This is a genomic window from Streptomyces sp. NBC_01171 (genome assembly GCF_045039805.1).
Taxonomy (GTDB): domain Bacteria; phylum Actinomycetota; class Actinomycetes; order Streptomycetales; family Streptomycetaceae; genus Streptomyces.
The window spans coordinates 55,604-514,945 of sequence record NZ_CP108609.1 but is presented as its reverse complement, the minus strand read 5'-3'; the positions used below and the strand labels follow the sequence as shown (position 1 = coordinate 514,945).

Below are 459,342 nucleotides of genomic sequence, written 5' to 3'. Positions count from 1 at the left end.
CGGCACCGCCCAGCCGCGCAGCGACCGGACGATGAACTCCATCGCATTGATCGCCTGCAGGCCCTGCACTCCACCGGCGGTCGCCAGCATCCCCACGGGTGTGTTGCTCAGGTAGGGCGGGTCGTGGTCGGCAAGGAGGGCGAGCCAGTCCACCGCGTTCTTGAACGCGCCGCTGACCGACCCGTGGTACGTCGGGCTGCTCCACAGCAGGGCGTCGGCGGCCTGCACGGTGTCCGCAAACCGGCGAGCGGACGGTGGGACCCCGTGCTCGGAGGTGTAGAACGGAAGATCCAGCCGCTTGAGGTCGATCACCTGGGTGTCGGCGCCCGCCTCCGCGGCCCCCTCGACCGCCACACACAGTGCGGTGAGGCTGGTCGACGGGGTGCGCAGCGAACCCCCCATTCCGACGACGAGCGGGGGGCGCGCCATCCTGTCCACTCCTTCAGAGCATCTCCAGGGGCGTGGGCCCGCTCGGCGGCGGGAACGCCTCGTCGAGGGCGTCGAGCGCCTCGGTGGGAAGGTGGAGGTCCATCGCACCGCGGTTCTCCCGAATGTGATCGGGTGATCCGGATCGCGGGATCGCTGCCACCCCCTGTGCCAGCACCCAGGCGAGTGCCACCTGGGTCGGCGTGGCTCCGAGGGCCCGGGCCACGGCACCCAGGGCCTCGACCTTCAGCAGCCGCCCCTGCTCGACCGGTGAGTAGGCCATGACCGTCACCCCGGCCTCGCGGCACCAGGGGAGGAGATCCCACTCGATGCCGCGCCGGGAGAGGTTGTACAGCACCTGGTCGACGGCCGCGGCGTCGCCGCCGGGGAGGGCGGTCAGCTCGGTCATGCCGGCGACGTCCAGGTTGCTCACGCCCCAGTAACGGATCTTCCCCGCCTCCATCAGGTCGGTGAATCCCGCAAGGGTCTCTTCGAGGGGCCACCGTCCCCGCCAGTGCAGCAGGTAGAGGTCCAGCCGTTCCGCGCGGAGGCGCCGCAGGCTGCCCTCACAGGCGGCGACGGTGCCCTTCCGGTCGGCGTGACCGGGCAGCACCTTGCTGACGAGGAAGACCTCCTCCCGGCGTCCCCGGATGGCCTCCCCGACGAGCTCCTCGGCTGCGCCGTCGCCGTACATCTCCGCCGTGTCGACGACGGTCATGCCCAGGTCCACGCCCAGCCGCAGCGCGGCGATCTCCTGTTCACGCCGGGCCGGGTCCTCGCCCAGGTACCAGGTGCCCTGCCCGAGCGCCGCGATCTCCTCACCGGAGGGGAGTGTGAGGGTTCTGGCCGATTCCGCAGACATCTCGGGCCTCCCGTCTGCCGCGGATCCATGTCACCTGCGCCCGCACCGAGTGCCCAGGTCCGCGCCCCCCAGACAACCGGTGTCACATGCGCCGCAGGGAGGTCAGGAGGGGCGAGCGGACTGCGTCGAGACCGTGCCGGGACCGGGTGCGCGGTCGCGCAACGCGACGGCGACCGACACGACGGCGCCGCAGGAGAGAACCGCCGCGAAGCCGATCATCGCGGTCTGCACGGCGAAATGCCGCAGGGCCATGCTGAACAGGACGGAGGGCAGGCCCATTCCCAGGTACGCGACGACGAAGAACACGGCGAGGACCCCCGCGCGTGAGGCGGGTGCGGCTACCGAGACGGCACGTTCGACGCCTCCCTTGAACAGCAGCCCGGAGCCGACTCCCGACAGGGACACGGCGACCAGGTAGAGCCAGAGCGCCGGATGGTAGAGGGCGACGGCGCACAGGACCAGGCCGACCGGGAAGACCACCGCCCCCACGGTCAGGAGCCGGGGCAGCGGGAGGCGGCCCAGCACCAGTTGGGCGGCCGCCGCCGAACCGAACATCAGGAAGGCCGCCAGGCCGACCACGAGGTGCGAGTCGGTGTGCAGGGTGCCGTGGAGCACGCTCGCCCCGAGGGAGGAGATCAGGCCGAGGATCGCGAAGGCGAAGGCGCCCAGCGCGCCGGCCGCGCCGAACGTCCGCCGACCGCCGGGGCACAGGACGAACCTGCTGGGCGGTTCGGCCGCGGGCAGCTCCAGATCCACCGTCTCCGGGGTGGACAGCACCAGCGCCAGGCACACTGCCATGGCGAGCGAGAAGATCGCCTGGGTGGTGATCAGGGGCGTGGGAAGCCACTCGGCGACGGCTCCGGCGACCAGGGGCCCCGTGGCCAGGCCGCCGAGGTTGGCGGCTGTGGCCACGATGCCCGGCAGCACCGAATCCGTCCGGTCCGGACGGGCCTCGTGGTGGAGGTCGTGCAGGTACGTCGTCGCTGTCGAGGCCATCAGCCCCAGTCCGACACCGTTCAGGATCCTGCCCGCGATCAGCCCCGGCAGGTCCCGCCACACGATCAGTACGACCGACGCGACGATGCCGACCAGCAGTGCCGGGACGATGACGCGCCGTCGGCCGAGCCGGTCCGACAGGTGTCCCAGCCCGAGGAAGGCGGCCGCCGCGCCCACGACCATCGAGGCGTACGCCACCGTGACCGTGGTCGCGCCGAAGTGGTCCCTGGCCGCGTACAGCGGCCACAGGGGGGTCGGCGCGGTACCGAAGGCCATCAGCACGGTGAAGGCCACCGCCACGAACCAGAAGCCGGTCGTGTGCGAGGCACGGCGCGGCGCGGGGACGCGGGGCGGCAGGCCGGCGGGAGCGAGAGCTGGGGTCCGGTGGGTCGGGTCGTCGGGAGCGTCGGCGGTGGGACGGCTCAGCGGCGTCGGAACGGCAGGCAGGGGTACCCCTCCTCGGGCGGAAGTGGATGACGCCTTCCATCCTCCTCACCAGGAGGGATCAGTGCCAACGAATGTTTTTGCTGGGCTCGAGCAACGCGAGTGATACTTCTCGGGTGGAGCTACGTCAGCTTGAGCACTTCATCGCGGTCGCCGAGGAGCTGAGTTTCACGCGTGCCGCTCGTCGGCTGCACGTGGTGCAGTCCGGGGTGTCCGCCGCGATCCGCTCCCTGGAGCGCGAGCTCGGCTGCACGCTGTTCGAGCGCACCTCGCAGCAGGTCCGGCTCACCGGGGCGGGGGCTGCGCTGCTGCCGGAGGCTCGGGCCACCCTGCACGCCGCTCAGGCGGCCCAGGACGCCGTGCGCGCCGCACAGGACACGCTGCGCGGCACGGTCAACGTGGGCGCCATGGCCTCGGTCGAGGTGGTGGACCTGCCTGCGCTCCTCGGGCAACTGCACGCGCGGCATCCGGCGATCGACGTCCGGCTGCGGCTGGCGACGACCGGATCGGCGGGGCTTGCGCACGCACTGCTCAGCGGGGATCTGGACGTGGCCTTCCTGTCGCTGCCCGAGCACAAACCCGCCGGGATCGACGCACGCGAGCTGGCCACCGTGCCGCTCGTCCTGGTGGTGAGCGCCGCCCATCCGCTCGCGCAGCGGGGGGAGGTGGCACTCGCGGACCTCGCGGCGGAGCCCTTCGTGGACTTCCCGCCGGGCTACGGCAACCGCGAGGTGGTCGACCGGGCGTTCGCGGCGGCGGGTGTCGTGCGCCGGGTGGCCCTGGAAGTGCCCGACATCGACATGGGGGCGGCACTGGTCCGGCACGGTCTGGGCATCGCCTTCCTGCCCGCGTTCGCCGTTGCCCGCACCCCCGGCCTGCACACCCTGGACGTCCACGGCACCAGGCTCCGCTGGAGCATGCATCTGGGCACGTCGTCGACCCGGCGGCCCAGCTCGGCCCTGCGGGCGCTGCTCGACCTGGTCGATGACCACGTCATCGCCCTGTGACGCCCGGGCCGCGGCCCGGGCGTCACCCGGTCGCGCAGCAGTGCCGACGAGGCATCAGCCGGGACCACTCAGCACGATCTTCCACACTCGGGTAGCCACCTGGAGGTTGAGCCGGTCCTCGACGTTCGCGAGGTCGTGACCGCTGATGTCGCGGATCCGCTGGAGCCGATAGCGCAGCGTGCTGCGGTGGATCGCCAGCGACTCGGCGCTCTCGTCGTAGTTGCCGCCGCAGTCGAAGTACCGGGTCAGGGTCTCCACCATGGTCCCGTGGTGCCGGGAGTCGTAGTCGATGAGCTGCCCGAGCCACTCGTTGACGAACGTTTCCAGTTCCCGGTAGTCGTTGCCAGGTCCCAGGATGCGGTAGAGGCCGAGCTCGTCGAAGAACGTCGTGCCATAGCGCTCGCGGGAGTGGCGGCGCACTGCCACGGCGCGCTGCGCCTCCTGGTAATGGTGGGGGATGTCGGCCAGGGAGTCGCAAGGGGCACTCACCCCGATCGTCCCGGACCGTGTCCCGGTGGCCCGGGCGAGCGTCTCGTACAGGGCGCGGTCGGGCGGCCTGTCGTCGGCGACCAGCACCACGTGGTCGGAACGTCGGGTCAGCAGCGAGCGCATGCCCACGGCAGAGGCCGCCCGTCCCACGGTCTGCGCGAAGGCGTCGTCCACGGTCCGGTCGGGCCATTGCACCACGACGATGTAGTGGCTGCGGTGCAGGTCGTGTCCGACCGCCTCGGACCGGGCGTAGGCGCTCGCCTCGTCCGTCCCCGCCAGGAGGTCGTCGACCAGCTCGCGGTGCAGCCTCAGCTCCACTTCGACCAGATCACGCAGGTGCGTCAGCTCGTGGGCGAGCGACGCGGCGGCGCGTTCCAGCGCGAGCACGGTGTGCTCGTCGGCCTCGTCCCGGACATCGACCAGGGCCAGCACGCCCAGGATCTCGCCGTGCGGGCGTACCAGGACGACCAGCCGGTCCTTTATCCGCACCGGCCCGACCTGACGGGCGACGGCGTGCAGCATCTCGTCCTGGCGTACGGGGTCCGGTTCGGGATAGGGGTCGGGGCGGCTGGGGCCGGTCCAGGACCTCAACCGGCCGAAGCGGTCCTCGAACAGCGCGGGGAGCCCGGTGAGCCGGTGCAGTGCGCGCGTGGTGGCCTCCTCGCCGCCGTTCGAGGCAGCGACCTCGGCCATGATCGTGTGCATGGCCCGCTGGTACTCCAGCTCAGCCACGACGGAGATCAACTGCCTCTGGAGGGCTGTGCGTTCGTTCCTCAGCCGGTGCAGCTCCAGCGCGTCCTCGCGTCGGCGGCGGTGGGCGACGGCGACTGACAGTGCGGCAGCGGTGTGCCGGACGAGCGCGGTGAGCAGGGACCGCTCGGCCTCGGTGGGCCGGGAGCGGGACGTCACCACGAGGTAGCCGTGGAGGCCCTCGAGTCCGCGTAGTCCCAGAGCCCGGCCCCAGCGCCTGCCGGGTACGGTCACCGGGCCGTCCTGCCCGGCCAGCTCCCGCACCCTGCGGCCTACGGCCGAGGCATGCAACTGCCCCTTCCTCGGGCTGAGGACCAGGTCGCCGCCCACCTTGAGGTATCCGGCCTCGGCACGGTATGGCCCCGCTGCGGCTATGTGGTCCGTGGCCAGGCGCAGGATCTCGCCTTCGTCCGGCGTGTGGAACATGGCGGGGAAGAGCCTCATCAGGTCGCGCAGGGCATCGTCGGCCGGCGTGCGAGCGGGCGGGCGAGGCCGTGTGCGCGCGGCCGTGAGGTGCCGCCGGGCGCTGCCCCGCGGAAGGCCGCTCGCCCGGTCGGAGCAGCGGTGGTACGAGCTGTGCCTGCGACTGCCGGCCATGGGATCACTCCGTTCTCCCTGAGCCGTCAGGGAGGCGAGCGGTACGTCGCGTACCCGCTCCCGACCGGCTTACCCGAGATGTCCGCATTCTTTCTCTCGTACCCGTAGGGCGACCGGACCCGTGCATCCCTGACTCGCCAGGCGCAAGCGTGGAGCCGCGCGGGTCGTCACCCTGGGGAGTGTCCGAGACCCTCCGTGCGCACCGAAGGGAAACCGGCGGAGGTCCCACCTTCACCTGAACGAACGTGATCCGGAGAGTCGACGCGGGCGCCGTACTCGGGAGGAGTTCCTCATGGCCAAGGCAGTGGGCATCGACCTGGGCACCACCAACTCGGTGATCGCCGTGTGGGAGGGCGGCGAGCCGTCCGTCGTGCCCAACAGCGAGGGCAACCGCACGACACCGTCCGTGGTGGCCTTCACCGACACCGGGGAACGACTGGTGGGCCAACTGGCCCGGCGCCAGGCGATCCTCAACCCCAAGGGCACCATCTACTCTGCCAAGCGGTTCATCGGCCGGCACTTCGACGAGATCTCCGACGAGGCCAGGGCGGTGGCGTACGACGTCGTCGAGGGCGAGGGCGGAGCGGCCCGCATCAAGGTGCGCGACAAGCTGTACGCGCCTGAGGAGATCAGCGCGCAGGTGCTGCGCAAACTGGCCGACGACGCGTCCAAGCAACTGGGGGAGCGGGTCACGGAGGCGGTCATCACGGTGCCCGCCTACTTCAACGACGCTCAGCGCACCGCCACCAAGGACGCCGGACGGATCGCGGGACTGGAGGTGCTGCGGATCATCAACGAGCCGACGGCGGCCGCGCTCGCGTACGGCATGGAGAAGAAGGAGCACGAGACCGTCCTCGTCTTCGACCTGGGCGGCGGCACCTTCGACGTGAGCATCCTCGACGTCGGCGACGGCGTGGTGGAGGTCCGCTCCACCGCCGGTGACAGCCACCTGGGCGGCGACGACTTCGACCGGCGCCTGGTGGATTACCTCGCGGACGACTTCCAGAAGGAGAACGGCATCGACCTGCGCAAGGACCCGCAGGCGCTGCAACGATTGTTCGAGGCGGCGGAGAAAGCCAAGACCGAGCTGAGTTCGGTGACGCAGACGCAGGTCAGCCTGCCGTTCATCACCGCCGACGCCGCCGGGCCCAAGCATCTCACCGCCTCGATCATGCGGTCCACGTTCGAGCAGATCACCAGCGACCTGGTGGAGCGCTGCCTGGGGCCGGTCCAGCAGGCCATGACCGACGCCAAGGTGGGCGAGAGCGACATCGACGAAGTGATCCTCGTCGGCGGTTCCACCCGCATCCCCGCTGTCCAGGCTCTGGTCCGCCGACTGACCGGCGGCAAGGAACCCAACATGAGCGTCAACCCCGACGAGGTCGTGGCCCTGGGTGCCGCGATCCAGGCCGGGGTGCTCAAGGGCGAGGTCAAGGACGTCCTGCTGCTCGACGTCACCCCGTTGTCGCTGGGCGTGGAGACGCGCGGCGGAGTCATGACCAAGATCATCGAGCGGAACACCACCATCCCGGTACGCCGCAGCGAGACCTTCTCCACCGCCGAGGACAACCAGCCCGCCGTCGACGTGGTGGTCCTCCAGGGCGAGCGTGAGCGGGCCGCGGACAACCGGGTGCTGGGCCGGTTCCAGCTCACCGACATCCGGCCGGCGCCGCGGGGCGAACCACAGGTCGAGGTCACCTTCGACATCGACGCCAACGGCATCCTCGACGTCAAGGCCCGCGACCGGGACACCGGCAAGGAGCAGGGCATCACCATCAGCGAGAGCTCCAACCTGGACCGCGGTGAGGTCGAGCGCATGGTCCAGGAGGCCGAGCGCAACCAGGGCCAGGACCAGGCACTCCGCGAGGCCGTCGACGCCCGCAACGAACTCGACGCCGTCGCGTACCAGGTCGAGAAGCGTCTCGCCGAACTGGGCGACGCGGCGCCCGCGCACGAGAAGGCACGCGCCGAGATGCTCGTGTCCGACGCCCGGGCGGCGGTCAAGGAGGAGGCGGGCGTGGAGCGTGTGCGGCCCCTTACCTCCGAACTCCAGCAGGTGCTCGCCGGGCTGGCGGCCCATCAGGGCGCCGCCGCCCCGGGTGGCGGTCCAGGCCAGGACGCCACCACCGGCGGTCCCGCGAGTGACGGTGGCGGTGACGATGATGTCATCGACGCCGAGTTCGACAAGGGCTGAGGCGCGCCATGCCCATCCACCCCCAGGAACCCGGCAGGACCGGGGCCGATCCGGTCGAACCGGTGCCGGAAGGCGCCGTAACCCCTCCGCGCGGGGACCTGCGCCAGCCGGGTCCGCCACCCCGGCCGGAAGCGGCGTACGGCGAACCAGGACCCGACGCCGCCGGCCCCACGCCTGCCGAGGACGAATACACGACCGCGATCCAGGAACTGGAGGACCGCTGGCGGCGCGCACTCGCCGACCTCGACAACCTTCGTAAGCGCCACGCCAGGGAACTGGAGCGGGAGCGGACCGCGGAGCGTTCCCGTACGGCCGCCGCCTTCCTGCCCGTACTGGACAATCTCGAACTGGCCCTGACCCATGCCGGCGCCGATCCGGACGCGATCGTGGAGGGCGTCCGGGCGGTCCGCGACCAGGCGGTGAACGTCCTCGAACTGCTCGGCTACCCCCGGCACGCCGAGCACGGCCTCGCTTTCGACCCGGCCCGGCACGAGGTGGTCGGTGTCGTCGAGGACCCCGACGCCCCACCGGGTACCGTCGTCGAGGTGCTGCGCCCCGGCTACGGGGACGGCGAACGGCAGCTCAGGCCCGCCGCCGTGACGGTCGCGAAGCGGGAGTGACCGGTCATGGCACGGGACTTGTACGAGGTGCTGGGCGTGTCGCGGACCGCGAGCCAGGACGAGATCCAGCAGGCATATCGCAAGCTCGCCCGCAAGTTCCACCCCGACGTCAACAAGGACCCGGACGCGGAGGAACGCTTCAAGGACCTCAACGAGGCATACAGCGTCCTGTCGGATCCGCAGACACGGGCCCGTTACGACCGCTTCGGCGAGGACTTCCGCAAGATCCCCGAGGACTACGACGAACGGGTCGCGGCCGGAGCGGGCGGCGGGTTCCGCGCCCGGAGGACCGCCGGCGCGGGCGGCCCCCGCGTCCGGTACACCGGCTTCGGCGACGACTTCGGAGCGGAGGGCATCGACATCGAGGATCTGCTCGGCTCTATGTTCGGGGCCGGTGCCCCCCGAGGGGGCGTCCCCGGAGCGGACCAGGAGGCCGAACTGCCGCTCACCGTCGAGGAGGCCTACCGGGGCGGCCGTCGCACCGTCACGCTCGCCGGTCCCACCGGCCAGCCGCGGCGGTACGAGGTCGACGTCCCAGCGGGCGTCACCGACGGGCAGCGCATCCGCCTGGCGGGTGAGGGCGGCCGCGGCAGCGGTGACGCCCCCGCGGGCGACCTCTATCTGCGGGTACGAATCCAGCCCCACCCCAGGTTCCGGCTGGACGGCCGCGACGTGCACGTCCAGGTCCCCGTCACCCCGTGGGAGGCGGCCCTGGGTGCGACCGTGCCGGTGCCCACCCCCGGCGGCGGCACGGCCAAGGTCACGGTGCCCGCGGGCTCGTCCAGCGGCCGACGGCTGCGGCTGCGCGGCGAGGGCATGGCGAACCCGCGCGGCGCGAACGGCGACCTGTACGCCGAACTGCGCATCGTGGTGCCGCCCACCCTCGGTGACCGCGAGCGCGAACTGTTCGAGGAGCTCGCCGCCACCTCTTCCTTCGACCCCAGGAGGACGTGATGAACGACCGACCCACGGGAGCGGCAGGCATCGCCCACGCCGGCCCGGCGGCCGTCCGGTACGCGCTCGTGCCCGTCCCCAGGCTCTCCTTGGCCACCGTGGCCCGCCGCTCCGGCCTCCACCCCGATCTGATCCGCCGGTTCGTCGCGCTCGGCCTGGTCGACGCCGAACGCGACGCCGCCGGACACCTGGTGTTCGCCCCCACGGCCCCCGCGCTCCTTGCCCGTGTCCAGCGGCTGCGCACCGGACTCTGCCTCAACTACGCATCCATCGGCCTGGTGCTCGACCTGCTCGACCGCATCAGCCTGCTCGAAGCCGCTCTGCGCGGCCGCGGCATGAGGAGTGAAACACCCCCATGGACATGAACCGTCTCACCCAGAAGTCCCAGGAAGCCCTCCAGGAGGCCCAGACCGCGGCCGTCCGGATGGGGCACACCGAGGTCGACGGGGAACACCTGCTGCTCGCCCTTCTCGATCAGGAGGACGGTCTGATCCCGCGGTTGCTGCAACAGGCCGGCACAGAGCCGAAAGAATTGCGCGCGGCCGTGCGCGAGGAACTCTCCCGCCGCCCGAAGGTCACCGGCCCCGGCGCGGCACCCGGCCAGGTCTTCGTCACCCAGCGGCTGTCCCGCCTGCTCGACGCGGCCGAGCGGGAGGCCAAACGCCTCAAGGACGAGTACGTGTCCGTGGAGCACCTCCTGCTCGCCCTGGCCGAGGAGGGCTCGGCGACCGCCGCCGGACGCCTGCTCAAGGAGCACGGCGTGACCCGGGAGTCGTTCCTCAGCGTGCTCACCCAGGTCCGCGGCAACCAGCGCGTCACCTCCGCCAACCCAGAAGTGGCCTACGAGGCTCTGGAGAAGTACGGCCGCGACCTGGTCCTCGAGGCCCGCTCCGGGCGGCTGGACCCGGTCATCGGCCGTGACGCGGAGATCCGCCGCGTCACCCAGATCCTCAGCCGCAAGACCAAGAACAACCCCGTCCTCATCGGTGACCCCGGCGTCGGCAAGACCGCCATCGTCGAGGGCCTCGCCCAGCGCATCGTTCGCGGCGACGTCCCCGAGGGCCTGCGCGACAAGACGGTGTTCGCCCTCGACATGGGCTCCCTGGTCGCCGGCGCCAAGTACCGCGGCGAGTTCGAGGAACGCCTCAAGGCAGTGCTGGCCGAGGTGAAGGCCGCCCAGGGGGGCATCCTGCTCTTCGTCGACGAACTCCACACCGTCGTAGGAGCGGGCGCCGCCGAAGGGGCCATGGACGCCGGCAACATGCTCAAGCCGATGCTCGCCCGCGGCGAACTGCACATGATCGGCGCGACCACCCTGGACGAGTACCGCAAGCACATCGAGAAGGACGCCGCCCTCGAACGCCGCTTCCAGCAGGTCCTGGTCGACGAGCCGAGTGTGGAGGACACCATCTCCATCCTGCGCGGGCTGCGTGAACGCCTGGAGGTCTTCCACGGCGTGAAGATCCAGGACACCGCGTTGGTCTCCGCGGCCACCCTCAGCCACCGCTACATCACCGACCGGTTCCTGCCCGACAAGGCCATCGACCTCGTCGACGAGGCGTGCGCCCGGCTGCGTACCGAGATCGACTCGATGCCCGCCGAACTCGACGAGATCACCCGCCGCGTCACCCGCCTGGAGATCGAGGAAGCGGCCCTGTCCAAGGAGAGCGACCCCGCCAGCAGAACCCGCCTGGAGGAACTGCGCAGGGAACTGGCCGACCTGCGTGGTGAGGCCGACGCCAAACGCGCCCAGTGGGAGGCCGAACGGCAGGCGATCCGCCGGGTGCAGGAACTGCGCCAGGAACTGGAGCAGGTACGCAACGAGGCGGAGGAGGCCGAACGTGCATATGACCTCAACCGCGCCGCCGAACTCCGTTACGGCCGCCTCCGGGACCTGGAGCGCCGGCTGAAGGCCGAGGAAGAGCAACTGGCCACCAAACAAGGGCAGAACCGGCTGCTGCGCGAGGTCGTCACCGAGGAGGAGATCGCCGAGATCGTCGCCGCCTGGACCGGCATCCCCGTCTCCCGTCTCCAGGAGGGCGAACGCGAGAAACTGCTGCGGCTCGACGAGATACTGCGCGAGCGCGTCATCGGCCAGGACGAAGCCGTCAAGCTCGTCGCCGACGCCATCATCCGCGCCCGCTCCGGCATCCGCGACCCTCGCCGTCCCATCGGCTCGTTCATCTTCCTCGGCCCCACCGGCGTCGGGAAGACCGAGCTGGCCAAGACCGTCGCCCGGACCCTGTTCGACTCCGAGGAGAACATGGTCCGCCTCGACATGAGTGAGTACCAGGAGCGGCACACCGTCAGCCGGCTCATGGGCGCACCGCCCGGATACGTCGGCTACGAGGAAGGCGGCCAGCTCACCGAGGCCGTACGCCGCAAGCCGTACTCGGTCGTGCTGTTCGACGAGATCGAGAAGGCGCACACCGATGTCTTCAACACCCTGCTGCAGATCCTCGACGACGGCCGCATCACCGATGCCCAGGGCCGCACCGTCGACTTCCGCAACACCGTGATCATCATGACGTCCAACATCGGCTCCGAGTACCTCCTCGACGGCGCCACCGCCGAAGGCGAGATCAAGCCGGACGCCCGCGCCCTGGTCATGGGCGAGCTGCGCGGGCACTTCCGCCCGGAGTTCCTCAACCGCGTCGACGACATCGTGCTGTTCAAGCCGCTCGGCGAGCGGCAGATCGAGCGGATCGTGGAGCTGCAGTTCGACGAACTGCGGCAGCGGCTCGCCGAACGCCGCATCAGCCTCGAACTAACCGAGGAAGCAAGGAAGCTGATCGCACACCAGGGCTATGACCCGGTCTACGGCGCACGGCCGCTGCGCCGCTACATCTCCCACGAGGTCGAGACGATGGTCGGACGTGCCCTGCTGCGAGGTGATGTCCAGGAGGGCGCGACGGTCCGCGTCGACGCCCTGCACGGAGAACTGGTCGTCACCTACGACCAGCAGGAGGAGGCCCGGGAAACGAGGGCGGCGTGAACTCCACCCGGACGACGACGCTGACCTGCCCGAACTGCGGGCGCGTCAACCGGATCCCCGTGGCCGCCGAGGGGAGCCCCAGATGCGGCCACTGCAAGCAGCCCCTGCCCTGGATCGTCGACGCGGGCGACGACGACTTCGCCGTCATCGCCGACAACGCCACCCAGCCTGTCGTCGTCGACCTCTGGGCCACCTGGTGCGGACCTTGCCGCATGGTCAGCCCCGCCCTCGAACAGGTCGCCCGCGAACTCGCCGGACGCATCAAGCTCGTCAAGGTCGACATCGACAAGAACCCTCGGCTCAGCCGGCGGTTCGAGGTGCAGGCGGTGCCGACCCTGCTCGTCCTGGACCACGGCGAGACGGTCGCCCGACAGGCCGGCGCGGCACCTGCGCACGTGCTGCGCGCGTGGGTGGAGCAGGCGCTGGCGGGCGGGCGAACCCCGGAGCGAGGCTGAACACCAGCCTCCGAGGCCGAGGGCGTCAAGCCCCGTCACGTCCGGACACCGAGAGTGAAAGGGAGCATGAGATGACCGAAGCGGGTTTCACCTCCTTCGATACAATGGTGGACAAGGCCAACCGGCTCCTCAAGGACATCGAGGAGGCCAACGGCTGGCCCAGGGATCGCCGTAAGCAGTCGTACGCCGCGCTGCGCGCCGTCCTGCACCGGCTGCGCGACCGGCTCCCCGTCGACGGGGCCGTGCACTTCGGGGCGCAGCTCCCGACGCTGATCCGCGGCATCTACTACGACGGATGGAAGCCCTCCGAGACACCGGTGAAGCTGAGCGGCGAGGAATTCCTCCAGCGCGTCCGGGACGACTTTCCCTACGCGATCGACGGCGGCATCGAACGAGTCGTGCACACCGTCCTGGAGGTTCTGGAGCGCCACGTCAGTCACGGCGAGTGGGACCACCTCAAATCCAGTCTGCCGAGCTCTCTGGTCTCCGTACTGCCGTGATCCCTCGGCGGCCGCCCGACCGCCGACCAGCAACAGGAGTGCGGTCGAGCGCACCCACAGAAGGAGAAACCTCATGGTCACGATTCCCGACCCGCACCTGGCGATGGTGCGCCCAGTGACGCCGCGTACCCCGCGTGGCTGCGAAGAGTGCCTCATCGAGGGGTCCCCGTGGGTGCATCTGCGGCTCTGCCTCACCTGCGGGCACGTCGGCTGCTGCGACTCCTCGCCCATGAAACACGCGAGGCGGCACGCGGGCAGTGACGACCATCCCGTCGTGCGGTCCTTCGAACCGGGAGAGGACTGGCGCTGGTGCTACGTCCACGAGGCGCTGGTCTGATGAGCACGGCCGAGTACGACCATGGTGCGGTCCGCGAGACACCGGACCGATACGGGGCGTTTCCGCGCCTGACACCGGAGCAGCTCCAGGACCTGGCCGCGCACGGTGAGCGTCGCCCGACCACCGCGGGCGAGGTGTTGTACCGCGAGGGCGAGCCGTTCCGGGAGTTCCTCGTGATCCTCAGCGGGACCGTCGAGATCGTCGAGGATCACGGCGGCCCCGAGGAGCGCACGGTGGCGGTGCACGGGCCCGGCAGGTTCCTGGGTGAACTCGGATTGCTGGAGGGGCAGGCGGCGTTCGAGACCGCGGTGGTGCGCGAGGCGGGCGAGATCCTGGCCGTACCGGTGGAGCGGCAACGCGCTCTGGTCGCCCGCGACCCCGTCCTCGGCGACGTGATCCTCCGCGCCTACCTGGGTCGCAGGTATCTGCTCATCGGCCTCGGCGCCGGCTTCCGGATCCTGGGCTCGTGCTATTCACAGGACACGTTGCGGCTGCGTGAGTTCGCCGCTCGTAACCGGCTGCCCCACCGCTGGGTGGATCTGGAGAAGGACAAGGAGGCGGAGGCGCTGCTGCGTCGGTTCGGCATCCGTCCCGAGGAGACTCCGGTGGTCATCTGGCAGGGCGAGCGGGTGCTCCGCAATCCGAGCAACGCCGAACTCGCCCGACTCATAGGGCTGCCGGCCCCGGCGCCGGAGGCCGGGCGGTGCGAGGTGATGGTGGTGGGCGCGGGCCCCGCGGGACTCGCCGCCTCCGTGTACGGCGCCTCCGACGGCCTCACCACGGTCACCGTCGACGCCGTGGCCAGCGGAGGGCAGGCCGGTACCACGTCCCGTATCGAGAACTACCTTGGCTTCCCGTCGGGCATCTCCGGGGGCGAGCTGATCGAACGCGCGGTGCTCCAGGCCCACAAGTTCGGTGCTCGCCTGATGGTGCCGGCCCAGGTCAGCGGGCTCACACCGCAGGACGACGAGTACATCGTCACCTTCACGGACGGGTCCCAGACCCGGGCGGGCGCCGTGGTGCTCGCGTCGGGTGTGCGTTACCGCAGGCTCGACGTGCCCGGCATCGACCGTCTGGAGGGCACCAGCGTCTACTACGCGGCGACCGTCCAGGAGGCGAGTCTCTGCCAGGCGGATCCGGTCGCCGTGGTCGGCGGCGGGAACTCCGCCGGGCAGGCGGCGCTGTTCCTCGCCAACCACGCGTCCAGGGTCTACCTCCTCGTCCGGGGCGGTGACCTCAACGCGGACATGTCGCGCTACCTCGTGGACCAGGTGGAACGGCACCCGAAGATCGAGGTGCAGCTCCATACCGAAGTCCGGGGCGTCTCCGGGGAGGAGCGCCTGGAGTCGCTGACCGTGGAGGACAACACAACCGGTGAGCGCCGGGAGGTGCGGGCCGTGGCGCTGTTCGTGTTCATCGGGGCCCGGCCGCGCACGGACTGGCTCAGGAGCGTGCTGGCTCTGGATGAAAAGGGCTTCGTCCTCACCGGTGCCGACGCCCAGGCGGCGGCCGACGGCACCCGGTGGGAGTCGCTCGGCCGTGGGCCGTTGCTGCTGGAGACCACTCTTCCCGGCGTCTTCGCCGCCGGCGATGTCAGGAGCGGCTCGGTCAAACGGGTGGCCTCGGCGGCCGGTGAGGGCGCCATGGCGATCCGCCTCGTGCACGAGCACCGGGAAAAGGCGGGCAACCTGGTCCGCACCGCGGGACCCGAGGGGCCACGGCCGCGGCAGACCGATCCGCGTCCCGGCGATGACCGAGAGCCGGCGGAGACAGGCGATGCCGATGGGTGACACGCGGCAAGGGGCGTGGTCCGCGGGCCGTCGTCGGACCAGGCGTTGTTACATCCGCCTCGGCGCAGGTCCACTCTTTCGATGCGGCCGCACCTGCTTACCTGACCTTGCCGCCGGGCAGGACGGCGCTGCTGCTGTCGGCGTGACCGATCGTCCCGGCCACCCGCGGGTGCCTCGGCGGGTGGTAGGTAGTCTCTCCTCTCCCCGGCACTACCGGCCGTCTCAACTTCGCCGTGAAAGTCTGTGCCGTCGACCCCACGAGGAGAGTGGATGCTCGCGCGCGTTTCCCTATGCGTGGCAGGACTGGTCCTGAGCCTGGCCGCGGCGCTGTTGGTGACTTCCACGGAGACGGACGCGACAAGCCGCGAGGATGTGGTGAGTGTGGCCCACAGGGCCGGCGCCCAAGCGGCCCCGGAGAACACCCTGGCCGCCACGGATACGGCGCGAGCACAGGGGATCGAGTGGCTGGAGAACGACGTCCAGCGCACCAAGGACGGCACGCTGGTGGTCATCCACGACAAGACCTTGGCCCGCACCACCGATGTCGAGGAGAAGTTCCCGAAGCGCGCGCCGTGGAAAGTAGGGGACTTCACCTGGGCGGAGATGTCCACGCTGGACGCCGGCGGCTGGAAGGGCCGGCAGTGGGCGGGGGAGAAGATACCGACCCTTCAGCAGTACATGCGCCGCGTGGACAGCAACGGCCAGAAGCTGGTACTCGAGATCAAGTGGCCTGAGATCTATCCGCGGCTCGCCGAGGACACACTGAAGGAACTCAGCGGGCTGGGCTGGCTTGAAGGCGACCGGGCGACCGACCGGCTCATCATCCAGGCCTTCGACACCAACACCCTGCAGACCGTGCGCGCTCGTGCTCCCGAGGCGCGCACTGCCCTGCTGTCGCGTGAACCGACTGTGAAGGACCTGGCGGGGTACGCGAAGGTGGCCGACCAGATCAACATGAAGTACCTGAAGGTGACTCCTCGGTACTTCAAGGCGGCCCATGCGCTGAAGGGCCCGCACGGGCAGCGGCTGAAGGTTTTCATCTGGACGATGGACGACCCCAAAAGTGCGGTGGAGTTCGCCCGTGGCGGCGCCGACGGGTTCATCAGCAACCGCCCTGATCTCGTGCAGCAGGCACTGGCCGACGCGGGCTACACCGACGGCGCCACGAACTGAAACCCTGGCCGTCACGCCCTCAGCGGTCTTCAGGGCCCATTCCGGCGCCCGCGTCCGGGCGTCCGATAGCCAAGGGGGCTGGTGCCGGCGTCAGCGGTGGGCCCGCGGTCGGGAAGAGTGCACGGACACGAGACGCCGGTTGACGGCCGGGGAGGCCGGGCGGCATCCGAGATACAGCCGGATGCTTCGGCCCGCGCAGTCTCGGGCCGCCGGTTCCCAAGCCGCCTTCCCCCTTCAGTACGCCGGATTCTTTCAACCGTGTCGGCGGGGCCCACTAGGCCGTGTTTCAGGTCGGGGTTCGGGTCCACGCCTCGTACGGTGATGATCGCCGTGTGGGGCGTAAGTCCCTTCGCCACTTGGGACTCCAGCACGCTTCTGCTCGGCCTTGGGCTCCCCCAGCCGGAGGCGGCGGGCGTGAACAGCCGCGTGGCGAAACTCGTTCCGTCGCCAGTGAGCAGCCTGGTCGACAGCACGCCACCGGAAATAACCCGTGGGAGTGGCACACACCGTTGGTTAATCTCACGCAGATGGAGATCCGAACGTTCGAGGAGTCTGATTGGCCGCAGGTCTGGCCGATCGTCGAGCAGATCATCCGCAAAGGGGACACCTTCTGCTACGACCCGCTACAAACTGAGGTGCAGGCGCACGACTTGTGGGTGGTGCCGCCGCCAGGGCACGTCGTAGTGGCCGTGGAGGACCAGCGCATACTCGGCACCTCCAACATGTACGCCAACCGGCCAGGCCCGGGTTCGCACATCGCCAGCGGAAACTTCATGGTCGCACCAGAAGCTCGCGGTCGGGGTGTCGGCCAAGCATTGGGCGAGTATCTGCTGGACTGGGCGCGAAGCAGCGGATTCGCCGGCGTGCAGTTCAACGCTGTCGCGGCCTCCAACGCACCAGCGGTCAAGCTGTATGAGCGTCTCGGGTTCGCCATGATCGGCACCGTTCCCGGCGCGTTCCGGCATCCAACGCTGGGTCCGGTCGGCCTGCATGTCATGTACCACAACCTGGGCTCGTGACTGCCACCAACCCGAGTCGTCCGCAGGTACCGCCAGTAAGCAGGCGTCGGCATCGGAGCGCCGGAGGCGGCTTGGCCGCAGGGAAGATTCACCTGGCCTGCGAGCAGGGTCAGAGGCCGTTGTCGCTGTGATGCGGCCGCGAGGAGTGCGGCACACGCCGGCCGTCGTCCTCGACCTGACCGCGTGCGCGGTGGTGGACCGACAGCGCACCCCACGCCGTGGCGGCCTGGCGCAACCTCGCGGTCGCCGCCCTGCGACTGAACGGCGCGAAGAACACCGCCTCCGGCCGTCGCCGCAATGCGCGTGACGCCCACCTACTCCTCACGCTCCTCAGCCTTGCCCGAGCACTAAGTGGACGTCACCCGACTGCGCCGGAGCCCTGAGGGCTGTCGCAGAACAACTTCAGGCTTTGATCTTGCTCGGGCAGGCTGTCTCGCGATTCATCGAGTGGAACGGCGCTTCGGCGGTCGTGAGTTGTTTTCCGAGGGCTCCTTGGCCGCTCAGGGATCGACCGGGTGCGGCGCAGGCGTTCTCGGTGTTCTCTCAGACCGGGAACGAGAGGTAACGCTGCCTCAGATGGTCGGGGTGTCGTCGACAACCGGCTTGTGAATCTCAACGACCGGCTTCCACCCCGGGGTGAACTCGATGAAGTCCGCACGGGTGGGGTAGGTGTCGATCGCGCGACGGTCACGCTTGGGGCTGTCGCTCCCCTTGCGCCCCCGGGGGATCTGCTCCTCGAAGATGTCGACCTTCACGTCGGGAACCTCCTTGAGGCCCTGGCGCCAGATCTGCACGATGTCGGCGCCGAACGCCTGCCGGGCCGCAGCGTAAAGGGCCGAGAGGGCCCCCTTGTCCCCGTGGGGGACGAAAAGTGCCAGGTCCAGCACGACGCCGGCGGACTGGAGGACCTCGATGGTCGCCGAGCCGTTCTCGTCGGCCAAGTAGATCCCGGCTTCATTCTCGTCGTCGGGAAGGCAGGAGACCTCTTCCTGGAATACGGTCCTCGCCGTTATCGAGCCACCCTCGAATTCCTCACCGGGCTTCGTCAGAAAAGCGGGGACATAGCAGCCGGGAATCTTGAGTTCTGCCGTGTCGGCGGAAACGAAGAGCTTGTCCTTCATGCCGAGCTTCGTCACCTCTTCCAATGAGAGGCGGCGAGCGGCGATCTTCTCCGTGTTCACGATTTCCCTTTCAGGTTGCACTGTCCCTCTGGACAACGACGCTACCATGAAACCCTGAGGTCAACTGCCCAGTAATCGTTGGGTAAATGGCCTCCGGTGACCTGCACGGGGAGGATACCGAAGTGAGTCCCGCTCGGTCGGGAACACGCATCCGCCAAGTAGTGTCCCTCGTCATGGTGTGGGGGATCAAATGGCGGTTGCATTTCGGTGCGTTGGGTGGCGCGGGGGAACTAAGAGAGAGTTTACGGTAGATTTCACCCATAGCGCCTTCGGGGGGTGAGTTAGGCGTTTCATTCGTCGTGCATCTCGAAGAACGCAGCGGAAACAGACCGGATGGCCCGACAACGCGACAACGGACCCCCCACCGGCAACCTCCGGATGAAGCGCGAACCGGAAGTCGCGTGCTACCGCACCCCCCGGTCAGGACTTCGGCCTAGCTCGTGTCTCTTTGACGGGATTCTGGCCTCGGTCCTGGCCTCGGTGGACGCCGCCGACGACATCGACTGGACCGTGTCGGTCGATTCGACCGTCGTCCGGGCCCACCAGCACGCCGCCGGCGCACTCGAAAGGGGCCGGCGGGACGCCGGGAGCTGATCGATCACGCACTCGGACGCTCCAGCGGAGGCCTGACCACCAAGGTCCACCTGGCAGCCGATGGCCGGGCCCGACCATCCTCATCCGGGCACGCCGATGACCACGGAACAAGAACCTAGACCCGTTCCAGCGGGCGGTGAGGGGGTGGCGGGAGCTCGATCTGGATGGAATCGTCGGGGCGGACGGTCCCTCCACAGCGGACCACAGCCATGACGCCACACTTGAACGTGAACTCGCCGGACAAGGGGTCCATGGCGAAGACCTCACCGAGCAGTCCCTTGCGGAAGTCGTTGATCTTCGAGCACGGGTTGCGGAGTCCGGTCACCTCGAGCACCGCCTGCTCCCCGAGATGGAGCAGGGCGCCGGTGGGCAGGCCCAACAGGTCCACCCCGCGCGTGGTGATGTTCTCCCCGAGCTGGCCCGCTGAGACCCTGAAGTCCTTGAGCGCGAGTTCGTCGAAGAGTTCCTCGTGCATCAGGTGGACCTGGCGCAGGTTGGGCAGGTTCGGCTCGTAGGTCATGCGGAACTGGTGGCGGATCGTCTCACCTGCGTGAACGTCTCCTTCCACGCCGAGCCCCGTGAGCAGCCTGATGGAATCGCGATTGGGCTTGCTGAACGAGTACCCCTCGTCACGGCTCACTGCGGTCACCTGACCAGGCATCACGCCCTCCCCCTGTCGTCGTTCTGCGGCCGGTCGATCATAGAGGCGGTGCAGGCAGCCTTGTGAGGGAGGCGTGCAGTGAGCGCACCTCATCGGGCGGATGTGTCAGGTCCGGCTCCCGGCCGGCACAGTCCCGTCACCGAACGCCGAAGAGGCAGCTCTTAGTCGGCTGACGCCCGTTGCTGACGTCGCGTCACGTTGGGCGGGGCTCGGCACCCAGTAGGCGCGGTCGTCCGCGGCCCATCCCCGCACGCGCGGGGATGGGCCCCCGGCGGGCCTTGGGGGAACTGTGGAACAACCTCCACCACCAGGGCAGCGCGATCGCGGTGGGAGCACTGGCAGTACCGTTCCTACTCCGGATCGCGACTACCGGGGTTCCCGGGCTGCGGGCGGACATCCTTCGCCTCGTCGCCGAGATCGGACGATGCCAGCACTTCGGAGACGGAACACGCGAAGGTCTTCTCCGTCGGCCTCGCCTGGCTATGCCTGGCCGACGACCCCGTCCCTGACGAACTCCGTACCTTCCTGACCGACGCCTGGTCGTCTCCACCCGGGTCCGGTTCGGGAAATCTCCTGGCCTGCACCCCTACGGGCATGCTCTCTGCCTGTGTTTTCGCAGGTCAAATGACTTTTTCCACACCTTACAGTCAGTCGCGACCCGCAGGCGTGCGGCGCCGGTCAACGCGGACGTATTCCATCGCGGCGACTTTCCGGGCATGGCGGACCTCACAGCGCAAACTAGTTCATCGTTCAACCAATGCGGGGTACTGTCGCCAATGCCCGGACAAAGGGCAACCCGCCGTGATCCGTTCGCGGGTCGTGGCCGAGCAAGGAGAAAGAAATGACCCCCAGGTTCGCGCGTCACGCTGTCCGCGTGGCTGCCTCCGTGACTGTCACTGTGGCGGGACTCCTCGCCGTCGCAGGCACTGCTTCGGCTGCCGGAATCCCGGGCGGCGAGCAGTCCGCCCGCGCCCGAGTCGCCACCGGCCACGACAGGGGCGACTGGTGCGGCGGGGAAGTGCACGTCACCGGTCGCGACGACGCCCGTCGCGCATGGGTCGTCGACCAGGTCCAGTGGGCCGCTGAGCACGGCCTTCCTCAGCAGGACCGAGTTCTTCCCTCCCGCTGAAGTCCGACCGGAGAACCGAGCCATGGCCGACCGCATAGATCAGATGCTGCACATGGAGCTCCTGCTCGCGCCCGAGGAATCGGTCGCGCTGCGGGCGCGGCTGTCCTACCGGCGAGGCGACCCGTTCGCCGTACGCCTCACCTTTCACACCGGCGTCCACGACCTGGTCCACTGGGTGTTCGCGCGTGGCCTGCTGTCGCGGGGCACGCGTGAGCCGAGCGGAAGGGGAGACGTCCGAGTCTGGCCGGACGGAAGTGGCCCCGAGGCGCTGCTGCACCTGACCCTGTCGTCGCCTCACGGGCACGCCCGGCTCAGAACCCCGCTCCAGACGGTGGCCGAGTGGCTGAAGCGCACATACCTCCTGGTGCCCGAGGGCCGCGAGAGCTACGAAGTCTCCCTCGACACGGAGCTTTCGCGCCTGCTGCACGGGGCCGCGTGACACCCCACCCGTACAAAAGGTGCCCCCCATGCCATCACTTCACCTCAAGCGATACACAGCGAAGGTTCCGCGGCTCGGGTCCTTGGTAGTTGGTGTCGTACGGCCGCTACGAGCCCCCTGGGCATCGCGACGCGGGCGGGCGGCCGCGACACTGACCCGAGGCGCCAAGGGACTGATCGCGGCGCTCCTCTCGTGGGAGGTCGCCTCGTGGTGGCTGCCGGGACAGCAGTACCCCGCCGTGGCCACGGCACTGCTCATGGTCAACGCTCCGACCATCCATCGCTCTTTGACGCAGGCCGTGCGCAGTGTGGGCACCCGGGCGGTGGGGCTGTCCCTGGCCGCAGCAGTCGTGTGGCTGCTCGGCTCGACCACGGGAAGCGTCGTGGCGGTACTGGCAATCGCGCTGTTCGCCGGTACCGGCGGCGATCGCAGTGCGGACGGCCGACTGCAGGTCGCCTCGACTGCGGTACTCGCCCTGGCGGCGGCCGCGGCTGCCCCGATGGGCCACGCGGCCGCCCTGATCCTGGCGACACTGGCCGGAGCGGCGGTGGGGATCGTGGTGAACGCGCTCATCCTGCCGCCGCTGCACCTGGCGGCCTCGGGCACGTCGGTGCTCGAACTCGCAGAGGCCATGGGGACGTTGCTGGCAGACATGGGGCGCGGCCTGCGCGAACGGCAGCATACGGACCGCGCACACGCCTGGCTGGAACAGGGCAGACACCTCGAGGAACTGGTGGTCCAGGCACACGACAACGTCCGTCAGGGCCAGGAGAGCCTGCGCTGGAACACGCGGTGCGCCGTGCACGCGAAGGAGAAGCCGTCGGCCCACGGCGAGGCGCTGCGCGCCCTGCACCGTGTCTCGTTCCAGGTCCGCGGCATCGCCCGGACACTGGCCGACAACGTCGACGATCGGCACACCGACCATCATCTGGGCAGACTCTTCCTGGAACGGTATGCGGCGACCCTGGAGGCGGCCGGGCAGGCGGTGACCGCGTTCGCCACACCGGAACCGGCCGCCGCACCCGACGGCACCGACATCCGTGACCGGCTGCGTCAGGGTATCGGTGAAGCCACGCTCTGGCATCAGGCGATGACCGACCTCATCGCCCACGGCACGCTGCCCGAACCGGGCGCCTGGCACGTCTACGGCTCCTTGATGACCGACGTCGAACGCCTGCTGGCTGACCTGGACCGCGCGGACCGGTCGACGGCGGCCGGGCGGCCTTCCCGTTCCAGGGGAGCCTCGGCGGTCTACGCGAGCGGCCCACGCGACGCTGCCGGCGGCCCGTAACCTCGCTCCTTGGGCCTCTCCCGTCCGTCGAGTTCGCCGTACGCCACCCGGCATGGGGCCGCCTCGGGCATCTGGGGCAGTGCGGCCCCGAGTGGGCCGGCCCAGGACTGTCCTGGGCGGAGCTGACCGCCATCGCCGCGAGCGTGCCGGAGAGCGCGTCGGACATCGGGGGCCTCGTTGATCAGGCACAGTGCCTACCGCTCCTGTTGCCCATGCTCGGAGACGCGGCCACGCCGGAGGAGGCGTGGGCTGTCGTGGCGCGGGCCCTCTCCGCTGCGGAATACCAGAAGATCTGGCCCCCCGATTTGCGCAGGAACTGCTCGAAACCGACGCGGACGACGGCATGTGGAACCGTTCTGGACGATGGCCGGGGACAATCCGGTGCCGGCCGTGGCCGTCTGGCGCCCATGCTCTGGCCTTCCTCAACTCCGCTTTGAGGCGTTCCGCGAGCGGGCATCCCCCAGGCACCGCGCCGCAGGGCCCGGTGCTGGGGCGTCCACGGGGGGGCCCGGGGAACGAGGGGGGTGGGCCGTGAGCGGGGAGAGCTTCCTGGTGACCGTGCTGGTGGTCGTACCGGTGGCCGTGACCGTGATCGTGGGGGTGAGGGACTACCAGAAGGAGCGCCGCGACCGGCGCCGGTTTTCGCTCACGAAGCCGTCGCGCGGATCGTCGGCGTCCTCGCCGTCGCCGGGGACGGCCGCGTCGGACGGCGGGTCGAGCTGGTGGGTGGCGGGGGACGACTCCGGTTCGTCCTCTGGTGGGCACGGCCACGGGGGCCATTCCTGCGACAGCGGTCACGCCTGCGGCAGCGGCCACGCCTGCGGAAGCTCGTCGTGCGGGTCGTCCTGCGGCGGCGGTGGTTGCGGCAGCAGCTGACCCGGGAAGACGGGCCACCGAGGGAGCCGCGTGCCGAGGGGCGCGGGGAGCGCGGAGGGGTGTCGGCCCCGTACTGCAATGCCTGTGCCGCCCTCGATGGGCAGGGCCAGGCGCGCGACCCAGCCGACCTGGACGAGGAAGATCCCCGCCGCGTCGCAGGCAGCAGGCCCGGCGCTCCGGGTCGGAACATGCGGCGCCCAGCCATTGAGTAACCATCGCGAGGGGCATGAGGACGTATCCCCAGGTGATGGCGGTGAAGTCGTGATGTTCGAGGGCTTCGGCCGCGCCGGCGGCCATGATGAGGGCGCCGGCGATCTGGACCAGGGTGAGGAGCCGGTGGGGGACGTCGTCGTTGTCGTAGGCGGAGGCGCACCGGGTGAAGTTCATCCAGGCCCACCAGATCGCGAAGAAGACCAGTGCGTACCCCGAGGACGCCTTGGCCGATGTGCCCTTCGGTGAGTTCGTGCTCGAACGCCGCGGCCGCCTGGGCGACGGCGGTGACGAAGCAGAGGTCGAAGAACAGCTCCAGTGCGGTTGCGGTGCGGTGTTCCTCATCGGCAAGACGGGAGACCAACGACCGGTGCCACGCGCTGACGGCGGAGGTTGACTGGCTCACGGCTGTGCGATCCCTGCGGTGCGGGGGCAATGTCACGGGTCGGCCCGGGGGAGACCGGCTCTGGCTCAGGCTTGGCCGGTCTCGAAGCGGCTGATCTTGCCGCCGGTGACGGTGAAGGTCCATCGCGTGCGCATGCTGCCCCAGGTGGAGTTGGTGTAGACGGCGGTGAGGGTGCGTCCGTCGGAGGAGGCGCTCTCGACGTGCATGTGGCCGTTCGAGGTGAAGATCTCCTTCTCCGTCCACACGGAAAGGTCGCGGTCGGTGCCGTCGTCGGACATGGTGGCGTCCGGGGTGAGGGCGGCGAAGAAGGCGTCGCGGTCGCCGGTGTTGAGGGCGTCGACGAACGCAGCCACGGCGGGATCGGTGAGCTGGGCGGTCATGGGACCCTCCGGGGGTCGGCGGGGGCGAAGAACGACCGGCCCGGCAGGCGGCGGACGACGGCGTCGCCCATCGGGCCGGCGGGGGTCAGCGGGTGGTGTAGCCGCCGTTGAGGAAGAGGGTCTGGCCATTGGCCCACCAGCCGTCGGTCAGCAGGAACCGGATCCACGGCACGACGTCCTCGATCTTGGTGAGGTCGCCGTTCATCGCGGACGACTTGTGGTAGGCGACGGAGTCGTCATCCTCGGCCGGGTAGAAGAAGGAGGTGTCCATCGGTCCCGGGGCGATGTTGTTGACCGAGATGTTCCTGCCGAACAGCTCCTTCGACAGGGCCCGGGTGAAGTGCTCGACCGGGGCCTTGCTGCCCGCGTACGCCGAGTACAGGCCCGTGTAGGCGGCCAGCAGTGAGGTGACGATGGTGATGATTTTCCCGCCGTCCTCCATCCGGCGGGCGGCCTCGCGCATCACAAAGAACGCGGCCTTGGAGTTGACCGCGAACATGCGGTCGTACTCCTCCTCCGTGATCTCGGTGAGTGGCTTCTTCAGGACCATGCCGGCGGTGTTGATGCTGTAGTCGAGCCTGCCGAACCGGTTCACGACCTCGTCGAAGACCCGCTCGACCTCAGCGACCCGGGTCAGGTCGGCCTGGACTGCGAACGCCTCTCCCGGCCCCTTGTTGATCTGCGCGACGACATCCTCGGCTTTGGATCGAGAGGAGTCGCTGTTGTAGTGCACCGCGACCAGAGCGCCCTCCGCGCCCAGCGTGGTACTGATCAGCCCGCCGAGGTTGCGGGACGCGCCGCCGACGAAGGCGACCTTGCCGTTGAGCGTCTTGTCCGGGGTGTCGACCATGACGGCCCTCCTGCGGTGTTCCGAACGGGGTCGGCACGCCCTGGCGGACACCGGAGGCATGCCATACCCCACAGACTCACGTCGGAAGGAGTGGCGCATCTTGAACGATCCGATCACCGGTAGAACAAACCGCCCCTCGACCTCCTGCGGGATCGTCAGAGCCCACCCTCGCCGTCCCGCAGCAGTTCAACCTCGTCCTGCCATCGAGGCAGCGACGCCCACCCAGCCGGATTGACCAGCGCCTCTCCGGTATGGAACCGCTCCCGGCGAGCCGTCCCGTCTGCCGACCAGCGCAGATTGGCCGATCGGCCGGTGTGGACCACGAGTACGTGCACGGGCGGCCCGACCGGCAACGGTGCGACGTCCGAGGCCCCCGCGGCGGGCTCCATCGCCCGCTCCGCCACCGCGTGGCCGAGATCGGCGCCGCTGGTGGACAGGCATCGTAGATGGGGCTTGATATGCGAAACGCTCACCACGCCAGTATCAGGTTTTCAGGGTGCGAACGGCCTGATGCGAGGGGAGACGGCGGGGGTCGGCAGTACTGAGAACCGGGGGCACGACTGGTTCGTGGCCAGATGAAGTGGCGCGTACCGCCTTGACCAGGCTGGTTGCGTGGTGGACATGTCCTCCACGCGGCAGAGGGAGGGGCGCGGACTTCCTCCCTCTGCCTTCGGGAGACGTTGAGGTTTACTTCGTCTGCTACGAACTGGTGGCGTTGTCCCACAGTGCGGTGCTGTGGGCATCGATGAGGGTGCTGATGTGAGTCAGGACTTCGCTGGCCGGCTGCGGGTTGAGTCGGCGTCCGTCACGCAGTCGCAGTGCGAGGAGGTTGTCAGCGGCTTCCTTGGCGCCGATGACGGCTTGGTAGGGAACCAGGCGGGCTTCTCGGATGCGTGCGCCCAGACTGCCGCGTTCCGGGCCGGCAATCTCGGCACGCAGTCCGAGGCCGGTGCAGCGTTGGGCGAGCGCCGCGGCGTTCGGCATTTCGGTGTCGGAGATCGGGAGGATCGCCAGTTGAGTGGGGGCGAGCCAGGCGGGGAAGGCACCGCCGTGCTGTTCGATGAGATGGGCAACGGCTCGCTCCACACTGCCGATGATGCTGCGGTGGACCATGACCGGGCGGTGCTTGGCGCCGTCCGCGCCGATGAAGTGCAGGTCGAACTGTTCAGGCTGGTGGAAGTCGACCTGGACGGTGGACAGGGTGGACTCCCGGCCGGCCCCGTCGGTGACCTGGACGTCGATCTTGGGGCCGTAGAACGCGGCCTCCCCCTCGGCCGCCTCATAGGGCAGGCCGGAGTGGTCGAGGACGTCGGTCAGCAGGGCGGTGGATCGTTGCCACTTCTCGGGCGCGGCGACGTACTTGCCGCCGGGGCCGGGGAGGGAGAGCCGGTAGCGGGTCGCGGTGATGCCGAGCGCCTCGTAGGCCCGGCGGATCATCTCCAGTGCTGCCTGAGCCTCCTCGGCGACTTGGTCCAGGGTGCAGAAGATATGCGCGTCGTTGAGCTGGATGGCCCGGACACGGGTCAGCCCGCCGAGCACGCCGGAGAGTTCGGAGCGGTACATGCCCCCGAGTTCGGCCATGCGCAGCGGCAGTTCGCGGTAGCTGTGGGAGCGCGAGCGGTAGATCACCGCATGGTGAGGACACAGGCTCGGCCGTAGGACGACCTGCTCGCTGCCGAGGTCCATCGGCGGGAACATGTCGTCGCTGTAGTGCGCCCAGTGCCCCGAGATCTCGTACAGCTCCCGCTTGCCGAGCACTGGCGAGTACACATGCTGGTAGCCCGCCCGCCGCTCGGCGGCACGGATGTACTCCTCCAGGGCGTGCCTCACGGCCGCTCCGTCGGGCAGCCAGTACGGCAGGCCGGCGCCGATCAGGGGATCGGTGTCGAACAGGCCCAGTTCACGGCCGAGCTTGCGGTGGTCGTGCACGGTGGTCATTGCGGTCTCCTCGCTGATTGCGGGGCAAGTGACCGGGCCTACGACGAAGCCCCGGGGCACTTGCCCCGGGGCTTCGGATCAGGTCGTCTGTCAGCGCGCCGGGACACTCTCCGGCGTCGTCGTCATAGCAGCGCGCTTCATGCCGGTCACCGTAGCAGGGGCCCCGGTCTCCGGACGGTCTTTTCTCGACCGTCGTGTGACGAGTTCAGGAAGAGACGTTGTTCTCCAGCTTCTCAGGCTCGAGCCCGCCGGAGTGGGAGATCCCGCGCAGCCTGCGGATCTCCCCGTAGGCCGTTTCCAGGCGGGTGGAGAGGTCGCTGTCCTCGGCCCGTAGCTGCTTGATCCGCGCGAGCGCGAGGTCCAGGCGCCGCTGGATGGATGTACTCGAGGCGGGGTGCGGTCCGGTCCGTTGGCTGGAGGGCTGCCGGTTCTGCAACTGTCGGATGGCCGTGACGAGATCTTGCTGCGTGCAGAGCCAGGACCTTGAAACGCCCGCTTCCTTCGCGATCGCCGCGAAGCTGGTGTGGCTGCCGGTGCGCTGGGCCGTTGACCGCGCTTGCTCGGGCGCGTCGTCGTAGATGAACGCGCTGCGAGCCAGGCCCTGTCGGGCGGATCTTGAGCACCTCGCGCAGAGACGGCAGCGGAGCCGGACGGAGATTGCCTGGCCCCGGCATGGTCAGGCACCAACGGGTCCAGCGACAATGTGGGCACCACCCGGGCGTTACTCGCGTTCCGGGTCTCTTGCAGTCGGAGCGGAGCGGCACCATGGCATGGATAGCGGGAACAGGCGCGTTCTTGGGGCTGTTGGCGATCGCATTGGGAATCGTCACGCTCCGGACAGGGTGGATCCTGCCCACGGCGCGCCGCCACGTCACCAGGCCCCGACTCCACGGTCTCGGTGGCCTGCTCACGGGCACCTCCGTCGTGCTGCAGGGCTTCTTCTACTTTCGAGTCCTGCCGCGCGTTTCCTGGGAGGCCGGCTTCTTCGTCGGGAACGCCCTCCTGTTTGCTGGGCTGCTCCTGATTGTCCTCAGCCAGATGCTGCCGCTCCGCAGAAGCCAGGATCACACCGATCCCTCAGGTGTCTGAAGGGGTGTCGGCGGATCACGGCCGGAGCCGACCGGATCGAGAAGATGCTGGAACGCTTCCCGGCCCGCGTCTTCGCCTTCGACGAGTTCGGGCCGCTGGGGATCCGCCCCACCGCGGGCTCCTGCTGGGCCCGGCAGGGCAAGCCCGACCGCCTGCCGGGCGTCTCGCGTCGTTCCGGCGACGTCTTTGCGCGTCACGGTCAGGAAGGCCACGAAGGCGAGGATCGCGACTGTCCAGGACAGCGTGACCCGACCGAGGCCCCACCCGAGTCCGCCGCGGGTCTGCGACAAGGCCATCCAGTCTGTCAAGGCTTGTGTACGGGACGTCCGTTGGGTGGCGCCTCGGTCTTTCGTTCCAGCAGTGTGACTGTGACGCCGGGCGCAATCTGACGTTTGCTGGTGGGGGTGAATCCGCGTTTCTCGTAGAGGGCCAGCGCGGGGTGGTTGGCGGTTCCGGTGGAGACCAGGGTCAGGTCTGCGGATTCAATGGCATCGAGACGGTTGAGCAACGCTGTAGCGACGCCGCGGCGGTGTGCGCGGGGATGGACCACGAGTCGGCAGATATCCAAGGTGCCGTCGTCTAGCCGGGTCCAGGACACGGCTCCGGCCAAGCCGGTCTCGTCAGCGATACCGAGGAAGGACTCGGTGCAGCCGCGCAACTCTTGGAGGGTTTCGTGCAGTGGCGGGATGCCGTCGAATCCGATGAGTGTGGCGTCCACGGCGTAGGCCGCGCGCTGAAGTTCCCACAACTGGCGCAGGGTGGCTGGGTCGGCCAGGTCCAGGCGGTGGGGCTCGTTCAGTGGTCGGTAAGGTGTCGCGCTGGTATCGCGGTGTCTTGTCACGCTGCGATCGTCTCAGAACACCCAATCAGCATGCCACGAAGCTCGCGGACTCACGGACGCAGGGCAGCTCCGCGGTGTAGCCCGGGGCGCCGATCGCATTCGGTTTAGCGACGGTCATGGTCACGAGGTCTTTCCCTCCGGCGTGGGGTGCCCGGTCCTGACGAGTGAGCAGGGCCGGGCTTTCCTCCGTGCCGCCGTGCCGAACTCGACTCAGCGACCGATGACCAGTCAACGAGTGACGAGCGGAGCGCAACAGGAAGAGTCCCGGTTCTGTGCACGCCGACCAACCGGAAGACTTTTACGTTCCCATTGCCTGGGGTCTGGGCATCAGAGTGGCGGTGGTACTACGTTCGGTGCATGGGAGTGAATCTCGCCCTTCAGAGTTGATTAGATCAACTTGTCCTCACCCAGGAGGAGTTGGCGGCCCGGTTGAACGCTGCGCTGCAGGAGATCACCGGCCGACCCGGCGAAATCTCTTCCCGAACGGTCCGCAACCTGCTCAACGGATCAAGTCGACGTCCAATCGGCCGCACTTGAGCGTGTGTTCGGCTGCCCCGTGGCGGACTTAGGGTTCAGCGCCCCCAGCTCCATGCAACATCCCTCGGAGGGCCCCGTATCATCCACGGCCCGCGTGCGCTGGCGGTCCCCCGTCCGAGGAGCGGGCGGCGAGACGAGCAAGAACGCTGGCCGCCGCTTCGGTGTCCTCCGCCGTGGGGTGCCATGGTGAAGCAGAGAAGCCGAGTCCATGGCCGGTGAACCTACTCCAGTCCTCCGACATCACCATCCATCTTGCGCGAGTCGCTTTCGGGCGCGCTCTACTGGAGGGCGTCCAGCGCGGCGAGGATGTCGGTGGGCTCGGCGCGCCGGGTGTAGTCGGTGTCGGCGAAGGCCCAACGGATGGTGCCCGTTTGGTCGATGACGTAGGTCGCGGGCAGCGGGAGGGTGCGGCGGTGGCCGCCGTTGACGCGGTGGAGGTCGAAGCCGAGCTTGTCGTAGACGGCGGCGAGGTCGTCGGGCAGGTCGAAGGCGAGGCCGTACGCCTTGGCGGTGTCGGAGCCCACATCGCTGAGGACGGTGAAGGCCAGGCCGTGCTTTTCGGTCAGGGTCAGGGACTCGTCGGGGATCTGAGGGGACACGGCCACGAGCTGGGCGCCGCGTTCGGTGATGTCGCGGTGGTGCTGCTGCAGGGAGCGCAGCGCGATGTTGCAGTACGGGCACCAGGCGCCGCGGTAGAAAGTGAGCACGACCGGGCCCTGAGGGAGGAGCTGGTCGAGGGCGATGGTTTCACCGGTCGCGGACGGCAGAGTGAACCGCGGCGCCTGTGCGCCGGCGCCGAGGGCGCGGTCGGCCTGACCGGACGCGGCGAGCTCGGCGCTGGCCTTGTTCATGATCTCCCGGACCTCGACGGGGATCTGCTGCTGACGCGCCTCGTAGAACGTGCGCAGTTCGGCGTTGAGTGACATGAGCGCGGCCTTCCGGGTGTGTCTCGTGGGGTCCGGCCCGGCGGGCCGGACCCCATCTTGGAATGGTCGTTTCAAGATAAGAGCATGCAGTACCTCCTGCCAAGTCGGCATGCCTGAGTAGCTCTTACAGGATGGTGAACGGCGTGTGGTCGGCCAGAGCCAGGGCGCGGATGAATGCCGCGGCCTTGACCGCACGGCGCGCCAGGAAGCGGCGTACCGGTGAGCCGTGCGAGCCGTACGCCGCCGTCCACAGTGCGGGTATCCGGTGCATGCGCCCAGAGTGGGAGCGGCAGTGCGTCGTATAGCGGATCGTGGACGAACCTGGACGCCGGCCGATGTCTGGGCGCTGTACCGGGGGGTCGTGCGGAGTTATCTTGGAACCTCTATTTCAAGATGTGAGGTGGGCCATGCCGGACGTCAAGCATTTCGATCCGGACGCGGCACTGGAGAGCGTGCTGCGGCTGTTCTGGGAGAAGGGCGTGGCGACGACCGGGATCCAGGAGGTGGTGGCGGCGACCGGTCTGAACCGCTCCAGCCTGTACGCCACCTTTGGAGGGAAGCAGGAGCTGTACCTGGCGGCCCTCCAGCGCTACCTCGAGAACCGTTCACAGCCGATGTTCCGCCGGCTCGCCGAGGACGAGCGGGGTCTGCCCGCCGTCGAGGAGTTCTTCGCCGGACTGATCAAGGCGCGGTGCTCGGGCGAGTACGCACGCTGGGGCTGCATGGTCTCCAACGCGCACGCCGGCGCCGAGAACCGGGACGAGGACGTCGCCCGTGTCCTGGACCGGCACCACAGCGGGCTGCGGGACGCACTGCGTGAGGCACTGGTGACGGCGCAGTCGCGCGGGCAGCTGGCGGACTGCGCGGATCCGGCCGCGGCAGCCGATGTGCTGGCCCTGGTCGCCTACGGGGTGAATCTGCGCTCGCGCGCCGGAGCGAGCGCCCGCTCGCTCCAGGACAGTGTGAGCAGCGCGCTGCAATCGATCGGCGCTCCCGCAGCGGCGTAGCCCGCGCGGCACCGCCTGAGCGGGGTGGACGAGAGCCTCTCGTCCACCCCGCTCACGTCTGTTTCTCAGTGAGTGGTCCCCGCCACCGGCTGGGGCAGCTCGACCTGCACTCCCTTGTCGCCCGCGTCCGCGGTGTAGTCGCCCGGCGATGTCTCGTCGACGCCGGCAGGGGCCTTTGCGGCCTTCAGCACGAAGGTGAGGACCACGGTGACGACCACGTTCATCACGAACGCGGTCAGGCCGATGTAGCCGATCTCGCCGATGCCCGGGATCTTTCTGGCGGAGCCGCCGAAGTGGGCCTGCGTCGGCGAGGCCACCCCGTACGCGGCGGCCGTGCCGTAGATCATGCCGGCCGCCCAGCCGACGAGCAGCGCCCAGCGGTGAAACCAGCGGGAGAACAGGCCGCCGACGAGCGCCGGGAAGGTCTGCAGGATCCAGATTCCGCCGAGCAGCTGGAAGTTGATGGCGACGGTCTTGTCCATGGTCAGGACGAAAGCTAGCGCGCCGACCTTCACCAGGAGCGAGACCAGCTTGGAGACCTTGGTCTCCTGCGCGGGCGTTGCGTCGGGCTTGATGAAGTCCTTGTAGATGTTGCGCGTGAACAGGTTCGCCGCCGCGATCGACATGATGGCCGCCGGGACCAAGGCGCCGATGCCGATGGCGGCGAACGCCACGCCCGCGAACCAGGCCGGGAACATGTCCTCGAACAGCTGCGGGATCGCCAGCTGCCCGTTGGTCACCTTCACTCCGGCGGCGATCGCCATGAAGCCGAGCAGCGCGAGTAGGCCCAGCATCAGCGTGTACAGCGGCATCACGGTGGTGCTGCGGCGGATCACGTTGCGGTTCTTGGACGACAGGGTGGCGGTGATGGAGTGCGGATACATGAACATCGCCATCGCCGAGCCGAGCGCGAGGGTGGCATAGGTCCATTGCGCCTGGGGTGGGCTGGTGAGCGCGCCGCGCGGCGCACCCGTGGCTGGGTTGGTCTGTGCGAAGGCGTGCTGGGCGGCGGAGAAGATGGCGTCGAAGCCGCCCAGTTTGATGGGGATGTAGATCACGGCCACGGTGATGACCAGATAGATCAGCGTGTCCTTCACGAACGCGATCATGGCGGGAGCGCGCAGCCCGGCGGAGTAGGTGTAGGCGGCAAGGACCGCGAAGGCGATGAGCAGGGGCAGGTCCTTGACGAACCAGTTGGTGTTCTCGCCGCCGCCGATGCCGATCACGTCCAGTACGGCCTGGATGCCGACGAGTTGGAGTGCGATGTAGGGCATCAGGGCGAGGATGCCGGTGAAGGCGACGGCCAGGGACAGACCCTTGGAGCCGAACCGCCCGCGCACGAAGTCGGCGGTTGTCACATAGCCGTGGCGGTGCGAGACCGACCACAGGCGCGGCAGGAACGTGAAGATCAGCGGGTACACGAGGATGGTGTACGGCACGGCGAAGAAGCCGGAGGCGCCGGCCGCGTAGATCGCCGCCGGCACGGCCACGAACGTGTAGGCGGTGTAGACGTCGCCGCCGAGCAGGAACCAGGTGATCCAGGTGCCGAACGAACGTCCGCCGAGACCCCATTCGTCCAGCGATGCCTCGTTGTCGGGTCGGCGCCAGCGCGCGGCAAGGAAACCCATGACCGTCACGGCCAGGAAGAAGAAGACGAACACGGCGAGTGCGATGCCGTTGACGCCGCCGTTCATGTGACCTCACTTCCCCTACGACGCAGGGCAGCTGTACACACGGGATGCTCCGATCATGGGCGCGGGCGTAGGCGTGGGTGGGCGGTGATCAGGGGCGGGCGGGGGCCGGCTCTTCGTTGGGCAGGAGGCCGTCGAGTTCGGTGGCGAGCTGGGTGTCGTCGGCAGCTGCCTGGGTTGTGTCGGGGTTGCTGCCGCGGGCCAGTACTGCCATGCCGGCCGCGGCCATGGGCAGGGCGACGAAGAGCGCGGCGGTGCGCATGCCGCCGGGAGCGGAGAGGACGAGGGCGATCAGGGGCGGGCCGAAGGCGCCGCCGGACTTGCCGACGGCGGCGACCCAGCCGCCGGCGGTGCCGCGCAGTGCGGTGGGGAAGACCTCGGCGGTGTAGGGGCCCAGCAGAGCGATGACGCCGGCAGTGCCGGCGAACAGCAGCATGACGATGCCCAGCGTGAGGGGGCCGCTGTCGTGCAGTCCGAGGGCGGCGAGCGCGAGCAGTGCGGTGACGGTGAGGCCGGCGTAGAGAACCATGGTGTTCCTCGCCGACCAGCGGGTGTAGAGCCAGGCCGCGAAGGCGCAGGTGGGGATGGCTAGCAGGGAGGACAGGAAGAGCAGCGTTGCCGCCGACATGCCGTGGCCGTGCGCGGCTTCCAGCTGTGCGGGAAGGAAGGTGATGAAGCCCCAGTAGACAAGCCCCCAGCCCAGACCGTAGGCGGTGACGACCAAGGTCTTGGCGGTCTGTGGGCGGCGGAAGAGGGTGGCTGCAGGGACGCGGATGGCGCGCTTCTTGCCTGCGCTGAAGGCCGCCGACTCCGGGATCCACCGGTTGAGGCAGATCAGCACCAGGACCGGGGGGAGCTGTGCGAACCACAGCATGCGCCATCCGCTGACCGGCAGCAGCAAGGCGGCGAGGCCGGAGGCGGCCATGTAGCCGCCGGTGGTGGTCAGTCCGGCTTGCAGCACCATGATGGGAGCGCGTCGGCCGGGCGGCAGGCTTTCGGTCATCAGGGCGTAGACGACGGGCAGCATGCCGCCGGCGGCCATGCCCATCATGGCGCACATGATCAGATTGCCGCTGAAGCTTGGCATGGCCCCGCACACCGTGGTGCCCAGGAAGATCAGTGAGGCCAGGAGGATGGTGGCCCGGCGTCCGATCCGGTCGGCCGCCCGGCCCCAGACCAGCGAACCGAGCACGGTGCCGGTCAGGGCCACGGTGGGCAGCCACGCCACCTCGGCGGCGCTGAGGTGGTACTCCTGGCGCATGCCCGGGGAAACGAAGGCAAGGGTGGCGGGCTTCATCTGATCCACGATCAGCGCGAAGCTCAGGATGGCGATGAGCCGGCGGCGGCTGGCTGCGGTCTGCGCACCGGCGGGAGAGGGGGCGGGGCCGGTTCCAGCGGGCTGGCGCAGTGCCAGGGCGGACAGGACGACGCCGACGGCGATGACCACCATGGCCGCCCACATGCTGGGTGTCATGGTCATCATCGACATGTCGAAGTTCATGGGGGCGCACTCCAGGAACATCCGCAGGTGTTCCAGGACACCTGCGAACGTCAGGGCGACACCGCTCCAGAACAGGACTGGGCGAGGTATGAGGGCAGCGGGCGGTGGGGGCGTGGTCATCGTCAACTCCTCGTCAGGCACCGGGCATTGCAGCGTGTCGACTACAAGATCAATGGGTGCCGGGGCCGCGCGGAGGTGCACTCCTGCAGGCCGGGGAGTGCACCCCGCGCGGCCCCGAGCACGCGGGGCAGCGCAGCGGTCAGGAACGGGCCGGGGCCGGGACCTCGGCGGGGTTCTGCCCGGCGGGCGCCTGCGGCTGATCCCCGGAGACCGCGGGGACTGAGCGGTCCTTGAGGCCCAGGACCACTGGCCAACGGGCGTCGTCGGGAGCGACCACGAGGAAACGGGCGTAGTAGCTGTCGGCGAACGAGAGCAGGAACATCGGCAGCAGCGTCCAGATCGCCACCTGTTCCAGGTGAGTGTTGTCGGTGAGGGCCGCGATGATGACGACGACGAAGACGTTCGGGTAGGTCATGGCGGTGTAGTCGTCCAGGCTCTGGACATGGCCGCGCCGCTTGCACACCGCGGCAACCAGCCGCAGTCCCACCGCGATGCCCACTGCGGTGGGGGCGTAGGCAGTGAAGCCGCTCAGGTCGAGCTTGAGGGTCACCAGCACGATGAACGCGGTCAGGATCAGTACGGCGACATAGCCATAGCGCTCGCCGAACTTGGCGGTGCGGATCGGCGCGCGGCGCCGCAGCCTCCCGACCAGGACGAAGGCGGCCGCGACCACTCCGGTGGAGGCGGCCGCGCTGATGGCCACGGCCTCGCCCACGCCCTGGCGCAGGGTGAGCGCCAGCACGGCGGAGAAGGAGACGGCGGCGGCCAGCGAGGAGAGCAGGACCTGCGCAAAGGTCGGCATGATCATGCCGCCGAGGCAGCGGCTGACGGTCATCGCCACCACCGAACTCGGCGTCGCGAGGAAGATCGCTGCGGTGACCGCGGTACTGCTTGGGCCGGCGTCCCACCAGCGCAGGGCCAGCGCGAGCGCGAGAGGCAGGGCGAGGTAGCGCACCGCCACCGAGGCCAGGGTGCCCCAGTCGGTGACGAACTCGCGGGCCCGTTCCAGCTCGATCCGGCACATCGTGATGACACTCGCGATCACGAGGAGCGCGAGCAGTACCAGCGGCGGGGTGGTGACGTGCAGGCCTGCCCAGTTGCCCAGCAGGCCGGCCGCGAGCCCGGCGCAGAACACCACGGGGTGGTTGACGACGATCCAGTCGTAGACCATGTTCATGGTCTCGTTCTCGTTCTTGACGTACGAGCCGATCCGGTCCCCCTGCAGCATCTGCGAGTTGGGCAGGCGCAGGTCGTAGGACTCCTCGGGGGGCCGGGCGAGGATGAACCGGCAGATCAGCTCGACGACGTACTTGTGCGAGACCACGCACACCGTCTCACCGCGCCGCAGCGCGGGCAGCAACTCCTCCATATAGAAGGCGCGCACCCGCCCGGCAAACTTCTCGAAGCTCTCACCGCCCTGCTGGGTGGGGCTGTCGGCGTTCATAGCGCGCTCGTACTCGGCGATGCCGTGGCGGCGCTGGAGGATCGACTTGCTCTCCAGTGTGTAGCTGCCGAAGTCGCGCTCCATCAGCCGGGCATCCACCGTCCACTCAACGGCGGCGTCGCCCGCGTCGTCGAAGATGATCCCGGCGGTCTCGAAGGCGCGGGTCAGCGGCGAGACGAAGATGCGGTCGAAGTGCTGGTCCTGATGACGACGGGCGACCTGTTCGGCCTGGATCCGGCCCAGGAACGTCAGCGGCGCATCCCGCTGCCCCGCGATGCGGTGCACGGAATTGCAGGTCGACTCGCCGTGGCGGACCATGAACAGTCGGCTGAGCATCTCCTGATCGGGCGGGGACTGCTGCGTTGTCCGTGCCACCGTCAGGACTCCTTCTTCGGGGCGTGCTTGATCTGCTGGCCGTAGGGGGAGTCCCAGCGGGCGAGCTGGGTGATGTCGCACAGGTTGTGCACCGCGTGCTTCTCGACCAGCACCGTCAGCAGCGACACGGCACGTCCGGCCTGCCCGGTGGTGAGGGGAAACTCGCGGGCCAGGGCGGCGGCGGTGTCGGCCAGTTCGTCGGCGCGGACGCTGCGGTACTTGTCCCGGCCAGTGCGGTCCTCGGCGTGCAGGTAGTCGAGGGTGGCGGGGTAGGCGTGCTGGCGGGCGTAGCCGAGCAGGCGCTCGCGCAACCGGGCGGCATCCCCGTCGGGCAGCGGCGGAACGATGTCGGCGACGATCCAGTCGGCGGAGCGCACCAGGCAGTGGTGGACGTCCTCGGGCAGATGCACGGCCTCCGAGGGGTTCTCGTCCATGCGGCGCAGGACCTCCATGGCCGTGTCGAAGCACTGGTTGCGCAGGGTGCCGATGCTGAAGACGAACGCGCCGAGCCGGCCGCGCCGGGTGGTCTCATCGCCCTGGCGCATCGGGCCGACGCTGAACAAGCCGTCCACTGCGGCGCCGTCGGCGCCGATCAACTGCCCGTGGGCTCCGACCTCGATGCCACGGTGGGTCTTCGACTGCGGCGTGGCGTAGCGGTGCTGGTGGACGAGGCCGGTCCACAGCGGGTGCCCGGTGTGCTCATAATCCGTGTTGTTGCCCAGGCAGTTGACGACCCGGTCGACGACCAGGTCGGGCCGGTCGGCGAAAACGACGCGGATCTTCGTGCCGGCCTCTGCGGGCCGCATGTCCTGGATAGCGGCGGGGAGGCTGTGCACGGTCTGCGGGGCACCGTTGAAACCGCGCATCCGGTCGCGGACCACGCCACCGATCTCCCGTACCGTGCTGGTGCGGTTGGTGACGATCAGCGACTTGTACCGGTCCAGGAGCATCCGCACATCGCCGGCGTCCATCCGAGAGACCAGTTCGATGACGTAGGGCTCCCACGCCTTCATCACTCGCTCCGCGAAGATCGCCTCCGGGACGCCGTCTCCGTGTTCGGCCCGCAGATGCGCGTACTCGGCTGTCACGCCCTCGACCACAACATCCGCGGTGAGCTCGTGCGCGTCCAGGAACGGGGGACGCCGGGCCTGCCAGATGTCGTGCTCGTGATCGACCGGATAGGTGTCGTGCATGTGGCCGCCCCGTGAGCAGATGAGGATCTGTCCCTTGTGGCCGGAGTGCACGAGCGAGACGACCGTGTCGAAGGCGGACAGCGCCGAACCGGTGACCAGCACGGTCTCCTCGGCGCCCACCGACCTGAACCACTTCTGCGCCTCGGGGGCGTAGGGGTCGGCGAGGAAGCGCTCACTGCCCTTGACGCGGTGGTAGAACGGGGCCTGCACCGGGGCCAGGTGCCCGGTGGCCAGGACCACCTGGTCTGCGGCCAGATCGTGTACTGCGGCGGATTCGCAGGCGGTGTCGGCGTACTTGACGGTGAAGGTGCCGTGTCCGGTGGCCCGGACGTCGATCGTCTCGCCGCTCAGCTCGCGCAGCGTGACTTCGCCGCGTGCGTCTGAGACGGCGCCCTGCAGCCGCTCGGCCAGGTACTGGGAGAAGATGCGCCGCGGGACCACGCAGGCGACGCCGAAGGTGTGGTGCTGCCATCTCAGCGGCCACGCGGAGCGGTCCGCCTCGGCGTTCGCCCACTCCAGGAAGTCCTCGGGTCGCTCGCGCCGCAGGGTGATCCGCCCGGCCTGGATGTTGAGCATGTGCTCCCAGTTGGTGGACGCCTGGCCGAAGGCCAATCCGCCGTAGCGGTAGCCCTCCTCGCGCTCCAGCAGGCATATCTCCAGCGGGCCGGTGGCGAACTGGAGGAGCCGGATCGCGGTGAGCGTGCCGGAGAATCCGGCGCCGACGATGACGACGCGTCGCATCCGGGCCGCCGAGCTCATCTCGGGCTCCATGGCCATGGTGGTGGTGTGCACGGTCCCTGTCTCCTTGGGGTAGGGGATAGTCAGAGCCATTCCTGCGTGAAGCGGACGGTGATGGCCTCACACACGGACTGGTGGACGATGCAGCCGCGCTCCGCCTTCAGCAGCGGCTTGCCGAACAGGTCCTGGCGGGCGGCGGGTGCACTGACCGCCACGGTGATCTCGGTGAAGCGGGTCGGGGCCGGGGTGAGGGTGCCGGTGACCGTCACATCGAGATCGGTGGCTTCAGCCTTGGCGTCCTCGGCCTGCAGCGCGGCAAGGAAGGTGCTCAGGTAGCAGCCGCCGAGGGCGAGCAGCAGATACTCGCCGCCCATGGGGCCGCAGTCGCTGCCGCCCTTGTCCGCGGGGCGGTCGACGGTGACGGTGTGGCTGCGGGCCTGGCCGGCGACGGCGCTGCCGCCGGTGGGACGCAGGGATACGGCGATGTCAGGCATGGCGGGGCCACGACTCCTGTCTCGGGGTGGGATGTGCGCCGGGCGGCCACGGTGCCGCGGTGCGCTGAGCGGGAACGGACCACAGCATCAGCAGCTACGGTCCGGTCGGCCTCGGATCGTGGACGATCCTGGACGCGGCCGCCGCGGTCGCCCTGCCCTCGTTATGCGCTTGACAGGGGAGGACATGCAACGACTAACTTGGAACACTCGTTCCGAGATGTTGAGGCGCGATTCCCTGGGGGAGGGTGTTCATGCCGCACGCACTACGGCCCGGCAAGACCCGCACGATGGACGAGTTCATTGCGGAGCTGAGACTGCTCAAGGCGTGGGCGGGAAGCCCGTCGATCACTGAGATCACGCGCCGTGTCCACGCCGCGTGGCAGCGGGCCGGACGTCCCCGCAGCGAATGGCCCGCCCGCTCCACCGTCGGCAACTGCTTCCAGCTCGGCCGCCGCCGCCCCAACTCAGATCTCCTGCTGGCAGTGGTCCACGCGCTGGTCGGCGCCGACGCGGCCACCTTCGCAGCCTGGCGCCTCGCTCTCCACGCCGTCCTGGGCGAGGCCGAAGCCTCATCCCGGGTGACCGTCGCCGACCACCTGCCCCGTCTCCCGCCCCACCACGTCGAGCGAAACGCGCTTCTTCAGGAAGCCGCCAGTCTGCTCGGTCGTCGCCACCCCACTCTGGTCCTGCACGGCATGGCCGGCACCGGCAAAACGGTCCTTGCGCTTGCCCTCGGTCACCGGCTCCTGGCCGCCGCCCCGCAACAAGGCCCAGTCCTCTACGCCGATCTGCACGGCCGTGATGCCGAGGCGCCCGCGACCGACCCCGCCGCCGTCCTGGACACCTTCCTGCGCGTGCTCGGCCTGCCAGGAGACCGCATCCCGCGCGGCCAACAGGCCCGAGTGGACCTCTTTCGCCAACTCTTAGGTCAGAGACGCGCGTTGATCATCCTGGATGACGCCGCTGACGAAGAGCAGATACGGCCTCTCCTGCCCCACGAACCCACCAGCCAAGTCCTCATCACCAGTCGGCACAAACCCCAAGGCATCGCCGACATCCACGCCTTGCAGGTCCCGGCACTCACACCGCAGGAGGCCGCGGAACTCCTCCACCAGGGTGCTGGCCCCGAGCGGCTGTCTCCCCACTCCGACGACGTCCGACGCATCGTTCAGGTCCTCGCCGGCCACCCATTTGCCCTCACCGCTATCGCACACCACCTGCGCGACCACCCCACCTGGACGCCCTCCGACTACCTCAGCGAACCCCTCACCATGCTGGCCATGGAAGGCGGCGTGCGCGCAGCGCTGGCCCGCTCGACCAGCCAACTCAACGCCTCCGCCCAGCACCTGCTTCGCCTGCTCACCCTGCACCCGGGCCATGACATCGATATCGCCACCACAGCCGCTCTGCTCGCCACCACCAAAGCCAAAGCCGCCACGAACCTGACAGACCTGGCCGCCGAACATCTGGTGGAAGAAACGACCCCCGGACGCTTTCACATGTCAACGCTGGTACGCCTGTACGCAGAAGAACGACTCGGTCTCGACGAGCCGGCCAGCGCAATCCGCCGAGCAGTCCGGCGCCTGCAACAGCACATGGTGAACCAGGACCTGCGCTTGGCCGAGGCCGACTCCGCCCACCCCGGTGGACTGGCCAACCTCAACGACACAATCCGGATACCCGCCTTTCTGCGACCTGGCCAGCCGGCCGAAGCAACCAGCGTCCTGGCTGCGTGAACGTCTGATACGGCAGTTGATGCGCCCCCGGCCCGACGCCATGACAGGCCGGGTCACATCCTTTGACATTGGAGACCTGCGGTGCGAGGGCTGCAGTCCCTCCGGTCGAGTCGGCGGGCGACGCCGTTCCGGGAGGCGTCCCTGACGAGTGCGTGCGAGGCACCGGCGGAGAGCGTGGGCGAGTGAGCCGCGGAGAGCGAACGCGAACACACTGCCTGCCAGCCTTCTAGGGGCCGGTCCTTCGGTGCACATGGATGCGTACCGTCGTACTTCCCTGCCGTGTTGGGGACGGCCGACCGCCTTGTAGTGCCCCGGCGCTGTCCCCTGGTGCGTCGGACTCGCTGCCGGGCCCTTCGCCCTGACGTTCGCGGCGAGACCGCCGCGCGCGGTCTCTTTGTGCTTGACGTACATGCTGAAGCGTTTGGCACCCGGCCTGTGGCCGTGCTCGCTCCGGCTCGGTCTGGTCACTACGGGCGCCGCTCGCGATGCTGGCACCGGCTGCGACGCAACACGTGTTGTGCTACGTCGGGGGGCCAGGGTGACGCGCCTCGCGCTGTGTGGGAACCCCATAACAGGGGCCTCAGGTCAGCATCGTTCCGATGAAGGCGGCGCTTCGAACTCGCCAAGCGAGCGGTGCGCCGCTGGTGGCTCGCGGCGCGACTTGGGAAACGCGGTGGTGGGAGGCGTGCGGGATGCGCGAGTAACCCCTACCGAAGGGACCTGACCACCTGTCAGCGAAGTCAGCATTGGGTCAGCATCAGTCCGAGCAAGGGTGATTAAGCCTGGCGAAACTTGCACTTCAGGGATGGGCGAGACGAGTGGCTGGAGAGGTGTTTGCTTATGCAGTGTGAACGGGCCGGGCGGGGCATGTGTCCCCTCGCCTGGCTGGGCGTGCTCCCGTCCAGAAAGTGCCGGTTCAGCGCACTCGACCCCGTGGTTTCAGCGACACAGAAGGAAGTTCGGGCGCGAGCAGTCGGTCCCCGTCGTAGCCCTTCACCTCCCCAAATCGCGAACCCGTCATCCACTCCTCCCGAGCCCGGCTGATGTCCTCCTGCGTACGTCCCACGAAGTTCCACCACATGATCAGCTCCTCCGCGAACGGCTCCCCGCCCAGCAGCATGATCGAGGCGTCGGAATCCGCGTGGAGGGGGAGAGCGGTGCGGCCGCAGCCGAGGTAGAGCATGGAGCCGGGGGTGACGGGGACGCCGTCCACGTGGACCGAACCCGACATGGAGAGCACGCCGTACTCGAAGTCCGGGTCGAGGGGGAGATGGGTTCGGGTGCCCTCGGTGAGGGTGAGGTCGGCGCCGACGAGGGGGGTGTACGTGGTGCCGGGGGACGTCGTGCCGTCCAGGGTGCCCAGGATCACCGTGGCGGTCAGGCCGGGGGCCGTGACCGTCGGCAGGTTCGCGTGGTACTCGAAGTGCGGGTCGGTGTGGCGGTGTTCGTCAGGGAGGGCCACCCACAACTGGGCTCCGTGCAGGTGGCGCGCGTGGGGCTTCGGGCTCTCCTCGGAGTGGCTGATCGCCCGGCCCGCCGTCATCAGGCCCAGTTCGCGCGGGCGGATGGTCTGAAGGCTGCCTGTGGAGTCCCGGTGCAGCACCTCGCCCTCGTGCAGCCAGCTCACCGTCTGGAGGCCGATGTGCGGGTGCGGGGGCACCTGCATGCCGGGCTCGTCCGCGATGTCGTCAGGCCCGTAATGATCTACGAACGCCCACGCACCGATCATCCGGCGCCCCAGGTTCGGCAGCAGTCGGCGAACCTCGGTGGACTCCCCGAGCTTCACCGTACGGGGGCTCAGCAGCTCGCGGACCGGCTCGGCGACGACGAAGCCACGGCCACCGCATGCGCGCGGCTCGGGCGCGAGGTCTAGGTTGCTCATACGGCCAACTTAGCGCCCTGCCCGTCGGAGCCCCTCACCCCGCCAATTCCCGTGCCCTCTCCGTCGTGGCCTCCAGCGCCGCCCGTACCGATTCGCCCACCCGGTGTTCCCGCAGCGTGGCGATGCCCTCGGCCGTGGTGCCGTGCGGGGTGCTGGCCTGCTGGTACAGGGATTCCGGGGTCACACCCGGCTCCGCCAGTACGTCCGCCGTGCCCCGCAGCACCTGGCTGGTCAGCAGCAGGGCGTCATGGGTGCCGAAGCCCGCCCCCCGGGCGAAGTCCGTGAAGGACTGGGCCAGGTACGCCACCAGGGCCGGGCCGCTGCCCGCGACCGCGGTGGCCGCGTCGAGCAGGGACTCGTCCTGGACCACCAGCACCTTGCCGATCACCGACAGCGCACCCTTCGCCCGCTCCATCCCGCCGGTGGACACCTGGTCACCGGGACACAGCACCGTCATGCTCTGCCCCACCCGCGAGGCGAGGTTCGGCATGGCACGCAGGACCGCGCCCGTGCCCAGCGCCGACGCCAGGGTCTCCAGCCGTACCCCCGCCATGACCGAGACGACCGTCGCCTGCGCGCACGCGCCCGGCGGCAGGCCGTCCGCGAAGGAGTCGAACGCCTGGGGCGGGATGGCGAGGACGAGGAGGTCGTCCGGGCGGGGCTCGTAGGCGGCGGCCACCTCCGCACCGCCGTCCAGGGAGGCCCGGCGTTCCGCCGAGGGTTCCACGACGACCACCTCGACCCGCGGCATCCCGTCCAGCAGGCCCCGTACGATGACCGACCCCATGTGGCCGGCACCGACGACGACGATTCGTTCCACAGCCGCCACACTCCTCGCTTCGGATGCCAGAAGTGATACCAAAAGGGGCGTTCAGGCCCCCGTACGGGCGACCACAACGCGCCGACCCGCTGCCCCGGCCGGTGCAATGGACGGGTGACCGCCGCCCCGGACGACTGCCTCGCGCGCAACGAGTGGATCTGCGGCGACTACCTGAGCACCCGCCGCCAGATCCTCCTCGACGCGGTCGGGCAGCACCTGGAGCTGACCGCGCTGTCCGTGCTGATCGGGCTCGCCGTCGCGCTGCCGCTCGCCGTGCTCGCGCGCCGCTGGGGGTGGGCCGCCGGGCCGGTGCTCGCCGTCACCACCGTGCTCTACACCATCCCGTCCCTGGCGATGTTCTCCCTGCTGCTGCCGGTGTACGGGCTGTCCGCCACCCTCGTCGTCGCCGGGCTGGTGCTGTACTCGCTCACGCTGCTCGTGCGGAACATCCTCGCCGGGCTGCGCGCCGTGCCGGAGGAGACCCGGCAGGCCGCGCGCGGGCTCGGCTTCGGGCCCGTACGGCTGCTGCTCACCGTGGAGCTGCCGCTCGCGCTGCCCGCCGCGATGGCCGGGCTGCGCATCGCCACCGTCTCGGCGGTCTCCCTGGTCACCATCGGTGCGATCGTCGGCTTCGGCGGCCTCGGCAACCTGATCTACGCGGGCATGAACACCTACTTCAAGGCCCAGGTCCTCACCGCGTCCGTGCTGTGCGTGCTCATCGCCGTCGCCGCCGACCTGCTCCTGCTGGGCGTGCAGTGGCTGCTCACCCCGTGGGCGAGGAAGGGCCGTACATGAACGTGCTCGGTTCCACCTGGGACTGGCTCGCCGACCCCGCCCACTGGTCCGGCGACGACGGCGTCTGGCACCGGCTGCTGCAACACCTGCTGCTCACCGTCGTCTGCCTGATCGTCAGTTGCCTGATCGCGCTGCCCGTCGCGCTGGTCCTCGGGCACCTCGGCAGGGGCGGGGCGCTCGCCGTCAACATCTCCAACGTCGGCCGGGCCGTGCCCACCTTCGCCGTGCTGGTGCTGCTCCTGCTGACCCCGGTCGGGAAGTGGGGGGAGGGGCCCACCGTCGTCGCCCTGGTGCTGTTCGCCGTGCCGCCGCTGCTCACCAACGCCTACGTCGGCATGCGCGAGGTCGACCGGGGCGTGGTGCAGGCCGCTCGCGGCATGGGGATGACCGGGCGGCAGACGCTGGTCCGGATCGAGGTGCCGCTCGCACTGCCGATGATCCTCAACGGGGTGCGGATCGCCGCCGTCCAGCTCGTCGCCACCGCCACCATCGCCGCGCTCGCGGGCGGCGGCGGCCTCGGCCGGATCATCACCGCGGGCTTCAACCTGGCCAGCACCCCGCAGGTGGTCGCGGGCGCCATCCTCGTCGCCGTGTTCGCCCTGCTCGTGGAGGGTGTCTTCGAGGTCGTGGAGCGGCTCGGCCCCGCCTGGGCGCGGGGCGGCCGGTGAGAGCCCGCGCGGTACTCGCCGCCGCCACCCTCGCCACCCTGGCCGCCTGCTCCTCGGGCCCCTCGCTGGAGAACCGGGGCGCCGTCACCGCGCCGCCCGGCGACAGCCACCACCTCACCATCGGCTCGGCCGGTTTCACCGAGAGCGACCTGCTCGCCCAGCTCTATGCCCAGCTCCTCGACCAGGCCGGGTACCGGACGTCCCTGATCACCGTCGCCAACCGGGAGCTGTACGAACCCGCCCTGGAATCCGGCCAGATCGATGTCGCCCCCGAGTACGCCGCCACCTTCGCCGACTGGCTCAACGCCAAGGCGCACGGCGCCGACGCGCCCCCGGCCGGCTCGCCCGACCTCGCCAGGACCATGAAGAACCTGCGCGCCCTGGCCACCCCGCGCGGACTCACCGTCCTCCCGCCGGGCCGGGCCGTCGACCAGAACGCCTTCGCGGTCAGCGCCTCCTACGCCCGCCGCCACCACCTCAAGACCCTCAGCGACCTCGGCGCCTCCGGACTCAAGGTGCGCCTCGCGGCGGGCGACGAATGCGTCGAGCGGCCGTACTGCGCGCCCGGTCTGAAGAAGGTGTACGGGATCGACATCACCGCCGTCGATCCCAAGGGCGTCGGCACCACCCCGGCCAAGCAGGCCGTGCAGTCCGGGCGGGACCAGATGGTGCTGACCACCACCACGGACGCCACCCTCGGCTCCTTCGGCCTGGTGCTGCTCGCCGACGACAAGCATCTCCAGAACGCCGACTACATCGTCCCCGTCGTCAACCGCGCCCGCGCCGGCAGCGAGCGGGTCGCCAAGGCGCTCGGCAAGCTCAATGACGTACTCACCACGAAGGACCTCGCCGACATGAACCAGCAGGTGGACAGTTGGCGGCGACTGCCCGCCGACGTGGCCCGCACCTATCTGAAGGACAAGGGCCTCATCCGGTGACCTACGCGTCCGACACCGAGTCGAAAGGCACCTGACCCCGCGCCACCCCCAGCACATCCGCGTCCACCGACCTCCGCAGCGCCTCGTGCAGCTTGGCCGGGGTCAGGACGCCCAGGAGGCGGGAGCCGTCCAGCACCGCGACCCACCCGGCGTCGTACTGGAGCATCACGCCGAACGCCTGTTTCAGCGGGGTGCCCACCGGCACCCACGCCGTCATGCGATGGGCCAGCTCGCCGACCGTGCCGCCCGCCGCCAGTTCCTCCAGCCCCACCCAGCCGTGCAGATCGCCGTTCGCGTCCAGGACGACCGCCCAGCGCGCGCCCTCCTCCCGCAGTCGCCGCGCCGCATCCCCGGCGGGCTCGTCCGGGCGGGCCACCGGCGGCTGTTCCAGGTCGTCCGGCTCGATCGCGGTCACCGACAGCCGCTTCAGGCCCCGGTCGGCACCGACGAACCCGGCGACGTACGGAGTCGCGGGGGCGCCCAGCACCGCGCCGGGCGTGTCGTACTGCTCGATGCGGCCCTCGCCGTACACCGCGATGCGGTCGCCGAGGCGAACCGCCTCCTCGATGTCGTGCGTGACCAGCAGGACCGTCTTGCGCACCGCCTGCTGCATGCGCAGGAACTCGTCCTGCAACTGCTCGCGCACCACCGGGTCGACCGCGCCGAACGGCTCGTCCATCAGCAGCACCGGCGGGTCCGCCGCGAGCGCCCGCGCCACCCCGACCCGCTGCCGCTGGCCGCCGGAGAGCTGCTCCGGGTAGCGCGCGCCGAACGTCTTGGGGTCCAGGCCCACCAGGTCCAGCAGCTCGGCGGCGCGCGCCCGCGCCTTGGCCCGCTTCCAGCCGAGCAGGGACGGCACGGTCGCGGTGTTGTCCAGCACGGTGCGGTGCGGGAAGAGGCCGACCTGCTGGATGACGTACCCGATCCGGCGGCGCAGCCGGACCGGGTCGACCCGCGCGATGTCCTCGCCGTCCACGACGATCCGGCCCGCCGTGGGCTCGATCAGCCGGTTCACCATCATCATCGTGGTCGTCTTGCCGCAGCCCGAGGGGCCGACCAGCGTGACGAGTTCGCCCTCGGACACCTCGAAGGAGAGGTCGTCCACGGCCGTCGTACCGTCCGGGTAGCGCTTGCTGACCTGCTCGAACCGGATCATCCCCCCACGCTAGCCGGGCTCCCGGCACCCCGCCCGGCCCCGCCGGCCGAAGGGATGACGCCGCTCAGCCCAGCAACACGACCTCCAGCGTGCGGGGCCCGTGCACGCCCTCCACCCGGTTCAGCTCGATGTCGCTGGTGGCCGAAGGGCCCGAGATCCAGGTCAACGGGCGGGTGGGGGAGAGGCGTTCGAGGGCCTGGGGCACGGACGCCACGACCTGGTCGGGGACGCGGACCACGCAGATGTGATGGTCGGGCACGAGGGTGATCCGCCGTCGGCCCTGACCGGGCCCGCCGTCCAGCACGAGGGTGCCGGTCTCGGCGACGGCCACCGCGCAGCCGGTCACCACGCTGTCCACGGCGTCCAGCTCGTACGGGGTGCTCTCCGCGCGGTCGGGGACGGGGGCCGGGTCGGCGTTCGCCAGCCACGCCGACGGGAGCCCGTCCGGTACGAGCACGGACTCGGCGTCCCGCGCCGCCAGCAGCCGGGCGATGAGCGCGGGGAGGTCCGCCGCCTCACACCGGTGCACCACGGCGCGGTAGTCGGCCAGGTTCGCCGCCAGCAGCTCCACCGTCTCCTCGACCGTGCGCTCGCCGTGCTCGCGCACGTAGTCGCGCGGGATCACCCGGTCGTACGGCGTGTCGTCCTCGGGTACGTCGGCCAGCGCGCGCCGGACCCGGCCCAGGACGCGTTCCCGGTCGCTCACTTCGTCTCCTCCTTGCCGCCTCGGGTGCGTTCCCACCAGTCCCGGAACGGCTCGGCCGGCACCTCCGGCAGATCGCGCGTCGCCGTCCAGGCCGCGCCGGGCCCCGGCAGGGAGCGCGGGCGGAGGCGGCGGGCGCGGGAGGCGAGGCGCTGGCCGGTGCGCAGGGCGGCCGGGTGGGTGAAGGTCCAGCGGGCCGCCCGCATGGCCGCCCGTTCCGCCGCGTGGCCCTTGGCCGGCTTCAGCACCACCCGGTTGCCCCCGCGCACCGCCGGACCGCCCTCCACGACCCGCTCGCGCAGCCGGACCAGCACCTCGGGGATGTCGATGGCGACCGGACACACCTCGTAGCAGGCCCCGCACAGCGAGGACGCGTACGGCAGGGAGGCGTCGATCTCGCTCGCCGTGCCGCGTAGTTGGGGGCTGAGGATGGCGCCGATGGGGCCGGGGTAGACCGAGCCGTAGGCATGGCCGCCCGCGCGCTCGTACACCGGGCACACGTTCAGGCAGGCCGAGCAGCGGATGCAGCGCAGCGCCTGGCGGCCGACCTCGTCGGCGAGGGTGTCGGTGCGGCCGTTGTCCAGCAGCACCAGGTGGAAGGCGCCGGGTCCGTCGCCGTCCCTCGTGCCGGTCCACATGCTGGTGTACGGGTTCATCCGCTCGGCGGTGGAGGAGCGGGGGAGCGTCTGGAGGAAGACCTCCAGGTCACGCCAGGTGGGGACGACCTTCTCGATGCCGACCACCGAGATCAGGGTCTCAGGCAGGGTCAGGCACATCCGTCCGTTGCCCTCGGACTCCACGACCACCATCGTGCCGGTCTCCGCGACCATGAAGTTGGCCCCGGACACCCCCACCTCGGCCCGCAGGAACTTCTCCCGCAGATGCAGCCGCGCCGCCTCCGCCAGCTCGGCCGGACTGTCGGACAGACCCTCGGGCGCGGGTCGGCCCCAACCGGCCATGGCGGTGCGGAAGATGCCGCGGATCTCGGCCCGGTTGCGGTGGATGGCCGGGACCAGGATGTGCGAGGGGCGGTCCTCACCCAACTGCACGATCAGCTCGGCGAGATCGGTCTCGTACGCCCGGATGCCGGCCGCCTCCAGCGCCTCGTTGAGCCCGATCTCCTGCGTGGCCATCGACTTGACCTTGACGACCTCCGACTCGCCCGTCTCCTGGACGAGCCGGGTCACGATCCGGTTGGCCTCCGCCGCGTCGGCCGCCCAGTGGACGGTGCCGCCCGCCGCGGTGACCGACTCCTCCAACTGCTCCAGATAACGGTCGAGATGGCGGAGCGTGTGTTCCTTGATCCGGCTGCCCGCCTCGCGCAGCTCCGCCCAGTCGGACACCTCCGCCACGGCCGCCGCGCGCTTGGCGCGGATGGTGTGGGTGGCGTGCCGCAGGTTGCCGCGCAGGGTGCCGTTTTCCAGCGCTTCCCGTGCCGCCTCGGGGAAGGCGGGCATTCCGACGAAGGTCTCGTTCACCGGGTCGGTTCCTCCTCCGTGCTCGCCAGGATCTCCGCGATGTGTACCGGCCGCACCGGAGAGCCCGCCCGGCTCATGGTGCCACCCAGGTGCATCAGGCACGAGTTGTCGGCCGCGCACAGCACCTCCGCGCCGGTCGACTCGGCGTTGCGCATCTTGTCCGCGCCCATCGCCGCCGACACCCCGGCGTTCTTGACCGCGAAGGTGCCGCCGAACCCACAGCACTCGTCGGCGCCGGGCAGTTCGACCAGCTCCAGCCCCCGCACCGCCTCCAGCAGCCGGCGCGGCCGGTCGCCGAGTCCCAGCGAGCGCAGGCCGTGACAGGTGGGGTGATAGGTGACCTTGTGCGGATAGACGGCGCCGACGTCGGTGACGCCCAGCACGTCCACCAGGAACTCCGTCAGCTCGTACGTCTTCGGCACCACCGGCGCCAGTACGTCGGCCAGTTCCTCTCCGCGCCCCTCGGCGCGGGCCCGCTCGCCCAGCTTCGGGTACAGCTCCCGGACCATCGCCGCGCACGAACCCGACGGCGTGACGATCGCGTCGTACTCCCCGAAGACCTCCGCGAAGTGCCGGGCCAGCGGTTCCGTCTCGTGCCGGTAGCCGGTGTTGTAGTGCGCCTGCCCGCAGCAGGTCTGCGCCAGGGGGAAGTCGACGTCGACCCCGAGGCGGTTCAGCAGTCTCACCACGGCGCGGCCGGTGTCCGGGTAGAGCGTGTCGTTGACACAGGTCAGGAACAGGGCGACACGCATCGCGGCTCCTCGGGCCTCGAAGATCGGACAGGGGCAGCGTAGCCAGAGCGCGGCCGGGCGGAGCGGGTCAGTACCCTAGCCGCGATGCCTGATCACATACCCCTCCTCGCCGCCGACTGTGCCAACTGTTTCGGCCTCTGCTGTGTCGCCCTGCCCTTCGCCCGCTCCGCCGACTTCGCGCACGACAAGCCCGCCCAGAAGCCCTGCGCCAACCTGCGCGAGGACCACCGCTGCGGCATCCACACCGAGCTGCGCGCCAAGGGCTACGCCGGGTGCACGGTGTACGACTGCTTCGGCGCGGGCCAGCGCGTCTCCCAGGTCACCTTCGGCGGCCGGGACTGGCGTACGGGCGGCAAGGCGCACGCCCGGCTGATGTTCGACGTGTTCCCGGTGGTCCGGCGCCTGCACGAGCTGCTGTGGTACCTCACCGAGGCGCTCGGTCTCGACGCCGCCCGGCCGCTCCACCCGGAGCTGCGCCGCGCGCTGGAGCACACCGAGCGGCTCGCCGCGCGGGAACCCGAGGAGCTGGCCGCGCTGGACCCGGCCGACCACTGGCACGAGGTGGCCGAACTCCTGCTCCGGACATCGGAGTTGGTCCGCAAGGGGGTCGGCCGCAAGAAGGGCCGGGACCGGCGGGGCGCGGATCTGGCGGGCGCGAAGCTCAAGGAAGCCGACCTGCGGGGGGTCAGCCTGCGCGGCGCCTGCCTCATCGGGGCCGACCTGACCGGAGCCGACCTGCGGCAGGCCGACCTGATCGGCGCGGACCTCCGGGGCGCCGACCTGACCGGCGCCGACCTGACCGGCGCGCTCTTCCTCACCCAGCCGCAGGTCAACGCCGCCCGCGGGGGCCCCGGCACCCGGCTGCCGGGCTCACTCGTCCGTCCCGTGCACTGGGCAGCGTCCCGCTGAACCGGCCTCCGGCTCCAGGGCGCCGACCGGTGCGGTGGCGGGGGCCTTCCGCCGCTCCAGGTTGAGGCGCAGGCCGTCCGGCATCAGCGTCAGGCGCTCGGTGACCTTCAGGCGGTAGCCGGGGTCGGGGATCAGCTCGTAGCGGCGCAGCAGCAGGCCGAGCACCAATGTCGCCTCGTGCAGCGCGAACTGGCGTCCCACGCAGGCCCGCGCGCCCGTGCCGAACGGCTTGAAGGTGTGCGGCGGGCGGGCCCGTACCGCCTTGGCGTCGAAGCGGTCCGGGTCGAACCGCTCGGCGTCCTCGCCCCACACCTCGGGGTCGCGGTGCAGCATCGGCGTGAGCACCAGCGCCCAGCCGCCCCGGCGCATCGGGTGCTCCCCGGCCAGCACGGTGTCCCGGGTGGCCTCGCGGGCGAAGGCGGGCGCGGTCGGCCACAGCCGCAGCGACTCGTCCAGCACCCGGCGCAGATAGCGCAGCCGGGCCACCTGGTCGTAGCCCGGCTCGGGGGTGTCGCCCCAGACGCGGTCCACCTCGGCGCGGGCGCGGGCGGCCACCTCGGGGTGCTCGGCCAGGTAGTACAGGGCGAACGAGAGGGCGCCGGAGGTGGTCTCGTGGCCCGCGACCAGGAACGTGATCACCTGCTTGCGGACGTTCTCCGCCGACAGCCGCTCGCCGGTCTCGGGGTGGGCCGTCTCCAGCATGCGGTCCAGCAGGTCGCCCTCCCCGCGCCCGGACTCGCGGCGGGCGGCCACCAGCGCGTCGACCGTGTCGTCCAGGTAGGCGATGTCGGCGGCGTTGCGCCGGGCGGCGCCCCGCTGGAGCAGCGGGGGCATCGGCACGCTGTTGAGCCGCTGGGCGTAGGCGAGGGTGCCGACCATGGCGGTGACGAAGGGGTGCGGCCGGTCACGCTCGAAGGAGCCGAAGTCGTGCCCGAAGCCGGTACGGGCGATGGTCTCCAGCGTCAGCCGGGTCATGTCTCCTGGCACGTCCACCGTGCGCCCGGCGGCCAGCTCGCGGTCCCAGTGGCCGGTCAGCCGGCCCGCGACCGCCAGCATCATCGAGTGGTACCCGGCCATCGCCTCCCGGCTGAAGCCGGGCGCGAGCACGTCGTGCGCCAACTGCCAGTTGGGTTCGTGGTTGTACGCGGTGAACAGCCCGTCCCCGGCGACCGGGCGCAGGTTGGCGACCCCGAGACCGACGTGCTTGGCGAACCGGGTCTCGTCCGCCATGTCCGCGGCCAGCTTCGCGCCCCACAGGAACACGAACTCCCGGTTCAGGACCCGGCGTCGGAAGATCGGGCCCAGTTCGCGCGCGAGCCGCATCGAGTCCTGGAGCGGGGTGCGCCGGTCGACGCCCAGCACGTCGCCGAGCAACGGGAGCCTGCGGGGCGGATGCGGGATGCGGTTCAGATCCGGCCAGCCCTGCTCGGCACCCCGGAACCCCTTGGGCAGCCCCGCCCCCGTCGTCTCGGCCATGACGCGATCTCCCTTGATCCGGTGGCCTGTTGCCCGTCCACCACCCGCGTGTTGAACGCGAGTTCAATAGTGCTCGCAGTCTGGTCCGCCTACTGAACCGACGTCAAGCAACGCGTCCAGTAGGGTGACGGCATGGCCGCCAACCAGGGGGAACGCGCCCGGCGCCGACTGAGTACGGAGGAGCGCCGCGAGCAACTGCTGTCGGTCGGGGCGCGCCTGTTCTCCGAGAGCCCGTACGACGACGTGTGGATCGAGCGGGTCGCCGAGATCGCCGGGGTCTCCCGAGGCCTGCTGTACCACTACTTCCCGACGAAACGGGACTTCTTCGCCGCGGTGGTGGAGCGGGAGAGCGAGCGCATGCTGCGGATGACCGCGGCCGTGCCTGGTGTGCCGGTCCGCGAGCAGCTCGGCGCCGGGCTGGACGCCTACCTCGGGTACGTCGAGGCGCACGCCCACGGCTTCCGCGCCTTCCACCGGGCCGACGCGGCCGGTGACCAGGCCGTGCGCCGGGTCTATCAGCGGGCGTTGGCCGCGCAGGAGCGGCAGATCCTCGCCGCGCTGGCCGCCGACCCCGAGTTCGGGCCCGCCTTCGAGGGCTCCCCGCACGCTCGCCTGGCGGTGCGCGGCTGGCTCGCCTTCACCACCGCCGTCTGCCTGGAGTGGCTGCGCGAGGGCGAGCCCGGCCGGGGCCAGGTGCGCGAGCTGTGCGCGCGGGCGCTGCTCGGCGCCATCGCCTGACGGCGCCTCTTACGGAACTCCGTTCGTGTCACCCGATCGGCGCGGCGTGGTTGGCGCACGCCCGGATCTTCGGTAAGTTAGGCAAGGCTTACCTAAGGAGGGCTCGGGATGGGTGACACGCAGGACTGGGCGGCAGGACCCGGAGCGGCGGAGCGGGCGCGGTCGGTCCTTGCCACCGCGTGGTCGTGCGCGGTGACCGCGGACGGCGCCCGCGAGGAGTACGTCGGCGCGCACACCGTGACCGGCGACGGCGGGGTGCTGCTCGACGTGCCGGAGGACAGTGCCCTGTCCGCCGCCGCGCTGTGCGCCCCGCGCGGCGAGCCCACCGCCGTGCTGGAGTTCGCCGACGTGGCACCCGTACCGGTGCGCCGGCGCATCCGGGCCCGGCTGTGGCTCGCCGGCTTCTTCTCCCGGCGCGGCGCGCGGCTGCTGTTCCAGCCCACCCGCGTGGTGCTGCGCCGGCCCTCGGGGGCGGTGCTGATCGAGCCGGAGGAGTACGCGGCCGCCCGGCCCGACCCGCTGGCCACCGCCGAGGCGCAGTTGCTCACCCACCTCGCCGACTCCCACCCGGACGCCGTGGAGAGGCTCACCCGGCTGGTCCGGCCGGAGAGCCTGCACGCCGTGACCCGGGTGGCTCCGCTCGCGGTGGACCGGCACGGGCTCACCCTGCGTATCGAGCGCACCCGCGCGCACGGCGACGTACGGCTGGTGTTCCACACGCCCGCCGACGACGTCTCGCAGCTCACCGAGCGCATGCACGCGCTGCTCACCCAGGCCAGCGCCGCCGCCTGCCCGCGCGCCCTACAGCGGCACCGCGCAGACGGCGACCGGTGACGCGAACGGCTCACCCGCCTGCTCAAGCGCTCCGGTACCGGTGTCGACGTGGAACACGCTCACCGTGCCGGAGCGCTGGTTCGCCGTGAACAGCAGGCGGCCGTCCGGCGCGAGCGCGAGCTGGCGGGGGAAGTCCCCGCCCACCGGCACCGTGTCCAGCAGCCGCAGCCGGGCGCCGTCCTCCTCGACGGCGTACCGGGCGACGCTGTCGTGCCCCCGGTTGGCGAGGAACGCGAAACCGCCGTCCGGCGTCACCACGAACTGCGCCGGGTAGTTGGTGGCGTCCCCGCTCGCCCCCGAGGACTGCGGCTCACCCACCGTCAGCCGGCCGGTCGCCGGGTCGTACGCGCAGACGGCCACCGTGTCGTCCACCTCGTTGGCGAGGTAGGCGTACCGCCCGTTCGGATGGAACGTCAGATGGCGCGGGCCCGCACCCGGCCGGGTGCGGGCCTGGGACACCTCGGTCAGCGTGCCGTGCTCGCTGTCCAGCCGGTAGGTGTAGACGGTGTCGGTGCCCAGGTCGACGGCGAGCACATGGCCGCCGTCCGGGCTCGTGATGAACTGGTGCGCGTGCGGGCCCTGTTGGCCCGGTCCCGGTGCCGGGCTGGAGTGCGTGACCAGCGCGGTGCGCGCACCGAGCGCGCCCGAGGCGTCGACGGGGTGCACGGCGACACTGCCCGAGCCGTAGTTCGCGCTCAGCAGCCAGCGCCCGCTCGGGTGCACCGAGAGATGACAGGGCCCCGAACCGCCCGTGCTCCGGCTGCCCAGCACGTGTCCGTCCGCGAGCCGTACGGCGGTGACCGCGCCGTCCTCGCGCTCGTCGACCGCGTACAGCGTGTGCCCGTCCGGGTGGACGGTGACGTACGACGGGTCGGGGATCTCGGCCAGCGGCTCCGCGTCGGTGACCGCGCCCGAGACCGGGTCGTACCGCGCCACGGACACGCCCTTGCCGCCGCCTTCGACGGAGGTGTAGGTGCCCAGGTACAGCGGGCGGGGCCCCGCTTCGGCCCGGTGTGCCTCGCGTCGGGGCCGCGGGGCGGGGTCCGGGGGCGGCGCGGCGGGCGCGGGCACCGTCACCACGGCGGCCGTGCCCGCCATGGCGCCGACGAAGCGCCGCCTGCTCCAGCCGCCCCGGTCCGTCCGTGCTGCGTCGTCCATGCCGCCCCCAGGGGGTGTCTCGTCGATCTGCCGGGCTCGCGGCAAGACGCCCCCTACCGTGCTCACCCGTCACCGTGGTCCCGGCCACCCTGTCGCGGACCGCCCGCCGAAGGCAAGGCGGGGTGCGGGGTCACCAGTCCCCGTCGGCCACCGGCTTACCCGGCGCGTCCTTCAGCGGGACCACCTGACCCGGCGTCGGCTCCTGCCAGGGGTCCAGGTCGTCGCCCAGCCAGTCGCCCACCGGGCGCACCGGCTCCAGGGGGCCGGCGGGGGAGAGGTCGTCGGCCTCGTCGTCGTAGTGCTCGAACCACGGCAGGCCCGCTCTGGTGTACGCGGCCCGGTCCACGGGGGAGGGCGGGGGCTCCTCGCCGGTGATGCGGCGCCACTCGGGCGGGGTGACCAGGTGGACGAAGACCCGGCCGGCCGGGGTGTCCGACCAGTCCGACGCGGGGCGTTCGTCCCGGTACACCTCCTGGCGCATCGAGCCGCCCGCGCCCAGCCCCATCGCCGCCGACTGCCGGGGAGCGGCACCTGCGGGCGGGGGACCGCCGGGGGCCGGGGCGGCGAAGGCGGCCGGGGCGCCGTAACCCCCGGCGAGCGGCCCGGACCGGGCGCGCTCGGCCTCGCGCCACCGCGCGAGCGCCTCCGGGCGCAGGCCGTACGCCTGCAACTGCACACCGCCCCAGGTCTCCTCGCCGGTCACCTGACCCTCCACGGTCGCGCCGAGCCCGAGGGGTACGGCGACGAACTGGCGGACGGTGCCCTTGCCGGAGTTGATGCCGTCCAGCCAGGGCTGGCGGGGGAGCGTGACGTAGTTCTGCGGGTCCCGCGCCAACGTGCCCTGCCAGGGCTTGCCGGAGACCGCGCACACCTTGCCGACGCCGACCTGGAGGGCGGCCGGTTCCGTGGTCCCGGCGAAGCCGATCCACATCGCCTCGCGCAGGTACATCGGCAGCAGCACCCCGCCGCGCGCCCGCCACGCCTCCGGCACCCGGTCGGCGTGGTCCGCGACCCGGCGCAGCGGGAACTCGCCCAGCCCCGGCGGCAGCGGATGCGTACCCCGCTCCGGCAGCCGCAGGGTGCGCACGAACCGCACCACCACCCCGTCGCCCAGCCGCAGCGTGTTCCCGTCGATCCGCACCCCGGCCCGCTCGGCCATCGGCCCGCCCCCTCGAAGTCCCGGCACCGGTCGTACCCGGTGTCCCGTCACCCAGAACGCCCGCCGATGCCCGCACGGTTCCGCCAGAGGTCCTCCTGTACGCCCAGGCGCTGGCGCAGGCGGTTCACCCGGGGCATCTTGGCGCGCTGCTGGCGGGAGACCCGGTCCAGCTCCTCCAGCAGGCGGCGGCTGCGGTGCTCGGTGTCCAGCTCGTCGATGATCCGGTTGACCTCGGTGAGGACCGCGCCGAGCAACTGCCAGTCCTCGCGGTCCTCCTCGACGTGCTCCCTGAGCTGCTCGGCGAGCCGGTCGCGGGTGGCGGCGGCCGTGTGCAGCTCGGCGGTCAGCCGGGACTCGGCCGACTCGGCGTTGGCGCTCAGGTCGGTGGTCACCAGTACCGCGAAGCTCACCACGGCGTCCGCGATCTCGGACAGCACCTGTTCCACGGTCTGCCCGATCGGCGGCGGGAACAGCTCCTGGGGGCCGCGCTCCTTCGCCAGGTCGGTGAAGGAGCGGGCCATGACCCGCAGGACGACCGTGCAGATCTCCAGGGTGTCCAGGCCGGTGCGCAGCACCACCCGGTGCAGCAGGCCCTCCTTGACACGGGGGTTGAGCCGCAGGCTCTCCTCGGCCTGCCGCAGGGCCGCGTCCACCTGGATGATGTCGTGGTCCAGCCGGCGTGCCTCGTGCAGCCGTTCGGCCGCCCGCTGCCAGGGGATGGCGCCCGCCGCCTCCTCACCCATCCGGAGCATGAGCTGACGCAGCCGACGGGCCAGCCACTCGATGGACCGCCCGGCCGCGTCCACCCACACCGGGGGCGGCAGCAGCAGATTGCAGGCCATGCCGATGATGGCGCCGATCAGGGTCTCCACGATCCGCGCCCACGCGGTGTAGCCGACCGTGGTGACGCCGAGCACGAGCATCGCGCTGATCGCCACCTCGTTCACGTACTCGTCCACGCGCACCAGGTGACCCACGCTCAGCGCGGCCACCAGCAGCAGGGCCAGGCTCCACCAGGTCAGACCGACCAGGAGACTGAAGACGATGGCGACCAGCACGCCCGTCACCACGGCGTTCACACGGCGGATGCCGTTGGTGAGGGTGGCGAAGAAGGTGACTTGGACGACCAGCAGGGCCGTCAGGGGCGCGGTCAGCGGCGCCGGTTCCGGGCTGAGCCGCAGCGCGATCACATAGGCGACCGTGGCCGCGGCGGCCGACCGCAGTGTCTGGACGACCACCGGCTCCCGGCGGCGCGCGAACAGGCGCCGCAGCGCGTCGGCCCACTTGCGTCGCTGCTGCGCGTCCATCCACTTCCGTACGTCTGGCATCCTTTGGCGTCTTCCCTTTCCGTAACCGTGCCGAACGGGGCCGTTCGAGCACCGTGTACGCGAAAGGGGGCGGCCCTCAGACGTACAGGCGATCGACGAAGGCGTTGAGGTTGCCGCCCGCGCGGGCGATCTGCTCCTCCGTCGTGAGGCTCTCCTCGAACCTGCTCCCCGACTCCGGCACCTTCTTCCCCCGGAGATACAGGGAACACGCCAGGTCGGCGCACATGTACACGCCGACGGAGTTGCCCTCGCGGCCCGCCGGGCCGGCCTTGCGGGCGGTCATCAGGGAGACGCCGCCGCCGCGATGGGTCGTCAGGCACACCGAGCACATGCTGCGGTGCTGGAAGCCGCGCCGGACGGTCGGGTAGCGCAGGGCGATGCCGACGAGGTCCGTGCCGCGTTCGAGGACCAGGTAGCTGCGGTCGGGGGCGCCCGGATCGCGCCAGCCCAGGAAGTCGAGGTCGTCCCAGGGGCGTTCGGCCAGGTCGCGGGGGACGGCCAGTCGCTTGGCGTCGCCCTTGGAGCAGTTGACGAAGGAGGCGCGGATGTCCTGCTCGGTGAGGGGTCGCATCGGGGGATTCCTTCTGTTGTAGCCATGAGCCTAGGGGGTCTAGGTTCACGAGCGTATAGAGCGCCGGCGTTCCGGGCCAAGCCGTTTTCCGTGCGCCGTCCCCTACTCGGCTTCGGCACCTCGTACCCGAGGCGGCCACACCCCCGGCGCCAGCACGCCCAGGGCGTAGGCGCGGGCGACCAGTTCGGTGCGGTTGGCCGCGTGCCAGCGGGCGGACAGGCGGCGCAGGTGATACGCGACACCGTCCCGGCTCAGGCCCAGCTCACGGGCGGCCCGGCCGGTCGTGGCGCCCCCGGCCAGCAGCGCCAGCACCGCGCCCTCGACGGGGGTGACGGGCGCGGGTTCGGGGACGGACTCCGGCTCGCTCTCCCCGAGCACCCGGAGCATCACCAGCAGCGCCGGGGTCTCGTCCGTGGAGTCGCTCACCGGGTCGGCGGTCAGCTCTCCGTACCGCTCCGTCCCGCCGGGCGCGCTCCAGCTCACCGACACCTGGTAGCGGGAGCGGTGCCGCAGTCGCAGCGCCTGCGCGATCCGCTCGACCTGGCCGGCCTCCTGCGGGCGGAACAGCTCCAGCACGTCACGGCCGCGAAGCTGCCCCGGTGACGTACCGCACTCGGCGGCCATCGCCGGGTTGGCCAGCGCCACCTTGCCGTACACGTCACAGACCGCGACCGGCACCGCGACCCGGTCGAAGAGCATCAGGGCCCGGTTGCGCCACACCACCGCGTCCGCCGGCCCCCACTCCACGCCAGCCTCCCAGGTGCCGAACCGTCCCCACCATCCAAGACGAAAACCCAGGTCAGCGGCAACTCAGGGCGTACACCGGAGCCGGTGCGCAAGGGCCCGCGCCCACTTTCCACTGCACGTTCGTGTAGTGACCGGGCGCGGGCGCGCCCCGCCGCTGGAGCACGCTGGAAGATGCCAGCCACCCCACGCGAATCGCCAGTCCCCGCCCCGCGAAAGGCAGTTGCCGCGCCATGCCCCCCACCGCACCGCACCCCGAGCCCCCCGCACTCACCGGCGTGCCGGTCGTCGACATCTCCGCCATCGGACCGACCCGCACTCCCATCCAGCAGGTCATGGAGCTGATGCGGACCCACGGGCCGGTGCTGGTGCGCCGCCTGCACGGGCGCGACGCGCTGTTCGTCGCCGACGCCGACCTGATCGCGGACCTCGCCGACGAGGACCGGTTCACCAAGCACATCGGGCCCGCGCTGGAGAACGTGCGCGCCTTCGCCGCCGACGGCCTGTTCACCGCGTACAACGACGAGCCGAACTGGGCCAAGGCCCACGACATCCTGATGCCCGCCTTCGCGCTCGGCTCCATGCGCGCCTACCACCCGGTGATGCTGAAGGTGGCCCGGCGGCTCATCGAGGCATGGGACCGCTCCGCCCGCGCCGGGCAGCCGGTCGACGTCCCCGACGACATGACCCGCATGACGCTCGACACCATCGGCCTCGCCGGGTTCGACTACGACTTCGGCTCCTTCGAGCGCGCCGAGCCGCACCCCTTCGTCGAGTCGATGGTGCGCTGCCTGGAGTGGAGCATGACCCGCCTGGCCCGCGTGCCCGGCGGCGACTACACCGAGGCCGACGCCGCCTTCCGTAGGGACGCCGACTACCTCGCCGGGGTCGTGGACGAGGTCATCGCCGCCCGCACCGGCACCGACCAGAGCGAGGCCGCCGACCTGCTCGGGCTGATGCTCACCGCCCAGCACCCCGCCGACGGCACCACCCTGGACACCGCGAACATCCGTAACCAGGTCATCACCTTCCTCATCGCCGGCCACGAGACCACCTCCGGCGCGATGTCCTTCGCCCTGTACTACCTGGCCAAGCACCCCACCGCGCTCCGCCTGGTCCAGCGCGAGGCCGACGCCCTGTGGGGCGACGCCGCCGACCCCGAGCCGTCGTACGACGACATCGGCCGGCTCACCTACACCCGCCAGGTGCTCAACGAGGCGCTCCGGCTGTGGCCGACCGCCGCCGCCTTCAGCCGGGAGGCCCGCGAGGACACCCTGCTCGGCGGGCGGGTGCCGCTGCGCGCCGGGCAGGCCGTCAGCGTGCTGGTGCCGATGCTGCACCGCCAGCCCGTCTGGGGCGACAACCCCGAGCTGTTCGACCCCGACCGCTTCACCGCCGAGGCGGAGGCGGCCCGCCCGGTGCACGCCTTCAAGCCCTTCGGTACCGGTGAACGCGCCTGCATCGGGCGGCAGTTCGCGCTGCACGAGGCGACCATGCTGCTCGCCATGCTGGTCCACCGCTACCGGCTGCACGACCACGCCGACTACGCGCTGGACATCAAGGAGACCCTCACTCTCAAGCCCGAGGGCTTCACCCTCACCCTGACCCCGCGCACCGACGCCGACCGCGTCCACTACCCGCTGCCCGGCGCCGCCGCCGTGACCGCCGCCGAGGACACCGACGCGCAGGCGCTCCCCGCCCGGGTCCGCCCCGGCACCGCCGCCCTGTTCCTGCACGGCAGCAACTACGGCACCTGCCGCGACTTCGCCGGACAGCTCGCGGACGAGGCCGCCGCGCTCGGCTGCGCCACCGAGGTCGCCCCGCTGGACGCGTACGCCGACGGCCTGCCCACCGACCGGCCCGTCGTCATCGCCGCCGCCTCCTACAACGGCCGCCCCACCGACGACGCCGTCGCCTTCGCCGCCTGGCTGGAGGCCGACCACGACCTCACCGGCGTCACCTACACCGTGCTCGGCGTCGGCGACCGCAACTGGGCCGCCACCTACCAGCACATGCCGACCCGCATCGACGCCCGCCTCGCCGACCTGGGCGCCACCCGGCTCACCCCGCGCGCGGCCGCCGACGCCTCCGGCGACCTCACCGGCGCCGTCCGCGACTACACCGCCGCGCTGCGCACCGCCCTGCTCACCGAGTACGGCGACCCCGACGCCACCGCCCCGGCCGACGAGCCCGACACCGCCTACGAGGTCCGCGCCCTGACCGGCGGCCCGCTGGACGCCCTCGCCGAGCGGCACGAGCTGGTCCCGATGACCGTCACCGAGGCGTACGACCTCACCGCGCCCGGACACCCGCGCGTGAAGCGGTTCCTGCGCGTCGCCCTGCCCGACGGAGTCACCTACCGCACCGCCGACCACCTCACCGTGCTGCCGGTCAACGCCCCCGAGGTCGTGGAGCGGGCCCTCGCCGCGCTCGGCGCCGACCCCGACACGGTGCTCGACATCCGCGCCACCCGCCCGCGCCGTGACGGCCTCGCCGTGGACCGCCCGCTCACCGTGCGCGAACTCCTGACCCGGCACGTCGAGTTGCAGGAGCGGCCCACCGCCCGCCAGCGCGAACTCCTCGCCGCCGCCAACCCCTGCCCGCCCGAGCGCGCCGCCCTCGCCGCCCTCACCGGCGACGACCCGCGCACCCTGCTCGAACTCCTGGAGGACCACCCCGCCCTGCGCGAGGCGCTCGACTGGCCCCGCCTGCTCGACCTGCTCACCCCGCTGCGCCCGCGCCACTACTCCATCTCCTCCTCCCCGGCCACCGACCCGCGCCACGCCGACCTCATGGTCTCCGTGCTCGACGCCCCCGCGCGCTCAGGCAACGGCCGCTACCGGGGCACCGGTTCGGGACACCTGGCCGGCGTGAAACCCGGCGACACGGTGTACGCCCGCGTCCAGCCCTGCCGGGAGGCGTTCCGCACCGACACCTCCACCCCCGTCGTGCTGATCGCGGCCGGCACCGGCCTCGCCCCGTTCCGCGGAGTGGTCATGGACCGGGCCGCCGCCCGCGCCCAGGGCGCCGAACTCCCGCCCGCGCTGCTCTACTTCGGCTGCGACGCCCCCGACGCCGACTATCTGCACGCGGCCGAACTGGGCGCCGCCGAGAGCGCCGGAGCCGTCTCGCTGCGCCCCGCCTTCAGCGCGGCTCCCGTCGACGGCGTCCAGTTCGTCCAGCACCGCATCGCCGCCGAGGCCGACGAGGTCTGGAAGCTGCTCGGCGCCGGAGCGCGGGTCTACGTCTGCGGCGACGGCGCCCGTATGGCGCCCGGCGTCCGCGAGGCGTTCCGCACCCTGTACCGCGACCGCACCCCGGGCGCGGACGAGGCGGCGGCGACGCGCTGGCTGGACGAGCTGGTCGGCGCCGGCCGCTATGTGGAGGACGTGTACGCGGCCGGCTGAGCCGCACCTGCGGCTCCTGGAAATCTCACAGCATGAAATAAGGGGGCCCGCGAAGTCGTGCCCGGCCTGTTCCGAAGGGTATGTTGCAGGCCGGGCACGGGTCGGAAGGGGCCACATGGCGGGGCGGAACGGGCGCACGGTACGCGATCTGAGGCGGGGCAACCGCACGGCCGTGCTGCACAGGCTGTACTTCGACGGCCCCCTCAGCCGCTTCGAACTGGGCCCGGCCACCGGACTCAGCTCCGGCTCGGTGAGCAACGTCGTGGCCGACCTGATCGCGGACGGACTCGTGGAGGAGGCCGGCAGCGTCGACTCGGACGGCGGCCGCCCCCGCACCCTGCTCCGGGTCGCCCCGCACAGCGGCCAGATGATCGGCGTGGACGTCGGCGAGACCCGCGTCCGTGTCGAGCTGTTCGACCTCGCCCTCACCGAACTCGCCCGCGCCGAGCGCCCGTTGACCCGGCCCGGCTACGACGTGGACGACATCACCGGTCACATCCGGGACGGCGTCGCCGAGGTCCTGGCCGCGGAGGGCGCGAGACCCGAGCGGCTGCTCGGTGTCGGGGTGGGCGTGCCCGGCATCGTGGAGCACACCGCCGACCGGGGCGCGGTGGTGCACGGCCAGACCATCGGCTGGGACGCCGTCCCGCTGGAGCGGCTGCTCCGCGCGACCTCCGGGCTCCCCGAGAGCGTGCCGTACTTCATCGACAACGGCGCCAAGACGCTCGGCCAGGCCGAGATGTGGTTCGGCGCCGGGCGCGGCGCCCGCAACGCCCTGGTGGTGCTCTTCGGCTCCGGCGTCGGCGCCTGCCTGGTCACCCCCGAGGTGGAGCACGGCCGCGCGGTGGAGTGGGGGCATCTGACGGTACGGGTGCGCGGGCGCCGCTGCCGCTGCGGGGCGCCGGGCTGCCTGGAGGCGTACGCGGGCGCGGAGTCGCTGCTGGCCCGCTGGCGCGAGGAGGGCGGACGCCCGCCCGAGGGCACCGACGAGGAGACCGCGCTCACCGCGATGCTCGCCGCCGCCTACCCGGCCGGGGACGCGGAACCCGACCCGGTCGCGCTCGCCGTGCTGGAGGAGACCGCCGAGTACCTGGGCGCGGGCCTCTCCGACCTGATCAACCTCTTCCAGCCCGAGCGCATCCTCATCGGTGGCTGGGCCGGACTCCAGCTCGGCACCCGCTTCCTGCCCGCCGTACGCCGGCACGCGGCCACCTACGCGCTACGGCACCCGGCGGACCGGGTCACCATCGACCTGGGGCGGCTCGGCCCGGACGCGGTCACCGTGGGCGCGGCCATCCTGCCGCTGGCCGACTTCTTCACCCGGGGCGGCCGCCGCGCCGAACCGGTACCCGAGGACCGCCCGCCCGCCTGGCGGGCCGCGCTGGACGAGCGCGCCCCGCGCTGACCGGGGACACGAAGATGCCCCGGCCGTGACGGGGGAATCACGACCGGGGCGGTCCATCAGCGGACGGGGTCCAGGTCAGGTCGGGCCCGCGTCCACGTCTGGTTCAACGGACAACCACGGACGGGCGTTCCCGCACGGCGAGGTGATCCGGGTCACGCGCGGTCAGCCGCGGGCACCCGCCCCTCGCGGGTCCAGTCCAGCAACTCGTCCGCCGTCCAGGTGTTCACCACCCGCCCGGCGGGCACCCCGCACTCCTCGGCGCGGGCGCAGCCGAGGATCTGCCAGTCCAGTTGGCCCGGCGCGTGCGCGTCGGTGTCGATGGAGAACAGCGTCCCGGCGTCCACCGCCTTGCGCAGCAGCCGTTTCGGCGGGTCCAGCCGCTCCGGACGGCTGTTGATCTCGACAGCGGTGCCCGCCTCGGCGCACGCGGCGAACACCTCGTCCGCGTCGAAAGCCGACTCGGGCCGCCCCCGCCCGGTGAGCAGCCGGCCGGTGCAGTGGCCCAGCACGTCGGCGTGCGGATCGGACACGGCGGCCACCATCCGGCGGGTCATCGCGGCCGCGTCCATCTTCAGCTTGGAGTGCACCGACACCACCACGACGTCCAGCCGGTCCAGCAGCTCCGGCTCCTGGTCCAGCGAGCCGTCGTCCAGGATGTCGCACTCGATGCCGGTGAGCAGCCGGAACGGCGCCCAGCGCTCGTTCAGCGTCTCGATCAGGTCGAGCTGCTCGCGCAGCCGCTCCGGGGAGAGGCCGCGGGCCACGGTGAGGCGGGGGGAGTGGTCGGTGAGCGCGGTCCACTCGTGGCCCAGCTCGGCCGCGGCCCAGCCCATTTCCTCGATCGGGCTGCCGCCGTCCGACCAGTCCGAGTGGGTGTGGCAGTCGCCGCGCAGCAGCGCCCGCAGCTCCTCGCCGCCGTCCGCCGTCAGCGGGCCACCGGCGTCCTCCTCCAGCGAGCGCAGATAGGCCGGCGTCTCCCCGGCCACCGCCTCCTCGACCACCTTCGCGGTCTTCGGGCCGATCCCCTTCAGCGTCTGGAGCGTCCCCGTGGAGACCCGCCGGGCGATCTCGTCCTCGGGGAGGTCCCTGAGCACGCGCGCGGCCGTGCGGAACGCCCGCACCCGGTAGGTGGGCGCGAGCGAGCGCTCCAGCAGGAAGGCGATCCGGTCCAGCGCCGCGACGGGTTCCATGGCCACCATTCTGCTCCGTACGGACCTCCAGGGTTGCCCACCGGCGCGGTCACCGCACGGCGGCGCCCGGACGGCCCGTGCGGACGAGCCGCCCGCGCTCCTCGCGTTCTAGGCTCTAAGACATGACCGAACAATCAGCTCCGTACATGTCCAATCCGCGCATCCGGGTGCTCGGGGTCTGTCAGGGCAAGCCGGGGTCGCCGCCCTTCCGGGTCATGGAGATCGACGGTGAGGTGATCGGCGAGGTCACGTCCATCACGGGGGTGCTGGAGGCCGCCGCCGCCCGCGGCATCGTCATCCACGATCTGGACGACCCCGACGTGGTCCGCTGGGTCGGCGGCGACAAGTTCACCTGGCGGGTGCGCGGCGCCAGGCGAGGCCAGGGCTGACTAGCCCACCGTCCACTTCTGGGCGGCGGTGCCGTTGCAGGTCCAGAGCTGGAGCCGGGTGCCGTTGGCCGAGTTGGCGCCCGTCACGTCCAGGCACTTGTTGGCCTGCGGGTTGACGATGTCGTTGGCCGAGGACACCACCCACTTCTGGTTGGGGCTCCCCGCGCAGTCCCACAGTTGCAGGGGCGTACCGTCCGCGGTGCCGTTGTCCTTCAGGTCCAGGCACTTGCCGAGCGCGCGGATCGTGCCGTCCGAGCCCACCGTCCACTGCTGGGCCGCCGAGCCGTTGCAGTCGTAGAGCTGTACGGGGGTGCCGTTGGCGGAGTTCGCCGCGGCCACGTCCACGCACTTGCCGGCCAGGCCCCGGATGGCGTTGCCGCCCGTCGAGCCGCCGCTCGTGGTCACCGACACCGAGTCCACGACGAGCTGCGCCGGGAACTGCGTCGAGCCGTCCGGGTCGCCGGGCCAGTAGCCGCCGACCGCCAGGTTGAGGATCAGGAAGAACGGCTTGTTGAACACCCAGGTCTTGCCGCCCAGGTCGGCCGGGGTGCGCCGCTGGTACACGTTGCCGTCCACCGTCCAGGTGATGGAGTCCGGCGCCCAGTCGACCGCGTAGGTGTGGAAGGCGTCCGCGAACGCCTGCCCGTTCGGCAGCGAGTAGCCCGCGCCGATGCCGCCCGAGCCCGAGTAGCCGGGGCCGTGGATGGTGCCGTGCACGGTGGAGGGCTCGAAGCCGACGTTCTCCATCACGTCGATCTCACCCGAGTCCGGCCAGTTCACCGGCGTGCCCAGCATCCAGAACGCGGGCCACATGCCCTGCCCGCGCGGGATCTTCATCCGGGCCTCGACATGCCCGTACTGCGCGTTGAACTTGCCCGAGGTGTTCAGCCGAGCCGAGGTGTACTGGCAACTGCCGTACCAGCACTGGTAGTTCGCCGGGTTCTCGCGCTTAGCGGTGATGACCAGGTGACCCTGGCCGTCCAGCGCCGCGTTCTTGGTGCCCGAGGTGTAGTACTGCCGCTCGTGGTTGTTGACGTTGTCTCCGGTTTCCAGCGTCCACTTGGAGCCGTCGACGGCGGAGCCCGCCGGGCCGTCGAAGGAGTCCGAGAACGTCGCCGCCGCGACGGCCGGTGCGGCGGCCGTATCGGCCCTCGCGGGACCGACGGCCGCCGCGCCGACCAGCGCGGCGGAGAGAGCGGCGAGGAGGCATCTGCGGAGCAGGCGTGGGGATGCCATGACTCTCCGTTTCACATGGGGGGAGTGACGCCTCTTGTTGTAGAGACCGGGGCCAGGGTCGTCAATACCTTGGTACAGACCAGTCATCGACCGCTCGGACAAACCGGCTGAGGACGCTCACTCCTCCACGACCTTGGGCCGCCGCGCGTGCACCGCCCGCCCCAGCCGGCGCCCCAGCAGCAGCCAACCCAGCAGCGCACCCGCGGTGTTGAGGATGACGTCGTCGATGTCGAACGCCCGCCCGGTGATCAGCGCGCCCTGGGTCAGCTCCACCATCAGCATCACCAGCGCGGTCAGGAACAGGACTTGGAGGATGCCCCGCGCCCGGGGAGCCAGCACCGGCACCAGCACGCCGAACGGCACGCCCAGCAGCACGTTGCCGCCGATCTGCTTCAGGGTGTCGCGCACCGTCCCGTAGTCGAAGTACGCCTTCAGGGAGTTGCCCGGCCGCATGTTGCTGTGCGTCAGCGCCTCCGACGCGGGCGACGGCTCCAGGGTGATCCGGGCCAGCGCGATGGCGAAGGCCACCATGAACACGAACGCCAGCAGCATGATCGGCAGCCGGATCGGCAGCGGCAGCGGCTTGCGCTCCGCCACCACCGGCTCCGACCGGGGAGCCGGCTCCGGCTCGGTCTTCTCCAGGCGCTCCCGCCGCCAAGGGGTGCGCAGTACGGTCGGCAGGCGTAGGGCGGTACGAGCCATGCGGTGGTCCTCCAGTCGTGAACATCCCCGTGAGAAGCAGCGAGTGCCCGGTAAACGGCCGCTGATGCCGGACCGGGCAGGACGTCAGGAGTCGTACGACACGCGTACGTCCTTGAAGCCGAGGGAGCGCAGCAGGCCCTGGAGCATGCCGGTGGTGTTGGACTCGGCGCGCGCGGTCAGCTCGCTCTCCTGGGCGGCCTCGCCGATGTGCTTGACGGCGAGCTTCTGCACCGCCTGCTCGCCGTTGGGGTTGTCCGAGAACAGATCGCCCAGCCGGTCGAGCAGGCCGCGCTGCTTGGAGACGGCGTAGGAGCGGTCCGGGTCGAGCGCGGGCTTGCCGAGCTGTGCGTGCGGCAGCTTCAGCACGGCGGAGGTGCGGTCGTCGTTGACCGTCACGTCCTTCTCGCCGACCTTGCCGAGGTCCACATAGGCGTCCACGGTGCCCGCGCCGACGTACAGGGTGCGGGTGCCGCGCAGCGCGTCGGGCAGGTACTTGGCGTTCTTCTCCAGGTCCACGACGACCTGGAAGTTGCCCGAGGCGGCCTGGTACCGGCTCATGTCCTGGATGGACTGGAGCAGCGCCGGGCCCGAGCGGTCGCGGGACTCGGTGCCGAACAGGTCCTTGATGCCGGGCAGCACGGCCAGCCGTATCCCGGCGAACAGCAGCACGAGCACCAGGGCGATGCCCGCCAGCACCTTCACCATTACCGGCACCCGCCGGGGCCGCTCGTTGACCGGAGTCGTCCTGCCGGCCGTAGTCGTCTTCTCCACGGTTCTCCCTTCCCCCTCCTCGGATGCCCACCAAGTAAGCGAACAGGCAAGCGAGTTGACCATCCCCCGCCGCTGACGTACGTACCCCTGCCGCTTCCGTACGAGATCCGCCACGCCTGCCGTCCGGGCCGGGCGGGAGGTGGCCGGTAGCATGGCCGCCCAGCCCGTACCGATCATGCGAGGAGCGGATCGTGCGAGACATCGCCGTCTTCAGCGGCAGCGCCCACCCCCGGCTGGCCGAGGAGGTGTGCGCGCACCTGGGCGTCACGCTCAGCCCGGCACGGGTCAGCCGGTTCGCCAACGACTGCCTGGAGGTGCAGCTCCAGGCCAACTGCCGGGAACGGGACGTGTTCCTGATCCAGCCGCTGGTACGGCCGGTGCAGGAGCACCTGGTGGAACTGCTGATGATGTGCGACGCGGCCCGGGGCGCCTCGGCGGCCCGGATCACCGTCGTCATGCCGCACTACTCCTACGCCCGCTCGGACAAGAAGGACACGCCCCGCATCTCGCTCGGCGGCCGCCTGGTCGCGGACCTGCTGGTGGCGGCGGGCGCGAGCCGGGTCCTCACCATGACCCTGCACGCCCCGCAGGTGCACGGCTTCTTCTCGGTGCCGGTCGACCACCTGCACGCACTCAGGGAACTTGCCGCGCACTTCCGGCAGTACGACCTCTCGCGCACCACGGTCGTCTCCCCGGACCTCGGCAACGCCAAGGAGGCCGCCGCCTTCGCCCGGCGGCTCGGCGCCCGGGTCGCGGCCGGCGCCAAGCAGCGGTTCGCGGACGACCGGGTCAGCATCAGCTCGGTGATCGGTGACATCACCGGCCGGGACGTGATCGTGCTGGACGACGAGATCGCCAAAGGCAGTACGGTGCTCGAACTGCTGGACCGACTGCGGGAGCTGGGCCCGCGCTCGATCCGGGTCGCCTGCACCCACGGGCTGTTCGCGGCGGGAGCGCTGAAGCGGCTGGGCGAGCAGCCGGACGTACTGGAGATCGTCTGCACCAACACCGTGCCGGTCCCGGAGGACGAGCGCACCGACAAGCTCCGGGTGCTGTCCATCGCGCCGGCCCTGGCGGAGGCGGTGCGGCGCATCCACGACGGGGAATCGGTGAGCGCGCTGTTCGAGCAGCCGGCGGAAGCCTAGGACTCGTCGCCGGCCAGCAGTGCCGACTCCAGGTCCGGGTGCGGGGGCAGGACGCGGGTCAGGCCCGTGACCCCGAGGACGCGCAGGGTCAGGGGGTGGACGCAGACCAGGTGGAGACGGCCGCCGCGTTCCAGGACGCGGTGCCGGGCCCGGCTGACCAGGCGCAGCCCCGAGCAGTCGAAGAACTCCACGGGGCGCAGATCCAGCACCACCCGTGCGCGCTCGCGGCCGGTGAGCCGGTCCAGCAGGGGTGAGATCTCCGCCGCCGAGGCGATGTCGATCTCACCCCGTAACTCCAGCACCGTGTGCCCGTGCTCCTCGCGCACCCGCAGATGCCGGCTGAGCGGGGTGGCTTCCTCCCGCACGACGGCACCACCTCCCACCCGTCCCACCCGCGCCCGCGACGGACCCGCGCCGCGTGGCGACCAGCTCGACAGGAGGAATTTGAGCATGTTCGCTTGACATATGTCTTCGGGTTTGACGTAGCCGGTTCGAATCTGTGTGTTTGTGATCGGCTCGCTGTCCCTGACCCCGCTGCCGGCCGGGTGGTTCAGTGCTTGGCCGGAGCCGCGTTCGGGTGCGGCCAGGTCCCCGTGGAGCGGGCGACCGCCTTGGCGCGCGTACGGTCGACCACGCTGCGGGCCACCGCGAAGATCGCGCCCTGCACGGCCGCCGCCAGCAGGATCTCGCCCCAGCCGCGGTCCGGGTCCAGCGGGTCGGGCGCCTCCTCCTCGTGCCGGATCACCATCCACGCCTTCCGGAAGGCCAGCCCGGCCAGCGCACCGCCCGACCAGCTCAGCGCGAAGCCCACCGGTTTGTGCATGAGGGGGGCCTTGATCTTGCTCATGTTCTTGTTCTTCTTCGCCATGTGTCACTCCTTCCTCACCGGGGCCGCCCCCTCCCCGGAGAGCCCCCGACCTCCCCCGTCCGGGCCCGTGTGATCCTTCCCGCCGGGGGCATTGGCGTCAGGTGAGCGCTACTTCGGAAAAGCAGCCGGAAACGACGACCGGCCACAGCGACGGCCAGGAGGCCGCCAAGTCCGACGGACACACCCGCGTCACCGTCCTCGTGGCACTCGCCGCGAACCTGGTGATCGCGGTGGCCAAGGCCGTCGGCGGGATCTTCGCGGGCTCGCCCGCCCTGCTGTCGGAGGCCGCGCACTCCGTGGCCGACAGCCTGAACGAGGTGTTCCTGCTGGCCGCGCTGAGCCGCAGCCGCCGCCCGCCGGACGCCCGCCATCCCTTCGGCTACGGCAAGGAACGGTTCTTCTGGTCCCTGCTCGCCGCGGTCGGCATCTTCGTCATGGGCGGCTGCTTCTCCTTCTTCCAGGGCTTCGAGGCCATCAAGGGCGGCAGCGAGGAGAAGTTGAGCGGCTACATCGCGGGCCTCATCGTGCTCGGCGTCGCCTTCGTCGCCGAGGGGCTGTCCCTGATCCGGGCGGTACGCCAGGCGCACCGGCAGGGCGAGGGCGTCGGCGACGTCCAGGACCCCGCGCTGCGCACCGTGCTCGCCGAGGACGGCACGGCGGTGCTCGGCGTGACCTTCGCCGCCGTCGGCATGGTGCTGCACATGCTCACCGGTCAGGCCCTGTGGGAGGGCTGTGCGTCGATCCTGATCGGCGCCCTGCTGGTCTACGTCGCCTACCGGCTCGGCCGCGACGCCCGCGACCAGCTCATCGGCGAGGCCGCCGACCCCGAGCTGACCGGCCGGATACGGGAACTGCTGCGCGCCCAGCCGGAGATCGACAGCGTGGAGGCGCTGTTCACGATGAAGACCGGCATCGACTCCGCCCTCGTGGCCGCCCGCATCGACCTGGTGCCGGGGATGGACAGCGAGGAGGTCGAGGAGGTCGCCGTCCGCATCAAGCGGTCCGTCGCCGAGATGTTCCCGGACGCCGGGCAGATCTTCCTCGACGTCACCGACCGCGACCACGCCCCGCGCGACGCACACGAAAGCCCCGCCGCGACGGGGGAGCGCGGCGGGGCCTGACCTCCGCGTGCCCTCCGGGGGACGGTTCACACCCGCCGTACGCGGGAGATACGTGAACCGTCCCCCGGCTGCCGTTCAGCTCGCGTCGGCCGGCTCCAGGACGAAGACCGGGATCTCCCGGTCGGTCTTCTCCTGGTACTCCGCGTAGGGCGGGTAGGCCGCGACGGCCCGCTCCCACCACTGCGCCTTCTCGTCGCCCTTCACCTCACGGGCGCGCATCTCCCGCTTGGCCGGCCCGTCCTGGAGTTCGACCGTCGGGTCGGCCTTGACGTTGAAGTACCAGACCGGGTGCTTCGCGGCGCCGCCCACGGAGGCCACCACCGCGTACTTCCCGTCGTGCTCCACCCGCATCAGCGGCGTCTTGCGGAGCTTGCCGCTGCGGTTGCCGCGCGTGGTCAGCACGATCACCGGCAGTCCGGTGTCGCGCAGCGTCGTCCCTTCCGTCCCGCCGGAGCTCTCGTACAGCTCGACCTGATCGCGTACCCACTGCTCCGGGCTCGGCTCGTACTCGCCCTCAAGAGGCATGGCTTCGTCCCCTTCACGTCGTCTCTCGTCATGCCGACGGCTTCACGCCTGCGGTCCACCGCAACACCGGGGGCCGCCGGAATCATCCGTACCGCGCATCCTCTGGGCCACGCGGGTGAATAGCCGGATCTCTCGGCCCGTCCCCGGCCGGGGGTGGCCGAAAAGGGGCGTACGCGACGACACTGGGAGGACCGATGTGCGTCGGACGACCGGATTCCGGTGCCCGGACACCTCAGGCGGACGCGCTTCTTCGGCCAGATCCCACGGGTCGCCGATCTGGCCGAACTTGCCGTCGCCCCATAGGTGCCCCGGGCATCTAATGAAGATCGGTTCGAGGTACTTCTTCGTCTGCGAGGTCCATCCATGACGGAACTGACGGACACCACCGGCCCGGCGAAGGCGGCCGATCCCGTCGCCTTCCCGCAGGACCGCACCTGTCCCTACCACCCGCCCACCGGGTACGGCCCGCTGCGCGAGGGCGGGCCCGTGTCCCGCGTCACCCTGTACGACGGCCGCGAGGTCTGGGCCGTCAGCGGGCACTCCGCGGCCCGCGCGCTGCTCGCCGACCCCCGGCTCTCCAGCGACCGGCGCCGCCCGGAGTTCCCGATCCCCACCGCTCGGTTCGCGGGCGTACGGGACCGCCGGGTCGCCCTGCTGGGCCTGGACGACCCCGAGCACCAGATCCAGCGGCGGATGATGATCCCGTCGTTCACGGTCAAACGCGCCGCCGCGCTCCGGCCCGCCATCCAGAAGATCGTCGACGACCTCCTGGACGCGATGATCGAACGGGGGCCCGGGGCCGAGCTGGTGTCGGCCTTCGCGCTGCCCGTGCCGTCCATGGTCATCTGCGACCTGCTCGGGGTGCCGTACGCCGACCACGAGTTCTTCGAGGAGCAGTCCCGCAAGCTGCTGCGCGGGCCGACGGCCGACGACAGCCAGAACGCCCGCAAGGAACTGGAGACCTACCTCGGTGGTCTCATCGACGCCAAGGCCGGTCACCCCGAGCCGGGCAAGGGGGTGCTGGACGACCTGGTCCACAAGCAGCTCAGCGAGGGCGCGCTGGAGCGGGCCGAGGTCGTCTCGCTCGCCGTCATCCTGCTCGTCGCCGGGCACGAGACCACCGCCAACATGATCTCGCTGGGCACCTACACCCTGCTCCAGCACCCCGACCGGCTGGCCGAGCTGCGCGCCGACCCCGCGCTGCTGCCCACGGCCGTCGAGGAGCTGATGCGGATGCTGTCCATCGCCGACGGCCTGCTCCGGGTGGCCGTCGACGACATCGAGATCGAGGGGGTCACCATCCGGGCCGGGGAGGGCGTGATGTTCTCCACCTCGGTGATCAACCGCGACGACTCCGTGTACGCCGACCCCGACGCCCTCGACTTCGGCCGCTCCGCCCGCCACCACGTCGCCTTCGGCTTCGGCATCCACCAGTGCCTGGGCCAGAACCTGGCGCGCGCGGAGCTGGAGATCGCCCTCGGCACCCTCTTCGCCCGGCTGCCCGGCCTGCGCCTCGCGGTCCCGGCCGAGGAGATCCCGTTCAAGCCCGGCGACACGATCCAGGGGATGCTGGAACTCCCCGTGACCTGGTAAGAGGCTTCTCTCCATGCACACCGACATCGAGATCGACAAGGACCTCTGCATCGGCGCGGGCCAGTGCACACTGGCCGCCCCGAGCGTTTTCACCCAGGACGACGACGGGTACAGCACGCTGCTGCCCGGCGCCACGGACGGGGCGGGCAGCCCCATGCTCCGGGAGGCAGCCCGCGCCTGCCCGGTCGGCGCGATCACCATCACCGAGAGCTGACCGCTGCTTATAGGGTTTCCCGGTGACCGAACTCGCCGGGAAACCCTTTCTCTACGTCGTCGTCTGCGCGGCCGGGGTCGCCTCCGGTGTCGGCACGCTGATCGCCGAGGCCCAGGAGCGGGGCTGGGAGGTGGGCGTGATCGCCACCCCGGCGGCGATGAACGGCTTCTTCGACGCGCCCGGCACCGAGTCCCGCACCGGGCGCCCGGTCCGCTCCGCCTGGCGCTCACCGGCCGACCCGCGCCCCTTCCCGCCGCCGGACGCGGTCGTGGTGGCCCCGGCGACCTTCAACACCCTCAACAAGTGGGCCGCGGGCATCGCGGACACCCTGGCCGTCGGCACCCTGTGCGAGGCGCTGGGGCTCGGCGTGCCGATCGCGGTGCTGCCCAGCGTGGGCGAGGCGCTGGCCGCCCACCCCGCCTACCAGGAGAGCCTGACCCGGCTGCGCGGGCTCGGCGTGCGCTTCGGTGAGGGAAGGGTGCCGGGCGGATTCGCGTGGACGCGCGGGCTGGAGCTGCTGGATCGCCCCTGAGGACGTCAGTCCGTCCGGCGTACGTACCCCGCCTCGCCCGGTGTGGAGACGTCCAGGTCGCGGCGGACGATGCTGAGCCGCGAGCCCCACCCGGCCACCGCCTTGCGCAGGCCGTCGTCGGTGTACTCGATGTCCAGCACCCGGTCGTCGTACGCGCGGGCGTAGGTCCCGCACTCGTCGTACTGGCCGCACTCCTCGGCCACCGCGAAGTCGAGACCGGCGCTCTTGCGCTCATCGGCCAGCTCCGGGGTGTTCTTCTGGCCGACGGCCAGATGGCGGGTGTGCGCGTGCCGGGTGAGCAGGCGCATGAAGGCGGTCGCGTCGGTGGGGGTGAGCAGGCGGCGGGAGCGGGTGTAGCTGTCGTAGTTGTCGGGCTCGATGGCGTCGTAGCCCTGCTCCGCGCAGCCGTCGGTCCAGCGGTTCACCCGGTCCGCGATCCGTTCCCGCTTGGCCGGGGTGCCGATGTCGAGCAGGGGCTCGTCCCAGTCCTCGTCGATGACGACCCGGCCCGCGCGGTCGCGCAGCAGCAGGTCGGCCGGCCAGTCGGCACGCTCCTGCGGCTGGGCCTGGAAAGCGTTGACGTAGCAGACGTTGTACAGCCCCTTCGCGAGGGAGTCGGCGCGGTCACGGGTGACGACGCGGACGCCTGCGGGCGGCGGATAGGCGCCGCCGATCTGGTAGTCGAACCCGGCGTGCCTGGGCGGCAGTTCGGGTGCTTCCGGTGCCGGGCGGTTCCCGGTGCCGCAGCCGGTGAGGAGCAGCGCGAGGGCGAGGAGAACGGCTCGGCTCCCGCCACGCGGGCTCGTCTCGGTCGGCACCCGGATGATCCAACCTGGCGGCCCGGACCTCGTCAACTCGGGGCCCGGACCGTGCCCGTAAATGCCCGTCCGGACTTTTTGATGTGTCAACGATTTCGCGTCCACTGAATATGGGTCAAAGATCTCCCGTGAAGCCGTTTTCCGACGGGAGATCTCTTGTTCCCCCCTGTCGCCCTGTGCGAAAGTGTGCGTCTCCGTGGCGGGGAGTGATTTCCCTTTACCGAACGGGACTTGATGTCACCTCGTCCACCGTCCTGCCGGTTGGTACGGACCTGATTTCGTGTGGATTCTGGAGGAATAGCGCGTGAAGGGCGAAGGGCCGTCGAATTCCCAGGATTCCGCCGGGCCGTTCGGTATCTCCGACGGCGAACTCAGCGCGGAACTCCAGAAGTGGACGGGATCGACGTCCGCCCTCCACCCCGTCGGTGAACTCCTCGACCGGCACTGGGCCGCCGCCTTCGCCTACGCCCGGCTGTGCACCGACGGGCCGCGCGCGGCCGGCATGCTGACCACGGCCGCGTTCACCCGGCTCTTCGGCGAGTCGCTGCGCCAGGCCGGCCCGTCCGCCGCCTGGCGGCCCCAACTCCTGGTCACCGTACGGCGTATCGCCGCCGAGTGGGACAGCGACGGCCGCCAGGGACTCCTGCACCCCTCCCTGCGGCCCGACCCGGCGAGCGGGGAGCGCGCCGCCGCCCGGCTGCTCCCGGCGCCCGGCCGACGGCTGCTGGCCCGCGCCTTCCAGCGGCTGCCCCAGCCCTCCCGCGCCGTGCTCTGGCACACCGAGGTCGAGGGCGAACCCCTGGCCGTGCCCGCCGCGCTGCTCGGGCTGGACGAGGAGAGCACGGCCGTCGAACTCGGCCGCGCCCGCGAGCGGTTGCGCGAGGAGTGTCTGCAGACCCACCGCGAACTCGCCCCTGACGCCGAGTGCGGACGCTACTTGCGGATGCTGGACGTCACCTTCCGGCGCGGCGGCGGCCTCGCCATGGACCCGGACCTGCGCGGCCACCTCGACGGCTGCGGCCACTGCGCCCGCACCGCCGACCAGCTCGCCCGCTTCAACGACGGACTCGCCCTCGCGCTCGCCGAGGCCGTGCTCGGCTGGGGCGCCGCCGCCTACCTCGCCGCCCGCGCCGACGACAGCGCCGCACCGCCCGCACCGGCGGCGCCCCTGCCCGCCGGCGGCGAGGAATTCGTCCCCCCGTCGCCACCCACCGAGGCGACCCGGGCTCCCGTCGGCCGTATCGCCCACCGCGCGGCCCGGCGAGTCCGGCGCCGCAATGTCTCGCTCGCCGTCGCCACCGTCGGCGCCCTCGTCGCACTGCCCCTGGTGCTGTGGTCGGTGCTCGGCTCCGACGACGGCCCCGCCACCGCCCACGGCGCCACCCCGTCCCCGGCACCGGCCACCTCCAAGCCCGCGCCGCAGCCGTCCTGGGCGGGCGCGGACGGCAACCGGCCCACCGTCCGGGGACGGCTGCACAACGTGGCCTCCGGGCGCTGCGTCGGCATCGTCGCGAAGAAGGCCGTCGAGGGCGCCGAGACCGAGGTCGTCACCTGCTCCTCGGCCCCCGGCCAGCGCTGGCGGTACGAGGCGGACGGGCGGCTGCGCAGCGACGCGGCGCCCGCGCTCTGCCTGGACTCCCGCCTCGGCTACTCGATCCGGCTCGCCCCCTGCTCGGCCACCGGCACCGACGGCCGCTTCATCCGCTACGACTTCACCCTCCAGGGCACCCTGGTGCCCCGCTGGAACCAGAACCTCGCCCTCACCCCGGCCGCCACGGACGGCTCCGGCGCGCTGGTGCTGAAGAACCGCGCCGAGACCGCCGTCCAGCGCTGGGTCGTGGACACCGCCGGCAACGACCCGCAGATGGAGGTCGTCAACTGGGACAAGGGCACCCCGACGGCCCCGGCCCACCGCACCCCGGCGAAGCCGACCCCGACCGAGCACTCCGCGAGCCCGGCACCGACCCCCACTCCCACGCCGACGCCGACCGCCGGTCCGACCCCCAGCGCGACGGACGACGACACCTGCTCCTCGTACCGGGACCGCTGCGGCTGGGACGGTGGGGGAGACGGGCGCCGGTACGGGGGCGGTGGGTACGGAGGCCGGCACCGCTGAGCCTGTACCTCAGTGGTGGTGCGGCGGGGGTGGGATCGTGCCCAGGCCCGGGGCCTGTTCGGGCCAGACCAGGAGGACCGGGCACGGCGCGTGGTCGACGACGAAGCGCGCCGCGGGGCCCAGGCTGTGGGGGCCGAGACGGGAGCGGTCGCCGTCCCGGGCCAGGACGAGGAGGCCCGCGCCCTCGGCCGCCGCGATCACCTCGCGTTCCGGCCGGCCCGACCGCTCCTCGCGTACGCAGGGGCGGCCCAGGCGTTCGGCGGCCGCGTGCAGCAGCTCTGCCGCCGAGCCGTCGCCGAGGGCCTGAAGACGGTCGCCCGGATCGGCCTCCCGGGCCCGCCCTCGCCCCATCAGCCCCGCGAACGCGCCGTGCGCCACACCGGGCACCTCGGGCCCCGACACATGCAGCAGCACCACCTCACGGGCGTGCGGGGCGTGCACGCGCACGGCGTCCACACAGGCGGGCCAGGTGCCCTCGACGAGCCAGACGACCGCACGCATCCGATGTCCTCCTCGGTCCACGCCACCCCGTCAGAGAATCCGCAGGGCCCCCCACAGTGCCACCACCGACACCGCCAGCGCCAAGGGCACGGCGATCAGGCCGAGCCGGGTGAACTCCCCGAGGTCCACGCCCTCGTCGTGCTGGTGCACGATCCGCCGCCACAGCAGGGTGGCCAGCGAACCGGCGTAGGTGAGGTTCGGGCCGATGTTCACGCCCAGCAGCACGGCCAGCACCGCGCCCGCCCCGCCCGGCGCGGCCAGCGGCAGCAGCACCAGCACGGCGGGCAGGTTGTTGATCAGGTTGGCAAGTACGGCGGCCAGCGCGGCGATTCCCAGCAGCGCGGGCAGCCCGCTCCCGGACGGCAGCAGATGCCCGAGCGCGTCCGAGAGCCCGTTGTCCACGACCGCCCGCACCACCACGCCCAGCGCCAGCACGAACGCCAGGAACGGCGGCGCGGCCGCCCGCACCACGGACAGCGGGGAGGCCTGCCGCCGCACCACGGCCCGCCCGGCCAGCACCAGCGCCCCCGCCGCGGCCGCCCAGGCCGGATCGACACCGAACGCCGACGCCACCACGAACCCGGCGAGCGTGCAGCCCACGGTCACCAGCGCGAACACCGGCAGCGGCGGCTCCTCGCCGGTGTCCCGCGCGGCCGGCGCCGCCGCCGACAGGTCGCGGCGGAAGAAGCGCCGGAACACCACGTACTCCACGCCGATCGCGGCCAGCCACGGCAGCGCCATCAGCGCCGCGAACCGGGTGAAGGACAGCCCGCTCGCCGCGAAGGCCAGCAGGTTCGTCAGATTGGACACCGGCAGCAGCAGTGACGCCGTGTTCGACAGGTGCGTGCACGCGTAGACGTGCGGCTTGGGGCGGACGCCGGAGCGGGCGGCCGTGGCGAACACCACCGGGGTGAGCAGCACGATCGTCGCGTCCAGACTCAGTACGGCCGTGATCACCGAGGCCAGCGCGAACACCGCAGTCAGCAGCCGCACCGGGCGCCCGCGCGACCAGCGGGCCATCCACGCCCCGCAGGCCCGGAACAGGCCCTCGACGTCGCAGAAGTGGGCCAGCACCAGTACCGCCGCCAGGAACCCCACCACCGGGCCCAGCCGGGCCACCTCGTCGCGGGCATGGTCCAGGGAGATGACGCCGGTGAGGATGGCGATACCGGCGGCGGGCACCGCGAGCACCGCCTCCGTCCGACCGAAGGGCCGTACCACCGCCCAGGCGAGCACGGCGACGAGCAGGACGGCCGACAGGGCCTCGGCGAGCGGGGTGTTCAGGGCGATCCTCCGGACCGGTCGTGATGTGCCCGCTCATGAAAACAGACGCCGGTGCGCCGGGCCGACCGGGACCCGGCGCCGCTGTGTCGGGTCAGGCGCCCGAACCGGGGGCGAAGACGGTCAGGCGGACCGAGGACGAGTTCCCGGAGACCGGCACCGGACCGCCCGCCCAGGTCACCTTCAGCGGGTCCCGCTCATCGGGCGGGGTCACCACCAGCGAGGCCGGCTTCTCCGACTTCGCGCCGCTGACCTGCGGGTTGGAGAAGGTCAGCCCGGCCCAGGCGCTCTGGCCGGGGCGGAGCGTGACCGTCACCGGGGAGCCCGAGGTGCGCTCCGGGTCGCGGCCGAGCTGGGTGCCGGAGGCGTTCACGAAGGCCGCGCCCGGATAGCCGCGCAGGGTGCAGGTGCGGGACGACTTGTTGGTGAGGACGACGGGGAAGTTCTCCTGCCCGGCGCCCGGATCGTTGCGACCCACGGCGGCCCGCAGCTCCGAGGTGTGGCAGCGGGTGCTCTTGGCTCTGTCGGGCTTGACGGTCTTGGTCGCCGTGTCCGGCGCCGAGCTGGGGGTCGTGGTGCCCCCGCTCTGGGTCACCGGGGAGGGCGTGTCGGCGGGGGCGGGCGAGCCGGTGGACTCGGCGGGGCTCGAGGTCTCGGTCGCGGGGGCCGCCGAGCCGGACACCGTCTTCGCCGGTGCCGCGCCCACGTCGCCGTTGCCGCAGGCGGTCAGGAGGCCCAGTACGGCGGCGGAGCCCACGAGCAGGGTCCCGCGCCGCCTGGCCGGGGATGAGTTCGCCATGTCGCACAAGCCTCCCTGTAATCCACGGCACGTGGGGTCCGCGTGCCGCCGGCGCCGGATGCGCCGTCACAGCTTCCGATGCGCCGTCCGGCGGAAAAGTTCGGGACGAGGAGGAAAAAACTTCCGCGCCCGAAGAAGTCTCCGCTCACCGGGGCCTCCCCGCCACGCCGGACGAGGGTTCCCCCCGATCAGGTGACCCGGAGTGAGCGGAGTATGCCGTCGGTGGCCTCCGGGTCGCCGTGCTGGCGCACCTGTACGTAGACCTGCGGGCCGTGCGCGCCGTCCGAGCGGCGCAACGCGGACTCCGTGACCGAGCCTCCGCCCGCGCAGCCGCTCCACACCCGGACCGTGCCGCGCCAGCCGGACCCCGTGAACGCGCGCCGGTCCGCGGCCCGGCAGCCGGAATGCGCCAGCGCGTCCACCCGGCCGGTGACATCCCCCTCGCCCACGCCGACGAAGACGCCGTTCACCGGCTCGCCGAGGTCGGACCAGCGGGACAGGTCGTCGGCGACCACCAGCCCCGGCTCCGGCCCGCCGGACAGCCCGAGGGCGCGCGGGTCCCACCCGGAGTCGCGCAGCTCCCGGTCCCAGCCCGCGGGCACCTGAACGGCGATACGCCCGGAGGCGTCCCGTACCCGCGCCGCGTCGGCGCCCCCGGCCGGCCGGTGCAGCACCAGCGTCACCGCGCTCCCGGCCGCCACCAGGGCCACCGCGGCCGCGACCGCGAGGAGCGCGCGTCTGCCCCGTACCGCGCCGGACCACCGTGCCCGGCCGGGACCCGCCGCCAGCCGGTCCAGCTCGTCCGCGAACGCCCGCGCGGACGGCCAGCGCCGCTCCCGGTCCGGTTCCAGCGCCCGCAGCACCGCCCGCTCCACGCCTGGGTCCAGGTCCGGCCGCAGGCGGCTCGGCGGCACCACCTTGCCCGGCGGGCCCGGTACGGTCCCGGTGAGCAGCTCGTAGCCCACCGCGCCCAGGCTGTAGACGTCGGCGCGCTCGTCGATGCCCGCGCCCGGCTCGGCCTGCTCCGGGGGCTGGTAGCCCGCCGAACCCGCCGCGAGGGTCAGCGCCGACGCCTGCGCCAGGCTCTTGGCCAGCCCCAGGTCGGCCAGCAGCAGCCGGCGCCCGCCGTCCGGGGCGGTGCGCAGCAGCAGGTTGGTCGGCTTGATGTCCCGGTGCACGATCCCCGCCTCGTGCAGCGCGGCGGCGCCCCGCGCGGCCAGCGCCGTCAGCTCCAGCGCCTCGGGCACCGGCAGCGGGCCGTCGGCGCACAGGTCGGCGAGGGTGCCTCCGTCGGCGTACTCCATGACGAAGTACGGCCTAGCGTCGTCCAGTTCACCGATGTCGTAGACCTGCACCACCCGGCTGGACCCGGCCCGGCGCAGCAGCCGCGCCTCGGAGAGGAAGCGCTCGCGCACATCGAGCCGATGCGACCAGTTGTCGGCGAGCACCTTGACGGCCACCAGGGCGTCCAGTTCGTCGTCGTGGGCGAGCCACACCGTGGCGAACGCGCCGCTGCCCAGGCGCCGTTGCAGGCGGTACCGGCCGATCCGCTCCGGGGGGTGCATACGACTATCATGCCTGGCCCGAGATCGACTTCGAGGGGAGAGCCGACGTGCCGGACGCCGCGACGGCCGAAGAGCTGGCCCGCCTGGCGGCGGCGGGGGACCGGGCGGCCCTGGAGAGGCTGCTGACCGAGCTGCGGCCGGAGGTGGTGCGCCGCTGCGGGCGCTTCCTGCCCTGCCGGGAGGACGCCGAGGAGGCCGCCCAGGACGTACTGCTCCAGGTGGCCCGGCACATCGGCGGCTTCGAGGGCCGCAGCCGCTTCAGCACCTGGCTCTACACGGTCGTCGCCAACTGCTGCCGCCAGAAGTACCGCGAGCTGAAGCGGCGGGCCGCCGAACAGGCCGCCCCCGCCGAGCTGCCGGAGCCCGCCGACCCGCGCACCACCAGCGTCATCGCGGGCTCACGGATCGACCTGCTGGAGGCGCTGGACAGGCTGGAGCGCGAGCACCCGCACCTGGTCGCCCCGCTGGTCTACCGCGACCTGTGCCAACTGGAGTACGCCGAGGCCGCCGAACGCGCGGGCATCCCGCTGGGCACCCTGAAGTCCCGGCTGCACGAGGCCCGCAGGCTGGTAAGGCCCTGGCTGCGCGCCCACTGACCCGCCACCGGGGCGGCCCTGGGGTTACGGGCCACCCGCGCGGGCCTGCTCACTTCTTGTAGCCGAGGATCGTCATCATGCCGCTCTCCGAGTGGTACTGGTTGTGGCAGTGCAGCATCCACAGACCGGGGTTGTCGGCGTCGAAGTCGATGACCAGCTTGCGGTGGGGGAGCACCACGGCGGTGTCCTTGCGGGCGCCCACCGCGTCGATGCCGGTCAGCGCGAAGGTGTGGCCGTGCAGATGCAGCGGGTGCCACATGTCGGTGGCGTTGATCAGGGTCAACCGCACCCGCTCCCCGGCGCGCACCGCGTGCCGCTCGCGCACGTCGTACTGCTTGTGGTCGAAGCCCCAGTCGTACTTCTCCATAGTGCCGGTGACCCTGATCCGCATCTCGCGGTCCGGCTCGCGGTGGTCCAGAGCGACGGAGTCGGCGGGCACCAGCCGACGCGCCGGAAGCACCTCGCGGTCCAGCTCCGGCAGCTTCACACCCGCAGGAGGAACGGTTCTGCCGTTGTCGGTGCGGAGCACCGCGAGCGCCTGCCCGGTCTTGCCCTCCGCCAGCGCGACCAGCGGGAACACCCCGTCCTTGGCCGTGATCAGCACGTCGTACCGCTCCGCCATGCCGACCAGCAGCGCGTCCGTCTCCCGGTGCTGGACCGGGTAGCCGTCGGTGTGCGTCACCGTCAGCTTGTGGCCGCCGAGCGCCACCCGGAAGGCGGTGTCCGAGCCCGCGTTGATGATCCGCAGCCGCACCCGCTCGCCGGGACGGCACTTGAACGAGGTCGGCGCGCCCGGCCGGCGCCCGTTGATCAGGTAGATCGGGTACGAGACGTTGCCACCGACCCCGTCCAGGATGCGGCTCTTCGTCCCGTGCAGCATGCGGTCCGGGCCGGTGTTCTTCGGCAGGTGAGGCATCGCCGACTTCGGGTGCTCGTGCGGGTGGGCGGTCGGGCGCTCAGGGCCCATCATTGCCATGCCGCCGCCCGGCTTGAGCTGTTGCAGCACCTTCTCCGGGGTGGAGCCGTCGACGCCGTCCACCCAGTCGTCGAGGACGACCACCCACTCCTTGTCGTACTTCAGCGGCTCCCGGGGGTCGTCCACCACGAGCGGCGCGTACAGGCCCCGGTCCGGCTGCATGCCGACGTGGCTGTGCAGGAGGTAGGTGCCCGGGTGGGCGACGGTGAAGCGGTAGTTGAAGTCCATTCCGGCCGGGATGGAATCCTGGGTGAGGCCCGGCGCGCCGTCCATGTCGCAGCGCAGCCGGACGCCGTGCGAGTGGAGCGTGGTGGTCTCCGGCAGCCGGTTGGCGAGCGTGATGCTCAGCACGTCACCGGCCGTCGCCCGCACCAGCGGTCCGGGCAGCGCGTCCTGGTACGCCCAGGTGCGCACCGACCGGCCGCCCAGGTCCAGCGTGGTCTCACCGGCCGTCAGCGTGAACATGCGCACCCGGCCCGAGCCGCGCCGGCGCTCGGCCGCCCGGACCTCCGGTCCCGACGGTTCGACGTAACCCGCGGGCCCCGGCGGGACGAAGTTCCCCGCCGCCATCATCGTGCCGCGCGGTCCGGGACGGGGCCGGGGACCGGAGTCGGAGCAGGCGGCCAGGAGTCCCGCGCCCGCGGCAGCGAGCGGGACACGGAGGAGAGTACGCCGCGAAGGTGTATGCATGTAGGAAATAAGACACTTTTTGTGCTCATATGTGATGGATCTGGGGGCGGCGCGTCTGCTGGTGTCGGCCCGGCGAGGTGTCAGAACCCCTGGGTACCGGGGGAGCGGACGGCTGATCTGGCTCGATTTACGGGTGAGTACCCTCGCGGTACCGTGAGGGCATGCCAGCTCTCAACGTGGAGTTCAGCGAGCGGGAACTAGCGGACCTGCGGCAGATCGCCAAGGAACGTGGTACGTCGATGAAGGCCCTGGTGCGGGAGGCGGCCGCGGCGGACATCGCCCGGCACCGGGCGCTGAAGGAGGGCGCGGAGACGTTCCGGGCCTTCTTCACCGCGCACGCCGAGGAGTTCGCCGCCGCCTTCCCCGACGACGAGGCCGTACCGGCCAGGGGCGAGGCCGCCTGACCTGCGATGCCCCCCGTCATCCACATCGACATCCCCTGGCTGCTCCAGCGCCATGAGGACGTCCTGCCCGAACAGCCCTCGGTGGACGACTTCTCCGCCCTGGTCGCCGCCGTCGCCCGGCACCGCGTCGACCCGCCCCGGCTCGGCGTCGACTCCGACCCCGCCTGGCGGGCCGCCGCCTTGCTGCACACGCTCGCCGTCCTCCGCCCGCTGCCCGCGGCCAACGCCCGCTTCGCCTGTGCCACCGCCGTCGCCTACCTGCACATCAGCGGCGCCGGCATCGACCCGCCGTACGGCGCCCTCGTCGACCTCGTCCGCGACCTGACCGACGGCCGCGCCGACGTGTACGGCGCGGCCGACCGGCTGAGGTCCTGGCGGATCTGACACCGCCCCGGCGGACGGGGGAAGCCGTACGGCGATCGGCCGGGGGGCCTTCCGGGTGGGACCGGGCCCAGTCCACACCGGCCCGGCGCGCCGGGAGAAGCGTGCGCGAGTGGCCGTCGTGTGCGCGAGCTTCACACGGGGTGCGCGGAACCCGCCCGACTCCGACTTCCCTGCAAACCCGGCGATGTGGGACACGCTCCTTGTTGCGTGTGGAGAAGTTGTGCGAGGGTTGACACTCCCGCGCGGGGGGTGAAGTCCGGAACCGATTCGGCAGTTGGGCCACCGGGCCGGGGGACGCCGGGGCGGAGCCGTGGGTCCCGCTCGCCCCGTGCGCACCCCGGAGGACCGCTCCCACGCTCCGCACGCGCCAAAGGAAACCGCTCAGTGACCACCGCTCAGCCTCCCCTTCCCCCCTACCTGCCCGGCATGGCGGCGGGGGAGTCCGACGAGTCCACGGCCGCGCCGCTGCGCGCCGGTTCGGACACGGAGGCGTCCCGGTCGGCCGCCCTGCTGATGGCCCGGCACTGGCAGCCCGCCGCCGACTACGCCGTGATCTGCCTAGCCGGTCCCGGACCGCTGGCCCACATGGTCACCGCCGCCGTCTTCCACCAGGCCCTGGACCGGCTCGCCCTCGGCGAGCCCGCCGAGGCGCTCCGGCCCCGGCTGCTGGTGGCCGTACGGGACACCGTCCTCGACTGGGCGGCCACCGACCGCCTCACCGCCGCCCTGCCCGGCCTCGCCAAGCCGGCCGGGGGACGCGGGATGCGCGCCGCGAACTCCCTCACCCCGGAGAACCGCACCCTCGCCGAGCGGGCCTTCCACCTGCTGCCCCGGCTGGAGCAGACGCTGCTCTGGCACACCGAGGTCGAGGCCGAGCCCGTGGCCGTCCCCGCCGCGCTGCTCGGCGTGGACCCGGTGGGCGCGGCCGCCGCGCTCGAACAGAGCCGGGAGAAGCTGCGCGCGGGTGTGCTGCGCGCACACCGTGAGCTGGCGCCCAGTGGGGAGTGCCGCCACTACAACCGGCTGCTCGACGTGCCGGTGCGTCGGGGCGGGGGTGTACTCCCCGATGTCCGCCAGCACTTGGACGCCTGCTCCTACTGCCGGTACGCCGCCGAACAGCTCGGCCAGATCGACAGCGGCGCCGGGCTGCTGCTCGCGGAGGCGGTCCTCGGCTGGGGCGCCCGCCGCTATCTCGACTCCCGGCCCGGCCGGGGTCAGGCTGCCGCGGCCCGGGGGGAGGCCCCGCGTTCCGGCGGGCGTCGGCGGGCCGGCAAGCGGGGCGCGGGGCGGCGCGGTACCGGGTGGTCGCTGCGTACCGGGGCGGGTGTCCTCTCGGCCGGGCTGCTCGCGACCGGGCTGGCCTTCGCCGTCTGGCCCGAGGCGGAGGGCGGCCGCACCCCGGTGGCCTCCGCCGGTGCCGCGCCCGCCGCCGACCCCCGTACCGCCGAGCCCTCGGCGACCGCCTCGGCCACTCCGCCACTGGCCGGTCGGCCGATCCGGCTGCGCAATGCCGGGGCCTCGCTCTGCCTCGGCATCAAGGGTGAGCCGGAGCGCGGCGGGCTGGTGACGCTGGCCCTGTGCTCGGACGCCGTCACCCAGCAGTGGACGTACGACGCGGACGGCCTCGTGCACAGCCAGGCGGACCCCGAGCTGTGCCTCGACTCCCACGCGGACGCCGCCGTCGTCATCCTCGGCACCTGCGACGACGCGGGCACCGAGCGCGGGGAGGACGTGCGGTACGACCTCACCGTGCGGGGCGAGCTGCTGCCCCGCTGGGACGAGACGCTCGCGCTGGCCTCGGCGGACGCGCGTCCCGGCGCCGACATCGTGGTCTCGCTCCGGGACCGCTCGCCCGCCCAGCACTGGCTGACCGACACCCCGTCGGCCACCCCCGGCTCGCTGTCCGTAGCGGAGACGTCCGAGACCCCGGCCCGCCAGGCGGAAGCGCCGGACCAGGGGGCCTAGTTCGGCCCCTCCGTCAGGACGGAGGGATTGAGGGTGGCGGGGGAGGCGTGGCCGGAGAGGGCGAGGGTCAGGTCGAGTTCCGCGAGGATGCTGCGGACGACGTGTTCGACGCCCGCCTGGCCGTCCAGCCCGAGTCCGTACGCGTAGGGGCGGCCGAGCAGGACCGCGCGGGCGCCCAGGGCGAGGACCTTGGCGATGTCGTCGCCGGTGCGGATGCCGCTGTCGAACAGCACGTCGAGCCGGTCACCGACCGCGCTGACGACACCCGGCAGGGCGTCGGCGGCGGCGACGGAGCCGGCGACCTGACGGCCGCCGTGGTTGGAGACCACCACCCCGTCCATCCCGGCGTCGGCGGCCGCGCGGGCGTCGTCCGGGTGCAGGACGCCCTTGAGGACGATCGGCCCCTCCCAGTGCTCCCGCAGGAACGCGAGGTCCGGCCAGGTGTGCCCGGCGTCCCCGAAGAGGCCGAGGAAGCGGAGGACGGCCGCGTTCGGGTCCTCCTCCACCGGCTTGGCGAGCCCGGCTCGGAAAGCGGGGTCGGTGAAGTAGTTGGCGGTGCCGACCCCGTGCAGGAACGGCAGATACGCCCGGTCCAGGTCGCGCGGGCGCCAGGACAGCAGCGGGGTGTCCAGCGTGACGACCAGCACCGAGAACCCGGCCGCCCTCGCCCGGCCCAGGAAGCTCCGGGTCACCTCGCGGTCGCTGCCCCAGTAGAGCTGGAACCACCGCTCGGCGTCCCCCATCGCCTCCGCGACGGTCTCCATCGGCGTGCTCGACGCCGACGACAGGACGAACGGCACGCCCTGCGCGGCGGCGGCCCGCGCGGCCCCGCACTCCGCGTCCGGATGCATGATCGACAGCACGCCGACCGGCGCGAGGGCCAGCGGCGCCGGCAGCGTACGTCCCAGCAGCCGTACGGAGAGGTCCCGTTCCGCGACGTCCCGCAGCATGCGCGGCACGATCCGGCGGCGCTCCAGCGCGGTCCGGTTGGCCCGCTCGGTGCTTCCGTTCCCGGCGCTCCCCGCGACGTACCCGACCGGGCCCGGCCCGAGCCGGTGTTCCGCCAGCTCCTCCAGCCGGGTCAGATCGGTCGGCAGCCGGGGGACCGTCCCGTTCATTCCGTTGAGGTAGATCTCGTACTGAAAGTCAGCCCACCGCGCACCCATGCCGCCGCTCCCTTTCGTGGGGGTGTCATGCTCAGCTCAGTGTGCCTCAGGGGGTGGGCGTGGCCGGAGCCTGGTCGGCGGTGTGGACGGGGTCCTGGCTGCGGGGGAGTTCGCGCAGGGTGCGCAGGGGGGAGAGGGGGGCGGGCAGCAGGCTCAGGGTCATCCCGGCCGCGCCCACGCAGAGGGTGAGCCGTGCGCCGAGGAGCGAGCCGGCGGCGCCGCCGAGGACGCCGCCCAGGGCGAGGCCGCCCCACGAGACGAACCGCGCCGTCGCACTCATCCGGCCCATGAGCCGGTCCGGGGTGAGCGCCTGCTGGAAACTCGCCTGCGCCACCATCCGGACGACCCCGCCCAGCGACAGGGCGGCCAGTCCGAGCGCCGCCACCCAGACGCTCCAGCCGGGCCGCGCCAACGCCGTCAGGGCGGTCAACGGGCAGGTCACGAGCGGCGCGAGCCAGATGACCGGGCCCTGCCCGACCCACCGCGACACCCGGGCCGCGAGCAGCGCGCCCAGCAGACTCCCGCACCCCATGCCCGACAGGACGAGGCCGATCCCGAAGGACCCGAGGTGGATCTCCCGCGCGAGGAAGACCCACCCGACCCTCCCCCACGTCCAACGCCACGATCGCGATCAGCGGCAACGTCAGAAAGGCGACCCGGTCCCCCAACTGCCCGAGCGCGGTGGCGACGAAGAGCCGCCGGAAATCGGGTTCACGGAGCAGACCGAGACGGTCGGGTAAGGGCATGCGCACGACACTTGGGGGCGGGGAGGAAAGGACCGGTCAAGCCAACAGTGCGGGTGGTCAGGGAAGCAAGGATCAGGACGAGTTGTCCCGCAGCCAAGCCAGCCGTTCCGCTGCCGTGCGGGTCAGGGGGTGGTGGGGGCCGAAGACTCGGGTGTAGTCCGTGTGGCAGCGGGTCAGGAGAGTCGCGGCCTCCTCGTGGTCGCCGTTGTCGATCAGGACGTTGGCCAGGTTGTCGCGGGCGTGGAGGGTGTCCGGGTGGGAGTCGCCCTTGTGCTGGGTGGTGAGGGTGAGGACTTCGCGGAGGGTGTGGGCCGCTTCGGCGTAGTGCTCGCGGGCGTGGAGGACGGCGGCGAGGTTGTTGCGGGTGGTGAGGGCGTCGGGGTGGGCCGGGCCCTTGGTGCGCTGCTGGGTGGTGAGGACCGAGCGCATCACCGCCTCCGCCTCGTCCAGGCGGTCCAGCCGGCACAGCGCGGCACCCAGGTTGGCGCGGGCGGCCAGGCCGGTGTCGTCGTCCTGGAGGCCGCGGCGTTCCAGCCTGGCGACGAGGGAACGTAGTTCGCGCTCCGCCTCGGCCCAGTGGCCCGCCTTGACCAGGGCCGCCGCGTGGCTGCTGGTGGCGGAGAGGACCGCCGGGTCGTCCGGGCCGAGCAGGCGCCTGCGGCGTTCCAGCACGTCCCGGCGCAGGGCGGCGGCCTCCGGTTCGCGGCGCAGGTCCTCCAGCACCGCGGCCAGGGAGGACGCGCTGTCCAGGGTGTGCGGGTGGTCCGGGCCGAGGAGCTCGGCGCGGCTGGTCCACACGCTGCGCCACACCTCCTCGGACTTGCCCAACTCGCCCGTGACGTGCATCAGTCCGGCGAGGTCGGCGGCGGTCGTCAGGGTGTCCTCGTGGACGTAGCCGAGGGTCCGGGACTGGGTGTACACCAGGGCCATCAGCCGCTCGCGTGCCTCCTCATGGCGGCCCTCCATGTGGGTCAGCGCGCGGGCGTAGTCGCGGAACGCCCGCAAGGTGTCCGGGTGTTCGGGGCCGAGTCGCTGGTGGGCGGCGTTGGCGCGCATGCCGTAGAACTCGTGCGGGGGCATGCCGACGCGACTGATCTCCTCCTCGGTGCCGTCCTCGTTGAGCATCGTGACGACCAGGTCGGCGGCCGGGGGCAGTTCCGGTTCGGGGATGTCCCGCCGGCCGTCGTCCTCGCGTTTCCTGCGCCATCCGAGGGCCATGTCCGGACCCCCTCCTCTCGTCGTCCGGCTCCGGCGGCTCTATGCCCCGGAGTGCACATGGGCGGCCCACAGGCTGGGGCTGCCGGGGAAGGCCGCCCGGCACTCCTGTACGGCGTGGTGCAGCGCGAGGGCCGCGTCCAACTCCGCCGATGCGGAGAGGGCGCCGCGCATCTCCCGGTACAGGCTCCGCGTCACGCGTACCGCCACCGCGTCGTGCACCGGCCACAGGGTGCCGATCGCGTGCGGGTACCCGGCGATCTGGAAGGCCGAGGTGACGTGGATCGACTCGTCCGCCAGCCGCTCCGAGCCCCGCGCGGTCTCGCAGGCGGACAGTACGGCGAGCCGGGCGTCGGGCAGTTCCAGCCGTGAGATGTGCCGTACCGTCAGTGGGTGCTCCCGGTGGTCGTGCACCAGCAGCCGTGCCCCGGACGGGTCGTCCGGCTCGCTCACCCCGTGGCAGGCGAAGTGGACGTACGGATGGGCGGGCAGTGCCGCCATCACCCCGGCGAACGTGGCACGCGGGCCCGCGATCACCTCGGTCGGCAGCAGCGCGCTCAGCTCCCGCACCTCCCGGCGCACTCCGCCCAGCCTGCGGGCGCCGGGGGCGTCGGGCACGACCACCGCGAGCAGGCGCCCGGCCGGCGGGGGGCCCGCCGCGCGGGCGCGGGCGTACGCCAGGGCGCGGACGGTCGGCGTGTAGGAGGAGACCGCGAGGTCCAGCACCGTACGGGAGGGGTCGCCGTGGTGGCCGGCCGCGTGCAGTGGCAGCGCGGCCAGCGGGCCGCCCGGCGACCACCACAGCCTCGGCCAGACACCGTCCGTCGGTGGGGCGGACAGCCCCAGCGCTCGAAGGACCGGCCCGGTGACGTGGTCCCACGTCCAGGCGAGCACCTCCGCGACCGTCTCCTGCGCGGCCCGCTCCCCGTCCGGTACGGCCGCCTCGGCGAGCGCGCTGTCGAGCCGCCGCGCCTGCGCCTCCACGGCCGGAAGACCGGCGCCCGGCAGCGGGACCGGCAGCACCCGGTCCGCCAGCAGGACCAGCGCGTCGCTGCGGTACGGGCTCGCGTACACCAGGACCACCGGCCCGCGCGCGGCACATGCCCGCACCTCGGCGGTCGTCGGACCGCCCAGGAAACCGCCGAAGCCCGGCAGCGTGCGGATCTCGGCGACCAGCTCCTCCCAGTAGGCCGCGAGCAGGTGCCGTTCGTCGGTGTCCTCCTCCGTGGGGTCCAGCGCGTCGATGAGGTCACGCAGCTCCACGAAGCGTTCGGCGGCGTCCGGATACGCGGCACGCAGCCGCTCCAGCTCGGCGCGGGCCGCGATGGTCTGCCCCAGCAGCACCCCGCGCCCCTGCTCCAGCAGCAGCACCGCGTGGTCGAGCCGGCCCAGGTGCACCGCACACGCGGCGGCGTCCGCGGCGAGCCCCTGCACACTGGTCAGCCCGTGCTCCTGGTCGTCTCGGGTCAGCCGCCTGCCGATGCTGAACGGCAGCAGTGCCAGGGCGAGTTCGAACCCTTCGAGCGCCTGCTCCCAGCGGCCCGCGTCCGCCGCCGCGATGCCCCAGGAGTACGCGGCCCGCACGCGCTGCGCGGCGGGCAGCGCCGTGATCCCGGCGACCTGCCGGTAGGCGTCCTCGGCCGCGAGCAGCACGGCCGGGTCCTCGGTCACCGCGTGCAGGGTACGCAGCGCGGACGCGTACGAATGGAGCCGGTTGGCGGTGGGGGCCGCGCCGGGGGCCGACGCCCATACGGACCGGCCCAGCGTGGTCACCGCCTGGTTCAGCAGCGTCGGGTCCTCGGCCGCGCGGGCGCCCGTGAGCTGGGACAGGCCCAGGTTGTGCAGATAGTCGGCGTGCTCCGAGGTGCCGTAGGCCGTCCGTTCCACGGCCTCGGTCAGCATGGCGACCGACTCCGCCAGATCGGCCGGGTCGCCGCCGGACTCGTACCGCTGGAAGAGTGCGTTGCCGAGGTGGTTCAGCCGCATGGCCCGCTCGGCGCCGCCCGGCGGGGTGCGGGCGAGGACCCGGCGGGCGGCCTCGACGGCCTCGGCGGCGGCGCCCGCGTCACCGGTGCGGTCGTACCAGGTCTGCAGGACCACACCGAGGTTGGCGAGCTGGGTGTCGGAGTCCCTGGCCGTACGGGGGGCGCTCAGCGCGAGCCGGGCCAGGCGGGCCGCCTCGCGCAGGGTTTCCAGGTCACCCGTCTGGTGGTAGCGCTCGCGCAGGGCCAGGGCGAGGTTCGCCACCCGGCCCACGTGTCCCTCCTCCTGCGGCGACGGCTCCGCGACGGCGGCGCGCAGGACGCGTACGGACTCGTCCAGCAGGGCCGCGTCGCCGGTGCGCTCGCCCAGCCGGTGCAGGGCGTTGCCGAGGCTGTTGAGCCGGTGCGGGCGGGCCCGGCTGCCCTCCGGTGTCTCTTGTACGGCCTCGCCGAGCACGGCCACGGCTGCGCGCAGCGGCTCGGTGTCCTCGGTGTGCTCCGCCGCCAGCCGGAGGGCCACGCCCAGGCCGGTGAGGGTGCGAGCCCGGAGGGGATGGCCTCTCGGTGCCGCGGCGAGGGCGGCGTCGTGGACGGCGACCATGGCCTCGATGTCGGCCGGGGCGCCGGTGAGTTCGGCCTTCGTCTGCCAGGCCGTGGCCAGGTGGAGCAGGGCCTGCGGGCGGCGGGGTGACGGGGTGTCCGCGAGGGCCGCGCTCAGCAGGTCGACGGCCTCACGGGCCTGGGCGGGGTCCCGGTGCAGCTCGGCGGTGTGGCGGAGGGTCGCCGCCAGGTTGTTCCGTACGGTCGGCAGCTCCGGGGAGTCCTCGGGCAGCAGGGTCAGGGCCGCCCGGCGCAGTCGCTCCGCCTCCGCGAGGTCGGCGGTGTCGCCCGTCGCCTCGCCGCGCTCGGCCAGCAGGCCGCCGAGGGTGTCGAAGATGAACGGCCGGTTGTCCCAGCCGTGCATGGGCAGCTCGGCGGCACGCCGCAGGGCGAGGATGCCCGCCTCCAGGTCGGCCGGATCGCGGGTGAGTTCATGGCGGTCGGCCAGCATGCGGCCCAGGAGACGGAAGTCCTGCTCGTCCGGGGCGGGGCCCGCCGCGAGCGCCCGTCCCTCGGTGATCGACGCGTCCAGGTCCCGCCGGTCGCGGAACGCCGACCAGCGCATCACCAGGGTGCTGCGCAGTGCCGCACGGCACGCGGTGTGGACAGGACCCTGGGGTGGCGCCGCGCGGAGGGCTTCCCGGCAGATCCCGACCGCGCTGTCCAGCGGACGGCGGTCACCTGTTCGGTTGAACTCTTCGATCAGTACGGCGACTTGGCGGAGCGCGTGCCCAGCGGCTCCGTGCGCGTCCGACATGACCGGCCCCCTGTGTGACGCCATGGGCTCTGAAGTCCCGAGCCCGATTTTACCCAAGTGGTCCGCTCACCGCCCTCGTTATGCTGAGTCGCCGGTCGGCTGGTCCAGGGAGGTACGACGATGAGCGGGCTCGACGACGACGGGGACGACGGCCCGGGCCACGAGCGGCTGGCGGCTCTGTGCCACCGGTTGACCGAGCGGGCACCCGAACTCGGCCCCGAAGGGCGTCGGTTGATCGACCACATCACCACCGAGGTACGCGGCGGGCGCTCACCGGAGGAGCTGGAGGACTCCTTCGACGAGTTGGAGGACCTCCTGCTGGCCGCCGGCTTCACCGCGGGCCTCGGCTCGTACCGCACCGACACGCCGCCCGTCTATCAGCGGTTCCCCGGCGCGGGGCACCCGCTGCTGCACGTACTGGCGTGTCCGGGCGGCGGCTGCGCCCGTGTCGAGGCACCCACGCCCGAGACCCCGGCCCAGTGCCGGATCTTCGGGCGGCCGCTGCGGGAGATCAGGCTGCGCCCGTGACCGCGTTCCTCAACGCGCTCGGGGGCAAGCTGGCCGAACGCTGGGTCGCCCTGCTGGCCGTCCCCGGCCTGGTGTACCTCGTCGCGCTGGCCGCCGCCGTCACCCTCGGCCAGCGGCACTGGCAGGACACCGGGCGGCTGCGCGAGCGCCTCGACGCCCTCGCCGCCGCGCCGGGCGCGCACAGCGTGGGCGTGCTCGCGGTGTGCGCGGTCGCCGTGCTGGCCGGGGCCGCGCTGACGGGCACCGGTGCGCAGGCGGTGGGAGCGCTGGTCGAGCGGGTCTGGCTGACGGGTCCGCGCGGGCCGGTGACCCGGTGGCTGACGGAGCGCCGGTCGCGCAGATGGCGGGCCGCGGACGACGCCTACCGTACGGCCCTGGTCGCGGCCGGGCGGGCCCGGCTGGGCGGTGCGGCCGACGGTGACGCCCTGGTGGCCGAGGCGGAGAGGCTGTACGCCCGGCGCAACGAGGTCTCTCTGGTCGCGCCGCGCCACCCCTTCTGGACCGGAGACCGGGTCACGACCCCGGACCGGCGCGTGTGGCGGGCGTACCGCCTGGACCTGACCGCCGCTTGGCCCCACCTCTGGCTCCTCGCCCCCGACAGCACCCGCGCCGAACTCGGCACCGCTCGGACCGCGTTGAGCGCCGCCGCCCGGCTCACGGCCTGGGGTCTGGCCTACCTGCTGCTGGCCGTGTGGTGGTGGCCCGCCGCGCTGGTCGGCGTGGCCACGGTGGCGACGGGTGCCGTACGCGGCCGTACGGCGGCGGCGTCCTTCGCGGAGCTGGCGGAGGCCCTGGTCGACCTCCAGGGCGCGGATCTGGCCCGCACCCTCGGCCTGCCGTGCGAGGGCCGTCTCACCCCGGCGACGGGGGAGGAGGTGACCCGCCTGCTGAGCAAGCCCGACTGACCCCGCCGGCAGAGGTCACACCGCGGCCAGGGCGGGCGCCTGCGTGATCGGCGGCACCGGGACCTCCCTGGTCCGCACCCAGCGCGCCCCCTCCGGCCCGTAGGCGGCCCGGGGCTCCGGGAACAGCCACAGCAGGGACAGGTACAGCACCGCCGCCACGGCCAGCGACAGCGGCAGGCTGATGTCGACCCCGTTCGCCAGGCCGCCCAGCGGGCCGACGAACTGGCCGGGGATGTCGGTGCAGAGGACGCCCAGGGCCGCCGACACCCACCACGCGGTCATCCCGCGCCAGTTCCAGCCGTGGGTGAACCAGTAACGGCCGCCCCGCTGGCGGCGGTTGAAGACCTGGAGGGCGTCAGGGTCGTACCAGCCGCGGCGGGTGAAGAAGCCGAGGATCATCACCACCATCCACGGCGTGGTGCAGGTGATGATCATCGTGGCGAAGGTGGAGATCGACTGCACCAGGTCCAGGGCGAACCGGCCGACGAAGATGAACGCGATCGACACCACGCCGACCAGCATCGTCGCCCGCACCCGCGACAGCCGGGGGAACACCGAGGAGAAGTCCAGCCCGGTGCCGTACAGCGCGGTCGTGCCCGTGGACATGCCGCCGATGAGGGCCAGCAGGCACACCGGCAGGAAGAACCAGCCCGGGGAGATCGCCAGCAGGCCGCCCACGAAGTCGGGCGCCGTCGGGTCGACGTACTTGGGGGCCTTGGTGGCGATGATGCTCGCCGTCGCCAGGCCGAACACGAACGGCAGCAGGGTGGCGACCTGGGACAGGAACGCGGCGCCGACCACCCGCCGACGCGGGGCGTCCGCCGGGATGTACCGCGACCAGTCGCCGAGGAACGCCCCGAACGACACCGGGTTGGACAGCACGATCAGCGCCGCCCCGATGAAGGACGGCCAGAACATCGCCTGCGTGGCGGCGTCCGCCGAGGCGGTGAACGAGCCTCCGTACGACGGGTCGAAGTCACCGGCGAAGGCGACCGCGCCCAGCAGGAACAACACCGTCGCCGAGGTCACCGCGATCTTGTTGACGAACAGCATGAACCGGAACCCGTACACGCACACCGCGAGCACCAGCCCGGCGAACAGCGCGTACGCGACCACGTACGAGAGCGTGCCGCGCGAGAGGCCGAACAGGCGGTGCGCGCCGCCCACCAGGGCGTCTCCCGAGCTCCACACCGAGATGGAGAAGAACGCCACCGCCGTCAGCAGGGAGAGGAAGGAGCCGACCACGCGGCCGTGCACGCCCAGGTGTGCCGAGGAGGAGACCGCGTTGTTGGTGCCGTTGGCCGGGCCGAACATCGCCATCGGACACAGGATCAGGGCGCCCGCGAGCACCCCGAGCACGGTCGCCGCGAGGCCCTGCCAGAAGGAGAGCCCGAAGAGGATGGGGAACGCGCCCAGTACGGAGGTGGAGAAGGTGTTGGCGCCACCGAATGCGACCCGGAACAGGTCGAACGGGGTCGCGGTGCGTTCCGCGTCCGGGATGCGCTCGACCCCGTAGGGCTCGACCTCGGTGAGCGAGGGCGCCGGGGCGGGGGATTCGGTGTGCGGTGAGGTCAACTGGGGCTCCTGGGACGGGGTCTGCCGACGGTACGGCCGGATCGGCACCTGGAGCCAGGGGATGTTTCATCCATCCGCGGCCGTTTCGGTGGAGGGTTCGCCCACCCGTGCGTCCCGGCGAAACCCGTGCGAACACGAGGAATCGTGAAGGTGTCACGCGCGGATCGTGAAAGCGGCCCCGGCGCGGGGGAGCGGAATGTTTCAGGCCGATTGCTCAGGCGGTGAGTTCCGGCCATCGGGGCGATCCGCGTGTTCGGAAAGCCCGGCGTTGAGGGGTCGACGTGTTCGAATTCCGTGACTTCGCGCCACTGATTCAATACGCAATGTTACTGAAAGTCATGGGTGGGATGTGTGTTCCGGCTGCGGACTCGGCAGAGTGGCGCTCGCCGTCGCGGCGCCCCACCGGGCAATGGGCGGCACACCCTCAAATCGAGCGGAAGGATGCACACCATGCGGAACACCGCGCGCTGGGCCGCGGCCCTCGGCCTCACCGCCGCCGCCGTCTGCGGACCTCTGACCGGTTCCGCCGTAGCCGCGCCTGCCTCCCTGTACGCGCCCTCGGCACTGGTCCTCACCACCGGGCACGGCGACAGCGCGACCACGGTCACCCCGGAGCGCGCCGTCACCCTGAGCTGCGCCCCGACGGCCACCGGCACCCACCCCGCGGCGGCCGCCGCCTGCGCCGAACTGCGCGGAGTCAGCGGCGACTTCACCGCCCTGAAGGCCCGCCCCGACGTGCACTGCACCCGGTTGTACGACCCCGTGGTCGTCACCGTCCAGGGTGTCTGGCAGGGCCAACGGGTCGCCTACGAGCGCACGTTCGGCAACGCTTGCGCGAAGGACGCGCTCGACAGCAGCGTCTTCGCGTTCTAGACCGGGATCGCACGGGCTCCGTGCCGCAGGGTCGGTTTCGCAACTGGGGAGTGCGGCCCCTGGGGCGGAGCGACCGGCGATCCCGTACCGGGAGGGTGAGGCGGAGTGGGGCCGCCGCCTTCCGGACCCACAGCCGCTTCCCGGCCAGGCCCGTGGGGGGCCTCGCCGGGAAGCGGCACATCCAGCCCTACGCCAGTTGCCGTCGCACCAGTTCGTGCAGCCGGCCGCCGGTGTCGGCGAGCAGTTCGGCCGGGGTGCCCTGCTGGATCACCTTGCCGTCCTCCATCACCACCACCCGGTCCGCGTCCATCACGGTGGAAAGCCGGTGGGCGATGACCACCCGGGTGGCGTTCAGCTTGCGGGTGGACTCGATGACCGTGCGCTGAGTGTCGTTGTCCAGGGCGCTGGTCGCCTCGTCGAAGAAGAGGATGCGCGGCCGGCGGATCAACGCCTGCGCGATCATCAGCCGTTGGCGCTGCCCGCCGGAGACCGCGCCGCTCCCGGCGACGATGGTGTGCAGCCCCATCGGCATCCGCTGCACGTCCTCCGCCAGGCCCGCCAGCTCGATGGCCGCCATGACCTCCTCCGGCGTGTACGGCTCGGTGCCGCAGACCACGTCCATGATGGAACCGTTGAACGGCTGCGCGTGCTGGAGCACCACCCCGCACTGCCGCCGCACCGCAGACTGGTCCAGCGCGCCGAGATCCTGGCCGTCGTACAGCACACTGCCGGAGACCGGCTTGTCGAAGCCGATCAGCAGGCGCAGCAGGGTGGACTTGCCGCAGCCGCTCGGGCCGACCACCGCGACGAACTCGCCCGGCCGCACCGCGAAGGACACGTCGTCCAGGACCAGCGGGCCGTCGTCGGAGTACCGGAAGGAGAGCCGCCGGGCCTCCAGCGCGCCGGTCAGCGGGCCCGGCCGGGTGCTGCCCGCCCGCACCTCCGGGGTGGCGTCCAGCACCGGGCGCAGCTCCTCGAACAGCGGCAGCGCCGCCACCGCCGACACGAAGGCGCCGGTCAACTGGGTGACCGAGGTCAGCACCATCGTCACCGCCGTGCTGAAGGTGAGGAACGACGCCGCCGACATCGCGCCCTTCGCCGGGCCCGCCAGCAGCATGAACATCACCAGCGTGCAGATCGGCAGATACACCGCGCCCAGCACGGAGCTGAGGTTCTTGATGCGGCCGACCTTCTGCTGGAGCTCCCGGCTGCGCGCGAACTCCCGGGCCCAGGCGGCGTACGCGTAGTTCTCCGCCGACGCCACCCGCAGCTTGGGCAGGCCGCGCAGGGTCTGGAACGCCTGGTTGTTCAGCTTGTTCCCGAGCGTCACAAGACGCCGCTGCCAGCGCACCTGCCACAGCCCGAGCCCCAGGAAGACGGCGCCGATCACCACGAGCATCCCGATCGCGGCCAGCGCCATCGGCACGCTGTAATAGAGCAGCAGACCGACGTTCATCGCGCCGATCGTCACCGACTGCGCCACCACCGGGCCGACGCCCGCCAGCAGCCGCCGGATCGAGCTGATGCCCATCGCGGCACTCGCCAGCTCGCCGGTGGAGCGTCCGCTGAAGAACCGGGTCGGCAGCCGCAACAGCCGGTCCCAGACAGCCGGTTGGAGCGAGCCCTCGATGCGTCCCTCCAGCCGCAGGATGGTGAGGTTCTCCAGCAGGGTGAACGCCGCCGACACCACCCCGCTGAGCATCACCGCGAGACAGACCTGCGCGATGAGGTTCTCCCGCGCCTGCGGTACGTACTCGCCGAGCACCTTGCCCGTGGCGACGGGCACCAGCGCGCCGATCGCCACCGTGACCAGTCCCGCCAGCAGCAGGTTCAGCAGGTCCTTCCGCGTCCCGCCCAGACTGAACCGGAGCAGGCCCAGCGGGCCGAGCCGCTTCTCGGGCAGCGGCCGGTAGAACATCACCGCACGCGGCTCGAACTCCTCCGCGTTCGCCTTCTCCACCGGCGTCTCCCGGCCGGTCGCCGGCTGTACGGCGACGTAACCGCCCCGGCGCCACAGCAACGCCACCGGCGCACCGGACAGCGCCCGGTGGCCGACCAGCGGGCCCACGTTCTCCCGCCACCAGCGGCCCTCCAGGCGAACCGCCCGGACCCGGACCCGCGAGGCCAGCGCCACCCGCTCCACCGGGTCGAGCCGCTCGCTCTCGCCGATCCCGCGTGCCGGGTCGGCCAGTGTGATCCCGGCCGCCTGCGCGACCAGCTTGCACGCCGCGTACCCGGCGTCCGCGTCGGCCGCGGTGGTCCGCTGCGCCGAGCGCTTGCCGATGGAGGCGAGCAAGGTCTGGTCGGCCTGGGCGCGTACCGCCTCACCGGCCTTGATGCCGGCCGCCGCCCGCGTCTCGTGGGTGCGCTCCAGTTGCTCGATCCAGCGGTCCAGCGCGGTCAGCAGCCGGTACTGCTGGTCGACCAGGCTCTGCCACAGCGCCGGGTCCATCAGCAGGTCGTCCGCCGCCTCCGCGCCGTACATCGAGCCGTACTGCGCGCTGCCGGGCGGCACCTGCATCCAGAACACGTCGTCGTCCGAGGGCGCGACCGACCGGTCCTCGGTGAGCGGCGCCTGGAACAGCACCGACAGGCCGCGGCCGACGCCGAGGGCGAGGGCGTACTCCAGCGGGCTGGAGGAGGGGGGTACGTACTGCGGGTTGCCGTACTCGTCGTAGGACCAGGTCTCGGTGTGCGCGCCCTGGTACAGCTCGCGCAGGTTCACCCGGTGCACCACACAGTCCCGCACCGGGCGGGCCACCAGGGTGTGCTGGGGGCCCGCGACCGGGCCCAGCAGCAGCGCGCCCGCCTCCACCCGGCCCAGGTGGTGCCAGTGGCCCTGCTCGGCGGCGTCCACCGCGAACAGGTCGAGCGCCCCGGCCGCCACCAGCCAGAGCACCTGCGGCCCCTCCAGATCCAGCCGGTTCAGCCCGGCGCAGTCGACCCGCGTACCCAGCGAGCCGAGGGCGCCCAGCACCAGATCACCGTCGTGCGTGGACGTCATCTCACCGCTCCCTGACCAGCGCCGCGTACGCGCCACCGCGCGCCACCAGCTCCTCGTGCCTGCCCCGCTCCACGACCGTGCCGTGCTGGAGCACCACGATCTCGTCGCTGTCGCGGACCGTGGACAGCCGGTGGGCGATCACCACACAGGCGCAGCCGCGCCGGCGCAGGTTGTCCATCACCGTCAGCTCCGTCTCCGCGTCCAGCGCGCTGGTCACCTCGTCCAGCACCAGGATGCTGGGGCGGCGCACCAGCGCCCGCGCGATCTCCAGCCGCTGGCGCTGGCCGCCGGAGAAGTTGCGGCCGTCCTGCTCGACCTTGCTGTGCACCCCGCCCGGCCTGCGCGCCACCACGTCGTACAGCGCCGCGTCCCGCAGCGCCTCCTCCACGGCCTCGTCCGGGATCGAGGGGTCCCACAGCGCCACGTTGTCGCGGACCGAGCCCTCGAAGAGGAACACGTCCTGGTCGACGAAGGACACCGAGGCGGCGAGCGCGCCGCGCGGGATGTCCTCCAGCCTGCGGTCGTCGATCCGGATCACGCCCTCCCACGGCGAGTACAGCCCTGAGATCAGCCGGGACACCGTCGACTTGCCGCTGCCCGAACCACCCACCAGAGCCACCTGCTGACCCGGACCCACCGTGAGGTCGAAGTCGGTCAGCAGCGGCTTGTCCAGCGGGCTGTAGCCGAAGGTGACGCCCTCCAGCTCGACGTGCCCGCGCAGCCTGCGGGTGTCGTCGGCGCCGCCGGGACGCGCGTAGAGCGGGTCGGCCTGGAAGTTCTCCACGTCCTTCAGCCGGGCCACGTCGGCCGCGAAGTCCTGGATGCGGCCCGCCACGCCGTTGAGCCGGGTGAGGGGCGCGGTGAAGCGGGCCACCAGTGCCTGGAACGCCACCAGCAACCCGACCGAGATGTGCCCCTCGACCGCCCTCAGGCCGCCGATCCACAGGATCAGCGCGCTGTTGAAGGTGGCCAGCGTCGGCGCGACCACGCCCAGCCAGGCGCTCGGCACCCCGAGCTTCTGCTGCTCCTCCAGCGTCGCCGCGTGCTGCCCGGCCCACTTGCGGAAGTAGCCGTCCTCGCCGCCGGTCGCCTTCATCGTCTCGATGAGCTGGAGCCCGGTGTACGAGGTGTTCGTCAGCCGCGCGGTGTCCGCCCGCAGCTTCGCGGTACGCGTCGCGCGCAGCCGGATCACCAGCCGCATCGCCACGATGTTCAGCAGCGCCACGCCGATGCCGACGAAGGTCAACTGCGGGTCGTAGGTGTACAGCAGCACCGCGTACAGCACGACCACGATCGCGTCCACGCCCGCCGCCGCGAGGTCGCGGGCCAGGGTCTCGGCGACCTGGTCGTTGGACTGGAGGCGCTGTACCAGGTCGGCGGGGGAGCGCTGGGAGAAGAAGGTGACCGGCAGCCGCAGCAGATGGCGCAGGAAGCGGGCGCTGGACAGGGTGGAGGAGATGATCCGGCCGTGCAGGAGGTTCGTCTGCTGCAGCCAGGTCAGCACCAGGGTCAGCGCCACACAGGTCGCCATCGACGCGAACAGCACGCCGAGCAGCGAGGTCTGGCCGCCGATGAGGAACATGTCGATGTAGGTACGGCTGAGCGCCGGTACCGCCGCGCCCACCGCGACCAGCAGCAGGCTCGCCAGCACCGCCGCGGGCAGGGTGCCCGCCGTGCCGCGCAGCCGGGCGGGCATCGCGCCGAGCACACCGGGCTTGCGGCCGCCCTTGCTGAAGCCGTCGCCCGGCTCCAGCACCAGCACCACACCGGTGAAGCTGCCGTCGAACTCCTCCATGGGCACGAACCGGCGGCCCTTGGCGGGGTCGTTGATGTACACCCCGCGCCGGCCGAAGCGGCGGCCCATGCCGTCGTACACGACGTAGTGGTTGAACTCCCAGAACAGGATGGCCGGGGCGCGCACCTCGGCGAGCGCCGCGAGGTCCATCTGCATGCCCTTGGCGGTCAGCCCGTAACTCCGGGCCGCCTTGAGCAGGTTGCTCGCCCGCGAGCCGTCGCGGGAGACACCGCAGGCGATGCGGAGTTCCTCCAGCGGGACATGGCGGCCGTAGTGGCCGAGCACCATGGCGAGGGAGGCGGCGCCGCACTCGACGGCCTCCATCTGGAGCACGGTGGGCGTACGGACCGTGCCGCCACGGGGTTTGGGCACCGGGCGGCGGGCCGGGGCGACCCGTCTGCGGCCGCGGTTCTCCTGCGCGGTGTCGGTCGGGGCGGTCACGGGAGCAGCCAATCGATCGGGCGCTGGTCGCTCAGATGGACCGCACCGGAGGCCAGGGTCATGGAGTCGAGCCCGAACGGCGGTCCGCCCGCCGACGACCAGCGGTAACCGCTCCTCGCCGAGGCCGACTTGTCGAGCGTGACGAGGACGGCGACCGGACGGCCCTTGGCGGTGAACTGCCGGCCGAGCTGGCTGTCGCCGAGGAACGCGCCGATCGACTGGGCGCTTTGCGCCGTGCGGTCCACCGACTTCACCGTGCCGCGCAGCACGCCGTAGCGCTCGGCAGGTACGGAGGACACGGTCAGGTCCACGGTGGCGTGTGCGGGGATCGAGGCGGCGTTCTCGGCGGGGACGTACACCGTCGCGTAGAGGGGGTCGGAGTCGTGCGCGACCTTCTCCACGGCGGCCACGTCGGCGCCGGTCTGCACGATCTGCCCGATGGTCGCGGCCACCGCGGTGATCCGGCCCGCGGCGACCGTACGGATCACCGAATCGCCCTGCGCGGTACGGACCTTGAGCACGGGGGCATTCTCGGGCAGCCGCTGCCCCTGCTTGGCGAGCACACCGGTGACCTGTCCGGCCACGGGGCTCTGGAGGACGTAACTGCCCTGCCCGTGCGTGAGGATGGCCGGGGCGCTCACGGTGGAGGCGACCGAACCGGTCACCGCCCACACCGAGGCCGCCGCCATCACGACGACGGTGATGCTGAGCACGAGCCACCCCTGCGGGCGTGCCAGCCGCACCGGGAGGTCGAGATCCTCCGGCGACTGGAGCTTGGCGAGGGCCTGTTGGCGGAACTGCACGGAACTTCCCTCACCCGAGGAGAGACGACGGCACGGAAATGTTTCGGGACGCCCGAGAGTCCCGGACCCGCGAGGGGGTCCGGGACTCTCGGTGACACCGAGGTGCGGTCAGAGACCGGCGACCAGGCCGGTGACCGGGGCCGTGTTGAGGCCGGTGACACCCTCGACGGTGCCGACGACGGTGTCCACCAGGCCGGAAACCGGGGCGATGCCGTTGACGGCGCCGGTCACGGTGGAGAGGGCGTTCACGGACAGGCCGCCGGAAACGTTGTCCAGCTCGGCGTCCGAGATCTCGACGGTCTCGACACGGGGGGTGGAGTTCATGATGGAACTTCCCTTCGTATGGGTCTTCACAAGGGGGGAGCGGCCCCCTCTGGGGACAGATGACGGCCGCGGCCGCGAGGAGTTCCAGACCTTCCGGCCGCCGTCTCCGGCAGCCCTGGGGCGGTTCCTGCGATGCGATGGATCAAAGCACGCACGCCGCGCCCGATTCCACTTACTCAGGGCTCTCACCAGCGAGTTCGGCGCACTGTGAGGTTCATTCGTGCAGGGGTGCGCACGCCGTGAACGGTTCTCCTTCACATTCCCCCCGCCGTCGTCGCGCCGTCTCCACTACCGCCGGTAACGCGAATCCGGCACACCACTCCAAAGGCACGTCCGGGACACCCGCGCCGGTGCGCGAACCTCGCGGTCCGTGCCCTGCCCGGGTGCGGGATGTGCAGATTCCCTGAAGTAGGGATTCCGGTATCGGTGTTGGACGCAGGGCGACTTTCCCGTGACGCGGGGTGATGGAGGTGTCGGTGTGTCAGACGGGGCGCGGTCGTGGCTGATTCCCCATCCCCGCAACGAAGTTGGCAATCGGGATTGAACGCGCCGGGCGTGCCGCCCGTACCTGTAGCCAGCCGGCACCCCCCTACGAACTGCCCGACAGCGGCAGACCCCCGTACCCAGGAGGTCGAGAAGTTGAGTCACAAGCGCATGCCCAAGAGGAAGGCCGCTATAGCGGTGGGCGGTGTCGCGGCGCTCGGAGCGGCGGCCCTGCTGCTGCCCAACGCCCACGCGTCCCAGGACAAGGACACGGCCACGGCGGGCACCGCGAGGACCCTCAAGGCCACCGACGCGACCACGCTCGCCGCCCAGTTGAAGCAGTCCCTCGGTGGCCAGTTCGCCGGCTCCTACTACGACAGCGCCAAGCAGCAGCTCGTCGTCAACGCGGTCGGTGACGGTGCCGCCGTCGCACGTGCGAAGAGTGCGGGCGCCGTCGTACGGCAGGTGGAGAACAGCACCGCCGACCTCCAGTCCGCCGCGAAGACGCTGCGGACCAAGGCGGCCATCCCCGGTACCGCCTGGGCCGTCGACCCGCGCACCAACAAGGTGATCGTCAGCGCCGACTCCACGGTGACCGGCGCCAAGTGGGACCGGCTGGAGTCCACCGTCGACGGTCTCGGCTCCGGCACGGCCACGCTGAAGAAGACCGGCGGCACCTTCAAGACCTTCGTCTCCGGCGGCGACGCGATCTTCTCCCAGGTGCAGGGCGGCGGCGTCCGCTGCTCCCTCGGCTTCAACGTCACCGCCTCCGACGGCAGCCCCGCCTTCCTGACCGCCGGTCACTGCGGCGTCGCGGCCAAGGAGTGGTCCGACTCGCAGACCGGGCAGCCCATCGCCACCGTCGACCAGGCCACCTTCCCCGGCGAGGGCGACTTCTCCCTCGTCAAGTACGACGACCCGGCGACCGAGGCGCCCAGCGAGGTCAACGCGGGCAACGGCCAGGTCGTGGCGATCACCCAGGCCGCCGAGGCCACCGTCGGCTCCACCGTGTTCCGCATGGGCTCCACCACCGGACTGCACGACGGCCAGGTCACCGGCCTCGACGCCACCGTCAACTTCCAGAGCGAGACCGACCCGGGCGGCGTCGACACCGTCACCGGTCTCATCCAGACCGACGTGTGCGCCGAGCCCGGCGACAGCGGCGGCTCGCTGTTCACCCAGGAGGGCGCGGCGATCGGCCTGACCTCCGGCGGCAGCGGCGACTGCACCAGCGGCGGTGAGACCTTCTTCCAGCCGGTCACCGCCGCCCTCGCGGCCACGGGCGCCACCCTTGGCGACGCGGGCGCGGGTGCCGGTGCCGGTGACGACCAGGCGGGTGCGGGCGACCAGGCGGGCGCCGGGGACCAGGCCGGTGCGGGCGACCAGGCCGGTGCCGGTGACCAGGCGGGCGGCGACCAGATCGGCGGCGCGGACGACCAGGCGGGCGCGGGCGCCGACGACCAGGCCGGCGCGGGTGCCGCTCAGGAGAAGGGCACCAAGTACCACCACCGCAACGGTCAGCGGGACGGAACCTCCTCCAACTGACCCATTGGGTCCGGCCCTTCGGCGGAAGGGCCGGACCCACTGCGCGCCAGGCGCTCAACTTCCGTCATCCGCCCGCAGCAACAGCACCGCCACGTCGTCCACCCGCTCCCGGCCGGCCGTGCCGTGCCGGACCAGCGCGTCCGCCAGCTCCTCCAGCGGACCGTCGCCCGCCTCGGAGAGCAGCGCCCCCAGGTCGATCAGCGCGTCCTCGATGTCCACACCGGGCGACTCCACGAGTCCGTCCGTATAAAGAGCGAGCACCGAGCCGGGCGCCAGCGTCACCTCCGTCGTCGGGTACGCCGCCTCCGAGTCGATGCCGAGCAGCGGGCCCCCGGCCAGGTCCAGCACCCGCACCCGCCCGTCCGGACGCCTGAGCAACGGCGGCGGATGGCCCGCCCGCGCCATGACGGCCCGGCCGTGCGCGGGGTCGAGGCGGAGGTAGAGACAACTGGCGAACAGCTCGGTGCCGAGGTCGATCAGCAGCCGGTTGATGCTGCCCATCACCTCGCCCGGCGCCTGCCCCACCGCGCTGTACGCCCGGACGCCGGTCCGGATCTGGCCCATCAGCGCCGCCGCCTTCACGTTGTGCCCCTGCACGTCGCCGATCACGGCGGACGCCTGCGGCCGGGTCGGCACCAGGTCGTAGAAGTCGCCGCCGATCTCCATCCCCCGCGTCGCCGGGAGATAGCGGGCGGCCGCCTCGATGCCGGGCGGCGGGGACAGCGAGCGCGGCAGCAGCGCCTCCTGGAGCCCGTGCGCCAGCCGGTGCTTGGCGTCGTACAGCATCGTCCGCTCCAGCGCCTGGGCGATCAGCCCGCCGAGGCTGGTCAGCACCGCCCGCTCCTCGGCGGGGAAGAGGTGCGGCTCCGGGTACGCCAGCACACACGTCCCCACCCGGCGCCCGGACGCGACCAGCGGCAGGAAGGCCCATGCCGCGAAGCCGTCGCGGGACTCGCGCCGGACGGGGTACAGCCGCTCCAACTGCTCCCTCGACTCGAAGAACGCGGGCACTCCACTGCTCAACGCCTGCGTGCCCGGGGTCCGTTCGCTCAGCGCCAGTCCGTCGAACCACCCGGCGACCCGCTCGTCCGGATAGCCGCGGTGCCCGAGCACCCGCATCCGCCCCTCCTCGGCGGCGAGCAGCATCAGCGCGTGACTGCCGACCGCCGGACACACCTCGTCCGCGACCAGTTGGACCAGATCGTCCACCGCCACCGCCTCGGTCAGCGCCCCCGTCAGGCTCAGCAGCCGCGAGATCGTCACCAGCCGGTGCGGCCGCGCCCCGGCCGGCACGTCCGTGCGCTCGGTCAGCACCCGGACCCGGGTGATGCGCACGCTCACCCCGGTACTGCCCGGGTAGAGCCGGAAGGACAGCCAGTGGCCGGGCGGCCGCAGCGCCACGAACGAGGTCGGGCGCCGGCTGATCAGTGCGGCCCGGTAACGGTCCTCGTACAGCGGGTCCTTGAGCCACGGCACCGACATCCAGGGCAGCGTGCCGAGGAGTTCGGCGGCGGGACGGCCGAGGAGTTCGGCGGCCGCCGCGTTGACGTGGCCGATCCGGCCCTCCAGGTCGAGCGACACCAGCCCGTACGGCAGCCGGGCCACCATCCGTGCCGCCTCCACCGGACCCAGCGTGTCCACGACGGCCGCGTCCGGTGTCGCCACCAGATCGGGCTCGGGACCCAGCGGCAGATTCTCGGCCGACGCCCGCGCCAGCACCCGGGTCAGCCGCTCGCACCCCGCCGCCAGCAGCGTCCGCTCCCGCTCGGTCAGCTCGGGGCCGTGCCCGGCCGGCCAGGTCACGAACACCGAGCCGAGCACGGCGTCGTCCGTCGCCAGCGGCAGCGCCGCCAGCGCGAACGGGTAGGGCAGCACCACCGCGATGCGCGGAAAGCGGCGCGCCATCTCCTCGCCGCCGCCGACCCACACCGGCCGCCGCTGCCGCACCGCCTGCGCGACCGGGATCGGCGCGCTCACCCCGACCCGCTCCCACGGCGCGGCGAACGCCCTCGGCAGGCCCGCCATCACCGCCATCTCCAGCACCGGCACGTCCGGCCGGAGCAGGTAGACCGCGCCCGAGTGCGCGCCCACGTCCTCCATCATCGCGGCCAGGGCGACCGAGAGCGGCGCTCCCCCCGCCCCCGGGAGTTCCCGCGCGGGGTCAGGCGTGTCGGACACGCCGACCACCTCCTCGTACGGCCCTCGCGCCCCGGCCTGCGGACGAGTCCCACTTCTGGGGATACGCCGAGTACCCCCTCCCGACACCGCTCATGCCGGGCGGCGGAAAAGGTTGATACCCGCACCCACGAGGCTTTCGGGTCGATCGCGCGGTAGGGAAAAACCGCGCGCGGTCGGTGCACAGGGGCTGCGCCGCGCTCCCGCACGCGCTGTAATGGCCAACGTGGCGAGTGAGGGTGCTGCGGTGCGCAGGACGGGAGCCGGGCGTGCCGAGCACGTCCTCGCCACACTCATGGCCGCGCCCGCCTCCTCCGACCGGCTCCGCCGTGTCCTGGAACAGGCGCTCGTCCTCGCCGGAGCCTCGTTCGCCGGCGTGTACGCCCCTGGCGACGACCCCGCCGTGCTGTGCCTGGCCGAGTCCGCCGGTCTGCCCGGCTCGCTGTACGGCCTGCGCGACGGCTACCCCGCCGACGGCAGCACACCGGTCGCCGAGGCCCACCGCACCGGCCGCCCCCTCTGGCTCGGCCCGGGCGATGTGGCCGACCGCGCCGAGGGCCGCCGTACCCCCGCCCCGGACTTCTCCCTCGCCGCCCTGCCGCTCGCCGGGCCGGGCGGCGGCTCCCTGCTCGCGGTGGCGGAACGTCCCGAGGGGTTCGACGCCGGGGAAAGAGCCGTACTGGAACTGATCGTCCGCGCCGTCGCCGTCCCCGAGCCCGGCCCCGCAGACTCCCGCGAACCGGCCGCCGACGCCTTCAGCCTCGCCATGGACACCGGCCGGGTGGAGGTCGGCGACGAGATCCTGCGGCTCTTCGGCATAGGGCGCGACGAGTTCGACGGCAAGGTGGAGACGCTGCTCGGGCTCACCGTGCCCGAGGATCTGCCCGCGCTGATGTCCGTCGTGGAACCCGACCACATGTCGCTGGACGAGCGCGAGCTGGAGTTCCGCGTCCGCCAGCCGTCCGGGGTACCGCGCTGGCTCCGGCTGCGTGGAAGTCCGCTGCCCGCCGGGGAGGGGCGGCCCGCCCGGCTGGTCGGTACCGTCGCGGACGCCACCAAGCTGCGCTCCGACGTCACCGACGTGGCCCGCGTCCAGCGCCTCGCCGCCGACCTCGCCACCGCCGGCACCGTCAAGGACGTGGGGCACGCCGTCGTCGACGCCCTGCGCAAGCCCCTGCGCGCCGACCGCATCGCCCTGGCCGAACTGGAGAACGACCGGCTCGTCGTCACCGTCCTCGACCCGCCCGAACCCGAGGCGTGGCCCGAGCTCTGGCGGACCGAATGGCGCGGCGAGTGGCCCGACGCCCCCGTACGCGCCATGCCCGCCCTCGCCGCCGCGCTGCGTGACGGCCGTGCCCACGTCTGGCCCGCCGGCTCAGCCCTGGAGCCCGGCCTCGCCGGGGTCGGCCCCGGCGGCCTCGCCGTGCTGCCGCTGCCCGCGGGCGGCCGGATGGCCGGGGCCTGCCTGATCGGCTGGGACCGCCCGCACGAGTTCGCCCCCGACGAACGCGCCCTGCTCACCGCCTGCGCCGCCCTCGCCGGACAGGCCCTGCGCCGCGCCCACGCCTTCGACGCCGAGCACGAACTCGTCGGCATGCTCCAGCGCACCCTGCTGCCCCACCGGCTGCCCCGGCTGCCCGGCGCCAAGGCGGTGGCCCGCTATCTGCCCGCCACCGAAGGCCTGGAGGTCGGCGGCGACTGGTACGACGTGATTCCGCTCGCCGACAACCACGTGGCCTTCGTCATCGGCGACGTCCAGGGCCACAACGCGGGCGCCGCCACCCTCATGGGCCAGATGCGCACCGCCCTGCGCGCCTACGCCGCCGAGGGCCACCCGCCCGACGTGGTCGCCGCACACGCCAACCGGCTGCTCCTCGACATGGAGACCGACCTCTTCGCCACCTGCGTCTACGTCGACATCGACATGGAACAGGGCACCGCCCTCTGCGTACGCGCCGGGCACCCGCAGCCGGTGCTGCGCCACCCGGACGGCAGTACGGAGATCGTGCAGGCCGAGGGCGGACCGCCGCTCGGGGTGCTCACCCGGGCGGAGTACCCGATGACCCCGCTGAAACTGAGGCCCGGTACGGTCCTCGCGCTCACCACCGACGGCCTGGTCGAGTCGTCCGGCACCGACCTCGACACCGGGATGGACCGGCTCGCCCGCGACCTCGCCGCCGCCGACCCCGCCCACCTCGGCCAGACCGCCGACGCCCTGCTCGCGGGCGCCCACCGGGGCGACGACGTTGCGCTGCTGCTGGTCCGCTACGACGGCATGGCCGTGCGCCCGCGCCGCGAGAGCTGGAGCGTGTGGCGGGTCCCGGAGGCGGTACGGCACGCCCGGCGCTTCGTCCGCCGCACCCTGCGCGCCTGGGAGCTGCCGAGGGACACCGCCGACACCGCCCTGCTCGTGGTGTCCGAGCTGGTCACCAACGCCCTCGTGCACACCGAGGGGCAGGTACGGCTCGACCTCAGCCTGGTCGGCCACCGGCTGCGCATCGCGGTCACCGACTCCTCGCCGCGCGGACCCCTCAAGCCGACCAGCGTCGGCTGGGAGGCCACCGGCGGCCGGGGCATCCTGCTGGTCGAGGCGGTCTCCCACGCGTGGGGGACCGTTCCGGTCAGCGGCGGCAAGCAGGTGTGGGCGGAGCTGGTGACGGACGAGGCGTGAGGGACGGGTGGGGGATGCGAGACCTTGACGACGCGGGCGACGACGCTCGGAGACGGGCCCCGGCGGACGGCGCGGACGGCGGCCCCGAGTGGCGGGTTCGCCCGGCGTGCCTAGGGTCGGTTGGTGTGGCACACACCTTCGAAGAACTGGTCCAGAAGCAGCGCGCGGCCGCCGCGGCACACGCCATGGTGGACGAACTGCGGGACACCTACGGGCCCCCGGCCGAGCGGGCGATGACCGGCGCGCAGTCCGGGACGTACGAAACCGCTCTGCGCGCCTGGCGCGACCTGGCCCGCGATGTGCAGACCGCGCTCAACGAGTACGCCCGCGACACCGGGCGGGCCCGCGCCGAGGTCGAGGCCGAGGTGGAACGGGCGGCGGCCGCCGGGGACTGACCGGACGGCGGCGACGGAAAGGCCCGGCACCCGCGCGGGTGCCGGGCCGACCCGGCGTGCTCAGGCGTGGGTCTTGGCCAGCAGTTCGAGGATCTCCGCCGTCGTACCGCTCTCACCGAGGCGGGGGAAGATCCGCTCGACGCTGTTGGTGTGCGCTTCCGCGTCGGCGTCCGCCATGGCGTCGGTGGCCAGGGTGACGTGGTAGCCGGCCGCGTACGCGTCACGGGCGGTGGACTCCACGCCGATGCTGGTGGCGATGCCGGTGAGCACGATCTGCGTGACGCCCCGGCGGCGGAGCTGCACCTCCAGGTCGGTGCCGAACAGGGCGCTCCAGTTGTGCTTGGTGACCAGGACGTCACCGGCGTGCCCGGTCAGCTCGTCCACGATCACGTCCCAGCCCTCGGGGAAGGACAGGCCGCGCGCCTGGCGCTCGGTGCGGCCGGGCACCGCGTCCGCGCCGTCGGCGGCGAAGGAGACCCGGACCAGCACGACGGGCAGGTCACGGGCGCGGAAGGCGTCGGCCAGCTCGGCACTGCGGGCCACCACGTCGGCGGCGCTGTGCGGCTGGACGGGCATCGCCGTGATGCCGGCCTGGAGGTCGATCACGACGAGGGCGGTACGGGGGTCGAGCGTGGTGACGGACATGCGTCGGCCTTTCGGAAAGGGTGGGGGGTCGGGGGAGGGCACGGTGTTCAGGGGCGGGACAGCCGCTCCAGCAGCTCCAGCGCGGTCAGCACCGTCTCCCGCTCCTCCTCGGTGAACCGGTCCTGGAAGGCGCGGGCCAGCCACTCCTCGCGCAGTTGCCGGTTGCCCTCCACGCGGGCGCGGCCCGCCTCGGTGAGGGTGACGAGCTGACGGCGGCCGTCGTCCGGGTCGGGGGCGCGGCGGATGAGTCCGTGGCTGTCCAGGGCGGCGAGCGTGGCGGCCATGGACTGCGGACGTACGCCCTCCGCCGCCGCGAGCGCGCTGGCCGTGGCCGCGCCGTGCTTGCCGACCAGGGAGAGTGCGGACTCCTGCGGGGGCGTGAGATCGGCGTCCCGCGCCACCTCACGGATACGGCGCCGCAGCCGGCTGAACACCACCCGCAGCTCGCGTGCCGCGCGGGCGGCCGAACCGGAGATGTGGACCATGCCCGCCACCGTAGGGAGGATCAGCCCAGCCTGTCCAGTTCGGACTGTTCAGTTTTACCTGTCCATTGAGCTTCCCTACGCTGGAGACGTGCGCCTTCTCCTGATGTCCGACACCCACCTGCCGAAGCGGGCCAAGCGGCTCCCGGACCGCCTGCTCGCCGAACTCCCGTACGCGGACGCGGTGTTCCACGCCGGAGACTGGGTGGACACCGCCACCCTCGACCTGCTGGAGTCCGAGAGCCGCCGCCTGATCGGCGTGTACGGCAACAACGACGGCCCCGGCCTGCGCGCCCGGCTTCCCGAAGTGGCGTACGCCGAGCTGGGCGGCCTGCGCTTCGGCGTGGTCCACGAGACCGGCCCGACCCGAGGCCGCGAGGCCCGCTGCGCCGCCCGGTTCCCCGATCTGGACGTGCTGGTCTTCGGGCACAGCCACATCCCCTGGGACACCACCGCCCCCGGTGGCCTCCGCCTGCTCAACCCCGGCTCCCCGACCGACCGCCGGCGCCAGCCGCACGCCACGTACATGACCGCCACCGTGTCGGACGGCGCCCTGACCGACGTCACCACGCACACCCTGCCGTAGGGGGTGTCTCGCCCACCGCTTCGGCGCGCGGGATCGGGGTACTGCTGGTCTGCTGGAGCGAGGGCCCGCACGGGCTCCCGCGACGTTCTCCGGAGAGGCGTATGAGTACCTATCGAGTGGCGCAGGTGACGGAACCCGGCGGCAGCTTCGAGCTGGTCGAACGAGAGGTGCGGCAGCCGGGGCCCGGCCATGTGCGGATCGCCGTGGAGGCGTGCGGGATCTGCCACAGCGACGCCATGTTCGTCGAGGGCGGACTGCCCGGCCTCTCCTTCCCCGAGGTCGCCGGGCACGAGATCGCCGGGCGGATCGCGGAGCTGGGGGAGGGCACGGCGGAGCGGGACTGGAAGGTCGGGGACCGGGTCGCGGTCGGCTGGTTCGGTGGGAGCTGCGGCTGGTGCAAGCCGTGCCGCGAGGGTGACTTCATCACCTGCGTCCGCCTCCAGGTGCCCGGCTGGGCCTACGACGGCGGCTTCGCCGAGCAGGTGATCGTCCCCGTCGACGCGCTCGCCCGTATCCCCGAGGGTCTCGACGCCGCCGACGCCGGGCCCATGGCCTGCGCGGGCGTCACCACCTTCAACGCCCTGCGGCACACCGACGCCCGGCCCGGCGGGGATCTGGTCGCCGTCGTCGGGGTCGGCGGGCTCGGGCATCTCGGGGTGCAGTACGCGGCCGCGATGGGCTTCGAGACCGTCGCCATCGCGCGTGGCGCCGAGAAGGAGGACTTCGCGCGGGAACTGGGCGCGCACCACTACATCGACAGCACCGCGGGCAAGCCGGTGGCGGAGGCCCTCCAGGCGCTCGGCGGTGCCAAGGTGGTGTTGGCCACCGCCGGGAACTCCGACGCCATGTCGGCCACCGTGGACGGCCTCGCCCCGCGCGGCCAGCTCGTCGTCATCGGTGCCACCATGGAGCCGCTGGACATCAGCCCGGTCCAGCTCCTGATGGCCGGACGCGAGGTCAAGGGCCACCCCTCCGGCACCTCCCAGGACGTGCAGGACACCATGGAGTTCAGCGTCCTGCACGGCATCCGCCCGATGAGCGAGTCCGTGCCGCTGGACGACGTCGACTCCGCCTTCCGGAAGATGCTCGCCGGCAAGGCCCGCTTCCGGATGGTCCTGACCACCTGACCCGCTCAGCGGTGCCCGCGCGGCAGCCGCGGCCGCACCGCCCGCAGCACCGACAGCGCCAGCCGGACCGGCCGGGGCAGCGCGGAGCGCCGGGAGCCCGGTGGCGGGCCCATCCCGAGCCGAGCCGAGAAGGTCCAGGTCAGCCGGGAGCTGACCTGGACCCGCGCGAGCCTCGCGCCTACTCGTCCCATGCCTGGATGAGGATCTGGTCGGAGATCCGGCCGTCGCGCAGGGTGACCATCGACTCGGCGTAGACCTTGTTGCCGTTGGGGTACTGGCACGACTCGGTGAACGCCGCGTGGTCGCCGTCGATGACGCACTGGTCGAGCCGGTGGATCATCTCGCGGCTGTAGATGTCGGCGAGCATCTCCTCGATCTCACCCCGGCCGCGCAGCACCTTGGGGTGGCTCGGCTGGTCGGCGTGGTCGATGACGCGGATCTGCGCGTCGTCCTCGTACAGCGCGAGCAGGCCGTCTCCGGAGTCCGCTTCGATGGCCTCGCGCAGTGCCTCCGTGGTGAAGGCGGAGTCTTGTCTGCTGCCCATGATGACCTCCTTCGTACGCCCGCGGCCCGGCGGGCGGCGGACCGCGGGGGCCCACATCCGAGACTCCTCCGCCCCGGCGGACACGGCAAACGCAACAGACGCAGGTCCGCCTGTCGGGTGAGCGACGGCCCCCGCCCGTGTCCGGCACGGGGGTACGGGCGTTGCTCAAGGCATGATCTCAACACGACGCATCGTCGCCGCCGTCGGTCTGGCCGTCGGTGTCACGGGCTTTGTCGCACCCCTGGCCGACGCGGCCGACGCGAGCGCTCCTGCCAACGGGCAGATCAACCCGATGACCATGCTGGACGACGTCGCCCTCAGCGAGCTTCCCCCCGAGGCCCAGAGCCAGGTCCCGCGCGCCGGCGAGCAGTTGCGCGGCCTGAACCAGGTGAGCGAGCTGAACCGGCTGAACGAACTGCACCAGCTCACCGACCTCGCCGCCCCCGTCACCGGGCTGCTCCCCGGCCTCTAGGCCCGGCCGGCGCCAGATCTGAACAGCCGTACCCCTGAGGGCCGTCCACGACCGGGCGGCCCTCGCCCGTGCCGGGAAACCCGCTGGTCCACGCCCTTGTGGAGCCCTCCCGACGGCCCCCGGTGGCGTAGGGTCGGGACGATAGGAACACCGACGGAAAGGGGCCTGACCATGGCGCAGGAAGTACGCGGCGTCGTCGCACCGGGGAAGGACGAGCCGGTACGGATCGAGACGATCGTGATCCCCGATCCGGGCCCCGGCGAGGCCGTCGTGGACATCCAGGCGTGCGGGGTCTGCCACACCGATCTGCACTACAAGCAGGGCGGTATCTCCGACGACTACCCCTTCCTGCTCGGCCACGAGGCCGCCGGCGTCGTGGAGTCGGTGGGTGAGGGCGTCACCGACGTGGCGCCCGGTGACTTCGTGATCCTCAACTGGCGTGCGGTGTGCGGCAATTGTCGCGCCTGTCTGCGCGGCCGCCCCTGGTACTGCTTCAACACCCACAACGCGAAGCAGAAGATGACCCTCGCCTCCACCGGCCAGGAGCTCACCCCCGCGCTCGGTATCGGCGCCTTCGCCGAGAAGACGCTCGTCGCGGCCGGCCAGTGCACCAAGGTCGACCCCGAGGTCTCCCCGGCCGTCGCCGGACTGCTCGGCTGCGGTGTGATGGCCGGCATCGGCGCTGCCATCAACACCGGCAATGTCAGCCGGGGCGACTCCGTCGCCGTCATCGGCTGCGGCGGCGTCGGGGACGCGGCCATCGCCGGGTCCGCGCTGGCCGGGGCCGTGAAGATCATCGCCGTCGACATCGACGACCGCAAGCTGGAGAAGGCGCGCACGCTGGGCGCCACCCACACGGTCAACTCCAAGAAGACCGACCCGGTCGAGGCGATCCGCGAACTCACCGGCGGCTTCGGTGCCGACGTGGTGATCGACGCGGTCGGCCGCCCGGAGACCTACCAGCAGGCTTTCTACGCCCGCGACCTGGCCGGCACCGTCGTCCTGGTCGGCGTGCCCACCCCGGAGATGAAGCTCGAACTGCCCCTGCTGGACGTGTTCGGCCGCGGCGGCTCCCTCAAGTCCTCCTGGTACGGGGACTGTCTGCCCTCGCGGGACTTCCCGATGCTGATCGATCTGCACCTCCAGGGGCGCCTGCCGCTGGACGCGTTCGTCACCGAGACCATCCAACTGGACCAGGTGGAGCAGGCGTTCGAGCGGATGCACCACGGCGACGTGCTGCGATCGGTGGTGGAGTTCTGATGACCGCCCGTATCGAACGCCTCGTCACCTCCGGCCAGTTCACCCTCGACGGGGGGACCTGGGACGTCGACAACAACGTGTGGATCGTCGGTGACGACCACGAGGCCGTCGTCATCGACCCCGCGCACGACGCCGAGGCCGTCCTCGCGGCCGTGGGCGACCGCCGGCTCACCGCGATCGTCTGCACCCACGCGCACAACGATCATGTGAACGCCGCCCCCGCGCTCGCCGACCGCACCGGCGCCACCATCTGGCTCCACCCGGACGACCTGCCGCTCTGGCGGCTCACCCACCCCGACCGCGAGCCCGACGAGCACCTGGTCGACGGCCAGGTGCTGGAGGCCGCCGGAGCCGACCTGACCGTGCTGCACACGCCCGGCCACGCCCCCGGCGCCGTCTGCCTCTACGACCCCGGTCTCGGCGCGGTCTTCAGCGGCGACACCCTCTTCCAGGGCGGCCCCGGAGCCACCGGGCGGTCGTACTCGCACTTCCCGACGATCATCGACTCGATCCGCGACCGGCTGCTCACCCTCCCCCCGGAGACCAAGGTGCTCACCGGCCACGGCGACCCCACGACGATCGGCGAGGAGTCGGGCCACCTCCAGGAGTGGATCGAGCGGGGTCACTGATCCGCGCGACCCGATAGGGGACCACCGCGACCGAACAGCCTCTGTCGCGGTGGTCCGCCCTGCCCTACCGTCGGCCCATGACCGATCTCACCCATCGCTTCACGGGCCACGGAGCCCTCGTCACGGGCGCGGGCCGGGGCATCGGCGCGGCCGTCGCCCGGCGCCTCGCCCAGGAGGGCGCCCAGGTCCTGGTCACCGACCAGGACGCGCCCGAGGCCGAGCGCACCGCCGCCTCGCTGCGCCAACAGGGGCTCACCGCCGAGGCGTTGGTGTGCGACGTGGCCGACCGGGCCTCGGTGGAGGCGGCCGTCGCCCGCGCCGTCGACGCCTTCGGCTCGCTCGACGTGCTGGTGAACTGCGCCGCCCACTGCTCACCGGACGCGGGCCCGAAGTTCGAGGACGACCCGGACGAGTCCTGGGCCCGTGACCTCGACATCACCCTGGGCGGCGTCCGCCGCTGCTGCCAGGCCGCGCTTCCCCACCTCGCCGCCTCCGGACGCGGTGCCATCGTGAGCATCGGCTCGGTCAACGGCCTGATGGACTTCGGCAACCACGCCTACAGCGCCGCCAAGGCCGGCCTCGGCTCCCTCACCCGCACCCTCGCCGGGCGCTCGGCCGCCCGCGGGGTCCGGGTCAACCTGGTCGCGCCGGGCACCGTGCGCACCTCCGCCTGGGAGGGCCGCGACGACGACCTGGACGCGGTACGCGACTGCTACCCGCTCGGCCGGGTCGGGGAGCCCGAGGACATCGCGGCGGCCGTCGCCTTCCTCGCCTCCCGCGACGCCGCCTGGATCACCGGCACCACCCTCGTCGTCGACGGCGGCCTGACCTCGGTGCACACCGGGTTCCGGGCCGCGATGGACGGGAGCCGTGGCGGGCCGGGGTAAAGTTCACCGTTTCGTCACAGCATGCCGGAAACGCAACCATCCGGCCGATGAGCCGGTCTAGTAGGCCGAAAGCCCCAGGAACCACCGGGGCCGAGAACCCGGGGGACGTCCCTGGGACCCGCAGGGGAGAAGGGATGGGGCCGACCATGGGCGACATACGCAGACGGGGAGCCGTCGCACTCGGGGTCGGCGCGCTCATCGCGCCGCTCACGCTCGCCGTCACCGCCACTCCGGCCCAGGCCGCGAGCTGCACCACCAAGGCGGGCCCGTACCAGAAGCAGGTCGAGCGGTTCCTCGGCCGCAAGGTGGACGGCAAGCAGTCCTCGGGGGACTGCTCGGCCATCCGCAGCTTCCAGAACAAGCACGGCATCACCCCCAACATCGGCTACGCCGGACCCGTCACCTGGGGTGTGATGGACCTCATGAACCGGCAGAAGGCCGTGGGCAAGAACCCCAACAAGGACGGCAAGTGTCCGGTGAACAAGGGCCGCATCGCCTGCGTGAACCTCACCCTCCAGCTCAGTTGGGTCCAGGACGGCAAGAAGCTGGTCTACGGCCCCGTCCCGGTGCGCACCGGCCGCGACAAGTACGAGACCCGCACCGGCCTGAAGAAGGTCTACTGGCGTGACATCGACCACGTCTCCAACCTCTACGACGTGCCGATGCCCTACAGCCAGTTCTTCGACGGCGGGCAGGCGTTCCACTCCGTGGGTCTCAGCATGTGGAACCCGCCGGGCTCCCACGGCTGCGTGAACATGACCACGAAGGACGCGAAGAAGTACTGGTCGCTGCTGAAGAACGGCGACGACGTCTTCGTCTACGGCCGCAAGCCCGGCACCTGAGCACGGCCCGCGGGTGGACGGGCGGTTCGGCCCGACTGGGCTGACGGGGCCGAACTCGCCCTTCCGCACGGCTTCTTGACGTGATGAGCAACACGGTCCGAAATGCCCGAATCGCACGCACTTATTCACGGTGCCTTCACGGGGACCGGCATATGCTTCACATCATGTCCACCACTGCTGAAGCCTCCTGCGGGCGCTCGGCCGCGGAGGTCAACGAGGAGATCCGGGCCCTGTGGCGCCGGTCGGGTGGCATCCTGACCAGCGAGCAGCGCGCGGAGTACCAGCGCCTCGTGTTGGAGTGGGCCGCCGCGGCCCCCACGCCGCGCCGCCCGGTCTGACCGGACCCCGCAGAGCCACCGTCGAACCGCCCAGAGGGCACCCGTGACCGGGTGCCCTCGTTTGCCGTGCCTCTCCGGCGCCGGGGTCAGCCCCAGGTCGCCGAGTAGTACCGCTGGTACGCCTTGCGGTCCTGCTCGGCGCGGATGTACCGGGTGGCGACCAGCGCGATCACACTGCCCGCGATCACCAGCAGTCCGGGGCCCACGTTGCGGGTGTCGGTGAGGCGGGCCAGCAGCGTCTCCCCGTCCACGCCGGTCACCGGAGCCGAGGAGCCGGGGCGGGCCGCGCTCGGCGTCATCCCGCTCTGGCCGGCCTCGGCCGCGGGGGTGGGGGTGGCGCTCTGGGCGCCGGGGGGCGGGGTGGCGGTGATGAGCTTGACGTTCAGCGCGGTGAGCGCCTTGGTCACCGGCTGGAAGAAGGTCGTACCGCCGGTGGTGCAGTCGCCGTTGCCGCCCGAGGTGACGCCGAGGGCGACACCCTCGGAGAACATCGGGCCGCCGCTGTCGCCGGGTTCGGCGCACACATTGGTCTCGATCAGGCCGGTGACGGTGCCCTCGGGGTAGTTCACGGTCGCGTTGAGCGCGGTCACCTGGCCGTCGTGCAGCCCGCTGGTGCTCCCGCTGCGGAACACCCGCTGGCCCACGGCCGCGTCGCCCGCGCCGGTGATGCGTACGCCCTTGCCGCCGCCGACCGCGACCACGTCGGCGCCCTGGCCGGCCTTGTCCGTGTCGTACTGGACCAGGGAGAAGTCGCCGCCGGGGAAGCTGCTGTTGACCGTCGCGCCGAGCTGCCGGGTGCCCTGGCCGTCCGCGAACCAGATGGAGCCGGTCGGCCCGCAGTGCCCGGCCGTGAGGATGAAGTCCCGTTGGCCGTCGGTCACGTTGAACCCGGCCGAGCAGCGGCCGCCGGTCGAGAGGATCGGCTGGGCGCCGTTGAGGCGGGTGGTGAACCTGCCCTCGGTCCGCTGCATGGTGACGAAGTCGCCTATGCGCGAGGCGACCTGAGTCATCTTCGTCCAGTCGCCGGACGACACCGTGCGGTCCCCGCTCACCACGATCCGGTTGCTGCGGTAGTCCACCGCCCACGCGGTGCCCGGCACCCGGGGCGCCGAACGCAGCGCGCTGGTGGCCGACTTCAGCTCGTTCATGCTGTGCCCGACGACCTTCGCCCGCGCTCCCGCCGCGCGCACCTCGGCGGCCGCCCGCTCGTCGGTCACGGCGACGACCGGACGGCCCTGGGCGTCCACCCAGTTGCCCGCAGAGCGGGCCGTGCCGAGCTGCTCGGCGAGCGTCGCGCCCTTGGTCCCGGCCGTACCGGCCGCGCTGAACGTGGTGGCCGGCGGGGCCGGGGTCTCGCTCGCCATGGCCGCCTGCGCGACCATTCCTCCTCCCAGGAGGAGTCCGCCGACCGCCGCCAGCCGTGTCACTCGCCGGACGACCCGCCGTCGTGCGTGCCTCATGCCAGACTCCCGAACCCCGAGCGCGCACCGCCCGTACCGGCGGCACGGGGCCCTCCGGTCGTGAGCGCCCCTACGTCAGTACGGGACCGGGGCCGGGAGCGTTCACCGGACGGCACGATTCCGCCCGGCCGGCGGGGTCAGTTCTTGCGGGCCACCCCGCCGAACATGGCGACCTCCTCCGGCTCGGTGTCGCCGGCGCCCTCGGGACGCCAGCGCGAGCAGGACACCACGCCCGGCTCCAGGAGCTCCAGGCCGTCGAAGAAGCGGGTCACGTCCTCGGGGGTGCGCTGGGTGAGCCTGGGGGTGCCGTGCTCGTTCCAGAACTTCACCGCCTCGTCCACGTCCGGCATGGAGGGGCTGGTGACGGTGTGCGACAGCACCAGGTAGCTCCCGGCCGGCAGCCGGTCCACCAACTGCCGCACCAGGCGGTACGGGTCCTCGTCGTCGCCGATGAAGATGACCACGCCGAGCAGCATGAGGGCCACCGGCTTGCTGAAGTCCAGCGTCTTCGCCGCGTGTTCGAAGATCGCGTCGATGTTGCGCAGATCCTCGTCGAGGTAGTCGGTACGGCCCTCGGGGGTGCTGGTGAGCAGGGCGCGGGCGTGGGTGAGGACCAGCGGGTCGTTGTCGACGTAGACGACCCGCGTCTCCGGGGCCAGGCTCTGCGCGACCTCGTGCGTGTTGTCGGCGGTGGGCAGACCGGTGCCGATGTCCAGGAACTGCCGTATGCCGACCTCGCCGACCAGATGACGCACCGCACGGCCCAGGAAGAGGCGGTCGTGGCGGGCGTACTCACCGATGCCGGGGTGCAGTTGGCGGATCTGGTCGCCGGCCGCGCGGTCGACCTCGTAGTTGTCCTTGCCGCCGAGCCAGTAGTTCCAGATCCGGGCGGTGTGCGGCTGGCCGGTGTTGATACGGGCGCGCAGCGACACGGCCACGTCGTTGGTGACGGCCGGGTTGTCGGTCACGGGGGTCAGCTCCTGGGGTGCCTGGTGCGGGAGGTACCGGTCAAGACGCAATCTAGACGCCGGAGTTGCTCCGCGCCGCAGGTCCGCGGCATTGGGGGTGTCCGCGCGGCCCGAGGCAGGCCCCCTCGTAGACTCGGGGCCATGGACGACGCGCTTGTGTCCCGGCTCGGCTCGGGCAAGTACCTGCTGGTCACCAGCTACCGCAAGGACGGCACCCCGGTGGCCACCCCGGTATGGGTCGTCCCCGACGGCGACGCCCTCGGCGTCTGGACCGCCGCCGACAGCTACAAGGTCAAGCGCATCCGCCGCCGCGCGGACGTCCTGGTGGGCCCCTGCGACATGCGAGGCCGCCCGACCGGCGCCCCGCACCCCGCCAAGGCCGAAATCACCGACCCCGCCACCACCGCCCGCTATCGCACCCTGATCGCCCGCAAGTACGGCCTCGCGGGCCGCCTGACGCTGCTGGGGAGCAAGCTGCGCCGGGGTGTCGAGGGCACGGTGGGGATTCGGGTGACGTTCCCGGCCTAGAGCCCGGTCAGGTCCACGCCCTGCATGCCTCGTCCAGCAACTGGAAGACCGGCTCGCCGCGTACCGGGTCCTCGGCCGTGGACAGGCGGACGCGGTCGCCGCTGTGGATGCCGATCAGGGGACCCATGACGCGGCCGCGTACGACGAAGCCCTCGGCGAGTTCGACGAGGGAGACGTTGCGGGCGGCGGGGGTGTTGCGGTGGACGGTGGTGGAGTGGCGGACCGTGCCGATTCCCTCGCTGCGCTCGGTGCGGAGGTCGCTGCCCTGGCAGACCGGACAGAGGAGCCGGTGGTACATCGCGGTGCCGCACCAGCCGCAGCGCTGGTACTCGATGGAGTCGGCGGGGCGCTCGGTGAGGAGGCTCGCCGAGCCTGCCACCGGCTGGGCCGTTCCGCTTGAGTGGTGGTACACGCTGGTCAACTCCCTGCACTGGGCCGGAATCCGCTCGTGCCCGATGCCGTGCCACCGTGCACGAGCGACAGCGTATGGCACTCAGTGTCACTCGTAAAGGCACTGCGTACCCTTATTTACCGGCTCTCGCCCTGTGCCGCCTCGAACTGCCGCACCACCTGCCACAGGGGAGCGTCCCGTCGGGCCACCAGGACCACCACGTCGTCGGGGCGCGGTGACTCGGGCGGGAAGGGGGAGGGCGCGGGCCGGGCCGGCGCGTCGGCGAACGCCGTCTGCACGCAGCCCAGCGCGTGGTCCACGGCCGCCTCCGCGTCGCCCTTGCCGTCCGAACGCAGCCACGAGCGCAGGGCGTTGTTGTGCGCGGCGACCACCGCGGCCGCGATCACGTCCGCCCGCAGCGTGCCGTCCGGCCGCCCCGCGAACCGGCCGCGCAGATAGGCGGCGAGCGCGCGCTCGTAGCGCCAGACGACCGACAGCTCGTACGCCCGCAGCCCCGGCACCCGGCGCGTCAGCCGGTAGCGCTGGACCGAGAACGCCGGGTTCTCCGCGTACATGCGCAGCACCAGCCGGGCCGCGTCGCACACCCGCCGCACCGGCTCCGCGTCACTCTCGCCCGCCGCGAGGAACGCGGTCATGTCGGCGAGGCAGCTCTCGTGGTCGGGGAAGACCACGTCCTCCTTGGAGGGGAAGTAGCGGAAGAACGACCGCCGTCCGACCTCCGCCAGCGCCACGATGTCGTCCACCGTGGTCTGCTCGTACCCGCGCTCCAGGAAGAGCTGGAAGGCGGCCGCCACCAGGGCGTCGCGCATCGGCGGCTTCGCGGGCGGCGCCGCACTGCTGGTGCTCATGGAGGGGAACGTAGCACTCGGGGGCGGGCCCTGGCACTGAGTGCAGCCGAAAGGGGCCGGCGAGGGAACCGAGTGCTCCACGCAGGCCCGGCGATCATCGTCCACCTCCTGCGACGTAACCTTTCTCCACCCTGTCGGCACCCGGCCCGTACGAGGAGATCCCGTATGCCCTCCGCCCGCCCCCGCCTGCTCTACGTCACCGACCTGGCGTACCCGGCCCGCGGGCGCCGCTACGGCGACGAGGACGTCTTCCTCACCTCCCGGCTGCGCGACCGCTTCGACCTCGCCCTGTGCCACCCGATGGACGCGGCCGCGCTGATGGACGGCTTCGACGCCGTCGTGGTCCGCAACAGCGGCCCGGTCCTGGGCTACCGCACCGAGTACGAGGCGTTCCGCGCCCGCGCGCTGGAGACCGGCACCCGGGTCTACAACCCGCTCACCGGCAAGGCCGACATGGCCGGCAAGGGGTATCTGCTCGACCTCACCGAGGCCGGGCTCCCGGTGATCCCGACCGTCGACCGCGCCGAGGACCTGCACCGGCTGCCCGCCGCCGACCGGTACGTGGTCAAGCCGACCTACGGCGCGGACTCCCTCGGGCTGCGCACCGTCCCGGCGAGCCGCGTCGCCGAAGCCCCGGTCGCGGACGGCTCGGTCCTGGTGCAGCCGCACATCGACTTCGTCCACGAGGTGTCCTTCTACTTCGTGGACGACGACTTCCAGTACGCCCTCTACGCCCCCGACCCCCGCAACCGCTGGGACCTGCAGCCCTACCGGGCGACCGCCGCCGACCTGGAGTTCGCGCGCGGCTTCATCGACTGGAACGCGCTCGGCCACGGCATCCAGCGCGTCGACGCCTGCCGCACCCTGGAGGGCGACCTGCTCCTGGTCGAGCTGGAGGACCTGAACCCCTATCTCTCCCTGGACGTCCTCCCCGAGGAGGAGCAGGAGGCGTTCGTGGGGACGCTCACCGCGTCCCTGAGCCGTTTCGTGCTGGCGGGCGCCCTGGCCCCGGCGTGACGGGGGCCTGCTGAACGGCGGCGCCCCGCGCTCCGTATCCCCCGGCGAGGGACGGAAGGAGAGCAGCGTGCCGACACCCCCCGATCCCGAACGCCCGCGCCCCGCACGGGTCGTGGAACCCGTACGCGTCCTGCGCGCCCGCCCCACCGACGCCCTCGCGGAGCTGATGCGCGAGCTGATGCCGGAACCGGGGGAGGGGGCGCGGACCAAGCCGCCCGCCGATGCCGAGGACGACACCGAGGAGCTGCCGCCGGTCCCGGCCGAGGACGCGGCACCCCCGAGGTCGCGTCGGCGGCGCTGGGCCGTCGCAGCGGCCCTGGCGGCGGCCGCCCTCGTCGGCTTCGGCTGCGCCCTCCTGCTCCCCGGCCGTCAGGAATCCACCGCGCGCCCCGCGCCGCCCCCCGTCCCGACCACCATGGCCCCCTCCGCCCCCTCGAAGGCGGACCCCGACGGCCCCGGCACGCTCCGCCAGGGCGACTCCGGCCCCGAGGTCACGGAGCTGCGCCGCCGCCTCCTCCGCATCCCCGACGTCTTCCACGACGGCTCCGCCACCGGCCCGTACGACGCCCGACTCGCCGCAGCCGTGGCCCGGTTCCAGCTCTGGTACGGCATCCGGGGCGACGAGACCGGCGTCTACGGCGACGACACCCGTCGCGACCTCGAGTCCCGCACCGGCTGAGCCCTCACTCCTCCGGCAGCCGGATGTCCACCACGCACACGTCGTCGCGGTGCTCGTCCACCAGCATCGAGGCGAGCAGCGAGTCCAGGCTGTCGCCGCCCTTGGTGCGGACCGTGTGGGCGAGCCGGGCGAAGCCCGCGTGGACGTCCTCGCCGGGGCGCTCCACCAGGCCGTCGGTGAACAGCAGCAGCCGGTCGCCGGGCTCCAGCCGGGCCTCGGCGGAGTCGTACACCGGGGTCGCGCTCGCGCCGAGCAGCATGCCGACGGGCCGGGTGAGGAAGCGGGCCGTGCCGCCGCGCACCAGCAACGGCGGCGGGTGCCCGGCCTGGGCCCAGGTCAGCACGCGCGTCGTGGGGTCGTAGCGGGCGAGGACCATGGTGGCGGTGGAGCGGCCGTCCCGTGAGTGCAGCAGCAGGGTGTTCAGCCGGGTCAACGCGCCGGTCAGTGACGAGCCGGTACCCACCATGCCCTTGGCGGTGAACCGGAGTTGGGCCATCGTGGCCACCGCCCCGATGCCGTGCCCGGCTACATCACCGACCACGAACAGCGCCGCGTCGTCGGAGAGTTCGATGGCGCTGAACCAGTCACCGCCGACCTGGATACCCGACTGGGCGGGCAGATAGGCGACTTCGACCCGCAGCCCGGCCAGCCGGACCGGCCCGGCCGGCAGCGGCAGCAGCGCGTGCTGCAACCGGTCGGCCAGCGCCCGCTCGGCCTGGAGCACCCCGCGCTGGAGCAGCATCGCCCGCTCGCTCTCGACCAGCGCGAGTTCCGCGCTGCGCTGGGCGGTGAGGTCCTGCACGAACCCGTGCACCTCGGCGGGGGTGCCGTCCGGCTCGGTCACCGCCTCCGCGACGATCCGCAGATGCCGCACCCCGTCCGGCGCGTCGGTACGGAAGGGCACGTCGAAGGGGCGGGCGTGGTGCACGAGTTCGGTGATCGCGGCCCGCAGCGGAGCCGCGTCCTGCGGCGCCACCAGCCCGGGCAGCTCCGCCAGCGGCACCGGGCCGCGCGCCGCGTTGAGACCGAGCACCGCGTACGTCTGTGCCGACCAGGAGATCTCACCGGTGACCAGGTTCCAGTTGGCCCAGCCCAGGTTGCCCAGCCGCTGCACGTCCCAGAGCCGCTGCTCCTGCCGGTCCACCGGGTCCAGCCGGAGCCAGGTCACCAGCAGCCCGTCGCCCAGCGGCGCCGCCCGCACGGAGTACGTGGCGGTCACCGGTACACCGTCCACCACGTCCTGGTAGGCGAACGGCGCGCTCTCGAAGGGCACACCCGTGGTGAGCGCCGTCAGATAGCCGTGCCACAACTGCTCGCCCGCGACGGTGGGATAGCTCTCGAGGATCTGCCGGCCGAGCATCTCGCGCCCGGTGTTGCCGAACACGTCGACCGCCTCCGGGCTCGCGGCCTCGATCCGGTAGTCCTCGACCGCCCCGGACGCGGCGCGCAGCGGACGCAGCAGGATCGCGGCACCCGGCAGCGCGTCGAGCACGGTCTGCACGTACGGGGTGATGCCGCCCGCGTCGCCCGCCCGGTCCGCGTCGAAGGCCCGCAGCCGCCCCGCGCACAACCGGGCCGCGCCCAGCAGCAGTTGACGTTCGCGGGGTTCGAACGATCCCTGCTGGGTGCGCAGTACGCCGAGCGCCACGCCCGAGCCGGGCCCGCCCGGCACCGGCAGCCAGGCCCGGGACAGCCACCGCTCCGGCGGGTCCCCGAGCAGGAACTGGCGCCGGTCCTCATCGAGGTTCTCCAGCCAGCGCGGCTCGCCCGTGCGCAGGCAGTCCAGCGGGGCGAGCCTGTTCACCTCGGGCATGTGGTGCCAGCGCCCGGCGAGGGCGGCGTCGATGCCCGCGTACCCGATGAGTTCGAGGCCGTCCCCGGGGAGGCGCTGGTACAGCAGGACGGCGTCGGCGGCCGCGTCCGGGCCCAGGTGGCGCAGCAGATACCCGGCCAGCTCCTGCGGCGAGCCGACCCGCACCAGAGCCCGGCCCAGGTCGGCGAGGACGTCCGCGAGGTCGCCGGGCACGGTCGGCGCGGGCTTACGGGAGGCGGACGCCGGCGCCGGCACACCGGCCGGGTCCGCGTCCGGCGCGGTCGACTTCGGGGGCTCCAGCGCGCCCAGGGTGAGCCAGCACTCCTCGATCAGGGTGCGGCGCCCGGCCTCGGCGCGGGCGAGCAGCTCCTCGTGAGCGGCGTCGGCGGACTGGCCGGTCAGGGCCATCAGCGCGCCCTTGGCGCGTTCCAGCACCGCCGAGGACGCGGTGAGGTCCCGCAGCCGCTCCATCTCGGCGCGCTGTCGGGCCACGACTTTGGCCAGCGCCGCGACATCGGCGCCGAAACCGGTCTCCACGGAAGGGGTGGGCTCGCTCGTCACGCGATGAGCATGGCACACCCCGGCCGTTCGCTCACTTGTCCGGCACAGCCGTTCCCATCAGGGGCGGCGGGCGTCGGACCGGGGGCGCGGAAGGCGGGGTCAGCGGCCGGTACCACGGGTGCCCAGCGCCTCGGATACGGCGCGGACACTGCGCGCGATGTGCTGGAGCTGGAGCAGCTCGGCGGCGTACAGCTTGATGGTGTGCTCGATGACCGACTCCGGCAGCCCGAGCATCGGCAGTTCCGCGCGGGCGGTCTGGAGCGCGGTGCGCGCCACCCGGATCTCCTGCTGCACCTGGAGCCCGGCGTGCCGGGCCAGCAGGACGGGGTGCCGGATCAGCGCCGGATAGCTGGCGTAGCGCGCCGGGATCAGTTCGCGCAGCCACTTGGCCGCCGAGCGTTCCCAGTCGTAGCTGCCCGGCCGCTTGACCTGGCAGGGCCAGTCGGGGCTGATGCGCGTGGTGGTGATCGGCATGCTCATCGCTTCCGGTGTGCCTCGTCGCCGGAGAGGGGGGTCCGACGGGTGGGGGCGGCCCTGGCCCGGGTGGGCCGGGCGGGGCCGCCACGGAATCCGTGAGCAGTATTTATATATGCCAACCGCTTTTCAAGACGTATGAAAACATTCATCCGTGCCGGTGCGGGAAGATCCGCCGCGGATCAGTCCCGCAGGAAGAACTGCTGCTGGTCGGCGACCTGCTCGTACTTCTCCAGGCGGGCCTGGGTGCGCTCGGGGTCGGCGTCGGTCATCGCCTGGAGCAGCGCGGCGGCCAGCAGACCGGGGGCGGCATAGGAGTCGAAGACCAGCCGGGAGCCGGTGCCGGTGGCGAAGGTGACGTCGGCCTCCTCCGCAAGCGGGCCCAGCGCGAGATCGGTGACGAGCGCGACCTTCAGCCCCGCCTCCCGCGCGACCCGCAGCGCGGCGAGCGTCTCCTGCGCGTGCCGGGGCATGGCGAACGCCAGCACCCAGGTGCCGCCCGCCTCACGGGACTGGAGCAGCGCGTCGCACGCCACGCTGCCGCCCCGCGTCACCAGCCGCACGTCGGGGTGGATGCGCCGGGCCGCGTAACCGAAGTACTCCGCCAGCGACCCCGAGATACGCAGCCCCAGCACCGTCAGCGGAGTGGAACGGGACAGCTCCCGGCCCACCCGGATCACCCGTTCGGGGTCCGCCAGATCGCGGCGCAGATGCTCCAGGTTCTGGATCTCCGCGTCCACGGCCGCCTGCAGCTCGTTCGCCCGGTCCTCCTCGCCCGGACCTGCCAGCGCGCCCAGCGCGATCGACTGGAGCCGCTCCCGCAGCGCCGGATACCCGCTGAAGCCCACGGCGGCCGCGAACCGGGTCACCGAGGGCTGGCTGACCCCGGCCCGGTCGGCCAGCTCGGTGATGGACAGGAACGCGGCCTCGGTGAGGTGTTCGATCAGGTACTGCGCCACCCGGCGCTGCCCGGGGGAGAGCCGGGGCCCGTCGAAGAGCGCCCGGAGCTGGGAGGTCGGCGCGGCCTCGGCACCCGTGGCGGGGCCGCCCGAGGTGATCGCTGATGCCTGGGCGCGCGCCTGCTGCGGCGAGTGCGCCGGACCGTCGACTTTGTCTCCCACGACGCATCAACATAGCTCACCACCCCTGGTGACCCCGCGTGTCGGCCCCGGGGATCAGCGCCGGTACACCGTGATCGAGTGCCCCACGTCGTCGACCGTGCGGCTCGTGCGGATCAGTTCCGCCAGCCGTCCCCGCGCCTTGGCCACCGCCGAGTCGGACACCACTAGCAGTCCGCGCACCCGCTCCGGCGGCACCGTGAGGGGAGCGCCCGCGTGGATGCCGTAGTACGACGGGACACCGCTGCCCTTGTACACCAGCCACACCCGCTCGCCCGGGTACCGCTCCCGCAGCCGGTCCGCGAGGGCGCCGAGGTCCTGGCCCCAGTCCACGTTGGAGTCGTGCAGCAGCCGATGCGTCCGCGCGGGGCCCCCGAACGCCTCGTTGGCGTAGGGCAGGTAGTACGGGAACGTCCGCAGCGAACTCACCGCCACCCACAGCACCAGCACCCCGGCCAGCGCCTCCGCCCACCGGCGCCGCCACAGCGTGACGCAGCCACCGGCCAGCGCCAGGAACACCGGGACGAACAGCGCGTACCGGGTGCCGAAGTCCCGCGCGCCCGTCGTCGCCACCGCCAGCAGCAGCGCGGGCGGCAGCAGCAGGTACGGGGCCGCGGGGCGCAGGCGCGGAACCGCCAGTACGGTCACGGCGCCGGCCGCGCCCAGGGCCGGCAGGCCGAGCGGGGTCTTCACCAGGAGGGCCACGGGCAGGTAGTACCAGAGGGCGCCGGTGTACACGCGGCCGAACAGGAACCCCTCCCACGGGTAGTACTCCAGCGCGAACTGCATCCGCAGCCCGGCGCCGTAGGCGGACGGCAGCGGCAGCAGACCGCTCACCAGCGCCCGCTTGCCCGCCAGCGGGGGGATCGGCTCGGCGGGCGCGAACCCCAGCCGGGGGTCGACCGCCAGGTAGGTGGCCCAGACGACGGCCAGCGCCACCGCCAGCACGGCTGCCGCGCTCCCGAGCGCCGACAGCACCCTGCGACGCCGCCCGGCACCGGCTCGCGCGTGCCACACCGACCAGGCGGCCAGCAGCATCAGCAGCGGGATCGCGGGCAGCGCGCTCATCTTCGTCGCCACCGCCGCGCCCAGCGCCGCCCCGGCGAGCGGCACGTACAGGCGGGGCCGGCCCCGCGCCCGCCACGCCAGCCAGACCGAGGTCAGCAGGAAGGCGGTCACCGGCAGGTCCAGCGTGGCCAGCGAGCCGTGCGCGACGACGTCGGGGCAGAAGGCGTACAGCGCGAGCGCCACCAGACCGGCCGCCCTCCCGGCCAGGTCCCGTGCGAAGGCGAACACCACCAGCCCGCCCAGCAGTGTCAGCGCGATCACCGGCAGCCGCGCCCACAGCATCAGCCGCCAGGGGTCGTTCCCCGACTCGTACAGCAGATGGCGGCCCGCCTCGCCCTGGGTGCCGGGGAAGTCGGGGTCGTAGTGCGGGGCGGCCACCGCGATCCCGGCCGCGATCAGCAGTTTGCCGAGCGGCGGGTGCTCGGGGTTGTAGCGCAGCCGGTGCTCATGGAGGTAGTCGGTGGCCGTGACCACGTACACCGGCTCGTCGATGGTGGGCGTCTGCCGGACGGCCGTGGTGACCATCGCCGCCGCCATCTGGCCCAGGAGCAGCGCCACGAGCAGCGGCGCCAGCCACCGGCGCCCACGGGTGCGGGGGAGCGGCGGGTGCTCAGGCGTCGGCGCGGGGATCGTCCCGGTCCCGTGGTGTTCGCTCGCCATCATCCGCCCCACGGTGGCACGGGCCGCACCGGTCCCGGTGCCGATCCGCCCCGGCCGGGGCCGTGTCCGCACACCGTTCCCGCGACCGGCGGTGCCACCGCCCCCGCCGGTCCCCTCGGCGGACCCTCCGCCGCGCATCCACGGATACGGGCCCCGGCGGGCGCCGGTTCAGCCCCGGCCGGGTACGGGCAGCGCCGAGGCCGGTATCAGCAGGTCCGCCCGGTCCCGCGTGGCGGCGATCAGGTCGGCGTTGCGCTGGTCGGTGCCGAGCACCCAGGCCACCGCCGCCGCGTGCTCCTTGCCGAACTCCACGTGCCGGGCCACCAGCCGCCGCACCCGCTCCGGCTCGTCGACCTCGCAGTACCAGACCTCGTCCAGCAGCGGTCGTACCCCGGCCCATGAACCCTCGTGCAGCAGAAGGTAGTTGCCCTCGGTCACCACCAACCGCGCCGACGCCGGCACCGGGATCGAACCCGCCACCGGCTGCTCCAGGTCCCGCTCGAAGGCGGGCGCGTACACCACCTCGTCCGCGTCGGCCGTGGTCTCGCGCAGCCGCCGCAGCAGCGCCGCGTACCCGGCCGCGTCGAAGGTGTCCGGGGCACCCTTGCGGTCCCGGCGGCCCAGCCGGTCCAGTTCGGCGTCGGCCAGGTGGAAGCCGTCCATCGGGACGTGCGCCACCCAGGGCGGCCCGTCCGCGTTCAGGGCGCGCACCAGGTGTCCGGCGAGGGTCGTCTTGCCCGCGCCCGGACCGCCCGCGATGCCGAGGATCGCGCGCCGTCGGTTCTTGACCAGGCTGCGGGCGCGGAGGAGAAGATCGTCGAAGGTCGGCGGCATGGAGCAGAGTGTGCCACCGGGTGTGCGCCGGGCGGCCGCCGGGCGCCCCATTTCCGCTCCGGACGGCGTGATCGCCGCGCCCGATCCGGGGAAGGGAGCAGGGTATGACTCAGCTCGGACTGCCCGACACCATCCAGGCGTGCCTGTTCGACCTCGACGGCGTGGTCACCAAGACGGCCGTCGTGCACGCCGCCGCCTGGAAGGAGACCTTCGACGCCTTCCTCCGCGACCACGAGGGCCCGGACGCGCGGCCGTTCGACGAGGTCGCCGACTACGACGAGTACGTGGACGGCCGCCCCCGCGCCGACGGCGTCCGCTCCTTCCTGAAGTCCCGCGGGATCGAACTCCCCGAGGGCGGCCCCGACGACCCGCCGGACGCCGGTACCGTGCAGGGCCTCGGCAACCGCAAGAACGAACTGCTCCTGGAGAAGATCCGCACCGACGGCGTCGAGGCGTACGAGGGCACGCTGCGCTATCTGGCCGCCGTACGCGCAGCCGGCCTGGCCACCGCCATCGTCTCCTCCAGCGCCAACTGCCAGGACGTGCTGCGCTCGATCGACGCCGAGGACCTCTTCGACGTACGGATCGACGGCGTGGTGGCCGCCGAACGGCACCTGCCGGGCAAGCCGAAACCCGACACCTTCCTGGCCGCCGCGAAGGACCTCGGCGTGCCCCCGGAGCGCGCCGCCGTCTACGAGGACGCCCTCGCCGGGATGGACGCGGGCCGCGCCGGGGGCTTCGGATACGTGGTCGGCCTGGACCGCACGGGGCAGGCCGACGCGCTGTACGCCCACGGCGCGCATATCGTCGTGAAAGACCTCGCCGAGCTGGGAGGGAAGCAGTGATCACTGAGCGGGCGTACACGGTCGAGCCCTGGCACGTGCGCGAGACCACCCTCGATCTTGACGTGCTCGCCCAGAGCGAGTCGGTGTTCGCGCTGTCCAACGGGCACGTCGGCTGGCGCGGCAACCTCGACGAGGGCGAGCCGCACGGCCTGCCCGGCAGCTACCTCAACGGCGTGCACGAGGTGCACCCGCTGCCGTACGCGGAGGCGGGCTACGGCTACCCGGAGTCCGGGCAGAGCGTCATCGACGTCACCAACGGCAAGATCCTGCGCCTGCTGGTGGACGACGAACCCTTCGACCTGCGCTACGGCCGTCTGATCTCCCACGAACGCGTCCTCGACATGCGGCGCGGGGTGCTGGAACGCACCTGCGAGTGGACCTCCCCGGCCGGCTCCACGGTCCGGGTGCGCTCCACCCGGCTGGTCTCCCTCACCCAGCGCGCGGTGGCCGCCGTCGCCTACGAGGTGGAGGCCGTGGGCCGCCCCAGCCGGGTCGTGATCCAGTCCGAGCTGGTCGCCAACGAGAGCCTGCCCGAGCCCAACGGCGACCCGCGCGCCGCGATGAGCCTGCGCTCGCCGCTGGAGCAGGAGGACGGCTTCGCCTCCGGGGAGCGGTTGCGGCTGGTGCACCGCACCAAGCGCAGCGGCCTGAGGGTCGCGGTCGGCGCCGACCACGTCGTCACCGGGCCCGGCCGCACCACCAGCCGCAGCGAGAGCGGCATCGACGTCGCCCGGCTCACCGTCACCTCCGTGCTGGAGCCCGGACACACCCTGCGGGTGGAGAAACTGGTCGCGCACGGCTGGTCCGGCACCCGCTCGCTGCCCGCCATGGCCGACCAGGTCGACGCGGCCCTCGCCGCCGCCTCCCACGACGGCTGGGAAGGGCTGCTGGCCGCCCAGCGCGAGGCCCTCGCCGACTTCTGGGCGCGCGCCGACGTCGAGGTGCACGGCGACGAGGAGATCCAGCAGGCCGTCCGCTTCGCCCTCTTCCACGTCTTCCAGGCCGGCGCCCGCGCCGAGCAGCGCGCCATCCCCGCCAAGGGCCTCACCGGCTCCGGGTACGACGGGCACGCCTTCTGGGACACCGAGATGTTCGTACTCCCCCTGCTCACCCACACCGCGCCACGGGCCGTCGCCGAGGCGCTGCGCTGGCGCCACAACACCCTGGACGCCGCCCGCGAACGCGCGGCCCAGTTGGGGCTCGGCGGCGCAGCCTTCCCCTGGCGGACCATCGAGGGCTCGGAGGGCTCGGCGTACTGGCCCGCGGGCACCGCCGCCTTCCATGTGAACGCCGACATCGCCGACGCGGTCGTGCGGTACGTGGAGGCCACCGGTGACCTCCGCTTCGAGCGCGAGGTGGGCATGGAGCTGCTGGTGGAGACCGCCCGGCTGTGGCGCTCGCTGGGCCACCACGACCACCGTGGGGCCTTCCACATCGACGGCGTCACCGGGCCCGACGAGTACAGCGCGGTCGCCGACGACAACACGTACACCAACCTGATGGCCCGGCAGAACCTGCTCGCGGCCGCCGACGCCGTGGAACGCTACCCCGAGGAGGCGCAGCATCTCGGCGCCGACGAGGAGGAGAGCGCGGCCTGGCGCGACGCGGCCGAGGCGATGAACATCCCCTACAACGACGAACTCGGCGTGCACGAGCAGAGCGCCGGCTTCACCCGCTACCAGCGCTGGGACTTCGCGGGTACCCGCGCCGAGCAGTACCCCCTGCTGCTGAACTTCCCGTACTTCGACCTCTACCGCAAACAGGTCGTCAAGCAGGCCGACCTGGTCCTGGCGATGTACACCTGCGCCTCCTTCTTCGACGACGAGCAGGTGGCCCGGAACTTCGCCTACTACGAGCCGCTGACCGTCCGCGACTCCTCCCTGTCGGCCTGCTGCCAGGCCGTCATCGCCGCCCAGGCGGGCCATCTGCGGCTCGCCTACGCCTACACGACCGAGGCGGCGCTGATGGACCTCCACGACCTGGAGCACAACACCCGCGACGGACTGCACATCGCTTCGCTGGCCGGCACCTGGATGGCGCTGGTGGCCGGGTTCGGCGGCATGCGGCGGGTGCTGAACGGCCCGGCCGGGATGAGCTTCGCGCCCCGGCTGCCCGAGCGGCTGCGCAAGCTCGCCTTCCACCTCCAGTTCCGGGGGCGGCGGCTGCGCGTGGAGATCGCCGGGGACAAGGCGACGTACACACTCCTCGAAGGGCCGCCCCTGATCATCGAGCACCACGGGGAGACCGTCATGCTGGAGGCCGACGAGCCCGCCGTGCGGACCGTGCCCCCGCTCACCCCGCGCCCGACGCCGGAACAGCCGCCGCACCGGGTGCCGAAGGGGCTCTGAGCCCCCCCCGGCCACCCCGTTGTCCCCTCGCCGTGTGCTGGGCCACCGCCGTATGGCCGTACGGGGGCGGCGGGGGGTGTGGTTCCGCGTTAGTTTGACCGTGATGTCGCTCCGCCGCCGGTTTCCCTGGGCGTCGGCGACGGGTGCTTCCGTGGAGGGGGAGGGGTGCCGATGATCCAGGACGCTCCCGAAGTGCTCCCCGTTCCGGCCGGCCGTCCGGGGCCGCGTCCGCGGGGCCTCGTCTGGCAGGTGGGGCTGCTGGTCTGCGTCCTGCTCGTCCTCGCCTACCTCACCCAGCGGTACTGGCCCACGGTGCGCGGTGGCGCCGTGCGGCTCACCGTGGCCGACCAGGGCTGGCTCTCGGTAGGGGCGGTCGCGGCCGTGGGCACCTGGGCGGCCTCCGCGCTCGCCCAGCAGGGGGCCGTCGTCGAGCGGCTGCCCGGCGTCCGGCTCGTGGCGGCGCAGTTCGCCGCCTGCGCCGCCAACCATCTGCTGCCCGCCGGGATCGGCGCCGGGGCGGTGAACCTGCGGTTCCTGATGCGCTGCGGGCTGCCCATGGGCCGCTCCGCCAGTGCGCTCGCCGTCAAGGGCGGGGCCGGGGGCGTGTCGAAGCTGCTGCTGATCGCGCTGCTGGTGCCGTTCTGCCCGGGGCTGCTGCGCGTGCCCGAACTGCCGCTGGTCTGGCTGACCGGCGCGCTCGGCGCGGCGCTGCTGGTCGCGGCGGTCGCCGCCGGGCCGCTGTGGCCGCGCTGCCGCCGGGTCCTCGGCGCCCTGCTGGCCGACGTACGGGCCGTGCACGCCCGGCCGGCGCGCGCGGCCGCGCTGTGGGGCGGGTCCCTCGGCTTCGCCGCGCTGCACTGCGCGGTGCTGGTCGCGGTGGCGCGCGCCGTCGCGCTGCCGCTGCCCGCGCCCGAGGTGGCCCTGCTCTACCTCGCCGCCAGCGGCGCGGCCGCCCTGCTGCCCACACCCGGCGGGCTCGGCTCGCTGGACGCGGCGCTCGTCCTCGCGCTCGCCACGTCCGGCGCGCCCGCCGCCACGGCCGCCTCCGCCGTGCTCGGCTACCGCATGCTGACCGTCTGGCTGCCACTGCCGCCCGGCCTGCTGACCCTCGCCGTACTCGTGCGCCGCAAGGCGCTGTGAGGGGCTGCGTGGGGTGCTCCCGCTAGGGCAGGAGCTTCTCGATCGCCGCCGAGCCCTCCGTCTCCAGCTTGCGGCGGGCCCAGTCCAGGGTCTTCGGGGTGACGTCCCTGCCCGCCGCCATCACCAGGTCCTCCGGGGTGACGTCCCTGGCCGGGGCGGTGTGCAGCAGGGCGTCGGGAGTGCAGTGGTCGTCGATCGACCGGGACTCTTCGGGCGTGGAACTCGACATGGTGCCTCCTCCTCCGGATGGGCGCATCCGTGCCGGTGCCGCCGAACGGGGCACACTCTCACCATCGGCCGCCGGGCGCCCACACGCATCCCGAGCGGCCTACGCTGGACGTGCAGCCCTACACCGGACCGGGAGGCCGCAGCGATGGCCGAGACGCCCTTCCAGCAGGAGACCCGGCAGGGCCACCGCTACCTGCCGATCGCCGAGCACGGCCTCATCGGGGACCTGCGCAGCGTGGCGCTGGTCGGCAGCGACGGCACCATCGACTGGTACTGCTCCCCGTCCTTCGACGCCCCCAGCGTGTTCGCCGCGCTGCTGGACGCCGAGCGCGGCGGCCGGTTCGAGCTGGCGGCCTCCGTCCCGGCGCACACCAAGCAGTTCTACTTCCCCGACACCAACGTGCTGATCACCCGCTTCTTCACCGAGGAGGGCGTCGGCGAGGTGCAGGACTTCATGCCGGTCGGCACCGTCCGCCCCGGCGAGGAGGGCCGGCACCGGCTGATCCGCCGCGTGGTCTGCGTACGCGGCACGGTGCCGTTCCGTGCCCTGGTCGCGCCCCGCTTCGGGTACGGCGCCGACCCGCACACCCTGCGCGAGGAGGGGGGCCGGCTGGTGTTCGACGCCGGGGAGCGTGCCCTCGCGCTCACCGCCACCGTGGCCATGGAGAGCGACGGCCAGGACGCGCGGGCCGAGTTCAAGCTCGGCGAGGGCGAGAGCGCGGTGTTCGCGCTGGACCAGGCCGGCGGCGAGATCGCCCCGCGCGGCTGCGCGCACGCCGAGGCCGAGGACGAGTTCAACGCCACCGTCGACTACTGGCGCCGCTGGCTCGCCCAGTCCCGCTACCGGGGCCGCTGGCGGGAGATGGTGCACCGCTCGGCCCTCACCCTGAAGCTGCTCACCTACGCCCCCACCGGCGCCATCGTCGCCGCCCCCACCACCAGCCTGCCCGAGCAGCTCGGCGGCGAGCGCAACTGGGACTACCGCTACGTCTGGGTGCGCGACGCCGCCTTCGCCGTGTACGCCCTGCTCCGGCTCGGCTTCACCGGCGAGGCCGAGGCGTTCATGCGCTTCCTCACCACCCACATCAGCCCCGGCGACGGAGCCGTCGAGGGCCCGCTCCAGATCATGTACGGCATCGACGGCCGCGCCGAGCTGCCCGAGAGGGAACTCCCGCACCTGGAGGGTTACTTGGGCTCGGCCCCGGTCCGCGTCGGAAACGCCGCCGCCCCGCAGCTCCAACTCGACATCTACGGCGCCCTGATCGACTCCATCTACCTCTACGACAAGTGGGCCCAGCCGATCTCCAGCGCCCAGTGGGACGACGTGTGCCACCTGGTGGGCTGGGTGTGCGATCGCTGGGACCAGCCGGACGAGGGCGTGTGGGAGACGCGGGGCGGCCGGAAGAACTTCCTGTACTCCCGGCTGATGTGCTGGGTCGCCATCGAACGCGCCATCCGCCTCGCCAACCGCCGCGGCCTGCCCGCAGACCTGCCCCGCTGGCGCCGCTCCCGCGACGACATCTACCGCCGCATCATGGACCGCGGCTGGTCCGAGGAGCGCGGCGCCTTCACTCAGTGCGAGGACAGCGACGTCCTGGATGCGTCCCTGCTGATGATGCCGCTCGCCAAGTTCATCGCGCCGACCGACCCGAAGTGGCTCTCCACCCTCGACGCCCTCACCGAGGACCTGGTCTCCGACTCCCTCGTCTACCGCTACGACCCCGAGTCCAGCCCCGACGGCCTGCGCGGCGACGAGGGCACCTTCTCCATCTGCTCCTTCTGGTACGTCGAGGCGCTGGTCCGTGCCGGCCGCGTCGACGAAGCCCGCCTGGCCTTTGAGAAGATGCTCACCTACGCCAACCATCTCGGCCTCTACGCCGAGGAAATAGGCCGCACCGGCGAACAACAGGGCAACTTCCCCCAGGCGTTCACCCACCTGGCGCTGATCAGCGCGGCTTTCAACCTGGACAAGGCGCTGGGGTGAATCAACCTTCTTCCGCGGCCAGTTGACGGTGGACCGCCGCCGTGACGCGCACGGTGTCGCCCGTCGCGAGCAGGTCCAGCAGCCCGCCCCGCAGCACCGCGAGCACCAGCGTGCGTCGCGCCCGAGCACCCTCGGTCTCGCGCGATGCGGTGGGCTGGGCGGCCGCGAGCAACGTCAGCCAGTCCTCCACCGTGGCCCGCGCGAAGCCGCCCCAGGGTCCGTCCGGGTCGGTGAGGGAACGGGCGTAGCTCTCCACCCACAGGGTGAGCAGCCCCCGGTGGGCGTCGTCGGACAGCCACCGCCACAGCTCCACCGCGACCGGCCGCAGCCCCCGGGGCTCCTCCCGCGCGTCCATGATCCGCCGCAGCCCGGCCAGCTCGTCTGCCCGGGCCCGGGCGAGCAGGGCGCGGATCAGGCCGTCCTTGCTGCCGAACAGATAGAGCAGCACCCGGGGACTGGACCCGATCGCCTCCGCGAGCGGGCGCAGGGACAGGTCCGCCAGGCCACCGCGCAGCGCGTAGGCGTAGGCCGCCTCCAGCAGTTCCCGGCGGCGGGGGGAGGGGTCTGGCTCGGAGGGGCTCACCGGAGCTAGTCTACTGAAACAGTCGTTTCAGTGACACGGAAGGGTACCGGGAGGACGCGATGACGGAGCGTACGGCGGCCGTACGGCCCCTGGGCCGACCGGGCGACCTGGGGTGGGTGGTCATGGCCCATGGGGAGTTCTACGACCGGGAGTTCGGCTGGGACACCGACTTCGAGGCGCTGGTCTGCCGGATCGTCGCCGACTACGCCGACGGCAAGGAACCCGGACCGCAGGCGGCCTGGATCGCTGAGGTGGACGGGCAGCGGGCGGGCTGCGTCTTCTGCGTGCGCGCGGACGACCGGACCGCCAAGCTGCGCCTGCTCCTCGTCGACCCGGCGGCCCGCGGGCTCGGTGTCGGCGCCCGTCTGATCGAGGAGTGCCTGACCTTCGCCCGAGAGGCCGGGTACGGGGCGATCACTCTGTGGACCAACGACGTCCTCGGTTCCGCCCGCCGGCTCTATGAGCGCCACGGCTTCCAGCTCACCGCCGAGGACCGACACCACAGCTTCGGCCACGACCTGGTCGGCCAGACCTGGCGGCGCTCCCTTTAGCGGAGCATCAAGGAAGCGGTTGTTCCGCCCAGATTATTTTGCCGGTCGGGGTGTAGCGGGTGCCCCAGCGGTCGGAGAGCTGGGCGACGAGGAAGAGGCCGCGGCCGCCCTCGTCGGTGCTGGCGGCGTAGCGGAGGTGCGGGGAAGTGGTGGTGCCGTCCGAGACCTCGCAGATGAGGGCGCGGCCGCGCAGCAGGCGTACGCCGATGGGGCCGCGGCCGTAGCGGATGGCGTTGGTGACCAGCTCGCTGAGGATCAGCTCCGTGGTGAAGGTCAGCTCCTCCAGGTCCCAGTCGGCGAGCTGACGGGTCACCTCGGCGCGGATCTCCGACACGGCCGCCGGGTCGGCGGGCACCTCCCACTGGGCGACCTGGTCCTCGCCCAGGACGCGGGTCTCGGCCACGATCAGCGCGATGTCGTCCGTGGGGCGGACCGGGAGCCGGTCCAGGACGACCCGGCAGGTCTCCTCCGGCGAGGCGCCCGGCGCGTGCCGCAGCGCGTCCCGCAGCAGGTCGAGCCCCTGGTCGATGTCCCGCTCCCGGTCCTCCACCAGCCCGTCCGTGTACAGCACCAGCCGGCTGTCCTCCGGCAGCTCCAGATCGGCCGTCTCGAACGGCAGCCCGCCCAGGCCCAGCGGGGGACCGGCCGGCACCTCCGGGAACTCCACGGTGCCGTCCGGCAGCACCAGCGCGGGCGGCAGATGCCCGGCCCGCGCGATGGTGCAGCGCCGGGACGCCGGGTCGTACACCGCGTACAGACAGGTCGCGCCCGTGACGGCGGCCGCGCCGTCCTCCGGCGTCTCGTCCTGGTCGAGGCGGGCCACCAGCTCGTCCAGCAGGCCCAGCAGCTCGTCCGGGGGCAGATCGAGCGAGGAGAAGTTGTGCACGGCCGTACGCAGCCGGCCCATCGTCGCCGCCGCGTGCAGCCCGTGCCCGACCACGTCACCGACCACCAGCGCCACCCGCGCGCCCGGCAGCGGAAGTACGTCGAACCAGTCGCCGCCCACCCCGGCCTGCGCGGGCAGATACCGGTAGGCGATCTCCAGTGCGTCCTGCGCGGGCAGCGTGCGCGGCAGCAGGCTGCGCTGGAGGGTCACCGCCATGCTGTGCTCGCGGGTGTAGCGGCGGGCGTTGTCGATGGACACCGCCGCCCGCGCCACCAGCTCCTCCGCCAGCGCCCGGTCCTCGGAGTCGAACGGCTGCGGCTTCTCCGAGCGCCAGAAGTTCGCCACCCCCAGCACCAGATTGCCCGCCCGCAGCGGCACCGTGATCAGGGAGTGGACGCCGTACTCGAGGATCTGCTCGGTGCGTTCCAGGTCCTGCGCCTGCCAGCCCGGCGCCGCCCGCAGGTCCGGCTCCACCACGGACTGCCCGGTCGCCAGGCTGCGCGCCTGCGGCGAGGTCGGCACGAACCGGATGCGCTCGCCCAGCGGATACAGCGGGGCGTCCTTGCGGATGCCGCTGAACGCCGACCGCCGCAGCTCGTTGCCCGGCTTCGGCTCCTCGCCCTTCAGCACCGGATCGAACAGGTCCACCGTGACGAAGTCCGCGAACCGGGGCACCGCCAGCTCGGCCAGCTCCTCCGCCGTACGGCTCACGTCCAGGCTGGTGCCGATGCCCACCCCGGCGTCGTACAGCATGTTCAGCCGCTCGCGGGCCACCTCGGCGCGGCCGGACAGGGCGCGCAGCTCGGTGGAGTCGCGGAGGGTGGTGACGCTGCCGGGCGGGCCGCCGCGCAGATCGGTGGGGCGCTGGTTGATGGCGAGCAGTTTGTCCTTGACCAGATGCACCTCGTCCGTGGCGACCCGTCCCGAGGCGAGCAGCCCGGCCGTCTCGTCGTCCAGGCCCAGGTCCAGCACGCCGCGCATCTCGGCGTTCTCGGGCAGGTCCAGCAGTCGGTGCGCCTCGTCGTTGGCGAGCAGCAGCTTGCCGCCGTCGCCGACGATCAGCACACCCTCCCGGACCGCGTGCAGCACCGCGTCGTGGTGCTCGTACATCCGGGTCATCTCGTAGGGGCCGAGGCCGTGCGTCTGGCGCAGCAGACGCCTGCTCACCAGGGCCGTGCCCGCCGTGGCCAGCGCGAGTGCCGCCGCGGCCGCCGCGAGGAGCAGCGGCACCTGCTGGTCGGCCGCCCCGCCGACATGCGCGGTGGTGATGCCCGCCGAGACCAGCCCCACCACCTTGCCGTCCGAGTCGCGCACCGGGACGACCACCTGGACCAGGGGTCCGATCGTGCCGGTCAGCTCCTCGACCACCGTCTCCCCGCGCAGCGCGGGTTCGATGGTCCCCACGAACTTCTTGCCGATCCGGTCCCGGTCGGGGTGGGTGTAGCGGATGCCCTGGGTGTTCATCACGACGATGAAGTCCACGTGGGTCGCCTTGCGGGCCGCCTCGGCGCTCGGCTGGAGGATCGCCGTCGGGTCGGGCGAGCGCAGCGCGGCCGCCGTACCGGGGGCGTTGGCGAAGGAACCGGCGGCGGACAGGGAGCGGTTACGGGCCTCCAGGCTGCTGTCGTGCCGTACCTGGAGCACCTGCGCGACCACGGCCGACACGACCAGCAGCAGCACGATCACCACCTGGAGCAGGAACACCTGTCCCGCCAGGCTGCGTCCCGTCGCCGCGGCGCGCAGCACGCCGGGCCGACCGCCTTCGCCGTCACCGCCCGGACGCCGCGCGCCTATGGGCGCGCGCGGATGCCCGAACGAACGGGGCGCCCGCGTGTCGGGTCGGCCGGGCAGTCGCACCATGTGCCCATGTCTACACTGCCGCGCTCCGTGAGGCGAGGCCGTACCCCGAGGTGACGGGCGTGGTGGCGCCCATCCGCGCTCACCTGCGCCACCCCCGCGCTCACCCGGTCGGCGGAAACCCGTACGGGGTCACCCGAACCGCCCCGCGCCGCCGGACGCCGGTGGGGAATCGCTCAGAAGTCGCCGGGCTTCTCCGGCAGCGGGCGTGTCGCGGCGCGCATGCTGCGCAGAGCGAGCAGCAGGACGCCGATGTCGTCGAGGTAGACCGGGTCGGGGAGCAGATCGGTCGGCAGCACCAGATAGAGGATCGCGCCCCAGAACACCCAGCGCGGCCCGGTCGGCAGCCCCGCGTCCCGCAGCGAGCGCCGCGCCTTGACCAGCCGCACCAGCAGGACGACGGCGAACACCAACACCACCGCCGCCGCGACGGCCGCGACCACCAGCACGATCGTGGAGTTGTCCATGCGCCCTGTCCCCTCCCGAGGCGCGGCCCGCCCGCGCCCTCTTCCTTCTGCCCGCTCCTGTGCGCGGCAGCCGCCGGTTCACACCCGGTCGCTGCCCTCGGCCTCACGCTCGGGGTCGGGGTCGGCGTCAGGATTCTCGGGCCGCTGCCCCCACGCCGGGAGCCGCAGCCGCTCGAACGTGCGGGTGAGCTGCTGCAACGGCGACTGGTTACGGGCCGAGGGCCGCTGCTGGGGCAGCACGGGCAACGGGGTGTCGCGGTACGCGGCCAGCGCCTCGTGGGCCTGCTCGGCGGCCTCCCGGTACAGATCCCGCGACTTCGTCATCGCCTCCAGCGCCTCCCGGTACCGCACGACCCGGCGCCGCTCCCGCTCCAGCTCCTCCTGGGCGGTCATCAGCGTCCAGTTGTCCCGGAGACCGGCCAGCGCCTCACCGAGCCCGCGCGGCCTCGGGCGCGACAGCGCGGCGAAGTCCCGCAGGGCCATGACCAGGTCGGCCGGCTCGGAGCCGTCCAGGAAGACACTGCGCACGGCGTACGCCTGCCGGTCGTACCCCGCGGGCGCCGGGTCCGGGGGCAGCAGTACGGCACCGCCGCGCGGCACCTCCACCCCGAGGTCCTTCAGCGCCCAGTTGACCGCCCGGAACTGCTGCGGGGTGGCCCGGTGCTCGATCACCCGGTGCCGCAGCCCCGGCGGCAGCAGCCGGGCCAGCGGCAGCCTGCCGCGCTCGTCCGGCGTCATCGCCTCGTGCACGACGAGATTGACGCACCACGCCTCACGGGCCGCGTCCCGCAGCCGCCGGCGCATCTCCTTGTCGTCCAGCGGCAGCGCGTTGACCTGCCGGAACCGCAGCCCCGGCACGGTCGGGTGGTGGTCCCACTCGCCGTCCTCGGCCGCCGGGCCGGACTCGGGCCAGAACAGGGTGGCCGGTGAGGGCCACGCCTCCTCCCACAACCGCTCGGCCTCCGCGACGAGCGTCCACTCGTGCCCCGGCCGCTCCGGCACGGAGGTGAGGGTGAGCCGGGCCCGCACGGTGACCGTGCCACCGGCGCGCCAGCGCGCCTCGAAGACGCGGTCTGTGGAGCCCTCGGGGGCGGGCGGCTCCGAGAAGTCGTCCAGATCCCCGCTTCTGTGGCGCTCTCGCAAGGTGCGGCGTACGACGTCCTCGGGGGCGGGACCGGTGTGACGGCCGCGGGCCGCCCAGATCGTCTGCGGGACGGGGGCGCGGTCGGTGGCGGAGTTCGACATGGGCCAATCTGCAGGTGGGGGCCGGTGCGCGTTCCAGTATCACCGGTATGCCCCGTCATCGGGGCGCCGGGTCCCGGGGCGGCGCGTCGGACAGGGGCGCGCGCGGTGGCGTGCGCCCCGGGTGCGCCTCGTGCGCGCCCCGCGGGGGCCGGGTGCGCGAAACCCCGACGAAAGCCGGGGTACCGGTCTCGTCGGGGTCTCGTGGTCGTTCAGCGTTCAGCGGGTGCCACGGGATCAGGCTCCGCTCTCCCGGAGCATGTCCTCGCGCTCCACGAGCTTCACGCGCTCGCGGCCGTGCGGCTCACCGAGGGCGCGCTCGGCGGCGTCCAGCTTGTACCAGCCGTCCCATGTGGTGAAGCGGACTCCCCGGCCGGACAGGAAGGCGTACACGGCCTCCGGGTCCGGCGCGGACGGCGTGTGCAGCCGGCCGTTGGCGTAGTCGTCCAGCAGGTTGGCCACCGTCTCGTTGGCGTCACCCTTGGTGTGACCGATCAGACCGACCGGGCCGCGCCTGATCCAGCCCGTGACGTACGTCGACGTCAGGTGGGCGCCGCTCTCCTCGATGACCCGGCCGCCCTCGTCCGGGACGGTGCCCGTCTCCAGGTCCCAGGGCAGCTTGGGCAGCTTCTCCGAGAGGTAGCCGACCGCGCGGTACACCGACTGGACGTCCCAGTCCTTGAACTCGCCGGTGCCCTTGACGTTGCCGGTGCCGTCCAGCGCGGTGCGCTCGGTGCGCAGGCCGACGACCTTGCCGTTCTCGCCGAGGATCTCCGCCGGGGACTCGAAGAAGTGCAGGAAGATCTTGTGCGGGCGGTCGCCGACGTCGCGGATCGCCCAGTTCTCCAGCGTCTTGGCGACCATGTCGGCCTGCTTGTTGCCGCGCCGGGTCTCGATGGAGCCCGCGTCGTAGTCGATGTCCTCGGGGTCGACGATGACCTCGATGTTGGGGGAGTGGTCCAGCTCGCGCAGCTCCAGCGGGCTGAACTTCGCCTGCGCCGGGCCACGGCGGCCGAAGACGTGGACCTCGAGGGCCTTGTTGGCCTTCAGACCGTCGTAGACGTTCTGCGGTATCTCCGTCGGCAGCAGCTCGTCCGCCGTCTTGGCGAGGACGCGGGCCACGTCCAGGGCGACGTTGCCGACGCCGAGGACGGCGACCTTCTCGGCCTCCAGCGGCCAGGTGCGCGGCACGTCGGGGTGGCCGTCGTACCAGGACACGAAGTCCGCCGCGCCGTAGGAACCGTTCAGGTCGATGCCGGGTATCGACATGTCGCGGTCGGCCATCGCGCCCGTGGAGAAGATCACCGCGTCGTAGAAGGCGCGCAGGTCGTCCAGGTTGATGTCGCGCGGGTAGTCGACATTGCCGAAGAGGCGGATCTGCGGCTTGTCGAGCACCTGGTGCAGGGCGGTGATGATGCCCTTGATGCGCGGGTGGTCGGGCGCCACGCCGTACCGGATCAGGCCGAACGGGGCGGGCATCCGCTCGAAGAGGTCGATGGACACGCCCGGATCGGCGGCCGTCTCGGACTTCAGCAGGGCGTCGGCGGCGTAGATCCCGGCGGGGCCGGCTCCTACGATGGCTACCCGCAGGGGGCGCGGCATGATCAGGTTCCCTTCGAGCGTGGACAGGCGACTCGATCAGGAAGCCTAAGCTAAGGCAGCCCTAAGTTAGTACACGGGTCCGGTCTATGGGCTCATAAACAGCTTTTATGGGTGGTCAGGCGGGCCTGATCACCCGGTGGATCGCGGCTTCTCCGGCGCCGTAGACCGACTCCTCGCGGATGGTCGCGCCCGGCCCCGGCGCGTGGATCATCGTGCCGTTGCCGACGTACAGGCCCACGTGCCGGTCGTCCTCGAAGAAGACCACCAGGTCACCGGGGAGCGCGGCGGCCAGCGCCACCTCGGTCCCGGCCGTCGCCTGCTCGTGCGCGGCCCTCGGCAGCTCGACCCCGGCAGTGCGCCAGGCGCCCTGGGTGAGGCTGGAGCAGTCGAACGAGTCGGGCCCCGTCGCGCCCCAGACGCAGGGCTTGCCGACCTGGGCGGCGGCGAAGGCGATGGCCTTGGCGGCGCGGACGACATGGGCGGACTCGGTGGTGGGGCGGGGGGTGAAGGGGGTGGTGCTGAAGGTGCCGGTTCGGGGGGTGGGGGCAGGGTTGTGGGCGGGCGCGACTGCCGGGGCGGGCGCGGGGGCCGCAGGCGGTGCGGACGGGAAGGCGGGGGTCGGCGCGGGCGCCGGTGCCGCCGGGGGATCGGGCTGGTAAGCGGACGCCGGGGCCGGGGCGGGCGCGGGGGCCGCAGAGGGGGCGGGCTGGAAGGCGGGTGCCGGGGCCGGGGCTGCCTGGGCCACAGCGGGCGTGGGCTGGAACACGGGGGCCGCCGGGAACGCGCCCGTCCCGTACGTCGGGGCCGGGGCCGCGTCGGCCACCGGAGGTACGGCCGGGAACGCCCCGGTGTCGTACGCCGGCGCCAGGGAAGCCGCCGCCGGGAACACGCCGGTGTCGTAGCCGGGCGCGAACGCACTGGTGTCCACGGCCGGCAGCGTGCCCGTGTCGGTCTGCGGGGCCGGGGCCAGGTAGCTCAGGCCACCGGTGTCGCTCAGCGGGCCGGGGATCGGGTAGGGCAGCGAGCCGGTGTCGCCCAGCGCGCCCGGCATCGGGTACGTCAGCGGGCCGGTGTCCGTGACGGAGGCCGGTGCCGTCCACTGGCCCGTGGGGGCGGCCGGTGCCTGCGCCGCGCCGGAGCTGGCGATCTCCGGCGCGGCAGTCTGTACGGCGCCCGGTGCGGGCGCCTGCGGGGTGCCCCATGCCTGCGCCGGGGCGGCGTTCCAGGAGTGGCGGGACAGCAGGTCCTTGGCGGAGGCGAGCTTGCGGCGGTTGTCCGCCTTGAGGTCGGCGGGGGAACGGCGGCTCGGCCCGGCGGGCTGCGTCGGCAGCATCACGGGGGTGCCACCGAGCGGCGGCGGCGGAGTCAACTCGATTGCACCCGGCGGAAGTTGCTCCACCGGCGCGGCCGGCAGCGCCGCCACGGGCGCGGCCGGGGGAAGCGCGACCGCTGTACCCGCCGCCTCCAGTGCCGGGGCGGACGGCGTACCGCCCGTCAGCTCGGCCACCGGACGCTGCGAGGAACCCGCGGGCAGTGCGGGCGTCTCCGGCTCGATGCTGGGCAGGCCCAGTTCGGCGGCGGTCCAGTTCCGTTCCACGACAGGGCCGTTGTCGGGCATCCGGTCGGCGGGGAGGGCCGCGGGCACGGTCGGTCCCGCCTTGGCACGGGCCGCGTCGAACCACTGGCGGGTCACGGCGTCGAGCGCCGGGTCGGGACGGCTGCCGGACCGCTTGGCCAGCGGGACGCCCCGCCTGCGGGTGGCGGCCGCCATCGCACGGGTGGCGTTGTAGTTGCCCGTCGCGTTCTCGGCCCGTGCGTAGAGGGAGTCGATCCGCTGCCGAACCTCTTCGTGACTCTCCGGCGCCATGGGAGACGACTCCTTCCTCGCCCCGCGGGGCAGTTGGGCCGGCGCGCCCGGAAGTCGGTCGAACATCCCGTACCGGACGCCGCTGCGGGCTCCTGGGGACGGGGGAGCCGGGCGGCCTGCGGTCAACCTAGCCAACTTGTGTCACTCGTGTGAAGGTCACCGGGTGGAATGTCCGATACGTATTTGTGATGTTCGCCGCCGTGTTCGGACGGGCACACTAGGCGCCCACGCGGCCAACTCCCCTCCAGAGGTGTGCGCGTGGCCTCACACACCTCATCTGGCGCAATTCTCTTGAGAGTTCGCCATGAAATCCGGGCCGGGATGAACACACCGGCGCCACCCCGCGTATGAGTGTGGGGCGCCACATGCCCCTCACCGACCACGACTCGCAGGGGACGATCTTGGAACCGAACAGGCGCAGGCGCCCGACCGGCGCACGACGCGTGACCCTCGCCGCGGTCGCGCTGATGCTCGGCGGCGGCGGCCTCGTCGCGGCGAACGTCTACGCGTCGGCCAGCGAAGGCGGCTGGAGCGGACAGGGCTCCGGCGACGCGGCCGACGCATCTCTCAGGTCGGCCGGCATGGCCACCATCGACTGCCCCGACGTCGGCGCGCAGTTGACCGACGTACCGGAGGCGGCCCGCGGGGACGTCGACCGTGAACTGGCGGGGTTGGACCAGCAGATCGCGGAGGCGTACCAGCGGCTCCAGCAGTCGGCCGACGCGCTCCGGCAGGACCCGTCGGCCGCCGACAACTCGGTGATGAACCCGCTGAAGGACAAGCGGACCGCGACCCTGGGCCGTATCGCCGACGCCATCGGCCGGGCCGGGAACCGCCCCGACCAGCTCGACGCGCTCGCCCCCTGCACCCTGCGCCCGGCCGAGGCGGCGCCCGGTGGCGAGGGCCAGGAATCCGCCGCGCCCTCCCAGAGCGGGGACCAGAACCAGGGCCAGGACCAAGGCGGCCAGAACGGCGGCACCGGGCAGGGCGGCAACGGACCCGTCGCCGCCGACTACGCGGACATCAACTCCGTACAGCCCAACGCCCCCAAGGCGCCCCCCGGCGGCACCTTCCGCACCGAGTGCGGGGTCAACGAGAACGGCCTGTTCAACTCGGACAACGTGATCGTGGCGCCCGGTGTCTCCAACGGCGCCCACCACTTCCACGACTACGTCGGCAACCAGTCCAACACCGCCTTCGCCAGCGACCAGGACCTCGCCGACGCCAAGACGAGCTGTGCCGACCAGGGCGACAAGTCCACGTACTACTGGCCCGTGCTGCGCCTCCAGAACGGCAAGCAGGAGCGGGACGCCGGGGCGCCGGGCGGCGGCACCGAGGGCAACGCCGGCCAGATCGTCACGCCCAAGGAGGTCACCCTGACCTTCGTCGGCAGCCCGAGCGGCAAGGTCACCGAGATGCCGCGGCTGCTGCGCATCATCACCGGTGACGCCAAAACGTTCGTCAACGGGCCCGCCAACGCCAACGCCTCCTGGAGCTGCACCGGGTTCGAGGACCGGCAGCTCAAGGACAAGTACCCGCTGTGCCCGTCCGGCAGCGACGTGGTGCGCAGCTTCCACTTCCAGAGCTGCTGGGACGGCCGTAACGCCGACAGCGCCAACCACCGCACCCACGTGGCCTTCGCCGACGCCCAGGGCAACTGCCCCGAGGGGTTCAAGGCCATCCCGCAGCTCGTCCAGCGCATCGTCTACGACGTGGACGCCCCCAGCCTGAACGACGGCGGGAAGAGCACCCCGCTGTTCGCGGTCGACTCCTTCCCGGAGCAGCAGCACAAGCCGGTCACCGACCACGGCGACTTCATCAACGTCTTCGACGAGGGCCTGATGCGCACCATGGTCGACTGCATCAACTCCGGCCGTAACTGCGGGCCCGGCGACGACGGCAAGGGCGAGTCGGCCGAGCCGAGCGAGCAGCCCGGCGGCGGACAGGACACCACCGAGCCGAGCGCGACCGCCGAGCCGGAGAAGCCGGCCCAGACGGCCCCGGAGAAGCCCGCGGAGTCCCAGCCCGGCGATGCGGGCAAGCCCGAGCAGTCGGCCGAGCCCGCCGACACCGCCCCGGCCCAGCAGCCCGCGCAGTCCGACCCCGCACAGTCCAACCCCGTAGAAGCCCCCCGCGTCGACGCCACGACCGCGCCGGCCAACACCACCAAGAACCAGGGCGGCGCCCCCAAGCGCGACGAGTCCAGCGCCCCGGTCACCGCCGCCGCGCCCCAGGTCTCCGACTCCGCCCCGGCGCAGGCCGCCGCGGTCACCACGCCGCCGCCGGCGAACCTGGAGCCGCAGGCCGTCGGCAACGGCGGCCTCGCCGAGACCGGCGCCAACCTGTGGCCCGCCGCCCTCGGCGTGCTGCTGGCCGCCTCCGGCCTGGTGATGCTGCTCCGCGCCCGGCGTCTGCGCTACTGACCCGGGCCCGGCCCGAGCCCCCGGTTCCCTCGCAGGGACCGGGGGTTCAGTGCGCCGTACGCCGGCAGTACAGGAACAGATGCGGCTCCGGCCCGGCGTCGGCGTGGGCAGGCACGAAGGTGGCATGCGCCTCGGACAGCACGGAGAACCCCGCGTCCGAGGCGAGCTGGGCGAAGTCGTCGGGGGAGAAGCTGCTCACCCGCACCGGCTGCCCCATGAACTCGGTCTCCGCGTCCGCCACGTCCACCGGCACCGTGGCCAGCACCGCGAGACCGCCCGGCCGCAGCGCCCGCGCCAGCGAGGCCAGTACCTCCCGCTGTTCGTCGCGGGACATCTGGAGCAGCGAGAAGTACACGCAGACCGCTTCGAACGACCCTTCCTCCAGCTCGACTTCACGGATGTCGGCCACCCTGAACTCGGCGTCCGGCACCTGGCGCGCGGCCAGCTCGACCATCACCGGCGACACGTCGACACCCAGCACCCGGTGCCCGGCCCGCGCGAGCGCCTCGGCGGTGGGCCGGCCGGTGCCGCTGCCCACGTCCAGCACCCGGCTGCCGGGCATCAGGTGGTCCACCAGCCAGCTCAGCGAGGCCAGATGCGGCCCGGAGGCGGCGAACGCCTGCTCATAGGCGATGCCCAGCGTGTCGAACACCACCGCCGCCGGTGCCCGCTGCTCTTCCTCTGCCAAGACGGCTCCTCTCAACGTTCCCTACCGGTGCCCGGCATCGTCGCACCCATACCCGCACGCCGGGCAGCCCTGTTTGCGGACGGAAGCCCCGGCAGGGCAGGGTGCGGGCGTGCCCACCTTGCTGATCATCCACCACACGCCGTCGCCGAACTGCCAGGAACTGTTCGAGGCCGTCGTGTCCGGCGCCACCGCGCCCGAGATCGAGGGTGTCCGCGTCGTCCGGCGCGCCGCCCTCGCCGCGACCGCCTCCGACGTGCTGGCCGCCGACGGCTACCTCCTCGGCACCCCGGCCAACCTCGGCTACATGTCCGGCGCCCTCAAGCATTTCTTCGACCAGATCTACTACCCGTGCCTGGACGACACCAGGGGCCGCCCCTTCGGCTACTGGGTGCACGGCGGCAACGACGTGACCGGCGCCGTCCGCTCCGTCGAGACCGTCACCACCGGCCTCGGCTGGCGCCGCGCCGCCGAGCCGGTCACCGTCACCGGCGCGCCGGGCAGGGCCGACACCGAGGCGTGCTGGGAACTCGGCGCCGTCCTCGCGGCGGGCCTGGCCGGCTGACGCCGGGGGTCCCCCGTTCGGCGGCGTCCGCCCACATCCCTCGCGGTCCCCGCCCCGCCCGGCGCCGGACCGGAAAGTCGCTGGTCCCGCCCCCGGCACCGGCCGGACGAAGGTGCGGGCGGGGTGCCCCTGGCCGACGATGGGCTCGAGGCCGCGTCCCGCCGGACGCGGTCGCATCCCGTCGTACGTCGTCTGAATCGAGGGAGCGTCGGATGCGAGCGGACGGCCACGCACCCGGACGGCCCGCGCCCGGCGGGCAGGACGCCGACCAGCGCACCACCGAGCAACTCCTGCGCGACGGCGCCCGCGAGGTCGCCGAGGTAGCCGACGGCGTACGCGCCGTCGCCGAACGCACCGCGGACGCGCTGCTCGCCCCACCCCACAAACGCGCCGCCCGCCACCCCCGTACGGGACTCACCGCCCGCTGGGCGCTGCTGCGCGCCCTGACGGACCCGCGCTGCCTGGGCGCCCCGGCCGGGGCGGCGCGCAGAAGAATCGCACGGCTGCTCGGCGCCCGCCGGGGCGGTGAGCCACTGCCCGCGCTGATGGCCCTCACCTCGCTGCGCCTGCGCATCGCCGCCGTGCTCGCCGGCCATCCCGAACTGGCCCGCGACCCCGGCATGCGCCGGCTCACCGCGGCCCTCGGCACCAGGGGCGACCGTGAGGCCGTACGCGCCCTGCGCGCCCTCTTCCGGGACCCCGGCGCCCAGCGCGCCCTCGCCGCGCTCACCCCCCTACTGGACGAACTCCTGCGCGTGCGCGCCCTGTTGGACGCCGAGCCGTCCGACGAAGCGGCACCGGAGACCGAGGGGGACCAGCGCGCCGCCGAGGCCGTCGACCTCACCGACCGGGAGAAGCGGACCCTCGCCACCGAAGGCTCACTCCTCGGCTTCCTCCGCAACATCGACACCCTCGCCCCCGAGGGCCGCGTCCTCGTGCAGAACGTGCGCGGCCCCGACGGTGTCGTCCGGTACGTCGTCCAGGCCCCCGGCACCAGTTCCGGCCGCCCCCGGCACGGCTCCCCGCGCGATGTCGTCGGCGCCTGGCGCGAGCAGCTCACCGCCGACTCGCCGTACACCCGCGCGCTGAGGCCCGCCATCGAGGAGCACGGCATCCCGCGCGGCGCCGAACTCGCGCTCATCGGGCACGGCGAGGGCGGTACCGCACTGCTCAACCTCGCGCGGGACGCCGGGTTCTGCCGCGCCTACCGGCTGACCCATGTGATCGCGGTCGGCGCACCGGACCCCGCCGGACGCCCCGCCGACCCCCGCACCTGGGTCGGCCACGTCACCAACGAGCACGACCTCGTCCCGGCCGCCGCCCCCGCCGACCCGCACCCCAATCGGTACGACGCCCGCTACACCGGGCCGACCCGCGCCTTCCCGGAGTCCCACCTGTTGCGCGAGTACATCGGCCATCTGCGCACCGTCGCCCCCGAGGCCCGCGAGCACCTCGACGAGGCCCTCACGCCGTACCGGGGCCCCGTCGTGCGCAGCCAGGCGTACCAGCTCAAGGACCCGGCGCACCCGCCCGAGGGCCACCCCTTCCTCACCCTGCCGACCTCCTCGGTCCCGACGACCACCGGCCCGGTCGGCGTGCCCGTGCGCTACCAGGACTCCGCCGCCGCCCACCTCTGCTTCCCGGTCGACACCGAGGCGGTGCGGGCCCTGCTGCCCGACGTGCCCTGGATGCGGCCCAGCGGGATCGGCCGGCGCACCCTCGCCGTGCTCTCGCTGTACGAGCACCGCTGCTCCACCCTCGGCCCGTACACCGAGATCGCGCTGTCCGTGCCGGTGGACGACCTGTGGCGGCCCCACCCGTCCGACTTCGCCACCGACCTGCTGCGCCGCGCTGACCTGCGCCGCACCGGCCGCTACGTCCTCTCGCTCGCCGTCACCACCGAGGAGGCCCGCGTGGCGGCGCGCGAGGTCTGGGGCCAGCCCGCGATACGCGCCGCCGCCGAGGCCCACCTCACCGGCCCCCGGCTCCGCTTGAGCGCACCCGGCCTCGGCATCGCCGTCCTCGGCCGCCTCGGACCCGGCGTGCGCTGCCCCGAGCCGGACTGGGCGCTGTACGGGCGGCGCGGCGACAGCACCGTACGCACCGCGATCCGCACCTCCGGGCGCCCCCGGCTGCACGCCGGGGCCGGGGTGCGGCTGCGGCTGGACACCGCCGCCGCCGAACCCATGGCCGGGCAGTTGCGCAGGCTCGGCATCGACACCGCCCGGCCGCTGTTCGTGGTGGCCTGCCCGCAGTTCATGGTCCACCGCGCCGCGGGCGCCGTCCTGCCGCGCTGAACCTCCGCCACCGGGAGCCGTCATGGTGAGCCAGTCCACGCCCGCCCACCCGATCGCCGCCGAACTTCTCGACCGCATAGCCCAGTTGCGCACCGACGCCGACCTCATGGACGGCTACGCCCGCCGCCTCCTCGCCACCGCCGCCGCCCTGAGCGGCCGGGTCGCCGCCCCGGAGTGGAGCAGACCCACCCTCGCCCGCCAGGCCGCCGCCTGCCGCACGACGGCCCACCAACTGCGCTTCGCGGCCGAGGCGTTGCTCAGCCAGAACGGACCCGGCCGGTCACGGCCCCGCCGCCGGCCGGTAGCGCCCGCCGTACTCCCGGCCACCGGCCGGAAATGAGGCGGTGCGTCAAGGACGTTCGGGCATCCGGGTGGTAGCCCGTGGCGTCCTGGGCCGAACGGGTGTGGCGGCCGGGGGAGTGCGCCGCAGGTCCGGATAATCACCGCTCATGCAGCTCGTGAACGCAGGTCAAGCGACCCGGCGCGCCCCCGTGGCCGTCACCGGACTCGGACTGGTCACCCCGGCCGGCGTCGGACAGGCGGCCGCCTGGGAGGGCCTGTGCGCCGGGAACTCCACGGCCACCGCCGACCCCGGACTCGACGGCCTGCCCGTGGCGTTCTCCTGCCAGGTGCCCGACCTGGACGCGCCCCGGCTGCTCGGTCACCGGCTCAGCCGCCGCCTGGACCGCTTCACCACCTTCGCCCTGCTCGCCGCCCGCGAGGCCGTCGCCGACGCCGGGCTCACCCCCGGCGACTGGGACAGTCCGCGCATCGGCATCGTCATGGGCGTCGGCACCGGCTCCATGCAGGGCTGGCAGGCCGAGTTCGACCGGCTCGCCGCCCGCGTCCCCGACCGGGTCTCCCCGCTCGCCCTGCCGCGCAGCGTGCCCAACATGGCCGCCGCCGAGATCGCCCTCGACCTCGGCGTCACCGGCCCCAACCTGGTCGTGAGCACCGCCTGCGCCTCCGGCACCAGCGCCATCGGCCTCGCCCGCGACCTGCTGCTCTCCGGCGCCTGCGACCTCGTCCTGGCCGGCGGCAGCGAGTCCGCGCGGCTGCCGATGACCGCCGCCTGCTTCGCCCAGATGCGCGCCCTGTCCCGCCGCGCCGACGCCCCCCACGAGGCGTCCCGCCCCTTCGACCGCGACCGCGACGGCTTCGTCCTCGGCGAGGGCGCCGCCGTCCTCGTCCTGGAACGCACCACCGACGCCCGCGCCCGCGCCGCCCGGCCCACCGCCCTGGTCGCCGGGTACGGCGCCTCCTGCGACGCCCACCACTTCACCTCCCCGCACCCCGGCGGGGACGGCGCCGCCCGCGCCATCCGCAGCGCCCTCCTCGACGCCGGGCTAGCCCCCGAGGACGTCGACCACGTCAACGCCCACGGCACCTCCACCCCGCAGGGCGACCTCGCCGAACACAACGCCCTCCACCAGGTCTTCCACCGCCCGCCCCCGGTCACCGCCGTCAAGGGCACCATCGGCCACGCCATCGGGGGCGCCGGCGCCATCGAGGCCGCCTGCACCGCCCTCACCCTGCGCCACCAGCTCATCCCGCCCACCGCCAACCTCCACACCCTCGACCCGGCCATCGACCTCGACGTCGTGGCCAAGACCCCGCGCCCCACGCCGATGCGCGCCGCCATCAGCAGCTCCTTCGGCTTCGGCGGCCAGAACGCCGTACTGGCACTCACCGCCGCGGAGTAGCCACTCCCCACCGGGCCCACCCAGTGCCCGTGCCCAGCCGAAAGGTCCCGCCCGTGCCGGAAGCCCCGGAAGTGCCGCAGATCCCGGACGCCGTACCGCCCCCCGGCCGGGCGCGGTCCTGGCCGAACACCGAGCAGATCCTCATCGGGGTCTTCGTCGCCGTCCCCTTCCTCGCGCTCCTCGCCGCCGTCCCGCTCGCCTGGCGGAACGGGCTCAGTCCCGTCGACGTCACCCTCGCCGCCGTGTTCTACCTGGTCAGCGGGCTCGGCATCACGGTGGGGTTCCACCGGTACTTCACCCACGGCTCGTTCAAGGCGCGCCGCCCGCTGCGGATCGCGCTCGCCGTCGCCGGGAGCCTCGCCGTGCAGGGCCCGGTGCTCACCTGGGTGGCCGACCACCGCAAGCACCACCGGTACTCCGACCGCGACGGCGACCCGCACTCGCCCTGGCGGTACGGCCGCACCCCGGGCGCGCTCGCCAAGGGCATGTTCCACGCGCACCTCGGCTGGCTCTTCGACACCGACCACGCCTCCACGCAGCAGTACGCGCCCGACCTGGAACGGGACCCGGCGCTGCGGCTGATCTCGCGGCGCTTCGCAGTGTTCGTGGCGCTCTCGCTGATGCTGCCCGCACTGCTCGGGCTGCTGATCACCGGGACCTGGGCGGGCGCGGCGACGGCGTTCTTCTGGGCCGGGCTGGTGCGGGTCTGCCTGGTGCACCACGTGACCTGGTCCATCAACTCCATCTGCCACGCCACCGGTGCACGCCCGTTCCGCAGCCGGGACCGCTCCGGGAACGTGTGGTGGCTCGCCCCCCTGTCCTTCGGTGAGTCCTGGCACAACCTCCACCACGCCGACCCCACCAGCGCCCGGCACGGTGTCCTCACCGGCCAACTGGACGCCAGCGCGCGGCTGATCCGCTGGTTCGAGCGCCTCGGCTGGGCCTACGACGTGCGCTGGCCCGACGCCGGCCGGGTGCGGGCGCGACGCCGGGAAGCCAAAGTGCCGGAACCGGGAACCGGGGCGCGAGAATTGCGGTCTTAGGCACCGTCAACGACCGGGATCGTCCCGGCCGCGTGGAATACGGGGAATCGAGACACATGTCCATCCGCATTCGTACGACTCCGCTGACCGTCGTCGCCCTCGCCGCGGGCCTCGCTCTGGCCGCCGTCACCCCGGCGCTGGCGGGCACGGCCTCCACCCCGGCCCGGCCCGCCGCCGTGACCACCGCCCAGAACGACCCGCGCGATGTCACCCAGCGGGTCACCGACTTCTACGGCGCTTACATCGACGCCGTCTGGGACAACGAGGACCCGGCGAGCGGTGCCGACGCCAAGGCGCTGCGCGACTTCTACCTCTCCGCCTCCGCCCGCAAGAAGGTCGCCGCCTGGGAGAAGAAGAACCACGCCGACGGCATCCTCTTCGCCCAGAACGTCCCCGTGAAGTGGAAGGTCGCCTACACCGGCTCCGGCATGGGCCACGCCACCAGCAGGGTCACCCTGACCTGGAGCGACGGCAAGCACCCGGAGGTCACCCGGATCGACGTCCAGTCCGACCTGACGACGCGCAAGATCACGGATCTGAAGCCGGCGGACTGAGACCCGTTTCCTCGGGTGTGCGGTGTTTCGGAGGGGTACTCGGGTCGCGTCAAATCCACATAAAGACGTGGAACCCCGACGCAGGAGGCGCGATCATGACCGAACGAATGCACACCACGATGGAGTCGCACCCTGACGTCCTGGAGATGCGGGAGCGCTTCGTACTGGCGGAGCGGGCGGCCGCGACGCAGAGGGGGCAGGCTATCGAGGCGATGGCCCTCATCACGGGCCTGTACATGGCGGCATCCCCGTGGATCGCGGGCTTCAACGGTTTCACCACCCTCGCGGTGAACAACCTGATCGCGGGTATCGCTTACGCCCTGCTGATGAGCGGCTTCGGTCACGCGTACGAACGCACCCACGCCAGGGCCTGGGCGGCCGCCCTGATCGGCATCTGGATGATCGTCTCGCCCTGGGTGGTCGCGGGCAACGTGGACACCACACGCTCGATCACCAGCAACATCGTCGCCGGAGCGGTCGGCCTGGTCCTCGCCCTGATGGCGGCGGCGGCGAACCGGACGGGCGGACGCCGGGGCAACCGGGCGGCCGGGATGATGGGCCGGTAGACAAACACAGCGGCCGGGACTCGACGCAGCGCGCGGGTCCCGGCCGGGTGAAGACAGCTCGGCGGCGCTGACCGTCTACGAGGCCGGAGCGTTGGTCTGGGCGGGGGTGCTTCGCCGCGTGGACCGGATGCCGAGGTCGGCGAGCAGGCCGCGGACGCGTCGCTCGATGTCGTCACGGATGGGACGGACCGCGGCGACGCCCTGGCCGGCGGGGTCGTCGAGGGTCCAGTCGAGGTACCGCTTGCCGGGGAAAACGGGACAGGCGTCGCCGCAGCCCATGGTGATGACGATGTCCGAGGCGCGTACGGCGTCGGTGGTCAGGACCTTGGGGGTCTGTGCGGAGAGGTCGATGCCGGCCTCGGCCATCGCTTCGACCACGGCGGGGTTGACCGCGCCGGCGGGGGCGGACCCGGCGGACCGGACCTCGACGCGGTCGCCCGCGAGGTGGGTGAGGAAGGCGGCGGCCATCTGGGAGCGTCCGGCGTTGTGGACGCACACGAACAGGACGGAGGGCTTGGTCTCAGGCACGGGCGGTGTCCTTGGGGGCAGGGTCGGCGGCGGTGCGGGGCCGGGGGAAGCGGTGGCGGACGGCGAGGGCGACATGGACCAGGCCGATGAGGACGGGGACCTCGATGAGGGGGCCGACCACACCGGCGAGGGCCTGGCCGCTGGTGGCGCCGAAGGTGGCGATGGCGACCGCGATGGCCAGTTCGAAGTTGTTGCCCGCGGCGGTGAAGGCGAGCGTGGTGGCCTTCGGGTAGTCCAGGCCCACGGCTCGTCCCAGCCCCATAGACCCGGCCCACATCAGCGCGAAGTACACCAGCAGCGGCAGCGCGATGCGGGCGACGTCGAAGGGCTGGGAGGTGATGGCGTCGCCCTGGAGGGCGAAGAGCACGACGATCGTGAACAGCAGCCCGTACAGGGCGAACGGGCCGATCCGGGGGAGGAACCGTGCCTCGTACCAGGTGCGGCCCCGGACCTTCTCGCCCAGGCGGCGGGTCAGGAACCCGGCGAGCAGCGGGATGCCCAGGAAGACGAGCACCGAGCGGGCGATCTCCCACCCCGACACGTCCAGCGCGGTCTGCTCCAGGCCGAGCCGGCCGGGCAGGACGGTGAGGTAGAACCAGCCCAGCACACCGAAGGCGAGGACCTGGAAGACCGCGTTGAGCCCAACCAGGACGGCGGCGGCCTCGCGGTCGCCGCAGGCCAGGTCGTTCCAGATGATGACCATGGCGATGCAGCGGGCCAGCCCGACGATGATCAGCCCCGTGCGGTACTCGGGCAGGTCGGGCAGGAACAGCCAGGCCAGCGCGAACATGAGGGCCGGTCCCACGACCCAGTTGAGGAGCAGGGAGGGCACGAGCAGGCGCCGGTCCCGGGTGACGGCGTCCAGCCGGTCGTAGCGGACCTTGGCCAGGACCGGGTACATCATCACCAGCAGGCCGAGCGCGATGGGCAGGGAGACACCGGTGACGGTGACCTTCGCCAGGCCGTCGCCGAGACCCGGCAGGAGGCGGCCGAGCCCGAGACCGGCGGCCATCGCGGCGATGATCCACACAGCGAGGTAGCGGTCCAGGAAGGACAACCGCCCGGCCGGCGAGGCGGGTTGCGGCTGCCGGACGCTCATGAGGCGGCTCCGGCGGGGTCGGCGAGCGGCTGTCCGCCGGGGCGGGTGAGGATCGCCGCGAGACGGTCCGTCATCTCCGGCAGCAGGCGGTAGTACACCCACGTCCCGCGCCGCTCGGAGTCGATGAGGCCGGCCTGCCTGAGCAGCTTGAGGTGGTGGGAGATCGTCGGCTGCGACAGGTCGAACGACGGGGTCAGGTCGCAGACGCACACTTCGCCGCCCGCCCGCGAGGCGATCATCGACAGCAGCCGCAGGCGCACCGGGTCTCCCAGTGCCTTGAACACCTTTGCCAGGGTGTCGGCCTGGTCCTCGTCCAGCGGCGCGGCGAGCAGGCCGGGGCAGCACTCCTCGGTGCTCCGGCCGAGCACCACAAGCTCTTGTTTCGACATGCTTCTATGTTGACGTTTTTCGAATCACGACGCAAGGTTGCATCGACCGACATCGATACAGACTGCTCGGGGAGACCGACATGTCCCGTGTTCAGCTCGCCCTCAACGTCGCCGACCTCGAAGCCTCGGTGACCTTCTACTCCAAGCTCTTCGGCGTGGAACCGGCCAAGCGCCGCCCCGGCTACGCCAACTTCGCCATCACCGAGCCCCCGCTCAAGCTCGTCCTCATCGAAGGCGACCCCGGCCAGGACACCCGCCTGGACCACCTCGGCGTCGAAGTCCCCTCCACCGGCGAGGTCAACGCCGCCACCACCCGCCTCAAGGACGCCGGACTCGCCACTTTCGAAGAGAACGACACCTCCTGCTGCTACGCGCTCCAGGACAAGGTCTGGGTCCACGGACCCGGCAAGGAGCCCTGGGAGGTCTACGCCGTCAAGGCCGACGCCGACCACCTCGGCAAGAGCGCCGGCACGACGTCGAAGGCATGCTGCGGCGCCACCTCCGGCTCCACCCTCGCCGAGCAGGCCGGCATCTCAACCCCGCCCGAGGCCGAGGCTGCCGCGCGGTGCGACTGCGGAGGTTGACCTGGGCCACCTGCCGCAGTCGTCACCGTCGCCCCCACTCCCTGGAGCCGGGGTCGGCCCGGGCCGAGTTCACGCACCGCGCCCCGGCCGGCCGGGTCGGGTCAGCGGTTCACGGCTCGCATGCCTGCCTCGTCGTAGCGGTCGCCCGAGACCTCGGGCAACTCGGCGTCGATCTGGGACAGTTCCTCCGGGGTGAGGACGATGTCGACCGCGGCGGCGTTCTGTTCGAGGTAGGAGCGGCGCTTGGTGCCGGGGATGGGGACGATGTGGTCGCCCTGGGCGAGAACCCAGGCAAGGGCGAGCTGGGCGGGGGTGACGCCCTTCTTCTCGGCGATCTCCTTGACCTTGGCCGCCAGGCGCAGGTTGGCTTGAAGGTGCTGGTCGGTGAAGCGGGGGCTGCTGCGGCGGTAGTCGTTCTCGTCCAGCTCGTCGGGGGAGGAGAAGCGGCCGGCGAGGAAGCCCCGGCCCAGCGGCGAGTAGGCGACGAAGCCGATGCCCAGCTCGCGACAGGTCGGCAGCACCTCCGCCTCCACGTCCCGCGACCACAGCGAGTACTCGCTCTGCACGGCCGTGATCGGGTGGACCGCGTTGCCCCGGCGCAGCGTCTCCGCGCTCGCCTCGCTCAGCCCGATGTGCCCGATCTTGCCCTCGGCGACCAGCTCGGCCATCGCGCCCACCGTCTCCTCGATCGGCACGTTCGGGTCGACCCGGTGCTGGTAGTACAGGTCGATGTGGTCGGTGCCGAGCCGCTGGAGGGAGCCCTCCACCGAGGACCGGACATGCTCGGCCGAGCCGTCCTGGCGGCCCACGCTGGACATGTCGCCGGGTACCGCGTCGTCCATCCGGAAGTTGAACTTGGTGGCCAGCACGTACTGGTCACGGTGGCCCCGGATCGCCTCGCCGACCAGGGACTCGTTGGTGAGCGGCCCGTACATCTGGGCCGTGTCCAGGAAGTCGATGCCCAGCTCGCGGGCGCGCCGGATGGTCTCCACGCCCTCGTCCTGGTCCGCCGTCCCGTAGAAAGCCGACATGCCCATACAACCCAGGCCAATGGCCGACACTTGCAGGTCCCGCAGACTGCGCTGTCGCATGTGGTGTTCCAGCCTTTCGCACGCGCTCGATCGTCACGTCGGACGACTTCGGGCCCCTTCATCCATCTAGCGACGGATCTGGCGGCCCGGCATCCCGTGAAGGACGCCGGGCACCGGAGCGCCTGCGACGCTACGAGCTGAAGCGCGCTCGAAGTCAAGTCACCCGTTCAGGCGGACCGGGAGCTCGAACAGGTCGTTCTGGGTGACCACCGGCTTGTGGTGCAGTTCGGCCGCCGGGACCGCCAGGTCCAGGTGCGGGAAACGGGCGTACAGCGCGGGCAGCGCCACGCCCGCCTCCAGCCGGGACAGCGCCGCGCCGGGGCAGACGTGCGGGCCGTGGCCGAAGGAGATGTGCCGGTTCTTGATCTCCCGCGTGATGTCGAACTCCCCGGCGCTCGGCCCGTGCGCCTCCTCGTCGCGGCCGAGCGCGCCGTACGACACGATCAGCGCGTCCCCGGCCGGGATGACCTTCTCGCCGACCGGTACGTCCTCGGTGGCGAAGCGGATCAGCACGTGCGAGGTCGGGGTGGACCAGCGCAGCGTCTCCTCGACCACCGCCGACCAGTCGGCCTGCCCGGAGAGCACCAGCTCCCGCTGGTCCGGGTGGGTGGAGAGGTTGACGACCGCGTTGACGATCAGCGAGATCGTCGTCTCGTGACCGGCCGCGATCATCAACTGGAGGGTGGCGACGATCTCCTCGTCCGTGAGGTGGTCGCCGTCCGCCGAGGCCAGGATCAGCGCGCTGGTGAGGTCGTCGCCCGGCTCGGCACGCTTCGCCGCGACGGTCGCCGCCATCATCCCGGCCAGCTCGGTCAGGGTGGCGATGACCTCGGCCGGCGGGGTCTGGGTGGAGAAGAACTTCTCGAACAGCACCTTCAGCCGGGGCAGCAGCGCCTCGTCGATGCCCATCAGCTCGGCCACCACGTACATCGGCAGCGGGTAGGCGAAGGCCGCCTTGAGGTCGACCACCCCGCCGTCGGCGGGCAGGGCGTCCAGCAGGTCCTGGGTGAGCTTGCCGATCCGCTCGCGCATCAGCTCCACCCGGCGCGGGGTGAGCGCCTGCGCCACCAGCGTGCGCATCCTGCGGTGGTCCGCGCCGTCCACGGTGAGCATCGAACGGCCCGGGTTGGCCAGCCCGATGAGCGGCCAGTCCGCCGGTATCTCGCCGCGCCGCCAGGCGCCCCACACATTGATGTCCTTCACCAGGCGCGGGTCGGTCAGCAGCGCCTTGGCCTCGGCGTGCCGGGTGACGGCCCACACCGGCACCCCGCCGGGCAGCTCCACGGCCGCGAGCGGTCCGGCCGCGCGCAGGGCCGCGCTCTCGCCGTCCAGGTCGGTGACGAAGGGGTCGAGGGCGATACGGGAAATACCGGTACCGGTGGTCATCGTGACGTGCCTCCCAGGGCAGGGGTCGAAGTGAACCGCACGGGCAGCTCGGTCAGCCCGCGCAGCCAGGGCGAGGGCCGGCGGGTGAGGGACCCGGCGGGCACCGCCAGGTCGATGTCCGGCAGCCGGTCGAGGACGACCTCGATGCCGGTGCGCGCGATGACCTCGGCGATCTCCTGCGCCGGGAACGGGCAGCGGTGCTCACCGTGCCCGAACGAGAAGTGCGCGTTGTTGCCGCCGGTCAGCGCCGAGGCGTCGGTACGCACCTGGGGGTCGGAGTTGGCGCCCTGGAGACCGAGCAGCAGCAGGTCACCGGCGCGGACCCGGCGCCCGCCGAGGTGGGTGTCGCGCGCGGCCCAGCGGCCCGCCACGTTCTGCGTGGGCGTGTCCTCCCACAGCACCTCGTTCATCGCCTCCGCGACGCTGTTGCGGCCGCCGAACAGGGAGGCGGCGAACCGGTCGTCGGTCAGCATCAGCCGCAGCGAGTTGCCGATCCAGTCGGCGGTCGGCTGGTGCCCGGCCGCCATCATCACCATCAGGTCCTGGACGATCTCCTCGGCCGTGAACCCGCTGTCGTCCGCCAGCATCCGCGAGACCACGTCGTCGGCGGGCTGCTCGGTACGGTCCGCGACCAGCCGGGCCATGGAGGAGGCGAGGTGGGACTGGCCGGCCAGCGCCCGCTCCCGGCCGTCGATCATGTCGTTGAGCGCGGTGACCAGACCCGGCCCCTCGTCGTCCGGGAAGCCGTAGAGGTGCGCGAGGACCCGTACGGGCAGCAGGGACGAGTACTGGGCGACCAGGTCGGCCTCGCCGGAGAGGCACACCGTGTCGATCAGCTCGTCCGCGAACCGCTCGGCCTGGCGCCGGAGTCCGAAGGGGTCGACCGACTCCAGCGCGTTGCTGATCATCGTGGCGCGCTGCCGGTGCCGTTCCCCGACCGTGTAGAGGATGGAGGGCTGGCGGTGCCCGATCATCGGCAGCAGCGGCCAGTCCTCCGGGATGTTCTCCCACTGGTTCCACAGCTCGGAGTCCCGGCTGAACAGCGCCGGATCGCCGGTCACCTGGTGCAGCTCGCGGTAGCCCAGCACCAGCCAGGCCGGGATGCCGCCGTCCAGCTCCACCGGGACGACGGAGCCGTGGTCGCGCCGCATCTCCCGGTACAGGCAGGCGGGTTCGGTCTGGAAGCGGGGTCCGCCGAGCGGTACGGCCTCGGACATCACACCAATTCCCCTCTGACCCCGGCGGCCGTGGCGTACCGGGTCTGCACATGGCGGACCAGGGTGATCAGGACCTCCTTGGCCGACTCGCGGGACCGGGCGTCGCAGTCGACGAGTGGTACGTCCGGGTCGAGGTCCAGCGCCGCGCGTACGTCCGCGCCCGCGCGCACCGGGCCGCCGAAGTCGTTGCAGGCCACGATGAACGGCGTGCCGTGGTGTTCCAGGCGGTCGATGGCGTACCAGGAGTCGTCGATGCGTCGGGTGTCGACCAGGACGACCGCGCCGAGCGTGCCGGAGAACAGCCGGTCCCACAGGAACCAGAACCGCTCCTGGCCGGGCGCGCCGAACAGGTACAGCACATTGTGCGTGTCCAGCGTGATGCGGCCGAAGTCGAAGGCGACGGTGGTGGCAGTCTTGCCGCCCACGTGCGCGATGTCGTCCACCGACTCGCCCGCCTGTGTCATCGTCTCCTCGGTGTTGAGGGGACGGATCTCGCTGACCGAGCGGACCAGCGTGGTCTTGCCGACGCCGAAGCCGCCCACGACGACGATCTTCAGACCGTTGTCGGCGGAGGCACCCAACGGGGTGCGCGCGTCAGAGATTGCGGAGTCCAACGAGCACCTGCTCCAGGATGTCGGGGTCGGTGATGGCGGGGCGGCGCGGATGACGGGCGCTGACATGGCCGGTGGCCAGCAGGTCGGACAGCAGCACCTTGGTGATGCTGACGGGCAGGCGCAGCTCGGCGGCGATCTCCACCACCGAGGTGGGGAACTCCGTCAGCCGCAGGATGGCCACGTGCTCGGACTGCATGCCGGTGGCCGCCGCCGACTCGGCGACGATCAGCGTGACCAGGTCCAGCGGGCTGCCGGCGCCGGTCCCGATCCGTCCCCGCGTGATGGTGTAGAGACGGTCGGGAGCGTCGTCCCTGCCCGGACGGCTCATGAGGAACGGGGCGGCGCGGTCAGGTGTTCGCCGAGCTGCTCCACCAGTTCGCTCATCGTGTGGCCGACCACGCCGGGGTCGGCGTCCTCGCTGGTCACCACGGCCAGGTGGGCGCCCTCGCCGGCCTCGACGATGAACAGCACCCCGCCGTAGAACTCGGCCATCGCCGAGCGGACGCCGCCGCTGCCGTCGCCGAACTCCACGGACGCCCCGTGCGACAGCGACTGGATGCCGGCGGCGATGGCGGCGAGCTGGTCCGCCTGGTCGACGGACAACTCGGGGGTACGGCACAGCTTGAGGCCGTCGCGGGAGAGGACGAGCGCGTGCCGGGCGCCCGGAGTCTTCTCCAGCAGGCCCTCGAGGAGCCAGGTGAGCGTGTCGTCGGCGGTGGTCGGGCCGGTCATGAAGTGGTGTCGCCTTCCAGGTGCGTGTGCGGTTGCGTGGGGGGATGGGGGACAGCGGGGGTGTCGGCCGGGTCGCCTGCGCGCGGTTCCTCGCACCGGGTGTGCGGCGCCTCGCCCTCGGGGGTGGTGCCGGGGCGTACCGCGTTGCGGAAGCTGCTGAAGCGGGCCGCGCGGACCCTGGCCTCGTCGGGGGCGGGGGCGGGCCGTTCGGTGTCGTCCCGCGAGGCCGACCGGGACCGCTCGGCCTCGGCCAGCGTCCGGCCGCGGCGGCGCTTGGGCAGGCCGGCCACCTCCTCGGCGGGCGGCGCGGGGGCCTCGCGTACCGGGGCGGGCGGCGCGGCGGGGCGCTCGGGCTCCGGCGCGGGGGCGGCCGGGGCCGCCGGCGCCGGGCTGGTGAGGATCTCCTGCGGTACGAGCATCAGCACACCGGTGCCGCCGCGCGCCGAGGGCCGGAACGACACCTTCAGCCCGTACTTGCGGGCCAGCCTGCCGACCACCGCGAGCCCGAGCCGGGTGCCGGTCAGACCGCCCAGCCCGGACACGTCACCGGTCACCGCCTTCTCGGCGCGCCGCAGTTGGACGTCGCCCATCACCAGGCCGCTGTCCTCCACGGAGACGATGACCCCGGCCGGGACCTCCTCCACGTAGACGTGGACCTCGGCGGTGGGCGGGGAGAAGTTCGTGGCGTTGTCGAGGAGTTCGGCGAGCGCGTGCATCACGCCCTCCGCCGCGTGCCCGGCGACGGCGACCTCGCTGACGGAGTGCACCCGCACCCGGCGGTAGCCGCCGATCCGGCCCATGGCCCCGCGCAGGATGGACTCCATCGCGATGGGCCGCGCCCAGCGCCGCCCCGAACGCGCCCCGGTCAGCACGGCGATGGAGTCCGCCAGCCGGCCCGCCTGCGCGGTGCGGTGGTCCAGGTGCAGCAGGTCGGTGAGCACGTCCTCGTCGCTGTGCCGCTCCTCCATCGCCCGCAGGTCGGCCAGGGTGGCCGTGGCCAGCGCCTGCATCCGGCCCGCCGTGTTGGAGGTGGCGGAGACGGCCGCCGCCCGCTCGCGCCGGGCCTTCTCCAGCTCGCCGGAGAGCCGCAGCACCTCGCGGCGCAGCCGCTCCGCCTCGCGCGCGCCCTCCTTCTCCAGCCGGGCCTGCTCGGTGCTGAACTCGGCGCGCTGGGCGGCCAGTTCGTCGATGAGCCGCTGCTGCTCCCGGCGCGTCTCCTCGGCCGCCGAGGTCCGCTGCCGCTCCAGCCGCGCCACGTCGGCCAGCGCGTTCTCCAGCCGCCGCCGGGCCCGGCGGGCGGTGCCCCGGGCGTGGGCGGCCACGGTCACCGCGACACAGAGCACGATCGCCGCCGTACCCCCGGCCCACAGCAGCGGGGTCCGCGCCGCGTGGGGGGCCACCGCCACGACCGCGCCGAGCGAGAGCGCCGACAGGGCGGCGGTCGCGGCCAGGGCGAGGGCGGGCGTACGGAGGGCTGGACGGTCGCCAGGGGGCATGGGCGCGGTCATCGGTCCGGTCTGGTCCTCGCGGCAATCGGGGGTGGTCGGGAGACGAGAAACGACAAGAAACACCGTCTTGGGTGAACCGGCGGTCACTATACGAGAGTTGATGATCAAAATGGAAAGAAAGCAGCGGCCTTCCATGAAGTGGACGTTCAAATCGTGGCGTTGGCCGTGAAGCGGGCGCTGGTGGCGTATCCACCGAACCCGTAGATCTTGACGCCCGGCCCCCGGCCCGCTGGACTGTGACCGCCATCCCCGACGGGGTGACGGCGAAGGGGGAGCGGCACGTGGCGGGGGAACCGGGGGCATGGAGCCTCCTCGTGCGCGCGGCCCGGTTCACCGGGCGCACCCTGCGCGGCGAATGGCACGCCATCGTGGTGGACCCGGTACGCCGCCTCGCACACCGCGGACTGTCCGGGCTGCTCCTCGCCTTCGTGGCCGCGTCCGGCGTCATCCTCTTCCACGACCTGGCCCAGCGCCCCGTCGGCGCCACCTGGGTCCGGCGGCTCGGCGGCGTCACCGCCGACCTCCCCCTCTGGCTCTCCCTGCTGCGCACCCCCGTATCGCTGTACGTCCCCGCGCTCGACCTGCCGGTGTGGGCGGGCATCACCCAGTTGTTCCTGGCCTTCGCCCTCGCCGAACTGGTCCTCGGCCGCGCCCGCACCCTGGCCATCGCCTACGCCACCACCCTGGCCGGCACCCTCACCGCCCGGCTGATGATCGAGCTGGGCCCCGGCCGGTGGGGGATCGGTCTGCCCGCCGAGTACGGAGCCGTCCTCGACACCGGCCCCTCGGCGGCCGTCGTGGGCCTGTTCACCTATCTGGCCGTGGTCCGGCGCGCCCCCGTGGGTTTCACCCTGACAGGCGGATCGATGGTGTGGGAGTCCATCGCGGTACCCAACCTCGCCGGGCGCGAGCACCTCGTCGCCGTGTCCGCCGCGATCACCCTCGGCCTGCTGCGCGGCCGCCGCCTCCGCCTGCCGTACGCCCGTACGTCCCGGCCCGGACCGCTGCCCCCGCCCCCCGCCCCGCCCGAGCTTCCCCTCCCGGACCCCCGCACCTCGGCCGTGATCCCGGCCGACCCGACGCGCGCACGTCAATGTGACGGTTTTCGCACTTCGACCGGGGCGCGCACCCCCTAGTGTTTCCGCGGAGTACGGGGGCAGTACGTGGCTGACACCATGGTGTTCGTCGCCGGCAGGCTGAAGGGAATCCCAGATGTTCCGCAAGGTGCTGGTAGCCAACCGCGGAGAGATCGCCATCCGCGCGTTCCGGGCGGGCTACGAACTCGGCGCGCGCACGGTGGCCGTCTTCCCCCACGAGGACCGCAACTCGCTGCACCGGCTCAAGGCCGACGAGGCGTACGAGATCGGCGAGCCCGGACACCCCGTCCGCGCCTATCTCTCCGTCGACGAGATCGTGACCGCCGCCCGCCGTGCCGGTGCCGACGCCGTGTACCCCGGCTACGGCTTCCTCTCGGAGAACCCCGACCTGGCCCGCGCCTGCGAGGAGGCCGGGATCACCTTCGTCGGCCCCAGCGCCGACACCCTCGAACTCACCGGCAACAAGGCCAGCGCGGTCGCCGCCGCCCGCGCGGCCGGGGTGCCCGTGCTCGGCTCGTCCGCGCCCTCCAACGACGTGGACGAACTGGTGCGCGCCGCCGACGAGATCGGCTTCCCCGTCTTCGTGAAGGCGGTCGCGGGCGGCGGCGGCCGGGGCATGCGCCGGGTCGAGGAGCCGGCCCAGCTCCGCGAGTCCATCGAGGCCGCCTCCCGCGAGGCCGCGTCCGCCTTCGGCGACCCGACCGTCTTCCTGGAGAAGGCCGTCGTGGACCCCCGCCACATCGAGGTGCAGATCCTCGCCGACGGCGAGGGCAACGTGATCCACCTCTACGAACGCGACTGCTCGCTCCAGCGCCGCCACCAGAAGGTCATCGAGCTGGCGCCCGCCCCCAACCTCGACCCGGAGCTGCGGGACCGGATCTGCGCCGACGCGGTGCGCTTCGCCCGCGAGATCGGCTACCGCAACGCGGGCACCGTGGAGTTCCTGCTCGACCGGGACGGCAACCACGTCTTCATCGAGATGAACCCCCGCATCCAGGTCGAGCACACGGTCACCGAGGAGGTCACCGACGTCGACCTCGTCCAGGCCCAGATGCGCATCGCCGCCGGGGAGACCCTGGCCGACCTCGGCCTGGCCCAGGACCGGATCACCCTGCGCGGCGCCGCCCTCCAGTGCCGGATCACCACCGAGGACCCCGCCAACGGCTTCCGCCCGGACACCGGACAGATCAGCGCCTACCGCTCGCCCGGCGGCTCCGGCATCCGGCTCGATGGCGGAACCACCCACGCCGGCACCGAGATCAGTGCCCACTTCGACTCCATGCTGGTCAAACTCACCTGCCGGGGAAGGGACTTCCAGGCCGCCGTCGGCCGCGCCCGGCGCGCGGTGGCGGAGTTCCGCATCCGGGGCGTGGCCACCAACATCCCCTTCCTGCAAGCCGTGCTGGACGACCCCGACTTCCGCGCCGGACGCGTCACCACCTCGTTCATCGAGGAGCGCCCTTACCTGCTGACGTCCCGTCACTCGGCCGACCGGGGCACCAAGCTGCTCACCTTCCTGGCCGACGTCACCGTCAACAAGCCGCACGGCGAACGCCCCGAACTCCTCGACCCGGTCGCCAAGTTGCCCGCGCTCCCCGCGGGCGAGCCCCCGGCGGGCTCCCGGCAGCGCCTGGTCCACCTCGGCCCCGAGGGCTTCGCCCGCGAGCTGCGCGCGTCCCCCGCGCTCGGCGTCACCGACACCACCTTCCGCGACGCCCACCAGTCCCTGCTGGCCACCCGCGTGCGCACCAAGGACCTGCTCGCGGTCGCCCCCGTCGTCGCCCGCACCCTGCCCGAGCTGCTGTCCCTGGAGTGCTGGGGCGGCGCCACCTACGACGTGGCGCTGCGCTTCCTCGCCGAGGACCCGTGGGAGCGGCTGGCCGCGCTGCGCGAGGCGGTGCCCAACATCTGCCTGCAGATGCTGCTGCGCGGCCGCAACACCGTCGGCTACACCCCGTACCCCACCGAGGTCACGGACGCCTTCGTGCGGGAGGCCGCCGCCACCGGCGTGGACATCTTCCGCATCTTCGACGCGCTGAACGACGTCGACCAGATGCGGCCCGCCATCGACGCCGTACGGGAGACCGGCACGGCCGTCGCCGAGGTCGCCCTCTGCTACACCGCCGACCTCAGCGACCCCGCCGAGCGGCTCTACACGCTCGACTACTACCTGAAGCTGGCCGAGCGGATCGTCGAGGCCGGCGCCCATGTCATCGCCATCAAGGACATGGCCGGCCTGCTGCGCGCGCCCGCCGCCGCGAAGCTGGTCACCGCGCTGCGGAGTGAGTTCGCGCTGCCGGTGCACCTGCACACCCACGACACCGCGGGCGGCCAGCTCGCCACCTACCTCGCCGCGATCCAGGCGGGCGTCGACGCGGTGGACGGCGCGGTCGCCTCCATGGCCGGGACGACCTCGCAGCCCTCGCTCTCCGCCCTGGTCGCCGCCACCGACCACTCCGAGCGCCCCACCGGACTCGACCTTCACGCGGTCGAGGAGCTGGAGCCTTACTGGGAGGGCGTGCGCAAGGTCTACGCCCCCTTCGAGGCGGGCCTCGCCTCCCCGACCGGCCGCGTCTACCATCACGAGATCCCCGGCGGCCAGCTCTCCAACCTGCGCACCCAGGCCGTCGCGCTCGGCCTCGGCGACCGCTTCGAGGAGATCGAGGCGATGTACGCGGCCGCCGACCGCATCCTCGGACGCCTGGTCAAGGTCACCCCGTCCTCCAAGGTGGTCGGCGACCTCGCCCTGCACCTGGTCGGCGCGGGCGTCTCGCCGGACGACTTCGAGGCCGACCCGGACCGCTTCGACATCCCGGACTCGGTGATCGGCTTCCTCCGCGGCGAGCTGGGCACCCCGCCCGGCGGCTGGCCGGAGCCGTTCCGTACCAAGGCGCTGCGCGGCCGCGCCGAGGCCAAGCCGGTGCGGGAGCTTTCCGCCGAGGACCGCGAGGGGCTGGAGAAGGACCCGAAGCCCACCCTGAACCGGCTGCTGTTCCCCGGCCCGACCGGCGAGTTCGACACCCACCGGCAGGCGTACGGCGACACGAGCGTCCTGGACAGCAAGTCGTTCTTCTACGGCCTGCGCCCGGCCAAGGAGTACGCCGTCGACCTGGAGCCCGGCGTGCGGCTGCTGATCGAGCTGCAGGCGGTCGGCGAGGCGGACGAGCGCGGTATGCGCACCGTGATGTCCACCCTCAACGGCCAGCTCCGGCCGATCCAGGTCCGCGACCGCTCGGCCGCCACCGACGTACCGGTGACGGAGAAGGCCGACCGCTCGAAGCCCGGCCATGTGGCGGCGCCGTTCGCCGGGGTGGTGACGCTCGCGGTGGAGGAGGGCGCCGAGGTGGCGGCCGGGGAGACCGTGGCCACCATCGAGGCGATGAAGATGGAGGCGACGATCACCGCGCCGAAGGCGGGCCGGGTCTCGCGGCTGGCGATCAACCGCATCCAGCAGGTGGAAGGCGGAGACCTGCTGGTCGAGCTGGCCTGAGCCGCCCGCGTCCGCTCCGGCCCTCATGTCGAGGCCGGAGCGGACGGCGTACGGGCGGGATCAGTCCCAGAGCGGGTAGACCATGGTCTGCGTGAAGCCCTTCGGGCGCGCGTCGTCGTACGTCACGCTCATCCGGGTGTAGCGCTTGACGTCCGGGTTCTTCTTCCACTCGGCCGGGCGGTCGAGGCGCACGGTCACGTGGTAGGAGCGGAAGATGCCCTTGGCGCAGTACGGGTCGCAGTCGTTGACCACGTTCACGCCCTCGGCCACGGCGGACTCCGAGTCCCACTTCACCCACTTGAGCCCGTTGAGCCGGCTGTTGCCGTCTCCGCAGGCCAGGATGAAGTCGGCCGGGCGCACGTCCTTCCTCCACTGGCAGTCGACGAGCACGGGCGCGGTCCGGTGTGTCACGGGGGCCGTCGGCGGGCTGGCCGACGCCGTCGTCATCGCCGCGGTGAGCAGGGCTCCCGCAGCCAGGCTGACCGTCGTTCCCACCAGTGATCCGCGCATGGTCGCTCCCACCTGTCGTGCTGTGTCCGACCGTGTGCCGACGCTACGACCGTTCGCCCGAATGCACCACTCGCGCAGGTGGGAGCGCGGGTCACCCGTGCTGGACGGTCAGCCCGTAGAACGCGACCCGGGCACCGTTGGTGGTCGATTCCGAGGAGGACTGGTTGTAGGACCCGGCCTTGAAGTACTGCCTGTACGGGTTGAAGGACGCGGGGATGGCGTAGCGCGTGGTGCTGCCGTTGACGGTCAGCTCGATGGTGTTCCCGCCGGTCACGGCGATGCTGTACGTCCAGGTCTTGCCCATGGACACGTGTCCCACGGTGTGCGGGGTCTGGCCGCCGGAGGGGGAGTTCTCGGTGCCCAGGACGATCTCGCCGTCCGCGTGGTAGTAGAGCTCCAGCAGCGGCTTGGTGGAGGAGCCGCCGGAGCCGAGGTGGATCTGTCCGACGCAGACGTTCTTGGTCACCGACACCACCCGGAGGGTCGCGTTCATCCGGTGCGTACCGGTGAGCGCCCAGTCGGCGGCGCCGCCGTCGCGGTTCATCTCGCGCAGCTCGGAGCGGGCGTAGTTCGAGTTCGGGGTGGTGACGCCCTTCTCGGGCGCCCAGAAGGTCATCGCGCCGTCGCGGGTGTCGGTATAGAAGTACGCGTCCTGGTAGCCGTTCGCGCCGCGCAGCCGGGACGAGGAGATCGTGGTGGGGGAGCCGGGGGAGCCGACCGGCTCCTGGAGCTGCCAGACCGAGAGGTCGAAGTTGCCGCCGGGCGCCACGTGCGGGTCGGCCGCGTGCGCGGTGCCGCCGAAGGCGCCGAGGGTGAGGGCGAGGCTCGCGGCCGCAGCCGTGAGAAGCCGGGAACGGATCATGTGGGGGGTCCTCCCGCCGGGCCGGATGCGTTCAGCATGCTGAACGCCGAACGCATCCTTGGACGTCGATGACCCGTGAAGCTAAAGGTCCGGTCCAGGCCCGTCAAGGGGTCGCGACGTCAGCAGGAGCCCTCGTCCTGCCAGGGGCCCCAGTCGGAGCCGTTCGGGGCCTCGTTCTGCGTCCACCACTTGGCCTTCCAGTTGTGGTGGTTGTAGGACACCTCGTCCCCGCTGACGTACACGGCCGACGAACTCCAGGCGGACTTGCAGGAGTTGCCGGGGTTCGGGGGCGTGGGGGTCGGGGTGGGCGTGGGGGTGGAGTTCGGCGGGGTGGCACCGGCGAACTTCACCGAGAACTTGGCGAAGTCCCAGGCGCTCTGGGCCACGCTGGAGCAAGTCCCCGACGTGCGGCCGCCGTTGTCGGCCGGGGTGCACTGGCGGTCGCGGTTCAACGACCAGAAGGTGAAGCGGTCCATGTGGTGGCCGGTGGCGAAGTCCAGCACCGTCTGGAAGTCGGCCTGGGAGAAGTACTCCCCGGTGTCGCTGCGGCCGTTCATCCCCGAGAAGCCCTCGTGCGCGTAGGCCGTGGCCTCGTCCCAGCCGAAGGTGGAGCGCAGGATGCCGTTGAAGTTGGCCAGCGCGCTGGTCTGGCTCGCCGCGCCGTTGAAGCCGCCGTCGAACGGCATGATGGAGAAGTTGTTCGGGGTGAAGCCCTGGGACTTCGCCTCCAGCAGCATCTGCTTGCCGAACCAGCCGGTGCCGTCGGCCGTGCCGGCCGTGGTGACCGAGACGTACAGGCCGGGGTTGTTCTGCTGGAGGATCTTGGCCGCGCCGATCTCGTTGTGGATGGCCGCCGTGTTCTCGTACTCCGGCTCCTCCAGGTCGAAGTCGATGGCGTGCAGGCCGTACTTGGTGATGACCTGCTGGTAGGCCGCCGCCGTGGCCGCCGGATCGGCGCAGGTCTGGCCCAGCTTGGTGCCGCCGTACCCGCCGATCGAGATGGAGACGTCACCGCCCTTGGACCGGATGGTGTTGATCACGGCCTGCACAGCGGTGTCCGAGGAGACGGGTGAGGTGCCGCCCCAAGTGGGGCTGCAGCCGCCGCCGTCAGGCGCCAGCACGAACGCGAGCTGGAACGCCTTGAGGCCGGTCGCGTCCATGATGGCGGCCGCGTTCGGCGGGTCGTTGTCCGTCGGCATCAGATACGGGGCCGCCGCGTACCAGCGGTTGTCGAGCGCGCTCGTGGCGCCGGACGCGCTGCCCGCGACCAGTGCCGTCGTGCCGGCCGCGGCCAGCGTGACGGCGGCCGCCGCGCCCAGACATGCCCGAAGTCGTCTCACTACGAGCCTCCAGAGGGGTGGGGGAGGGGGGAGTGCCAGACTCGTGGACGGCGCCCAGCTTGGTCTAGTCCAATGCGCGTCTTTGGACTGGACCAAACCGTCTCTTTACCTGGCGGTAAGTGAACGCCCCCTCTGTGCAGGGGACTTGCCGAACCCGTCGATCTGCGCGGAACCGTGGCGGAGCGTCCGCCCTCTGAGGCACCCTTGACGCTGTGCGTACTGTTTCGCCACGTTTGAGCGGCGGTGCGCGAGGGGGAGCGATCACATGAAGGGCGGGGCGAACCACGGTGGAGATCACCATTCACAGACCCGGCGAACTGACCTCCGCGCTGCGCGGGGCCTGGCATCGGGCGATGGACGAGTCACCCGAGTACGCCAACCCCTTCCTCGCGCCGGAGTTCGCCATCGGAGTCGGCCGCCATCGGAGCGGCGTACGCATCGCGGTCCTGCGCGAGGGCGGTGAGCCGGTCGGCTTCCTCCCGTACGAGCGGGGGCCGCTCGGCACCGGACGGGCCATCGGGCTCGGGCTCTCCGACTGCCAGGCCCTCGTGCACCGGCCCGGTGTCACCTGGGACGCCGCCGAACTGCTGCGCGCCTGCGGGCTCAGCATCTTCGAGTTCGACCATCTCGTCCAGGAGCAGCGGCCCTTCGCCCCGCATCTCACCGGCACCTTCGCCTCACCGGTCATCGACGTGAAGCCGGGCGACGGCACCTACCCGGAGTGGCTGCGCGCCACCTACCCCGGACTCGCCAAGACGACGCTGAAGAAGGAACGCCGGCTCGGCCGGGACATCGGCGAGGTGCGGTTCGTCTTCGACGAGCGCGACCCGAAGGTACTGCGCACCCTCATGCGGTGGAAGTCGGCCCAGTACCGCCGGACCGGCCGCATGGACCGGTTCTCCCGCCCCTGGATCGTGGACCTGGTCAACCACCTCTTCCACGTCCGTGAGGAGCACTTCACCGGCGTGCTCTCCGTGCTGTACGCGGGCGACCGCCCGGTCGCCGCCCACTTCGGGCCCCGCTCCAGCACCGTCCTGGCCGCCTGGTTCACCGCATACGACCCCGAACTGCACTACTACTCACCGGGGTTGATGATGCACCTGCGCACGGCCGAGGGTGCCGCCCGCAGCGGGGTGACCCTGGTCGACCTCGGGCGGGGCGACAAGGAGTACAAGGACTGGCTCAAGACCCGTGAACTCCGGGTCGGCGAGGGCTTCGCGTCCCGCCCCCACCCGGTCTCCGTGGCCCAGCGGGTGTGGCGCCGGCCGGCGCGCGGACTGCGTAACACCGTGCTGGCCCATCCCCAACTGCTGGCGCCCGCCGATCGGTTGCTGAAGACGGTGGGTCAACTGCGCACCCAGGGGCGGCCGGGCCGCTGACCTCACCGGGCGGGGCTGTCCGGACCAAAGCACATGGTCCGGACAGCCCCGCCCCGATGTGAACGGCCGCTGGGTGTGAACGCCCTTGTGCGCGAAGGATTTGGCTTCCGAAGGCTTGCGCCCGCTTGGTTCATCCCTTAAATCAAAACATGAACTAAGCAGGGGCCGGTCTCCCGGTCCCGCAGTCGCAGGGAGCCGCAATGAGACTGAGATCCCTGGGGACAGCGCTCGCCGCCACGGCAGCACTGCTCGCCCTGCCCACCCTCCAACCCCCGGCCGTCGCCGCGACGGACGCCGCCCAGGCCGGCTGCAACACCGTCAACGCCGCGCAGGGCAGGCCCGCCACCGCCTCGTCCACCGAGAGCGCGGGCACCCCGGCCTCCGCCGCCTTCGACGGCGACACGGGCACCCGCTGGTCCAGCGCGTTCGCCGACCCGCAGTGGCTCCGCGTCGACCTCGGCTCGGTGCAGGACCTGTGCGGCATCGACCTGAACTGGGAAGCCGCCTACGGCAAGGACTTCCAGCTCCAGAGCTCGACGGACGGCACGAACTGGACCACGCTCAAGACCGTCACCGGCGCCACCGGCGGCACCACCTCGTACGCGGTGAGCGGCTCCGGCCGCTACGTCCGCATCAACGGGACCGCCCGCGGCACCACGTACGGCTACTCGCTGTGGGAGATGGCCGTGCACACCGGCACCACCGGTGTCCCGCCGGTGCAGGGCGGTGGCGACCTCGGCCCGAATGTGATCGTCGTCGACCCGAGCACGCCGAACCTCCAGCAGAAGTTCGACGACGTCTTCTCCCGCCAGGAGTCGAACCAGTTCGGCTCCGGCCGCTACCAGTTCCTGATGAAGCCGGGCACGTACAACAACATCAACGCCCAGCTCGGCTTCTACACCTCGGTCTCCGGCCTCGGACTCAACCCCGACGACGTGCAGATCAACGGTGACATCACCGTCGACGCGGGCTGGTTCAACGGCAACGCCACGCAGAACTTCTGGCGTTCGGCGGAGAACCTCGCCATCCGCCCGGTCAACGGCACCGACCGCTGGGCCGTCGCCCAGGCCGCCCCGTTCCGCCGTATCCACGTCCAGGGCGGGCTCAACCTCGCGCCCAACGGCTACGGCTGGGCCTCCGGCGGCTACATCGCCGACTCGAAGATCGACGGCACGGTGGGACCGTACTCCCAGCAGCAGTGGTACACCCGTGACAGCTCGGTCGGCGGCTGGACCAACGGCGTCTGGAACATGGTCTTCAGCGGCGTGCAGGGTGCGCCCGCGACCAACTTCGACAGCGGCCCGTACACCACGCTGGACAACACCCCGGTCTCCCGCGAGAAGCCGTTCCTCTACCTCGACGGCTCCACGTACAAGGTGTTCGTTCCGGCGAAGCGCACCAACGCGCGGGGCGTGTCCTGGCCGGCCAACGCGGGGACCGCGCTGCCGCTCGACCAGTTCTACGTGGTCAAGCCCGGCGCGACCGCCGCCACCATCAACACCGCCCTCGCCCAGGGCCTCAACCTGCTGTTCACGCCCGGTGTCTACCACCTGGACCGGGCCATCGAGGTCACCCGCGCCAACACGGTGGTCCTCGGCCTCGGCCTCGCCACCATCGTCCCGGACGGCGGCGTCGACGCCATGCACGTGGCCGACGTGGACGGCGTCAAGCTCGCCGGGTTCCTCATCGACGCGGGCAGCGCCAACTCCGACACCCTGCTGCGGATCGGCCCGGCCGGCTCCACCGCCGACCACTCGGCCAACCCCACCACCATGCAGGACGTGTTCGTGCGCATCGGCGGTGCCGGACCCGGTCTCGCCACCAACTCGGTCGTGGTCAACAGCAACAACGTCATCATCGACCACACCTGGCTCTGGCGCGCCGACCACGGCAGCGGCGTGGGCTGGGACACCAACCGCGCCGACTACGGCCTGCGCGTGAACGGCAACGACGTCCTGGCCACCGGCCTGTTCGTCGAGCACTACAACAAGTACGACGTGTACTGGGCCGGCCAGCGCGGTCGCACGATCTTCTTCCAGAACGAGAAGGCGTACGACGTGCCCAACTCCGCCGCCATCACCCATGACGGCATCGTCGGCTACGCGGCCTACAAGGTCGCCGACTCGGTCACCTCGCACGAGGCATGGGGGCTGGGCAGTTACTGCAACTTCACCACGGACTCCTCCATCGTCCAGGCACACGGCTTCCAGGTCCCGGTGAACTCCGGGGTCAAGCTGCACGACATCCTGGTGATCTCGCTCGGCGGCAAGGGCCAGTACGCCCACGTCGTCAACAACACCGGGGCCCCCACCTCGGGGTCGGACACCGTCCCTTCCAAGATCACCCAGTTCCCGTAGCGAGGGTGCGCGGAGCCCGGAAGGCGGGGTCCGCGAGCCGCGCCTAGGGTGGCGTGCACGGAGGGCCGCGCGGCCCTCCGGCACGGCCCCCGGCCCGGTCAGGCGTCCGAGCGGCCGGCCGTCCAGGTCAACTCCTGGACGGCCGGGCCGGCTTCACCCACCGGGAGCGTCCCGCTCCCGCCTCGGACGGCCCCGGGCCGGGGGCTGCCGCCCGAACGGAGTACCTCGGCGGGCGCACCGCCCGAGCTGCCGATGTGATGGAGGGGTCCCCACCCCCGATTCAGTGAGGCACCTCATGCGTATGCGCAAGCTTGCTACAACCGCCGTTCTCGCGGGCGCCCTTGCCCTCTCCGGCGCCACGGCGGCCCAGGCGGCCGACCCGGACCCGACCACCGGTGCCGCCGCCAACAGCCCCGGCGTCGCCTCCGGCAACGTCATCCAGGTGCCGGTGGAGATCCCGGTCAACCTGTGCGGCAACACGATCGACGTCGTGGGCCTGCTGAATCCCGCGTTCGGCAACATCTGCGCCAACTCCTGACGCCGCATGCGAAGGGTGCCGGTCCCTCCAGGAGGGACCGGCACCCGGCTGCCGTGGTTCAGTCGGCCGCGACCGGCTCCTTGCGGACGGCGGGCCGTTCCTTTCCCCGGCCGCCCCGCAGCAGCAGGCGCCGTACCGGGCGCTCCACGCCCTCGAACAGCGCCCAGGACAGCCCGAGCGACACCGCGAACGCGGCCGCGGTCACCCCGATCCCGGCCGCGGCGCCGAAGCGCGGCTTGTCACCCAGGACGGAGATGCCCGCACGCAGCACCAGCAGATGCACCATGTAGAACGCGAACGACAGCTCCCCGAGCCGCACCAGCCGCCGTCCCCGCCACAGCGTGGGCACCCCGCGCAGGTCGGCCACGGCCGCCGCCGGGATCAGCAGGGTGAACCCGGCCAGGGTGCAGGACGTGGCCGCGTAACCGGGCGCCACCTGGGGGACGAGGAAGTAGCCGAGGATGGCCAGGGCCAGCGAGCCCTCCAGGCCGGGGCCGCGCCAGCGGCCGAGCAGCACCAGGCGCGCGGTGACCGTGCCGAGCACGAACTCCGGCAGCCGGGCCACGGGCAGCGAGTACATCGGCTGGTTCAGCCAGTGATGGGCGTCCGCCCAGGCCAGGACCAGCGCGACCACCGCCGCGAAGCCGCCGAGGACCAGCGTGCCGCGCGCGCCCAGCCTGCGCAGCAGCCAGAACAGGGCCGGGAAGAGCGCGTAGAAGAACGCCTCGCAGGCCAGCGACCAGCTCACCGGGTTGAGCGTCTGCCACCAGGGCTGCCACCAGGAGTGCACCAGCGACACGTTCGCCAGGGTCTGCTTCCAGGTCGGGAGCGCCGGCTTGCCCATGACGAAGGCGATGGCGACCGCGAGGAGGGCGGTGGCCAGGTGCACCGGGTAGACCCGGGCGATCCGCCGCCGCCAGAAGCCGGGGGCCCGGTCGCCGGGCCGGGCCGACCAGGTCAGCACGAAGCCGGACAGGATGAAGAAGAACGACACCCCGGTGCCGCCGGGCGTGAAGGCCCAGGACACCAGGCGTCCGGCCTGGCCGCCGAGGTAGCCGAAGTTGTTGATGTGCAGTCCGAACACCAGCAGGGCCGCCACCCAGCGCAGTCCGGTGAGCGAGGGCAGCGAGGGTCTGACGCCGTCCGGTGGGGAGGGGGCGCCGGCCGCGTCGGGCCGTGAGGGCGGCGTCCGGGGCGTCCGGGTCGTCGCCGTGGTCATCCGATCACCTGCCGCTGGAGAGTCGCGTGGGGCATGAAGGGGACTGCTGCCCTGCCGCGCCCCGACATTCACGTCATGCCGGAAACATCACACTGCTGCCGAACGAGAGAGCCTCCGCCCTGCCACGGATGGCGGGCGGGGAGCACCCGGACGAGTGAGCACCGCCCTGGCTGGGAAGCACCACCTCGGGTTCCGTTTTGTTCGGTATGTAACGGTGTCGACCAGTAACTCTAAGAAGTCAAAAACTTGTACGGCTCGTTTTCTTGAATCTCTCGTGTTTATGGCGGTAGGTTTCACCCATGACCGCATCCCAGCCTCCGACCACCGCCGCCGCGGACCTGCGCGGTGCGGGCCTCCGCGTCACGGCGGCCCGCGTCGCGCTGCTGGAGACCGTCCGCGAGGGTGACCACCTCGGTGCCGAGGCGATCGCCTCCCAGGTCCGCGAGCGAGTGGGTCACATCTCCGTACAGGCCGTCTACGAAGCCCTGCACGCGCTCACCGCCGCGGGTCTGATACGCCGCATCGAGCCGGCCGGCAGCGCCGCCCGGTTCGAGGGGCGCGTCGGCGACAACCATCACCACGCCGTGTGCCGCTCGTGCGGTGCCGTCGCCGACGTCGACTGCGCGGTGGGCCACGCGCCCTGCCTGACCGCCTCCGACGACCGGGGCTTCGTCATCGACGAGGCCGAAGTCGTGTACTGGGGCGTCTGCTCCGACTGTTCCACCGGCCGCCGCTCCTAGCGCCGGGTTGTCCCGCCCTTTACGGAAGGATCGACATGCCTCACAACGAAGACGCGATCGTCACCGACCCGAAGCCCGAGGAGACCGGCGGCTGCCCCGTCGCGCACGGTGCCAGTGCCACCTCCCTGCACCCGGCCCTCGGCAGCGGCAACGACCGCTGGTGGCCCAAGCAGCTCAACCTGAAGGTCCTTGCCAAGAACCCGCCCGTCGCCAACCCGCTGGGTGAGGAGTTCGACTACGCCGAGGCGTTCCTGGCCCTCGACCTGCCGGCCGTGAAACGCGACCTCGCGGAGGTGCTCACCACGTCCCAGGACTGGTGGCCCGCCGACTTCGGCCACTACGGCCCGTTCATCATCCGTATGGCCTGGCACAGCGCCGGCACCTACCGCACCCGTGACGGCCGCGGCGGTGGCGGCACCGGCCAGCAGCGCTTCGCCCCGCTGAACAGCTGGCCGGACAACGCCAACCTGGACAAGGCCCGCCGGCTGCTCTGGCCGGTGAAGAAGAAGTACGGCAAGAACATCTCCTGGGCCGACCTCATGATCCTCGCGGGCAATGTCGCGCTGGAGACCATGGGCTTCAAGACCTTCGGTTTCGGCGGCGGCCGCGTGGACGCGTGGGAGCCCGACGCCGACGTCTACTGGGGTCCGGAGACCACCTGGCTCGGCGACGAGCGCTACACCGGCGACCGTGAGCTCGAGGAGCCCCTCGCGGCCGTCCAGATGGGCCTCATCTACGTCAATCCGGAGGGCCCCAACGGCAACCCGGACCCGATCGCCGCGGCCCGCGACATCCGCGAGACCTTCGCCCGCATGGCGATGAACGACGAGGAGACCGTCGCCCTGATCGCGGGCGGCCACACCTTCGGCAAGACCCACGGCGCGGGCCCGTCGAGCGACGTCGGCCCCGACCCGATGGACGCCCCGATGGAACAGCAGGGCCTCGGCTGGAAGAGCAGCTACGGCACCGGCAAGGGCCCCGACGCCATCACCTCGGGCCTGGAGGTCACCTGGAACTCCACGCCGATCACCTGGGACGTCAACTTCTTCGCCACCCTCTTCGGCTACGAGTGGGAGCTGACCGAGAGCCCCGCCGGCGCCAAGCAGTGGAAGCCGAAGGACGGCGCGGGCGACGGCACCGTGCCCAGCGCCTTCGACCCGGACAAGAAGATCGCGCCGAACATGCTCACGACGGACCTGTCGCTGCGCTTCGACCCGATCTACGAGCCGATCTCCCGCCGGTTCTACGAGAACCCCGAGGAGTTCGCGGACGCCTTCGCCCGTGCCTGGTACAAGCTGACCCACCGCGACATGGGCCCGAAGTCGCTGCTGCTCGGCCCCGAGGTCCCCGAGGAGACGCTGCTCTGGCAGGACCCGCTGCCCCAGCCGCAGGGCGAGCCGATCGACGCGGCCGACGCCGACGCGCTCAAGGGCAAGATCCTCGACTCCGGTCTCACCGTGGCGCAGCTCGTCAGCGCCGCGTGGGCGTCCGCGTCGACGTTCCGCGGCAGTGACAAGCGCGGCGGTGCCGACGGCGCCCGCATCCGCCTGGAGCCGCAGCGCGGCTGGGAGGTCAACGACCCGGACCAGCTCGCCCTGGTGCTCCGCACGCTCGAGGGCATCCAGGAGGAGTTCAACGCCTCCGCCGCTGCCAAGCACGTCTCCCTGGCCGACCTGATCGTCCTCGGCGGCGACGCCGCGGTGGAGAAGGCCGCGAAGGACGGTGGCTTCCCGGTCGACGTGCCCTTCACGCCGGGCCGGGTGGACGCCAGCCAGGAGCAGACCGACGTCGAGTCGTTCGAGGCGCTCAAGCCCGCCGCCGACGGCTTCCGCAACTACGCCGGCAAGGGCAGCAACCCCGGCCGCGCCGAGTACGCGCTCGTCGACCGCGCCAACCTGCTGACCCTCAGCTCCCCGGAGCTGACCGTCCTCGTCGGCGGTCTGCGGGTCCTGGGCGCCAACTACCAGGACTCCGACCTGGGCGTCTTCACCGAGACGCCGGGCGTGCTGACGAACGACTGGTTCGTCAACCTGCTCGACCTCGGCACCACGTGGAGCTCCACGTCCGAGGACCAGGCCACCTTCGAGGGCCGCGACGCCTCCACCGGCGCGGTCAAGTGGACCGGCACCCGTGCCGACCTGGTGTTCGGCTCCAACGCCGAGCTGCGCGCCGTCGCCGAGGTGTACGCCTCCGACGACGCCAAGGAGAAGTTCGTCAAGGACTTCGCCGCCGCGTGGCACAAGGTGATGAACCTGGGCCGCTTCGACCTCGCCTGAGTCGCAGCACCCACAGGGGCGCCCCCGAGCCGGCCGGTTCGGGGGCGCCCCCTCGTCCGTGGCAGCCCCTCCCGCCTGCTCCCCTTGCGCCCCGGCCGTCCGTACTGCGGGCTCGCCGGACCAGGTGCACGATGGTGGGGTGGGCAGGCGAGAGGAGGCGGCTGCCGATGACTCGGACACCTCCGCAAACGATCACCCCGGTACGACTCTGGCGCTGGCGGCGCAATCCGCTGCGCAGACACGGCGACCTCGTCGAGGCGTGGGTCCTGCTCCTCACCTGGATCTTCGTCGTACTGGGCGGTGCCCTCGCGGGCTGGGCCGCCGCGAGTTCCGTGGACTCCGCGCTCGCAGTGCGCCGCGACCAGGTGCACGAGGTCCGCGCGGTGCTCACCGGCCCGGCGCCGAAGACCGCGCCCTCGCGCGGCGGCTACGACGACGACCGGGTGTGGGCCAAGGTCCGCTGGACCGACGACAAGGGCGCCGTGCACACCGACAAGGCCAAGGTGAGCCCCGGCACTCCGGCCGGAACCAACGTCGACCTGTGGACGGACGGCACCGGACGCACCGTGCCGCCGCCCGCCTCCATGGCCGAGTCCCTGCTCCAGACCGTCCTCACCGGAGTCCTCGTCGCCCAGATCACCGGCACGGCCGTCTGGGCCGGCGGACGGCTGGCGTGCGGCTCGCTCGTCCGGCGCCGGCTCGCGGAGTGGGACGAGGAGTGGAGCCGCGTCGGCCCGGAGTGGCGGCGGCTCAGCGGCGGCAGGGGCTGACGCCCGGCCTCACTTCCGCAGCGCCTCGAACGCGCGCCGGGCCGCGACCCCGATGGCCAGGTCGATGTCCGGCGCCAGGGACGCCCTGCGGTCCGCGCGGGTCAGCGCCGCCAGCGCCACCCGGTCGCCGGAGTCCGCCTCCACCACCCCGATCTCGTGCCGCAGATGCAGGAACGACCCCGTCTTCCCGCTGAACCGGAGCGAGTCCGCACGCAGCTCGCTCACCATGCGGTGGGCGAAGACCTGGAAGCCCATGAGCCGGCGCAGCTCCGCCGTCGCACGAGGGTCGGAGATCTCGTCGCGCCACACCCGCTCCAGCAGGGACACCAGCGCCCCGGCCGTCCCGGTGCTGGCGTGCGCCGGGTCCAGCGTCTCGATGGTGTGCCGGCCGGTGCGCTCGTCGCGTACGGCCAGCTCCAGCGCGAGGGAGAAGTCGTTGCCGGAGGTTCCGGCCGCGCAGGCGTACATGTGGTGCAGCCGGTGCCGTACCCGCAGGCCGGGGCAGTTCCAGGAGCGCAGCCGGGCGGCCACCTCCGGTACCGGGACCAGATCGAGGAGGAGGTCGGCGGCGGCGTTGTCGCTCACCGAGAGCATCATCAGCAGCAGATCGCCGACGGCCAGCGTCGCCGGATGGCGGAACGCCGCGAGCCCGGTGGGACCGGCGGCGCCGGGGGAGGGTACGAAGGTCACGGGCCGGGCGGGGTCGAGTTCCCCGGCCGCGATCCGGTCCAGCACCACCAGAGCCAGCGGGACCTTCACCACCGAGGCGAGCGGTACCGGTACGTCGACGTCGAAGCCCAGCTCGTCGCCGGTGTCGATGTTCCGGGCCAGGAACGAACCCCGGATGCCGAGCGCGTCCCACTCGCGGGCGATGCCGTTCGCCACCTCGCGCAGGGCGTCCGTCTCGGTGCTCATCCCGTCACCTCCGCCAGTGTCCTCGCCAGCCACTCCGGTACCTCGCCCGTGTCCCCGTGCGACTCGCTCGCGCCGACTTCGTACCCCCGGTGCAGAGAGGCGTCGGCCAGCGGGGTCCAGCTCGCGCCGTGCTGCCGGGCGAACGGCTCCGCGCACAGCAGCCGCGCCCGCCCGGCCAGCGTGTCGGCCAGCGCGGCGGCGGCCGGGCCGGCCGGTCGCACGAGCGTCTCGGGCAGCCCGGCGCGGGCGGCGGCCCGCGCCAACCGGTCCTGCGCGTACGGCACTTCGTCCTCCTCCAGGGTCAGGATCGGCAGCCCGGCCATGCCTCTGGGCGGGCGGAGGTCCTCCAGGTGGAGGGTGCGCCGCGCGGGTTGTCTCGCCTCCGCCAGGCCGAGCGGGACCCGGAGCGTGGCCCGGTCGGGTGCCACGCGCAGCAGGGCGTAGGTCAGCGAACCGTCACCGAGGCCCGACTGCCTTTGCTGCGGCGGGAGTTCGCGTACCGCCAGCGTAGTGCCGTGCTCCGTACCGGCGCGGAGCACGCCCGCCAGGGCCACCGGCGCGCAGTGCGCGGGCACCCCTACCACCCGTACTCGCGCGGCACGGGCCGAGCGGGCGGCGTGGTCCAGCCGGTCGGCGCGCTCCAGTACGTCCCGTGCGTAGGGGAGCAGCGAGATGCCGAACTCCGTCACGGTGACCTGGCGCCGGGAGCGGTCGAACAACTGGCCGCCGAAGTGCGCCTCCAGCGACTTGATGCGGCGGCTGAGGAGCGGCTGCGCGATCCCCAGCTTCTCGGCGGCGCGCGAGAAGCTCACCTCGTCGGCCGTTGCGGTGAACGCCGCCAGGTGCGCGAGCAGATCCATCCAGGAGTCATATCAATAAGTCATGGAGCGTTCAAAGTTCACTCTTGGACATGAACCGCGTCCTGCTGTTTCGCTGTCACCCCGTCGGTGATCCGACCGATCCGACGGCACAACTCCCCCGAAGGAAACCGCACATGACCCGTGCCACTCCCGTCCCGCGTCGCACCCTGCTCCGCACGGGCGCCGCCCTCACCGCCGCTGCCGCCGCGACCGCCGCCGCCCCCGCCTTCGCCGCCTCGAACGGCCCGGCCACGCTGCGCCCCGAACTGGCCGCGCTGGAGAAGCGGTACGGCGCGCGGCTCGGTGTGTACGCGCACAACCCGCGCACCGGCGCGACGGTGGCGTACCGCGCCGACGAGCCGTTCGCCATGTGCTCGACGTTCAAGGCGATCGCCGCCGCCGCCGTCCTGCGCGACCACGGCGGCCGCGCCGCGCTCGGCGAGGTGATCCACTATCCGCCGGCGGACATCCTGGCCAACTCCGAGCAGACCAAGGCTCACCAGGAGACCGGGATGGCGCTGGGCGACGTGTGCGCGGCCGCCATCCAGTACAGCGACAACACGGCGGGCAACCTCATGCTCCGCCGGATCGGCGGCCCGGCCGGGCTCACCCGCTTCTTCCGCTCCCTCGGCGACCGGGTGAGCCGGCTCGACCGGTGGGAGACCGACCTGAACACCGCCGTACCCGGTGATCCGCGCGACACCACCACCCCGCGCGCGCTCGGCCGCACCTTCGAACTGCTCACGCTGGGACGGGCGTTGAGCGACGGAGACCGGGAGCAGCTCGTCGGGTGGCTGCGCGGCAACACCACCAGCGGCAAGCGGTTCGGCGCCGGGCTTCCGTCGAACTGGGTCCTCGCGGACAAGACCGGCACCGGCTCCTACGCCACCGCCAACGACCTCGGCGTCGCCTGGACCGGCAAGGGCACGCCCCTGCTGCTGTCCGTGCTGTCCACCAAGCCCGCGCCCGACGCGGTCGTCGACGATGCGCTGATCGAGGAGACGGCACGCCTGCTCGCGGCCACCCTCGCGCCGGGCGAGTAGCCGGCCACGGCCCCGCCGCGACCGGCGGGGCCGACCCGTGCAATTCCGGGATGTCGGGTCCCGTACCGAAATCTGCCGTCCGTGCTGACCTGCGTATTCGGTTCCGGCGCGACTGTGATGATGCTCAACTCGTGGAAAATTGACGGGAGTTGTAAAGGCGACAAGACTCTGACCGTCCTCGCTTCCGCCTCGGGCGGGCGAAGGGACACGGGGCGCCGCGCGCCGGTTCGCGCGCGCCCTGCCACCTCCCACACCTTTGAACGGACAGAGGCTCACCTTGGCACGCTCGCAACCAGCCAGATTTCTCGCCACGGCCGCCGCGGCCTTCCTCGCGGCGACCGCCGCGCCCCTGATCGGCGCCACCGCCGCCCACGCCCAGGAGGGCGGCGCCTGCTCCTCCGCCACCGTGCAGTACCGCCTGGTCGACGCCGACGGCAAGGTCGTCGGCCCCGACTGGTCCTCGCAGGGCGGGTTCCACCAGTGGGACACCGTCCCCGGGACCGTCGAGGTCCGCCTCGCGCCCGGCCAGAGCGTCGGCGAGGGCTGCAGCTACCCCGTCTCCCTGGCCGAGTACACCACCGAGGGCCCGAACTGGGCCTCCTCCGGCCGCCAGGAAATGATCGACAAGGCCACCGTCCACCTCACCGCGAAGGACGTCGCGGGCAAGGACGACGAGGGCCGCACCTGGCAGAAGCTCAGCGTCGAGGCGCCGACCTGCTTCGGCCAGATCGACCTCTACGGCGAGGACACCGCCTACGACGGCAAGGAGGGCGAGGGCCATGGCCCGCTGCCCGACGTGCGCGCCGGCGTCCTCACGCCGTACCACCTGATAGCCGCCTGGAACGGCGGGGACAAGCGGTGCGAGGCCGGTACGCCGGAGCCGGCCACGCCCAGCCCGTCCGCGCCGGAGACCTCCGCGAGCCCGGCGCCTTCCGCGCCGCCCGCCGGGAGCGAGCCGAGCGCGCCCGCCGAGGGCACCAAGCCCCCGGTGAGCCCGAAGCCCGGCGCGACGCCGTCCACCAACGCGGACGTGCCGCCGGCCCAGACCAGCCCGCCCGCGCCCAAGTCCTCGCCCAACGGCGGGAATCCGCCGCTGGCGGAGACCGGTGCGGGTGCCCCGGTCGGCATGCTCGCGGGTGGGGCCGCGCTCGTGCTGGCCGTGGGAGCCGGAACGGTGTACGCCTCGCGCGCACGCCGTTCCTGACCCTTCCCGCGTCACCGGCGCGGGAAGGGGAGGCAGGAGGGGGAGCCGTCGGCGGACGGTTCCCCCTTTTCGGCTTCATCCGGGCTGGTTTCCCAGTACCGGCAGTAACATGATGATCTTTCTCCGGAAGTTACTCGCCAGTCAACCAGGCGCCGTCCGCGCGGGCGCGCCCTCCTCCGGAGATGACCATGTCCATGGCCGATGAGGCGTTGGAAAACGCCCGTACCACCTATGAGCAGCACATACGGACCTGCCGCCAGTGCCGTGCCGACGGCGCGGCCTGCGCCGTGGCCAAGGTCCATCTGCGCACGTACAACAACGCCCGCCGCGACCATCTCCGGGCCACGGGCGGCGCGGCTCCCAGAGGCTGAGGTCCCCGGGGCTCAGAACGGGGGAGCGTCCCCGGTCTCCAGCAGCGAACGGGCGCCGTCCACCGTCCCCGTCGCGGACGGGAAGAGCCGGGTCCAGGCCCGGGCTCGGCCCAGCGCGCCCAGTCGCCAGGCGATTCGGGCGGCGCGGCGGAGTTCCGCGGCCGACAGTCCGAGGTCCGTCCAGGGGGCCAGGTAGGCGTCGCGCAGGCGGGGGAGCACCCCGGGCCCGTAGCGCTCGGCCGCCCGCTGGGCCGGGATACGCAGACTGGCGAAGGGGTGCGAGACGATGGCGTCTCCCCAGTCGAAGTAGGTGAACCGGCCCGGCTCGGGGTGGAAGAGCTGGCCCTCGTGCAGGTCGGCGTGGTCGAGGGAGTCGGGGACGCCGAGCGCGTCCAACTCCTCGCACCAGTCCACCAGTCGGGGGCGCAGGGCATCGAGTCGGGCTCGCTGGTCCGGCTCCAGGGAGGCGTTTTCGGCCAACTGGTCGAAGGACGCGGGCACTTCACTCACGCGCAACCTCGGCACGCCGAGCGCGCCGAGTTCGCCGACGCGCGGAACCAAGGCGCGCTGCATCTTGGCGTACCCGCTGAGCAACTCCTCCCAGGCACGCGGCGCCATCTCCACCTCCCGGAAGAGCGGCCCCCCGTCCGGCAGCAACGACCACCCGCGGTCGCCGTCCACGGCCAGCGGCCGCAGTACGTACTCCGGCACCCAGCGAGCCAGCGCGGCGGTCAGCGGCCCCTCGAAGACGCCGGCAGGCGGATTGGCCTTGAACCACACCGGCCCCTGCCCACCCACCGGAATCCGCATCAACACCGACCAGGGCCGCACCCGAACCCGAGGCACCCCCTTCAACCGCAGCCCACACCGGGCGAGTTCCCCATCAACCCACTCGAAGACGGCTCCCCGCCACGCCTCCTGCTCCCAGGGCGTCACCACATCGGCGTACGCTCCCCGGTCCACTTCAACCGTGCGCTCCATCGGCCCATCCCAGCACGCCACCCCGCCCCCGGCCACGGATTTCACCGCGCGGTCCCCACGACCAGCTCCCGCAGCTCCACCACCGCCCGGTCCCGCGCCGCCGTCAGCTCCGGCGAGTCGACCGTCGCCGCCACCACCCGGACGGGGCGCGGGCCAAGCGCGAGTTGGCGGTCGATCGCCGCCCGCGTCTCCGGAAGGCGCCCCCACTCGCCGCCCAGCACGATCAGCGCGGGGTCCGCCAGAGCCACGGCCGCGCTCAGCACGCCCCCCACCGCGCGCGCCAGCGTCTCCGCAGTGGCGGCGTCGGAGGCGATGGCCGCCTCCAGGGCCGGTACGTCGATGGCCGTCGAGTCCGGGCGGCGCAGGCCGAGCGCGGCGAAGACCTCGGTCAGGGGCATGGCCGTGCCGTCCGGGCCGGTGGTGCACACGTGGGCGATCTCGCCGGCCAGGCCCCGGTGGCCGCGGCGTACGGCGCCGTCCGTGACGACGGCGCAGCCCAGGCCCTCGCCGAGGTGGACGTAGACGAAGTCGTCCACGCCCACGGCCTGGTGTTCGGCGCGGGCGGCCCAGTTGACGTCGTTGTCCACCAGGACGGGGCCGGTGACGTGCGGGGCGAGGACGGCGGCCGGGTTGAGGGCGCCGACCAGGAAGGGCGCGTCGGGCAGCCGGACCAGGCGGCCGGTCGCGCGGTCGACGGGGTCGGCGGCGCTGACGACGGCGAGGCGGGCGCCGCCCGAGGTGAGCCGGGCCGCGGCTTCGGCGAGCGCCTTGGCCGCCTGGTGCTCGCCCGCGTTGCGTCCGAGGTCGGTGTGGGTGCGCGCCACGGTGTCGCCGAGCGCGTCCACCGTCTCGGCCGTCACGCCGCGCGGCGAGATGCTCGCCACCAGCGCGGTGCCGAGCCCCGGGGCGAGCGCGTAGTACGAGCCCGAGCGGCCGCGTCCCGTCGTGCGCTCGCCGGTGTCCACCACCAGGCCGGAGGCCGCGAGGCGCTGCACGGCGTCGGAGATGGTCGGCTTGGAGATGCCGGTCCGGGCCGCGATCTCGGCGCGGGTCAGCCGCCGGTCGGCCATGAGGGCGCGCAGCACGTTCTCGTCCGTGAGAGCGCGAAGCATCTCCAGCGAGGGCTTGGCGGGTGTCATGCGCGCCAGTCTAGTAAGGACTCTTGCCCAAATGTGCCGCCCGGCCTACCGTGGATTTGGTAAGGAGCCCTCACCAAAGGAGCCGGGCCACCATGACCCTCACCCGCAGCGACCTGCCGCACTGGGAGACGATCCCCACGGACCTCCCCGCCGCTATCCGCGAGATCAAGACCGCACTCCGGGCCCGGATCGAGGCGTCCGGCCGCAGCGTGGAAGAGGTCTTCGCCGCCGTCGAGCGACGCGTGGCCGCACGCGTCGCGGAGATCGAGGCGGCCGGGGACGACGTCTGGCCGGTCGTCGACTACGCCGACATCGAGAACGGCACCGTCGCCCCCGAGCAGTCGGCCCGCATCACCGCCCGCGGCTGCCTCGTCGTACGCGGTCACTTCCCCCGCGAGCAGGCGCTTGCCTGGGACGCAGGGATCGTGGACTACGTCGAGGGCAACCGCTTCTTCGAGAACTACACCGGCCCCGGCGACGACTTCTTCGGAAGCGTCGGCTCCAAGCCCGAGATCTACCCCGTCTACTGGTCCCCGGCCCAGATGGAAGCACGGCAGAGCGGGCGCATGGCCCGCGTGCAGTCCTTCCTCAACTCCTTCTGGCGGCACACCTCCGACGGCGTCCAGTGGTTCGACCCCGACCGCGACGCCCTCTACCCCGACCGCATCCGCCGCCGCCCGCCCGGCACCGACTCCGCCGGCCTCGGCACCCACTGCGACCCCGGCACCCTCGACCTGTGGATGACCGGCGCCTACCAGCGGGCCTTCCGCCACCTCTTCGACGGCACCGTGGAACAGTACGACCCCTGGGACCCGGCCCACCGCACCTCGGGCCCCCAGTACCCCGGCTCCACCATGTGCTCGGCGTTCCGCACCTTCCAGGGCTGGACCGCGCTGTCCGACATGGACCACGACCAGGGCGTCCTGCACACCGTGCCGATCCCCGAGGCCATGGCCTATCTGATGCTGCGCCCGCTGCTCCCCGACGTCCCCGAGGAGGACATGTGCGGGGTCACCGTCAACCAGGTCTTCCCCGCGAGCGAGCAGTGGCACCCGCTGCTCATGAAGGCGCTCACCGGCATCCCCGACGTCCGCGCGGGCGACTCCGTCTGGTGGCACTGCGACATGATCCACAGCGTCGCCCCGGTCCGGGACCAGCGCGGCTGGGGCAACGTCATGTACATCCCCGCCGCCCCCTGGTGCCCGCGCAACGAGGCATACGCCTCCTCCGTGCGCGAGGCGTTCCTCACCGGCTCCAGCCCGGCCGACTTCCCCGAGGAGCACTACGAGCGCACCTGGCCCGACCGCTTCCCGGCCGCGAGCCTCAACCTCACCGGCCGCCGGGGCCTCGGCCTGGACTGACGCCCGCTCAGCGCCCGTAACGCCGCTCGCGGGCCGCGTACGAGCGCAGCGCGCGCAGCAGGTCGAGCTGGCGGAACGCGGGCCACAGCACGTCCACGAAGTGCACCTCCGCGTACGCCGACTGCCACAGCAGGAACCCGGAGAGGCGCTGCTCCCCGGAGGTGCGGATGACGAAGTCCGTGTCGTGCCCGGCGGGGGAGTACAGGTTGTCGGTGATGTGCTCCAGGTCGAAGTCGGCGGCCAGGTCGCGCGGGTCACCCCCGGCGCGGATGTGCTTGTCGAAGGCGGCCCGGACCGCGTCCACGATCTCCCGGCGCCCGCCGTAGCCGACCGCCACGTCGACCTTCAGGCCGCCCCGGCCGGTCGTCGTGGCGGCGGCCTCCTTCAGCACCCGAGCGGTGTCGCCCGGCAGCAGGTCCAGCGCGCCGATGATCTCGATCTCCCACGGAGCGTCGGTCGCGCAGACCCGGCGCACGGTCTCCTCGATGATGTCGAGCAGCGGGCCGAGTTCGGCGGCCGGACGGTGCAGGTTGTCGTCGGAGAGCATCCACAGGGTGACGTGGCTGATCTCGGCGTCGGCGCACCAGTGCAGGAAGTCGGTGACCTTCGCGCCGCCGACCCGATAGCCCTCACGGACGTCCGTATGCCCCGCGCCGCGCGCCCACCGCCGGTTGCCGTCCAGCATGATCGCCACATGCCGGGGCCGGGGCAGACCCTCCAACTTGCGGTTCAGCCGCCGCAGATACACCGCTTCCAGCGCCGAGCGCAGTGCCTTCCATGCCACGCCGAGATCCTTCCAAGGCCGGGGGATGAGGTCGCAAACGATAGCGGCATTTGCCAGGGGCGCACTGCCCGGCCGCCCTCCGGCCGCTCCCAGCAGGGGCGTTACGCTGCCGCGGTGACCGGCCGACCGATCAGCCGACGCGGGCTGCTGCGCTTCGCCCTGATGGGCGGACCGGCCCTCGCGCTGCCCGGCTGCGCCCGCGACGACGGCCCGCACCGGCGGCTCACCCTGGCCACGGGCGCCCCCGGCGGGCCGTACCACGCCTTCGGGCACGCCCTCGCCGTCGAGGCCGCGCGCAGTTCGCCGCACCCGCGCGTCACGCCGGTGAGCACGGCCGCCAGCGTGGACAACCTGCGTCGGCTGGCGGCGGGTTCGGCGGACCTGGCCCTCGCCATGGCGGACGCCGCCGAGCAGGCGCTGCACGGAGCGGCGCCCTTCGCGGCCCCGGCCCGTGTGACGGCGCTCGCCCGTGTCTACGTCAACTACACGCATCTCCTGGTGCGTGCCGACGGCCCGGTGCGCTCCGTGGCCGATCTCGCGGGCCGGCCGGTCGCCACCGGCGCCACCGGCTCCGGGGCACAGGTGCTCGCCGGGCGGCTGCTGCGGGTGGCGGGGCTGACGGGCGGCCGCGCGGTACGGGAACAGCGGCTCGGGCTCGCCGAGTCGGTGACCGCGCTGCGCCGGGGCACCGTGGACGCCGTGATCTGGGCGGGCGGAGTCCCCACCCCGGCCCTGTCGGCGCTTGCCCGCCAACTTCCCTTGCGCATGCTGCCCTTGGAGGCCGAGGCGGAGGCGCTGCGTGCCGAGTACGGCCCGGTGTACTCGGCGGTCACCCTGCCGGCGGGGGTCTACGGGCTCACCGCGCCGGTCACCACCATCGGCGTCGGCAACTATCTGCTGGCCCGCCCCCAGGTGCCGGACCGGGACGTGCGGGACGTACTGCGGGTGGTGTTCGAGCGGTGGCGGGTACTGCTGCACGAGGTGACCGCGGGCGCGCGGCTGGAACCCCGCTTCGCCGTCGCCACCGGCGACCTCCCGCTGCATCCGGGAGCGGTGGCGTACTACCGCTCCGTGTACGGCTGACCCGGCAGCCACAATTCCACCAGCAGCCCGCGCGGAGTCTCGGCCCGCGCGGCCAGTCGTCCCCCACTGAGCCGGGCGATCTCGTCCGCGATGGCCAGGCCCAGGCCGGTACCGGGCACGTTCTGGTGCTCGGGCGCCCGCACGAAGCGCCGGGTGAGCAGCGGGAGTTGGTCGTCGGGGACACCGGGGCCGTCGTCGGCCACCCGCACCACGACCTCGCCGTCCTCGACGGCCTCCGCGGACACGGTCACCCGGCCGCCGGCCGGTACGAACTTCACCGCGTTGTCCAGCGCCGCGTCCAGCACCCGGCCCACCGCGTCCGGTACCGCCCGCACCCGCAGGCCGGGCGGCACCTCGGCCACGGTGAGCGTCAGCTCCGAGGCGTCGAACACCGGCTCCCAGGCCGCGACCCGGGCCGCCACCGCGCCGGAGAGATCCTGCTCGACCCGCTCGGCCGAGGCCGACTCCACCCGTGCCAACGCCAGCAGCCCGTCGAGGAGTTCGGCCAGCCGCTCCGCCTCGTCCAGCGCGCGGGTGTGCTCCTCGCGGCCGGGTCCCGGCGCGAGATGCGGTTCCACGTTCTCCAGTTGCAGCACCAGCGTGGCCAGCGGATTGCGCAACTGGTGCGAAGCGTCCGCGACGAAGGCGCGCTGGCGCCCGATCGAGTCCGCGACCGCCTCCGCCATGGCGTTGAACTGCGCGCGAAGTCTGCGGAGTTCGGGCGGGCCGGTGTCCGACACCGCCCGCGCCTCCAGCCGGCCCGACGCCAGCCGTGCCACCGCTCGGTCGAGATCCCGGACCGGACGCATCAGCCAGCGGGAGATCCCGGCCGCGACCAGGCCCGCCGCCGCGAACGCCGCCGGCGCGCCGCACGCGATCAGCAGCCAGCGCACGGTCACGTCCCGGCGTGCCGCCCCGGTCGGCACGGCCATCAGCACCGCCCCGCTCACCCGCTCGTCCCGGCCCACCGGCTCGGCCAGCACCAGCCGGTGCGGGCCCCACGGCCGGACCGTCGGCAGACGCTCGGTGGACCGGCCGGTCAGTGCCCTCCCCAGCGCCTCCCGCGCCGCCGCCGAGGGCACCGGCGCCCCGGCCCGCGCGACCGTCCGGCCCGAGGTGTCCGACACCGCCACCGAGGCGCCGTACAGCGCGGCGTATCGGCGGATCTCGGTGGACAGTTCGGTGTGGTCGGCGCGGGAGCGGACCCGGTCCGCGAGGTCGGCGAACCGTACGGCGTCCGCACGCCGTTGGAGCAGCAGATGCTCGGTGCGCCCGGCCGCGTACGACTCGGCCAGCGGGACGGACAGCAGCAGGGCCGCCGCTCCCATCAGCACCATCAGCACGGCCAGCAGCCTGCGCCTCATCGCGAGCCCAGTTGGTAGCCGAAACCCCTTACCGTGCGCACCAGTTCGGGCCGACCGGTCTTGGCGCGGATGCCGGCCACATGCACGTCCAGCGAGCGGGAGGCGGCGAGGAAGGCGTCCCCCCAGATCCGGTCGAGGATCTCCTCGCGTGAGTGCACCTCCTCCGGGCGGGCGGCCAGCATCGCCAGCACGTCGAACTCCCGCCGGGTCAGCCGCACTTCCGCCCCCGCGACGGTGACCGTGCGGCCCGCGAGGTCCACTTCCACGTCCCCGGCGCGCACCGGGCCCCGGTCGGCGTCCGGACGTGCCGGGGGAGCCAGGGCGCCGGTGCGGCGGCGGACGGTGTCGATGCGGGCCATCAGCTCGTTCATCCGGAACGGCTTGACCACGTAGTCGTCCGCGCCCGCCCGGAGCGCCTGCACGATGTCCCGTTCCTCGCAGCGGGCCGTCACCACGATCAGCGGCACGCCGCACACCGTGCGCAGCCGCCTGAGCAGTTCCAGCCCGTCCAGGTCGGGCAGCCCGAGGTCCAGCAGCACGAACTCCGCCTCCCGTACGTGCCGCAGCGCGTCCAGGGCGCGGGCGGCCCGGCGCACGGTGTGGCCGCGCTGGGCCAGGGCCGTGGTGAGCGCCTGGGCCATCCGGTCGTCGTCCTCGACGAGCAGGGCGTGCATGGGAAGTCCTCGTGCCGTGGTCCGACCTGGGCCGCAGCCTATGCGGCGGCACAGGTCTGGTACCGCACCGGGTCAGCCGGCCGCCTTCGCGGGGGCGAGACCGGCACCGGTGTCCGCGTCCGCCTCGGCCCGGCTCAGCGCCGCGTCACGGGTGTCCGGCATCAGCACATAGGTGACCAGCGAGACCAGCGCGCACCCCGAGACGTACCAGAAGAACATCTTCTCGTGACCGGCGTCCTTGAACCACAGCGCCACGTACTCCGCCGTCCCGCCGAACAGGGCGTTGGCCAGCGCGTACGGCAGGGCCACGCCGAGCGCGCGCACCCGGGTCGGGAACAGCTCCGCCTTCACGGCCGCGTTGATCGAGGTGTATCCGGTGACGATCACCAGCGCCAGCAGGGACAGTCCCAGCGCCGACCAGTACGAGTGCGCCGACCCGAGCGCCGTCATGATCGGGTACGTGCCCACCGTGCACCCCACCGCGAAGGTGATCAGCAGTGGCCTGCGGCCGATCCGGTCGGACAGCATCCCGGCCAGCGGCTGGATCGCCGCGAACACCGCGAGCGCGGTGAAACTCACCAGCGTGGCCGTCGACTTGGCCATGCCCGCGCTGCCGATCAGATACTTGGTGAGATACGTGGTGTAGGTGTAATAGGCCACCGTGCCGCCCAGGGTCAGCGCCATCACCAGCCCGGCCTGCCGGCGGTGCTCCCACAGCGCCTTGAACGAACCCCGCGCGGTGTCGGCGCCGCCGCCCGTCTCCTCGGTGAACGCCTCCGTCTCCGTCAGCCGGCGCCGCAGCCAGAACACCACCAGCGCGAACACCGCGCCCAGCACGAACGGCACCCGCCATCCCCAGCTCTGCAACTGCTCGGTGGTGAGGGTGTGCTGCATCGTGATCAGGATCGCCAGACCGAGCAACTGCCCGCAGGTCATGGACACATACTGGAAGGACGAGCCGAGCCCGCGCCGGTTCCGGGCGGACGCCTCGGTCAGATAGGTCGCGCTGGCCGCGTACTCCCCACCGATGCTCAACCCCTGGAGCAGCCGCGCCAGCAGCAGCACCAGCGCGCCGAAGTAGCCCGCCTGGCCGTAGGTCGGCGCGACGGCGATCAGCAGGGCCGCGACCGACATCATGGTGACGGTCAGGGTCAGCGCGCTCTTGCGGCCGTGCCGGTCCGCCGCCCGTCCCAGCACCCAGCCGCCGACCGGACGCATCAGGAAACCGACCGCGAAGATGCCGGCCGTGTTCAGCAGCTTGGTCGTCGGGTTGTCGCCGGGGAAGAAGGAGTCCGCGAAGTAGATCGCGAAGCTGGCGTAGACGAACCAGTCGTACCACTCCACGAGATTGCCCAGCGAACCGCCGATCAGGGCGAAACGGCGGGCGGCGGGGGTCACCGTGGGCGGTGCGGCGGACGAGGACATGGCGGCTCCAGACGAGGGGGGACGGGGCCCGCCGCCGTGGGACGCCGGACCCGGATGCCGCCCGAGCATGCGCCGCGCACCCGCCCCGGACAAGGGACGACGCGCAGATCTAACACGCCGCTAAGGAAGCGGCGCGGCCAGCCGCAGATACAGCCGGGTGCCGCGCTGCCGGAAGCCGACCCGCTCGTACACCCGCCGGGAACCCTCCCCCGAGGCCTCCAGCCACACCGATTCCGCGCCCCGCTCGAACAGGTCCCCGGCCAGCGCCGAGGTGACGGCGGCCGCCACACCCCGCCCCCGGTACGCGGGCCGCGTCCCCACCCCGGCCAGCTCCGCCGTGCCCTCGGCGGGCGCCGAACAACTGGCGGCCCCGGCACACCGGCCGTCCTCCGCGCGCACGAACCGCACGGCCCCACCTCGCGCCTGCGTCCGCCGCAGCAGCGACGCGCCGTCGGCGGGCGCCGGGAACTCCTCGCCGAACGCCTCGGTCAGGGCCGCGTCGATCTCCGCGAACTCCGCGTTCGTGCGGGGGGTTTCCGTCGGGGGCAGGCCAGCGGGGACGGTGAGCGTGGCCGGGGTGCAGACCAGGTACTCGTGCACCGCCTCGGTGCTGAAGCCCGCCCGGCGCAGCGCTGGTTCCACCTCCGGTGCCGCGTCCGGGGCGAACTCCAGCCGGGGGAGGAGCCCGCGCCTCCGGAACTCGCCCACCAGGGCGGCCACTTCGGCCTCCGTGGGGGTGGTGCCGGGCAGCGGGGTCGCGTAGTTGACGTAAGGGCTGGTCGTCGCGGGGTCGAAGCCCGCCACGAAGCCGCCGATCCGGACCGGCTCCGGGCGGCGCAGCAGGTTGGCGGCGGCGAAGTTCTGCAGATCGAGGGGCACGGCACCGCACGCTGCCACAGCGGGTCCGCCCGGCCAACCGAATTGTGTCCCTGGTGCCGAGGCCGGCGTAGATGTATCGTCCAGAACTGGAAAACCCGTCCAGCGGCTACGGAGGCGATGACGGTGGGGTCCGAGGACGAGCACCTGCTGGGCGAGGCCGAGAAGGTCGCCGTCGCGCTGGGGCGGATGTTTCCCGGGCTGTGCGAGGTCGTGCTGCACGATCTGCGGGACCCCGGCCACGCCATCCGGGTCATCGAGAACAACCTCTCCGGCCGCGCCCCCGGCGACCCCGCGACCGAGCTGGGCCTGGCCCGCATCGCGGACCCCCGCTACCCGGACGTCGTACAGAACTATCCCAACCGTTTCCCCGACGGGCGCCCCGCCAAGAGCACCTCCATCGGCATCCGGAACAGCGCGGGCGAGTACATCGCGGCGCTCTGCCTCAACCTGGACGTCTCCGTGCTCTCGCCGGTCGCGCTCGCCCTGGCCAACCTGGTCGCCACCGGCACGGAACACGGCGCCGAGCCGTTGGAGACACTGCGGGAGCGGCGCGCGCGGGAACTGCGCGGGACCGTGGAGGAGCTGGCCGCACGGCGCGGGGGCACCCCGAGATCGCTGGGCCGGGACGCCAAGCGCGAGCTGGTACGGCATCTGCACGGCGAGGGCTGGTTCGACTCGCGGGACGCCGCCCAGACCATCGCCGACCTGCTCGGAGTCTCCCGAGCGACCGTCTACAACTACACGAAGTAAGAGCCCGAACCACTCCCTGGGGGACCCACCATGCCCGCCGAACCGAACCTCACCCTCGACGACGTCCGCGCGGCCGCCGCCCGCCTGAAGGGCGTCGCGCACCGGACCCCGGTCCTCACCTCGCGCACCCTGAACGCCCGCGTCGGGGCGGAGGTGTTCATCAAGTGCGAGAACTTCCAGCGGGTCGGCGCCTTCAAGTTCCGGGGGGCCTACAACGCCGCCGCGCAGTTGCCGCCGGACCAGCTCGCCAAGGGCATCGCGGCCTTCTCCTCCGGCAACCACGCCCAGGCCGTCGCGCTGGCCGCCCGGGAACTCGGCACCACCGCCGTCATCCTGATGCCCGCGGACGCGCCCGGCTCCAAGAAGGAGGCCACCCTCGGCTACGGCGCGGAGGTCGTCACGTACGACCGCTACACCGAGGAGCGCACCGCGCTCGGCGAGGGCCTGGCGAGGGACCGCGGGCTGGCGCTGATCCCGCCCTACGACCACCTCGACGTCATCGCGGGCCAGGGCACGGCCGCGCTGGAACTGCTCGAGGACACCGGGGAGCTGGACGCGCTGGTGGTGCCGGTGGGCGGGGGCGGGCTCATCGCGGGCAGCGCCGTCGTGGCGAAGTCCCTGTACCCCGGGGTGCGGATGATCGGCGTGGAGCCGGAGGCGGGCGACGACACCAAGCGCTCGCTGGAGGCGGGGGAGCGCGTCACGGTCCCGGTGCCCCGCTCCATCGCCGACGGGCAGGTCCTGCCGAGCCCCGGTGAGATCACCTTCGCGCTCAATCAGCGGCTGGTCGACGCCATCGCACTGGTCAGCGACGAGGAGATCGTCGAAGCCATGCGGTTCGCCTTCGAACGCCTGAGGATCGTCCTCGAACCGAGCGGTGCCACGCCGCTCGCCGCCCTGCTGTCCGGGCGCGTCGAGAACCTTCCGCCGCGGGTCGGCATCATCGCCTCGGGCGGGAACATCGACACCCGGCGCTTCGCGGAACTCACCGCGGGCTGAGCCGGGCACCGGGCCGCCGTGCCCCCGAAAGCGCGGGGGCACGGCGAGTGGCGGGGCGGATCAGACGGTGCCGCTCGCGGAGACCGAGACCTTGGCCTTGGGGGCGCCGCTGCCGGTGCCCAGGGACTCGATGCGGTCCACGACGTCCTGGCCCTCGACGACCTCGCCGAAGACGACGTGCTTGCCGTCCAGCCAGTTCGTGACGACCGTGGTCACGAAGAACTGCGAGCCGTTGGTGTTCGGGCCCGCGTTCGCCATGCTCAGCAGGTACGGACGGTCGTGCTTGAGGTTGAAGTTCTCGTCGGGGAACTTCTCGCCGTAGATGCTCTTGCCGCCGGTGCCGTTGCCCTGGGTGAAGTCGCCGCCCTGGAGCATGAACTGCGGGATGACCCGGTGGAAGGGGGAACCGGCGTAGCCGAAGCCGTGCTCGCCGGTTGCCAGCTCGCGGAAGTTCTTCGCGGTCTTGGGCACGACGTCGTCGAAGAGACGGAACACGATCCGGCCCGCCGGCTCGTCGTTGATGGTGATGTCGAAGTACACGTTGTCGCTCATGTAGATCAACCTACCGTCGCTCGGCCCCGGACGTTCGCCGGAGCGGGGCACGGCGGACCGGGGCAGAACGGCCTGGATGTCCGAGCTCGCACAAAAATGTGCGCGAGCAAATAACCGAGGCTTCCCCAAGTGGGTCTCATTCATGCGGGGATAGCCCGGAACTGGGTGTTCCGCGTACGCGAGGGCAAACCCTGCTCGGAGCTACCAGGTCACCGGCAGTGTTCTCGGACCGCGAATCAGCCCGTCCCGCTGGAACTCGACCTGCTCCGCTGGTACGGCGAGCCGCAGCTCCGGGAACTCCGTCATCACGGCCTCGATCAGTACCTCGGCCTCCATCCGGGCCATCAGCGCGGCCAGGCAGAAGTGCGGGCCGTGCCCGAAGGCGACGTGCCCCGCGCCCGTGCGGTCGAAGTCCAGCAGATCCGGGGTGGGGAAGGCGGACGGGTCGCGGTTGGCGGCGACGTAGGCGTTGTAGACCACGTCGCCCTTGTGGATCAGATGGCCGCGGATCTCCACGTCCTCGGTGGCGACACGGGGGATGCCGACGCCGTTGCGGTGCGGGACGAACCGGAAGAGTTCCTCCACCGCCTTCGGCAGCAGCTCCGGCTCCCGGCGCAGCCGCTCGAACTGGTCCGGGTGGGTGAGCAGGGCGTACATCATGGAGCCGCTGTTGTTGCGCACGGCGTGCCCGCCGCTGACGTACACGGCCATGGCCAGCGAGATCGCCTCGTCGTCGGTGATCTCACCGCTCGCCGCGGCCGCCGCCAGCACTCCGGCGAGGTCCTCGCGGGGCTCGCCGCGGCGGCGCTCCAGCAGCGCGACCACCCGGCTCCGGGTGTCCTGGCGGGCCGCCTGGTTGCGCTCCTTCGCGTTCGCCTTGGTCAGCAGTGCTTCCGAGTTGCCGGCCCAGTTGCGCCAGTCGTCCTCCTCGGCGCCCAGGAAGGCGCAGACCACCGCGATCGGGAACGGCGTGTACAGGTGCTCCATGAGATCGCCGGGCGCACCCGCCCGCCGCATGTCCTGGAGCATCTGCCGGGCGGTGCGCTCGGCCAGCGGCCGCAGCCGCGCCATGCTCTTCGCGGTGAACGCCCGCGCCACCACCCGGCGCAGCACGGTGTGCCGGGGCGCGTCGACGTACTGGAGGCCGGCCGTCTGCGAGGCCACCGTCTGCGGCGCCATCGTCGTCACCGAGCGGCCCAGCAGCTCCGCGCGGGAGAAGCGGGGGTCGGAGGTGACGAAGCGGACGTCCTCGTAGCGGGTGACCAGCCACGCGTGCCCCTCCCCGTAGGGGAGGCGGATGCGGGTGACCGGCTCGTCGCGCAGCAGCGAGTCCAGGAACGGGTCGGGGTCCAGCGCGGGCAGGTCCTCGACCAGCCAGGGCCGCACAGGTGGCGGGGGCGGTGAGGACGGGGGTACGGGCTCGACGGACGCGGAGTCGAAGGTCATGGCGGGTCCCTTCTCCAGCAGTGTCCGTCAGCCTCCCGCAGCGCCGCGCGTCCCGCATGCGGGGTTCCGCCACATCAGCGGTCCCCCTGACGCACCGGAGTGCGTCAGGGGGACCGATGGGGCCGGGAGGTCACCACCGAAGGGTCACCAGTAGTGCCGGCGACCGGCGACCGCGTGACCGGTGGCGCCGAGAATCCACAGGATGGCGCCGATCACCGCGAGAATGATGCCGATCGTCCACAGGATCGAGATCCCGGTGAGAAAGCCGATGATCAGGAGTATGACGCCGATCGCGAGCATGGTGTGCCTCCAGCCGTAGGAGTAGTACCTGCTCTTCTAGTGCCCCGATGCGGGACACATTCTCACTCCGGAGCGGGAAACCTGGACGTCCTTTCGAGCTGATCCGCGCCGGACGGAGTCTTCGCAGCTCAGTGGTGTGATGAGGGATCGTCGGGGGACGTGGGCAGCGCCAGATGACCGAGGTCGCCGGGCGGCGGCGAGCGCACCGGCCACAGCGGGGCCGCCTGCCCGTCCGCGACCGCCGCGGGCGCGTCGGTGAGGTTCATCCGCTTCCGCAGCCGCCCGTAGAAGTCCATCGGGCCCAGCCGCACCGCCCGCAGCCGCCGGGGCGAGGCGTACACGCCGATCCAGTCGCCGGGGTTGAGCACGCCCCGCACCTGGCCGTCGATGCTGACGGCGGCCTGGCCGGAGCGCTCCAGCACACGGAACGCGATCGGCTCGTCCGGCGCCGCCAGCACCGAGCGGTCGAACGTCATGTGCGGGGCGACCGGCGTGAACAGCAGCCCCTCCATGCGCGGCGAGACCACCGGGCCCCCGGCGGCGAAGCTGTACGCGGTCGACCCGGTCGGGGTGGCCACCAGCAGCGCGTCGGCGGAGTACGAGGCGAGAAGCTGGCCGGCGATGTACACGCCCACGGAGACCTGCCGGTCCCGGGCCAGCTTCTCCACGACCACGTCGTTCAGCGCGGTGACGTTCAGGGCCACGCCCCAGTCGTCCCCGACCTCGCACTCCCCGCGCACCCGCGGCGGCGGCAGCATCGGGCCGCGCCCGTAACGCACCAGGTCCGCCATGTGCGCGGGCACGCCCAGCGGGCAGGAGGCGCGCATGGTGAGCAGCATCCGGCTCTCGACCTCGTACCGGCCCTCGTACACCGCGTCCAGCGCGGCCCGCACGGCCGGGGCGGGCACCTCGGTGAGGAAGCCGACCCGGCCGAGGTCGACGCCGAGCACCAGGGCGTCGTTCTCGGCCGCCAGGCGGGCGCCGCGCAGGAAGGTGCCGTCGCCGCCCAGGGTGACGATGAGGTCCGGGTCGCCCGCGCTGTCGACCTCCTCGCGGGCGCTGTGCCGGGCGCCCTCCTGCCAGACGTCGATGTCGGCGCAGCCCACGTCGTGCGCGGCGCACCACTCGCGCACCGCGTCCGCCGCGGCGAGGGCGGCCGGGCGCCCGGCGTGCACGACCAAACCGATACGGCTCACCGTCATTACGACACCCGCCTCCCAGCCGACCCGCACGACCGCCCCATCCTCACCGGGAGGCGGACACGCGTGCGGGACGCCACGCCGCCGGGGCGCCGACGGCAATGGCGGGCGCCGGCCGGCGCTACCTGGCGGTGCCGAAGTCCTGGGTCCAGTAGCTGCCGGGCTGGGCGAGGCCTACGCCGATCTCCTTGTAGGAGCAGTTGAGGATGTTCTCCCGGTGGCCGGGGCTGTCCATCCAGCCGGCCATGACCTGCTCGGGCGTCGCGTAGCCGTAGGCGACGTTCTCGCCGTACGCGCTCCACTGGTAGCCGGCGGCGGTGATGCGCGAGCCGGGGTCGGAGCCGTCGGAGCCGGTGTGCGACATGGTGTTGTGCGCGGCCATGTCGGCGCTGTGGTCCTGCGCGGCCTTGGTCAGCGTGGAGTTGAGCTCGACCGGGGAGCAGCCGACCTTGGCGCGCTCGGCGTTGACCAGTTCCACGACACGGGCCACGTCGCCGGAGGCGGTCGCGGCGGGCTGGGGGGTGCTGGGCGCGGCGGCGGTGGCGGTCTGCACAGGGCGGGGCTCGGTGGAGACCGGACGCACCGTCGGGGCCGAGACGGGCTTCGCGGGGGCCGACTTGGGAGCGGCGGGCTTGGCGGTGGCCGGCTTGGCGGTCCGGGTGGGGTGGGCGGCCGCGGTGGTCTTCGCTGCCATGAGGGCCGGCTGCGCGGTGCGGTGGTGGGTGGGCGCCTGGGCGGGCCTGTGCGCGGTGGGGGTGCTCGGGGAAGCGGAGGGGGTCGCGGAGGCGGCGGGGCCGGCCTGCTTCCGCACCGGGGGCGACGCGTGACGGGGGCTCTGCTCCGTCTGCCAGGCGGTGGCCTCGGTCTGCCGGCCGGCGTCGTCCTTCCAGTCGACGCAGGCCACGGCGGCGGTCGGTACGCCCACCGCCCCCACGGCGACGGCGGCTATGAGCGCTCGCCGGTACTGCTGGTTCTTACGGTGCTTTCCCATGCGTGAAACCTCATTCGGTAGGCGCCGGGCGCCGCCGCGCGGCTTCCTCTGGGTGGAACCCGCCTCCCGAACAGCAAAAAACGCCCTGCGAGTCGTCATTCTTAGGACGGTCACACAAGGCGTGCAAAGAGGCTGTCGTACTAACGCGCTTCGTAGACCTCTGGGCCCCTTGCCAAGGTCACACAGGCGTGCCGACCCGGCACCAGCGGCTTCCGCCCCCTGCTGCCGGGTCGTCAGAACCCCTCATGATTTGCGAAAGCGAGGGTCCCTGTCGAGTGGATCGGCCGCTTCGAGGGACAGCATGATCCAAATACCCGCCAAGACGGACAAAGTGCACTTGTCGTCACGGTTCGTCACCTACTAAGGGACACCCGTAGGTCATCGGAGCCTGTGAGGGATGTCACGGAACCACCCCCTTGTCCGGCCCCTCGGGGACTACGGATTCTCCGCGAAGAAGGACTCCAGGCGCTCCAGCGCGGGCCCCGTGAACTTCGGGGCGACCACCGCGTCGCCGGGCTGAGCCGGGTCGACAAGGTGCTCCGGCACCCCCTGGTCGGCGAACTCACCCTCGACCGGGACGCACTGGCCTGCGCCGGTGACCCCGACCAGCAGCTCGTCGTCCGGACCGCCGAACCCGGCACGCCCTCCCACGACGGCCTGCGCATCCTGTCCTCCTGGGCCGCGGACGCCGGGCGCGACGCGACCCGGGGGCGGTGCGGCGGCTCAGCCTGACACGTCCATCCGCTGGGTCCCCACCACCGACAGCAGCCGGAGCGCCTCCTCCGAGGCGGAGCCCGGCGTGGCGGTGTAGAGGACGATGCGCTGGTCCCGGTCCGGGACGTGCAGGGCATCGCAGTTGACGGTCAGCGGGCCGACCACCGGGTGGTGGAAGGTCTTGGCGAGGGTCGGCAGCACGGCCACCTCGTACGCCTCCCAGAGCCGGCGGAACTCCTCGCTGCCCGCCAGGAGTTCGGCCACCAGGCCGGTCACCTCGGGGGAGTCGGGGTAGCGGGCGGAGGCGGCGCGCAGCCGCTGGGCCGAGTCGCGGGCGAACGCGGCCGCGTCCGAGACGCCGTACAGCGGGGCCCCGCCCCGGTGCGGGCCGAGGAAGACGCGGCGGATCAGATTGCGGTCGCGGCGCGAGAGCGCGGAGAAGTCCTCCATCAGGGCCGCCGCCAGGTCGTTCCAGGCGAGCACCTCGCCGATCGCCGACGTGACGATGGCGGCCGTCCCCGGCAGCCGGGCCAGCAGGTCCAGGATGCTCTGCCGCACCTCGCGCGGGGGACCGGACGGCGGGGCCGGGGGCGCCCCGGCCAGGTGGTGCAGGTGCTCGCGCTCGGCGTCCGTCAGGCGCAGCGCCCTGACCAGCCCGGACAGCACCTCGCGGGACGGCCGTGGGCCGCGCGCCTGCTCCAGCCGGGTGTAGTACTCGGTGGAGATGAACGCCAGTTGCGCCACCTCCTCGCGCCGCAGCCCCGGCGTACGGCGGCGCGGCCCGGCGGGCAGACCCACCTCGGCCGGGCCGATCCGCTCGCGCCTGTCACGCAGGAATGCCGCCAGTTCTCCTCGGTCCACGCGTCCAGTCTGCGCCGTACCGGCGGAGCCAGCCAGGTACCGCCTGTGCCTGGATGAGCGGGGCCGGGCGGCGCAGGCTCGAAGACATGAACCCCACAGCGACAGACTCTTCCGCCCCGACCGGACTGCTCCCCGGGAAGGTCGCCTTCATCACCGGCGCCGGACGCGGTATCGGCGCCGCCGCGGCCCGGCTCTTCGCCCGCGAGGGGGCGCGGGTCGTGCTGGCCGCCCGCAGCGAGGACCAGCTCAAGGCGGTCACCGAGGAGATCCGCGCCGAGGGCGGCACCGCCGATTACGTGGTGTGCGACCTGGCCGACGGGGACGCGGTGCGCGCCGCCGTCGACCGCGTCGTACAGCTCCACGAACGCCTCGACATCGCCTTCAACAACGGCGCCGCCAACCAGGCGCCCGGCCCGCTGGACGAGCTGTCGGAGGACGAGTTCGACCGGCTCTACACCGTCAACCTCAAGGGACAGTGGCTCGCCATGAATGCCGAGGTCGCTGCCATCCGGGCCACCTCCGGCAGCGGAGCCGTCGTCAACAACTCGTCCGTCGGCAGCCTGCGCGGCAACCCCGAACTGCCGGGTTACGGCGCGATGAAGCGGGCCCTGAACAGCATCACCGAGTCGGCCGCCGTCACGTACGGCCCGGAGGGCATCCGCGTCAACGCCATCGCCCCCGGCAACACGGCCACCGAGATGATGCGGGCCTGGGAGGACAAGGCGCTTGGCCTCCAGGAACGGCTCCAGGCGCACACCCCGCTACGCCGGGGCGCCCGGCCCGAGGAGATCGCGGAGGCCGCCGCCTGGCTGCTGAGCGACCGCGCCTCCTTCGTCACCGGCGCGGTCCTGCGGGTAGACGGCGGCGCCCTCACCTGAAAAGGCGGGGCGCCGGGGTCGAGGTCGGTAAGGGGGTCACACCTTGCGCCAGCGGGCGTTGCACCAGGAGAAGACGCCGAACGCGGCCAGGCCCAGCGCGATCAGCGCCAGCAGCCAGGGCCCGGCGGGCAGGTCCCGGAACGACCGCAGGGTGTCGTCCATCCCCTTGGCCTTGCCCGGCTCGTGCTGGACGGCCGCGATCAGGGCGAACACCCCGGCCACGCCGAAGACGACGCCGCGGGCCGTGCCGCCGCCCACGCCCAGGACGTCGACGATCTTCCGCACGGTGGGGGACATCTCGCCGGTGCGCAGATGCTTGCGGAACTTCCGCATCACCGCCCGCGCCGCGATGTACACCCCCACCCCGATCACCACGAGCCCGGCGGCCCCGACGATCCACTGGCCGCCGGGCCACTTCAGCGCCATCGCGGTCACGTCGTCGCTCTGCTGGTCCGAGGAGCCGCCGCCGCTGCCCTTCTGCCCGGCCGCGTAGGACAGCACGGAGTAGGAGACGAAGGCGTAGAACACCGCGCGTGCGGCGGACATCGCCCGCTTCGACGCCTTGCCGCCGTCCGGCCCGGCGCTGCCGACCACCGCCTCCGACAGCCGCCACAGCGCCATGCCGGCCAGCGCGACGCCGACGATCCACAGCATGGCGGCGCCGAACGGCTTCTCCGCCAGCTCGGAGAGGGCGCCGCCGCGGTCGGCCTGCTTGCCGCCGCCGTCACCGCCCAGGGCTATCTGAAGGGCGATGACGCCCACGAGCAGGTAGATCAGTCCACGGGCGACGAAGCCCGCCTTCGCCGCCGCGGTCATCGCCGGGCTGTCGGCCGCTCGCCGGGCCTGCCCCCGACCGCGCTGTGCCAGAACGCTTGAGTCCATGACACACCCGATGCCCCGGCGTGTCCGCGTCACGCCCGATCGACGCCTACATGCCAAGGTGAGGTGTGATCGACTCCGGCACAGACCCCTCCCGACGGCGCCCGCGCCCCGGTTATCTGGCCGCGGCGGGCGTCTTCGCCGTGGGCATGATGGGCACCACGCTGCCCACCCCGCTGTACGGGCTCTACCGGGAGCGGATCGGGTTCTCCGAGCTGATCGTGACCGTGGTGTTCGCGGTCTACGCGGTCGGCGTCATCGTCGCCCTGCTGCTCGCCGGCGGCGCCTCCGACGTGCTGGGGCGGCGCCCGGTGCTGGTCGTCGCGCTGGTGCTGTCGGCGCTCAGCGCGGTGTGCTTCCTGCTGGAGGGCGGGCTGCCGCTGCTCTACCTCGGCCGGGTGCTGTCCGGGTTCTCGGCGGGCCTGTTCAGCGGCACCGGTACGGCCGCCGTCCTCGATCTCGCGCCGCCCGGGCGCCGGGGACGGGCCGCGCTCGCGGCGACGGCCGCCAACATGGGCGGGCTCGGGCTCGGGCCGCTGGTCTCCGGGCTGCTCGCCGAGTACGCGCCCCGGCCGCTGATCCTGCCCTTCCTCGTCCACCTCGCCCTGCTCGCCGTCGCGCTCGTCGTCACCCTGCTGCTCACCGAGACCGTCCACCACGAAGGGCCCCGGCCACCGCTCAGGCCGCAGGGGATGCGGGTGCCGCCCGAGGTGCGCGGAGTGTTCGGGCCGTGCGCGCTGGCCGCCTTCGCCGGGTTCTCCCTGCTCGGGCTGTTCACGGCCGTCGCGCCCGCCTTCCTCACCGAGACCCTCGGCGAGCACAACCTCGCGGTGACCGGCGCCGTGGTCTTCAGCGTGTTCTGCGCCTCCACCGGCGGCCAGCTCCTCATGGGCCGCATCGGCGCCCGCGCAGCCCTCCCCTGGGGCTGCGCCGTACTCGCCGCCGGCCTCGTCCTGGTCGGGACCTCCCTCCTGGTGGAGTCCCTCCCCCTCCTGCTCCTCGGCGCGCTCACCGGTGGTGCCGGCCAGGGCATGGCGTTCCGGGCGGGCCTGACGGCCGTCGGCGCGGCCGCCCCCGAGGAACACCGGGGCGCCACCATCTCGGCCTTCTTCGTCGTCGCCTACCTCGGCATCTCCCTCCCGGTCGTCGGCGTGGGCGCGCTGACGGTGGGGCTGGGGGTGCGCGGGGCCGGGATGGTGTTCACGGCCTGCGCGATCGTGCTGGTCGTGGCGGTGGGGGTGCGGGTACGGGTGCATCCGCCGCGCACGCTGTGAACCCCGCCCTCACAGGGTGACCTCCGGGTGCGTCTCGACGCAGCTCTCCTCGCCCGCGCCGTCGTAGGCGCATCGGGCCGGCGGCCTTCGCCGCGAACCCGGACCACCGGCTCCCCCCTGCGGGGGCTCACCGAGAGCGGTGGGGTCGCGCTCGGCCGTCTCATCGAACGGGCAGAGGCCGCTCACCGGGAACTCTCCGGGAACGTCCCCGAGGACGAGGTCACGGCGAACCGGACCCGCTCGACCGGCACGAGGACGACTGACCGGTTCAGCCTGCGGTGCGCACCGTAGTGGTCACCCTGACCTGACACGGCATGCGCGGAGTCGAGCCGAAGCCGAAGCGCACCGGCGGGTCCACCGGGGTGAGCGGGCCGAGGTCGCGGCCCTCATAGGTGGCCGTCGCCGCCGTGAGCCGGTGCAGGTCGCGGGCGCCGTACCACTCGTACCGGCCGTTCCCCGCGGAGCCCCGCGTGCGGACACCCATCAGCAGCCGGGCCATCGGGTCGGTGAGGGCGGCGAAGGCGGGCCGGGAGGTGACCGGGCCCGCCAGGCGGAGCAGGTTGCCCAGGGCGCCCCGGCGGCCGACCGTGAAGCGCAGGTCGAGCAGCGGGCCGGACGTCACCGTCCAGCGGTCCCCGGCGATCCGCACCCCTACGGGTACGACCCGGACCTCGTCGAACGAGTACGTCCCCGCGATGAAGTCCGCCACCTGCCGGGTCGGCGCCAGCAGGGTGCGGTGGCCGTCGGCGCGTTCCACCATCACGTCGCTGAAGGGGCCGAAGGGGGAGCGGGGCCAGTGGCCCAGCACCAGGCGGGTGCCGGACGTCGTGCCGATGCCGGTGATCCAGCCGTCGAAGCGCAGGTCGGTGGGGGCGCGCGCGGGCGGGGGCGGGGCGTCGGGGCCGGGGGGCATCACGCGCAACGGATGCCCCTGGCGTCAGCCGGTGAAACAGGTCAGACGCCCGACGGGGTGGCCCGCGACAGGATCTCGGCGGCGACGGCGAGGGCCTCGGCGCGGTCCTCGGGGACCAGTCCGATGCGGGTGCGGCGGTCCAGCAGGTCGGACGGGTCGAGGGCACCCTCGTGGCGGGCGGCCCAGAGGAGTTCCGCGCGGGTGACCGGGTGGCCGGGGAGTACCGGCTCGGCGAGCGCCGGGTCCCGCTCGGCCAGGGCCAGGACGGCCGGGGCCTCGGTGCCGTAGCGGCGGACCAGTCGGGCGGGCGCGGGCAGGTCGCGCAGGTGCTCCGGGGCGGCGGCGCCGACCAGGGGGAGTGCGGCGGTGGGGGAGGGGACCGAGGGCAGGCCGCGCGCGGCCACGGCCGCGTCCACGGCGTCCTGCGCCATCCGCCGGTACGTCGTGAGCTTGCCGCCCACCACCGTGACCACCCCGTCCGGCGAGGTCAGTACCGCGTGCCGGCGCGAGATGTCCGAAGTGCGGACCGAGTCGGCGCCGCCCGGCACCGACGTGTCCAGCAACGGGCGCAGCCCGGCGAACGCGCCGTCCACCTCGGCCCGGTGCACCGGCGCGTCCAGCACGGAGCCCAGCACGTCCAGCAGGAAGCCGATGTCCGTCTCCGGCACCTCGGGCACGTCCGGGATCGCACCTTCGACCGGCTCGTCCGTGAGGCCCACATAGGTACGTCCGTCGCCCTGCGGGAGCACCAGCACGAAGCGGTTGGTCTCGCCGGGCACCGGTATGTGCAGGCCGGCCGGGAGGGACCCGAGACGCTCGGAGCGCAGGACGAGATGGGTGCCGCGGGAGGGCCGTACGCGGAGGCCGTCGACCAGACCCCCGGCCCACACGCCGGTCGCGTTGACGACGGCGCGCGCCCTGATCTCCCCCTCCTCGCCGGTGAGTTCGTCCCGGAAGCGGGCTCCGGTGGAGCCGAGTTCCAGGGCGCGGGCACGGGTGATGATCCGCGCGCCGTGTGCGGCGGCGGTGCGGGCCAGGGCGGTGACCAGGCGGGCGTCGTCGGTCACCCGGCCGTCCCAGGACAGCAGGCCGCCGCGCAGCCCGGCCGCGTGCACCGAGGGCGCCAGGTGCCGGGCCTCCGCCGCCGTCAGCCGGCGCGGCACCGGCAGCACCTGGCGCGGGGTACGCGCGGCCATCCGCAGCATGTCCCCGGCCCGGAACCCCGCCCACGCCAGGGACGCCTGCGCCCGTGACACCAGTGGGGTCAGTGGCAGTACGAACGGCTGCGCGGCCACCAGGTGCGGTGCCGTACGCGTCATCAGCACGCCCCGTTCGACCGCGCTCTCGTGCGCCACGTCGAACTGCCCGGCCGCCAGATAGCGCAGGCCGCCGTGGATCAGCTTGGAACTCCAGCGGGAGGTGCCGAAGGCCAGGTCGTGGGCGTCGACGGCGACCACGTCCAGACCGCGCGCCGCCGCGTCCAGGGCGACGCCCGCCCCCGTCGCGCCGAGGCCCACCACCAGCAGGTCGGCCGTGCCGCCCCCGGCCGCCGTGGCCAGCTCGCGGGTGCGGCGGGCGGCGTCGAGCGACGAACCCGGTGCCGCCGTACGGTCTGCGCGGTCGCGGATGCTCATGGGGTGAGGGTCCTCTCCAGAAGGGTGCGCAGCTCGCCCAGGAAGGCGGCGGCGTCCAGCTCGGCGTCGTCCTCGTCGGTCATGGTGCGCAGCGACAGTGCGAAGGACTGCACCAGCAACAGCACGGCGCGGGCCTGGCGTTCGGGATGCGTCACGCGTACCGAGCCGTCCGTGTGGCCCTCGCGCAGCGCGTCGGCCAGCAGTGCCAGCAGGGCTTCCTGGGTGGCGCCGCGCCGGTCGAGCACGTAGGGGAGCAGCAGCTCGGGGTCGACGTCCAGGATCTTGTGGAACAGGGGGTGGTCCCGGAACTCGGTCACGCCCGCGACCAGTCCGGTCACGATCCGGGCGCGGGTGTGCGGGCCGTCCGACGCGTCGGGCATCGCACGGGTGGCCACGGCGAGCCACTCGCGGGTCATCAAGTCGCCCACCAGCGTGCGCAGATCGGGCCAGCGCCGGTACAGCGTCATCCGGGAGACCCCGGCGCGGCGGGCCACGTCGGCGAGGGTGGTGCGGCGGACACCTACGGCCAGGACGCAGTCGCGCACCGCGTCGAGCACGGTGTCGGCGTCCGAACGGTTGTGACGGATGGACGTCATGTGTAACAGTGTAACGCCCCGGCGGCCGGGGGGAGATGGCGCCGCACACACCGAACCGACGTGGTGAGGACGACCGTTCGATGGACATGCTGTGGAACGGCTGGGGCGACCCGGCGAAGGCGGCCCCCCTGCCCGACGCGGTGGCCGGGCTCCTGCACGACCTGCTCGGCGTCCGCGCGAGCCCCGCAACGCCCGTCGCGCTCAACGACCTCGAGCTGCCCGACCCCACGCTCACCCCCGCGGCACTCAAGGACCTGGCCGACGCGGTGGGCGCGGCGGACCACGTCCGCACCGACACCGAGAGCCGTGTCCGGCACACCCGCGGCAAGTCCACCCCGGACCTGCTGCGCATCCGCACGGGCGACGTCACCGACGTACCGCAGGCCGTCGTCCTGCCCGCCTCCCACGAAGAGGTGCTCGCCGTGCTGCGGGCCTGCGCCGCACACGCGGTGGCCGTCGTGCCGTACGGCGGCGGCACCAGCGTCGTCGGCGGGCTCGCCCCCGACCGCCGGGAGTTCATCGCCCTCGACCTGCGCCGGATGGACGCCCTGCTCGATCTCGACCCGGTCTCCCGCACCGCCGTCCTCCAGCCCGGCCTGCGCGGCCCGCAGGCCGAAGCCCTGCTCGCCGCCCAGGGGTTCACGCTCGGCCACTTCCCGCAGTCCTTCGAGTGGGCCACCGTCGGGGGCTTCGCCGCCGCCCGCTCCAGCGGCCAGGCGTCCGCCGGGTACGGCCGCTTCGACGAGATGGTTCTCGGCCTCACCCTCGCCACCCCCGAGGGCACCATCGAGACGGGCCGTGCCCCGCGCTCGGCCGCCGGACCCGACCTCCGCCAGCTCGTCCTCGGCTCCGAGGGCGCCTTCGGCGTCATCACCTCCGTCACCGTCCGCGTACGCCCCCAGCCCGAGCGACGCCTGTACGAAGGCTGGCGGTTCGCCACCTTCGCCGAGGGCACCGCCGCGCTGCGCAGGCTCGCCCAGGACGGGCCCCGGCCCACCGTGCTCCGGCTCTCCGACGAGACCGAGACCCTGGTCGGCCTCGCCCAGCCCGACGCCATCGGCGCCGCCCTCGCCGACGGCGGCACCGGCTGCCTCGCCGTCACCGGCTACGAGGGCACCCCCGCCGACACCGCCCGGCGGCGCGAGGAGGCGGCCGCCGTCCTGCGGGAGTGCGGCGGCACCCTCGTCGGCACCGAACCCGGCGAACGCTGGGCCCACGGCCGCTACGCGGCGCCCTACCTGCGGGACGCCCTCCTCGACGCCGGTGCCTTCGCCGAGACCCTGGAGACCGCCGCGTTCTGGTCCCGGATACCCGAGCTGTACGCCGCCGTACGCACCGCACTCACCGACACCCTCACCGGCGCCGGCACCCCGCCCCTGGTCATGTGCCACATCTCGCACGTGTACGAGAACGGCGCCTCCCTCTACTTCACCGTGGTCAGCGCCCAGGGCGAGGACCCCGTCACCCACTGGACCCCCGCCAAGCACGCGGCCAACGAGGCCGTGCTCGCGGCGGGCGGCACCATCTCCCACCACCACGGCGTCGGCACCGACCACCGCGACTGGTACGTCCGCGAGGCCGGACCCCTCGCCGTCGACGCGCTGCGCGCCGTCAAGGCCCGGCTCGACCCGGCCGGACTGCTCAACCCCGGCGTCCTGCTCCCCACCGACTGACCGCGCCCGGAGGCACACCGATGCGAGAGTTCACCGCCGTGGTCAACCCGACCGCGGGCGCCTCAACCGGGGCCGCCACGCTGCTCCAGGTGGCCCGGCACCTCCGCGAGGCCGGCGCCACCCTGGAGACCGAGTACAGCCACAGCCTCGCCCACGCCCGCGAGACCGCCCTGCGCGCCGGGGAGAGCGGCCGGGTCGTCGTGGCCGTCGGCGGCGACGGCATGGCCGGCGGCATCGGGGGCGCGCTCAGCGGCACCGGCGCCGTGCTGGGGCTCGTACCCGCCGGCCGCGGCAACGACTTCGCCCGCGCCCTCGGCCTGCCCGCCGACCCCGCCGCCCTCGCGGAGATCCTGCTGCACGCGGAGCCCCGGCGGGTCGACACCATCGAGGTCGAGTCCGCCGTCCACCCGCGCACCGTCGTCCTCGGCAGCGTCTACGCCGGGGTCGACGCCCTCGCCAACCGGTACGCCAACCACTCGCGCCTGCTGCGCGGCGCCGCCTCCTACTACGCGGGCGGCCTGCGCGCCGTGGCCACCTGGCGCACCGCCGACTACCGGATCACCGTCGACGGCGAGGAACACCGGCACCGCGGCTACACCGTCGTCGCCGCCAACTCGCCCTACTACGGCTTCGGCCGCGCCATCGCCCCCGCCGCCGAACTGGACGACGGCCTCCTCGACATCGTGCTGATACGCGAGGCCCCGCGCCGCCTCTTCTTCGCCCTGATGAACGAGCTGAAGACCGGGGCCCACCTCCGCCGCCCCGAGGTACGGGTCCTGCGCGGCCGGGAACTGCGCATCGAGGCCGACCGGCCCGTGCCGTACGGGGCCGACGGCGAGGTGGAGGCCGCCCTCCCCGTCACCGTCCGGGTCCGCCCCGCCGACCTGGCTGTGCTGGGCCCCTCATCCCGCCTTGAGGACACGAAGCGGTAACGTCTGGCAACCGCGCCCGTGTCGTCAAGGTCTGGACCGGCATGAAGATCTCTTTCCTGCTCCACAACGCGTACGCGATCGGAGGGACGATCACCACCACCTTCAACCTGGCCGGAGCGCTCGCCGAACGGCACGACGTGGAGATCGTGTCCGTACTCCGCAGCCGCGAACGCCCCCCGCTCACCCTGGACCCACGCGTCCGGCTGCGGCCCCTGGTCGACCTGCGCGAGGAGCAGGACCACCCGGCCCACCGCGAACCCGCGCGGGTCTTCCCCGCCGCCGAGGGACGCCACCGCGAGTACAGCAGGCTGACCGACGAGCGGATCGCCGCCCACCTCGCCGGCAGCGACGCCGAGATCGTCATCGGCACCCGCCCCGGCCTCAACGTCCACCTCGCCCGCCAGGCACCCGACCGCGTCCTCCGCGTCGGCCAGGAACACCTCACCTGGGACCACCACTCGCGCCGGCTGCGCACCGTACTGCGCCGCGCCTACCGCGACCTCGACCTGATCACCACCGTCACCGACGCCGACGCCCGCGCCTACCGGCGCGGCACCTGGCTGCCCGGTGTCCGGGTCGAGGCGCTGCCCAACAGCGTGCCCGACCCCGAACTCCCGCCCGCCGACGGCGACTCCCGGCTGATCGTCGCCGCGGGCCGGCTCGTCCCGATGAAGGACTACGACACCCTGATCCGGGCCTTCGCGCACGTCGCAGCCGCCCGCCCCGACTGGCGGCTGCGCATCTACGGCAGGGGAGAGGAGCGCGACCGGCTGCGCGCCCTCATCCAGCGGCTCGGCCTCAGCGACCACGCCTTCCTGATGGGCGCCGCCGTGCCGATGGAGTCCGAGTGGGTCAAGGCGTCCATCGCCACCGCCTCCTCCACCTTCGAGCCCTTCGGCATGACCATCGTCGAGGCGATGCGCTGCGGGCTGCCCGTCGTCAGCACCGACTGCGCTTACGGGCCCGGTGAGATCATCCAGGACGGCGTCGACGGACGGCTCGTGCCGGTCGGTGACCCGGAGGCCTTCGGCGCGGCTCTGCTGGACCTGGTCCGCGACGACGAACGGCGCCGCACCATGGGCAAGTCCGCCCTGGAGAACGCCCGCCGCTACGCCCCCGACGTCGTGGTGGCCCGCGCCGAGCGCCTGCTGGCCGACGCCCTCGCCGCCAAGCGGGCGGGACATCGGCCGCCCCGCGAACGACATGCCGGGCGCCGCCGGCTGACGGCCGCCGGGCAGAGCGCCCACGACCTGGCCTACACGGCCGCCGCCAGTGCGGTACGCACCGTGCGGGGGTGGCGGCGATGAACTCCGTGATCCGAGTGACCTGTGTGGTGGACGCCGACGGCCGCCTCACCTTCGACCTCCCCCTCCCCGCGCCGGACTCCGCGCACCTGCTCCTGAAGGCCAGGCCCCGCAAGGGCGTCCCCGACCCCGCCGCACGCCGGCTCCCGCTGGAAGCCTCGGGCGACGGGCGGGCCCTCGCCGTGCTGGAGCCGCTGCCCGCGCTGGAGGAGGGCCGCTGGGACGCCTTCCTGGTGCGCGAACCGGACGCCGCGGAAGTGCAGTTGACCTCCGGCCCGCTGGATCTGCGGGTTCTCGTCGACGGAGCCCGCGTCGACCGGCCGTCCCCGGTGGCGGTGCGCATCCCGTACCGGGCGCTGGACGGCTTCCTCGCCGTACGGGCCTGGCTGCGCCCGGCGCACGCGGAGGCCGGGCCGATCGAGGTCGGCGACCAGGCCACCACCGTGACCGCCCGCCTGCACGGCACCGAGCTGGGCGAGGACGCCGTCGTACGGCTGCGCGGGCGGCGCAGCCGCGAGGAGCGCATCCTCAGCCCGAGCGTCGACGCGGACGGCAGGGGTTTCCGGTTCACCGTCGACCACGCCGACCTCACGGGCGTGGGCGTCCGTTACTGGGACGTCCACGTCCTGCCCGCCGCCGACGCGGCCGCCGTACGGGTGGGCCGCGTCCTGGACGACGTGGCGGACCGCAAGCACTCCTTCGTGTACGCGGCCGCGCCCGGCGGAGGCCGCCTGGTCCGCGCGTACTACACGGTCGACAACGACCTCTCCTTCGAGGTCACCGACCCCGGCTGAGCCCCGGCAACCGACGCCAACGCCGCAGATGCGCGTGCCAGGACACGCGACTCCGGCAAGATCCGGAAGGGAGGCCCTACGGCAGGGTCCGGCACAGCAGTGCGGCCGGGCCCTGTTGGGCGCCGAGCCGGGTGGTGAAGGCGATCCCGGCCGCGTACTCGTTCACCGCGCACTGGCCCTTGTACGCGCCCTCGGCGAACTCGCCGCCCGCGCCGTCCGAGGGCCGGTTGTCCGAGCGGTCGAACCACACGGTCCGCCCGCCGCCCCCGAGCGCGGAGCGGCCCGGTGCGCACAGCGCCGCCGACACCCGCGCGCCGCGCAGGCTGTAGCCGATCAGGAACGCGCCGGACGGGCACTGCAACTTGGTGTACCCGGACGCCCAGTCGCCGGACACGAACCGCTCGTCCTTGACGACGCTCTGCGCGCCGTCCGCCGCACGGAGTTCGGCCGCCTCCGCGTCCGTGCACAGCCCGCGCCCGCCGGTGTGGCTCAGCCCGGTCAGCCGCAGCCCGTCCGGGCAGGCCGCCTTGTACGCGCCCGAGTCCCAGTCGCCGGTACCGCGCACCCGCAGCGAGGCAACCGCGTCCCCGCGGTCGGTGTCCAGCATCTTCCACACGGCGGCCGTCGGCACCGGCCCGGTCTTCCCCGGTGTGTCCATCAGGTGCCGCCAGGCCGGGGCCCGCCAGTCGCCGGAGTCGAGGAGCCCGGAGCGGCGCCCGCCCTCGTCGTAGCGGAGCAGCGCCCAGTCGTCGTGCCCGTCGAAGCCGACCAGCGGCCAGTAGGCGAAGTCGGCGTCGTGCTCGGTGAAGTAGTCGGTGATGTTCCCGAACCAGGCGCGGGTCGCCAGGTTGGTCTCCCCGGCCCCGGCGCCGAACTCGCTGATCCACACCGGCGCGGTGTAGTGGCGGCCGGACTCCTCCACGAAGAACGCCTCGTCGGTGAGCGCCGTGTTCAACTCGTCGCGGGACAGGTCCTGGTAGCGGGCGTCGTGCGTCTCGCCGATCCCGCTGGCGCCGCTGTGCCGGGGGCCGGTGTAGCCGTAGAAGTGGGCCGAGTAGACGAGCTTGTGGGAGTCGACCAGGGTGTGCGAGAGGGCGCGGGCCGGGGTCAACTGCGGGCGTCCGTGCGGGAGTCCGTCGACCGGGAGGCCGGTCCAGTTGATGCCCTCGATCACGATGAGCAGCCGGGGGTTGGCCTCGGTGAGGATGCGGTCGCCGGCCGTCTGGGCCGCCGCGTACCAGTCGTGCGCGTCGCCCAGGCCCCAGTTGGGGTCGTCCAGGATGTCCCGGCGGACCTCGTTGTACAGGTCGGCGCCGACCACACCGGACACGTCGGCGTAGCGGCGGGCCATGAACACCCAGTCGTCCGCCCACTGTTGAGTGGACTGGCTGCTGTTCCACCGCTCGTTGCCGTCGACGCCGCAGCACCAGCGGGAGGTGTTGGTGTGGTTGTTCAGGATCACGGCGAACCCGGCCTGGCTGAGCGCGTCCACCACGGCGTCGTACACCTGGAGCGGGGTCTTGCCGCGCCACTGCGGGTTGGCGGCAACTGCCGCGTCCGGGACGGGAGTCGCGCGGTGGACCAGCTCGTTGGAGAACGGCAGCCGGATCGTGTTGACGCCCAGCTCCCGGAAGTCGGAGAGCAGTCGGGCGACCGGGACCCGGTCGAGGCCGAGCGGGATGTCGTGCGCGTTCTGGCCCGCGTGGTGGTTGGCCGGGTCGTCCACGCTGCCGCTGCCGTTCCAGGAGCCCTGTGCGCCGTCCCAGTTGGCGGCCTTCAGCCGGAACCGGTTCCCCCGGCTGTCCACGATGTACCGGCCCCGAGTCGACAGCGGGGCCGACCAGTCGGCGGCCACCCGGGTTGTGGCGTGCGCGACCGGGGCCGGTGTCGGCGCCGGTGCGGCATGTGCCGTGACGGTCATGCTGGAGGCGAGCAGCAGCCCGGCGGCGGTGGCGGCCAGACGCAGGGAACGGGGAGCGGTCGGCATGGAGGCGGCCCTCGGCTGTGATGGGGGGTGGGAGCGCGGGAAGGTGTGGTGCGCAGTGTCCACCACACCGCACCCGTCACGGAAGGCGCCCGGCGGCCGGTCGCGTCACACCCGTTCACACCCCAACTCTTATGCGTTGATGGGGAGTTCGGCCCAGATGGTCTTGCCCCGGTGTTCCCGCCTGGTGCCCCAGCGCTCGGTGAGCTGTGAGGTGATGGTCAGCCCGCGCCCGTGCTCGTCGTCGTCCTCGGCCTGCCGCAACTGCGGGGCCGTGCTGCTGTCGTCGGTGACCTCGATGATCAGGGCCTGGTCGCGGACCAGCCGCAGCCGGATCGGCCCCTCGGAGTAGCGGATCGCGTTGGTCACCAGCTCGCTGACCACCAGGGTCGCGGTGAACGCCAGGTCCGCCAGGTGCCAGTGCTCCAGCCGTTCGGCGGTGCGCTCACGGGCCAGCGCGACCGCCTGCGGCTCGTTCGGCAGCGACCAGGAGGCCACCTTGTCGGCGCCCAGGGTGAGCGTGCGGGCGACCAGCAGCACCCCGTCGTCGGCCGGGTGTCGCGGCGCCAGATCGTGCAGCAGGGCGTCGCAGATGTCCGGCAGAGGGCGGTCCCGCCGTTGCAACGCCTTGCTGATTCGGGTCAGTCGGTCTCCGGAGTCCGGGCTCGCGTCCCGCAGCAGCACGGGGTCGCAGAGCACCAGGAGCGTGCCCTCCGGCACGTCGAAGTGCCCCGTGCGATAGCGGGGCGCACCCCGGCCCAGCGCGGGGCCGACCGGCACCTGCGCGAAGGTCACCGGCTCGTCGGGCCGGGCCACGGCGGGCGGCGGATGGCCCGCGCTGGCCACCGTGCACCGGCGCGCCACCGGGTCGTAGACCGTGTACAGACACGAGGTGCCCGCGCGCAGGCTGTCCAGGGACTCGTCCGGGTGCCGCGACTCCTCGGCGTCCAGCCGGCCCACCAGGTCGTGCAGCCGTTCCATCAGCTCCTCGGGCGGCAGGTCGAGCGAGGCCAGCGCGCCGATCGCGGCCCGCAGACCGCCCATGGTGACGGCGGCCCGGATGCCCCGCGTCGGCGGCTCCCCGATGACCAGCGCCACCCGAGCCCCGGACAGCGGGATGATGTCGAACCAGTCCCCGCTGGTGCTGCTCGGTACATAGCTGTGCGCGGTGGCCACCGCACTGTGCCCCGGCACATGCGCCGGCCGCAGACTGAGCTGGAGGATACGGGCCACCGACCGCTCCCGCGTGTACAGGCGGGCGTTGTCCAGGCACAGCGCGGTGTGCCGGGTCAGTTCGGTGGCCAGCCGCAGGTCGTCCTCGGTGAACGGCGCGGTGCCCCGGCCCCGGTAGAACCGTGCCAGGCCCAGCACCCCGCCCCGCGCGGCCAGCGGCACCGCCATCCCGGAGTGCGCGCCGTTCGCCTGCGCGACCTCCTGCCCGCTGTGTCCGAGGGGCGCCGTGTCGTGTTCGATGATGAGCACCGGGCGCCCCTCGGTCAGCACCTCCTTGTAATGCGAGGTGAGCCCCGGCTCCATCACACAGCCGACCTCCACCGCCTGGTGCCCGTTCGCCGCCCGCACCGACCGGGACCCGGCGCAGCGCAGCAGCAGATCGCGGTCCAGGGACTCCGCCGTCGGCACATCGCCCCGCAGCACCGCGTCCAGCACGTCCACCACGATGGTGTCGGCCAGGTCCGGCACGCCGATGTCGGCGAGTTCCTGCGCGGTGTGCACCGTGTCCAGGCTGGTGCCGATCCGGGCGCTCGCCGCCCGCAGCACGCTCAGCCGGACCTGCGCTCGGTGCCGCTCGGTGGCGTCCACCACGCTGAGCGCCACCCCGCGCAGCCCGCCGTCCGCGTCCCGCAGCCGGAACGCGGACAGCGACAGCACCCGGTCCGGCGCGTCCGGGGTGGCCCCGCCCGCCACCTCCACGTCCCGTCGGGGCTCCCCGGTGGCCAGCACCTCGCGCAGCAGGGCCTCCACCGGCTCCTGGTGCAGCCCGGCCGCCCAGTGCCTCAGCGGCTGCCCCAGCGCGCCGGCCGGCGGCAGTGCGGAGAAGTCACCGGCCGCCTCGTTGAAGCCCACCAGCCGCAGCATGCCGTCGAGCACGTACAGCGGGTGCGGCGAGTCGGCGAAGAGCGCGTCGAGTACAGACCTGTCCAGGTCACGGCCACGCTCCGGAGCCCTGTCGTGCGATGAGTCCACCCCTCCAGACTGCGCCCGCGAGCCGCGTCATGTCGTGCCGACCGACCCCCGTCCACCTGCCGTCCGCACCGTTCGTGCCCCACCCCCATCTGTGCCAAGCTCGACACATGACTCCCGCGAACACGACCGGCAACGAAGGCACCACGCTGTACTACGGCGACCTGTCCGCGCCGCACGTGCTCCAGGTCTTCCTGGAGATGCGCGACCGTGCCTCCGCCCGTATGGCCAAGACGCTCCTGGACACCATCCAGAAGGGCGCCGACGACGGAAAGTACGCGGTGAAGTTCCACTTCGCCGGGACGATGGACGACACCGTGGGCGGCAACGGCGACCAGAAGGCCCTCAGCGCGCTCGCCGCCGCGAGCGACGAGGGGCAGAAGCAGTTCATCGAATACCTCGGCGCCCTCTTCGACAACCAGCCCTTCCCGCCCGCCGAGGACAAGTTCGCGCAAGGATCGGTGCTGCTCTCGGTCGCCGGGGACGTGGACGGCCTGCGCTCCGCCGACTTCGACCGCAAGGTCTCCGACGACACCTACCTGACCTGGGCCGGCGAGTCCATCTCCACCTTCGAGACCTTCGGTCTGCCCGGCACCCCGGCGGTCTGGTACGACAAGGAGAACATCCCGGTCACCACGGTCGAGGGCGAAGTGGACACCGACCCGCAGAAGTTCCTCGCCGCGATCAAGACGTCCTGACCCCGCCGGGTGCGCGCCCGCGCCGCTGGGTAGGGAACGACCGTCCGGCCATCGGGCCGGGCGGTCGACGCGCGTCGCGGACCGGCGCGCAGGGAGGGGACGGGGCGGATGACTACCGAGCGGCAGAGCGGCGGCCGGGTGCTGGCGGTCGCGGTGTACGACGGGCGGCTGCTTCTGGTGAGCCAGGGGGACGGTGGCGCCTGGACGCTGCCCTCCGGTACCGCCGAACCGGCCGAGACACCGGGCGCGACGGCCGAGCGGGTCGTCTACGAACTCACCGGCTACCTCGTCGACGGCACCGAACCGCTCGGCCCGGGCGACGGCGAGTCCCCCGACGCCGTGCCGGCCGTGGTGTGCCAGTTGCTCACCGACTCGCCCTCCGGCGGCGCCTCGCTGCCGCCCGAACAGATCCGCTGGGTCGCCTTCGAGGAGGCCGAGCGGGACGCGCTGCCGTCGGCCGTGCGCGCCTACCTCCAGGGACACAGCCCCGTCTGATCAGCCGGCGAGGAACTTCTCCCGGTCGACCACGGCCCGGTCGATCTCGCCCTCCGCGACCGGCGCGCCCGAGCCGTCTACGGCCCGCACCACGAAGGTGAGCCGCCCGCCCGAGATGCCCGGCGCCGGTTCGGCGGACACCGTCACGCGCCCGCCCACCGGCGTGGCCCGCAGATGCCGTACGCGCACGGCCGTGCCCACCGTGGTCCTGCCCGGTCCGGTGAACGGCTCCGCCGCCCGTACGGTCGCCGCCTCCAGCCACGCGATCAGCCGCGGCGTCCCCAGCACCGGCACGTCCCCGCTGCCCAGCGCCACCGCCGTGTCCGCCTCGGTCACCTCGTAGTCACCCATCCGCCCACGCTAGCGGGCGGGCGCGCGACAGGGGCGGTACGGAGAGACCCCCGTACCGCCCCGTCAGCCGTGCGGTGTCACCCGGCGGCAGCCTTCTCCGCCTCGTCCGGCTCGGGGTGACGGACGCTCAGGTGGAGCGAGTCGTCCTGCACGTCGGCGACGATCGTGTCGCCCTTCTCGACGCCGCCGGACAGCACCAGCTCCGCGATCCGGTTGTCCAGCTCGGTCTGGATCGTGCGGCGCAGCGGACGCGCACCGAACTCCGGCTTGTAGCCGTGCGCCACCAGCAGCTTCTTCGCCGCCTCGGTGACCTCCAGACCGATGCCCTGCGCCCGCACCCGCCTGGCGCTGCGCGCCAGCAGCAGGTCGATGATGTGCCCCAGGTTCTGCTCGCTGAGCGCGTGGAAGACGATCGTCTCGTCGATCCGGTTGAGGAACTCCGGCGGGAAGTGCCCCTGCAGCACCGACTCCAGCTCGCCCCGGATCTCGTCCACCTTGCCCTGGTGGGCGAGGATCAACTGCGAGCCGATGTTGCTCGTCAGGATGACCACCGTGTTGCGGAAGTCCACGGTACGGCCCTGCGAGTCGGTCAGCCGGCCGTCGTCCAGCACCTGGAGCAGCGTGTGGAAGACGTCCGGGTGCGCCTTCTCCACCTCGTCGAACAGCACGACGCTGTACGGCTGGCGGCGCACCTTCTCGGTGAGCTGGCCGGCCTCGTCGTACCCGACGTAGCCGGGCGGGGAGCCGACCAGGCGGGAGACCGTGTGCTTCTCCTGGAACTCGCTCATGTCGAACCGGATGAGCCGGTCCTCGTCGCCGAAGAGCAGCTCCGCGAGCGCCTTCGCCAGCTCCGTCTTGCCGACACCGGTCGGACCGAGGAACAGGAAGGAACCCACCGGACGGTCCGGGTCGCCCATGCCCGCCCGGTTGCGGCGCACCGCCTGCGCGATGGCGAGGACCGCCTCGTCCTGGCCGACCACGCGGTCGTGCAGCGCGTCCTCCAGCTTGAGCAGGCGCTCCTTCTCGCTCTCGGTCAACTGCGCCACCGGGATGCCCGTCCGGCGGGACACGATCTCCGCGATGTCGTTCTCGGTGACCGCGACCACTCCCTCGCGGCGCTCCTCGATCTGCGCGAGTTCGGTCTCGATCTCGGCGATCCTGTGCTTCAGCTCCTTGGCGCGGTCGAACTCCTCGGTGGCGACCGCCTCGTCCTTCTCCCGGTTCAGCCGGGCGAGGCTGTCCTCGCGGTCCTGCACCTCCTTGGACTTGCCCCGCGAGCGCAGCCGCACCCGCGCACCGGCCTGGTCCAGCAGGTCGATCGCCTTGTCGGGCAGGAACCGGTCCGCGATGTACCGGTCCGACAGCTCGGCCGCCGCGACCAGCGCCGCGTCGCTGAACCGGACCTGGTGGTGCGCCTCGTAGGCGTCGCGCAGCCCCTCCAGGATCTGGACCGTCTCCTCGACGGTGGGCTCCGGCACCTTCACCGGCTGGAACCGGCGCTCCAGCGCGGAGTCCTTCTCCACGTACCTGCGGTACTCGTCCAGCGTGGTGGCGCCGACGACATGCAGTTCGCCACGGGCGAGGGCGGGCTTGAGGATGTTCCCGGCGTCCATCGAGCCCTCGCCGCCGGAACCGGCGCCGACGACCGTGTGCAGCTCGTCGATGAAGAGGATCACGTCCTGCGAGGCGGACGTCACCTCGTCGATGACCTTCTTCAGCCGCTCCTCGAACTCGCCCCGGTACTTGGCCCCGGCCACCAGACCGGCCAGGTCCAGCTCGACGACGCGGCGGCCCTCCAGCGTGCGCGGTACGTCACCGGAGACGACCCGCTGGGCGAGGCCCTCCACGATGGCGGTCTTGCCGACACCGGGCTCACCTATCAGCACCGGGTTGTTCTTGGACCGGCGGGACAGGATCTCGATGGTCTGTTCGATCTCCTCGCCGCGCCCCACCACCGGGTCGAGCTTCCCGGCGCGGGCGTCGGCGGTCAGGTCGCGCCCGTACTCGTCCAGCGTGGGCGTGCTGCTCGGCTCCTGGCGAGCCTCCGCCTTCGCGGCGGAACCGGCGTCGCGGGCCACCCGGTCGGTGTCCACGCCCAGATTGCGGGCCACCGAGGCGGCCTGGTCGTTGCCCGGGTCGAGCAGCGCCTGGAGGATGTGCTCCGGCCCGATGTACGAGGCACCGGTCGCCTGCGAGCGGGCGTGCGCGCCGATCAGCACGCGCTTGGCCGCCGGGGTGAGACCCGGCTCGGCCGAGGGGGTGCCGCTGCCCGAGGGCAGGGCCGCCTCCAGCTCCGTGGCCAGGTTGTCCGGGTCGGTACCGGAGCGGGCGAGCAGGGTGCGGGAGGGCTCGACCTGGGTGGCCGCCCACAGCAGATGCTCGGTGTCGAGGTCCTCGCTGCCGTCCTCGGCGGCACGCCGCGAGGCGCGCGCGATGAGTTCACGCGCGGAGTCGGTCAGCAGCCGGCCGACCGGAACGCGCTGCACCGCCGGTGGCGAGGACGCCGTGGACATACCGAAGAAACGATTGAGCAGGTCGGAAAACGGGTCCGACGATCCGAAAGATCCGAACGCACCCATAGGTGGCACTGACATATGCGCATCAGCCTCCTCTGTCTTCCCTCGCGGGAACCCCACCTAATCACAGAGGAGTTACGAAAGTCGTCGGCGACCGCACATCCAACTGCCGCCCGGATCAGTGGTGGAGAAGCCGTCCCAACAGCAGATACGCGCGCTGTTCGGCCGCCGCCAGGGCCGCCGGGTCGATGCCCGCCGACAGCAGTTCGCCCGCCGCCGCGTCGTCCGCCTCGCGCAACTCGACCACGCTGGCGGCGAGATCGACCGGGATCACCGGATGCGGCGGCCGGGACCGGAAGGCCAGCGCCCGCTCGGCCCGCTCGGTCGCCTCGGTGCACTGCGCCAGCGCCCGCTCCACCCGCACCGCCGCCCGGTCGTGCACCACCAGCAGCGCGCACACCAGCCCGATGACGATGCCGAGCAGCGACCCGAGCCCCCGGTCCACGATCAGCTCCTCCGGCGACTCCGGGTCGGCCAGATCGCTCAGCAGCAGCGCCAGCGGGGTCAGGAAGACCACGCCCAGGCCGTAGTTGCGCACGACCATGTACTCCATCAGGAACTCCAGCGCCACGATCACCAGCGCCAGCAGCACCGGCGCAGGATGCCCGGCCAGTACCCCGAGCGCGATCATCAGCCCGAGCGCCGTGCCCAGGGTGCGCTGCACCGCCCGCTGGACCGTGGTGCGGACGTTCACCGAGTGCAGTACGGCCGCCGCCGAGATCGCCGCCCAGTAGCCGTGGCCCAGACCGAGCGCCAGCGCGGCACTGCCCGCCACCAGGGTGCCCAGCACCATCCGCAGCGCCGGTACCAGCAGTACCGACACCGGTTTGCGCCCGCCGGGCCGCCCCCGTACCAGCATCCAGGCCCGCCGCGCCGCCGGATCGTCCGGCACCGGCGCGCGCGGCGAGAAGCGGCGGCCCGGCTCCGGGGGCAGCGAGGAGTACGCGGCCAGGTCGGCCAGCACCTGCGGATACCGCTGGTGCCGGTCGGCCAGCATGCCCGCCTGGGTACGCAGCAGCCGGGCCAGCTCCGGCGGGTCCTCGGGGGTGCCGCGCGTGGAGTCGATCAGCAGCGACCAGGACAGGTCGGCCAGCCGGACACAGGTGTTGTCCTCACCGGGCCGCTTGGAGGTGGTCGGCGGCGCCAGCCCGAGGGAGTCGTACGCCTGGAGCACGGCGGCCGTCGCCCGGTGCCGGGAGCGGCCCACCCCGCCCCGGGCCGAGTCCAGCAGCCCGGCGAGCTGTCGCAGCGCGGCGGCCACCGCGAGCCGCTGCGGCCGGTCCGGGTGGACCAGACGGCCCAGCAGCGCCAGCGCCCACGCCATCAGCGAGCCCACCGCGGCCATGCCCGTACGGGGGAGGACCTGGCCGGGCGTGGTCGTGGCGTTGGCGGCCACCGCGAAGGAGAACAGCAGCAGGATCGCGCCCAGCCCGCCGAGCCCGGTCGCGTCGCACACGTACTTGCACACGCCCGCCACCAGCGCCGTCGCCGCTACCACCCCCGCCGCGCCGGCCACACTGGACCAGGGATGCGCCACCGAGGAAAGCGCCGAACCGAGGCCCACACAGGCCGTCATGGCGAGCGCGACCCACCCCAGCACCCACGCCCGGCGGCGGTAGGGCAGATTCCGGCCGAAGGTCGTGGTGAACGCCCCGAGCATCCCGTACACCGCGAGATCGGGGCGCCCGGCCAGCACCACCGGCAGGCCCGCGAGCGCCATGGCCAGCGCCGCGCGCACCGCGAACAGCAGCGCGCCGTCCACCCGCTGGAGGGCCAGCACCCCGCGCGGGAACAGCACGTGCCCGACGCCGGAGGTGTCCCACCGGCGCCAGCCGCCACTGCCGGCGGGGGAGGAACGGCGCGAAGGGGGCATGTTCGGTGTATACCACCTGGCCCCGCCCCAGTCCTGATCGACTTGTGCGGGCCGTGAGCGGGGGTGTCATCCGCCGGGCCGGAAGCGGCGGACGGGGCTAGGGTGAGGCCGTATGAGCATGTGGCTGCCGGTGTCCGCGGTTCCCAGGCTCGGCGGCTCACTCGTCGTCGGAGCGATCGTCGGCCTTGTCGTCGGCCTGACCGGTCATCCGGCGCCGCTGGCCATCCTGTCCGGCATCGCCGCCGTGGGCACCGTCTTCGTGGTCACCGGCTGGATGGTGCTGTGGCCCATGGACGCCGACGCCACCCACGCCAACGCCCGCCGCGAGGACTTCCGGCCCGCGATGGACGAACTCGTGGTCGTCGGCGTCTCCCTCTGCGGGCTCGGGGGCATCGTGCTGATGCTGGTCGCGCACCGCTCCGGAGCCGACACCGGCGCCGCCGCGGCCATCGCGCTGCTCGGCGTCCTCATGGCCTGGGCCGCGCTGCACCTGATGTACACGACCCGTTACGCCTATCTGTACTACGGCCCGGCCGAGGGCGGCATCGACTTCAACTCCGAGCGGAAGCCCGCCTATCCGGACTTCTTCTACTTCAGCTACAACCTCGGCATGACCTACCAGGTCTCCGACACCAGCGTCTCCCACCCGCTGATCCGGTCGGTGGCGCTCCGGCACTGCCTGCTGTCGTACCTGTTCGGCATCAGCGTGCTGGCCACCACCATCAACCTGGTCGCGGGCGTCGTCACCGGCTGATCAGCAGGCGCCGACCCACTCCGTGGCGCCGTCCGTGAAGATCTGCCGCTTCCAGACGGGGACCTCGTGCTTGAGGGTGTCGATCAGCTTCCGGCATGCCGCGAACGCCTCCGCCCGGTGCGGGCAGGAGACCGCGGTGATCACCGCGACGTCCCCGATCGCCAGCAGACCCGTACGGTGCACGGCGGCCAGCGCGCGCACCGGGAACTCGGCCGCGATCTCCTCGGCCACCCGGCGCAGCTCGGCCTCGGCGGAGGGGTGCGCGCTGTACTCGAGGGACGACACGGACCTGCCGCCGTCGTGGTCGCGGACCGTGCCGACGAACAGCGCGGTGCCGCCCGCCGCGTCGTCACCGACCGCGCCGTACACCTCGTCGAGGGAGAGCGGTGTGTCGCGCAGGCCGAGCAGGCGGATGGGGGAGGGGAGCAGGGTGGGGGCGGGGTGGAGCGACATGGTGTGATCCGGTTTCCGGGTGCGTGGGGACAGGGGCGAGCGGGTGCGGGGCCGGTCAGCCGCCGGCGAAGGGCGGGAGCACCTCGACCACGGCGCCGTCCCGCAGCGTGACCGTGGCGTGGTCGCGGACGCCGACCGGGTCGCCGTCCACCAGGAAGGAGCAGACCGCCAGCACCTGCGCGAAGCGCGGCTCGTCCGCGTGGCGCGACCGCGCCTGCTCCAGTGCCTGGGCGAGGGTCCCCGCCCGGTAGGACTCCTCCGCCGTGCCTGCCGCGCCCTTGGCCGCGGCCCAGTAGCGGATGGTGCCCGTTGATGCCGTCTTCGTCTCCATGTCCTTCGCCTTCTCGGGTGGGTCGTTTCTGAGGTGGTCGGGGGTGGGTCAGCCGGTGGGCAGCGGCAGCAGCTCCACCGCGTCCCCGGCCGCGGCCCCGCCGGGCGGGACCACGGCCAGCGCGTCGGCCAGGGCCAGCCCGCGCAGCATCGCCGGGCCGTCGTACGGCAGCGGCGCCACACCGGTGCCCGCCGTGCGCACCGGCAGCAGCCGGGTGTCGCGCGGGTGCCCGGGCAGCGCCTCGGCGGTCACGGCACCGCGCGGCTCGGAGTCGGCGTGGCCGCCGAGCGCGCGCAGCAGAGGCACGGCCAGGGTGGCCGTACCCGCCACGGCGGCCAGCGGGTTGCCGGGCAGCCCGACCAGGCGCCGGGCGCGGCCGTCCGCCGTGGCGGGCAGCTCGGCCAGCAGCATCGGGTGGCCCGGCCGTACCGACACGGAGTCGACGATCAGCGGGGCGTCCAGCAGCCGCAGCGTCTCGTGCAGGAAGTCCACGGGCCCGGCCGCCGTGCTGCCGGTGGTGATCACGACGTCGGCGGGGGAGTGGGCCACCGCCTCGCGCAGCTCCGCCAGCCGGTCCGCCACGCGGTGACAGCCGATCACCTCGGCGCCCAGACCGCGCAGCCAGGACGGCAGCAGCGGGCCGAGCGCGTCGCGGACCCAGCCGCCGCGCGGCACCCCGCCGTCCAGCAGCTCGTCACCCAGGACGAACAGCTCCACGCTGGGCCGCCGGTGCACCACCAGCCGGTCGTAGCCGCTCGCCGCCGCCAGGCCCAGCACGGACGGGGTGACGGTGGTCCCGGCCGGGAGCAGCGGCTCACCGCTCGCGCACTCCTGCCCGCGCGGGCGCACGTCGTGGCCCTCGGGGAGGGGGCCGGGGGCGGCGAGGTGGAGCAGGCTCGTGGACCGCTCCACCTCGCCGTGCTCGCGGCGCAGTACGGCGCTCGCCCCCGGCGGCAGCGGCGCGCCGGTGGCGATCGGCACGGCGGTGCCGGCCGCGAGCGGTTCCGGCTGCTGCCCGGCGAGCACGCCCCGCTCCCCCAACTGCCAGGGGCCGGGCCCGGACACGGCCCAGCCGTCCATGGCGGAGGTGGCGAACGGCGGCAGGTCGGTCAGCGCCGTCAGCGGCTCGGCCAGGGCATGGCCGAGCGCGTCCTGAAGGGTGCGCGGCACACCGGGCAGCGCGGGCCCGGCGGCGGCGCGCGCCAGGGAACGGGCCCGTTCCCAGGACGGGTGGTGCGCCGGGAGGCCGGTCATAGCGCCGTCGCGCCGTTCTCACGCTCGGCGGCCCACTGCTCGGCCAGCCCGGTCACCTTCCGGTTCGCCTCCGACACCGCACCGGCGCCGCCGGCCTGAAGCGCGGCCGCGTAACCGACCAGGAAGGAGGTGATCGGGGCGGCCGGGCGGGCCACCTCGTGCGCGACCACCTTGGTCATGTCCAGCAGCTCGGCGATGTCGACATCGAGGTCGATGCCCAGCTCGGCCTTGGCCGCCGCGATCCATTCGTGCATCCGGTTCACTTCGTCGGTCCTCACTCGTGGTGTCGGTACGGGACTCAGCCGCCGATGGCCGACATGGGCCGGTCGGGACGGCGGAAGTCCTCGCTGTTGATGGCGTGGCCGGGGCCCTTGACGGCGATGCAGGAGCGCCAGGCGGCCTCGAGCGCGTCGTCGTCGGCGCCCGCGCGGAGCAGGGCACGCAGGTCGGACTCCTTGGTGGCGAACAGGCAGTTGCGCAACTGCCCGTCGGCGGTGAGCCGTACCCGGTCACAGTTGCCGCAGAACGGCCGGGTGACGCTGGCGATGACACCCACGCAGGAGTCGGTTCCGTCGATCCGCCACTCCTCGGCCGGGGCGTTGTCCTCGCGGGGTACGGGGGTGAGGGTGAAACGCTCGCCGATACGGTCCAGGATCTCGGCGGCGGTGACCATCTTCTCCCGCTCCCAGGCGCCCTGGGCGTCCAGCGGCATCGACTCGATGAACCGCATCCGGTAGCCGTTCTCCACGGCGAACGCGGTCAGGTCCGCGATCTCGTCGTCGTTCACCCCGCGCACCGGCACCGCGTTCACCTTGACCGGGTCCAGCCCGGCTGCGCGGGCCGCGCGCAGCCCCTCCAGCACGTCGGGGAACCGGTCGCGCCGGGTGATGGCGGCGAACCGCTCCGGGCGCAGGGTGTCCAGGCTGACGTTGACCCGCCCGAGCCCGGCCTCGCGCAGCGCGACGGCGGTACGGGCGAGCCCGATGCCGTTGGTCGTGATGGAGAGCTCGGGCGCCGTTTCCAGCGCGGACAGCCGGGCGATCAGACCGGGCAGGCCCCGGCGCACCAGCGGTTCACCGCCGGTCAGCCGGACCTCGGTGATGCCCAGGCGCCCGGTCGCGATGTCGACCAGGCGGACGATCTCGTCGTCGGTGAGCAACTCGTCCTTGGGCAGCCAGGCCAGGCCCTCGGCGGGCATGCAGTACGTGCAGCGCAGGTTGCAGCGGTCGGTCAGGGACAGGCGGAGGTCGGTGTGGACGCGGCCGAAGCGGTCCACCAGGGGCTTCGGGGCGGTGCGCCGACGCGTACCGGGGACGGCGGGGTCGCTGTGCTGGTCGGTGAGCGGTCGGGACACGGGCCTGCCTTCTTCCTGTGCTGCCGGTCGGCGGTCGTACGGTGTGCGGTCTCCCCGCACCGGGAGGCTGTGGCGTGCTCCGGATGGACGTGCGGTGCGCACCGGCCGCCCGGCGCCGGGGACGCCGCCCGGCTCCACCAGGCGGGGCCGCGGCGCGACGCGTCCGCGACGCCGGCGCGGCCGGGACACACTCCGATGATCATCACGGTCGGCGGCCCGGCCCCCGGACATCGCCACGCCGTCGGCCGCCGCCCCCCGGCCCGCGCGCTCGGCGCGGGCACGGGAGAGCCGGCGCAGGGCGCGGCACGTCATGGCGCGTCGGGTGTTCACGGCGCTACGCGGTGGACCGGTGCGTGGGCGGCGACGGGGATGTGCTGGACGCCGATCCGCTTGCGGAACACCCAGTAGGTCCAGCCCTGGTAGAGCAGCACCAGCGGGGTGGCGAACCCGGCGACCCAGGTGATGATCCCCAGCGTGTACGAACCGGCGGCCGCGTTGGTCGCGGTCAGGCTCCAGGCCGCGTTCAGGCTGGACGGCATCACCTGCGGGAACAGGGCGAGGAAGAGCATCGCCGTGGACGCCACCACGCTCAGCCCGGAGGCGACGAACGCCCGCCCCTCGCGGGCACCGAAGTTGAAGCCCAGCGACACCAGCACCGCGAGCACGGCGACGGCCTCCGCGACCAGGCTGCGCACGTTGCCGGTGTCGACCTGGGTCCAGGTCAGGAAGGCCAGCAGGAGCAGGACGGTCAGCACACCGGCGGTCTGGGCCAGGTGCCGCGCCCGGTGCCGGATGCTGCCCACCGTCTTCAGCGAGGCGAACACCGCGCCGTGGAAGGTGAAGAGCACGGTCGTGGTCACGCCGCCCAGCAGCGCGTACGGCTGGACCAGTTCGGCGAGGCCACCGTGGTACTCGTGGTCGGCGCCGATCGGCAGGCCGTGGACCATGGCGGCGAACAGCACGCCCCACAGGAAGGCCAACACCAGCGAGGTGACGAAGACGATCGCCTCCCAGTTGCGCTTCCAGCGCTCACCGTCGCGCTTGTGCCGGTACTCGAAGGCCACACCGCGCAGGATCAGGCAGATGAGGATGACGAACATCGGCAGGTAGAAGCCGCTGAACATCGTGGCGTACCAGTCGGGGAAGGCGGCGAAGGTCGCACCGGCCGCGGTGACCAGCCAGACCTCGTTGCCGTCCCAGACGGGGCCGATGGTGTTGAGCAGGACGCGGCGCTCGGTCTCCCCGCGGGCGAGCACCCGGGTCAGGATGCCCACGCCGAAGTCGAAGCCCTCCAGGAAGAAGTAGCCGACCCACAGCAGGGCTATGACGAAGAACCAGAGGTCATGGAGATGCACGGTTCCGGACTCTCTCTAACTGATCAGTAGGCGAAGGCGAGCGGCTTGTCGGCGTCCCTCGGGGAGCCTTCGAGCGTGGAGTCTCCGCCGAGCTTGATGTCCCTGAGCGGTGGCCGCTCGGAGGTGACCGGTCCGCCGCCCGCGTACTTCACCAGCAGCTTGAGTTCGACCACGGCGAGCGCGATGTACAGCAGGCTGAAGCCGATGAGCGTGATGAGCTGCTCGGTGAGCGAGACGTTCGGGGAGACCGCGTCCACGGTGCGCAGCAGGCCGGTGACGGCCCAGGGCTGACGGCCCATCGCGGTGAAGATCCAGCCGAAGGAGTTGGCGATCACCGGGAAGGCCAGGGTGAAGATGCCGGCCCGCCAGGCCAGCCCGCTCGCCATCGCGCCGAGTTCGCGGTTCTTGGTGAGCATCAGCCGGGGCACGTCGAAGGAGCCGGTGCGGTGCTCGGGGGCGACCCAGAACTTCCGCCGCGTCAGCCAGAGTCCGGCCGCGCCGAGGCTGAAGGAGGTCATACCGAACAGGATCATCGCCCGGAAACCCCAGTACGTCATGGGGACGTTCGGGATGTACTCGGCCGGTGAGCCGCCGTACGCGGCCGCCTCGGCCCTGGCCGTGTCGTTGATGCCGGGGACGGCCGAGTGGAAGTCCTTGTGCGCCAGGAAGGAGAGCAGGCCGGGGACCTGGACGTCGACGCTGTTGCGCTGATGGGCGACGTCCGGGACGGAGAAGGCGGAGAAGGGGGCCGGCGCCTCCTTGTCCCACAGCGCCTCGGCGGCGGCCATTTTCATCGGCTGCTGCTCGAACATCACCTCGCCGAGCTTGTCACCGCTGATCGCGGTGCCCAGACCGAAGATCACGGCCAGCACCAGGCCGAGCCGCAGCGAGGTCCGCATGGCCGCGACCTGCTTGAGGTCGGTGGGCCGGCCCCGGCGCTGGAGCCGGGCCGCGCGCCACAGGTGGATGGCGGAGATGCCCATGACGAAGGCGGCGCCGGTCAGGAACGCGGCCGTCAGGGTGTGGGCGACCACCACCAGGTTGAGCTTCTGGAAGAGCACCGCGCCGATGTCGGTCAGATGCGCCTTGCCGGCCGCCTTGTCCAGGCTGAAGCCGACCGGGTTCTGCATGAAGGAGTTGGCGGCGAGGATGAAGTACGTCGACAGGATCGTGCCGATCGAGACCATCCAGATGCACGCGCAGTGGATCTTCTTGGGCAGCTTGTCCCAGCCGAAGATCCACAGTCCGATGAAGGTCGACTCGAAGAAGAAGGCCAGCAGGGCCTCCAGGGCGAGCGGCGCGCCGAAGACGTCGCCCACGAAGCGGGAGTAGGCGGACCAGTTCATGCCGAACTGGAACTCCTGCACCAGCCCGGTGACGACACCCATGGCGATGTTGATCAGGAAGAGCTTGCCCCAGAACTTGGTGGCGTGGAAGTACTTCGTCTTGCCCGTGCGGACGTACGCCGTCTCCAGGCCCGCCGTGATCGCCACCAGGCTGATGGTGAGGGGCACGAACAGGTAGTGGTAGACGGTGGTCATCCCGAACTGCCATCGTGCGATGGTGTCCGGGGCCAATGCCAGGTACACGGCAGGTCTCTCCCGAATGTGAATTCTCGATTGCTGTCCGTCGGCCAGCGTCGGGTAATTTCCCGGCCGAGTCAAAGAGGGGCGGTCGATCGGGTAATAGGCGGTAGTTATCCTCGCTCCGATGGGTGCCTGCCCCGTCCGCGTTGTGCCTGGTCACGGCCGTGCAGGGAAATGTGCGATGCTTCGGAAGGCGAGCGGAACCGGAAGATAAGCGGTACCTATCGCGTGATCGATACGGCCTCTTTGACTTTCCTTCGCGGAATCAAAGAAAATGCCGTTCGGCGGGATTCGTATTCACGAAAGAGGCAGACACACCATGAGCAGCAGCATCGAGGACCCGATCGACGAACTGACGGTCACGCCTCCCAAGACGTGGGCGACGGGTGTCCCGGCCGTGACGCACGCGCTGGAGTACTCGCTCAGCCAGACCTCCCCGCGGCGCACCATGCTCACGCTGCTGAACATCAACCAGATCGACGGCATCGACTGTCCCGGCTGCGCCTGGCCCGAGGACAAGAAGCGGCACTTCAACGAGTACTGCGAGAACGGCGCCAAGCACATCAACGACGAGGCCACCTCGCGCCGCGTCACCCGTGAGTTCTTCCAGCAGTACTCGATCGCCGAGCTGGACTCGAAGTCCGACTACTGGCTCAACCAGCAGGGCCGGCTCACCGAGCCCATGGTGAAGTGGCCCGGCGCCACCCACTACGAGCCCATCACCTGGGAGAAGGCGTTCGAGGTCCTGGCGAAGGAGCTGAAGCAGCTCACCTCGCCCGACGAGGCGATGTTCTACGTCTCGGGCCGCCTGAACAACGAGGCCGCCTTCCTCCTCCAGTTGTTCTCCCGGGCGTTCGGCACCAACAACCTGCCCGACTGCTCCAACATGTGCCACGAGTCCACCGGTTGGGGTCTCGGCGCCGCGCTCGGCATCGGCAAGGGCAGCGTCTCGCTGGACGACATCCACCACTCCGACCTGATCTTCCTGGTCGGCCAGAACCCCGGCACCAACCACCCGCGCATGCTCGCCGCGCTGGAGGAGACCAAGCGCAACGGCGGCGAGGTCGTCGCGGTCAACACCCTCCCCGAGGCCGGCCTGATGCGGTTCAAGCACCCGCAGAAGGCGCGCGGTGTGATCGGCAACGGAACCCAGATCGCCGACCAGTTCGTGCACATCCGCGCCGGCGGTGACATGGCCCTCTTCCAGGGCCTCAACAAGCTGCTGCTGGACGCCGAGGACGCCGCGCCGGGCACCGTGCTCGACCACCAGTGGATCCAGAAGAACTCCCGCGGTTTCCAGGAGTTCGCCGAGAGCGTCCGCAAGATCTCCTGGGACGACATCCTCCTCGCCACGGGCATGACCCTGGACGAGATCAAGGAGGTCCACGAGCGGGTCATGAAGAGCAAGAGCGCCATCGTCTGCTGGGCGATGGGCGTGACCCAGCAGAAGCACGGTGTCGCCACCATCCGCGAGATCGTCAACTTCCTGATGCTGCGCGGCAACATCGGCAAGCCGGGCGCCGGTGTCTGCCCCGTCCGCGGCCACTCCAACGTGCAGGGCGACCGCACCATGGGCGTCTGGGAGCAGATGTCCGACGAGTTCCTGGACGCGCTCGGCCGCGAGTTCGGCTTCGAGCCGCCCCGCCACCACGGCTACGACGCCGTACAGGGCATCCGCGCGATGCACGAGGGCAAGGCCAAGTTCTTCCTCGGCGTGGCCGGCAACTTCGTCCGCGCCACCCCGGACAGCGAGTACACCGAGCAGGCCATGCGCAACTGCTCGCTGACCGCGCACATCTCGACCAAGCTCAACCGCTCCCACACCGTCTGTGGCGACACCGCGCTGCTCCTGCCCACCCTGGGCCGCAGCGACCGGGACATGCAGAACGGCGTCGAGCAGTGGATCACCGTCGAGGACTCCATGAGCGATGTCCACCGCTCGCACGGCAAGCTGCCCCCGGCCTCCAAGTACCTGCTCAGCGAGGTCGCCATCATCAGCCGTCTGGCGATCGCCACGCTCGGCGACAAGTACGGCATCCCGTGGAAGAGCTTCGAGGCCGACAACGACAAGGTCCGGGACCGGATCTCCCGCGTCGTGCCCGGCTTCGAGAACTTCAACGAGCGCATCCGGCAGCCCGGAGGCTTCAACCTGCCGAGCCCGGTCAACAGCGACACGTTCCCGACCCCGAGCGGCAAGGCCGAGTTCTGGGCCAGCCGGTTCGAGATGCCGCATGTGCCCGCCGGCCACCTGCTGCTCCAGACGCTGCGCTCGCACGACCAGTGGAACACCATCTGGTACGCGCCCAACGACCGCTACCGGGGCATCCACAACGCCCGCCGCGTCGTCATGGTCAACCCGGCCGACCTGGAGCAGTTCGGCTTCCGGGACGGCGACATGGTCGACCTGGTCAGCGTGTGGACCGACAAGGAGCGCCGCGCCGAGTCCTTCAAGGTCGTCGCCTACCCGACGAGCCCCGGCTCCGCCGCCGCGTACTACCCGGAGACCAACGTGCTCGTCCCGCTGGACAGCGTCGCCGACATCAGCAACTGCCCCACCTCCAAGGGCGTGCTGATCCGGCTGGAGCCGTCCCGCATCCCGGCTCCCGGCCTCGCCGGCTGATCCGGCCACCGACTCCCCTCCCGACGGTCCGGGAGGGGAGGTGAACCGCGGATGGCCCGGTACCCGCTTCCCCGGCGGGACCGGGCCATCCGCGGATGCCACCCGCACCCCGCGCCACCCCGTTGCCCAATCGCGTGATCCACGCGTACAGAAAGGCACTTCACGGCATGCCCGCTTCCCGCACCGCGCACGGCTGGCTCCCGGCGGCCGGCGCGGTGTTCGCCGCAGGATGGGGCGCGAACCAGTTCACCCCGCTCTCCTCGGTCTACCGCACACGCGAGCACTGGCCATCCCTCCAGGTCGCCCTGATGTTCACGACCTACCTGGCCGGCTTCCTGCCCGCGCTGCTCACCGGTGCCCTCGCCGCGGGCCGCCTCGGACGCCGCGGCGTGGTGCTGCCCGCACTGCTGTTGTCCGCCACCGCCAGCGCGCTGCTGGCCGCGGCCGCCCACTTCCGCCCGGCCGTCTACGCCAGCCGGCTCGCCACCGGCGTCGCGGCCGGACTCCTGCTCTCGGTGGGCAGCGCCTGGCTGCGCGAACTGTCCGCCACCGCCGGGCCCGCCCGCGCCGCCCGCCGGGTCACCTGGGCCGCCGGCTCCGGCTTCGCCGCCGGTGCCCTCACCGCGGGCGTCCTCGCCCAGTGGTTCCCGCACCCCCTGCTGCTGCCCTGCCTCCTGCACTGCCTGCTCGCCCTCACCGCCCTCCTCGCACTGCGCCGCACACCGGAGACCGCGCCACCGCCCGTACGGGACGACCCCGACGGGCCCTGGCCGCCCGCAGTCACCCACCCCCGCTTCGTCCGCGTGGTGCTCCCGGCCGGCCCGGCCGTCTTCGCCGCCTCCACCGTCGCCTATGTCGTCCTGCCCCCGCTGGTGGCCGAACGGACCTCCGGCTACGCGCCCCTGTTCAGCGGACTGGTCACCGCCCTGACCCTGCTCACCGGGCTCGCCGTACAGCCGCTCGCCGAGCGCATCGACCACGCCCACAGCGCCCGCGCCACCCTCACCGCCATGGCGACGGTCATCTGCGGCCTGCTGCTCAGCGCCCTCGCCGTCCAGCACGGCTCCACGGGCCTCGTACTGCTCGCCGCCGTCCTCCTGGGCGCCGGGTACGGACTCACCCTCGCCTCCGGACTGCGCGAGATCGAACGGCTGACCAGGCCGCGCGCCAGTCCTTCCGCCCTCTCCCTGTACCACGGTGTCACCTACAGTGGATTTCTCACACCACTGCTGCTCGCCGTGACCGCAGGAGCCGCCCCCTACCCCGCCCTGCTGGCGGGTCTGGCCGCCATCGGCCTACTGTGCCTGATGATCACCGCGTGGCACAGCCGCCGGCACCTTCCCTGACCCCGGCGGCCCGGCAACGGCCCGGCCGCCGACCCCAACCAACCGGCACACACCGGCTCCAGCGGCGACGACAACCCCCGGCCCGGAGCCCGAGGAGAGGAACAAGACCATGGGACGAGTGACCGTGCGGCGTCGAGTGCTCCGCATCCGCGACGGCGCGTCCTCGCACCGCCCGGACACCCTCGCCGCCGAGGAACCGATGGAGATCCGAGTCGGCGGCCGCCCCCTCACGGTGACCATGCGCACCCCCGGCGACGACTTCGACCTCGCCGCCGGCTTCCTGGTCAGCGAGGGCGTCGCACACGCCGAGACCGACGTGGCCGGCATCCGCTACTGCCTGGGCGCCACGGACGACGGCAGCAACACCTACAACGTGGTCGACGTCGTCCTCGGCCCCGGTGTCGAGGCCCCCGACGCCTCCCTGGAACGCAACTTCTACACCACGTCCTCCTGCGGCCTGTGCGGCAAGGCCAGCCTGGACGCGGTACGCACCGTCGCCGCCTGGTCCGTCGCCGACGACGAGCTGCGCATGAGCCCGGAGATGCTGGCGACCCTGCCCGAGAAGCTGCGCGCCGCCCAGAAGGTGTTCGACAGCACCGGCGGCCTGCACGCGGCCGGTCTCTTCTCCTCCGACGGCGAACTGCTCTGCCTGCGCGAGGACGTGGGCCGCCACAACGCCGTCGACAAGGTCGTCGGACACGCCCTGCGCTCCGGGCTGCTCCCGCTGCGCGGCTGCGTCCTGATGGTCAGCGGCCGGGCCTCGTTCGAGCTTGTACAGAAGGCGGTCATGGCCGGCATCCCTATGCTCGCCGCCGTCTCCGCCCCGTCCTCGCTCGCCGCCGACCTCGCCGCCGAGAGCGGCCTGACCCTGGTCGGCTTCCTGCGCGGCGACTCGATGAACGTCTACACCGGCGCCGAACGCCTGGAACCGCAGCCCGTCGCCTGACCCGCGCCGGCGGCCGCGCCCGAGAGGGCGCGGCCAGGGCCCGTGCTACGCGAGCGGCAGCGCGGGGCCGCCGGGCAGCCGCTCCAGGGCGGCGGCCACGTCCGTCTCCGTGGCGACCTCGGTCAGCGCGCGGGCCATCACCGACCCCGGCTGCTGGGACGTCGTCACCAGGCCCACCGGCACCGTCCAGTCCGGCTCCACCAGCGGCACCGCCCGCATGCCGTGCGGCACACCGAACACGTGCAGCCACGCGTGCGGCACGACGCTCGCCCACCGGCCGGTCCTGACGTGCGCGAACAGCGCGGCGACGGAGTCGGTCTCCACCCGGGGCGTCGGCTTCGCCCCGGCCCTGGCGAACACGTCGTCCAGCACCCGCCGGCCCTGCATCGACTCGTTCAGCAGGCACAGCGGGAGCCGGGCGGCCTCCGCCCAGGTCGCCGTCGACCGATGCGCCAGGCCGTCGGCCGCGGTGATCAGCAGCACATAACGTTCCTCATAGAGCGGAATGGCGTGGAAATGCCCCGAGAGTTCTTCCGGCAGATACGTGATTCCGGCGTCGATCTCGAAATTCTGGAGCTGGCGGAGAATGTCCTCCGACTGGAGATCCGCTATCACTTCCACGGTGACCAGCGGATGTTCCGTGCAGAACGGACCGGTCAGCAGCGAGACGGCCGCGGACGCGGTCGGCACCGAGCCGATCCGCATCCGGCCGCTGAGCCCGCAGCGCAGGGCACCGACCTCGTCCCGCAGCGCGTCACGGTCCGCGAGAATCCGCTGCGCCCACACGACGATGCGCTCGCCCTCCGGGGTGAGCCCCTCGTACTTGCGGCCGCGGCGGACCAACGGCACGTCAAGCTCGTCCTCCAGCTTCCGGATCGCCTCGGAGAGCGCGGGCTGGGAGACGGAGCACGCCTGGGCGGCGCGGGCGAAATGGTGCTCCCTCGAGAGAGCGACGAGGTATTCGAGTTGGCGAAACAGCACGTCATGGGTGTACCCGACCGCTGACCGAAAAGCCAATCGGCGCAGCGGCCCGCCCGACCCGGGCCCCTGCCCCCCCGGCGGTCTCCGGGCCGGGCGGAGAGGGCTTGGGGGCCACTTCCACGGCGTGAAGACCGTATGCGAATTCACACAATTCCGGACTTCCCTTCGGGATTGCCCGGCAATTCACCGAGTGTAATGCGCGAGGGTACTTGGCCCTCCCCGATTTGCTAGAGTTAGTGATCTATGGACCGCGGCAACACCTCTCAGCTCATCGCTGGACTAACCCGTGTTCTCTCGCCACGTGGCTCATTCACCATGGCCAAGGTCAGCGGGGCGCTCCCTTTCGCGCTGCGGGCCGCGCTCACGATGGCGCTGCCCACCCTGCCGCTGGTGCTGCTCGGCCACCCGAACCTCGCCGTCTTCCCGGCCCTCGGCGCCTTCACCATCACCTTCGAGCGCAGCCTCCCGCTGCGCCGCCGCAGCCGGCTGTGGGTGCTCGCGCTGGTCGCCCTGGCGATGACGGCCGCCGTGGGGTTCGGCTCGCTGCTCGCCGTCTGGGTGGGCCCCTCCGGCCCCTGGAACCAGGGACTCGCCGCCGTGGTGGGCATGGCCGCGGTCGCCGGAATCGCCAAGTTCGGCTGTGACTACGCCGGGCTGCGCGGCCTCGGGGCCGTACTGATCCTGGTGGCCTTCGCCATCACCGCCGAGGGCACGCCCGCCCTGGCCGACGTGTTGCCGCACACCGCGCTCACCGCGCTCGGCGCGGCCATCGCCTGGCTGGTGTGCCTGCCCAACTCCCTCCAGCCGCAGCGGCTCCAGCGGCTCGCGCTCGCCGACGCCCTCGAGTGCTTCGCCCGCGCCCTGGAGGCCGCCGGGCCGATCGAGACCTCCAAGGCCCGCCACCAGGCCATCGTCGCCGCCCTGCGCGCCCACCACGCGCTCAGCGACCCCGACGACGGTGACGGCGTCCTCGGCCTCACCCGCCGGGCCCCCGGCCGCCCCGCCGCCCCCGGCTACTCCGCCGACTACGTCTGGGCCCTGCTGACCACCGACACCTGGCGCGACGCCGAGGGCGAGGTCGTCGCCCGGCACTTGCGCGAACAGGCGCGGATGCTCTCCGACCGCCGCTGGCACACCCTGCTCCCGCTGCCCGAGGAACTGCTGGAACCCCACCCCGGCGACAGCGCGCCCGGCCGCCCCGCCACCGTCACCCCCGCCCCGCCCGAGACCCGGCCGCCGACGCCCCCCGCCCCGCCCGCGCACGCCGAGAGGAGACCGGCCAGGCCGCGCGGACGGCGCCGCCGCCGGGCCGCCGCCTTCCTGCCGACCGCCGTACGGACCTTCGTCGGCACCGCGGCCGCGGGCGGGATCGCCCTCTTCCTCGGCGTCGGCCACAGCTACTGGGCCGCGATCTCCGCCGCCGCCGTTCTGCACTCCATCAACGTGTGGAGCACCATGCAGCGGGCCGTGCAGCGCACCCTCGGCACCGCCATCGGCCTGCTGCTGACCAGCGCCGTCCTCGTCCTGCACCCCGGCCCGGTGGCGATCATCTGCCTGATCATCGTCTTCGAGTTCTTCCTGGAGTACGTCGTCGCCCGCAACTACGGGCTCGGCGTCGTCTTCCTCACCCCGCTCGCCCTGCTGCTGAGTGAACTCTCCTCGCCCGTCTCCGCCTCCCGGCTGCTGCACGACCGCGTGATCGGCAGCGGCATCGGCATCAGCGTCGGCCTGGTCTGCGCCCTGCTCCTGGTGCACGGCCGGGCCGCCGTCCGCATGCGGGAGGCGCTGCACCTGTGCACGGTCGTCTCCGACCAGGCCGAGCACGCCCTGCGCAGCACGGCCGGCCGGCGCCGGGTGGCCCAGGTGCAGTTGGCCGCGTCCGCCGTCGAGCTGTACGAGGCGAAGGAGGCCGCGAGCGGCGAACTGCGGCCCACGGGTGTCGACCCCGCCGCCATCGCCGCCGCCGAGCACCGGGCGTACGACCTGCTGGGGCGGCTCAGCCGGGCGGTGCTCGCCGACGACCGCGCCAGACGCGGCCGGGGCCGCAGACTCCCCGGAACGGCTCGACCATCGTGAGCCGCAAAGGCTCAGCTTTACTTCCACAAACCCCTCTGTACCGCGCCGACTCAATGCCACAGCGGCGACTTCCCAGGCTTCGGCGCAGCCGATGTGAACGGGCCGCGCCGTCGGCGTGAATCCGCACGACAAGCCGCCCTGAGCGTCTATGTTCGTCTCGCGCGCAAGCTGATCAGAAAGCAGGTTTCCATGACCGAGACACAGCCCGTCGTCGTTCCTCCGGCCAGGGCGGCGGTATTCCTCGTGGTCACCATCGACGAGGGCGGCGAGGACACCGTACGAGGCTTGCTGGAGGATGTGCAGTCGCTGCGCCGCTCCACCGGATACCGCGATCCCGACGCCCAGTTGAGCTGTGTCGTCGGCATAGGCTCCGCGGCCTGGGACCGCCTCTTCACCGGGCCGCGCCCCGCCGGGCTGCACCCCTTCGTCGAGCTGGACGGCGAGCGCCACAAGGCCCCCGGCACCCCCGGCGACCTCCTCTTCCACGTGCGCGGGCGTCGTATGGACATCGTGTTCGAGCTGGCCCGGCAGTTCGCCCAGCGGCTCAAGGGCGCCGCCACGGTCGTGGACGAGGTGCACGGCTTCAAGTTCTTCGACGACCGCGACCTGCTCGGCTTCGTGGACGGCAGCGCCAACCCCGAGGGGGAGCGCGCCGCCGACTCGGTGTACGTCGGCGACGAGGACCCGGGCTTCCAGGGCGGCAGCTACGTCATCGTGCAGAAGTACCTGCACGACATGGACGCCTGGCACGCGCTGTCCACGGAGGAGCAGGAGCGGGCCATCGGCCGGTCCAAGCTCGCCAACATCGAGTTCCCGGACGAGGTGAAGGCCCCCGACTCCCACGTCATGCTGAACACGATCGAGGGCAAGGACGGCCGCGAGCTGAAGATCGTCCGCGAGAACATGCCGTTCGGCACCATCGGCGACGACGAGTACGGCACCTACTTCATCGGCTACGCCCGTACGCCCGACGTCACCGAGCAGATGCTCCGGAACATGTTCCTCGGCCGGCAGCCCGGACAGCACGACCGGATCCTCGACTACTCGAGGGCCGTCACCGGTTGCCTCTTCCACGTCCCGACCGTCGCCTTCCTCGACGCGCTCCCCGCGGCCCCGGAGAAGAAGGCGGCCGAGCGGGACATAGCCCTCAACGCCTCATAGCCCCAGCACGCCTGAACGGACGGCACCGGCCCTCTCTCAGGGCCGGTGCCGTCCGTTCGTTCCGGCGTACCCCAACCCCCTGCCAGCGGACGCTGATCGGAACCAGGAAGCATTCATGTCGCCTCTCTCGCACGGTACTTCCCAGCAGCCCGACGAACCCGCCCTCGCCGTGAACCCGTTCTTCGGGCAGGCGAACCTGCTCGGCGGAATGACCGAGGACCCGCCCAAGCACCGCCTGGCGGAAGGGCCGTTGGCCCCCGACACGGCCTACCAGGTGGTCCATGACGAGCTGATGCTCGACGGCAACGCCCGGCTCAACCTCGCCACCTTCGTCACCACCTGGATGGAACCCCAGGCCGGGCGGCTGATGGGGGAGTCCCGCGACAAGAACATCATCGACAAGGACGAGTACCCGCGCACCGCCGAGCTGGAGCGGCGCTGCGTGGCCATGCTCGCCGACCTCTGGAGAGCCCCCGACCCCTCGCAGGCCGTGGGCTGCTCGACCACCGGCTCCAGCGAGGCGTGCATGCTCGCCGGGCTCGCCATGAAGCGCCGATGGACCCAGCGCAACGCCGACCGCTATCCCGCCGGCGCCCGCCCCAACCTGGTCATCGGTATCAACGCCCAGGTCTGCTGGGAGAAGTTCTGCAACTACTGGGAGGTCGAGGCCCGCCAACTCCCCATGGAGGGCGACCGGTTCCACCTCGACCCGCAGGAAGCGGTCGAGCTGTGCGACGAGAACACCATCGGCGTCGTCGGCATCCTCGGCTCCACCTTCGACGGCTCCTACGAACCCATCGCCCAGCTCTGTGCCGCCCTCGACGACTACCAGGAGCGCACCGGCCTCGACATCCCGGTCCACGTCGACGGCGCGTCCGGCGCGATGATCGCCCCGTTCCTCGACCCGGACCTGGAATGGGACTTCCGGCTCCCGCGCGTGGCCTCGATCAACACCTCCGGCCACAAGTACGGGCTGGTCTACCCCGGCGTCGGCTGGGCCCTGTGGCGGGACAGGGCGGCGCTGCCCGAGGACCTGATCTTCCGGGTCAACTACCTCGGCGGCGACATGCCCACCTTCGCCCTCAACTTCTCCCGCCCCGGCTCCCAGGTCATCGCCCAGTACTACACCTTCCTGCGCCTGGGCCGCGAAGGCTTCCGCACCGTCCAGCAAGCCACCCGTGACGTCGCCATGTCGCTGGCCCGGAAGGTCGAGGACATGGGCGACTTCAAGCTGCTCACGCGCGGCGATCAGTTGCCGGTGTTCGCCTTCACCACCGCCGACCACGTCACGTCCTACAACGTCTTCGACATCTCCCGCCGGATGCGGGAGACCGGCTGGCTGGTGCCCGCGTACACCTTCCCGCCCAAGCGGCAGGACCTCGCCGTGATGCGGGTGGTGTGCCGCAACGGCTTCAGCCGCGACCTCGCCGACCTGTTCGCACAGGACCTCGCCCGGCTGCTGCCCGAACTGCGCGACCAGCCGCACCCGATGGTCCCGGACCACCAGGCCGGGACCGGGTTCCACCACTCGGAGAACCGCGCGGAGCGGTAGCCGGTCAAAAACGTTCCCTGTGCAGGTAGTTCGTCGTCGCCCCACGCCGCCGGGCCTCTCCCCGCGTGCCGTGGGGCGACGCCCTTCCTGGTCACGGGCACGCCGAGGTGACCTAGGGTGGGGCGCACTCGCGTCATGTGCACGCAGCGAGTCGGCCTGGAGCACAGGGAGTTGTGATGAGCCAAGACACGTCGGGGCGACCCGTCGGCGACGCCGAAAAGCGGGCCCCGGAGTTCCACCCCTATCACCACCCGGCGGCAGGCTGGGGAGCGGCCAAGAGCGTCACGCGCTTCCTGATACGGGAGCGTGAACTCCTCGAAGGCCCCAAAGCCATCCAGAAGATGAACCACGAGGGCAAGGGCTTCGACTGCCCCGGCTGCGCCTGGCCGGACGACCTCAAGGGCCTCCGGCTCGACATCTGCGAGAACGGCATCAAGCACGTCACGTGGGAGATGACCCACAAGCGCGTCGGCCCCGCCTTCTTCGCCGCCCACACCGTCAGCGAACTCGCCACCTGGAGCGACGCCGCGCTGGAGGACCAGGGCCGCCTCACCCACCCCATGCGCTACGACGCGGACACCGACACTTACGTCCCCATCTCCTGGCAGGACGCCTTCGAGCTGGTCGGCAGCACCCTGCGCAACCTGGAAAGCCCCGACCAGGCGTCGTACTACACCTCCGGCCGGCTCGGCAACGAGGCCACCTTCCTCTACCAGTTGATGGCCCGCGAGCTGGGCACCAACAACCTGCCCGACTGCTCCAACATGTGCCACGAGGCCAGCGGCCGCGCCATGCAGGCCGCCCTCGGCACCGGCAAGGGCACCGTCGACCTGGAGGACTGGGAGAAGACCGACGCCCTGTTCATCATCGGTGTCAACGCCGCCTCCAACGCCCCCCGGATGCTCACCTCGCTCGCCGAGGCCTACAAGCGCGGCGCCAAGATCGTGCACATCAACCCGCTGGTCGAGGCCGCCGCCACCCGCACGATCATCCCGCACGACTTCGTGGACATGGCGCTGAACCGCGCCACCCCCACCAGCTCGCTCAACCTCCAGGTGCGCATCGGCGGCGACATGGCCCTGCTGCGCGGCATGGCCAAGGCGATCTTCGCCGAGTCGGAGACCGACCCCAAGGCGCTGGACCAGGAGTTCATCGACCGGCACACCTCGGGTTTCGCCGAGTACCGAGCGGTCGTCGAGGCCACGCCCTGGGAGGAGCTGGAGCTCCAGTCCGGGCTCAGCCGCGCCGAGATCGAGTCCGCCGCGCGCATCTACTGCGAGGCCGACCGCGCCATCTTCAGTTGGTGCCTCGGTGTCACCCAGCACGAGCACGGCGTCGACACCGTCCGCGAGATCGTCAACGTCCTTCTGCTGCGCGGCAACCTGGGCCGGGAGGGCGCCGGTCCGTCCCCGGTGCGCGGGCACAGCAACGTGCAGGGCAACCGCACCTGCGGCATCGACCACCGGCCCTCCAAGGAGTTCCTGGACCGGCTGGCCGAGGTCTGCGGGATCGACCCGCCCCGCGAGCACGGCCTGGACACCGTCAACACCATCGAGGCCATGCACACCGGCGATGTGAAGGTGTTCGTCGGCATGGGCGGCAACTTCGCCCTCGCCGCGCCGGACAGCGCCTACACCTTCGACGCGCTGCGCAAGTGCGAGCTGACCGTGCAGGTCAGCACCAAGCTCAACCGCAGCCACCTGGTGCACGGCAAGCAGGCGCTCATCCTGCCCTGCCTCGGCCGCACCGAGAAGGACAGGCAGGCCACCGGCGAGCAGGGCACCTCGGTCGAGGACTCGATGTCCATGGTCCACCTCTCGGTCGGCATGAAGCGCCCCGCCTCCGAGCACCTGCTCTCCGAGCCCGCGATCATCGCCGGGATGGCGCGCGCCGCCCTGCCCGACAGCGCCACCCCCTGGGAGTGGTACGTCGAGGACTACGACCGCATCCGCGACACCATGGCCAAGGCGCTGGAGGGCTTCGAGGACTTCAACCGCCGGGTCCGGCTGCCGCTCGGCTTCCGCATCAAGCAGCCCGCCCGCGAACTCGTCTTCCGCACCCCCTCGGAGCGCGCCGAGTTCTCCAGCGCCGGCCTGACCGACGTCATCCCCGGGGCCGGCATGCTCAAGCTCGGCACGATGCGCTCCCACGACCAGTGGAACACCACGATCTACTCGGACGACGACCGCTACCGAGGGGTCAAGAACCTGCGCACGCTGATCTTCATGAACAAGGAGGACATGGCCGAGCGCGGGCTGAAGCTCTTGGGCGAGGTCGACATCACCAGCATCGCCAAGGACGGCAGCCAGCGGTCCGTCCACGGCTACAAGGTGATCCCGTACGACATCCCGCAGGGCTGCGCGGCCGGGTACATGCCGGAGATGAACGTGCTCTGCGCGATCGGCGACTACAGCACGCAGAGCGACCAGCCGCTGATGAAGAACGTCAACGTCGTGGTGACGCCTGTCGCCTAGAGGCCCGACTGAAACGGCCGGTCCTTTTCCCAGGGCCGGCCGCTTTCTTGTTCGCGGTGTCCTCAGGAACCGATCTCGATCGAACGCGGGGTCGCCGCCTGGGATTTCGGCAGCCGGACGGTCAGTACACCGTCGGAAAGATCGGCCTGTACGCCGTCGACATTGACGTCACCGGGAACCCGCACGCCGTAGGAGAAACTTCCCGACCTGCGGCGCAGCGCGTTTCCGCCGGTGGTTTCGTCGAGCGCACCGTGAATGTGCAGCTCGCGGCCGTCGACCTCGATGTTCACGCTCTCCCGGGGAATGCCCGGCAATTCGGCGCGGACCAGATAGGCGTCGCCCGCGTCCTCCTCCTCGACCAGCGGCATCCAGTGCCGGGTCGGCTCGGCCGGCTGTGCGGACTGCTCCACCAGGCGGCTGACCTCGCCCCACAACTGCTGGAGTTCCACCACGGGATCGTGTCCGGCCCACCAGGCCGACCTCGCAACGCCCGCACGTTCGCTCATGCCCAGACTCCTCTGCGCCGGCTCCGGTCCGTCTCGCACCGGTCGTTCGGATTCCGAGTCTAGGCAGAATGCGCTTCGTCCGCGCGGGCAACGGAGCGTGACCGTCACGAGCCGCTGCTCGCGTGCATATAAGGAATGCGCACAACAGGGTCGGGGGCGCCGGCAAAGGGATGGGGTAAGCCCGGAAATCCCTTGGGGGAGCGCGCTTCCTCGGGTTGCGAGGCCCTGGACATCGGGGTTCAGTGAAAACCTGATCCGTCGCGCACCAGGAGCTGCCATGTCGATGTCGTTCGGCTCACCGTTCGGTTCCTCCGACCCGTTCAGCGACCTGCTGAACCGGTTCTTCGGCATGTCACCGGCGTCATCGCCCCCCGCGGTGCAGCGAGTTCCCATCGGACGGCTGCTGACGGAGTCCTCGCAGGAACTGCTCAACCTGGCCGCGCGGAAGGCCGAGGACGACGGCACCTCCGACCTCGACACCCAGCACCTGCTGTGGGCCGCGACCAAGGTCGAGCCCAGCCGCAGGCTGCTCGCCCAGGCCGGGGTCGACCCCGACAAGCTCGCCCAGACGATCAGCGAGGTGCTGCCCGGCGAGTCCGGCACCCCGTCCGCCGAGCCGGGCCTCACCCCCGCGGCCAAGCGCACCCTCGCCGACGCCTTCGCGCAGTCCCAGGCGGCCGGCAACTCCTACATCGGCCCGGAGCACATCCTCGCCGCCCTGCTGGACGACGCCGACTCCGGCGCCGGACGGCTGCTGTCCGCCGAGGGCGTGGACGGCAGGAAGCTGGCGTCCCGCACCGAGCAGGGTGCCCGGCACGACCAGGGCCGCGGCGGCCAGGGAGGGCCCACCAGCACCCTGGACGAGTTCGGCCGCGACCTCACCGAGGAGGCCCGGCAGGGCAAGCTCGACCCGGTGGTCGGACGCGCCGACGAGATCGAGCAGACGGTCGAGATCCTCTCCCGCCGCTCCAAGAACAACCCGGTCCTCATCGGCGAGCCCGGCGTCGGCAAGACCGCCATCGTGGAGGGTCTGGCCCAGCGCATCGTCATCGGGGACGTCCCCGAGACCCTGAAGGACAAGCGGGTCGTCGCCCTCGACATGTCCGGACTGGTGGCCGGTGCCCAGTACCGCGGCCAGTTCGAGGAGCGACTGAAGAAGGTCATCGAGGACGTCCAGGCGTCCGAGGGCGAGATCATCCTCTTCATCGACGAGCTGCACACCGTGGTCGGCGCGGGCGCCACCGGCGAGGGCTCGATGGACGCGGGCAACATCCTCAAGCCCGCCCTCGCGCGCGGCGAGCTGCACGTGGTGGGCGCGACCACCATCGACGAGTACCGCAAGTACGTCGAGAAGGACGCCGCCCTCGAACGCCGCTTCCAGCCCGTGATGGTGCCCGAGCCGAGTGTGGCGGAGACCGTGCTGATCCTCGAAGGGCTGCGCGACGCCTACGAGGCCCACCACCAGGTCCGCTACGAGGACTCGGCGCTCGAAGCCTGCGCCGTGCTCTCCGACCGGTACATCACCGACCGCTTCCTGCCGGACAAGGCCATCGACCTGATGGACCAGGCCGGCGCGCGGGTCCGGCTGCGCAGCGCGGCCCGCTCCACCGAGGTCGTCGCCCGCGAGGACAAGATCGCCAAGCTGCAGCGTGAGCTGGACGAGGCCGTGTCGGGCCAGGACTACGAGAAGGCGAACGACATCAAGGGCAAGATCGCGGAGGTCGAGGCCGAGGTCGCCGGGATCGAGGAGCGCCGCGAGGGCGTCATCACCGTCACCCCGGACGACATCGCGGACATCGTCTCCCGCCGCACGGGCATCCCCGTATCGCAGCTCACCGCCAGCGAGAAGGAGCGGCTGCTCAAACTGGAGGAGGACATGCACGCCCGCATCGTCGGGCAGAACGAGGCCGTCACCGCGGTCTCCCAGGCGGTGCGGCGCAACCGCGCCGGCATGGGCGACCCGGACCGCCCGGTGGGCTCGTTCCTCTTCCTCGGCCCCACGGGCGTGGGCAAGACCGAACTCGCCAAGGCCCTCGCGGAGCTGCTGTTCGGCGACGAGGACCGCATGATCCGCTTCGACATGAGCGAGTTCCAGGAGAAGCACACCGTCTCCCGCCTGGTCGGCGCGCCTCCCGGATACGTCGGCTACGAGGAGGCCGGGCAACTCACCGAGAAGGTCCGCCGCCAGCCGTACAGCGTGATCCTGTTCGACGAGATCGAGAAGGCGCACCCGGATGTCTTCAGCACCCTGCTGCAGATCCTGGACGACGGCCGGCTGACCGACGGCCAGGGCCGCACCGTCGACTTCCGGCACACGGTCATCATCATGACGTCGAACATCGGCGCCCATCTGATCCTGGCGCACCAGGGCGACGTGTCCGAGATCAAGGACGAGCTGCTGGAGGAGCTGCGCGGGCGGTTCCTGCCGGAGTTCCTCAACCGGATCGACGACATCATCATCTTCCACAGCCTCACCGAGGACGATCTCTCCGAGATCGTCGACCACCTGCTGGACCAGAGCCGGCGCCGGGTGAAGGCGCAGGGGATGAATCTGGAGGTCACCGAGGCGGCGAAGAAGCTGCTGATCGCCCACGGCCACCAGCCCGAGTTCGGCGCGCGACCGCTGCGCCGCACGATCCAGTCCGAGCTGGACAACCGCATCGCCGAGCTGCTGCTCAGCGGCCAGGCCGAGCCCGGAGACACGATCGTCGCCGACGTGAAGAACGACTCGCTGCACGTCACCGTGCGCGGGGCGGACGACAAGAAGTCCGAGAAGGGCGACGAGTCCGCGGGGAAGAAGGCGGCGGCCAAGAAGACCGCGTCCGGCGGCAAGAAGAAGGCCGAGTCCAAGGACGCCGACACCAAGGACGCCGGCTCGAAGGACGCCGAGGCCAAGTAGACCGACGGCGGCAAGGAGAACCCCATGGCGCACCACCACAAGTCCAACAAGAAGGTCGAGGGCGACCCCGACCGCGGGCACGGCCGCGGCCTGCCCCGCCGCCCGGACGAGACCGAACTCCAGGAACGTACCCAGGAGGACCGGCGCGATGTCGGCCTGCCGGTCCGGAAACCGGAGAGCCCGGAACGGAGTTACGAGCAGGAGCGCGCCGAGATCGACCGCCAGGTCGACCGGGGCGAGGTGGAGACGGGTGACCTGACGCGCCGGCAGCGCGCGGAGGAGGACCCCTTCCCGCCGTCCCACTACGACGGCTGACCCCGCCGACGGGAAAGAGCCTGGGCGGACCGGACATCGCGTCCGGTCCGCCCAGGCTCTTTCCCGCAGTTCTCAGCCCTTGTCGCCGGGCGTCCCCAGGGAGACGACGACCGCGGTGGCCTCGCCGTCCGGGGCGTCGTAGCGGACGGTGTCGCCGGGGGCGCGGCCGAGGAGCGCGCGGCCCAGCGGGCTGTCGGAGGTGACCAGCTTCGGGTCGCGTGCGTCGGCGATCTCGCCGATGTGCAGGGTGTCCGTGGTGCCGTCCGCGAACCGGACGGTGACCGTCGTACCCACGCCGACCACATCGGTGGACACCGGGCCCGCGATGCCGGCCTGGCGCAGCCGGTCCTCGACCCGGTCGATGCGCTCGTCCAGCCGGTTGAGCTGGTCGGCCCGCTGGATCTCGTCGGCCTGGTCGGCACGGTCCCCGACCTCGTCGGAGTCCTTCAGAGTGGCGGCGACCGTCTTGCGCTCCTCATGCAGATCGGACAGTTCCTGCTCGAGCGCCTTGCGTGCCTCGGCGCTGATCGGCTCGGGATCACCGGTCATTCCTGCTCCAGTGCTACAGACGGAAGTGCTGGACAGAAGCACCCTAGTTGCGCCCCCGCACCACATCCAGTCGCAGCGGTGGCGAGCCGCGGAGCAGGTGGGACTACGGCACCCAGGGCCGCTGCCAGGGCGGGCTGCCCGCCACCAGGGCGTCGGCCTGGGGCGGGCCCCAGGAGCCGGGCGGGTACGGGTGGACCGGCGGGGGATAGGTGAGGAGGGGCTGGATGATGCGCCAGCACTCCTCCACCGCGCGCTGCGGGGCGAAGTACTTGTCGTCGCCGGTCAGGGCCGCGTACAGGAGGCGTTCGTACGGGGCCAGGGGCTTGCCGAGTTCGCGGGCGAAGATGGTGTCCAGGGGGACCAGTCGCCAGGCCGACTCCTCGTCCAGAGCGGAGAGTTGGAGGCGCATACCCGCCTCGGGGTCGATGCGCAGCACGATCTGGTTGCCGACGACCTGGCCGGGGTCGGGGAGGAAGCCGAGCCGGGGAGGGTCGCGCAGGATAAGCCGTACCTCGGTCACCCGTACCGGGAGCCGCTTGCCCGCGCGGATGAAGACCGGCACCCCGTCCCAGCGCCAGTTGTTGATCTCCAGCCGGAGCGCCGCGTACGTCTCCACGGTCGAATCCGGTGCCACGCCCGGCAGTTGCTGGTAGCCGATGTACTGGCCGCGCACGTACGCGTGCACATCGGCCTCCGGCATCGAGCGCAGCACCTCGATCCGCTTGTCCCACAGATCGGTCGCGCTCGGCCCGACCGGCGGGTCCATCGCCACCAGGGCCAGCACCAGCAGCAGATGATTCTGGATCACGTCGCGCAGTGCGCCCACATGATCGTAGAAAGCGCCGCGGCCCTCGACCCCGAACTCCTCGGCCATCGTGATCTGGATGGCCACCACGCTGTCGCGGTGCCACAGCTCGGCCAGCGCGGAGTTGGCGAATCGCAGGTACTCCAGCTCGATGACGGGTTCCTTGCCCAGGAAGTGGTCGACCCGGAGGATCTGGCTCTCGTCCAGCACCGCCGTCAGCTTGCGGTCCAGCGCGCGGGCCGAGGCGAGGTCGTGCCCGAACGGCTTCTCCAGCGCCACCCGCGCCTGCCCCAGCAGCCGGGCCGAGGCGAGCTGGTCCACGATCGGCGCGAAGAGCGCGGGCGGGGTCTCCAGATAGAACAGCGGACGCCTGCGACGCCCCAGCTCCTGGGCGAGCCGCCCATAGGTCTCGGACGCGGTGAGGTCTCCGGCCACGTAGGTCAGCCGGCCCGCCAGCCGTTCGAGCACCGCTCGGTCGACCGACCCCTCCGCCTCCTCCACCGCCGCACGGACCAGGTCGGTCAGCTCCTCGTGGCTCATCTCGCGCCGGCCGACACCGATCACCGGGCAGTCGAGCAGCCCCCGGCCCTCCAGCTTGTACAGCGCGGGGAACGTCATCTTCCGCGCGAGATCCCCGGTCACCCCGAAGATCACCAGAGCGTCGGCTTCCCAGGTTCCGGCCATCGGCGGATGCTCCTCACCCCGGCGGCGGGCGCGCGCGACGAACGGCGCCCCCCTTTCCCGGTCTCTCGTATCGTCCGTGCCCCGGACCCGGCGCGCGACTCGGGGCGCGCGCCCCGGTGACTGTGCTCGCGGGGCATACCCGCATGTATGGTGTCCGGCACGCGGGGCAGGCGATCATCCGTCCCCGCACGAACGTGTCCGACCACGCCAGAAGGAGGCCCGCATGTCCTCGAAGCGACGCCGGAAGAAGAAGGCCCGCCGCAAGAACGGCGCCAACCACGGCAAGCGGCCCCAGTCCTGAACGACGGCCGTACCGGGCCCGGTCACCTCACCACGAGGCGACCGGGCCCGGCCCGTTTCCCGGCTCCTCAGATCCGGCTGCGGTCCCCGGCTCGGTGGCCGGTGTCCTCCCCGGCCGGACCGGAGCGCCCGAACCGGGCCTGGAGGGCCGCGTCGACCTCCTCGAAGGAGCGGTCCTTCGTCTCGGGCACGAACCGGGCCACGAACAGCAGCCCGCAGAAGCAGATCGCGGCGAACACCAGGAACGTCTCGCCCTGCCCGATCGCGGCCGCCAGCGGCAGGAACGCCTGGCTGACCGCGAAGTTGGAGACCCAGTTGGTGGTCGTCGCCGTGCTCGACCCCAACGCCCGCACCGTCGGCGGGAACAGCTCACCGACCAGCACCCAGAAGATGGGCCCGAGGCCGCCCGCGTAGGCGGCGATGTACAGGATCATGCACAGCAGGGACAGCTCGGAGTTCCAGCCCGCGACGAAGCTCAGGCCCAGCAGCGCGACCAGCAGCGCCATCCCGGCCAGCGAGATCAGCAGCAGGGTGCGCCGGCCCGCCCGGTCGATCAGCCTGGTCGCCACGATGGTCATCACCAGATTGATGACGCCGATGAACACCGAGTAGAAGATCGAGTTGGAGGCGCTGAGGCCGGTCTTCTCGATGATCGTCGGCGCGTAGTAGATGATCGTGTTGATGCCGCCGAACTGTTGGATGACGGCCATCGTCACGCCCACGATCAGCGCCGGGCGCACCTTCGGGCCGAGCAGCGTGCGCCAGCCGGGGCGGGGTGCGTGGCTGCCGTCCCGGTGCCGCAGCCCGTTCATTACCCGCTCCGCGTCGTCCTTCGGCAGCACCAGCGTCAGCACCTCGCGGGCCTCGGTCCAGCGGCCCTTGCGCGCCAGCCAGGGCAGCGACTCCGGCAGCACCAGCAGCGCGCACAGCGTCAGCACGGACGCCGGGACCGCGCCGAGCGCGAACATCAGCCGCCAGTCGCCGCTGCCGGAGAAGGCCAGGTCGATCAGGTACGACACCAGGATGCCCACCGTGATCATGAGCTGGTTGGCGCTCAGCACCCGGCCCCGGATCGCCGTCGGGGAGATCTCCGAGAGGTACACCGGCACGGTCGCCGAGGCCGCGCCCACCGCGAGACCGAGCACCACCCGGCCGACCAGCAATTGCCAGTACGTCGGCGCGGTCGCGGCGATGGCCGTGCCGACGATGAAGACGGCACCCTCCAGCGCCACCGCCTTCCGGCGCCCGATGCCGTCCGCGAGCCTGCCCGCGAGCAGCGCGCCCGCCATGGCGCCGATCAGCAGGACGGAGACGATGGTGCCCTGCTCGGCGGCGGAGAGGTGGAAGTCGTCGGTGATGAACAGCAGGGCGCCGGAGACCACCCCGGTGTCGTAGCCGAAGAGGAAGCCGCCGACGGCGATCAGCGCGGCCCAGCGGTAGATCTTCCGCAGGCCCTCCGGGGGCAACTGGGTCACCGGTCCGTGCGTGCCCGGTTCGCGGGAGAAGCCTTGCATCTGCACGTCCTGTCGTCGTCGGTCACGTGCGTCGGCCGGCACGGCGCGGCGCGGGCAAGGTGTTCCGCGGCCGGCCCCGGCGGAAACGGCGCCCTCACCCGCGCGGCACCCGAATCCCCCTTACGGACGGCAGCGCTGGCCGGTGCCCGGCGGGCGGCCGAGACTGGACCGCGCACGGCGGGCGACCGGCCCGGACGGCGTTCCCAGCACGAGGACGGACCATGACGTTCACCCTGCCGACCGACATCGAGGACCGGCCCGTCGCGGTGATCGGCGCCGGTACTCTCGGCCGCCGCATCGCCCTCATGTTCGCCACCCGCGGTGGCACGGTCCGCGTCTACGACAAGTCGCTGGAGGCGGGCGACGCGGCCCGTGCCTACGTCGAGGAGCACGTGGGCGAGGTCGCCGCCCGGATCGAGGGCGGCCGGCCCGGCGATGTGGTCGTCACCGACGACATGGCCGAGGCCGTCCAGGGCGCCTGGCTGGTGGTAGAGGCCATCCCGGAACGGCTGGAGCTGAAGAAGAGCGTGTTCGGTGAGCTGGACCGGCTCGCCGCCCCGGACGCCATTCTCGCCAGCAACTCCTCGTCGTACGCCTCCAGTCAGTTCATCGACCAGGTCGCGCATCCCGAGCGTGTGCTCAACACCCACTTCTACATGCCGCCGAAGCAGAACGCGCTCGACCTGATGTCCGACGGTCACACCGAGCCCGCCATCATGGAACTGCTGAAGACGGTGCTCCCGCGCTACGGGCTGCACCCCTTCGTGGCCCACAAGGAGTCGACCGGTTTCATCTTCAACCGGATCTGGGCGGCCATCAAGCGCGAGGCCCTCGCCGTGGTCGCGGACGGCGTGTCCACGCCGCAGGACGTGGACCGGATGTGGCAGGTCAACACCGGTTCCAAGGCAGGACCGTTCCGGATGATGGACCGGGTCGGCCTGGACGTCGTCCTCGACATCGAGAACCACTACGCCGCCGAACAGCCCGAACTGCCCACCGGCCCACGTGAACTGCTGAAGAAGTACGTCGACGCGGGCCACCTCGGCGTCAAGACCGGCCGCGGCTTCTACGACGACTACGACACCCAGCCGTGACAGGGGAGGACCGTCACATGCGCGCGGACGATGTGCTCCAGCGCTGGACCACCCCGCTGGCCGCCCCGGCCTACCCCGAGGCCCGCTACCGGTTCACCGACCGCCAGTACCTCAACATCACCTACCGCACCGCCCCCGAGGCACTCGCCCGGATCGTGCCCGAGCCGCTGCGGATCACCGAACCGCTGGTCCGGTTCGAGGTGATGCGCATGCCCGACGTCACCGGCCTCGGCGACTACACCGAGTCCGGTCACCTGGCCACCGTCGAACTCGACGGCGAGCACGGGGAGTACAACCTCGGCATGTACGTCGACAACTTCCCGGCCATCGCCAGCGGCCGCGAACTCGGGGCCTACCCCAAGAAGCTCGGCCGGCCGCGCCTGTACGTCGACTCCGACACTGTCGTCGGCACCCTCGACTACGGCTCCCTGCGCGTCGCCGTCGCCACCATGGGCTACAAGCAGGTCCCGCTGGACAACAAGGCCGCGCGGGACGAACTGACCACCCCCGCCTTCATGCTGAAGAAGCTGCCCGGCTACGACGGCAGCCCCCGCATCTGCGAACTGGTCCGCTCGCAGATCACCGACGTGACCGTGAAGGAGTCCTGGACCGGCCCCGCCCGGCTCCAGCTCTTCGCCCACGTCATGGCACCCCTGGCCGACCTACCCGTGCTGGAGGTCGTCTCGGCGAGCCACCTGATCACCGACCTCACCCTCGGCGGCCCCGAGGTCGTCCACGACTACCTGGCCCGGTCATGAGATCAGGGAAGAGGGTTACTGTCCGGCTATGAGCGAACAGGGTGAACCCGGAATGGAACGAGGGACGAGCGCGGGCAAGGGCCCCTACCTGGACCCCCGGGTAGGCTCCGCCGGCGGTCCCGGCGCGGGCGGATCGACGTTCACCGTCCTCGTGGCGGCCGCCGCCAACTTCGGCGTCGCGCTCGCCAAGGCCGTCGCCGGTGTGCTCAGCGGCTCCAGCGCCATGCTCGCCGAGGCCGGGCACTCGGTCGCCGACACCATGACCGAGGCCCTGCTCTTCGTCGCCCTCAAGCGCAGCAAGAAACCCGCCGACGAGGACCACCCCCTCGGCTACGGCCCCGAGCGGTACATCTGGGCGCTGCTCGCCTCCGTCGCCACCTTCGTCGGTGGCGGCGTCTTCGCCGTGTACGACGGCATCCACGCCCTCACCCACGACGAGAAGCCCGGCAACCCGCTGATCTCCTACATCGTGCTCGCCGTCGCCTTCGTGCTGGAGGGGCTGTCCCTGCGCACCGGCTGGCGGCAGGCCACCGGACGGGCCGAGCACTTCCGGGTACCGATCCTGCGCTACCTCCAGCACACCCCGGACACCGCCGTGAAGGCCGTCGTCATGGAGGACTCCGCCGCGCTCATCGGCCTGGTGCTCGCCGCCCTCGGCCTGCTGGGCGGACAGCTCACCGGCTCCGGGATCTTCGACGGCATCGCGTCCATCCTCATCGGTGTGCTGCTGATCATCGTGGCCTACATCCTCGGCCGCGCCAACACCGAACTCCTCGTCGGCCGCGCCCTGCCCAAGCCGATGCGCGAGGCCGTGCGCCGGGAACTGCTCTCCGTCGACGCCGTCCAGGACGTGATGGAGCTGACCACGCTGGTGCAGGGGCCGGGGGAGATCCTGATCGCCGCCAAGGTCGACTTCCGCGACGTCTCCACCTCCGCCCAGATCGAGTGGGCCTGCGAGGAGGCGGAGACCCGGCTGCGCACGCTGATCCCGGCGGTCAAGCGCGTCTACCTCGACCCGACGCCCCCGCGTACGAGCCCACCGAGCCTGCCGGAGTAGCGGGCGGTCAGCCCGGCTGGGGCACCATCCGGTGCAGGCCCCGGCGGTCGTAGTAGCGGGTCGCCGCGAAGCCGAACGCCAGGGCCACCACGAAGCCGATCGCGATCATCACCCAGCCACGCGCCAGCCCGGCGTCGGCACGGGCGTCGAAGTAGAGGATCGCCCGCACCCCGGCCGCCAGTTGACGCATCGGCTCGAAGGCCCCGAGGAACCGGTAGAAGCCCGGCACCGCCTCCAGCGGCACGGTGGCGCCCGAGGACGGCAGAGCGAAGGCGATGAAGACGAACATCGACACGAGCTGGCCCAGGCTGCCGAAGGCCGCGTTGATCGCCTGCACCCCGAGCCCGACCGTCAGCGTCGCGCAGTACGAGAACACCCACAGCAGACCCGTGTGCGGGGCGTCCATGCCCAGCACACCGATCGTCGCCAGCATGATCAGCGAGGTGGTCAGCAGCGAGAGCCCCGCCGTCATCGCCATCTTCAGCACCAGCGTCTGGGTCCGGTTGATGTGGACCGTCGGGCGCCGCGAGTGCCAGGGACCGATCTCGGTGTCGGCGTAGCCGAGCCCGCTGTCGACGCCGTTGTGGATGATGTTGCCGCCGATGAACCCGGCCAGCACCAGCAGCAGCGCGTAGTAGAAGGCGCTCAGTCCCAGTCCGCTGTGGGCGCCGATGGGATGGCCCACCTGGGTCCGCACCTCCACCGGGTCGGCGATCAGCACCCGGGTCGCCGCGCTCGCCCGCTTCACCTCGGGGGAAACCGACAACTGCTTGCCGACCGAGACCGACACCTGGTGGGCCGCGCTCTGCGTGATCCGGCCCGCCAGCGAGGAGGCCAGGCTGCCGACGCCGGGGTTGGTCAGGACGGTCAGCGCCGGGCGGGACTTCGCGTCCGCCGTGGCCAGCGCGCCCACGGTCGTGGTGAAGTCCGCCGGGATCACCAGGGCGCCGTACACCCTGCCCGACGCCAGCTCGTCCTGGGCCTCGGCCCGTGACATGGGGCGCCAGCGGACCCGGTCGTCGGAGGAGCCGGAGGAGAGGATGGAACGGGCGGCCTGCGTGCCGACGTCGGCCTTCTGGCCCGGCAGCGGCTTGCCCTCGTCCATGTTGACCAGCGCCACCGGCATCCGGTGCAGGCTGCCCTCCGGAGTGAGGATGCCACCCATGTACAGCAGCGACAGCACCAGCGCGACCAGCGAGCTGAGCAAGGCGGGCATCAGCCACAGCTTCCACCGTCCCAGCAACCGCGTCGCGCTCTCCCACGGTTCGGACGCGTGCGGGGGCATCCCGGAAGCCATACCACTCCAAGAGGTGCAGTCGGCGGCAACCGCCGAGCGGGCTGCGGCGAGGGCCCCGTACCGCACGATCGGCCGCCGGACCGCACCGCCTGCGGACGCATGCCGACGATAGATCCCGGACGCCGAAACGTCCCGCCACGACACCGGCCATCTGCTCCGGGTGACCGGATGGGGCCGACCTCGGACGGTCTCCCCTGCATCGCACCCGTTCCCTGGCCACCGAAGGGACCGCCGCCGCCGTGCCCCCCGCTTTCCCGAGACCCGCCCCTTCGTCGTCATCGGCGGCACCGACCTCGCCCGCGGCGTCTGCGCCACGCTCCAGTACCGCGGCCACGCGGTCGCCCACCTCACCACCCCCGGCGACACCGCCTCCGCCGCCGCGCCCTCCTGGTGACGGGGTGGGTGTCCCACGTGCCCCGTCCGTCTTTCGGGGGGCGTGCCGCCCCGATGGTCGCTAGCGTGTTGCGCAGTTCGGACCGCTCCGCCGACGGAAGGACCTCCCCATGGGCCGACGCAAGGATCTCGGACTGCTGGCCGTACGCCTCGGCACCGGCGGCGTACTGGCCGCCCATGGCGCGCAGAAGCTGCTCGGCTGGTTCGGCGGGGGAGGGATCGACGGCACGGGCAAGTTCATGGAGTCCATGGGCTTCCGCCCCGGCAAGGCGAGCGCCGTCGCGTCCGGCTCGGCCGAGCTGGGCGGCGGGCTCCTGCTCGCCCTCGGTCTCGCCACGCCCGCCGCCGGTGCCGCCGTGGCCGGGGGCATGGGCGGCGCCGTCTCCGTGCACCGCCCCAATGGGTTCTTCGCCACCGCGGGCGGCTACGAGTTCCCGGCCTACCTCGGCTACATCGCCACCTGCATCGGCCTGACCGGGCCCGGCCGTTACTCCCTCGACCGGCTCATCGGCTACCGGCTCGACCGGCCCCGGCTGGTCCTGCTCTCCTTCGCGCTGAGCGCCGCCGGCACCGCGGTGGTCGTCGCCCGGCGGGAACAGGTGCTCGCGGAACAGCGGGGTGAGGAGACGGCGCCGGTGGCTCCGTAACGGGGCCGCACATGCGAACTTGATCTTCATTGCAGCCTGGAGAACGCGGCACGGACCTCGGTCACCAAGACCGGAATCCGTGCCGTTCATTGTTATTGGGAAATCTTTTTCGGATGCCCGGTGAAAGGAATCCCGCGCCCGTCGGGAAAACCTCGTGCGGCCTTTGTTTTCAAGGGGTGCGCGTCGCGTGGCGGGTGCTGAAACCCAGACATAGTCTGAGTTGAAGCTCCATATATCGGTATGGACGCACGCCGCGACGGCGGAAGGGTGAGAGTCTTGAGCACCTTGGACGAAGAGCAGTCACGGATGATGGAGGCGGAGTCGGATCTCGAGCCCCGCGTGGGCCCGATCCCCAAGGGGGAGCCGTACTTCCACCCTTACCATCACCCCGCCGCGGGATGGGGCGCCGCCAAGAGCGTGACCAAATTCCTGCTGGACGAGGGAACGCTGATCGAGGGCCCGCGGGCCATCATGAAGATGAATCACGAGAACGGTGGTTTCGACTGTCCCGGATGTGCGTGGCCGGATGACACCAAGGGACTCAAGCTCGACATCTGTGAGAACGGAATCAAGCACGTCACGTGGGAACTGACGCACAAGCGGGCCAACCGCGAGATGTTCGCGCGCCACACGGTGAGCGAAATGCACGAGTGGAGCGACTTCAAGCTGGAGGACCAGGGCCGGCTCACCGAGCCCATGGTCTACGACGCGGCCACCGACCACTATGTGCCGATCTCCTGGCACGACGCCTTCGAACTCGTCGGACGCCACCTGCGCAACCTGGAGAACCCCAACCAGGCGTCGTACTACACCTCGGGCCGGCTCGGCAACGAGGCCACGTTCCTGTACCAGCTCATGGCACGGGAGCTGGGCACCAACAACCTGCCCGACTGCTCCAACATGTGCCACGAGGCCAGCGGACGCGCCCTGACGGCGGCGCTCGGCACCGGCAAGGGCACCGTCGACCTCAAGGACTGGGAGGCCACGGACGCCCTGTTCATCCTCGGCGTCAACGTCGCCTCCAACGCGCCGCGCATGCTCACCTCGCTGACCGAGGCGTTCGACCGGGGCGCGCAGATCGTGCACATCAACCCGTTCATCGAGGCGGGCGCCACCAAGGCGATCATCCCGCACGACTTCCTGGACATGGCCACCTTCCACGCCACCCGGACCAGCACCCTGGACCTCCAGGTGCGGATCGGCGGCGACATGGCGCTGCTGCGCGGCATGGCCAAGGCGGTGCTGGAGCAGGCCAAGACCGACCCCAAGGCCATCGACAGCCAGTTCATCAACCGGCACACCACCGGCTTCGAGGAGTACCGGGCGCTGTGCGAGTCCACTCCCTGGGAGGAGTTGGAACGCCAGTCCGGGCTCAGCCGCGCGGACATCCTCAAGGCGGCCCGGATCTACACCGACGCCGACCGCTCCATCATCAGTTGGTGCCTCGGCGTCACCCAGCACGAGCACGGCGTGGACACCGTCCGCGAGATCGTCAACCTGCTGCTCCTGCGCGGCAACCTGGGCCGGGAGGGCGCCGGTCCGTCGCCGGTGCGCGGGCACAGCAACGTGCAGGGCAACCGCACCTGCGGCATCGACCACCGCCCCGAGCCTGAGTTCCTGGACCGGCTGGCCGAGGTCTGCAAGATCAACCCGCCGCGCGACCACGGCCTCGACACCATCGGCACGCTCCAGGCGATGAACCGGGGCGACGTCAAGGTCTTCATCGGCATGGGCGGCAACTTCGCCCTCGCGGTGCCCGACTCGCCGTTCAGCTACGAGGCGCTGCGCAACTGCGACCTCACGGTCCAGGTCAGCACCAAGCTGAACCGCAGCCACGTCGTCCACGGCAAGGAGGCGCTGATCCTGCCGTGCCTCGCCCGCACGGACAAGGACCACCAGCGCAGCGGCGTACAGAGCATGTCCGTCGAGGACTCGATGTCGATGGTGCACCTGTCGGTCGGTATGAAGCGGCCCGCCTCCAAGCACCTGCTCTCCGAGCCCGCGATCATCTCCGGCATGGCGCGCGCGGCGCTGCCCGCGAGCCCCACGCCGTGGGAGTGGTACATCGAGGACTACGACCGCATCCGGGACACCATGTCCGAAGTCCTGGACGGTTTCGAGGACTTCAACCGCCGGGTCCGGCTGCCGCTGGGCTTCCGCATCAAGCAGCCCGCCCGTGAGCTGATCTTCTTCACCGAGTCCGGCAAGGCGGAGTTCTCCAGCGCCAAGCTGGCCGACGTGGTGCCCGCGCCGGGCATGCTGGCGCTCGGCACGATGCGCTCGCACGACCAGTGGAACACGACGATCTACTCCGACAACGACCGCTACCGCGGCATCAAGAACCTGCGCGAGCTCGTCTTCATGAACGAGGACGACATGCGCGAGCGCGGGATCTCGGAGTTCGACCCGGTGAACATCGTCGCCACGGCGAAGGACGGCAGCCACCGCTACCTCGACGGCTACCTCGCCATCCCTTACGACATGCCGCGCGGCTGCGCGGCCGGGTACATGCCCGAGATGAACGTGCTGATCGCGCTGTGCGACTACAGCACCCAGAGCGACCAGCCGCTCATGAAGCACGTCAAGGTGCACATCACCGCGGCGACCTGACCCGACCGCACACGGCTGGGCCCCCTCCCTCGAGGAGGGGGCCCAGCCGTTCGACGAGGCTGCGGCTCAGTGGCCGGCCGGGATGTGGTGCACCGCGATGCGCTTGCTGAACACCCAGTACGTCCAGCTCTGGTAGATGATGATCAGCGGAGCGAAGATCGCCGCGACGATCGTCATCACCGTCAGCGTGTAGGACGCGGACGAGGCGTTGGACACCGTCAGCGACCAGGCCGGGTTCAGTGTCGACGGCATGACGTCCGGGAACAGCGTCAGGAACAGCATGGCGAAGGACGCGACCACCGTCAGGGCGGAGAAGACGAACGCCCAGCCCTCCCGGCCCAGTTGGTTGAAGAACAGGGCGACGAGCAGCGCCGCGAACGCCACGATCATCACGCCGAGGCTCTGGCCGTTGCCCGAGTTCGCCTGCGTCCACAGCAGGAACGCCAGCAGCAGCAGGAGCGACGCCAGGCCCAGTACCGGCACCAGCTTGCGGGCTCGCTCGCGGATCTCGCCGTCCGTCTTCAGCGCCGCGAAGATCGCGCCGTGGCAGGTGAACAGCACCAGCGTGGCGAAGCCGCCGAGGATCGCGTACCCGTTGAACAGGTCACCGGGGGAGCCCACATAGGACTTCTGGCGGTCGATGGCGATGCCGCGGACCATGTTGGCGAAGATGACGCCCCACAGGAACGGGATGATCACCGAGGTCCAGAAGGTGACCTGCTCCCAACTGAGCTGCCAGCGCATGCTGTCGCGCTTGGCCCGGTACTCGAATGACACCCCGCGCCCGATCAGACAGAGCACGATGATCAGCAGCGGGATGTAGAAGCCGCTGAACAGGGTGGCGTACCAGTCGGGGAAGGCCGCGAAGGTGGCGCCGGCGGCCGCGATCACCCAGACCTCGTTGCCGTCCCAGACCGGGGCGATGGTGTTGATGAGGACGCGCCGCTCGGTGCTGTTGCGGGCCATCGTCTGGGTGAGGACGCCGACCCCGAAGTCGAACCCCTCCAGGAAGAAGTAGCCGACCCACAGGAGGGCGATCAGGATGAACCAGAGATCGTGGAGATGCATGGCGATCCGTCCTCAGTACGCGATGGAGAGCGGCTTGTCCTGGTCGTCCGGGGACATGCGCAGGGTCGGGTCCTTGGTGGGGGGCCGCTCGTCGACGTCGGGCCCCGGTTTGGAGTACTTGACCATCAGGCCGCCCTCGACCACCGCGAGGATCGCGTAGACGACGGTGAGCGCGACCAGCGAGCCGACCTGCGTGCCCACGCTGACGTTGGGCGAGACGGCGTTCGCGGTCTTCATCAGGTGGAACACCACCCACGGCTGACGGCCCATCTCGGTGAAGATCCAGCCGAAGCTGTTGGCGAGCAGTGGGAAGCCCAGGGTCAGCGCGACGATCCGCCAGCTCCACTTGGTGAAGAAGTCGTTCATCCGGATCTTGTCGGTGATCATCAGGTTCGGCGGTTCGTCCTCACCCGTGCGGAACCTGGGTCTGACCCAGAATTTCTTACGGGTGAGATAGAGCCCGAGCAGGCCGATGGTGAAGCTGGTCATGCCGAAGAAGATCATCAGGCGGAATCCCCAGTACGTCATGAAGATGTTGGGGATGTAGTCGGCGCGGGTGCCGCCGAACTGCCGTACCTGCTCGTCGGCGCGGTCGTTGATGCCGGGGACGGGGGAGTGGAAGTTGCTCTTGGCGAGGAAGGACAGCGCGCCGGGGACCTCCAGGGCGACGTCGTTGCGCCCCTTGCCGACGTTGCCCACCGAGAAGATCGAGAAGGGCGCCGGTCCCTGGGTGTCCCACAGGGCCTCGGCCGCCGCCATCTTCATGGGCTGCTGCTGGAACATGACCTTGGCGAGGCGGTCGCCGCTGAGCGCGGTGAGGATGCCGGCGATGGTGCAGACGATCAGGGCCAGCTTGAGCGAGCTGCGCATGGCCGCGATCCGCTTGCGGTTGGTGTCCTTGCCGCGCTTGGCCCGCCACAGGTGGTAGGCGGAGATGCCCATGACGAAGGCGGCGCCCGTGATGAACGCCGCCGTCAGGGTGTGGAAGACCTGCACCAGGGTGGTGTCCTGGAACAGCACCCGCCAGATGTTGGTGAGCCGGGCCTTGCCGTTCGCCGGGTCGATCCGGTAGCCGACCGGGTGCTGCATGAAGGAGTTCGCGGCCAGGATGAAGTACGCGGAGAGAAGACTGCCGATGGTCACGACCCAGATCGTCGCCAGGTGGACCTTCTTGGGGAGCCGGTTCCAGCCGAAGATCCAGAGCCCGATGAACACGGACTCGAAGAAGAACGCGACCAGAGCCTCCATCGCCAGCGGGGCGCCGAAGACGTCACCGACGAAGCGGGAGTAGCTCGACCAGTTCATGCCGAACTGGAACTCCTGGAAGATGCCCGTGACCACACCCAGCGCGATGTTGATCAGCAGGAGCTTTCCCCAGAACTTGGTGGCGTGGAAGTACTTCTCCTTCCCTGTCCGCACCCAGGCCGTCTCCAGACCGGCGACGATGCCTCCCAGGCCGATGCTGAGCGGGACGAAGAGGAAGTGGTAGACGGTCGTGACACCGAACTGCCACCGGGCAATGGTCTCCTGAGCGATTGCTAGTTCCACTACGTCCTTCTCTCGCTCGATCCGGCCGCAATCTGGATAAAAGGTATCTCCCGTGCATAGTGGCGTCGACTCGGGGAAACGCAATCGCGCACCCGTCCGGCGCCGTTTTCCTGGGAATAGCGGGACCGCTGGGCAGGTGCGACCCCTAGAGTCCTGACCGGCACGCACACGCCGACGTCGTCGGCACCTCGTGAATAGATGCGTATTTCTTTATTGTCCTCAGGCTTCTTTCCGGGGCGGATATGGGACACGCGCCGGTAATCAACCGAGAACGGCGTCCCCGAGCCAATGCGCGGCGAGCAGCGCGGCCCGCACATTGAAGTCGTCCGCCGGGCCGTCGGGGAGGAGCGCGGTGGCCCGGCGCACCCGGTACTGGACCGAGTTGCGGTGCAGGTTCAGCGCGTCGGCGGCGGCCACATGACTGCGGTGGTGGGCGAGGAAGACCCGCAGCGTCTCCCGCAGGGTGGCCCCACGCGCGTCGGGCCGGGCCAGCTCGCCGAGTGTGGCCGTCACGAAGTCCCGTACCGCCGGGAGGTCACCGGCCATCAGCGCGACCGGGGCGACCTCCGCGAAGTGCACCCAGCGCGGGGCGCCCGCGCCGGTGAGCTTCATGGCGAGGATCTCCCGCACCTGGGCGGACTGCCGGGCCGAGGTGCGGAAGCCGGCCAGACCGGCACCCGGCCGGCCCACGGCGGCGTGCAGCAGGGTCCCCTCGGGCGGGGCCAGGTCGCCGCGCCACCGCCGCTCGCCCCCCGCGGGCAGCGCCAGCCACAGCCGGGCCTCGCGCTCGTCGGTCGGCACCACCAGCGCGGCCCGCGCCCGCAGCACCGACATCGCATGCGCACGCACCTCGTCCACGGCGGTGACCAGGTCGAATGAGGTCATCGCGGCCAGCGGCCACAGCGTGCAGGCAACATGCACCGCGTCCAGCGGATAACGCAGCGCCCGCTCGGCGGCCGCGCGGTCCACCGGGCCGCCGCCGAGCAGCGCCCCCACCCACTGCTGGCGGACCCCGCCCTGGCTCGCCACCCACCGCTCCCGCTCCTGCTCGTAGGCGCGCCCGACCTGCTCGCAGATCTGGTCGATGAAGAGCGCCGAGCGGCGCACCACGTCGAGGACGAGCGACACCCGGTGCTCGGCCGGCAGGTCGTCGAGGTGGACGAAGGCATGGTCCAGCACACGGGAGTGGCCGATGCGGTAGGCGCGGATCAGCGCGGAGAGCGGTACGTCACGCTGGGCCAGCGTCCGCGCGTACGCCACGGCGGCGGACGGGGCCTCCAGCAGCTCCGGGTCGAAGTCCTGCTGGAGGAAGTTGAGCCCGGCCACCACGTTCTCGCTCAGGCTCGCCTCCAGCAGCGAGCGGGTGGCGGCGTCGTGGTCGAGGGCGTCTATCTGCAGGAGGGTCAGCCGCACCAGATCCGCGATCATGGCCTCCCTCGTCCCGCGCAGCCGGTCCACCAACTCGCTGACCAGGGATTGTTCTGTCGGCATGACCGCACTGTAGAGGCGCCGGGCGGCCGCGCCATTGTGCCCGGGGCACAAAAGCGGGTCCCGATGTTGTGACGCGCGGCCGTCGTCGCCGTGCTCCCGGCGCCCCTACCTTCACCTGGGTCCGCACCCAGTGAAGGCGTGATTCCCATGGGCTTCATGAAACCCCGGCTGCTCCCACTCGACGCCGGCACCTACCGCACCCTGCCCCGCCGCGACCGCCTGGAGGCCCTCACCCGGCACTGGGTCGAGCACGGCTTCGGCAGCCCCTCGGCGGTGTATCTCTTCTACGTCGTCAAATGCGCGCTCTACGTCGGCGGAGCGGCCCTGGTGATCTCGCTGACGCCGGGCCTCGGACCGGTCACCGAGGTGGCGTCCTGGTGGTCCGAGCCGGTCGTCTACCAGAAGCTGATCGTCTTCACCCTGCTGTGGGAGGTGGTGGGGCTCGGCTGCGGCTCGGGCCCGCTGTCCTCCCGGTTCCTGCCGCCGATCGGGTCCGCCACGTACTGGCTGCGCCCCGGCACCGTCCGGCTGCCGCCGTGGCCCGGCAAAGTGCCGTTCACCCGCGGAGACCGGCGCGGACTCGTGGACGTACTGCTCTACGTGGCCGTCATCGCCTCCGGGATCTGGCTGCTCGGCCGGCCGGGCCCGGGATTGCTGGACCCCATGGCCGCCGTACCGCTCATCGTGACCCTGGCGGTGCTGGGCCTGCGCGACAAGACGGTCTTCCTCGCCGCGCGCGGGGAGCAGTACGGTCTGTCGCTGCTGGTGTTCTTCTTCCCCTACGGCGACATGTTCATCGGCTTCAAGCTGATCATGCTGGCGATCTGGTGGGGAGCGGCCACCTCCAAGCTCAACCACCACTTCCCGTTCGTGGTCGCCACCATGATGAGCAACGCGCCCCTGGTCCCGAACCGGCTCAAGCCGCTCTTCTACCGCGACCGCCCCCGCGACCTGCGCCCCTCCCGCCTGTCCTTCCTGCTCGCGCACGTCGGCACGGCCACCGAGTACCTCGTCCCGCTCTACCTCGTCTTCCTGGGCGACGGAGGCCCCTGGACCTGGGCGGCCCTGCTCTACATGGTCGTGTTCCACCTGCACATCCTGTCGACCCTCCCCATGGGGGTGCCGCTGGAGTGGAACCTGTTCTTCGTCTTCTCGCTCTTCTTCCTCTTCGGCGCCCACGGCGACCTCACCGTGTGGGACCTGCACTCGCCCTGGCTGCTCGTCGTGATCCTGCCGAGCCTCGTGCTGCTCCCGCTGCTCGGCAACCTCCGCCCCGACCTAGTCTCCTTCCTGCCCGCCATGCGCTACTACGCGGGCAACTGGGCCACCAGCGCCTGGCTGTTCACCGGGGACGCGCTCGACCGGCTGGAGGCGGGCCTCACCACCAGCGCCAGGCTCGCCCCGCACCAGATGGTCACCCTCTACGACGCCGACACCGCCCTGCTGCTCGCCGCCAAGGCGGAAGGCTGGCGGGCCATGCACTCCCACGGGCGCGCCCTCAACGGTCTGGTGGAGCGCGTCACCGACGGCCAGGACGGGGTCACCGTCATGGAGGGCGAGCTGATCGCGGGCTTCGCCCTCGGCTGGAACTTCGGCGAGGGCCACCTCCACAATGACCAACTGCTGCGCGCCGTACAGGCCCGCTGCGCCTTCGCGCCCGGCGAGGTCCGGGTGGTCTGTTTGGAGGGCCAGCCCATTCAACGGCAGACTCAGTCCTATGAGATCCACGACGCGGCCCTGGGCCTGCTGGAGAGCGGCCACGTCGCGGTGCGCGACATGCTGACCCGTCAGCCCTGGCCCACAGACGTGGCCGACTACCCGGTGTACGACGTACGGTCGGCGCGCCCGCTGTCCGATCCGCGCCCCCTGGACAGTGCCTCATGACCTCGGCCGTGGTGGTCGGCGGCGGGCCCAACGGGCTCGCCGCGGCCGCCCTCCTCGCCAAAGCGGGCCTCGACGTCACGCTGCTGGAGGCCGCAGACGAGGTCGGCGGCGGCACCCGCAGCTACGAGGGTCTGCTGCCCGGCCTGCTGCACGACCACTGCTCCGCCATCCACCCCATGGCCGTCAACTCACCGGCCCTGCGTGAACTGGAGCTGGAACGGCACGGACTGCGCTGGCTCCTGCCCGAGATCGACTGCGTCCATCCCCTCGACGACGGCACGGCGGGCGTACTGATGCGCTCCGTCACGGAGACCGCCCGCCTCCTCGGCCCCGACGGCGACCGCTACCGGGCGCTGATCGAACCCTCGGTACGGCACTGGGACGCGCTCGCCGGAGAGGTGATGGGCCCGCTGCTGCGCATCCCCTCCCACCCGCTGCTGCTCGCCCGGTTCGGCCTGCCGACCACCCTGCCCGCCACCGCCCTCGCCCGCCTCTTCCGCACCCCGCAGACCCGCGCGCTCTGGGCCGGGATCGCCGCGCACGCCTTCCGCCCGCTGGGCCGCCCGCTCACCTCGGCCATCGGCCTCGGCATCCTGGTCTCCGGGCACGCCGCCGGGTGGGCCGTGGCCGAAGGCGGCTCGCAGTCCATCGCCCGCGCACTGGAGAAGGCACTGCGCGAGTACGGCGGCACCGTGGAGACGGGCGCCCGGATCACCGACCACCGGCAGATCCCGGCCGCCGACGTGACCCTGCTCGACCTCGACCCCGGCCAGGCCGCCGCCATCTACGGCGACCGGCTGCCCGCCCGGACCCGGTCCGCCTACCGCCGCTTCCGCCGGGGCCCCGGCGCCTTCAAGATCGACCTAGCGGTCGAGGGCGGCATCCCCTGGACCCACGAGAAGGCCCGGCACGCCGGGACCGTCCATCTGGGCGGCACGCTCGACGAGATCGCGCGGGCCGAGCGGGACGTCACGGCCGGGCGCATGCCCGAGCGGCCGTTCGTCCTGGTCGGCCAGCAGTACCTTGCCGACCCCGGCCGCTCGGTGGGCGACGTGCACCCGGTCTGGGCCTACGCGCACGTCCCGTACGGCTACACCGGGGACGCCACGGAGGCGATCCTGCGCCAGATCGAACGCTTCGCCCCCGGCGCCCGCGACCGGATCGTGGGCCTGAGCGCCACCGCCCCCGCCGACTTCGCCGCCGCCAACGCCAACTTCGCGGGCGGCGACATCCTCACCGGCGCGAAGACGACCCGTCAGCTCATCCTGGGCCCCCGGCCCACCCTCGACCCGTACACCACCGGCCTGCCCGGCGTCTTCCTCTGCTCGGCCGCCACCCCACCGGGGCCGGGCGCGCACGGTATGTGCGGGGCGGGGGCGGCGGCTTCGGCGCTGCGGTACCTGGGGGGCGCTTCTCACCGACCGAGCTGAGCCTCGCTGCCTTGTGGCACAGGCCCGACGACTGGACGGAGGGGGTGCCTTCGTCCGCCGGCCCCACCTGCACACAGAACCTGCACACAGACCGTCTGCCGGGTTCGCGGCCGACTTGCGGACGTCGTCCGCGAACCCTCACGCGTCCCCGCCGGCCCGCGCCGGCGAGTTTCCCGCGGTCACCGCGCGAGCAGCTCCAGCGTGTCGATCACGCGGTTGGAGAAGCCCCACTCGTTGTCGTACCAGGCGACCACCTTGACGTGGCGGCCGTCCACACGGGTGAGGGCGGAGTCGAAGATCGAGGAGGCCGGGTTGCCGACGATGTCGGAGGAGACCAGGGGGTCCTCGGAGTACTCCAGGACACCGGCGAGCGGGCCCTCGGCGGCCGTGCGGTACGCGGCGAGCACCTCCTCGCGGGTGACGTCGCGGGCGACCGTGGTGTTCAGCTCGACGATCGAGCCGACCGGCACCGGGACCCGGATCGAGTCGCCCGACAGCTTGCCGTCGAGGTTCGGCAGGACCAGGCCGATCGCCTTGGCCGCACCCGTGGTCGTCGGCACGATGTTCACGCCGGCCGCGCGCGCCCGGCGGGGGTCGCGGTGCGGGCCGTCCTGGAGGTTCTGCTCCTGGGTATAGGCGTGCACGGTCGTCATGAACCCGTGCTCGATGCCCGCCAGTTCGTCCAGCACGGCGGCCAGCGGGGCCAGCGCGTTGGTGGTGCAGGAGGCGTTCGACACGATGGTGTGCAGGGCCGGGTCGTAGGTGTCGCTGTTCACCCCGTACGCCAGCGTCACGTCGGCGCCGTCCGACGGGGCGCTCACCAGCACCCGCTTCGCGCCCGCGTCGAGGTGGGCGCGGGCGGCCTTCGCCGAGGTGAAGCGGCCGGTCGCCTCCAGCACGATGTCGACGTCCAGCTCGGCCCACGGAAGCTGCGCCGGCTCGCGCTCGGCGAGGACCTTGATGCGGCGGCCGTCGACCACGAGGGTGTCGCCGTCCACCTCCACCGGGCGCCCGAGCCGCCCGGCCGTCGAGTCGAAGGCCAGCAGCCGGGCCAGCCCCGCGGGTTCGGTGAGGTCGTTCACCGCGACGACCTCGAGGTCACTGTCGCGTTCGAGCAGAGCCCGCAGCACGTTGCGTCCGATGCGGCCGAATCCGTTGATGGCGATGCGCGTCATGAATGGTGTCCCTTCCGTTCGCCATCAGGTTCGCGGGCGGGCGCCGTGCGCGGCAGTGGCAGGAGCGCCACGGTTCACAAGGATCGCGCCAGGGCTACTCGCCCCGGGCGAAGGTCCGCCGGTAGTCGCTCGGCGTGGTCCCGAGCACGCGCTGGAAGTGCAGCCGGAGGTTGGTGCCGGTGCCGAGCCCGACGTCGTCGGCGATCTGCTCCACGCTCCGCTCCGAGCGCTCCAGCAGCTCGCGCGCCAGGTCGACCCGGGCCCGCGTCACCCACTGCATCGGCGTGTACCCGGTGTCCTCCGCGAACCGCCGGGAGAACGTACGCGGCGACACCGCGGCGTGCCGGGCCAGCGACTGCAGGCTCAGCGGCTCACCGAGCCGGTGCAGCGCCCACTCCCGGGTCGCGGCGAACCGCTCGCCCAGCGGCTCCGGCACACTGCGTGGCACGTACTGCGCCTGACCCCCGCTGCGATAGGGGGCCGCGACCAGCCGCCGGGCCGCGTGGTTGGACGCGGCCACCCCCAGCTCGCCGCGCAGCATGTGCAGGCACAGGTCGATGCCGGAGGCCGCTCCGGCCGACGTGAGCACGCTGCCCTCGTCCACGAACAGCACGTTCTCGTCCACTCGGATCAGCGGGTACCGGGCCGCCAGGGCGCGCGCGTAGTGCCAGTGCGTGGTGGCCCGTCTGCCGTCCAGCAGGCCGGTGGCCGCCAGCGCGAACGCCCCCGTGGAGATCGCCGCGAGCCGCGCACCCCGCCCGTGGGCCGCGACCAGCGCCGCCACCACCGGCTCCGGCGGGTCCTCCCGGTCCGGGAACCGGTAGCCCGGAACGAATACCACGTCCGCCCACTCCAGCGCCTCAAGGCCGTGCGCCACGTGGTACGACAGGCCGTCGCCGCCCGTCACCAGACCCGGCGCGGCCCCGCACACCCGCACCTCGTACGGCATGCTCGCGCGGGTCGTGAACACCTGCGCCGGGATACCCACGTCGAGCGGCTTGGCGCCCTCCAGGACGAGAACGGCGACACGGCGGAAACGGGAGGACGGCACGGGCAGCAGCGTACGCAAGACCGTCGGCGAGGTCGGCGCGAAACCCCCGTCAGGCGCCGGGCAAACCCCCGATATGCTGCTCTTTCTCCTGTACCGGCCGCCTCGGAAGGACCGACCCGTGGAGTTCCGGCTGCTCGGCACCGTCTCCGTCGACACCCGGCGCGGGCCGCTGCCGCTCGGTCCCGCCAAGCGCCGCAGCCTGCTCGCGGCGCTGCTGCTGTCGGCCAACACCCCGGTGTCGATGGGCCGGTTGACCGCCTGTCTGTGGGACGACGAGCCCCCGAGCCAGGCGCGCGGTGTCATCCAGGGCCATGTGTCCCGGCTGCGCGCCCTGCTCGCCGAGGGCGACGCGGAGGCGTACGGCGTCGAACTCCTCACCGCCGGGGACGCGTACGCGCTGCGGCTGCCGGAAACCCTGCTCGACGCCCAGCGTTTCGAGGAACTGCTCACCCTCGCCCGTGAACAGCGCGACCCCGCCGACGCGGTGCTCATGCTCGGCGACGCCCTCGCCCTGTGGCGCGGCCCCGCCCTCGGCGGCGCCTTCGCCGGACCGCCGCTCCAGGCCGCCGCGCACTCCCTTGAGGAGTCCCGACTCTCCGCCGTGGAGCAACTGGCGCTCGTCTACGGCAGGTTGGGTGAACATCACCGGGCCGCCGCCGTACTGCGCACCGAGGCCGTCGCGCACCCGCTGCGCGAGTCGCTGTCCGCCGCGCTGATGACCGCCCTGTACCAGGCGGGCCGGCAGTCGGAGGCGCTCGACTGGTTCCACCGCACCCGCAGGCTCCTCGCGGACGAACTCGGCATCGACCCCGGCCGTGAACTCGCCGACGCCTACGGGCTGATCCTGCGCGGCGACCCCGTACCGGAGCTGCTCGTCCCGCGTTCGGAGGCCGAACCCGCTCGGCTTCCCGTCCCTCCCCGCCCCGCCCTCGTGCCCGCCGAGGCGCACGCCGACCTGCTGCCCCGCGCGCCCCGCGGCTTCCACGGGCGGGGCGCGGAACTCGCCGCGCTCGGCCGGGCCGCCGCCGGGGAGGCGCCGGTGTGCCTGGTGACCGGGCCCGCCGGGGTCGGCAAGACCGCCCTCGCGCTGTGGTGGGCGCACCGCAACGCCGACGCCTTCCCCGACGGACGGCTCTTCGCCGACCTGCACGGCTTCAGCGACACCGGCGAGCCGTCGGTGACCGAGGTGCTGCGCGAGTTCCTGCTCGCCCTCGGGGTGCCGCCGCGCCGGATACCGGAATCGGCCGCGGCCGCCGCCGCGCTGTTCCGTACCCTCACCGACCGGCTGCGGCTGCTGGTCGTCCTCGACAACGCGCGTGACTCCGCCACCGTCCGCGCCCTGCTTCCCGGCGGCGCCGACTGCGTCACCGTCGTCACCAGCCGCCACCGTCTGGAGGGGCTCATCGCCTCCGACGCGGCCCGGCCCGTCCCCCTCGGCACGCTGGACGCGCAGGACGGTACGGCGCTGCTCGCGGGCGTCCTCGGTGAGGAACGGGTGCTCGGGGAACCGGTGGCCGCGCGCAGGCTCGCCGAGCTCTGCGGCGGACTCCCGCTGGCCCTCAGGGTCACGGCGGCCCGGCTCGCGGGCCGCCCGCAGTGGACCTTGGCCCACCTCGCGGACGAACTCGCGGACGAGCGCGGCCGGCTGGCCCACCTCGCCGTCGACGACACCGGGGTCCCGGCCGCCCTCCGTCTGACCGTGCAGCACCTTCCCGGCGAGGCCGCGCACCACTTCGGCCGGCTCGGCCACCACCCCGGCACCCACTTCGACCCGTACACCGCGGCCGCCCTCTCCGGCACCGACCCGCTGACCGCCGCCCGCGCCCTCGAACGCCTCGGCGCCGCCCACCTCGTCACCGAGACCGCGCCCGGCCGCTGGGAACTGCACGACCTCGTACGCCTCTACGCCCGCGACCTCGACCCGGCGACCGGCCCCCAGGCGCTCACCGGCGTCCTGGACCACTACATCGCCACCGCCCTCGCCGCCACCGAGACGGCCCAGCCGGGCGGCGAACCCTGCTTCGCGCTCCCGGCGGACTTCCAACGCCCGTCCGCCGTCCGCGACTTCGTCGACCGCGCGGAGGCGATGGGCTGGCTGGCCGCCGAACGGGAGGACCTGGCACGGGCGGTGACCGCCGCGCGGGCCGCCGGCCTGGACGACCGGGCCTGGCGGATCATCCTCCTCCAGTGGCCCCAGGTGGTGTGGCGCTCGCGGGACAACTGGGTGCCGCTGCTGTACACGGCCCTGGAGTGCGCCCAGGCCGTGGCGGACCCGTACGCCGAGTCCCGCGTCCGCACCCTGCTGGGCTGGGTCCTGAGCGAGGAGGGCCGCCTGACGGACGCCCTCACCCTCCTCGAACCCTCACCCGCCCTGGCCCGCCGCACCGCCGACCGCCTCGGCGAGGCCACCGCCCTCGTCAACCTGGCCGTGGTCCAGTCCGCCCAGGGCGACCTGGACGCGGCCCTGTCCAACTGCGCCCGCGCCGCCACCCTGGCCCGCGACGAGGGCAACACCCATACGGAAATGCTCGCCCTCCTCCACCTCTCCCGCGCCCACCTGACGTCCGGCCGGCCGAAGGAGGCCCTCCGGATCGCCCGCACGGCCCTGGACCTCGGCCCCGAACACGAGGAAGCGGCCCGCACGTCCCTCCTCCACACGGTCTGCGGCGAGGCCCACCTCGCCCTCGGCGAGGAACCCGAGGCCATCCCTCTCCTGGAACGCGCCGCCGACGAGGCGGAGTCCGCCGGGTACGACGAGGGAGCGGTCCGAGCCCTTGAGGTCCTGCTGCGGGTGAGCGGACGGGCGGACCACCGGCGGCGGCATGAGGAGGCGGTGCGGAGGCTTGCGGGGGAGGACCTGTAGCGGGAGCTGTCGCTACGGTGACCCCGTGTGCCTCTACGCCGTGAACCCCTACAAGCTCCACTACGCGTGTCTCTCGTGCCGGGTCAGTTTTAAGCGGCATGCGGACCGGGAGCATGCCTGCCCGAACTGTGCCCGGCCGCTCGTGTGTGCCGGGCGGGACTTCGCTCCGCCGCGTCGGCGGGATGTCGCGGGGTGGTCGGTGGTCGCCGTGGTGCTGGGGGAGGGGCTGCGGTTCGACGGGCGGTCGGGCTGTGGGTGCCGGAAGGAGCCGAAGTACCGGCCTCGGACGCGGGCGGAGTTGCGGGTACGGCGGATCGTTGCCTTGCGGGACGGGGTGGTGCTGGCCGAGGTGTTGGGGCGGGGCGATCCGTCGACCCCCTCCGAGATGGGGTCCGGCATGGCGTCAGAGGGGCGTTAGCCGGACGTCAGCGGGACGCCAGCGGGGGCGGTGAGAGTTGGGGTGTCAGCAGGTCAGCGGCTGGCCGGCGGTTCGGAAGGACCGTTGTCGACGTTTCACCTCTCGGGGGAAATCATCATGAACGCTTCGCGCCGTACGGCATTCTTCTCCGTCGCTGCTTCTGCCGCGCTCGCCTTCTCGCTGTCCGCCTGTCAGAGCGGGGAGGGGACCAAGGCCGAGGGGGCGGCGCCCGTTGCCAAGGACTCGGTCTCCGCTTCCGCCGCTGCCTCCGCGCCTGCGGCCGCCGGTACGAGCACCAGCAACAACACCGGCTCCGGTACCAGCACCGCCGTCGGGACCGCGCACAAGTCCGACTCCAAGTCCTCCGGAGCCAAGAAGGGCACCGCCACCCCCCTCTGCCGCGCCCAGGACGTCAAGGTCAGCTCCGAGCGTCAGGACGGGCCGCCGTACACCCACATCATCCTGACCGCGCGGAACACCTCGGGTCACCGTTGCGAGATGGCCGGGTTCCCGCACATCCAGTTCCTGGAGAGCCACAAGCAGGACGTGCCGTCCGTGGCGAAGAGCAAGCCGGCCGGGCCGACGGTGCTGAACCCCGGTGACCCGGCGTTCGCACTGGTCAAGCTGTCCGACGGTGGGGTGGACGAGGACAACGAGGTGGTGACCGCGTTCCAGTTGGTGCTGGAGGGCGACTCCACGGTCATCGCGGTGGACTCCTCGGCCGGTGGCGGCCTCGCCGTCGACCCCGCCAGGACGCTCACCGGCTACTGGACGACCGAACTGCGCAACGGGGCCGACGACTTCTGACCCGTACCCCCGCGGACGCCCCCTCGGGAGAGGAAGATCACCCGTGGGGGCGCGGTCTTGGCCAGGCAGGGCGCACGCGGTACCGTCGGGGCGATATCGACGACGGCGAAACGGAAGCCGGTGAGAAACCGGCACGGTCGCGCCACTGTGTGCGCGGTCCCGCGAGGGACCGTGCGAGTCAGACCCGTGGCCGTCGTCCTGTGCACCACCGAGATGGGACGCGAACTCCCAGAGGAGGTACTGCCATGGCGCAGACCGTCGCTCAGCCGACAGCCGGAAACCCCGCCGTTCCCGCCAAGCTGCCGCTGAAGGAGATAGCGCCCTGGGCGGTCTTCTTCGGCATCCTCATGCTGGTCCTGCTGTACTTCGTCGGCGCCGAGCAGGGTGCCACCTCCGTGTTCAACGGCACGGACGTCCACGAGTGGGTGCACGACGCCCGCCACCTGCTCGGCTTCCCCTGCCACTGACGCGAGGGACGCCGCTCACCCATGAACTCCGCAACCGTGAGAAACCTCCTCGTGCGGGGCATGCTCGCCGGCCTCGGCGCCGGAGTGCTCGCCCTGATCGCCGCGTACTTCCTCGGCGAGCCCAACGTGGACAGCGCCATCGGCTTCGAGGGCCACCACTCCCACGAGCACGAGGTCGAAGTCGTCTCCCGCTCGCTCCAGTCCACCGCCGGACTGGCCACCGGCGTCCTCGTCTACGGGGTCGCCTTCGGCGGCATCGCCGCGCTCGCCTACTGCTTCGCGCTCGGCCGCGTCGGGCGCTTCGGCCCCCGCGCGACCGCGCTGCTGCTGTCCGGCACCGCACTGCTCGCCGTGTACGTCGTGCCGTTCCTGAAGTACCCGGCCAACCCGCCCTCGGTCGGGGACCCGGACACCATCGGCAAGCGGACCTCGCTGTACTTCCTGATGATGCTGCTCAGCGTGCTCCTGGCGGTCGGCGCCACTCTGCTCGGCAAGCGGCTCGCCCCGCGCCTGGGCAACTGGTACGCGACCCTCGTCGCCGTGGCCGCCTTCGCCCTGCTGGCCGGGCTGGCGTACGCCTTCCTGCCGGTCGTCAACGAGGTGCCGGAACACTTCCCGGCCACCCTGCTGTGGCGGTTCCGCCTCTCCGCGCTGGCCATCCAGACGGTGCTGTGGGCCGGATTCGGGCTGCTCTTCGGCGAGTTGGCCGAGCGGCTGCTGAACCCCCGCCCCGCGGTGGAGCGCACCACGGGCCAGGCGGTCGCCGCCTCCCACTGAGCCGGTGACGTGACGACGAGAGGGGCCCCGGCGATGTCCGGGGCCCCTCTCACTCACCCCCGAGCGGGCGCCCCAGCCGCAGGTTCCAGCGCCCTGCCCGCCCGGACAGCTCCGTCGCGGTGAGCGGCGCCACGTCCAGCCGCCAGAACGCCCCGGCGGGCAGCCCCAGCGCGTGCACCACGGCCGCCCGCACCACCTCGGGCTCCACGACGGCGACCGTACGGCCCTCGGGTACCGACTCAAGCCAGCGTCCCACCCGCGCGCACACCTCCCGAACCGACTCCCCGCCCGGCGCCGCGCAGTCCGGGTCGGCCAGCCACCGGGCCACCGCCTCCCCCTCCGCCGAGCCGACCTCGGCCAGGGTGCGCCCCCGCCACCGCCCGGCGTCCAGCGGCCCAAGCTCCGCCGCCACCCCGCCCCGCAGCCTGAGCGCCTCGGCCGTCTCCCGGCACCGCGCACCCGGCGACAGCACCACCCGCGCCGCATCCGGCAACGTCCCGGCCGCCGCCCGCGCCCGCGCGGCTCCCGCCTCGTCGATGGACGAGGACCCGTCGTAGAACCGGGCCTCCCGCAGCGCGGGCCCGATGGCGGGCGAGACGAGCACCAGCCGACTGGTCACCCGAGAAACCTCCTGATGGCGAGAGAGCGCTCGTCCCCGCCCACAGCGGGACCGGGACGAACGGACGCTGCACTTGGCGCAGTACACCCCGCACGGTACGGGCCGCCGCCACCAGGTTCTCCAGCGGTGCCCGCGTCTCCGGCCAGGCGCGGGTCTTGGGTCGGACCCAGTGCGTATGACGGCGGTCGTTCTCGCTCACCGCTGTGGGGGCGCGCCCGGGTCCAGTTGGGCCAGTGCGGCCGTGACCAGAGCGGCCGTGCCGGTGTCCAGGGTGAGGCGGACGCTGGGGAGGTAGCGGGGGGAGTGGTTGTGGGGGAGGCCGCGGAACTTCTCGGCGGGCCCGGCGCCGGGGGCCGCCGCCCACTGGGTGGGGCCGACCGAGCCGAGCATCCAGTAGGCGCCCCGGATGCCGGGCCGGCCGTGCAGATGGCCGCCCGCGCCGGTGAGCAGCGGGAAGTCCTCCGTCGCCGACGACGCGGGCCAGCCGGTGACGCGGGCGGCGCCGAAGGCCGCCTGGTGGGCGGCGCGTACGGCCGCCGTGACGCCGGGGTCGGGCCGGGTGACCCCGGAGCGGGCCAGCTCGCGCACGGTGACCCGGGGCGGCAGCGCGGCCGAAGCGGCCTCCGCGCGCACCACCCGCTCCACCGCCGCCATGCCCCGGACGAGCGCCGCCTCCGAGAGGGCGCGGACGGTGACCCGCAGCTCGGCGCGGGTGGCTATGACGTTCCCGGTGCGCCCGGTGTCCCCGGCGCGCAGCGAGGACGCGGTGACCAGCAGCCGCTCCGCCGGGTCCGTCTCGCGGGCGGCGACGGCCGGGAGCCGGGTCACCGCGCCGGCCGCCGCGAGCAGCGGATCGGCCGTCAGGTGCGGGGTGGCCGCGTGTCCGCCGTCCCCCTCGAAGACCACTTCCAGCGTCACACTGCCCGCCATCAGCGGCCCGTCGGCGTGCGCCACCATCCCGGCCGGGAACGCGGCGGTGTGCTGGGCGAGGACCACGTCCGGCGCGGTGATCCGGTCGTACAGCCCGTCCTCCAGCATGGCGCGGGCACCGCTCAGCGTCTCCTCGGCGGGCTGCCCGACGACCAGCAGCGTGCCGCGCCAGCGGTCCCGGTGTTCCGCGAGCCACCGGGCCGCGGCCGCCGCGCAGGCCAGGTGGGCGTCGTGCCCGCAGGCGTGCATCACCGGCACCGGCCGCCCGTCCGGGCCCGGCGCGGTCGCGGTGCTGGCGTACGGTACGCCGGTCTCCTCGGCCACCGGCAGCGCGTCCAGCTCGGCACGCAGCAGCACGGCCGGGCCGTCGCCGTTGGCCAGTTCGGCGGCGACCCCGTGGCCGCCGACCCCGCGCAGCACGCGGAAGCCGTCGGCCGCGAGCCGGTCCGCGAACCGGGCGGCGGTGCGCTCCTCCGCGCCGGACAGCTCGGGGTGCCGGTGCAGGTCGAGATACAGCTCGGCGGTGGACGCCAGCAGGGCGTCCAGACCGGGCGGCACACCACCGCCCACGGTCACGGACGGACGGGACTGGTCGCTGCTCACGGCGGGGGCTCCAGAGGGTCGTCGTACGGGGGTGTCAGCGAAGTGACAGCCATCGGTCAGGGAGTTGGTGTCGGACGCGCGTAGAAAGGGGGGTGTCGGGGGGCTCGCTCCTCCGGCTGGTTCAGCGCACCACCGGACGGGGCCGTCCCGGCCGGCAGCAGGTCACCTGACCCGGAAGGAGCCACCATGGCTGACAACAACCTCGCCTCCCTCGCCCAGGAGATCCTGGACCTGGAGTCGGAGACCTTCGAGATCACCGACTACTCGGACGCCAGCGAGGTCATGCTCGGTTCGTCCACGAGCTGTTCCTCCACCAGCACCTGCTCCAGCACCACCAGCACCACCTCCTGCACCGCCTGACCCAGGCGTTCGCACCCACGGTCCCCGGCCCGCCTCGGCGCGCCGGGGACCGCCGGTGTGCGCGGGCCCCTGCACGGTCCGCGCGCCGACGAGCAGAACGCCTGCCCCGCTCACGGGAACGGATGCGGCACCCGCCGCAACTCCTCCTCCCGCAGCGGCGCCGGGACCATACCCGCCCGGTACGGCGCGGTACGCAGCCTCGGCATGGTGAGGGCCCGCTGCCGCAGCCAGCCGAAGTCGATCGGCAGCAGCCCCGGAGCCAGCGTGGCCACCGTGCGGAGCCCCATCCGCCGCTGCTCGGGCGTGGTCTGGTCGACGGCCACGACCTCGCAGCCCGCCTCGCCCAGCAGGTCCCGCACCAGCAGCAGGTCGTCGCCGAGGTCGCCGGTGCGCGGCCGCCGCTCCTCCCAGCCCGCGAACAGCTCGTCGAGCGGCGCCGTGCGGGGCGGCTTGAGACAGCCGGTGGCGTGGACCCGCATCGCGGGCAGCCCGAAGAGCGCCGCGTGGTCCGGGAGTCGCTTCACCAGGTCGAAGTCCTCGGTCATGGCGGTGAGTTCGGCGGGCCGCTCGGCGACCTGGCCGGGCAGGTGCGGGATGTAGGTGAGGATCTCGGAGACCGCCGACTCCACGGCCGTCTCCGGGTCGAAGGAGGCGCCCGCCGCGAAGGCCAGGGAGCCCGGCGCGTCGTCGCGGCGGACCGCGAGCCCGGTGACCACCGGCACCGGGAGGTCCACCCGGTTGTCGAAGACGTGCACGTCGTACCCCTGGAGCGCGGCCCGCGCCACCATGGCCCGCACGCCCGGCGAGCGCACCGAGTCCAGGTCGATCTCGGGGAGCGGGAGGTCGCCGTACCAGCCGAGCAGGAAGGCGTCCCGCTCGATGAGTTCGAGAAGGCCGAAGAAGACCGCCTCCTCCCAAGTGCTGCCGGTGGCACAGCCGTTGGAGCACTCGAAGACGAAGTTGTCGGCGGCCGTGCCCGCGCTGTAATAGACGAGCCGGGCCGGTACCAGCACCGGGCGGCCGTCCCGCAGCGACCAGCCGGTGACCCACGGGATCGGCCGGGCCGGGTCGAAGGGCTCGACCATCGGGTCCTCGGCGTAGGTGCGCGGCCCGTACAGCCCGCACGTACGCGGATCGAGGGCGCGGTCGCCCAGCTCCTCCAGCGAGGCCGTCACCACGGGTGCGCGATGCCGGCGATGGGTGCCCGCGTACCGCTCCAGGCCCTCCAGGAAGGCCAGGTCGCGGCTGGCCGCGAAGGAGTTGGCCTGGCCGCTCCAGGTGACGTCGGTGAGACCGGCGTACCCCCGCATGAAGACGCTGCCCGCGACCGGCGCGGTGGTGGGGGAGGTGACGTCGATCCAGGTGCCGCCGCCCAGCACCCCGCACACCGGGTTGGCCAGCGCCTTCACCGGCAGCGGATGGTCCGACGCCCGCCGCAGCCGGTAGGAGTCCGGGCGCGGCTTGGGCAGCGGGCCCGGCGCGGGCAGCGTGGCCTCCGCCGCCGCGCGCTGGGCCGCCTCCTCGGTGAAGGGACGGCAGCGCGGGCACATCGGCTCCGGCAGCAGCGGGAACGTCCGCACCCGCAGCGTCTCCAGGTCGACCTCGGTGACCTGGGGCAGCTCGGCGTCCGGGCCCCCGGCGGTGTGCCGGGCGGCGCCCGAGGCGATCAGCCGGTGCAGCGACCACACCGCGTCCACCATGTGGTCCGGCAGCACCGGCCAGATCCCGGCCGCCGTGGTCTCCGTACCCGTCTCCAGCGCCTCCCGCTCGGTACGGGTGCGCAGCCGCTGGCGGCGCATCGCCAGGCAGGTCCCGCAGGCCGGGCCGGCCGCCGGGGTGCCGCCCCACGGGCCGAGCAGCACGGCCTGCGCGGTCAGGTGCACGGTGGCCGGCTCGGCGGGGAGGCCGCTCTCGCCGAGCACGTTGGTGTCGCCGATCCGGGAGACGGCGGGCGCGGGCAGCCCGGCGGCGGTGGCGCGTGCCGCCAGCCGGGAGTGGAGGTCGGCCCGCGCGGCCTCCAGTGAGGTCATCGTCGTCGTCATGTCCGGTTGCTCCAGCGGAAGATCCGGGTGGCGATGACCCCGAAGACCAGGGCGAACACGGCGAGGCCCGCGCAGTCCAGCGCGATGTCCCCCAGGTCGCCCCGGCCGCCCATGGCGTCGGTGAGACCGTCGTTGAGATAGTGCAGCGGCAGCACCTTGGCGGCGGTGCGCAGCCAGCCCGGCATCAGGTCGTCCGGGAAGAACGAACCGGACAGGAACGCCATCGGCACCATCACCAGGTTGGCGATGGCCGCGACCGCCTCCGGGGTGTCCGCCAGGCTGCCGACCACCAGGCCCATGGCGAGGAACGCGGTCACCCCCAGCACCAGCAGCGGCAGCGCCGCCCACCAGGGACCCATCAGCCTCAGCCCGAAGAACGGCAGCAGCGCGACGGCGGTGAAGAGCGCGGTCTGCGCCAGCGCCACCCCCATCGCCACCGTCCACCGCGACGCGAGCAGGGTGCGCAGCGGGGTCGGGGTGCGCCAGATCAGCCGGAGCAGGTCGTCCCGGCGCCACTGCATCAGCGCGAACCCCACCGAGAACACGGCCGCGTTGCCCACGCCCCAGGACAGCACGCCCGGCGCGATGTAGTTGATGGAGGCCAGCCCGCCGTTGACCTTGTCGCCCTGGAAGATGAGGCCGAACAGCACCAGGAAGGCGAGCGGGAAGGCGAAGGTGAAGAAGAGGGTCGTCTTGTCGCGCACGCTCGCGACATAGGTGGCCCTGGTCAGTGCGGCGTAGGCGCTCAACGGTGGTGCTCCGATCCGCTGCCGGTCAGCGAGAGGTAGGCGTCTTCGAGGGTGGGGGTGCGCACGGAGACCGAGTCGATGTCCACCAGGTCGCCGAGGGCGGGCAGCACCCGGTTGGGCACCGTCGTCTCGATGACCAGGTCGGCGCCCTGCACGGTGGCCCGGTCCACGCCCGCCAGCGCGAGCGCGGCCTCGGCGGAGACCTTGTCGGCGGGTACCAGCAGGCGGGTCGGCGCGGCCAGGGCGCGGATCAGGCTGCGGGGCGAGTCCAGCGCGACGACCCGGCCCCCGGCGATGATCGCCACCCGGTCGCACAGCGCCTCGGCCTCGTCCAGATAGTGGGTGGTGCAGATGATCGTCCGCCCCTCCGAGCGCAACGACCGCAACAGCTCCCACAGTTCACGCCGCGCCTCCGGGTCGAGAGCGGCCGTCGGCTCGTCCAGGAAGATCAGCTCCGGCTCGTTGAGCAGTGCGGTGGCCACCGCGAGCCGCTGCCGCTGGCCGCCGGAGAGATGGTCGACCCGAGCGTTCTCCTTCTCGGTGAGGCCGACCCGCTCCAGCGCCGTCTTCGCGGCCTCCGGAGCCATGCCGTACAGCGCGGCCACCGTGCGCAAGTGCTCGCCCGCCGTCAGCCGGGCGAAGAACGCCGACGCCTGCGTCTGGACGCCGATCCGGGCCAGCAGCGCGATGTCGCGCGGCCAGGGGCTCTGCCCGAACACGGTGACACTGCCGGAGTCGGCCTCCCGCATGCCCTCCACGATCTCCACCAGGGTGGTCTTGCCCGCGCCGTTCGGCCCGAGGATGCCGAAGAACTCACCGTGGCGCACCTCCAGGGAGACGCCGTCGAGCGCGGTCACCTCCCCGTAGCGCTTGCAGACGCCGTCCAGGGCGACGACGGTCTCGGTAGCGGTGCCGCGCGGGGCGGCCTCCGTCCTGCTGTCGGGTGCGCTCATCTCGCCTTTCCTCAACTGGTGTACGCCGGACGGGACGTGGCGTCCCGGCTCGGACGAGGGGGAGGCGGCCGGAGCCGCCCCGGAGGTACGCCTGTCCCGCAGGCGCCGGCCGAGCCCGCCCAGCGCCCACAGCAGCAGGACGACGGCGAGCAGCGCGGGCGGCAGCGACCAGGCGAGCACCGCCAGGCCGTCCGGCAGCATCGCCTTGAGCACGGCCCCGCACAGCACCAGCAGCGCCGCGCTCTGCACCGCCGTCAGCAGCGCGAACCCGCCGTACAGCAGCCGCAGGCGCGCCGGGTACGCGGCGAGGCCCGGACCGCGCCGGAACAGCGCCCGCAGCGCGAGGCCGGTGAAGGTACGGGCGCCCTCGGACAGCGCGGTGACACCGAGCGCGTGCTCGAGCGCCTTGTAACCGTCCAGCGGGGGCAGCGGGAGCAGGTTGGCCACCCCGAGGACGGTGCCGAGCAGCAGCAGCGCCCCCAGTGCGGGCCGGGCCTCGGCGCCGGAGGGGAGCAGCGCCCAGATCGCGTAGAACGGCACCAGGAACAGCAGGTTGGCGAAGACGCCCGCGCACGCCGTGGCCACTTTGCGGGCCCGGCTGCCGAGGAACTGGACGTCCGCCACCTCGCAGTACAGATAGGTGGCGAAGCAGATCCAGCGCAGCCCGATCTCCGTGACCCGGCCGCCCCACGCCCGCGCGAACAGCCCGTGGGCCAGCTCGTGCAGGGCCAGCCCGCACCACAGCACACAGCCGATGGCGAACAGCAGCACCGGCTGCTCCGCCGTCTCCTCCGTCTGCCGCCACAGCGTCCCGGCCTGCACCGCGACGGCGACGAACACGCCCACCGCCAGCGCGGTCAGCACCGCGAGAACGGCCGGCCGCCGCGCGGGGGCGGTGAGCCGGTGCAGCCGGTCCATCAGCGCGGGGGCGTCCGCCACCATCCGGGTCCGCCCGGCAAGAATCCCGTTCGGCGGCCGCTCGGGCCCGGCCGGCGGTGCCGCGGCCGGGGCGGGGGAGCCCTCCAGCAGCCCCCGGACGTGCAGCAGCCGGAGCAACTGCCCCCACTGCGCCTCCCCGAGCCGGGCACCGAACGCGCCCGCGTACTCGCCGCCGATCTCCTCCAGCGTCCGGGTCCCGTCCAGCCGGGTGATCAGGAAGTGCTCCTTAGGCCCCAGCTCCAGCCGCCGCCCGGTACGGGGGTCCTTCAGCAGATGGATGCGGGCCGCACCGCGCACCAACCGGGGGCCCGCCACCAGATCGGGGCGCACCTTGGGGCGGCTGGCCAGGAACGTGCCGGTGGTCACCCCTCACCCCCGCGGCGCCAGCCCGCCAGCGAGTCACCCGCGTCGGTCTCGGCGCCCTGCGCGCCGCCGTCCCTGAGCGCGCGGGCGAGCACGTACGACAGGAACGCCTCGTCGCGCACGGTCGTGCTCAGCCGGTTGTTGGTCATGTGCAGATACGGCGAGAGCAGCATCGGCAGCGCCTGCGCCGGGTCGGTGGGGCGCAGGTCGCGGGTGCCGTCCCACGAGCGGAACACCAGCTCGCCGGCACGGGTCAGCGCGGTCGCCCGGTCGCGCAGCTCGGCGCAGTGTTCGGCCCAGCCGCGCAGGAACGCCGGGAGCCGTCCGGTCTCGCCCGCCGCGACCGCGCCCCTGATGTCCCGGAACCGGCCCGGCATACTCGCGCCCATCGCGCTGTACGCGCGGTCGTAGCCGTCGTCTGCGGTGTAGTTGGTGCTGGAGAACGCCCGGTTCCAGAAGGTGTGGTAGCGGTCCAGGAAGGACAGCAGGGCCTCGTCGCCCGGCAGGAACGTGCCGGCCATCACCGTCATCAACTGGGCCGACAGCCCGAGCAGCACGGTGCGCAGATGGAGGTTCATCGAGCGGGCGGCCTCGATGACGAGGTCGCTGGAGTGCTGGAAGTGCCACTCCGCCAGCTCGATCCCGGCAGGGCCGCCGTACTTGCCGTACTCGGGCTCGTAGGGACGGTCCTCGAAGGAGTTGTTGGGACGCAAGCGCATCCGGCCGTCCGGGCCCAGGTATTCCGCGCGCTCCTCGTCGCCGAACTCCAGGGCGAACAGGGTCTCGTAGAGGTCGGCGAAGAAGCCGTCCTTCACCTCGTACAGCGCGGGCCGCTCACGCAGGAACCTCTCCAGCGCGGCGTGCGCCCGCTCCCGGACCACGGGGGCGTCGGCGGCGCGGGCCGGTTTCAGGCGGAGGCGCAGATGCGGGCCCTCCAGCCAGTAGTTGATGAAGAAGTACCCCGCGAGCAGGCCCTCCTCGGTGAGGGCGTCGACCAGCGGGCGGACGCACTGGACGAGCAGCGGGCGGGGACTGGCCGCGTAGAAGACGTGCACGGCCAGCCACTCGCCGGGTGCCTCCCCGGCGGCCGGGCCGGGCGCTGCGGAGGATGCGGTGGGAGCGGTCATGGAGTGGCGTCCTCTTCGGTTCGGGCGGCCGGTACGGGCAGCAGTTCGACGGCGAGTTCGGCAACATGCCGTCCGCGCGGTGAGATGACGTGCAGTTCGTCCTCGGCGGGGAGCATCTCCTCGAAGACGGTCCGGGCCCGTTTCCCGGCGAGAAGCCCTTCGAGGGCGGTGAGCGAGAGCGGGCTCTCGAAGTCGACGTACTGCGGCTTGGAACCGCCGAACCAGGCCCCGCCCTGGCCGTCCTCCGCCTCCTCGTGAACGGTGGCGAAGGCACGGGCGGGCAGGCCGTGCCGGACCCGCCAGCGGTGCCAGGCGAGATACCAGTCGGCGTCCGTGGTCCCGGGTGCCCGCAGCGGAAGACGGCCGTCGGCGACGGTCCAGGAGCGCCGCTGGAGCACCAGCGCGTGGTGCCGGACACGGGGGCGCCGGGTGACACCGTCCTCCGCATCCCCGGCCGGCACCCCGCGCCACACGTCCGGCACCGAGCGGGAGGTGGGGGAGAAGAGCAGCAGGGTGCGGGGGATCTCGGGCAGCACCATCGGCACCAGATAGCCGAGGTACACCGGGACGACCTCCCGCTCCAGACGCCGGGAGCGCAGCAGCAGCCGGTCCTCGGCCTCGTCGTGCACCGCGTACAGGTCGTCCAGGTGGAGGCGGGCCTGTTCGGGGGCGGTGCTGTTCTCGCCGGGGCAGACGATCTCGTAGTCGGTCAGCCGGCCGTGCAGGTTGAGGTTGGTGGTCGCGGCACCGGCCGTCACCTCGGCGAGGACCGCGCGGGGAGGCAGCACCGAACGCAGGGCGTTGCGCAGCGAGTTGGTGAGACCGGGCCCGTCCGCGTCGTCGAAGCAGTGCGTGAAGCGGGTGAAGGGGAAGCAGAGGCCGCCGTAGGAATTGTTCAGCACGGCCAGCGGGCCGTCCTCGCGGCGGGCGAGCTGGAGGAAGTGGCTCTGCGGGCGGAAGGTGGGCGCGGCGGTGCCGAGCGCGTCGGCCATCTCGTCCACGGTCGCGTCATCGAGCACGAACTCCTCGGCATCTGACGGGAGTTCGGCCCAGCGCTCCCGCATCCGGGCGGTGAGCGTGGCGCGGGCCCGGTCGACGGAGGTGATCTCCGGGACCCCGAGCCAGTTCTCCTCCGGAGCGTGACTGCCGTCCGGGAGGTAGCCGTCCTTGGCCGCGGTGAACTGGAGGTACTGGCGGAAGATGTCCTCGTGGAAGTCGTGGACCAGCCGCAGCAGGTCCTCGCAGCGGCCACCGCGCCCGTACCGGGCGACGAAGAAGCCCTTGAGGGTGAGCCGTTGCGGCAGCGCCACGTCGAAGGCGGGCAGCACCCGCCCGATCGACCGCAGCGGCGCGGCGACCGGCTCGGCCCACTCCGCGAGCGGCGCGCTGGTGGTACCGGCCGACACGTCCTCGTAGAGCAGCGTCTGCGGCAGTACGGGCCGTTCGGCGCCCAAGTCGATCTGCAAGGAGGCTAGTTCGGTACGGAGTCCCGCCAGCAGGGCGCGTCGGGTGGGCACGTCGGCGTCCCCGTAGCGCGCGACCGCCTCGGCCGGGCCGTCCAGCCGGGCGGCGACGGTGTCCGCCCAGTCCACCCCCAGGCTGCGCAGCGCCCGCTGGAAGGCGCGCAGCGGGTCGGCACTGTGTACGCCGGTGTCCAGCAACGGGAGCTGAAGCATGCCGAGTTCACGCAGCGCCGTCAGATAGTGGCCGGCCTCCTCGTCGCCGGCGCCCGTGGTGGCGGCCAGCCAGCGGGCCAGGTCGCCGTGGGTCAGCGTTCCGTCGGTGTCGCGCAGCAGCGTCAGCATCCCGTCGAGGGCGCCCTGCCGGCGCAGGAAGAACAGCCGGTCCTGGGCGGCGTCGAAACTGACCGGGGCGCTGTCGTCCCCGGCCGTGACCGCCCGCCGGACATAGCGCACCCGGTCGTCGTCCCGCGTCCAGCCCGAGGCCGGTGCCACCGGCAGGTCGGCGCGGCGGGCCGGGTCGGCCACGATCAGCTCGGCGAGCCGGGTGAGGACGACCACGTTGAGCCGGGGGTGGCTCGTCCAGCCGTCGCCCACCTCCGTCAGGTCGCCGCCCTCCGCGAATCCGCCGAGCGCCACCCCGGTCAGCGTGCTGAACGGGCTGGTCTTGCAGGCGGTCCGGTACAGGTACGACAGCAGCGAACGCTCCATCTTCCGGGCCCGCTTGCCCGGCGCCGGGGGCCGATCGGCGGCGAACGCGTCGAGCCGCTCCTCCAGCGTGGGCGAGGCCAGCAGCAGGCCCCGGCGCAGCCGGTCGTCCAGCGCCAGCCCGCGCAGCGCGGTGCGGGTGCGGGCCAGCGCGCCACCGAGCACCGCCTCACCCTCGGCCCGCAGCTCCTCCCAGCGCAGACGCGCGTCCAGCCACGCGGTGAGGTCCGCGCCGGTGTCGCCGTCCAGCCCCGAGGCGAGGGCGCGGGCGGCGGGGAGGTCGGAGGGGAGGCGGTTGTTGAAGACCTGGCGGCGCAGCGCGAGCAGACGGCGGCGCAGGGCCGCGTCCTCGGTGGCACCGACGACGGCGGAGAGCGGGTCGCTCAGCCGGGCGCCGAGCGCGCGCAGGCTGTCCTCCTCGGCGGCCGTGCGGGCGGCCCAGTCGGCGGTCTCCGGGGCGCGCAGCACCGAGACGGTCTCGGCCGGGAGACCGGCCACGCGCAGCATGAAACGGCGGTGCAGGGTCACAGTGGTGTCGGCGGCTGTGGTGGCCGGGCTCATACCGTGCTGCCCCTTTCAGGTCGGGACTCCCGCGGACCGGGCAGGAGGCGGTCGGTCGGGCGGGTCATGGGGCGACGATGTCGTAGCGGTAGTCGGCGGGCCGGGGCCGCTCCTCGCCGATCATCATGATCAGCAGCGGCACCTCGCCCCGGCCGGCCACCCCGAACTCCTCCGCGTACGACACGCAGTCGAAGCCCAGCGCGACCCCGCAGCCGGTCCCGGCGGCGGAGGCGGCGGTGTAGACGGCCTGGGCGATGGCGCCCACGGCGGCGTTGACCAGCCGCAGCCCCCGGTCGCCCACGGCGTCCAGCACCGCGTACGTACGCGCCACCGGCACCAGCACGGCGGCCGCCTGCTCCAGGTTGTAGTTGGCGAGGAAGTAGTTCTCCTGGAGGAACCCCCCGAACTCACCGGACTTCAGCAGCACCAGCTCGCCGGTGTCCCGGTCGTACTCGTACAGCCCCGGCGGTATGTCGCGGACGTGGTTGACGAAGACGTGGAACCGGGTCAGCGGTGCCCCGCCCGGCGTCTCCACGTCGCTGTCCAGTGTGGCGGCCGTGACGGCGGCGGCGAGCGTCACCGACAGTTTCGCCGGGTCCAGCGGGGAGCCCGCGCTGAACCGGCCGAAGCTGCTGCGCCGTTCCCGCAGCGCCCGCCGCACGGTGGTGTCCAGCGGCGCCCGCTCGGGCAGCCCCACCCGCTCGCCGGGCCCCGCCGGAGCCGCGAGCGCCGGGTTCAGCCGGCCGGGGGCGGGCCGGTCGGCGGCGCCCTCCAGCGTGGCCTCGTGCACCCGGCCCAGGGTGGGGAAGGTCAGCGTCCGCCGCGAACGCTCGTCCGGCACCCGCCGTACCGCCGCTCCCGGTGTCTCGGGGGCGGCCGCTTCCGGCGCGGGCGCGTCCCAGCGCAGCGGCACCACGGCGAACACCCCGTCCTCGGCGGGGTCCAGGCCCAGCAGGCGCCCGATGCGCGGCTCGTCGAACCACAGGGCGGTGCCGAGCCGCAGTCCGTGCGCCCGCGCCCACATCCGCCAGGTCTCCAGCAGGGCGCCGATGTCCATCGTCACGGCGTGGTAGGAGAAGCTGTTGTACTTGAACGCGTTCTGCCAGAAGGTCACGCCCAGCACCAGGAACTGGTCGGTGTCCGCGTCCGCCAAGTCGCCCAGGGCGGCGCGGACTTCACCGGTCACGTCACCGGACAGCAGCCGGTTCAGCCGGTGGTGCGGGGTGTCGTAGTAGTAGACGCCCGGTGTGAGCGGGCCGCTCGCGCCGCTCACCCAGTGCACGCCGATCGGGTACAGGCCGCCGCCCGAGGCGGTGCCGCGCGACCAGTTGGCGTGGGTGTGGAACGGCAGCGAACCCAGGTCCGTGTTGGCCTGCACGGCCAGCCGGCGTCCGGTCAGCCCGTAGGAGTCGCGGAGCATCGCGCCCAGCAGCGGCAGCGTGAACGCGCCCGTGCCCGGCTCGCCGAACAGGCCCCGGCCCAGCGTCGCGTCGTCCGCGCAGCCGCCGTCGGGCAGCGGGAAGGAGGGCACGCCGGGGAAGTACTTGCCCTTGCGGGGCCGGTCGCCCCAGTCCGGCACGAAGTCGGCCGGCTCCATGGGCGTCCTGCCCCGCCGCATCACCGCGGTCGCGTACTCATGGGCGTATCCCATGGTCACTCCCTAGTCAGCTCGTCTGTGGCGGGCGCCCGGCGGTTCGGGCCGGGCGCCCGGGATGTCTTTGGTGCGGACAGCCGCCAGGGCGGTCAGGGGAAGGGATGCGGGGCCGGATTGCAGTCGTCCGGCGTCAGATCGGCCGTACGCAGCCCGGCCTCCCGCAGCGCCGTGCGGGTACGGAGCAGCCACGGGCCGCGCTGCCGGCTCCAGCCGAAGTCGATCGGGAGGAGGCCGGGCACCAGTACCTTGGCCGTGCTCAGCCCCGACTCCCGCTGTTCCGGCGCCGTCTGGTCGACCACCACCACGTCGAATCCGCGCGCGGTCACGGCCGCCAGGACGGCCTCCACGTCCGCGCGCAGATCCGCCGGGCGGGGCCGGGGGCGGTCCGGGGCGAGCGAGGCGAGCGGGACGCGGTCGCCGTCGTCCCGGCCACGCAGCAGGAAGTCGGTGTACCGGCCCATCTCGGGCAGCCCGTACAGCAGCGGATGGTCGTGCAGTACCCGCACCTCGTCGAAGTCGGCCGCCATCCGGCGCAGCCGCCGCTCCTCGCGGGCGGTACGGCGGCGCAGATTCACCGAGTCGGTGGCGATCTCGCACAGCCCGCCCGCGAGTGCGTCCTCCGGGTCGAGGGAGGCACCCGCGCCGAAGCACAGCAGCCCCGGCCCGCCGTCCACCCGTTCGGCGACCGCGGTCACCACCGGCACCGGGAAGCTGATCCGGGTGTCGAAGAACCGCGCCCGGTATCCGTACATCGCCAGCCGGTCGACCATCGCGCGGGTCGCGGGCCGGGTGCTGCTCGCCGGGTCGATCTCGGGCAGCCTGGCCCGGCCGAACCAGGCCAGCAGGAAGGCGTCGCGCTCGATGGTCTCCATCAGCCCGTGGTGCACGGCCTCGGCCAAACCGCCGCCCGAGGCACAGCCGTTGGAGCTCTCCTGCACGAACCGGCGCCGGATACCGCCCGGCGCGTGGTAGTACGCCACCACCTCGGGCACGAGCACCGGCCGGGCGTCCCGCAGCGACCAGCCCCACACCCACCGGATGGGCAGGTCCGGCGCGAAGCGGGGCGCGCCGACGGCGTCCGCGTCGAAGGTGTCCGGGTACAGCCCGGTGACCCGGGGGTCCACCGCCGTGTCGCCCAGCTCCTCCAGCGTGGCCGTGACGACCGGGCGCCGGGCACGCGCCCGCATCCCCGCGTACCGCTCCAGCCCCTCCAGCAGCCCGACCCGCACACTCGTGCCGTACGCCCCGGTGTGGCCGCCCCAGTAGCACTCGCGCAGATAGGCGCCGGAGCGGGTGGTGAAGGCGCCGACCGCCGACGAGGTGGAGGCCGAGGTCAGATCGGGCGCCACGGAGGGGCCGAGCATTCCGGTCACCGGGTTGGCGAACGCCTCCAGCGGCAGGTCGTACGCGGCGAGCGGCCGGGTACGGAAGCTGCCCGGCGCGTGCTCCGGGGCGGGCTCCAGGTCGATCCGCGCACCCTCGGCCGTGTCGTCCGGCCGGTCCGCGCAGGCCGGACACTCACCGTCCGGCACCAGCGGGAACCGGGCGACCCGTAACGTCTCCAGATCCAGCAGCCACACCCACGGATGCCGCACGGCACGGGGGTGGGCGTCGGCCGCCGAGACGAGCGCGGCCAGCGCGTCCACCACGAAGTCGGCCTCCCACGGCGGGTTCCCGGTCGCCCGCGTCGGGCCGCCCTGCTCCAGCGCGTCCCGCAGGAACCCGGCCCGCACCGCCTGCCAGCGCCGGGCCAGACAGCGCGGACAGCCACGCCCGCCGACCGGAGCCACCGGGCCGACCACGGCGTGATGCCCGTACAGGCCCACGGGGATCACGCCGGGCGCCGACCCCGTTGTGGCATCGCCGCGTTCATCGCGGACACCGAGTGCCGTCACGACGGCGGGCCGACCGGGGACACGGGAGGCGAGCGCGGCGGTCAGCCGTGCGCACACCGCGTCCCACGGCGCGTCGACGGCGACCGGCGCCGCCTCCGTGTCAGTGGGCACCGGACCCGCCAGCGGTGAGCAGCACCCGTACGGCGTGTATCTCGCCCGCCGCCAGGTCCGGCGCGGCCACCGGCACCGCGAACGCGTCCCGCCCGGCCGCCGCCAGGGCGTCCAGCACCCCGGCCCAGTCCGTCCCGGCCGCCCGCAGCGGCACCGGCTCACCCTCGGGGACCAGCGTCGCCGCCTCCAGATCGGCCCACAGCGGGTCGCCGAGGTCCGGCTCGGCCCCCGCCCGACGCATCTGCTCCGCGCCGAGCAGATCGCGCAACGCCTCCAGCACCGCCTCGCGCGGACGCAGACCGCTGCCCGGCGCCCAGCGCACCGCCCCGCTCTCCGGGTCGGTGCAGCGGGCCACCGCCACGGGCAGCGCGGCGGTCCCCGCCTCGGTGAGGTCCAGCACCTCCACCGTGACGCCGAGGTTCTCCGCCGAGCGCAGCAGGAACAGCAACTCGGCATCAACGGTGAGGGAGTCGAGGTCGACCAGCCGTACCGGGGCTGCCCTGCGGATCGCCCGGCGCAGGGCGTCGTGGGCCAGGGCGGAGCGCAGGGCGCGGGCGAGGGCCGCGCGGGGGGTGCCCGCGGCGCCCGTACCGGCCGAGGTGCGCTCGAACAGGCCCTGGTCGTTCCAGCCGCCCAGGGTGCGCACCGCGCCCGTGGGCACCAGCACGGCCCGCCCGTCGAGCAAGGAGGTCGCCTCCGACCACGCGGCGACCCGGTCCATGGGCACGTCCAGCCCGCTGGCCACGGCGAGTTCGGCCGGCGCGACCCGGCTCCCCGCGCCACCGCCCTCCAGCACCCGAGGCGGCACCACATGCTCGGCGTACACCTCGGCGCCCCGGAACAGCGCGGCGAGCCGGGCCCCGGCCACGTGGTGCACGTCGATCGCGGAGACCTCGCGCACCCGGCCCGGGGAGACGCCCAGGCGTACGGTGCTCACCTTGAGCGGAGTCTGCTCCCAGTCGTCGTCGGTGTAGCCGCCGAACACCCCGGCCGCCTCCCGGACCAGGACGTCCCGCAGCTCCAGGGCGGCCAACGCCCCCTTGGCCGCCGCCTCGTCCGCCGGGCCGTCGGCGGGCAGTGCCACCGGCTCGTCGTCCGCGTGCGGCACCCGCAGCGCGGCCCCGTCCGGGGCCTTGGGCTCGCCGGAGGCGCAGAAGGGACAGCGGGGATGCGGCAGCAGCGGTTCGGCCAGCACGTCCAGGGAGTTGAGGTCCTGCACAATGACCTGGTTACGGGTCTCGGCGGGCAGCGCCTCCGTCACCAGCCGGAACACCTCGAACGAGAGCAGGTTGCCGAGCATCCCCGCGAGCGGCCCGGTGGGCACCCGCGCGGGCGTGCCCAGAGGGGCGGCAGGACCGAGGCCGGACCACAGGTCGGCGCTGTCGGCGGCGTCCGAGCCCGCGCCCAGCCGCAGCGCGGCGCAGGACCAGCAGCCAGGCGTCCCGGCCGTCATCACCGGCCCGACCACCGCCCGCTCCCCGAACGTCCACGCCCCCAGCAGCCGCCGCCCGTCCGGCACGCCCTCGGTGAGCAGCCGCAGCAGTTGGGCGGGCGCGCTCGCCCCGGTCACCAGCACGGTGTCCCAGCCGTCGAGGTCGGCCCAGCCCAGCGTTCCCCCGCCCAGCCGGGCCAGCGTCGGCGCGCAGCCCGCCTCGGTGAGAGCCGCGACCTCCGCGTCCAGGCCGGCCGAGCCCCGGGGCTCACGGTCGAGGGCGCCCTCCGCCGCGTCCTCGACCGTGACGGCCACCGTGGCACAGCCGTTGCGCAGCAGGGCCAGCGCGGCCCACCTCGCCATCTCGTCGTCCCCGAGCACCGCCACGCGGGTGTCCCGGTACCGGGCGAACCTGCCGTGGGCGTCGTCGGCGTAATGATCCAGATAGTCGAGCTGATGGGCGAAACGCGCCGTCACCTGCGGTGACAAAGTGCCGCCGGTGGGTCTTGGCCCGGCGTCCCGGGCGAAACCACGCGCGTAGAGTGCGCGCACGAGTTGGACCACCATGTCGCGCTGCTTGTCCCCCAGGCCGGCGCAGAGTTCCTCGACCCGCCGCTCCCCGTCGAGATGGGGCACGATCAGCGCGGCGAAGCGGTACGCGGACTGGGTGACGACGTTGAACCCGCCGTGCGCGTTGTGGAACAGCACGCCGTTCGGGGTGCGGGTGAACAGGACGTCCCGGCGGATGCGCGGCCGCGAACGGGCGATCTCCTCGTGGGACGAGGGAGCAGGGGCCATGCTGGCTAACCTCCGTGAAGAGCGGGGGAGCGGTCAGTCGGCGGGGGGTGGGGACTTCTCCGCCGGGGCGTGCGGTGCGGTGGCCGGGAGGCTGGTGCCGGCCGCCTGGACGAAGAGCCGCAGCAGGTCGTGGACCCGGTAGCGGCCCGAGGTGTCCTCCTCCAGCAGTCCGGCGTCGACCAGTGCGCGCAGCACCAGCGATCCCGGTGCCGGGGGAGAGGCCCGCTCCAGCGCGGACGACGCCCCGGCGGCACCCGAGGGCGGCACACCGGCCGCGGGCAGCGCCGGGCGCCCGCCGTACGGCTCGCCGCGCAGCACCGCGAGCTGGAGACCGCGCAGCGCCGCACCCGGCTCCACCCCCAGCTCGGAGGTGAGATGGGCGTGGATACGGCGGTACTCTGCGAGCGCCTCGGCCCGGCGGCCCGAGCGGTACAGCGCCTCGATGAGCAGCGCCGACAGCCCCTCGTGGCCGGGCTGGCCGCGCACCGCCTCACGGGCCTCGGCGATCATCTCCCGGTGTCTGCCCAGGCGGAGTTCGCCGTCGAAGACCCGCTCCACGGCGAGCAGCCGCTCCTCGGCCAGGCGCGGCACGTGGTCGCGGTGCAGCTCGTCGGAGTGGACGTTGCCGAGCAGCGGCCCCTTCCACAGTCCCAGCGCCGCCCGCGCCAGCCGCAGCGCGGACTCCGGGTCGTCGCCGGCCGAGGCCCGGCCGAGCAGGTCGCGGAAGTGGAGGAGGTCCAGGGTCTCGGCGTCGGCCTGGAGCCGGTAGCCGCCGGGCACCGCCTCGATGGCGTGGTCGGCGACCCCGTACTTGGAGAACAGCCGACGCAGTCGGAGAACACAGGTGTGCAGTGCCGATCTCCCGCCGGACGGCGGACGGTCGCCCCACACCACGCGCTGGAGCAGCTCGCCCGAGACCACGGCACCGGGGTGCAGCAGCAGGGCGGCCAGCAGTGAGGTCGGTTTGGAGGGCTGGAGGACGACGGTCTCGTGACCGTCGGTGATGGCCAGCAGGCCGAGGACCTGGAAGCGGGGGCGGCCCGGACGCGCCGTGGTGGCCTGCTGATCGGGAAGGGCGCCGTCGGGCGCGGGAAATCCGGTCTTCACCACAGCCTTTCGCATCGCACGGTAAGTGATGCACCAACTGCCTCGCACGACAGGGCACTTGTTCACACCAGGGGTGTAGGACGTGAACAAGTGATCTGCTGAGACGGGAACTTAGAAGCGAACCGGTCGGTCCGTCCAGTGGTTGGCACGAAACACCTGATGACGAGCGGGGGACGCGAAGGCTTTTGCGCCGAGCGGTGTTGGCGAGCGCCCTGCCAGGGCATACCCTCCCGGTGAAGTGGCGCGGCGCACTCCCGTGACGGCCGCGCAGGGGAGGAACAACCATGCCGTGGTGGGCGCTGATCCCGGTCGTCTCGATGATCACCGGACCGGTCGTGCTGTACATCCTGAGCCGCCGCAAACGCGACTCCGACGACCCTGACGGCGAGGAACGGTACGAGGAGCTCTCCCACAAGTACGACGAGCTGCTGGCGGAGAACCGGCGGCTCGACCCCCCGGCCGCCGGGGACCAGCGCGGCTGATCCCCGCGGAGGCCGGTCCGCTCAGCTTCGATGCCCCACGTGCTCGGCGTGCTCGGCCGGCTGGTGCTCGCTCATGTACCAGCCGTCGACCCGCGGTCCGACCAGGTCCGTCGGCCAGCCCGCGGTCTGCGCCGCCGCCTCGTACACGGCGTCGCCGAATCTGACGATCGCCCCGTGCGGGTCCGGCAGCCGGCGCAGGTTCTGCCACGGCAGCAGCGCGAGGCCCAGGTCCGGGTGCCAGTCGGCGCCCTCGACACCCCAGGAGCGGCCGGTCAGGCCGTCCGGCTGCGGCCAGATGTAGGCGTACATCCCGATGTCCAGCGGGCTGCTGCCGTCGCCGTGGGTGTTGTCGAAGGAGAACCCCACCGACACGTACTCGTGCAACTGGGCGTTGCGCATGAACGGCGGGCCCTCGGGCCCGGGGTCCGTCCGCTTCGGGCGCCACCGGGTCGCCGACAGGTCGAACCCGCCCCACATCACGCCGACGCGCGGCCGGTGCCCGAGGAACGGGGCCTGCCACGCCTCCAGGCCGGACGCGGCGAGGTCGAACGCCTCCCACATCAGCCGGGCCGAGTGCGCGTTCCACACCCGCTCGACCCGGTCGTCCTCGAAGTTCGGCGGGGCCGCGGGGATCTCGCAGATCTGCGCGCTGCGCGGATGCGGGATACCCAGCTTGGACGCGGCCTCGCAGAACGAGGCGTAGAAGTCGGCGACCGACGTCCGTCCCAGCGACAGCGTCCGCGAGGCGCCGTCGGTCTCGATCACCACGTCACCGTCGAGCAGCCGGTAGTGCACCGTGAAGGTCACCCCGTTCCGCCGGAACGTCGGCGTACGCAGCCCGCGCGGGGACACCTCCAGCACGATGTTGCCCCAGCCCTCCTCGAAGGGCTCGTCCAGCGAGTACTTGCCCGCGACCTGAACCACCCGGTTCACATACTCGATCATGGGGCCCAGTTCCGCGTGGTCCAGCACCGGCCACGCCTCGGGACGTTCGCTCACGGGAGCCTCCCGGCGGATCGATCCACCTGTCCTCGACGGCCGTAAATCGCCGGAATCACGGCATGGCAGACATACGACCGCACACCCCCCGATTCTCCCACGCGCCCCGGAGCCTCGCCTCCTTCCCGCCCGTGCCGGATCGCACCCGGCGTGACACGATGACGGGACACCCCACCTCAGTACGCCAGTTCCGCGGAAGCGTCTGAAGGAGCCCAGCATGGCGTCGACCGAAGCGACCGGCGCGGCCGGGATGCAGTTCGGCATCTTCACCGTCGGGGACGTCACCCCCGACCCCACCACGGGCCGTACCCCCACCGAGGCGGAGCGCATCCAGGCGACCGTCGCCATCGCGCGCAAGGCCGAGGAGGTCGGGCTCGACGTCTTCGCCACCGGCGAGCACCACAACCCGCCCTTCGTCCCGTCCTCGCCGACCACCCTGCTCGCGTACATCGCCGCGCAGACCGAGCGGATCATCCTCTCCACCTCCACCACGCTGATCACCACCAACGACCCGGTGAAGATCGCCGAGGACTTCAGCGTGCTCCAGCACCTGTCCGGCGGCCGCACCGACGTCATGCTGGGCCGGGGCAACACCGGCCCGGTTTATCCCTGGTTCGGCCAGGACATCCGCCAGGCCATCCCGCTCACCGTGGAGAACTACGGCCTGCTGCGCCGCCTCTGGCGCGAGGAGACCGTCGACTGGGAGGGCGAGTTCCGCAGCGCGCTCCAGGGCTTCACCCTCGCGCCCCGCCCGCTGGACGACGTACCGCCCTACGTCTGGCACGCCTCCATCCGCACCCCCGAGATCGCCGAACTGGCCGCCTACTTCGGGGACGGCTTCTTCGCCAACCACATCTTCTGGCCGGCCTCCCACACCGAACAGCTCGTCAGCCTCTACCGGCGCCGGTTCGCGCACTACGGCCACGGCACCCCGGAGCAGGCCGTCGTGGGGCTCGGCGGGCAGGTGTTCATGCGGGCCAACAGCCAGGACGCGGTCAAGGAGTTCCGGCCCTACTTCGACAACGCCCCGGTGTACGGACACGGGCCCTCGCTGGAGGAGTTCACCCGGCAGACCCCGCTCACCGTCGGCTCACCGGCCGAGGTGATCGAGAAGACCCTGGGCTTCCGCGCATACGTGGGGGACTACCAGCGACAGCTCTTCCTCATCGACCACGCCGGACTCCCGCTCAAGACCGTCCTCGAACAGCTCGACCTGCTCGGCGAGGAGGTCGTCCCCGTGCTGCGCCGGGAGTTCGCCAAGGACCGGCCCGAAGGCACCCCGGCGGCCCCCACCCACGCCTCGCTGCTGCGCGCACGCGAGGACGCGACCGACGAAGGCGACGCGGAGGCGCGATGAAGATCACGATCATCACGGGCGGGCTGCGCGAGCCCTCCTCCACCCGGCTCCTCGCGGACCGGCTGGCGGCGGCCGTCACCCGCGAACTCGAGGCGCAGGGCGAGCCGGTGGAACTGTCCTTCGTCGAACTGCGCCCGCTGGCCCACCCCGTCATGGACGCGATGCTCACCGGCTTCACCGGCGAGGCGCTGGACACGGCCTTCGAGGCCGTCGCCGGGGCGGACGGGGTCATCGCGGTGACCCCCGCCTTCAACGCGTCCTTCAGCGGCCTGTTCAAGTCGTTCTTCGACGTGCTCCCGGAGGAGACCCTCTCCGACATGCCCGTCCTCATCGCGGCCAGCGGCGGCACCGAACGGCACTCCCTCGTCCTCGAACACGCGCTGCGCCCGATGTTCTCCTACCTCCACGCGATCGTCTCCCCGCGCCCCGTCTACGCCGCCACCAGCGACTTCGGCACCCAGGACGGCGCGGCCCTCGGCGCCCGCATCAACGCGGCGGCCGCCGACTTCACCCGCCTCCTGCGCGCCTGCGGCCCCCGCACCCGCGAGACCCAGGAGGACGCGGACCTGGCGACGATGCGGGGCCTGCTGGGCGGAAGCTGACGGCCGGCCCCGCCCAAAGCAACAAATCACCACACAGGCAAAAGCTTGAACAAGTCTGAAGCAACAAATCTTGACGCGTTCGATCGCGCTTCGTACGTTCCCGAGCGGCCGTGAGGAGTCGTCGACTCCGCCTCCCCACCACGCGGCCGGCCGAAGGAGCAGACGATGCGCGCATTCCGATCCGCCGTGTTACCAGGTCTCCGCGGGCACCTCGGGGCCGTCCTGTCCGTACTCGCCCTGCTGCTCGGCGCCCTGGCCGGGCTGAGCGCGCCCGCCCAGGCCGCCGGGTCGGCGCCCTGCGACATCTACGCCGCCGCCGGCACCCCTTGCGTCGCCGCGCACAGCACGGTCCGGGCGCTGTTCGCCGGCTACAACGGCCCGCTGTACCGGGTCACCCGCGCCTCGGACGGCGCCGCCACCGACATCGGCCTCCTGGCCGCCGGCGGCTACGCGGACGCGGGCCGTCAGGACACCTTCTGCGGCGGCACCACCTGTCGCATGACGAAGATCTACGACCAGACCAGCCGCCACAACGACCTCAACCCCGGCCCGGCCGGCACCGCCGGCATGGGCGCCGACCGCGCCGCCGACGCGAGCGAACTCGCCGTCACCGCGGGCGGCCACAAGGTCTACGGCATCTGGATCTCGCCCGGCGTCGGCTACCGCTCCACCGGCGCCGCCTCCGGCGTCGCGGTCAACGGCCAGCCCGAGGGCGTCTACATGGTGGCCAGCGGCACCCACGTCGGCTCCGCCTGCTGCTTCGACTACGGCAACGCCGAGCGCACCCCCGCCGACACCGGCAACGGCCACATGGACGCCGTCTCCATCGCCACCACCTGCTACTTCGCCCCCTGCACCGGCAACGGCCCCTGGGTCGAGGCCGACCTGGAGAACGGCATGTTCCAGGGCGACAACGGCTCCAACCTCGCCAACCGGGGCAACAGCAGCACCTACGTCACTGCCGTGCTGAAGAACGACGGCCAGACCCGGTACGCCCTCAAGGGCGGCAACTCCCAGACCGGTTCCCTGAGCACCTGGTGGGACGGCGCGCTGCCCTCACGCGGCGGGTACCGGCCCATGCAGCAGGAGGGCGGCATCATCCTCGGCACCGGCGGGGACAACAGCAACTGGAACATGGGCACCTTCTTCGAGGGCGCCATGGTCTCCGGCTATCCCTCCGACGCCGCCGAGAACGCGGTGCAGGCCAACGTCGTCGCGGCCGGCTACTCCGGCCAGACCAACGTGCCCAACGGCCCCCAGGGCACCATCACCGGCCCCGGCGGCAAGTGCGTGGACGTCGCCGCCGACGACACCGGGGTCAACGGCGCCGCCGTCCAGCTCTGGGACTGCCAGAGCTACGCCGAGGACCAGCACTGGACCCACAACCCGGACACCTCCCTCGGCACCATCTCCCGCTGCCTGGACATCAACGGCAACGGCACGGCCAACGGCACCGAGGTCGAGCTGTGGGACTGCAACGGGGCCGGCGGGCAGAAGTGGGTCCAGCAGGCCGACGGCTCGCTCCGCAACCCCCAGTCCGGCCGCTGCCTCGACGCGCCCAACGGCACCTCCACCAACGGCACCCGGCTGCGGATCTGGGACTGCAACGGCTCGGCCGCCCAGAAGTTCTCCGTCAACGGCGGCGCACCGGTCGCCGCGCCAGGCGGCAAGTGCGTCGACGTCGCCGCCGACGACACCGGGGTCAACGGCGCCGCCGTCCAGCTCTGGGACTGCCAGACCTGGTCCGTCGACCAGCACTGGTTCCACCGCTCCGACACCTCGCTCTCCACCCTCGGCCGCTGCCTGGACATCAACGGCAACGGCACGGCCAGCGGCACCCAGGTCGAGTTGTGGGACTGCAACGGGGCCGGGGGCCAGAAGTGGGAGCAGCAGGCCGACGGCTCGCTCCGCAACCCCCAGTCCGGCCGCTGCCTCGACGCGCCGAACGGCACGACGGCCAACGGCACCCGGCTCCAGATCTGGGACTGCAACGGCGCCGCCGCGCAGAAGTTCAAGCTGAACTGACGGCCCGGCACCGGGGCTTCCCCGCCGGATACGGGGGAAGCGGCTGCGGGGGAGGGGTGAAACACGCGGGCGGACGGCGCTTCTCCGTCCGTCGCGCCCCGCCCCCGCACACTGGGCGCAGCCGCCGCACCCGTACCGGAAGGAACCCCCGCACCATGCACCTCGATCTGAGCGGACGCACCGCCCTGGTCACCGGCTCCACACAGGGCATCGGCGCGGCCATCGCGCTGGGCCTGGCCCGCGCCGGTGCCCGCGTCGCCGTCAACGGCCGCGACAAGGACCGTGTCTCCGCGAGCATCGCCGAGTTCGCCGAGCAGGCCCCGGACGCCGAGTTCGTCGCGGCCGCCGCCGACGTGTCCACCGAGGAGGGGGCTCAGCAGTTGCTGCGCGACCTGCCCCAGGTGGACATCCTCGTCAACAACCTCGGCATCTTCGGCACCGCCGACCCGCTGGAACTCACCGACGACGAGTGGCGGCGCTACTTCGAGATCAACGTCCTCGCGGCCGTCCGGCTGACCCGGCACTACCTGCCCGGCATGACCGACCGCGGCTGGGGCCGCGTGCTGTACATCGCCAGCGACTCGGCCATCGTCATCCCGGCCGAGATGATCCAGTACGGCATGTCCAAGACCGCCCTGCTCGCGGTCGGCCGGGGTTTCGCCAAGAAGGCCGCGGGCACCGGCGTCACCGTCAACTCCGTCATCGCGGGCCCCACGCACACCGCGGGCGTCGAGGACTTCGTCTACGAACTCGTCGACAAGAAGCTGCCCTGGGACGAGGCCCAGCGGGTCTTCATGCGCGAGTACCGCCCGCAGTCCCTGATCCAGCGCCTGATCGAGCCCGAGGAGATCGCCAACATGGTCGTCTACCTCAGCTCCCCCCAGGCATCGGCCACCACCGGCGGCGCCCTCCGCGTGGACGGCGGCTACGTGGACGCCATCCTGCCCTGACCGTCCCGGAGCCGTGCGTGCAGGCACCCGTCGAGGGGAAACTCGGGCGGCGCGGCGGGCACCACACCCGCCCGCTCGTAGCCGCACTTGAGCGCCACCCGGCAGGACGCCGTGTTGTCCATCTGGTGCAGCAACTCCAGCCGGGCCAGCCCCCTGGTGAAGGCCCATCCGGTCAACGCCGTCAGCGCGCGCGGGGCCACGCCCCGGCCTCGCGCCCGCGCGGCCGTCCAGTAACCGACCTCGGCCCGGCCGTCACCGGAGAGCACGTCCTTGAGCGCGATGTGACCCAGCAACTCCCCTTCCCCGTCAGGGGAGTCGGACGGATCGGGGGAGCCGGCCGCCACGACGGCGAACCCCAGACGGTCGCCCGTCTCCCACCCCCGCGCCTGCCCGGCGATCCACTCGAGTGCCGCCGCCTCGTCGTCCACGGCCGCACCCGTCCAGCGCCGCAGCGCCGCGTCACCCCGCTGCACCAGCACCAGTTCCGCCGCGTCCGCCGCCCGCCAGGGCCGCAGCAGAAGAGCATCCCCACCGATCACGCTTCCCCCTCCGACCCCTCGCGTCCCGACCATGCTTGCACACCGGCCCGGTGGGGCAGATGAACCCGGACGCGGACTCCCGCCGGTGAGGCAGAGGCGTCCGCTGTACGCGGCAGCGGGTGCCGGGCGGGGTGGGTCCATTCGCTCGTACGGGCCCTGACAAGCCAAAATGGCCCTGAGCGTTTCGAGAGAACACGATGCGGAGGAGCGGACCCATGGCGCACGAGCGAGCCGGCCGTCCGGCCGGTCCCGAGGACCTTGTCGATGTGGCCCGCCTGGTCACGGCGTACTACGCCCTGCACCCGGACCTGACCGACCCCGCCCAGCGGGTCGCCTTCGGTACCTCGGGGCACCGGGGCTCGTCCCTGGCGGCCGCGTTCAACGAGGACCACATCGCCGCCACCAGCCAGGCGATCTGCGAGTACCGCGCCGCCCAGGGCATCGACGGCCCGCTGTTCCTCGGCGCCGACACCCACGCCCTGTCCGAGCCCGCGAAGGTCACCGCGCTGGAGGTGTTCGCGGCCAACGGCGTCACCGTCCTCATCGACAGCGAGGACGGCTACACCCCCACCCCGGCGGTCTCGCACGCCATCCTCGCCCACAACCGGGACCGCACCACCGGCCTCGCGGACGGCGTGGTCGTGACCCCCTCGCACAACCCGCCCGCCGACGGCGGCTTCAAGTACAACCCCCCGAGCGGCGGCCCGGCCCCCTCCGACGCCACCTCCTGGATCCAGGACCGCGCCAACCAGATCATCGCGGGCGGCCTGAAGGACGTCCGCCGCGTCCCCTACGCCCGCGCGCTCGCCGCCGACACCACCGGCCGGTACGACTTCCTCGGCGCCTACGTCCGTGACCTGCCCAGCGTGCTGGACCTCGACGCGATCCGGGACGCCGGGCTGCGCATCGGCGCCGACCCGCTCGGCGGCGCCTCCGTCGGCTACTGGGGCCGGATCGCCGACGAGCACGACATCGACCTGACCGTGGTCAACCCGCACGCCGACCCCACCTGGCGCTTCATGACGCTGGACTGGGACGGCAAGATCCGTATGGACTGCTCCTCCCCGTACGCGATGGCCTCGCTCATCGAGCAGCGCGACCGGTTCGCCCTCTCCACCGGCAACGACGCCGACGCCGACCGGCACGGCATCGTCACCCCGGACGCCGGACTGATGAACCCCAACCACTACCTCGCCGTCGCCATCGACTACCTCTACCGCCACCGCGAGCAGTGGCCCGAGGCGACCGGCATCGGCAAGACCCTGGTCTCCTCCACGATGATCGACCGGGTCGCCGGCGACCTGGGCCGCAGGCTCGTCGAGGTGCCGGTCGGCTTCAAGTGGTTCGTGGACGGACTGCTCAGCGGGGACCTCGGCTTCGGCGGCGAGGAGTCGGCGGGCGCCTCCTTCCTGCGCCGCGACGGCTCGGTGTGGACCACCGACAAGGACGGCATCCTCCTCGCCCTCCTCGCCTCCGAGATCACCGCCGTCACCGGCCGCACCCCCTCCGAGCACTACGCCGGGCTCACCGAGCGCTTCGGCGAGCCCGCCTACGCCCGCATCGACGCCCCGGCGACCCGCGAGCAGAAGGCGCTGCTCGCCAAGCTGTCCCCGGCCCAGGTCACCGCCGACACCCTGGCGGGCGAGGAGGTCACCGCCGTCCTCACCGAGGCGCCCGGCAACGGCGCCCCCATCGGCGGCATCAAGGTCACCACCGCCAACGCCTGGTTCGCGGCCCGCCCCTCGGGCACCGAGGACGTGTACAAGGTGTACGCCGAGTCGTTCCTCGGCCCGGACCACCTCGCGCGGGTGCAGGAGGAGGCCCAGGGCGTCGTCCTCGGGGCGCTCGGCGACTGAGCCCCGGTGCGGGGGCGCGGCCGGTCAGTGCCGGCCGTGCCCCCGGTCCAGCCCGTCCAGCACCACTCGTGCCATCGCCGCCTCGCCCTGCGCGTTGGGATGGGCGGGCGCGGCGGGGGAGGCGGGGCGCAGCGGCTCGATCCAGCGCTCGCCGGGCGCCTTGCACATGTCGTGCCCGACCGTGGGCCCGTAGGTGTCGACGTAATCCACCCGGTTCCAGGCCGCGACCAGGCGCAGCATCAGGTTGACCCGCTTCCCGGTGTCGCGCAGGTACGGGAAGTCGCCGCGCGCGAACGGCACGGCCGGGAAGCAGCCGGAGCCGTCGTCGGGCAGCAGGTCCGGATAGCCGACCAGCAGCACCCGGGCGTGCGGCGCCCGCGCGTGGACGGCCCGCAGCACCCGGTCGACCTTGGGCGCCGTACGGGCGGCGGCCGCCGTCAACTCGTCGTACCCGGCGCCCCGGTACGAGCGCTCGCACGGGTTGCCCGTCGGGTCGGTGGCGCCGAGCCGGGCGCAGGTGGCGATGATCGAGCCGAATCCGACGTCGTTGCCGCCGATCTGCACCGTGACCAGGTCGGTGCCCCGGTTCAGCGCGTCCAACTGGGGACCGTTGCTGCCCTGCGCCCGCCACATCTCGGCGGTCGTCGCGCCGGAACAGCTCACGTCCTCGAAGGTGCCCACCCGCCGCGCGTCGGCCACCAGGGAGGGGTAATTCCGGTTGGAGCGGGCGCAGTTGGCGTCCACCTGGTCCGGTATCAGCGGCCCCGAGGTGTACGAGTCGCCGAGCGCCACGTAGTCCGTGCCGTGGCCATGGGGCTGCGCCGCCGCCGGGACCACCGAACCGGCGACCAGGGCGCAGCCGCCGAGCAGCGCCCCCAGCCCGGCCCGCCGACGCCTTCTCGCCGTCTCTCCGCCACGCGCCATGAGATCGTCCCCCTCGGTTCCGGCCCGGCGCTCCCCGCGCCCTCGACCGGCCTTGTATACCTCCGGGGCGGCCCCCGGGACCAGAAGCCGGACCACGTCAACTGCCGCACCGCAGGTCACAGTTGTCCCAGCCTTGGTGTGGAAGACTCCAGAGGTTCCGTCACCGTACGCACGAGGGGCACCGCTCGATGGCCGTCATCCACAAGACCACCCTCACTCCGACCAAGGTCGAACTCCTCACCTCCTGGCTCCCCGGCCGCCCCTGGTACCGCGGCTCCGGCACGCCCGAGCTGGAGCGGACGGGCGGCTTCCGGCTGGACGACCCTGCGGGCGAGGTCGGCATCGAGTTCATGGTGGTCACCGACCGCTCCACCCCCGAGTCCACCGCGTACCTGGTCCCGCTCACCTACCGCGACGCACCCCTCGCCGGGGCCGAGGACGGCCTGATCGGCACCACGGAACACGGCGTCCTGGGCAAGCGCTGGGTCTACGACGGCTGCCACGACCCGGTGCTGACCACCGAACTGCTCGCCCTCATCGGCGGCACCGCCCAGGCCATGGCGCAGAGCATCACCGACACCCCGGACCACGAGGTCACCCGCTCCCACACCGGCGACCCCCTCCCGCGTGCCCCGCACGCCCCGGCCCCCGTCGACGACGCGGAGGGCACCGCCCTGCCCGCGCCCCGCGACACCGTGCTGCGTGTCCACCGCGTCCTGCGCCCGGCCCCCGGCGCCGAGATGCCCGGCCGTCCCGAGGACGCGGTCGGTCACGTGGCGACCGGCTGGCCCGGCCCGGACGGCACCCGGATGCGCGGGGTCTTCATGGAGCTGCGCACCGCCTGACCCGGCCCGGTGCCGGTGCCGCTCGCCCGGCGGCACCGGGGCCCCGAGCGACCGTCTGGCATGCTCTGGTCAAATCTGTCACTCTTTCGGCAGCCACGCCCGCGCGGGCGTGGCGCAGTGCTCGCGCAGCCCCGCCCCACGGCCGCCCCGGCGTACCCCGTCCGGCACCCGGCCACCGAGCAGGCCGGACCCCGGCCGCCGCCAAAGGAGTAGCGTGTGAGACCCACCCCCCACCGGGCGCTCGCCACCGGCGTGTTCACCGCAGCCGCCCTGATCGCCCTCTCCCTCCCCGCCACCGCCGCCCAGCCCGAGACCTCGGCCGCCGCCGCGTGCACCCCGACGCAGACGGTCGTCAACGGCGGTTTCGAGAACGGCACTTCGCCCTGGACCGAGTCCCCGTCCGGGCTCATCACCAGCCGCACCGGCCAGAGCGCCCACGGCGGCACCTCGTTCGCCTGGCTCGACGGCACCGGCCGCACCCGCACCGACACCCTCACCCAGAGCGTCACCGTGCCGGGCGACTGCGCGACCGCGACGCTGAGCTTCTACCTCCACGTCGACACCGCCGAGACCACGTCGTCCACGGCCTACGACAAGCTCACGGCCAAGGTCGGCTCCACCACGCTCGCCACGTACTCCAACCTGGACCGGGCGAGCGGCTACGTCCGCAAGACGATCGACGTCTCCTCCTACGCGGGCCAGACCGTGAACCTCGCCTTCACCGGCACCGAGGACTCCAGCCTGCAGACCAGCTTCGTCCTGGACGACATCGCGCTCGACACCTCGGGCACCACCACCCCGCCCCCGGCCGACTCGGTGCGCACCCCGGCCGCGCCCGCCTACACCGTCAGCCTCAGCAGCGACAGCACGGGCACCGTGTGGAACGGGCACCAGAGCGCCACCTTCACCAACGCCTCCGCCACCGCGCTCGGCGAGGTCTACCTCCGGCTGTGGGACAACTACCACGGCACCTGCTCGGCGCCGCCCATCAAGGTCAGCAACGTCACCGGCGGCACGGCGGGCGACCTCTCCGTGGCCTGCACCGCACTGAAGATCACGCTTCCGGCCCCGCTCGCCCAGGGCCAGAGCGCCACCATCGGCTTCGACCTCGGCATCACCGTGCCCGACGGCGCCGACCGGTTCGGCCACGACGGTGCCTTCAGCTTCATCGGCAACGCGCTGCCCGTCCTCGCGGTCCGCGACGGCGCCGGCTGGCACCTGGACCCGTACACCAACAACGGCGAGTCCTTCTACTCGCTGGCCGCCGACTTCAAGGTCACCCTCGACCACCCCAGCACCCTGCTGGTCCCCGCCACCGGCACCTCCACCGACACCCCCGGCAGCAGCGGCCGTACGGTCACCACCGCCACCGCGTCGAAGGTGCGGGACTTCGCCTGGGCCGCCGGGCCGTTCAGCAAGATCTCCGGCACCTCGCCCGGCGGGGTCCCGGTCAACGTCTACTCCGTCTCCGGCATCAGCTCCACCAGCGCCCAGTCGATGCTCAGCACCGCCAAGAGCGCCGTCGACGCCCACGCGGGCCGCTTCGGGGCCTACCCCTACGGGGAGCTGGACGCGGTCATCGACAACAACTTCTGGTTCGGTGGCATGGAGTACCCCGGCTTCGTCCTCGACCTGGTCAGCACCACCGCCCTCACCCACGAGATCGCCCACCAGTGGTGGTACGGCATCGTCGGTGACGACGAGTACAACACCCCCTGGCTGGACGAGTCCTTCACCGACTACGCCACCGACCTCGCCCAGGGCAAGACCGGCTCGGGCTGCTGGAGCAGCGTCTCCTGGGCCTCCAGTGCCGAGAAGATCACCAACTCGATGGCCTACTGGGACGCCCACTCCTCCCGCTACTCCACCGTCGTCTACGGCTACGGCAAGTGCGCCCTGCACGACCTGCGCCGCGTCCTCGGTGACACCGCGATGGCCAAGCTGCTGAAGGACTACGCCGCCGCCCACTGGTACGGCGTCTCCACCACCGCCGAGTTCAAGGCCGCCGCCCAGGCCGCCACCGGCACCGACCTCACCTCCTTCTGGACCCAGCACCGCATCGACGGCTGACCCCGGACCGCCGTCGGCCCGGCCGGGGACACCCTCCCGGCCGGGCCACCCACATGGCCCAAGGACCGGCCCCGCACGCCTTCGCCCGGCGGTATCCGGCGTGCGGGACGGCCCGATGGCGGGTCAGATGGATGACGTGCGAAGCGACATACTCCTCCCCAGCGGCCGCAGCTCACGCCTTGGTCTCACCGGCGTCCTGACCGGCCTCCTCCTGTTCCTGTCGCCCCCCGCCGCCGTGCCCCACTCCGGCGGGCCGACCGCCCCGCGCGGCAGCGCCTACATGGGCGTGGGCGTGCGCGCCCACGACGGGGGCGCGCCCCGGGCCGGCGAGCGGTCCGCCGCCCTCCGGGTGACCCAGACCGAGGGCGTGGACGTCTCCAGCCACCAGGGCAACGTCGCCTGGTCCACCCTGTGGGGTGCGGGCACCAAGTGGGCCTACACCAAGGCGACCGAGGGCACGTACTACAAGAACCCCTACTTCAGCCAGCAGTACGAGGGTCCCTACAGCGCGGGCATGATCCGGGGCTCGTACCATTTCGCCACCCCCGACACCACCAGCGGCAAGACCCAGGCCGACTACTTCGTCGACCACGGCGGCGGCTGGTCCAAGGACGGCAAGACGCTGCCCGGTGTCCTGGACATCGAGTGGAACCCCTACGGGGCGTCCTGCTACGGCAAGTCCAAGAGCGGGATGGTGAGCTGGATCAAGGACTTCCTGAACCGCTACAAGGCCCGCACCGGCCGCGCCGCCGTCATCTACACGGCCACCAACTGGTGGAAGGACTGCACCGGCGACTACTCCGGCTTCGCCTCCTCCCACCCGCTGTGGATCGCCCGCTACGCCTCCACCCCCGGCACCCTGCCGGCCGGCTGGTCCACGCACACCATGTGGCAGTACACCTCCTCCGGCAAGACCGTGGGCGACCACGACAAGTTCAACGGCTCCCTCACCAGGCTGCGGGCCCTCGCCAACGGCTGACGCACCGGCAGCCCACCGTGCGCGGGACCCGGCCCACGGGCCGGCCCGCGCACCGTCACGCGACGACCACCTGCCAGGCCGACGCCAGCCCGCCCGCGTACACCAGCGCCCCCAGTGGCAGCCCGCACCACGGCCTGAGACCGCGCCGCCGGGCCGCGACCGCGAGCGCCGCGCCCGCCGCCCACACCAGGCCCAGCCAGGGCAGCCCCCACATCAGCAGCAGGCCGCCGCCGGTGCAGCGCAGCGGGTCGGGGCGGGTGACGCCGCAGTCGTCGGTGGCGAAGACGGCGACGTAGCAGAGGACAAGGTTCAGCAACGCCCCACCCGTGGCCAGCACGCCGACGACCACCACATAGGCGACCGGCCACGGTCCCCGCTGCGTCCCCACCGCTCCGTACCCGCTCATACCCCACCCCTCGGTTCGGCCGCTCCGGCACCGCCGACGTTACGGGCCGCCCGGCGCCGGGCACTTGAGCGCGCGTACTCAGCCCGGACAGGGGCGCTACTCAGGACGGAGGCCTCTGAGTACCCGCACTCAGGCGTACTTCCGCCCGGTCGGGCAGGCTGAGAGCATGACGACGCCATCACCGAAGACTCCGGCACCGCGGCTGTGGGCGGGGCTGGCCGCGCTCGGCGTGACCGTCGCGTGCGGGGGTGCCGCCCTCTCCTGGTCGGGCAGGGACGGCGACCAGCAGCGCGTGACCGACACCCGCGCGGGCGTCTCCTACGCCGTGCCCGAGGGCTGGCGCCACGACCCGGCGGCGGACCGGGAGTTGATCGGCGCCTTCTCCTCCCGGATCAGCCGTGCCTCCGAGGCCACCCCGGCCGAGGACGCCACCGTGCTGACCGGCGCCGCCGGACGGCCCGTACCGAGCGCCGAACTGCGCCGGACCGCCGAGGGCGCCGCCCGCTCCAACGCCGCGTTCTTCTTCCCCGACGCGGCCCCCACCCTCACCGAGTCCCGCCGCACCGAACTGGGCGGCCACCCCGCCCACACCGTCGCCTTGGACGTCCCCCACGACGGCGGCACCGCCCGCGTGGAACTGACCGTCGTCGCCGGCGACCACCCGGCCTTCCTGCTCGCCCTCGCCTCGGACGCCGACGACACACACGTCCTCGCCGAGGTCCACGCCGTGGAGGCCAGCGTCGCGCTGGGCGGACCCTAGGTCGGGGGAGGCGCCCGTAGCGCGCCCAGTACCGCCCACACCACCGAGACGAACGGCACGGCCACCACCGCGCCGATCACCCCGGCCACGATGCTGCCCGCGATCACGGACACCGCGACGACCAGGGGATGCAGCCGCACGGCCCAGCTCATCACCAGCGGATGCAGTACGTGCCCCTCCAACTGGCCGATGACCACGATGAGCACCAGCACCGCGGCGGCCGTCAGCGGGCCGCGCCCGGCCAGAGCCACGACCGTCGCCACCCCGAGCGCCACCGGCGAGCCCACCAGGGGGACGAACGCGGCGAAGAACTCCAGCAGGGTCAGCGGCAGTGCCAGCGGCACCCGCAGGATGAACAGCACGATGCCGACCAGGACCGCGTTGGTCGCGGCGATGATGATGATGCCCCGCGTGTACCCCGCGAAGGTCCGCCAGGCCGCCCGACCCGCCCGCTCCCACACCGGCCGGGCCCCGCGCGGCAGCAGCCGGATGCTCACCCAGCTCCACAGCTTCTCGCCGGAGTGGATGAAGAACACCGAGGCGAACAGCGCCAGCGCACCGCCCGTGATCACCTGCACCACCCGGCCGAGGCCGGACACCGCGCTGCTGAACAGACTGGCCCGGTGCCGGGAGAGATAGTCCGTCACCTCCTGCTGGAGCGCGGCCAGCCGTCCCGCGCTCAGCCGGAACGGCGGCTGGCGCAGCCACTCCTCGATCCGGTGCACCCCGCCCCGGAACTCCCCGCTCAGCCGCGTCGACTCGCCCGCCACCGCGTTGCCCACCAGCGCCAGCAGCCCCAGGACCAGCAGGATGCTGCCGATCAGGGCGACGGCCACGCTCAGCGGCCGGGGCATGAACCGGTCCAGCACATCGGCGAGCGGCCGCAGCACCGAGGTGACGACCAGCGCGAGGAACAGCGAGACGGCGATGAGCTGGAACCGGCCCAGCACGCTGAAGATGCCCCAGACGACGATTCCGACCAGGATGAGCCGCCACGCGTAGGCCGCGCCGATCCGCAGCCAGCCCACGGTCCGCTCGGCCACCGAGGTACGCGGGATGGACCGGGTCACCGAGGGCAGCCGCACGGTGTACGCCGGGCGGCTGCCCGGCACCGCGCCCCGCGCGGCCGGCCCGGAACGCTCGCGCCCCGTCCGTCGCCCGTCACCAGCCACCACGTGCCCGCCTCGCCTCCGCACCCGCCGAGCTGACCGTCGGTCACCTCCGACGCTACGGGCAAAACGGACCCCGGGTGCCGCCCGCTGGGCCGCGTGGGCTACTCCTCGGTCGGCAGTCAGTTGCCATGCAGGCCGAGCGGGACTCGTCCGGCCGGCCCACCCTCGCATCCGAACCCCCGACCGACAGTCGAACATGTGCTCGCCTGGAAAGGCCCGGAATGCCCCGGAAAGGGCGGAAGTGGCCGCAAGGGGGTGAGGAAACGTTCCGATGGTCCTACATGACGTCCGGAACATGGACGAATATACGGTCTCATGGACATTTTGCTGGTCGCCAGCGCGTTCAACAGCCTCACCCAGCGCGCCTACGCCGAACTCTCGGACGCCGGGCACCGGGTGGACGTCGTACTCGCCACGCACGGTCCCGACCCCGTCCGTGCCGCCGTAAGCGAGACACGTCCCGAGCTGATCGTCGCGCCCATGCTGAAGACCGCGCTCCCCGACGACGTGTGGCGGGAGCACACCTGCCTGATCGTGCACCCCGGCCCGCCGGGGGACCGGGGGCCCTCCTCGCTGGACTGGGCCGTCGACGGGGAGGCCGGCCAGTGGGGCGTCACCGTCCTCCAGGCCGAGGCCGGCCTGGACGCGGGCGCCGTCTGGGCCGACGAGCCCTTCGCCGTACCGGACGCCGGAAAGAGCGACCTGTACCGCAACGAGGCCGCCGACGCCGCCATGACCGCCCTGCACCGGGCCGTGCACCGGTACGCCGACGGCGACCACAAACCCCGCCCGCAGACCGGCGACTGGCCCGAGGTCGTCTGGCGTGACTACTTCCGCCAGGACCGGCGCCGCATCGACTGGGAGCGGGACGACACCCGTACCGTCCTGCGCAAGCTGCGCGGGGCCGACTCCCAGCCGGGCGTGCTCGACGAACTCCACGGCCGCGAGGTCTTCCTGCACGGCGGCCACCTGGAGGACCAGCTCCGCGGCCGCCCCGGCGACCTCCTCGCCACCCGCGCCGGGGCCGTCTGCCGCGCCACCCGCGACGGCGCCGTGTGGATTCCCGAGCTGCGCCCCCGCAAGAACTCCGGCGATCCGGCGCCCTTCCGCCGCCCCGCCGCCACCGTCCTCGCCTCCTGGACCGCCCCGCACACCCCCGCGCTGCCCGAGATCCCGGCACCGCTCGACCTGCCGGCCGGCCGGCGCACCTTCGCCGACGTCCGCTACCGCGAGCAGGGCGCCACCGGCTTCGTGAGCTTCTCCTTCCCCGGCGGCGCGATGAGCACCGACCAGTGCCGCAGACTCCTGGCCGCCTACCAGTACGCCCTCGCCCGCCCCACCTCCGTCCTCGTCCTCGGCGGCGCCCGCGACTTCTTCTCCAACGGCATCCACCTCAACGTCATCGAGGGCGCCCCCGACCCGGGCGAGGAGTCCTGGCGCAACCTCAACGCCATGGACGACGTGGTGGAGGCCGTACTGCGCACCACGGACCGGCTGGTGATCGCCGCGCTCGCGGGCAACGCGGCCGCCGGAGGCGCCATGCTCGCCCTCGCCGCCGACGAGGTGTGGTGCCGCACCGGCGCCGTCCTCAACCCGCACTACCGGCGCATGGGCCTGTACGGCTCCGAGTTCTGGACGTACACCCTGCCCCGCCGCACCGGCCCCGAGACCGCGCGCCGCCTCACCACCGAGGCCCTGCCGGTGAGCGCCGCCCGAGGGGTCCGGCTCGGCCTGGTGGACCGTCTCGTCCCCGCCGCGCCCGGCGAGTTCGCGGGCACCGTCGAGGCCCTGGCGGCCGAACTCGCCGCCGCCCCCGGCCTGGCCGACCGGATCGCCGCCAAGGCCGCCACCCGCCACGCCGACGAGGCCGTACGCCCCCTCGCCGACCACCGGCGCGACGAACTCGCCCGGATGCACGCCATCTTCTCCGACCCCACCGCCCCCTACCACGCGCTGCGCTCGGCCTTCGTCCGCAAGGTCCCCGCCACCACCACCCGGCCCCTGCATCCCGGAGACGGCCGATGACCGCCCCTGAACCCCTGCTGGTGGCAGGCGTCGGCAACATCTTCCTCGGCGACGACGCCTTCGGCCCCGAGGTGATCCGCGCCCTCGGCCGACGCCCCCTGCCGCCCGGCGCCCACGTACGGGACTTCGGCATCCGGGGCATGGACCTCGCCTACGCCCTGCTCGGCGGCTGCACCACCGCCGTACTCGTCGACGCCGCGCCCCGGGGACAGCGCCCCGGCACCCTCTCCCTGGTCGAGGCCGAACCCCCGGACGGCACCGTCGTGCCCGAGGCGCACGGCATGGACCCGGAGAAGGTGCTCGCCCTCGCCACCCACCTCGGCGACGAACCCCTGCCCCGCGTCCTCGTCCTCGCCTGCGAGCCCGCCGTGCTGCCCAGCCCGGACGAGGACATCGCCCCCGGCCTCAGCGAACCGGTGCGCGAGGCCGTCGGACGGGCCGTCGACGCGCTGCACACCCTGATCCCCGTCCTGCTGGTCGATCCGGCCGCGCCCGCGCCCCCGTTGGGCCGCCCGATGGAATCCGGGCCCCCGCACGCGGCTGCGCTGCCCGGCCTCGGGGCGGATGGAGCCGAAGATCGGTGAGACCCCTGGGCCGTGCCCGGCACGGCCCAGGCCCCCGATCCTCCCGAGGAGCTGTGCCCATGTGCCGGTCCGACGTCAAGCAGGCCGTCCTGGCCAAGAACGACGATCTCGCCGCCCGCCTGCGTGAGGACCTCACCGAACGGGGTGTCACGGTGGTCAACCTGCTGTCCAGCCCCGGCAGCGGCAAGACCGAACTCCTCGGCCGGGTCCTGGCCCGCGCCGTCCAGCGCGGTGTCCCCGTGGCCGCGCTCACCGCCGACCTGGCCACCGAGAACGACGCCCAGCGCCTCGCCCGCTCCGGCGCCCCCGTCCAGCAGCTCCTCACCGACGGGCTGTGCCACCTGGAGGCCGGCCAGGTCCGCGACCGCCTCGACGGCTGGCTCCCCGCCGACACCGAGGTGCTGTTCGTGGAGAACGTCGGCAACCTCGTCTGCCCGGCCTCCTACGACCTCGGCGAGACCCTGCGGATCGCCCTGATGGCCGTCACCGAGGGCGAGGACAAGCCGCTGAAGTACCCCACCGCCTTCGGCTCCGCCCACCTGGTCGCCATCACCAAGACCGACCTCGCCGCCCCCGCCGGCTTCGACGAGGCCGCCTTCCGCGCCAACGTCCAGCGGGTCAACCCCGGCGTGGAGACGGTACGGACCTGCGCGCGCAGCGGCGACGGCGTCGACGCCCTGCTGGAGCGCGCCCTCGCCGTCCGCCACGCCCCACCCGCCCACCGGCCGCCGCTGGCTCCCGGACCGCACGGCCACGACCACGGCCACGGCGGCCACCGCCACGACCCGGCCGCAGCCCCCCTCGCATGACGGCCCCCGCGACGGGCCGGGTGCGCCGCCGTCTCACCGTGCGGGGCACGGTGCAGGGGGTCGGCTTCCGGCCCCATGTGCACCGGCTCGCCGCCGAGTACGCCCTCGCCGGGTTCGTCGGCAACACCGCCGACGGCGTCCTCATCGAGGTCGAGGGCCCGCTGCCCGACGTGGAGCGGTTCTGCGAGCTGCTCGCCGAACACCCGCCCCCGCTCGCCTCGGTCACCGGCATCGGCCACGAGGATCTCCCCGCCACCGGCACGAGCGAGACGTTCACCATCCAGGCCACCGAACACACCACGGGCCGCACCCAGTTGCCGCCCGACACCGCCACCTGCGCCGACTGCCTGCGCGAACTCGCGGACCCCGCCGACCGCCGCCACCGGCACCCCTTCGTCACCTGCACCCACTGCGGCCCCCGCTTCACCATCGCCACCGCGATGCCGTACGACCGCGCGGCCACCACCATGGCCCGCTTCCCGATGTGCCCCGCCTGCGCCCACGAGTACCGCGACCCGCTCGACCGGCGCTTCCACGCCCAGCCCGTCGCCTGCCCCGACTGCGGACCCGGCCTGAGCATCGTCCCCGCCGAAGGCACCGCAGCACGCCCGGCCCGCGACGCCGACGCCCTCGGCCAGGCGCGGGCCCTGCTCGCCGAGGGCCGGATCGTCGCCGTCAAGGGTCTCGGCGGCTACCACCTGGCCTGCGACGCCACGAATCCGCGTGCCGTCGCCACCCTGCGCGCCCGGAAGGAACGCGGCGGCAAGGCGTTCGCCGTGATGTGCGCCGACCTCGCCACCGCCGAACGCGTCGCCCGCCTCACGGACGCCGAACGCGCCGCCCTCACCGGCCCGGAACGCCCCATCGTCCTGCTGCGCGCCCGTGCCACGCCCGATGGCCCCCGCCTCGCCGACGGGATCGCGCCCGGCAGCCCCCACCTCGGCGTCCTGCTGCCCTACACCCCCGTGCACACCCTGCTGTTCGGCCTGCCCGGTGACCCGCCCGGACCCCGCGTGCTCGTGATGACCAGCGGCAACCGCTCCGGCGAGCCCATCGTCACCGACGACGCCCAGGCACTGATCCGGCTCGCCGGACTGGCCGACGCCTGGCTCACCCACGACCGCACCGTCGCCGCCCCCTGCGACGACTCCCTGCTCCGCGTCCGCCCCGACGGGACCTCTCAACTCCTGCGCCGCTCACGGGGATACGTCCCCCGGCCGGTGACCCTCCCGGTGCCGGTGAGGCCCGCTCTCGCGGTCGGCGGGGACCTGAAGAACGCGCTCTGCCTCGGCGAGGACGACCAGGCGTGGTTCGGCCCGCACATCGGGGACATGGGCGACCTCGCCACCCTGGACGCCGCCCGCCGCGCCGAGGCCCACCTCGCCACCCTCACCGGCGTCACCCCGCGCCTCATCGCGGCCGACCGGCACCCCGGCTACCAGTCGACGGCCCACGCCCACCGCCGCGCCGCCGAGGCCGGCCTGCCCGCACCGGCGCTGGTCCAGCACCACCACGCCCACATCGCCGCCGCCATGGCCGAACACGGCCTCGACGGCACCACCCCCGTCATCGGCGTCGCCTTCGACGGCACCGGGTACGGCGACGACGGCACCGTCTGGGGCGGCGAGATCCTGCTCGCCGACTACACCGCGTACCGCCGCTTCGCCCACCTCGTCCCCGCCCCGCTGCCCGGCGGGGACGCGGGCGTCGCCAACCCCTGCCGGCAGGCGCTGGCCCGGCTCTGGGCGGCCGGCATCGACTGGGCCTCCGACCTGCCCAGCGTGGCCGCCTGCACCGATACCGAACGCGCCGTGCTGAAGGGCCAGTTGACCCATCGGATCGCCTGCTTGCCGACCAGCAGCACGGGCCGTCTCTTCGACGCCGTGGCCTCCCTCACGGGCGCCTGCCACCGCGCGGGCCACGAGGCCGAGGCCGCGCTCGCCCTGGAAGCCCTCGCGCTCGAAGCACGGGACGCGGACAGCGGGGAGTACGCCTTCGGCTTCGCTCCCGGCCCGCAGGCCGACCCCGCCCCGGTGCTGCGCGCCCTCCTCGCCGACCTGCGCCGGGGCGTGCCCGCGCCCGTCCTCGCCGCCCGCTTCCACCGGGGCGTCGCCGGAGCCGTCGCCGAGTTGTGCCGACGGGCCCGTGAGGCCACCGGTCTGACCACCGTGGCCCTGACCGGCGGGGTCTTCGCCAACGCCCTACTGGAGGAGGACAGCACCGCCCGGCTCACCGCCGACGGTTTCACCGTTCTGCGGCACGGCCGGGTGCCGCCCAACGACGGCGGCCTCGCGCTCGGCCAGCTCATGGTCGCGGCCCACGTGCCCCGGCCCGGACGAGCCCGCTGATCCGCCGACCCGGCCATCAGCACACCCAGACGAGACGGAGTGACCCATGTGTCTTGCAGTGCCCGGCAAGGTCGTCGCCATCGACGAAGGCGCCGACCCGCTCACCGGGCTCGTCGACTTCGGCGGAGTGCAGAAACAGGCGTGTCTGGAGTATCTGCCCGATGTGCGGGTGGGGGAGTACGTCATCGTGCACGTCGGCTTCGCCCTCCAGAAGCTCGACGAGGAGTCGGCCCGCGCCTCGCTGGAGCTGTTCGAGCAACTCGGGCTGCTGGAGGAGGAGTTCGGCGACGCCTGGGAGCAGGCCGAGCGGCAGGGAAGCGGGAGTGAGAACCGGTGAAGTACATCGACGAGTTCAACGACCCCGCGCTGGCGCGCCGGCTGCTGGACGAGATCCGGGCCACCGTCACCCGGCCCTGGGCCCTGATGGAGGTGTGCGGCGGCCAGACCCACTCGATCATCCGCCACGGCATCGACCAACTCCTCCCCGATGAGGTCGAGTTGATCCACGGCCCCGGCTGTCCGGTGTGCGTCACCCCGCTCGACGTCATCGACAAGGCCCTCGCCGTGGCCGCCCGTCCCGACGTGATCTTCTGCTCCTTCGGCGACATGCTCCGGGTGCCCGGCACCGACCGTGACCTGTTCCGGGTCAAGGGCGAGGGCGGCGACGTGCGTGTGGTGTACTCCCCGCTCGACGCGCTCGAACTGGCGCGCAGGCACCCCGAGAAGCAGGTGGTGTTCTTCGCCATCGGCTTCGAGACCACCGCACCCGCCAACGCCATGGCCGTCCACCAGGCCCGCAGGCTCGGCCTGGACAACTTCAGCCTGCTGGTCTCCCACGTCCGGGTGCCCCCGGCGGTCGAGGCCATCATGACCGCCCCCGAGTGCCGGGTACAGGGCTTCCTCGCCGCCGGGCACGTGTGCAGCGTGATGGGCACCGCCGAGTACCCCGAGCTGGCCGAGCGGTTCCGGGTGCCGATGGTGGTCACCGGGTTCGAGCCGCTGGACATCCTGGAGGGCATCCGCCGTGCCGTGCACCAACTGGAGCGCGGCGAGCACCGGGTGGAGAACGCCTACCCCCGTGCCGTGCGCGAGCAGGGCAACCCGGCCGCCCTGCGCATGATCGAGGACGTCTTCGAGGTCACCGACCGCAACTGGCGGGGGATCGGCCCCATCCCGGCCAGCGGCTGGCGCCTCGCCGAGGCGTACCGCGCCTACGACGCCGAGCACCGCTTCGACGTCACCGGCATCCGCACCGAGGAACCGGCCGTCTGCCGGGCCGGTGAGGTGCTCCAGGGGCTGATCAAGCCCACCGAGTGCGAGGCGTTCGGCACCGCCTGCACCCCGCGCACCCCGCTCGGCGCCACCATGGTCTCCAGCGAGGGCGCCTGCGCCGCCTACTACCTGTACCGCCGCATGGAAGGCGACCCCACGGCGCGCGGATCGCACACCCCGCGTAAGGAGATGAACCCCGTTGGCTGACCTCACCGAGGCCCCCGCTGTCGACCCCGCCAACTGGACCTGCCCCGCCCCCCTGCGCGACCAGGGTGTGGTCGTCATGGGCCACGGCGGAGGCGGCGCCCTGTCCGCGGAGCTGATCGACCAGGTCTTCGCCCCCGCCTACGGCAACCCCACCCTCGCCGGGCTCGCCGACTCCGCCGTGCTCGAACTCGGCGGCGCCCGGCTGGCGTTCTCCACCGACTCCTACGTGGTGCGCCCGCTGTTCTTCCCCGGCGGCTGCCTGGGCGACCTCGCCGTCAACGGCACGGTCAACGACCTGGCGATGAGCGGCGCGAAGCCCGCCTACCTGTCCACGGCGTTCGTGCTGGAGGAGGGCGTCGAGATCGCCGTCGTCGACCGCATCGCCCGCGCGCTCGGCGCCGCCGCCCGCGCCGCGGACGTCACCGTCGCCACCGGCGACACCAAGGTGGTCGAGTCCGGCCACGGTGACGGCGTCTACGTCACCACCGCGGGCGTCGGCCTCGTCCCCGACGGCGTCGACATCCGCCCCCAGCGCGCCCGGCCCGGTGACGCCGTCCTCGTCAGCGGGCCGATCGGGCTGCACGGTGTCGCGGTGATGAGTGTGCGGGAGGGGCTGGAGTTCGGCGTGGAGATCGCGTCCGACACCGCGCCGCTTGCCGGTCTGGTCGCGGCCATGCTCGCCGTCACCAAGGACGTGCACGTCCTGCGCGACCCCACCCGGGGCGGACTCGGCGCCTCCCTGAACGAGATCGCCCGCGCCTCCGGCACCGGTGTCCGGATCACCGAACGGGCCGTGCCGGTGCCGGACGAGGTCGCCAACGCCTGCGGCTTCCTCGGCCTGGACCCGCTCTACGTCGCCAACGAGGGCCGGCTCGTCGCCTTCGTACCCCCCGAGCACGCCGACGCCGTGCTCGCCGCGATGCGCGCCCACCCGCAGGGCGCGGGGGCCGCGCTGATCGGGGAGTGCGTGGCCGAGCACCCCGGCATGGTCACCGTGGCCACCGGGCTCGGCGGCACCCGCGTCCTCGACCTGCCGCTCGGGGAGCAGCTTCCCCGCATCTGCTGAGCGGGACCGCACACGAACCGGCCCCGCCCAAGAAGGGACGGGGCCGGTTCGCGCGTCCGGGGGTCAGGGCACCGCCTCCACGGCGGTGATCTCCAACTCCCGCCCGCTGCGCAGATCCTGCGACGGCTGATCACAGGCCGGGCACCAGAAGAACGGGGGCATGCCCACCGCGAACTCCTCGGCGCACCCGCCGCACCACGCCACCGCCGTCACCTGCTCCACCACCAGCCGGGCCGAGGCGAGCGAGGTGCCGTCACGGGCCACCTCGAAGGCGAAGTGCAGCGCGTCCGGCACCACACCCGCCAGCTCGCCGACCCGCACGGTCACCGAGGAGACGTCCCCGGCGCCGTCCGCGCGGGCGATCTCCCCGGCCTGCTCCACGATCGCGGTAGCGATCGACAGCTCGTGCACCGGTGCCTCACGGGTACCGGCGGGCCGCGCGCCGGCCGCCGGTCATCCGGTAGATCTTGATCTCCCGGATCAGGCCGGGGACCTCCTTCATGAGCAGCAGCATCGTCAGACCGGCGAGCACGGCGGCCTGGGCGACGAGCACCCGCCGCCCCGTCCACACGGTCCGCTCCGCCTCCGCGACGACTCTCGCGGCTTTTCCGATCTTCATGGCGCTCACTTCCTGCCCTTCTCAGGCCGGCGAGATGTTCGGCATGACGTCGAGGATGGCGTCGTGCCGTTTGGTGCGGATGCCCGTGGAGCGGCGCGCGTCGGCGGTGCCGTCCTCGTGATGGCCGACCTGCTCCTGGTAGGGGCCCCGGTTGCCCTCGTGCAGGCCCGGCACGTGTGTCGGCGTGTCCGGTTTCACCTGGGGACGGCCCACTCTGATCCTGCCCATGATCGTCTCCTCTCTGGGCTTCACGAACGCTCGGTGAGCTCCGCGAAGAACCGTTCGACGGCCGGCCACACCCGGCCGCCGCCGGACAGCCCCTGCCACTCCGCGCGGACCAGGGCGACCATCCGGAAGCAGTCGTCTACGGGTACGATCCAGTGCTCTTCCTGGCCGCGTACCGTGTTGATCAGCAGGGCCTCCACGTCGGGTACCACGGAGGCGAGCTGCGGACACGTGGCGGCCAGCCCGTGCCAGGCGTCCGCGTCCACCTCCCACCGCATGGCCCCGGCCGGGCTCGGTCCCTGCGCGGTCACCGTGCCGTCGGCGCGCGGCACGAAGAACACCAGCCCCACCGGCACCCCCAGCGCGGCCGTGTCGACCGGCGCGAGCCGCACCCGGCGGCGCGGCACGAGCAGGTACCGGCCCCCACCCGCCGCCCGGTCGGCGAACAGCACCGAGCAGGGACCGCAGACACAGCGGACCTCGTCGGCCGCCGTCTCGAACAGGTGCGGATGCTCCTCGGCCACCGGCGCGGCACACAGCTCGCACGTCTCGGGCCGCCCGGCCCCGGCCAGAGCCGGACCGGAGCGGATCAGCCGGGCCAGCGCCCCGCTCACCGCGTCTCCTGCGGACGCTCCGCCCGGCGCGTGGTCAGCGTGGCGAGCGGCACGAACGCGGGCGGCTTGGCCCGCTCGGCCGTGACCGCCTCCACCGCCCGCAGCTCCGGAGCCGCGGCCAGTACGGTCGCCCGCACCACCTCGGTGACGTCCCCGCCACCTCCGCCGCACCCCGACCCGCAGCCACCGCCGCCGGAGTCGACCCGCACCCGGGCCACCTCGGCCTCGACGCCCAGCCACTCCAAGTCGCCGCCGCGCTCGCGCACGGCCGGCCGCAGCCGCTCCACCGCGCGCTCGGCCCGCCGCTCCGGCGGCTCGGGGTGCAGGGAGTGCAGCACCAGCAGATGCGCCAGCAGCTCGTCACCGGCCACCCGGCCCAGCAGGGCGGCGTCCGCGCCGTCGAGCATCCGGGCCAGCGCCTCCCCGTACACCTCGGTCAAGAGGCCCACCGACTCCAGCGCCTCGGCGGACAACGGCCCGCCGCCGGACTCCAGTTGCTCCAGCAGCTCGTCCAGCCGGGCGAGCCGGGCCTCGACCGCCGGGTCGGCGAGCCGGGCGCCGTCAGCCATGGCTGGCGCCGTAGGTGGGGGAGTGCACGACGTCCAGCGTCTTGCCCTTGCCCATGTACATGTGGACACCGCACGGCAGACAGGGGTCGAAGCTGCGCACGGTGCGCATGATGTCGACGCCCTTGAAGTCGTCCGGCCCGTTCTCCTCGAAGATCGGCTGGCCCTGGACGGCGTCCTCGTACGGGCCGGGAGTGCCGTAGATGTCGCGGGGGCTCGCGTTCCACGGGGTCGGCGGGTACGGGTGGTAGTTGGCGATCTTCTTGTCCTTGATCACCAGGTGGTGCGAGAGGACCCCGCGCACGGCCTCGTGGAAGCCGCAGCCGATCGCCTCGTCCGGGACCTCGAAGTCCTGGAACACCTTGGTCTCGCCCGCCCGCAGCAGCTCCATGGACTCCTCCAGGAACTGGAGCGCCATCGCGGCCGCGTACGCGACGAAGTACGGCCGCGCGCGGTCGCGTTCGATGGTGTTGCTCCACTTCGGGATGGACCACTCCAGCGTGGTCTCCGGGAGCGACTCGCCCTTGGGGAGCTGGATGCGCACCTTGCCGTTGGCCGCCTTGACGTACCGGGTGTCGACCAGACCGCTCAGCGCCGTGGACCACAGGCGGGCGAGCGGGCCGCCGCCGGTGTCCAGGGCGAGGTGCTTGTCCGTCTCCTTGTGGTACCAGCGCGGGCTCATGACCCAGCTGTAGTTCCCGTCGAACTCGCGCTTCTGCGGCACCGGGACGGTCGTCTGGTTCCACGGGTGCCGCATGTCGACCGGGTTGCCCAGCGGGTCGTGGGTGACGAACGGCTGCTCGTTGACCCAGTCGTCGTAGAACGAACTCCCCAGCATGATGCGCATGTTGAGGTTGATGTCGATCAGGTTGTTGGTGACCAGCTCGCCGTCGACGATGACGCCCGGCGTCACGTACATCGCCTTGCCCCACTCGTTCATCGAGGCGTAGCGGTAGTCCACGACGGCGGGGTCCTGCCAGGCGCCCCAGCAGCCCAGCAGGACGCGACGGCGTCCGACCTCCTCGTAGCCCGGCAGGGCCTCGTAGAAGAAGTCGAAGACGTCGTCGTTCATCGCCACCGCCTTCTTGATGAAGTCGATGATGTGCATCAGCCGGCTCAGGTAGTCCGTGAAGAGGCCCGGCTGCGGGATGGTGCCGACGCCGCCCGGATACAGCGTGGAGGGGTGGACGTGCCGCCCCTCCATCAGGCAGAACATCTCGCGGGTGACCCGGCTGATGCGCAGGGCCTCCTTGTAGACCTCGCCCTCGAAGGGGTTGAACGCCTTCATGATGTCGGCGATGGTCCGGTAGCCGTGGATCTCCCCGCGCGGGGCGTCGGTGCGCTCGGCGCGCGCCAGCAGCGTCGGGTTGGTCGCCTTGACCATGGCCTCGCAGAAGTCCACGAACACCAGGTTGTCCTGGAAGAGCGTGTGGTCGAACATGTACTCGGCCGCCTCGCCGAGGTTGGTGATGTGCTCGGCCATCGGCGGCGGCTTGATCCCGTACGCCATCTGCTGGGCGTAGTTGGAGCAGGTGGTGTGGTTGTCCCCGCAGATACCGCAGATGCGCGAGGTGATGAAGCCCGCGTCGCGCGGGTCCTTGCCCTTCATGAACACCGAGTAGCCGCGGAACAGCGACGAGGTGCTGTGGCACTCGGCGACCTCACGGTTGGCGAAGTCGATCTTCGTGTAGATGCCCAGGTTGCCGATGATCCTGGTGATCGGGTCCCAGGACATGTCCACGAGCTGTGCGGGTTTGCGCCCCGTGGGCCGGGATTCGGTGGTCGTCATCTGCGGTACTGCCCCTCGCTGTCGGGGTGGTGCGGGTGGGTGTCGGGCTCTTGCGGCCGGCGGCGCGTCAGGGACGCCAGTACGGGTCGTAACCGGTGGTCAGCTTGGTCTTCTTGCGCCGCCACTTGGGCTCGTGGTTGACCATGTCGTTGGTCACGCCGCGCAGCCGGCGCACGACGGCCCCGTAGGGCTTGATGACCAGGGAGGACAGGGCGCCGCCGGGCGGCTCGTCCATGAAGGGCATGAACGCGTCGGGGAAGCCGGGCATGGTGCACCCGATGCAGATGCCGCCGACGTTCGGGCAGCCGCCGATGCCGGCCATCCACCCGCGCTTGGGCACGTTGCAGTTGACCACCGGCCCCCAGCAGCCCGTCTTGACCAGGCACTTGGGGGAGTTGTAGTCGAGGCCGAAGTCGCCCTGCTCGTAGTACGAGCCCCGGTCGCAGCCCTCGTGGACGGTCTTGCCGAACAGCCACTGCGGCCGCAGCATGTGGTCCAGCGGGGGCGGCGGCGCGTCACCGGCGGCGTGCTGGAGCACCCAGACCAGGGTCTCCATGAAGTTGTCGGGCTGGATCGGACAGCCGGGCACGTTGACGATGGGCAGCCCGGCCGTCGACTTGTAGTCCCAGCCCAGGTAGTCGCCCAGGCCCATGGCGCCGGTCGGGTTCCCCGCCATGCCGTGGATGCCGCCGTAGGTGGCGCAGGTACCGGCCGCGACGACCGCCCACGCCTTCGGGGCGAGCTGATCGATCCACCAGTTCAGCGTCAGCGGCTGTCCGGTCTCGAGGTCGTTGCCGAACGACGTCCAGAAGCCGTCGCCCTCGATGACATCCTGGTTGGGCACCGAGCCTTCGATGACCAGGATGAACGGGGTGTCCAGCTCGCCGCGCGCCGCCGCCCGGTAGGGGGCCAGGAAGTCCTCGCCGCCCAGGGTCGGCGAGAGCACCTTGTTGACCAGGTTGACCTTGGGCAGGCCGGGGATCAGGCCGAGGACCACGTCCTCGATGGTGGGCTGCATGGCCGCCGTCAGGGAGACGGTGTCGCCGTCGCAGCTCATCCCCTCCGAGATCCAGAGGATGGTGATCTCGTCTATCCCCTCGTGTTTCTCGGATCGCTGGATGCGTTCACGGGCCGCGGTGGTGTGGCTCTCGGTGGTCATGTCGCCTGCCTTCGCTGCGGTCGGTCGGCCGCTGGGGAGTGGGTGTCGCCGTCAGGGGGCGTCCGGGGCTCGGGTACGGCGGGGCTCAGGGGCGCGGTTCGGCGCCGCCCCCGAGGGGCTCGAGTTCGTCGGGCCGGAAGTAGTGGAAACGGCCGTACCAGCCGTGCAGTTCGGCCGCCGGGTCGTCGTCGACGGTCACCGCCAGGTGCACGCTGCCGTCCACGTCGTGGAAGACCCCGGCCACCTCGGCGGTGCGCCCGACCAGGAACATGTCCTGGGCGTCCGCGCCGCGCAGTCGCGGGTTCAGCCGCACCCGGCTGCCGGTGCCGAGCGGGACGCCGTCCACAGCCACGGTGTCCGTCGTCGGGGAGAGCCCGGCGTCGCCGCCCTCCTGCCACCAGGCGGGCCGTGCCTCTGGGGCCTCCGTCACCGGGGCCAGCGAGCGGATCGCGCCGTGCAGGTTGGCGAACACCTCGGGCGGCATCGTGTCGACCCGGTCGAGGATGCGGGCGGCGCGCGGGTCGGTGGCCCGAGCCTCGGCCTTCTCCTCGTCGGTCAGCAGCATCGTGCGCAGCGTCAGGATCTCGTCGATCTCCGCCGCGTCGTGCAGATCGCCCGGACTCTCCGGCGCCACCTGCGGATGGTCCGGCAGGATGATCGGCGCGGAGAGCAGTACGGGCCCGGTGGCGCCGTCCGCGCTCTCTTCGGCCGGTGCGCCGAGTACGGGGAAGGTGAAGGCGTTGCGGCAGCCGCGCGCCCGGTCCCGTAGCGCGGCCGGCGGGTCGGTCTGCGACACGAACTCCAGCCCCTCACCGCCCAGCAGGGTGTGCGCGGCGAGCAGCGCCTGCCGCAGTGCCTCGGCGCGCGGGGCACGGGCGTCCGGCGCCTCGCAAGCGTTCTCCGTGCGGACGCACAGCCGGTAGAGGCCGTCCCCGAGCTTCTCGGCCGCGACCGTGGTGTGCGCCCGTACGTGCTCGCGGCGGCGCACCACCCGCCCGGCGCCCAGTTCCTCGGTGCCGACGGCCGGAGGCGCGGAGACCTCGGCGGTGCACGGGCCGCGCAGCAGCTCCGCCAGCGGCCACGCCAGGTCGGCCTCGTACGGGACCGCCTCGTCGAAGCTCAGATGCGCCGTGCCGTCGTCCCCGCGCAGCGACTCGACCGGCCGGTACTGTCCGTCCTCGCCCGGCGCCTCCACCTGCTTGCGCTGGAGCTGGAGGTACCGCACCCGCACCCGCAGCACCGCGTCCGGAGCCGCCCGTACCAGGCACTCGGTGCGCTGGTACCAGGAGTCCGCCGAACCGGAGATGCCCTCGGCGACCGGGCCGTCCGCCTCCACCCAGGTACGGGGGAGCAGCACCCCGAACTGCCAGCGGACCCGGTTCTTCGCCGAAGAACGCCGGTAGGGGTAGAGCAGATAGCCCTCGTACAGCACGGCATCCGCGACCGCGCCCACCTGGGTGAACGGATCGCCGGACAGCCCCTCGGGGATGTCCTGGCCGGGCGCGGCGGCACACGCGGTGCCGCCCTCGCCTCCCGTGTCAGCCATGCCGCCTCCTCGCCACCGGTCCATGGGGCCATGTCTTCCACCGTGCTCCACCACCGTCACACCGCTCACGCGGCCTCGCTCCTTAGGCGGACCCCGGTTGAGCCGGGCGGGTGACGCGCGAGGGCCGTTCAGTCGCCGGTGTCGCCGTGGCCGTGCTTGCCGCGGACGCGCCGGGAGCGGACCACCTCCACCAGCAGCGGCAGCAGAGAGATCGCGACGACCAGCGCGATCAGCGGGAGGAGGTAGTCGTCGACGTGGTCGACAGACGCGCCCAGCAGCCACCCCGCCAGGACCAGGCTCTGGGACCACAGCACCCCGCCGACCGTCTGCCAGACGGTGAAGACGCGCGTCGGCACCCCGAGCGCCCCGGCGGCCGGATGCAGCACGGAGCGCAGCATCGGCACGAACCGGCCGATCACCAGCGCCTTGCGGTATCCGTACCGGGCCAGCAGGCGTTCCGCCCGCGCCACGCCCTCCTTGACCCGGTGGCTGGAGGTGCGGGTGAGCAGAGCCCGGCCGCCGTGCCGGCCGATGAGGAAACCCACTTGAGCGCCCGCCACCGAACCCACCGCCGCGCACAGCATCACCTGCCACAGCACCAGCCGGGGCGGCTGCCCGCCGTGCTGGACCGCGCAGAGCACCCCGGCCGGGAAGAGCAGGGTGTCGCCCGGCAGGAAGAAGCCGACGACCAGCAGCCCGGACTCGGCGAAGGTCACCGCCAGCACACCCAGGGCGCCGAAGGCGGCCAGCAGGGAAGCGCTGTCCGTGGGGTTGACGGCGTTCACCCGCCCATCGCCTCCCGGCCCGCCGATCGGTCGTCCGGCATCCAGTCTCACGTGAACCGGGCTCAGGCGCCCGCGCATGGTCCGCGTGCACACCCTCTGTCGTGCACCGGACACCCGCCGTAGACTCGTGGGGAGCGCGGGGCGGTTGACAGGGGGAGCCGACATGCCGGAAGCGCCGTACGGTCCGTACCAGGGGTTCACCGTTCCACCGATGCCGTCCGGGCCACCACCCGCGCCGCCGAACGCGTTGCGCGCGGCCGCCGTGGCCCTGCTCAACCTGAGCGGACTCGGCCTCGGCTACGTCCTGCTCCGAAGATGGGGCCCGCTGGTCCTGTGCCTGGCGGCCACCGCCGTCCTCCTCTTCGTCGCCCTGCCCGCCGATGCCGACGGCCTTCCCACCGGGGTGGTGGCCGGCTACCTCGTCGTCCTGCTGCTCGCCGCCGCCCACGGCGCCCGCCTGGGACTGCGCACGCCGCTGTCCCTCCGCGCGCCCGTCGCCCTGCTGCTCGGCCTGGTGCTGCTCGCCGTACCGGCCGGCGGCGCGCTCTGGTACGACGGTGCCCGCGCGGAGGCCGAACAGCAGGCGCTGCTCGGCAGGCTGGAGAAGGCCGACGACCTGGTGGCGGCGGCCGGACGGCACACCTTCGCCGCGTCCCGCGCCGACTACCGCTCGGCGCTCGCCGTCTACCGCGACCTCGCGGTGGACCACCCCGGCTCCCGCGCCGCCGACCGCGTCCCCGCCCGGATGCGCGCCTACTACTCCAGCGTCGGCGCCGCGTACGGCCGAGGGGAGTACTGCGTGGCCGTCGAACCCCTCCAGTTCCTCCGTACGGTGCCGCGCACCATGCCCGCCGACCGGCTCGGCCGGCTCACCCGCTGGCCCGACGACCGGCTGGCCACCTCGCTCTACGAGTGCGGCAAGGCCGACCTCGGCGACGGCGGGGAGGCGTGGACCGAGCGGTTCCGCGAACTGCTCGCGGACTTCCCCGGCTCACCGGCCGCCGCCAAGGTGGTGCCGGCCGTCGACTCGGCCGTCCGGACCGCGCAGCAGGGGATCGGCGGGAAGGCGCCCTGCACCGCCGTGGACCGGCTGCACACCCTGGACACCCGGCTCACCGACCTCGCCGCCTCGGCCGGGGACGCCGCCACCGACCTCACGGCGGCCGCCGCCCGCGCCGGGCGGGGCGGGGACGCCGGTGCCTACGAGTGCGGGGTGGACCAGTACAGGGACGGCGACTTCGCGGGGGCGCGGAAGAGCATGCAGAGCTATGTCTCCGACAGCAGGAGCGGTGGGAAACGGGACCGGGCCAAGAAGATCGCCATAGCCGCCGAGGTCGCCCAGACCCTCCCGGCCGCCGGGAAGAAGCTGCCCACCACGGCCTCCGGCGGCAGCATCTCCGTGACGGTGAAGAACGACAGCCCCCACGACATCACCGTCCTCTACACCGGCCCGGTCACCGGCAGCTTCACCCTCAAGGCGTGCGGCGGCTGCACGGCGTACTCCCTGGCCGCGACCATCACGGTGGGGTTCAAGCCGTGCTCCGACAGCGGGCGGAACTACCCGCAGCGCACAATCCAACTCCCCACCGGTACCACATACTTCGTGCACCAGCCCCAGGGCACCGGTGCCGGGGCGCCCGCCTCCGACACGGCGCGGCTCAGGTCGGGCTACGTGTACACCGAATGCGCCTACACGACGCGGACGTTCGGGTCCGGAACCTGACCGGGTCTTGGGTCCGGGCCCGGTACGGTCCGGGTGACGGTGCCGCATACCGCGGCGGGGCGCGGCTCGGCGCCGCGCTCCAGCCAGTCCCGGTACGCGGGGGCCTGGTGGGCCACCTCCCAGTAGGCGTCGGCCAGTTCCTCGAAGCCCCGGTCGAGGTCGGTCTCGGTGCGGGCCGCGAGCAGCAGCCGCACCCCGATCGGGTCGCCGTGCAGGGGGCGGATGGCCAGGTCGGAGCGGGGGTGCGCGGTGGGCTGGCTGACGGTGACCACCTCGCCGGTGGCGGCCAGTGAGTAGGCGGTGAGGTAGTCGCCGTGCAGCAGGTCCGGCTCGATCCCGGCCTCGCGCAGCACCCGGCAGATCGCGTCCCACTCGCCGTCCACCGTGGAGTCGACCATCCACCGGTCCTCGGCCAGCTCCGTCAGCCGCACCTCGCTCTGGGCCGCCGCCGGATGATCGGCCGCCAGTGAGACGAACTGCGGCTCCCGCTCCACCAGCACCCGTACCCGCAACCCCGGCGGGACCCGCAGCGGGCTGCCCTCCACCTCGTGCACGAAGGCCAGCTCCAGCGCGCCCTCGGCGACCTGGCGCAGCAGCGCGTTCGCGGAGGCGTCCATCTGGAGCGAGGGCTCGGCCGCCGGGACACGGGAGCGCAGCCGGCGCAGCCAGCCCGGCAGGGCGCGGCTGGCGGTGGCGCCGATCCGCAGCCGGGGCCCGGCCGACGCGCGGGCGGCGGCCGCGCGCGCCTCGGTGACGAGGGCGTCGAGTTCCCCGACCAGCGGCCGGGCGCGGCTCAGCACCAGCCGGCCCAGCGGGGTGGCGCGGCAGCCTGTGTGGCCGCGGGTGAAGAGCGGGCCGCCCAGCGCCTTCTCGATCCGGCGCAGCTGGGTGCTCAAGGAGGGCTGGGCCAGGCCGAGTTCGCGCGCCGCCTGATGCAGGCTGCCCGCATCGGCGATGGCGCACAGAACCCGGAAGTGCCTCACCTCTAGCTCCATGAACGGAGCCTAGGGCGGGTTTGCATGCGCACGCCAGACGCATAAATCACCGCGCACCCCCACGAGTTGCCGGTGATAGCCCGGTGCTATCGCAACTTGCCATTATCCGGGTCCTGTTGATCTATCCAAGACTCGGAAGCAGCCGGTCGTTCACCCCCACTCGAACGACGGGTCACCCCCACACGCATCGAAAAGAGGAGCACCCCACATGTCGTCCTCCCGCATGCCCGCCAAGACCACCAGAATGATCGTCGCCCTCGGCCTCGGCGTGGCCGCGGCCACGTTCGGCGCCACCGCCCCGGCGTCCGCCCAGCCCGCCCCCGTCGCCGCGCACGCCGGATACACCGGCTCGGCCCAGGAGGCGTCGAACAACAAGGCCTTCTTCGACGCGGTCCTGAAGTCGGTCGCCGAGAAGCGGGCCGAGAACCCGGGCCTGCAGTCGGTCACCATCACCTACAACCCGTCGGCCGCGCCGACCTTCAGCTCCCAGATATCGAGCGCCGCCTCGATCTGGAACAGCTCCGTCTCCAACGTGAAGCTGTCCGCCACCTCCGGCACCGGCGACTTCTCCTACCGCGAGGGCAACGACTCGCGCGGCTCCTACGCCTCCACCGACGGCCACGGCAGCGGCTACGTCTTCCTGGACTACGCCCAGAACCAGGAGTACGACTCGGTCCGCGTCGTCACGCACGAGACCGGTCACGTGCTCGGCCTGCCGGACCACTACGAGGGCCCGTGCAGCGAGCTGATGTCCGGCGGCGGCCCCGGCCCGTCCTGCACCAACTCCAGCCCGGACGCCAACGAGCGCGCCCAGGTCGACCAGCTCTGGGCCAACGGCTTCGCCAAGGCCCTGGCCAAGGTGAACCAGGCCCGCTGACCCCTCGGCACCCCCGGCCGTACCCCCGGACCGCGGTCCGTCGCCCCCACGCGACGGTCCGCGGTCCGTCGCGTTCCGGGCTCGCGCCACGTGCCGGCGCCGGCCCGCTGATAGCGCGCTGCTATCCCAACTTGCCATCATCCGGACGCCGTTGACCTGCCCGAGACTCAGGGGCAACCGGCCGTTCACCCCCATACGGACGGCCCTCCCCACGTACGAAACGAGGACCCCACATGACGTCGTCCCGTACGTCCGCCAAGACCGTCAGATCCCTCCTCGCCCTCGGTCTCGGCGTGGCCGCCGCCGCGCTCGGCGCCGCCACCCCCGCCTCCGCCCAGCCCGCTCCCGTCGCCGCCCCGCACGCCGGGTACACCGGCTCGGCCCAGGAGGCGGCGAACAGCAAGGCGTTCTTCGACGCGGTGCTGAAGTCGGTCGCCGAGCAGCGGGCCGACAACCCGAGCCTCAAGGCGGTCACCGTCTACTACAACGCCAGCCAGGCGCCGAGCTTCCGCTCGCAGATATCGAGCTCCACGTCCATCTGGAACAGCTCGGTCTCCAACGTCAAGCTCGCCTCGACCACCGGCACCGGCAACTTCTCCTACCGCGAGGGCAACGACTCGCGCGGCTCCTACGCCTCCACCGACGGTCACGGCCGGGGCTACGTCTTCCTCGACTACGCGCAGAACCAGCAGTACGACTCGATCCGGGTCACCGCGCACGAGACCGGCCACGTGCTGGGCCTGCCCGACCACTACAGCGGCCCGTGCAGCGAGCTGATGTCCGGCGGCGGCCCCGGCACCTCCTGCACCAACCGCTACCCGAACGCCACCGAACGCTCCCGCGTCAACCAGCTCTGGGCCAACGGGCTCGCCAAGGCGCTGGCCAAGGTGAACCAGGACCGCTGAGCGTCCTCCTGCAACCGCGGGCCGTCGTCCACCGGGTGGACGACGGCCCGCGGGGCTTTCCGCTCGCGCGAGGGCTCAGTCGTCCGAGCCGGGCGGCGGCCGCTCGATGAGGTTCTGCACCGCCCGGCTCAGTACCAGCACACCGCCGATGATGAAGAGCGCCCCCAGCGCCTCGGGCACCAGCCACCAGCCGGTGCGGATGCGCTCGTGGAAGAGGAAGACACCCAGGGCCAGGCTGACCACCGCGTCCCCGATCGTCAGCGCCGGCTGGGCGGCGGCCAGCGGACCCGCCTGGAGCGCGTTCTCCAGCAGCAGCACGGCCGCCGTACCCGTCAGCGCGAACCCGTACGTCTGCCAGGCCGTGATGAACGCGAGGAACCCCTCGTCGGCGAACGTGCCCGTGGCGGACTTCAGCAGAGCGGCCGTCAGCGCGTTGGCGATCGCGGAGCCCGAGGCCAGCAGGGCGGCGCGGCCGGTCGCCGGGCGCTCGTGCCGGGCCAGCACCGTGACCACCACGACCGCCCCCACGCACAGCACCAGCGCCGGGACCCACCGGGTCAGCGACGCCTGGTCACGCGCCCCGTGCGGGGCGGCCGCCGCCAGCAACACGGCCAGGCCCACCACCACCCCGCCGACCCCCCACCAGCCGTAACGGGGGAGGTGCCGGTGCAGCAGCGGGCCGACGATCAGCAGCGCGAACGGCAGCTCCAGGATGAACAGCGGCTGCACCAGCGCCAGCGGCCCGTTGACCAGCGCCAGGCTCTGGAACACCGCGGCGCCGATCACCCCGGCCATGCCCAGCACCCACGCCGGGCGGCGCACCAGCTCCGCCAGCAGCTTCACGCCGGTGCGCTCGCTGGCGGAGGCCGCCTTGCGCTGGAACGCCGTACCCATGGCGTTGCTCGCGGCACCCGCGACGGCGAAGGCCGCGGCCAGTTCGATCACTGATGTCTCCCGCCTGCGTAAAGCCCATGAAAAGCCTACGAAAGCCCTGCCCCGCGCGCCGCTGGGCCGCGCCCGGCACACCCGTCCGCGCGAGGCTCTGGCCGAAGCCCCGGCCCGTATTCACTCGTTCGGGTTCTTTCTGTGCTGATGTCCGGGTCTGGGCGCATGGCGCGTCGCTGGACGGAGAGAAAACGGGCATGCACGAACCGAATCCGGGCAGCCCCCTCCCCGGTCCGCGGCCCGCCGCCGCTCCCGACGTGGTGTTCACCGCCGACTTCACGTCCGATCGGCAGTGGGTGGCGGGCCGGTCCTGGGCCTATCCCGACGGTGGCCCGGTCAATCCGGGCGACGACAAACTCGACCACCTGGTGGCCGACCCCGCCTACAGCCGCTCGGGCGTCTTCCGGGCCAGACGCAGACCGGACGGCCGGTGGAACACCGGACTGCTCACCACCGAGGGGAGCCCGGACGGCTTCGAGGTCCGCACCGGCGACGTCCTCGAAGCCCGCCTCCGGCTGCCCCGCGAGATCGGCGCCTGGCCCGCCATCTGGACCTGGCGGGACGGCGGCCAGGAGGTCGACGTCTTCGAGTACCACCCGGACAACTCCGACCTGCTCGAGTTCACCAACCACGTGCGCGGCAGCAACCGCTACTTCCGCGACGACATGATCAGCCCCGGCGCCTGGGTCGACCTGCGCACCGAGTTCGGCGCCCGCTCGGTGGTCTGGTGGGTCAACGGCAGACGTGTCTTCGCCGACCGGCGCGGCACCGGACGCCACTGGCACGCGTACCTCATCGTCAACCTGTCCGTGTGCGGCGGGCGCTACCATCCGCCGCCCCGCCGCGAGACGTCGGAGATGTCGTACACGGTGAGCAGACTCGTCGTGCGCCGCCCGAACTCCTCTCTCGCCGCCCAGCCCCAGAACGTCACCGCCGAGGAGCAGGGAGCCGACGAGCGGAAAGCCGGGACCTGAGGTACCGTCCCCGCTCAGTCCACCGGCCAGGTGTGGACCGGGGCGTTGAGGTGCATGTAGTCGATGTACAGCTCCGTCATCCGGCGCAGCGCCTCGTGCCGGCCTGCGTGCGTGGTCTCCTCCAGCTTGTGCACCGTCTCCTTCTGCCACACCGCGCCGTTGCGGGCCGTGACGCACCGCTGCTCGATGATGCCGAGCAGCGGCTCCCGCCACGCCGCGTCCATGCCGGACAGCTCCAGACCCCGGTGCGCAAGCGGCAGCAGCCGCCGCAGCACCAGTTCCGGCACCGGCACCTCGCCCATGCCGGGCCAGTACAGCAGCGCCTCGATGCCGTGCCGTGCCGCCGTGTGCAGGTTCTCCTCCGCCGCCGAGAAGGACATCCGCGACCACACCGGCCGGTCCTCCTCCACCAGGGCCCGCGTCAGGCCGTAGTAGAAGGCACCGTTGGCGAGGGTGTCCGCGACCGTCGGGCCCGCCGGCAGCACCCGGTTCTCCACCCGGACGTGCGGCCGGCCGGCCGCGACCGCGTACACCGGGCGGTTCCAGCGGTAGATCGTGCCATTGTGCAGGGTCAGCTCGGCCAGCTCCGGGATGTCGCCCCGGTCCAGCGTCTCCGCCGGGTCCTCCTCGTCGCACAGCGGCAGCAGGGCCGGGAAGTAGCGCAGGTTCTCCTCGAACAGGTCGAAGACGCTGGTGATCCACCGCTCCCCGAACCACACCCTGGGCCGCACCCCCTGCACCTTGATCTCCTCGGGCCGGGTGTCCGTCGCCTGCTCGAACAGCGGGATACGGGTCTCGTGCCACAGCTCCTTGCCGAACAGGAACGGCGAGTTCGCCGCGAGTGCCACCTGCACCCCCGCGATGGCCTGCGCCGCGTTCCAGTAGCCCGCGAAGTCCTCCGGGGAGACCTGGAGATGGAACTGGGTGCTGGTACAGGCGGCCTCCGGGGTGATCGTGTCCGCGTAGGTGCGCAGCCGGTCCACGCCGTCCACCTCGATGCGCAGGTCCTCGCCCCGGGCCGCGAACACCTGGTCGTTGAGCAGCCGGTAGCGCGGGTTCTCCGACAGCGCGGCCATACCGATGTCCGCCTGGCGCAGCGTGGGCAGGATGCCGACCGTCACCAGCCGCGCCCCGACCGTACGGGCCCGGTCCTCGGCGTGGTTGAGCGCCGCCCGGATCTCGCCCTCCCAGGCGTCCGGTCCGCCCGCCGTCAGCCGGCGCGGCGGCACGTTGATCTCCAGGTTGAACCGGCCCAGCTCGGTCGACCAGGAGGGGTCCGCGATGGCCTCCAGCACATCGCTGTTGCGCATCGCGGGCTCGGCGTCGCCGTCCACGAGGTTCAGTTCGATCTCCAGCCCGACCTGCGGCCGGTCGCTGTCGAACCGCGACTCGCGCAGCATCTGGGCGAACGCGTCGAGGCACTCCTGCATCTTGAAGCGGTACCGGCGGCGGTCCTCGCGGGTGAAGACGAGCGCCGGGACGTCCCGTCCCATCGGCCCTCCTGGATTCCCTCCTCCAACACCTGTGCACCCAGCCTCGCACCACCCACCGCACCCCACCACGCGACGGTCCGCTGCTACAGGTGCTCCACCACCCGTGCGAGCAGCAGGGCCACGTCGTCGTGGTCGTCGGGGTGGCGCAGGCCGTGCACCAGCCGGTCGCAGACCTCCTCCAGCGAGGGGCCGGGCTCGCCCAGCAGGGACAGCAGCGTCTCCAGCCGGTCGTCGATGGCGTGCTGCCGGGTCTCCACCAACCCGTCCGTGTACAGCACCAGCAGATCGCCGGGCTCCATCGTGACGGTGGCCGCCTCGAACGGCACCCCGCCCACCCCGAGCGGCGCGGCGGTCGGCAGGTTGAGGAACTTCGGTGTCCGGCCGGGTCTGGCCAGGGCGGGCGGCAGATGCCCCGCGTTGGCGACGGTGCACCGGTTGGTGGCGGGGTCGTACACCGCGTACAGGCAGGTGACGATGTAGTGCTCCAGATCGCAGGTGATCTTGTCCAGGTGGCGCAGCACCGCCTCCGGGGCCAGATCCAGGTCGGCGTAGGCGCAGGTCGCGGTGCGCAGCCGGCCCATGGTGGCGGCCGCGTCGATGCCGTTGCCCATCACGTCGCCGACCACCAGGGCGGTCCGGTCGTCGCCCAGCGGGATCACGTCGTACCAGTCGCCGCCCACCTCGCTGGTGGCCTGCGCCGGCTCGTACCGGGAGGCCACCTCCAGTCCGGTGTGGCGGGGGGAGTGGTCGGGCAGCAGGCTGCGCTGGAGGGTGAGCGCGGTGTTGCGCACGCTCTGGAACCAGCGCGCGTTGTCGATCGCCACCCCGGCCCGGCCCGCGATCTCAGCCGCCAGCACCACGTCGTCCTCGTCGAACGGCAGCGGATTGTGAGTCCGCTTCAGGTCCAGGGCGCCCAGCACCTCACCGTGCGCGATCAGCGGCACCGCCAGGTACGAGTGCACGCCCGCCGCCGCGAGCAGCGCCTCGCCGTCCGCGTCCCGGGCGATCCGCGGCAGGTCGGCGGCCTGCACATGCGGGATCAGCACCGGGCGCCCGGTGTGCACGCACAGGGTGACCAGCCGGTCCCCGTCGTAGGCGGCCAGGTCGCCCGGCGGGTCGGCGGCGCGGGTCGCCACGGTCGGGTGGGCCGCCTTCAACGCGAGCGCCCGGAACAGCTCGGGGCCGTGGTCCGGGCTGCTCATCCGGCGGCAGGCCAGCGCCGAGTCCAGGACATCCACCGCGACCACGTCCGCCAGCACCGGCGCCGCCACCTCGGCCAGCTCGCGGGCGGTGCGGTCCACCTCCAGGGTGGTGCCGATCCGCGCCGAGGCGTCCGCGATGACCGCCAGCCGTCTGCGCGCCCGGTCCGCCTCCCCGGCCGCCTGGTGCCGCTCGGTGACGTCCACGACGGAGACGGCCGCCCCCAGCACCCGGCCGCTCGCGTCCTCCAGCCGGTAGAACGACAGCGACCAGGCGTGCTGCTGTCCGGGATCGTTGCGTGGCCGCCCCACGTGGTACTGGTCCAGCAGCGGGGCGCCGGTGGTGAGGACCTGGAGCAGCGCCGACTCCACGGTGTCCATGTCCGTGAGCGGCAGCGTCTCGCGCAGGCTCCGGCCCACGTGGTCGGCGGCCGGCGTGCCGTCGATCCGCTCCAGTGCCGGATTGACCAGCAGAAACTTGAGGTCCGGGTCGAGCAGGGCGAGCCCGATGGGGGACTGGTAGATCAGCCGCTCGCACAGCGCGAGGTCGGTCTCCACCCGCTGGAGCAGGGCCCGGTCGGCGGCGATGCCCAGCGCGTACACCTCACCCTCGTCGTCGAGCAGCCGCATGGTGCGGAACTCGGTCAGCCGGCTGGAGCCGTCCTTGCGCAGCACGGGGAAGGCGCCCGCCCAGCCCTGGCCGGTGGCCAGCACCTCGGTGAACAGCCGCACCGCCGACCTCATCCGGCCCGGCGAGACCAGCAGCCGGCCCGCCTCGGAGCCGAGCGCCTCCTCGGCGGTGTAGCCGAACAAATCCTCCGCCTGCGGGGTCCAGAAGACGATGCGCCCACGGGTGTCCAGGACCACCGCGGCCACGCTCAGCAGGTCCAGCAGCCCCGTCGGCCGGGGGTCCCCGGCGTCGTGCTCCTCGTCCGACTGGAAGGAGTCCACTGCCATCCCGCCACCTCCACCCAACCGGTACGGGCGTCGCCCGACAGCTCGGGACCGGTACCCCTCCATGCTGCCCCCGCCGCCCGCTCCCGCCCACCGCAGCGCCCGTCCGCCCCCTCAGCCGTCCTGTTCGCGCCCGTCGTCCGCGCCGTCCTCGCCGTGTGACGGCACCCAGTGGTGCTCGGTGAACCAGCGGCCGAAGAGGGCGCCCCCGTACACGACGAACCCCACGCCGATCAGCCAGGACGACACCACCAGCACGGTGCCGACCGCCCCGTAGCTCAGCGCGTTGGTCACGATCAGGGGGGTGAACACCAGGGTGGAGAAGGCGCGCAGCCCCACCAGCCCGAGCAGGCTGGCGATGGCGCCAGGCAGCAGCTCACGCCAGCGGACCTGGCCGCCCAGCAGGAACCACGGCCCCCACCAGAAGAAGAGGACCGTGGTCAGCGTGGTGAGGAAGATCCGGGAGAACCCGTGCATCGTGGTCCCCGTCTGCACCTCCTGGTACAGGTACGCCATCAGTACCAGCAGCCAGGTCGCCTGTCGCCACACCCGGTGCCAGCGCCCGGCGGGCAGCCCCCAGATGCGCTCGAAGGCGTTCTGCACGCTGCCGCCGAAGGACACCCCGAACACCGCGAGCATCAGGATGCTCCACGCGCTGGTGGTGCCGATGACCTCGCGCGGCGGGCTGAACACCTCGTTGAGCACCCTCGCGGAGCGGCCCGAGAGCCCCATGCCGTCCGACAGCCAGGACGGGAAACCACCGCGCACCAGCGGGTCGGCGGCGGCGACCACGATCAGCAGTGGGGCCAGGGTCACCAGCGCGAGGGTGGCGAACCCCATGGCCCGGTGCAGCAGTTCCAGCTCCCGGCCGCGCCGGATCAGGATGTGCAGGGCGAGCCACTCCCAGGCACGGTGCAGGCCGTGCCGCCGGCTCACGGTTTCCCCTCGGAGGGCGCCGGCGGGTAGGTGAGGCGGCCGTCCTCGACGTGCGCGTTCTCGTTCAGCGAGGCCGGTCTCGTGCTCGTCTCCGACATGATGTGGTCCACGTCCGCGCCCGCCGCCAGCAGCGCGTCCGTGATGAGCCTGCGGTGGCAGCGCCAGGGCACCGCCTCGCTGCACATGATGGCCGGCCGGCCGTGCTCGGCCAGTTCCAGGAGTTCGTCCAGACCCTCCCGGAACTCGTCCGTGGCCATGTGGTCGGCGTAGTCGCGGAACGCCTTGACCCGCCAGGCGCCGTTGGGACTCGGCACGCCCTTGGGCGTGTGCCGCCGCCCGCCCAGTTGTGGAATCCAGCGGTACTCGATGTCGGGCGGCAGCGCCTCCTCGATGGCCGACCGGTTCCACTGCGGGAACTTCCGCGAGGAGGGGAACGAGCGCACATCGACCAGATGGGTGACGCCGTTGTTCCGCAGCATCGTCACCAGCTCGTCGAAGTCACGCGTGGAGTGCCCCACCGTGCGGATACGGTTCGTCATCCCGGTGCCGCCTCACCCGGCCCGCCCGTGCCGCCGTTCAGGCGTTCGCGGCCCGCACCAGCACCCGCTCCTGGGAGATCTTCACGTCCCAGTCGGGCTGCGGCACCGTCGCCGGACCTCGTGTCACCTCGCCGTCGGCGAGCCGGAACGCGCTGCCGTGCCAGGGGCAGTGGAGGCAGCCGTCCGCGTCGACCTTGCCCTCGTCCAGCGGGCCGCCGGCGTGCGTGCAGGTGGCCGAGAGGGCGTTCACCGTGGCGCCGTGCCGCACCAGCACGACTGGTACACCGCCCGCGTCGACCCGCAGCGGCTTGTCCTCCTCCAGCGCGGTCAGCGCCGCCACGTCCGTCCACTTGCCGGTGGGCTCCTCGAACGCCGTGTGGTTGACGCCGACGCCGTTCACGTACGACAGGTGGCCGCCCAGGTAGGCCGAGGCGCCGGTCAGGCCGAGGCCCACCCCGCTCAGCACGACACCGGCGCGCCGACGGCCGGTCAGCCGGGCCACCCAGGAGGCGGCCTGGAGCACGGTCGCCGCGCTGTTGAGCATCCCGTGGACCAGGCCGACCCGCTGGGGCCCGCCGATGGTGTCGGCCCAGTCGGACGCGCCGCTCGCGGCGGTCGGCACCACGGCGAGCAGGCCGAAGCCGACCAGTTTGCGGGCCGCCCGGGCGCCGCGCTCGCCCGCCGTCAGGTCCAGCACCGTGGCCATGCCCCAGGCACCGATGGGCACGTCGGTGAGCACCGGGTGCAGCGCGTGGCCCAGCCAGGTACCGGAGAGCGCGTTCTTGACGGCGGTCGGCTGCGTCACCTTGTTCACCAGCTCGGCGACCGGACCGGTGAGGGCGTCGAGCGCGCTGCGGCCCTCGATGTCCTGGATGACGTGCTCGATCTGCTTGGGCATGACACTCGCTCCTCATAGCGTTCGGACCTGACGGGCCGGTGTCCCGAGGGTGCTCCGGCTCGCGCTCTGATCTGGGCCAGGCTGTCTGCGCCCGAGCATCCCGGGCCGCCGGTACGGCAGTTCACCGCCGTCGATGGCCGGGTTCCCGGGTTCAGCGGGGCCACTCCCCTGGGCCCGCGCCTCGCCACTCGACCCACCCGGCGCTCACGACGTCCGAATCCTCCACCGTGGCCAGGTCCTCGGGCCCGGCCCGGCGCAGGAACTCCACGACGTCCAGCACGGTGTAGGCCATGCCGACGAATTGGTCCCCGATGCGCACCCGCCTGCCGCCGTCCGGGGCGGGCGGGTAGATCACGACGGGGATGTCCGGGGTCATGTCCCGAGCGTGGCCCAGGACCGCGGCCGCCGCATGCCGGAGTGCTCCAGGACGGCGGCGTTACTCGACCGCGGGGTCCTCGTCCGTGTGCCGCACCGCCTCCTGGACCGACCGCTCCAGCGCGCCGCGGTCCTCGCCGGTCTCGGCCGACCGGTCGGCGATGGCCGCGCACACGGCGTCGTACGCCGTGCGCCAGCGGCGCCGCTGGGCCTCGTACTCGCTCCCGGTGAGACCGGCCAGTCTGGCGCGCTCCACCTCGGCGGACCGTTCCAGGGCGATGAGGCTGTCGGGAATGTCTGCCACGTGGGGATCGTAAGCGCGGCGGCCGACGGGCGCCTCTCGGGCCTCCGGAGCGGGGTCTCATATCCGGGGCCGGGGGCTCGGCGGCTTGGTTTCGATCTTTGTTTCACCTGATCGGGGGAGTGACCAATCCGGTTTCGCAGCAGGTCCGGATTCCCCGTGTGAGGGATGAAGAGTGGGACCACCGATCGCCGGACGCCCCGGCGCGCTTCGCACTGGGCGCGCCGCGCGGGCTGCTCGCGGGCTCAGCCGCGCCGGCGGACCGGAACCCGGCGGCAGGGGCCGCCGGGGGCCCACTCTTCGGAGGGGTCGGGGCGCCGGCTGCCACGACGCGCCCCGACTCCACCGGCACCCTGGCCGTAAGGGCCGCCCCCCGCGCCGGAGACCTCCCCACCACCCCGGATCACCTTTCACCGCGATGACCCGCAGCGCGGTACCCGCCGCGCACCACCCTCAGGAGATGACAGAGAAATGACGACCGCCACCCGCACCCGCCGTGCCGCCGTCACCCTTGCCGCCGCCGCCGTGCTGCCGCTCGCGCTGAGCGCCTGCTCCTCCAGCGACTCCAAGGACAGCGGGAAGTCCGACTCCTCGGCGCCCGCCGCCTCCTCGCCCAAGGCCGGCGAGGGCATGAGCAGCATGGACGAGCCGTTCGGCCCGGCTTGCTCCTCGGTGCCGAAGAACGGTGCGGGTTCCTTCGACGGCATGGCCAAGGACCCGGTCGCCACCGCCGCGTCCAACAACCCGGCGCTGTCCACGCTGGTCACCGCGGTGAAGAAGGCCGGTCTGGTCGACACCCTGAACAACGCCCAGAACATCACGGTGTTCGCGCCCACCAACGACGCCTTCGACAAGATCCCGAAGGCCACCCTGGACAAGGTCCTCGCCGACAAGGCCCAGCTCACCAAGATCCTCACCTACCACGTCGTCGGCAAGAAGCTCGCGCCGAAGGACCTGGAGAACGGCTCCTTCGACACCCTGGAGAAGTCGAAGCTGATGACCTCCGGCTCCGGCGAGTCCTACACCGTCAACGACTCCGCCAAGGTCGTCTGCGGCAACGTCAAGACCGCCAACGCCGACGTCTACATCGTCGACACCGTCCTGATGCCGAAGAGCTGACCCCATCCCGCAGCGCCCGCCCGCTCCGGGGTCCCGGAGCGGGCGGGCGCGCAGCCCTTTCCCCCTCACACCCCACTCCCGGAAGGGAAAGCACGATGCGCCGAACCGCCGTCGTGGGCAGCGGAGTCGCCGGACTCACCGCCGCCCATGTGCTGCGCCGGGCCCACCACGTCACCCTGTACGAGGCGGACGACCGCCTCGGCGGCCATGCCCACACGCACGACCTCACAGCCCCGGACGGCCGCATCCACCGGGTCGACTCCGGTTTCATCGTGCACAACCGGCGCACCTACCCGTACCTGCTCCGCCTCTTCCGTGAACTCGGCGTCGCCACGCAGGAGTCGGAGATGAGCATGTCGGTGCGGTGCGAGGGCTGCGGCCTGGAGTACACCGGTGCGCGCGGCGCCCGCGGCCTGCTCGCCCAGCCCCGCAACCTGCTGCGCGCCCCCTACCTGCGCATGCTGGCCGAGGTCCCCGCCTTCCACCGGGCCGCCCGCGCCCTGCTGGAGCACGAGAGCCACTCCACGCTCACCCTGGGCGGGTTCATGGACCGGGCGGGCTTCTCCCCGTACTTCCGGGCCCACTTCATGACGCCGCTGGTCTCCTGCGTCTGGTCCTGCGACGCCGAGACCGCGCAGCACTACCCGGCCGCCTACCTCTTCCGGTTCCTCGACCACCACGGCATGCTCTCCGTCACCGGCTCACCCGTGTGGCGCACCGTGACCGGCGGCTCACGCAGCTACGTCGACCGGGTCGCGGCCGAGGTGCAGGAGGTCCGCACCAGTGCCCCGGTCCGCACCATCCTGCGCCACGCCGACGGCGTCGACATCACCACGCGGGACGGCGCCACCGACTCCTACGACCACGTCGTCGTCGCCGTCCACCCCGACCAGGCGCTCCGGCTGCTCGGTGACGCCACCGCCGACGAGAAGGAGGTGCTGGGGGCTTTCCGCTACTCCCACAACACCACCCTGCTGCACACCGACTCCGCTCTGCTGCCCCGGGCCCCCGGCGCCCGCGCCTCCTGGAACTACCTCATGCCGAACTGCTCGGCGGGCTCGGACCGGGTACGCGTCACCTACGACATGAACCGGCTCCAGCGCCTCGACGCGCCCCGGCGCTACCTCGTCACCCTCGGCGGCGAGGACCGCGTCGACCCCGTGCGCGTCCTGGCCCGGATGAACTACGAACACCCCGTCTACACCCCTGAGTCGGTGGCCGCGCAGCAGCGGCTGCCCGAACTCGCCACCCCCGTCACCGCGTTCGCCGGCGCCTACCACGGGTGGGGGTTCCACGAGGACGGCTGCCGCAGCGGGGTCGCGGCCGCGAAGGCGCTGGGGGTGGCCTGGTGAGCACGGCCACCGCGCCCGCCCTCTATCCGTGCGTCGTCCGGCACACCCGCCGCGCGCCGATCCACCATGCCCTGCGCCACCGCACCTACATGTGGTTCGTCGACATCGACCACATACCCGAACTTCCCCTACTGCTGCGCCCGTTGGCCCGGTTCCGGGCCCGCGACCACTTCACCGGCCGCGCCCCCTCGATCCGGGCCGCGCTCGACGGCTTCCTCGCCGAGCACGGCATCGACCTCGAAGGGGGCCGCGTCGTGATGCTCACCCACGCGCGCGTCCTCGGCCACGTCTTCAACCCCCTCACCCTGTACTGGTGCCACGACCCCGAGGGCCGCCCCCGCTGCGTGGTGGCCGAGGTCCACAACACCTACGGCGGCCGCCACGCCTACCTGCTGCACACCGACGCGGCCGGGAAGGCCGACGCGGACAAGGAGTTCTACGTCTCGCCCTTCTATCCGGTGGACGGCCGCTACCACATGCGGCTCCCGCTGCCCGGTGAACGCCTCCAGCTCTCCCTGCGCCTGGACCGGCCCGGCAGCCCGCCCTTCACCGCCGGCGTCCACGGCACCCGCCGCCCGGCCACGCCGGGCGCGCTGCTGCGGCTCTCCCTGCGCCACCCCTGGTCGACCCTCGCGGTGTCGGCCGCCATCCGTTTCCACGGCATCCGCCTGTTCCTCAGGGGCCTGCCGGTGCAGCCGCGCCAGGTCCGCCACGACCCGGAGAACGCCACATGACCACAGCCCGCCCCCGCCCCACGACCAGGACCGGGACAGCCTCGGTCCCGGCCCCGGTGGACGCCGGCCGCTGGCCCGACGTGGCCGCCGTGCCCAAGGCGTCCTGGCCGGTACGGACCGTCGCCGCCGCCGCCGTCGTACGGCACGCCCTCGGCGGACTGCCCCTGCGCGTCCGGTTCCCCGACGGCACCACCCTGGGCCTGGGCGGACCGCTCATAGAGGTGCGGGACCCGGACGCCTTCCACGCCCGCATCGGCACCACCGGCCTGATCGGCTTCGGCGAGTCGTACATGGCGGGGGAGTGGCACGCCCCTGACCTGGTCGGCGCGCTCACCGTGCTCGCCTCCCACGCCGCCGAACTCGTCCCCGCCCCGCTGCAACGGCTGCGCCGCCTGTGGGCGCTGCGGCAGCCCGCCGCCCAGCGCAACACCGCGACCGGCGCCCGCGACAACATCAGTCGCCACTACGACCTGTCCAACGACCTCTTCGCGCTCTTCCTGGACGACACCCTCACCTATTCCTCCGCCGTCTTCCGCGGCTTCCCCGCCGAGCACGCCCTGCTCCCCGCCGCCCAGCACCGCAAGATCGACCGGCTGCTCGACCTCGCGGAGGTGGGCGAGGACACCCGGCTGCTGGAGATCGGCACCGGCTGGGGCGAACTCGCCCTGCGCGCCGCCGCCCGCGGTGCCCACGTCACCTCGCTGACCCTCTCCCGCGAACAACGCGACCTCGCCCGGCAGCGGGTGCGCGAGGCGGGCCTCGCCGACCGGGTCGCCATCGAACTGTGCGACTACCGCGAGGCCGAGGGCACCTACGACGCCATCGTCAGCGTGGAGATGATCGAGGCGGTCGGGGCCGAGTTCTGGCCCGTCTACTTCCGCACCCTCGACGAGCGCCTCGCTCGCGGCGGCCGGGTCGCCCTCCAGGCCATCACCATGCCGCACGACCGGATGCTCGCCTCCCGCGACACCCACACCTGGATTCAGAAGTACATCTTCCCCGGCGGCCTGCTGCCCTCCGTCGAGGCCGTCGACCAGATAGTCCAGGAGCACACCGGGCTCGCCGTCACCCGGCGCGACGCCTTCGGCGCGCACTACGCCGAGACCCTCAGGCTGTGGCGCGAACGGTTCACCGAGCGCGCCGAGGACGTCGAAGACCTCGGCTTCGACCACGTCTTCCGCCGCCTGTGGACCTTCTACCTCGCCTACTCCGAGGCCGGATTCCGCTCCGGCTACCTCGACGTCCAGCAGTACCTGCTCACCAAGGAGCCCACTCGATGACCGACCTCCGCACCGCCGTCCGCACCGGCGCCGCGCACCGGCTGGCCGTGCTCGTCGAAGACGCGCTCGGGGCCCCGCTGCCGGTCCGGCTGCGCGCGTGGGACGGAAGCGAGACCGGCCCGTCCGACGCCCCGGTCGTCGTCCTGCGCTCCCGCCGGGCGCTGCGCCGCCTGCTCTGGACCCTGGAACGCCGCTGGGACGACGTCGTCGCCCTGGTCGGCACCGAGACCGCCCGCGTGTGGCGGCTGTACCTGGTCGGCGGGTCGCTCGCCTTCGAGGAGGGCCGGATGGGCGTCGACCAGATCCTCTCCGTACGGCGGGACCGCGTGGGCGCCGGCGGGCTGGACCTCTCCGAGGCCGCCGACTGGTACCGGGACCTGGTGTGAGCGGCTTCGCCTGGGGCGCCTTCGCCGCGAACCTCGGCTGGGCGGCGCTCACCGCGCTCGGCGTCATGGTGATCACCTTCGCCGTCGCCGTCCGCAAGGGCATGCACCGGATCGTGGACATCGCCTGGGGCGCCGCCTTCGCCGCGGTCGCCCTGGCCACCTTCGGCGCGTCGGCGGGCGAGGGAGACCTCGCCCGCCGGGCCCTCGTCACCGCCCTCACCGTCGTCTGGGGCCTGCGGCTCGCCGTCCACATCGGGCGCCGCGGCCGCGGCCACGGCGAGGACCCGCGCTACGACGAGCTGCTCGGCAAGGCACCGGGCAATCGCAACCTGTATGCCTTCCGCATGGTGTACCTGCTCCAGGGCGCCCTCGTCTGGCTGGTCTCCCTGCCGGTCCAGGCCGCCCAGTACGCGACCGGCCCGGTCTCGGTGCTCGCCTGGCCCGGGGTGGCCCTGTGGGCGGTCGGCATCTACTTCGAGGCCGTCGGCGACGCCCAGAAGGCCCGCTTCAAGGCCGACCCCGCGAACAAGGGCCGCATCATGGACCGGGGCCTGTGGCGCTACACCCGGCACCCTAACTACTTCGGCGATTTCTGCGTCTGGTGGGGCCTGTTCCTGATCGCCTGCGACGGCGGAGTCGCATCCGCCGTCGTCTCCTTCGTATCGCCGCTGGTGATGAGCTATCTGCTGATCAACGGCAGCGGCAAACGCCTGCTGGAGCGCCGCATGTCCGGCCGCCCCGGCTGGGCGGAGTACGCCTCCCGCACCAGCGGCTTCTTCCCGCTTCCCCCACGCGGCTGACGCCGGACCACGAAAGGAGGGGAGCCCCGGATCACCGGGGCTCCCCTCCATTCGTGTCTCTCCGCCTACGACGGCATGCTCAGCACCGTCACCGGGGCGCTCGTCGGCTTGGCCGAGCCGCCCGCCGGCTCCACCGTGACCCCGACGCCCGAGGCGCCGTCCACGGTGCCCTTCATCAGCACCGTCTGGCTGGCGCGTGCCGGGTCCATCAGACCGGCGTCGCGCATGGTGCCGCCGTCGTCGAACCAGAGCTGGTACACCTTGCCCTTCGGCGGCTCGGGCATCCTGGACGACACGAACACCGCCCGGTCCCGCTGGGCGGAGACCACCACCGTGCCGGTGCCGCCCGCCACCCTCACCGTGCGGGACTTGGCGTCCGGCGCCGCCAGCACCCCGGCCAGGTCGGACGCCTGCCGCTCCGCCCGCGCCGCCCGCTGCTGGGCGTCCTGGGCGCGGTCGTACTGCCACACCGCCGTACCGCCGAACACGGCGGCCGCCGCCACGCACGCCGCCAGCGCCCAGCGGGCCGGGCCCGCGCCGAGCGCCTTGCTCCGGCGCACCCGCTCCACCGGGGTGGTACCGGGAGTGAGCTGGCGCACCGAGCCGACGCGGTGCAGCACCTCCTCCCGCATCGCCGGGCGCACCGGCACGGCAGCGGCCAGTGCCAGCCGGGCCGCGGCCGCCTCGAACTCCTCCACCTCGCGGACGCAGGACGGGCAGCCGGAGAGATGGCGCTCGAAGTCGGCGCGCTCGTCGTCGGGCAACGCGTGCAGCGCGTAGGCACCCGTCAGCGTGTGCGGATCGGTCATGGTCACGCGGTCACCCCCAGGCAGTCGCGCAGCCGGATGAGGCCGTCGCGCAGTCGTGTCTTGACGGTGCCGAGCGGCAGCGCGAGCGCCTCCGCGACTTCCCGGTAGGTCAGCCCCCGGTAGTAGGCGAGCGTCACCGACTGACGCTGGAGGTCGGTCAGCGTGCGCAGACAGCGCCGCACCTGCTCCTGCTCCAGCCGGGACTCCACCTGTTCGGTCACCTCGTCGTACTCCGGCGTACGGTCCAGCAGCGCCGCCTTGGTGTCCCGGGCGGCGGCCGCCTCCACCGAGCGGACGCGGTCCACCGCGCGCCGGTGCGCGAGCGTCAGAATCCAGTTGATCGCGGTACCCCGGTCGGGCCGGTAGCGCGGAGCGGTGCGCCAGACCTCCACCAGCACGTCCTGGGCCACCTCCTCCGACTGGGCCACGTCGCGCAGGACCGCCCGGACGACCCCGAGCACCGGACCGGCCACGGTGTCGTAGACCGAGGCGAACGCCTCCTGATCACCGAGGGCCACCTCGTGCAGCAACTGCTGCAAGTCCGGTTCCGCTGCCGGGTTACTGCCGATGTAGACGGCTTCCTTCACAACTGTCCTCTCCCACGTTGCGCCGCGGCGGGGCCCCCACGTGTGCCCACGGGAGTCGTCCCCGCGTAATCCGAGGCCAGGGCGGTCGCGGATTGGTCACCCGGACGAATAACGACGACGGGTGCCGGGCTCAGACCAGCCCGGTGACGGTCACGGTGACCTTCGGCGCCCGCCGGCCGGGCAGCAGCCCGGCCAGCCGTACTTCCACGGCCCGTCCGACGGCACGGGCCACGTCCAGCGTGCGGACGTGCCCGCGCGCCACGACATGGATCTCCACCTGCCACGGCCCGCCCTCGTCCGGCTGGCTCAGCCGCACCCCGGAGGGCACCGCCCGGCCGCCGTTCGCCCCGCTCGTGCCGCGCGGCAGCGCCGAGCGCAGCCGCCCGCCGAGGCCCGGCCGCAGGAACGCCACCCCCGGCACGGCCTCGACGGCCGCGGCGATCTCCTCGGTGAGCATGGTGCGCAGCGCGCGGTCAGTCATCGCCCGGCCCTTCCTCGAATCCGGCCGGAGCGTCCACGAGGTCGACGATCCGGATGTCCACCGACGCGAGCCGCAGCCCCAGCCGCAGCCGGGCCGCCTCGGCCACCCGCAGCCGCACCTCCTCGGCCACCTCCTCCAGCGGCACACCCAGCGGGGCGTGCACCTCCAGGCGCACCGTCACCCCGCCCCGCCGGGCGCCGTCCGGCGGGGCGATCCGGCACGAACCCGCGCGGACCCCGGTGACGGTCTCGGCGGCGGCGCGCAGGGTGCGCGCCGCGACCGCCTCCATCACCCACAAATCCTCGTCGTCGTCCCCGAGCGGTACCGGGCGGCCGGGCCGCAGCTCCATCCGGACCACGTCCATCACGCGCCGGGTCAGCGCCGAGGGGTCGTAGCCGGCCTCCGCCGGGGCGGTCTCCTCGCGCAACTCCCGGACGGTGGCCTCCAGCAGCGTGAGTTCCCGGACCGCGTTCTTGCAGTGCGGGCAGGTGGCGCGGTGCGGGTCGGGGTCGGCCTGCTCCCAGCCCTCCCAGACGCCGGACAGCAGCCGCCCGCAGGCGAGCCGCTCGTCGTCGCCGTCGGGCCCGGTGTACCGGTCGGGCGGGTCGGTGTGCGTGGTCATCGCCAGGCCCCCAGTGCTCGTGTCAGACAGCGTCGTGCGCGGAAGACGCGGGCGCGCACCGCCTCCTGGCTGATGCCGACCGTCTCCGCTATGAACTCGTAGGAATGCCCGTCCAGTTCGCGCAGCACCCAGCAGGCCCGCTGCTCCGCCGAGAGGTCGTCCAGCGCCCGGCGCATCCCGCGCACCGCGTCCCGCGCCTCGGTGACCCGCTCGGGGGAGTCGTACTCCGGCGCGGCGAACCGGCCGGCCGCCTCCAGCGACGTCACCGGCCGGCACGCCCGGAGGATGTGCAGGCAGCGGTTGGTGACGATGCGGTACATCCAGGTGCCGAAGGAGGAGTGCCGCCGGAACTCCGGCAGCCGGCGCCAAGCGCTGATGAAGGCGTCCTGCACCGCGTCCTCCGCCTCCGTACGGTCGCCCAGCAGCCGGGTGGCGAGGCCGACCAGCGCGGGGGCGTGCTCGCGCACCAGCACGGCGAACGCCTCCTCGTCGCCCTCGGCCGCACGCACCGTCAACAGGCCGTCGTCCGGGCGTGCCACCCGCACCGGGGTGTCGTCGGGCGCGCGTTCCGGTCCCGGACACGCGATCTGTCTGCGGACCCCCGACACCGGGCGGCTCCTCTCCGTCGTCCTGCCTCTTCGACGCCTCGAAGGCGGCTTTGTGGCGCGGAATCCGCCGCGCCCCTTTCCTGCCGTGCCCCTCATCGGCTACTTCAGGCGCGGAAACCCAGGTGGATGCAGGTCGTGGGGCGCGTCACCGGGGCGCGGACAGGCTTCAGCGGAGAAAATCCGGGAATCCGCGTCACATGCGTGGACCGGCCGGGTCCAACGAGCGACAACGGCAGTACGGCCCATCGAGAGGACCTGGTCATGAGCGTCCAGAGCGCGCCCGCCCCCGCTATCGTCCCTGCGGTCCCCGCCACGAACCAGCAGTCGGCCACCACGGCCCTCGCGGGCGGTGCCACCGGAGCCGACGAGCCCGCCGCCACGCGCGGCCGGACCTCCATCGCCGATGTCGTCGTCGTCAAGGTCGCCGGCGTGGCCGCGCGCGAGATCCCCGGTGTGCACGCCATGGGCGGCGGGCTCTCCCGCACCATCGGCGCCGTCCGCGACCGTGTCCCCGGCGGCCGCTCCAACGTCGGCCGGGGCGTCAAGGTCGAGGTGAGCGAGCGGCAGACCGCCATCGACCTCGCCCTGGTCGTGGAGTACGGCGTCCCCATCGCCGACCTCGCCCGCGACGTCCGGGAGAACGTCATCGACGCCGTCGAGCGGATCACCGGCCTGGAGGTCGTCGAGGTCAACGTCACCATCAACGACGTCCACCTGCCCGAAGACGAGGACAGCGCCCCGGAGACCACCTCCCGCGTGGCCTGAGTCCGGGCGGCGGGTAAGAGCAGTGCTGAAGAGCGCCTCAGCAGGGCGCGTAAGAATGGGACGGACAGATGGACAGAGCGCTGGTAGGGCTGATCGCCGGCATCGCGCTTGCGTTCGCCGGCTGGTTCGGCGGCTTCGGCGCGTTCCTGCTCGTGGCCGCGCTCGGCGCGGTCGGCTACGCGGTCGGGTACTGGTTCGACCGGGGCGGGCGCGCCAGGGACCTGCGGCACGCCTTCGATCGGGGCCGCCGATGACCGCCCCCGAGCGGCGCGGCACCATCACGGTCTCCGCCCGTGCCGTCCGCCGGATCGCCGGCCGCGCCGTCACCGAGGCGCTGCCCGGCCGCGCCGCGCGGGCGACCGGCTCCTCGGCCGCCGTAAGCGGTGGCCGGGCCGAGGTCGCGGTCGACGTCGCCCTGCCCTACCCGGCGCGGCTCACCCCCACCGTGCGCCGCGTCCAGGACCATGTGACGGCCCGTACCGGCGAGTTGACCGGCCTGGACGTGCGCACGGCCCGCGTCGGCGTCACCGCGCTCACCCCGGACCGCACGACGGAACCGGCCCGCACGACGGAACCGGACGGCGTCCCGGCCCCCGGCGGCCGGGTTCCGCGTCGCTGGTGGGCGCAGCGCAGGCTGCCCCTCGGCGTACTCACCCTGCTCGCCACCCTGACCTGCGGCGCCCTCGCCACCGACCTCATCCTGGTGCACACCGGACACCGCCCGGCCGCCCTCTGGCGCACCGGCGCCCTGCACTGGCTGTACGTGCACGGACCCGGCGAACCCCTCACCGCCGCCGCCCTCGGCTGCGTCCTGCTCGGCGTCTGGCTGATCGTCCTCGCCGTCACCCCCGGCCGGCGCGGTCTGCTCACCGCACACTCCCCGGCACCGGCCACCCGGGTCGCCCTCGACCGGGGGGCCGTCGCCGCGCTGCTCCGGGACACGGCCGCCGGGACCGAGGGCGTCGACGCCGTCGCCGTACGGGTCCGGCGCCGCCGCGCCACCGTACGCGCCGCCCTCGTCTTCGGGGACCGCGCCGCCGTCCGGGACCAGATCACGGACGCCGCGCGCCGCGCCCTCGCCGAGTGCGGACTGCGCCGCCCGCTGCGGCTGCGCGTCGCCGTACGCCCCCTGCCGGTGTGGGCCCCGCCCCCGGCCGAGGCCGCGCCGACGCCCCTCGGGGCCGTGGCGCCCGCCGGAGGGAGTTGATGCGCACCGCCCTCAACCGCTGCGTCCTCGCCGCCACCACCCCCGACGCCGTGCTGCCCGGTGTCACCCGGCTCCTCGGCGGGGCCGAATCGGCCGCCGCCCCCTGTCCCGTCCACGGCCGGGTGCGCCTGAGCGCCCGATCCCAGCAGGTACCGCATGTCCGCTGAACAACACGCCCCCGCCGCCACCCGGCCGCCCCGGCCCACCGGGTGGGGCGCGGCGCTGCGCCGCACACCGCTGTCCATGTGGCGCGACGACGTCTCCGACGACGCCGCCGCCCTCACCTACTACGCCATCCTGACCGTGCTGCCCGCCCTCCTGGCCACCGTCATCGCTTTCGCGCTGATCAGCCCCGGCACAGCGGAACGGTTCATCACTCAGGTCACCGCCTACGCCCCCGCCGAGTCCGGTGGCGAACTCCACGACGTGCTGGGCCGCATGCTGCGCCCCGACGCCTCGATCTGGCCACTGCTGGTCGCCGGGACGGCCAGCGCCATCTGGTCCGCCTCCAGCTATCTGGCGGTCTTCCGTCGCTCCCTGCACCGCATGCACCGCGTCGAGGACCACCGTTCGCCCCTGCGCAAGGCCCACCGGATCGTGCTCACGGCGCTGGGGCTGCTCGGCCTGCTCCTGGTAAGCGCCCTGGTGCTGCTGCTCACCGGGCCGGTCGCCGAGGCCGCCGGGCGCTTCTTCGGCCTCGACGCCACGGTCGCATGGGTGTGGCGCCTGCTGCGGTGGCCCCTGTTGCTGATCCTCGCGGTCGTGCTGATCGTGGTCGTCTTCCGCACGGGCCCCGCGCAGGCCAAGCGGCGCGGCCACAGCCTGCCCGGCGGAGTGCTCGCCGCCACCCTGTGGATCACGGTGTCGGGCGGCTTCGCGCTCTACACCTCGGTGCTCGGCGGCTACAGCAGGCTCTATGGATCGCTCGCGGGCTCGGTCGTCTTCCTGATCTGGCTCTGGCTGTCCAACCTCGCCCTGCTCACGGGCGCCCAGTTCACCGCCGAGCTGAGCCGGACCCCGGCCGAACCGTCCCCGCCGGCCGACTGAGCGGGGGCGGGTCGGGTCCAGGAGCCGGGCGGCGATCCCGCGGCCATGGAAGGGCCGGGGCCGGGCGTGCGGCCCCGTGCCGTCGACGGTCTCGGTTCGGGGCGCGGGGTCCCTGACACCGTCGCACGCCGTGGCACCGCGCCACCATCAGTGGTGACACTCGTACCGGGAGGGGCCGGACACCCATGCGCGGCCGGGCGTGCCGTACGGCGAACGCACCGCGACGAATTGCCGACCGCGACCGGCCGTGTTTCGTTGGGTGCTGAGCCGTCCCCGCCCCGGTGGCGGCGCCCTGGCCGGCTGGAGGAACCGTGGCCGAGAAGTTCGTGCAGATCATCGCCTTCGACACCGACCGCATCGACGAGATGCGCACCCTGGCGATGGACATCGACCGGCGTTTCGGGGGCATGCAGCACGGCCCCACCTACCAGGCAGTCCTCAAGGACAAGAGCAAGGACGACCGCTACTACGAGGTGCTGGAGTTCGCCTCCCTGGAGGCGGCCGCGCGCAGCCGTCACGACCCCGAGGCCCGCGCCTTCGCCGAGCGCATGGCGGCCCTGTGCACCAGCCCGCCCTCGTTCATCGAGTGCGACCTGCTGGAGTCGTCCCGGCCGAGCTGACCGGGACGACTCCTGACGGCTACCCGATCCGCCACAGATGGTCGTCGGTGCCGTTGTCCGCGAACTGCACCACCTGGGCGCTGTTTGCCGTGGACATGTTGTCCACGCCGAGCACCTTCCCGCTGTGCTTGTTCTGGAGCCGGAACCAGCCGTCACCGCTGTCCAGGCGCCGCCAGAGATGGTCGTCCGTGCCGTTGTCCTCGAACTGGACGACCAGTGCGCTGTCGGCCGTGGACATGCCGGCCACGCCCAGCACCTTGCCGCTGTGACCGTTGCGGACCAGGAACCAGCCGTCCCCCCGGTCGAGCAACTGCCAGGCGTGGTCGCCGGTCGGCGTGTCGTCGTACTGCACCACCCGGGCGCTGTTGGCCGTGGACATGTTGTCCACGGCGAGCACCTTGCCGCTGTGCTTGTTCCGTATCTGCCGGAACGGCGGCTCCGGGGTCCACGGGCGGCCGTCCGGCGCGGCGGTGGGGAAGCTGCTGATCCGCAGCCGCGCCGCCCCCATCGGGACCAGGGTCACCGTCTCGACGGGGGAGGCGGACCGGGCCGGGCTCGGCTGGAGCGGCGCGACCACGTGCTCGTCGTCCGCCACCCACTCGGGGATACGGCGGGCCTGCGCCGTCAGCCGCACGGGCGTGCCCTCCAGGGTGAACGGGTTGGCGGGGACCGCACCCCCCGCCCGGACGAACTCCGGCACCGCGCCCGGCACCAGCCCGTAGTTCCACGGGGTGGTGGCGTGCACCTCGTACTCGGGGAAGGTGTCGTCGCCCGCGTACCGGACGTAGCGCTCACCGATCTTCAGCGCGTACGTCAGCGGGCCGTGTGCCACGCTGACCGAGTTCTCGCCGCCCGTCCAGGTGCGGACCGTCGTGCGCTGGGGGAGCTTCAGGGCGATGACGTCGCCGTTCGCCCAGGTACGGTCCACGGTGACGAAGGTGGGGCCCGGTCGCGCGGCCACCGTCCGGCCGTTCACCGTGAGCACCGGGTCCGCGCACCAGCCCGGCACCCGCAGGCGTAGGGGGAAGCGGACCGTGCGGGGCGTGGACAGGGTGAGCCGGACCGTCTCGCCGAAGGGGTAGTCGGTCTCCTCGGTGACGGTGACCCGCGTGCCTCCGGCCACGGTGGCCGTGACCCGGCAGGGCGCGTACAGGGCGGCCGCCAGACCCTGGTCCGGGGTGGCGAGCCACAGCTCCTCGGTGAAACAGGGCCAGCCCATGCCGTAGTTGTGCGGACAGCAGCGGTACTGGTCGACGCCGGGCTGGAACGACTGCATGGCGAAGCCGTTCTGGAACTGCCCCTGCGTCTTCACCGCGTTGTCCAGGTCGACGCTGTTCGCGCTGGTGACGTAGTGCACCGCCCGGCCCTGCGGATCGAGCGCGGCGGGCAGCATGTTGAATGCCAGCTCCTCGCAGCGGTCCGCCCACACCGGGTCCCCGGTGACCCGTGTGAGCAGCTCGTGGCTGGCCATGAACTCGACGATCCCGCACGTCTCGAACCCCTGCCGGGGATCACCGAAACCCGGCCGCAGATTCTCGTCCCCGGCGAACCCGCCACCGGGGAACTGCCCGTAGGTACCGAGCACTTGGTCGTACGTGCGGTACGTGGCACCCGTGTCCGAGGCCGAGCCGGAACGCCGGGCGTACTGGGCGGGTTCCCGGAAGCCCTGGGCGATGTTGACGTTGTGCGGGGTGGGCAGCGGACCGGTCCAGTCGGCGCCCCAGGTGTGCATCTTGTCGGCGAGGTCCAGCAGGTAGGCGTCGCCGGTGCGGTCGTGCAGCCACAGTGCGACGTCGAGACCGTCGCCCCAGCGGGTGGCGATCCAACTGTGGTCGAAGGCGCCCTTGCCCTGGGCGTTCATGAAGGTCAGGAAGCGGGTCAGGAACGGGATGATCCGCTGGTCGCCCGCGTACTCCTGCCAGGTCCGCAGGGCCATCAGCAGCGGCAGGAACGGCCAGAAGTCGGGGCCGCCGTCCAGTGAGGTGCGCAGGGCGCGCGGGCCGAAGAACCCGTCGGACTGCTGGGTGGCCAGCACCGCGTCGATCCAGCGGCGGGCTCTGGCCAGCGCGTCGGCGTCCCCGGTGGCGATGGCGAGCGGGACGAAGCCCCGGAGCCAGTAAGGGAGTTCTTCCCAGCCTGGCTTCTCGGGGTGGACCCAGCCGGAGGCGTCGAAGTCCAGGAAGTGCGAGCGCTGGTCGTAGCGGCCGCACAACCCGTCGAGCTGGAGCTTGAGTTGGCCGGCCAGCCAGCCCCGGGCGGTGATGCTGCCCGGCGCGAGGCGGGTGAAGGCGGCCGGGGCCAGCGCGCGGGCGGCGGGGGTGGCGTACGCCAGCGGGCCGGACAGTGCGGCCGAGCCCAGCGCCAGCGCGCCGGCGGCCAGGAAGTGACGTCGGTCGAGGGACATGCGGGCGCTCCTGGGGGTGAGTCCGGCATGGGGGTGCGCGGCCCGCCCCGCCGGTGAAGGCGGGGCGGGCCGCGCGGTACTTCGGGTGTGTCAGGAGGTGCAGGTGAGCGTGCCGTTCTCGGCGCCCTTGATCAGCGCCTCGTGCGCGGCGTGCAGCCGCTTGGTGTCGGCCTTGAGGACCTTGCGGTCATAGGTGAGCAGACCGTTCAACTCGCCCTCGACGTCCGTGATCTGGGTGTACACGGCGCCGTTGCTGCCCTTGCAGGCCGCGAGCTGCTCGACCTCCTTCAGCCGGTCGAGGTAGACGTCGGTGTACGTCTCCGGGGTCACGCCCACGTAGGTCATCTGGACCGGGAAGGCGTGTCCGGGGACACCCAGGCCGAGGCCGCCGTACTCGCCACTGACCAGGGCCCTGCGGCCGTCCGCCTGCGGGACCTGGGGGCTCGGGTAGCCGTGGGCGTCGGCGATGTCGCCGTTGCCGCCGTCCACCGCGCCGCAGCAGTTCAGGCCGCTCATGTTGTTGACCAGCCGGGTCGGGTCGAGGGACTTGGCGTAGTCCGCGATCCGCGCCTGGTCGTACTGGCCCCAGCCCTCGTTGAAGGTGACCCACATGACCACCGAGGGGTGGCTGTCGTGCTGGAGGATCATCTCCTTCAGCTCGTGCTCGTACTCGGTACGGGCCGGCGCCGACGGGTTGACCGTGTTCATCGCCGGCATGTCCTGCCAGACCATGAGACCCAGCTTGTCCGCCCAGTAGTACCAGCGGTCCGGCTCCACCTTGATGTGCTTGCGCACCGAGTTGTAGCCGAGCTGCTTGTGCACCTTCAGGTCGTAGGCGAGCGCGTCGTCGGTCGGCGCGGTGTGCAGACCGTCGGGCCAGAAGCCCTGGTCGAGCGTGGCCATCAGGAACACCGGCTTGCCGTTGAGCAGGGTGCGCTGCTTGCCGTCCACCGTCTTGACCTCGACCGAGCGCATACCGAAGTAGCTGCCCACCCGGTCGGTGTTGTCGCCCCTGCCGACGGTGACCTTGAGCTGGTACAGGTGCGGGTCGTCCGGGGTCCACAGGTGCGGGCGGGGGACCGGCACCGAGAACGCCTTGCCGCCGGTACCGCTCGCCCGGCCGACCTCGCGGCCGCCGTCGTAGGCGACGGCCGTGACCGGCACGCTGTCCCGCACCCCGCGCACGCTCACCGACACCGAGCGGTTCGCCAGGTCGGGGGTGGTCTTCACGTCCTCGGCGCGGTCCCGGCCGACGGGCTCCATCCACACCGTCTGCCAGATGCCGGAGCTGGGCGTGTACCAGATGCCGCTGGGGTCCAGCCGCTGCTTGCCCATCGGCGGGTTCTCGCCGTTCGCCGAGTCGGTCGGGTCGTAGACGCCGACGATCAGCTCCTGGAGGCCGCCGTTCTTCTTCAGCGCGTCGGTCACGTCCAGGCTGAACCGGTCGTAACCGCCCTTGTGCTCACCGACCTTCTTGCCGTTGACGTACACCACGGCCTGCCAGTCCACCGCGTCGAAGTTGAGCTGGAGCCGGCGCGTGCCGTGCACCCGCCAGTCGGCGGGCACGGTGAAGGTCCGCTTGTACCACATGCGGTCCTCGTGCCGTTCGATCCCGGAGAGCTGGGACTCGACGGGGTAGGGCACCAGGATCTTCTCGCCGAGCTTCTTCTTGCCGGTGGGCGGCTGCTCGCCGGCCTCGGCGCCCGCGAACTCCCAGGTGCCGTTGAGGTTCTTCCACTTGTCGCGGGTCAACTGCGGCCGCGGGTACTCCGGATGGGCGTTGGTGGGGCTCACCTTGTCGGCCCACGGCGTGCGGAGCTGGTACGTGGAGTGGTTGCTGCCCGTGCTCCAGAAGTCGGAGACCGCCACGCCGTCGGTGCCGGTCAGGCCGCCCTTGCCGTCGTAGCGCAGGTCCGCGTAGCCGCCGTGGCCGCCGACCACCGGCTCGGTCAGCGGGACGATCAGCTTGCTCGGGTCGGAGGCGTCCAGACGCGCGGTGCCGCGCGGCCAGGCGGAGCCGCCGACATCGATGTCGAGGTGGTCGTCGAACCCGGCCGGGGGAGCCTTGAGTTGCTGGGCGAAGTCCAGCACCAGGGTCTTGCCGTCCGGCTGGATCGCCGAGTCCAGCGGGCCGTTGTAGGTGAACCCGTCGGGCAGGCTGAACGCCGACTGCGGGATCGCCTCCTTGGCACCGCCGGGCGGCGTCCAGCGCACATGCAGGTTGGAGCCGCCGTAGTGCTCGAAGTACTCCACCTTGATGTCGTAGGCGTGGCCCGCCTCCAGGGTGACGGGCGCCGAGTTCTGCTCGCGGTCCCAGTCGTCCACCCAGTGGTCGATGACCTCCTTGCCGTCGACCCACAGCCGGAAGCCGTTGTCGCCGGTGATCGAGAAGGTGTGCGCGCCGGACTTCTCCGGGGTGAGCCGGCCGGTCCAGCGCACGCTCACGTCGTCCTGCTGCCCGGCGCGGGCCTTCAGGCGCGGTTCGAGGTCGGGGAAGTCGAGCGAGGGGTCGAAGGCGGTCGCCTTCAGCGTGGCGAAGTCGAAGGCTCCGGACGCCGACTGGGTGTAGTACTCACCCTTGAGACCGTGGGCCTCGGCCGCGCCGTCGGCCTTCGGCGTGGCCGGGGACGCCGGGGACGCCTGGGAGGCGGCGGCGCCCGAGACCACGAGCGTCAGAGCGGTGAACGCGGAGGCCAGCCAGCGGTGCGGGCGGGACCTGCGGAGAGAGGATGGTGGCACGAGTACCTCCGGGGGGAACGGAGTTGCGGGTGCGTGCTCTGCCCGTGCTCCAGCACATCTTGTATAACGTTGGAAACAAGGGCAGTTGGCATGAGAACACGCCTCCTGCGCTCTGTCCAGGTGTCTGACACGAGGCGTGGGAGGACTGAGGATGCGCGTGAGTCTGAAGGACGTGGCCGAACGTGCGGGGGTCTCCGTGAAGACCGTCTCGAACGTGGTCAACGACTATCCGCACGTCACGCCGGCCATGCGGGCCCGTGTCCAGTCGGCCATCGACGAGCTGGGCTACCGGCCGAATCTGACCGCCCGGCACCTCCGCAAGGGCCGCACCGGGATCATCGGCCTGGCCGTACCGGAACTCGGCAACTCCTACTTCGCGGAGCTGGCCGGCGCCGTCATCGACGCCGCCGCCCAGCACGAGTACACCGTCCTGCTCGACCACACCCAGGGCCAGCGCGAACAGGAGATCCTGGTCTGCCAGGGCTTCCGCGCCCGGGTCATGGACGGCCTGATCCTCAGCCCGCTGGAGCTGGAGACCGAGGACCTCGCCGCCCGCCGCGACGACGCGCCGCTGGTCCTGCTCGGCGAGCGCCGCTACGACCTGCCCTACGACCACATCGTCATCGACAACATCGCCGCCGCCCGCGCCGCCGTACGCCATCTGCTCGCCCTCGGCCGGCGCCGGATCGCCTTCCTCGGCGCCCGCCGTGACCACTCGCACCAGCCCGCCCACCTGCGGTTCATCGGCTGGCAGGCCGAACTGGCCGCCTCCGGGGTGGCGGTGGACGAACGGCTGGTCGCCACCACGAGCGGCTGGGGCCACGAGGACGGCGCCCGCGCCATGGCCGAACTGCTGGACTCAGGGGAGCGCCCCGACGGGGTGTTCGCCTACAACGACCTGGTCGCGCTGGGCGCGATGCGGGTGATGTTCGAGCGGGGGCTGAGGGTGCCCGAGGACATCGCGGTGGTCGGCTTCGACGACGTCACCGAGTCGCGGTACGCCGCCGTCACCCTGACGACCGTCTCGCCCGACAAGGAGGCCATCGCCCGGCTCGCCGTCGAGTCCGTCGTCGGCCGGCTCAAGGGAGACCAGAACCACGAGGCCCCCCGGGCCGCCCGGCTGCTCCAGCCCGGCTTCACCCTGGTGGAGCGGGAGAGCACCCTCGGACGGCGCCCGCACTCGTTCTGACCAGCACAAATCCCCTTGCGTAATCCTTAGTTGGCGCTGATACCGGTTCGGTGTCGTCCCGCGCGGGGTGTTTACACGGCACTTCCAACGATGTAAAAAGCATCCTGATCTGGTCACGGCCGGACGGCCTTCCGCAGTCCCGAAGTGGGGTAATCCGCATGAAGCCGCACTCCCGCACCACCACCAGAAACATCCTCGCCCTGGGGCTCGTCGCCGGGCTGGCGCTCGTCACCGGCTGCACCAAGTCCGAGAGCGACAACTCCGCCCCCGCGCAGACGAGCAGCGCGGGCGACGACGCGGGCAAGCAGGTCGCCGAGAGCGGCGGCGGCAAGACCTGCGCGATCGGTGACTACGGCGCCGACAAGCTCGACCTGAAGAACGCCGTCGTCGGCTTCTCCCAGTCGGAGAAGGAGGCGAACCCGTTCCGCATCGCGGAGACGGCCTCCATCAAGGCCGAGGCGTCCAAGCGCGGCATCAAGCTGCTCACCGCCAACGCCCAGTCGCAGTTCTCCAAGCAGATCAGCGATGTGCAGGACCTCATCGCCAAGGGCGCCAAGCTGCTCGTGATCGCCCCGCTGAACTCCGACGGCTGGGAGCCGGTGCTCCGCTCCGCCCAGGCCAAGAAGATCCCGATCATCACCATCGACCGGCAGATCAACGCGGCCCCCTGCAAGGACTACGTCAGCTTCATCGGCTCCGACTTCGTCGCCCAGGGGCGCCGCGCCGCCGACCAGTTGATCGAGGCGACCGGCGGCAAGGGCGAGATCGCCATCCTGCTCGGCGCCGCCGGCAACAACGTCACCACCGAGCGGACCAAGGGCTTCGAGGACCGCGTCAAGGCCAAGGCCCCGGGGCTCAAGGTCGTCTTCAAACAGACCGGCGAGTTCACCCGCGAGAAGGGCCAGTCGGTCACCGAGCAGCTCATCCAGTCCAAGCCCGGCATCAAGGCGATCTACGCCGAGAACGACGAGATGGGTCTCGGCGCGGTCAACGCCCTCAAGGGCGCGGGCAAGAAGCCCGGCGCCGTGAAGATCGTGACCATCGACGGCACCCGTAATGCCGTGCAGGGCATCGCGGACGGCTGGATCAGCGCCGTCATCGAGTCCAACCCGCGCTTCGGGCCGCTGGCCTTCGCCACCCTGGACTCCTTCACCCAGGGCAAGCCGGTCGGCGAGGACATCGTCATCCAGGACAGCCAGTACACCGAGGCGAACGCCAAGGCCGACCTGAACAAGGCGTACTGAGCGCCCACTTCGACCGGGCGCCGAGAGCTTCCTGAAGGCTCTCGGCGCCCCGAGCAGGCACGTCGCCCATGACCCCATGGAGAGCAGCCGTGACCGCACCACCCGACGAAGTCCTCGCCGTCACCGGTCTGACCAAGCGCTTCCCCGGTGTACTGGCCCTGGACGACGTGACGTTCACCCTGCGGGCGGGCCAGACCCACGCCCTGGTCGGCGAGAACGGCGCGGGCAAGTCCACCCTGATCAAGGTCCTCACCGGTGTCTACCGCCCCGACGAGGGCGAACTGCGCCACCGGGGCGAGGCGGTGGCCTTCCCCACCCCGCTCGCCGCGCAGCACGCCGGGATCTCCACGATCTACCAGGAGGTCAACCTCATCCCCCTGATGAGCGTGGCCCGCAACCTCTTCCTCGGCCGCGAACCCCGCACCCGCCTCGGCCTGATCGACTTCTCCCGCATGCACCGCGAGGCGCAGGAGACCATGGCCGAGTACGGCGTTCACGTCGACGTCCGCCGCCCGTTGCGCGAACTCGGCGTCGGCGCCCAGCAGATGGTCGCCCTCGCCCGCGCCGCCTCGGTCGACGCCCGCGTGGTCGTCATGGACGAACCCACCTCCTCGCTCGAACCCCGCGAGGTGGAGACCCTGTTCGGCGTCATCCGGCGACTGCGCGAACAGGGCATCGCCGTGCTGTACGTCAGCCACCGCATGGACGAGCTGTACGCCATCTGCGACACGGTCACCGTGCTCCGCGACGGCCGCCTGGTGCACACCGGTCCGCTCGCCGAGACCGGCCGCCTGCAGTTGGTCTCCCTGATGCTGGGCCGCGAGACCAGCGAGGTCCGCGCCGAGGGCGTCACCAAGTTCACCGGCAGCCACGACGCCGGGACCCAACCGGTGCTCAGCGCACGGAACCTGACGCGACGCCATCAACTCAACGACGTCTCGCTCGACATCCGCCCCGGTGAGGTCGTCGGCCTCGGCGGACTGCTCGGCTCGGGGCGTACCGAGACCGCCAAGGCCATCGCGGGCGCCCTGCCGCTCGGCGCCGGCGAGGTCACCGTGGACGGGCGGCCCGTGCGCACCGGGTCGGCCGCCGCCGCGATCCGCGCCGGGATCAGCCTGCTGCCCGAGGACCGCAAGTCCGAGGGGATCGTGCCGGGCCTGTCCGTCCGGGAGAACATCGCGCTGGCCGCGCTGCCCCGCATGTCCCGCTTCGGGCTCGTCTCCGAGGCCCGCGTCGACGCCGTGGTCGACACCTTCATGAAACGGCTGCGGATCAAGGCCGCCAGCCCCCACCAGAAGGTCGGCGAACTGTCCGGAGGCAACCAGCAGAAGGTGCTGCTGGCCCGCTGGCTGGCCATGCACCCCAAGGTGCTGCTGCTCGACGAGCCGACGCGCGGCATCGACATCGGCGCCAAGGCCGAGGTGCAGAAGCTCATCGACGAACTCGCCGGGAACGGCCTCGGCGTGCTGCTGATCTCCTCCGACGTGGAGGAACTCATCGAAGGGTCCGACCGGGTGGTGGTGCTCCGGGACGGCTCGGTCGTCGGCGAGCTGACCGGGGACGAGGTCGGCGCCGACCAGCTCCTGCGGGCCATCGCCGAGGCCGCCGAGGAGGAGGCGCCCCGTCATGACTGAACTCGCCCTGGACAACAGGACGCTGCCCGACCGGTCCACGGTCGTCGGCTGGCTCCAGAACTACGGCGTCTACCTGGGCCTCGCCGTCCTGCTGCTGTTCAACGTGTGCTTCACCGACCACTTCGTCTCCGGCGAGAACTTCCGCACCCAGGCCGTCCAGGTCTCCCCGGTGCTGATCGTCGCCCTCGGCATGGCGCTGGCCATCGGCACCGAGGGCATCGACCTCTCCGTCGGCGCCGTGATGGCCCTGGCCACCTCCGTCACCTCCCTCTACCTCGGCTACGGACCCTGGCTCGCCCTGGTGGCCGCGCTGGTCGGCGGCGCCGTCATCGGCCTGGCCAACGGCTCGCTCATCGCGTTCGTCGGCGTCCAGCCCATCGTCGCCACCCTCGCGCTCATGGTCGGCGGCCGGGGCATCGCCCTGGTGCTGCTGCCCCAGCTCAAGGACGTGCGCGACCCCGCCATGGCCACGCTCGGCTCCGGCGGCGTGGCCGGCGTCCCCTACCTCGCGCTGATCGCGGCCGCCCTCGCCCTGATCGTCGGCTTCGTGGTGCGCCGGACGACCTTCGGCCGCCGGCTCCTCGCCATCGGCGACAGCCGCCCCGCGGCCCAGCTCGCCGGACTGCCCGTGCACCGGGTCCTGATCACGGTCTACGTCTGCTCGGGCGTCCTCGCCGCCGTCGCCGGGTTCCTCGCCACGGCCCGGCTCCAGGCCAGCGACCCCAGCTCGCTGGGCAACCTGATGGAACTGTCCGCCATCACCGCCGTCGTCGTCGGCGGCACCCCGCTCACCGGCGGACGCGTACGCATCGGCGGCACGGTGGCCGGCGCCGTCCTCATTCAGCTCCTGACGGCCACCCTCATCAAACACGACCTGCCCTCGTCCTGGACCCAGATCGCCCAGGCCGTGGTGATCGTGCTCGCGGTGTACGCGGCACGGGAGAGGGGGAAGCGGTGATGCCCAGCACCAAGGAACAGCCCGCGACCGCCGGACGGACCGCGCCCGCCCCCGGCGACACCACCCGGCGCGGAGACCGGGTGGCCGCCCTCGCCCAGCGGCACGGCGCCCTGGTCGCCCTCGTGGTCCTCGCCGCCGTGGCCTCGCTGTCCTTCGACTCCTTCGCCACCGGCGACAACCTCGGCAACATCGCCATCTCCTCGTCGTTCCTCGCCACCGTCGCCCTGGGCATGACCTTCGTCATCGTCAGCGGCGGCATCGACCTCTCCGTCGGTTCCGTCTTCGTCCTCGGCGGAGTCCTCGCCGCCTGGGGCTCCCAGTACGGCACCGTCGTCGCGCTGCTGCTGCCCCTGGCGGTGTGCGCCGCGATCGGCCTGGTCAACGGGCTGCTGGTGGCCCGTACCGGGCTCGCGCCGTTCATCGTCACCCTCGCCTCGATGCTCGCCGCCCGCGGACTCATGCTGGCCATCACCGACGAGGGCGCCGACACCTTCCTCGTGGACCCCGACTCCGTCTTCGCCTCCCTCGGCCAGGGCAAGCTGCTCGGCATCGGAACGCCGGTCTGGATCACGGCCGTTCTGTTCGTGGGCGGTGCCGTGCTGCTGCGCAGCACCCGGTTCGGGCAGCGGGTGTACGCCGTGGGCGGCAACGAACAGGCGGCCGCGCTGATGGGCGCGCCGGTCGCCCGCACCAAGATCAGCGTGTACACCCTGTCCGGGCTGCTGGCCGGCCTGGCCGGGGCGCTGAACGCGGCCTACCTCGCCTCCGGCGTCACCATCCTCGGCTACGGCATGGAGCTGGACGCGATCGCCGCCGTCGTCATCGGCGGCACCCTGCTCACCGGCGGTCTCGGCTACGTCAGCGGCTCCCTCGTCGGCGTGCTGCTGCTCAAGGTCATCCAGAACGTCATCAACCAGATCGGCTCCCTCGACTCCGCCTACCAGCAGGTGGTCAGCGGGGCGTTCCTCGTCCTGGTCGTCGTCGCCCAGACCTGGCTGGCCAGGCGGCGCCGGGTCGGCTGAACGCCCCGCGCCCGCTCACGCGGCCGCGGTCAGCGCCGCCAGCGCGCTCGCCTGGGTCCGCCAGTCCACCTGGTTCGGGCTCCCGCCGGCCCAGCGCTGGCCGAGCCGGTTCAGCGGGTCCCGGTCCTTGGCCCACACCGAGTCGGCCTGCCGCGCCAGATACGCGCGGTAGGCCGACGAGCCGGTGGCCGACGCCAGATCGGCCAGATGGCGGACGAAGACGCCCTTGAACTGCTTCTGGTTGTCGTCGCACTGCGCGCCGCCGATGTCGCACGACTCGGTCAGCACCCCGTCACGCGTCAGCGCGGGGGAGGACAGCGCCGCGTCCGCGAGCCGCTTCGCGGTGTCGAGATAGCGGGTGTTCCCGGTCGAACGCCACAGCTCGGTGAAGCCGCCGATCGCCAGCCCCTGGTTGTAACTCCACACCGTCTGGCCGTTGTTGGCACACCCCGAGGTGAGGCCGTCATTCACCAGCCCCGACCCGTTGATCAGCCCGCTGCCCAGATACCAGTCACCGGCCGTCACCGCCCGCGCGCCCCACACCGTGTCCCCGCTCAGCCGCTGGTGCAGCGCCGAGGTCAGCCACAGATACAGGCCGCTGGTCACCGCGTTCTTGTACGTGCGCTCCCTGTTCCACCACACCCCGCCCCCGCAGGTGCCCGTGTCCCAGAACCCGCGCACGTAGTCGGTGATCGTCACCGCCTCGTCCAGATACCGCCGCTCGTGCGTGAGGTCGTACGCCGCCACCCACGCGACCCCCCACCACGCCGCGTCGTCCACGGCCCGACTGATGAAGTGCCCCTCCACCGGGTCCGAACTGCGCCCGCCCGCCGGGAAGACCCCGTTGTTCTGCTCGAAGGTGCGTGCCACCGCCCAGTCGTAGTCGTGCGTCCCGGTGGCCCGCGCGAAGTCGACGACCGAGGTCAGCGCCACCGCCGAGTTCCACCAACTGCTGCGCCACCAGCCCTCGTCGGTCTGGTACGACGCCATCAGGGCGTCCGCCGCGCCCCGCGCCCGGGTTGGCGCCGGACGCGCCCAGGCGGTGCAACTCCCGTCCTCGTGCGCGGACTCACGCCCGCAGGCACGCACGGCACCGCCGTACAGCAGCCCTCGCGGGTCCCGCGTGGCGAACATCGCCGTGCGCGTCGAGGACGACCCGGAGGGCACGCTGGTCCGGCCGAGCGAGGAGCCCTCGGGCCAGCTCGCGCCCTCGTCCCAGGAGCGGTCGAGCCAGATCTCGTCACCCGCGCCGCCGTTCTCCACCACGCCCCAGGCCAGGCCGTTCGCCTGGTCCATGTGCAGGCTGATGGTGCGCCCGTACAGGGTGGTCGCGGGCACCGGACGCTCGTCGCGGGCCGCCGTGGCGGGGTCGGCGCCGTCGCAGGAGGAGCCGTCACACACCCGGGGGCGGAACCAGTCCGTGCACGTCACCCCGGCCGCGTCCGCGCAGGCCCGGACCCAGCCGCGCCGGTGGCCGACAGGATCGGTGACGTTGTACATCAGCGTCCGGGTGCCGGTCCACGAACCGGGGACGCTCGCCTTCCCCAGCAGCCCGTCCCAGCTCGCGCCCCGGTCCCAGGAGCGGTCCAGCCACACCGCGTCGCCCTGCTTGCCCTGGTCGACACTGGCCCAGGCCATGCTGTCCGGCTCGGAGACATGCAGCCTCAGGAGACGGCCGTTGACGGTGCGGTCCGGCACCGGGAACGACTCCTGGCGCGCCTTGGACGGATCGAGGGTGTCGCAGGAGAGCGCGCAGACGGCCGAGGCGGCACGGGCTGGAGAGGGTAGTGCGAGCACTCCGCCGAGCGCGAGAACGAGGGCCAGCAGTGCGCCGAGGAAACGGGGTCTGTGAACCGGCATGGCGAGTCCTCCAACGTTGAACAAGCCCGGTCAGTTGCACGACAGCACCGCGGGGGAGTGCTGTACAGCATCAAAAACAGCCACAGACGGAACCGGACGGAACACCCGTCGCGCACGCTTCACGCCAACTACCCTGACAACGCTGTCCGTTCCGGATCTGGACACCGGAAAGCGGAGCGTGGTCTCATGCCGGGGAGCCGTGTTTACAACGTTGTATCGCTGTATCGCACCTGTGCTGCACCCGTCGTCTCCGCATGTCCGTCGCGCTCGCGAGAGCGCCACCGCCCCCTGGAGCGTGCCGTGCGACCACCCTTCCCCCGTACCCTCCGCCCGCCGCGCGGACCGGTCATCGCCCTCGTCCTGGCCTGCGCTGGCGTCGCGCTCACCCCCGTCGGCGCCGACGCCGCCACCCCGGCCGCCCAGGCCCGCTCGGCCACCGTGACCGTGCCGGGCGCCCGGTTCCAGGTGCTGTCCCCGACCCTGATCCGTACCGAGTACGCCGGGGACGACAGGTTCGAGGACAGCGCCACCTTCAACGCCATCGGCCGGAGCGCCTTCACCTCGCCCGCCTACACCTCCTCCGTCAAGGACGGCGTCCTCACCGTCACCACCAGCGCCCTGACCCTGCGCTACAAGGTGGGCTCCGGACCCTTCACCGCCGACAACCTGACCGTGCGCCTGAAGGCCGGGCAGAAGCAGGTGCAGGCGAGCCCCTGGCAGCGACCCGACTGCGCTGTGGGCACCCTGTGCGAGGCCGAGGGCCAGCTCCACGACGGCCCCGGCGTCGCCACCGACCACGCCGGGTACACCGGCAAGGGCTTCCTCGCGGGCTTCGACGTCACGAACAACTCCCTGACCACGGACGTACGTTCAGCCGAAGCCGGCACCTACGAATTCGCCGTCCGCTATGCCAACGCGGTCGGCTCCGACGGCCGCCGCGAGACCCGCACCCTCAGCCTCAGCGTGGACGGCGGCGCGAACAGGACGTTCAGCCTCCCGGCCACCGCCGACTGGAACACCTGGAGCGTGGCCCGGCTGCCCCTGACCCTGGGCGCCGGCACCCACACCGTACGGCTCCAGCGCACCGCCGCCGACTCCGGCACCGTCAACCTCGACAGCGCGGCCCTGGTGAAGCCGGGCGCCGACTACCCGGCACGGGACCGCACCGCCGTCCCCGCCTGCGCGTTCGGCACGAGCTGCGAGGCCGAGGACGGCCTCCTCGCGGGCTCCGCGGTCATCGCCGGCGACCACCGGGGGAACTCCGGCGACGGTTTCGCCGCCGAGCTGAACAAGGACGCCGCCCTCACCCGCCGCGTGGTCGACGTCCCCCGCGACGGCACCTACCGCCTCCACCTGCGCTACGCCAACGGCACCGGCGGCGACGGCCGCCACGAGAAGCGCACCATGGAGGTCCGCCCCGGCACCGGCACCCCCGCGACCCTCACCCTCGACCCCACCGACAACTGGGACACCTGGCAAACCGCCTCCACCACCGTCGAGTTGAAGGCCGGCGCCAACGACGTCACCCTCGCCTGCCCCGACACCACGAGCTGTCACGTCAACGTCGACACCCTCGGCGTCACCGCCACGGCCGACCCGGCGCCCGAGCCGCACCTCGCCCTCGGCGGCTACCGCCGCAGCCTCGACGGTCTCGACGGCGACAGCGACCCCAGCCCCCGCACCAGCCCCGGCCTGCTGCACCGCGACGGCTGGCACCTGCTGGACGACACCCCCTCCGCCGTCTACGACGCCCGCACCGGCAAGGCCACCCCGCGCGCCGGGCACGCCGGAAAGCCCTACCAGGACGGCTACCTCTTCGGCTTCGGCCACGACTACAAGCAGGGCCTCACCGACCTCGCCACCCTGACCGGGCCGCCCGCGCTACTGCCCCGCTGGGCCTACGGCGTCTGGTACTCGGAGTACATCGACCGCACCGCGAAGGACTACCAGGACACCATCCTGCCCGCCTTCCGCGCGGCCGGGGTCCCGCTGGACGTGCTCGTCACCGACACCGACTTCAAGGCACCCAACACCTGGAGCGGCTGGAACTTCGACCCGGCCAAGTACCCCGACCCCAAGGGCTTCTTCGACTGGTCGACCGCGCAGGGCCTGCACAACACCCTGAACGTGCACCCCAGCATCCTGGAGTCCGACCCGCAGTACGCGGCGGCCCAGCAGACCGCCAAGGGCAAGCTGGCCAAGGGCGGTTGCGCGGGCTCGGCCGGTTCTCAGTGCCGTACGTTCGACTTCGGCGACCCCGACCAGTTGAAGGCGTACCTCGATCTGCACCGGCCCTTCGACCGCGCCGGGAACGACTTCTGGTGGCTGGACTGGTGCTGTGACGCCTCCCGCTCCTCGCAGCCCGGTGTCACCCCGGACGCCTGGATCAACCAGAAGTACGCCGGCCTCACCGCCGAGACCGCCGAGCGCGCCTTCGTGCTCTCCCGTGCCTACGGCTCCCTCCAGGCGGGCGGCTACAGCGGCGGCGTCGGCCTGCCCACCGGGCCCTGGGCCGACAAGCGCACCACGCTCCACTTCTCCGGCGACACCGCCTCCACCTGGGGCACCCTGAGCGCCGAGGTCGGCTACACACCGGGTGAGTCCGCCGCCACCGGCATGGCCGCCATCAGCCACGACATCGGCGGCCACAACGACGGGCACGGCATCCCCGGTGCCGAGACCTACACCACCGACGACGGCCGCACCCACCGCACCACCAAGCTGCCCGACGACCTGTACGCCCGCTGGGTCCAGTTCGGCACCTTCCAGCCCATCGACCGCCTGCACAGCAACCACAGCGACCGGCTGCCCTGGCAGTACGGCGACGCGGCCCGTGACTCCGCCACGAAGTTCCTCCGGCTGCGCGAGTCCCTCGTCCCGTACACGTACACCCTCGCCCAGCAGGCCGCCACCACCGGCGTCCCCATCGTCCGCCCGCTCTACCTGGACCATCCCGAGGACGAGGCCGCCTACACCAGGGCGGGCAGCGAGTACCTGTACGGCCCCGACATGCTGGTGGCCCCGGTCACCACGCCCGGCACCAGCACCACCACCTCCGTGTGGTTCCCCGAGGGCACCTGGACCGACTACTTCACCGGCCGCACCTACACCGCGGGCACCGGCGGCACCTCGTACGACGTGACGACCACCCTGGACACCATGCCGGTGTTCGTCCGTGCCGGCGGCATCGTCGCCACCCGTACCGGCAACGCCGCCCACGACTCCGGCACCCCGCTGGGCCAGGTCGGCGTCACCGTCGCCACCGGCGCGCCGGGCGCCTTCACCCTCTACGAGGACGACGGCGTCAGCACCCCCGCCCGCCACCGCTCGGCCACCACCCGCATCAGCTACACCGGGCATACCCTGCGCATCGCCCCCACCAAGGGCACCTACCAGGGCCTTCCGAGCCGCCGCACGTGGACGGTCACCTTCCAGGGCCTCACCAGGCCCCCGGCCCACGTCACGGCGAACGGCACCACACTCGCCCCCTCCGCCTGGCAGTGGGACGCCACGGCACACACCCTGAGGATCACCACCCCGAGGACGAGCGTCCACCAGCCGGTGGCGGTCTCCTACCGGTAGCCGGTACCGCACGAAGGGGGCCCGCGCGACGACACCGCGCGGGCCCCCTTCGGCGCATGGCGCCACCGACCTGTCGGACCGGTTCCCCTGCCTGGGCACCCCCCACGCCGCACCGGCGAGCCTCTGACTGGCTCCGGCCGGACGGGAGATGGGCCCGCGCGACGACTTCGCGCGGGCTTCCACTACGCTCGGACCGGAAGCCGCCGACCGAGGGGAAGACCTTGACCGACTACCGGGACAGCGTGGTCGTCTACTGGCGGCCGTTGTGTCCGTTCTGCATCAAGCTCCGGCTCCGCCTGCGGCTCGCCCGGCTGCCGCGCACCGAGGTCAACATCTGGCGGGACCCCGACGCGGCCGCGTTCGTCCGCCTGGTGGCCGACGGCAACGAGACCGTCCCGACGGTGACCGTGGCGGGCAACGCGATGGTCAACCCGTCGATGAAGCAGATCCGCGAGGCCGTCCGCCTGCACGCCCCGCATCTGCTCAAGCCGACACGCTGACCCGCTGTTCGCCCGACCCCCGCACGATCAGCCGGGTCGGCACCGTGACCGTACGGGCGCGGGAGCGGTCGCCGTCGAGGCGGGCCAGGGCCGTGGTGGCCGCCGTACGGCCGATCTCCTCCGGGTTCTGGGCCACCACCGTCAACGCCGGCTCCAGCGCCTCCGCGAGCGCCACGTCGTCGAACGCGACCACCGCCACGTCCTTGCGGCCGCTGCGGGCCAACTCCGCGACCACACCCAGGGCCACGATGTTGTTGCCCGCGAACAGCGCCGTGGGCGGATCGGGGAGAGCCAGCAGCCGGCCCGTCGCCTCGCCCGCGTCGTGCTGGTCGTGGGCGCTGGCGATCAGCAGCCGGTCGTCGGGCAGCCCCGCGTCCCGCAGCGCCTCCCGGTACCCGGCCAGCCGCTCCCGCCGCGTGTAGAGCCGCGTCGGCAAGTCACCGACGAACCCGATCCGGCGGTGCCCGTACCCGACCAGATGCGTCACCCCGGCACGGGCGCCCTCGCGGTTGGAGCTGACCACGCAGTCCGTCGCCAGCCCCGCGCCCGGCCGGTCCACGAACACCACCGGCAGGCCCGCCGCCCGGGGTTGCCGCAGATGGGCGTGGTCGGCGCCCACCGACGGCACCACCATCAGGATGCTGACCCGGCGAGCCAGGAACTTGTCCGTCAGCGCCCGCTCCCGGTCCGGATCGTCGGCCGAGGACCCCATCAGCAGCGTCAGCCCCCGCTCGCGCACCCGGTCCTCGATGCTGCCCGCCACCGCCCCGAAGAACGGGTTGCCGAGGTCCGGCACGACCAGCCCGATCGTGGTGTCCGGGCCGCCCACCCGGATGTTGCGGGCCATCAGGTTCGGCTGGAAGCCCAGCCGCGCCACGGCCGCGAGCACCTGCTCCCGGGTCCGCGCCGAGGCGGGACCGTCCTCGTTGAGGACGCGGGAGACCGTCTTGGCGCTCACCCCGACCTCGCGGGCGACGTCGGCCAGGGTGGGGCGGCGGTTCGCGGCCATGCGGGACACGTCTCCTGTGCTCGTCGGCTCCGGCCGGGAACCCCCGGGCCGTGGAAGTCAGGTGGCCTGGACCCCGGCGGCCTTCGCGGCCTCGGAGTCCGCGACGACCGTACCTCCGCTCCCGTCCACCGTGAGCGCCCCGGTCATGATGGCGACCACCTCGGCCATCGAGTACTCCGACGGTTTGATCACCGCCGCCCGGCGCCCCAGCCGGTGCACATGGACACGGTCCGCGATCTCGAAGACATGCGGCATGTTGTGGCTGATCAGCACCACCGGCAGCCCCCTGTCCCGCACCCGCCGGATGAGGTCGAGCACTTGGCCGGACTCCTTCACACCGAGCGCGGCCGTCGGCTCGTCCATCACCACGACACTGCGCGCCCAGGCCACCGACCGCGCCACCGCGACCGCCTGCCGCTGTCCGCCGGAGAGCGTCTCCACGGCCTGGGTGAGCGAGCGCAGCCCGATCTTGAGATCGGCCATGTGCTCGGCGGCCTCCTGCCGCATCCGCTTCTTGTCCAGCATCCGGAAGACACTGCCCAGCACACCGGGCCGGCGCAGCTCCCGGCCCAGGAACATGTTGGACGCGATGTCCATCGAGGCGGCGACCGCGAGATCCTGGTGGACCGTCTCGATGCCGTGCGCCCGGGCGCTCTGCGGCCCGGTGAACCTGATCGGCTCGCCGTTCAGCCGGATCTCGCCCGCGTCCGGCACGATCGCCCCGGTCAGCGCCTTGATGAGGCTGGTCTTCCCGGCGCCGTTGTCCCCGATCACCGCCAGCACCTCACCGGGCAGCAGATCGAAGTCGGCGCCGTCGATGGCGGTCACCTGGCCGTAGCGCTTGACCAGACCGCGGGCCTGGAGGACGGGCGTGGGGGAGTCGGCGGCGGTCATCGGGCCTTCTTCCGGGAGATCTGGTCGACGGTCACCGCGAGGATCACCAGGACCCCGGTGATCAGTGTCTGGTAGATGGACGCGACCCCCATCAACTGGAGGCCGTTGCGGAACACACCGACGATCAGCACACCGATGAACGTGCCGAGCACCGAACCGCGCCCGCCGAACAGGGAGGTCCCGCCGATGACCACGGCGGTGATGCTGTCGAGGTTGTCCGTCTGCCCCGCCTGCGGATCACCCACGCCGGTACGGGAGACGAGCAGCAGCGCGGCCACCCCGTAGAGCAGGCCGGCGACCGTGTACACGCCGATGGTGAGCCGGGAGGTGCGTACGCCGTTCAGCCGGGCCGCCTCCACGCTGTTGCCGAGCGCGTACACGTGCCGGCCCCAGCCGGTGCTGCTCAGCGCGTAGGCGAACAGCAGGAACAGGGCGATGGTGACCAGCGACCCGTAGGTGATGTCGGTGTGGCCGAGCGGGAAGGTGCCGCCCAGCGCGGTCAGCGGGCCGGGCAGCTCGGTGACCGTCTGCTCCTCGGAGTAGATGTGGGTCAGCGCGAACGCCACGTTCAGCATGCCGAGGGTGACGATGAACGGCGGCAGCGGGATCTTCTCCGTCAACACCCCGTTCAGCAGCCCGAATCCGGCGCACACCAGCAGCCCCAGACCGATGGCGAGCAGCGGTGGCAGTGAGCCCTCGGCCGCCATCCGCGCCATCATGATGCTGCCGAACGCCATCACCGCCCCGCACGACAGGTCGATCCCCGCCGTCAGGATGATCAGGGTCTGCCCGATGGCGAGCGTGCCCACGACCATGACCTGCTGCACGATCAGCGAGAAGTTCCCGCCGGTCAGGAACTGGTCGGTGGAGAAGGAGAAGAAGACACAGGCGATCAGGAGGGCGGCCAGGGGACCGGTGGTGGGTGCCGTGAGCAGTCGGCGCGCCGTGCTCGGCGCCGTGAGCCCGGCGTACGGCGTGGTCGTGGCGGTCATACGACATCCTTGTCGAAAAGGGCTTGCCGAAGGGCGAGTTGTCCGGGGGACGCGGGAGTACAGGGGCGGCCGATCTGGCGGGGGAGTGGCCGGGCCGGCCGCCCGGTCGGGGGAACCGGGGGCTCAGCCCCAGCAGTTGTCCAGGCCGTACGCGGTGTCCTTCGCGTCCACCCCGGACTGCGCCTTGTCGGTGATCAGGGTGACGCCGGTGTCGGTGTAACCGGACGCCTTCTTGCCGTCCTTGGCGTACGACACGACCGCCTTCACGCCCTCGGCGGCCATCTTGAGCGGGTACTGCTGCGAAGTCGCCGCGATCTTCCCGTCCTTGACCGCCTTGGTGCCGGTGCAGCCACCGTCCACGGACACGATCAGCACGTCCTTCTCCCGGCCCTTCGCCTTCAGCGCGGTGTAGGCGCCCAGCGCGGCGGGCTCGTTGATCGTGTAGACGACGTTGATGCCGGGCTCCTTCTGGAGACAGTTCTCCATCGCCGTCTGCCCCTTGGTCTGGTCACCGGCGGTGTCCTGGGAGCAGACCACGGAAGGGTCCTTGGCGCCGACCCCGAAGCCCTTGAGGAAACCGTCGTGCCGCTGCACGCCGACCGAGACGCCCGGCGCCAGGTCGAGCGTGGCGATCTTCGCCTTCTTGCCCTTCATCGCGGCCTTGGCATACTCACCGATCAGCTCGCCGGCCTTGAGGTTGTCCGTGGCGAACAGCGCGTCCACCGCGCTCTGCGGCTCGGTCGGCGTGTCCAGCGCGATCACGAGCACCCCCTTGGCGCGGGCCTTGGCCAGCGCGGGCACGATCGCCTTGGAGTCGCTCGGGGTGATCAGGATGCCCTTCACCCCGGACGCCACCATGTTCTCGATCGCGGTGACCTGACCGGCGTTGTCCCCGTCGAACTTGCCTGCCGCCGTCAGCAGTTGGGCGCCGTTCTCCTTGGCCGACCTCTCCGCGCCCTCCTTCATCTTCACGAAGAACGGGTTGGTGTCGGTCTTGGTGATCAGCCCGACCTTGATTCCGCCCGATCCCGACGTGGACGACCCCGCGCCGGAGCCGGAGCCGGAGCCGCACGCCGTGAGGGCCAGGGCCAGGGCGCCCGTACACGCGGCGACTCTCAGCAGGGACAGGTGCGGACGAGGATTGCGAGACATGAACGACTCCTGCGGGATTGCGAGCGGCGCGGCCGGCATCGGAGCATGCCGTCCCGAGGTGTCATCGTTGACTTATGTCATCGTTGACACGGCATGGCGAGGACTATGGACGGCCCCTCAGGGCGCCGTCAATGCCCTGTGCCTGTCACAAATCGGCAACGTAGGCGGCTTCTGCCGTACGGCGCGAATCGGCCGACGAACGCCTGCGCGCGAACCGTTGACGCGTCCCCGTCCCTGCCGCATCATCGACGCACCCGCTCGCTGTCATCGATGACATGAGTCAACGATGACATCTCCCGCCGACGCCAGGGACGACGGCACCGGCGGCCTGCCCACTTCTCCCCGGACCCGTGCGCCCCGCGCGTCACGCTCCGCCGCGGGGCCGACCGCAACACAGGAGATGTCATGAGCTCCGTACGTGGAGCGCGGCCCGCCCGCGCCTGGCTGATCGCGGCGTCACTGTCCGCCTGTGCCCTGGCGGCCACCTCGCTCACCCCGCCGGCGGCCGCCGCCGACGCACCGCCCTACACCGAGACCTACCGTCCCCAGTTCCACTTCACCCCCGAGAAGAACTGGATGAACGACCCCAACGGTCTCGTGTACTACCAGGGCGAATACCACCTCTTCTACCAGTACAACCCCAACGGCAACTCCTGGGGCGACATGTCCTGGGGCCACGCGGTCAGCACCGACCTCGTGCACTGGAAGCAGCTCCCGCTCGCGCTGTCCCACGACGACAAGGAGATGGTGTTCTCCGGCAGCGCGGTGATCGACCGGAACAACACCAGCGGCTTCGGCACCCCGGACGACCCGCCGATGGTCGCCGTCTACACCAGCGCCTTCAGAGACGGCGGCAAGCAGGCCCAGTCCCTCGCCTACAGCACCGACCGCGGCCGCACCTGGACCAAGTACCAGGGCAATCCCGTACTGGACATCGGCTCCACCGAGTTCCGGGACCCCAAGGTCCAGTGGTACGCGCCGGCCAAGAGCTGGCTGATGACCGTCGCACTGCCCACCGAGCGCAAGGTCCGCTTCTACACCTCCAAGAACCTCAAGGACTGGAAGCAGCTCAGCGAGTTCGGCCCGGCGGGCGCGACCGGCGGCGTCTGGGAGTGCCCGGACCTCTTCCCCCTCGCCGTCGACGGCAACCCGCGCAAGGTCAAGTGGGTCCTGGTCACCAACGTCAACCCCGGTGCGGTGGCCGGCGGTTCGGGCACCCAGTACTTCACCGGTGACTTCGACGGCACCCGGTTCACCCCGGACGACGACGGCAGCTACACCCCGCCGTCCGGCACGGTGGTCCAGGACTTCGAGGGGGCCGGCTTCGATGACTGGACCGCCACCGGCACGGCGTTCGGCGGCGGGCCGGCGTCCGGCGCGGTGGACGGCCAGCAGACGGTCACCGGCTTCGACGGCAAGGGTCTGGCCAACAGCTTCCACGGCGGCGACCCGAGCACCGGCACCCTCACCTCACCAGCCTTCACGGTGAGCACCCCGTACCTGAACTTCAAGGTCGGCGGCGGACGCCATCCGCACGAGCCCGGCACCGCCGTGGACCGCGGCCCCACCCCCGAGGGGACCGTCCTCGCCGACTTCGAGGGCGGCACGTACGGCGACTGGACCGCGACCGGCGACGCCTTCGGCACCGCACCGGCCACCGGCACCCTCCCCGACCAGCAGCAGGTCTCCGGCTGGCTCGGCGACGGCCTGGTCAACACCTACCGCGGCGGCGACACCGCCACCGGCACGCTCACCTCACCCGAGTTCACCCTGGACAAGGACTACCTCGACTTCCTCGTGGGCGGCGGCAACCACCCGGAGGGCTCCGCCGACCGCACCGCCGTCGAACTCGTGGTGGACGGGCGTACGGTACGCACCACCACCGGCCGCGACTCCGAGGCGCTCGACTGGGCCTCCTGGGACGTGCGCGACCTCAGAGGCAAGCGGGCCCGCATCCGGATCGTGGACGACAACACCGGCCGCTGGGGCCACCTCGACGTCGACCACCTCGTCCTCTCCGACACCCGCGCCGAGCCCCTCACCCAGGAGACGGCCGTCGACCTGCTGGTCGACGGCGAGGTCGTCCGCAGCGTCACCGGCCCCGACAGCGAGGCGATGGACTGGGCCTCCTTCGACCTGCGCCCCTACCAGGGCCGCACCGCGCGCATCCAACTGGTCGACCGCAACACCGGCGGCTGGGGCCACATCCTCGCCGACAGCTTCACGGCAGCCCAGGCACCCGCCCGCCCGGCCGTCGACCGCGCCTCCTGGGTCGACTACGGCAAGGACCACTACGCGGCCGTGACCTGGAACGACGCGCCCGACGGCCAGCGGTACATGATCGGCTGGATGGCTGGTCTCGACTACGCCGGCGCCACCCCCACCACGCCCTGGCGCAGCGCACAGACCGTTCCCCGCCGCCTGACCCTCCGCACCGTCGACGGCCGCGCCCGCCTGACCAGCGAGCCGGTGGCGGCGCTCTCCACCCTGTGGCGACAGCCCACCACGACGGCGGGCCTCACCGTCACCAACGCCTCACGCCCCCTCCCCGCCACGGGCGACGCCCTCGACATCGAGGCCACCTTCTCCCTCCGCGACGCCGCCCGCTTCGGCCTCAAGGTCCGCACGGGCAGCGGGGGAGAGGAGACGGTCGTCGGCTACGACCGCACGACCGGCGAGATGTACGTCGACCGCACCCACTCCGGGGTCACGGACCTCAGCCCGTCGTTCCCGGGAGTGCACCGGGCCCCGCTGAAGCCGCGTGACGGGAAGGTGCGGCTCCGGATACTCGTCGACTGGTCCTCGGTCGAGGTCTACGGGGGCGACGGCGAGGCGGCCATCACCGACCTGGTGTTTCCCGACCCCGCTTCCGACGGGGTCCAGGTGTTCGCCGAGGAGGGCTCGGTGAAGCTGGACCGGGTGACGGTGCGGCAGGTGGGTTCGTACCGGCAGTGACGCTGCGGCCGGGCACCCTTCGCATTTCGCTGGGGGTGCCCGGCCCGCTCGCTACAGGTACGGCCGGGTGATCAGCTCGATCGCGTGCCCGGCGGGGTCCTTGAAGTACACACCCCGCCCGCCGTGCTCATGGTTGATCTCCCCGGGCCGCCGCATCTGCGGATCGGCCCAGTGCACGACCCCGCCGTCCCGGAGCCGCTGGTAGGCGCGGTCGAACAGCTCGTCGTCGACGAGGAACGCGTAGTGCTGCATCTGGATCTCGACCGGCGGCTCGGCGAACTGGAGCAGCACCCCATCACTGAGCTGCACATTCACGAACGGCCCCCAGGACGGCGCCTCCGGCACCTCCAGCAACTCCCGGAAGAACCGGGCCGATTCCTCACGGTCCTTGGCGGCGACGATGGTGTGGTTGAACGCTACGGACATACGACTGACCTCACAGTGGGCTCGGACTCGGACGCGATGACGTTCGAGCCACGGAGGCCCCCGCGCCGTCAGCCGCCCACCGGCTGACCGTCCTGTGCGTGGCTTGACGCCGATCCGGTGTTCACGCGGGGGAGGCTACCGGGTGGCGGGGGCCGGGGCCAGCGGTCACGGATACTCACTGCCCCACCCTCCCGTCGATCCGCTCCCGCAACAGATCGGCATGCCCGCAGTGACGCGCGTACTCCTCGACCCGGTGCACCAGCAACTCCCGTACGGCGACGCCCTCCTTGCCGACACGCGCCCCGAGATCCGCATGCTGGGCCAACGCGGCATCGGTCGCCGCCTGTTCACGCTCCAGATCACGGAATGCTTCGTCGACAACGCCCTGTTCACCGACGGCGCCCTCGAAGTCCGCGTCCCGCACCCCGTACAACTTCGGCAGCGGCTCACCCTCGCTGATCCAGTTCCGCCAGTCCCGCTCCACCTCGGCGAGATGCCGGACCAGTCCGAGGAGCGACATGGTCGAGGGCGGCACCGACCGGAGCGCGAGCTGCGCCGCGTCGAGGCCGTCGCACTTCATCCGCAGGGTGAGGCGGTAGTTCGACAGGTAGTCCTGGAGGGTCGCCAACTCGCCCTCGGGACTGGGACCTTCACGCGGGTCGTCGTCCGGATCGGCCCACATGTCGGGGTAGACGGTCGCCTCGGTCCATCGCGCTGGCTGCTCAGTCATGCGCTGCATGCTCGCGGGTGCCCACCCGGCGGCGCCACCGAGTTATCAGCGCCCTTCCTACCCGTGGGCGTCTTCCCCGATCACGTCCCCGTGACCAAGCGCATCGGCACCCGCACCGCGCGCGAAGGAGATCACCGTCCCCGTCCTGGCGATCAACAGCGCACTGGACGCCCCCGGCGTGCTCAGCACCGTGAAAGCGCTTGTCAGCACGACCGGGATGCGACGCAGTAACGGTGCGACTGGCATCGCACGCGCCGCAGGTGTTAACTCGGTAACAGTCGAGGGATAGGGGCAGGGCGATGGCCGACCAATCGCCGCCCACGCGCACAGCACCGCGCCCGGAGCCAACGACCACGGCCGCGGCAGCCCCACGCCCCGGCCTGCGCGGCCGCTTGGGCGACGCCCTCTTCCGCGCTGTGGCCGGCCCCGGCGGCCTCGAAAGCCGACGCCGCGTCCACGGCACACCCGGCCCCCGCTGGTTCGCCCCGAACCGCCCGGTCCGCGTGGTCCACGGTGACGCGTCCATGTTCCCCGGCGGCCTGGCCGCCCTGCTGCTCCAGTCCCTGCACCCCCTGGCGATGACGGCGGTGGCCGACCACTCCGACTACCGCAACGACCCCTGGGGCCGCCTCGCCCGCACGAGCACGTTCCTCGCGTACACCACGTACGGCGCGGCGGACGACGCCCAGCGAGCCGTCGACCGCGTACGAGCGGTCCACGAGAACATCCGGGGCCGCACGCCGGACGGCGAGCCGTACCACGCCGCCGACCCCCACCTGCTGGCCTGGGTCCACAGCGCCGAGGCGTACTGCTTCCTCACCGCCCACCAGCGCTACGGCAAACACCCGCTGAACGCAGCGGGCCGGGACGGGTACGTGGCCGACATGGCTCGGGTCGCCACCGCAATGGGCATCGGCAACCCCCCGACAACGGTGAAGGAACTCCACGACCGTCTGGACTTCTACCGCCCCGAACTACGCCTGACTCCCCAGACCCGAGAGGCAGTTCACTACATCCTCCTACGCCCACCCCTCCCCGGACCCGTCCTCCCCCCGTACCTCCTCCTCGGCGCCGCAGCCGTCTCCCTCCTCCCCGCCTGGTCCCGCGACCAACTGGGCCTCCCGGTACTGCCCCGCACCGAACGCTGGTGCGTAGCCCCGGCCGGGGCAGTGGTGACGGCCCTGATCAGATACCTACTCCCACCGCCACCACCACCCCGCGCCTGAGAAGCCGCTACTTCAGCTTCACCGCGTCCCCGCCCGACGCCACCTGTGCCGTCGTCGTGGTGCCAGGGAAGAACCACCGCCAGGTACCTGCCGAGTTGGCGGTGGCGGTGGTGCTGAGCTTGCCGGTGCTACTGGTCTTCACCGTCTTGACGGTGCTGAACTGAGAGGCGCCGGACTTCTTGAACTGGAGCTGTACGGCCTGGCCGGAGAACCCGTGATACTTCAGGTCCTTCCAACTCGCCCGGGTCAGGCTTCCGGTGACGGTCAGCTTGTGGCCCTTGGTGACCGGTTCGGGCGACGCGTTCGTCGTCAGCTTCGAGGCGCGCTTCATCTTGAACTGCGCGATGCGGTCGGAGATCCAGTAGTCGCCGTCCTTGGCCTTCACGGTCGCGTTGACCTGCCAGGTGCCGGCCGCCGCATCGGGGTCGGGCATGCTGCCGGGGAGCCAGGACGGGCTGACCGTCATCGTGGCCGTGCACACCGAGGTGGTGGAGCTCTTCTTCTCGCACCGGGTGCCCACCCAATCGCTGAAACCCCAGCCGTTGTTCGAGTTGAACACGCTGATGTCCGTCAGCCCCTTCACCCCGGAGTTGTCCCGGATGGTGACGGCGATCGGATAGGTGATGGGCTTCGACGTCCCCACGCCGACGTTCTTCCCGCCGTTCACGACGGTCTTCGTGACCCGCACGTCCCCCCGACCCTCCGCGTGAGCGACGGTCGTGGACAACAGCGTCAGGGCAACCGCCGCACCGGCCATGCCCCAGGCCACTGCGGCCGATCTTCTTTTCATGATCCCTCCCCTGTGATGTGGGAGGGGAGAATACACAGTGGTCAACGACGAACCGTACGAGCGTTCCCCTCCTAGGGGGCATCACGTGTCTCTACGTCGGCTAGGCCCCCGTCCACGGCCCTGAGGGGGGTGTTGACCCCGCCGCGCGCGGCATTGCTGGCCAGTGCCCGCCGCTGAACGCGCCTTCAGGCCCTCTCGCCGTGCGCGAGGGACGAGACGTAGTCCCACAACTCCCCCCGGACCTCCTCCGAATCCCCACCCGCCCCGATCGGGTACGTGGTCGGCCGCGGCCGCCGATCATGCCAGAACAGCCCGTCACTCTCGGTGGCCTCCGAAGCCGTGCCCAGCCAGACGATCGTGTCGGCCCCCTGCTCGGGACTACGGATGATCGGCCGGGTCACCGCCCGGAAGACCGGAAGCCACTGCCGTACCCCCTCGGTGTCCGCCCACCCCGGATGCATCGCGTGCACATGCACACCCTGGTCGTGCAGCCGCTCGGCCCACTGCTCGGTGACCACGAGCTGGGCCCGCTTGGTCCGGGCGTAGAACTTCTTCGGGCTGTACGGCGTCTCCTCGGACTCCGGATCACCCGCAGGAAGCTGCTGGCCGTACTGCCCGCCCGAGGTCACGTTGATCACGACCGAGGGCGCGGAGCGCACGAGCAGGGGCGTCAACTCCTCGATCAGCACCCAGGGCGCCAGCACATGCGTGGCGAACGTCAGCTCGACCCCGTCCACGCTGTACTGCCGCTCGCCCGGCATCACCCCCGCGTTGTTGACCAGCACGTCCAGCCGGTCTTCCTCCTCCAGGAATCGCGTGGTGAAGTCCCGCAGCGCGGCCCGACTGCTGACGTCGCACACGACGGGCCGTACGTCGACGTCATCGCCCGCCTGCTCCCGCGTGAGCGCGGCGGCCTCCTCGGCACGCTTCTCGTTACGGCCCAGCACCCGCACCGAGGCCCCGAGCTTCGCGAAGCCCACGGCGGACGCGAGACCGACCCCGGACCCCGCGCCGGTGACGAGGACGACCTTGCCGTCCATCCGCTCGGGCCCGTCGGGCCAGTCCGGCAGCGCCTTGCGCAGGAGCAGTCCGGGCCACCCGTAGCCCAGGACGACGGAGCGGTCGAGGGCGGTGTCGATCAGGGAAGTGACACTCATGGCATCCGCAGTACCCGTACGCGCCGCACTCACACGGCCGAGCGCCCCTCGCCCCACGGATGGGGGAGGGGCGCTCGGCGGTCGGGGGTCAGGCTTTGTGCTGCATGCTGCTGCGGGCCGGATTGCCCTGGTCCGCCGCCTTCGGGTCCTTCTCGTCGGCCTTGGACCGCACGCCCTCGGCGATCCGCGCGCCGATCTTGGGGTCGATGTTGGACCAGTACTGGAAGGCACGCTCGAGAACAGGCTCCGACACGCCGTTCAGGAGGTGGCCCACGACGTTGTCCACGAGCCGGTCGCGGGCGTCGTCGTCCATGACCTCGCGGACGAGGGTGCCGGGCTGCCCCCAGTCGTCGTCCTCCGCGTGCGAGACGTAGGCGGTACGGGTGATGTCGCCGTCGGTGTGCCAGCTCGGCGGGGTGCCGTACCTGGCGGTGTCGGCGGCGGGGCCGCCCTTGGAGTTCGGGGCGTACACGGGGTCGCTGGTCTTGCGGTACGCCATCGCGCCGTCCTTGGAGTACGTGTGGACGTCGGTGATGGGCGCGTTGACCGGGAGCTGGGCGTAGTTCGCGCCGATGCGGTAGCGATGCGCGTCGGCGTACGAGAAGAGCCGGGCCAGCAGCATGCGGTCGGGGCTCGGTCCGATGCCGGGCACGAAGTTGTTCGGCTGGAACGCGAGCTGCTCGATCTCCGCGTGGTTGTCCGTCGGATTGCGGTCCAGCGTCATCCGGCCGACCTCGATCAGCGGGTAGTCGCCGTGCGGCCACACCTTGGTCAGGTCGAAGGGGTTGAAGCGGTAGTCGGCGGCGTCCGCGTACGGCATGATCTGCACGTACAGCGTCCAGCTCGGGTGCTCACCGTCCCGGATGTGCTCGAACAGATCACGCGTGTGGTAGTCGGTGTCGGCCGAGGCCATCTGGTCGGCCTCGTCCTGGGTGAAGAACTCGATGCCCTGGTCGGTCTTGAAGTGGTACTTGACCCAGAACTCCTCACCGGCCTCGTTGATCCACATGTACGTGTGCGAGGTGTAGCCGTTCATGTGCCGCCAGGTGCGCGGTACGCCCCGGTCGCCCATGAGCCAGGTGACCTGGTGGGCCGACTCGGGGGAGAGGGTCCAGAAGTCCCACTGCATGTCATGGTCACGCAGGTTGTTGTCGGCGCGGCGCTTCTGGGACCGGATGAAGTGCTGGAACTTCATCGGGTCCTTGACGAAGAACACCGGGGTGTTGTTGCCGACCATGTCGTAGTTGCCTTCGCTGGTGTAGAACTTCACCGCGAAGCCGCGCGGGTCACGCCAGGTGTCCGGGCTCCCGCGCTCCCCGGCGACGGTGGAGAACCGGGCGACCAGATCGGTACGCGTGCCCGGCTGGAAGACGGCCGCCTTCGTGTACGGGGTGACGTCCCCCGTCACCTCGAAACGCCCGAAGGCCCCGCTGCCCTTGGCGTGCGGCTGCCGCTCGGGAATGCGCTCCCGGTTGAACTGGGCCATCTGCTCGATCAGGTACGCGTCCTGGAGCAGGATCGGTCCGGCGGGGCCGACGGTGAGCGAATGCTCGTCGCTCTCTACCGGGGCGCCGGAGTCGGTGGTGGTGCGGGGGGTCTCGGTCATGGTGAGCTCGCGGTTCCTTTCCAAAGCGCCGAGTCCGACGGGTGCCGTGTGCCGGGCCGACGGTTATGGGCTTAGGGGTACCGGATGACCGGGGGTGGGGGGTGGCAAACATGGGCGGGGGCGGGATGACCTGGGTGGGTGCAGCGGGGTATTTTTTTCGGACTCAGGGACGGGGGTCCGGGGCATCGACAATGGCGGCCAGGAGACCGGGCAGGGCCCGCTCGAGGTCGCTGGTGCGCGGCGTGTTCATACGTGCGGTGCCCAGGTAGTACTGCCTGATGACGCCGGCCTGCCGGGGTACCTCGACTCCGGAGCGCCTTCGGATGGAAGTTGGTGTTCCTGCTCATGGCCGGGATGGCGTCCCCGCCGATGGTGACCGATTGGCCGTCCACTCCGTACTGGGCTGTCGCGGTGGCGGCCGGCACCCGGAAGATCGGGGCGGGCATCGTCTCGCCCAGGCCCGCTGGGCCTGACCGAGGGCCTCGTCGCCCGGCTCGCCCACCTCATGGGCGACTTGGTCTCGCGTGCCCCCAAGCGAGATATGGTTCCGCCGCTTCACCTCCACCCCGCACCGCAACCTGGTCTGCTCCCGTGACCTGCTGGACGCCGGGGCCGCCTACGCCACCCGCGTCTTCTGGGCCCCGCCGCCGACTTCCCCCTGGTCAGCATCCAGGCCAACCCGGCCACGGCGCCGGGCCGGGGAGGCATCATCCTGCCCGTGGAGGACGGCCGCTGGATCGTCACCCTCTCCGGCGCCCGCGGCGGCGAACCCACCGACGACCCCGACGCGTTCACCGGCTTCGCGCTCGGCCGGTCCTCGCCGTCGCCCCCACGCCCGTGCGGGTCCCCCGCGTACCTCCTGCCTGCCGTGCCGACTTCCGCTCCGGCCCCCTGACCTGCCCGTTGCCGCCTCCTCCAGCCCCCTGTGCCGTTCGGTTGCTTGTTTGGCCTGTGTAGGTCAGGGCCGCTTTGGCCTGCTGTTGCGGTCTTCTGTGGGTCGGTCAGGGCGGGGAGGGTGGGGGGTGTTCGGGTGGCTGGGTGGGAGAGGGGTCGTGGGGATGTCGTTGGTGGGCCGGTCGGTTCTGCGGGTGATCGTGGCAGGTGTGGTCGTGGTGGCGGGGGCGGGTGGGGTGGCGGGTTCGGCTGCCGCGGCTGGCGCCTCCTCGTCGGTGGCGGGTGTTTCGTCGTCGGCTGGTGTGGCCTCGTCGGTGGAGGGTGTCGCCTTCCCCGAGGCTGGTGTCTCTTCGTCGGTGGTTGTTCCTGCTGTGGTTCGTGCTGCTGCTGTTCGTGTGGCGGTGGTGTCTCGTTCGGTTGGTGGTGGGGCGGGTTTGGATGATTCGGGGTGGCAGGGGAGTGGGGTCTGAGGCGGGGGTGGGGGTGAGGGGTGTGGTGGGTGTGGAGGGTCTGGATTATGTGGGCGGGTTGCGGGATGGGGTGGGTCAGGGGCCGGTGGTGTGGGTGCCGGTGGATGGGGTGGGGGTGGGGTTCACGCCGCGGGGGAGTGGGGTGGATGAGGGGTTTGTGGGGGAGCTTGCGGAGTCGGAGTCCGGGTGGCCGGCGATTGTGGTGCATCGGGCGTCGATGACGGTGGTGGATGGGGTGCACCGGTTGTGTGCGGCGCGGATGCGGGGTGAGGAGCGGATCGCCGTCCGGTTTTTCGATGGTGCGGTGGAGGATGCCGCGTTGTTGGCGGTGGCGGTGAATGTGACGCACGGGCGGGCGTTGCCGGTGGCGGACCGGGTGGCGGCGGCGGAGCGGATGGTGGTGGAGCGGCCGGGGTGGTCGGACCGGGCGGTGGCGGCGGTGGCGGGGTTGTCGGCACGGAAGGTGGCGGAGGTGCGGCGTGCTTGTGGTGCGGACACGCCGGTGTCGGGGGTTCGGGTGGGGCGGGACGGGCGGGCGCGGGCGGTGGGTGCGGGTTCGGCGCAGGCGCGGGAGGTGGCGTGCCGGTTGTTGCGGGAGGAGCCGGGGGCGTCGTTGCGTCAGATCGCGCGGCGGGCCGGGTTGTCTCCGGCGACGGTGGCGGATGTGCGGGACCGGTTGCGTCGGGGTGAGGATCCGTTGCCGCCGCGGCAGCGGGCGGCGCAGTCGCGTACGGCTGCGTGCGCGGCCGGTCCGGAGGGGGTGGCCGTGGTGCGTGTCGCCGGTCCGGCGCCCGCCGAGTCTGCCGGGCTGTCCGGTGCCGAGTCCGCGGGGACGTCTCCCGCTGCGGGTGCCGGGCTGTCCGGTGCCGGGTCTGCTGGGTTGCCGGTCTCGTCTGGTGGGGTGTCGGCGGGTGTGACGCCGTTGATACGTGCGCACGCCCAGCCGGGTCGGCAGGCCGTGCGGTCGCGTTCCCGGGGTTCCAGGAGCCCTGTCGAGCTGCTGGCGATCTTCGATGCGTTGCGGCGGGATCCGTCGCTGCGGTTGAACGACGCGGGCCGGAACGTGTTGCGGTTGCTGGATGCGTGTGCGGTGGTGGTCCGGGACCGCCGGCGCCTCGTGGACGCCGTTCCCGCCCACTGCCGGAGTCCGCTGTCGGAGCTGGCCGAGGGATACGCCGAGGTCTGGCATCTGCTGGCGGAGGAACTGTGCGACATGGACCTGGCGGACACGGACCTGTCCCAGCCCTCCTCCCTGGGCGCCTGACAGCACCGGCCCCGCCCTGCAGCCCCCGGCCCGGCTCACCCCCTACGGGGCGCCGGGCCGGGGGTCGGCCTGCTTAAGGTCCCGGACCAGGACCTCGGGCGCGGGCGCCGGGACCTCGCCCGGCCCTCCTCCCTGGGCGCCTGACAGCACCGGCCCCGCCCTGCGGCCCCCGGCCCGGCTCACCCCCTACGGGGCGCCGGGCGGGGGCCGGCCTGCATGAGGTCTCGGACCAGGCCCTCGGGCGCGGGCTGCCTGAGCGAGGTCGGCCCGCGTGGGAGATGAAGACCGATCGCCGGAGGCGGTGTCGTGGCGTTCTGGCAGGGCTCTTCTCCGCCTCTTTCTGGCGGCATCGTGTGTCCGATTGCCAGCCCTGCTCGCCTGCGAACCCGTCCCCCCGGCGCGGTCCGGTCCGGTCCGGTCGGGTCCGGGGCGTCTTTACCGCCGGTGCCCGGAGGTCGTATCCCTGGCCCGCTCGTTCCGGGGCTCGTCCCTGGACATCTGCGCAGCCTGGCACAGGGTCTTTTCGCTGCCGTCCCCTCCCGGCTGGTCACGCCGCTCGGGCCTGTCGGCCGGGGCGGCCCGCCGGTGTCTTCCGGCTGCGGGGCGGCCTTCACCTGCTGCTCGCCCACCTGCCTGTTGCTCCTCCCCGTACGGGCGGAGGGGGCGGACCCCGGCTCGTATCCGGAAAGGCACCGCGCCCTAATGCCGCGAGAAGGAGCCGCCCTGCGCGGCTGCGCCCTGCCCCGGTACAGGTGCCGTGCCCCCGCTGCCGCACGCCGCCCGGCAGGACACCCGGGCGCCGGTCCGGTCCGCGCGTTCCACTGCGCCTGTCCGCAGCGGAGTCCCCCTTCCTGCTTCGGTCCGTGCCGTGTTCGGGGAGCTGTGTCCCGCCGCTGCGGCGAGGGACCCGTCCCGACGTTCCCTCTCCCGGGCGGGGCCTCCGGGTTCCGGTCCGGTGCGCGTGTTCAACTGCGCCTGTCCGCAGTTGACCCCCTCTTTCTCCTTCGGCCGCGCCCACGCAAAAAGATGCCGTGCCCCGCTGCCGGAAAGAGGACTGCTCCACGCCGAAAAAAGGGGGGGGGCGTGCTCCGCTGCGGCCCCTCGGTTGGTTATCTGGGTGGAGGCCGGCCCGCCGCGTTCGACTGCGCTCGTCCGCAGTCCCCCCTTTTTCCTTCCGTCGTGTCTCCGTAAAAGGAGCCGCGTCCTGCCGTCGTATGAGGGAGCCGTGTCCCGCTGCCGCGCCTGCTGCCCGGTTTAAGTTAGGAGTCGCTCTCTGCTGCTGCCGTCCACCCGGCAACCCCGGACCCTGGCGTGCCCCGCTGTGCGTGTTCAACTGCGTTCCTCCGCAGTTGAGCACTCTTTTTTCCTGCGGGCTGGCCGCGTGAAAGGCCCGCACCCCGTCGTCGTATAAGGGAGCCGTGCCCTCACGCAGTGGAGGGAACGCCCTGCCGCTGCGAAAAGATCCGCCCCCTGCCGCCGCGGTACGGAGGTGCGCCCTGCTACCGCGCCCCACCTGGAATTACCCCCCCCGTGCCCCCCGGCCCCGTCGTGTCCGGTGTTCAACTGCGCCCGTCCGCAGTTGACCCCCCAGCCCTCGGTTGCCTCTCTTCTTTCCGCCTGTCCCCGCGCGTTTCCGCATATCCGGCCGCCCCACTGTTCAGGTTTTTCTTCCGTTGACGTCCCGCCCCGCTCGGGGCGAGTATTTGGTCATCGCCGGAACACCCCGGCGGAAATTACTGGGAAACAAGAGGGAGTGAACAACATGGAGAACACCGTGGCGTTCGACGACATCGAGTTCATCGAGACCTCCGCCGAGCTGCTGGCGACGTCGTACTACGTCAACATCCAGTAATACCGATGCGGCCGGAGGGGCGGCCCGTACCAACAGGCTGCCGCCCCTCCGCCGCATAAAAAGGTTTCGTTCCACGCCATCGGGCATCGAAAGGAATGCAATGTACGACTTCACATTCGAAGATCTGGTGGGGGACGAGAAGGTCTTCTTTGCCGAGTACTTCGACAAGAAGCCCCTGCTGCGGAAGAACGCGATGCCGGGCGACGTCCGGGACATCCTGTCCATCCGCAAGCTCGACGAGCTGCTGCACATGGAATCGATCCGGCCGCCTTACATCAAGGTCAACCACAACGGTTCCGGTGTGCCCGAGAAGGGCTACACGCGCAGTGTCGTCGTGCAGGGCGTGAACATCACCGACACGGTCGTGCCGGAGAAGATCTACGAGCTGTTCAGGGCCGGCGCGACGGTCACCTGGTGCTCGCTGAACCAGATCGTGCCCGAGCTGCGGGACTTCACCCGCGTCATCAGCGACAAGATGGCCGTGCGCACCGACGTGGTGGGGTTCATGACGCCCACCAAGAAGCGCGGCTACCTCCCGCACCACGACCCGGTCGACCTGTTCATCGTGCAGCTCGAGGGCACGAAGCGGTGGAAGCTGTGGGACCTGCCCGCCCAGCGGGACGGCGACAACGCCTCCTACACCGACGAGGAGCTCGGCGAGCCGGTCATCGAGGTCCTCCTGGAGCCGGGTGACGTCCTCTACCTGCCCTACAACACCCCGCACGCGGCCGCCGCCGAGGACCAGGTGTCCCTGCACCTGTCGATCATGATGCGGCCCCGCATGTGGAAGGACCTGCTGCGCGAGACGTTCGAACAGGCCGCTTCCGGGCCGGAGTTCAACCAGTACCCGCACATCGGTGCCCTGCGTGGCGCCGGCACCGAGGCCCTGTTCCGGCAGAAGATCGCCGCGCTGGCCGCCCGTATGGACGCCTTGGACAGCGGCGCCGAGCTGGACCGGCTGGCCGAGCTGGGCCGCACCATGCCGGGCAGTTCGCACGGCACCACCTTCCAGACGATCGCCGAGACCGACCGCATCACCCCGACCGTCCTGCTGCGCCGTACGGCGGCCGTGGTGGAGTTCGGCGCGAACGACGGCGGCCGTACCCAGATGACGGTCAACGGCCACAAGATCGCCGTCCCCACCCCGGTCGCCGAGACCCTCGCCGGCCTGGAGGCCGCCGACGTCCGAGCCGGCGACATCTTCCCCGGCGTCGACCCCGACCGGGCCACCAAGGCCGCCCAGGGACTGACCCGCCTCGGCGTCCTCGAAGTCGCCACCCACTGAAAACACCGGGCTCCGCCCCCGGCAGGCGCCACCCGGTCCCGCACCGGCACGAGAACACCGGGCCCCGCCCCGGCTCGTGCCGGCCGGTACCGGGGTGTGCCGGCCCGGCACCAGCGGCTTTCCGCCGACTGCTGCCGGGCCGCCGGAACCGGCACCCGCACGAGAGCACCGGGCACCGCACCGGTACGTGGCACCCGGCCCCCGGGTACCGCGCCGGCAGGTGAACACCGCGCGCCACACGGCGCGTGACACCCGGTACGGCCCCGCCCCTCGTGAACACCGGGCACCGCCCCCGCACGTCACCCCCGTTACCGCCCCCGGTAGTCGAGCACCGGGACACGGCACCGGGCCCGTGACACCCGGTTACCGCACGACACCGGGTACCACACCGGCCCTTAACACCCACTACCACCTCGGCAGTTGAAACTCGGGGCACCGCCCCGGCGGGCCAGCGCCGGCGGTCCGGTACCGGCAGGTGAACACCGGGGCATCGGCCCGGAGGGGCGAAATCCGGCCACGGCCAAGGAAGTTGAACACCCGGCACGGCCCCGGAAGCTGACCACCGGGCCCGGCCTCGGCAGGGGAGAGCTCCAACCCCCGCCCCGCACCTGCCGTCCCCCGGGAGGGGCCCCGTACCTGCCTGCCCCTTCCCTCAAGTCCCCGCACCGGCACCACAGTTCCCACCCCGGCCCCACCCCGTCCGCTGGAGGCGAAGAGCGTGGACACATCCACGACCCCCCAAGGCTTCGAAGACCTCGTCGGAGACCGTCAGGTCTTCTTCCAGGAGTACTTCAACCGCAAGCCGCTGCTGCGCAGGGGCGCCCTGGACGGCCGGACCCGGGATCTGGTGTCGGTGCGGCAGCTCGACGACATCGTCGCGTTGGAAACCGTCTCACCCGCCTACCTGCGCATCGCCAAGGACGGCCGCGGCGTGCCGGGCAAGGCCTACACCCGGACCGTCACCGACCGCGGCGCGGCGCTGGCCGAGGCGGTCGTGGCCGAGCAGGTGTATGAACTGTTCCGTTCCGGCGGCACCGTCACCTGGAACGCGCTGAACCACTTCCTGCCCGCCGCCCGCCACCTGGCCGACCTGTTCGCCCGGACCTTCGCCTGCCCATGCGAGGTCGTCGCCTTCCTCACCCCGGCCGGCAAGGACGGCTACGCCCCGCACCACGACCCGGTCGACGTCTACGTCATCCAGATCGAGGGCACCAAGGACTGGCGGATCTGGGAACCGCCGGCCGGCCGCCGCGCCGACAAGGCCTCCCACCGGCCCGAGGACCTCGGGCCGCCCGCCATCGAGACGACGCTGCGTGCGGGTGACATCCTGTACCTGCCCTACGGAACCCCGCACGCAGCGGCCGCCAAGGACCAGGTGTCCCTGCACCTGTCGGTCACCGTCGAGCCGCGCCGCTGGCGCGACCTGCTGGCCGAGACCGTCCAGCACCTCCTCGAAGACCCGGACTTCGACGGCTTCCCGCACCTCGCCGACCCCACGCACCCCGGCACCGCGGCCACCCTGAAGACCCTGTCCGCCCGGCTCGCGGACCTGCTGGCCGGCGCCGACGCGGCCGCGGAGACGGACCGGCTGCGCGAGACGGGCCGCGCCCGCGCCGGGGCCGGCCGCCCCCGGGAGTTCGAACGCCTGGCGTCCGCGGACGTCCTCGCCCCCGCCGCCCTGCTGCGCCGCAGCCCCGTCCCCCTGGAGATCGGGCCGAGCGACGGCGCCAAGAGCGCCCTGCTCGTCAACGGCCACCGCCTCAACGTGCCCGACGCCGTCGCCGACGCCCTGCGCGGCCTTCAGGACGGCCGCGCGGTGACGGCGGCCCGTTTCTTCCCGGGCGTGGACGAAGCCCGGTCCGTGCACGTCGCCCAGGGGCTGACCCGTCTCGGGGTGCTGGAAACCGCCGATCGTACGAGGAGCTGACACCTCACCATGTCCGACACCACCCCACCCACCCCCGCCGCCCCGGCCGCGGCCCCTGCCTGGCGGGACGTCTACGTCCTGGCCGGCATGCGGGGGCTGTCCTTCGCCGGCGACATCGCCGCCGCCACCGCCCTGACCCTGCTGCTCCAGGCCAACGGCGCCGGATCGTACGCGGTCATGGCCCTCCTCCTGGCCGCCGCCGTACCGCCGGCGCTGCTGGCCCCGGTCACCGGCCGGTTCGCCGACCGCTTCGACAGCCGCCGGCTCATCATCACGGTCGCCTCGCTGCAGATCCTGGCCTGCCTGGCGATGACCCTGACCACCACCCCGGCCCTGCTGATCGTCCTGGCCGTGCTGCTCTCCACCGGACTGGCCTTCACCCACCCGGTGTTCGCCGGACTGCCCGCCGCGATGGTCGGCAAGGACAACGTCCCGCGCGCCTCCGCGATCTCCCAGACCACCGCGATGGCGGGCATGGTCATCGCCCCCGGCATCGCCGGTTTCCTCACCGCCCACTTCGGCGTCCGCCTCTCCCTGCTTCTGGACGCCGCATCCTTCGCCGTCGTCGTCGCCGGCGCCCTGACCATCCGCACCCGCCTGCACCACACCACCCCCGCCGCCACGGCCCCCGGCACCGCCGGGCAGAAGGCCGCGCCCGCCTACCGGGTGGGCAGCGACCGCTTCCTGCGCTCCATCCTCGCCGTCAGCGGCGTCGTCATGGCGGCCGCCAGCATCATCAACGTCCTCATCGTCTTCTACGTCCGCGACACCTTCGGCGGCTCCGAGGAGACCTACGGGCTGATCATGTCCGCCTGGATGGCCGGCCTGGTCCCCGGCGCCCTGCTGGTCCGCCGGGTCAAGAAGCTCAGCCACGAGGCCCTCCTGATCGGCTCGTTCCTGTGCATCTCGGTGGGCATCCTCGCCACCGGCCTGGCCCCGGGCGCCTGGTGGATCGTGCCCTGCTACGTCATCGGCGGCTTCGGCAACGGCGCCCAGGCCACCGTCACCCACATCGTCATCAACCTCCGCGTCCCCGACAGCCACCGCGGCCGCGCCTTCGCCGCCCTCGGCGCCGTCTCCAACACCGGCCCCGCCCTGGGCTACCTGATGGGCGGTGTCATCCTCGGCTTCATCCAGCCCCGCTACGCCTTCCTCCTGGCCGGTACCTGCTCCCTGCTCGCCGTCCTCGTCTTCCACCGCGCCCTGCTGCACACCGCGGACACCACCCCCGAACCCGCGGACACCACCCCGGACCCGGCCGCGGGCACCGCCCGCCCCGAAACCACGGACACCGCACCGGACTTGGCCCCGGACACCGCCGCGCGCACCGCCCGCGCCGAAACCGGGCTCACCGTCACCGAGCCGGCCGCAGGCACGCTCACCGAGCCGGCCCTGGACACCGTCGCGGAACCGGCCGTGCTCGCCCGTCCCGTCCCGGACAAGGCCGCCTCCCGGTGAACGCGGTCACGGCGTACGACGTCGACACCGATCCGTCCGTCCGGCCGCAGGACGACTTCCACGCCCATGTCAACGGCCGCTGGCTGGAGGCGTTCCGGCTGCCCGAGCACCGGGCCGAGGCGACCCTGCTGTCCCTGCTGGGCGAGAAGGTGCAGGACGACGTCGTCGCCGTGATCCGCGACAGCACCCCGCCCCAGACCACCGGGGCGGGGGGTGCGGGGCGGCAGATCGCCGACCTGTACGCGAGTTTCATGGACGAGGCGGGCATCGCCGAGCGCGGCCCGGCCGATCTCACCGCCCTCCTCGATGCCGTCCGCGCGGTCACCGGCCGCGCGGAGCTGGCCCGCCTGATGGGCCGCCTGCAGCGCGAGGGGGTCGGTGGCCCGGTGGAGGCGACCGTGGAGGCCGACACCACCGGGGTCCGCGGCTACCTGCTCACCCTCACCCAGTCCGGTCTCGCCCTGCCCGGCGGCCCGGCCGCCTACCTGGACCCCGGCCACGCCCCGCTGCGCGAGCAGTACGCCGGACACGTGCGGGCCGTTCTGGACCTGGCCGGCCAGCCCGATCCGCATCAGGCGGCGCAGGCGGCGGTGCGGGTGGAGAGCGCGCTGGCCGCCGCCCACACCCGCCCCGACGCCTCCGGCCGTATCCGGGCCCAGGCCCAGGTGACCACCGCCGCCCACCTCACCACCGGCACCGGCACCGGCGCCGGGGACGGGGAGGGTGGTTTTCCGTGGGGTGCGTTCCTGGACGGTCTCGGCGACATCCCGCCCGCCGCCCGCCTCCAGATCCGCCCCGGCCCCTACCGGCCCGCGCTGGACGCCTGGTGGAACACCCACAGCCTCGACGAGTTGAAGCTGTGGCTGCTGTGGCTGCAGGTGCACGAGGCGGCCCCGTTCGCGCCGGCCGCCCTGTTCGCGGAGAACTTCCGCTTCTACGGCCAGGTCCTCACCGGCTCCCGCACCTCCAGGCCGCGCTGGATGCGGGCGACGTCCTTCGTGCAGACCGTCCTGGGGGACGAGGTGGGCGAACGCTACCTCCAGCAACATCTCGCGCCCGGCACCCTGAAGGCCGCCGCCGATCTGGTGCAGGCCCTGGTGACGGCCTACCGGGGCTGTCTGGAGCGGGCCGGGTGGATGACGGCAAGCACGCGGGAGGCGGCGCTGGCGAAACTGGACGCCCTGCGCGTGGAACTCGGCCACCCCCGCGACACCGCCGCACGCGGCGCCCTGCACACCGACCCGGCCGATCTGCTGGGCAATGTGCGCCGGGGCCGCGGCCGGTCCTTCGACCGCCAGTTGGGCCGCCTCGGCGGCGACGTGGACCGGGGTGAGTGGAAGGTGTCGCCGCAGACGGTCACCGCCTACTACCGGCACGGCCTGAACCAGGTGGTCGTCCCCGCCGCGCTGCTGCAGCCGCCGCTGTTCGACGCGGGCGGCGACATGACCCGCAACTTCGCCCTGCTCGGCTCGGTCATCTGCCACGAGATGTCCCACGCCTTCGACAGCCGGGGCTCGCGCTACGACGGCGAGGGCCGGCTGCGCGAGTGGTGGAGCCAGGAGGACCGCGCCGAGTACACCCGGCGCACCGCCCTCCTCATCGACCACTACGACCGCTACGTCCCCGAGGGGCTGGACGGGGAACACGTCAGCGGCGCCCGGACGGCGGGGGAGAACATCGCCGACATCACCGGGCTCACCGTCGCGCACACCGCGTTCGCCGCCCACCTGGCCGCCTCCCGCCTGACCGGGGCGGAACGGGAGGCCGAGACCCGGCGGTTCTTCGTGCTGTGGGCGACGATGTGGCGGGTCAAGCGCACGCCGGGCCGTATGCGCGAGCGGCTAGCCCACGACCGGCACGCCCCGCCCCAGGTGCGCTGCAACGCCGTCCTCGGCCATGTCCCGGCGTTCTACCGGGCGTTCGGCGTCACCGAGACCGACTCGATGTTCATCCCGCCCGACGCCCGGTTCACGCTGCTGTGACCGGCACGGCCGGCTGACGCCCCGCCCAGGAGGCACACCATGGCCCACGCCCACGCCCGCCCCGCCGCCCCCGCACGCCGGCCGGCCCCCCGTCCCGCCGCCCCGGACACGCCGCCCGTCCGGTCCGGGTACGCGCCGGTGCGGCCCTGCCCTGTGCCGGGCGACGGGCAGGCCTGGCATCTGCTGCGCCTGGTGCCCGGCCCGGACATCGCCGTCCCCGCGGCCGCCTCGCTCCTCGCCGTCGACGTCCCCCCGGCGGCAGCCCTCCTGGACCGCCTCACCGCCGGCGGCCTGTGCGAACAGACCGCCCCGGGCCGCTACCGCCCCCGCTCCGCCCCGCCGGCCCACCCCGCCACCGTCCGCCCCGGCGACGGCGCGGCCCTGCGCCGCCTGATCGGCCACTACCTGCACACCGCCCACCGCGCGGACCGCGTCATCGCCCCCCACCACCCCGAACTCCCCCTCACCCCCGCGGAGCCGGGCTGTGTGCCGGAGGAACCCGCCACCCGGGAGGCGGCGCTGGCCTGGCTGGACGAGGAACACACCACCCTGACCGCGGTGCGGGAACTGGCCCGTGACACCGGCCGGCGGTGGACGGTGTTCCACCTGGCGGCCTGCCTCAACGCGCACTACGTCCGCCGCGGCCACATCGCCCTGCAGCAACAGCAGTGGGCGGACGTCCTGCGCGCCGCCCACGCCTTGGGCGACCCGGAGGCGCAGGTCACCGCCCACCGCTACGCCGGGCAGGCGGCCAGCCGCGCCGGCCGGCACCCCGACGCCCTCGCCCACCTGGAGCGGGCGGTGCGGATCGCCGAGCGCCACGGCCGGCCGGGCCCGCAGGCATGGGCGTACTACATCCTGGCCTGGACCGAGGAGATGGCCGGGCAGGACGCGGCGGCCCTGACCCACGCGGTGTGCGCGGCGGCGCTGTTCCGGCGCGCCCAGCAGTGGACGGCCGAGGCCGACGCCCTCAACGCCGCCGGCTGGTACTTCACCCGCCTGGGCGATCCCGCCCAGGCCGAGCGGTACTGCGCCCGCGCCCTGGACCTCTCCCGCCGCCACCGCTACCTGGGCGGGGAGGCGGCCGCGCTGGACAGCCTGGGCCTGCTCGCCCAGCAGGCCGGCCGGCACGAGGACGCGGTGAGCGCCTACCGGGCCGCCCTCGCCCACTGCCGGACCCTGGGCAACACCTACCAGGAGGCCGGCGCCCTGGACCGCCTCGGCGACAGCTACGCCGCCACCGGCCGCCCGGCCGACGCCCGCACCGCGTGGGGGAGCGCGGCGGCGGTGTACCGGGCCCAGCACCGCCTGCAGGAGGCCGCCTCCGTCGAACGGCGCCTGGCGGCCCTCTCCTGAACCACGGCACCACGCGACCCAGCACGCACAAGGCACCACCCCGGGCAGCCCCCGGAAAACGGCACACCCGCCGAAGTGACCGACCTCGACCGACTTCAAAAGGAATCCGAGATGTCCTCTGTCCTGGAGATGCCCCCCGAAATCGAGCAGAGCGAGAAGATCGCCGTGTTCTGTGGCGCCCGCGACGGCGCCCGCCCCGACCATCTGCTGCTCGCCCGCGAATTCGGCACCGCGCTGGCCCGCCACGGTCTGGACCTGGTGTACGGCGCCGGCGGGGTGGGGGTGATGGGCGCGGTGGCCCATGCCGTCATGGACGCGGGCGGCGGTGTCACCGGAGTGGTGCCCCGTTTCCTGCACGAACGCGAGCGCGCCGACAACGCGCCGGGCGCGCTTTTCCTGGTGCGTTCCATGCATGAACGCAAAGCACTCATGTACCGGCTATCCACGGGTTTCGCGGTGCTGCCGGGCGGATTCGGGACGCTGGACGAGCTGCTGGAGGTGGCGACCTGGAACCAGTTGTCGCTCATGCGTAAACCGATCGTCGTGGTCAATCACCACGGATTCTTCGACCCCCTGCTGAGCATGCTGGACCACCTCGTCCAGGAAGGGTTTCTCAAGGCGGGGGAGCGGAGCCTGATCCAGGAGGGCCGGGACGTCGAGGACGCCATCGACCTGCTCACGGCCTCCCGCACCGAGCCGGCCCCGGCGACCGCCTGACTCCCGCCCCACCTCCCCGCACCTGTTCGAGGGCGCCCCCACCGCATTCGCGGCGGGGGCGCCCTCGCTTGTTTTTCCGGGAAAAAGTGTCCAGGAATGGTGTCCAACTTTCCCGGCAAAGACCGTGGTTGACGCCGGGGGCCTCAAGGGGCGAATATTTCATCACCGCCGGGAAACACCGGAGGAAACCGAGATGGTAAAGGAGTGAGCATCATGGAGAACACCGTGGCGTTCGACGACATCGAGTTCATCGAGACCTCCGCCGAGCTTCTCGCGACCTCGTACTACGTCAACATCCAGTAATTAGCTGCTGCGGCCGGAGGGGCGGCCCAGTTTCCTGAACCGCCCCTCCGCCGCAACAAAAAAAACAATGAGAATATGCAGGCGCGAAGACGAGAAAAACCGTCTTCGCGCCTTTTTGCTGTTCAATTCCATCATCATTGACTGCTCTTTCGTACCGCCTCTAAATTCGAAGGCATGAAGTTCACAGACATTGATCTCCTTCCTGTTCTGGGAAAGCCGACGCTGTCGGGCGACGGCCGGTTCGCCGCGGTGGCGGTGACGCGTCCCGACCTGGCCGCCGACGGGTATGTGTCCGAGCTGTGGCTGGCCGAGACCGACGGCAGCCGGCCCGCCCGCCTGCTCACCCGCGGCCCGCACGACGCCGCCCCGGCGTTCTCCCCCGACGGACGCCACCTGGCGTTCCTGCGCCCCGTCCCCGGCGGGCCCGGCCAGATCCACCTGCTGCCGCTGGACGGCGGCGACGCCCGCCCCGTCACCAGCCACCCCATCGGCGCCGGCCAGGCGGTGTGGAGCCCGGACTCCACCCGCATCGCCTACATGGCACGGGTGCCCGCCCCGGGCCGCTACACCGGCGCCCCGCAGAACGAGGCCCCGCGCCGCATCACCACCCTGCGGTACTGGGCGGACGGGTTCGGGTTCACCTACGACCGGCCCCGCCACCTCTTCGTCACCGACCCCTTCGCCGACGACCCCGCCGCCACCGTCCAGGTCACCGACGGCGACTTCGACCACGCGGACGTCTCATGGAGCCCCGACGGCCGGCTCCTGGCCTTCACCGCCGCCCGCCACCAGGGCGCGGGCGACGACCTGCGCAACGACCTGTGGGTGTGCGCCCCCGACGGCAGCGGCCTGCGCGCGCTGACCGACGGCGGCCTGATCCTGGGCTGCCCCCGCTTCGCCCCCGACGGCGCCACCCTGTGCTTCGCCGCCGAGCCGCTGGACGAGAACAACAACGCGTTCGCCACGATGAGTTACGGCCTGTGGTCCGCCCCCGTCGACGGCTCCGCCCCGGCCCGCCGCCTCACCCACGAGGACTACCACCTCAGCTTCGCCAGCCAGATGATCCACCCGGTCGCCGACGGCGTGCTCTTCGCCGCCGACCACCGCGGCGAGGTCCACCTGCTGCTCGTCCCCTACGACGGCAGCGCACCCACCCCGCTGATCACCGGGGCCCGCCAGGTCAACGCCTACACAGCCGTCGACACCCCGGACGGCCGGGTCGTGGCGGCCGTCGTCTCCAGCGCCACCAGCGCCGGCGACCTGGTCAGCCTCCGCGACGGCGAGGAACACCTGCTCACCGGCTTCGGCCCCCGCCTGACCGAACAGACCGACCTCCTGCCGGTGGAGGAGTTCACCGCCACCACCGAGGACGGCTACGACCTCCAGGGCTGGATCGTCCGCCCCCGCGGCGAAGGCCCCCACCCGGTCCTGCTCCAGATCAAGGGCGGCCCCTACACCCAGTTCGGCTACACCCTGAACGGCCCCGCCGCCCTCGACGAGGCCCTGGTGTACGCGAGCGCCGGCTACGCCGTGGTCCTGGGCAACCCGCGCGGCTGCTCCGGCTACGGCCAGGAGCACGGCATGCACGTCGTGGACGACCTGGCCCGCAAGACCGCCCCCGACCTCCTGGCTCTGCTGGACACGGCACTTCAGGCACCGGACCTGGACGGCGGCCGGGTCGGGGTGATGGGCGGGTCCTTCGGCGGCTACATGGCGGCCTGGATGGCGGCCCACCACGGCGAACGGTTCCGCGCGTTCATCGGCGAGCGCGGCCTGTACGCGGTGGACAGCTACGCGGCCTCCAGCGACGACGGCGTGAACGTCGCGATCGCCCTGTACGGCGCCGACCCCGCCCGCTGGGCGGAGAAGAGCCCGCTGACCTACGTCGACTCCATCACCAAGCCGGTGCTGATCATCCAGTCCGACGAGGACCGGCACTGCCCGATGGAACAGGCGCAGCGGCTGTTCGTGGCCCTGAAAACCCGCGGCGTCCCGGTGGAGCTGCTCCTGTTCCCCGGCGAAGGCCACGACCTGTCCCGCTCCGGCCTGCCCAGCCACCGGGTGGCCCGCTTCGAAGCGGTCCTCGAATGGTGGGACCGCCACCTCTGATCGGCCCCGGTCGGCCGGCCCCCGCGCCCGGCCCCGCCCCCCGGCCCCGTCGGCCGGCAGGGCGTGCGGCCCCGGTACCCGCCACCGGGGCCGGGGCCCGCCGCACCACCCCCGCACCCCCTGCACCCCCCTTTGTCGTGCAGGGCTCGACTCAACGGATCTGGAGGACTCATGAGTCAACCAGTGGCCCACCGCCGCACCGCCCAGCCCGCCGTCGACGCCGAGCGGCTGCTGCGCCGCGTCGAGGAACTGGGCCGTATCGGCCGTGACCCGGTGACCGGCGGCATCACCCGCGAGGGCTTCAGCCGCGCCGACCGCGAAGCCCGCACCTACGTCCTGGAGGAGAGCCGGGCCGCGGGCCTGGCGACCTCGGTGGACGCGGCCGGGAACCTCATGGTCCGCACCCGCCAGCCGGGCACCACTCCTGCCCGCCCGGCCGTCCTGATGGGCTCCCACCTGGACACGGTCGTCAACGGCGGCCGCCTGGACGGCGCCTACGGTGTGCTGGCGGCCCTGGAAGTGGTGCAGGCATTCGCCGAGTCGGGCATCGAGACCGCGTTCGAGCCGGTGGCGGCCGCCTTCTCCAACGAGGAGGGCGCACTGTTCCCGCAGCCGTTCTTCGGCTCGTCCGTCCTGGCGGGCCGGCTCGCCGACCTGCCCCGCGAACCCCTCGACCACGACGGCCACCCCCTGCGCGGACCCCTCGCCCTGGCCGGCGGCGACCTCGACGCCCTGGGCAGCGCCGTCTGGCCCGCCGAGTCGCTGGCCGCCTACCTCGAACTCCACGTCGAGCAGGGGCCCGTGCTCGAACGCGCCGGCAACCGGATCGGCGTCGTCGACGGCATCACCGGACGCACCGTCCTCACCGTCGAGATCAGCGGCGGCGCCGGCCACTGCGGCACCGCCCCGATGCCGGGCCGCCGCGACGCCCTGGCCGCGGCCGCCCGCGCCACCCTGGCCGTCGAACGCCTCGCCACCACGCTGGACCTGTGCCGGGTCGCCACCGTCGGCCGCCTCGACATCCACCCCAACTCGCCCAACACCATCGCCGACACCGTGCGGCTCACCGCCGACCTGCGCGACACCGACGCCGCCCGCATGCGGCAGGCCGAAACCGTCCTCGGTCGCGAGCTGGACAACCTCGCCCGGCAGACCGGCACCCGCATCGAGACCCTCGCCCGCACGTACTCCGCTCCGGTGTCCACCAGCGAGCACCTGCGCGGCCTGATCGAGGAGAGCTGCCTGGAACTGGGCGCCCCGTACCAGTCGCTGCCCAGCGGCGCCGGCCACGACGCCCAGGTCGTCGCCGACCTCACCCCCACCGCCATGATCTTCGTGCCCAGTGTGGGCGGCGTCAGCCACGTCCCCCACGAGGACACCCACCCCGCCGACCTGGTCCTCGGCGCCGAGATCCTGCTGCGCACCGCCCTGAAAACCGCCCACGCCCACTGAGCCCCCAGCCGCGGCCGGGACGTGTTCAACTGCGTCACTTCGCAGTTGAACACCGAAACCAGGGAAACCGTGCCCCTAACCGACACTCGCCGGCAGATACCCGTACTGCACCGCCCGCACCCCGGCCTGGAAACGGCTGCGCGCGTCCAGTTGCGCCATCAGCGTGTTGGCGAAGCGCCGCGCCGTACGGGGGGAGACCCCCAGCTTCCGGGCGATCGCGTCGTCGGTGTGGCCCTCGGCCAGCAGGTGCAGCACCTCGGCCTGCTGCCGAGTCAGCCCCTCCTGCTCCCGCCCCGGCGGAGTGCCCAGCGCCTCCGCCGCCTGCCAGGTGGTGTCGAACAGCGTGCACAGGGAGGCGATCAGACCCGGCGCGCTGAGCACCACCGCCCCCACGGAGGTGGCGTTGCTGTCCGCGGCCATGATCGCCACCTGCCGGTCACAGATGATCATCCGGTTCGGCAGCGACGGCACCGTCCGCACCTGAGCACCCTTGTCCATCAGCCACTCCGCGTACGCCACCGTCGCCGCGTCCCGGCGGATACTGTCCAGGTAGATCGTCCGCATCTGCACACCCCGCTCCAGCAGCCGCTGGTTCAGCGGACGCGAGGCCTGCATGTTGGCCTCCGTCTGCGGCCCGCCCGGCGCGAACGCGAGGAACTCGTGGCGGACCTGATGGTTGAGCGCCGTCAGATAGTCCCGGATGGACTCCAGACCTCGCAGATACTGCACCCCCGCGTCGGGAACGTCCTCCTGCTGCCCGGCGAACTCCGAGATCAGCCGCGCCGCCACGGCACGGCTCGCCTCCACCCGCTGCTGCTGCGCCGCCAGCTCCGCCTGCTGCCGCGCAAGAAGGATCTCGATGCCCAGATGCGGGCTGACCGCGTGCAGTTGCGTGGGGTCCTCGGTGGAGAAACGGACCAGCGCCAGCTCGCTCAGCCGGTCCAGCGCGTCCCGGATCTCCTTCGCCGGTCTGCCCAGCCGGGAGACCAGACCCTCCACGCCGTCCTCGGGATGGGCGAGCATGGCCCGGTACACGGATTCCGTCTGGTGGTCGAGCCCGAGAAGATCAAGCATCTCATTCCCCCGACAGGTCTGTATGGCACCTGAACCGCTCAAGGCCGATGAGCGCGTGCCTCAACCGCTGTTAGGGAGAGGAGAGTAGTGCAGATGTACGCGCGATCGGCCGAATACGCACTCTCTTGGCCCAAGACTGACCGTTCTCACAGACACTCGCCCCACCCGCACAGGCCGCCCGGGCAGCACCCGGCACACCCGTCCCGGACGGTTGTTCAACGTCGTCGGACGTAGACGCCACCAGCGACTCGTGCCATGTTGCACTTTCCGCTGTCTGCCGGTCGCCCGGCAAACGGGTCCGACGCCGGCAGGAAACCCGCCATGTACCTCGTCCATGTCCACGTGCAGCCACCCGTGCACGGTGTCCTCCTGCCCAGCGGGACGGCCGACGCCGTGGCCGCCTGCGGCCGGGACGTGAACGGTGTCGAACACGTCGTCGTCCACGCCGACACCCACCCCCACCCCGTCATCGGCGTCTACATCAGCGCCGCCACCCTCCAGGCGGCCGAAGAGACCGCCGTCACCCTGTGGCGCCGCACCCTCGACGACCACCACTGGCTGCACTCCTGGACCCTGCTGCGCGCCGAGGTACCGCTCATTCCCATCGACGCCGACTGGCCCCTCTGAAACCCGCCGGGAAACCGCCCCGCCCAGCCGCCCAGGCATGTCCTAAGTAGGTCATGGACGGTTTGACCTGCACATTTCCCCCTTACGGCGGCGCGTACGGAACGGCACCCTCAAAGGAGTCAGCCCATCGAGGACAACGGAGGCACACCCATGGCGGTCGGCGACACAGCTCGGGGCACAGCCGCAGCACCCGTCCACGTGCACCAGGCGTCCAGCACCACGGACAACGACTCCGGCTGGCAGTAACCGCCGGCCCCCGCCGCCCGCCCGCCTTTCTTCAAGAACCGTACGCAGAAGAGGAACAGCCATGGATGTCATGACGGCCGTGCTGACCCGCCGCAGCGAACACCAACTCGTCGAACCCGCCCCCAACGACGAGGAGTTCGCCTACCTCCTGCGCGCGGCAGCCACCGCCCCCGACCACGGCCGGCTGCGCCCCTGGCGCTGGATCCTGGTACGCGGCGAAGGACGCACCGCCCTGGGCCGCTGCTTCGCCGACGACTACGACGGCCCCCAGCCCCGCCGCGAACAGATGCAGACCAAACCCCAACGAGCCCCCCTGCTGGCCACCCTGGTCTTCACCCCCGTCCCCGACGACCCCGCCCACCGCGCCTCCATCCCCGAATGGGAACAACTCGCAGCCACCAGCGCCATGGCCGGCTCCCTGATACTCCTCCTGCACGCCCGCGGCTTCGGCAGCGTCTGGCGCACCGGCCGCTTCACCCAGTCCGAACGCACCCGCCACACCCTCGGCCTGCGCCCCGAAGAACGCCTCCTGGGCTGGCTCTACATCGGCACCCCCCACCACCCCCGTGCCCCCAGGCGCCGCACCCCCGAAGACATCACCAACCACATCTCCGTCTTCACCCCCCAGCTCCTGCCCCTGTAGATCCCGCCCGCCCGGACACCGCCGCAGGCCAGGAAATCCACCCCCTCGGCCACAGCCACGTACCCATTCCCCACCAACGCGTCCTCGGATACCGCGGACTCGGCATCCGCAACTGGGACGGGGAAACACGAATACGTCACCTCGGCCGGATTCGCAGCCTAAACGGCACCCTCCTGAGCACAGTCCCCGGCCTCCCGGCGCTCCGGACCGTCAGCCCGGGCAGCAGCACGCAGCGCCGCCTCGACCCGGCGGTTACTGGTCATGGTCGCCGTCACGGCGGTCATGGCGAGGAGGAGCCCGCCTGCGGCGCACAGCGGAGCGCGCACGCCGTAGGCATCAGCCAGCCAGCCGCCGAGGAAGGCACCGAACGGCGCAGCGCACATGGCCAGCATGCGCGACGTGGAGGCAACCCTGCCCATCAGATCAGCGGGGACGATCGCCTGACGCAGCGAAGGCCCGAGCACCATCGTCGCCCCCATACCCGCCCCGCACACGGCCAGCGCGAGACCGGCGGCGTACGCGTTCGGTGAGGCGGCAAGGCCCAGCACGGCGAACCCCTCGACCGCAGCGGTGCATGTCAGCGCCGCGCCGGTGCCGAGTCGCCGGCCGAGGCGGGAAGCGATGCCCGCGCCGAGCAGACCGCCGGTGGCCTCCGCGGTGAGGAGCAGGCCGAAGCCGAAGGTGCCGATCCCGAGCCGATCGTGCGTGAACAGGGCGAGCACGGTCTCCACGGCGAGGAAGGCGATGTTCCCGACCGCCGGCCGCAGCGCGAGCCCGAGCAGCAGCCGATCCCGGAACACGTACGAAGCACCGGCCCGCGCCTGCCGCAGCAACGACTCACGCCCTTGCGGCACGGGCCGAGGTAGGGCAGGCAGCGACCGCACGAGCACGGCGGACAGCGCGAACGACACCGCATCGGCCAGCAACGGAACCGCCCGCCCCACCGTCAGCAGAGCACTGCCCACAGGCGGCCCCACAAACCCCGACGCAGCGGTCTGAGCACCCCGCAGACGGGAGTTCGCACGCTCCAGGAGCACGGTGTCACGGCCCAGCAGATCCGGCAGATACGCCGTAGCGGCCGTATCGAAGAAGAGCCCGCCCAGACCGAGCAGGAACGCGACGGCCGCAAGCAGCGGAATGCTCAGCACGTCGAGCGCGGCCGCCACGGCCGAAATCGCCAGCAGCACCGCCCGCGCCACGTCCGTGACCCACATCGCACGCCGACGATCCCAACGGTCCACCAGCGCACCGCCCAGCACCCCGAAGAGCACCCACGGCAGCGTCCCGGCAGCCGTGACGACAGCGAGCGCCATCGGATCCCGCGTCAACGACAGCGCGAGCAGCGGCAACGCTGCATGCGACACCCCGTCACCGAGCGACGACACCGTCTGCGCAGCCCACAACCGCCCGAACCCGACCGGCAACTTCCCCCTGCTTGCGGTCACTTGGCGTCCCCCTCGCCCTGCGAGCGCGGCGCCGGACGGAACAGCGCGAACACGAGCGACGCGTCCGGCAACGACGGATCGGACAACGCCCGATACTCATCCGCCAACGCCTCCAGCCGCGCCCCCAACTGCGCGAACTGCTCCTCGGTCAGCCGCAGATGCGCCATCCGCACATGCCGCTCCTCGTCCACCGGCGCCGCCTCCAGGTCCGCCACCGCATGCCGCATCAGCACATCCGGACCCCCCTGGCCCGGATCGGGCAACACGACCGAGCGCGCCGCCATCGCGTAGTACCGCTCGGTCACCCCACGGACCTTCCGCGTCCGCACCACCTTCACCAGCCCCGCCCGCTCGAGCAGCCGCACGTGGTAGCTGGAACTCCCCTTCGCCAGCCCCACCCGCTCGGCGATCTGCGTGATCGTCGCGGGCTCGAAGCGGAGCACCGCCATGATCCGGTGACGCGTCAGATTGGAGACGGCGCGCAGCTGTTCGTCAGTGGTGACGTGAAACGTCTCGGGCAGATCGTCGGTAGGCATGCCACCAATGGTCAACACTTCTTGACCATTTGGCAAGGGGTTTTACCCACCAGCCGCCTCAGCACGGCACCGGCGGAACCACACCACCCACCGAACCGGCCGCCAGTCACGGCAAGCACCGTCGCGTGCCAGGGCGGGTGGATCACCGGCCGGCGCGGCGGGCGGTGGCGAAACGGCGTCGGTAGGCGGCCGGGGGGATGGACAGCTCCCGTGCGAAGACGCGGCGGAGGCTCTCGTAGCTCGGGAAGCCCGCCAGGGACGCCGCCTCGGTCGCGGTGTAACCCTGATCGAGCAGCGACTTCGCGATGTCGAACCGGATCGACTCGACGAAGCGGGCGGGCGTGGTGCCCAGCTCCTCCCGGAACAGGCGCGTGAGGTGGCGCGTGCTGACGTGGAGACGGGCGCCCAGGTCGGTGAGGGAGTAAGCGCCCGCGGGTTCCGCCATTACCAGGTCGACAACCCTGCGCAGGGCGGGAGACCGGGGCGGCGAACCCTTCAGGGGAGCGGAGAACTGTGACTGGCCGCCTGCACGTTGCAGGTAGACCACCAGTGCGCGGGCCACCTCGCGGCTGACCTCGACGCCGTGGTCCTCCTCGACCAGGGCCAGCGCGAGGTCGATGCCCGCGGTGACGCCCGCCGAAGTGTAGACGGAGCCGTCGCGCACATAGATGGCGTCGGGTTCGACGCGGGTCTTGGGGTGCCGGGCGGCGAGTTCGTCCGCGATCTTCCAGTGGGTGGTCGCCCGTCTGCCGTCCAGAAGACCGGCAGCGCCGAGGACGAAGGCTCCGGAGCACACGGCGGCGACCCTGCCGGAGCGCGCCGCAAGATCCCTCGCGCCCTCCACCAGGTCTCCAGTGACGGCCGTTCGCGGGTAGACGTCTGCGCCCGGCATCAGGAACGTGCCGGGGTCGGGCTGCGTGGCGGCGCTGCCGTCGACGGCCATCCGAATGCCGACCGAGGAGGTGACGTCGGCGCCCGTCGTCGACACCACCGCGATCCGGTAGCGGGCACCGAGCAGATTCGCCTCTCCGAACACTTCGGCGGGGCCGGCGACGTCCAGCATCTTGACCCCGTCGTAGACGAGGACCACCACCCGATGCGTGTCAGTGCCCACGGGCCCATCCTGGGATGACCGGATACGAGTGGTTCATGGCCGGACCGAGGCGGCGCCGGGGCCGTGGGGTCGGCATCGTGGCGAACACACGCATGGCCACCTCACAGCACCTCGCACCGGAAAGCGCAGACATCATGAGCGACATTATCGCAGGAGTGGAAATACCCGAGACCTCGGCTGTCGCGGAGGCCACGGAATTCATCAGGGTCAGGACGAACCCACTGATCTTTCACCACTCCAGGCGCGTATTCCTTTTCGGTTCCCTCCATGCGCGTGAGCTGGGCCTCCAGCCCGATCCCGAGCTGCTGTACCTCTCGGCGATGTTCCATGACGCGGGACTCCTGATCCCGTTCTCGGACGTTCAGCAGCGCTTCGAACTGGACGGCGCCGACCATGCGCGCGCGTTCCTGCTCGAGCGCGGGTTCTCGGAGAAGGCCGCGGACGCGGTCTGGACGGCGATCGCCCTGCACACGACGCCGGGGATCCCCGGCCGGATGGGACCCGAAACGGCGGCGACCAACTACGGCGTTTTGACCGACGCCGTCGGCTGGGGACTGGACGGCCTGCCGACGGACCGCGTGGAGGAGATCGTCGCCGCCCATCCGCGCGGGGAATTCAAGAAAGGATTTCTGCAGGAATTCGTCGACGGCCTCAAAAACCGTCCGGACACCACCTACGGAACCATCAACGCGGACATCCTGGAACACTTCGTTCCCGGTTTCCACCGTACATCTCTTGTCGAGCGTGTCATGGACGCTCCTTGGCCGCGGTGAGCCACCATCTTCCGGGGAGGGATTGGGGCGCGCGGCGAAAGCTGCGGCCGTCGGCCGTACGCCCGGTGCCCGCTGCTGCCCGGCAGCGTGGATCGATGACCTCTTCACATCGTGCAACTCACCCGCACCACGAAAGGAAACACTCGTGCGAGCCCTCACCGTCCGGGACCGCGAGGCCGGGGCCGCAGGCCTGGCTCTGGAGGACCTTCCGCTTCCCCACGCCGCGGAGAACGACGTCGTCGTGCGCGTCCACGCCGCCGGTTTCACCCGCGGAGAGCTCGACTGGCCCGGAACCTGGACCGACCGCGCCGGCCGCGACCGCACCCCGAGCGTGCCCGGCCACGAGGTGTCGGGGGTGGTGACGGAACTCGGCTACGGAACCACCGGCCTCACCGTCGGCCAGCGCGTCTTCGGCCTGACCGACTGGACCCGCAACGGATCACTCGCCGAGTACGTTGCCGTGGAAGCCCGCAACCTCGCCCCGCTCCCCGCCGACGTAGAGCACACGACGGCGGCCGCACTCCCCGTCTCCGGACTCACCGCCTGGCAGGGCCTGTTCGACCACGCCCGGCTCGCCACCGGCCAGACCGTCCTGATCCACGGGGCCGCCGGCGCCGTCGGCTCCATCGCCGTCCAACTCGCCTGCCAAGCCGGAGCCCGTGTCGTCGGCACGGGCCGCGCCGGCGACCGGGACACCGTGTCCGAGCTGGGCGCACACGCCTTCCTCGACCTGGACGACGACCGCCTGGAGGACGTCGGCCAGGTCGATGTCGTCCTCGACGTGATCGGCGGCGACATTCTCGACCGCTCGGCGGCGCTCGTACGGGCCGGCGGCACGCTCGTCACCATCGCCCATCCACCGACCACACGCCCCGACGACGCACGCGCCCTCTTCTTCGTCGTGGAACCGGACCGCCTCCGCCTTGCCGACCTCGTCCAGCGCGTCAGAGACGGCCGGCTCCGCATCCGGGTCGGCGCGATCGAGCCGCTGGCCGACGCAGCCGCCGCCTTCACCCCGCGGCGACACGTTCACGGCCGCACCGTCATCCGCGTGACCGAGGACTGAGGAAGCGGGCCTAGCCGTCAGCATGCCGCTCCCACAATCACCTGGAGGGGGTTAAGAGAGGGAGCTAAATCCAGGGTTAAGGGGCTGCTAGGTTGTGGGTGGGAGGTGACGCCGATGGTCACGCAGGACGAGTTGTTCGCCGCGGTGGACGAACTGGCCGACGAGGAACCGCAGTTGCCACCCCCTGCGGAGCGTGTACGGCTACGGGAGGCGGCGGGGGTCACGCAGGCCCGCCTCGCTCAGGCGCTGAAGACCACGGTCCAGACGGTCAAGAACTATGAGAGCGCTCGCACCAACCCGAGGGAGCCGCGCCTGTCGGCGTACCAGCGGCTGCTGGCCAAGTGGGCGGAGAAGTACCCGGCGTCCGGCGCCGCTCCGGTCCCGCCCGCCGCGCCCGCGCCCATGCCCATGGTTCCGGCTGCCCCGGTGTCCGAGGCGCCGGCCGTGGCCGCCGCTCCCGCCGATGAGCCCGAGCCCGCACCGGCCCCAGCGCCTGCCGCAGCCACTGCTCCGGTCTCCGCGCCCGCCCAGGCGCCGGCGCGGTCCGGGGCCGCCACGCGCCGGCCGGCCGCCCGCAAGAAGGCAGCCGACGCTGATGACCCGCGCTACGCCCACGGGCCCCTGCTGGTCCTGGACGGTGACGGCACCGCCTACGGCCGGGGTGGGCTGGTACTGGAGTGCCCGGCGCGCACGGTGCCCCAGCTCGTGGAGTGGACACTCGCACAGCCGGTCGGCGCCCCGGCGCTGAACCGCAACGGCCGGCCCTCCGACCCCCTGATCGTGCTGACCGCACAGGCCGCCGTGCAACTCGGCCTGCCGGAACGCCTGGAGGGCCACGAGCAGCGCGCCGGTCTGCGCCTGCCCGAGGACCACCCGGTCGTCAAGCAGATCGGCCGGGCCAAGTGGAAGCTCACCCGCCGCGGGTTCGGCCCGTGGGCCCGGGTCTACCGGCCGGCCAAGGCCGGACAGCGCCAGTGCGTGCAGCTCGCCGTGCTGTCCTGGGGCGCCCTCGACGAGCGCTCCTGGCCGGGCCTGGCCGCCGGCGAGCCCGAAGAGATCGCCCGCGCCCTCACCAGGTACGCCGACCTGGTCATCACCCCGCGCGGCGGCACCGCGGTCAACGGCCTGGAGCTGATGACCGCGCTGCGCCCGCCGACCCGCCCGGCGCGGGACGAGTCCGGCAACGGCTGGGTGTCCGCCCACGTTCCCGGCTCGCTGGGCACGCAGCCGGTGGACCCGGCGCCGCCCGAGGCCACCCCGGAACACCCCCTCGCCCAGGGCTGGGAGCACGGCTTCCTGCACGAGGAGGCGTACGACTGGACGCGGGACCTGGAGACCGTCAGCACCGAGGCGGCGATGCCGTTCGCCATCGGCCTGGACGTGAACGCCGCCTTCCTCGCCGCGGCCTCCCGCACACCGGTCGGCCTGTGCGCCCCGGTCCACGTGAGACGGCCCGCGTTCGACAAGAAGGTCCCCGGCTCCTGGCTGGTGGACCTGTCCCACATCGAGCTGGACCCGCGCCTGCCCAGCCCGTTCACGCCGTCGGGGGAGCGGCCGACGGGCCCGGCCTGGTACCAGACCCACACCGTCGCCTACGCCGTCGAGCTGGGCCACAACGTTCAGATCCGGGAGGCGTATCTGCGGCCGGAGTACGGGGCGTTCCTGGACCCCTGGCACGACCGGCTCAAGGCCGCGCTGCTGGACACCATGGCGGACCTCGGCGTCACGCCCGGCATGGACGACGCCGCGTTCCTCGCCGCGATGGATCGGGTGAAGGAAGCGGATCCGGCGACGCGGGCGGTCCTGGCCGCCATCAAGGCGACCGCGAAGGGCGGCATCGGCAAACTCCAGTCCCGCGCACGCGGCCTGAACTACGTGCGCGGCGAGCGCTGGCCCGAGCTGGAACGCCCGACCTGGCGCCCCGACATCCGCGCCGCCGTCATCAGCAAGGCCCGGATCAACATGCACCGCAAGATGCGCACCATGGCCTCCTTGGGGCTGTTCCCGCTCGGCGTGCTGTCGGACTGCGTGGTCTATCCGTCCCCGACCGCCGGCCCCCTGGGCCTGCTGCCGTCCACCGGCAGCGGCAAGCCGCTGCCCGGCGCCTTCCGCCTCGGCGTCGCTCCCGGCCTGGTGAAGCTGGAGGGCGTGCAGACGGCGGAGTGGGCCATCGACCTCATCGAGCAGGGCGGGAACCCCGCGGAACTCATCAAGGGCGGCGGCCACAGCGCCGTGCTGGACGGCGGAGAGTAGGACACCCCGATGCCACGGCAGATGAGCCCGCACAACGCCGACGCCGACGACGCCCTGATCGGCCAGGCCCTGGAACGCGCCAGCCGCGAGACCTACACCACCACCCCGCCCCGCACCCTCAAGGGCCAGATCAACTACCTCCTCGGCAAGCTGCTCACCACCCGCGCGGTCGCCGCCGAGATCGGCGTCACCCCCGACTCGGTCAACCGCTACCGCCGCGGCGCCCGCAAGAACCCACCCCCTCACATCCAAAGCCGCATCGACGAGGCCGTCCGCTCCCGCTGGCAGCCCCGCGTCCGCGAACGCGCCCGCCGCCGCGCCGCCCAACAGACCGGCATGACCGTCGAGTTCCGCGCCACCTTCGGCTACACCGCGCCGATCGGCTCCACCAACGAGGCCCGCGAACGCCTCCTCACCCTCCACCTGCCCCCCGCATGGGCCGGCCGCCTCCTCGACGCCCAGTACGGCCGCAGCAGCGAACACCCCAACGAAGTCCTCGCCCAGGCCGCCAAAGAGCTGTACTTCCAGGACCGGGGACGCCGCGCCCACCGCCTGGATGTCGAGCTGACCGGTATCGACTACATCGCCGCACGGTTCTGAGCGAGCGTGTCATACACGCCGGTCAGATCGCGGCAACCGGAATCCAGCGCAGCCGGCGGGGGAGTTGGCGTAGCCATGGAGGCTGCGAAGGTCTAGGGAACAGCCGCCGTGGCCACCGACGTGGCATACGAGGTGGGCAGCTACGTCGGCGGAGCTGCGATCGGAGGCTGGAGCTCAACGGCTCGGGATTCACGCCGACAACCCGTTGCTCGCGGCGAAGCCACCGCAGTACGACCCGGCGCGCCTCGGCCACTATCAGGGGCGGGGCGGTGTTGTTCACGGGGACGGGCGACCGAGCATCCCTGTCGGCTCTGCTACTCGGCGCGACCGGTGACGGCGACCGCCGCGCCGAGGCCGATCATGGCCAGCCCGCCGGTGCCGCCGATCAGGGCCGTCCGCCGGGGAGACCGGCTCAGCCAGTCGCGCGCGGTGGAGGCGGTCAGCCCCCAGATCCCGTCAGAGAGCAACTGCAACAGGGCGCCGGCCAGGCCGAGGAGAAGCATCTGCGCGCCGACGTGCCCGGCCTCGCGGTCGACGAACTGCGGAAGCACCGCGGTAAGGAAGACCACGCTCTTCGGATTCGTCACCCCGACCACGAACCCCGCCCGGACCGACCCTCCGATGCCACCGCCCGGCGCCCGCGCGGTCACAGCAGTCGGCACCGCCCGGTCCCGCCAGCTCGCCCGCAGCGCCTTCACCCCGAGAAAGACCAGGTAGGCGGCGCCGGCCAGCTTGATCACACCGAACAGCAGGACCGACCTCGCGACCACACCCCCGACCCCGAGAGCCACGGCCATGACCAGCACGTAGCCACCGATCGCGTTGCCCAGCACGGAAGCCAGCGCCGTCCCGCGACCCTGGGCCAGGGCGCGTCCGACGACGAACAGCACGCTCGGTCCGGGGATGGCGGACAGCAGCGACGACATGACGCAGAAGGCGATCAGCTGGTGAATGTTGACCATCCGCCGATCCTCTCCGGCCAACCCGCCACCCACCAGACCACCTTTTGACCTAGGCCCTTCGGGCCCACCCGGCAGAGTCTGGTGCGTACAGATCCAAGGTGGAGGAAGGAATCGACGCGGAGCGTCGGCGACCGACGACAACGCCGCAGATGCCCGTACCAGGGCCCGCGACCCCGGCACGATCCGGAAGACAGCCGAAGCCTCCGCCGGCAGTGCCCTCCGGCGTCACAGACCGCGTGACCGCCAGCCGTCGACGCCCGGCGGTTCGGTGCGCAGGCAGTACGAGCATCTGAACGCCGTATCGGCGCGTCCCAACCAGCGCCGGCAAGTGCCGCGTTCCCGGACCGGACTGCCCCAGCCCGAGCGAGGGGAGTCCATGGAGAGGAGCCGGCCATGGTCGCCGACGCCGTCAGTGTCGCCCCCGCGCCCGCGGAGATGGTCTCCCGGCCCGCGTTCATGCGGTCCCTGCTCTGGCTCCGCTCCCCGCGCGGGGCATGGTCCCCCAGCATGCGAACTGTCTCGCCCGCCTCCACGGCTCCGGGAGTCCCAGGGCCGCGGGGTCACCATGCCCGGTGCGCGGGTGCACATGAGATCTTTCTCCACATGACCACACAACCGGACGGACTGCCGGTCTACCGCGTCCTGACCGGCCCGGACGACGCCGCGTTCTGTCATCGTGTGAGCGAAGCGATACGTCTTGGCTACGAACTGCATGAAGGCCCTGCGGTCACTTTCAACGGTGAGCGGGTCATCGTCGCCCAGGCGCTGGTCTGGCCGGCACGACCGTAGTCCTCGTGGCCGGGAACATTGGCAGCCCGGAGCAATGCACGTGAGCAAGTCAGGGCTGCACGAGGCGGTGCAGTGCGAGGCGGGCGAGGGGTGCGTAGGCGAACAGGACGAACCTCGGGCCGTGCATCGTCAGGCTGGTGGTGGTGCCGCGTCCTCGTGGCCTCACCTCGTGGTGCAGCCGGATCCGGACGCGGCCCAGGCGTACCCGCCACGTCCAGGTGCGGCGGTCATCGTCGACGGCTTCCACGACGAAGGCGGCGCGGATACCGGCGACCGATTCGACCGTGCCGCTCATGCCCGGCCGCAGGCGGCGGCCAAGGCAGTGGACTGCCCTGATCTGCGGGGACCACGACGCCCACTGGTCGACGCTGGCGTAGCGCTCCCAGACCGTCTCGGGACAGGCCGCGCCGCTGGCGCGCAGGGTCACGCGCGCCATGACAGGACCCGGCGCCGTCGTGGCGGGGGGCTGGTACGAGGTGTCATCGGTCCGTTTCCTGACGCTGGGTGAGGGCTGCGCCCGCGGTCTCATCCCAGCATTCCGACGCCGACGGCGGCTGTCACGGCGAGTTGCGGCAACGGGAGCAGACGACACGTGCGCTCGTGCCCCCGGACGAGGCGTTCGGGTGACGGAGGTTCCCGCCCGGTGCGCCGCGCGTCGGCCGGACCATCGAGCACCTGCCCGCTGGCAGGCCGCAGAGGCCGTCGACCTGATCTCGCGGAAGGACTGTGAGCCGGCTGCCGCCCACGGCCAGGCGCGTGCCCCCGGCTCGCGCAGCGCTCGTGGCCGCCTGCCTGCTCCTTGTGCCGCCCCGACACCGAGCTCGGCGTCCTCGACTGACCAGGCCCCCCGCTTCCGGCGGGCCGTCTTCTTTCCCACCGCCTTCTGCTGCGGCCGCTTCGGCATCTCGTGCACCCCGGCCGGCTCACCACGCGCCTCGCGGACCTCTTGGCCGGAGTGATCGAGCGCGGCCATCAGGTCGAGACCCTTGCCAGGCTGCTCCGGCTTCGGCGCCTCGGGCAGGGCGTGGCCCGCTCGGCGTCGATGATCTCCTGTAGCGCCTCGGTTCAGCGGTCGGTGAAGGCGGGCCCGTCCAGGTCGCCGCGGCTCGTCGTGTCCATGAGGGCGAGCGCGCCGGTGACGCGTTCCCTGTCCCTGTTCCAGGGTCTCGGCACCGTGCACCGGGGGAGCATGTTCGATCGAGGTGACCATGTACCACCGGAACGCGCCGCCGTACGCCAAGCACGCTCCGCTAAACGGATGATGCCGCGTCAATTCTCTGGTGGTGCGCTCACTCTGATGGGTTAATTCAGATGTCTGCATCAATGGGCGACGGTCCAACGAGTCGCCGCGGACAAGCCTCCCTCCCGGGACTGAACTCATCCCGTCCGGACGGGCCTCCGCACATCCCCCTCCGCCGGCGGCCGGGCGTCTTGGCCCGGCCCGGTTCGGGACGTCCGTGGATCGGGACACCCAGTCGCTGCTCGGAGAAGACGTCCGAGTGAGGAGGAACCCCTCATGCCCATCAGTCCCAACCAAGGCTCCACCAGCGGCGGAACAACCGTCACCATCACCGGCGTGAACCTGTCCGGTGCCACCGCCGTCCACTTCGGGTCCCGGACGGCCACGATCACCGCGAACACACCGACCTCGATCACCGTCATCGCCCCCGCGGGCTGCGGCGTCGTCGACGTCAACGTGACGACCGCGGGAGGGACGAGCAACTCGCTCTCCTTCTTCTACATCAGCCCGCCGATCGCGGTGTCCGTGGGCCCAGACTCCGGTCCGACGGCGGGCGGCAACACGGTCACCATCAACGGCTACGGACTATCCACAGCCACCACCGTGTCCTTCGGCTCCAGCAGCGCGACGCCGACGGTCGTCTCGGACAGCCAACTGTCGGTGGTCGTTCCGGCCGGCAGTTCCAGCGGCTCGGTCGACGTCACCGTCACCACCACCGGGGGCACGACCGCTCCGCTCACCTACGCCTACGTCGACGCGCCGACCCTGGTCTCGCTCACACCCGCCTCGGGACCGACGTCCGGCGGTACCTCGGTGACCGTCGCCGGCACCGGCCTGGCGTCCACCACGGCCGTCACCTTCGGCGGTACCACCGCGTCCTTCGCCGTGCTGAACAACTCCACGCTGGTGGCCGTCACACCGCCGGGCGCCGCAGGTTCCGTCGACGTCGTCGTGACCACCGAGGGCGGTAGCGCCACCGTCAGCGGCGGATTCACCTACGTGTCCGGGCCCGGCATCTGACGGCGTCCCGGACGCACGGCTGCGCACGGTTCAGGTCCGCTCCGGTCCACCGGCCCGTGCCCAGCGGAAGCGGTGCGAACTCGCCTACGCCCGCCCGCACCGCTTCCGTGACCCCCCAGCTCGCGGCCCAGCCAGGCCGACCACACCCCTTGGAGTCACCGTGGCCCCTCCCGTCCTCACCTCGGTCGTACCCAACACGGGTCCGGCGGCGGGCACCAATCCCGTGACCCTGAACGGAAGCCAGTTCACCGGCGCCACCGCCGTCACCTTCGGATCCGCGGCAGCACTTTCGTACACGGTCAACACCCCCTCGACGATCACGGCGACCGTCCCGCCCGGAACCGGCACGGTGAACGTCACCGTGCGCACACCCGCCGGGCTCAGCAACACGGTCGCCTACACCTACGCGCCGACGCCGACCCTCACCGCGATCGCGCCGAACCAGGGCCCGACGTCCGGCGGGACGAGCGTCGTCCTCACCGGTAGCGGCCTCACCGGGGCCACCGCCGTCACCTTCGGCGGCACCCCCGCGACTTCCTACACCGTCAACTCCGCCACCCAGATCACCGCTGTCGCACCGGCCGGCACCGGCGGGGTGGCGGTCACCGTGACCACCGTCGGCGGCACCTCGGGGCCGGTGTTCTTCTACTACCTCAACGCACCCTCGCTGCTCTCCGTCTCGCCCGCCCAGGGCCCGGCGACCGGCGGGACGAGCGTGGTCCTCACCGGTACCGGCCTCACCGGGGCCACCGCCGTCACCTTCGGCGGCACCCCCGCGACTTCCTACACCGTCAACTCCGCCACCCAGATCACCGCGATCACCCCGCCCGGCAGCGGATCCGTCGCGTGCACCGTCACCGGTCCCGGCGGCACCAGCAACTCCGTCATCTACACCTACCTTGCAGCGCCGGCGCTCACCGCGCTGTCGCCCGCGCAGGGGCCGACGGGCGCGGGCGCCGCCGTGACCCTGACGGGCACCGGGCTGACCACGACCTTCGCGGTCCACTTCGGCACCGCACCGGCGGCCTTCACCGTGGTGTCGGACACGACAGCGATCGCGATCGCCCCGGCGGGTCCGGTGGGTCCGGTGCCGGTTAACGTCACGACGTCGGGCGGCACCAGCAATTCACTCGCCTACCAGCGGATCGCGCCTCCCGCGATCTAGCCGGCACCACGGCACCGGCGCCACCGGCCCGCTCCAGCCCCATTCGAGCGAGCCGATGACTCAGGTGGGCCGCCGGGACCCGCGCCTCCCGCATATGCCATCGAAAGCGGCCTAGGGTCACGCACCGAACGGTTACGGCGAACCCCCGCCTCACCATCGGACCGAGGAGGCCCCTCAGTGAAAGCACGTCGTGCGCGCAAAGCCGGAGCCATGGTCGCCGTGGCGGCAGCGGCCACAGTCATGTTCATCGCTCCGTCGGCTGCCGCCGCCGATCCGTCGTCGACCACGGTCCAGGCCACGCCCTCCTCGGCCACGACCGGGCAACTGGTGACCCTCGACGCGACAGTGACCTGCGGCTCGGACCCGAGCGGCGGCCTCGGCGTGTCGTTCTTCGACGGCCCGGACCTCCTCGCGACCGCACCCGTCTCCGCCGACGGGCACTCCTCACTGACCACCGGTTTCACGACCACCGGAACACACACCATCACCGCCGCCTACAACGGCGACGACAGTTGCGGCGCTTCGAGCGACACCACCACCGTCACCGTGTCCCAAGCCCCGGCTCCCCCGGCCGACAACCCGGGCTGCCTGCTGTGCGGGCTCATCGACTTCCACCCCGGGGACATCCACAACGAGGTCAACACCAACAGCCACAACATGACGCGCATCCACAAGTAAGCCCGACCTGCCGGCCGCTGGACGCGCGCCGGGGATCAGGACGTCCCACACCCGGCCGTAGAGGGCAGCGAACTCCTCGCCGGCTGGTGTGTCCGTGGTCTTCTTCACGTCCGCATCATGCCGTTGGGGCCGGTTGGCGGGTGCGGGGAGCGCCTGGCTTCTTCGGCGAGGCGGTCGAGGTGGATGAGGCGGGCGAGGCTGCCGATGCGGCCGGCGGTGCGCGGGTGGAGATAGGAGGCGTGGCGGGGGAGCGGGCCGGGTGGGTGCCGGTTCAGGTCGAGGGCGTTCTCCATGCCGGGGATGAGGTCGGTGAAGGGCCGGGTCTGGCCGTGGCGGGCGGGGAGGGGGCCGCAGGTGATGAGGCCGGCGCGGCCAGCGAGTCAGGTGCCGCGGACCCCGGAACAGCGGGGTTGAGGCGACGTCGATACCGGTGTCGGCGAAGGTCGCTCTGATGCGTTCGGTGAGGTCATTGAGGAGGTCGGCGGCTTCGACGTCGGTGGTGGTGCGGGGGTCGAGGTGGTGGATCTCGTCGATGAGGACCAGGCGGACGCCCCCGGCTGGTGCCCAACGCTGAACCTTCAGCGCTCCGTGCTGGCGAGATGGCTACGGAGCCTCCATGAACGCGGTGGCGTGGTCGGCGGCCCACTGGCGAAACGTTCGGGGCGCTGTTCCGAGGATGTCGGCCACTGAAGTGGTGATGTGCGCGGGCTGTCCGACCGCCGCGCTCCACGCGGCGAGCAGCATGTCGATGACCGCGCTGGGCGCCGTGCCCTCCGACAGGCTCCGGAACTCGTCCGGCGTCATCTCCTCGAATGCGAGACGGCGGTCCAGGGCGTCACCGATGACGTCTACCTGCGCGGCCTGGGTGAGCGATTCGGGGCCCGTGAGGACGTAGTCGGCTCCGGCGTATCCGTCCTGATAGAGCGTCCGCGCCGCGACGGCTGCGACGTCGCGGTCGTCGACCGGTGCCGTCTGGGCAGCGCCGTAGGGCCACCGGACGACCTTGCCGGTCCGGATCGCGGGTGCCCACCAGGCCAGCGAGTTCGACGCGAGCATCCCCGGCCGGATGATCGTCGACTCGAGTCCGGTGGCCGCGATGAGCCGCTCGATGTCGGCGTGCAGCACCGCCATGGGATTGGGCTGCTGGAAGAAGGGGTGCGGCGTCTGGTGAGGGGAGGAGAGGAAGACGACCCGCCGCACGTGCGAGGCGAGCCGCTCGACGACTGCCGCGGCGGTCTGAGGCGGGGCGGTCCAGACGAGGAAGACCGCACCGGCGCCGTCCAACGCCGGGTCGAGCGACTCGGGCACGGTGAGGTCGCCGGTGAAGACCTCGACCTTCGCCGGCAGCGTCACCGCCATCTCGGAGCGATGGGTGAGGGCGCGGACCGGCACGCCCACGTCGAGGAGTTGGTCGATGACGACGCGGCCGACCCGGCCCGTCGCCCCGGTTACGAGCACGGGCGGAATGTCTACCTGATTCATGCCGCCCATGAAAACGTTACTCGGTTAAAAACGCAACCCGGTCAATAATGTTACGGTGGTCAGATGAGCGAGTCGACGGGACTGCGGGCCCGCAAGAAGGAGCGGACGCGCGACGCCATCGGCGACGCCGCCGTCTCGCTGTTCCTGGAGCACGGCTTCGACCGCGTCTCCGTCAACGACATCGCCGCCGCGGCCGAGATCTCCAAGCCCACCCTCTTCCGGTACTTCCCCACCAAGGAAGATCTGGTACTGCACCGGTTTGCGGACCACCAGGGCGAGGCGGCACGCGTCGTACGTGACCGCAGGTCCGGCATCAAGCCGGTGACGGCGCTGCACCGGCACTTCCGGGCCGGCCTCGATCGCTACGACCCCGTCACCGGCCTCAACGATCATCCTGAAGTAGTGGCGTTCCATCGGCTCGTGTTCACCACACCGAGCCTTGCGGGTCGGCTCACGCAGTACCAGCTCGAGGACGAGGAGGCACTGGCGGACGCCCTCGGCGAAGGCATCCAGGCACGCCTGCGAGCCGCTCAGGTACTCGCGGTCCAACGGGTGCTCGCCCGGGCCAACTGGCAGAAGATCGCCGACGGTCGAGCCGCCCACGACGTCCACCCCGAGGCCGTGGCCGACGCCGACCAGGCATTCGCCCAACTCCGGTGACAGAGGGCACTGCGGGCCGAAGAAGACCTCGCGGCCCTCGTTACTGCTCACCAGGCCGAGGGGCACACCGACGGGCTCAGCCACCACGCTCCCCATGATCGGACGGACGTCACCGCGCATCCGACTGCTCCGACCACCGAGCCGGCGAACCAATGCTGTCAGAGCACTGGATCACGCCTGGTGCAAGGCAGGAGTCGCCTTGCGCGGGGGAGCTGATGGGTGGCTGCGGCTGGCAGCCCGTCAGAGATCGAGGACCACCTCGGTGGTCGGTGCGCTGCAGCAGACGAGGATGGTGCCGGCTTCGGGCGGTTCCAGGGGTGGGGTGGTGTAGGTGATGTCACCTGTGACGAGCTGAGTGACGCAGGTGTGGCAGACGCCAGTGCGGCAGGACCAGCGGGTGGGGATGTCGCAGGCTTCGGCGAGCTCGAGGAGGGAAGCACAGGTGGACGACCATGGAGTGGTGACGCCGCTGCGAGCGAAGGTGATGAGGGGGCCGGTGCCCGTGGGACCGGCTGGTGGGTGCGGCCGGACGGCGACTGTGGGCGTGATGCCAGGGTTGATGGCCGGGAGGGCGCTGAATTGTTCCGTGTGGATCCTCTCGGGGCTCAGGCCGCGATCGCGCAGAATGCCGGCGACGTCCTCCATGAAGGCTGCTGGTCCGCAGAGGTAGGCCTCCGCGTCGGCGGGGATGCCCAGGGCCGCGAGGGATGAGGCAGTAGGGCGGCCCTGGGTGATGTGGGGCCTTTCGGGGCGTGGGATTTCCGAGGTGTAGTAGATGTGCTCGTGCGCGTGGGGGAGTTGTTCCAGAAGCGTGTGGGCCTCGTCCGCGAAGGCGTGGTGGGCGCGGTCGTGTGCGGTGTGGATCCACCAGACAGGACGTGGATCTCCTCTGGCGGCTAGGTGATGGAGCATGGCGAGCACCGGAGTGGCACCGATCCCCGCGGAGACGAGAGCGATCGGGCGGGTCCCTTCTTCGAGTACGAACGTTCCGCGAGGGCTGGCGACGCCCAGCAGGTCCCCTGGATGAAGCCTGGCGTGGATGTAGCTGCTGACTTTCCCGTGGGGCTCGTGCTTGACGCTGATGCGGTAGGTGCCTTCCGCGGGAGTGGACGAGAGTGAGTAGGTGCGCACCGCGGGGGCGGCATCGGCGACGGGTAGGCGGAGGGAGAGGTACTGGCCGGGGCGGGCCTCGGGGAGAGGTGTGCCGTCGGTGGTCTGGAGGTAGATCGACGAGACGCTGGGGGTCTCGCGAACGATGCGGGCGACGCGCATCGTTTTGAACCCGGGCCATCCCGGCACCTCTCTGGACTGCTGGGTGGTGGCGAGTTCACGGAAGGACTGCTGCCATCCGGGGCTCAGGGCTGGGATGTTCAGGGCTTTGCGCAGCTTCGCGGCGTCGCGGTCGGGCAGGTAGAGCAGTGCGTCGGTGTCGGCGACGCTGAGTTCTTCCGGGCCCCTGCGGGTGAGGGTGATCTCGTCGCCGGCCTGGACACGGCCCTCTGCCAGGACGCGCAGGTAGAAGCCGGGGCGGTGGTGGGCGACCAGCAGGGAGGCCATGGCGGGCTCGCCCAAGCGCATGCCGACGCGGTAGCAGGTGACGCGGGGCTGGGTGACCTCGAATTCGGCTTCGCCGATGCGGTAGCGGTCGCCGATGCACACCTCGTCGTCGGGCAGTCCGTCGACGGTGAAGTTCTCCCCGAACATCCCGAAGGTCAGGTCGTCACGACCGAGCTGCCTCTGCCAGTACTGGTAGGACTGCAGCTGGTAGACGAGGACGGCACGGATTTCGCCACCGTGCCCGGCCAGGTCTCCTTGGCCGTCTCCCTCGACGTTGAGCCGCCGGACCATGCGGGGGCCCTGGGCGGGGGCCTTCCAGGCCCCGGTGCGGACGGTCCTTCCCTGCCAGGAGACATCCTTGGGCATGCCTACGTTGACGGACAGCAGCGTCGCCATTGCGGACCTCCTGCGGGATGGCCGGCCGGGGCAGCCCCTCATGGCGCTGTGATCTGTTCCTTGGGACCGATCCTAGTTCTGTGCCGGTGCCGCTGCGATTCCGTGATCATGGATCTGTGCATTCACGTGCGGCCGGCGAGGACGGATCTGGGCTCGATGCGACCTTGGGCAGTAGTGGCTCGATCAGCGCCCACAGCTCGTCGTCGACTTCCCATGGCTTCGGCCGAGCCACCCGGCACCCCCGGATCATCTGTCCCGGAGTGATCCGACCACCTCGAAGACCATTTCGTCAGGAGTTCCAAGCGGCGGTCGTCTTGTCGTTGATCTGGAAGGTGATCACGTCGACTCGGTCGGTTCCCGCCAGATCCGGATAATGGCCCTTGAGGACTTCCCGGAGTTCGGTCGCGGTCGTCACCCCCTCGGCTTGGGCGTCCTGGTGGGTGAGGTCGCTGACCAGGCAGTGCCTGATGCCGGTCACCTCTGCCGGCAGGACGACTTCGGGGTCGCTCTCGAACACCAGCCGGGCCGGCCCGAGTTGGGCCGGGTCCCTGAAGCGGGTGGTCTTGGTCTTGGCGCCGGAGCGGACGTCTTCGAGGTAGCGGGGGTTGAACCGGATGATCGGGGGACCGGCCGTCTCAGGGTCTTGGTGGAGCGACGGGTCGAGACCGTTCATGCCTTCCGGGGTCCATCGCTGAGCCAGCGGCATCAGGTCGGCGGCGAGAACGGACCTGGGCCCCGCCGGGGTGGGCACGATGACACGCATGCTCGGGTAGTAGTCCACGAAGACCTGCCGATCGCGCCCGCACGGGCCGACGACCCCGCGCCCGTGGTTTCCCACGGCGACGATGCAGCGCATCTGGCGGGCGCCCTGGGCCCGTGCGGCTCCCAGAGCCACGAGTTCGGCGCAGGGTCCGCCGGTGAAGTGATAGAGGTTCACACCGGCGAACATCCGGTAGTCGGCGGCCATGACCGCGGCGCCCATCGTGTGGATCCCGTCTTCGTCGGGCCCGGCGTCGGTATGCGCGTCTATCGTGCGGCGTGCCAGCTCCACGAGCTCACGCTCGTCATCATCGAGAGCTCGTGCGGATGACGGTACGTACACCTTTTCAGCCTCCCCTTCCGTCAGCGATCGCCGAAGAGCATTCCACGCCACGCAGGTGGGCTCCACGGGATTTCGGCTTGCCTTGACTGCCCCGGTGGCGGTCCCGAGGGCAGGGATGGAGCGCCCTGGCCGACCCTGGTTGCGGTCCCGGAGGACGATCCGGGGTCGCGGTTGTTCCGCTGGTGCGGTGATCCGCTCATGCCGACGGCGAAGGCGATGGCGGTGTTCTGCTCGTCCGCGTGCCGTTCGAGGCACTGGCGGCGGATGCGCCAGGCCCGGGCGAGGACCCAGGCGGTGCAGGCCGATTGACGGCCCGCTGAAATGTGAGTAGGACGCGTCAACTCGCGGGTGTGGGCCAAGCGGGATCAGCGTTCTGGGTGGCGGCCCAGGAAGCGAGGAGGCGCAGGCCCTCTTCGTCGGGTGAGCCGGGTTCGGCGGTGTAGATGGTGAGGGTGAGGCCGGGTTCGGCGGCCATCTCGAGCCCTTCGTAGGCGAGGGTGAGGTCGCCGATGGCGTGGTGGTGGAAGCGTTTGGTGCCGGTGCCGTGATGGCGGACGTTGTGGGCACCCCAGCGGGTGCGGAAGTCATCGCTGCGGGTGGAGAGCTCGCCGACAAGGTCGTGCAGGCCCTTGTCGTGGGGATTGCGGCCGGCTTCGGTGCGCAGGATCGACACGGCGACGTCGGCCGCCTGGTCCCACTCGGGGTAGAAGCGGCGGGAGGCCGGGTCGAGGAAGTTGAAGCGAGCCAGATTGGCCTGGTTGTGGGGCGTGGCGTAGACGTCGTCGTAGAAGGCGCGAGCGAGCCGGTTGGTGGCGAGTAGGTCCATGCGGCCGTTACGGACGAAGGCCGGACCCGCGGTGACGGCGTCCAGAACCCATTGAAGGCTGCGGTGGGCCTTCCACTGCGGGCTTCGGCGTCGGGGGCGGGTGAGGGCGTCGGTGCCATCGGCCGCGTGAGCGAGGTTCAGCAGGTGGGCGCGTTCGGCGTCGTCGAGTCGCAGGGCGCGGGCGAGGGCTTCCAGGACGGCCGGGGAGGCGCCGGCGAGGTTGCCGCGCTCGAGTTTGGAGTAGTACTCCACGCTCATGTCGGCCAGGGCTGCGACCTCGCTGCGACGCAGGCCGGACACACGGCGGCGGCTGCCGGAGGGCAGGCCCGCCTGCTCAGGGGTGATCTTCGCGCGCCGCGAGGTCAGGAACTCGCGGACCTCTGCCTGGTTGTCCACGCCTTCGACGGTACGTCCCGCTCCGGCTCGCAGCGATGTACTGGCAGTACACCCCTTGACCGTGCCTCGCTCCGCACGGCGAATGCCGGTTACCTGGATGGCATGGCGCTTTCCGCCCAGCCGCGCGGGTCTTCGCCGCGCTGCCGCCGCTCACCCTCGATCTCGACGACTTCCAGCAGGCCGAGCGCGTCGCCGACCTGCCGCGCCAAGCTGACCACGGACGGCGCCCCCGAATCGTCCGACCCCAAGGCGGGTGACCTGGCCTTTTATACGCCGCGGGGGAACCTGGCGCTCTTTACCGCGGCCGTCCCTCGCCGGGTCTGGTCATCCTCGGTCACCTCACCGACCGGGACGACATCGCGCGCCTGGCCGACGCCGGCCATGTCCGCATCCAGCCCGCCTCCCAGCCCCGTTCGCTCTTCGTAAGGAGTAGTTCCTCGTATGTCCGCTCCCGTCGCGCCGGGCAAGCTGCCCTTCGTCGTGTGGGTGCTCGCCGCCGGCACCTTCCTGATGGGCACCACCGAGTTCGTCCTCGCCGGCATCCTCCCGGACATCGCTCCCGATCTTGGGGCCAGCGTCTCCCACGCCGGTCTGCTGATCACGGCCTTCGCCGTCGGAATGATCGTCGGCGGGCCGACCATGGCCCTGGCCACCCTGCGGCTGCCCCGGCGCCTGACCCTCGTCCTCGCCCTGACCGTCTTCGCCGCAGGGCACGTGGTGGCCGCCCTGACCAGTTCCTTCACCGTCGTCCTGGCCGCCCGGTTCGTCACCGCGCTGGCCACCGGCGCGTTCTGGGCGGTCGGTTTCGTCATCGCCACCACGGCCGCAGGGCCGGCCGACGCCACCCGGGCCGTCAGCGTGATGATGGGCGGCCTGACCCTGGCCAACGTCGTCGGCGTGCCCGCCGGATCACTGGCCGGGCACGTCACCGGCTGGCGCGGACTGTTCTGGGCCCTGGCCGCCCTCGCTCTCCTCGCCGCCGCCACGATCGGCCGTTTCATTCCCCGAACGGAACGGAGCGCCCCGATTTCCGTGCGCAGCGAGATCCGGGCCCTGCGAACGGGACGGCTCTGGCTGGCACTGGCCTCGGCCGTGCTCATCATGGGCGGTGTCCTGGCGGTTTATGCCTACATCACCCCGCTGCTGACCGACCGGGCCGGCATCCCCGCAGGTGCCGTGCCGCTGGTGCTGGCCGCGTTCGGGGCCGGCGCACTGGGCGGCACCGCGATCGGCGGCCGGTTCGGCGACCGCCGGCCCATGGCCACGACGATCCCGGCCGCCGCGGTGACCGCTCTGATCCTGCTCGCGCTGATCCCGCTGTCCACCACCCCGGCCGCCGCCGTCGCCCTGATCTTCCTCATGGCCTTGGCCGGATTCACGACCAACCCGGTCGTCACCGCCCTCACTGTCCGCTTCGCCGGCGACGCCCCGACTCTGGCCTCCGCCCTGACCACGTCCGCGTACAACACCGGCATCGCCGCCGGCTCCGCGCTCGCCGGGCAGGCCCTGTCCTCCTCGCTCGGCGTGACCGGGCCCGCCCTGGTCGGTGCCGTCCTCGCCGGCCTGACCCTGCTGCCGCTGACCGCCCTGGCCGTCACGATCCAGCGCACGCCAACACCCACCGACGCAGGCGACCCCGTACCGGCAGCCCGCACGACCACGGAAGCGACGTCGGTGCGGGCCTGAACCGGCCCAGCCGCCCCCGCCACACCTACCTGGAGCACCCGCCATGAACCACAAGAACCCGACATACGACTTCACCGGGCAGGTCGCCTTCATCACCGGCGCCTCCTCCGGTATGGGCCTGGCCGTCGCCCGCGCCTTCGCCGAAGCGGGCGCGGCCGTCGCCCTCGCCGACATCGACGAGAAGGCCGCCACCGCCGCCGCACACGACCTCACCGGAACCGGACACCAGGCGCTGGCCCTGGTCTGCGACGTCACCGACGAGAACCAGGTCGCCGCCGCCATCGACAGCACAGTCGACACCTTCGGACGCCTCGATGCCGCCTACAACAACGCCGGCATCATGCCTCCACCCACCGACGCCGCCGACGAGAGCGCCGAGCAGTTCGACCGCGTCCAGGACATCAACCTGCGCGGCATCTGGGCCGCCATGAAGCACGAACTGCGCCACATGCGCACCCAGGGCAGCGGCGCGATCGTCAACTGCTCCAGCCTCGGCGGCCTCGTCGGCAACCCGGGCCGCGCCGCCTACCACGCCTCCAAACACGGCGTCATCGGCCTGACCAAGAGCGCCGCCCTCGAATACGGCTCCCGCGGCGTCCGCATCAACGCGGTGTGCCCCGGCACCATCAGCACCCCCATGGTCGACGCCATGGTCGACGGCGGTGAGCTCGACCGCACCCGGGCCGAGGCCGGGCAGGCCATCCCCCGGCTCGGCACCGCCGACGAGATCGCCCAGGCCGTCCTGTGGCTGGCCAGCCCCGGTGCCAGCTACGTCACCGGTATCGCCCTGCCCGTCGACGGCGGCTACACCGCCCAGTGACAGCCCGCTTGTGGCCGGCCGACTGTGGCCAGGCTGCGGACAACTGGCCGAGCCCACCCTTAGCTCCGGGCCTCGATGGTCGATCCCCTGTTCCTCAGTCGAGGGCGCTGACGAACAGGGGATCGAGTGGATCTCCCTAGGCCGTGTCTGATAATTGATCTTGTGGCTGGTCGTGGTGAGTTGACGGATGTGGCGTGGGAGCGGATAGCGCCGCTGCTCCCGGTGATGGATGGCCGGGGGCAGCCCTGGCGGGATCACCGGCAGGTGATCGACGGAGTGTTGTGGCGGTTGCGGTGCGGGGCGCCTTGGCGGGACCTGCCCGAGCGGTATGGCCCGTGGCAGAGCGTCTATGAACGGTTCACCCGCTGGGAGACCGACGGCACCTGGGCCAGACTGCTGGAACATGCCCAGGTCCGCGACGACGCCATCGGCCGTGTGGAGTGGACGGTGTCGGTGGATTCCACCATCAACCGAGCCCATCAACACGCCGCTGGTGCCGGGAAAAAGGGGAGCCCGGCGAGGACAAACTGGAAGATCCGCAACGCGCGGCGGCAGAGCAGGCCCTCGGCCGGTCCCGGGGCGGGCTGACGACCAAGGTCCACCTGGCCGTTGACAGCCGTGGCCTGCCCCTGTCCGTCGTGGTGACCGCCGGGAACGTCAACGACTCCACCGTGTTCGACACGGTGCTGGACGCCATCCGGGTGCCTCGTGCCACCACGGGCCGCCCGCGCCGCCGCCCTGAACGAGTCCTGGCCGACAAGGCCTACTCCTCCCGGGCCATCCGGGCCGGCCTGCGGCGTCGCGGCATCCGGGCCACCATCCCCGAACGTGCCGACCAGGCCGCCAACCGGCAGCGACGAGGCACCCTCGGCGGCCGGCCACCGGCCTTCGACAAGGAGCTCTACAAAGGCCGCAACGTGGTCGAGCGATGCTTCAGCCGCTTGAAGCAGTTCCGCGCCGTCGCGACCCGCTTCGACAAGCTCGCCGCCCGCTACCGGGCAGGACTGCACCTCGCCTCGCTCATTCTGTGGCTCCGCGACACCACGCCGTGATCATTTGTCGTGCAGAAACTGGTCGCCGTCCCGGCGAGACACCGTCTTCCCGGGGTGCCGCGCTCAGCGCGAGGTCAACGGGGCCAGTGCGGGTCGCGCCCGGTGAACGCGAGGAGTCTCTCCGCGCGGCTCGCGCCCTCCGGAACGGCCAGCGGCGGCGCATACTTCCCGAACGAGTCACGCACGAAATCGACGATCCTCGACGCGATGTCCTCCAGTGCCTCGGCCATCTCCTCGGACAGCGGCAGGTCCTGCCCGGTAGCTCTGGCGATGTCCCAGGCATGGATTCCGGCGTCGAGCGCCGCGGCGGCGGTGCCCATATTGGCCGGCATCGACCCCATCGGGGTGGGCACACTCTCCGCGTCGCGCCCCGACTCCCACGCTGCGACAGCCGCCTCCAGCACCGCCGTCAGTTCCGCGACTGAGTTGTCGGCCGTCGCGTCCGCGGGCTCGAACGGGTCACCCGCGGGCGCGACGCCCGTTATCTGCATGACCAGCGCCTGCTGGTCCAGGCGCGCATGGTTCAGCACCTGACGCACCGTCCACTCCGAACACGGCGTCGAATCCCCCCAAGCCCCTGCAGGAACGCCACGCGCGGCAGCAAGCAGGTAGTCGTGCGCCTCAGCGAGCAGTTTGAAACCGTCGACGTTCATCCGTCGCCCTCCCGTAGTCCCAAGATCGAACCGTCACCATAAGTTGGCATAGGACCAGGCGTCAGGTCTTTCACCGAGGACAGCACGCGCACTGACAGATCGCCACCGGCTACGGCTACGGCAGCCTGGCGCGCGACACCCGGCACGGCCACGCGCAGCACTGCCGGGCCCGCCCGAAAACGACCAATACGAGGGTGATCCTCTGCCTTGCGATTGCACGCACCGGGACACCGCGTGCCCCGCCCTGCGGCCGGCGGCGCCATTTGTCAGACACGGCCTAGGACCCGACGACGGGGCAGCCCGCGGCGACAGGTCCTCGGGAGAGCTCCACGAGCCGGGCCAGGGCTGTCGCCTCGGACGGCAGCCCGGCCGGATCGAGGCCGAGCGCCCTGGCCGCACGGACGCGTCGCTGGTCGAGGTCGGGTATGTCCTTCCGGTACTCGTCGGCGACCGCCTGGAGTTCTCCGGCTGTCCGTCCGGGAGCATCCCGCCACCACGGTGCCACCGGACACAGCCGCACCAACTCCGGCAGTCCGATGGCGAGCGGTCCGGCCTCACCGTCGAGGCTGACGTACACCGTGGGGCGTTCCTCTCCGCCCTCGCCGACGAAGCAGAACGCGTCACCTGAGCCCGCCCCCGACAGCGCTCTGCGGCGGGCGTCATTTCCACAGCCCGCAGGGTCCACGGTCAGTTGTCGCCGCGTTCGGCGAGGGTGTGGGCGACAAGGGCGTTGGCGTGCCCGTGACCGAGGCCGTGCTCGGACTTGAGCCATGCGACGAGTTCCATGTGCTTGGTCAGGGGCGACGTGCGGATCAGCTCCTTCCACTGCTCGATCGGGCGGCCGTACTTCTTCTCGATCGACGGGAAGTAGCTGGCGGGGCCTTTCAGCGGTGCGGTCATGATGCGGCGTCCTGTCTGTCTGAGGAGGTGGTCTCGGGGTGCTGCTTGCGGAACCGGGGCGCTACCGCCGTACGGTCGGGGCGAGGTTGGCCAGCTGGGCGATGGCTGCGGTGAGTGCGAGCAGGCCGAGGCCGGCCGCGGCGGTGAAGGCCGCGACCGTGGCGGCGGAGGCGGCGAACCCGGCGAAGATCCCAAGCGGCAGGAGACGGTAGGTCAGGGCCCAACCGCCTCGGCCCTGGGCGGCGAAGTGCCGGGCCAGCACGAGGAACGCGGCACACAGCGCGAGGTAGCCCACGGTGCCGCTGAGCATGTGGACCGTTCCGTGGCCGCTCAGCGTGGCAGGGCCGTCCGGCGTACCGGCCGGGAAGCCCGCGCCGGGGTCCGCCGTGAACACCCCGGCGAGCAGGAAGGACACGCCGAACACGCCGACCAGGCGCGGCGCCCAGGTGCCGCCGGCAGTGTGGCCGATCGCCCTTCGCAGTCCCACCGCGCCGGCGGTGAGCAGCGCGCCGGTGACCAGGAAGCTGGCGACCTGGATCCAGCCGAGCGAGCCGAGGCTGAGCTGGCTGATGGCGTTTCGGGTGAAGTCGAAGGCGGTGCGGGTGAGGCCCTCGATCACCCCCACCCCTAGGAACAGCGGCCCTGCCACCGCCCCACAGGCGAGCAGCGCGCGGGTGGCGAGCGGAGCTGAGGCAGCGCGGCCGGTGAACGGTGCACGAATCGCCTGCGTCATGCGGGATCCCCCCCGGATCACGTCAGAACTGGACTGTCCAGTACTGCAGAACTGGACGGTACAGTACCCAAAGAGGAACTGGACTGTCCAGTACTGTATTGGCGTGAAGGAGGAGGCATGGAAGCGAACGAACCCGGCGGACGCTCGGCCCGCAAGCACCAGGCGATCATGGAGGCCGCGACATCGGTGTTCATGGCGAAGGGCTACGCCGGCACGAGCATGGACGACATCGCCAAGCTGGCCGCCGTGTCAAAGCAGACGGTGTACAAGCATTTCGCGGACAAGGAGAAGCTGTTCGCCGAGATCGTCCTGGCCACCACCGACCGGATCGAGGCCATGATCGACCTGGTGGCCGTCATCCCCGCCGACGCGGATTCGCTGGAGGAGAACCTGCTCCAGATGGCCCGTCAGTTCCTGGCCACCCTCACCCAGCCCCAGGTGCTCCAGCTGCGGCGACTCATCATCGCCAACGCCGACACTTTCCCCGACCTGGGCGCCGCGTGGTACGAGCAGGGCTTCGAGCGGGTCCTGGCCACCCTGGCCGACACCTTCCAACGCCTGGCCGACCAGGGCCTGCTGCGGATCGACGACCCCCTCCTGGCCGCCAACCACTTCTCCGGCCTGCTGCTCTGGATCCCGGTGAACAAGGCCATGTTCCACGGCAGCCCGCAGCACACCCAGCCCCAACTCGACCACTACGCCGACGCGGGCGTGCGGGCCTTCCTCGCCGCATACCGCTGACCCCGGCCGCAACCGGACTGAGCGGCTGGCACACATCGGCTACTACCGGCTCAGCGAGACGAGCACCGGCGAGGACGTCGTCGTCCCTCTGCGCCGCGCAGCACGCCAGCCATGAGCGGAGGCCGGCCGCGCGTTCGGGGGGCGCGGTCGGCCCGCTCGTGCCTCGGCCGGGCCCGAAGGCCGTAGTCAGGGCGCGGCGCAGGCGGTCTCGGGGATACGTCCGGCCGGGATTACGGCCAAGGAGACCGCATGACCGCGCGCTGCGCAGCAGGGCTGCCTGGCAGGCACATGCGTCATCACCTCGAGTCGTCTGTTGTCAGGAACCGGACGAGTGGCACTCGGCTGTGGGACACCGACCGCCTCCGTTCTCTGGACAGCGCTACGAGCAACCACCAAGTGTCAATGATGAGTTGGGATTTCATAAACGATCGTTGAGTGGCGGAGGGGTGCCGATTAGGGTGGCATGTGCACCACAGACATGTGGATTACACACCTCCTGGAGCGCATCGGTGGAACCAGCCCCACTGACTGAGTCGCTTGCTCGACTCGATGCGCTGATCGGCAAGCACGGGCTCGACCGGGACGAGCTCCTCAACCCCGACGCACTCGCGCAGAGAACAGCTCTCCCAGTGGAGACCGTCCGGTCTCTCCTCGTCGGAGGAAGCCCCCCGGACGAGACGGTCAACGACCGAGTACGTTCCCGTGTCAGTACCTTCGCCGCAGCGCGCCTGACAGCTACAAAACGGCGCATGGCGGACCTCGCCGCGGAACGTAGCTGCGCTGATGGACCAGTACGGCGTCCGATCCACGGACCTGCGCATGCACGGCTCATTGTCCCGCCGCCAACTGGAGCGCCTGCTCGAAGGCGTCTTCCGGTCGGTCGTACCCGAACCCGAGGACGGGAGCGAGTCATGGTGAGCCGGGCCACGAAATCGCTGCTGGGTCCGTTAGGGACCGCGGTGGCGCGGGCCCTGGAGCCTCCCGCCGATCCACGCGTGGTGACGGACGCGTTCTGCCGAGCGACTCCACGACGGCCTGCTCCGACTCGCCCCCTCCTGGACAACGCCCTGTGGCAGCACGCGTTCGACGCCGGCCACGCCGGGCGCACAGCCCGAGGCATCGCCGGCGCGATCACAGTACGAGCCGCACTCACGACATGGCATTCCAATGCCGGACAAGCCGTGACGGCCGGCAGGACCGGAGTCGACGCTCTTCGGCGCATCGGCTGCGGCGAGGGCGACATCGACGCCATCTCCCGCGCGCTGCACCGGCCGCGGACCCTCGACCCCATCCGCGAGCGGATGGCCCCACAAGAAACGCGAACCCATGCCTGACGACGTCACCCGCCCTACCGTCATCGTGCTCGGCGCCGGCATGAGCGGCCTGCTGGCCGCAGCAGCCCTCGCCGACCACGCCGACGTCACCCTGATCGAACGCGACACCCTCCCGACCGGCCCGGAACCCCGCCGCGGCGTCCCCCAAGCCCGCCACGCCCACCTGGTGTGGACCGGAGGTGTCACCGCCCTCGACACGCTGCTGCCAGGACTGATCGAGGAACTGGTCGCCCGCGGCGCCCGCCTCGCCCACATCATGGGCGACATGGTCTCCCGCGCCCCCAACGAGATCTGGTTCCGCCGCTTCACCTCCACCTCGCACCGCAACCTGGTCTGCTCCCGCGACCTGCTGGACGCAGTGACCCGCGAACGCGTCCTCGCCGACCCCCGCATCACCCTTCGACAGAACACCACCGCCGCCCGCCTCGCCGGTGACGCCGCCCGCGTCACCGGCCTCCACGTCCGCGCTCTGGACGCTGAGGAGGAGCATCTTGCGGCCGACTTCGTCATCGACGCCACGGGACGGGGCTCCCGCGCACCGACCTGGCTCCAAGAGCTCGGCCTTCCTGCCGTGCCCGAGCACGAGGTGGACGCCGGCGTCGCCTACGCCACCCGCGTCTACCGGGCCCCCGCCCAAGATTTCCCTCTGGTCAACGTGCAAGCCAACCCCGCCGTGCCGCCGGGCCAGGGAGGGATCATCCTGCCCGTCGAGGACGGCCGATGGATCGTCACCCTCTCCGGCACGCGCGGCGGCGAACCCACCGACAACTCCGACGCGTTCACCGACTTCGCACTCGGCCTGGGTGATCCGGTCATCGGCGAACTGATACGCGATGCCACACCCCTCACCGAGGTCGTCACCACCCGCAGCACCGCCAACCGCCGCCGCTACTTCGAGAAACTGCGCCACTGGCCGGACAGCTTCATCGTCATCGGCGACGCCATCGCCGGCTACAACCCCGTCTACGGCCACGGCATCACCGTCGCCGCTCAGAGCGCCGTCGCCCTACGCGAGCACGCGGCCACCACGGGCCTCACCCGGCCGGGCAGCACACGCCGCCTGCAGAAATCGGTGACCCGCCCGGTCGCCGCCGCATGGGACCTGGCCATCGGTCAGGACATCTTCTACCCCGGCGCGAGCGACCAGCCCCCCACCCGAGTCGAGCGCGCTCTGGCCGCGTTCGTCGACCGTGCCGTCGCCACCGGCGCCCGCAACCCTCGCGCCCTGGCCGCCCTCCTCGACGTCATGAGCCTGTCCCGCCCCGCAACACGTCTCTTCTCCCCCGACATGCTCCTGCCGATGCTGTTCGGCCCCAAACGAGCGTTCCTGGACAAAGCTCCGCTGAGTGACGAGGAACGCAAGTCCGCCGTCTGAGCATCCGCCGCAGGCGACTGTGGGTCGCGCGACCTGAGCAGGCGCGGTCGGCCAGAATCACGGCAAGGCCGGCCCTGGCCTCCTGTGACGGCCAACCAAAGGCCGTCTGTAGCTGACTTGGGCCGGATGGATGCTTGCTGGGCACACAGGTCGACGATGTTCCTGTCACCCGGCTGAGCAGGTCACCCACGAGCCCGCCCACACCCCTGACTGTCGTCGAACGCAGTGACAGGAGCCAGAAGAGAGGTGGTTCGGGGCAACCATAAATCCGACTACGAGGCCGACCACAGCCCCGACCACGCCGCCGGGCTCTCGCGGATCCTGTACTTCTGCCACCCTCTCACCGAGGGATCCGGCATGACGTGGACGCTGCCGGAGTCGATGCTGAGCACTCCCGTGCCTGACCCTGAGCTGCGGCCGGGTGAGGCGGGCGACCCGAACTTGGAGAACTGACATGCCCATGCCTCACAGGACACTCATTGCGCTCAGCATGCTGGGTGCCGCCATGCTCTTCCCAGTGGCTGCCTGCTCCGCGGACCACTCCGACGCCAAGCAACCCGCCCAGTCCGGATATCCGACCTCATCGCGCTCAGCGACGGCTGCCGCTCCCGGCAGCACGGAACCTGCCGTGCGGAAGCCGCCGGAACTGGACGCGGACGAGACACTGGCCGGCCGCCAGAAGGCGACCACAGGGAACGCCGAGGTCGAGTTTGCGAAGGGCAAGAAGGGCGACGCGCTCATCGTCGCAGTGCGCTGCCAGGGCAAGGGGACCGTCAAAGTCGCCGTGCGGCCCGTACACGTCTCCTTCCCCCTCGAGTGCCTCGCCGACAAGGTCAGCACCACCTACAACCAGGTAGCCGTTTCGGGAGTGAACCGCGACGGAACCGTCTCCGTCGAGGCGCCCACGGCTGTGCGCTGGTCCCTGACAGTCGGCCGGGGCGCACCCGCAGAGGAAGAATCACCAGGCACAGACGCGAACTCTCCAGAAGCTTCATAGCCACGGCCCGACCGATGCGCCGAGCTGCCGCCCCTCAGGCAGGTCCTGACGGGCGGCACTGTGGCACGTACACCTGGAGCTTGTGGAGCACGAGCACCTGGGCGATCTGCGGATCAGCCTGCTCGCCCCGGCAGCCTCGTCACCCGTGGAAGTTCCCTGCGCAACCGCCTCCTCAAGGGGCGTCTGGCCGACATGCGGGGGCTGCCCGCTCGCCATAGCTTGGTCGTACATCGGCTTGATGCGGGTTGCGGGTGTGCTGACGGGCGGGCCAGGTTGCCGGGGTGTGGGCCGCTCGCTGATCACGTCTCCTACCGAGGGTGGGCGAGGGCCCGTGGCCCGGGACGTACGGGGCTGTAGTGCCCGTTGCGACGAGGAGGACTGGATGAGCGAGCCGGTTGCGGGCACCCCGTCCGCAGCGTCACACGCGCCGGTCGGCGGCGCTGCGGCCGAGGTCGACCGGAACGAGCACGGGGTGCCCGAACCCGTGGGAATCACGCTGAGTGTCAATGGTCGTGCGCAGCGTCTCGAGGTGGATCCGCGTGCTTCCCTGCTCGACGTGCTGCGCGAACGTCTGCGTCTCGCGGGGACCAAGAAGGGGTGCGACCACGGGCAGTGCGGCGCGTGCACCGTGCTGGTCAACGGCCGGAGAATCAACTCCTGCCTGACGCTCGCGGTCATGCACGAGGACGACGAGATCGTGACGATCGAGGGCTTGGGCGAGCCCGGCGCTCTCCATGCCGTGCAGGCCGCCTTCCTCGAATACGACGGTTTCCAGTGTGGCTATTGCACGCCGGGTCAGATCTGTTCGGCGGTCGGCATGTTCGGCGAGATCGAGGAAGGGTGGCCGAGTCACGCCACCGCGGATGTGTCGGGTTCGCAGATTCCTCTGTCTGATGAGGAGGTTCGGGAGCGAATGAGTGGCAACATCTGCCGATGCGCTGCCTACCCGAACATCGTCGCGGCCCTCCGGGCCGTCGCCGAGGGAGGCGTCGGATGAAGCCCTTCACCTACGAGCGGGCCACGGACGTGCGAGGGGCGCTCGCCGCGGTTTCCCGCCCGGGTGCGACGTTCATCAGCGGCGGCACCAACCTGCTCGATCTGATGAAGCTAGAGATCGAGCAACCGACCCATCTGGTCGACATCAGCCGACTGCCCTTGGCGGACATCGAGGAGCTGCCCGACGGCGGGCTGCGGCTCGGCGCTCAGGCGGCGAACTCTGATGCCTCCGCCGACAGCCGCGTGCGCACTCGCTACCCGGTGCTGACCCAGGCGCTTGTGTCCGGCGCGTCCGGGCAGCTGCGCAACAAGGCATCCATCGGCGGCAACCTTCTGCAGCGGACCCGCTGCCCGTACTTCTACTACTCGGCCGTGGGCTGCAACAAGCGAGACCCCGGCTCGGGGTGCTCGGCGATCGGCGGTTTCAACCGGGTCCACGCAATCCTCGGCGCCGACGACGCCTGCATCGCCACCCATCCCTCCGACATGGCCGTCGCTCTGACGGCGCTCGAGGCCCAGATCGAGCTGCTCGACGCCGACCAGTCTGTCCGCCGCGTCGCCATCGCCGACTTCTACCGCCTGCCGGGCGATACGCCGCACATTGAAACCGATCTGCGACCGGGCGAGATGATCACAGCCGTGGTGCTGCCGCCGGCCCCGCAGGGCGGGCAGGTCTACCGCAAGGTGCGCGACCGGGCGTCCTACGAGTTCGCGCTGGTCTCCGTCGCGGCGATCGTCGAGACGGCGGGCGAGATGATCAGCCGGGTCCGGGTCGCGTTCGGGGGAGTGGCGCACAAGCCGTGGCGGTCCGCCGAGGCGGAGGCCGCGCTGACCGGACGTCCCGCCTCGATGGCCACGTATCGCGACGCTGCAGAGGCGGCGATGCGGGATGCCGTGGGGCGGGGGCACAACGACTTCAAGATCGAGCTGGCCAAGCGCACGCTCTGTCGCACTTTGGCGGAAGCGGTCCAGGTGGAGCAGAGGAGGGTGTGATGGCCACCGTGATCGGGCAGGGACTCGACCGTGTGGACGGCCCTTTGAAGGTGTCGGGCCGGGCGACGTACGCCTATGAGAACTGGCCCCTCGGCCAGATGCTGTACGGGTTCATCGTCGGTGCGGCGATCGGCAAAGGGCACATCACGCGGCTCGACACCACGCGCGCCGAGAGATCACCCGGAGTGCGCGTTGTACTCACCCACCACAACGCGCCCGCCCAAGGCGCCCCCGACACGTCGTTGTCCAATCCGTACATGCGCGCCTTGCCCGTCCTGACCGGCCCGGACGTTCATCATTACGGCGAGCCGGTAGCGCTTGTTGTGGCCCAGACCTTCGAGCAGGCACGAGCGGCGGCGAACCTGGTCGACGTCGACTATGAGGCCGAGCCCGGGCGATACGACTTCGCCGCGAGCCAGGAGTACGTCTACGCCCCGGATTCGGTGAGAGGCATGATGCCGACCGATACCGCGGTCGGCGAGTTCGACTCCGCGTTCGAGACCTCGGCGGTCAAGATCGACCAGAGCTACACGACTCCGTACGAGTTCTCCCAGCCGATGGAACCGCAGGCCGCGGTGGCGGCCTGGTCCGGCGGGGACCTGACCGTCTACGTCAGCTGTCAGAGCACCGAGTCGGCTCGTGCGTCACTCGCGAGCACGCTTCAGATAGAGGAGCAGCGGATCCACGTCCACACCCCGTACGTCGGCGGGGGGTTCGGCTCCAAGCTGGGTGTCCATGCGGAGACAGCCCTGGCGGCGATTGCCGCGCAGGTGGTGAACCAGCCGGTCAAGGTCGCCCAGACCCGGCAGCAGGTCTTCCATCTCGTCGGCATGCGTCCCATGTCGAGCCAGCGGGTTCGTCTCGGCGCCGAGCGGGACGGTCGCCTCGTGGCGATCGCTCACGAGTCGAACGCGTTCACGAGCCGTGAGACGGAGTACACCGAACAGATCGCAACCACCGCGCGCAGTCTCTACGCCGCACCTCATCGGCTGACGCGACACCGGCTGACGCCGCTGGATCTGCAGCCGGGAGAAGATGTCCGCGCGCCGGGTGAGGCGCCGGGTCTGCTCGCGGTCGAGTCCGCGATGGACGAGCTGGCCCACGCACTGGAGATGGATCCGGTCGAGCTGCGGATCCGGAACGAGCCGGAACTCGACCCCGAGCGGGGCGTTCCCTATAGTGCCCGCAAGCTGGTCGACTGCCTGCGCGAGGGTGCGCGGCGGTTCGGGTGGGAGCGCCGCTCCGCCGAGCCGGCGCGCCTGCGGGAGGGACGGTGGCTGGTCGGCTACGGCATGGCGAGTGCCATCCGTCCGCACTTCCAGGCACCGACGAAGGTGCGCGTCCGGATGGAACCGGGTGGAACTACGGTCGTCGAGTCGGATATGACCGATATTGGCACGGGTACCTACACGATCCTGACCCAGGTCGCGGCTGACGGGCTCGGACTGCCGCCCGAGCTGGTGCGGGTCGAGCTGGGGAACTCCGAGTTCCCGGTGAGTGCCGGCTCCGGCGGCTCGTGGGGCGCGGGTAATACGAGTACCGCATTGCATCGCGCCTGCGCTGACCTGCGTCAGCAGCTGCTGGTCGCGGCGTGCGCGGACGAGAGTTCTCCGCTGCACGGCCTGAGCCCCGCGGACGCTGTGTTCTCGGGAGACAGCCTGAGCATCGGTGACGCGTCTCAGTCGCTGAAGGAGATCGTCGAACGCCTCTTCCCCGATGGTCTCGCGGGAGAAGGCGAGGTCGCCTCCATGGCCGAGGATCCGAACTACAGCGCGTACTCGATCAATACGTACGGGGCTCATTTCGCGGAGGTGGGTGTCGATGCCGACACCGCCGAGATCCGTCTTCGCCGGATGCTGGGCGTGTTCTCGGTGGGCCGGGTCCTGAACGCCAAGACGGCGCGCTCACAGCTGGTGGGCGGCATGATCTGGGGCCTGAGTGCGGCCTTGCACGAAGAGGCGGTGGTCGATGTGCGGACCGGTGAGTTCATCAACCGGGATCTCGCGAACTACTTGGTACCGGTCCATGCGGATATCCCCGATGTCGACGCGGTCCTCCTCGACGGGTTCGACGACAAGGCCAACCCCCTTGGGGTAAAAGGCGCCGGCGAGCTGGGGATCTGCGGGGCCGGTGCGGCGGTCGCGAACGCAGTGTTCAACGCCACCGGTGTACGCGTGCGCGACTTTCCCATCACCCTCGACAAGGTGCTGCCCGGCCTCCCGCCCATGGGTGTCTGAATTCCCTGGTAGGGCACCGGGGCAGGCGCCCGATCGCTTCCTAGGGCTGGCCGATGCGAGTACGTGCACGCGTTTCTCGTGCGGTGTGGTTGGTGCGTCCACTTGGAAGTGCTTCGGCAGGTGGGGCCGTCGCAACTGAATGAAATGGGCTGTCCTGCCCTTGAAAGTGCCTGCTCGGCAAGAGTCGCCCCCGCGCCCGCGGGGATGGTCCGGCCGCCGCGGTGTTCCAGGGCGCGGTCGCCGCCGCCCTCGTCACCCTCATCCACTCAAGCGGGTTCACACAGGCACTGACACGTGCCGGGCACGCTGTACGTCGACGCTGGGCGGCGCTCCCGGCTTCGGTGAGGGCAGCGAGGCGGCGCCGGATGACGCGGGTTCCGTGCACCACGACCGCTCGGGTGAGAACAGCTCTTGTGCTCCCGTGAGATCGAGCAACCTGTCGACCGTGGGGCTGACGGCCTGGATCGTGACGGCTTTGCCCTGACTCAGGGCCCGCTGCCGGAGGTCCAGAAGCACGCTGAGGCCGGCGCAGTCGCAGAAGCTGAGCCCGCTCAAGTCCAACTCGAGACCGTTGGCCGAAGCGGTCAGGGCTTCGACCAGGTGGGCTCGGATCTGGTTGCCCGAGATGAGGTCGAGTTCACCTTGCACTGTCACCCGGTCACGGTTGCCGCTCGATGCGTACAACGCTGTTACCTGACCAGGCAGAAGCGATCCCGCAGCACCGTCTCTGTCGGAGCAGGGGAGGTTCGGCGCCAGGGGGGACTGGGCCCGGTACGAGGGTTGCTGCACGGCTTACTCCCAATGCACTGGTGTAGACCGCTCCAACGTTCCCCCACGGGAGCAACATCCGTCAAGTGATACACGAAAGCGCGTACGTGTTTTTGGAAGCGTGCACGCCTGCTCGATAGAATCGGGCCATGGATGGGGTACCTGAGTCACACAGCGGATGGACGTTCCTGACGAACCACGCTCGCGTCCTTGCGGCCATCGCGGACAACCAGAGCGCACGGGTTCGCGACATCGCCGCCCGCTGCCGTCTCACTGAGCGCGCCGTGCAAAAAATCATCGCGGACCTGGAGCAGGCCGGCTACCTCTCACACACTCGCCAGGGCCGTGGCAACATCTATGAGATCGACCCCACCAAGGTCCTGCGCCATCCGACCGAAGCCGGTCAGGGCCTGACGGTGGCCTCACTCCTCTCACTGCTCAATCTCCAGGACCAAACCCATGGCCAGGCACGGCCCAGCGAGCCCGCACAACCCCAGGCAACGCAAGCCGCGGCGAACTAGTGCTCCAGCGGTAGATCTGCTCGGCGGCCGGCCGGTCGCCGGCGACCAGGACGACATGCCTCCCGGTTCGGTGCAGGTCTTCCAGGACGCGATCACAGTCGCCCGCGACACCGGGAACAGTCATGACGGCACTCCTCTGGTGCGCCTTGCGTCTCTTGCGGAACGGCGGGTGCCTGAGCCTCGCCGAGGAACAGGTCGGTCACCCAGGGCCCCGGAACACCTCCTGCGACCGCCGGAAGCGGAGCTCCTCGAGCGTGCGCAGCTGCCGGTCGGCCCGTTCGAGCAGTTGGTCGAGCTGCCGCGGGTCGAGGCGCTCGTCCGTCTCGGCGAGCGGGCGCAGCGTCCGCCAGCCGGCCGCTTTCCCCTCGACGCCGAGCCGCAGGAACTCGAGCTCGATGACCGTGGTGAGCGGGGACCGGCGGACCAGACGGCCGTTGCTCTTGAGCCGCCCGGCCAACTCGGCCGCGCGACCCGCCAAGACCTTGTACTGGCGCGCCTGGACACTCAGCCTGGCCATGATGTCCAGCAGGCTCCGCCGGTCCTGCGCGATCTCACGCGCGATCGGTTCCAGGGCCTCGCCGGTCGGGGTGCCACGGGTCGCGCGGGCCAGGTAACGGGCCCGGTTGGTGCCGACGGTGGCCCCCGCCAGATGGTCGTTGAGATAGATGCCGAGCAGGTCCAGCCGGAGCCGGCCGGCCTGCCGCGTGCCGTTCGTGCCGGCACTCGGGAGGTCACTCGCACTCACCACAGCCTCCTCGTCGGGACCGAGCCCCCCGGATTGGCCGAAGCCCCGGGTACCCGCCCCACCCAGCCCGTACGACACACCTGGTACGAGTTTTCGAAAGATGTCCGGCTTGCTGGAGAACCGGCAGGCAACTCGCGACGCACCCGCCTCCACCGAGAGGAACCCTCGGTGACGTGGTCCACACTCAGTACCCGTGATCGTCGACCCCGGGAAGACGCGGCCCGCGCCCATGGGGCGGGGTCATAGCCAGCCGCGTTTGGCGGCACCCTGGAGATCGGCGGGGCCGCCGGCATCGAGGAATTCCTCCAGCGCCTTCCCGCGAAGCGCCGGCGGCACTGGAACCGGGACATCCGCGAAGCCGAGGAGCTCGGGCTGGAGCACGACGTCGTGCCCTTCTCGGACGAGGTCGTCGCGGAAGCCGCCGCGGGTATCGCCAGCGTCTCCCGGCGCAACGACATGAACGAATCGCCCGACATCGTCAGGTGGAGGATCAGCAACTACCACCGGCGCCCGGGGCAGCACTTCTTCGTCCGCACCCGGTGGCGGGGGAAGGTGATCGCTCACATGCTGTGCCGGATGTTCGACGACACCATGGACGCGCACACCCTCGGGATCCTCGACATCCCAGGCCTCGACCGGGGAACGGTCTACCACTTCGGCTGTCTGCTGGGCCCGTTGAGGGCGGCCGTCGAGCGCGGGGCACACCGGCTGGAGCTCGGCATCGGACATGATTCACCGAAACTCCGCCGGGGGTGCACGGGCGAGGACACCTACTTCGCCGATCTGCTTCCCGCGCGATAGCCGGAAACCTGCCGGGGCCGGCCGGGCCATCAGCCACGGCCGGCCCCGGCAGGTTCCTCGGAGGGCCCCCAGGGTCCGCGGCTTGTCGAACACCGCGCATGGTCGGAGGGGGGTGAGCCGCTCGACGGTGGGCGCCTCGGGGCGGGTGGCCGTGGTCGAGGCCGGTGACGGATCGCGTCGTGCGGGGAGCATCTCCGACACCACCCCCAGGTCATCCGTTCGACAGAGGGAAACAGTCATGCCGGCCCCGGAGGCCGGCGGCCCTCTTGCAGGGCCGCGGAAAAGACGACGCACGGCAGCCCGGCGAGCCCCGTGTGCCGAGCGGCGGCCACAGCAGGTACAAGTGGCCCAGCACATACGGCAGGCGGCCGTCCGACCGGATGGCCGCCTGCTGTTGAGCGCCGGACTTCCCTACAGCATCGTCCGGAGCGAAGCCGCCGGCCCGCAGGCGTGCGACACCATCAGCCCGAGCGCCCGCACCACACGGTCGGCCAGCGTACGGACCAGCGCGGGGTCAAGTCCCCCGTCGTGGAACGCGAACCGGAACGCGACCGGCTGACCGCTCTCCACCAGGAGGGTGAGCGAGAGCGGGTAGTGCACCTCCTCGTACCCCTGCCCCCGCTGGAACGTCCGGGCGGAGCTCGTGTCCGACACGTCCTCGACGACGAAGATGTTGTCGAAGGGCTCGCCCTGCGCACCCGGCACCCTGCGCTGGAGGTCGGCCAGGGAGTGGTGGCCGTGGCGCACGGTGTCGCTCAGCTGGTCCCTGAGGCCGGCCAGCGCCGTTGCCACCGTCGCCGAACCGGCCGGATCCCAGATGACCGGCACGGTGTTCATCACCAGCCCCACGACGCGGTCGATCTTCGCGAGGTCCCAGGTCCGCCCGTCGACCACGCAGCCCACCATGACGTCGTCCCGGCCGACGGTCGCCGACACCGTGACTGCCCACGCCGCGAGGGTGGCGATGGCAGGTGTCACACCGTGCTTGCTCACCAGACGTTCGAAGTGTGTCCTGGTGGCCGCCGGCAGGTCGAGGGTGAGCAGGCGCTCCCCGCCCCCGGCCCCATGGCCGGGCGGATCGAGATAGCACGCACGACTGCCCGCGAGCCGACGCGTCCAGTACATGCGCGCCGCATGCTGCCGCTCCGGGTCGCGCAGCCACTCGACGAAGCGGCGGTAGGGCACCGGCAACGGCAACTCCTCTCCGCTGCCCGTCAGGGCCCCGTACAGCCGGCTCGCCTCCTCGGTCAGCACGCCGACGCTCCAGCCGTCGATCCACAGGTGATGGCAGTTGAGCACCACCTTCAGCCGGTCACCGGTACGCGCCACCGTCACCCGCGGGCGCCAGTCCCTGCTCTGGTCGCTCGCCGTATCGATGAGGCCCTCCGACCAGTCGGCGATCGCGATGTCCACCGACTCCGCCGGATGCACCACCTGGACCGGCCGCTCCAGACCCTGCCAGTGCACGCTGCTGCGCAGCACCGGGTGCCGCCGGACCAGCTCGCGCCACACCTCGACCACCACGGATTCGTCGAGGCCGGGAGCGCACTCGATGACGTGACATCCCCCGTAGCCGCCGCCCGTGAGGCTGTGCAGCAGCATTCCGCTCTGCAGGGGCGTGAGGTCGTACAGGTCGTCCGCACGACCGGTCTCCTTGAGCACCTGGTCCAACTGCTCCCGCGTGACCGACGCCAGCGGGAAGTCCGACGGCACCCGCGCCGCGCGTGCCCCCGGCCCCCGCCGGACCAGAAGCTCAATTGCGCTCATGCAACGCCGCGCGACCGACTCGATCGTCTGCCTTCACATGGAGGTGTTCTCGATCGGCTTGCCGATCGGGATGGTCTCCCCGGAGAAGCCGTCCGGGGTCATGAAGAAGGCGTTGGCCACCGAGGCCTCGGTCGGCCCGTACTCGTTGAGAACGGGCGTCGCGGTGTCGAGAGCGCGCCAACGCTGCAGCGACTGCACCGGGAAGAGGTCCGCCCCCACAGCGAGCAGCCCCGCCAGGCTCCGCGCCCCGCTCGCATCGGTCATCGAGGTGATCAGGTCGAGCTGGCCGGGCGTCAGCTTGATGAAGCCGTACGGACCCGAGGACAGTACCTCGGATATCTGCGCCGGAAGATCCTGGTCGTCGGGGACGAGCCGGACTGACTGGCCGCACCACAGGGGCGCGTAGATGTTGGGCACCACCATGTCGAAGCCGACCGAGGAGAAGAGCGGAGCACCGTCGGTGCCGAGCCTGGTGTAGGTCTCGACGGCCCAGTCCAGGTAGTTCGCCACCCCGTGGTGCGGGCACAGCACGCCCTTGGGTCGGCCGCTCGATCCGGACGTGTAGATGACGTAGGCCAGTTGTTCCGGCCTGACCTCCTCGTCCAGGTTGCCCCGCTCGGCCGGGCCGGCGGTCGCGACCGACTCCAGCAGCTCGTCGACGCACAAGGCCGTCGAGCCGGTGAACTCCTTGTCGTCGAGGTGGGCGGCGTCCGTGATGATGACCGTGGGCCGCACGTCCTCCACGATGTGCCGCCGCCGCTGGACCGGGTCACCGGCCGACAGCGGCACGTACGCGCCACCGGCCTTCATCACGGCGAGGAAACTGACCAGCAACTCCACGGACCGCGGCAGGCACACGACGACCAGGGACTCGGCTCTGACGCCGTGGGCGCGCAGCCGGCGCGCCAGGACGTTCGCGCGCGTTGAGCTCCTCGTAGGTCAGCTCCAGACCTCGGGCACGCAGCGCGATGCTGTGCGGAACGAGTGAGGCCTGGGCCTCGAACCCGCCGTGGATCGTCGTGGCCCGGATGGCACGACGCGGGGCCCACCCCGCGAGGGCGCTGTGCGAGGCCAGGGCCCCGCGAGCACGGTGCTCCGCTGCCGGAGCGACCACCGCTGTGCCGGGCCCGGCCGCCAGATCCAGAGATGTCGACTCGCTGGACTCCGTCATCATGTCTCCAAGCTTTGATCGGCCGATATCTGACTCAACCCCTCGTTCGCGCAGCCCGGATCGTGGAACTCGAGCAGGGCACGATCACTTCGGCAGCTCGCACTTCGGATTTCTGTGTGCCGTGACGCCGGCTCTGTCGTCGGCGCCAGGCGCGAGAGGCACCCCAGCAGTGATGTGTGATCAATCGATCTGAGCGGACCCGACAACTGCTGCGGCGCTCCACAGGTGGGGGAGGCTGCCGCAGCGGACGCGAGGAATATAGGTGCCGACGAGCCGGCCCCGCACTCTCAGGCAGCCCCGCGCAAGCGCTGCGGTCCTCCTCGGAAAGAGAGGTATCCGCTGCTCACCGTGCTCTGTCTCCTCCACGAAGACGAAGTTCCAACTCAGTTCCACCCGGAGGGTGACAGGGATCGAGTGCGCACCGGCGGCACCGCATCCGACGCCGCGCGGCCCCCTCCGGGCGACGACGTGAATGTCAGACAGGCTTTACGGCGCGGATGAGGCAGACTCCGCCGGGGTGACGTCCGGGCTCCGCCCGGCTCGTTCCCCACCGCGGTGGCGGTCCATCTCACGCCATTCCGGGCGCAGGCCCGTAAGGTTGGTCGTCAGGAAATACACGGCGCCCGCGATCAGGAGCGCGGGAGTGAGACCCGTTCCCGCCACGACGGCGCCCGCGAGGAGACCGCCCAGGGGAATCCCGGCCCAGGTGATGGCGTCGCCGATGCCCTGCGCCCTGCCCATCATGTCCGGGGGTATGCGTTCGTACGTGACGGCGCCGATGATCGGGTTGATGAAGCCGCCCCCCAGGCCGCCCATGCCTATCACCGCCGCCACGCACCACAGCGGCACGTCCGCCGTCAGGATCAGGAACCGCGGTGCCCCGGTGACGAGCCAGCCGAGGAAGAACACCGGCCGGCGCCGCAGCCGATGGGCCACCGCCGCGGCGACGAGGCTGCCGACCGTCGCCGTGACGCTGAACGATGCCAGCACCAGCCCGATCGTGGCAGGACCGTAACCCGACCCCGCGGCCCAGACAGGAACCAGTACGGCCACATACGCTGCGTCCAGCAGATTCGTGACGCCGAGCATGGCGTAGAGCGCCAGCAGTACCGGCTGCCCGCGCAGAAACGCGAAGCCCTGCCGCAGGCTGTGCCAGTATCCCCCCTGGGTATCGTGCCCGGTCTCTTCCTCTCCCTTTCCGGCAGGGTGCTTCTGCGGCCGCCCCATGCCGCTGGGCAACGCTACGGCGATGATCAGCGAACCCAGCGCGAAGCAGGCGGCGTTGACGCCCAACCCGACCATGGGGCCCACCAGCCCCACCAGAGCGCCCCCGGCGGCAGGCCCCACCGTTCCCGCCAGTCGATCGAACACGCCCTGCAGCCCGGTCGCCCGTTCCAGCGGCACTCGGCTGAGTTCGGCCGCCTGCGGGATCATGACGTCCTTCGCCAGATCCCCGGGGCTGCGGACCGTGCCGATGACCGCGACCAGGGCCAGCAAACCTCCGAAGGAAAGCAGGCCTTCGGCATGCAGCAGGGGAATCAGCAGGGCGGCAGTCGCGCTGACGACATCCGCGATCCAGGAGATCCGGCGGGGCCCGATCCGGTCCACCGGCGGCCCGGCGAAGGCCTTGACCACCACATAGGGACCCATCTCACAGAAAGCGACCAGACCGGTCTGCGTTGCGCTGCCGGTCGTGACAAGCACGAACCACGGAATGGCGATGGCCGAGATCCTGGTACCGCTGTGTGCGACCAGCAGTGCCGCGAGAACCCCTCCGAGCGGCCGTAACCGCCCCCGGTCGGCGGCTTCGGTCTGTCGGTAGCGCATCAGTCCTCCTCCTGCGGGGGGCTGTCGCCTTCGGGCAGCACCTGGAAGTTCACCCACACCCGCTCGGTTTCCTGGGAGTCCTCCTCAGCCGAAGCCCGCGGGTACCGGTCGATCACGGACAGGATCTCGCTGCGCAACTCCTGGGCCTGCGCAGGGGTGAGGCGGAGCGTGGCGTCGCTCATGTCGAACACCTCCCGCCACGGCCGGGGCAGCGTCTGCAGACCATTGAGCCCTTGCTGGGTGCGCAGGACGTACGCGCTGTGCACCGACCGCAGGTAGGCCAGCGCCGCCTCCGGCTCCCGCTCGGCGAGATCCTCATGGTTGAAGCGCGTCAGCTGGTGGACCGAACGCCACCACCGTTCCCGTGCGTTCCCCCTCCCCGTGTCCTCCGCCACGAAGCCGGCCGCGGCGAGCTGGCGCAGGTGGTAGCTCGCCGTACCGGAATTCACGTCCAGCCGCTCCGCGAGGCGGGTGGCCGTCGACGGGCCGTGCTTCCGCAGCAGCCCGACCAACTGCACGCGCACCGGATGCGCCAGGGCACGAAGCCCCTTGGCATCCAGAACAACCGAGTCCTCTTCACCGTCCGGGCCATCCGGCCTCTCCGCTGCATCCGCCATGTGCCGTACGATATTCCGCAAAGAGTTCTTCGCAAAGAGTTCTTCGCGAAAAATTCTTTGCGGTTCCGTGGCGAGGACCTCCTCGCGCTCGCCGACCCCAGCGACGACAGCCGCTTCCCGTCCGTTGTCGTGGTTCGTTCTTTTTGATCGGTGGCCGGAGGGTTGAGCTGGGCTGATCAGTTGGCTGATTGGGTTCGGCGGTGTGGTGGGCGCCGGCGCCGAGTTCGCGTCAGGAGCCCGAACGTGCGAGCACCTTCTGGACAGTCGGGCCGGGCGCCATAAGCCCGTGTCGGACCGCCGGCTCCATCGATACGCCGCTGGAACGAGACAGGGCCTTGGCTCCGCGAGAGTAGAAGCGTCAGAGGGTGTTCAGGTCTTGCGTCACAACATGCTCTTGAACACCCTGTGCTCATGCCTGACCGTCAGCCCATGACATAGGACTTACTCGTCTAGCAGGTCCCGGCCCGGCTGTAGGCGCCGAGGCCCTCCAGCGCGGTGAAGTTCGACTCGTACGAGGTGTAGATCTCCGGCGTCCCGCTGTACTTCAGCAGCGCCTCGTCGTTGGCGTGCAGGGACTGGGTGGTGTAGTTGAGGCTTCCCGTCCAGATGATCTGCTGCTCGGTGCCGAGGTAATCGGCGTTCACCACAAGGTACTTCGAGTGCAGCATGGCAGCGGGCGGAGCCGTCTTGTCGAACTTGTAGATGGCCACGCCGTTGTGCGGGCCGCAGGCGCTGAGGGCGTTGACCGTGGTGTCGTCGGACGTGCCCTGGTCGGTGTAGGCGACGTGGACCGTGCAGCCGGCGTCGTCGAGGCTCTTCAGCTTCTGCGCGACGGCCGTGTCCTTGATGTCGTACATGGCCAGATGCACGCTGCCGTTGGTCGAGCAGTCGATGTTGTTGAGGATGTCGAGGACGACGTCCTTGCTGGTGTCCTGCTGAGGGAAGAAGTACGACTTCGCGCTGGTGCCGGTGGTGGTGTTGGTGCCCGTCGCCGTCGTGTAGTCGACGCTCGACGCCGTCCCGGACATCTGGCCCGCCTTCATGGCGGTGAAGCGGTCGATGTAGGACTGGTAGATGTCGGGCTGATCGACCACGGTCAGCGCGTTGTTCCAGGCGTTGATCCCGCCGTTCACACCCGAGGTGACGGAGATCATGTTGGCCGACGACTGGACCACCACGTTCGAGCTGCCCGACGTGTTCGTGAACAGGTAGAACTTGTTGTGGTTGATGATGCCGCCGCTGGGGTTGTGCTCGATGCAGCCGCCGTTGCAGAGCAGGACGTACGACTTGGCGGCGGCGTCCGTCCCCAGAACGGCCGCCAGGTCGGTGGTCGTCTTCTGGACGTTCGACGACGGCGCGTAGTCGTCCGCGACGATCTTGACGTTGACGCCGCGGTTGTAGGCGGCCACCAGGGCGTCGTAGTAGTCCTGCGAGTTGAAGGCGTAGAAGGACATGCGGATCGTCTCGCCCGCCGGGGTCCCGTTGATCAGCCCGATGAGGTAGTTCTCGATCGCGTACTCGCTCGTCGCGTCGTTCGGGTTGTTGAAGACGACGTTGTTGGTGAGCGCCGCGGCCTGGCTCGGCGTTCCGAGACCGACGACGGCGCCCAGGGATATCGCCAGGGCCGTGACCAGATGAGTGAAGCGAAGTCGCAGGAGTGTATGCACAGCACGCCTATTCAGACAGCCCGAAAACGGGCGGTGGGTTCATTCGTGGGCATTGCGAGCACGTCGAGCACGGTGCTCGCGCATGAGCATAGGGGCCTGCACGCTGGGCAGATGAGCGCGGTCGGCGCCCCGACGAGGGGCCCGGCTCCGCACATGACCACGCGTCAAGTCCTTGCCCATTCCAGCCGTCAGGCGGTCAGGCAGTCGGACGACCGACTCGGGGCAACCTGCCAGTGCCAGCACCCGGCATCGCCGCCGACCGCGGCCCGGACTGAGTTTGGTCGTTGGTCGGGCACGGCAAGCCTTGCCGAGCGTCTGTGCGGGGGATTGTGGACCCAGCGCCCGCAGGAATAGTCCCTGCATCGAGACCGAGGCCCCGTACGAGGCACCTGCCCTCCGGCGGCCGGTCCGTGTCGAACGTGAGCGGGTCTTGCCGTTGCCCCCGGCCGCTGCCACTCGGCCACGCTTCACGGGTATACCCGTGACCAGAAGCTTTTGATGCCAGGCGGCCGCTCGGAGTGGCCCGGGGCCGCCGTCCGGCCAGCCCGTCACCGTGCCCTGTGCGGCTACGCCGCACCTTCCTGCGCCTGGATGCGCGCCCACTCCAGCGCGAGCCCGGCGAGCTTCTCAAGCTGCTCCCGACTCAGCCCCGCCCGACAGCTACGAGCCGCGCTCAAGGCCGCCCTTCTCGAAGGCGCGCCGCCATGAAACACCGCCCACGTCCGCGGCGACGGTGCCCTGCGACCGCAGGGGCAACGGCCACTGTCAGACCCAGGTGGCAGCATCACCGAAGTGAACGCCCTGAGGCGTCCTCAACTCACCTCCGTAGCGAACGAAGAGGAGCATTCCCCTTGCGACTGCATCGCGTAGCGCCCGGCATCGCCGCGGGCATCCTTGCCCCGGCCCTCCTGCTCGCCACTCCGTCCTTCGCCGCCACGGCGGCACCGACCGCGGTGACGGTGCCCGCGGGGTCCTCATCCGCGGACGAGCCGGACGCCGACGACCTGAGGGTGGCCATAGTCCGGATCATCGCCGACCCGGACAGCGGCCGGCGTGTGACACGAGAAGCCAATGCCCTCCTGGACGCCAACGACCCCGAGGCGATGCGCGCCTGGCTGGAGACCGGCTACCGCATCGCCCAGGCCGAGGACGACCGCGTCGCCATCGCCCGCATCCTCGCCGACCCGTCCATCAGCCCGGCCCTGCGAGCGGCAGCCAACGCCGCCCTCGACGACAACACACCAGAAGCACTGCGCCACTTCCTGGAAGTCGGCAGGTACCAGGTCGCCTGACCGGCACGGCGCCGCACCACAGCGCGTCGCCCGGGCGGCACCCCCTGCCGCACGCACGGTCGCCGGAACGCCGAGAATCCGGGCGGGGCCGCCTGCACCTCCGTGCGCCGGCGGCCCCGCCCGGCAGGCCCGGTGTCGGCTCGGCGCCCTCCGCAGAGCTCTGTGGTCTCGCCGCCTGGTGCGGCATAGGCCACCGACACCTCCGACAGCAGAAAGCACATTCTTCGATGACCACACAACCCGTACGCACCGAGCGCAGCGGTCCGCAGACCGCTTCCGTCGTGACCGACCTGCCGTTCAAGCCTCAGCTCGTCAAAGCGGTGTTCAGGGACGTGACCTCGTTGCACGTCTCCCGGCCGGCCGCGTGGGCCGCCGCGTCGGTGACGCGGACCGTGCTGACGGAGATCATCGACGGCGCGAGAAGCGCGGCGGCCGAAGATGCCAGGAAGAGGCTGATTCCCAGGGACCTCATCTCGGCGATCGACCGGAACGTCGATGTGGAGGTGGGATCGGCGTGGTACCTGCACAGCCCGACCTTCCACGGCCTGATGGGCGAGGTGCGCAACGCCGATGGTGCGCTCGTGTCTCTTCGTGAGCGCCGCGGGGCGCGTACACCGAGTGGTGTGGCTGGCGCCCACCGGTTCGAGGCCGGGGTGAGAAGGCTGCTGGGGAGCCGGGGGGTGAGGGCGGTCCCGGCGATGGTCCGCGACCTGGACGGAATCGCGAGCGTGTTCCTGACGGCCCTGGCCCGGGACGCGGCCAAGGTCGTCCGCGAGGGCGGGGTCAAGCGGTTCGGGACAGTCAGTCTGGTGGTGCCGGGCGAGCCAGCCCCGGCCCCGCTGCTCAAGGACCCCCTCCTCGCCCTGTCCACCCGCCGCGGGGACGGGCGGACAGTTGGCGGGGACGACGTCCTGGCCGCCGTCACGATGCAGCTGTTCGGCGATCTCAGGCAACGCGCCATCACCGAGGCAGCCGAGATGACACGGAACACGTCGGCCAACTGATCGGGCCCGCCCCTGCGCTCTGCCCACTGCGCACGGGTCGTGAGCCGGACACGGACTCCGCCGGCGCTGCACGATCTTCTGGGATGGGAGGAACGCAGCGACTCTGTTGCGATACTCGTCTGCGGTTCGGCGCGCAAGGCCGAGTCGGGGCGTTCGAGACGCGCCACTTCACCTCGCTCGTTGAGGCGGATGGGGCCACCAGCGGGTATCGCCGGGGACGCCTGATTCTGTGAGCGCGTCCTGGGCAATGTCCAGTTCATCAGGCTTCCGCCACGCGTACGGCGCGTGGCCCTGAGGGCGCAGCCACGGAAAGTAGTGGTCGGAGGTGACGGAGAAGTCGAACCCGACCTCCTCGGCACGCGCCACGTGGCCGACCAGCTCATGGGGCCCGGCCTGCTCGGTCATCGTCGTGTATCCGATGTGCACCATGACCTGCGAGTTTCCACCGGAGGCAGCCGAAATCGGCGGGTCAGTCCGGCCCTGGCCGGAACGTCGTGAGGAACACCTCCAGTGCCTGCCGGTTCACCGCCGCGCCGAAGTCGGCGGCCGGGGTCGTCCACCGCAGGGAGAAGCCGCGCCGGCCGCCGAGGAGGAAGCCGCGGCCGAACGTGCGCACCCGGTCCTCACCGGTCCCGGAGAGCCAGTCCATGTCGGCGGCGCTGCGTCCTTGGTACGTCGTCGCCCGGATCTCCCCGACCCGCCGGTACCCGCCCGTCCGCTTCAGGCCGGGCTCGACCTCGTCCCGCCACACGGCCACCGGGTCCGGCCCGACGCGTTCGCTGTAGGTGACCGCGAGGGTGCGCGCGTCACCGCTCGCGCCGAACGTCACGCGGTAGGCCGGACCCGGTACCCGCGTGGTGCGCAGCCGCGACCAGTCCGCGGGAAGGGCGACGGAAAACCCCTCCGGGGCCCGGTACAGGTGGTAACCGGACGGCCTGGCCGGCGGCGTGGCGGTCGCGGACGGCTGCGATGGACCGCCCCCGGCGCTCCCGCCCGGCGGCGAGGCGGTGGCGGAGGCGGGAGGGCGGTTCGCCGTGCCGGCGGCGGAGGAGCCCCCGGAGCCGGTGCCGGGCAGCCGGTGGGCCGCGGCCAGGACGGCGAGACCGATGGTGACGACGGCCAGGGCCGTGCCCGCGGCCAGGGTGCGCCGGTTCCAGGACCGGCCCGCGTGCCGGGCCGCGGCGCAGACACCGCGCAGCCGGGTCCGGGGCGGCGCCGCGCCGACCGTGCCGGGATCCTCCCTGAGGGCGCGGGCGAGCGCGTCACGGACCACGGGAGCGGAGAGCCGCTCCCGCGCGTCCTTGCGGAGCAGACCCTGCACGGCCTGGGCGAGCGGCCCGGCCCGCAGCGGGTTGCGCAGCGGCAGCCGGTCCACGCTCCTCAGCGTGGCCTCGAAGAGGCCCCGGTCGCGGAACGGTGGGCGGCCCTCGACCATCGTGTACAGGACCGCGCCGAGCGCCCACAGATCGGTCGCCGGGCCGACGCGCTCGTCCCGGGCCTGCTCCGGGGAGGCGTACGACGGCGCGGTGAGCCGCGGCGCCAGGGTCGCGCCCACCAAGCCGTAACCGGCCACCACGACACCGCCATCCGCGCGCACGAACACCTGGCCGGGGCTGAGCTCACCGTGGGTGATGCCCTCGGCGTGCGCTGCCTCCAGCACGTCGAGCAGTTCCAGCCCGATGCGGGCGGTGCGTACGTACGAGAACGTGCCCTTCTCGGTGACGAGTTCGCCCAGCGGCGTGCCGTCGATCCACTCGGTGACCGTCCACAGCGTGCCGGCCTCGGTGACCGCGTCGACGACTGTGGCGACCCGGCCCGGCCGCAGCAGGCCCATGGTCTCGGACCTCCGCAGGACGCGACCGGTGATGCGGCGGACGGTGTCCTCGTCGGCACCTTCCGGGAGGCCGACCTGCGTCAGCAGACGGGGGCGCTCCGCCTCGACGTCCTCGCCGTACCAGCAGACGCGGTTCGTCTCGCGGTGGACGACCTCGAGGATCCGGTAGCGTCCGGCGATCAACTCGTGTGCGGAGACGTGCGCCTTGCCCATGGTCATCCCTCGCTGAAGCCCTGGCTCTCACCTTTCCCTCTGGTACGGGGGTCGCGGGGGAGTGCGTTCAAGGCATGTGCGACCACACGGCCGTTCCTGCCTTTTACTGATCGTTTCAGAATGAGTCGAGCTGTGGGTCTTGTGCTCGACGATCCTGGGTCGACAGGGTGTCCGGGTGCGTGCTGATCTTGTTCCTGACGACCTGGCAGAACCACGCGCGGGTGCTCGGCGATCGGGTGGAGCAGGGTCGGGTCAGCGGGAACGGGCGGCATCGCGGAGGCGGTTCCCCTCTAGCGGACCGGGAGCGACAACTGTCGCATGCCCAGTGCGAGATCCTCGTCGAGCGTGCCATCGAGCGCGGTGAACTCCCCGCACAGGACACTGACGCACGGAGCTTGCTGATCGCCGCCACGGCGCCGCTTTACCACCAGCTAGGGCGCGTATCGAGTCGTGATCAATGGGTGGTCCAGGGGAGGTCTTTGATCCAGATCATCGAGGCGCGCAGGTAGCCGACCACCACGGGAGCCCTTCTTCTTCCGGTTGGCGGCCTGGTCCTTCTTCTCCGGGATGACGGCCTTAATGTGCCGTTTGTGCAGGTGGGCCCGGTTACCGCGGGACGAGTAGGCCTTATCCCCGGCGACAGCGCCCGGCCGGGTGCGGGGGCGGCCGACGGGCCCGCGGACCCGTATCTTCTTGAGCACGGGAATGAACTGCGGGCTGTCCAGCAGGGCTTCGAAGATGCCTGGGTCACGCCACTGCCGGAAGCGGTTGTGGACGGTCGACCAGGCGCCGAGCTCGGTCGGCCTCTCGCGCCACTGCCCGCCCGTCTTGAACCGCCAGATCACGCCCTCGAACTGCTGTCGCAGCCGCTCGGGGTACGGGCCGTACTCGCCGATCGACAGGTACGGCGCGACGAACTCCCATTCGTTGTCGGTCAGTTGCACTCGCGTCACGTAAGAAGATCTAGCGTCCCCGCATGAGCCACCGCCCACGGAGAACGCACCACCGGGGGCCGGAACGGCCCTCGGAGCGAGGTGGGGTGCCGGCCGCCAGGAATAGGAACGGCGAGCCAGGGCCTGGGGTTCGGACCGTGGTCCGTATGAGACCGCCTGCGGGCTTCAGCCTGCCGACGTGCGTGCCGTGCCCCTGGTGCGGATGTGCTGACTGAGAAAGAGAGCGGCGCGGTCCAGTGCCTCGTCGGCTTCGTCCAGGACGCCGGCGAACGCCTGGAAGACATGTGGAACGTCAGCGGTGATGTCCAGGATGACGTCCACTCCGGCTTCCCTCGCGCGCGTGGCGATGCGTGTGGAGTCGTCCAGGAGTATTTCGTTGGTGCCCGCCTGCAGAAGCATCGGAGGGAAGCCGGTCAGGTCGGCGAGGGTGGCGGGGCTGAGCATGGGCTGATGCGGATCCTGTCCCGCGAGGTACATGGTCCCGGTGTGTTCCAGGCCCTCACGCGTGAAGAACGGGTCGATGCCCGCCTTGGTGTCCATGCTCTCGCCTGTCCGGGTCATGTCTAGTCCGGGGGAGAACGCCACGATTGCGGCGGGCATAGGCAGGCCCGCGTCGCGGGCGGCGAGGCAGGTGGTGACGGTGAGGCCGCCGCCGGCGGAGTCCCCGGCGAACGCGATCGCCGAAGGGTCTTCGCCGCTGTCGAGAAGTGCGCGGTAGGCGCTCACTCCATCCTCGATCGCGGCCGGGAACGGATACTCAGGGGCGAGCCGGTAATCCAGGGAGAACGCCCTGAACCCTGTTTTGACCACCAGGTTCCCCGTCAGCGACATCGCCGTCTCCGGTGAACCGACCACGTAAGAGCCGCCGTGAAAGTAGAGGATCGTCCCGGCCTTCGGAGTGCCGACTGGCTCGACGAGCACCGCGGGGCGATCGCCGAGCGTCGCAGTCCGGGTGCGGATCCCAGCCGGGACGATCATTTCCCCCATCGTCGCCCTGAACCCGGCGCGGATCTCCTCCACCGACCGAGGGGCCTCCGGCTGAGGCCGTCGGACCATCGCGTCGATCTCCGCGCGCTGCCGCCTGCTCATTGTCGCCTCCATCGCGAGTGCATGCCAAAGAACTATATGCCCAGGCATTTAGGTTAGAATATATGCCATGGCATCTAAGTCAAGGCGTGGCCCGATCGACCTCCCGGGCTTCTTCGCCGATCTCGTCCGCTGCGAGACGCGCCTCTACAACGCGCTGAACGACCGCCTTCGCGAGCGGCACGGGATCGTCACCTCGCAGTTCGAGTTCCTGCGCTTCCTGCGCGACCACCCCGGGTCCCGGGTCGCGGACCTCGCCACCGAATTCGCCATCGGGATCGGCGCGACCAGCAAGGGCATCGACCGCCTGGAGAAGCAGGCATGGGTCATACGGCGAACCAATCCATCGGATCGCCGCTCATCTCTGCTGGACCTGACCGCCGGAGGCCTGCAACTCGTCGAGGCGGCGGAGGCGACCTTCACCAAGACACTGACCGAGCTGACCGCAGACGTCCTGGACGGTCCCTCGGGACCGGCCGCCGCACAGATCTTCTCGGAGTTGCGCTCTGTACTCGAACGCGACCAGATCGGCCTGCCCACAGGCTGACCGGCATGCGCATCCAGTGCGACTGCCCGTAGCCGCGTGATCAGCGTTCGTTACGAGGGTGAACCCCGCGGATTGATCACGACTCGATACGCGCCCTAGTGCTCCTGCGTGCCGATCCGGACCCGCAACTCCCGAAACGGACTGTGGAGGCTGCGGTCCTGGCGGCTGCCGCGGGTGCCTTCTCCGTCCGTCGGGAAGAGAGCGTGTGATCGAGGAGACAGGGAGCGAACGCAAGCTCAATCGCGCACCGACGGCAATCCTCGTCGTCCTGCTCAGGCAGCCGCACCGGCGGCCAAGTCGCGCCACTCGGCTGGATTATCCTATGGGCCGCGACTGTGCGCCTATGTTCGCAGTCGCCTGGGCGGAACCATGGTCGGACTGGAGGGCTGTCAGTCGTGCCGGGGGGCATGCCAGGGGGGTGCATACGGGGCGATGGTTCCGGGCAGACGGCGGGCATCGCCATGCCCGCTGCGGGCCCTCGCGCGCAGTTCTGCGTGATGGTGGTTTCTGGGGTGGGCTGGCATGAGTGGAAGGGTGTCGCGTGGCGCGTTCGGACGACGCTGAACAAAAGCCGCCGACGGCGGCCGACGGCGATGTGTTCGCCGCCGACCGCGAGGTCGGCCGGGACCTCGGCGAGGTGGACTGGGCGGCCACGCCCCTCGGTCCGCCGCAGGAGTGGCCGCAGAGCCTGCGCACGGCGGTCAGCATCCTGCTGTCCTCCCGGTTTCCCATGTGGATGGCCTGGGGCGAGCGACTGACCTTCTTCTGCAACGCCGCCTACCGGCGGGACACGCTGGGCCGGAAGTACCCGTGGGCGCTGGGCCGTCCCGCGAACGAGGTGTGGGCGGAGATCTGGCACGACATCGGCCCCCGTATCGACGCCGTGCTCAGCACCGGTGAGGCCACCTGGGACGAGGGGCTGCTGCTGTTCCTGGAGCGTTCCGGCTACAGCGAGGAGACGTACCACACGTTCTCCTACAGCCCTCTGCGGGACGACGCCGGTGCGGTGGTCGGCATGCTCTGCGTGGTCAGCGAGGACACCGAACGGGTGATCGGCGAGCGGCGGATGACCACGTTGCGGGACCTGGGCTCGGACCCGAGTGTGATCCGTACCGAGCAGGAGGTGCTGGCCTTCGTCGACCGGCAGTTGAACCGCAATCGGAAGGATCTGCCCTTCACCCTGACCTATCTCTTCGACGAGGAGGACGCCCGGCTGGCCGGAACGACCGGCATTCCCGCCGGTCACCCGGCCGGCCCGGCACTCCTCCCGGCCGACGACCCGGACGGCGTGTGGCCCGCCGCGGCTCTGACCAGAGGCGAGACGGCGGTCGTGCAGCTCGATGGCGACGTCTTCACCGGCCTGCCCCGCGGGGACTGGCCCGAACCGCCCGTACAGGCACTCGTGGTCCCGCTCCTCCAGCAGGGCAGCGCGCCGTACGGCTTCCTGGTGGTGGGCCTGAACCGCTACCGGGTCCTGGACCAGGGTTACCGGGGTTTCATCGAGCTGACCGCGGGACACATCGCGTCCGGTGTCGGCAGCGCCCGGAACTACGAGGCGCAGCAGCGTCGGGCGGAGGAACTGGCCGAACTGGACCGGGCCAAGACGGCCTTCTTCTCCAACATCAGCCATGAGTTCCGGACGCCGCTGACCCTGATCATGGGGCCTGTCGAGGAGCTGCGCGTCCGGCTCGCCGGCGCCGACGAGCAGGTGCGGCAGGAGCTCGACGTCATCCACCGCAACGGGCTGCGGCTGGGCAAGCTGGTCAACACGCTGCTGGACTTCTCCCGTATCGAGGCCGGCCGCATGCAGGCTCGTTACGAGCCGGTCGACCTGGGTGTGGTGACCGCCGAGCTGGCCAGCGTCTTCCGTTCGGCAGTCGAGAAGGCCGGCCTCACCTTCCAGGTGGAGTGCCCGTCGCTGGACGAGCCGGTCTACGTCGACCGCGGCATGTGGGAGAAGGTGGTGCTCAACCTGTTGAGCAACGCGCTGAAGTTCACCTTCGACGGTGCCATCCGGGTGAGCGTGCGGGGAGCGGGTGCGCACGCCGTGGTCACGGTCGCCGATACCGGCATCGGTGTGCCGGAGGCGGAGATGCCCCGGCTGTTCGAGCGGTTTCACCGTATCGAGAACGCCCGCTCCCGCTCGAACGAGGGCAGCGGGATCGGGCTGGCCCTGGTGCAGGAGCTCGTCGCTCTGCACGGCGGCGTGATCACTGCCGAGAGCACCGAGGGCGAAGGAACCGCGTTCACCATTCGGCTGCCGTTCGGGTCCGGTCATCTGGCCGCCGGGACCGTGGTGTCCGCAGCGGGCAGCACCGCTGCTTCCAGCACCGCTGACCCTTACCTCCAGGAGGCCATGCGCTGGCGGCCTGAGCAGGGTACCGGCGGACCGGCCGACGACCCGCTGGTGCGGGACGCGGTGAGTGCCACCCCGCAGAGTCCGGCGCCCGCGGTCCGCGCCCGGGTGCTGGTGGCCGACGACAACGCCGACATGCGCGAGTACCTTACGCGCCTTCTGGACGGGGCGGGCTATGACGTCACCGCCGTCTCGGACGGAGCGGAAGCCCTCCGGTCCGTCCGCCGCGATGCCCCCGACCTCGTCGTCAGCGATGTGATGATGCCCCGGCTGGACGGGCTGGAGCTGGTGGCAAGGTTGCGCGGTGACGCGCGCACGGTCTCGGTACCCGTGCTGCTGCTGTCGGCCCGGGCAGGGCAGGAAGCGTCCATCGAGGGCTTGCAGGCGGGCGCCGACGACTACCTGGTCAAGCCGTTCGCCGCCGCCGAGCTTCTGGCGCGGGTGCGTGCGAACGTCGAACTGGCCCGGCTGCGCACGCATCATGTCCGTTGGCGGACGGCTCTCATCGAGTCCCTGCAGGAGGCGTTCTTCGTCTGCGACGAGTCCGGAGCGGTCGTGGAGATCAATGCCGCGTTCACCGATATTCTCGGCTACGGACCGGAGGGTCTGCCCTACGCACCCATCCACCCCTGGTGGCCGGACACCTCCACCGATGCCGAGGCGCACCGGAAGGTCGGGGACGCGTTCGCCGACCTGCTCGAAAGGTCCCAGGGCTCCTACACGATCCCGGTGACCCACCGCGACGGGCACCGAGTGTGGGTGACCGCCACCTACAACAAGGCCGAGGACCCGGATACCGGGCGCCGGGTCACCGTCGGCACCTTCCGGGACGTCACCGCCGAGCACTATGCCATCCAGCGCGAGACGGCGCTGGCCGCGCTGAGCACCTCCCTGTCCCGGGCCGCAAGTCTGCCCGAGGCGTTGTCCGCTGCCCTTGCCGAACTGAGGGGCCTGTGGCAGGCGCGCAGTGTGATGGCCGCCGTCTTCGGCCGGCACGACGCGCCCGAGCTGACGGCCACGGACGCGGAGCAGCGGTGGGAGGATCTGCCCCCGGAGCGCCGCGATGCACTCGCCGGCCTGCGCGGCCAAGCACCGCTCGCGCCGGTCTGCAAGGACACCGGAGCCGGTGTGCTGCTGGAGCACCCCGACGGCCCGCTCGCCCTCTGGATCGATCTGGGCGAACACCGGCCCTTCACCCCGGAGGACCAGCTGCTGCTGTCGCTGCTGGCCGGACACCTGGCCCAGGGACTGGTGCGGGCACACCAGATCGACCAGCAGCGCGAGACCGCGATCGCGCTGCAACGCGCCATCCTCGGCCCGGACCGGCTCCCCGACGGCTTCGCTGTCCGCTACGAGCCCGCCACCCGCCCGCTGGAGGTGGGAGGTGACTGGTACGACACGGTCATCCTGCCGGACCGGCGGATCGGCATCGTCGTCGGCGACTGCGTAGGCCGGGGCCTGGAAGCCGCCAGCGTGATGGGGCAGCTGCGCAGCGCCTGCCGCGCGCTGCTGCTGCAGACTCCCAGCCCCTCCGGGACGCTGATGGCACTCGACCAGTTCGCCGTGGGCGTGCCCGGTGCCTCGAGCACCACTGTCTTCTGCGGGGTCCTCGACCCCGACACAGGCCGACTGACATACTCCAGCGCCGGGCACCCGCCGGGCATCATCGCGTACCCCGACGGCACCACCCGGCTGCTGGACGAGGGACGGTCCCTGCCCCTGGCCATACGCCCCGGAAGGCAGCGTCCGGACCGGACGGTGAGTGCGTGTTGCCCGCACGGGCCACGCTTCTGCTGTACACCGACGGCCTCGTCGAACGCCGCCGGCGACCGCTCAGCGTGGGAATCGACCAGGCGAGCGACGTCGTGCAGAAGGGCCGCAACGTGCCCGTCGACGACCTCGCCACCGAGGTGATGGCGCGGCTCGCACCGGCCGGAGGCTACGACGACGACGTGGCCCTCTTGTTGTATCGCCATCCAGCGCCGCTGGAGATGTCCTTCCCGGCCGAGTCCTCCCAGCTCGCGCCGGTCCGCAAGGCGTTGCGCAGCTGGCTCGCCCAGTGCGAGCTGTCCCCGACCACCGTGCAGAACGTTCTCGTCGCCGCCGGGGAGGCGTGTGCCAACGCCATCGAGCACGGCCACCGGCACGCCCCGGGGCAAGGGGTGCGGCTGCGCGCCGAGGCCCTCGTCGACAACCTGCGCCTGACGGTCGCCGACAGCGGCCGGTGGAAGGTCCCGCAGCCCGAGCTCAACGCCCACCGTGGCCGCGGCGTGGCGCTCATGCGGGCCATGATGCAGCAGGTCACCATCACCCCCGGCCCGTCCGGCACCACTGTCGACATGCAGATGAGGATCGCCTGATGACCACCCCCATCACTCTCACTCCCGGTCGGAGCGCGGACGGTACTCCACGACTCGCGGTCCACGGCGAGATCGACATGAGCAATGCAGGCTCCCTGGCCGATGCCCTCGCCGCCAGCTCTGGGCCGCTCGTCCTGGACCTGACCGCGGTGGAGTACCTCGACAGCGCCGGACTGAGCGTGCTCTTCGCCCACGCCGACCGGCTGGAGCTCATCACCACTCCGCTGCTGGAACCCGTCCTCGCCGTCTCGGGCCTCGCCAGTCTGGCCACCGTCCACGAGGTGGGACCTGACGAGGCGCCGCCGCGGTGACCGGTGGAGAGAACCCGATGACCCGGCAGGCTCCGACCGTCGAACCGGCTCCCGGGCGGCGCCCGCAGCCGGTGCCGGACGCGCAGGTCGAGCAGGCCCGGACAGCGGCGGTGCGCCGCTTTGCGCCGCTACACCATCCCAGCACACGAGCACCCCGGCCAGGAGTGATGACCGACGTGACCGATACCCTCCATGTGACCGTCCAGCACCCCAGCGCACGCGCCACCGTCGTCACCGTCACCGGAGACGTGGACCTGCACACTGCATCCACCCTGCGCGCGCACGTCCTGCCCGTCCTCGAAGAAGCCGGCCCGCATCTCGTCCTCGACCTGGCACAAACCGACTACTTCGACTCAACCGGCCTCAGCACCCTCATCGGCCTCCTGCACGCGGCCCAGCAGGCGGGCGGCTCGCTCAGCCTGGCCGGCGTTCCCGACCGCCTGATGGGGATGATCACCGTGACCGGCATCTCCCAGCTGCTGCCGATCCATGCGACGGTCGCTGATGCCCTGGCCGGCCAGACCCCCGACGAACCTACGGGCAACGCCTGCGCCGGCACCGAAACGTCAGCCTGACGCCTGCCGGCGCGGCTGCGATGCCGCGTGACCGCAGAGACCTTGCGTGGCAGCTCGCTGCCAGCAGCCCTGTCGGCCCGGGCACGCGAGTGGCCCGGCCGCCGTTGAAACGTCGCAGCCGTGGCGGTGGATCGTCACCCGGCGACGATCCGCCCCCCCGGGGGCGCAGAAGCTCACGCGCTTCCGGGGTGGATGGTGAAGATCTGGTCCAGGCCGGTGATGTTCAGGATGCGCAGGGTGTCGGCGGGGACGGCGGCCAGGGCCATGTCGGCGCCGGCGGTCTGGGCGCGCTGGCGAGCGGCGAGGAGGACGGTGAGGCCGGTGGAGTCGCAGTACTCCAGATCGGACAGGTCGATGACCAGGTTCTGACCGGGGCTCAGGGCGAAGCTTTCGACCTGTTCGCGCAGGGCGATGGCCTGTGCGTAGTCGAGGTCACCGGCCACGTGGAGAACAGGTCCGGTGACGGCGTCGTGGTGGGTGATGTTCAGCGGGCTCATTCTGGCTGATTCGTTAGCGATCGGTCGGGTGGGCTGCGGGGGCACCGAGGGCCAGCAGGGCGGTGTCGTCGTCCAGGCCGTCGCCGAAGCCTTCCAGCAGCCCGGTCAGGGCGGTTATCAACTGCTGGGGTGTGGTGGGTGCGTGGTCGGTGGCGAAGGCGCGCAGTGCGTCATCGCCGAACATGTGCTCGCGGGTGGGGCCTGTCCGGGCCTCGGTGAGACCGTCGGTGTAGAGCAGGAGCGTGTCGCCCGGGGCGAGAGTGGTCTGCGCGGTGCTGAACGGGGCGGTGGGCAGGACGCCCACGAGGAGCCCTCCGGGGGTGTGGAGGTAGTCGGTCCGGCCGTCGGCCCGTATGACGAGCGTCGGGGGGTGGCCGCCGGAGGCAAGTCGGACGGTGGTGTGGCCGTCGTCGGCGCCGGGTTCGATGACGCCGAAGATGACGGTGCAGTAGCGGGGGTCCCCGCTGGCGGCGTACCGCTCGTGCAGGACCGAGTTCAGTGTGGTCAGGGCCGCGGTGGGCTCGGGATCGTGCAGGGCCGCGGTGCGCAGGGTGTAGCGGGTCAGGGAGGTGAGGGAGGCCGCCTGGGGGCCCTTGCCGCACACGTCGCCGAGGAAGAACGCCCAGCGGCCCTCGCCCAGGGGGAACAGGTCGTAGAAGTCGCCTCCGAGACGGTCGGGGGAGGCGGTGTGATAGGAGACGGCAACCTCCAGTCCCGGCACGGCGGGCAGCGAGGAGGGCACGAGGGACCGCTGCAGCACAGCGAGCGCGTCGGCCAGCCGTTCCCGGTCGGCCTCGGCCTGCCGGCGGGCCGCTTCCGCCTCCGCATGCGCCCGCTCGGCCTCGGCGCGTGCCTGCTCGGCCTCCTTGCGACGGCGCAGGAGTTCCTGCTCGTAGGCGCGCCTGTCGGAGGCGTCGAAGACGGTGGTGCGGATCAGTAGCGGCTCGCCCTCACTGCCGTGTTTGACCACGGAGGAGACCAGCACCGGTAGACGGCGTCCCTCGGCGGCCTTCATCTCCAGGGCGATGCCGCGCAGTTCGCCCTGCAT

401 protein-coding genes, 12 pseudogenes and 1 riboswitch (2 of these 414 only partly in view) are annotated in these 459,342 nt (G+C 72.0%); of the genes and pseudogenes, 200 read left to right on the top strand and 213 right to left on the bottom strand.

Features of this window, described 5'->3' with window-relative positions; genetic code table 11:
- From OG448_RS02355 to OG448_RS02345, 3 genes are all read right to left on the bottom strand, one after another.
- On the bottom strand, positions 1–429 hold the 5' portion of the coding sequence (locus OG448_RS02355) for an NAD(P)H-dependent oxidoreductase (protein ID WP_391295806.1). Its footprint begins 183 nt before the window's first position; the window shows 429 of its 612 coding nt (coding positions 1–429); it begins with the start codon at positions 427–429; its stop codon lies off the left edge, out of view.
- Positions 430–442: 13 nt separating this feature from the next.
- The gene (locus tag OG448_RS02350) at positions 443–1,288 is read right to left on the bottom strand and encodes an aldo/keto reductase (protein ID WP_405551164.1); all 846 of its coding nucleotides are present in this window, start codon (positions 1,286–1,288) and stop codon (positions 443–445) included.
- A 102-nt stretch (positions 1,289–1,390) separates the two neighbouring features.
- Complete coding sequence (locus OG448_RS02345; RefSeq protein ID WP_405551163.1) at positions 1,391–2,578, bottom strand: MFS transporter; 1,188 nt, start codon at positions 2,576–2,578, stop codon at positions 1,391–1,393.
- A gap of 266 nt (positions 2,579–2,844) precedes the next feature.
- On the opposite strand from OG448_RS02345, the gene OG448_RS02340 reads away from it, so the two are divergent.
- Positions 2,845–3,735, top strand: a complete 891-nt coding sequence (locus tag OG448_RS02340; RefSeq protein ID WP_405551162.1) for a LysR family transcriptional regulator — start codon at positions 2,845–2,847, stop codon at positions 3,733–3,735.
- Positions 3,736–3,789: 54 nt separating this feature from the next.
- Here the strand turns inward: OG448_RS02340 and OG448_RS02335 are convergent, their stop codons facing one another.
- On the bottom strand, positions 3,790–5,571 hold the full coding sequence (locus OG448_RS02335; RefSeq protein WP_405551161.1) for a PucR family transcriptional regulator: 1,782 nt from the start codon (positions 5,569–5,571) through the stop codon (positions 3,790–3,792).
- Between the two features lie 292 nt (positions 5,572–5,863).
- Here OG448_RS02335 and dnaK point away from each other — a divergent pair, with 292 nt between their 5' ends.
- The 11 genes from dnaK (at position 5,864) to OG448_RS02280 (ending at position 17,608) form a co-directional block, all read left to right on the top strand.
- Positions 5,864–7,765, top strand: coding sequence for a molecular chaperone DnaK (gene dnaK / locus OG448_RS02330; RefSeq protein WP_405551159.1), 1,902 nt, complete (start codon positions 5,864–5,866; stop codon positions 7,763–7,765).
- Positions 7,766–7,773: 8 nt separating this feature from the next.
- Positions 7,774–8,385: a nucleotide exchange factor GrpE gene (locus OG448_RS02325; protein WP_405551158.1), complete on the top strand. Its 612-nt coding sequence runs from the start codon at positions 7,774–7,776 to the stop codon at positions 8,383–8,385.
- Positions 8,386–8,391: 6 nt separating this feature from the next.
- Entirely contained in the window at positions 8,392–9,339 is a 948-nt protein-coding gene (locus OG448_RS02320) for a DnaJ C-terminal domain-containing protein (RefSeq protein WP_405551157.1), read from the top strand.
- Positions 9,339–9,704: a chaperone modulator CbpM gene (locus OG448_RS02315; RefSeq protein ID WP_405551156.1), complete on the top strand. Its 366-nt coding sequence runs from the start codon at positions 9,339–9,341 to the stop codon at positions 9,702–9,704. Before OG448_RS02320 ends, OG448_RS02315 begins: the two co-directional genes overlap by 1 nt.
- A complete protein-coding gene (gene clpB / locus OG448_RS02310) occupies positions 9,695–12,334 on the top strand; it encodes an ATP-dependent chaperone ClpB (RefSeq protein ID WP_405551154.1) in 2,640 nt (879 codons plus the stop codon). The genes OG448_RS02315 and clpB overlap by 10 nt, the downstream gene beginning before the upstream one ends.
- Complete coding sequence (gene trxA / locus OG448_RS02305) at positions 12,331–12,789, top strand: thioredoxin (RefSeq protein WP_405551151.1); 459 nt, start codon at positions 12,331–12,333, stop codon at positions 12,787–12,789. The genes clpB and trxA overlap by 4 nt, the downstream gene beginning before the upstream one ends.
- Before the next feature lie 71 nt (positions 12,790–12,860).
- Positions 12,861–13,289, top strand: coding sequence for a DUF2267 domain-containing protein (locus tag OG448_RS02300; protein ID WP_405551149.1), 429 nt, complete (start codon positions 12,861–12,863; stop codon positions 13,287–13,289).
- 73 nt (positions 13,290–13,362) lie between these two features.
- Positions 13,363–13,626: a UBP-type zinc finger domain-containing protein gene (locus tag OG448_RS02295; protein WP_405551147.1), complete on the top strand. Its 264-nt coding sequence runs from the start codon at positions 13,363–13,365 to the stop codon at positions 13,624–13,626.
- Entirely contained in the window at positions 13,626–15,416 is a 1,791-nt protein-coding gene (locus OG448_RS02290; RefSeq protein ID WP_405551145.1) for an FAD-dependent oxidoreductase, read from the top strand. Before OG448_RS02295 ends, OG448_RS02290 begins: the two co-directional genes overlap by 1 nt.
- A gap of 270 nt (positions 15,417–15,686) precedes the next feature.
- Positions 15,687–16,589 (top strand): glycerophosphodiester phosphodiesterase, encoded by a 903-nt coding sequence (locus tag OG448_RS02285; RefSeq protein WP_405551144.1) that lies wholly within the window; start codon positions 15,687–15,689, stop codon positions 16,587–16,589.
- 527 nt (positions 16,590–17,116) lie between these two features.
- A complete protein-coding gene (locus OG448_RS02280) occupies positions 17,117–17,608 on the top strand; it encodes a GNAT family N-acetyltransferase (protein ID WP_405551142.1) in 492 nt (163 codons plus the stop codon).
- Between the two features lie 572 nt (positions 17,609–18,180).
- On the opposite strand, the gene OG448_RS02275 is transcribed toward OG448_RS02280, so the two are convergent.
- Positions 18,181–18,789 carry a hypothetical protein gene (locus OG448_RS02275; RefSeq protein WP_405551140.1) on the bottom strand — a complete coding sequence of 203 codons (609 nt, stop codon included), beginning with the start codon at positions 18,787–18,789 and terminating at the stop codon, positions 18,181–18,183.
- A gap of 450 nt (positions 18,790–19,239) precedes the next feature.
- Here OG448_RS02275 and OG448_RS02270 point away from each other — a divergent pair.
- Positions 19,240–19,460: pseudogene (locus OG448_RS02270) on the top strand (IS5/IS1182 family transposase); the annotation flags it as partial.
- A gap of 38 nt (positions 19,461–19,498) precedes the next feature.
- Here OG448_RS02270 and OG448_RS02265 read toward each other — a convergent pair.
- Entirely contained in the window at positions 19,499–20,044 is a 546-nt protein-coding gene (locus OG448_RS02265) for an MOSC domain-containing protein (protein ID WP_405551137.1), read from the bottom strand.
- 1,151 nt (positions 20,045–21,195) lie between these two features.
- Here OG448_RS02265 and OG448_RS02260 point away from each other — a divergent pair.
- Together OG448_RS02260 and OG448_RS02255 are read left to right on the top strand one after the other, a co-directional pair.
- On the top strand, positions 21,196–21,612 hold the full coding sequence (locus OG448_RS02260; protein WP_405551136.1) for an SsgA family sporulation/cell division regulator: 417 nt from the start codon (positions 21,196–21,198) through the stop codon (positions 21,610–21,612).
- Positions 21,613–21,850: 238 nt separating this feature from the next.
- Positions 21,851–22,903, top strand: coding sequence for a hypothetical protein (locus OG448_RS02255; RefSeq protein WP_405551134.1), 1,053 nt, complete (start codon positions 21,851–21,853; stop codon positions 22,901–22,903).
- Between the two features lie 962 nt (positions 22,904–23,865).
- On the opposite strand, the pseudogene OG448_RS02250 reads toward OG448_RS02255, so the two are convergent.
- The 6 genes and pseudogenes from OG448_RS02250 to OG448_RS02225 form a co-directional block, all read right to left on the bottom strand.
- A pseudogene (locus tag OG448_RS02250) lies at positions 23,866–24,395 on the bottom strand (low temperature requirement protein A); the annotation flags it as partial.
- 65 nt (positions 24,396–24,460) lie between these two features.
- Positions 24,461–24,775 carry a nuclear transport factor 2 family protein gene (locus OG448_RS02245; RefSeq protein WP_405551131.1) on the bottom strand — a complete coding sequence of 105 codons (315 nt, stop codon included), beginning with the start codon at positions 24,773–24,775 and terminating at the stop codon, positions 24,461–24,463.
- An 85-nt stretch (positions 24,776–24,860) separates the two neighbouring features.
- A complete protein-coding gene (locus OG448_RS02240; protein ID WP_405551129.1) occupies positions 24,861–25,625 on the bottom strand; it encodes an SDR family oxidoreductase in 765 nt (254 codons plus the stop codon).
- Positions 25,626–25,780: 155 nt separating this feature from the next.
- Positions 25,781–26,098 (bottom strand): hypothetical protein, encoded by a 318-nt coding sequence (locus OG448_RS02235; protein ID WP_405551127.1) that lies wholly within the window; start codon positions 26,096–26,098, stop codon positions 25,781–25,783.
- A gap of 226 nt (positions 26,099–26,324) precedes the next feature.
- Positions 26,325–27,554, bottom strand: coding sequence for a threonine--tRNA ligase (thrS, locus tag OG448_RS02230; RefSeq protein ID WP_405558643.1), 1,230 nt, complete (start codon positions 27,552–27,554; stop codon positions 26,325–26,327).
- Positions 27,555–27,768: 214 nt separating this feature from the next.
- Positions 27,769–27,999, bottom strand: coding sequence for a hypothetical protein (locus OG448_RS02225; RefSeq protein ID WP_405551125.1), 231 nt, complete (start codon positions 27,997–27,999; stop codon positions 27,769–27,771).
- Positions 28,000–28,328: 329 nt separating this feature from the next.
- Between OG448_RS02225 and OG448_RS02220 the strand changes: the two genes are divergently transcribed.
- Positions 28,329–28,652 carry a hypothetical protein gene (locus OG448_RS02220; RefSeq protein ID WP_405551122.1) on the top strand — a complete coding sequence of 108 codons (324 nt, stop codon included), beginning with the start codon at positions 28,329–28,331 and terminating at the stop codon, positions 28,650–28,652.
- Positions 28,653–28,681: 29 nt separating this feature from the next.
- A pseudogene (locus OG448_RS02215) lies at positions 28,682–28,852 on the top strand (IS630 family transposase); the annotation flags it as partial.
- Positions 28,853–28,956: 104 nt separating this feature from the next.
- Here OG448_RS02215 and OG448_RS02210 read toward each other — a convergent pair.
- From OG448_RS02210 to OG448_RS02200, 3 genes are all read right to left on the bottom strand, one after another.
- Positions 28,957–29,493 (bottom strand): GNAT family N-acetyltransferase, encoded by a 537-nt coding sequence (locus tag OG448_RS02210; RefSeq protein WP_405551119.1) that lies wholly within the window; start codon positions 29,491–29,493, stop codon positions 28,957–28,959.
- A gap of 815 nt (positions 29,494–30,308) precedes the next feature.
- A complete protein-coding gene (locus OG448_RS02205) occupies positions 30,309–30,956 on the bottom strand; it encodes a peroxiredoxin-like family protein (RefSeq protein ID WP_405551117.1) in 648 nt (215 codons plus the stop codon).
- A gap of 124 nt (positions 30,957–31,080) precedes the next feature.
- Positions 31,081–31,227, bottom strand: a complete 147-nt coding sequence (locus OG448_RS02200; RefSeq protein WP_405551116.1) for a hypothetical protein — start codon at positions 31,225–31,227, stop codon at positions 31,081–31,083.
- Positions 31,228–31,363: 136 nt separating this feature from the next.
- Between OG448_RS02200 and OG448_RS02195 the strand changes: the two genes are divergently transcribed.
- Positions 31,364–31,963, top strand: a complete 600-nt coding sequence (locus tag OG448_RS02195) for a TetR/AcrR family transcriptional regulator (RefSeq protein WP_405551113.1) — start codon at positions 31,364–31,366, stop codon at positions 31,961–31,963.
- A gap of 65 nt (positions 31,964–32,028) precedes the next feature.
- Here the strand turns inward: OG448_RS02195 and mctP are convergent, their stop codons facing one another.
- The 5 genes from mctP to OG448_RS02170 all read right to left on the bottom strand — a co-directional run bounded on the left by mctP (position 32,029) and on the right by OG448_RS02170 (position 39,519).
- On the bottom strand, positions 32,029–33,657 hold the full coding sequence (gene mctP, locus OG448_RS02190) for a monocarboxylate uptake permease MctP (protein ID WP_405551110.1): 1,629 nt from the start codon (positions 33,655–33,657) through the stop codon (positions 32,029–32,031).
- 88 nt (positions 33,658–33,745) lie between these two features.
- Complete coding sequence (locus OG448_RS02185; protein ID WP_405551107.1) at positions 33,746–35,275, bottom strand: MFS transporter; 1,530 nt, start codon at positions 35,273–35,275, stop codon at positions 33,746–33,748.
- 139 nt (positions 35,276–35,414) lie between these two features.
- On the bottom strand, positions 35,415–37,094 hold the full coding sequence (locus OG448_RS02180) for a histidine phosphatase family protein (RefSeq protein WP_405551105.1): 1,680 nt from the start codon (positions 37,092–37,094) through the stop codon (positions 35,415–35,417).
- A gap of 2 nt (positions 37,095–37,096) precedes the next feature.
- Positions 37,097–39,079, bottom strand: coding sequence for an FAD/NAD(P)-binding protein (locus tag OG448_RS02175; RefSeq protein WP_405551103.1), 1,983 nt, complete (start codon positions 39,077–39,079; stop codon positions 37,097–37,099).
- 29 nt (positions 39,080–39,108) lie between these two features.
- On the bottom strand, positions 39,109–39,519 hold the full coding sequence (locus tag OG448_RS02170) for an OsmC family protein (RefSeq protein WP_405551100.1): 411 nt from the start codon (positions 39,517–39,519) through the stop codon (positions 39,109–39,111).
- Positions 39,520–39,770: 251 nt separating this feature from the next.
- Here OG448_RS02170 and OG448_RS02165 point away from each other — a divergent pair, with 251 nt between their 5' ends.
- Positions 39,771–41,255: an NB-ARC domain-containing protein gene (locus tag OG448_RS02165; RefSeq protein WP_405551098.1), complete on the top strand. Its 1,485-nt coding sequence runs from the start codon at positions 39,771–39,773 to the stop codon at positions 41,253–41,255.
- 916 nt (positions 41,256–42,171) lie between these two features.
- Here OG448_RS02165 and OG448_RS02160 read toward each other — a convergent pair.
- A complete protein-coding gene (locus OG448_RS02160) occupies positions 42,172–43,137 on the bottom strand; it encodes a pirin family protein (RefSeq protein WP_405551095.1) in 966 nt (321 codons plus the stop codon).
- 34 nt (positions 43,138–43,171) lie between these two features.
- Positions 43,172–43,957 carry a pyrroline-5-carboxylate reductase family protein gene (locus OG448_RS02155; RefSeq protein ID WP_405551094.1) on the bottom strand — a complete coding sequence of 262 codons (786 nt, stop codon included), beginning with the start codon at positions 43,955–43,957 and terminating at the stop codon, positions 43,172–43,174.
- 114 nt (positions 43,958–44,071) lie between these two features.
- Between OG448_RS02155 and OG448_RS02150 the strand changes: the two genes are divergently transcribed.
- From OG448_RS02150 to OG448_RS02140, 3 genes are read left to right on the top strand one after another with little or no spacing between them, the layout of a single operon-like run.
- Positions 44,072–44,752 (top strand): ABC transporter permease, encoded by a 681-nt coding sequence (locus OG448_RS02150; RefSeq protein ID WP_405551091.1) that lies wholly within the window; start codon positions 44,072–44,074, stop codon positions 44,750–44,752.
- Entirely contained in the window at positions 44,749–45,420 is a 672-nt protein-coding gene (locus OG448_RS02145) for an ABC transporter permease (protein ID WP_405551090.1), read from the top strand. Before OG448_RS02150 ends, OG448_RS02145 begins: the two co-directional genes overlap by 4 nt.
- Complete coding sequence (locus OG448_RS02140; protein ID WP_405551089.1) at positions 45,417–46,358, top strand: ABC transporter substrate-binding protein; 942 nt, start codon at positions 45,417–45,419, stop codon at positions 46,356–46,358. Before OG448_RS02145 ends, OG448_RS02140 begins: the two co-directional genes overlap by 4 nt.
- A gap of 1 nt (position 46,359) precedes the next feature.
- On the opposite strand, the gene OG448_RS02135 is transcribed toward OG448_RS02140, so the two are convergent.
- The 4 genes from OG448_RS02135 to OG448_RS02120 form a co-directional block, all read right to left on the bottom strand.
- On the bottom strand, positions 46,360–47,514 hold the full coding sequence (locus OG448_RS02135) for a betaine/proline/choline family ABC transporter ATP-binding protein (protein ID WP_405551086.1): 1,155 nt from the start codon (positions 47,512–47,514) through the stop codon (positions 46,360–46,362).
- Between the two features lie 64 nt (positions 47,515–47,578).
- Entirely contained in the window at positions 47,579–48,220 is a 642-nt protein-coding gene (locus tag OG448_RS02130) for a lactate utilization protein C (protein ID WP_405551085.1), read from the bottom strand.
- The gene (locus OG448_RS02125) at positions 48,217–49,695 is read right to left on the bottom strand and encodes a LutB/LldF family L-lactate oxidation iron-sulfur protein (protein ID WP_405551084.1); all 1,479 of its coding nucleotides are present in this window, start codon (positions 49,693–49,695) and stop codon (positions 48,217–48,219) included. The genes OG448_RS02130 and OG448_RS02125 overlap by 4 nt, the downstream gene beginning before the upstream one ends.
- Complete coding sequence (locus OG448_RS02120) at positions 49,692–50,447, bottom strand: (Fe-S)-binding protein (protein ID WP_405551081.1); 756 nt, start codon at positions 50,445–50,447, stop codon at positions 49,692–49,694. Before OG448_RS02120 ends, OG448_RS02125 begins: the two co-directional genes overlap by 4 nt.
- Positions 50,448–50,531: 84 nt before the next feature.
- On the opposite strand from OG448_RS02120, the gene OG448_RS02115 reads away from it, so the two are divergent.
- Positions 50,532–51,356, top strand: a complete 825-nt coding sequence (locus OG448_RS02115; RefSeq protein ID WP_405551078.1) for a pentapeptide repeat-containing protein — start codon at positions 50,532–50,534, stop codon at positions 51,354–51,356.
- Here OG448_RS02115 and OG448_RS02110 read toward each other — a convergent pair.
- Entirely contained in the window at positions 51,318–52,832 is a 1,515-nt protein-coding gene (locus OG448_RS02110; protein WP_405551075.1) for a cytochrome P450, read from the bottom strand. The genes OG448_RS02115 and OG448_RS02110 overlap by 39 nt on opposite strands.
- Positions 52,833–52,964: 132 nt before the next feature.
- Here OG448_RS02110 and OG448_RS02105 point away from each other — a divergent pair, with 132 nt between their 5' ends.
- Together OG448_RS02105 and OG448_RS02100 are read left to right on the top strand one after the other, a co-directional pair.
- A complete protein-coding gene (locus OG448_RS02105) occupies positions 52,965–53,570 on the top strand; it encodes a TetR/AcrR family transcriptional regulator (protein WP_405551074.1) in 606 nt (201 codons plus the stop codon).
- Positions 53,571–53,678: 108 nt separating this feature from the next.
- A complete protein-coding gene (locus tag OG448_RS02100; protein WP_405551073.1) occupies positions 53,679–54,404 on the top strand; it encodes a DUF2470 domain-containing protein in 726 nt (241 codons plus the stop codon).
- Here OG448_RS02100 and OG448_RS02095 read toward each other — a convergent pair.
- From OG448_RS02095 to OG448_RS02075, 5 genes are all read right to left on the bottom strand, one after another.
- Positions 54,372–55,562, bottom strand: a complete 1,191-nt coding sequence (locus OG448_RS02095) for a lactonase family protein (protein WP_405551072.1) — start codon at positions 55,560–55,562, stop codon at positions 54,372–54,374. The genes OG448_RS02100 and OG448_RS02095 overlap by 33 nt on opposite strands.
- A 130-nt stretch (positions 55,563–55,692) precedes the next feature.
- Positions 55,693–56,721 carry a hypothetical protein gene (locus OG448_RS02090; protein ID WP_405551070.1) on the bottom strand — a complete coding sequence of 343 codons (1,029 nt, stop codon included), beginning with the start codon at positions 56,719–56,721 and terminating at the stop codon, positions 55,693–55,695.
- Between the two features lie 47 nt (positions 56,722–56,768).
- Positions 56,769–58,028, bottom strand: coding sequence for an FUSC family protein (locus OG448_RS02085; protein WP_405558642.1), 1,260 nt, complete (start codon positions 58,026–58,028; stop codon positions 56,769–56,771).
- Between the two features lie 97 nt (positions 58,029–58,125).
- Positions 58,126–58,620 (bottom strand): FBP domain-containing protein, encoded by a 495-nt coding sequence (locus tag OG448_RS02080; RefSeq protein WP_405551068.1) that lies wholly within the window; start codon positions 58,618–58,620, stop codon positions 58,126–58,128.
- Between the two features lie 102 nt (positions 58,621–58,722).
- Entirely contained in the window at positions 58,723–59,319 is a 597-nt protein-coding gene (locus OG448_RS02075) for a PAS domain-containing protein (protein ID WP_405558640.1), read from the bottom strand.
- 278 nt (positions 59,320–59,597) lie between these two features.
- Here OG448_RS02075 and OG448_RS02070 point away from each other — a divergent pair, with 278 nt between their 5' ends.
- Both OG448_RS02070 and OG448_RS02065 read left to right on the top strand, forming a co-directional pair.
- On the top strand, positions 59,598–62,771 hold the full coding sequence (locus OG448_RS02070; RefSeq protein WP_405551067.1) for a cytochrome P450: 3,174 nt from the start codon (positions 59,598–59,600) through the stop codon (positions 62,769–62,771).
- Between the two features lie 115 nt (positions 62,772–62,886).
- The gene (locus OG448_RS02065; RefSeq protein ID WP_405551064.1) at positions 62,887–64,176 is read left to right on the top strand and encodes an ROK family transcriptional regulator; all 1,290 of its coding nucleotides are present in this window, start codon (positions 62,887–62,889) and stop codon (positions 64,174–64,176) included.
- A gap of 152 nt (positions 64,177–64,328) precedes the next feature.
- Here OG448_RS02065 and OG448_RS02060 read toward each other — a convergent pair whose 3' ends face one another.
- Positions 64,329–65,366: a PHP domain-containing protein gene (locus tag OG448_RS02060; RefSeq protein WP_405551063.1), complete on the bottom strand. Its 1,038-nt coding sequence runs from the start codon at positions 65,364–65,366 to the stop codon at positions 64,329–64,331.
- A 122-nt stretch (positions 65,367–65,488) separates the two neighbouring features.
- Between OG448_RS02060 and OG448_RS02055 the strand changes: the two genes are divergently transcribed.
- Entirely contained in the window at positions 65,489–65,755 is a 267-nt protein-coding gene (locus OG448_RS02055) for a hypothetical protein (protein ID WP_405551061.1), read from the top strand.
- On the opposite strand, the gene OG448_RS02050 is transcribed toward OG448_RS02055, so the two are convergent.
- From OG448_RS02050 to OG448_RS02040, 3 genes are all read right to left on the bottom strand, one after another.
- Entirely contained in the window at positions 65,756–66,991 is a 1,236-nt protein-coding gene (locus tag OG448_RS02050) for an RICIN domain-containing protein (RefSeq protein WP_391295918.1), read from the bottom strand.
- A gap of 117 nt (positions 66,992–67,108) precedes the next feature.
- Positions 67,109–67,693, bottom strand: coding sequence for a VanZ family protein (locus OG448_RS02045; RefSeq protein ID WP_405551058.1), 585 nt, complete (start codon positions 67,691–67,693; stop codon positions 67,109–67,111).
- An 84-nt stretch (positions 67,694–67,777) separates the two neighbouring features.
- Positions 67,778–68,398 carry a DUF4230 domain-containing protein gene (locus OG448_RS02040; protein WP_405558638.1) on the bottom strand — a complete coding sequence of 207 codons (621 nt, stop codon included), beginning with the start codon at positions 68,396–68,398 and terminating at the stop codon, positions 67,778–67,780.
- 257 nt (positions 68,399–68,655) lie between these two features.
- Here OG448_RS02040 and OG448_RS02035 point away from each other — a divergent pair, with 257 nt between their 5' ends.
- On the top strand, positions 68,656–69,609 hold the full coding sequence (locus tag OG448_RS02035) for a ribose-phosphate diphosphokinase (protein WP_405551055.1): 954 nt from the start codon (positions 68,656–68,658) through the stop codon (positions 69,607–69,609).
- Here OG448_RS02035 and OG448_RS02030 read toward each other — a convergent pair.
- Positions 69,606–69,974 (bottom strand): anti-sigma factor antagonist, encoded by a 369-nt coding sequence (locus OG448_RS02030; RefSeq protein WP_405551052.1) that lies wholly within the window; start codon positions 69,972–69,974, stop codon positions 69,606–69,608. The two genes, OG448_RS02035 and OG448_RS02030, sit on opposite strands and share 4 nt — an antisense overlap.
- A 185-nt stretch (positions 69,975–70,159) precedes the next feature.
- Entirely contained in the window at positions 70,160–70,477 is a 318-nt protein-coding gene (locus tag OG448_RS02025; RefSeq protein WP_405551051.1) for a DUF4235 domain-containing protein, read from the bottom strand.
- 101 nt (positions 70,478–70,578) lie between these two features.
- Here OG448_RS02025 and OG448_RS02020 point away from each other — a divergent pair, with 101 nt between their 5' ends.
- A complete protein-coding gene (locus OG448_RS02020) occupies positions 70,579–71,598 on the top strand; it encodes a cation diffusion facilitator family transporter (protein ID WP_405551050.1) in 1,020 nt (339 codons plus the stop codon).
- A 75-nt stretch (positions 71,599–71,673) separates the two neighbouring features.
- Here the strand turns inward: OG448_RS02020 and OG448_RS02015 are convergent, their stop codons facing one another.
- A complete protein-coding gene (locus OG448_RS02015; RefSeq protein WP_405551047.1) occupies positions 71,674–72,123 on the bottom strand; it encodes a nitroreductase family deazaflavin-dependent oxidoreductase in 450 nt (149 codons plus the stop codon).
- A 363-nt stretch (positions 72,124–72,486) separates the two neighbouring features.
- Here OG448_RS02015 and OG448_RS02010 point away from each other — a divergent pair, with 363 nt between their 5' ends.
- The 3 genes from OG448_RS02010 to OG448_RS02000 are packed head-to-tail and all read left to right on the top strand — an operon-like array spanning position 72,487 to position 74,462.
- Positions 72,487–73,716: a cytochrome P450 gene (locus OG448_RS02010; protein ID WP_405551044.1), complete on the top strand. Its 1,230-nt coding sequence runs from the start codon at positions 72,487–72,489 to the stop codon at positions 73,714–73,716.
- A 13-nt stretch (positions 73,717–73,729) separates the two neighbouring features.
- Complete coding sequence (locus OG448_RS02005; protein ID WP_405551042.1) at positions 73,730–73,930, top strand: ferredoxin; 201 nt, start codon at positions 73,730–73,732, stop codon at positions 73,928–73,930.
- A 22-nt stretch (positions 73,931–73,952) separates the two neighbouring features.
- The gene (locus OG448_RS02000; RefSeq protein WP_405551040.1) at positions 73,953–74,462 is read left to right on the top strand and encodes a flavoprotein; all 510 of its coding nucleotides are present in this window, start codon (positions 73,953–73,955) and stop codon (positions 74,460–74,462) included.
- 5 nt (positions 74,463–74,467) lie between these two features.
- Here the strand turns inward: OG448_RS02000 and OG448_RS01995 are convergent, their stop codons facing one another.
- Positions 74,468–75,289: an endo alpha-1,4 polygalactosaminidase gene (locus OG448_RS01995; protein ID WP_405558636.1), complete on the bottom strand. Its 822-nt coding sequence runs from the start codon at positions 75,287–75,289 to the stop codon at positions 74,468–74,470.
- A gap of 295 nt (positions 75,290–75,584) precedes the next feature.
- Between OG448_RS01995 and OG448_RS01990 the strand changes: the two genes are divergently transcribed.
- Positions 75,585–77,396, top strand: a complete 1,812-nt coding sequence (locus tag OG448_RS01990) for a ricin-type beta-trefoil lectin domain protein (RefSeq protein ID WP_405551039.1) — start codon at positions 75,585–75,587, stop codon at positions 77,394–77,396.
- Between the two features lie 9 nt (positions 77,397–77,405).
- Here OG448_RS01990 and OG448_RS01985 read toward each other — a convergent pair whose 3' ends face one another.
- The 4 genes from OG448_RS01985 to OG448_RS01970 all read right to left on the bottom strand — a co-directional run bounded on the left by OG448_RS01985 (position 77,406) and on the right by OG448_RS01970 (position 81,542).
- Complete coding sequence (locus tag OG448_RS01985) at positions 77,406–77,897, bottom strand: universal stress protein (protein ID WP_405551037.1); 492 nt, start codon at positions 77,895–77,897, stop codon at positions 77,406–77,408.
- Between the two features lie 30 nt (positions 77,898–77,927).
- Positions 77,928–79,181, bottom strand: coding sequence for an arsenic transporter (locus OG448_RS01980; RefSeq protein WP_405558634.1), 1,254 nt, complete (start codon positions 79,179–79,181; stop codon positions 77,928–77,930).
- A gap of 91 nt (positions 79,182–79,272) precedes the next feature.
- A complete protein-coding gene (locus OG448_RS01975; RefSeq protein WP_405551035.1) occupies positions 79,273–79,977 on the bottom strand; it encodes a DUF4232 domain-containing protein in 705 nt (234 codons plus the stop codon).
- Positions 79,978–80,165: 188 nt separating this feature from the next.
- On the bottom strand, positions 80,166–81,542 hold the full coding sequence (locus OG448_RS01970; RefSeq protein ID WP_405551033.1) for a serine/threonine-protein kinase: 1,377 nt from the start codon (positions 81,540–81,542) through the stop codon (positions 80,166–80,168).
- Positions 81,543–81,589: 47 nt separating this feature from the next.
- Here OG448_RS01970 and OG448_RS01965 point away from each other — a divergent pair, with 47 nt between their 5' ends.
- Positions 81,590–82,138 carry an RNA polymerase sigma factor gene (locus OG448_RS01965; protein WP_405551031.1) on the top strand — a complete coding sequence of 183 codons (549 nt, stop codon included), beginning with the start codon at positions 81,590–81,592 and terminating at the stop codon, positions 82,136–82,138.
- A 49-nt stretch (positions 82,139–82,187) separates the two neighbouring features.
- Here OG448_RS01965 and OG448_RS01960 read toward each other — a convergent pair whose 3' ends face one another.
- Entirely contained in the window at positions 82,188–83,804 is a 1,617-nt protein-coding gene (locus OG448_RS01960) for a multicopper oxidase family protein (RefSeq protein ID WP_405551030.1), read from the bottom strand.
- Positions 83,805–83,965: 161 nt separating this feature from the next.
- Here OG448_RS01960 and OG448_RS01955 point away from each other — a divergent pair, with 161 nt between their 5' ends.
- The 3 genes from OG448_RS01955 to OG448_RS01945 all read left to right on the top strand — a co-directional run bounded on the left by OG448_RS01955 (position 83,966) and on the right by OG448_RS01945 (position 86,557).
- Entirely contained in the window at positions 83,966–84,208 is a 243-nt protein-coding gene (locus tag OG448_RS01955) for a hypothetical protein (protein WP_078858354.1), read from the top strand.
- 6 nt (positions 84,209–84,214) lie between these two features.
- On the top strand, positions 84,215–84,592 hold the full coding sequence (locus OG448_RS01950) for a toxin Doc (RefSeq protein ID WP_405551026.1): 378 nt from the start codon (positions 84,215–84,217) through the stop codon (positions 84,590–84,592).
- Between the two features lie 384 nt (positions 84,593–84,976).
- On the top strand, positions 84,977–86,557 hold the full coding sequence (locus tag OG448_RS01945) for an RICIN domain-containing protein (RefSeq protein WP_405551025.1): 1,581 nt from the start codon (positions 84,977–84,979) through the stop codon (positions 86,555–86,557).
- Here the strand turns inward: OG448_RS01945 and OG448_RS01940 are convergent.
- From OG448_RS01940 to OG448_RS01925, 4 genes are all read right to left on the bottom strand, one after another.
- Positions 86,554–87,723: a lactate 2-monooxygenase gene (locus OG448_RS01940; protein ID WP_405551024.1), complete on the bottom strand. Its 1,170-nt coding sequence runs from the start codon at positions 87,721–87,723 to the stop codon at positions 86,554–86,556. The genes OG448_RS01945 and OG448_RS01940 overlap by 4 nt on opposite strands.
- 46 nt (positions 87,724–87,769) lie before the next feature.
- Positions 87,770–88,297 (bottom strand): MFS transporter, encoded by a 528-nt coding sequence (locus OG448_RS01935; protein ID WP_405558632.1) that lies wholly within the window; start codon positions 88,295–88,297, stop codon positions 87,770–87,772.
- A gap of 244 nt (positions 88,298–88,541) precedes the next feature.
- Positions 88,542–89,687 carry a tetratricopeptide repeat protein gene (locus OG448_RS01930; protein WP_405551022.1) on the bottom strand — a complete coding sequence of 382 codons (1,146 nt, stop codon included), beginning with the start codon at positions 89,685–89,687 and terminating at the stop codon, positions 88,542–88,544.
- 39 nt (positions 89,688–89,726) lie between these two features.
- Positions 89,727–93,023 carry a CHAT domain-containing protein gene (locus OG448_RS01925; RefSeq protein WP_405551019.1) on the bottom strand — a complete coding sequence of 1,099 codons (3,297 nt, stop codon included), beginning with the start codon at positions 93,021–93,023 and terminating at the stop codon, positions 89,727–89,729.
- Positions 93,024–93,143: 120 nt separating this feature from the next.
- Between OG448_RS01925 and OG448_RS01920 the strand changes: the two genes are divergently transcribed.
- Together OG448_RS01920 and OG448_RS01915 are read left to right on the top strand one after the other, a co-directional pair.
- Positions 93,144–93,551, top strand: coding sequence for a hypothetical protein (locus OG448_RS01920; RefSeq protein WP_405551016.1), 408 nt, complete (start codon positions 93,144–93,146; stop codon positions 93,549–93,551).
- Entirely contained in the window at positions 93,548–94,456 is a 909-nt protein-coding gene (locus OG448_RS01915) for a hypothetical protein (RefSeq protein WP_405551014.1), read from the top strand. The genes OG448_RS01920 and OG448_RS01915 overlap by 4 nt, the downstream gene beginning before the upstream one ends.
- Positions 94,457–94,471: 15 nt before the next feature.
- Here OG448_RS01915 and OG448_RS01910 read toward each other — a convergent pair whose 3' ends face one another.
- Complete coding sequence (locus OG448_RS01910; RefSeq protein WP_405551013.1) at positions 94,472–96,031, bottom strand: purine-cytosine permease family protein; 1,560 nt, start codon at positions 96,029–96,031, stop codon at positions 94,472–94,474.
- A gap of 450 nt (positions 96,032–96,481) precedes the next feature.
- On the opposite strand from OG448_RS01910, the gene OG448_RS01905 reads away from it, so the two are divergent.
- Positions 96,482–96,904, top strand: a complete 423-nt coding sequence (locus tag OG448_RS01905; protein WP_391295974.1) for an SSI family serine proteinase inhibitor — start codon at positions 96,482–96,484, stop codon at positions 96,902–96,904.
- 187 nt (positions 96,905–97,091) lie between these two features.
- Here OG448_RS01905 and OG448_RS01900 read toward each other — a convergent pair whose 3' ends face one another.
- The 4 genes from OG448_RS01900 to OG448_RS01885 all read right to left on the bottom strand — a co-directional run bounded on the left by OG448_RS01900 (position 97,092) and on the right by OG448_RS01885 (position 103,271).
- Positions 97,092–99,908: an NHLP bacteriocin export ABC transporter permease/ATPase subunit gene (locus tag OG448_RS01900; protein WP_405551011.1), complete on the bottom strand. Its 2,817-nt coding sequence runs from the start codon at positions 99,906–99,908 to the stop codon at positions 97,092–97,094.
- Position 99,909: 1 nt separating this feature from the next.
- Positions 99,910–102,144 (bottom strand): NHLP family bacteriocin export ABC transporter peptidase/permease/ATPase subunit, encoded by a 2,235-nt coding sequence (locus OG448_RS01895; RefSeq protein ID WP_405551009.1) that lies wholly within the window; start codon positions 102,142–102,144, stop codon positions 99,910–99,912.
- Entirely contained in the window at positions 102,141–102,947 is an 807-nt protein-coding gene (locus OG448_RS01890; RefSeq protein ID WP_405551007.1) for an HlyD family efflux transporter periplasmic adaptor subunit, read from the bottom strand. The genes OG448_RS01895 and OG448_RS01890 overlap by 4 nt, the downstream gene beginning before the upstream one ends.
- A gap of 108 nt (positions 102,948–103,055) precedes the next feature.
- Positions 103,056–103,271, bottom strand: coding sequence for a hypothetical protein (locus OG448_RS01885; RefSeq protein ID WP_031179346.1), 216 nt, complete (start codon positions 103,269–103,271; stop codon positions 103,056–103,058).
- A gap of 654 nt (positions 103,272–103,925) precedes the next feature.
- Between OG448_RS01885 and OG448_RS01880 the strand changes: the two genes are divergently transcribed.
- The gene (locus OG448_RS01880; protein ID WP_405551005.1) at positions 103,926–105,299 is read left to right on the top strand and encodes a S1 family peptidase; all 1,374 of its coding nucleotides are present in this window, start codon (positions 103,926–103,928) and stop codon (positions 105,297–105,299) included.
- Between the two features lie 54 nt (positions 105,300–105,353).
- On the opposite strand, the gene OG448_RS01875 is transcribed toward OG448_RS01880, so the two are convergent.
- Positions 105,354–107,486 (bottom strand): SpoIIE family protein phosphatase, encoded by a 2,133-nt coding sequence (locus OG448_RS01875; RefSeq protein ID WP_405551004.1) that lies wholly within the window; start codon positions 107,484–107,486, stop codon positions 105,354–105,356.
- Between the two features lie 205 nt (positions 107,487–107,691).
- Here OG448_RS01875 and OG448_RS01870 point away from each other — a divergent pair, with 205 nt between their 5' ends.
- Together OG448_RS01870 and OG448_RS01865 are read left to right on the top strand one after the other, a co-directional pair.
- Positions 107,692–110,145: a SpoIIE family protein phosphatase gene (locus OG448_RS01870; RefSeq protein ID WP_405551001.1), complete on the top strand. Its 2,454-nt coding sequence runs from the start codon at positions 107,692–107,694 to the stop codon at positions 110,143–110,145.
- A 125-nt stretch (positions 110,146–110,270) separates the two neighbouring features.
- Positions 110,271–110,540, top strand: a complete 270-nt coding sequence (locus tag OG448_RS01865; protein ID WP_350902480.1) for a hypothetical protein — start codon at positions 110,271–110,273, stop codon at positions 110,538–110,540.
- A gap of 60 nt (positions 110,541–110,600) precedes the next feature.
- Here OG448_RS01865 and OG448_RS01860 read toward each other — a convergent pair whose 3' ends face one another.
- Together OG448_RS01860 and OG448_RS01855 are read right to left on the bottom strand one after the other, a co-directional pair.
- Positions 110,601–111,185 (bottom strand): hydrolase, encoded by a 585-nt coding sequence (locus OG448_RS01860; RefSeq protein WP_391295989.1) that lies wholly within the window; start codon positions 111,183–111,185, stop codon positions 110,601–110,603.
- 47 nt (positions 111,186–111,232) lie between these two features.
- Positions 111,233–111,670, bottom strand: a complete 438-nt coding sequence (locus tag OG448_RS01855; RefSeq protein ID WP_391295991.1) for a MarR family transcriptional regulator — start codon at positions 111,668–111,670, stop codon at positions 111,233–111,235.
- Positions 111,671–111,758: 88 nt separating this feature from the next.
- Between OG448_RS01855 and OG448_RS01850 the strand changes: the two genes are divergently transcribed.
- Both OG448_RS01850 and OG448_RS01845 read left to right on the top strand, forming a co-directional pair.
- Positions 111,759–112,253: a metallophosphoesterase family protein gene (locus OG448_RS01850; RefSeq protein WP_405550997.1), complete on the top strand. Its 495-nt coding sequence runs from the start codon at positions 111,759–111,761 to the stop codon at positions 112,251–112,253.
- Between the two features lie 101 nt (positions 112,254–112,354).
- The gene (locus OG448_RS01845; RefSeq protein WP_405550995.1) at positions 112,355–113,380 is read left to right on the top strand and encodes an alcohol dehydrogenase; all 1,026 of its coding nucleotides are present in this window, start codon (positions 112,355–112,357) and stop codon (positions 113,378–113,380) included.
- A gap of 5 nt (positions 113,381–113,385) precedes the next feature.
- Here the strand turns inward: OG448_RS01845 and OG448_RS01840 are convergent, their stop codons facing one another.
- Together OG448_RS01840 and OG448_RS01835 are read right to left on the bottom strand one after the other, a co-directional pair.
- The gene (locus tag OG448_RS01840) at positions 113,386–113,571 is read right to left on the bottom strand and encodes a hypothetical protein (protein ID WP_405550993.1); all 186 of its coding nucleotides are present in this window, start codon (positions 113,569–113,571) and stop codon (positions 113,386–113,388) included.
- A complete protein-coding gene (locus tag OG448_RS01835) occupies positions 113,559–113,924 on the bottom strand; it encodes a nuclear transport factor 2 family protein (protein WP_030805073.1) in 366 nt (121 codons plus the stop codon). The genes OG448_RS01840 and OG448_RS01835 overlap by 13 nt, the downstream gene beginning before the upstream one ends.
- A gap of 172 nt (positions 113,925–114,096) precedes the next feature.
- Between OG448_RS01835 and OG448_RS01830 the strand changes: the two genes are divergently transcribed.
- The 6 genes from OG448_RS01830 to OG448_RS01805 all read left to right on the top strand — a co-directional run bounded on the left by OG448_RS01830 (position 114,097) and on the right by OG448_RS01805 (position 118,352).
- Positions 114,097–114,396, top strand: a complete 300-nt coding sequence (locus tag OG448_RS01830) for a hypothetical protein (RefSeq protein WP_405550991.1) — start codon at positions 114,097–114,099, stop codon at positions 114,394–114,396.
- Between the two features lie 171 nt (positions 114,397–114,567).
- Positions 114,568–115,656, top strand: coding sequence for an S-(hydroxymethyl)mycothiol dehydrogenase (locus tag OG448_RS01825; RefSeq protein ID WP_405550988.1), 1,089 nt, complete (start codon positions 114,568–114,570; stop codon positions 115,654–115,656).
- The gene (locus OG448_RS01820; protein ID WP_405550986.1) at positions 115,656–116,285 is read left to right on the top strand and encodes an MBL fold metallo-hydrolase; all 630 of its coding nucleotides are present in this window, start codon (positions 115,656–115,658) and stop codon (positions 116,283–116,285) included. The genes OG448_RS01825 and OG448_RS01820 overlap by 1 nt, the downstream gene beginning before the upstream one ends.
- Before the next feature lie 77 nt (positions 116,286–116,362).
- The gene (locus OG448_RS01815) at positions 116,363–117,172 is read left to right on the top strand and encodes an SDR family NAD(P)-dependent oxidoreductase (protein WP_405550984.1); all 810 of its coding nucleotides are present in this window, start codon (positions 116,363–116,365) and stop codon (positions 117,170–117,172) included.
- Positions 117,173–117,318: 146 nt separating this feature from the next.
- The gene (locus tag OG448_RS01810) at positions 117,319–118,014 is read left to right on the top strand and encodes a L,D-transpeptidase family protein (protein ID WP_405550981.1); all 696 of its coding nucleotides are present in this window, start codon (positions 117,319–117,321) and stop codon (positions 118,012–118,014) included.
- Positions 118,015–118,166: 152 nt separating this feature from the next.
- On the top strand, positions 118,167–118,352 hold the full coding sequence (locus OG448_RS01805) for a hypothetical protein (RefSeq protein WP_405550979.1): 186 nt from the start codon (positions 118,167–118,169) through the stop codon (positions 118,350–118,352).
- A gap of 86 nt (positions 118,353–118,438) precedes the next feature.
- Here the strand turns inward: OG448_RS01805 and OG448_RS01800 are convergent, their stop codons facing one another.
- Together OG448_RS01800 and OG448_RS01795 are read right to left on the bottom strand one after the other, a co-directional pair.
- A complete protein-coding gene (locus OG448_RS01800) occupies positions 118,439–119,812 on the bottom strand; it encodes a S1 family peptidase (RefSeq protein WP_405550976.1) in 1,374 nt (457 codons plus the stop codon).
- A 137-nt stretch (positions 119,813–119,949) separates the two neighbouring features.
- Positions 119,950–120,780, bottom strand: a complete 831-nt coding sequence (locus OG448_RS01795; protein WP_405550974.1) for an SAM-dependent methyltransferase — start codon at positions 120,778–120,780, stop codon at positions 119,950–119,952.
- Positions 120,781–120,921: 141 nt separating this feature from the next.
- Between OG448_RS01795 and OG448_RS01790 the strand changes: the two genes are divergently transcribed.
- The gene (locus tag OG448_RS01790; RefSeq protein WP_405550972.1) at positions 120,922–121,308 is read left to right on the top strand and encodes a PPOX class F420-dependent oxidoreductase; all 387 of its coding nucleotides are present in this window, start codon (positions 120,922–120,924) and stop codon (positions 121,306–121,308) included.
- Between the two features lie 7 nt (positions 121,309–121,315).
- On the opposite strand, the gene OG448_RS01785 is transcribed toward OG448_RS01790, so the two are convergent.
- Positions 121,316–121,720, bottom strand: a complete 405-nt coding sequence (locus OG448_RS01785; protein ID WP_405550971.1) for a Zn-ribbon domain-containing OB-fold protein — start codon at positions 121,718–121,720, stop codon at positions 121,316–121,318.
- Positions 121,721–121,836: 116 nt separating this feature from the next.
- A complete protein-coding gene (locus tag OG448_RS01780; protein ID WP_405550970.1) occupies positions 121,837–122,568 on the bottom strand; it encodes a TetR family transcriptional regulator in 732 nt (243 codons plus the stop codon).
- Between the two features lie 165 nt (positions 122,569–122,733).
- On the opposite strand from OG448_RS01780, the gene OG448_RS01775 reads away from it, so the two are divergent.
- Positions 122,734–123,585 carry a hypothetical protein gene (locus tag OG448_RS01775; RefSeq protein ID WP_405550968.1) on the top strand — a complete coding sequence of 284 codons (852 nt, stop codon included), beginning with the start codon at positions 122,734–122,736 and terminating at the stop codon, positions 123,583–123,585.
- 67 nt (positions 123,586–123,652) lie between these two features.
- Positions 123,653–124,264, top strand: a complete 612-nt coding sequence (locus OG448_RS01770; RefSeq protein WP_405550966.1) for a peptidoglycan-binding protein — start codon at positions 123,653–123,655, stop codon at positions 124,262–124,264.
- A 4-nt stretch (positions 124,265–124,268) separates the two neighbouring features.
- Here OG448_RS01770 and OG448_RS01765 read toward each other — a convergent pair whose 3' ends face one another.
- The 5 genes from OG448_RS01765 to OG448_RS01745 all read right to left on the bottom strand — a co-directional run bounded on the left by OG448_RS01765 (position 124,269) and on the right by OG448_RS01745 (position 130,792).
- Positions 124,269–126,638, bottom strand: a complete 2,370-nt coding sequence (locus OG448_RS01765) for a SpoIIE family protein phosphatase (protein ID WP_405550964.1) — start codon at positions 126,636–126,638, stop codon at positions 124,269–124,271.
- A gap of 99 nt (positions 126,639–126,737) precedes the next feature.
- Entirely contained in the window at positions 126,738–127,118 is a 381-nt protein-coding gene (locus OG448_RS01760) for a hypothetical protein (RefSeq protein ID WP_405550963.1), read from the bottom strand.
- Between the two features lie 176 nt (positions 127,119–127,294).
- Positions 127,295–128,233, bottom strand: coding sequence for a MurR/RpiR family transcriptional regulator (locus OG448_RS01755; protein ID WP_405550962.1), 939 nt, complete (start codon positions 128,231–128,233; stop codon positions 127,295–127,297).
- Positions 128,234–128,287: 54 nt separating this feature from the next.
- The gene (locus tag OG448_RS01750; RefSeq protein WP_405550961.1) at positions 128,288–129,961 is read right to left on the bottom strand and encodes a phospholipid carrier-dependent glycosyltransferase; all 1,674 of its coding nucleotides are present in this window, start codon (positions 129,959–129,961) and stop codon (positions 128,288–128,290) included.
- 165 nt (positions 129,962–130,126) lie between these two features.
- The gene (locus OG448_RS01745) at positions 130,127–130,792 is read right to left on the bottom strand and encodes a nucleoside/nucleotide kinase family protein (RefSeq protein WP_405550960.1); all 666 of its coding nucleotides are present in this window, start codon (positions 130,790–130,792) and stop codon (positions 130,127–130,129) included.
- A gap of 104 nt (positions 130,793–130,896) precedes the next feature.
- Between OG448_RS01745 and OG448_RS01740 the strand changes: the two genes are divergently transcribed.
- From OG448_RS01740 to OG448_RS01730, 3 genes are all read left to right on the top strand, one after another.
- The gene (locus tag OG448_RS01740; RefSeq protein WP_405550958.1) at positions 130,897–131,637 is read left to right on the top strand and encodes an HAD family hydrolase; all 741 of its coding nucleotides are present in this window, start codon (positions 130,897–130,899) and stop codon (positions 131,635–131,637) included.
- Positions 131,634–133,985, top strand: coding sequence for a glycoside hydrolase family 65 protein (locus OG448_RS01735; RefSeq protein ID WP_405550956.1), 2,352 nt, complete (start codon positions 131,634–131,636; stop codon positions 133,983–133,985). The genes OG448_RS01740 and OG448_RS01735 overlap by 4 nt, the downstream gene beginning before the upstream one ends.
- A gap of 171 nt (positions 133,986–134,156) precedes the next feature.
- Entirely contained in the window at positions 134,157–135,125 is a 969-nt protein-coding gene (locus OG448_RS01730) for a lysylphosphatidylglycerol synthase domain-containing protein (RefSeq protein WP_405550954.1), read from the top strand.
- A 22-nt stretch (positions 135,126–135,147) separates the two neighbouring features.
- Here OG448_RS01730 and OG448_RS01725 read toward each other — a convergent pair whose 3' ends face one another.
- Positions 135,148–135,354 carry a hypothetical protein gene (locus OG448_RS01725; RefSeq protein WP_030805020.1) on the bottom strand — a complete coding sequence of 69 codons (207 nt, stop codon included), beginning with the start codon at positions 135,352–135,354 and terminating at the stop codon, positions 135,148–135,150.
- A gap of 144 nt (positions 135,355–135,498) precedes the next feature.
- On the opposite strand from OG448_RS01725, the gene OG448_RS01720 reads away from it, so the two are divergent.
- Positions 135,499–137,337, top strand: a complete 1,839-nt coding sequence (locus OG448_RS01720; protein ID WP_405550951.1) for a glycoside hydrolase family 15 protein — start codon at positions 135,499–135,501, stop codon at positions 137,335–137,337.
- A 1-nt stretch (position 137,338) separates the two neighbouring features.
- Here OG448_RS01720 and OG448_RS01715 read toward each other — a convergent pair whose 3' ends face one another.
- Positions 137,339–137,920 (bottom strand): TetR family transcriptional regulator, encoded by a 582-nt coding sequence (locus tag OG448_RS01715; RefSeq protein WP_405550948.1) that lies wholly within the window; start codon positions 137,918–137,920, stop codon positions 137,339–137,341.
- A 59-nt stretch (positions 137,921–137,979) separates the two neighbouring features.
- On the opposite strand from OG448_RS01715, the gene OG448_RS01710 reads away from it, so the two are divergent.
- On the top strand, positions 137,980–138,471 hold the full coding sequence (locus OG448_RS01710) for a GNAT family N-acetyltransferase (RefSeq protein ID WP_405550946.1): 492 nt from the start codon (positions 137,980–137,982) through the stop codon (positions 138,469–138,471).
- Positions 138,472–138,478: 7 nt separating this feature from the next.
- Here the strand turns inward: OG448_RS01710 and OG448_RS01705 are convergent, their stop codons facing one another.
- From OG448_RS01705 to OG448_RS01685, 5 genes are all read right to left on the bottom strand, one after another.
- Complete coding sequence (locus OG448_RS01705) at positions 138,479–141,217, bottom strand: SpoIIE family protein phosphatase (RefSeq protein ID WP_405550943.1); 2,739 nt, start codon at positions 141,215–141,217, stop codon at positions 138,479–138,481.
- A gap of 173 nt (positions 141,218–141,390) precedes the next feature.
- Positions 141,391–141,681 (bottom strand): DUF1232 domain-containing protein, encoded by a 291-nt coding sequence (locus tag OG448_RS01700; protein ID WP_391296051.1) that lies wholly within the window; start codon positions 141,679–141,681, stop codon positions 141,391–141,393.
- A gap of 78 nt (positions 141,682–141,759) precedes the next feature.
- A complete protein-coding gene (locus tag OG448_RS01695; RefSeq protein WP_405550941.1) occupies positions 141,760–142,926 on the bottom strand; it encodes a hypothetical protein in 1,167 nt (388 codons plus the stop codon).
- A 234-nt stretch (positions 142,927–143,160) separates the two neighbouring features.
- The gene (locus tag OG448_RS01690) at positions 143,161–144,525 is read right to left on the bottom strand and encodes an FAD-dependent oxidoreductase (protein WP_405550940.1); all 1,365 of its coding nucleotides are present in this window, start codon (positions 144,523–144,525) and stop codon (positions 143,161–143,163) included.
- A gap of 115 nt (positions 144,526–144,640) precedes the next feature.
- The gene (locus OG448_RS01685; RefSeq protein ID WP_405550938.1) at positions 144,641–146,392 is read right to left on the bottom strand and encodes an NlpC/P60 family protein; all 1,752 of its coding nucleotides are present in this window, start codon (positions 146,390–146,392) and stop codon (positions 144,641–144,643) included.
- 467 nt (positions 146,393–146,859) lie between these two features.
- On the opposite strand from OG448_RS01685, the gene OG448_RS01680 reads away from it, so the two are divergent.
- On the top strand, positions 146,860–148,815 hold the full coding sequence (locus OG448_RS01680) for a DUF1996 domain-containing protein (protein ID WP_405558631.1): 1,956 nt from the start codon (positions 146,860–146,862) through the stop codon (positions 148,813–148,815).
- A 46-nt stretch (positions 148,816–148,861) separates the two neighbouring features.
- Here the strand turns inward: OG448_RS01680 and OG448_RS01675 are convergent, their stop codons facing one another.
- Positions 148,862–149,503, bottom strand: coding sequence for a class I SAM-dependent methyltransferase (locus OG448_RS01675; protein WP_405550936.1), 642 nt, complete (start codon positions 149,501–149,503; stop codon positions 148,862–148,864).
- A 109-nt stretch (positions 149,504–149,612) separates the two neighbouring features.
- Between OG448_RS01675 and OG448_RS01670 the strand changes: the two genes are divergently transcribed.
- The 7 genes from OG448_RS01670 (at position 149,613) to OG448_RS01640 (ending at position 156,228) form a co-directional block, all read left to right on the top strand.
- Positions 149,613–150,065, top strand: a complete 453-nt coding sequence (locus OG448_RS01670) for an NAD(P)H-dependent oxidoreductase (RefSeq protein ID WP_350902544.1) — start codon at positions 149,613–149,615, stop codon at positions 150,063–150,065.
- A gap of 212 nt (positions 150,066–150,277) precedes the next feature.
- Positions 150,278–152,362, top strand: a complete 2,085-nt coding sequence (locus OG448_RS01665) for an acetoacetate decarboxylase family protein (protein ID WP_405550934.1) — start codon at positions 150,278–150,280, stop codon at positions 152,360–152,362.
- A gap of 22 nt (positions 152,363–152,384) precedes the next feature.
- Positions 152,385–152,702, top strand: a complete 318-nt coding sequence (locus OG448_RS01660; RefSeq protein ID WP_405550932.1) for a hypothetical protein — start codon at positions 152,385–152,387, stop codon at positions 152,700–152,702.
- A 118-nt stretch (positions 152,703–152,820) separates the two neighbouring features.
- Positions 152,821–154,065, top strand: coding sequence for a beta-ketoacyl-[acyl-carrier-protein] synthase family protein (locus OG448_RS01655; protein ID WP_405550930.1), 1,245 nt, complete (start codon positions 152,821–152,823; stop codon positions 154,063–154,065).
- 29 nt (positions 154,066–154,094) lie between these two features.
- Positions 154,095–155,108 (top strand): acyl-CoA desaturase, encoded by a 1,014-nt coding sequence (locus tag OG448_RS01650; RefSeq protein WP_405550927.1) that lies wholly within the window; start codon positions 154,095–154,097, stop codon positions 155,106–155,108.
- 56 nt (positions 155,109–155,164) lie between these two features.
- Complete coding sequence (locus OG448_RS01645; RefSeq protein ID WP_405550925.1) at positions 155,165–155,662, top strand: hypothetical protein; 498 nt, start codon at positions 155,165–155,167, stop codon at positions 155,660–155,662.
- Positions 155,663–155,757: 95 nt separating this feature from the next.
- Positions 155,758–156,228 carry an SPW repeat protein gene (locus tag OG448_RS01640; protein WP_405550924.1) on the top strand — a complete coding sequence of 157 codons (471 nt, stop codon included), beginning with the start codon at positions 155,758–155,760 and terminating at the stop codon, positions 156,226–156,228.
- 75 nt (positions 156,229–156,303) lie between these two features.
- Here OG448_RS01640 and OG448_RS01635 read toward each other — a convergent pair whose 3' ends face one another.
- From OG448_RS01635 to OG448_RS01625, 3 genes are read right to left on the bottom strand one after another with little or no spacing between them, the layout of a single operon-like run.
- The gene (locus OG448_RS01635; RefSeq protein ID WP_405550923.1) at positions 156,304–156,756 is read right to left on the bottom strand and encodes an arsenate reductase ArsC; all 453 of its coding nucleotides are present in this window, start codon (positions 156,754–156,756) and stop codon (positions 156,304–156,306) included.
- Positions 156,749–157,855 (bottom strand): ACR3 family arsenite efflux transporter, encoded by a 1,107-nt coding sequence (gene arsB / locus OG448_RS01630; RefSeq protein WP_405550920.1) that lies wholly within the window; start codon positions 157,853–157,855, stop codon positions 156,749–156,751. Before arsB ends, OG448_RS01635 begins: the two co-directional genes overlap by 8 nt.
- The gene (locus tag OG448_RS01625) at positions 157,852–158,244 is read right to left on the bottom strand and encodes an ArsR/SmtB family transcription factor (RefSeq protein WP_405550918.1); all 393 of its coding nucleotides are present in this window, start codon (positions 158,242–158,244) and stop codon (positions 157,852–157,854) included. Before OG448_RS01625 ends, arsB begins: the two co-directional genes overlap by 4 nt.
- An 80-nt stretch (positions 158,245–158,324) precedes the next feature.
- Between OG448_RS01625 and OG448_RS01620 the strand changes: the two genes are divergently transcribed.
- Positions 158,325–158,828, top strand: coding sequence for an ArsI/CadI family heavy metal resistance metalloenzyme (locus tag OG448_RS01620; RefSeq protein WP_405550915.1), 504 nt, complete (start codon positions 158,325–158,327; stop codon positions 158,826–158,828).
- Between the two features lie 101 nt (positions 158,829–158,929).
- On the opposite strand, the gene OG448_RS01615 is transcribed toward OG448_RS01620, so the two are convergent.
- The 7 genes from OG448_RS01615 to OG448_RS01585 all read right to left on the bottom strand — a co-directional run bounded on the left by OG448_RS01615 (position 158,930) and on the right by OG448_RS01585 (position 165,376).
- The gene (locus OG448_RS01615) at positions 158,930–159,919 is read right to left on the bottom strand and encodes an aldo/keto reductase (protein ID WP_405550913.1); all 990 of its coding nucleotides are present in this window, start codon (positions 159,917–159,919) and stop codon (positions 158,930–158,932) included.
- Positions 159,920–160,078: 159 nt separating this feature from the next.
- Entirely contained in the window at positions 160,079–161,305 is a 1,227-nt protein-coding gene (locus tag OG448_RS01610) for a cytochrome P450 (protein ID WP_405550912.1), read from the bottom strand.
- Positions 161,302–162,522 (bottom strand): cytochrome P450, encoded by a 1,221-nt coding sequence (locus OG448_RS01605; protein ID WP_405550910.1) that lies wholly within the window; start codon positions 162,520–162,522, stop codon positions 161,302–161,304. Before OG448_RS01605 ends, OG448_RS01610 begins: the two co-directional genes overlap by 4 nt.
- Positions 162,522–163,103, bottom strand: a complete 582-nt coding sequence (locus tag OG448_RS01600) for a GTP-binding protein (protein WP_405558629.1) — start codon at positions 163,101–163,103, stop codon at positions 162,522–162,524. Before OG448_RS01600 ends, OG448_RS01605 begins: the two co-directional genes overlap by 1 nt.
- 13 nt (positions 163,104–163,116) lie before the next feature.
- Positions 163,117–163,464, bottom strand: coding sequence for a DUF742 domain-containing protein (locus OG448_RS01595; protein ID WP_031179400.1), 348 nt, complete (start codon positions 163,462–163,464; stop codon positions 163,117–163,119).
- The gene (locus OG448_RS01590; RefSeq protein ID WP_030813062.1) at positions 163,461–163,868 is read right to left on the bottom strand and encodes a roadblock/LC7 domain-containing protein; all 408 of its coding nucleotides are present in this window, start codon (positions 163,866–163,868) and stop codon (positions 163,461–163,463) included. The genes OG448_RS01595 and OG448_RS01590 overlap by 4 nt, the downstream gene beginning before the upstream one ends.
- Complete coding sequence (locus OG448_RS01585) at positions 163,865–165,376, bottom strand: ATP-binding protein (RefSeq protein WP_405550908.1); 1,512 nt, start codon at positions 165,374–165,376, stop codon at positions 163,865–163,867. The genes OG448_RS01590 and OG448_RS01585 overlap by 4 nt, the downstream gene beginning before the upstream one ends.
- Before the next feature lie 314 nt (positions 165,377–165,690).
- Between OG448_RS01585 and OG448_RS01580 the strand changes: the two genes are divergently transcribed.
- Positions 165,691–166,512 carry a hypothetical protein gene (locus OG448_RS01580; RefSeq protein ID WP_405550907.1) on the top strand — a complete coding sequence of 274 codons (822 nt, stop codon included), beginning with the start codon at positions 165,691–165,693 and terminating at the stop codon, positions 166,510–166,512.
- A gap of 76 nt (positions 166,513–166,588) precedes the next feature.
- Positions 166,589–169,963 (top strand): pyruvate carboxylase, encoded by a 3,375-nt coding sequence (locus OG448_RS01575; protein WP_405550905.1) that lies wholly within the window; start codon positions 166,589–166,591, stop codon positions 169,961–169,963.
- Positions 169,964–170,023: 60 nt separating this feature from the next.
- Here OG448_RS01575 and OG448_RS01570 read toward each other — a convergent pair whose 3' ends face one another.
- From OG448_RS01570 to OG448_RS01560, 3 genes are all read right to left on the bottom strand, one after another.
- Positions 170,024–170,473 carry a hypothetical protein gene (locus OG448_RS01570; RefSeq protein WP_405550904.1) on the bottom strand — a complete coding sequence of 150 codons (450 nt, stop codon included), beginning with the start codon at positions 170,471–170,473 and terminating at the stop codon, positions 170,024–170,026.
- Between the two features lie 91 nt (positions 170,474–170,564).
- Complete coding sequence (locus OG448_RS01565; protein ID WP_405550903.1) at positions 170,565–171,335, bottom strand: polysaccharide lyase family 7 protein; 771 nt, start codon at positions 171,333–171,335, stop codon at positions 170,565–170,567.
- A gap of 119 nt (positions 171,336–171,454) precedes the next feature.
- Positions 171,455–172,675, bottom strand: coding sequence for a chitinase (locus tag OG448_RS01560; RefSeq protein WP_405550901.1), 1,221 nt, complete (start codon positions 172,673–172,675; stop codon positions 171,455–171,457).
- A 287-nt stretch (positions 172,676–172,962) separates the two neighbouring features.
- On the opposite strand from OG448_RS01560, the gene OG448_RS01555 reads away from it, so the two are divergent.
- The 3 genes from OG448_RS01555 to OG448_RS01545 all read left to right on the top strand — a co-directional run bounded on the left by OG448_RS01555 (position 172,963) and on the right by OG448_RS01545 (position 176,949).
- The gene (locus tag OG448_RS01555) at positions 172,963–174,054 is read left to right on the top strand and encodes a GNAT family N-acetyltransferase (protein ID WP_405550899.1); all 1,092 of its coding nucleotides are present in this window, start codon (positions 172,963–172,965) and stop codon (positions 174,052–174,054) included.
- A 200-nt stretch (positions 174,055–174,254) separates the two neighbouring features.
- Positions 174,255–176,411 (top strand): discoidin domain-containing protein, encoded by a 2,157-nt coding sequence (locus tag OG448_RS01550; protein ID WP_405550897.1) that lies wholly within the window; start codon positions 174,255–174,257, stop codon positions 176,409–176,411.
- A gap of 295 nt (positions 176,412–176,706) precedes the next feature.
- Complete coding sequence (locus OG448_RS01545) at positions 176,707–176,949, top strand: chaplin family protein (RefSeq protein WP_405550895.1); 243 nt, start codon at positions 176,707–176,709, stop codon at positions 176,947–176,949.
- A 58-nt stretch (positions 176,950–177,007) separates the two neighbouring features.
- Here OG448_RS01545 and OG448_RS01540 read toward each other — a convergent pair whose 3' ends face one another.
- The gene (locus tag OG448_RS01540) at positions 177,008–178,168 is read right to left on the bottom strand and encodes an acyltransferase family protein (RefSeq protein WP_405550893.1); all 1,161 of its coding nucleotides are present in this window, start codon (positions 178,166–178,168) and stop codon (positions 177,008–177,010) included.
- 299 nt (positions 178,169–178,467) lie between these two features.
- Here OG448_RS01540 and OG448_RS01535 point away from each other — a divergent pair, with 299 nt between their 5' ends.
- The 3 genes from OG448_RS01535 (at position 178,468) to OG448_RS01525 (ending at position 181,954) form a co-directional block, all read left to right on the top strand.
- Positions 178,468–178,908 (top strand): Fur family transcriptional regulator, encoded by a 441-nt coding sequence (locus OG448_RS01535; protein ID WP_405550891.1) that lies wholly within the window; start codon positions 178,468–178,470, stop codon positions 178,906–178,908.
- Positions 178,909–178,943: 35 nt separating this feature from the next.
- Positions 178,944–181,184, top strand: a complete 2,241-nt coding sequence (gene katG, locus OG448_RS01530) for a catalase/peroxidase HPI (RefSeq protein WP_405550890.1) — start codon at positions 178,944–178,946, stop codon at positions 181,182–181,184.
- A 167-nt stretch (positions 181,185–181,351) separates the two neighbouring features.
- Positions 181,352–181,954 (top strand): hypothetical protein, encoded by a 603-nt coding sequence (locus OG448_RS01525; RefSeq protein WP_405550888.1) that lies wholly within the window; start codon positions 181,352–181,354, stop codon positions 181,952–181,954.
- 9 nt (positions 181,955–181,963) lie between these two features.
- Here OG448_RS01525 and OG448_RS01520 read toward each other — a convergent pair whose 3' ends face one another.
- Together OG448_RS01520 and OG448_RS01515 are read right to left on the bottom strand one after the other, a co-directional pair.
- A complete protein-coding gene (locus tag OG448_RS01520) occupies positions 181,964–182,869 on the bottom strand; it encodes a serine hydrolase (protein ID WP_405550887.1) in 906 nt (301 codons plus the stop codon).
- Positions 182,866–183,729, bottom strand: coding sequence for a LysR family transcriptional regulator (locus tag OG448_RS01515; RefSeq protein WP_405550885.1), 864 nt, complete (start codon positions 183,727–183,729; stop codon positions 182,866–182,868). Before OG448_RS01515 ends, OG448_RS01520 begins: the two co-directional genes overlap by 4 nt.
- A 134-nt stretch (positions 183,730–183,863) precedes the next feature.
- Here OG448_RS01515 and bla point away from each other — a divergent pair, with 134 nt between their 5' ends.
- The 3 genes from bla to OG448_RS01500 all read left to right on the top strand — a co-directional run bounded on the left by bla (position 183,864) and on the right by OG448_RS01500 (position 186,347).
- The gene (gene bla / locus OG448_RS01510) at positions 183,864–184,772 is read left to right on the top strand and encodes a class A beta-lactamase (protein WP_405550884.1); all 909 of its coding nucleotides are present in this window, start codon (positions 183,864–183,866) and stop codon (positions 184,770–184,772) included.
- A 277-nt stretch (positions 184,773–185,049) separates the two neighbouring features.
- Positions 185,050–185,976 carry a hypothetical protein gene (locus OG448_RS01505; protein ID WP_405550882.1) on the top strand — a complete coding sequence of 309 codons (927 nt, stop codon included), beginning with the start codon at positions 185,050–185,052 and terminating at the stop codon, positions 185,974–185,976.
- 188 nt (positions 185,977–186,164) lie between these two features.
- A complete protein-coding gene (locus OG448_RS01500; protein WP_405550881.1) occupies positions 186,165–186,347 on the top strand; it encodes a hypothetical protein in 183 nt (60 codons plus the stop codon).
- Between the two features lie 12 nt (positions 186,348–186,359).
- On the opposite strand, the gene OG448_RS01495 is transcribed toward OG448_RS01500, so the two are convergent.
- Together OG448_RS01495 and OG448_RS01490 are read right to left on the bottom strand one after the other, a co-directional pair.
- Positions 186,360–187,328 (bottom strand): aminoglycoside phosphotransferase family protein, encoded by a 969-nt coding sequence (locus OG448_RS01495; RefSeq protein WP_405550878.1) that lies wholly within the window; start codon positions 187,326–187,328, stop codon positions 186,360–186,362.
- A gap of 41 nt (positions 187,329–187,369) precedes the next feature.
- Entirely contained in the window at positions 187,370–188,467 is a 1,098-nt protein-coding gene (locus OG448_RS01490) for an ROK family protein (RefSeq protein ID WP_405550877.1), read from the bottom strand.
- A gap of 92 nt (positions 188,468–188,559) precedes the next feature.
- On the opposite strand from OG448_RS01490, the gene OG448_RS01485 reads away from it, so the two are divergent.
- The gene (locus OG448_RS01485; RefSeq protein WP_405550875.1) at positions 188,560–189,828 is read left to right on the top strand and encodes a DUF1479 domain-containing protein; all 1,269 of its coding nucleotides are present in this window, start codon (positions 188,560–188,562) and stop codon (positions 189,826–189,828) included.
- Between the two features lie 7 nt (positions 189,829–189,835).
- Here the strand turns inward: OG448_RS01485 and OG448_RS01480 are convergent, their stop codons facing one another.
- Complete coding sequence (locus OG448_RS01480; protein WP_031179421.1) at positions 189,836–190,612, bottom strand: isoprenyl transferase; 777 nt, start codon at positions 190,610–190,612, stop codon at positions 189,836–189,838.
- A gap of 114 nt (positions 190,613–190,726) precedes the next feature.
- Here OG448_RS01480 and OG448_RS01475 point away from each other — a divergent pair, with 114 nt between their 5' ends.
- Complete coding sequence (locus tag OG448_RS01475; protein WP_405550873.1) at positions 190,727–191,695, top strand: TAXI family TRAP transporter solute-binding subunit; 969 nt, start codon at positions 190,727–190,729, stop codon at positions 191,693–191,695.
- On the opposite strand, the gene OG448_RS01470 is transcribed toward OG448_RS01475, so the two are convergent.
- From OG448_RS01470 to OG448_RS01455, 4 genes are all read right to left on the bottom strand, one after another.
- Positions 191,674–193,059: an ATP-binding protein gene (locus tag OG448_RS01470; RefSeq protein ID WP_405550871.1), complete on the bottom strand. Its 1,386-nt coding sequence runs from the start codon at positions 193,057–193,059 to the stop codon at positions 191,674–191,676. The two genes, OG448_RS01475 and OG448_RS01470, sit on opposite strands and share 22 nt — an antisense overlap.
- The gene (locus OG448_RS01465; protein WP_405550869.1) at positions 193,056–193,733 is read right to left on the bottom strand and encodes a response regulator; all 678 of its coding nucleotides are present in this window, start codon (positions 193,731–193,733) and stop codon (positions 193,056–193,058) included. The genes OG448_RS01470 and OG448_RS01465 overlap by 4 nt, the downstream gene beginning before the upstream one ends.
- Positions 193,734–193,805: 72 nt before the next feature.
- Positions 193,806–195,158 carry an MFS transporter gene (locus OG448_RS01460; protein WP_405550867.1) on the bottom strand — a complete coding sequence of 451 codons (1,353 nt, stop codon included), beginning with the start codon at positions 195,156–195,158 and terminating at the stop codon, positions 193,806–193,808.
- A 120-nt stretch (positions 195,159–195,278) separates the two neighbouring features.
- Positions 195,279–196,037, bottom strand: coding sequence for a GNAT family N-acetyltransferase (locus tag OG448_RS01455; protein ID WP_405550865.1), 759 nt, complete (start codon positions 196,035–196,037; stop codon positions 195,279–195,281).
- A gap of 117 nt (positions 196,038–196,154) precedes the next feature.
- On the opposite strand from OG448_RS01455, the gene OG448_RS01450 reads away from it, so the two are divergent.
- Positions 196,155–196,787, top strand: a complete 633-nt coding sequence (locus OG448_RS01450; protein WP_405550862.1) for a transcriptional regulator — start codon at positions 196,155–196,157, stop codon at positions 196,785–196,787.
- 30 nt (positions 196,788–196,817) lie between these two features.
- Entirely contained in the window at positions 196,818–197,786 is a 969-nt protein-coding gene (locus OG448_RS01445) for a pyridoxal-phosphate dependent enzyme (RefSeq protein WP_405550860.1), read from the top strand.
- Between the two features lie 60 nt (positions 197,787–197,846).
- Here the strand turns inward: OG448_RS01445 and OG448_RS01440 are convergent, their stop codons facing one another.
- The 5 genes from OG448_RS01440 to OG448_RS01420 form a co-directional block, all read right to left on the bottom strand.
- The gene (locus OG448_RS01440) at positions 197,847–198,338 is read right to left on the bottom strand and encodes a peptidylprolyl isomerase (protein ID WP_405550858.1); all 492 of its coding nucleotides are present in this window, start codon (positions 198,336–198,338) and stop codon (positions 197,847–197,849) included.
- Between the two features lie 201 nt (positions 198,339–198,539).
- Positions 198,540–199,784: a cytochrome P450 gene (locus tag OG448_RS01435; protein ID WP_405550856.1), complete on the bottom strand. Its 1,245-nt coding sequence runs from the start codon at positions 199,782–199,784 to the stop codon at positions 198,540–198,542.
- Positions 199,785–199,928: 144 nt separating this feature from the next.
- Positions 199,929–200,084, bottom strand: a complete 156-nt coding sequence (locus OG448_RS01430) for a DUF6131 family protein (protein ID WP_135793346.1) — start codon at positions 200,082–200,084, stop codon at positions 199,929–199,931.
- Positions 200,085–200,212: 128 nt separating this feature from the next.
- Positions 200,213–201,286, bottom strand: coding sequence for an NAD(+)/NADH kinase (locus OG448_RS01425; protein WP_405550854.1), 1,074 nt, complete (start codon positions 201,284–201,286; stop codon positions 200,213–200,215).
- 118 nt (positions 201,287–201,404) lie between these two features.
- Entirely contained in the window at positions 201,405–202,274 is an 870-nt protein-coding gene (locus OG448_RS01420) for a CAP domain-containing protein (RefSeq protein WP_405550852.1), read from the bottom strand.
- 390 nt (positions 202,275–202,664) lie between these two features.
- Here OG448_RS01420 and OG448_RS01415 point away from each other — a divergent pair, with 390 nt between their 5' ends.
- Entirely contained in the window at positions 202,665–203,006 is a 342-nt protein-coding gene (locus OG448_RS01415; protein ID WP_405550850.1) for a hypothetical protein, read from the top strand.
- Here the strand turns inward: OG448_RS01415 and OG448_RS01410 are convergent.
- The gene (locus OG448_RS01410) at positions 202,998–203,849 is read right to left on the bottom strand and encodes a helix-turn-helix transcriptional regulator (protein ID WP_405550848.1); all 852 of its coding nucleotides are present in this window, start codon (positions 203,847–203,849) and stop codon (positions 202,998–203,000) included. The two genes, OG448_RS01415 and OG448_RS01410, sit on opposite strands and share 9 nt — an antisense overlap.
- Before the next feature lie 86 nt (positions 203,850–203,935).
- Between OG448_RS01410 and OG448_RS01405 the strand changes: the two genes are divergently transcribed.
- Entirely contained in the window at positions 203,936–204,727 is a 792-nt protein-coding gene (locus tag OG448_RS01405; RefSeq protein WP_405550846.1) for an SDR family NAD(P)-dependent oxidoreductase, read from the top strand.
- Between the two features lie 36 nt (positions 204,728–204,763).
- On the opposite strand, the gene OG448_RS01400 is transcribed toward OG448_RS01405, so the two are convergent.
- Positions 204,764–205,543 carry a DUF1206 domain-containing protein gene (locus tag OG448_RS01400; RefSeq protein WP_405550844.1) on the bottom strand — a complete coding sequence of 260 codons (780 nt, stop codon included), beginning with the start codon at positions 205,541–205,543 and terminating at the stop codon, positions 204,764–204,766.
- 131 nt (positions 205,544–205,674) lie between these two features.
- On the opposite strand from OG448_RS01400, the gene OG448_RS01395 reads away from it, so the two are divergent.
- A complete protein-coding gene (locus OG448_RS01395; protein ID WP_405550843.1) occupies positions 205,675–206,880 on the top strand; it encodes an MFS transporter in 1,206 nt (401 codons plus the stop codon).
- A gap of 268 nt (positions 206,881–207,148) precedes the next feature.
- Here OG448_RS01395 and OG448_RS01390 read toward each other — a convergent pair whose 3' ends face one another.
- From OG448_RS01390 to OG448_RS01380, 3 genes are read right to left on the bottom strand one after another with little or no spacing between them, the layout of a single operon-like run.
- The gene (locus tag OG448_RS01390; RefSeq protein WP_405558627.1) at positions 207,149–207,793 is read right to left on the bottom strand and encodes a hypothetical protein; all 645 of its coding nucleotides are present in this window, start codon (positions 207,791–207,793) and stop codon (positions 207,149–207,151) included.
- A gap of 41 nt (positions 207,794–207,834) precedes the next feature.
- Positions 207,835–209,427, bottom strand: a complete 1,593-nt coding sequence (locus OG448_RS01385) for a glycerol-3-phosphate dehydrogenase/oxidase (protein ID WP_405550841.1) — start codon at positions 209,425–209,427, stop codon at positions 207,835–207,837.
- Entirely contained in the window at positions 209,424–210,023 is a 600-nt protein-coding gene (locus OG448_RS01380) for a TetR/AcrR family transcriptional regulator (RefSeq protein WP_405550839.1), read from the bottom strand. Before OG448_RS01380 ends, OG448_RS01385 begins: the two co-directional genes overlap by 4 nt.
- 80 nt (positions 210,024–210,103) lie before the next feature.
- On the opposite strand from OG448_RS01380, the gene OG448_RS01375 reads away from it, so the two are divergent.
- From OG448_RS01375 to OG448_RS01360, 4 genes are read left to right on the top strand one after another with little or no spacing between them, the layout of a single operon-like run.
- A complete protein-coding gene (locus OG448_RS01375; RefSeq protein WP_405550837.1) occupies positions 210,104–211,696 on the top strand; it encodes an FAD-binding oxidoreductase in 1,593 nt (530 codons plus the stop codon).
- A 20-nt stretch (positions 211,697–211,716) separates the two neighbouring features.
- Positions 211,717–212,628, top strand: a complete 912-nt coding sequence (locus OG448_RS01370; RefSeq protein ID WP_405550835.1) for a YegS/Rv2252/BmrU family lipid kinase — start codon at positions 211,717–211,719, stop codon at positions 212,626–212,628.
- A gap of 41 nt (positions 212,629–212,669) precedes the next feature.
- A complete protein-coding gene (locus tag OG448_RS01365) occupies positions 212,670–213,935 on the top strand; it encodes a glycosyltransferase family 4 protein (RefSeq protein WP_405550834.1) in 1,266 nt (421 codons plus the stop codon).
- Positions 213,932–214,726, top strand: coding sequence for a transferase (locus OG448_RS01360; RefSeq protein WP_405550832.1), 795 nt, complete (start codon positions 213,932–213,934; stop codon positions 214,724–214,726). The genes OG448_RS01365 and OG448_RS01360 overlap by 4 nt, the downstream gene beginning before the upstream one ends.
- Positions 214,727–214,802: 76 nt before the next feature.
- On the opposite strand, the gene OG448_RS01355 is transcribed toward OG448_RS01360, so the two are convergent.
- Both OG448_RS01355 and OG448_RS01350 read right to left on the bottom strand, forming a co-directional pair.
- On the bottom strand, positions 214,803–216,713 hold the full coding sequence (locus OG448_RS01355) for a glycoside hydrolase family 5 protein (protein ID WP_405550830.1): 1,911 nt from the start codon (positions 216,711–216,713) through the stop codon (positions 214,803–214,805).
- Between the two features lie 129 nt (positions 216,714–216,842).
- The gene (locus OG448_RS01350; protein WP_405550829.1) at positions 216,843–218,915 is read right to left on the bottom strand and encodes a SpoIIE family protein phosphatase; all 2,073 of its coding nucleotides are present in this window, start codon (positions 218,913–218,915) and stop codon (positions 216,843–216,845) included.
- Positions 218,916–219,022: 107 nt separating this feature from the next.
- Between OG448_RS01350 and OG448_RS01345 the strand changes: the two genes are divergently transcribed.
- Both OG448_RS01345 and OG448_RS01340 read left to right on the top strand, forming a co-directional pair.
- Positions 219,023–219,610: a thioredoxin domain-containing protein gene (locus tag OG448_RS01345; protein WP_405550828.1), complete on the top strand. Its 588-nt coding sequence runs from the start codon at positions 219,023–219,025 to the stop codon at positions 219,608–219,610.
- Between the two features lie 108 nt (positions 219,611–219,718).
- The gene (locus OG448_RS01340; protein WP_405550825.1) at positions 219,719–220,105 is read left to right on the top strand and encodes an NUDIX hydrolase; all 387 of its coding nucleotides are present in this window, start codon (positions 219,719–219,721) and stop codon (positions 220,103–220,105) included.
- Here the strand turns inward: OG448_RS01340 and OG448_RS01335 are convergent, their stop codons facing one another.
- From OG448_RS01335 to OG448_RS01325, 3 genes are all read right to left on the bottom strand, one after another.
- Entirely contained in the window at positions 220,106–220,456 is a 351-nt protein-coding gene (locus OG448_RS01335; RefSeq protein ID WP_405550823.1) for a thioesterase family protein, read from the bottom strand. It abuts the gene before it with no gap.
- Between the two features lie 77 nt (positions 220,457–220,533).
- Positions 220,534–223,050, bottom strand: a complete 2,517-nt coding sequence (locus OG448_RS01330; protein WP_405550821.1) for an ATP-dependent Clp protease ATP-binding subunit — start codon at positions 223,048–223,050, stop codon at positions 220,534–220,536.
- Positions 223,051–223,150: 100 nt separating this feature from the next.
- Complete coding sequence (locus tag OG448_RS01325; protein ID WP_405550819.1) at positions 223,151–224,905, bottom strand: FUSC family protein; 1,755 nt, start codon at positions 224,903–224,905, stop codon at positions 223,151–223,153.
- Between the two features lie 112 nt (positions 224,906–225,017).
- Here OG448_RS01325 and OG448_RS01320 point away from each other — a divergent pair, with 112 nt between their 5' ends.
- A complete protein-coding gene (locus tag OG448_RS01320) occupies positions 225,018–225,659 on the top strand; it encodes a DUF1345 domain-containing protein (protein ID WP_405550818.1) in 642 nt (213 codons plus the stop codon).
- Here OG448_RS01320 and OG448_RS01315 read toward each other — a convergent pair whose 3' ends face one another.
- The 7 genes from OG448_RS01315 to OG448_RS01285 all read right to left on the bottom strand — a co-directional run bounded on the left by OG448_RS01315 (position 225,660) and on the right by OG448_RS01285 (position 231,995).
- Entirely contained in the window at positions 225,660–226,112 is a 453-nt protein-coding gene (locus OG448_RS01315) for a molybdenum cofactor biosynthesis protein MoaE (RefSeq protein ID WP_405550817.1), read from the bottom strand. It abuts the gene before it with no gap.
- A gap of 55 nt (positions 226,113–226,167) precedes the next feature.
- On the bottom strand, positions 226,168–226,443 hold the full coding sequence (locus OG448_RS01310; protein WP_405550814.1) for a MoaD/ThiS family protein: 276 nt from the start codon (positions 226,441–226,443) through the stop codon (positions 226,168–226,170).
- Positions 226,444–226,491: 48 nt separating this feature from the next.
- Positions 226,492–227,697 carry a molybdopterin molybdotransferase MoeA gene (locus OG448_RS01305; RefSeq protein ID WP_405550812.1) on the bottom strand — a complete coding sequence of 402 codons (1,206 nt, stop codon included), beginning with the start codon at positions 227,695–227,697 and terminating at the stop codon, positions 226,492–226,494.
- On the bottom strand, positions 227,694–227,975 hold the full coding sequence (locus tag OG448_RS01300) for a DUF6457 domain-containing protein (RefSeq protein WP_405550811.1): 282 nt from the start codon (positions 227,973–227,975) through the stop codon (positions 227,694–227,696). The genes OG448_RS01305 and OG448_RS01300 overlap by 4 nt, the downstream gene beginning before the upstream one ends.
- A 20-nt stretch (positions 227,976–227,995) precedes the next feature.
- Positions 227,996–229,051, bottom strand: a complete 1,056-nt coding sequence (gene moaA / locus OG448_RS01295) for a GTP 3',8-cyclase MoaA (RefSeq protein WP_405550809.1) — start codon at positions 229,049–229,051, stop codon at positions 227,996–227,998.
- Between the two features lie 326 nt (positions 229,052–229,377).
- Entirely contained in the window at positions 229,378–230,406 is a 1,029-nt protein-coding gene (cydB, locus tag OG448_RS01290; protein ID WP_405550807.1) for a cytochrome d ubiquinol oxidase subunit II, read from the bottom strand.
- A gap of 23 nt (positions 230,407–230,429) precedes the next feature.
- The gene (locus OG448_RS01285) at positions 230,430–231,995 is read right to left on the bottom strand and encodes a cytochrome ubiquinol oxidase subunit I (RefSeq protein ID WP_405550806.1); all 1,566 of its coding nucleotides are present in this window, start codon (positions 231,993–231,995) and stop codon (positions 230,430–230,432) included.
- A gap of 316 nt (positions 231,996–232,311) precedes the next feature.
- Here OG448_RS01285 and OG448_RS01280 point away from each other — a divergent pair, with 316 nt between their 5' ends.
- From OG448_RS01280 to fdhD, 3 genes are all read left to right on the top strand, one after another.
- Positions 232,312–234,612 carry an FdhF/YdeP family oxidoreductase gene (locus OG448_RS01280; RefSeq protein ID WP_405550803.1) on the top strand — a complete coding sequence of 767 codons (2,301 nt, stop codon included), beginning with the start codon at positions 232,312–232,314 and terminating at the stop codon, positions 234,610–234,612.
- 167 nt (positions 234,613–234,779) lie between these two features.
- Positions 234,780–235,958: an MFS transporter gene (locus OG448_RS01275; protein ID WP_405550801.1), complete on the top strand. Its 1,179-nt coding sequence runs from the start codon at positions 234,780–234,782 to the stop codon at positions 235,956–235,958.
- 109 nt (positions 235,959–236,067) lie between these two features.
- Positions 236,068–236,904 carry a formate dehydrogenase accessory sulfurtransferase FdhD gene (gene fdhD / locus OG448_RS01270; protein ID WP_399565836.1) on the top strand — a complete coding sequence of 279 codons (837 nt, stop codon included), beginning with the start codon at positions 236,068–236,070 and terminating at the stop codon, positions 236,902–236,904.
- Positions 236,905–236,949: 45 nt separating this feature from the next.
- On the opposite strand, the gene OG448_RS01265 is transcribed toward fdhD, so the two are convergent.
- Entirely contained in the window at positions 236,950–237,885 is a 936-nt protein-coding gene (locus OG448_RS01265; RefSeq protein WP_391296431.1) for a LysR substrate-binding domain-containing protein, read from the bottom strand.
- A gap of 315 nt (positions 237,886–238,200) precedes the next feature.
- On the opposite strand from OG448_RS01265, the gene OG448_RS01260 reads away from it, so the two are divergent.
- From OG448_RS01260 to OG448_RS01245, 4 genes are all read left to right on the top strand, one after another.
- Positions 238,201–239,961, top strand: coding sequence for an FUSC family protein (locus tag OG448_RS01260; RefSeq protein WP_405550799.1), 1,761 nt, complete (start codon positions 238,201–238,203; stop codon positions 239,959–239,961).
- Positions 239,962–240,150: 189 nt separating this feature from the next.
- Positions 240,151–241,122 (top strand): Dyp-type peroxidase, encoded by a 972-nt coding sequence (locus OG448_RS01255; RefSeq protein ID WP_405550798.1) that lies wholly within the window; start codon positions 240,151–240,153, stop codon positions 241,120–241,122.
- A 115-nt stretch (positions 241,123–241,237) separates the two neighbouring features.
- Positions 241,238–242,674, top strand: a complete 1,437-nt coding sequence (locus OG448_RS01250) for a glutamate decarboxylase (protein WP_405550795.1) — start codon at positions 241,238–241,240, stop codon at positions 242,672–242,674.
- 176 nt (positions 242,675–242,850) lie between these two features.
- Entirely contained in the window at positions 242,851–245,148 is a 2,298-nt protein-coding gene (locus tag OG448_RS01245; protein ID WP_405550794.1) for an FdhF/YdeP family oxidoreductase, read from the top strand.
- A 62-nt stretch (positions 245,149–245,210) separates the two neighbouring features.
- On the opposite strand, the gene OG448_RS01240 is transcribed toward OG448_RS01245, so the two are convergent.
- A complete protein-coding gene (locus tag OG448_RS01240) occupies positions 245,211–245,597 on the bottom strand; it encodes an Hsp20/alpha crystallin family protein (RefSeq protein WP_405550792.1) in 387 nt (128 codons plus the stop codon).
- A gap of 334 nt (positions 245,598–245,931) precedes the next feature.
- On the opposite strand from OG448_RS01240, the gene OG448_RS01235 reads away from it, so the two are divergent.
- Both OG448_RS01235 and OG448_RS01230 read left to right on the top strand, forming a co-directional pair.
- Complete coding sequence (locus OG448_RS01235) at positions 245,932–248,553, top strand: ATP-dependent Clp protease ATP-binding subunit (protein WP_405550790.1); 2,622 nt, start codon at positions 245,932–245,934, stop codon at positions 248,551–248,553.
- A gap of 24 nt (positions 248,554–248,577) precedes the next feature.
- Positions 248,578–248,868, top strand: a complete 291-nt coding sequence (locus OG448_RS01230) for a hypothetical protein (RefSeq protein ID WP_399565844.1) — start codon at positions 248,578–248,580, stop codon at positions 248,866–248,868.
- A gap of 72 nt (positions 248,869–248,940) precedes the next feature.
- Here the strand turns inward: OG448_RS01230 and OG448_RS01225 are convergent, their stop codons facing one another.
- Positions 248,941–249,417 carry a GreA/GreB family elongation factor gene (locus OG448_RS01225; RefSeq protein ID WP_405550788.1) on the bottom strand — a complete coding sequence of 159 codons (477 nt, stop codon included), beginning with the start codon at positions 249,415–249,417 and terminating at the stop codon, positions 248,941–248,943.
- A 103-nt stretch (positions 249,418–249,520) separates the two neighbouring features.
- Positions 249,521–250,906: a glucose-6-phosphate dehydrogenase gene (locus OG448_RS01220; RefSeq protein ID WP_405550785.1), complete on the bottom strand. Its 1,386-nt coding sequence runs from the start codon at positions 250,904–250,906 to the stop codon at positions 249,521–249,523.
- A 223-nt stretch (positions 250,907–251,129) separates the two neighbouring features.
- On the opposite strand from OG448_RS01220, the gene OG448_RS01215 reads away from it, so the two are divergent.
- Entirely contained in the window at positions 251,130–251,207 is a 78-nt protein-coding gene (locus OG448_RS01215; protein WP_370454205.1) for a 50S ribosomal protein bL37, read from the top strand.
- A 67-nt stretch (positions 251,208–251,274) separates the two neighbouring features.
- On the opposite strand, the gene OG448_RS01210 is transcribed toward OG448_RS01215, so the two are convergent.
- Positions 251,275–252,720, bottom strand: a complete 1,446-nt coding sequence (locus tag OG448_RS01210; RefSeq protein WP_405550782.1) for a sugar porter family MFS transporter — start codon at positions 252,718–252,720, stop codon at positions 251,275–251,277.
- Between the two features lie 221 nt (positions 252,721–252,941).
- On the opposite strand from OG448_RS01210, the gene OG448_RS01205 reads away from it, so the two are divergent.
- From OG448_RS01205 to OG448_RS01195, 3 genes are read left to right on the top strand one after another with little or no spacing between them, the layout of a single operon-like run.
- Positions 252,942–253,814, top strand: a complete 873-nt coding sequence (locus OG448_RS01205; protein WP_405550780.1) for a 3-hydroxyacyl-CoA dehydrogenase family protein — start codon at positions 252,942–252,944, stop codon at positions 253,812–253,814.
- 17 nt (positions 253,815–253,831) lie between these two features.
- Positions 253,832–254,572 (top strand): acetoacetate decarboxylase, encoded by a 741-nt coding sequence (locus OG448_RS01200; RefSeq protein WP_405550777.1) that lies wholly within the window; start codon positions 253,832–253,834, stop codon positions 254,570–254,572.
- Between the two features lie 28 nt (positions 254,573–254,600).
- Positions 254,601–255,629, top strand: a complete 1,029-nt coding sequence (locus tag OG448_RS01195; RefSeq protein WP_405550775.1) for a cation diffusion facilitator family transporter — start codon at positions 254,601–254,603, stop codon at positions 255,627–255,629.
- Positions 255,630–255,636: 7 nt separating this feature from the next.
- Here the strand turns inward: OG448_RS01195 and OG448_RS01190 are convergent, their stop codons facing one another.
- Positions 255,637–256,926: a YhgE/Pip domain-containing protein gene (locus tag OG448_RS01190; protein ID WP_405550773.1), complete on the bottom strand. Its 1,290-nt coding sequence runs from the start codon at positions 256,924–256,926 to the stop codon at positions 255,637–255,639.
- Between the two features lie 160 nt (positions 256,927–257,086).
- Between OG448_RS01190 and OG448_RS01185 the strand changes: the two genes are divergently transcribed.
- The 3 genes from OG448_RS01185 to OG448_RS01175 all read left to right on the top strand — a co-directional run bounded on the left by OG448_RS01185 (position 257,087) and on the right by OG448_RS01175 (position 260,576).
- Positions 257,087–257,320: a hypothetical protein gene (locus OG448_RS01185; RefSeq protein WP_405550772.1), complete on the top strand. Its 234-nt coding sequence runs from the start codon at positions 257,087–257,089 to the stop codon at positions 257,318–257,320.
- A 109-nt stretch (positions 257,321–257,429) separates the two neighbouring features.
- On the top strand, positions 257,430–257,966 hold the full coding sequence (locus OG448_RS01180) for a DoxX family protein (protein WP_405550770.1): 537 nt from the start codon (positions 257,430–257,432) through the stop codon (positions 257,964–257,966).
- Positions 257,967–258,272: 306 nt separating this feature from the next.
- Entirely contained in the window at positions 258,273–260,576 is a 2,304-nt protein-coding gene (locus OG448_RS01175) for an FdhF/YdeP family oxidoreductase (protein ID WP_405558625.1), read from the top strand.
- A 66-nt stretch (positions 260,577–260,642) separates the two neighbouring features.
- Here OG448_RS01175 and cydB (OG448_RS01170) read toward each other — a convergent pair whose 3' ends face one another.
- From cydB (OG448_RS01170) to OG448_RS01160, 3 genes are all read right to left on the bottom strand, one after another.
- The gene (cydB, locus tag OG448_RS01170) at positions 260,643–261,644 is read right to left on the bottom strand and encodes a cytochrome d ubiquinol oxidase subunit II (protein ID WP_405550769.1); all 1,002 of its coding nucleotides are present in this window, start codon (positions 261,642–261,644) and stop codon (positions 260,643–260,645) included.
- A gap of 12 nt (positions 261,645–261,656) precedes the next feature.
- On the bottom strand, positions 261,657–263,192 hold the full coding sequence (locus OG448_RS01165) for a cytochrome ubiquinol oxidase subunit I (protein WP_405550766.1): 1,536 nt from the start codon (positions 263,190–263,192) through the stop codon (positions 261,657–261,659).
- 261 nt (positions 263,193–263,453) lie between these two features.
- Complete coding sequence (locus tag OG448_RS01160; protein WP_405550765.1) at positions 263,454–264,683, bottom strand: PucR family transcriptional regulator; 1,230 nt, start codon at positions 264,681–264,683, stop codon at positions 263,454–263,456.
- 147 nt (positions 264,684–264,830) lie between these two features.
- Here OG448_RS01160 and OG448_RS01155 point away from each other — a divergent pair, with 147 nt between their 5' ends.
- Both OG448_RS01155 and OG448_RS01150 read left to right on the top strand, forming a co-directional pair.
- Complete coding sequence (locus OG448_RS01155; RefSeq protein WP_405550764.1) at positions 264,831–266,567, top strand: DUF3556 domain-containing protein; 1,737 nt, start codon at positions 264,831–264,833, stop codon at positions 266,565–266,567.
- A complete protein-coding gene (locus OG448_RS01150) occupies positions 266,564–267,997 on the top strand; it encodes a phytoene desaturase family protein (RefSeq protein WP_405550762.1) in 1,434 nt (477 codons plus the stop codon). The genes OG448_RS01155 and OG448_RS01150 overlap by 4 nt, the downstream gene beginning before the upstream one ends.
- A 179-nt stretch (positions 267,998–268,176) precedes the next feature.
- On the opposite strand, the gene gap is transcribed toward OG448_RS01150, so the two are convergent.
- Entirely contained in the window at positions 268,177–269,172 is a 996-nt protein-coding gene (gap, locus tag OG448_RS01145) for a type I glyceraldehyde-3-phosphate dehydrogenase (RefSeq protein WP_405550761.1), read from the bottom strand.
- Positions 269,173–269,266: 94 nt separating this feature from the next.
- Entirely contained in the window at positions 269,267–270,223 is a 957-nt protein-coding gene (locus tag OG448_RS01140) for a GlxA family transcriptional regulator (protein WP_405550759.1), read from the bottom strand.
- 118 nt (positions 270,224–270,341) lie between these two features.
- On the opposite strand from OG448_RS01140, the gene OG448_RS01135 reads away from it, so the two are divergent.
- The 4 genes from OG448_RS01135 to OG448_RS01120 all read left to right on the top strand — a co-directional run bounded on the left by OG448_RS01135 (position 270,342) and on the right by OG448_RS01120 (position 275,555).
- Complete coding sequence (locus tag OG448_RS01135; RefSeq protein ID WP_405550758.1) at positions 270,342–273,086, top strand: BTAD domain-containing putative transcriptional regulator; 2,745 nt, start codon at positions 270,342–270,344, stop codon at positions 273,084–273,086.
- Between the two features lie 535 nt (positions 273,087–273,621).
- Positions 273,622–274,311: a DUF4232 domain-containing protein gene (locus OG448_RS01130; protein ID WP_405550755.1), complete on the top strand. Its 690-nt coding sequence runs from the start codon at positions 273,622–273,624 to the stop codon at positions 274,309–274,311.
- Between the two features lie 74 nt (positions 274,312–274,385).
- Positions 274,386–274,518: riboswitch (cobalamin riboswitch) on the top strand.
- Positions 274,519–274,556: 38 nt separating this feature from the next.
- Entirely contained in the window at positions 274,557–274,778 is a 222-nt protein-coding gene (locus OG448_RS01125) for a CbtB-domain containing protein (protein WP_366567173.1), read from the top strand.
- Between the two features lie 21 nt (positions 274,779–274,799).
- On the top strand, positions 274,800–275,555 hold the full coding sequence (locus OG448_RS01120) for a CbtA family protein (RefSeq protein WP_405550753.1): 756 nt from the start codon (positions 274,800–274,802) through the stop codon (positions 275,553–275,555).
- Positions 275,556–275,604: 49 nt separating this feature from the next.
- Here OG448_RS01120 and OG448_RS01115 read toward each other — a convergent pair whose 3' ends face one another.
- A complete protein-coding gene (locus OG448_RS01115) occupies positions 275,605–276,174 on the bottom strand; it encodes a histidine phosphatase family protein (RefSeq protein ID WP_405550752.1) in 570 nt (189 codons plus the stop codon).
- Positions 276,175–276,369: 195 nt separating this feature from the next.
- Positions 276,370–277,707 (bottom strand): amidohydrolase, encoded by a 1,338-nt coding sequence (locus tag OG448_RS01110; protein ID WP_405550751.1) that lies wholly within the window; start codon positions 277,705–277,707, stop codon positions 276,370–276,372.
- Positions 277,708–277,893: 186 nt separating this feature from the next.
- Between OG448_RS01110 and OG448_RS01105 the strand changes: the two genes are divergently transcribed.
- Positions 277,894–278,067 (top strand): thiazolylpeptide-type bacteriocin, encoded by a 174-nt coding sequence (locus OG448_RS01105; RefSeq protein WP_018548797.1) that lies wholly within the window; start codon positions 277,894–277,896, stop codon positions 278,065–278,067.
- Between the two features lie 110 nt (positions 278,068–278,177).
- Here the strand turns inward: OG448_RS01105 and OG448_RS01100 are convergent, their stop codons facing one another.
- The 9 genes from OG448_RS01100 to OG448_RS01060 form a co-directional block, all read right to left on the bottom strand.
- Positions 278,178–280,109, bottom strand: coding sequence for a TOMM precursor leader peptide-binding protein (locus tag OG448_RS01100; RefSeq protein ID WP_405550749.1), 1,932 nt, complete (start codon positions 280,107–280,109; stop codon positions 278,178–278,180).
- The gene (locus OG448_RS01095; RefSeq protein ID WP_405550748.1) at positions 280,106–280,858 is read right to left on the bottom strand and encodes an ABC transporter permease; all 753 of its coding nucleotides are present in this window, start codon (positions 280,856–280,858) and stop codon (positions 280,106–280,108) included. The genes OG448_RS01100 and OG448_RS01095 overlap by 4 nt, the downstream gene beginning before the upstream one ends.
- The gene (locus tag OG448_RS01090; RefSeq protein ID WP_405550747.1) at positions 280,855–283,116 is read right to left on the bottom strand and encodes an ATP-binding cassette domain-containing protein; all 2,262 of its coding nucleotides are present in this window, start codon (positions 283,114–283,116) and stop codon (positions 280,855–280,857) included. The genes OG448_RS01095 and OG448_RS01090 overlap by 4 nt, the downstream gene beginning before the upstream one ends.
- A complete protein-coding gene (locus tag OG448_RS01085) occupies positions 283,113–284,240 on the bottom strand; it encodes a lantibiotic dehydratase C-terminal domain-containing protein (protein WP_405550746.1) in 1,128 nt (375 codons plus the stop codon). Before OG448_RS01085 ends, OG448_RS01090 begins: the two co-directional genes overlap by 4 nt.
- Positions 284,237–286,969, bottom strand: a complete 2,733-nt coding sequence (locus OG448_RS01080; protein WP_405550743.1) for a lantibiotic dehydratase — start codon at positions 286,967–286,969, stop codon at positions 284,237–284,239. The genes OG448_RS01085 and OG448_RS01080 overlap by 4 nt, the downstream gene beginning before the upstream one ends.
- A 64-nt stretch (positions 286,970–287,033) precedes the next feature.
- Positions 287,034–288,620: a SagB family peptide dehydrogenase gene (locus OG448_RS01075; RefSeq protein WP_405550742.1), complete on the bottom strand. Its 1,587-nt coding sequence runs from the start codon at positions 288,618–288,620 to the stop codon at positions 287,034–287,036.
- 92 nt (positions 288,621–288,712) lie between these two features.
- The gene (locus OG448_RS01070) at positions 288,713–290,629 is read right to left on the bottom strand and encodes a TOMM precursor leader peptide-binding protein (protein ID WP_405550741.1); all 1,917 of its coding nucleotides are present in this window, start codon (positions 290,627–290,629) and stop codon (positions 288,713–288,715) included.
- Complete coding sequence (locus OG448_RS01065; RefSeq protein ID WP_405550739.1) at positions 290,619–292,859, bottom strand: TOMM precursor leader peptide-binding protein; 2,241 nt, start codon at positions 292,857–292,859, stop codon at positions 290,619–290,621. The genes OG448_RS01070 and OG448_RS01065 overlap by 11 nt, the downstream gene beginning before the upstream one ends.
- A 33-nt stretch (positions 292,860–292,892) precedes the next feature.
- Positions 292,893–293,981: a BTAD domain-containing putative transcriptional regulator gene (locus OG448_RS01060; protein ID WP_405550736.1), complete on the bottom strand. Its 1,089-nt coding sequence runs from the start codon at positions 293,979–293,981 to the stop codon at positions 292,893–292,895.
- A 269-nt stretch (positions 293,982–294,250) separates the two neighbouring features.
- Between OG448_RS01060 and OG448_RS01055 the strand changes: the two genes are divergently transcribed.
- Positions 294,251–294,448: a hypothetical protein gene (locus OG448_RS01055; protein WP_405550734.1), complete on the top strand. Its 198-nt coding sequence runs from the start codon at positions 294,251–294,253 to the stop codon at positions 294,446–294,448.
- 21 nt (positions 294,449–294,469) lie between these two features.
- Here the strand turns inward: OG448_RS01055 and OG448_RS01050 are convergent, their stop codons facing one another.
- Entirely contained in the window at positions 294,470–295,447 is a 978-nt protein-coding gene (locus OG448_RS01050; protein ID WP_405550731.1) for a DUF5996 family protein, read from the bottom strand.
- Between the two features lie 250 nt (positions 295,448–295,697).
- Between OG448_RS01050 and OG448_RS01045 the strand changes: the two genes are divergently transcribed.
- The 4 genes from OG448_RS01045 (at position 295,698) to OG448_RS01030 (ending at position 300,381) form a co-directional block, all read left to right on the top strand.
- Positions 295,698–296,804, top strand: a complete 1,107-nt coding sequence (locus OG448_RS01045) for an LLM class flavin-dependent oxidoreductase (RefSeq protein ID WP_405558623.1) — start codon at positions 295,698–295,700, stop codon at positions 296,802–296,804.
- The gene (locus OG448_RS01040; protein WP_405550728.1) at positions 296,801–297,406 is read left to right on the top strand and encodes a CE1759 family FMN reductase; all 606 of its coding nucleotides are present in this window, start codon (positions 296,801–296,803) and stop codon (positions 297,404–297,406) included. The genes OG448_RS01045 and OG448_RS01040 overlap by 4 nt, the downstream gene beginning before the upstream one ends.
- A 165-nt stretch (positions 297,407–297,571) precedes the next feature.
- Entirely contained in the window at positions 297,572–299,431 is a 1,860-nt protein-coding gene (locus tag OG448_RS01035; protein ID WP_405550727.1) for an arabinofuranosidase catalytic domain-containing protein, read from the top strand.
- Positions 299,432–299,586: 155 nt separating this feature from the next.
- On the top strand, positions 299,587–300,381 hold the full coding sequence (locus OG448_RS01030; protein WP_405550726.1) for an SDR family NAD(P)-dependent oxidoreductase: 795 nt from the start codon (positions 299,587–299,589) through the stop codon (positions 300,379–300,381).
- On the opposite strand, the gene OG448_RS01025 is transcribed toward OG448_RS01030, so the two are convergent.
- Entirely contained in the window at positions 300,357–300,953 is a 597-nt protein-coding gene (locus OG448_RS01025; protein ID WP_405550724.1) for a GNAT family N-acetyltransferase, read from the bottom strand. The two genes, OG448_RS01030 and OG448_RS01025, sit on opposite strands and share 25 nt — an antisense overlap.
- A 182-nt stretch (positions 300,954–301,135) precedes the next feature.
- Here OG448_RS01025 and pgm point away from each other — a divergent pair, with 182 nt between their 5' ends.
- A complete protein-coding gene (gene pgm / locus OG448_RS01020; protein ID WP_405550722.1) occupies positions 301,136–302,776 on the top strand; it encodes a phosphoglucomutase (alpha-D-glucose-1,6-bisphosphate-dependent) in 1,641 nt (546 codons plus the stop codon).
- Positions 302,777–302,800: 24 nt separating this feature from the next.
- Here pgm and OG448_RS01015 read toward each other — a convergent pair whose 3' ends face one another.
- Complete coding sequence (locus tag OG448_RS01015) at positions 302,801–303,700, bottom strand: SGNH/GDSL hydrolase family protein (protein WP_405550720.1); 900 nt, start codon at positions 303,698–303,700, stop codon at positions 302,801–302,803.
- Between the two features lie 188 nt (positions 303,701–303,888).
- Here OG448_RS01015 and OG448_RS01010 point away from each other — a divergent pair, with 188 nt between their 5' ends.
- From OG448_RS01010 to OG448_RS01000, 3 genes are all read left to right on the top strand, one after another.
- Complete coding sequence (locus OG448_RS01010; RefSeq protein ID WP_405550719.1) at positions 303,889–304,545, top strand: maltokinase N-terminal cap-like domain-containing protein; 657 nt, start codon at positions 303,889–303,891, stop codon at positions 304,543–304,545.
- Positions 304,546–304,761: 216 nt separating this feature from the next.
- Positions 304,762–306,615 carry a M1 family aminopeptidase gene (locus OG448_RS01005; RefSeq protein WP_405550717.1) on the top strand — a complete coding sequence of 618 codons (1,854 nt, stop codon included), beginning with the start codon at positions 304,762–304,764 and terminating at the stop codon, positions 306,613–306,615.
- 127 nt (positions 306,616–306,742) lie between these two features.
- On the top strand, positions 306,743–307,594 hold the full coding sequence (locus OG448_RS01000; protein WP_405550716.1) for a lysozyme: 852 nt from the start codon (positions 306,743–306,745) through the stop codon (positions 307,592–307,594).
- Positions 307,595–307,649: 55 nt separating this feature from the next.
- On the opposite strand, the gene OG448_RS00995 is transcribed toward OG448_RS01000, so the two are convergent.
- Complete coding sequence (locus tag OG448_RS00995; protein WP_405550714.1) at positions 307,650–308,000, bottom strand: hypothetical protein; 351 nt, start codon at positions 307,998–308,000, stop codon at positions 307,650–307,652.
- Between the two features lie 166 nt (positions 308,001–308,166).
- Here OG448_RS00995 and OG448_RS00990 point away from each other — a divergent pair, with 166 nt between their 5' ends.
- Positions 308,167–308,760 (top strand): hypothetical protein, encoded by a 594-nt coding sequence (locus OG448_RS00990; RefSeq protein ID WP_405550712.1) that lies wholly within the window; start codon positions 308,167–308,169, stop codon positions 308,758–308,760.
- Here the strand turns inward: OG448_RS00990 and OG448_RS00985 are convergent.
- Positions 308,757–309,935, bottom strand: a complete 1,179-nt coding sequence (locus OG448_RS00985) for an AI-2E family transporter (protein WP_405550709.1) — start codon at positions 309,933–309,935, stop codon at positions 308,757–308,759. The genes OG448_RS00990 and OG448_RS00985 overlap by 4 nt on opposite strands.
- A gap of 312 nt (positions 309,936–310,247) precedes the next feature.
- Here OG448_RS00985 and OG448_RS00980 point away from each other — a divergent pair, with 312 nt between their 5' ends.
- From OG448_RS00980 to hypE, 7 genes are read left to right on the top strand one after another with little or no spacing between them, the layout of a single operon-like run.
- On the top strand, positions 310,248–311,957 hold the full coding sequence (locus OG448_RS00980; protein WP_405550706.1) for an enoyl-CoA hydratase-related protein: 1,710 nt from the start codon (positions 310,248–310,250) through the stop codon (positions 311,955–311,957).
- Positions 311,954–312,541, top strand: coding sequence for a hydrogenase maturation protease (locus OG448_RS00975; RefSeq protein ID WP_405550704.1), 588 nt, complete (start codon positions 311,954–311,956; stop codon positions 312,539–312,541). Before OG448_RS00980 ends, OG448_RS00975 begins: the two co-directional genes overlap by 4 nt.
- Positions 312,542–312,600: 59 nt before the next feature.
- Entirely contained in the window at positions 312,601–313,350 is a 750-nt protein-coding gene (hypB, locus tag OG448_RS00970; RefSeq protein WP_405550701.1) for a hydrogenase nickel incorporation protein HypB, read from the top strand.
- Positions 313,347–315,698, top strand: coding sequence for a carbamoyltransferase HypF (gene hypF / locus OG448_RS00965; protein ID WP_405550700.1), 2,352 nt, complete (start codon positions 313,347–313,349; stop codon positions 315,696–315,698). Before hypB ends, hypF begins: the two co-directional genes overlap by 4 nt.
- A gap of 46 nt (positions 315,699–315,744) precedes the next feature.
- On the top strand, positions 315,745–316,035 hold the full coding sequence (locus OG448_RS00960; RefSeq protein ID WP_161190995.1) for a HypC/HybG/HupF family hydrogenase formation chaperone: 291 nt from the start codon (positions 315,745–315,747) through the stop codon (positions 316,033–316,035).
- Positions 316,032–317,177 (top strand): hydrogenase formation protein HypD, encoded by a 1,146-nt coding sequence (gene hypD / locus OG448_RS00955; protein ID WP_405550698.1) that lies wholly within the window; start codon positions 316,032–316,034, stop codon positions 317,175–317,177. Before OG448_RS00960 ends, hypD begins: the two co-directional genes overlap by 4 nt.
- Positions 317,170–318,243 carry a hydrogenase expression/formation protein HypE gene (hypE, locus tag OG448_RS00950; RefSeq protein ID WP_405550696.1) on the top strand — a complete coding sequence of 358 codons (1,074 nt, stop codon included), beginning with the start codon at positions 317,170–317,172 and terminating at the stop codon, positions 318,241–318,243. Before hypD ends, hypE begins: the two co-directional genes overlap by 8 nt.
- A 63-nt stretch (positions 318,244–318,306) precedes the next feature.
- Here the strand turns inward: hypE and hypA are convergent, their stop codons facing one another.
- The 9 genes from hypA to OG448_RS00905 all read right to left on the bottom strand — a co-directional run bounded on the left by hypA (position 318,307) and on the right by OG448_RS00905 (position 325,546).
- Positions 318,307–318,654, bottom strand: a complete 348-nt coding sequence (gene hypA, locus OG448_RS00945; RefSeq protein WP_030813376.1) for a hydrogenase maturation nickel metallochaperone HypA — start codon at positions 318,652–318,654, stop codon at positions 318,307–318,309.
- A gap of 7 nt (positions 318,655–318,661) precedes the next feature.
- On the bottom strand, positions 318,662–318,862 hold the full coding sequence (locus OG448_RS00940) for a hypothetical protein (protein ID WP_405550694.1): 201 nt from the start codon (positions 318,860–318,862) through the stop codon (positions 318,662–318,664).
- A gap of 21 nt (positions 318,863–318,883) precedes the next feature.
- Positions 318,884–319,090, bottom strand: coding sequence for a hypothetical protein (locus OG448_RS00935; protein WP_405550692.1), 207 nt, complete (start codon positions 319,088–319,090; stop codon positions 318,884–318,886).
- 20 nt (positions 319,091–319,110) lie between these two features.
- Positions 319,111–319,701 (bottom strand): DUF5947 family protein, encoded by a 591-nt coding sequence (locus OG448_RS00930; protein ID WP_391296566.1) that lies wholly within the window; start codon positions 319,699–319,701, stop codon positions 319,111–319,113.
- Positions 319,698–320,270 (bottom strand): NifU family protein, encoded by a 573-nt coding sequence (locus tag OG448_RS00925; RefSeq protein ID WP_405550689.1) that lies wholly within the window; start codon positions 320,268–320,270, stop codon positions 319,698–319,700. The genes OG448_RS00930 and OG448_RS00925 overlap by 4 nt, the downstream gene beginning before the upstream one ends.
- On the bottom strand, positions 320,263–322,056 hold the full coding sequence (locus tag OG448_RS00920) for a nickel-dependent hydrogenase large subunit (protein ID WP_405550688.1): 1,794 nt from the start codon (positions 322,054–322,056) through the stop codon (positions 320,263–320,265). Before OG448_RS00920 ends, OG448_RS00925 begins: the two co-directional genes overlap by 8 nt.
- 67 nt (positions 322,057–322,123) lie before the next feature.
- Positions 322,124–323,215, bottom strand: coding sequence for a hydrogenase expression protein HypE (locus tag OG448_RS00915; RefSeq protein WP_405550685.1), 1,092 nt, complete (start codon positions 323,213–323,215; stop codon positions 322,124–322,126).
- A gap of 85 nt (positions 323,216–323,300) precedes the next feature.
- The gene (locus tag OG448_RS00910) at positions 323,301–324,761 is read right to left on the bottom strand and encodes a hypothetical protein (protein ID WP_405550683.1); all 1,461 of its coding nucleotides are present in this window, start codon (positions 324,759–324,761) and stop codon (positions 323,301–323,303) included.
- Positions 324,762–324,889: 128 nt separating this feature from the next.
- The gene (locus OG448_RS00905) at positions 324,890–325,546 is read right to left on the bottom strand and encodes a DedA family protein (RefSeq protein WP_405550680.1); all 657 of its coding nucleotides are present in this window, start codon (positions 325,544–325,546) and stop codon (positions 324,890–324,892) included.
- Between the two features lie 163 nt (positions 325,547–325,709).
- Here OG448_RS00905 and OG448_RS00900 point away from each other — a divergent pair, with 163 nt between their 5' ends.
- The gene (locus OG448_RS00900) at positions 325,710–327,269 is read left to right on the top strand and encodes a tetratricopeptide repeat protein (RefSeq protein ID WP_405550679.1); all 1,560 of its coding nucleotides are present in this window, start codon (positions 325,710–325,712) and stop codon (positions 327,267–327,269) included.
- On the opposite strand, the gene OG448_RS00895 is transcribed toward OG448_RS00900, so the two are convergent.
- Complete coding sequence (locus tag OG448_RS00895; RefSeq protein ID WP_405550676.1) at positions 327,236–328,264, bottom strand: LysR substrate-binding domain-containing protein; 1,029 nt, start codon at positions 328,262–328,264, stop codon at positions 327,236–327,238. The genes OG448_RS00900 and OG448_RS00895 overlap by 34 nt on opposite strands.
- 208 nt (positions 328,265–328,472) lie before the next feature.
- Between OG448_RS00895 and snpA (OG448_RS00890) the strand changes: the two genes are divergently transcribed.
- Both snpA (OG448_RS00890) and snpA (OG448_RS00885) read left to right on the top strand, forming a co-directional pair.
- Complete coding sequence (snpA, locus tag OG448_RS00890; protein ID WP_405550675.1) at positions 328,473–329,141, top strand: snapalysin; 669 nt, start codon at positions 328,473–328,475, stop codon at positions 329,139–329,141.
- 233 nt (positions 329,142–329,374) lie between these two features.
- Positions 329,375–330,046, top strand: coding sequence for a snapalysin (gene snpA, locus OG448_RS00885; RefSeq protein WP_405550674.1), 672 nt, complete (start codon positions 329,375–329,377; stop codon positions 330,044–330,046).
- Positions 330,047–330,121: 75 nt separating this feature from the next.
- On the opposite strand, the gene OG448_RS00880 is transcribed toward snpA (OG448_RS00885), so the two are convergent.
- On the bottom strand, positions 330,122–330,991 hold the full coding sequence (locus tag OG448_RS00880) for a DMT family transporter (protein WP_405550672.1): 870 nt from the start codon (positions 330,989–330,991) through the stop codon (positions 330,122–330,124).
- 197 nt (positions 330,992–331,188) lie between these two features.
- On the opposite strand from OG448_RS00880, the gene OG448_RS00875 reads away from it, so the two are divergent.
- Positions 331,189–331,965: a beta-glucanase gene (locus OG448_RS00875; RefSeq protein WP_405550671.1), complete on the top strand. Its 777-nt coding sequence runs from the start codon at positions 331,189–331,191 to the stop codon at positions 331,963–331,965.
- Positions 331,966–331,979: 14 nt separating this feature from the next.
- Here the strand turns inward: OG448_RS00875 and OG448_RS00870 are convergent, their stop codons facing one another.
- The 7 genes from OG448_RS00870 to OG448_RS00840 form a co-directional block, all read right to left on the bottom strand.
- On the bottom strand, positions 331,980–333,458 hold the full coding sequence (locus OG448_RS00870; protein WP_405550668.1) for a glutamate-cysteine ligase family protein: 1,479 nt from the start codon (positions 333,456–333,458) through the stop codon (positions 331,980–331,982).
- Positions 333,459–333,541: 83 nt separating this feature from the next.
- Complete coding sequence (locus OG448_RS00865; protein WP_405550667.1) at positions 333,542–335,614, bottom strand: SpoIIE family protein phosphatase; 2,073 nt, start codon at positions 335,612–335,614, stop codon at positions 333,542–333,544.
- 111 nt (positions 335,615–335,725) lie between these two features.
- Positions 335,726–336,547, bottom strand: coding sequence for a ribonuclease BN (locus OG448_RS00860; RefSeq protein ID WP_405550665.1), 822 nt, complete (start codon positions 336,545–336,547; stop codon positions 335,726–335,728).
- On the bottom strand, positions 336,544–337,086 hold the full coding sequence (locus OG448_RS00855) for a DUF488 family protein (RefSeq protein ID WP_405550664.1): 543 nt from the start codon (positions 337,084–337,086) through the stop codon (positions 336,544–336,546). Before OG448_RS00855 ends, OG448_RS00860 begins: the two co-directional genes overlap by 4 nt.
- Before the next feature lie 37 nt (positions 337,087–337,123).
- A complete protein-coding gene (locus OG448_RS00850; RefSeq protein WP_405550662.1) occupies positions 337,124–337,984 on the bottom strand; it encodes a Rieske 2Fe-2S domain-containing protein in 861 nt (286 codons plus the stop codon).
- A 151-nt stretch (positions 337,985–338,135) separates the two neighbouring features.
- A complete protein-coding gene (locus OG448_RS00845; protein WP_405550659.1) occupies positions 338,136–338,360 on the bottom strand; it encodes a hypothetical protein in 225 nt (74 codons plus the stop codon).
- Positions 338,361–338,420: 60 nt separating this feature from the next.
- On the bottom strand, positions 338,421–338,663 hold the full coding sequence (locus OG448_RS00840; protein ID WP_030813435.1) for a hypothetical protein: 243 nt from the start codon (positions 338,661–338,663) through the stop codon (positions 338,421–338,423).
- A gap of 468 nt (positions 338,664–339,131) precedes the next feature.
- Between OG448_RS00840 and OG448_RS00835 the strand changes: the two genes are divergently transcribed.
- From OG448_RS00835 to OG448_RS00805, 7 genes and pseudogenes are all read left to right on the top strand, one after another.
- Complete coding sequence (locus tag OG448_RS00835) at positions 339,132–339,779, top strand: fasciclin domain-containing protein (protein ID WP_405550657.1); 648 nt, start codon at positions 339,132–339,134, stop codon at positions 339,777–339,779.
- Positions 339,780–339,874: 95 nt separating this feature from the next.
- Positions 339,875–341,131: an NAD(P)/FAD-dependent oxidoreductase gene (locus OG448_RS00830; RefSeq protein WP_405550656.1), complete on the top strand. Its 1,257-nt coding sequence runs from the start codon at positions 339,875–339,877 to the stop codon at positions 341,129–341,131.
- Positions 341,128–341,865 (top strand): DUF1365 domain-containing protein, encoded by a 738-nt coding sequence (locus OG448_RS00825; RefSeq protein WP_405550655.1) that lies wholly within the window; start codon positions 341,128–341,130, stop codon positions 341,863–341,865. Before OG448_RS00830 ends, OG448_RS00825 begins: the two co-directional genes overlap by 4 nt.
- Entirely contained in the window at positions 341,862–343,145 is a 1,284-nt protein-coding gene (locus OG448_RS00820; protein WP_405550652.1) for a class I SAM-dependent methyltransferase, read from the top strand. The genes OG448_RS00825 and OG448_RS00820 overlap by 4 nt, the downstream gene beginning before the upstream one ends.
- Positions 343,142–343,324 (top strand): annotated as a pseudogene (locus tag OG448_RS00815) (SAM-dependent methyltransferase); the annotation flags it as partial. The gene OG448_RS00820 and the pseudogene OG448_RS00815, both read left to right, overlap by 4 nt.
- Positions 343,325–343,531 (top strand): annotated as a pseudogene (locus OG448_RS00810) (SAM-dependent methyltransferase); the annotation flags it as partial.
- Positions 343,528–344,331 (top strand): DUF1295 domain-containing protein, encoded by an 804-nt coding sequence (locus OG448_RS00805; RefSeq protein ID WP_405550651.1) that lies wholly within the window; start codon positions 343,528–343,530, stop codon positions 344,329–344,331. The pseudogene OG448_RS00810 and the gene OG448_RS00805, both read left to right, overlap by 4 nt.
- A gap of 65 nt (positions 344,332–344,396) precedes the next feature.
- On the opposite strand, the gene OG448_RS00800 is transcribed toward OG448_RS00805, so the two are convergent.
- The 5 genes from OG448_RS00800 to OG448_RS00780 all read right to left on the bottom strand — a co-directional run bounded on the left by OG448_RS00800 (position 344,397) and on the right by OG448_RS00780 (position 347,369).
- On the bottom strand, positions 344,397–345,146 hold the full coding sequence (locus OG448_RS00800; protein WP_405550649.1) for an anti-sigma factor domain-containing protein: 750 nt from the start codon (positions 345,144–345,146) through the stop codon (positions 344,397–344,399).
- A complete protein-coding gene (locus OG448_RS00795; RefSeq protein WP_405550646.1) occupies positions 345,143–345,727 on the bottom strand; it encodes a sigma-70 family RNA polymerase sigma factor in 585 nt (194 codons plus the stop codon). Before OG448_RS00795 ends, OG448_RS00800 begins: the two co-directional genes overlap by 4 nt.
- A gap of 130 nt (positions 345,728–345,857) precedes the next feature.
- Positions 345,858–346,208 (bottom strand): hypothetical protein, encoded by a 351-nt coding sequence (locus OG448_RS00790; RefSeq protein ID WP_405550644.1) that lies wholly within the window; start codon positions 346,206–346,208, stop codon positions 345,858–345,860.
- Entirely contained in the window at positions 346,201–346,830 is a 630-nt protein-coding gene (locus OG448_RS00785; protein WP_405550642.1) for an Asp23/Gls24 family envelope stress response protein, read from the bottom strand. Before OG448_RS00785 ends, OG448_RS00790 begins: the two co-directional genes overlap by 8 nt.
- Positions 346,827–347,369, bottom strand: a complete 543-nt coding sequence (locus tag OG448_RS00780; RefSeq protein WP_405550640.1) for an RNA polymerase sigma factor — start codon at positions 347,367–347,369, stop codon at positions 346,827–346,829. The genes OG448_RS00785 and OG448_RS00780 overlap by 4 nt, the downstream gene beginning before the upstream one ends.
- Positions 347,370–347,699: 330 nt before the next feature.
- Here OG448_RS00780 and OG448_RS00775 point away from each other — a divergent pair, with 330 nt between their 5' ends.
- The 6 genes from OG448_RS00775 (at position 347,700) to OG448_RS00750 (ending at position 351,077) form a co-directional block, all read left to right on the top strand.
- A complete protein-coding gene (locus tag OG448_RS00775; protein WP_405550638.1) occupies positions 347,700–348,203 on the top strand; it encodes an Asp23/Gls24 family envelope stress response protein in 504 nt (167 codons plus the stop codon).
- A 68-nt stretch (positions 348,204–348,271) separates the two neighbouring features.
- A complete protein-coding gene (locus OG448_RS00770) occupies positions 348,272–348,457 on the top strand; it encodes a hypothetical protein (RefSeq protein WP_356431762.1) in 186 nt (61 codons plus the stop codon).
- Entirely contained in the window at positions 348,454–349,410 is a 957-nt protein-coding gene (locus OG448_RS00765; protein ID WP_405550635.1) for a DUF6286 domain-containing Asp23/Gls24 family envelope stress response protein, read from the top strand. The genes OG448_RS00770 and OG448_RS00765 overlap by 4 nt, the downstream gene beginning before the upstream one ends.
- Positions 349,410–349,577 (top strand): hypothetical protein, encoded by a 168-nt coding sequence (locus OG448_RS00760; RefSeq protein WP_405550632.1) that lies wholly within the window; start codon positions 349,410–349,412, stop codon positions 349,575–349,577. Before OG448_RS00765 ends, OG448_RS00760 begins: the two co-directional genes overlap by 1 nt.
- The gene (locus OG448_RS00755; RefSeq protein ID WP_405550630.1) at positions 349,567–350,457 is read left to right on the top strand and encodes a YihY/virulence factor BrkB family protein; all 891 of its coding nucleotides are present in this window, start codon (positions 349,567–349,569) and stop codon (positions 350,455–350,457) included. The genes OG448_RS00760 and OG448_RS00755 overlap by 11 nt, the downstream gene beginning before the upstream one ends.
- Positions 350,458–350,768: 311 nt before the next feature.
- A complete protein-coding gene (locus OG448_RS00750; protein ID WP_391296653.1) occupies positions 350,769–351,077 on the top strand; it encodes a hypothetical protein in 309 nt (102 codons plus the stop codon).
- A 19-nt stretch (positions 351,078–351,096) separates the two neighbouring features.
- On the opposite strand, the gene OG448_RS00745 is transcribed toward OG448_RS00750, so the two are convergent.
- Complete coding sequence (locus tag OG448_RS00745; protein WP_405550628.1) at positions 351,097–353,481, bottom strand: RICIN domain-containing protein; 2,385 nt, start codon at positions 353,479–353,481, stop codon at positions 351,097–351,099.
- 90 nt (positions 353,482–353,571) lie between these two features.
- A complete protein-coding gene (locus OG448_RS00740; RefSeq protein ID WP_405550625.1) occupies positions 353,572–356,220 on the bottom strand; it encodes a PA14 domain-containing protein in 2,649 nt (882 codons plus the stop codon).
- 151 nt (positions 356,221–356,371) lie between these two features.
- Between OG448_RS00740 and OG448_RS00735 the strand changes: the two genes are divergently transcribed.
- The 5 genes from OG448_RS00735 to OG448_RS00715 all read left to right on the top strand — a co-directional run bounded on the left by OG448_RS00735 (position 356,372) and on the right by OG448_RS00715 (position 362,267).
- Positions 356,372–357,409 carry a substrate-binding domain-containing protein gene (locus OG448_RS00735; RefSeq protein ID WP_391296656.1) on the top strand — a complete coding sequence of 346 codons (1,038 nt, stop codon included), beginning with the start codon at positions 356,372–356,374 and terminating at the stop codon, positions 357,407–357,409.
- 158 nt (positions 357,410–357,567) lie between these two features.
- A complete protein-coding gene (locus tag OG448_RS00730) occupies positions 357,568–358,653 on the top strand; it encodes an ABC transporter substrate-binding protein (RefSeq protein WP_405550623.1) in 1,086 nt (361 codons plus the stop codon).
- Between the two features lie 68 nt (positions 358,654–358,721).
- Entirely contained in the window at positions 358,722–360,287 is a 1,566-nt protein-coding gene (locus OG448_RS00725; RefSeq protein WP_405550621.1) for a sugar ABC transporter ATP-binding protein, read from the top strand.
- Complete coding sequence (locus OG448_RS00720; protein WP_405550618.1) at positions 360,280–361,245, top strand: ABC transporter permease; 966 nt, start codon at positions 360,280–360,282, stop codon at positions 361,243–361,245. The genes OG448_RS00725 and OG448_RS00720 overlap by 8 nt, the downstream gene beginning before the upstream one ends.
- A complete protein-coding gene (locus tag OG448_RS00715; protein WP_405550616.1) occupies positions 361,245–362,267 on the top strand; it encodes an ABC transporter permease in 1,023 nt (340 codons plus the stop codon). The genes OG448_RS00720 and OG448_RS00715 overlap by 1 nt, the downstream gene beginning before the upstream one ends.
- 15 nt (positions 362,268–362,282) lie before the next feature.
- Here the strand turns inward: OG448_RS00715 and OG448_RS00710 are convergent, their stop codons facing one another.
- Positions 362,283–364,127 carry a glycoside hydrolase family 76 protein gene (locus OG448_RS00710; protein ID WP_405550614.1) on the bottom strand — a complete coding sequence of 615 codons (1,845 nt, stop codon included), beginning with the start codon at positions 364,125–364,127 and terminating at the stop codon, positions 362,283–362,285.
- A gap of 300 nt (positions 364,128–364,427) precedes the next feature.
- On the opposite strand from OG448_RS00710, the gene OG448_RS00705 reads away from it, so the two are divergent.
- Positions 364,428–367,709: a TIM-barrel domain-containing protein gene (locus OG448_RS00705; RefSeq protein WP_405550612.1), complete on the top strand. Its 3,282-nt coding sequence runs from the start codon at positions 364,428–364,430 to the stop codon at positions 367,707–367,709.
- Between the two features lie 221 nt (positions 367,710–367,930).
- Positions 367,931–368,209, top strand: coding sequence for a glutaredoxin domain-containing protein (locus OG448_RS00700; RefSeq protein ID WP_405550611.1), 279 nt, complete (start codon positions 367,931–367,933; stop codon positions 368,207–368,209).
- Here OG448_RS00700 and OG448_RS00695 read toward each other — a convergent pair.
- The 4 genes from OG448_RS00695 to OG448_RS00680 all read right to left on the bottom strand — a co-directional run bounded on the left by OG448_RS00695 (position 368,193) and on the right by OG448_RS00680 (position 372,256).
- Positions 368,193–369,218 (bottom strand): LacI family DNA-binding transcriptional regulator, encoded by a 1,026-nt coding sequence (locus OG448_RS00695; protein WP_405550609.1) that lies wholly within the window; start codon positions 369,216–369,218, stop codon positions 368,193–368,195. The genes OG448_RS00700 and OG448_RS00695 overlap by 17 nt on opposite strands.
- 57 nt (positions 369,219–369,275) lie before the next feature.
- Entirely contained in the window at positions 369,276–370,112 is an 837-nt protein-coding gene (locus OG448_RS00690) for an ATP-binding cassette domain-containing protein (RefSeq protein WP_391296683.1), read from the bottom strand.
- The gene (locus OG448_RS00685) at positions 370,109–371,104 is read right to left on the bottom strand and encodes an ABC transporter permease (protein WP_356431798.1); all 996 of its coding nucleotides are present in this window, start codon (positions 371,102–371,104) and stop codon (positions 370,109–370,111) included. The genes OG448_RS00690 and OG448_RS00685 overlap by 4 nt, the downstream gene beginning before the upstream one ends.
- Positions 371,105–371,227: 123 nt before the next feature.
- Complete coding sequence (locus OG448_RS00680) at positions 371,228–372,256, bottom strand: sugar ABC transporter substrate-binding protein (protein WP_405550606.1); 1,029 nt, start codon at positions 372,254–372,256, stop codon at positions 371,228–371,230.
- A 405-nt stretch (positions 372,257–372,661) separates the two neighbouring features.
- On the opposite strand from OG448_RS00680, the gene OG448_RS00675 reads away from it, so the two are divergent.
- Complete coding sequence (locus OG448_RS00675) at positions 372,662–375,211, top strand: GH32 C-terminal domain-containing protein (protein ID WP_405550603.1); 2,550 nt, start codon at positions 372,662–372,664, stop codon at positions 375,209–375,211.
- Positions 375,212–375,262: 51 nt separating this feature from the next.
- On the opposite strand, the gene OG448_RS00670 is transcribed toward OG448_RS00675, so the two are convergent.
- Together OG448_RS00670 and OG448_RS00665 are read right to left on the bottom strand one after the other, a co-directional pair.
- On the bottom strand, positions 375,263–375,637 hold the full coding sequence (locus OG448_RS00670) for a VOC family protein (protein ID WP_030813530.1): 375 nt from the start codon (positions 375,635–375,637) through the stop codon (positions 375,263–375,265).
- Positions 375,638–375,812: 175 nt separating this feature from the next.
- On the bottom strand, positions 375,813–376,376 hold the full coding sequence (locus OG448_RS00665) for a DinB family protein (RefSeq protein ID WP_405550601.1): 564 nt from the start codon (positions 376,374–376,376) through the stop codon (positions 375,813–375,815).
- A gap of 290 nt (positions 376,377–376,666) precedes the next feature.
- Between OG448_RS00665 and OG448_RS00660 the strand changes: the two genes are divergently transcribed.
- Entirely contained in the window at positions 376,667–377,593 is a 927-nt protein-coding gene (locus OG448_RS00660; RefSeq protein WP_405550599.1) for an oxygenase MpaB family protein, read from the top strand.
- 7 nt (positions 377,594–377,600) lie between these two features.
- Here OG448_RS00660 and OG448_RS00655 read toward each other — a convergent pair whose 3' ends face one another.
- The 3 genes from OG448_RS00655 to OG448_RS00645 all read right to left on the bottom strand — a co-directional run bounded on the left by OG448_RS00655 (position 377,601) and on the right by OG448_RS00645 (position 381,146).
- The gene (locus tag OG448_RS00655) at positions 377,601–378,350 is read right to left on the bottom strand and encodes a hypothetical protein (protein WP_405558621.1); all 750 of its coding nucleotides are present in this window, start codon (positions 378,348–378,350) and stop codon (positions 377,601–377,603) included.
- A 218-nt stretch (positions 378,351–378,568) separates the two neighbouring features.
- Positions 378,569–379,540 (bottom strand): SDR family NAD(P)-dependent oxidoreductase, encoded by a 972-nt coding sequence (locus tag OG448_RS00650; RefSeq protein ID WP_405550596.1) that lies wholly within the window; start codon positions 379,538–379,540, stop codon positions 378,569–378,571.
- A gap of 88 nt (positions 379,541–379,628) precedes the next feature.
- Entirely contained in the window at positions 379,629–381,146 is a 1,518-nt protein-coding gene (locus OG448_RS00645; RefSeq protein WP_405550594.1) for a catalase, read from the bottom strand.
- A 463-nt stretch (positions 381,147–381,609) separates the two neighbouring features.
- Here OG448_RS00645 and OG448_RS00640 point away from each other — a divergent pair.
- From OG448_RS00640 to OG448_RS00595, 10 genes and pseudogenes are all read left to right on the top strand, one after another.
- Positions 381,610–381,969 (top strand): annotated as a pseudogene (locus OG448_RS00640) (hypothetical protein); the annotation flags it as partial.
- Between the two features lie 563 nt (positions 381,970–382,532).
- Positions 382,533–383,774, top strand: coding sequence for a hypothetical protein (locus OG448_RS00635; RefSeq protein ID WP_405550593.1), 1,242 nt, complete (start codon positions 382,533–382,535; stop codon positions 383,772–383,774).
- A gap of 1,952 nt (positions 383,775–385,726) precedes the next feature.
- The gene (locus tag OG448_RS00630) at positions 385,727–386,911 is read left to right on the top strand and encodes a cupin domain-containing protein (protein WP_405550592.1); all 1,185 of its coding nucleotides are present in this window, start codon (positions 385,727–385,729) and stop codon (positions 386,909–386,911) included.
- Between the two features lie 718 nt (positions 386,912–387,629).
- Positions 387,630–388,838, top strand: coding sequence for a cupin domain-containing protein (locus tag OG448_RS00625; protein ID WP_405550589.1), 1,209 nt, complete (start codon positions 387,630–387,632; stop codon positions 388,836–388,838).
- Between the two features lie 9 nt (positions 388,839–388,847).
- Complete coding sequence (locus OG448_RS00620; RefSeq protein WP_405550588.1) at positions 388,848–390,296, top strand: MFS transporter; 1,449 nt, start codon at positions 388,848–388,850, stop codon at positions 390,294–390,296.
- Positions 390,293–392,278: a M13-type metalloendopeptidase gene (locus OG448_RS00615; RefSeq protein ID WP_405550587.1), complete on the top strand. Its 1,986-nt coding sequence runs from the start codon at positions 390,293–390,295 to the stop codon at positions 392,276–392,278. The genes OG448_RS00620 and OG448_RS00615 overlap by 4 nt, the downstream gene beginning before the upstream one ends.
- A 39-nt stretch (positions 392,279–392,317) precedes the next feature.
- On the top strand, positions 392,318–393,634 hold the full coding sequence (locus OG448_RS00610) for a tetratricopeptide repeat protein (RefSeq protein WP_405550584.1): 1,317 nt from the start codon (positions 392,318–392,320) through the stop codon (positions 393,632–393,634).
- Between the two features lie 75 nt (positions 393,635–393,709).
- Positions 393,710–394,351, top strand: a complete 642-nt coding sequence (locus OG448_RS00605) for a TIGR00730 family Rossman fold protein (RefSeq protein ID WP_405550581.1) — start codon at positions 393,710–393,712, stop codon at positions 394,349–394,351.
- A 477-nt stretch (positions 394,352–394,828) separates the two neighbouring features.
- On the top strand, positions 394,829–396,763 hold the full coding sequence (locus OG448_RS00600; RefSeq protein WP_405550579.1) for a S9 family peptidase: 1,935 nt from the start codon (positions 394,829–394,831) through the stop codon (positions 396,761–396,763).
- Between the two features lie 171 nt (positions 396,764–396,934).
- Entirely contained in the window at positions 396,935–398,215 is a 1,281-nt protein-coding gene (locus tag OG448_RS00595) for a Zn-dependent hydrolase (RefSeq protein WP_405550577.1), read from the top strand.
- 75 nt (positions 398,216–398,290) lie between these two features.
- Here OG448_RS00595 and OG448_RS00590 read toward each other — a convergent pair whose 3' ends face one another.
- The gene (locus tag OG448_RS00590; RefSeq protein ID WP_405550576.1) at positions 398,291–399,289 is read right to left on the bottom strand and encodes a LuxR C-terminal-related transcriptional regulator; all 999 of its coding nucleotides are present in this window, start codon (positions 399,287–399,289) and stop codon (positions 398,291–398,293) included.
- Positions 399,290–399,610: 321 nt separating this feature from the next.
- Between OG448_RS00590 and OG448_RS00585 the strand changes: the two genes are divergently transcribed.
- Positions 399,611–399,916, top strand: coding sequence for a hypothetical protein (locus OG448_RS00585; protein WP_405550574.1), 306 nt, complete (start codon positions 399,611–399,613; stop codon positions 399,914–399,916).
- 307 nt (positions 399,917–400,223) lie between these two features.
- On the top strand, positions 400,224–400,805 hold the full coding sequence (locus OG448_RS00580) for a nitroreductase (RefSeq protein ID WP_405550573.1): 582 nt from the start codon (positions 400,224–400,226) through the stop codon (positions 400,803–400,805).
- Positions 400,806–400,963: 158 nt separating this feature from the next.
- Here OG448_RS00580 and OG448_RS00575 read toward each other — a convergent pair whose 3' ends face one another.
- The 3 genes from OG448_RS00575 to OG448_RS00565 form a co-directional block, all read right to left on the bottom strand.
- A complete protein-coding gene (locus OG448_RS00575) occupies positions 400,964–402,229 on the bottom strand; it encodes an MFS transporter (protein WP_405558619.1) in 1,266 nt (421 codons plus the stop codon).
- A gap of 17 nt (positions 402,230–402,246) precedes the next feature.
- Entirely contained in the window at positions 402,247–402,786 is a 540-nt protein-coding gene (locus OG448_RS00570) for an ArsR/SmtB family transcription factor (protein WP_405550570.1), read from the bottom strand.
- Positions 402,787–402,928: 142 nt separating this feature from the next.
- A complete protein-coding gene (locus OG448_RS00565; protein ID WP_405550568.1) occupies positions 402,929–403,900 on the bottom strand; it encodes a GlxA family transcriptional regulator in 972 nt (323 codons plus the stop codon).
- 134 nt (positions 403,901–404,034) lie between these two features.
- On the opposite strand from OG448_RS00565, the gene OG448_RS00560 reads away from it, so the two are divergent.
- From OG448_RS00560 to tpg, 4 genes are all read left to right on the top strand, one after another.
- A complete protein-coding gene (locus OG448_RS00560) occupies positions 404,035–404,673 on the top strand; it encodes an HD domain-containing protein (protein WP_405558617.1) in 639 nt (212 codons plus the stop codon).
- Positions 404,674–404,818: 145 nt separating this feature from the next.
- Positions 404,819–405,739 carry an NADP-dependent oxidoreductase gene (locus OG448_RS00555; protein WP_405550567.1) on the top strand — a complete coding sequence of 307 codons (921 nt, stop codon included), beginning with the start codon at positions 404,819–404,821 and terminating at the stop codon, positions 405,737–405,739.
- A gap of 114 nt (positions 405,740–405,853) precedes the next feature.
- Positions 405,854–407,992 (top strand): telomere-associated protein Tap, encoded by a 2,139-nt coding sequence (tap, locus tag OG448_RS00550; RefSeq protein WP_405550565.1) that lies wholly within the window; start codon positions 405,854–405,856, stop codon positions 407,990–407,992.
- A 9-nt stretch (positions 407,993–408,001) separates the two neighbouring features.
- Positions 408,002–408,592, top strand: coding sequence for a telomere-protecting terminal protein Tpg (gene tpg / locus OG448_RS00545; RefSeq protein ID WP_405550564.1), 591 nt, complete (start codon positions 408,002–408,004; stop codon positions 408,590–408,592).
- A 314-nt stretch (positions 408,593–408,906) separates the two neighbouring features.
- Here the strand turns inward: tpg and OG448_RS00540 are convergent, their stop codons facing one another.
- A complete protein-coding gene (locus tag OG448_RS00540; RefSeq protein WP_405550562.1) occupies positions 408,907–409,554 on the bottom strand; it encodes a LysE family translocator in 648 nt (215 codons plus the stop codon).
- A gap of 603 nt (positions 409,555–410,157) precedes the next feature.
- Between OG448_RS00540 and OG448_RS00535 the strand changes: the two genes are divergently transcribed.
- On the top strand, positions 410,158–410,343 hold the full coding sequence (locus OG448_RS00535) for a DUF1737 domain-containing protein (protein WP_405550560.1): 186 nt from the start codon (positions 410,158–410,160) through the stop codon (positions 410,341–410,343).
- Positions 410,344–410,392: 49 nt separating this feature from the next.
- Here the strand turns inward: OG448_RS00535 and OG448_RS00530 are convergent, their stop codons facing one another.
- Positions 410,393–410,779 (bottom strand): SRPBCC family protein, encoded by a 387-nt coding sequence (locus OG448_RS00530; RefSeq protein WP_405550558.1) that lies wholly within the window; start codon positions 410,777–410,779, stop codon positions 410,393–410,395.
- 1,080 nt (positions 410,780–411,859) lie between these two features.
- On the opposite strand from OG448_RS00530, the gene OG448_RS00525 reads away from it, so the two are divergent.
- The 3 genes from OG448_RS00525 to OG448_RS00515 all read left to right on the top strand — a co-directional run bounded on the left by OG448_RS00525 (position 411,860) and on the right by OG448_RS00515 (position 414,446).
- Positions 411,860–412,603, top strand: a complete 744-nt coding sequence (locus OG448_RS00525; RefSeq protein WP_405550557.1) for an IPT/TIG domain-containing protein — start codon at positions 411,860–411,862, stop codon at positions 412,601–412,603.
- Between the two features lie 160 nt (positions 412,604–412,763).
- On the top strand, positions 412,764–413,768 hold the full coding sequence (locus OG448_RS00520) for an IPT/TIG domain-containing protein (RefSeq protein ID WP_405550555.1): 1,005 nt from the start codon (positions 412,764–412,766) through the stop codon (positions 413,766–413,768).
- A 177-nt stretch (positions 413,769–413,945) separates the two neighbouring features.
- Positions 413,946–414,446 carry an Ig-like domain-containing protein gene (locus OG448_RS00515; protein ID WP_405550554.1) on the top strand — a complete coding sequence of 167 codons (501 nt, stop codon included), beginning with the start codon at positions 413,946–413,948 and terminating at the stop codon, positions 414,444–414,446.
- Positions 414,447–414,550: 104 nt separating this feature from the next.
- On the opposite strand, the gene OG448_RS00510 is transcribed toward OG448_RS00515, so the two are convergent.
- Both OG448_RS00510 and OG448_RS00505 read right to left on the bottom strand, forming a co-directional pair.
- On the bottom strand, positions 414,551–414,739 hold the full coding sequence (locus OG448_RS00510) for a hypothetical protein (RefSeq protein WP_405550553.1): 189 nt from the start codon (positions 414,737–414,739) through the stop codon (positions 414,551–414,553).
- A gap of 310 nt (positions 414,740–415,049) precedes the next feature.
- Positions 415,050–415,928 carry an NAD(P)H-binding protein gene (locus tag OG448_RS00505; RefSeq protein WP_405550551.1) on the bottom strand — a complete coding sequence of 293 codons (879 nt, stop codon included), beginning with the start codon at positions 415,926–415,928 and terminating at the stop codon, positions 415,050–415,052.
- Positions 415,929–415,991: 63 nt separating this feature from the next.
- On the opposite strand from OG448_RS00505, the gene OG448_RS00500 reads away from it, so the two are divergent.
- Entirely contained in the window at positions 415,992–416,588 is a 597-nt protein-coding gene (locus tag OG448_RS00500; RefSeq protein ID WP_405550550.1) for a TetR/AcrR family transcriptional regulator, read from the top strand.
- A 240-nt stretch (positions 416,589–416,828) separates the two neighbouring features.
- Here OG448_RS00500 and OG448_RS00495 read toward each other — a convergent pair whose 3' ends face one another.
- The 4 genes from OG448_RS00495 to OG448_RS00480 form a co-directional block, all read right to left on the bottom strand.
- Positions 416,829–418,541 (bottom strand): MOSC domain-containing protein, encoded by a 1,713-nt coding sequence (locus OG448_RS00495; protein ID WP_405550549.1) that lies wholly within the window; start codon positions 418,539–418,541, stop codon positions 416,829–416,831.
- 289 nt (positions 418,542–418,830) lie between these two features.
- Positions 418,831–419,694 (bottom strand): ASCH domain-containing protein, encoded by an 864-nt coding sequence (locus tag OG448_RS00490; protein WP_405550548.1) that lies wholly within the window; start codon positions 419,692–419,694, stop codon positions 418,831–418,833.
- Between the two features lie 286 nt (positions 419,695–419,980).
- Positions 419,981–420,865, bottom strand: coding sequence for a helix-turn-helix transcriptional regulator (locus tag OG448_RS00485; protein WP_405550547.1), 885 nt, complete (start codon positions 420,863–420,865; stop codon positions 419,981–419,983).
- Between the two features lie 89 nt (positions 420,866–420,954).
- Positions 420,955–421,083: a hypothetical protein gene (locus OG448_RS00480; protein ID WP_405559061.1), complete on the bottom strand. Its 129-nt coding sequence runs from the start codon at positions 421,081–421,083 to the stop codon at positions 420,955–420,957.
- Here OG448_RS00480 and OG448_RS00475 point away from each other — a divergent pair.
- From OG448_RS00475 to OG448_RS00460, 4 genes and pseudogenes are all read left to right on the top strand, one after another.
- Complete coding sequence (locus OG448_RS00475; RefSeq protein WP_405558615.1) at positions 421,025–421,291, top strand: cyclophilin-like fold protein; 267 nt, start codon at positions 421,025–421,027, stop codon at positions 421,289–421,291. The genes OG448_RS00480 and OG448_RS00475 overlap by 59 nt on opposite strands.
- 15 nt (positions 421,292–421,306) lie before the next feature.
- Entirely contained in the window at positions 421,307–422,551 is a 1,245-nt protein-coding gene (locus OG448_RS00470; RefSeq protein WP_405550546.1) for an MFS transporter, read from the top strand.
- 43 nt (positions 422,552–422,594) lie between these two features.
- A complete protein-coding gene (locus OG448_RS00465; RefSeq protein WP_405550545.1) occupies positions 422,595–423,371 on the top strand; it encodes an SDR family NAD(P)-dependent oxidoreductase in 777 nt (258 codons plus the stop codon).
- Positions 423,372–423,533: 162 nt separating this feature from the next.
- Positions 423,534–424,442, top strand: a pseudogene (locus OG448_RS00460) (IS5 family transposase); the annotation flags it as partial.
- A 55-nt stretch (positions 424,443–424,497) separates the two neighbouring features.
- On the opposite strand, the gene OG448_RS00455 reads toward OG448_RS00460, so the two are convergent.
- The 4 genes from OG448_RS00455 to OG448_RS00440 form a co-directional block, all read right to left on the bottom strand.
- Entirely contained in the window at positions 424,498–425,076 is a 579-nt protein-coding gene (locus OG448_RS00455) for a TIGR03086 family metal-binding protein (RefSeq protein WP_405550544.1), read from the bottom strand.
- Between the two features lie 277 nt (positions 425,077–425,353).
- Positions 425,354–425,653: a hypothetical protein gene (locus OG448_RS00450; RefSeq protein ID WP_405550543.1), complete on the bottom strand. Its 300-nt coding sequence runs from the start codon at positions 425,651–425,653 to the stop codon at positions 425,354–425,356.
- 110 nt (positions 425,654–425,763) lie between these two features.
- Positions 425,764–425,976: a DUF4287 domain-containing protein gene (locus OG448_RS00445; RefSeq protein ID WP_405550541.1), complete on the bottom strand. Its 213-nt coding sequence runs from the start codon at positions 425,974–425,976 to the stop codon at positions 425,764–425,766.
- 61 nt (positions 425,977–426,037) lie between these two features.
- A complete protein-coding gene (locus OG448_RS00440) occupies positions 426,038–426,709 on the bottom strand; it encodes a DUF998 domain-containing protein (protein ID WP_405550539.1) in 672 nt (223 codons plus the stop codon).
- A gap of 117 nt (positions 426,710–426,826) precedes the next feature.
- Here OG448_RS00440 and OG448_RS00435 point away from each other — a divergent pair, with 117 nt between their 5' ends.
- From OG448_RS00435 to OG448_RS00410, 6 genes are all read left to right on the top strand, one after another.
- A complete protein-coding gene (locus OG448_RS00435) occupies positions 426,827–427,450 on the top strand; it encodes a TetR/AcrR family transcriptional regulator (RefSeq protein WP_405550538.1) in 624 nt (207 codons plus the stop codon).
- Between the two features lie 1,326 nt (positions 427,451–428,776).
- Positions 428,777–430,159: an NAD(P)/FAD-dependent oxidoreductase gene (locus OG448_RS00430; RefSeq protein ID WP_405550537.1), complete on the top strand. Its 1,383-nt coding sequence runs from the start codon at positions 428,777–428,779 to the stop codon at positions 430,157–430,159.
- 628 nt (positions 430,160–430,787) lie between these two features.
- Positions 430,788–431,156, top strand: a complete 369-nt coding sequence (locus tag OG448_RS00425; RefSeq protein WP_405550536.1) for a hypothetical protein — start codon at positions 430,788–430,790, stop codon at positions 431,154–431,156.
- Between the two features lie 382 nt (positions 431,157–431,538).
- The gene (locus OG448_RS00420; RefSeq protein ID WP_405550534.1) at positions 431,539–432,153 is read left to right on the top strand and encodes a 2Fe-2S iron-sulfur cluster-binding protein; all 615 of its coding nucleotides are present in this window, start codon (positions 431,539–431,541) and stop codon (positions 432,151–432,153) included.
- The gene (locus OG448_RS00415; protein ID WP_405550533.1) at positions 432,150–433,145 is read left to right on the top strand and encodes an FAD binding domain-containing protein; all 996 of its coding nucleotides are present in this window, start codon (positions 432,150–432,152) and stop codon (positions 433,143–433,145) included. The genes OG448_RS00420 and OG448_RS00415 overlap by 4 nt, the downstream gene beginning before the upstream one ends.
- Positions 433,145–435,382, top strand: a complete 2,238-nt coding sequence (locus OG448_RS00410) for a molybdopterin cofactor-binding domain-containing protein (protein WP_405550531.1) — start codon at positions 433,145–433,147, stop codon at positions 435,380–435,382. Before OG448_RS00415 ends, OG448_RS00410 begins: the two co-directional genes overlap by 1 nt.
- 276 nt (positions 435,383–435,658) lie before the next feature.
- Here OG448_RS00410 and OG448_RS00405 read toward each other — a convergent pair whose 3' ends face one another.
- Positions 435,659–436,066 (bottom strand): STAS domain-containing protein, encoded by a 408-nt coding sequence (locus OG448_RS00405; RefSeq protein ID WP_405550530.1) that lies wholly within the window; start codon positions 436,064–436,066, stop codon positions 435,659–435,661.
- Between the two features lie 233 nt (positions 436,067–436,299).
- Between OG448_RS00405 and OG448_RS00400 the strand changes: the two genes are divergently transcribed.
- Complete coding sequence (locus tag OG448_RS00400; protein WP_405550528.1) at positions 436,300–436,671, top strand: helix-turn-helix transcriptional regulator; 372 nt, start codon at positions 436,300–436,302, stop codon at positions 436,669–436,671.
- Between the two features lie 199 nt (positions 436,672–436,870).
- On the opposite strand, the gene OG448_RS00395 is transcribed toward OG448_RS00400, so the two are convergent.
- The 7 genes and pseudogenes from OG448_RS00395 to OG448_RS00365 form a co-directional block, all read right to left on the bottom strand.
- On the bottom strand, positions 436,871–437,416 hold the full coding sequence (locus OG448_RS00395) for a hypothetical protein (protein ID WP_405550525.1): 546 nt from the start codon (positions 437,414–437,416) through the stop codon (positions 436,871–436,873).
- A gap of 240 nt (positions 437,417–437,656) precedes the next feature.
- Positions 437,657–438,145 carry a hypothetical protein gene (locus OG448_RS00390; protein WP_405550524.1) on the bottom strand — a complete coding sequence of 163 codons (489 nt, stop codon included), beginning with the start codon at positions 438,143–438,145 and terminating at the stop codon, positions 437,657–437,659.
- A 483-nt stretch (positions 438,146–438,628) separates the two neighbouring features.
- Positions 438,629–439,984, bottom strand: coding sequence for a condensation domain-containing protein (locus tag OG448_RS00385; protein ID WP_405550521.1), 1,356 nt, complete (start codon positions 439,982–439,984; stop codon positions 438,629–438,631).
- 33 nt (positions 439,985–440,017) lie between these two features.
- Positions 440,018–440,896: pseudogene (locus OG448_RS00380) on the bottom strand (AMP-binding protein); the annotation flags it as partial.
- A 745-nt stretch (positions 440,897–441,641) separates the two neighbouring features.
- Positions 441,642–442,982, bottom strand: coding sequence for an MFS transporter (locus OG448_RS00375; RefSeq protein WP_405550518.1), 1,341 nt, complete (start codon positions 442,980–442,982; stop codon positions 441,642–441,644).
- A complete protein-coding gene (locus tag OG448_RS00370; protein WP_405550517.1) occupies positions 442,982–443,599 on the bottom strand; it encodes an ArsR/SmtB family transcription factor in 618 nt (205 codons plus the stop codon). The genes OG448_RS00375 and OG448_RS00370 overlap by 1 nt, the downstream gene beginning before the upstream one ends.
- Positions 443,600–444,048: 449 nt before the next feature.
- Complete coding sequence (locus OG448_RS00365) at positions 444,049–445,266, bottom strand: phospholipase D-like domain-containing protein (RefSeq protein ID WP_405550516.1); 1,218 nt, start codon at positions 445,264–445,266, stop codon at positions 444,049–444,051.
- A gap of 851 nt (positions 445,267–446,117) precedes the next feature.
- On the opposite strand from OG448_RS00365, the gene OG448_RS00360 reads away from it, so the two are divergent.
- Both OG448_RS00360 and OG448_RS00355 read left to right on the top strand, forming a co-directional pair.
- Positions 446,118–446,558: an ALF repeat-containing protein gene (locus OG448_RS00360; RefSeq protein WP_405550514.1), complete on the top strand. Its 441-nt coding sequence runs from the start codon at positions 446,118–446,120 to the stop codon at positions 446,556–446,558.
- A gap of 227 nt (positions 446,559–446,785) precedes the next feature.
- Complete coding sequence (locus tag OG448_RS00355; RefSeq protein ID WP_405550512.1) at positions 446,786–447,562, top strand: hypothetical protein; 777 nt, start codon at positions 446,786–446,788, stop codon at positions 447,560–447,562.
- A gap of 270 nt (positions 447,563–447,832) precedes the next feature.
- Here the strand turns inward: OG448_RS00355 and OG448_RS00350 are convergent.
- Together OG448_RS00350 and OG448_RS00345 are read right to left on the bottom strand one after the other, a co-directional pair.
- Positions 447,833–447,991: pseudogene (locus OG448_RS00350) on the bottom strand (LLM class F420-dependent oxidoreductase); the annotation flags it as partial.
- A 40-nt stretch (positions 447,992–448,031) separates the two neighbouring features.
- Complete coding sequence (locus OG448_RS00345; RefSeq protein WP_405550510.1) at positions 448,032–449,615, bottom strand: serine/threonine protein kinase; 1,584 nt, start codon at positions 449,613–449,615, stop codon at positions 448,032–448,034.
- A gap of 311 nt (positions 449,616–449,926) precedes the next feature.
- On the opposite strand from OG448_RS00345, the pseudogene OG448_RS00340 reads away from it, so the two are divergent.
- A pseudogene (locus OG448_RS00340) lies at positions 449,927–450,043 on the top strand (TetR family transcriptional regulator); the annotation flags it as partial.
- A gap of 75 nt (positions 450,044–450,118) precedes the next feature.
- Here the strand turns inward: OG448_RS00340 and OG448_RS00335 are convergent.
- Together OG448_RS00335 and OG448_RS00330 are read right to left on the bottom strand one after the other, a co-directional pair.
- A pseudogene (locus tag OG448_RS00335) lies at positions 450,119–450,562 on the bottom strand (transposase); the annotation flags it as partial.
- Between the two features lie 165 nt (positions 450,563–450,727).
- The gene (locus tag OG448_RS00330) at positions 450,728–451,651 is read right to left on the bottom strand and encodes an alpha/beta hydrolase (RefSeq protein WP_405550509.1); all 924 of its coding nucleotides are present in this window, start codon (positions 451,649–451,651) and stop codon (positions 450,728–450,730) included.
- Between the two features lie 67 nt (positions 451,652–451,718).
- Here OG448_RS00330 and OG448_RS00325 point away from each other — a divergent pair, with 67 nt between their 5' ends.
- The 5 genes and pseudogenes from OG448_RS00325 to OG448_RS00305 all read left to right on the top strand — a co-directional run bounded on the left by OG448_RS00325 (position 451,719) and on the right by OG448_RS00305 (position 457,797).
- Positions 451,719–452,195: a MarR family winged helix-turn-helix transcriptional regulator gene (locus OG448_RS00325; protein ID WP_405550507.1), complete on the top strand. Its 477-nt coding sequence runs from the start codon at positions 451,719–451,721 to the stop codon at positions 452,193–452,195.
- Between the two features lie 541 nt (positions 452,196–452,736).
- Complete coding sequence (locus OG448_RS00320) at positions 452,737–456,465, top strand: response regulator (protein ID WP_405550504.1); 3,729 nt, start codon at positions 452,737–452,739, stop codon at positions 456,463–456,465.
- Positions 456,378–456,911, top strand: a pseudogene (locus tag OG448_RS00315) (ATP-binding protein); the annotation flags it as partial. The gene OG448_RS00320 and the pseudogene OG448_RS00315, both read left to right, overlap by 88 nt.
- Positions 456,911–457,222, top strand: coding sequence for an STAS domain-containing protein (locus OG448_RS00310; protein WP_405550503.1), 312 nt, complete (start codon positions 456,911–456,913; stop codon positions 457,220–457,222). The pseudogene OG448_RS00315 and the gene OG448_RS00310, both read left to right, overlap by 1 nt.
- 167 nt (positions 457,223–457,389) lie before the next feature.
- Positions 457,390–457,797: an STAS domain-containing protein gene (locus OG448_RS00305; protein WP_405550500.1), complete on the top strand. Its 408-nt coding sequence runs from the start codon at positions 457,390–457,392 to the stop codon at positions 457,795–457,797.
- 173 nt (positions 457,798–457,970) lie between these two features.
- Here OG448_RS00305 and OG448_RS00300 read toward each other — a convergent pair whose 3' ends face one another.
- Positions 457,971–458,294 (bottom strand): STAS domain-containing protein, encoded by a 324-nt coding sequence (locus OG448_RS00300; RefSeq protein ID WP_405550499.1) that lies wholly within the window; start codon positions 458,292–458,294, stop codon positions 457,971–457,973.
- A gap of 13 nt (positions 458,295–458,307) precedes the next feature.
- Positions 458,308–459,342: the 3' portion of a PP2C family protein-serine/threonine phosphatase gene (locus OG448_RS00295; RefSeq protein WP_405558613.1), read on the bottom strand. 288 nt of this gene lie beyond the right edge of the window; the window shows 1,035 of its 1,323 coding nt (coding positions 289–1,323); the start codon falls outside the window, past its right edge — the gene reads right to left on this strand; the stop codon is at positions 458,308–458,310.

Bases quoted from the DNA above. Each gene is read 5' to 3' on its own strand.
- OG448_RS02350 (WP_405551164.1), bottom strand. From the start codon at position 1,288: ATGTCTGCGGAATCGGCCAGAACCCTCACACTCCCCTCCGGTGAGGAG.
- OG448_RS02335 (WP_405551161.1), bottom strand. From the start codon at position 5,571: ATGGCCGGCAGTCGCAGGCACAGCTCGTACCACCGCTGCTCCGACCGG.
- dnaK (WP_405551159.1), top strand. From the start codon at position 5,864: ATGGCCAAGGCAGTGGGCATCGACCTGGGCACCACCAACTCGGTGATC.
- OG448_RS02325 (WP_405551158.1), top strand. From the start codon at position 7,774: ATGCCCATCCACCCCCAGGAACCCGGCAGGACCGGGGCCGATCCGGTC.
- OG448_RS02320 (WP_405551157.1), top strand. From the start codon at position 8,392: ATGGCACGGGACTTGTACGAGGTGCTGGGCGTGTCGCGGACCGCGAGC.
- OG448_RS02315 (WP_405551156.1), top strand. From the start codon at position 9,339: ATGAACGACCGACCCACGGGAGCGGCAGGCATCGCCCACGCCGGCCCG.
- clpB (WP_405551154.1), top strand. From the start codon at position 9,695: ATGGACATGAACCGTCTCACCCAGAAGTCCCAGGAAGCCCTCCAGGAG.
- OG448_RS02300 (WP_405551149.1), top strand. From the start codon at position 12,861: ATGACCGAAGCGGGTTTCACCTCCTTCGATACAATGGTGGACAAGGCC.
- OG448_RS02295 (WP_405551147.1), top strand. From the start codon at position 13,363: ATGGTCACGATTCCCGACCCGCACCTGGCGATGGTGCGCCCAGTGACG.
- OG448_RS02290 (WP_405551145.1), top strand. From the start codon at position 13,626: ATGAGCACGGCCGAGTACGACCATGGTGCGGTCCGCGAGACACCGGAC.
- OG448_RS02285 (WP_405551144.1), top strand. From the start codon at position 15,687: ATGCTCGCGCGCGTTTCCCTATGCGTGGCAGGACTGGTCCTGAGCCTG.
- OG448_RS02280 (WP_405551142.1), top strand. From the start codon at position 17,117: ATGGAGATCCGAACGTTCGAGGAGTCTGATTGGCCGCAGGTCTGGCCG.
- OG448_RS02265 (WP_405551137.1), bottom strand. From the start codon at position 20,044: ATGCCTGGTCAGGTGACCGCAGTGAGCCGTGACGAGGGGTACTCGTTC.
- OG448_RS02260 (WP_405551136.1), top strand. From the start codon at position 21,196: ATGGCCGACCGCATAGATCAGATGCTGCACATGGAGCTCCTGCTCGCG.
- OG448_RS02245 (WP_405551131.1), bottom strand. From the start codon at position 24,775: ATGACCGCCCAGCTCACCGATCCCGCCGTGGCTGCGTTCGTCGACGCC.
- OG448_RS02240 (WP_405551129.1), bottom strand. From the start codon at position 25,625: ATGGTCGACACCCCGGACAAGACGCTCAACGGCAAGGTCGCCTTCGTC.
- OG448_RS02220 (WP_405551122.1), top strand. From the start codon at position 28,329: ATGGCATGGATAGCGGGAACAGGCGCGTTCTTGGGGCTGTTGGCGATC.
- OG448_RS02205 (WP_405551117.1), bottom strand. From the start codon at position 30,956: ATGTCACTCAACGCCGAACTGCGCACGTTCTACGAGGCGCGTCAGCAG.
- OG448_RS02200 (WP_405551116.1), bottom strand. From the start codon at position 31,227: ATGCACCGGATACCCGCACTGTGGACGGCGGCGTACGGCTCGCACGGC.
- OG448_RS02195 (WP_405551113.1), top strand. From the start codon at position 31,364: ATGCCGGACGTCAAGCATTTCGATCCGGACGCGGCACTGGAGAGCGTG.
- mctP (WP_405551110.1), bottom strand. From the start codon at position 33,657: ATGAACGGCGGCGTCAACGGCATCGCACTCGCCGTGTTCGTCTTCTTC.
- OG448_RS02185 (WP_405551107.1), bottom strand. From the start codon at position 35,275: ATGACCACGCCCCCACCGCCCGCTGCCCTCATACCTCGCCCAGTCCTG.
- OG448_RS02170 (WP_405551100.1), bottom strand. From the start codon at position 39,519: ATGCCTGACATCGCCGTATCCCTGCGTCCCACCGGCGGCAGCGCCGTC.
- OG448_RS02165 (WP_405551098.1), top strand. From the start codon at position 39,771: ATGCCGCACGCACTACGGCCCGGCAAGACCCGCACGATGGACGAGTTC.
- OG448_RS02160 (WP_405551095.1), bottom strand. From the start codon at position 43,137: ATGAGCAACCTAGACCTCGCGCCCGAGCCGCGCGCATGCGGTGGCCGT.
- OG448_RS02145 (WP_405551090.1), top strand. From the start codon at position 44,749: ATGAACGTGCTCGGTTCCACCTGGGACTGGCTCGCCGACCCCGCCCAC.
- OG448_RS02135 (WP_405551086.1), bottom strand. From the start codon at position 47,514: ATGATCCGGTTCGAGCAGGTCAGCAAGCGCTACCCGGACGGTACGACG.
- OG448_RS02120 (WP_405551081.1), bottom strand. From the start codon at position 50,447: ATGCGTGTCGCCCTGTTCCTGACCTGTGTCAACGACACGCTCTACCCG.
- OG448_RS02115 (WP_405551078.1), top strand. From the start codon at position 50,532: ATGCCTGATCACATACCCCTCCTCGCCGCCGACTGTGCCAACTGTTTC.
- OG448_RS02110 (WP_405551075.1), bottom strand. From the start codon at position 52,832: ATGGCCGAGACGACGGGGGCGGGGCTGCCCAAGGGGTTCCGGGGTGCC.
- OG448_RS02105 (WP_405551074.1), top strand. From the start codon at position 52,965: ATGGCCGCCAACCAGGGGGAACGCGCCCGGCGCCGACTGAGTACGGAG.
- OG448_RS02100 (WP_405551073.1), top strand. From the start codon at position 53,679: ATGGGTGACACGCAGGACTGGGCGGCAGGACCCGGAGCGGCGGAGCGG.
- OG448_RS02095 (WP_405551072.1), bottom strand. From the start codon at position 55,562: ATGGACGACGCAGCACGGACGGACCGGGGCGGCTGGAGCAGGCGGCGC.
- OG448_RS02090 (WP_405551070.1), bottom strand. From the start codon at position 56,721: ATGGCCGAGCGGGCCGGGGTGCGGATCGACGGGAACACGCTGCGGCTG.
- OG448_RS02085 (WP_405558642.1), bottom strand. From the start codon at position 58,028: ATGGACGCGCAGCAGCGACGCAAGTGGGCCGACGCGCTGCGGCGCCTG.
- OG448_RS02080 (WP_405551068.1), bottom strand. From the start codon at position 58,620: ATGCGACCCCTCACCGAGCAGGACATCCGCGCCTCCTTCGTCAACTGC.
- OG448_RS02075 (WP_405558640.1), bottom strand. From the start codon at position 59,319: ATGCTCTTCGACCGGGTCGCGGTGCCGGTCGCGGTCTGTGACGTGTAC.
- OG448_RS02070 (WP_405551067.1), top strand. From the start codon at position 59,598: ATGCCCCCCACCGCACCGCACCCCGAGCCCCCCGCACTCACCGGCGTG.
- OG448_RS02065 (WP_405551064.1), top strand. From the start codon at position 62,887: ATGGCGGGGCGGAACGGGCGCACGGTACGCGATCTGAGGCGGGGCAAC.
- OG448_RS02060 (WP_405551063.1), bottom strand. From the start codon at position 65,366: ATGGAACCCGTCGCGGCGCTGGACCGGATCGCCTTCCTGCTGGAGCGC.
- OG448_RS02055 (WP_405551061.1), top strand. From the start codon at position 65,489: ATGACCGAACAATCAGCTCCGTACATGTCCAATCCGCGCATCCGGGTG.
- OG448_RS02050 (WP_391295918.1), bottom strand. From the start codon at position 66,991: ATGGCATCCCCACGCCTGCTCCGCAGATGCCTCCTCGCCGCTCTCTCC.
- OG448_RS02045 (WP_405551058.1), bottom strand. From the start codon at position 67,693: ATGGCTCGTACCGCCCTACGCCTGCCGACCGTACTGCGCACCCCTTGG.
- OG448_RS02040 (WP_405558638.1), bottom strand. From the start codon at position 68,398: ATGGTGAAGGTGCTGGCGGGCATCGCCCTGGTGCTCGTGCTGCTGTTC.
- OG448_RS02025 (WP_405551051.1), bottom strand. From the start codon at position 70,477: ATGGCGAAGAAGAACAAGAACATGAGCAAGATCAAGGCCCCCCTCATG.
- OG448_RS02015 (WP_405551047.1), bottom strand. From the start codon at position 72,123: ATGCCTCTTGAGGGCGAGTACGAGCCGAGCCCGGAGCAGTGGGTACGC.
- OG448_RS02010 (WP_405551044.1), top strand. From the start codon at position 72,487: ATGACGGAACTGACGGACACCACCGGCCCGGCGAAGGCGGCCGATCCC.
- OG448_RS02005 (WP_405551042.1), top strand. From the start codon at position 73,730: ATGCACACCGACATCGAGATCGACAAGGACCTCTGCATCGGCGCGGGC.
- OG448_RS01985 (WP_405551037.1), bottom strand. From the start codon at position 77,897: ATGCGTGCGGTCGTCTGGCTCGTCGAGGGCACCTGGCCCGCCTGTGTG.
- OG448_RS01975 (WP_405551035.1), bottom strand. From the start codon at position 79,977: ATGGCGAACTCATCCCCGGCCAGGCGGCGCGGGACCCTGCTCGTGGGC.
- OG448_RS01970 (WP_405551033.1), bottom strand. From the start codon at position 81,542: ATGCACCCCCCGGAGCGGATCGGCCGGTACCGCCTGCAACGGCGCCTG.
- OG448_RS01960 (WP_405551030.1), bottom strand. From the start codon at position 83,804: ATGCATACACCTTCGCGGCGTACTCTCCTCCGTGTCCCGCTCGCTGCC.
- OG448_RS01955 (WP_078858354.1), top strand. From the start codon at position 83,966: ATGCCAGCTCTCAACGTGGAGTTCAGCGAGCGGGAACTAGCGGACCTG.
- OG448_RS01950 (WP_405551026.1), top strand. From the start codon at position 84,215: ATGCCCCCCGTCATCCACATCGACATCCCCTGGCTGCTCCAGCGCCAT.
- OG448_RS01940 (WP_405551024.1), bottom strand. From the start codon at position 87,723: ATGGGTGCGCGGTGGGCTGACTTTCAGTACGAGATCTACCTCAACGGA.
- OG448_RS01930 (WP_405551022.1), bottom strand. From the start codon at position 89,687: ATGGCCCTCGGATGGCGCAGGAAACGCGAGGACGACGGCCGGCGGGAC.
- OG448_RS01925 (WP_405551019.1), bottom strand. From the start codon at position 93,023: ATGTCGGACGCGCACGGAGCCGCTGGGCACGCGCTCCGCCAAGTCGCC.
- OG448_RS01920 (WP_405551016.1), top strand. From the start codon at position 93,144: ATGAGCGGGCTCGACGACGACGGGGACGACGGCCCGGGCCACGAGCGG.
- OG448_RS01905 (WP_391295974.1), top strand. From the start codon at position 96,482: ATGCGGAACACCGCGCGCTGGGCCGCGGCCCTCGGCCTCACCGCCGCC.
- OG448_RS01900 (WP_405551011.1), bottom strand. From the start codon at position 99,908: ATGACGTCCACGCACGACGGTGATCTGGTGCTGGGCGCCCTCGGCTCG.
- OG448_RS01885 (WP_031179346.1), bottom strand. From the start codon at position 103,271: ATGAACTCCACCCCCCGTGTCGAGACCGTCGAGATCTCGGACGCCGAG.
- OG448_RS01880 (WP_405551005.1), top strand. From the start codon at position 103,926: ATGCCCAAGAGGAAGGCCGCTATAGCGGTGGGCGGTGTCGCGGCGCTC.
- OG448_RS01870 (WP_405551001.1), top strand. From the start codon at position 107,692: ATGGCCAACGTGGCGAGTGAGGGTGCTGCGGTGCGCAGGACGGGAGCC.
- OG448_RS01860 (WP_391295989.1), bottom strand. From the start codon at position 111,185: ATGTCCGTCACCACGCTCGACCCCCGTACCGCCCTCGTCGTGATCGAC.
- OG448_RS01855 (WP_391295991.1), bottom strand. From the start codon at position 111,670: ATGGTCCACATCTCCGGTTCGGCCGCCCGCGCGGCACGCGAGCTGCGG.
- OG448_RS01845 (WP_405550995.1), top strand. From the start codon at position 112,355: ATGAGTACCTATCGAGTGGCGCAGGTGACGGAACCCGGCGGCAGCTTC.
- OG448_RS01840 (WP_405550993.1), bottom strand. From the start codon at position 113,571: ATGGGACGAGTAGGCGCGAGGCTCGCGCGGGTCCAGGTCAGCTCCCGG.
- OG448_RS01835 (WP_030805073.1), bottom strand. From the start codon at position 113,924: ATGGGCAGCAGACAAGACTCCGCCTTCACCACGGAGGCACTGCGCGAG.
- OG448_RS01830 (WP_405550991.1), top strand. From the start codon at position 114,097: ATGATCTCAACACGACGCATCGTCGCCGCCGTCGGTCTGGCCGTCGGT.
- OG448_RS01825 (WP_405550988.1), top strand. From the start codon at position 114,568: ATGGCGCAGGAAGTACGCGGCGTCGTCGCACCGGGGAAGGACGAGCCG.
- OG448_RS01820 (WP_405550986.1), top strand. From the start codon at position 115,656: ATGACCGCCCGTATCGAACGCCTCGTCACCTCCGGCCAGTTCACCCTC.
- OG448_RS01815 (WP_405550984.1), top strand. From the start codon at position 116,363: ATGACCGATCTCACCCATCGCTTCACGGGCCACGGAGCCCTCGTCACG.
- OG448_RS01810 (WP_405550981.1), top strand. From the start codon at position 117,319: ATGGGCGACATACGCAGACGGGGAGCCGTCGCACTCGGGGTCGGCGCG.
- OG448_RS01805 (WP_405550979.1), top strand. From the start codon at position 118,167: ATGCTTCACATCATGTCCACCACTGCTGAAGCCTCCTGCGGGCGCTCG.
- OG448_RS01800 (WP_405550976.1), bottom strand. From the start codon at position 119,812: ATGAGGCACGCACGACGGCGGGTCGTCCGGCGAGTGACACGGCTGGCG.
- OG448_RS01790 (WP_405550972.1), top strand. From the start codon at position 120,922: ATGGACGACGCGCTTGTGTCCCGGCTCGGCTCGGGCAAGTACCTGCTG.
- OG448_RS01780 (WP_405550970.1), bottom strand. From the start codon at position 122,568: ATGAGCACCAGCAGTGCGGCGCCGCCCGCGAAGCCGCCGATGCGCGAC.
- OG448_RS01775 (WP_405550968.1), top strand. From the start codon at position 122,734: ATGCCCTCCGCCCGCCCCCGCCTGCTCTACGTCACCGACCTGGCGTAC.
- OG448_RS01760 (WP_405550963.1), bottom strand. From the start codon at position 127,118: ATGAGCATGCCGATCACCACCACGCGCATCAGCCCCGACTGGCCCTGC.
- OG448_RS01750 (WP_405550961.1), bottom strand. From the start codon at position 129,961: ATGATGGCGAGCGAACACCACGGGACCGGGACGATCCCCGCGCCGACG.
- OG448_RS01745 (WP_405550960.1), bottom strand. From the start codon at position 130,792: ATGCCGCCGACCTTCGACGATCTTCTCCTCCGCGCCCGCAGCCTGGTC.
- OG448_RS01740 (WP_405550958.1), top strand. From the start codon at position 130,897: ATGACTCAGCTCGGACTGCCCGACACCATCCAGGCGTGCCTGTTCGAC.
- OG448_RS01730 (WP_405550954.1), top strand. From the start codon at position 134,157: ATGATCCAGGACGCTCCCGAAGTGCTCCCCGTTCCGGCCGGCCGTCCG.
- OG448_RS01725 (WP_030805020.1), bottom strand. From the start codon at position 135,354: ATGTCGAGTTCCACGCCCGAAGAGTCCCGGTCGATCGACGACCACTGC.
- OG448_RS01720 (WP_405550951.1), top strand. From the start codon at position 135,499: ATGGCCGAGACGCCCTTCCAGCAGGAGACCCGGCAGGGCCACCGCTAC.
- OG448_RS01710 (WP_405550946.1), top strand. From the start codon at position 137,980: ATGACGGAGCGTACGGCGGCCGTACGGCCCCTGGGCCGACCGGGCGAC.
- OG448_RS01705 (WP_405550943.1), bottom strand. From the start codon at position 141,217: ATGGTGCGACTGCCCGGCCGACCCGACACGCGGGCGCCCCGTTCGTTC.
- OG448_RS01700 (WP_391296051.1), bottom strand. From the start codon at position 141,681: ATGGACAACTCCACGATCGTGCTGGTGGTCGCGGCCGTCGCGGCGGCG.
- OG448_RS01695 (WP_405550941.1), bottom strand. From the start codon at position 142,926: ATGTCGAACTCCGCCACCGACCGCGCCCCCGTCCCGCAGACGATCTGG.
- OG448_RS01690 (WP_405550940.1), bottom strand. From the start codon at position 144,525: ATGCCGCGCCCCCTGCGGGTAGCCATCGTAGGAGCCGGCCCCGCCGGG.
- OG448_RS01685 (WP_405550938.1), bottom strand. From the start codon at position 146,392: ATGGCGCCGGAGAGTCACGAAGAGGTTCGGCAGCGGATCGACTCCCTC.
- OG448_RS01680 (WP_405558631.1), top strand. From the start codon at position 146,860: ATGCTCGGCGGCGGCGGCCTCGTCGCGGCGAACGTCTACGCGTCGGCC.
- OG448_RS01665 (WP_405550934.1), top strand. From the start codon at position 150,278: ATGCGAGCGGACGGCCACGCACCCGGACGGCCCGCGCCCGGCGGGCAG.
- OG448_RS01660 (WP_405550932.1), top strand. From the start codon at position 152,385: ATGGTGAGCCAGTCCACGCCCGCCCACCCGATCGCCGCCGAACTTCTC.
- OG448_RS01645 (WP_405550925.1), top strand. From the start codon at position 155,165: ATGTCCATCCGCATTCGTACGACTCCGCTGACCGTCGTCGCCCTCGCC.
- OG448_RS01640 (WP_405550924.1), top strand. From the start codon at position 155,758: ATGACCGAACGAATGCACACCACGATGGAGTCGCACCCTGACGTCCTG.
- arsB (WP_405550920.1), bottom strand. From the start codon at position 157,855: ATGAGCGTCCGGCAGCCGCAACCCGCCTCGCCGGCCGGGCGGTTGTCC.
- OG448_RS01625 (WP_405550918.1), bottom strand. From the start codon at position 158,244: ATGTCGAAACAAGAGCTTGTGGTGCTCGGCCGGAGCACCGAGGAGTGC.
- OG448_RS01620 (WP_405550915.1), top strand. From the start codon at position 158,325: ATGTCCCGTGTTCAGCTCGCCCTCAACGTCGCCGACCTCGAAGCCTCG.
- OG448_RS01615 (WP_405550913.1), bottom strand. From the start codon at position 159,919: ATGCGACAGCGCAGTCTGCGGGACCTGCAAGTGTCGGCCATTGGCCTG.
- OG448_RS01610 (WP_405550912.1), bottom strand. From the start codon at position 161,305: ATGACCACCGGTACCGGTATTTCCCGTATCGCCCTCGACCCCTTCGTC.
- OG448_RS01605 (WP_405550910.1), bottom strand. From the start codon at position 162,522: ATGTCCGAGGCCGTACCGCTCGGCGGACCCCGCTTCCAGACCGAACCC.
- OG448_RS01595 (WP_031179400.1), bottom strand. From the start codon at position 163,464: ATGAGCCGTCCGGGCAGGGACGACGCTCCCGACCGTCTCTACACCATC.
- OG448_RS01590 (WP_030813062.1), bottom strand. From the start codon at position 163,868: ATGACCGGCCCGACCACCGCCGACGACACGCTCACCTGGCTCCTCGAG.
- OG448_RS01585 (WP_405550908.1), bottom strand. From the start codon at position 165,376: ATGACCGCGCCCATGCCCCCTGGCGACCGTCCAGCCCTCCGTACGCCC.
- OG448_RS01575 (WP_405550905.1), top strand. From the start codon at position 166,589: ATGTTCCGCAAGGTGCTGGTAGCCAACCGCGGAGAGATCGCCATCCGC.
- OG448_RS01570 (WP_405550904.1), bottom strand. From the start codon at position 170,473: ATGCGCGGATCACTGGTGGGAACGACGGTCAGCCTGGCTGCGGGAGCC.
- OG448_RS01565 (WP_405550903.1), bottom strand. From the start codon at position 171,335: ATGATCCGTTCCCGGCTTCTCACGGCTGCGGCCGCGAGCCTCGCCCTC.
- OG448_RS01550 (WP_405550897.1), top strand. From the start codon at position 174,255: ATGAGACTGAGATCCCTGGGGACAGCGCTCGCCGCCACGGCAGCACTG.
- OG448_RS01545 (WP_405550895.1), top strand. From the start codon at position 176,707: ATGCGTATGCGCAAGCTTGCTACAACCGCCGTTCTCGCGGGCGCCCTT.
- OG448_RS01540 (WP_405550893.1), bottom strand. From the start codon at position 178,168: ATGACCACGGCGACGACCCGGACGCCCCGGACGCCGCCCTCACGGCCC.
- OG448_RS01535 (WP_405550891.1), top strand. From the start codon at position 178,468: ATGACCGCATCCCAGCCTCCGACCACCGCCGCCGCGGACCTGCGCGGT.
- katG (WP_405550890.1), top strand. From the start codon at position 178,944: ATGCCTCACAACGAAGACGCGATCGTCACCGACCCGAAGCCCGAGGAG.
- OG448_RS01525 (WP_405550888.1), top strand. From the start codon at position 181,352: ATGACTCGGACACCTCCGCAAACGATCACCCCGGTACGACTCTGGCGC.
- OG448_RS01520 (WP_405550887.1), bottom strand. From the start codon at position 182,869: ATGAGCACCGAGACGGACGCCCTGCGCGAGGTGGCGAACGGCATCGCC.
- OG448_RS01515 (WP_405550885.1), bottom strand. From the start codon at position 183,729: ATGGATCTGCTCGCGCACCTGGCGGCGTTCACCGCAACGGCCGACGAG.
- bla (WP_405550884.1), top strand. From the start codon at position 183,864: ATGACCCGTGCCACTCCCGTCCCGCGTCGCACCCTGCTCCGCACGGGC.
- OG448_RS01500 (WP_405550881.1), top strand. From the start codon at position 186,165: ATGTCCATGGCCGATGAGGCGTTGGAAAACGCCCGTACCACCTATGAG.
- OG448_RS01495 (WP_405550878.1), bottom strand. From the start codon at position 187,328: ATGGAGCGCACGGTTGAAGTGGACCGGGGAGCGTACGCCGATGTGGTG.
- OG448_RS01490 (WP_405550877.1), bottom strand. From the start codon at position 188,467: ATGACACCCGCCAAGCCCTCGCTGGAGATGCTTCGCGCTCTCACGGAC.
- OG448_RS01485 (WP_405550875.1), top strand. From the start codon at position 188,560: ATGACCCTCACCCGCAGCGACCTGCCGCACTGGGAGACGATCCCCACG.
- OG448_RS01470 (WP_405550871.1), bottom strand. From the start codon at position 193,059: ATGAGGCGCAGGCTGCTGGCCGTGCTGATGGTGCTGATGGGAGCGGCG.
- OG448_RS01465 (WP_405550869.1), bottom strand. From the start codon at position 193,733: ATGCACGCCCTGCTCGTCGAGGACGACGACCGGATGGCCCAGGCGCTC.
- OG448_RS01460 (WP_405550867.1), bottom strand. From the start codon at position 195,158: ATGTCCTCGTCCGCCGCACCGCCCACGGTGACCCCCGCCGCCCGCCGT.
- OG448_RS01450 (WP_405550862.1), top strand. From the start codon at position 196,155: ATGACGGTGGGGTCCGAGGACGAGCACCTGCTGGGCGAGGCCGAGAAG.
- OG448_RS01445 (WP_405550860.1), top strand. From the start codon at position 196,818: ATGCCCGCCGAACCGAACCTCACCCTCGACGACGTCCGCGCGGCCGCC.
- OG448_RS01440 (WP_405550858.1), bottom strand. From the start codon at position 198,338: ATGAGCGACAACGTGTACTTCGACATCACCATCAACGACGAGCCGGCG.
- OG448_RS01435 (WP_405550856.1), bottom strand. From the start codon at position 199,784: ATGACCTTCGACTCCGCGTCCGTCGAGCCCGTACCCCCGTCCTCACCG.
- OG448_RS01430 (WP_135793346.1), bottom strand. From the start codon at position 200,084: ATGCTCGCGATCGGCGTCATACTCCTGATCATCGGCTTTCTCACCGGG.
- OG448_RS01425 (WP_405550854.1), bottom strand. From the start codon at position 201,286: ATGACGGTGAGCCGTATCGGTTTGGTCGTGCACGCCGGGCGCCCGGCC.
- OG448_RS01420 (WP_405550852.1), bottom strand. From the start codon at position 202,274: ATGGGAAAGCACCGTAAGAACCAGCAGTACCGGCGAGCGCTCATAGCC.
- OG448_RS01405 (WP_405550846.1), top strand. From the start codon at position 203,936: ATGAACCCCACAGCGACAGACTCTTCCGCCCCGACCGGACTGCTCCCC.
- OG448_RS01400 (WP_405550844.1), bottom strand. From the start codon at position 205,543: ATGACCGCGGCGGCGAAGGCGGGCTTCGTCGCCCGTGGACTGATCTAC.
- OG448_RS01390 (WP_405558627.1), bottom strand. From the start codon at position 207,793: ATGCCCCCCGGCCCCGACGCCCCGCCCCCGCCCGCGCGCGCCCCCACC.
- OG448_RS01385 (WP_405550841.1), bottom strand. From the start codon at position 209,427: ATGAGCATCCGCGACCGCGCAGACCGTACGGCGGCACCGGGTTCGTCG.
- OG448_RS01380 (WP_405550839.1), bottom strand. From the start codon at position 210,023: ATGACGTCCATCCGTCACAACCGTTCGGACGCCGACACCGTGCTCGAC.
- OG448_RS01375 (WP_405550837.1), top strand. From the start codon at position 210,104: ATGGACATGCTGTGGAACGGCTGGGGCGACCCGGCGAAGGCGGCCCCC.
- OG448_RS01370 (WP_405550835.1), top strand. From the start codon at position 211,717: ATGCGAGAGTTCACCGCCGTGGTCAACCCGACCGCGGGCGCCTCAACC.
- OG448_RS01365 (WP_405550834.1), top strand. From the start codon at position 212,670: ATGAAGATCTCTTTCCTGCTCCACAACGCGTACGCGATCGGAGGGACG.
- OG448_RS01360 (WP_405550832.1), top strand. From the start codon at position 213,932: ATGAACTCCGTGATCCGAGTGACCTGTGTGGTGGACGCCGACGGCCGC.
- OG448_RS01355 (WP_405550830.1), bottom strand. From the start codon at position 216,713: ATGCCGACCGCTCCCCGTTCCCTGCGTCTGGCCGCCACCGCCGCCGGG.
- OG448_RS01345 (WP_405550828.1), top strand. From the start codon at position 219,023: ATGACTCCCGCGAACACGACCGGCAACGAAGGCACCACGCTGTACTAC.
- OG448_RS01340 (WP_405550825.1), top strand. From the start codon at position 219,719: ATGACTACCGAGCGGCAGAGCGGCGGCCGGGTGCTGGCGGTCGCGGTG.
- OG448_RS01335 (WP_405550823.1), bottom strand. From the start codon at position 220,456: ATGGGTGACTACGAGGTGACCGAGGCGGACACGGCGGTGGCGCTGGGC.
- OG448_RS01330 (WP_405550821.1), bottom strand. From the start codon at position 223,050: ATGTCAGTGCCACCTATGGGTGCGTTCGGATCTTTCGGATCGTCGGAC.
- OG448_RS01325 (WP_405550819.1), bottom strand. From the start codon at position 224,905: ATGCCCCCTTCGCGCCGTTCCTCCCCCGCCGGCAGTGGCGGCTGGCGC.
- OG448_RS01320 (WP_405550818.1), top strand. From the start codon at position 225,018: ATGAGCATGTGGCTGCCGGTGTCCGCGGTTCCCAGGCTCGGCGGCTCA.
- OG448_RS01315 (WP_405550817.1), bottom strand. From the start codon at position 226,112: ATGTCGCTCCACCCCGCCCCCACCCTGCTCCCCTCCCCCATCCGCCTG.
- OG448_RS01310 (WP_405550814.1), bottom strand. From the start codon at position 226,443: ATGGAGACGAAGACGGCATCAACGGGCACCATCCGCTACTGGGCCGCG.
- OG448_RS01305 (WP_405550812.1), bottom strand. From the start codon at position 227,697: ATGACCGGCCTCCCGGCGCACCACCCGTCCTGGGAACGGGCCCGTTCC.
- OG448_RS01280 (WP_405550803.1), top strand. From the start codon at position 232,312: ATGAGCAGCAGCATCGAGGACCCGATCGACGAACTGACGGTCACGCCT.
- OG448_RS01275 (WP_405550801.1), top strand. From the start codon at position 234,780: ATGCCCGCTTCCCGCACCGCGCACGGCTGGCTCCCGGCGGCCGGCGCG.
- fdhD (WP_399565836.1), top strand. From the start codon at position 236,068: ATGGGACGAGTGACCGTGCGGCGTCGAGTGCTCCGCATCCGCGACGGC.
- OG448_RS01260 (WP_405550799.1), top strand. From the start codon at position 238,201: ATGGCCAAGGTCAGCGGGGCGCTCCCTTTCGCGCTGCGGGCCGCGCTC.
- OG448_RS01255 (WP_405550798.1), top strand. From the start codon at position 240,151: ATGACCGAGACACAGCCCGTCGTCGTTCCTCCGGCCAGGGCGGCGGTA.
- OG448_RS01250 (WP_405550795.1), top strand. From the start codon at position 241,238: ATGTCGCCTCTCTCGCACGGTACTTCCCAGCAGCCCGACGAACCCGCC.
- OG448_RS01245 (WP_405550794.1), top strand. From the start codon at position 242,851: ATGAGCCAAGACACGTCGGGGCGACCCGTCGGCGACGCCGAAAAGCGG.
- OG448_RS01235 (WP_405550790.1), top strand. From the start codon at position 245,932: ATGTCGATGTCGTTCGGCTCACCGTTCGGTTCCTCCGACCCGTTCAGC.
- OG448_RS01230 (WP_399565844.1), top strand. From the start codon at position 248,578: ATGGCGCACCACCACAAGTCCAACAAGAAGGTCGAGGGCGACCCCGAC.
- OG448_RS01225 (WP_405550788.1), bottom strand. From the start codon at position 249,417: ATGACCGGTGATCCCGAGCCGATCAGCGCCGAGGCACGCAAGGCGCTC.
- OG448_RS01220 (WP_405550785.1), bottom strand. From the start codon at position 250,906: ATGGCCGGAACCTGGGAAGCCGACGCTCTGGTGATCTTCGGGGTGACC.
- OG448_RS01215 (WP_370454205.1), top strand. From the start codon at position 251,130: ATGTCCTCGAAGCGACGCCGGAAGAAGAAGGCCCGCCGCAAGAACGGC.
- OG448_RS01210 (WP_405550782.1), bottom strand. From the start codon at position 252,720: ATGCAAGGCTTCTCCCGCGAACCGGGCACGCACGGACCGGTGACCCAG.
- OG448_RS01205 (WP_405550780.1), top strand. From the start codon at position 252,942: ATGACGTTCACCCTGCCGACCGACATCGAGGACCGGCCCGTCGCGGTG.
- OG448_RS01200 (WP_405550777.1), top strand. From the start codon at position 253,832: ATGCGCGCGGACGATGTGCTCCAGCGCTGGACCACCCCGCTGGCCGCC.
- OG448_RS01195 (WP_405550775.1), top strand. From the start codon at position 254,601: ATGAGCGAACAGGGTGAACCCGGAATGGAACGAGGGACGAGCGCGGGC.
- OG448_RS01190 (WP_405550773.1), bottom strand. From the start codon at position 256,926: ATGGCTTCCGGGATGCCCCCGCACGCGTCCGAACCGTGGGAGAGCGCG.
- OG448_RS01180 (WP_405550770.1), top strand. From the start codon at position 257,430: ATGGGCCGACGCAAGGATCTCGGACTGCTGGCCGTACGCCTCGGCACC.
- OG448_RS01175 (WP_405558625.1), top strand. From the start codon at position 258,273: ATGATGGAGGCGGAGTCGGATCTCGAGCCCCGCGTGGGCCCGATCCCC.
- cydB (WP_405550769.1), bottom strand. From the start codon at position 261,644: ATGCATCTCCACGATCTCTGGTTCATCCTGATCGCCCTCCTGTGGGTC.
- OG448_RS01160 (WP_405550765.1), bottom strand. From the start codon at position 264,683: ATGCCGACAGAACAATCCCTGGTCAGCGAGTTGGTGGACCGGCTGCGC.
- OG448_RS01155 (WP_405550764.1), top strand. From the start codon at position 264,831: ATGGGCTTCATGAAACCCCGGCTGCTCCCACTCGACGCCGGCACCTAC.
- OG448_RS01150 (WP_405550762.1), top strand. From the start codon at position 266,564: ATGACCTCGGCCGTGGTGGTCGGCGGCGGGCCCAACGGGCTCGCCGCG.
- gap (WP_405550761.1), bottom strand. From the start codon at position 269,172: ATGACGCGCATCGCCATCAACGGATTCGGCCGCATCGGACGCAACGTG.
- OG448_RS01130 (WP_405550755.1), top strand. From the start codon at position 273,622: ATGAACGCTTCGCGCCGTACGGCATTCTTCTCCGTCGCTGCTTCTGCC.
- OG448_RS01125 (WP_366567173.1), top strand. From the start codon at position 274,557: ATGGCGCAGACCGTCGCTCAGCCGACAGCCGGAAACCCCGCCGTTCCC.
- OG448_RS01120 (WP_405550753.1), top strand. From the start codon at position 274,800: ATGAACTCCGCAACCGTGAGAAACCTCCTCGTGCGGGGCATGCTCGCC.
- OG448_RS01105 (WP_018548797.1), top strand. From the start codon at position 277,894: ATGGCTGACAACAACCTCGCCTCCCTCGCCCAGGAGATCCTGGACCTG.
- OG448_RS01100 (WP_405550749.1), bottom strand. From the start codon at position 280,109: ATGACGACGACGATGACCTCACTGGAGGCCGCGCGGGCCGACCTCCAC.
- OG448_RS01085 (WP_405550746.1), bottom strand. From the start codon at position 284,240: ATGACCGCTCCCACCGCATCCTCCGCAGCGCCCGGCCCGGCCGCCGGG.
- OG448_RS01080 (WP_405550743.1), bottom strand. From the start codon at position 286,969: ATGAGCCCGGCCACCACAGCCGCCGACACCACTGTGACCCTGCACCGC.
- OG448_RS01075 (WP_405550742.1), bottom strand. From the start codon at position 288,620: ATGGGATACGCCCATGAGTACGCGACCGCGGTGATGCGGCGGGGCAGG.
- OG448_RS01065 (WP_405550739.1), bottom strand. From the start codon at position 292,859: ATGGCCCCTGCTCCCTCGTCCCACGAGGAGATCGCCCGTTCGCGGCCG.
- OG448_RS01060 (WP_405550736.1), bottom strand. From the start codon at position 293,981: ATGCGAAAGGCTGTGGTGAAGACCGGATTTCCCGCGCCCGACGGCGCC.
- OG448_RS01055 (WP_405550734.1), top strand. From the start codon at position 294,251: ATGCCGTGGTGGGCGCTGATCCCGGTCGTCTCGATGATCACCGGACCG.
- OG448_RS01045 (WP_405558623.1), top strand. From the start codon at position 295,698: ATGCAGTTCGGCATCTTCACCGTCGGGGACGTCACCCCCGACCCCACC.
- OG448_RS01040 (WP_405550728.1), top strand. From the start codon at position 296,801: ATGAAGATCACGATCATCACGGGCGGGCTGCGCGAGCCCTCCTCCACC.
- OG448_RS01035 (WP_405550727.1), top strand. From the start codon at position 297,572: ATGCGCGCATTCCGATCCGCCGTGTTACCAGGTCTCCGCGGGCACCTC.
- OG448_RS01030 (WP_405550726.1), top strand. From the start codon at position 299,587: ATGCACCTCGATCTGAGCGGACGCACCGCCCTGGTCACCGGCTCCACA.
- OG448_RS01025 (WP_405550724.1), bottom strand. From the start codon at position 300,953: ATGGTCGGGACGCGAGGGGTCGGAGGGGGAAGCGTGATCGGTGGGGAT.
- pgm (WP_405550722.1), top strand. From the start codon at position 301,136: ATGGCGCACGAGCGAGCCGGCCGTCCGGCCGGTCCCGAGGACCTTGTC.
- OG448_RS01015 (WP_405550720.1), bottom strand. From the start codon at position 303,700: ATGGCGCGTGGCGGAGAGACGGCGAGAAGGCGTCGGCGGGCCGGGCTG.
- OG448_RS01010 (WP_405550719.1), top strand. From the start codon at position 303,889: ATGGCCGTCATCCACAAGACCACCCTCACTCCGACCAAGGTCGAACTC.
- OG448_RS01000 (WP_405550716.1), top strand. From the start codon at position 306,743: ATGGATGACGTGCGAAGCGACATACTCCTCCCCAGCGGCCGCAGCTCA.
- OG448_RS00995 (WP_405550714.1), bottom strand. From the start codon at position 308,000: ATGAGCGGGTACGGAGCGGTGGGGACGCAGCGGGGACCGTGGCCGGTC.
- OG448_RS00990 (WP_405550712.1), top strand. From the start codon at position 308,167: ATGACGACGCCATCACCGAAGACTCCGGCACCGCGGCTGTGGGCGGGG.
- OG448_RS00980 (WP_405550706.1), top strand. From the start codon at position 310,248: ATGGACATTTTGCTGGTCGCCAGCGCGTTCAACAGCCTCACCCAGCGC.
- OG448_RS00975 (WP_405550704.1), top strand. From the start codon at position 311,954: ATGACCGCCCCTGAACCCCTGCTGGTGGCAGGCGTCGGCAACATCTTC.
- hypB (WP_405550701.1), top strand. From the start codon at position 312,601: ATGTGCCGGTCCGACGTCAAGCAGGCCGTCCTGGCCAAGAACGACGAT.
- hypF (WP_405550700.1), top strand. From the start codon at position 313,347: ATGACGGCCCCCGCGACGGGCCGGGTGCGCCGCCGTCTCACCGTGCGG.
- OG448_RS00960 (WP_161190995.1), top strand. From the start codon at position 315,745: ATGTGTCTTGCAGTGCCCGGCAAGGTCGTCGCCATCGACGAAGGCGCC.
- OG448_RS00940 (WP_405550694.1), bottom strand. From the start codon at position 318,862: ATGAAGATCGGAAAAGCCGCGAGAGTCGTCGCGGAGGCGGAGCGGACC.
- OG448_RS00935 (WP_405550692.1), bottom strand. From the start codon at position 319,090: ATGGGCAGGATCAGAGTGGGCCGTCCCCAGGTGAAACCGGACACGCCG.
- OG448_RS00925 (WP_405550689.1), bottom strand. From the start codon at position 320,270: ATGGCTGACGGCGCCCGGCTCGCCGACCCGGCGGTCGAGGCCCGGCTC.
- OG448_RS00920 (WP_405550688.1), bottom strand. From the start codon at position 322,056: ATGACGACCACCGAATCCCGGCCCACGGGGCGCAAACCCGCACAGCTC.
- OG448_RS00915 (WP_405550685.1), bottom strand. From the start codon at position 323,215: ATGACCACCGAGAGCCACACCACCGCGGCCCGTGAACGCATCCAGCGA.
- OG448_RS00910 (WP_405550683.1), bottom strand. From the start codon at position 324,761: ATGGCTGACACGGGAGGCGAGGGCGGCACCGCGTGTGCCGCCGCGCCC.
- OG448_RS00900 (WP_405550679.1), top strand. From the start codon at position 325,710: ATGCCGGAAGCGCCGTACGGTCCGTACCAGGGGTTCACCGTTCCACCG.
- OG448_RS00895 (WP_405550676.1), bottom strand. From the start codon at position 328,264: ATGGAGCTAGAGGTGAGGCACTTCCGGGTTCTGTGCGCCATCGCCGAT.
- snpA (WP_405550675.1), top strand. From the start codon at position 328,473: ATGTCGTCCTCCCGCATGCCCGCCAAGACCACCAGAATGATCGTCGCC.
- snpA (WP_405550674.1), top strand. From the start codon at position 329,375: ATGACGTCGTCCCGTACGTCCGCCAAGACCGTCAGATCCCTCCTCGCC.
- OG448_RS00875 (WP_405550671.1), top strand. From the start codon at position 331,189: ATGCACGAACCGAATCCGGGCAGCCCCCTCCCCGGTCCGCGGCCCGCC.
- OG448_RS00870 (WP_405550668.1), bottom strand. From the start codon at position 333,458: ATGGGACGGGACGTCCCGGCGCTCGTCTTCACCCGCGAGGACCGCCGC.
- OG448_RS00865 (WP_405550667.1), bottom strand. From the start codon at position 335,614: ATGGCAGTGGACTCCTTCCAGTCGGACGAGGAGCACGACGCCGGGGAC.
- OG448_RS00855 (WP_405550664.1), bottom strand. From the start codon at position 337,086: ATGACGAACCGTATCCGCACGGTGGGGCACTCCACGCGTGACTTCGAC.
- OG448_RS00850 (WP_405550662.1), bottom strand. From the start codon at position 337,984: ATGCCCAAGCAGATCGAGCACGTCATCCAGGACATCGAGGGCCGCAGC.
- OG448_RS00845 (WP_405550659.1), bottom strand. From the start codon at position 338,360: ATGACCCCGGACATCCCCGTCGTGATCTACCCGCCCGCCCCGGACGGC.
- OG448_RS00835 (WP_405550657.1), top strand. From the start codon at position 339,132: ATGACGACCGCCACCCGCACCCGCCGTGCCGCCGTCACCCTTGCCGCC.
- OG448_RS00830 (WP_405550656.1), top strand. From the start codon at position 339,875: ATGCGCCGAACCGCCGTCGTGGGCAGCGGAGTCGCCGGACTCACCGCC.
- OG448_RS00820 (WP_405550652.1), top strand. From the start codon at position 341,862: ATGACCACAGCCCGCCCCCGCCCCACGACCAGGACCGGGACAGCCTCG.
- OG448_RS00790 (WP_405550644.1), bottom strand. From the start codon at position 346,208: ATGACTGACCGCGCGCTGCGCACCATGCTCACCGAGGAGATCGCCGCG.
- OG448_RS00785 (WP_405550642.1), bottom strand. From the start codon at position 346,830: ATGACCACGCACACCGACCCGCCCGACCGGTACACCGGGCCCGACGGC.
- OG448_RS00775 (WP_405550638.1), top strand. From the start codon at position 347,700: ATGAGCGTCCAGAGCGCGCCCGCCCCCGCTATCGTCCCTGCGGTCCCC.
- OG448_RS00770 (WP_356431762.1), top strand. From the start codon at position 348,272: ATGGACAGAGCGCTGGTAGGGCTGATCGCCGGCATCGCGCTTGCGTTC.
- OG448_RS00765 (WP_405550635.1), top strand. From the start codon at position 348,454: ATGACCGCCCCCGAGCGGCGCGGCACCATCACGGTCTCCGCCCGTGCC.
- OG448_RS00760 (WP_405550632.1), top strand. From the start codon at position 349,410: ATGCGCACCGCCCTCAACCGCTGCGTCCTCGCCGCCACCACCCCCGAC.
- OG448_RS00755 (WP_405550630.1), top strand. From the start codon at position 349,567: ATGTCCGCTGAACAACACGCCCCCGCCGCCACCCGGCCGCCCCGGCCC.
- OG448_RS00745 (WP_405550628.1), bottom strand. From the start codon at position 353,481: ATGTCCCTCGACCGACGTCACTTCCTGGCCGCCGGCGCGCTGGCGCTG.
- OG448_RS00735 (WP_391296656.1), top strand. From the start codon at position 356,372: ATGCGCGTGAGTCTGAAGGACGTGGCCGAACGTGCGGGGGTCTCCGTG.
- OG448_RS00730 (WP_405550623.1), top strand. From the start codon at position 357,568: ATGAAGCCGCACTCCCGCACCACCACCAGAAACATCCTCGCCCTGGGG.
- OG448_RS00725 (WP_405550621.1), top strand. From the start codon at position 358,722: ATGACCCCATGGAGAGCAGCCGTGACCGCACCACCCGACGAAGTCCTC.
- OG448_RS00720 (WP_405550618.1), top strand. From the start codon at position 360,280: ATGACTGAACTCGCCCTGGACAACAGGACGCTGCCCGACCGGTCCACG.
- OG448_RS00715 (WP_405550616.1), top strand. From the start codon at position 361,245: ATGCCCAGCACCAAGGAACAGCCCGCGACCGCCGGACGGACCGCGCCC.
- OG448_RS00710 (WP_405550614.1), bottom strand. From the start codon at position 364,127: ATGCCGGTTCACAGACCCCGTTTCCTCGGCGCACTGCTGGCCCTCGTT.
- OG448_RS00695 (WP_405550609.1), bottom strand. From the start codon at position 369,218: ATGGCCGCGAACCGCCGCCCCACCCTGGCCGACGTCGCCCGCGAGGTC.
- OG448_RS00690 (WP_391296683.1), bottom strand. From the start codon at position 370,112: ATGACCGCCGCCGACTCCCCCACGCCCGTCCTCCAGGCCCGCGGTCTG.
- OG448_RS00685 (WP_356431798.1), bottom strand. From the start codon at position 371,104: ATGACCGCCACGACCACGCCGTACGCCGGGCTCACGGCGCCGAGCACG.
- OG448_RS00680 (WP_405550606.1), bottom strand. From the start codon at position 372,256: ATGTCTCGCAATCCTCGTCCGCACCTGTCCCTGCTGAGAGTCGCCGCG.
- OG448_RS00675 (WP_405550603.1), top strand. From the start codon at position 372,662: ATGAGCTCCGTACGTGGAGCGCGGCCCGCCCGCGCCTGGCTGATCGCG.
- OG448_RS00670 (WP_030813530.1), bottom strand. From the start codon at position 375,637: ATGTCCGTAGCGTTCAACCACACCATCGTCGCCGCCAAGGACCGTGAG.
- OG448_RS00665 (WP_405550601.1), bottom strand. From the start codon at position 376,376: ATGCAGCGCATGACTGAGCAGCCAGCGCGATGGACCGAGGCGACCGTC.
- OG448_RS00660 (WP_405550599.1), top strand. From the start codon at position 376,667: ATGGCCGACCAATCGCCGCCCACGCGCACAGCACCGCGCCCGGAGCCA.
- OG448_RS00655 (WP_405558621.1), bottom strand. From the start codon at position 378,350: ATGGCCGGTGCGGCGGTTGCCCTGACGCTGTTGTCCACGACCGTCGCT.
- OG448_RS00650 (WP_405550596.1), bottom strand. From the start codon at position 379,540: ATGAGTGTCACTTCCCTGATCGACACCGCCCTCGACCGCTCCGTCGTC.
- OG448_RS00645 (WP_405550594.1), bottom strand. From the start codon at position 381,146: ATGACCGAGACCCCCCGCACCACCACCGACTCCGGCGCCCCGGTAGAG.
- OG448_RS00630 (WP_405550592.1), top strand. From the start codon at position 385,727: ATGTACGACTTCACATTCGAAGATCTGGTGGGGGACGAGAAGGTCTTC.
- OG448_RS00620 (WP_405550588.1), top strand. From the start codon at position 388,848: ATGTCCGACACCACCCCACCCACCCCCGCCGCCCCGGCCGCGGCCCCT.
- OG448_RS00610 (WP_405550584.1), top strand. From the start codon at position 392,318: ATGGCCCACGCCCACGCCCGCCCCGCCGCCCCCGCACGCCGGCCGGCC.
- OG448_RS00600 (WP_405550579.1), top strand. From the start codon at position 394,829: ATGAAGTTCACAGACATTGATCTCCTTCCTGTTCTGGGAAAGCCGACG.
- OG448_RS00595 (WP_405550577.1), top strand. From the start codon at position 396,935: ATGAGTCAACCAGTGGCCCACCGCCGCACCGCCCAGCCCGCCGTCGAC.
- OG448_RS00590 (WP_405550576.1), bottom strand. From the start codon at position 399,289: ATGCTTGATCTTCTCGGGCTCGACCACCAGACGGAATCCGTGTACCGG.
- OG448_RS00585 (WP_405550574.1), top strand. From the start codon at position 399,611: ATGTACCTCGTCCATGTCCACGTGCAGCCACCCGTGCACGGTGTCCTC.
- OG448_RS00580 (WP_405550573.1), top strand. From the start codon at position 400,224: ATGGATGTCATGACGGCCGTGCTGACCCGCCGCAGCGAACACCAACTC.
- OG448_RS00570 (WP_405550570.1), bottom strand. From the start codon at position 402,786: ATGCCTACCGACGATCTGCCCGAGACGTTTCACGTCACCACTGACGAA.
- OG448_RS00560 (WP_405558617.1), top strand. From the start codon at position 404,035: ATGAGCGACATTATCGCAGGAGTGGAAATACCCGAGACCTCGGCTGTC.
- tap (WP_405550565.1), top strand. From the start codon at position 405,854: ATGGTCACGCAGGACGAGTTGTTCGCCGCGGTGGACGAACTGGCCGAC.
- tpg (WP_405550564.1), top strand. From the start codon at position 408,002: ATGCCACGGCAGATGAGCCCGCACAACGCCGACGCCGACGACGCCCTG.
- OG448_RS00540 (WP_405550562.1), bottom strand. From the start codon at position 409,554: ATGGTCAACATTCACCAGCTGATCGCCTTCTGCGTCATGTCGTCGCTG.
- OG448_RS00535 (WP_405550560.1), top strand. From the start codon at position 410,158: ATGACCACACAACCGGACGGACTGCCGGTCTACCGCGTCCTGACCGGC.
- OG448_RS00530 (WP_405550558.1), bottom strand. From the start codon at position 410,779: ATGGCGCGCGTGACCCTGCGCGCCAGCGGCGCGGCCTGTCCCGAGACG.
- OG448_RS00525 (WP_405550557.1), top strand. From the start codon at position 411,860: ATGCCCATCAGTCCCAACCAAGGCTCCACCAGCGGCGGAACAACCGTC.
- OG448_RS00510 (WP_405550553.1), bottom strand. From the start codon at position 414,739: ATGGAGAACGCCCTCGACCTGAACCGGCACCCACCCGGCCCGCTCCCC.
- OG448_RS00505 (WP_405550551.1), bottom strand. From the start codon at position 415,928: ATGAATCAGGTAGACATTCCGCCCGTGCTCGTAACCGGGGCGACGGGC.
- OG448_RS00500 (WP_405550550.1), top strand. From the start codon at position 415,992: ATGAGCGAGTCGACGGGACTGCGGGCCCGCAAGAAGGAGCGGACGCGC.
- OG448_RS00495 (WP_405550549.1), bottom strand. From the start codon at position 418,541: ATGGCGACGCTGCTGTCCGTCAACGTAGGCATGCCCAAGGATGTCTCC.
- OG448_RS00470 (WP_405550546.1), top strand. From the start codon at position 421,307: ATGTCCGCTCCCGTCGCGCCGGGCAAGCTGCCCTTCGTCGTGTGGGTG.
- OG448_RS00465 (WP_405550545.1), top strand. From the start codon at position 422,595: ATGAACCACAAGAACCCGACATACGACTTCACCGGGCAGGTCGCCTTC.
- OG448_RS00455 (WP_405550544.1), bottom strand. From the start codon at position 425,076: ATGAACGTCGACGGTTTCAAACTGCTCGCTGAGGCGCACGACTACCTG.
- OG448_RS00445 (WP_405550541.1), bottom strand. From the start codon at position 425,976: ATGACCGCACCGCTGAAAGGCCCCGCCAGCTACTTCCCGTCGATCGAG.
- OG448_RS00440 (WP_405550539.1), bottom strand. From the start codon at position 426,709: ATGACGCAGGCGATTCGTGCACCGTTCACCGGCCGCGCTGCCTCAGCT.
- OG448_RS00435 (WP_405550538.1), top strand. From the start codon at position 426,827: ATGGAAGCGAACGAACCCGGCGGACGCTCGGCCCGCAAGCACCAGGCG.
- OG448_RS00430 (WP_405550537.1), top strand. From the start codon at position 428,777: ATGCCTGACGACGTCACCCGCCCTACCGTCATCGTGCTCGGCGCCGGC.
- OG448_RS00420 (WP_405550534.1), top strand. From the start codon at position 431,539: ATGAGCGAGCCGGTTGCGGGCACCCCGTCCGCAGCGTCACACGCGCCG.
- OG448_RS00415 (WP_405550533.1), top strand. From the start codon at position 432,150: ATGAAGCCCTTCACCTACGAGCGGGCCACGGACGTGCGAGGGGCGCTC.
- OG448_RS00410 (WP_405550531.1), top strand. From the start codon at position 433,145: ATGGCCACCGTGATCGGGCAGGGACTCGACCGTGTGGACGGCCCTTTG.
- OG448_RS00400 (WP_405550528.1), top strand. From the start codon at position 436,300: ATGGATGGGGTACCTGAGTCACACAGCGGATGGACGTTCCTGACGAAC.
- OG448_RS00390 (WP_405550524.1), bottom strand. From the start codon at position 438,145: ATGTCCGATGCCGAGCTCCAGCCGGTGTGCCCCGCGCTCGACGGCCGC.
- OG448_RS00385 (WP_405550521.1), bottom strand. From the start codon at position 439,984: ATGAGCGCAATTGAGCTTCTGGTCCGGCGGGGGCCGGGGGCACGCGCG.
- OG448_RS00375 (WP_405550518.1), bottom strand. From the start codon at position 442,982: ATGCGCTACCGACAGACCGAAGCCGCCGACCGGGGGCGGTTACGGCCG.
- OG448_RS00370 (WP_405550517.1), bottom strand. From the start codon at position 443,599: ATGGCGGATGCAGCGGAGAGGCCGGATGGCCCGGACGGTGAAGAGGAC.
- OG448_RS00355 (WP_405550512.1), top strand. From the start codon at position 446,786: ATGACCACACAACCCGTACGCACCGAGCGCAGCGGTCCGCAGACCGCT.
- OG448_RS00345 (WP_405550510.1), bottom strand. From the start codon at position 449,615: ATGACCATGGGCAAGGCGCACGTCTCCGCACACGAGTTGATCGCCGGA.
- OG448_RS00330 (WP_405550509.1), bottom strand. From the start codon at position 451,651: ATGAGCAGGCGGCAGCGCGCGGAGATCGACGCGATGGTCCGACGGCCT.
- OG448_RS00325 (WP_405550507.1), top strand. From the start codon at position 451,719: ATGGCATCTAAGTCAAGGCGTGGCCCGATCGACCTCCCGGGCTTCTTC.
- OG448_RS00310 (WP_405550503.1), top strand. From the start codon at position 456,911: ATGACCACCCCCATCACTCTCACTCCCGGTCGGAGCGCGGACGGTACT.
- OG448_RS00305 (WP_405550500.1), top strand. From the start codon at position 457,390: ATGACCGACGTGACCGATACCCTCCATGTGACCGTCCAGCACCCCAGC.
- OG448_RS00300 (WP_405550499.1), bottom strand. From the start codon at position 458,294: ATGAGCCCGCTGAACATCACCCACCACGACGCCGTCACCGGACCTGTT.